The sequence below is a fragment of the Citrobacter sp. KTE151 genome (assembly GCF_000398845.1).
Taxonomy (GTDB): Bacteria; Pseudomonadota; Gammaproteobacteria; order Enterobacterales; family Enterobacteriaceae; genus Citrobacter; species Citrobacter braakii.
In genome coordinates, this window is sequence record NZ_KB976063.1 from 576,716 (window position 1) to 1,038,088 (window position 461,373).

General features: G+C 52.4%; 443 protein-coding genes, 8 tRNA genes, 5 pseudogenes and 2 riboswitches (2 of these 458 only partly in view). Of the genes and pseudogenes, 254 read left to right on the forward strand and 202 right to left on the reverse strand.

Going from position 1 to position 461,373, the window contains the following annotated elements; all coding sequences use genetic code 11:
* Positions 1-842, reverse strand: partial view of a LacI family DNA-binding transcriptional regulator gene (locus WC7_RS18620; protein ID WP_016152253.1) — the 5' portion only. It extends 160 nt beyond the left edge of the window; the window shows 842 of its 1,002 coding nt (coding positions 1-842); its start codon is at positions 840-842; its stop codon lies off the left edge, out of view.
* Positions 843-1,478: 636 nt separating this feature from the next.
* Between WC7_RS18620 and chiP the strand changes: the two genes are divergently transcribed.
* Complete coding sequence (chiP, locus tag WC7_RS18615) at positions 1,479-2,885, forward strand: chitoporin ChiP (protein WP_016152254.1); 1,407 nt, start codon at positions 1,479-1,481, stop codon at positions 2,883-2,885.
* A gap of 49 nt (positions 2,886-2,934) precedes the next feature.
* On the forward strand, positions 2,935-3,267 hold the full coding sequence (gene chiQ / locus WC7_RS18610; protein WP_016152255.1) for a ChiQ/YbfN family lipoprotein: 333 nt from the start codon (positions 2,935-2,937) through the stop codon (positions 3,265-3,267).
* Between the two features lie 51 nt (positions 3,268-3,318).
* On the opposite strand, the gene WC7_RS18605 is transcribed toward chiQ, so the two are convergent.
* The 9 genes from WC7_RS18605 to ybfF all read right to left on the reverse strand — a co-directional run bounded on the left by WC7_RS18605 (position 3,319) and on the right by ybfF (position 10,961).
* Positions 3,319-4,614: an MFS transporter gene (locus tag WC7_RS18605; RefSeq protein ID WP_016152256.1), complete on the reverse strand. Its 1,296-nt coding sequence runs from the start codon at positions 4,612-4,614 to the stop codon at positions 3,319-3,321.
* Positions 4,615-4,667: 53 nt separating this feature from the next.
* Positions 4,668-5,807, reverse strand: a complete 1,140-nt coding sequence (gene tcuB, locus WC7_RS18600; RefSeq protein WP_016152257.1) for a tricarballylate utilization 4Fe-4S protein TcuB — start codon at positions 5,805-5,807, stop codon at positions 4,668-4,670.
* Positions 5,794-7,197 (reverse strand): FAD-dependent tricarballylate dehydrogenase TcuA, encoded by a 1,404-nt coding sequence (gene tcuA / locus WC7_RS18595; RefSeq protein ID WP_016152258.1) that lies wholly within the window; start codon positions 7,195-7,197, stop codon positions 5,794-5,796. Before tcuA ends, tcuB begins: the two co-directional genes overlap by 14 nt.
* A gap of 97 nt (positions 7,198-7,294) precedes the next feature.
* A complete protein-coding gene (gene tcuR / locus WC7_RS18590) occupies positions 7,295-8,221 on the reverse strand; it encodes a tricarballylate utilization LysR family transcriptional regulator TcuR (protein WP_016152259.1) in 927 nt (308 codons plus the stop codon).
* Between the two features lie 128 nt (positions 8,222-8,349).
* Complete coding sequence (gene fur / locus WC7_RS18585) at positions 8,350-8,796, reverse strand: ferric iron uptake transcriptional regulator (protein ID WP_003022836.1); 447 nt, start codon at positions 8,794-8,796, stop codon at positions 8,350-8,352.
* A complete protein-coding gene (locus WC7_RS26585; protein WP_049259739.1) occupies positions 8,789-8,875 on the reverse strand; it encodes a ryhB-regulated fur leader peptide in 87 nt (28 codons plus the stop codon). The genes fur and WC7_RS26585 overlap by 8 nt, the downstream gene beginning before the upstream one ends.
* A 210-nt stretch (positions 8,876-9,085) precedes the next feature.
* The gene (gene fldA, locus WC7_RS18580; protein WP_003022839.1) at positions 9,086-9,616 is read right to left on the reverse strand and encodes a flavodoxin FldA; all 531 of its coding nucleotides are present in this window, start codon (positions 9,614-9,616) and stop codon (positions 9,086-9,088) included.
* A 155-nt stretch (positions 9,617-9,771) separates the two neighbouring features.
* Complete coding sequence (gene ybfE, locus WC7_RS18575) at positions 9,772-10,059, reverse strand: LexA regulated protein (RefSeq protein ID WP_003022842.1); 288 nt, start codon at positions 10,057-10,059, stop codon at positions 9,772-9,774.
* 128 nt (positions 10,060-10,187) lie between these two features.
* Entirely contained in the window at positions 10,188-10,961 is a 774-nt protein-coding gene (ybfF, locus tag WC7_RS18570; RefSeq protein ID WP_032947058.1) for an esterase, read from the reverse strand.
* A gap of 194 nt (positions 10,962-11,155) precedes the next feature.
* Between ybfF and seqA the strand changes: the two genes are divergently transcribed.
* Together seqA and pgm are read left to right on the forward strand one after the other, a co-directional pair.
* Positions 11,156-11,698 carry a replication initiation negative regulator SeqA gene (seqA, locus tag WC7_RS18565; RefSeq protein ID WP_016152261.1) on the forward strand — a complete coding sequence of 181 codons (543 nt, stop codon included), beginning with the start codon at positions 11,156-11,158 and terminating at the stop codon, positions 11,696-11,698.
* A 24-nt stretch (positions 11,699-11,722) separates the two neighbouring features.
* Entirely contained in the window at positions 11,723-13,363 is a 1,641-nt protein-coding gene (pgm, locus tag WC7_RS18560; RefSeq protein WP_016152262.1) for a phosphoglucomutase (alpha-D-glucose-1,6-bisphosphate-dependent), read from the forward strand.
* Positions 13,364-13,434: 71 nt separating this feature from the next.
* Here the strand turns inward: pgm and potE are convergent, their stop codons facing one another.
* The 9 genes from potE to kdpF form a co-directional block, all read right to left on the reverse strand.
* Positions 13,435-14,754, reverse strand: coding sequence for a putrescine-ornithine antiporter (gene potE / locus WC7_RS18555; protein ID WP_016152263.1), 1,320 nt, complete (start codon positions 14,752-14,754; stop codon positions 13,435-13,437).
* Complete coding sequence (gene speF / locus WC7_RS18550) at positions 14,751-16,949, reverse strand: ornithine decarboxylase SpeF (protein ID WP_016152264.1); 2,199 nt, start codon at positions 16,947-16,949, stop codon at positions 14,751-14,753. Before speF ends, potE begins: the two co-directional genes overlap by 4 nt.
* Before the next feature lie 256 nt (positions 16,950-17,205).
* Positions 17,206-17,310 carry a leader peptide SpeFL gene (speFL, locus tag WC7_RS26590; protein WP_114149115.1) on the reverse strand — a complete coding sequence of 35 codons (105 nt, stop codon included), beginning with the start codon at positions 17,308-17,310 and terminating at the stop codon, positions 17,206-17,208.
* Between the two features lie 278 nt (positions 17,311-17,588).
* Positions 17,589-18,266: a two-component system response regulator KdpE gene (gene kdpE, locus WC7_RS18545; protein ID WP_016152265.1), complete on the reverse strand. Its 678-nt coding sequence runs from the start codon at positions 18,264-18,266 to the stop codon at positions 17,589-17,591.
* Positions 18,263-20,947 carry a two-component system sensor histidine kinase KdpD gene (gene kdpD / locus WC7_RS18540; RefSeq protein WP_016152266.1) on the reverse strand — a complete coding sequence of 895 codons (2,685 nt, stop codon included), beginning with the start codon at positions 20,945-20,947 and terminating at the stop codon, positions 18,263-18,265. Before kdpD ends, kdpE begins: the two co-directional genes overlap by 4 nt.
* Positions 20,948-20,957: 10 nt before the next feature.
* The gene (gene kdpC / locus WC7_RS18535) at positions 20,958-21,524 is read right to left on the reverse strand and encodes a potassium-transporting ATPase subunit KdpC (RefSeq protein ID WP_016152267.1); all 567 of its coding nucleotides are present in this window, start codon (positions 21,522-21,524) and stop codon (positions 20,958-20,960) included.
* A gap of 8 nt (positions 21,525-21,532) precedes the next feature.
* A complete protein-coding gene (kdpB, locus tag WC7_RS18530) occupies positions 21,533-23,581 on the reverse strand; it encodes a potassium-transporting ATPase subunit KdpB (RefSeq protein ID WP_016152268.1) in 2,049 nt (682 codons plus the stop codon).
* Between the two features lie 20 nt (positions 23,582-23,601).
* Entirely contained in the window at positions 23,602-25,281 is a 1,680-nt protein-coding gene (kdpA, locus tag WC7_RS18525) for a potassium-transporting ATPase subunit KdpA (RefSeq protein ID WP_016152269.1), read from the reverse strand.
* Positions 25,281-25,370 (reverse strand): K(+)-transporting ATPase subunit F, encoded by a 90-nt coding sequence (gene kdpF, locus WC7_RS0124385; protein WP_001670793.1) that lies wholly within the window; start codon positions 25,368-25,370, stop codon positions 25,281-25,283. The genes kdpA and kdpF overlap by 1 nt, the downstream gene beginning before the upstream one ends.
* Before the next feature lie 308 nt (positions 25,371-25,678).
* On the opposite strand from kdpF, the gene WC7_RS18520 reads away from it, so the two are divergent.
* The 3 genes from WC7_RS18520 to WC7_RS18510 all read left to right on the forward strand — a co-directional run bounded on the left by WC7_RS18520 (position 25,679) and on the right by WC7_RS18510 (position 28,504).
* Positions 25,679-25,885: a YbfA family protein gene (locus tag WC7_RS18520; RefSeq protein ID WP_003022870.1), complete on the forward strand. Its 207-nt coding sequence runs from the start codon at positions 25,679-25,681 to the stop codon at positions 25,883-25,885.
* A 124-nt stretch (positions 25,886-26,009) separates the two neighbouring features.
* Positions 26,010-27,428: a deoxyribodipyrimidine photo-lyase gene (gene phrB, locus WC7_RS18515; protein ID WP_016152270.1), complete on the forward strand. Its 1,419-nt coding sequence runs from the start codon at positions 26,010-26,012 to the stop codon at positions 27,426-27,428.
* Between the two features lie 161 nt (positions 27,429-27,589).
* Positions 27,590-28,504, forward strand: a complete 915-nt coding sequence (locus tag WC7_RS18510; RefSeq protein WP_016152271.1) for an Rpn family recombination-promoting nuclease/putative transposase — start codon at positions 27,590-27,592, stop codon at positions 28,502-28,504.
* Positions 28,505-28,553: 49 nt separating this feature from the next.
* Here WC7_RS18510 and dtpD read toward each other — a convergent pair whose 3' ends face one another.
* The gene (gene dtpD, locus WC7_RS18505) at positions 28,554-30,035 is read right to left on the reverse strand and encodes a dipeptide permease DtpD (RefSeq protein ID WP_016152272.1); all 1,482 of its coding nucleotides are present in this window, start codon (positions 30,033-30,035) and stop codon (positions 28,554-28,556) included.
* Between the two features lie 289 nt (positions 30,036-30,324).
* Here dtpD and ybgI point away from each other — a divergent pair, with 289 nt between their 5' ends.
* From ybgI to nei, 8 genes are read left to right on the forward strand one after another with little or no spacing between them, the layout of a single operon-like run.
* Positions 30,325-31,068 carry a radiation resistance protein YbgI gene (gene ybgI, locus WC7_RS18500; protein ID WP_016152273.1) on the forward strand — a complete coding sequence of 248 codons (744 nt, stop codon included), beginning with the start codon at positions 30,325-30,327 and terminating at the stop codon, positions 31,066-31,068.
* A 15-nt stretch (positions 31,069-31,083) separates the two neighbouring features.
* Positions 31,084-31,740 (forward strand): 5-oxoprolinase subunit PxpB, encoded by a 657-nt coding sequence (gene pxpB, locus WC7_RS18495; RefSeq protein WP_016152274.1) that lies wholly within the window; start codon positions 31,084-31,086, stop codon positions 31,738-31,740.
* Positions 31,734-32,666, forward strand: a complete 933-nt coding sequence (pxpC, locus tag WC7_RS18490) for a 5-oxoprolinase subunit PxpC (protein ID WP_016152275.1) — start codon at positions 31,734-31,736, stop codon at positions 32,664-32,666. The genes pxpB and pxpC overlap by 7 nt, the downstream gene beginning before the upstream one ends.
* Entirely contained in the window at positions 32,656-33,390 is a 735-nt protein-coding gene (gene pxpA, locus WC7_RS18485; RefSeq protein WP_016152276.1) for a 5-oxoprolinase subunit PxpA, read from the forward strand. Before pxpC ends, pxpA begins: the two co-directional genes overlap by 11 nt.
* Before the next feature lie 55 nt (positions 33,391-33,445).
* Positions 33,446-34,168: a DUF969 domain-containing protein gene (locus WC7_RS18480; protein WP_003831395.1), complete on the forward strand. Its 723-nt coding sequence runs from the start codon at positions 33,446-33,448 to the stop codon at positions 34,166-34,168.
* The gene (locus WC7_RS18475; RefSeq protein WP_016152277.1) at positions 34,165-35,160 is read left to right on the forward strand and encodes a DUF979 domain-containing protein; all 996 of its coding nucleotides are present in this window, start codon (positions 34,165-34,167) and stop codon (positions 35,158-35,160) included. The genes WC7_RS18480 and WC7_RS18475 overlap by 4 nt, the downstream gene beginning before the upstream one ends.
* A 9-nt stretch (positions 35,161-35,169) precedes the next feature.
* A complete protein-coding gene (pcp, locus tag WC7_RS18470) occupies positions 35,170-35,814 on the forward strand; it encodes a pyroglutamyl-peptidase I (RefSeq protein ID WP_016152278.1) in 645 nt (214 codons plus the stop codon).
* A gap of 14 nt (positions 35,815-35,828) precedes the next feature.
* Positions 35,829-36,620, forward strand: a complete 792-nt coding sequence (gene nei, locus WC7_RS18465; protein ID WP_016152279.1) for an endonuclease VIII — start codon at positions 35,829-35,831, stop codon at positions 36,618-36,620.
* Here nei and WC7_RS18460 read toward each other — a convergent pair.
* Complete coding sequence (locus WC7_RS18460; RefSeq protein WP_016152280.1) at positions 36,617-37,663, reverse strand: AbrB family transcriptional regulator; 1,047 nt, start codon at positions 37,661-37,663, stop codon at positions 36,617-36,619. The two genes, nei and WC7_RS18460, sit on opposite strands and share 4 nt — an antisense overlap.
* A 173-nt stretch (positions 37,664-37,836) precedes the next feature.
* Positions 37,837-39,120 carry a citrate synthase gene (locus WC7_RS18455; protein WP_016152281.1) on the reverse strand — a complete coding sequence of 428 codons (1,284 nt, stop codon included), beginning with the start codon at positions 39,118-39,120 and terminating at the stop codon, positions 37,837-37,839.
* A gap of 697 nt (positions 39,121-39,817) precedes the next feature.
* Between WC7_RS18455 and sdhC the strand changes: the two genes are divergently transcribed.
* The 8 genes from sdhC to sucD all read left to right on the forward strand — a co-directional run bounded on the left by sdhC (position 39,818) and on the right by sucD (position 49,462).
* Positions 39,818-40,222, forward strand: a complete 405-nt coding sequence (gene sdhC / locus WC7_RS18450) for a succinate dehydrogenase cytochrome b556 subunit (protein ID WP_016152282.1) — start codon at positions 39,818-39,820, stop codon at positions 40,220-40,222.
* Positions 40,216-40,563 carry a succinate dehydrogenase membrane anchor subunit gene (sdhD, locus tag WC7_RS18445; protein WP_005122550.1) on the forward strand — a complete coding sequence of 116 codons (348 nt, stop codon included), beginning with the start codon at positions 40,216-40,218 and terminating at the stop codon, positions 40,561-40,563. The genes sdhC and sdhD overlap by 7 nt, the downstream gene beginning before the upstream one ends.
* Positions 40,563-42,329 (forward strand): succinate dehydrogenase flavoprotein subunit, encoded by a 1,767-nt coding sequence (gene sdhA, locus WC7_RS18440; protein WP_003022919.1) that lies wholly within the window; start codon positions 40,563-40,565, stop codon positions 42,327-42,329. The genes sdhD and sdhA overlap by 1 nt, the downstream gene beginning before the upstream one ends.
* Before the next feature lie 15 nt (positions 42,330-42,344).
* On the forward strand, positions 42,345-43,061 hold the full coding sequence (gene sdhB, locus WC7_RS18435) for a succinate dehydrogenase iron-sulfur subunit SdhB (protein WP_003022921.1): 717 nt from the start codon (positions 42,345-42,347) through the stop codon (positions 43,059-43,061).
* A gap of 235 nt (positions 43,062-43,296) precedes the next feature.
* Complete coding sequence (gene sucA / locus WC7_RS18430) at positions 43,297-46,098, forward strand: 2-oxoglutarate dehydrogenase E1 component (protein ID WP_016152283.1); 2,802 nt, start codon at positions 43,297-43,299, stop codon at positions 46,096-46,098.
* Between the two features lie 14 nt (positions 46,099-46,112).
* Positions 46,113-47,336 carry a 2-oxoglutarate dehydrogenase complex dihydrolipoyllysine-residue succinyltransferase gene (gene odhB, locus WC7_RS18425; RefSeq protein WP_016152284.1) on the forward strand — a complete coding sequence of 408 codons (1,224 nt, stop codon included), beginning with the start codon at positions 46,113-46,115 and terminating at the stop codon, positions 47,334-47,336.
* Between the two features lie 90 nt (positions 47,337-47,426).
* Positions 47,427-48,593 (forward strand): ADP-forming succinate--CoA ligase subunit beta, encoded by a 1,167-nt coding sequence (sucC, locus tag WC7_RS18420; RefSeq protein WP_003022927.1) that lies wholly within the window; start codon positions 47,427-47,429, stop codon positions 48,591-48,593.
* Positions 48,593-49,462 (forward strand): succinate--CoA ligase subunit alpha, encoded by an 870-nt coding sequence (gene sucD / locus WC7_RS18415; RefSeq protein WP_003022929.1) that lies wholly within the window; start codon positions 48,593-48,595, stop codon positions 49,460-49,462. Before sucC ends, sucD begins: the two co-directional genes overlap by 1 nt.
* Positions 49,463-49,543: 81 nt before the next feature.
* Here sucD and WC7_RS18410 read toward each other — a convergent pair whose 3' ends face one another.
* Complete coding sequence (locus WC7_RS18410) at positions 49,544-50,260, reverse strand: GntR family transcriptional regulator (protein WP_019076293.1); 717 nt, start codon at positions 50,258-50,260, stop codon at positions 49,544-49,546.
* Between the two features lie 184 nt (positions 50,261-50,444).
* Between WC7_RS18410 and mngA the strand changes: the two genes are divergently transcribed.
* Both mngA and mngB read left to right on the forward strand, forming a co-directional pair.
* Complete coding sequence (gene mngA, locus WC7_RS18405) at positions 50,445-52,361, forward strand: PTS 2-O-a-mannosyl-D-glycerate transporter subunit IIABC (protein ID WP_016152286.1); 1,917 nt, start codon at positions 50,445-50,447, stop codon at positions 52,359-52,361.
* Between the two features lie 24 nt (positions 52,362-52,385).
* Positions 52,386-55,019, forward strand: a complete 2,634-nt coding sequence (mngB, locus tag WC7_RS18400; RefSeq protein WP_016152287.1) for a mannosylglycerate hydrolase — start codon at positions 52,386-52,388, stop codon at positions 55,017-55,019.
* A gap of 53 nt (positions 55,020-55,072) precedes the next feature.
* Here the strand turns inward: mngB and WC7_RS18395 are convergent, their stop codons facing one another.
* From WC7_RS18395 to otnK, 8 genes are read right to left on the reverse strand one after another with little or no spacing between them, the layout of a single operon-like run.
* Positions 55,073-55,726, reverse strand: a complete 654-nt coding sequence (locus WC7_RS18395) for an aspartate/glutamate racemase family protein (RefSeq protein WP_016152288.1) — start codon at positions 55,724-55,726, stop codon at positions 55,073-55,075.
* Complete coding sequence (locus tag WC7_RS18390; protein ID WP_016152289.1) at positions 55,723-56,142, reverse strand: GlcG/HbpS family heme-binding protein; 420 nt, start codon at positions 56,140-56,142, stop codon at positions 55,723-55,725. Before WC7_RS18390 ends, WC7_RS18395 begins: the two co-directional genes overlap by 4 nt.
* Before the next feature lie 5 nt (positions 56,143-56,147).
* Positions 56,148-57,494 carry a bile acid:sodium symporter family protein gene (locus tag WC7_RS18385; RefSeq protein WP_016152290.1) on the reverse strand — a complete coding sequence of 449 codons (1,347 nt, stop codon included), beginning with the start codon at positions 57,492-57,494 and terminating at the stop codon, positions 56,148-56,150.
* A gap of 21 nt (positions 57,495-57,515) precedes the next feature.
* A complete protein-coding gene (locus tag WC7_RS18380) occupies positions 57,516-58,328 on the reverse strand; it encodes a beta-keto acid cleavage family enzyme (RefSeq protein ID WP_016152291.1) in 813 nt (270 codons plus the stop codon).
* Between the two features lie 28 nt (positions 58,329-58,356).
* A complete protein-coding gene (locus WC7_RS18375; RefSeq protein WP_016152292.1) occupies positions 58,357-59,133 on the reverse strand; it encodes a hydroxypyruvate isomerase family protein in 777 nt (258 codons plus the stop codon).
* Positions 59,114-59,920 carry a DeoR/GlpR family DNA-binding transcription regulator gene (locus tag WC7_RS18370; RefSeq protein WP_016152293.1) on the reverse strand — a complete coding sequence of 269 codons (807 nt, stop codon included), beginning with the start codon at positions 59,918-59,920 and terminating at the stop codon, positions 59,114-59,116. The genes WC7_RS18375 and WC7_RS18370 overlap by 20 nt, the downstream gene beginning before the upstream one ends.
* 9 nt (positions 59,921-59,929) lie before the next feature.
* Positions 59,930-60,574, reverse strand: a complete 645-nt coding sequence (locus WC7_RS18365) for a 3-oxo-tetronate 4-phosphate decarboxylase (protein ID WP_016152294.1) — start codon at positions 60,572-60,574, stop codon at positions 59,930-59,932.
* Positions 60,571-61,827 (reverse strand): 3-oxo-tetronate kinase, encoded by a 1,257-nt coding sequence (gene otnK, locus WC7_RS18360; RefSeq protein WP_016152295.1) that lies wholly within the window; start codon positions 61,825-61,827, stop codon positions 60,571-60,573. Before otnK ends, WC7_RS18365 begins: the two co-directional genes overlap by 4 nt.
* Positions 61,828-62,198: 371 nt before the next feature.
* Between otnK and WC7_RS18355 the strand changes: the two genes are divergently transcribed.
* Positions 62,199-63,092: a PocR ligand-binding domain-containing protein gene (locus tag WC7_RS18355; RefSeq protein WP_016152296.1), complete on the forward strand. Its 894-nt coding sequence runs from the start codon at positions 62,199-62,201 to the stop codon at positions 63,090-63,092.
* On the opposite strand, the gene cobA is transcribed toward WC7_RS18355, so the two are convergent.
* A complete protein-coding gene (gene cobA / locus WC7_RS18350) occupies positions 63,071-63,859 on the reverse strand; it encodes a uroporphyrinogen-III C-methyltransferase (protein WP_016152297.1) in 789 nt (262 codons plus the stop codon). The two genes, WC7_RS18355 and cobA, sit on opposite strands and share 22 nt — an antisense overlap.
* A gap of 405 nt (positions 63,860-64,264) precedes the next feature.
* On the opposite strand from cobA, the gene WC7_RS18345 reads away from it, so the two are divergent.
* Positions 64,265-65,167 carry a LysR substrate-binding domain-containing protein gene (locus WC7_RS18345; protein WP_016152298.1) on the forward strand — a complete coding sequence of 301 codons (903 nt, stop codon included), beginning with the start codon at positions 64,265-64,267 and terminating at the stop codon, positions 65,165-65,167.
* 82 nt (positions 65,168-65,249) lie between these two features.
* On the opposite strand, the gene cobO is transcribed toward WC7_RS18345, so the two are convergent.
* The 10 genes and pseudogenes from cobO to glmS form a co-directional block, all read right to left on the reverse strand.
* The gene (cobO, locus tag WC7_RS18340) at positions 65,250-65,852 is read right to left on the reverse strand and encodes a cob(I)yrinic acid a,c-diamide adenosyltransferase (protein WP_016152299.1); all 603 of its coding nucleotides are present in this window, start codon (positions 65,850-65,852) and stop codon (positions 65,250-65,252) included.
* A 9-nt stretch (positions 65,853-65,861) separates the two neighbouring features.
* The gene (locus WC7_RS18335) at positions 65,862-67,514 is read right to left on the reverse strand and encodes a class I fumarate hydratase (protein ID WP_016152300.1); all 1,653 of its coding nucleotides are present in this window, start codon (positions 67,512-67,514) and stop codon (positions 65,862-65,864) included.
* A 58-nt stretch (positions 67,515-67,572) separates the two neighbouring features.
* Positions 67,573-68,574: a glutaminase A gene (gene glsA / locus WC7_RS18330; RefSeq protein WP_016152301.1), complete on the reverse strand. Its 1,002-nt coding sequence runs from the start codon at positions 68,572-68,574 to the stop codon at positions 67,573-67,575.
* A 148-nt stretch (positions 68,575-68,722) separates the two neighbouring features.
* Positions 68,723-70,004 (reverse strand): annotated as a pseudogene (locus WC7_RS18325) (dicarboxylate/amino acid:cation symporter); the annotation flags it as partial.
* A 168-nt stretch (positions 70,005-70,172) separates the two neighbouring features.
* Complete coding sequence (locus tag WC7_RS18320; protein ID WP_016152303.1) at positions 70,173-70,490, reverse strand: DUF4387 domain-containing protein; 318 nt, start codon at positions 70,488-70,490, stop codon at positions 70,173-70,175.
* On the reverse strand, positions 70,487-71,857 hold the full coding sequence (locus WC7_RS18315; protein ID WP_016152304.1) for an acyclic terpene utilization AtuA family protein: 1,371 nt from the start codon (positions 71,855-71,857) through the stop codon (positions 70,487-70,489). Before WC7_RS18315 ends, WC7_RS18320 begins: the two co-directional genes overlap by 4 nt.
* Positions 71,858-71,860: 3 nt before the next feature.
* Positions 71,861-73,102, reverse strand: a complete 1,242-nt coding sequence (locus tag WC7_RS18310) for a methylaspartate ammonia-lyase (RefSeq protein ID WP_016152305.1) — start codon at positions 73,100-73,102, stop codon at positions 71,861-71,863.
* Positions 73,102-74,547, reverse strand: coding sequence for a methylaspartate mutase subunit E (locus WC7_RS18305; protein WP_016152306.1), 1,446 nt, complete (start codon positions 74,545-74,547; stop codon positions 73,102-73,104). The genes WC7_RS18310 and WC7_RS18305 overlap by 1 nt, the downstream gene beginning before the upstream one ends.
* An 18-nt stretch (positions 74,548-74,565) precedes the next feature.
* Positions 74,566-75,954: a methylaspartate mutase accessory protein GlmL gene (glmL, locus tag WC7_RS18300; protein ID WP_016152307.1), complete on the reverse strand. Its 1,389-nt coding sequence runs from the start codon at positions 75,952-75,954 to the stop codon at positions 74,566-74,568.
* Entirely contained in the window at positions 75,954-76,403 is a 450-nt protein-coding gene (gene glmS, locus WC7_RS18295; protein ID WP_016152308.1) for a methylaspartate mutase subunit S, read from the reverse strand. The genes glmL and glmS overlap by 1 nt, the downstream gene beginning before the upstream one ends.
* A gap of 1,218 nt (positions 76,404-77,621) precedes the next feature.
* Between glmS and cydA the strand changes: the two genes are divergently transcribed.
* From cydA to pnuC, 18 genes are all read left to right on the forward strand, one after another.
* Positions 77,622-79,190, forward strand: coding sequence for a cytochrome ubiquinol oxidase subunit I (cydA, locus tag WC7_RS18290; RefSeq protein ID WP_016152309.1), 1,569 nt, complete (start codon positions 77,622-77,624; stop codon positions 79,188-79,190).
* Positions 79,191-79,205: 15 nt separating this feature from the next.
* Positions 79,206-80,345, forward strand: a complete 1,140-nt coding sequence (gene cydB / locus WC7_RS18285) for a cytochrome d ubiquinol oxidase subunit II (protein WP_016152310.1) — start codon at positions 79,206-79,208, stop codon at positions 80,343-80,345.
* Between the two features lie 14 nt (positions 80,346-80,359).
* Positions 80,360-80,473, forward strand: a complete 114-nt coding sequence (gene cydX, locus WC7_RS25215) for a cytochrome bd-I oxidase subunit CydX (protein ID WP_003022970.1) — start codon at positions 80,360-80,362, stop codon at positions 80,471-80,473.
* Positions 80,473-80,766 carry a cyd operon protein YbgE gene (gene ybgE, locus WC7_RS18280; protein ID WP_016152311.1) on the forward strand — a complete coding sequence of 98 codons (294 nt, stop codon included), beginning with the start codon at positions 80,473-80,475 and terminating at the stop codon, positions 80,764-80,766. Before cydX ends, ybgE begins: the two co-directional genes overlap by 1 nt.
* A gap of 330 nt (positions 80,767-81,096) precedes the next feature.
* Positions 81,097-81,501: a tol-pal system-associated acyl-CoA thioesterase gene (ybgC, locus tag WC7_RS18275; protein ID WP_003831439.1), complete on the forward strand. Its 405-nt coding sequence runs from the start codon at positions 81,097-81,099 to the stop codon at positions 81,499-81,501.
* On the forward strand, positions 81,498-82,190 hold the full coding sequence (gene tolQ, locus WC7_RS18270; RefSeq protein WP_016152312.1) for a Tol-Pal system protein TolQ: 693 nt from the start codon (positions 81,498-81,500) through the stop codon (positions 82,188-82,190). Before ybgC ends, tolQ begins: the two co-directional genes overlap by 4 nt.
* A 3-nt stretch (positions 82,191-82,193) precedes the next feature.
* Positions 82,194-82,622, forward strand: a complete 429-nt coding sequence (gene tolR, locus WC7_RS18265; RefSeq protein WP_003022978.1) for a colicin uptake protein TolR — start codon at positions 82,194-82,196, stop codon at positions 82,620-82,622.
* A gap of 64 nt (positions 82,623-82,686) precedes the next feature.
* Entirely contained in the window at positions 82,687-83,943 is a 1,257-nt protein-coding gene (gene tolA, locus WC7_RS18260) for a cell envelope integrity protein TolA (RefSeq protein ID WP_016152313.1), read from the forward strand.
* Between the two features lie 127 nt (positions 83,944-84,070).
* The gene (tolB, locus tag WC7_RS18255; RefSeq protein WP_003022981.1) at positions 84,071-85,363 is read left to right on the forward strand and encodes a Tol-Pal system beta propeller repeat protein TolB; all 1,293 of its coding nucleotides are present in this window, start codon (positions 84,071-84,073) and stop codon (positions 85,361-85,363) included.
* 34 nt (positions 85,364-85,397) lie between these two features.
* The gene (gene pal, locus WC7_RS18250) at positions 85,398-85,916 is read left to right on the forward strand and encodes a peptidoglycan-associated lipoprotein Pal (RefSeq protein WP_003022983.1); all 519 of its coding nucleotides are present in this window, start codon (positions 85,398-85,400) and stop codon (positions 85,914-85,916) included.
* Positions 85,917-85,925: 9 nt separating this feature from the next.
* The gene (cpoB, locus tag WC7_RS18245; protein WP_016152314.1) at positions 85,926-86,714 is read left to right on the forward strand and encodes a cell division protein CpoB; all 789 of its coding nucleotides are present in this window, start codon (positions 85,926-85,928) and stop codon (positions 86,712-86,714) included.
* A gap of 165 nt (positions 86,715-86,879) precedes the next feature.
* A tRNA-Lys gene (locus tag WC7_RS18240) sits at positions 86,880-86,955 on the forward strand.
* A 26-nt stretch (positions 86,956-86,981) separates the two neighbouring features.
* A tRNA-Val gene (locus WC7_RS18235) sits at positions 86,982-87,057 on the forward strand.
* Positions 87,058-87,060: 3 nt separating this feature from the next.
* Positions 87,061-87,136, forward strand: a tRNA-Lys gene (locus WC7_RS18230).
* Between the two features lie 149 nt (positions 87,137-87,285).
* A tRNA-Lys gene (locus WC7_RS18225) sits at positions 87,286-87,361 on the forward strand.
* 32 nt (positions 87,362-87,393) lie between these two features.
* Positions 87,394-87,469 (forward strand) — tRNA-Lys (locus WC7_RS18220).
* 269 nt (positions 87,470-87,738) lie between these two features.
* Positions 87,739-88,782, forward strand: a complete 1,044-nt coding sequence (gene nadA, locus WC7_RS18215; RefSeq protein ID WP_016152315.1) for a quinolinate synthase NadA — start codon at positions 87,739-87,741, stop codon at positions 88,780-88,782.
* A gap of 27 nt (positions 88,783-88,809) precedes the next feature.
* Complete coding sequence (pnuC, locus tag WC7_RS18210) at positions 88,810-89,529, forward strand: nicotinamide riboside transporter PnuC (RefSeq protein ID WP_016152316.1); 720 nt, start codon at positions 88,810-88,812, stop codon at positions 89,527-89,529.
* On the opposite strand, the gene zitB is transcribed toward pnuC, so the two are convergent.
* Both zitB and WC7_RS18200 read right to left on the reverse strand, forming a co-directional pair.
* Positions 89,526-90,467: a CDF family zinc transporter ZitB gene (zitB, locus tag WC7_RS18205; RefSeq protein WP_016152317.1), complete on the reverse strand. Its 942-nt coding sequence runs from the start codon at positions 90,465-90,467 to the stop codon at positions 89,526-89,528. The genes pnuC and zitB overlap by 4 nt on opposite strands.
* Positions 90,468-90,580: 113 nt before the next feature.
* Positions 90,581-90,955, reverse strand: coding sequence for a YbgS-like family protein (locus tag WC7_RS18200; protein WP_016152318.1), 375 nt, complete (start codon positions 90,953-90,955; stop codon positions 90,581-90,583).
* Between the two features lie 317 nt (positions 90,956-91,272).
* On the opposite strand from WC7_RS18200, the gene aroG reads away from it, so the two are divergent.
* Positions 91,273-92,325, forward strand: coding sequence for a 3-deoxy-7-phosphoheptulonate synthase AroG (gene aroG, locus WC7_RS18195; RefSeq protein WP_016152319.1), 1,053 nt, complete (start codon positions 91,273-91,275; stop codon positions 92,323-92,325).
* Between the two features lie 154 nt (positions 92,326-92,479).
* Here aroG and gpmA read toward each other — a convergent pair whose 3' ends face one another.
* The 7 genes from gpmA to modE all read right to left on the reverse strand — a co-directional run bounded on the left by gpmA (position 92,480) and on the right by modE (position 100,269).
* Complete coding sequence (gene gpmA / locus WC7_RS18190) at positions 92,480-93,232, reverse strand: 2,3-diphosphoglycerate-dependent phosphoglycerate mutase (RefSeq protein ID WP_003022999.1); 753 nt, start codon at positions 93,230-93,232, stop codon at positions 92,480-92,482.
* A gap of 232 nt (positions 93,233-93,464) precedes the next feature.
* Entirely contained in the window at positions 93,465-94,505 is a 1,041-nt protein-coding gene (gene galM / locus WC7_RS18185) for a galactose-1-epimerase (protein WP_016152320.1), read from the reverse strand.
* Positions 94,499-95,647: a galactokinase gene (galK, locus tag WC7_RS18180; RefSeq protein ID WP_016152321.1), complete on the reverse strand. Its 1,149-nt coding sequence runs from the start codon at positions 95,645-95,647 to the stop codon at positions 94,499-94,501. Before galK ends, galM begins: the two co-directional genes overlap by 7 nt.
* A gap of 3 nt (positions 95,648-95,650) precedes the next feature.
* Complete coding sequence (gene galT / locus WC7_RS18175) at positions 95,651-96,697, reverse strand: galactose-1-phosphate uridylyltransferase (RefSeq protein ID WP_016152322.1); 1,047 nt, start codon at positions 96,695-96,697, stop codon at positions 95,651-95,653.
* 9 nt (positions 96,698-96,706) lie between these two features.
* The gene (gene galE / locus WC7_RS18170; RefSeq protein WP_016152323.1) at positions 96,707-97,723 is read right to left on the reverse strand and encodes a UDP-glucose 4-epimerase GalE; all 1,017 of its coding nucleotides are present in this window, start codon (positions 97,721-97,723) and stop codon (positions 96,707-96,709) included.
* A 217-nt stretch (positions 97,724-97,940) separates the two neighbouring features.
* Entirely contained in the window at positions 97,941-99,413 is a 1,473-nt protein-coding gene (modF, locus tag WC7_RS18165; protein ID WP_016152324.1) for a molybdate ABC transporter ATP-binding protein ModF, read from the reverse strand.
* 67 nt (positions 99,414-99,480) lie between these two features.
* A complete protein-coding gene (gene modE, locus WC7_RS18160) occupies positions 99,481-100,269 on the reverse strand; it encodes a molybdenum-dependent transcriptional regulator (RefSeq protein WP_016152325.1) in 789 nt (262 codons plus the stop codon).
* 130 nt (positions 100,270-100,399) lie between these two features.
* Here modE and WC7_RS25225 point away from each other — a divergent pair, with 130 nt between their 5' ends.
* From WC7_RS25225 to modC, 4 genes are all read left to right on the forward strand, one after another.
* Positions 100,400-100,549: an AcrZ family multidrug efflux pump-associated protein gene (locus WC7_RS25225; RefSeq protein ID WP_003023026.1), complete on the forward strand. Its 150-nt coding sequence runs from the start codon at positions 100,400-100,402 to the stop codon at positions 100,547-100,549.
* Positions 100,550-100,750: 201 nt separating this feature from the next.
* On the forward strand, positions 100,751-101,524 hold the full coding sequence (gene modA / locus WC7_RS18150) for a molybdate ABC transporter substrate-binding protein (RefSeq protein ID WP_016152326.1): 774 nt from the start codon (positions 100,751-100,753) through the stop codon (positions 101,522-101,524).
* Complete coding sequence (gene modB / locus WC7_RS18145; RefSeq protein WP_016152327.1) at positions 101,524-102,213, forward strand: molybdate ABC transporter permease subunit; 690 nt, start codon at positions 101,524-101,526, stop codon at positions 102,211-102,213. The genes modA and modB overlap by 1 nt, the downstream gene beginning before the upstream one ends.
* Positions 102,214-102,215: 2 nt before the next feature.
* Entirely contained in the window at positions 102,216-103,274 is a 1,059-nt protein-coding gene (gene modC / locus WC7_RS18140) for a molybdenum ABC transporter ATP-binding protein ModC (protein ID WP_016152328.1), read from the forward strand.
* Here the strand turns inward: modC and WC7_RS18135 are convergent, their stop codons facing one another.
* Entirely contained in the window at positions 103,275-104,093 is an 819-nt protein-coding gene (locus WC7_RS18135) for a pyridoxal phosphatase (protein ID WP_016152329.1), read from the reverse strand.
* A gap of 165 nt (positions 104,094-104,258) precedes the next feature.
* Here WC7_RS18135 and pgl point away from each other — a divergent pair, with 165 nt between their 5' ends.
* Positions 104,259-105,254 carry a 6-phosphogluconolactonase gene (gene pgl, locus WC7_RS18130; protein ID WP_016152330.1) on the forward strand — a complete coding sequence of 332 codons (996 nt, stop codon included), beginning with the start codon at positions 104,259-104,261 and terminating at the stop codon, positions 105,252-105,254.
* Between the two features lie 82 nt (positions 105,255-105,336).
* On the opposite strand, the gene WC7_RS18125 is transcribed toward pgl, so the two are convergent.
* Entirely contained in the window at positions 105,337-106,620 is a 1,284-nt protein-coding gene (locus WC7_RS18125; RefSeq protein WP_029139460.1) for a putative acyl-CoA thioester hydrolase, read from the reverse strand.
* A 223-nt stretch (positions 106,621-106,843) separates the two neighbouring features.
* Between WC7_RS18125 and hutI the strand changes: the two genes are divergently transcribed.
* The 5 genes from hutI (at position 106,844) to hutH (ending at position 113,145) form a co-directional block, all read left to right on the forward strand.
* On the forward strand, positions 106,844-108,067 hold the full coding sequence (gene hutI, locus WC7_RS18120) for an imidazolonepropionase (protein ID WP_016152332.1): 1,224 nt from the start codon (positions 106,844-106,846) through the stop codon (positions 108,065-108,067).
* A complete protein-coding gene (hutG, locus tag WC7_RS18115; RefSeq protein ID WP_016152333.1) occupies positions 108,064-109,005 on the forward strand; it encodes a formimidoylglutamase in 942 nt (313 codons plus the stop codon). The genes hutI and hutG overlap by 4 nt, the downstream gene beginning before the upstream one ends.
* A gap of 87 nt (positions 109,006-109,092) precedes the next feature.
* Positions 109,093-109,812 carry a histidine utilization repressor gene (locus WC7_RS18110; protein WP_016152334.1) on the forward strand — a complete coding sequence of 240 codons (720 nt, stop codon included), beginning with the start codon at positions 109,093-109,095 and terminating at the stop codon, positions 109,810-109,812.
* A 125-nt stretch (positions 109,813-109,937) separates the two neighbouring features.
* Complete coding sequence (gene hutU / locus WC7_RS18105) at positions 109,938-111,623, forward strand: urocanate hydratase (RefSeq protein WP_016152335.1); 1,686 nt, start codon at positions 109,938-109,940, stop codon at positions 111,621-111,623.
* 1 nt (position 111,624) lies between these two features.
* Positions 111,625-113,145 (forward strand): histidine ammonia-lyase, encoded by a 1,521-nt coding sequence (gene hutH / locus WC7_RS18100; protein WP_016152336.1) that lies wholly within the window; start codon positions 111,625-111,627, stop codon positions 113,143-113,145.
* 56 nt (positions 113,146-113,201) lie between these two features.
* Here hutH and WC7_RS18095 read toward each other — a convergent pair whose 3' ends face one another.
* A complete protein-coding gene (locus tag WC7_RS18095; RefSeq protein WP_016152337.1) occupies positions 113,202-113,678 on the reverse strand; it encodes a kinase inhibitor in 477 nt (158 codons plus the stop codon).
* A gap of 57 nt (positions 113,679-113,735) precedes the next feature.
* The gene (gene bioA / locus WC7_RS18090; protein ID WP_016152338.1) at positions 113,736-115,025 is read right to left on the reverse strand and encodes an adenosylmethionine--8-amino-7-oxononanoate transaminase; all 1,290 of its coding nucleotides are present in this window, start codon (positions 115,023-115,025) and stop codon (positions 113,736-113,738) included.
* A 76-nt stretch (positions 115,026-115,101) separates the two neighbouring features.
* Between bioA and bioB the strand changes: the two genes are divergently transcribed.
* Genes bioB through bioD form a run of 4 tightly spaced genes read left to right on the forward strand, consistent with a single transcriptional unit; the run spans position 115,102 to position 118,726 of the window.
* A complete protein-coding gene (gene bioB / locus WC7_RS18085; RefSeq protein WP_029139462.1) occupies positions 115,102-116,142 on the forward strand; it encodes a biotin synthase BioB in 1,041 nt (346 codons plus the stop codon).
* Positions 116,139-117,296, forward strand: a complete 1,158-nt coding sequence (gene bioF / locus WC7_RS18080) for an 8-amino-7-oxononanoate synthase (RefSeq protein WP_016152340.1) — start codon at positions 116,139-116,141, stop codon at positions 117,294-117,296. The genes bioB and bioF overlap by 4 nt, the downstream gene beginning before the upstream one ends.
* Complete coding sequence (gene bioC / locus WC7_RS18075; protein WP_016152341.1) at positions 117,280-118,035, forward strand: malonyl-ACP O-methyltransferase BioC; 756 nt, start codon at positions 117,280-117,282, stop codon at positions 118,033-118,035. The genes bioF and bioC overlap by 17 nt, the downstream gene beginning before the upstream one ends.
* Complete coding sequence (gene bioD / locus WC7_RS18070) at positions 118,028-118,726, forward strand: dethiobiotin synthase (RefSeq protein WP_016152342.1); 699 nt, start codon at positions 118,028-118,030, stop codon at positions 118,724-118,726. The genes bioC and bioD overlap by 8 nt, the downstream gene beginning before the upstream one ends.
* On the opposite strand, the gene WC7_RS18065 is transcribed toward bioD, so the two are convergent.
* Positions 118,692-119,414 (reverse strand): ATP-binding cassette domain-containing protein, encoded by a 723-nt coding sequence (locus tag WC7_RS18065; RefSeq protein WP_016152343.1) that lies wholly within the window; start codon positions 119,412-119,414, stop codon positions 118,692-118,694. The two genes, bioD and WC7_RS18065, sit on opposite strands and share 35 nt — an antisense overlap.
* 770 nt (positions 119,415-120,184) lie before the next feature.
* On the opposite strand from WC7_RS18065, the gene uvrB reads away from it, so the two are divergent.
* Positions 120,185-122,206: an excinuclease ABC subunit UvrB gene (gene uvrB / locus WC7_RS18060; protein WP_016152344.1), complete on the forward strand. Its 2,022-nt coding sequence runs from the start codon at positions 120,185-120,187 to the stop codon at positions 122,204-122,206.
* 94 nt (positions 122,207-122,300) lie between these two features.
* Here the strand turns inward: uvrB and yvcK are convergent, their stop codons facing one another.
* Positions 122,301-123,209 carry a uridine diphosphate-N-acetylglucosamine-binding protein YvcK gene (gene yvcK / locus WC7_RS18055; protein WP_016152345.1) on the reverse strand — a complete coding sequence of 303 codons (909 nt, stop codon included), beginning with the start codon at positions 123,207-123,209 and terminating at the stop codon, positions 122,301-122,303.
* Positions 123,210-123,601: 392 nt separating this feature from the next.
* Positions 123,602-123,748, forward strand: a riboswitch (molybdenum cofactor riboswitch).
* Here yvcK and moaA point away from each other — a divergent pair.
* The 6 genes from moaA to WC7_RS18025 all read left to right on the forward strand — a co-directional run bounded on the left by moaA (position 123,736) and on the right by WC7_RS18025 (position 127,183).
* Positions 123,736-124,725, forward strand: coding sequence for a GTP 3',8-cyclase MoaA (moaA, locus tag WC7_RS18050; protein ID WP_016152346.1), 990 nt, complete (start codon positions 123,736-123,738; stop codon positions 124,723-124,725). (Overlaps the previous riboswitch by 13 nt.)
* A 19-nt stretch (positions 124,726-124,744) precedes the next feature.
* Positions 124,745-125,257: a molybdenum cofactor biosynthesis protein B gene (gene moaB / locus WC7_RS18045; RefSeq protein WP_016152347.1), complete on the forward strand. Its 513-nt coding sequence runs from the start codon at positions 124,745-124,747 to the stop codon at positions 125,255-125,257.
* Between the two features lie 2 nt (positions 125,258-125,259).
* The gene (gene moaC, locus WC7_RS18040) at positions 125,260-125,745 is read left to right on the forward strand and encodes a cyclic pyranopterin monophosphate synthase MoaC (RefSeq protein WP_003035188.1); all 486 of its coding nucleotides are present in this window, start codon (positions 125,260-125,262) and stop codon (positions 125,743-125,745) included.
* Entirely contained in the window at positions 125,738-125,983 is a 246-nt protein-coding gene (gene moaD / locus WC7_RS18035; RefSeq protein WP_016152348.1) for a molybdopterin synthase sulfur carrier subunit, read from the forward strand. Before moaC ends, moaD begins: the two co-directional genes overlap by 8 nt.
* A gap of 1 nt (position 125,984) precedes the next feature.
* Entirely contained in the window at positions 125,985-126,437 is a 453-nt protein-coding gene (gene moaE, locus WC7_RS18030; protein WP_016152349.1) for a molybdopterin synthase catalytic subunit MoaE, read from the forward strand.
* A 41-nt stretch (positions 126,438-126,478) separates the two neighbouring features.
* Positions 126,479-127,183, forward strand: a complete 705-nt coding sequence (locus WC7_RS18025) for a Bax inhibitor-1/YccA family protein (protein WP_003831536.1) — start codon at positions 126,479-126,481, stop codon at positions 127,181-127,183.
* 39 nt (positions 127,184-127,222) lie between these two features.
* On the opposite strand, the gene WC7_RS18020 is transcribed toward WC7_RS18025, so the two are convergent.
* Genes WC7_RS18020 through WC7_RS18010 form a run of 3 tightly spaced genes read right to left on the reverse strand, consistent with a single transcriptional unit; the run spans position 127,223 to position 130,184 of the window.
* The gene (locus WC7_RS18020) at positions 127,223-128,185 is read right to left on the reverse strand and encodes a lysylphosphatidylglycerol synthase domain-containing protein (RefSeq protein WP_016152350.1); all 963 of its coding nucleotides are present in this window, start codon (positions 128,183-128,185) and stop codon (positions 127,223-127,225) included.
* Entirely contained in the window at positions 128,185-129,426 is a 1,242-nt protein-coding gene (gene clsB / locus WC7_RS18015) for a cardiolipin synthase ClsB (protein ID WP_016152351.1), read from the reverse strand. Before clsB ends, WC7_RS18020 begins: the two co-directional genes overlap by 1 nt.
* Entirely contained in the window at positions 129,423-130,184 is a 762-nt protein-coding gene (locus WC7_RS18010) for an endonuclease/exonuclease/phosphatase family protein (RefSeq protein WP_016152352.1), read from the reverse strand. The genes clsB and WC7_RS18010 overlap by 4 nt, the downstream gene beginning before the upstream one ends.
* A 131-nt stretch (positions 130,185-130,315) precedes the next feature.
* Between WC7_RS18010 and WC7_RS18005 the strand changes: the two genes are divergently transcribed.
* A complete protein-coding gene (locus WC7_RS18005; RefSeq protein WP_016152353.1) occupies positions 130,316-130,726 on the forward strand; it encodes a YbhQ family protein in 411 nt (136 codons plus the stop codon).
* Here WC7_RS18005 and WC7_RS18000 read toward each other — a convergent pair.
* Genes WC7_RS18000 through cecR form a run of 5 tightly spaced genes read right to left on the reverse strand, consistent with a single transcriptional unit; the run spans position 130,688 to position 136,329 of the window.
* Positions 130,688-131,794 (reverse strand): ABC transporter permease, encoded by a 1,107-nt coding sequence (locus WC7_RS18000; protein WP_016152354.1) that lies wholly within the window; start codon positions 131,792-131,794, stop codon positions 130,688-130,690. The two genes, WC7_RS18005 and WC7_RS18000, sit on opposite strands and share 39 nt — an antisense overlap.
* 10 nt (positions 131,795-131,804) lie before the next feature.
* Positions 131,805-132,938: an ABC transporter permease gene (locus WC7_RS17995; RefSeq protein ID WP_016152355.1), complete on the reverse strand. Its 1,134-nt coding sequence runs from the start codon at positions 132,936-132,938 to the stop codon at positions 131,805-131,807.
* Positions 132,931-134,667, reverse strand: a complete 1,737-nt coding sequence (locus tag WC7_RS17990) for an ATP-binding cassette domain-containing protein (protein ID WP_016152356.1) — start codon at positions 134,665-134,667, stop codon at positions 132,931-132,933. The genes WC7_RS17995 and WC7_RS17990 overlap by 8 nt, the downstream gene beginning before the upstream one ends.
* On the reverse strand, positions 134,660-135,655 hold the full coding sequence (hlyD, locus tag WC7_RS17985) for a secretion protein HlyD (protein WP_016152357.1): 996 nt from the start codon (positions 135,653-135,655) through the stop codon (positions 134,660-134,662). Before hlyD ends, WC7_RS17990 begins: the two co-directional genes overlap by 8 nt.
* The gene (gene cecR / locus WC7_RS17980; RefSeq protein ID WP_016152358.1) at positions 135,652-136,329 is read right to left on the reverse strand and encodes a transcriptional regulator CecR; all 678 of its coding nucleotides are present in this window, start codon (positions 136,327-136,329) and stop codon (positions 135,652-135,654) included. The genes hlyD and cecR overlap by 4 nt, the downstream gene beginning before the upstream one ends.
* 221 nt (positions 136,330-136,550) lie before the next feature.
* Between cecR and rhlE the strand changes: the two genes are divergently transcribed.
* The 4 genes from rhlE to WC7_RS17960 all read left to right on the forward strand — a co-directional run bounded on the left by rhlE (position 136,551) and on the right by WC7_RS17960 (position 142,386).
* Positions 136,551-137,894: an ATP-dependent RNA helicase RhlE gene (gene rhlE / locus WC7_RS17975; protein WP_016152359.1), complete on the forward strand. Its 1,344-nt coding sequence runs from the start codon at positions 136,551-136,553 to the stop codon at positions 137,892-137,894.
* Between the two features lie 96 nt (positions 137,895-137,990).
* Positions 137,991-140,141 carry an ATP-dependent DNA helicase DinG gene (gene dinG / locus WC7_RS17970; protein WP_016152360.1) on the forward strand — a complete coding sequence of 717 codons (2,151 nt, stop codon included), beginning with the start codon at positions 137,991-137,993 and terminating at the stop codon, positions 140,139-140,141.
* Between the two features lie 29 nt (positions 140,142-140,170).
* Positions 140,171-141,139: a DNA-binding protein YbiB gene (ybiB, locus tag WC7_RS17965; protein WP_016152361.1), complete on the forward strand. Its 969-nt coding sequence runs from the start codon at positions 140,171-140,173 to the stop codon at positions 141,137-141,139.
* Between the two features lie 161 nt (positions 141,140-141,300).
* Complete coding sequence (locus tag WC7_RS17960) at positions 141,301-142,386, forward strand: malate/lactate/ureidoglycolate dehydrogenase (RefSeq protein ID WP_016152362.1); 1,086 nt, start codon at positions 141,301-141,303, stop codon at positions 142,384-142,386.
* A gap of 97 nt (positions 142,387-142,483) precedes the next feature.
* On the opposite strand, the gene ybiJ is transcribed toward WC7_RS17960, so the two are convergent.
* The 5 genes from ybiJ to mcbA form a co-directional block, all read right to left on the reverse strand.
* On the reverse strand, positions 142,484-142,744 hold the full coding sequence (gene ybiJ, locus WC7_RS17955) for a DUF1471 family protein YbiJ (RefSeq protein ID WP_016152363.1): 261 nt from the start codon (positions 142,742-142,744) through the stop codon (positions 142,484-142,486).
* A 300-nt stretch (positions 142,745-143,044) separates the two neighbouring features.
* Positions 143,045-143,311 (reverse strand): DksA/TraR family C4-type zinc finger protein, encoded by a 267-nt coding sequence (locus tag WC7_RS17950; protein ID WP_016152364.1) that lies wholly within the window; start codon positions 143,309-143,311, stop codon positions 143,045-143,047.
* Between the two features lie 75 nt (positions 143,312-143,386).
* Complete coding sequence (gene ybiX, locus WC7_RS17945) at positions 143,387-144,064, reverse strand: PKHD-type hydroxylase YbiX (protein ID WP_016152365.1); 678 nt, start codon at positions 144,062-144,064, stop codon at positions 143,387-143,389.
* A 43-nt stretch (positions 144,065-144,107) separates the two neighbouring features.
* A complete protein-coding gene (locus WC7_RS17940) occupies positions 144,108-146,393 on the reverse strand; it encodes a catecholate siderophore receptor Fiu (RefSeq protein WP_016152366.1) in 2,286 nt (761 codons plus the stop codon).
* A 293-nt stretch (positions 146,394-146,686) separates the two neighbouring features.
* Positions 146,687-146,947 carry a DUF1471 family periplasmic protein McbA gene (gene mcbA / locus WC7_RS17935; RefSeq protein WP_016152367.1) on the reverse strand — a complete coding sequence of 87 codons (261 nt, stop codon included), beginning with the start codon at positions 146,945-146,947 and terminating at the stop codon, positions 146,687-146,689.
* A 210-nt stretch (positions 146,948-147,157) separates the two neighbouring features.
* Here mcbA and rlmF point away from each other — a divergent pair, with 210 nt between their 5' ends.
* Positions 147,158-148,084: a 23S rRNA (adenine(1618)-N(6))-methyltransferase RlmF gene (rlmF, locus tag WC7_RS17930; RefSeq protein ID WP_016152368.1), complete on the forward strand. Its 927-nt coding sequence runs from the start codon at positions 147,158-147,160 to the stop codon at positions 148,082-148,084.
* Here rlmF and ybiO read toward each other — a convergent pair.
* The 6 genes from ybiO to rhtA form a co-directional block, all read right to left on the reverse strand.
* Positions 148,081-150,318, reverse strand: a complete 2,238-nt coding sequence (gene ybiO / locus WC7_RS17925) for a mechanosensitive channel protein (protein ID WP_016152369.1) — start codon at positions 150,316-150,318, stop codon at positions 148,081-148,083. The two genes, rlmF and ybiO, sit on opposite strands and share 4 nt — an antisense overlap.
* Positions 150,319-150,436: 118 nt before the next feature.
* Entirely contained in the window at positions 150,437-151,159 is a 723-nt protein-coding gene (gene glnQ, locus WC7_RS17920) for a glutamine ABC transporter ATP-binding protein GlnQ (RefSeq protein WP_003035246.1), read from the reverse strand.
* Complete coding sequence (gene glnP / locus WC7_RS17915) at positions 151,156-151,815, reverse strand: glutamine ABC transporter permease GlnP (protein WP_003035248.1); 660 nt, start codon at positions 151,813-151,815, stop codon at positions 151,156-151,158. Before glnP ends, glnQ begins: the two co-directional genes overlap by 4 nt.
* A 107-nt stretch (positions 151,816-151,922) precedes the next feature.
* On the reverse strand, positions 151,923-152,669 hold the full coding sequence (glnH, locus tag WC7_RS17910; RefSeq protein WP_016152370.1) for a glutamine ABC transporter substrate-binding protein GlnH: 747 nt from the start codon (positions 152,667-152,669) through the stop codon (positions 151,923-151,925).
* A 365-nt stretch (positions 152,670-153,034) separates the two neighbouring features.
* Positions 153,035-153,538: a DNA starvation/stationary phase protection protein Dps gene (dps, locus tag WC7_RS17905; RefSeq protein ID WP_006685362.1), complete on the reverse strand. Its 504-nt coding sequence runs from the start codon at positions 153,536-153,538 to the stop codon at positions 153,035-153,037.
* 303 nt (positions 153,539-153,841) lie between these two features.
* Positions 153,842-154,729 (reverse strand): threonine/homoserine exporter RhtA, encoded by an 888-nt coding sequence (gene rhtA, locus WC7_RS17900; protein WP_016152371.1) that lies wholly within the window; start codon positions 154,727-154,729, stop codon positions 153,842-153,844.
* Between the two features lie 411 nt (positions 154,730-155,140).
* Between rhtA and ompX the strand changes: the two genes are divergently transcribed.
* Entirely contained in the window at positions 155,141-155,656 is a 516-nt protein-coding gene (gene ompX, locus WC7_RS17895; protein ID WP_016152372.1) for an outer membrane protein OmpX, read from the forward strand.
* Positions 155,657-155,719: 63 nt separating this feature from the next.
* Here ompX and WC7_RS17890 read toward each other — a convergent pair whose 3' ends face one another.
* Together WC7_RS17890 and mntS are read right to left on the reverse strand one after the other, a co-directional pair.
* Positions 155,720-157,306 (reverse strand): phosphoethanolamine transferase, encoded by a 1,587-nt coding sequence (locus tag WC7_RS17890; RefSeq protein WP_016152373.1) that lies wholly within the window; start codon positions 157,304-157,306, stop codon positions 155,720-155,722.
* A 276-nt stretch (positions 157,307-157,582) separates the two neighbouring features.
* Entirely contained in the window at positions 157,583-157,711 is a 129-nt protein-coding gene (gene mntS, locus WC7_RS17885) for a manganase accumulation protein MntS (RefSeq protein WP_016152374.1), read from the reverse strand.
* Positions 157,712-157,897: 186 nt separating this feature from the next.
* Here mntS and mntR point away from each other — a divergent pair, with 186 nt between their 5' ends.
* Both mntR and WC7_RS17875 read left to right on the forward strand, forming a co-directional pair.
* Positions 157,898-158,371, forward strand: a complete 474-nt coding sequence (gene mntR, locus WC7_RS17880) for a manganese-binding transcriptional regulator MntR (protein WP_003831586.1) — start codon at positions 157,898-157,900, stop codon at positions 158,369-158,371.
* The gene (locus tag WC7_RS17875) at positions 158,368-159,477 is read left to right on the forward strand and encodes an anion transporter (RefSeq protein WP_016152375.1); all 1,110 of its coding nucleotides are present in this window, start codon (positions 158,368-158,370) and stop codon (positions 159,475-159,477) included. The genes mntR and WC7_RS17875 overlap by 4 nt, the downstream gene beginning before the upstream one ends.
* A gap of 80 nt (positions 159,478-159,557) precedes the next feature.
* Here the strand turns inward: WC7_RS17875 and ldtB are convergent, their stop codons facing one another.
* On the reverse strand, positions 159,558-160,478 hold the full coding sequence (gene ldtB / locus WC7_RS17870) for a L,D-transpeptidase (RefSeq protein ID WP_003035268.1): 921 nt from the start codon (positions 160,476-160,478) through the stop codon (positions 159,558-159,560).
* A gap of 232 nt (positions 160,479-160,710) precedes the next feature.
* On the opposite strand from ldtB, the gene WC7_RS17865 reads away from it, so the two are divergent.
* Entirely contained in the window at positions 160,711-162,303 is a 1,593-nt protein-coding gene (locus WC7_RS17865; RefSeq protein ID WP_016152376.1) for an ABC-F family ATPase, read from the forward strand.
* Between the two features lie 51 nt (positions 162,304-162,354).
* Here WC7_RS17865 and WC7_RS17860 read toward each other — a convergent pair whose 3' ends face one another.
* Both WC7_RS17860 and WC7_RS17855 read right to left on the reverse strand, forming a co-directional pair.
* Positions 162,355-164,721, reverse strand: coding sequence for a glycoside hydrolase family 31 protein (locus WC7_RS17860; protein WP_016152377.1), 2,367 nt, complete (start codon positions 164,719-164,721; stop codon positions 162,355-162,357).
* Positions 164,722-164,735: 14 nt separating this feature from the next.
* Positions 164,736-166,037, reverse strand: coding sequence for an MFS transporter (locus tag WC7_RS17855; RefSeq protein WP_016152378.1), 1,302 nt, complete (start codon positions 166,035-166,037; stop codon positions 164,736-164,738).
* A gap of 298 nt (positions 166,038-166,335) precedes the next feature.
* Here WC7_RS17855 and WC7_RS17850 point away from each other — a divergent pair, with 298 nt between their 5' ends.
* The gene (locus WC7_RS17850) at positions 166,336-167,439 is read left to right on the forward strand and encodes a LacI family DNA-binding transcriptional regulator (protein WP_016152379.1); all 1,104 of its coding nucleotides are present in this window, start codon (positions 166,336-166,338) and stop codon (positions 167,437-167,439) included.
* Here the strand turns inward: WC7_RS17850 and WC7_RS17845 are convergent.
* From WC7_RS17845 to WC7_RS17830, 4 genes are all read right to left on the reverse strand, one after another.
* Positions 167,406-168,671 (reverse strand): DUF1479 domain-containing protein, encoded by a 1,266-nt coding sequence (locus tag WC7_RS17845; RefSeq protein ID WP_016152380.1) that lies wholly within the window; start codon positions 168,669-168,671, stop codon positions 167,406-167,408. The two genes, WC7_RS17850 and WC7_RS17845, sit on opposite strands and share 34 nt — an antisense overlap.
* A 153-nt stretch (positions 168,672-168,824) precedes the next feature.
* On the reverse strand, positions 168,825-169,640 hold the full coding sequence (locus WC7_RS17840; RefSeq protein WP_016152381.1) for a Cof-type HAD-IIB family hydrolase: 816 nt from the start codon (positions 169,638-169,640) through the stop codon (positions 168,825-168,827).
* 121 nt (positions 169,641-169,761) lie between these two features.
* The gene (locus WC7_RS17835; RefSeq protein WP_016152382.1) at positions 169,762-172,194 is read right to left on the reverse strand and encodes a glycyl radical protein; all 2,433 of its coding nucleotides are present in this window, start codon (positions 172,192-172,194) and stop codon (positions 169,762-169,764) included.
* Positions 172,195-172,199: 5 nt separating this feature from the next.
* A complete protein-coding gene (locus WC7_RS17830) occupies positions 172,200-173,099 on the reverse strand; it encodes a glycyl-radical enzyme activating protein (RefSeq protein ID WP_016152383.1) in 900 nt (299 codons plus the stop codon).
* Between the two features lie 132 nt (positions 173,100-173,231).
* On the opposite strand from WC7_RS17830, the gene fsa reads away from it, so the two are divergent.
* Positions 173,232-173,894, forward strand: a complete 663-nt coding sequence (fsa, locus tag WC7_RS17825; RefSeq protein ID WP_016152384.1) for a fructose-6-phosphate aldolase — start codon at positions 173,232-173,234, stop codon at positions 173,892-173,894.
* A gap of 119 nt (positions 173,895-174,013) precedes the next feature.
* On the opposite strand, the gene moeB is transcribed toward fsa, so the two are convergent.
* Positions 174,014-174,763, reverse strand: coding sequence for a molybdopterin-synthase adenylyltransferase MoeB (gene moeB, locus WC7_RS17820; RefSeq protein WP_016152385.1), 750 nt, complete (start codon positions 174,761-174,763; stop codon positions 174,014-174,016).
* Positions 174,763-175,998 carry a molybdopterin molybdotransferase MoeA gene (gene moeA, locus WC7_RS17815; protein ID WP_016152386.1) on the reverse strand — a complete coding sequence of 412 codons (1,236 nt, stop codon included), beginning with the start codon at positions 175,996-175,998 and terminating at the stop codon, positions 174,763-174,765. Before moeA ends, moeB begins: the two co-directional genes overlap by 1 nt.
* A gap of 175 nt (positions 175,999-176,173) precedes the next feature.
* Between moeA and WC7_RS17810 the strand changes: the two genes are divergently transcribed.
* From WC7_RS17810 to gsiD, 6 genes are all read left to right on the forward strand, one after another.
* Positions 176,174-176,962 carry an aminoglycoside nucleotidyltransferase ANT9 gene (locus WC7_RS17810; protein ID WP_016152387.1) on the forward strand — a complete coding sequence of 263 codons (789 nt, stop codon included), beginning with the start codon at positions 176,174-176,176 and terminating at the stop codon, positions 176,960-176,962.
* Positions 176,963-177,154: 192 nt separating this feature from the next.
* On the forward strand, positions 177,155-178,120 hold the full coding sequence (iaaA, locus tag WC7_RS17805; RefSeq protein ID WP_016152388.1) for a beta-aspartyl-peptidase: 966 nt from the start codon (positions 177,155-177,157) through the stop codon (positions 178,118-178,120).
* Positions 178,107-179,978, forward strand: a complete 1,872-nt coding sequence (gene gsiA, locus WC7_RS17800; protein WP_016152389.1) for a glutathione ABC transporter ATP-binding protein GsiA — start codon at positions 178,107-178,109, stop codon at positions 179,976-179,978. The genes iaaA and gsiA overlap by 14 nt, the downstream gene beginning before the upstream one ends.
* A gap of 28 nt (positions 179,979-180,006) precedes the next feature.
* Complete coding sequence (gene gsiB / locus WC7_RS17795; RefSeq protein WP_016152390.1) at positions 180,007-181,545, forward strand: glutathione ABC transporter substrate-binding protein GsiB; 1,539 nt, start codon at positions 180,007-180,009, stop codon at positions 181,543-181,545.
* Between the two features lie 46 nt (positions 181,546-181,591).
* Positions 181,592-182,512, forward strand: a complete 921-nt coding sequence (gene gsiC / locus WC7_RS17790; protein ID WP_016152391.1) for a glutathione ABC transporter permease GsiC — start codon at positions 181,592-181,594, stop codon at positions 182,510-182,512.
* 2 nt (positions 182,513-182,514) lie between these two features.
* Positions 182,515-183,426, forward strand: coding sequence for a glutathione ABC transporter permease GsiD (gene gsiD / locus WC7_RS17785; protein ID WP_016152392.1), 912 nt, complete (start codon positions 182,515-182,517; stop codon positions 183,424-183,426).
* A gap of 56 nt (positions 183,427-183,482) precedes the next feature.
* Here the strand turns inward: gsiD and rimO are convergent, their stop codons facing one another.
* On the reverse strand, positions 183,483-184,808 hold the full coding sequence (gene rimO / locus WC7_RS17780) for a 30S ribosomal protein S12 methylthiotransferase RimO (RefSeq protein WP_016152393.1): 1,326 nt from the start codon (positions 184,806-184,808) through the stop codon (positions 183,483-183,485).
* Between the two features lie 230 nt (positions 184,809-185,038).
* Here rimO and bssR point away from each other — a divergent pair, with 230 nt between their 5' ends.
* Both bssR and WC7_RS17770 read left to right on the forward strand, forming a co-directional pair.
* Positions 185,039-185,422: a biofilm formation regulator BssR gene (gene bssR, locus WC7_RS17775; RefSeq protein WP_016152394.1), complete on the forward strand. Its 384-nt coding sequence runs from the start codon at positions 185,039-185,041 to the stop codon at positions 185,420-185,422.
* A 102-nt stretch (positions 185,423-185,524) separates the two neighbouring features.
* Positions 185,525-186,622 (forward strand): PQQ-dependent sugar dehydrogenase, encoded by a 1,098-nt coding sequence (locus WC7_RS17770; protein WP_016152395.1) that lies wholly within the window; start codon positions 185,525-185,527, stop codon positions 186,620-186,622.
* Between the two features lie 5 nt (positions 186,623-186,627).
* Here the strand turns inward: WC7_RS17770 and WC7_RS17765 are convergent, their stop codons facing one another.
* Positions 186,628-187,254 carry a glutathione S-transferase family protein gene (locus tag WC7_RS17765; protein ID WP_016152396.1) on the reverse strand — a complete coding sequence of 209 codons (627 nt, stop codon included), beginning with the start codon at positions 187,252-187,254 and terminating at the stop codon, positions 186,628-186,630.
* A gap of 328 nt (positions 187,255-187,582) precedes the next feature.
* On the opposite strand from WC7_RS17765, the gene dacC reads away from it, so the two are divergent.
* Positions 187,583-188,785: a serine-type D-Ala-D-Ala carboxypeptidase gene (gene dacC, locus WC7_RS17760; RefSeq protein ID WP_016152397.1), complete on the forward strand. Its 1,203-nt coding sequence runs from the start codon at positions 187,583-187,585 to the stop codon at positions 188,783-188,785.
* A 45-nt stretch (positions 188,786-188,830) separates the two neighbouring features.
* Here the strand turns inward: dacC and deoR are convergent, their stop codons facing one another.
* Complete coding sequence (gene deoR / locus WC7_RS17755) at positions 188,831-189,589, reverse strand: DNA-binding transcriptional repressor DeoR (RefSeq protein ID WP_016152398.1); 759 nt, start codon at positions 189,587-189,589, stop codon at positions 188,831-188,833.
* 64 nt (positions 189,590-189,653) lie between these two features.
* Positions 189,654-190,262, reverse strand: a complete 609-nt coding sequence (ybjG, locus tag WC7_RS17750) for an undecaprenyl-diphosphate phosphatase (RefSeq protein WP_016152399.1) — start codon at positions 190,260-190,262, stop codon at positions 189,654-189,656.
* A gap of 297 nt (positions 190,263-190,559) precedes the next feature.
* Between ybjG and WC7_RS17745 the strand changes: the two genes are divergently transcribed.
* Positions 190,560-191,792, forward strand: a complete 1,233-nt coding sequence (locus tag WC7_RS17745; protein ID WP_016152400.1) for an MFS transporter — start codon at positions 190,560-190,562, stop codon at positions 191,790-191,792.
* 28 nt (positions 191,793-191,820) lie between these two features.
* On the opposite strand, the gene WC7_RS17740 is transcribed toward WC7_RS17745, so the two are convergent.
* From WC7_RS17740 to WC7_RS17730, 3 genes are all read right to left on the reverse strand, one after another.
* On the reverse strand, positions 191,821-192,102 hold the full coding sequence (locus tag WC7_RS17740) for a hypothetical protein (protein ID WP_016152401.1): 282 nt from the start codon (positions 192,100-192,102) through the stop codon (positions 191,821-191,823).
* 106 nt (positions 192,103-192,208) lie between these two features.
* Positions 192,209-193,024, reverse strand: coding sequence for a Cof-type HAD-IIB family hydrolase (locus WC7_RS17735; RefSeq protein ID WP_016152402.1), 816 nt, complete (start codon positions 193,022-193,024; stop codon positions 192,209-192,211).
* On the reverse strand, positions 193,024-194,232 hold the full coding sequence (locus WC7_RS17730) for an MFS transporter (RefSeq protein WP_032946991.1): 1,209 nt from the start codon (positions 194,230-194,232) through the stop codon (positions 193,024-193,026). Before WC7_RS17730 ends, WC7_RS17735 begins: the two co-directional genes overlap by 1 nt.
* Before the next feature lie 85 nt (positions 194,233-194,317).
* On the opposite strand from WC7_RS17730, the gene WC7_RS17725 reads away from it, so the two are divergent.
* Complete coding sequence (locus WC7_RS17725; RefSeq protein WP_016152404.1) at positions 194,318-194,878, forward strand: TetR/AcrR family transcriptional regulator; 561 nt, start codon at positions 194,318-194,320, stop codon at positions 194,876-194,878.
* Here WC7_RS17725 and WC7_RS17720 read toward each other — a convergent pair.
* A complete protein-coding gene (locus WC7_RS17720; RefSeq protein ID WP_016152405.1) occupies positions 194,865-195,662 on the reverse strand; it encodes an SDR family NAD(P)-dependent oxidoreductase in 798 nt (265 codons plus the stop codon). The genes WC7_RS17725 and WC7_RS17720 overlap by 14 nt on opposite strands.
* 269 nt (positions 195,663-195,931) lie before the next feature.
* The gene (locus WC7_RS17715) at positions 195,932-197,617 is read right to left on the reverse strand and encodes an aspartate:alanine antiporter (protein WP_016152406.1); all 1,686 of its coding nucleotides are present in this window, start codon (positions 197,615-197,617) and stop codon (positions 195,932-195,934) included.
* A gap of 269 nt (positions 197,618-197,886) precedes the next feature.
* Between WC7_RS17715 and WC7_RS17710 the strand changes: the two genes are divergently transcribed.
* Positions 197,887-198,267 (forward strand): inner membrane protein YbjM, encoded by a 381-nt coding sequence (locus WC7_RS17710; RefSeq protein ID WP_016152407.1) that lies wholly within the window; start codon positions 197,887-197,889, stop codon positions 198,265-198,267.
* A gap of 34 nt (positions 198,268-198,301) precedes the next feature.
* On the opposite strand, the gene WC7_RS17705 is transcribed toward WC7_RS17710, so the two are convergent.
* Positions 198,302-198,565 (reverse strand): GrxA family glutaredoxin, encoded by a 264-nt coding sequence (locus WC7_RS17705; protein ID WP_016152408.1) that lies wholly within the window; start codon positions 198,563-198,565, stop codon positions 198,302-198,304.
* Positions 198,566-198,737: 172 nt separating this feature from the next.
* On the opposite strand from WC7_RS17705, the gene WC7_RS17700 reads away from it, so the two are divergent.
* Positions 198,738-199,028: a YbjC family protein gene (locus WC7_RS17700; RefSeq protein WP_016152409.1), complete on the forward strand. Its 291-nt coding sequence runs from the start codon at positions 198,738-198,740 to the stop codon at positions 199,026-199,028.
* The gene (gene nfsA / locus WC7_RS17695) at positions 199,012-199,749 is read left to right on the forward strand and encodes an oxygen-insensitive NADPH nitroreductase (protein ID WP_016152410.1); all 738 of its coding nucleotides are present in this window, start codon (positions 199,012-199,014) and stop codon (positions 199,747-199,749) included. The genes WC7_RS17700 and nfsA overlap by 17 nt, the downstream gene beginning before the upstream one ends.
* 411 nt (positions 199,750-200,160) lie before the next feature.
* Here the strand turns inward: nfsA and WC7_RS24855 are convergent, their stop codons facing one another.
* A complete protein-coding gene (locus WC7_RS24855; RefSeq protein WP_016152411.1) occupies positions 200,161-201,654 on the reverse strand; it encodes a YadA-like family protein in 1,494 nt (497 codons plus the stop codon).
* A 732-nt stretch (positions 201,655-202,386) separates the two neighbouring features.
* On the opposite strand from WC7_RS24855, the pseudogene WC7_RS26595 reads away from it, so the two are divergent.
* The 9 genes and pseudogenes from WC7_RS26595 to rlmC all read left to right on the forward strand — a co-directional run.
* Positions 202,387-202,464, forward strand: a pseudogene (locus tag WC7_RS26595) (oxygen-insensitive NADPH nitroreductase); the annotation flags it as partial.
* 59 nt (positions 202,465-202,523) lie between these two features.
* Positions 202,524-203,426: a 30S ribosomal protein S6--L-glutamate ligase gene (gene rimK / locus WC7_RS17690; RefSeq protein ID WP_016152412.1), complete on the forward strand. Its 903-nt coding sequence runs from the start codon at positions 202,524-202,526 to the stop codon at positions 203,424-203,426.
* Positions 203,427-203,516: 90 nt separating this feature from the next.
* A complete protein-coding gene (locus WC7_RS17685) occupies positions 203,517-203,993 on the forward strand; it encodes a type III secretion system chaperone family protein (protein ID WP_016152413.1) in 477 nt (158 codons plus the stop codon).
* A gap of 433 nt (positions 203,994-204,426) precedes the next feature.
* The gene (gene potF / locus WC7_RS17680) at positions 204,427-205,539 is read left to right on the forward strand and encodes a spermidine/putrescine ABC transporter substrate-binding protein PotF (protein WP_016152414.1); all 1,113 of its coding nucleotides are present in this window, start codon (positions 204,427-204,429) and stop codon (positions 205,537-205,539) included.
* Between the two features lie 138 nt (positions 205,540-205,677).
* A complete protein-coding gene (potG, locus tag WC7_RS17675) occupies positions 205,678-206,811 on the forward strand; it encodes a putrescine ABC transporter ATP-binding subunit PotG (protein WP_016152415.1) in 1,134 nt (377 codons plus the stop codon).
* A 9-nt stretch (positions 206,812-206,820) separates the two neighbouring features.
* Positions 206,821-207,774: a putrescine ABC transporter permease PotH gene (gene potH, locus WC7_RS17670; RefSeq protein WP_016152416.1), complete on the forward strand. Its 954-nt coding sequence runs from the start codon at positions 206,821-206,823 to the stop codon at positions 207,772-207,774.
* Positions 207,771-208,616 (forward strand): putrescine ABC transporter permease PotI, encoded by an 846-nt coding sequence (gene potI, locus WC7_RS17665; RefSeq protein WP_016152417.1) that lies wholly within the window; start codon positions 207,771-207,773, stop codon positions 208,614-208,616. Before potH ends, potI begins: the two co-directional genes overlap by 4 nt.
* Positions 208,617-208,675: 59 nt before the next feature.
* The gene (locus WC7_RS17660) at positions 208,676-209,164 is read left to right on the forward strand and encodes a YbjO family protein (RefSeq protein WP_016152418.1); all 489 of its coding nucleotides are present in this window, start codon (positions 208,676-208,678) and stop codon (positions 209,162-209,164) included.
* 41 nt (positions 209,165-209,205) lie between these two features.
* On the forward strand, positions 209,206-210,333 hold the full coding sequence (rlmC, locus tag WC7_RS17655) for a 23S rRNA (uracil(747)-C(5))-methyltransferase RlmC (protein WP_016152419.1): 1,128 nt from the start codon (positions 209,206-209,208) through the stop codon (positions 210,331-210,333).
* 396 nt (positions 210,334-210,729) lie between these two features.
* Here rlmC and WC7_RS17650 read toward each other — a convergent pair.
* The 3 genes from WC7_RS17650 to WC7_RS17640 form a co-directional block, all read right to left on the reverse strand.
* Positions 210,730-210,817: transfer RNA gene (locus WC7_RS17650), tRNA-Ser, on the reverse strand.
* Between the two features lie 148 nt (positions 210,818-210,965).
* On the reverse strand, positions 210,966-211,643 hold the full coding sequence (locus tag WC7_RS17645; RefSeq protein WP_016152421.1) for an isochorismatase family protein: 678 nt from the start codon (positions 211,641-211,643) through the stop codon (positions 210,966-210,968).
* Positions 211,644-211,659: 16 nt separating this feature from the next.
* Complete coding sequence (locus WC7_RS17640) at positions 211,660-212,520, reverse strand: pirin family protein (RefSeq protein WP_016152422.1); 861 nt, start codon at positions 212,518-212,520, stop codon at positions 211,660-211,662.
* Between the two features lie 108 nt (positions 212,521-212,628).
* Here WC7_RS17640 and WC7_RS17635 point away from each other — a divergent pair, with 108 nt between their 5' ends.
* Complete coding sequence (locus WC7_RS17635; RefSeq protein WP_016152423.1) at positions 212,629-213,540, forward strand: LysR family transcriptional regulator; 912 nt, start codon at positions 212,629-212,631, stop codon at positions 213,538-213,540.
* Between the two features lie 79 nt (positions 213,541-213,619).
* Here the strand turns inward: WC7_RS17635 and infA are convergent, their stop codons facing one another.
* From infA to trxB, 6 genes and pseudogenes are all read right to left on the reverse strand, one after another.
* On the reverse strand, positions 213,620-213,838 hold the full coding sequence (gene infA, locus WC7_RS17630; RefSeq protein WP_002211347.1) for a translation initiation factor IF-1: 219 nt from the start codon (positions 213,836-213,838) through the stop codon (positions 213,620-213,622).
* Positions 213,766-214,123, reverse strand: a pseudogene (locus WC7_RS26315) (hypothetical protein). The gene infA and the pseudogene WC7_RS26315 overlap by 73 nt, the downstream one beginning before the upstream one ends.
* On the reverse strand, positions 214,124-214,828 hold the full coding sequence (gene aat, locus WC7_RS17625) for a leucyl/phenylalanyl-tRNA--protein transferase (protein WP_016152424.1): 705 nt from the start codon (positions 214,826-214,828) through the stop codon (positions 214,124-214,126).
* 44 nt (positions 214,829-214,872) lie between these two features.
* Complete coding sequence (gene cydC, locus WC7_RS17620; RefSeq protein WP_016152425.1) at positions 214,873-216,594, reverse strand: heme ABC transporter ATP-binding protein/permease CydC; 1,722 nt, start codon at positions 216,592-216,594, stop codon at positions 214,873-214,875.
* Entirely contained in the window at positions 216,595-218,361 is a 1,767-nt protein-coding gene (gene cydD, locus WC7_RS17615) for a heme ABC transporter permease/ATP-binding protein CydD (protein WP_016152426.1), read from the reverse strand.
* A 114-nt stretch (positions 218,362-218,475) separates the two neighbouring features.
* Positions 218,476-219,444: a thioredoxin-disulfide reductase gene (trxB, locus tag WC7_RS17610; RefSeq protein WP_016152427.1), complete on the reverse strand. Its 969-nt coding sequence runs from the start codon at positions 219,442-219,444 to the stop codon at positions 218,476-218,478.
* Between the two features lie 547 nt (positions 219,445-219,991).
* Between trxB and lrp the strand changes: the two genes are divergently transcribed.
* From lrp to WC7_RS17570, 8 genes are all read left to right on the forward strand, one after another.
* Positions 219,992-220,486 carry a leucine-responsive transcriptional regulator Lrp gene (gene lrp / locus WC7_RS17605; protein ID WP_002439523.1) on the forward strand — a complete coding sequence of 165 codons (495 nt, stop codon included), beginning with the start codon at positions 219,992-219,994 and terminating at the stop codon, positions 220,484-220,486.
* Between the two features lie 134 nt (positions 220,487-220,620).
* A complete protein-coding gene (ftsK, locus tag WC7_RS17600; RefSeq protein ID WP_016152428.1) occupies positions 220,621-224,565 on the forward strand; it encodes a DNA translocase FtsK in 3,945 nt (1,314 codons plus the stop codon).
* A gap of 111 nt (positions 224,566-224,676) precedes the next feature.
* Positions 224,677-225,288: an outer membrane lipoprotein periplasmic chaperone LolA gene (gene lolA / locus WC7_RS17595; protein ID WP_003831898.1), complete on the forward strand. Its 612-nt coding sequence runs from the start codon at positions 224,677-224,679 to the stop codon at positions 225,286-225,288.
* A 10-nt stretch (positions 225,289-225,298) separates the two neighbouring features.
* The gene (rarA, locus tag WC7_RS17590) at positions 225,299-226,642 is read left to right on the forward strand and encodes a replication-associated recombination protein RarA (RefSeq protein WP_016152429.1); all 1,344 of its coding nucleotides are present in this window, start codon (positions 225,299-225,301) and stop codon (positions 226,640-226,642) included.
* 92 nt (positions 226,643-226,734) lie between these two features.
* Positions 226,735-228,027 carry a serine--tRNA ligase gene (serS, locus tag WC7_RS17585; RefSeq protein ID WP_016152430.1) on the forward strand — a complete coding sequence of 431 codons (1,293 nt, stop codon included), beginning with the start codon at positions 226,735-226,737 and terminating at the stop codon, positions 228,025-228,027.
* 236 nt (positions 228,028-228,263) lie between these two features.
* Positions 228,264-230,708, forward strand: a complete 2,445-nt coding sequence (gene dmsA / locus WC7_RS17580; RefSeq protein WP_016152431.1) for a dimethylsulfoxide reductase subunit A — start codon at positions 228,264-228,266, stop codon at positions 230,706-230,708.
* Between the two features lie 10 nt (positions 230,709-230,718).
* The gene (locus WC7_RS17575) at positions 230,719-231,336 is read left to right on the forward strand and encodes a DMSO/selenate family reductase complex B subunit (protein ID WP_003035741.1); all 618 of its coding nucleotides are present in this window, start codon (positions 230,719-230,721) and stop codon (positions 231,334-231,336) included.
* A 1-nt stretch (position 231,337) separates the two neighbouring features.
* A complete protein-coding gene (locus WC7_RS17570; RefSeq protein WP_016152432.1) occupies positions 231,338-232,201 on the forward strand; it encodes a dimethyl sulfoxide reductase anchor subunit family protein in 864 nt (287 codons plus the stop codon).
* A 30-nt stretch (positions 232,202-232,231) separates the two neighbouring features.
* On the opposite strand, the gene ycaC is transcribed toward WC7_RS17570, so the two are convergent.
* On the reverse strand, positions 232,232-232,858 hold the full coding sequence (ycaC, locus tag WC7_RS17565; protein WP_016152433.1) for an isochorismate family cysteine hydrolase YcaC: 627 nt from the start codon (positions 232,856-232,858) through the stop codon (positions 232,232-232,234).
* Between the two features lie 385 nt (positions 232,859-233,243).
* On the opposite strand from ycaC, the gene WC7_RS17560 reads away from it, so the two are divergent.
* Positions 233,244-234,392 carry an MFS transporter gene (locus WC7_RS17560; RefSeq protein WP_016152434.1) on the forward strand — a complete coding sequence of 383 codons (1,149 nt, stop codon included), beginning with the start codon at positions 233,244-233,246 and terminating at the stop codon, positions 234,390-234,392.
* Positions 234,393-234,437: 45 nt separating this feature from the next.
* Here the strand turns inward: WC7_RS17560 and WC7_RS17555 are convergent, their stop codons facing one another.
* From WC7_RS17555 to WC7_RS17535, 5 genes are read right to left on the reverse strand one after another with little or no spacing between them, the layout of a single operon-like run.
* A complete protein-coding gene (locus WC7_RS17555) occupies positions 234,438-234,914 on the reverse strand; it encodes a PTS sugar transporter subunit IIA (RefSeq protein WP_016152435.1) in 477 nt (158 codons plus the stop codon).
* A gap of 53 nt (positions 234,915-234,967) precedes the next feature.
* Positions 234,968-235,879, reverse strand: a complete 912-nt coding sequence (locus WC7_RS17550; RefSeq protein WP_016152436.1) for a transketolase family protein — start codon at positions 235,877-235,879, stop codon at positions 234,968-234,970.
* Positions 235,879-236,676, reverse strand: coding sequence for a transketolase (locus WC7_RS17545; protein ID WP_016152437.1), 798 nt, complete (start codon positions 236,674-236,676; stop codon positions 235,879-235,881). The genes WC7_RS17550 and WC7_RS17545 overlap by 1 nt, the downstream gene beginning before the upstream one ends.
* Positions 236,677-236,688: 12 nt before the next feature.
* Positions 236,689-237,954 carry a PTS ascorbate transporter subunit IIC gene (locus WC7_RS17540; RefSeq protein ID WP_016152438.1) on the reverse strand — a complete coding sequence of 422 codons (1,266 nt, stop codon included), beginning with the start codon at positions 237,952-237,954 and terminating at the stop codon, positions 236,689-236,691.
* 16 nt (positions 237,955-237,970) lie between these two features.
* Entirely contained in the window at positions 237,971-238,246 is a 276-nt protein-coding gene (locus WC7_RS17535; protein ID WP_016152439.1) for a PTS sugar transporter subunit IIB, read from the reverse strand.
* A 121-nt stretch (positions 238,247-238,367) separates the two neighbouring features.
* Here WC7_RS17535 and WC7_RS17530 point away from each other — a divergent pair, with 121 nt between their 5' ends.
* On the forward strand, positions 238,368-239,216 hold the full coding sequence (locus tag WC7_RS17530; protein WP_016152440.1) for a MurR/RpiR family transcriptional regulator: 849 nt from the start codon (positions 238,368-238,370) through the stop codon (positions 239,214-239,216).
* Between the two features lie 61 nt (positions 239,217-239,277).
* Here the strand turns inward: WC7_RS17530 and pflA are convergent, their stop codons facing one another.
* The 4 genes from pflA to ycaO form a co-directional block, all read right to left on the reverse strand.
* A complete protein-coding gene (gene pflA / locus WC7_RS17525) occupies positions 239,278-240,018 on the reverse strand; it encodes a pyruvate formate lyase 1-activating protein (RefSeq protein ID WP_003035751.1) in 741 nt (246 codons plus the stop codon).
* Positions 240,019-240,203: 185 nt separating this feature from the next.
* Complete coding sequence (gene pflB / locus WC7_RS17520) at positions 240,204-242,486, reverse strand: formate C-acetyltransferase (protein ID WP_016152441.1); 2,283 nt, start codon at positions 242,484-242,486, stop codon at positions 240,204-240,206.
* A gap of 59 nt (positions 242,487-242,545) precedes the next feature.
* Positions 242,546-243,403: a formate transporter FocA gene (gene focA / locus WC7_RS17515; RefSeq protein ID WP_003831909.1), complete on the reverse strand. Its 858-nt coding sequence runs from the start codon at positions 243,401-243,403 to the stop codon at positions 242,546-242,548.
* Between the two features lie 404 nt (positions 243,404-243,807).
* Positions 243,808-245,568 carry a 30S ribosomal protein S12 methylthiotransferase accessory factor YcaO gene (gene ycaO / locus WC7_RS17510; RefSeq protein ID WP_016152442.1) on the reverse strand — a complete coding sequence of 587 codons (1,761 nt, stop codon included), beginning with the start codon at positions 245,566-245,568 and terminating at the stop codon, positions 243,808-243,810.
* Positions 245,569-245,704: 136 nt separating this feature from the next.
* Between ycaO and WC7_RS17505 the strand changes: the two genes are divergently transcribed.
* The 13 genes from WC7_RS17505 to WC7_RS17445 all read left to right on the forward strand — a co-directional run bounded on the left by WC7_RS17505 (position 245,705) and on the right by WC7_RS17445 (position 260,737).
* Positions 245,705-246,397, forward strand: a complete 693-nt coding sequence (locus WC7_RS17505; RefSeq protein WP_016152443.1) for a DUF421 domain-containing protein — start codon at positions 245,705-245,707, stop codon at positions 246,395-246,397.
* Positions 246,398-246,609: 212 nt separating this feature from the next.
* The gene (serC, locus tag WC7_RS17500) at positions 246,610-247,698 is read left to right on the forward strand and encodes a 3-phosphoserine/phosphohydroxythreonine transaminase (RefSeq protein ID WP_016152445.1); all 1,089 of its coding nucleotides are present in this window, start codon (positions 246,610-246,612) and stop codon (positions 247,696-247,698) included.
* Positions 247,699-247,766: 68 nt separating this feature from the next.
* Entirely contained in the window at positions 247,767-249,050 is a 1,284-nt protein-coding gene (gene aroA, locus WC7_RS17495; protein ID WP_016152446.1) for a 3-phosphoshikimate 1-carboxyvinyltransferase, read from the forward strand.
* Positions 249,051-249,283: 233 nt separating this feature from the next.
* A complete protein-coding gene (cmk, locus tag WC7_RS17490; RefSeq protein WP_016152447.1) occupies positions 249,284-249,967 on the forward strand; it encodes a (d)CMP kinase in 684 nt (227 codons plus the stop codon).
* Between the two features lie 113 nt (positions 249,968-250,080).
* A complete protein-coding gene (gene rpsA, locus WC7_RS17485; RefSeq protein WP_003035776.1) occupies positions 250,081-251,754 on the forward strand; it encodes a 30S ribosomal protein S1 in 1,674 nt (557 codons plus the stop codon).
* A gap of 160 nt (positions 251,755-251,914) precedes the next feature.
* The gene (gene ihfB / locus WC7_RS17480) at positions 251,915-252,199 is read left to right on the forward strand and encodes an integration host factor subunit beta (RefSeq protein WP_003035780.1); all 285 of its coding nucleotides are present in this window, start codon (positions 251,915-251,917) and stop codon (positions 252,197-252,199) included.
* Between the two features lie 206 nt (positions 252,200-252,405).
* Positions 252,406-254,670, forward strand: coding sequence for a ComEC family protein (locus tag WC7_RS17475; RefSeq protein ID WP_016152448.1), 2,265 nt, complete (start codon positions 252,406-252,408; stop codon positions 254,668-254,670).
* Between the two features lie 36 nt (positions 254,671-254,706).
* Complete coding sequence (gene msbA, locus WC7_RS17470) at positions 254,707-256,455, forward strand: lipid A ABC transporter ATP-binding protein/permease MsbA (protein WP_016152449.1); 1,749 nt, start codon at positions 254,707-254,709, stop codon at positions 256,453-256,455.
* On the forward strand, positions 256,452-257,429 hold the full coding sequence (gene lpxK, locus WC7_RS17465) for a tetraacyldisaccharide 4'-kinase (RefSeq protein ID WP_016152450.1): 978 nt from the start codon (positions 256,452-256,454) through the stop codon (positions 257,427-257,429). The genes msbA and lpxK overlap by 4 nt, the downstream gene beginning before the upstream one ends.
* A 41-nt stretch (positions 257,430-257,470) precedes the next feature.
* On the forward strand, positions 257,471-258,703 hold the full coding sequence (locus WC7_RS17460) for a winged helix-turn-helix domain-containing protein (protein WP_016152451.1): 1,233 nt from the start codon (positions 257,471-257,473) through the stop codon (positions 258,701-258,703).
* A gap of 51 nt (positions 258,704-258,754) precedes the next feature.
* Entirely contained in the window at positions 258,755-258,937 is a 183-nt protein-coding gene (ycaR, locus tag WC7_RS17455; protein ID WP_003035793.1) for a protein YcaR, read from the forward strand.
* A complete protein-coding gene (gene kdsB / locus WC7_RS17450) occupies positions 258,934-259,680 on the forward strand; it encodes a 3-deoxy-manno-octulosonate cytidylyltransferase (RefSeq protein ID WP_016152452.1) in 747 nt (248 codons plus the stop codon). Before ycaR ends, kdsB begins: the two co-directional genes overlap by 4 nt.
* A 163-nt stretch (positions 259,681-259,843) precedes the next feature.
* On the forward strand, positions 259,844-260,737 hold the full coding sequence (locus tag WC7_RS17445; RefSeq protein WP_016152453.1) for a YcbJ family phosphotransferase: 894 nt from the start codon (positions 259,844-259,846) through the stop codon (positions 260,735-260,737).
* Positions 260,738-260,772: 35 nt separating this feature from the next.
* On the opposite strand, the gene elyC is transcribed toward WC7_RS17445, so the two are convergent.
* Complete coding sequence (gene elyC, locus WC7_RS17440) at positions 260,773-261,537, reverse strand: envelope biogenesis factor ElyC (RefSeq protein ID WP_016152454.1); 765 nt, start codon at positions 261,535-261,537, stop codon at positions 260,773-260,775.
* A gap of 135 nt (positions 261,538-261,672) precedes the next feature.
* Here elyC and cmoM point away from each other — a divergent pair, with 135 nt between their 5' ends.
* The 7 genes from cmoM (at position 261,673) to WC7_RS17405 (ending at position 272,345) form a co-directional block, all read left to right on the forward strand.
* A complete protein-coding gene (cmoM, locus tag WC7_RS17435; protein ID WP_016152455.1) occupies positions 261,673-262,476 on the forward strand; it encodes a tRNA uridine 5-oxyacetic acid(34) methyltransferase CmoM in 804 nt (267 codons plus the stop codon).
* The gene (mukF, locus tag WC7_RS17430; protein WP_016152456.1) at positions 262,469-263,791 is read left to right on the forward strand and encodes a chromosome partition protein MukF; all 1,323 of its coding nucleotides are present in this window, start codon (positions 262,469-262,471) and stop codon (positions 263,789-263,791) included. The genes cmoM and mukF overlap by 8 nt, the downstream gene beginning before the upstream one ends.
* Complete coding sequence (mukE, locus tag WC7_RS17425) at positions 263,772-264,476, forward strand: chromosome partition protein MukE (RefSeq protein ID WP_016152457.1); 705 nt, start codon at positions 263,772-263,774, stop codon at positions 264,474-264,476. Before mukF ends, mukE begins: the two co-directional genes overlap by 20 nt.
* Complete coding sequence (gene mukB, locus WC7_RS17420; RefSeq protein ID WP_016152458.1) at positions 264,476-268,936, forward strand: chromosome partition protein MukB; 4,461 nt, start codon at positions 264,476-264,478, stop codon at positions 268,934-268,936. The genes mukE and mukB overlap by 1 nt, the downstream gene beginning before the upstream one ends.
* Positions 268,937-269,191: 255 nt before the next feature.
* Positions 269,192-270,943 carry a L,D-transpeptidase gene (gene ldtD / locus WC7_RS17415; RefSeq protein ID WP_016152460.1) on the forward strand — a complete coding sequence of 584 codons (1,752 nt, stop codon included), beginning with the start codon at positions 269,192-269,194 and terminating at the stop codon, positions 270,941-270,943.
* A 177-nt stretch (positions 270,944-271,120) separates the two neighbouring features.
* Positions 271,121-271,669, forward strand: coding sequence for a peptidoglycan L,D-endopeptidase MepK (locus WC7_RS17410; RefSeq protein WP_016152461.1), 549 nt, complete (start codon positions 271,121-271,123; stop codon positions 271,667-271,669).
* A 28-nt stretch (positions 271,670-271,697) separates the two neighbouring features.
* Complete coding sequence (locus WC7_RS17405; protein ID WP_003035823.1) at positions 271,698-272,345, forward strand: MBL fold metallo-hydrolase; 648 nt, start codon at positions 271,698-271,700, stop codon at positions 272,343-272,345.
* A 54-nt stretch (positions 272,346-272,399) separates the two neighbouring features.
* On the opposite strand, the gene aspC is transcribed toward WC7_RS17405, so the two are convergent.
* The 4 genes from aspC to pncB all read right to left on the reverse strand — a co-directional run bounded on the left by aspC (position 272,400) and on the right by pncB (position 278,219).
* Positions 272,400-273,590 (reverse strand): aspartate transaminase, encoded by a 1,191-nt coding sequence (aspC, locus tag WC7_RS17400; RefSeq protein WP_016152462.1) that lies wholly within the window; start codon positions 273,588-273,590, stop codon positions 272,400-272,402.
* 183 nt (positions 273,591-273,773) lie between these two features.
* Complete coding sequence (gene ompF, locus WC7_RS17395; RefSeq protein ID WP_016152463.1) at positions 273,774-274,850, reverse strand: porin OmpF; 1,077 nt, start codon at positions 274,848-274,850, stop codon at positions 273,774-273,776.
* A gap of 600 nt (positions 274,851-275,450) precedes the next feature.
* Positions 275,451-276,851 (reverse strand): asparagine--tRNA ligase, encoded by a 1,401-nt coding sequence (gene asnS / locus WC7_RS17390; RefSeq protein ID WP_016152464.1) that lies wholly within the window; start codon positions 276,849-276,851, stop codon positions 275,451-275,453.
* A 165-nt stretch (positions 276,852-277,016) separates the two neighbouring features.
* Positions 277,017-278,219 (reverse strand): nicotinate phosphoribosyltransferase, encoded by a 1,203-nt coding sequence (gene pncB, locus WC7_RS17385; RefSeq protein ID WP_016152465.1) that lies wholly within the window; start codon positions 278,217-278,219, stop codon positions 277,017-277,019.
* A 265-nt stretch (positions 278,220-278,484) separates the two neighbouring features.
* On the opposite strand from pncB, the gene pepN reads away from it, so the two are divergent.
* The gene (gene pepN / locus WC7_RS17380) at positions 278,485-281,097 is read left to right on the forward strand and encodes an aminopeptidase N (protein ID WP_016152466.1); all 2,613 of its coding nucleotides are present in this window, start codon (positions 278,485-278,487) and stop codon (positions 281,095-281,097) included.
* A 103-nt stretch (positions 281,098-281,200) separates the two neighbouring features.
* Here the strand turns inward: pepN and ssuB are convergent, their stop codons facing one another.
* From ssuB to ssuE, 5 genes are read right to left on the reverse strand one after another with little or no spacing between them, the layout of a single operon-like run.
* Positions 281,201-281,968, reverse strand: a complete 768-nt coding sequence (gene ssuB / locus WC7_RS17375; protein ID WP_016152467.1) for an aliphatic sulfonates ABC transporter ATP-binding protein — start codon at positions 281,966-281,968, stop codon at positions 281,201-281,203.
* On the reverse strand, positions 281,965-282,756 hold the full coding sequence (gene ssuC / locus WC7_RS17370) for an aliphatic sulfonate ABC transporter permease SsuC (RefSeq protein WP_016152468.1): 792 nt from the start codon (positions 282,754-282,756) through the stop codon (positions 281,965-281,967). Before ssuC ends, ssuB begins: the two co-directional genes overlap by 4 nt.
* A gap of 11 nt (positions 282,757-282,767) precedes the next feature.
* Complete coding sequence (gene ssuD, locus WC7_RS17365; RefSeq protein WP_016152469.1) at positions 282,768-283,913, reverse strand: FMNH2-dependent alkanesulfonate monooxygenase; 1,146 nt, start codon at positions 283,911-283,913, stop codon at positions 282,768-282,770.
* A complete protein-coding gene (locus WC7_RS17360) occupies positions 283,910-284,884 on the reverse strand; it encodes a sulfonate ABC transporter substrate-binding protein (RefSeq protein WP_016152470.1) in 975 nt (324 codons plus the stop codon). The genes ssuD and WC7_RS17360 overlap by 4 nt, the downstream gene beginning before the upstream one ends.
* Entirely contained in the window at positions 284,877-285,452 is a 576-nt protein-coding gene (gene ssuE / locus WC7_RS17355) for an NADPH-dependent FMN reductase (RefSeq protein ID WP_016152471.1), read from the reverse strand. Before ssuE ends, WC7_RS17360 begins: the two co-directional genes overlap by 8 nt.
* Positions 285,453-285,694: 242 nt before the next feature.
* Here ssuE and pyrD point away from each other — a divergent pair, with 242 nt between their 5' ends.
* Entirely contained in the window at positions 285,695-286,705 is a 1,011-nt protein-coding gene (gene pyrD, locus WC7_RS17350) for a quinone-dependent dihydroorotate dehydrogenase (RefSeq protein WP_016152472.1), read from the forward strand.
* Positions 286,706-286,870: 165 nt separating this feature from the next.
* The gene (gene zapC / locus WC7_RS17345) at positions 286,871-287,413 is read left to right on the forward strand and encodes a cell division protein ZapC (RefSeq protein WP_016152473.1); all 543 of its coding nucleotides are present in this window, start codon (positions 286,871-286,873) and stop codon (positions 287,411-287,413) included.
* Here zapC and WC7_RS17340 read toward each other — a convergent pair.
* A complete protein-coding gene (locus tag WC7_RS17340) occupies positions 287,410-288,516 on the reverse strand; it encodes a YcbX family protein (protein WP_016152474.1) in 1,107 nt (368 codons plus the stop codon). The genes zapC and WC7_RS17340 overlap by 4 nt on opposite strands.
* Positions 288,517-288,614: 98 nt before the next feature.
* Here WC7_RS17340 and rlmKL point away from each other — a divergent pair, with 98 nt between their 5' ends.
* The 6 genes from rlmKL to rmf all read left to right on the forward strand — a co-directional run bounded on the left by rlmKL (position 288,615) and on the right by rmf (position 296,536).
* Positions 288,615-290,723 (forward strand): bifunctional 23S rRNA (guanine(2069)-N(7))-methyltransferase RlmK/23S rRNA (guanine(2445)-N(2))-methyltransferase RlmL, encoded by a 2,109-nt coding sequence (gene rlmKL / locus WC7_RS17335; RefSeq protein WP_016152475.1) that lies wholly within the window; start codon positions 288,615-288,617, stop codon positions 290,721-290,723.
* Between the two features lie 12 nt (positions 290,724-290,735).
* Complete coding sequence (locus WC7_RS17330; RefSeq protein WP_016152476.1) at positions 290,736-292,643, forward strand: ABC transporter ATP-binding protein; 1,908 nt, start codon at positions 290,736-290,738, stop codon at positions 292,641-292,643.
* 15 nt (positions 292,644-292,658) lie between these two features.
* A complete protein-coding gene (pqiA, locus tag WC7_RS17325; protein WP_016152477.1) occupies positions 292,659-293,906 on the forward strand; it encodes a membrane integrity-associated transporter subunit PqiA in 1,248 nt (415 codons plus the stop codon).
* Positions 293,907-293,910: 4 nt separating this feature from the next.
* The gene (pqiB, locus tag WC7_RS17320; RefSeq protein ID WP_003836843.1) at positions 293,911-295,551 is read left to right on the forward strand and encodes an intermembrane transport protein PqiB; all 1,641 of its coding nucleotides are present in this window, start codon (positions 293,911-293,913) and stop codon (positions 295,549-295,551) included.
* Positions 295,548-296,111: a membrane integrity-associated transporter subunit PqiC gene (gene pqiC / locus WC7_RS17315; protein ID WP_016152478.1), complete on the forward strand. Its 564-nt coding sequence runs from the start codon at positions 295,548-295,550 to the stop codon at positions 296,109-296,111. Before pqiB ends, pqiC begins: the two co-directional genes overlap by 4 nt.
* A gap of 257 nt (positions 296,112-296,368) precedes the next feature.
* Positions 296,369-296,536 (forward strand): ribosome modulation factor, encoded by a 168-nt coding sequence (rmf, locus tag WC7_RS25265; protein WP_003035871.1) that lies wholly within the window; start codon positions 296,369-296,371, stop codon positions 296,534-296,536.
* Between the two features lie 107 nt (positions 296,537-296,643).
* On the opposite strand, the gene fabA is transcribed toward rmf, so the two are convergent.
* On the reverse strand, positions 296,644-297,162 hold the full coding sequence (gene fabA, locus WC7_RS17310) for a bifunctional 3-hydroxydecanoyl-ACP dehydratase/trans-2-decenoyl-ACP isomerase (protein WP_003035875.1): 519 nt from the start codon (positions 297,160-297,162) through the stop codon (positions 296,644-296,646).
* Between the two features lie 68 nt (positions 297,163-297,230).
* Positions 297,231-298,991 (reverse strand): AAA family ATPase, encoded by a 1,761-nt coding sequence (locus tag WC7_RS17305; RefSeq protein ID WP_016152479.1) that lies wholly within the window; start codon positions 298,989-298,991, stop codon positions 297,231-297,233.
* Between the two features lie 185 nt (positions 298,992-299,176).
* On the opposite strand from WC7_RS17305, the gene matP reads away from it, so the two are divergent.
* Positions 299,177-299,629: a macrodomain Ter protein MatP gene (gene matP, locus WC7_RS17300; protein WP_016152480.1), complete on the forward strand. Its 453-nt coding sequence runs from the start codon at positions 299,177-299,179 to the stop codon at positions 299,627-299,629.
* A gap of 97 nt (positions 299,630-299,726) precedes the next feature.
* Here matP and ompA read toward each other — a convergent pair whose 3' ends face one another.
* On the reverse strand, positions 299,727-300,785 hold the full coding sequence (ompA, locus tag WC7_RS17295; RefSeq protein WP_016152481.1) for a porin OmpA: 1,059 nt from the start codon (positions 300,783-300,785) through the stop codon (positions 299,727-299,729).
* Between the two features lie 357 nt (positions 300,786-301,142).
* A complete protein-coding gene (sulA, locus tag WC7_RS0124400; RefSeq protein WP_019076414.1) occupies positions 301,143-301,652 on the reverse strand; it encodes an SOS-induced cell division inhibitor SulA in 510 nt (169 codons plus the stop codon).
* A gap of 216 nt (positions 301,653-301,868) precedes the next feature.
* On the opposite strand from sulA, the gene WC7_RS17290 reads away from it, so the two are divergent.
* Entirely contained in the window at positions 301,869-302,483 is a 615-nt protein-coding gene (locus WC7_RS17290) for a TfoX/Sxy family DNA transformation protein (RefSeq protein WP_016152483.1), read from the forward strand.
* On the opposite strand, the gene yccS is transcribed toward WC7_RS17290, so the two are convergent.
* Together yccS and WC7_RS17280 are read right to left on the reverse strand one after the other, a co-directional pair.
* Positions 302,461-304,614 (reverse strand): YccS family putative transporter, encoded by a 2,154-nt coding sequence (gene yccS, locus WC7_RS17285; protein WP_016152484.1) that lies wholly within the window; start codon positions 304,612-304,614, stop codon positions 302,461-302,463. The genes WC7_RS17290 and yccS overlap by 23 nt on opposite strands.
* Positions 304,615-304,632: 18 nt before the next feature.
* Positions 304,633-305,079 carry a YccF domain-containing protein gene (locus WC7_RS17280; RefSeq protein ID WP_016152485.1) on the reverse strand — a complete coding sequence of 149 codons (447 nt, stop codon included), beginning with the start codon at positions 305,077-305,079 and terminating at the stop codon, positions 304,633-304,635.
* 125 nt (positions 305,080-305,204) lie between these two features.
* Here WC7_RS17280 and helD point away from each other — a divergent pair, with 125 nt between their 5' ends.
* Entirely contained in the window at positions 305,205-307,259 is a 2,055-nt protein-coding gene (helD, locus tag WC7_RS17275) for a DNA helicase IV (RefSeq protein WP_016152486.1), read from the forward strand.
* 32 nt (positions 307,260-307,291) lie between these two features.
* On the opposite strand, the gene mgsA is transcribed toward helD, so the two are convergent.
* Positions 307,292-307,750, reverse strand: a complete 459-nt coding sequence (mgsA, locus tag WC7_RS17270) for a methylglyoxal synthase (RefSeq protein WP_016152487.1) — start codon at positions 307,748-307,750, stop codon at positions 307,292-307,294.
* A 93-nt stretch (positions 307,751-307,843) separates the two neighbouring features.
* A complete protein-coding gene (locus tag WC7_RS17265) occupies positions 307,844-308,506 on the reverse strand; it encodes a curli synthesis inhibitor (RefSeq protein WP_016152488.1) in 663 nt (220 codons plus the stop codon).
* A gap of 171 nt (positions 308,507-308,677) precedes the next feature.
* Here WC7_RS17265 and WC7_RS17260 point away from each other — a divergent pair, with 171 nt between their 5' ends.
* Positions 308,678-309,091: a CoA-binding protein gene (locus WC7_RS17260; RefSeq protein WP_016152489.1), complete on the forward strand. Its 414-nt coding sequence runs from the start codon at positions 308,678-308,680 to the stop codon at positions 309,089-309,091.
* Positions 309,092-309,158: 67 nt separating this feature from the next.
* Here the strand turns inward: WC7_RS17260 and hspQ are convergent, their stop codons facing one another.
* Together hspQ and rlmI are read right to left on the reverse strand one after the other, a co-directional pair.
* Positions 309,159-309,476, reverse strand: coding sequence for a heat shock protein HspQ (gene hspQ, locus WC7_RS17255; RefSeq protein ID WP_016152490.1), 318 nt, complete (start codon positions 309,474-309,476; stop codon positions 309,159-309,161).
* A gap of 57 nt (positions 309,477-309,533) precedes the next feature.
* On the reverse strand, positions 309,534-310,745 hold the full coding sequence (rlmI, locus tag WC7_RS17250) for a 23S rRNA (cytosine(1962)-C(5))-methyltransferase RlmI (protein ID WP_016152491.1): 1,212 nt from the start codon (positions 310,743-310,745) through the stop codon (positions 309,534-309,536).
* Positions 310,746-310,858: 113 nt separating this feature from the next.
* Here rlmI and WC7_RS27080 point away from each other — a divergent pair.
* A pseudogene (locus WC7_RS27080) lies at positions 310,859-311,005 on the forward strand (AraC family transcriptional regulator); the annotation flags it as partial.
* A 34-nt stretch (positions 311,006-311,039) separates the two neighbouring features.
* Complete coding sequence (gene yccX, locus WC7_RS17245) at positions 311,040-311,321, forward strand: acylphosphatase (protein ID WP_016152492.1); 282 nt, start codon at positions 311,040-311,042, stop codon at positions 311,319-311,321.
* Here yccX and tusE read toward each other — a convergent pair.
* The 6 genes from tusE to WC7_RS17215 all read right to left on the reverse strand — a co-directional run bounded on the left by tusE (position 311,318) and on the right by WC7_RS17215 (position 317,552).
* A complete protein-coding gene (gene tusE / locus WC7_RS17240) occupies positions 311,318-311,647 on the reverse strand; it encodes a sulfurtransferase TusE (RefSeq protein ID WP_016152493.1) in 330 nt (109 codons plus the stop codon). The genes yccX and tusE overlap by 4 nt on opposite strands.
* A 69-nt stretch (positions 311,648-311,716) precedes the next feature.
* Positions 311,717-312,268: a LuxR C-terminal-related transcriptional regulator gene (locus WC7_RS17235; RefSeq protein WP_016152494.1), complete on the reverse strand. Its 552-nt coding sequence runs from the start codon at positions 312,266-312,268 to the stop codon at positions 311,717-311,719.
* A gap of 10 nt (positions 312,269-312,278) precedes the next feature.
* Positions 312,279-313,436, reverse strand: a complete 1,158-nt coding sequence (locus tag WC7_RS17230; protein ID WP_016152495.1) for a CfaE/CblD family pilus tip adhesin — start codon at positions 313,434-313,436, stop codon at positions 312,279-312,281.
* A gap of 1 nt (position 313,437) precedes the next feature.
* The gene (locus tag WC7_RS17225) at positions 313,438-316,155 is read right to left on the reverse strand and encodes a TcfC E-set like domain-containing protein (protein ID WP_016152496.1); all 2,718 of its coding nucleotides are present in this window, start codon (positions 316,153-316,155) and stop codon (positions 313,438-313,440) included.
* A gap of 72 nt (positions 316,156-316,227) precedes the next feature.
* Positions 316,228-316,734 (reverse strand): CS1 type fimbrial major subunit, encoded by a 507-nt coding sequence (locus WC7_RS17220; protein WP_016152497.1) that lies wholly within the window; start codon positions 316,732-316,734, stop codon positions 316,228-316,230.
* A gap of 74 nt (positions 316,735-316,808) precedes the next feature.
* The gene (locus WC7_RS17215) at positions 316,809-317,552 is read right to left on the reverse strand and encodes a hypothetical protein (RefSeq protein ID WP_016152498.1); all 744 of its coding nucleotides are present in this window, start codon (positions 317,550-317,552) and stop codon (positions 316,809-316,811) included.
* A 308-nt stretch (positions 317,553-317,860) separates the two neighbouring features.
* Here WC7_RS17215 and WC7_RS17210 point away from each other — a divergent pair, with 308 nt between their 5' ends.
* Both WC7_RS17210 and WC7_RS17205 read left to right on the forward strand, forming a co-directional pair.
* Positions 317,861-318,616: a winged helix-turn-helix domain-containing protein gene (locus WC7_RS17210; RefSeq protein ID WP_016152499.1), complete on the forward strand. Its 756-nt coding sequence runs from the start codon at positions 317,861-317,863 to the stop codon at positions 318,614-318,616.
* On the forward strand, positions 318,613-319,089 hold the full coding sequence (locus tag WC7_RS17205; protein WP_016152500.1) for a hypothetical protein: 477 nt from the start codon (positions 318,613-318,615) through the stop codon (positions 319,087-319,089). The genes WC7_RS17210 and WC7_RS17205 overlap by 4 nt, the downstream gene beginning before the upstream one ends.
* A 56-nt stretch (positions 319,090-319,145) precedes the next feature.
* Here the strand turns inward: WC7_RS17205 and yccA are convergent, their stop codons facing one another.
* Positions 319,146-319,805, reverse strand: a complete 660-nt coding sequence (gene yccA / locus WC7_RS17200; protein WP_016152501.1) for an FtsH protease modulator YccA — start codon at positions 319,803-319,805, stop codon at positions 319,146-319,148.
* Between the two features lie 270 nt (positions 319,806-320,075).
* Between yccA and WC7_RS17195 the strand changes: the two genes are divergently transcribed.
* Positions 320,076-321,704, forward strand: coding sequence for an ABC transporter substrate-binding protein (locus tag WC7_RS17195; RefSeq protein ID WP_016152502.1), 1,629 nt, complete (start codon positions 320,076-320,078; stop codon positions 321,702-321,704).
* A 142-nt stretch (positions 321,705-321,846) separates the two neighbouring features.
* Positions 321,847-321,934 (forward strand) — tRNA-Ser (locus WC7_RS17190).
* 107 nt (positions 321,935-322,041) lie between these two features.
* Here WC7_RS17190 and WC7_RS17185 read toward each other — a convergent pair.
* From WC7_RS17185 to WC7_RS17155, 9 genes are all read right to left on the reverse strand, one after another.
* Complete coding sequence (locus WC7_RS17185; RefSeq protein WP_016152503.1) at positions 322,042-323,061, reverse strand: tyrosine-type recombinase/integrase; 1,020 nt, start codon at positions 323,059-323,061, stop codon at positions 322,042-322,044.
* Positions 323,062-323,286, reverse strand: coding sequence for a DUF4224 domain-containing protein (locus WC7_RS17180; protein WP_016152504.1), 225 nt, complete (start codon positions 323,284-323,286; stop codon positions 323,062-323,064).
* Between the two features lie 212 nt (positions 323,287-323,498).
* Positions 323,499-323,681 carry a hypothetical protein gene (locus WC7_RS17175; RefSeq protein WP_016152506.1) on the reverse strand — a complete coding sequence of 61 codons (183 nt, stop codon included), beginning with the start codon at positions 323,679-323,681 and terminating at the stop codon, positions 323,499-323,501.
* 2 nt (positions 323,682-323,683) lie between these two features.
* Positions 323,684-324,238: a siphovirus Gp157 family protein gene (locus WC7_RS17170; protein WP_016152507.1), complete on the reverse strand. Its 555-nt coding sequence runs from the start codon at positions 324,236-324,238 to the stop codon at positions 323,684-323,686.
* A complete protein-coding gene (locus tag WC7_RS17165; protein ID WP_016152508.1) occupies positions 324,238-326,511 on the reverse strand; it encodes an exonuclease family protein in 2,274 nt (757 codons plus the stop codon). Before WC7_RS17165 ends, WC7_RS17170 begins: the two co-directional genes overlap by 1 nt.
* A gap of 30 nt (positions 326,512-326,541) precedes the next feature.
* Complete coding sequence (locus WC7_RS17160; RefSeq protein ID WP_016152509.1) at positions 326,542-326,787, reverse strand: hypothetical protein; 246 nt, start codon at positions 326,785-326,787, stop codon at positions 326,542-326,544.
* Between the two features lie 84 nt (positions 326,788-326,871).
* Positions 326,872-327,117, reverse strand: a complete 246-nt coding sequence (locus WC7_RS0124405) for a hypothetical protein (protein WP_016152510.1) — start codon at positions 327,115-327,117, stop codon at positions 326,872-326,874.
* Between the two features lie 663 nt (positions 327,118-327,780).
* On the reverse strand, positions 327,781-327,927 hold the full coding sequence (locus WC7_RS26600; protein ID WP_016152511.1) for a hypothetical protein: 147 nt from the start codon (positions 327,925-327,927) through the stop codon (positions 327,781-327,783).
* Positions 327,928-328,114: 187 nt separating this feature from the next.
* Positions 328,115-328,516, reverse strand: coding sequence for a helix-turn-helix domain-containing protein (locus tag WC7_RS17155; protein ID WP_016152512.1), 402 nt, complete (start codon positions 328,514-328,516; stop codon positions 328,115-328,117).
* A gap of 78 nt (positions 328,517-328,594) precedes the next feature.
* On the opposite strand from WC7_RS17155, the gene WC7_RS0124410 reads away from it, so the two are divergent.
* From WC7_RS0124410 to WC7_RS16950, 41 genes are all read left to right on the forward strand, one after another.
* Positions 328,595-328,798 (forward strand): Cro/CI family transcriptional regulator, encoded by a 204-nt coding sequence (locus WC7_RS0124410; protein WP_032946997.1) that lies wholly within the window; start codon positions 328,595-328,597, stop codon positions 328,796-328,798.
* Between the two features lie 64 nt (positions 328,799-328,862).
* Complete coding sequence (locus WC7_RS17150) at positions 328,863-329,309, forward strand: toxin YdaT family protein (RefSeq protein WP_016152513.1); 447 nt, start codon at positions 328,863-328,865, stop codon at positions 329,307-329,309.
* 22 nt (positions 329,310-329,331) lie between these two features.
* Entirely contained in the window at positions 329,332-329,556 is a 225-nt protein-coding gene (locus WC7_RS17145) for a hypothetical protein (protein WP_001648809.1), read from the forward strand.
* A 2-nt stretch (positions 329,557-329,558) separates the two neighbouring features.
* A complete protein-coding gene (locus WC7_RS17140) occupies positions 329,559-330,542 on the forward strand; it encodes a helix-turn-helix domain-containing protein (RefSeq protein ID WP_016152514.1) in 984 nt (327 codons plus the stop codon).
* A complete protein-coding gene (locus WC7_RS17135) occupies positions 330,539-331,927 on the forward strand; it encodes a replicative DNA helicase (RefSeq protein ID WP_016152515.1) in 1,389 nt (462 codons plus the stop codon). Before WC7_RS17140 ends, WC7_RS17135 begins: the two co-directional genes overlap by 4 nt.
* Positions 331,928-331,965: 38 nt before the next feature.
* Complete coding sequence (locus WC7_RS17130) at positions 331,966-332,646, forward strand: hypothetical protein (RefSeq protein WP_016152516.1); 681 nt, start codon at positions 331,966-331,968, stop codon at positions 332,644-332,646.
* Positions 332,647-332,649: 3 nt separating this feature from the next.
* Positions 332,650-332,898 carry a hypothetical protein gene (locus WC7_RS17125; protein ID WP_016152517.1) on the forward strand — a complete coding sequence of 83 codons (249 nt, stop codon included), beginning with the start codon at positions 332,650-332,652 and terminating at the stop codon, positions 332,896-332,898.
* A gap of 25 nt (positions 332,899-332,923) precedes the next feature.
* Positions 332,924-333,175, forward strand: coding sequence for a hypothetical protein (locus tag WC7_RS17120; protein ID WP_032947062.1), 252 nt, complete (start codon positions 332,924-332,926; stop codon positions 333,173-333,175).
* Entirely contained in the window at positions 333,172-334,305 is a 1,134-nt protein-coding gene (locus WC7_RS17115; RefSeq protein WP_016152519.1) for a DNA-methyltransferase, read from the forward strand. Before WC7_RS17120 ends, WC7_RS17115 begins: the two co-directional genes overlap by 4 nt.
* A complete protein-coding gene (locus WC7_RS17110; RefSeq protein ID WP_016152520.1) occupies positions 334,302-334,574 on the forward strand; it encodes a hypothetical protein in 273 nt (90 codons plus the stop codon). The genes WC7_RS17115 and WC7_RS17110 overlap by 4 nt, the downstream gene beginning before the upstream one ends.
* Positions 334,571-336,610: a DNA cytosine methyltransferase gene (locus WC7_RS17105; protein ID WP_016152521.1), complete on the forward strand. Its 2,040-nt coding sequence runs from the start codon at positions 334,571-334,573 to the stop codon at positions 336,608-336,610. The genes WC7_RS17110 and WC7_RS17105 overlap by 4 nt, the downstream gene beginning before the upstream one ends.
* Positions 336,610-336,948 carry a hypothetical protein gene (locus WC7_RS17100; protein ID WP_016152522.1) on the forward strand — a complete coding sequence of 113 codons (339 nt, stop codon included), beginning with the start codon at positions 336,610-336,612 and terminating at the stop codon, positions 336,946-336,948. The genes WC7_RS17105 and WC7_RS17100 overlap by 1 nt, the downstream gene beginning before the upstream one ends.
* A gap of 448 nt (positions 336,949-337,396) precedes the next feature.
* Complete coding sequence (locus WC7_RS17090) at positions 337,397-337,993, forward strand: DUF1367 family protein (RefSeq protein ID WP_016152524.1); 597 nt, start codon at positions 337,397-337,399, stop codon at positions 337,991-337,993.
* Positions 337,990-338,283, forward strand: coding sequence for a DUF1364 domain-containing protein (locus tag WC7_RS17085; RefSeq protein ID WP_016152525.1), 294 nt, complete (start codon positions 337,990-337,992; stop codon positions 338,281-338,283). Before WC7_RS17090 ends, WC7_RS17085 begins: the two co-directional genes overlap by 4 nt.
* On the forward strand, positions 338,280-338,858 hold the full coding sequence (locus tag WC7_RS17080) for a DUF1133 family protein (protein WP_016152526.1): 579 nt from the start codon (positions 338,280-338,282) through the stop codon (positions 338,856-338,858). Before WC7_RS17085 ends, WC7_RS17080 begins: the two co-directional genes overlap by 4 nt.
* A gap of 523 nt (positions 338,859-339,381) precedes the next feature.
* Positions 339,382-339,696, forward strand: a complete 315-nt coding sequence (locus WC7_RS17075) for a hypothetical protein (protein ID WP_016152527.1) — start codon at positions 339,382-339,384, stop codon at positions 339,694-339,696.
* Between the two features lie 2 nt (positions 339,697-339,698).
* Positions 339,699-340,238: a lysozyme gene (locus tag WC7_RS17070; RefSeq protein WP_016152528.1), complete on the forward strand. Its 540-nt coding sequence runs from the start codon at positions 339,699-339,701 to the stop codon at positions 340,236-340,238.
* On the forward strand, positions 340,235-340,765 hold the full coding sequence (locus tag WC7_RS17065; RefSeq protein WP_016152529.1) for a DUF2514 family protein: 531 nt from the start codon (positions 340,235-340,237) through the stop codon (positions 340,763-340,765). The genes WC7_RS17070 and WC7_RS17065 overlap by 4 nt, the downstream gene beginning before the upstream one ends.
* Positions 340,755-341,159 (forward strand): hypothetical protein, encoded by a 405-nt coding sequence (locus WC7_RS17060; RefSeq protein ID WP_016152530.1) that lies wholly within the window; start codon positions 340,755-340,757, stop codon positions 341,157-341,159. The genes WC7_RS17065 and WC7_RS17060 overlap by 11 nt, the downstream gene beginning before the upstream one ends.
* Positions 341,160-341,218: 59 nt before the next feature.
* Positions 341,219-342,190 (forward strand): terminase small subunit, encoded by a 972-nt coding sequence (locus WC7_RS17055; RefSeq protein WP_016152531.1) that lies wholly within the window; start codon positions 341,219-341,221, stop codon positions 342,188-342,190.
* The gene (locus tag WC7_RS17050) at positions 342,180-343,451 is read left to right on the forward strand and encodes a MalT transcriptional regulator family protein (RefSeq protein ID WP_016152532.1); all 1,272 of its coding nucleotides are present in this window, start codon (positions 342,180-342,182) and stop codon (positions 343,449-343,451) included. The genes WC7_RS17055 and WC7_RS17050 overlap by 11 nt, the downstream gene beginning before the upstream one ends.
* Before the next feature lie 11 nt (positions 343,452-343,462).
* Positions 343,463-344,884, forward strand: coding sequence for an anti-CBASS protein Acb1 family protein (locus WC7_RS17045; RefSeq protein WP_016152533.1), 1,422 nt, complete (start codon positions 343,463-343,465; stop codon positions 344,882-344,884).
* Positions 344,881-345,705, forward strand: a complete 825-nt coding sequence (locus WC7_RS17040; RefSeq protein ID WP_016152534.1) for a hypothetical protein — start codon at positions 344,881-344,883, stop codon at positions 345,703-345,705. The genes WC7_RS17045 and WC7_RS17040 overlap by 4 nt, the downstream gene beginning before the upstream one ends.
* 18 nt (positions 345,706-345,723) lie before the next feature.
* Entirely contained in the window at positions 345,724-347,349 is a 1,626-nt protein-coding gene (locus WC7_RS17035; RefSeq protein ID WP_016152535.1) for an NUDIX hydrolase, read from the forward strand.
* Between the two features lie 15 nt (positions 347,350-347,364).
* Entirely contained in the window at positions 347,365-348,225 is an 861-nt protein-coding gene (locus WC7_RS17030) for a hypothetical protein (protein WP_016152536.1), read from the forward strand.
* A 16-nt stretch (positions 348,226-348,241) separates the two neighbouring features.
* Positions 348,242-349,273, forward strand: coding sequence for a DUF2184 domain-containing protein (locus WC7_RS17025; protein WP_016152537.1), 1,032 nt, complete (start codon positions 348,242-348,244; stop codon positions 349,271-349,273).
* Positions 349,274-349,341: 68 nt separating this feature from the next.
* Positions 349,342-349,824: a hypothetical protein gene (locus WC7_RS17020; protein WP_016152538.1), complete on the forward strand. Its 483-nt coding sequence runs from the start codon at positions 349,342-349,344 to the stop codon at positions 349,822-349,824.
* Positions 349,821-350,249 (forward strand): hypothetical protein, encoded by a 429-nt coding sequence (locus tag WC7_RS17015; protein WP_016152539.1) that lies wholly within the window; start codon positions 349,821-349,823, stop codon positions 350,247-350,249. Before WC7_RS17020 ends, WC7_RS17015 begins: the two co-directional genes overlap by 4 nt.
* Positions 350,246-350,680, forward strand: coding sequence for a hypothetical protein (locus tag WC7_RS17010; protein ID WP_016152540.1), 435 nt, complete (start codon positions 350,246-350,248; stop codon positions 350,678-350,680). Before WC7_RS17015 ends, WC7_RS17010 begins: the two co-directional genes overlap by 4 nt.
* Positions 350,664-351,605 carry a hypothetical protein gene (locus WC7_RS17005; protein WP_016152541.1) on the forward strand — a complete coding sequence of 314 codons (942 nt, stop codon included), beginning with the start codon at positions 350,664-350,666 and terminating at the stop codon, positions 351,603-351,605. Before WC7_RS17010 ends, WC7_RS17005 begins: the two co-directional genes overlap by 17 nt.
* Positions 351,606-351,609: 4 nt before the next feature.
* Positions 351,610-353,004, forward strand: coding sequence for a hypothetical protein (locus WC7_RS17000; RefSeq protein ID WP_016152542.1), 1,395 nt, complete (start codon positions 351,610-351,612; stop codon positions 353,002-353,004).
* A 1-nt stretch (position 353,005) separates the two neighbouring features.
* The gene (locus WC7_RS16995; protein ID WP_016152543.1) at positions 353,006-353,443 is read left to right on the forward strand and encodes a hypothetical protein; all 438 of its coding nucleotides are present in this window, start codon (positions 353,006-353,008) and stop codon (positions 353,441-353,443) included.
* Between the two features lie 2 nt (positions 353,444-353,445).
* A complete protein-coding gene (locus tag WC7_RS16990; RefSeq protein ID WP_016152544.1) occupies positions 353,446-354,021 on the forward strand; it encodes a hypothetical protein in 576 nt (191 codons plus the stop codon).
* A 123-nt stretch (positions 354,022-354,144) separates the two neighbouring features.
* Positions 354,145-355,989, forward strand: a complete 1,845-nt coding sequence (locus tag WC7_RS16985; RefSeq protein ID WP_016152545.1) for a hypothetical protein — start codon at positions 354,145-354,147, stop codon at positions 355,987-355,989.
* On the forward strand, positions 355,989-356,699 hold the full coding sequence (locus tag WC7_RS16980) for a hypothetical protein (RefSeq protein WP_016152546.1): 711 nt from the start codon (positions 355,989-355,991) through the stop codon (positions 356,697-356,699). The genes WC7_RS16985 and WC7_RS16980 overlap by 1 nt, the downstream gene beginning before the upstream one ends.
* Positions 356,696-356,971 carry a phage baseplate plug family protein gene (locus WC7_RS16975; protein WP_016152547.1) on the forward strand — a complete coding sequence of 92 codons (276 nt, stop codon included), beginning with the start codon at positions 356,696-356,698 and terminating at the stop codon, positions 356,969-356,971. The genes WC7_RS16980 and WC7_RS16975 overlap by 4 nt, the downstream gene beginning before the upstream one ends.
* A complete protein-coding gene (locus WC7_RS16970; protein WP_016152548.1) occupies positions 356,971-357,990 on the forward strand; it encodes a hypothetical protein in 1,020 nt (339 codons plus the stop codon). Before WC7_RS16975 ends, WC7_RS16970 begins: the two co-directional genes overlap by 1 nt.
* Positions 357,987-358,703, forward strand: a complete 717-nt coding sequence (locus tag WC7_RS16965) for a hypothetical protein (RefSeq protein WP_016152549.1) — start codon at positions 357,987-357,989, stop codon at positions 358,701-358,703. The genes WC7_RS16970 and WC7_RS16965 overlap by 4 nt, the downstream gene beginning before the upstream one ends.
* The gene (locus tag WC7_RS16960; RefSeq protein ID WP_003833581.1) at positions 358,700-359,032 is read left to right on the forward strand and encodes a hypothetical protein; all 333 of its coding nucleotides are present in this window, start codon (positions 358,700-358,702) and stop codon (positions 359,030-359,032) included. The genes WC7_RS16965 and WC7_RS16960 overlap by 4 nt, the downstream gene beginning before the upstream one ends.
* Positions 359,029-360,447 carry a ubiquitin-activating E1 FCCH domain-containing protein gene (locus WC7_RS16955; protein WP_016152550.1) on the forward strand — a complete coding sequence of 473 codons (1,419 nt, stop codon included), beginning with the start codon at positions 359,029-359,031 and terminating at the stop codon, positions 360,445-360,447. Before WC7_RS16960 ends, WC7_RS16955 begins: the two co-directional genes overlap by 4 nt.
* A 1-nt stretch (position 360,448) precedes the next feature.
* Positions 360,449-361,153 carry a hypothetical protein gene (locus WC7_RS16950; protein WP_016152551.1) on the forward strand — a complete coding sequence of 235 codons (705 nt, stop codon included), beginning with the start codon at positions 360,449-360,451 and terminating at the stop codon, positions 361,151-361,153.
* Here the strand turns inward: WC7_RS16950 and WC7_RS16945 are convergent, their stop codons facing one another.
* Complete coding sequence (locus WC7_RS16945) at positions 361,154-361,447, reverse strand: hypothetical protein (RefSeq protein WP_016152552.1); 294 nt, start codon at positions 361,445-361,447, stop codon at positions 361,154-361,156.
* Positions 361,448-361,537: 90 nt separating this feature from the next.
* Here WC7_RS16945 and WC7_RS26605 point away from each other — a divergent pair, with 90 nt between their 5' ends.
* The 3 genes from WC7_RS26605 (at position 361,538) to WC7_RS16935 (ending at position 363,726) form a co-directional block, all read left to right on the forward strand.
* The gene (locus tag WC7_RS26605; RefSeq protein ID WP_016152553.1) at positions 361,538-362,488 is read left to right on the forward strand and encodes a hypothetical protein; all 951 of its coding nucleotides are present in this window, start codon (positions 361,538-361,540) and stop codon (positions 362,486-362,488) included.
* Positions 362,488-363,084, forward strand: a complete 597-nt coding sequence (locus WC7_RS16940; protein ID WP_016152554.1) for a tail fiber assembly protein — start codon at positions 362,488-362,490, stop codon at positions 363,082-363,084. Before WC7_RS26605 ends, WC7_RS16940 begins: the two co-directional genes overlap by 1 nt.
* A 75-nt stretch (positions 363,085-363,159) precedes the next feature.
* Positions 363,160-363,726 carry a recombinase family protein gene (locus tag WC7_RS16935; RefSeq protein WP_016152555.1) on the forward strand — a complete coding sequence of 189 codons (567 nt, stop codon included), beginning with the start codon at positions 363,160-363,162 and terminating at the stop codon, positions 363,724-363,726.
* Here WC7_RS16935 and WC7_RS16930 read toward each other — a convergent pair.
* The 9 genes from WC7_RS16930 to WC7_RS16890 all read right to left on the reverse strand — a co-directional run bounded on the left by WC7_RS16930 (position 363,723) and on the right by WC7_RS16890 (position 371,587).
* Positions 363,723-363,986 (reverse strand): hypothetical protein, encoded by a 264-nt coding sequence (locus WC7_RS16930; RefSeq protein ID WP_016152556.1) that lies wholly within the window; start codon positions 363,984-363,986, stop codon positions 363,723-363,725. The two genes, WC7_RS16935 and WC7_RS16930, sit on opposite strands and share 4 nt — an antisense overlap.
* A 405-nt stretch (positions 363,987-364,391) precedes the next feature.
* Positions 364,392-365,195 carry a cytochrome c1 gene (locus WC7_RS16925; RefSeq protein ID WP_016152557.1) on the reverse strand — a complete coding sequence of 268 codons (804 nt, stop codon included), beginning with the start codon at positions 365,193-365,195 and terminating at the stop codon, positions 364,392-364,394.
* 2 nt (positions 365,196-365,197) lie between these two features.
* Positions 365,198-366,358, reverse strand: coding sequence for a cytochrome b (locus WC7_RS16920; RefSeq protein ID WP_016152558.1), 1,161 nt, complete (start codon positions 366,356-366,358; stop codon positions 365,198-365,200).
* 1 nt (position 366,359) lies between these two features.
* The gene (gene petA, locus WC7_RS16915) at positions 366,360-366,911 is read right to left on the reverse strand and encodes a ubiquinol-cytochrome c reductase iron-sulfur subunit (RefSeq protein WP_016152559.1); all 552 of its coding nucleotides are present in this window, start codon (positions 366,909-366,911) and stop codon (positions 366,360-366,362) included.
* A 27-nt stretch (positions 366,912-366,938) separates the two neighbouring features.
* Entirely contained in the window at positions 366,939-367,379 is a 441-nt protein-coding gene (locus tag WC7_RS16910) for a pseudoazurin (protein WP_016152560.1), read from the reverse strand.
* A gap of 10 nt (positions 367,380-367,389) precedes the next feature.
* The gene (locus tag WC7_RS16905) at positions 367,390-368,205 is read right to left on the reverse strand and encodes an ABC transporter ATP-binding protein (protein WP_016152561.1); all 816 of its coding nucleotides are present in this window, start codon (positions 368,203-368,205) and stop codon (positions 367,390-367,392) included.
* On the reverse strand, positions 368,202-369,269 hold the full coding sequence (locus tag WC7_RS16900) for a FecCD family ABC transporter permease (RefSeq protein WP_016152562.1): 1,068 nt from the start codon (positions 369,267-369,269) through the stop codon (positions 368,202-368,204). Before WC7_RS16900 ends, WC7_RS16905 begins: the two co-directional genes overlap by 4 nt.
* 66 nt (positions 369,270-369,335) lie before the next feature.
* Positions 369,336-370,391, reverse strand: a complete 1,056-nt coding sequence (locus tag WC7_RS16895) for an ABC transporter substrate-binding protein (protein ID WP_016152563.1) — start codon at positions 370,389-370,391, stop codon at positions 369,336-369,338.
* Between the two features lie 220 nt (positions 370,392-370,611).
* Positions 370,612-370,836, reverse strand: a riboswitch (cobalamin riboswitch).
* A gap of 211 nt (positions 370,837-371,047) precedes the next feature.
* Positions 371,048-371,587: a GNAT family N-acetyltransferase gene (locus WC7_RS16890; protein ID WP_016152565.1), complete on the reverse strand. Its 540-nt coding sequence runs from the start codon at positions 371,585-371,587 to the stop codon at positions 371,048-371,050.
* Between the two features lie 319 nt (positions 371,588-371,906).
* Here WC7_RS16890 and deoD point away from each other — a divergent pair, with 319 nt between their 5' ends.
* The 3 genes from deoD (at position 371,907) to WC7_RS16875 (ending at position 374,739) form a co-directional block, all read left to right on the forward strand.
* Positions 371,907-372,614, forward strand: a complete 708-nt coding sequence (gene deoD, locus WC7_RS16885; protein ID WP_016152566.1) for a purine-nucleoside phosphorylase — start codon at positions 371,907-371,909, stop codon at positions 372,612-372,614.
* 38 nt (positions 372,615-372,652) lie between these two features.
* Entirely contained in the window at positions 372,653-373,807 is a 1,155-nt protein-coding gene (tsgA, locus tag WC7_RS16880; RefSeq protein ID WP_016152567.1) for an MFS transporter TsgA, read from the forward strand.
* Between the two features lie 95 nt (positions 373,808-373,902).
* Positions 373,903-374,739, forward strand: a complete 837-nt coding sequence (locus WC7_RS16875; RefSeq protein WP_016152568.1) for an outer membrane protein OmpK — start codon at positions 373,903-373,905, stop codon at positions 374,737-374,739.
* A 46-nt stretch (positions 374,740-374,785) separates the two neighbouring features.
* Here WC7_RS16875 and WC7_RS16870 read toward each other — a convergent pair whose 3' ends face one another.
* The 4 genes from WC7_RS16870 to dsbA form a co-directional block, all read right to left on the reverse strand.
* Positions 374,786-375,472 carry a Crp/Fnr family transcriptional regulator gene (locus tag WC7_RS16870; protein ID WP_016152569.1) on the reverse strand — a complete coding sequence of 229 codons (687 nt, stop codon included), beginning with the start codon at positions 375,470-375,472 and terminating at the stop codon, positions 374,786-374,788.
* A gap of 121 nt (positions 375,473-375,593) precedes the next feature.
* A complete protein-coding gene (gene cbpM / locus WC7_RS16865; RefSeq protein WP_016152570.1) occupies positions 375,594-375,887 on the reverse strand; it encodes a chaperone modulator CbpM in 294 nt (97 codons plus the stop codon).
* Positions 375,887-376,807 carry a curved DNA-binding protein gene (gene cbpA, locus WC7_RS16860; protein ID WP_016152571.1) on the reverse strand — a complete coding sequence of 307 codons (921 nt, stop codon included), beginning with the start codon at positions 376,805-376,807 and terminating at the stop codon, positions 375,887-375,889. Before cbpA ends, cbpM begins: the two co-directional genes overlap by 1 nt.
* 206 nt (positions 376,808-377,013) lie before the next feature.
* Positions 377,014-377,637 (reverse strand): thiol:disulfide interchange protein DsbA, encoded by a 624-nt coding sequence (gene dsbA / locus WC7_RS16855; RefSeq protein WP_016152572.1) that lies wholly within the window; start codon positions 377,635-377,637, stop codon positions 377,014-377,016.
* Positions 377,638-378,034: 397 nt separating this feature from the next.
* Between dsbA and WC7_RS16850 the strand changes: the two genes are divergently transcribed.
* From WC7_RS16850 to agp, 8 genes are all read left to right on the forward strand, one after another.
* Positions 378,035-378,439: a VOC family protein gene (locus tag WC7_RS16850; RefSeq protein WP_016152573.1), complete on the forward strand. Its 405-nt coding sequence runs from the start codon at positions 378,035-378,037 to the stop codon at positions 378,437-378,439.
* A 70-nt stretch (positions 378,440-378,509) separates the two neighbouring features.
* Positions 378,510-378,872, forward strand: a complete 363-nt coding sequence (locus WC7_RS16845) for a hypothetical protein (RefSeq protein WP_016152574.1) — start codon at positions 378,510-378,512, stop codon at positions 378,870-378,872.
* 48 nt (positions 378,873-378,920) lie between these two features.
* Complete coding sequence (locus WC7_RS16840; RefSeq protein WP_016152575.1) at positions 378,921-380,801, forward strand: protein-disulfide reductase DsbD family protein; 1,881 nt, start codon at positions 378,921-378,923, stop codon at positions 380,799-380,801.
* Entirely contained in the window at positions 380,798-381,421 is a 624-nt protein-coding gene (locus WC7_RS16835; protein WP_016152576.1) for a DsbA family protein, read from the forward strand. The genes WC7_RS16840 and WC7_RS16835 overlap by 4 nt, the downstream gene beginning before the upstream one ends.
* Complete coding sequence (locus tag WC7_RS16830; RefSeq protein WP_016152577.1) at positions 381,411-381,917, forward strand: protein disulfide oxidoreductase; 507 nt, start codon at positions 381,411-381,413, stop codon at positions 381,915-381,917. The genes WC7_RS16835 and WC7_RS16830 overlap by 11 nt, the downstream gene beginning before the upstream one ends.
* Positions 381,918-382,051: 134 nt before the next feature.
* Positions 382,052-382,807 carry a sulfite exporter TauE/SafE family protein gene (locus WC7_RS16825; protein ID WP_016152578.1) on the forward strand — a complete coding sequence of 252 codons (756 nt, stop codon included), beginning with the start codon at positions 382,052-382,054 and terminating at the stop codon, positions 382,805-382,807.
* 69 nt (positions 382,808-382,876) lie between these two features.
* Positions 382,877-383,584 carry an ArsR/SmtB family transcription factor gene (locus tag WC7_RS16820; RefSeq protein WP_016152579.1) on the forward strand — a complete coding sequence of 236 codons (708 nt, stop codon included), beginning with the start codon at positions 382,877-382,879 and terminating at the stop codon, positions 383,582-383,584.
* Between the two features lie 87 nt (positions 383,585-383,671).
* The gene (gene agp / locus WC7_RS16815) at positions 383,672-384,913 is read left to right on the forward strand and encodes a bifunctional glucose-1-phosphatase/inositol phosphatase (protein WP_016152580.1); all 1,242 of its coding nucleotides are present in this window, start codon (positions 383,672-383,674) and stop codon (positions 384,911-384,913) included.
* A gap of 38 nt (positions 384,914-384,951) precedes the next feature.
* Here agp and WC7_RS16810 read toward each other — a convergent pair whose 3' ends face one another.
* The gene (locus WC7_RS16810) at positions 384,952-385,179 is read right to left on the reverse strand and encodes a YccJ family protein (RefSeq protein WP_016152581.1); all 228 of its coding nucleotides are present in this window, start codon (positions 385,177-385,179) and stop codon (positions 384,952-384,954) included.
* A 20-nt stretch (positions 385,180-385,199) separates the two neighbouring features.
* Positions 385,200-385,796 carry an NAD(P)H:quinone oxidoreductase gene (gene wrbA / locus WC7_RS16805; protein ID WP_003832057.1) on the reverse strand — a complete coding sequence of 199 codons (597 nt, stop codon included), beginning with the start codon at positions 385,794-385,796 and terminating at the stop codon, positions 385,200-385,202.
* 386 nt (positions 385,797-386,182) lie between these two features.
* Here wrbA and WC7_RS16800 point away from each other — a divergent pair, with 386 nt between their 5' ends.
* The 3 genes from WC7_RS16800 to rutR all read left to right on the forward strand — a co-directional run bounded on the left by WC7_RS16800 (position 386,183) and on the right by rutR (position 388,133).
* On the forward strand, positions 386,183-386,356 hold the full coding sequence (locus WC7_RS16800) for a con-10 family general stress protein (protein WP_003036022.1): 174 nt from the start codon (positions 386,183-386,185) through the stop codon (positions 386,354-386,356).
* Between the two features lie 165 nt (positions 386,357-386,521).
* Positions 386,522-387,436 (forward strand): DMT family transporter, encoded by a 915-nt coding sequence (locus WC7_RS16795; RefSeq protein WP_016152582.1) that lies wholly within the window; start codon positions 386,522-386,524, stop codon positions 387,434-387,436.
* A 58-nt stretch (positions 387,437-387,494) separates the two neighbouring features.
* Complete coding sequence (rutR, locus tag WC7_RS16790; protein ID WP_016152583.1) at positions 387,495-388,133, forward strand: HTH-type transcriptional regulator RutR; 639 nt, start codon at positions 387,495-387,497, stop codon at positions 388,131-388,133.
* Here the strand turns inward: rutR and WC7_RS16785 are convergent.
* Both WC7_RS16785 and putA read right to left on the reverse strand, forming a co-directional pair.
* The gene (locus WC7_RS16785; RefSeq protein WP_016152584.1) at positions 388,130-388,525 is read right to left on the reverse strand and encodes a lysozyme inhibitor LprI family protein; all 396 of its coding nucleotides are present in this window, start codon (positions 388,523-388,525) and stop codon (positions 388,130-388,132) included. The two genes, rutR and WC7_RS16785, sit on opposite strands and share 4 nt — an antisense overlap.
* A 59-nt stretch (positions 388,526-388,584) precedes the next feature.
* Positions 388,585-392,547, reverse strand: coding sequence for a trifunctional transcriptional regulator/proline dehydrogenase/L-glutamate gamma-semialdehyde dehydrogenase (gene putA, locus WC7_RS16780; RefSeq protein ID WP_016152585.1), 3,963 nt, complete (start codon positions 392,545-392,547; stop codon positions 388,585-388,587).
* Positions 392,548-392,969: 422 nt separating this feature from the next.
* Between putA and putP the strand changes: the two genes are divergently transcribed.
* The 6 genes and pseudogenes from putP to phoH all read left to right on the forward strand — a co-directional run bounded on the left by putP (position 392,970) and on the right by phoH (position 399,311).
* Positions 392,970-394,478 (forward strand): sodium/proline symporter PutP, encoded by a 1,509-nt coding sequence (putP, locus tag WC7_RS16775; protein WP_016152586.1) that lies wholly within the window; start codon positions 392,970-392,972, stop codon positions 394,476-394,478.
* 214 nt (positions 394,479-394,692) lie between these two features.
* Positions 394,693-395,526: pseudogene (efeU, locus tag WC7_RS0124420) on the forward strand (iron uptake transporter permease EfeU).
* A gap of 58 nt (positions 395,527-395,584) precedes the next feature.
* Entirely contained in the window at positions 395,585-396,712 is a 1,128-nt protein-coding gene (gene efeO, locus WC7_RS16770) for an iron uptake system protein EfeO (protein ID WP_016152589.1), read from the forward strand.
* A gap of 5 nt (positions 396,713-396,717) precedes the next feature.
* Positions 396,718-398,001 carry an iron uptake transporter deferrochelatase/peroxidase subunit gene (efeB, locus tag WC7_RS16765; RefSeq protein ID WP_016152590.1) on the forward strand — a complete coding sequence of 428 codons (1,284 nt, stop codon included), beginning with the start codon at positions 396,718-396,720 and terminating at the stop codon, positions 397,999-398,001.
* Between the two features lie 246 nt (positions 398,002-398,247).
* Entirely contained in the window at positions 398,248-398,544 is a 297-nt protein-coding gene (locus WC7_RS26930; RefSeq protein WP_016152591.1) for a hypothetical protein, read from the forward strand.
* Entirely contained in the window at positions 398,523-399,311 is a 789-nt protein-coding gene (phoH, locus tag WC7_RS16760) for a phosphate starvation-inducible protein PhoH (protein ID WP_016152592.1), read from the forward strand. Before WC7_RS26930 ends, phoH begins: the two co-directional genes overlap by 22 nt.
* Positions 399,312-399,368: 57 nt before the next feature.
* Here phoH and WC7_RS16755 read toward each other — a convergent pair whose 3' ends face one another.
* Positions 399,369-399,737: a hypothetical protein gene (locus tag WC7_RS16755; protein WP_016152593.1), complete on the reverse strand. Its 369-nt coding sequence runs from the start codon at positions 399,735-399,737 to the stop codon at positions 399,369-399,371.
* Positions 399,738-400,179: 442 nt separating this feature from the next.
* Positions 400,180-400,267 (reverse strand) — tRNA-Ser (locus WC7_RS16750).
* Between the two features lie 235 nt (positions 400,268-400,502).
* On the opposite strand from WC7_RS16750, the gene ghrA reads away from it, so the two are divergent.
* The 4 genes from ghrA (at position 400,503) to WC7_RS16730 (ending at position 403,427) form a co-directional block, all read left to right on the forward strand.
* Complete coding sequence (ghrA, locus tag WC7_RS16745) at positions 400,503-401,441, forward strand: glyoxylate/hydroxypyruvate reductase GhrA (RefSeq protein WP_016152594.1); 939 nt, start codon at positions 400,503-400,505, stop codon at positions 401,439-401,441.
* Positions 401,442-401,527: 86 nt separating this feature from the next.
* Positions 401,528-402,265: a phosphatase gene (locus WC7_RS16740; RefSeq protein WP_016152595.1), complete on the forward strand. Its 738-nt coding sequence runs from the start codon at positions 401,528-401,530 to the stop codon at positions 402,263-402,265.
* A 23-nt stretch (positions 402,266-402,288) separates the two neighbouring features.
* A complete protein-coding gene (locus WC7_RS16735) occupies positions 402,289-402,843 on the forward strand; it encodes a TorD/DmsD family molecular chaperone (protein WP_016152596.1) in 555 nt (184 codons plus the stop codon).
* Between the two features lie 101 nt (positions 402,844-402,944).
* Positions 402,945-403,427 carry a DUF1097 domain-containing protein gene (locus WC7_RS16730; RefSeq protein ID WP_016152597.1) on the forward strand — a complete coding sequence of 161 codons (483 nt, stop codon included), beginning with the start codon at positions 402,945-402,947 and terminating at the stop codon, positions 403,425-403,427.
* Positions 403,428-403,473: 46 nt separating this feature from the next.
* On the opposite strand, the gene csgG is transcribed toward WC7_RS16730, so the two are convergent.
* Genes csgG through csgD form a run of 4 tightly spaced genes read right to left on the reverse strand, consistent with a single transcriptional unit; the run spans position 403,474 to position 405,819 of the window.
* Complete coding sequence (gene csgG / locus WC7_RS16725; RefSeq protein WP_016152598.1) at positions 403,474-404,307, reverse strand: curli production assembly/transport protein CsgG; 834 nt, start codon at positions 404,305-404,307, stop codon at positions 403,474-403,476.
* Between the two features lie 25 nt (positions 404,308-404,332).
* The gene (gene csgF / locus WC7_RS16720; RefSeq protein WP_016152599.1) at positions 404,333-404,746 is read right to left on the reverse strand and encodes a curli production assembly/transport protein CsgF; all 414 of its coding nucleotides are present in this window, start codon (positions 404,744-404,746) and stop codon (positions 404,333-404,335) included.
* Between the two features lie 25 nt (positions 404,747-404,771).
* Positions 404,772-405,164, reverse strand: a complete 393-nt coding sequence (gene csgE / locus WC7_RS16715) for a curli production assembly/transport protein CsgE (RefSeq protein ID WP_016152600.1) — start codon at positions 405,162-405,164, stop codon at positions 404,772-404,774.
* Positions 405,165-405,168: 4 nt separating this feature from the next.
* Positions 405,169-405,819 carry a biofilm master transcriptional regulator CsgD gene (csgD, locus tag WC7_RS16710; RefSeq protein ID WP_003036091.1) on the reverse strand — a complete coding sequence of 217 codons (651 nt, stop codon included), beginning with the start codon at positions 405,817-405,819 and terminating at the stop codon, positions 405,169-405,171.
* A 759-nt stretch (positions 405,820-406,578) separates the two neighbouring features.
* On the opposite strand from csgD, the gene csgB reads away from it, so the two are divergent.
* The 6 genes from csgB to WC7_RS16680 all read left to right on the forward strand — a co-directional run bounded on the left by csgB (position 406,579) and on the right by WC7_RS16680 (position 410,457).
* Positions 406,579-407,034: a curli minor subunit CsgB gene (csgB, locus tag WC7_RS16705; RefSeq protein ID WP_019076446.1), complete on the forward strand. Its 456-nt coding sequence runs from the start codon at positions 406,579-406,581 to the stop codon at positions 407,032-407,034.
* A gap of 40 nt (positions 407,035-407,074) precedes the next feature.
* Positions 407,075-407,524, forward strand: a complete 450-nt coding sequence (gene csgA, locus WC7_RS16700; RefSeq protein ID WP_006685125.1) for a curli major subunit CsgA — start codon at positions 407,075-407,077, stop codon at positions 407,522-407,524.
* Between the two features lie 61 nt (positions 407,525-407,585).
* Positions 407,586-407,918, forward strand: coding sequence for a curli assembly chaperone CsgC (csgC, locus tag WC7_RS16695; RefSeq protein WP_016152602.1), 333 nt, complete (start codon positions 407,586-407,588; stop codon positions 407,916-407,918).
* A 151-nt stretch (positions 407,919-408,069) separates the two neighbouring features.
* Positions 408,070-408,390 carry a type 1 fimbrial protein gene (locus tag WC7_RS16690; protein WP_016152603.1) on the forward strand — a complete coding sequence of 107 codons (321 nt, stop codon included), beginning with the start codon at positions 408,070-408,072 and terminating at the stop codon, positions 408,388-408,390.
* A 101-nt stretch (positions 408,391-408,491) separates the two neighbouring features.
* Entirely contained in the window at positions 408,492-409,034 is a 543-nt protein-coding gene (ymdB, locus tag WC7_RS16685) for an O-acetyl-ADP-ribose deacetylase (RefSeq protein WP_016152604.1), read from the forward strand.
* Positions 409,018-410,457, forward strand: coding sequence for a phospholipase D family protein (locus WC7_RS16680; protein WP_152903216.1), 1,440 nt, complete (start codon positions 409,018-409,020; stop codon positions 410,455-410,457). The genes ymdB and WC7_RS16680 overlap by 17 nt, the downstream gene beginning before the upstream one ends.
* A 24-nt stretch (positions 410,458-410,481) precedes the next feature.
* Here the strand turns inward: WC7_RS16680 and mdoC are convergent, their stop codons facing one another.
* The gene (gene mdoC, locus WC7_RS16675) at positions 410,482-411,642 is read right to left on the reverse strand and encodes a glucans biosynthesis protein MdoC (protein ID WP_016152606.1); all 1,161 of its coding nucleotides are present in this window, start codon (positions 411,640-411,642) and stop codon (positions 410,482-410,484) included.
* 271 nt (positions 411,643-411,913) lie between these two features.
* Between mdoC and mdoG the strand changes: the two genes are divergently transcribed.
* From mdoG to WC7_RS16660, 3 genes are all read left to right on the forward strand, one after another.
* Entirely contained in the window at positions 411,914-413,449 is a 1,536-nt protein-coding gene (mdoG, locus tag WC7_RS16670) for a glucans biosynthesis protein MdoG (RefSeq protein ID WP_085951042.1), read from the forward strand.
* The gene (gene mdoH / locus WC7_RS16665) at positions 413,442-415,970 is read left to right on the forward strand and encodes a glucans biosynthesis glucosyltransferase MdoH (RefSeq protein ID WP_032947002.1); all 2,529 of its coding nucleotides are present in this window, start codon (positions 413,442-413,444) and stop codon (positions 415,968-415,970) included. Before mdoG ends, mdoH begins: the two co-directional genes overlap by 8 nt.
* A gap of 75 nt (positions 415,971-416,045) precedes the next feature.
* On the forward strand, positions 416,046-416,273 hold the full coding sequence (locus WC7_RS16660) for a YceK/YidQ family lipoprotein (RefSeq protein ID WP_016152609.1): 228 nt from the start codon (positions 416,046-416,048) through the stop codon (positions 416,271-416,273).
* Here WC7_RS16660 and WC7_RS16655 read toward each other — a convergent pair whose 3' ends face one another.
* From WC7_RS16655 to WC7_RS16645, 3 genes are all read right to left on the reverse strand, one after another.
* Positions 416,274-416,651: a MysB family protein gene (locus WC7_RS16655; protein ID WP_016152610.1), complete on the reverse strand. Its 378-nt coding sequence runs from the start codon at positions 416,649-416,651 to the stop codon at positions 416,274-416,276.
* Positions 416,652-416,732: 81 nt separating this feature from the next.
* On the reverse strand, positions 416,733-417,953 hold the full coding sequence (mdtG, locus tag WC7_RS16650; RefSeq protein WP_016152611.1) for a multidrug efflux MFS transporter MdtG: 1,221 nt from the start codon (positions 417,951-417,953) through the stop codon (positions 416,733-416,735).
* Between the two features lie 155 nt (positions 417,954-418,108).
* The gene (locus WC7_RS16645) at positions 418,109-419,029 is read right to left on the reverse strand and encodes a Kdo(2)-lipid IV(A) acyltransferase (protein WP_016152612.1); all 921 of its coding nucleotides are present in this window, start codon (positions 419,027-419,029) and stop codon (positions 418,109-418,111) included.
* Between the two features lie 220 nt (positions 419,030-419,249).
* Between WC7_RS16645 and WC7_RS16640 the strand changes: the two genes are divergently transcribed.
* The gene (locus WC7_RS16640; protein WP_016152613.1) at positions 419,250-420,302 is read left to right on the forward strand and encodes an oxygen-dependent tRNA uridine(34) hydroxylase TrhO; all 1,053 of its coding nucleotides are present in this window, start codon (positions 419,250-419,252) and stop codon (positions 420,300-420,302) included.
* A 46-nt stretch (positions 420,303-420,348) separates the two neighbouring features.
* Here WC7_RS16640 and WC7_RS16635 read toward each other — a convergent pair whose 3' ends face one another.
* The 9 genes from WC7_RS16635 to mdtH all read right to left on the reverse strand — a co-directional run bounded on the left by WC7_RS16635 (position 420,349) and on the right by mdtH (position 427,094).
* The gene (locus tag WC7_RS16635) at positions 420,349-420,924 is read right to left on the reverse strand and encodes a YceI family protein (protein ID WP_016152614.1); all 576 of its coding nucleotides are present in this window, start codon (positions 420,922-420,924) and stop codon (positions 420,349-420,351) included.
* A gap of 1 nt (position 420,925) precedes the next feature.
* Complete coding sequence (locus WC7_RS16630) at positions 420,926-421,492, reverse strand: cytochrome b (protein WP_016152615.1); 567 nt, start codon at positions 421,490-421,492, stop codon at positions 420,926-420,928.
* A 262-nt stretch (positions 421,493-421,754) separates the two neighbouring features.
* Entirely contained in the window at positions 421,755-421,868 is a 114-nt protein-coding gene (locus WC7_RS25305) for a YceO family protein (RefSeq protein WP_003036148.1), read from the reverse strand.
* Positions 421,869-421,920: 52 nt separating this feature from the next.
* Positions 421,921-423,039 carry an N-methyl-L-tryptophan oxidase gene (gene solA / locus WC7_RS16625; protein ID WP_016152616.1) on the reverse strand — a complete coding sequence of 373 codons (1,119 nt, stop codon included), beginning with the start codon at positions 423,037-423,039 and terminating at the stop codon, positions 421,921-421,923.
* A 114-nt stretch (positions 423,040-423,153) separates the two neighbouring features.
* Positions 423,154-423,408, reverse strand: a complete 255-nt coding sequence (bssS, locus tag WC7_RS16620) for a biofilm formation regulator BssS (protein ID WP_003036154.1) — start codon at positions 423,406-423,408, stop codon at positions 423,154-423,156.
* A 339-nt stretch (positions 423,409-423,747) separates the two neighbouring features.
* Positions 423,748-423,993 carry a DNA damage-inducible protein I gene (gene dinI, locus WC7_RS16615; RefSeq protein ID WP_003036157.1) on the reverse strand — a complete coding sequence of 82 codons (246 nt, stop codon included), beginning with the start codon at positions 423,991-423,993 and terminating at the stop codon, positions 423,748-423,750.
* A 65-nt stretch (positions 423,994-424,058) separates the two neighbouring features.
* The gene (gene pyrC, locus WC7_RS16610; RefSeq protein WP_016152617.1) at positions 424,059-425,105 is read right to left on the reverse strand and encodes a dihydroorotase; all 1,047 of its coding nucleotides are present in this window, start codon (positions 425,103-425,105) and stop codon (positions 424,059-424,061) included.
* Positions 425,106-425,210: 105 nt separating this feature from the next.
* Positions 425,211-425,771, reverse strand: coding sequence for a lipoprotein (locus tag WC7_RS16605; protein WP_016152618.1), 561 nt, complete (start codon positions 425,769-425,771; stop codon positions 425,211-425,213).
* A 114-nt stretch (positions 425,772-425,885) separates the two neighbouring features.
* A complete protein-coding gene (mdtH, locus tag WC7_RS16600) occupies positions 425,886-427,094 on the reverse strand; it encodes a multidrug efflux MFS transporter MdtH (RefSeq protein ID WP_016152619.1) in 1,209 nt (402 codons plus the stop codon).
* 259 nt (positions 427,095-427,353) lie between these two features.
* On the opposite strand from mdtH, the gene rimJ reads away from it, so the two are divergent.
* The 4 genes from rimJ to murJ all read left to right on the forward strand — a co-directional run bounded on the left by rimJ (position 427,354) and on the right by murJ (position 431,304).
* The gene (rimJ, locus tag WC7_RS16595; RefSeq protein ID WP_006685101.1) at positions 427,354-427,938 is read left to right on the forward strand and encodes a ribosomal protein S5-alanine N-acetyltransferase; all 585 of its coding nucleotides are present in this window, start codon (positions 427,354-427,356) and stop codon (positions 427,936-427,938) included.
* A 34-nt stretch (positions 427,939-427,972) separates the two neighbouring features.
* Complete coding sequence (locus WC7_RS16590; RefSeq protein WP_016152620.1) at positions 427,973-428,620, forward strand: YceH family protein; 648 nt, start codon at positions 427,973-427,975, stop codon at positions 428,618-428,620.
* Between the two features lies 1 nt (position 428,621).
* On the forward strand, positions 428,622-429,545 hold the full coding sequence (locus WC7_RS16585) for a Gfo/Idh/MocA family protein (RefSeq protein ID WP_016152621.1): 924 nt from the start codon (positions 428,622-428,624) through the stop codon (positions 429,543-429,545).
* A gap of 223 nt (positions 429,546-429,768) precedes the next feature.
* On the forward strand, positions 429,769-431,304 hold the full coding sequence (gene murJ / locus WC7_RS16580) for a murein biosynthesis integral membrane protein MurJ (RefSeq protein ID WP_016152622.1): 1,536 nt from the start codon (positions 429,769-429,771) through the stop codon (positions 431,302-431,304).
* An 85-nt stretch (positions 431,305-431,389) separates the two neighbouring features.
* On the opposite strand, the gene flgN is transcribed toward murJ, so the two are convergent.
* From flgN to flgA, 3 genes are all read right to left on the reverse strand, one after another.
* Entirely contained in the window at positions 431,390-431,812 is a 423-nt protein-coding gene (gene flgN, locus WC7_RS16575) for a flagella biosynthesis chaperone FlgN (RefSeq protein WP_016152623.1), read from the reverse strand.
* 3 nt (positions 431,813-431,815) lie between these two features.
* Positions 431,816-432,109: a flagellar biosynthesis anti-sigma factor FlgM gene (flgM, locus tag WC7_RS16570; RefSeq protein WP_016152624.1), complete on the reverse strand. Its 294-nt coding sequence runs from the start codon at positions 432,107-432,109 to the stop codon at positions 431,816-431,818.
* Positions 432,110-432,202: 93 nt separating this feature from the next.
* Positions 432,203-432,862, reverse strand: coding sequence for a flagellar basal body P-ring formation chaperone FlgA (flgA, locus tag WC7_RS16565; protein WP_016152625.1), 660 nt, complete (start codon positions 432,860-432,862; stop codon positions 432,203-432,205).
* Between the two features lie 157 nt (positions 432,863-433,019).
* Here flgA and flgB point away from each other — a divergent pair, with 157 nt between their 5' ends.
* The 11 genes from flgB to flgL all read left to right on the forward strand — a co-directional run bounded on the left by flgB (position 433,020) and on the right by flgL (position 442,914).
* On the forward strand, positions 433,020-433,436 hold the full coding sequence (gene flgB / locus WC7_RS16560; RefSeq protein ID WP_016152626.1) for a flagellar basal body rod protein FlgB: 417 nt from the start codon (positions 433,020-433,022) through the stop codon (positions 433,434-433,436).
* A gap of 3 nt (positions 433,437-433,439) precedes the next feature.
* On the forward strand, positions 433,440-433,844 hold the full coding sequence (flgC, locus tag WC7_RS16555; RefSeq protein ID WP_006685091.1) for a flagellar basal body rod protein FlgC: 405 nt from the start codon (positions 433,440-433,442) through the stop codon (positions 433,842-433,844).
* A gap of 12 nt (positions 433,845-433,856) precedes the next feature.
* The gene (flgD, locus tag WC7_RS16550; protein WP_016152627.1) at positions 433,857-434,555 is read left to right on the forward strand and encodes a flagellar hook assembly protein FlgD; all 699 of its coding nucleotides are present in this window, start codon (positions 433,857-433,859) and stop codon (positions 434,553-434,555) included.
* A 26-nt stretch (positions 434,556-434,581) separates the two neighbouring features.
* A complete protein-coding gene (gene flgE, locus WC7_RS16545) occupies positions 434,582-435,835 on the forward strand; it encodes a flagellar hook protein FlgE (RefSeq protein WP_016152628.1) in 1,254 nt (417 codons plus the stop codon).
* 20 nt (positions 435,836-435,855) lie between these two features.
* Positions 435,856-436,611 carry a flagellar basal body rod protein FlgF gene (locus WC7_RS16540; protein ID WP_016152629.1) on the forward strand — a complete coding sequence of 252 codons (756 nt, stop codon included), beginning with the start codon at positions 435,856-435,858 and terminating at the stop codon, positions 436,609-436,611.
* A 13-nt stretch (positions 436,612-436,624) separates the two neighbouring features.
* On the forward strand, positions 436,625-437,407 hold the full coding sequence (gene flgG, locus WC7_RS16535) for a flagellar basal-body rod protein FlgG (RefSeq protein WP_003036202.1): 783 nt from the start codon (positions 436,625-436,627) through the stop codon (positions 437,405-437,407).
* 57 nt (positions 437,408-437,464) lie between these two features.
* A complete protein-coding gene (gene flgH, locus WC7_RS16530; protein WP_016152630.1) occupies positions 437,465-438,163 on the forward strand; it encodes a flagellar basal body L-ring protein FlgH in 699 nt (232 codons plus the stop codon).
* Positions 438,164-438,196: 33 nt separating this feature from the next.
* On the forward strand, positions 438,197-439,273 hold the full coding sequence (locus WC7_RS16525; protein WP_019076467.1) for a flagellar basal body P-ring protein FlgI: 1,077 nt from the start codon (positions 438,197-438,199) through the stop codon (positions 439,271-439,273).
* A complete protein-coding gene (gene flgJ, locus WC7_RS16520; RefSeq protein WP_016152632.1) occupies positions 439,273-440,223 on the forward strand; it encodes a flagellar assembly peptidoglycan hydrolase FlgJ in 951 nt (316 codons plus the stop codon). The genes WC7_RS16525 and flgJ overlap by 1 nt, the downstream gene beginning before the upstream one ends.
* A gap of 64 nt (positions 440,224-440,287) precedes the next feature.
* Entirely contained in the window at positions 440,288-441,946 is a 1,659-nt protein-coding gene (gene flgK / locus WC7_RS16515) for a flagellar hook-associated protein FlgK (RefSeq protein ID WP_016152633.1), read from the forward strand.
* Positions 441,947-441,960: 14 nt separating this feature from the next.
* Positions 441,961-442,914, forward strand: a complete 954-nt coding sequence (flgL, locus tag WC7_RS16510) for a flagellar hook-associated protein FlgL (protein ID WP_016152634.1) — start codon at positions 441,961-441,963, stop codon at positions 442,912-442,914.
* A 241-nt stretch (positions 442,915-443,155) separates the two neighbouring features.
* Here the strand turns inward: flgL and rne are convergent, their stop codons facing one another.
* Positions 443,156-446,386 carry a ribonuclease E gene (rne, locus tag WC7_RS16505; RefSeq protein ID WP_016152635.1) on the reverse strand — a complete coding sequence of 1,077 codons (3,231 nt, stop codon included), beginning with the start codon at positions 446,384-446,386 and terminating at the stop codon, positions 443,156-443,158.
* Positions 446,387-447,084: 698 nt separating this feature from the next.
* Between rne and rluC the strand changes: the two genes are divergently transcribed.
* Positions 447,085-448,038, forward strand: coding sequence for a 23S rRNA pseudouridine(955/2504/2580) synthase RluC (gene rluC / locus WC7_RS16500; RefSeq protein WP_049259723.1), 954 nt, complete (start codon positions 447,085-447,087; stop codon positions 448,036-448,038).
* Positions 448,039-448,129: 91 nt separating this feature from the next.
* On the opposite strand, the gene WC7_RS16495 is transcribed toward rluC, so the two are convergent.
* On the reverse strand, positions 448,130-448,714 hold the full coding sequence (locus tag WC7_RS16495) for a Maf family protein (RefSeq protein ID WP_016152637.1): 585 nt from the start codon (positions 448,712-448,714) through the stop codon (positions 448,130-448,132).
* A gap of 197 nt (positions 448,715-448,911) precedes the next feature.
* Between WC7_RS16495 and yceD the strand changes: the two genes are divergently transcribed.
* The 8 genes from yceD to fabF all read left to right on the forward strand — a co-directional run bounded on the left by yceD (position 448,912) and on the right by fabF (position 455,267).
* Positions 448,912-449,433: a 23S rRNA accumulation protein YceD gene (gene yceD / locus WC7_RS16490; RefSeq protein ID WP_003036239.1), complete on the forward strand. Its 522-nt coding sequence runs from the start codon at positions 448,912-448,914 to the stop codon at positions 449,431-449,433.
* Positions 449,434-449,449: 16 nt separating this feature from the next.
* The gene (rpmF, locus tag WC7_RS16485; RefSeq protein ID WP_003036242.1) at positions 449,450-449,623 is read left to right on the forward strand and encodes a 50S ribosomal protein L32; all 174 of its coding nucleotides are present in this window, start codon (positions 449,450-449,452) and stop codon (positions 449,621-449,623) included.
* Between the two features lie 122 nt (positions 449,624-449,745).
* Positions 449,746-450,825: a phosphate acyltransferase PlsX gene (gene plsX, locus WC7_RS16480; protein ID WP_071601761.1), complete on the forward strand. Its 1,080-nt coding sequence runs from the start codon at positions 449,746-449,748 to the stop codon at positions 450,823-450,825.
* A gap of 77 nt (positions 450,826-450,902) precedes the next feature.
* Positions 450,903-451,856, forward strand: a complete 954-nt coding sequence (fabH, locus tag WC7_RS16475) for a beta-ketoacyl-ACP synthase III (protein WP_016152639.1) — start codon at positions 450,903-450,905, stop codon at positions 451,854-451,856.
* A 15-nt stretch (positions 451,857-451,871) separates the two neighbouring features.
* Complete coding sequence (gene fabD, locus WC7_RS16470) at positions 451,872-452,801, forward strand: ACP S-malonyltransferase (RefSeq protein WP_016152640.1); 930 nt, start codon at positions 451,872-451,874, stop codon at positions 452,799-452,801.
* A 12-nt stretch (positions 452,802-452,813) separates the two neighbouring features.
* On the forward strand, positions 452,814-453,548 hold the full coding sequence (gene fabG / locus WC7_RS16465; RefSeq protein ID WP_016152641.1) for a 3-oxoacyl-ACP reductase FabG: 735 nt from the start codon (positions 452,814-452,816) through the stop codon (positions 453,546-453,548).
* A gap of 155 nt (positions 453,549-453,703) precedes the next feature.
* Positions 453,704-453,940 (forward strand): acyl carrier protein, encoded by a 237-nt coding sequence (acpP, locus tag WC7_RS16460; RefSeq protein WP_000103754.1) that lies wholly within the window; start codon positions 453,704-453,706, stop codon positions 453,938-453,940.
* A gap of 85 nt (positions 453,941-454,025) precedes the next feature.
* Positions 454,026-455,267: a beta-ketoacyl-ACP synthase II gene (gene fabF, locus WC7_RS16455; RefSeq protein WP_016152642.1), complete on the forward strand. Its 1,242-nt coding sequence runs from the start codon at positions 454,026-454,028 to the stop codon at positions 455,265-455,267.
* A gap of 41 nt (positions 455,268-455,308) precedes the next feature.
* Here fabF and WC7_RS16450 read toward each other — a convergent pair whose 3' ends face one another.
* The 6 genes in view from WC7_RS16450 to WC7_RS16435 are tightly spaced (at most 15 nt apart) and all read right to left on the reverse strand, a layout consistent with a single transcriptional unit that may run on beyond the window.
* Positions 455,309-456,016, reverse strand: coding sequence for a fimbrial biogenesis chaperone (locus WC7_RS16450; protein ID WP_016152643.1), 708 nt, complete (start codon positions 456,014-456,016; stop codon positions 455,309-455,311).
* 2 nt (positions 456,017-456,018) lie between these two features.
* The gene (locus tag WC7_RS24860) at positions 456,019-456,543 is read right to left on the reverse strand and encodes a fimbrial protein (RefSeq protein WP_016152644.1); all 525 of its coding nucleotides are present in this window, start codon (positions 456,541-456,543) and stop codon (positions 456,019-456,021) included.
* 4 nt (positions 456,544-456,547) lie between these two features.
* Positions 456,548-457,093: a fimbrial protein gene (locus WC7_RS24865; RefSeq protein WP_016152645.1), complete on the reverse strand. Its 546-nt coding sequence runs from the start codon at positions 457,091-457,093 to the stop codon at positions 456,548-456,550.
* 15 nt (positions 457,094-457,108) lie between these two features.
* Positions 457,109-458,188, reverse strand: a complete 1,080-nt coding sequence (locus tag WC7_RS16445; RefSeq protein WP_016152646.1) for a fimbrial protein — start codon at positions 458,186-458,188, stop codon at positions 457,109-457,111.
* On the reverse strand, positions 458,188-460,737 hold the full coding sequence (locus WC7_RS16440) for a fimbria/pilus outer membrane usher protein (protein WP_016152647.1): 2,550 nt from the start codon (positions 460,735-460,737) through the stop codon (positions 458,188-458,190). Before WC7_RS16440 ends, WC7_RS16445 begins: the two co-directional genes overlap by 1 nt.
* Positions 460,737-461,373, reverse strand: partial view of a fimbria/pilus periplasmic chaperone gene (locus WC7_RS16435; protein WP_016152648.1) — the 3' portion only. 59 nt of this gene lie beyond the right edge of the window; 637 of the gene's 696 nt are visible here — the last part of the coding sequence; its start codon lies beyond the right edge, outside the window; its stop codon occupies positions 460,737-460,739. Before WC7_RS16435 ends, WC7_RS16440 begins: the two co-directional genes overlap by 1 nt.

A 461,373-nucleotide genomic window follows, 5' to 3' on the forward strand; every position in this document is an offset into this window, starting at 1 on the left:
GCGGCGGGAATATCATCGAACCCCATCACCGCAAGCTGCTCTGGGATCGTGATGCCTTTCTCCCTTGCGGCACGCATCACGCCGATAGCCATTAAATCGTTGGCGGCGAAAATCGCATCCGGGAGCGTGCCGTCATTAATCAGCTGCATCGCGATCTGATAGCCGCTCTGTTCGTTAAAACCTGGCAGAATTTTGATGCGCGGAAGGTGGCCGGCCTGGGTCATCGCCTGGCGATATCCTTCCACTCTGGCAGGCTCAGGACCGCCAGCGCTGGCGATCATCGTGATATTTTGGTGCCCCTGTGCCAGCAGATATTCGACGGCGCTGCGCGCGGCAGCGGCGTTGTCGATATAAACATTATGCAGCGGTAGCGGGCCGCTTTTTTTCATCCTGGCTTCAATACGTGCAATCGGGATCCCTGCCTGAAGATACGGGGCAAAATCTTTCATCCCGACGTTAAAAAATGTCCCCACCACGGCGTCGACCCGCCCCTGCGCTGACCAGCGCAAAAAATGCAGCTCTCTTTCCCGTAATCCATCGGTGCTGGCCACGATCGCATCGTAGTGATACCTATCCGTCACCGACTGAACACCACGGACGAGCGAGGCATAAAAAGGGTTGGCGATATCCGGCACGATGCAGGCGATCGACATGGTTTTATTGGTTTTCAGCGCTTGTGCAAAACGGTTCGGTATATATCCCAGCTGCCTGGCCGCTTGCTCAACCCGGCTCACTGTCTCCTGTGGGTAGGTGTGATTTCCTTTGGTGAGTACCACGGATACCACTGCCTGTGAAACGCCAGCCAGGGCCGCAACGTCTTTCTGCGTGATGCGTTTTGTCATTTATTTATCAACTTATACGTATAACTTGCATCTTTGAATAATGGGACACCCGGTAGCTGTCAATAAAAACCTTATAAAGTGAGTGTATTTGTGTGGAAAATCCGAGGACGGTCACATCAACGACGGAGAGTGAATTCAGGAGTTCAAACGTTCTGTTTGCAGAGCGAATTAATGACGCTCGAGAATTAATTTGTTTTGCGAATGCAAAGACAATTATTAGGGGTGGAATTATATATATAATAATAAAATTGAAGATATCTATATGTATATAAAGTGTTTTTTCTTGTTTTTGTGACTTTTTTTACTCCCAAAGCAAAATGTAACAGAAAACAAGAAAATATGTGCGGTTGCTCATACTATTACATACTCGTTACAGAAAGAGATTGATAATTCGCGTCGCGAAAAATAGTCTATTCATTGTAGTCACTGAGGTTTTCTCAGCGCTACTTTTTTAATTTTTGTTTTTTCGCTGTCCGCTTTTGTCGGCAGCATTTTATACCCAATGGATTTCGAGTTGCATCAAGGCGGAGACGCAGCGCGTGCGCTGTCCCCGAAGGGGCGAGGCCAAAGGCCGAGTAAAGCCAACACCGATGCAGCTTGAAAAACGAAGGGTTATACGTCAAAGAGGATTAACATATGCGTACGTTTAGTGGCAAACGTAGTACGCTGGCGCTGGCTATCGCCGGTATCACAGCAATGTCGGGTTTCGTTGTCGCTCCCCAGGTACACGCCGAAGGATTTATTGATGACTCAACCTTAACCGGCGGCATCTATTACTGGCAGCGTGAGCGTGACCGTAAAGATGTGACCGATCACGACAAATACAAAACCAACCTTTCTCACTCCACCTGGAACGCTAACCTCGACTTCCAGTCCGGTTATGCGGCTGATATGTTTGGTATTGATATCGCAGCATTTACCGCTATTGAAATGAACGAAAGTAGCGAAAGCGGCCATCCAAACGAAATTGCATTCTCGTCAAAAAATAAAGGCTATGATGAAGATTACTCCGGCGATAAGAGCGGAATTAGCCTTTATAAAGCAGCAGCCAAATTTAAATTCGGCCCAACCTGGGCGCGCGCTGGTTACATTCAACCAACCGGACAGACTCTGTTGGCTCCGCACTGGAGCTTTATGCCAGGTACCTATCAGGGTGCTGAAGCCGGAGCCAACTTTGACTATGGTGATGCTGGTGCACTGAGCTTCTCCTATATGTGGGCCAACGAATATAAAGCACCATGGCACACTGAAGTCGATAAATTCTATCAGGCTGATAAAAAGACCAGCGTAGATTATCTGCACTCAATCGGCGCGAAATATGACTTCAAAAATAACCTGTTGCTGGAAGCCGCATTTGGTCAGTCTGAAGGCTACGTCGATCAGTACTTTGCAAAAGCCAGCTATAAATTCGATTTAGGCGGTAACCCATTTACCACCAGCTACCAGTTCTACGGCGCGCGCGACAAAGTTGATGATCGCACCGTGAACGATATTTATGACGGTACGGCCTGGCTGCAGGCGCTGACCTTTGGCTACAAAGTGGCGGAAGTGGTTGACCTGCGTCTGGAAGGGACCTGGGTTAAAGCGGACGGGCAGCAGGGGTACTTCCTGCAGCGTATGACCCCGACCTACGCCTCATCAAACGGTCGCCTGGATATCTGGTGGGATAACCGTTCCGACTTCAACGCCAACGGCGAAAAGGCTGTCTTCTTCGGCGCAATGTATGACCTGAAGAACTGGAATTTGCCGGGCTGGGCAGTGGGCGCGTCCTACGTTTACGCATGGGATGCCAAGCCATCAACCTGGCAGATCAATCCGGATGCGTACTACGACAAAAACCGCACTATCGAAGAATCTTCTTACAGCCTGGATGCGGTCTATACCCTGCAAGAGGGGCGTGCGAAGGGCACCATGTTTAAACTGCACTTCACCCAGTACGACAACCATTCAGACATTCCGAGCTGGGGCGGTGGTTACGGCAACATCTTCCAGGATGAGCGCGACGTGAAATTCATCGTTATTGCTCCGTTCACCATCTTCTAATGCCAACAGCGGCAGGCCGGGCGCCTGCCGCATCGTTGAGGAAAGTGCTATGAAAAAACTGATACTCATCGCTGTTATGGCATCCGGGCTGGTGGCTTGCGCGCAATCCCCGGCACCAAAAGAAGACAGTCGTCTGAAAGAAGCCTACAGCGCGTGCATTACTACCGCGCAAGGATCGCCGGAGAAAATCGAAGCCTGCCAAAGCGTGTTGAATGTGCTGAAGAAAGAAAAGCAGCATCAGCAGTTTGCCAATGAAGAAAGCGTACGCGTACTGGATTATCAGCAATGCATCCAGGCCACGCGCACGGGTAATGGTCAGTCCGTTAATGCTGATTGCGACAAGGTCTGGCAGAAAATTCGTAGCAAGAATACTGCGCAGTAAATCGAAAAATGAAACAGACAACGGGCGGAGAGTTTTCCGCCCGTTTGCATTTCAGGGTTTATATTCCACCGGTTGATAACTCCGACTCAGCCGGACAAACAGCATTGCCGTGGCGGCGAGCCCGCAAAGTGCCGCACACATCAGCCACCATCCCGGTGAGCTTTTATCCCCGGTTAGCTGGACCAGCGCTGTGGAGATGACTGGCGTAAGGCCGCCAAAAATCGCCGTGGCAAGACTGAATGCCAGTGAAAAGCCCACCGTACGCACATAGACAGGCATCACCTCGGTGAGTGCGGCGACCATTGCCCCGTTGTACATACCAAAAAAGAACGAGAACCAAAGCAGGACCAGCGTCATGCGCGTGAAATCTGGCGCTGCGGTGAGCCAGTGCATAACCGGCCAGGTGGTGATCAGTGCAAGGATGGTAATCCCCATCAACACCGGACGACGACCAATTCGGTCAGAAATCGCCCCGCCAATCGGCAGCCAGATAAAATTAGAAATACCGACCAGCATGGTGACGATCAGGCTGTCGCGAGCGCTCAGGTGAAGTACAGCCCTACCGTAGGTCGGTGTGTAGACGGTAATAAAGTAGAACGTCGTTGTGGTCATCGCCACCAGCAGCGTACCCGCAGCGATGAGACGCCAGTTTTTGATGATGGTAGTAAAAATTTCCCTGGTGTCGGGACGGTGCGTACGTTGTAAAAAGGCGTCTGTTTCCTGAAGCGAGCGGCGGAGCACGAAGATCAAAGGAATAATCATGCAACCAATAAAGAATGGAATACGCCAGCCCCATTCAGAGATCTCATCGTGTCCCAGGGTGGCGTTCAGGCCGTAACCAATCAGAGCCGCCACCACAATGGCGACCTGTTGACTGGCGGACTGCCAGCTGGTGTAGAAGCCTTTATTGCCAGGGGTGGCGATTTCAGAAAGATAAACCGAGACGCCGCCCAGCTCCACCCCTGCAGAAAAGCCCTGTAATAATCGGCCGAGTAATACCAGGACAGGGGCCAGCAGACCAATACTGTGATAACCAGGTACCAGGGCAATCAGCAGGGTACCGCAGCCCATAATCGCCAGCGTCACCATCAGTCCTTTACGGCGACCAATTCTGTCGATATAAGCACCCAGCACAATTGCGCCAACAGGCCGCATTAAGAAACCTGAACCAAACACGGCGAAAGTTAACATTAGCCCGGCAAATTCACTCTCTGCAGGAAAGAAGGTCTTTGCGATATAGGTGGCGTAAAAACCGAACAGAAAAAAGTCAAACTGTTCGAGGAAATTACCGCTGGTTACCCGCAGTATTGCGCCGAAAGTTCCGGCGCGCGATGGTTGTTGTGTCATTGGGTTTGCTCCACTGTCTTATCATAATATTTATAGAGGTAAGAGTTTGCGGGTTAGTCGCCTGCGACCCCCGCCTGTTTGCCGCGCCGTTTCTCAATCGCCCACTTGAGTAAGGCTGCGCAGCGGTAAAATCCGTGGGCAAATTTTCCATAAGGAATGGTCAGAAAGAGCGCCATGACCACGCCGAGGTGAATGGCGAGCAAAATAGCCATCCAGGAGGTGTCTCTTCCCGCCAGCAGCGCTAAACCGGTCAGACTGGTCAGGAGCAGCAGCAAAATAAAACCGCGATCCATCGGTTTTTGCCGTGCGTCGCCATGCTGCGGTGAGCGCTTAAAATTGAGCCATAGTAAGCCAGCTGGGCCGACAACCAGGCCAATGCCGCCCAACGTGCCTAGCATTACCGGAACGCTGAAGAACGGATAGGGCGCTTCTATACCTGCAAAGTAGTGATAGCCCGTTGCCACCACGGTGGCGGCAAAGTCGAGCATAAAACCGTAGAAGGTGAAGTGATGGAAACGGCGGCGCATCAGGGTGAAGGCATCATCTGCCTCGTTACAACCTTTGCCATGCCCACCATCGAGATACTTCAGCGTCAGCGCATTGTGCGAGGCTTCAGCAATTTCAGCGGAACGCGGTACACCCGGAGAGATTTCGCGCCAGAAGCGGAGAACGCCCGCCATCAGCAGACCTATCGCCAGAATAAATACCGAACCAAACATCCATGCGAGCAGGTTATGCGGGAAAATTTGATAAAAATCCCCGGCCAGCGGAGGATGGAATAACGAGCCCTTTAAACTCATGGCGAGGAGTAAAAACAGGATCAGACCGAAAACCAGTGCCAGCGTCACGGTGATGCCTGCGCGACGATAAAGCGCGCCAAAGGCGGCGGGTTGCGCGTAGTGCTGATAGGTTTCGAGCCGCACTTTCGCCATCGCCTTCGGTACGTTGATGGCAAATTCATGAGGTGGGGCATACTGACACGCGTGCAGGCAGGCGCCGCAGTTATGGCACAAGTTAGCCAGATAATTGATATCCGCTTTACCGAATTCCAGGCGCTGAGTCATTGCCGGGAACACGGCGCAAAAACCTTCACAATAGCGGCAGGCATTACAGACCTGCATCACACGTTCAACTTCTGCTTCCGGCTCGGTGATAATTTGTGCTTCGATGATCAGTTTCTCAAGCTGCTTCATGACGTGCCTCCTTACGTGCTGCCAGCGCGGCTTCTTTTCCGGCAATGCGGCCAAAGGTTGTCCCGATCGACATGCCCACGCCAGCGGTGTAACCCTTGCCCAACACGTTGCCCGCCATCATCTCTCCGGCGACGAACAGGTTGCGGCTTGGCTGCCCGGCAAAGTGTACGGCAGCGCGTTCGTTCACTTTTAACCCAAGATAGGTGAAGGTGATCCCTGGCCGCAGGGCATAGCCGTAGTAAGGTGGCTGGTCCAGCGGTCGCGCCCAGTGTGTTTTCGCGGGGGTTAACTTCTTCGTCGTGCAGTTGTCCAGGACGGTATGGTCGAACTGACCTGGCTGGCAGGCGTTGTTGTACGCCGTCACGGTGTGGGTAAAGCGTTCGGCATCCAACCCCAACTGATGCGCCAACTCCGCCAGCGTATTCGCCTGTGCGCCGGGGAATACCGGTGGCATAAAGTGGCCGATGGCTTTACTGTCGATAATGGAATAGCCAATCTGTCCTGGCTGTTGGGCGACCAGGCGTCCCCAGATGGCGTAGCGTTTGGGCCAGAAATCTTCGCCTTCATCATAAAAACGTTCTGCGTCACGGTTGACTACTATGCCGAGTGAAACGCAGTCCACGCGGGTGCAAATCCCGCCGTCATATAATGGCGCTCTGGCATCAATGGCTACGCAGTGTGACTGGGAGGGTTCGCCGATGATGTCCGCCCCGGCATCCATCATAAATTTAAGCAGTACGCCCTGATTAAAGCGCGTGCCGCGAATCAGGAAGTTATCCGCAGGCCACTCGCCGCGGGCGTTCTCTCCCCAGGCTTCGCGCAGCCATTCGCGGTTTGACTCAAATCCGCCAGCGGCAAGCACGCAGGACTTAGCGGTTATGCGCTCTTCGCCTGCCAGCGCTGCCACAAACTCACCGTTATGCAGTTCAAGCGCCTGCACCGGTGTGTTGTAGCGGATTTGCACGCCTAACTTTTCTGCGCTGCGATAATAGGCATTCACGAGGGCTTTCCCGCCCCCCATAAAAAAGGCGTTGGTTCGCGCTACGTGTAAAGCACCGGAGAGAGGAGGTTGAAAATTAACGCCGTGTTGGCGCATCCAGTCGCGGCATTGTGAAGAGGTGCGGATCACCAGACGCGCCAGGGCTTCGTTAGTATTTCCCTCGGTGACGCGCCGCAGATCCTGCCAGAACTCCTCTTCAGGATAGCTTTCCACCAGCACATCCTGCGGCGCGTCATGCATACAGCGCAGATTACGCGTGTGTTGAGAATTTCCCCCGCGCCATTCCCGTGGAGCCGCTTCGAGCAGGAGTACCGAAGCTCCTTGCTCCCGGGCGGTTAGGGCAGCACATAACGCGGCATTGCCACCGCCAATCACCAGAACATCAACCATCGTATACTCCATTACCATTTAACTAATTGTTAAATTTGTAATTAAAATGTATACGCACAGCTTGTGCGGGCGCTATGACGAAGTGCTAAAGAGGGCTTTAGTTATTGTAAAGGATGGCGCCTGGCCAGCTTCCTGCTTCCACCAGTTGATGCATCACTTTTGTTAGCATGACGCGGGCGGCGAGGCCCGCGGGGGTGAGCTCATCATCAGAAAGGCTGACCAGAAAGTTGGGGCGACTCAGTATTGGATTATGGACGCCGATCACTCTTAGCGTCTCTTTATCTAGATGGGAAATCGCCGCGCCGGGCTGGAGAGTAGCGCCGATTCCACTGCGAACGGCGCGCATTAGCAGCGCCAGACCATCAATTTCTGTGGCGATCTCAATGCGCAGCGCGTGTTCCTGACAAATTGCTTCCAGCCTGCCGCGCAGACCGTGGCCTGGGCTGGGCATTATCAATGGGATACTTGCCAGCTGGGCTGGCGCAATATTGTCATCGGCAATATCGGCCAGTAAGGCATGAGTCCCAATCAAAAACAGGCGCTCTTCGAGAATCGGTCTTGCGCTCCAGCGCAGGATCTTTTCTTTTTGAAATACCACGGCCAGATCAATCTGGCGGGTATTAATCATCCGTTCCAGGTTGCCAGAGAGGCTTTCCACCACATGCAGGCGGACATCACTATAGCTTTCCCGCATGGCGTTAATAAAAGGCATGCCGAGAACGGAAGCGGTACTGGGGGCCATACCGACGCTGACGTGCCCGGAAAGCCGGGACTCTCGCGCGGCGAGGATTGCATCGTCTGCGTGGCGGAGCGCCAGCTGCGCCTGGGAGTAAAAAGCCAGTCCGGCGCTGGTGGGCGTCACGCCACGCGAGGTGCGCTGCAGCAGGCGAATAGCGAGTTCGTTTTCCAGGCGGGACATTTGCTGGCTGAGTGCCGAAACCCCAATATTGAGATCGAGCGCCGCGCTACCCATGCTGCCGGTTTCTACAATGCGAACAAAATAGCGTAGCTGGCGAAGTTCCATTTCGACTCTCCGGGAAGGGACTATTGATTTTACATTAAAGCAACACAGAAGTGGAGGGAAGGGGAAAAGGGGTGATAACGCCCATAAAAAAAGCCAACCGAATGGTTGGCTTTTCAGAAAGCATCACATTATTTACCGTCGTGAGCATGCTCATCTTCGCGGCAATCGCCTTCGGCGCAGTGACCGTAAAGATAGAGGCTATGGTTGGTTAAACGAATACCATGTTTAGCCGCAATCTCACGCTGGCGCGCCTCGATGGAATCATCGCTGAACTCGACCACTTTGCCGCAGTCGAGGCAGATGAGGTGATCGTGATGATGCTGTTGAGTCAGTTCGAAGACGGATTTACCACCTTCAAAATTATGGCGGGTCACGATACCGGCATCATCAAACTGGTTCAGCACGCGATACACGGTCGCCAGACCAATTTCTTCACCCATATCGATCAGACGTTTGTATAAGTCTTCCGCACTGACGTGATGGTTATCCGGTTCCTGAAGAACTTCCAGAATTTTTAAACGAGGAAGCGTTACTTTCAGGCCAGCCTTCTTTAATGCGGTATTGTTGTCAGTCATGCGGAATCTGTCCTGTAGCTAAACGATTCACTTCATTAACAGAAGTGACAGAAATTGCACTTGAGATAATGCGATTCATTATAGAACTGCCATGGCTAAATGAAAACTGCAAGTCTCTGGCATATATTGTTAATCAAAACGTGGTATCGCCGACAAACACACTGTGCAATACCCGATTGGCATCCGGCCATTGTACAGGGTCAGACGAAAAAGTTACAAATTTGTAGCAATTATTTTGATTGGTTTTATCTATTGATGTGGCGCAGATGGAAATCTGCGCCACACAAAATCAGGCATTGATGATTTCGTCGAGGTGCAGCTCCTCAGAGATCTGCTTAACCCATTTTTCTACGCGTTCGGCGGTCAATTCAGGCTGGCGATCTTCATCAATGGCCAGACCCACAAAGTGGTCGTCGTCAGCCAGGCCTTTGGACGCTTCAAAGTGATAACCCGCCGTTGGCCAGTGACCGACGATGGTTGCGCCGCGTGGTTCGATGATGTCGCGAATTGTACCCAACGCATCGCAGAAATATTCTGCGTAATCTTCCTGGTCGCCGCAGCCGAACAATGCAACCAGTTTGCCGTTAAAATCAATGTCTTCGAGGGTAGGGAAGAAATCGTCCCAGTCACACTGCGCTTCACCGTAGTACCAGGTTGGAATGCCGAGCAGCAAAATGTCATACCCTTCGAGGTCTTCTTTGCTGCTTTTTGCAATGTCATGTACATCGGCAACGTCTTTACCAAGCTGTTTTTGAATCATTTTTGCGATGTTTTCGGTGTTACCGGTGTCGCTGCCGAAAAAGATGCCAGTGATTGCCATGAGTAAAATAACCTCTTGAAACTTATTGAAATGGTGGTGGCGCATTGCCCACGGATAAGGGCAATCATAGCAGAACAGTCAGGCATGCGGAAACAGCAAACACGCAGGACTGCACTCTGTGCTACACGATTTATGATTTAGAGCAGAAATTCAGACTAAGCCTGACCGCGCAATGCGCTGAGTTGGTTCATCAGCATCTCTTCGATGAGTTCACTGCGACTCATGTTGCGCGCCTCGGCCAGCTCGTTCAGAGCGTCAACAGCATCAGCGTTCAGTTTCAGTTCGACACGCTTAAGCCCGCGAACTTTATCGCGTTTAAGCTGATTACGTTTGTTAATACGTAACTGTTCATCACGCGAGAGCGGATTAGTTTTGGGTCGTCCCGGGCGACGCTCCTGCGCGAACAGATCTAATGTCGTACGGTCCGTTTGTTCTTTGGCCATGATCTTGGTGACTTCGGGGAAACAATCAGCCAGGCGTCTGCCCGGATGGATAGCCCGCCATAATACATCAGCAGGGGAGACACGCCAACGCCCACGCGCGTAATCACGCGCAGACGCTGAGTTTTTAATCAGTTAGCCTGTTCGCTCAGATAACGACGGATGGCGCGCAGTACCGCCTCCGGTTTTTCCGCATGCACCCAATGGCCCGCGCCTGCAATAACGTGCGCCCGAGCCTGCGGGAATTGCGCCAGCAATTGTTCGCGATACGCTTCGGTAACATAAGGTGAGTTGCCACCGGGGATAAACAGCGCCGGGTGTTCCCACGCCGGGATGGTCTCCCAGCCGACAATATGAGGATATTGCTCCCACAGCACGGGAACATTAAAGCGCCATTCGCCGTCCACGAAGGATTTGAGCAGAAACTGGATCACGCCTTCCTCTTGCAGATGCTGGCGCATGACGCTCGCCGCCTGCTGACGCGAAGAGGACTGCGCGTCAGTTACTGCGTTAATGGCAGCAAAAATCTCATCGTGACGGCGAACATGATAGTCAACGGGGGCAATGTCGATGGCTACCAACCGTTCGACACGTTCCGGGGCCAACGCGGTTAACGCCATGACGGCTTTGCCGCCCATCGAGTGACCAATAAAGATCGCTTTTTCGATCTGTTGATCGTCCAGCGTATCCAGCAGATCTTGCGCCATGGCCGGATAATTCATTACAGGTGAACGCGGGGAGAGGCCATGATTTCGCATATCAACCTGGATGATATCGTGATCGGCCACCAGATCGCGCGCCAGGATCCCCAGGTTATCCAGACTGCCAAACAGGCCGTGCACCAGGACGATGGGAGAATTATTGTGCAGGTTTTGCGCAGATTGCGCTCGGATATTCAATTTCATGGCAAAGTTCTTTTTTTCACACTCACGGGTTAGGGTATCATGTTGACCATTCTGCCACATGGCTGCAACAACTACGGTTACTCTGAGTTTTGCCAGCCACCAGGCTTGACGCTATCCGCTGTTGGGATTTGCCTTTACACTACGCGTGTTGACCCCAACAACTTGTATTCAGCTAAACACTGCACTGGATTAAGATGAAAACGATTGAAGTTGATGATGAACTCTATAGCTATATTGCCAGCCACACCAAGCATATCGGCGAGAGCGCATCCGACATTTTACGGCGTATGTTGAAGTTTTCCGCCGCATCACAGCCTGTCACTCCGGTAGTAAAAGAAGTCCGCGCTGTGCAAGCTGTCGTGGAAGCGAAGCCGGTTAACCCCGTAAAAGATAAAGTGCGCGCAATGCGTGAACTGCTGCTGTCCGACGAATATGCGGAGCAGAAGAAAGCAGTAAATCGCTTTATGCTGGTGCTGTCTACACTCTATTCACTGGATCAAAACGCGTTCGCCGAAGCAACGGAATCGTTGCATGGTCGTACGCGCGTTTATTTTGCAGCAGATGAACAGACGCTGCTGAAAAATGGTAATCAAACCAAACCGAAACACGTGCCAGGCACGCCGTACTGGGTGATCACCAATACCAATACCGGCCGTAAATGCAGCATGGTTGAGCACATCATGCAGTCAATGCAATTCCCTGCGGAATTGATTGAAAAGGTTTGCGGAACAATTTAATCCTTGCATTAGAAGGACCAGGCAATGGCAATCCACAACCGTGCAGGTCAACCTGCGCAACAGAGTGATTTGATTAACGTCGCCCAACTGACGGCACAGTACTATGTACTGAAACCAACGGCAGGGAACGCTGAGCACGCCGTCAAGTTCGGTACGTCCGGACATCGCGGCAGTGCAGGTCGTCATAGTTTTAACGAGCCGCATATTCTGGCTATCGCTCAGGCGATTGCTGAAGAACGTGCGAAAAACGGGATCACTGGCCCGTGCTATGTGGGCAAGGATACCCACGCGCTGTCTGAACCGGCTTTTATCTCTGTACTGGAAGTGCTGGCAGCGAACGGCGTGGACGTCATCGTGCAGGAAAATAACGGCTTTACGCCAACCCCTGCCGTGTCGAATGCTATCCTGGTCCACAACAAAAAAGGCGGCCCGCTGGCTGACGGCATTGTGATCACGCCGTCCCACAATCCGCCGGAAGATGGTGGCATTAAATACAACCCGCCAAACGGTGGTCCGGCAGATACTAACGTCACCAAAGTAGTGGAAGACAGGGCTAACGCTCTGCTGGCTGATGGTCTGCAAGGCGTGAAGCGTATGTCGCTGGATGCTGCACTGGCATCTGGTCATGTAAAAGAGCAGGACCTGGTTCAGCCGTTTGTTGAAGGACTGGCCGACATCGTCGACATGGCGGCGATCCAGAAAGCGGGCCTGACGCTGGGCGTCGATCCGCTTGGCGGTTCCGGTATCGAATACTGGAAGCGTATTGCCAAGCACTACAACCTGAACCTGACTATCGTTAACGATCACGTTGATCAGACTTTCCGCTTTATGCATCTCGACAAAGATGGCGCAATCCGTATGGACTGCTCCTCTGAGTGCGCGATGGCGGGACTATTGGCTTTGCGTGACAAGTTCGATCTGGCCTTTGCCAACGATCCAGACTACGACCGTCACGGTATCGTCACCCCGGCGGGCCTGATGAATCCGAACCACTACCTGGCGGTGGCGATCAACTACCTGTTCCAGCATCGTCCGCAGTGGGGCAAAGACGTTGCCGTTGGTAAGACGCTGGTCTCTTCGGCGATGATTGACCGCGTAGTGAATGATTTAGGGCGTAAACTGGTCGAAGTTCCGGTTGGCTTTAAGTGGTTCGTTGACGGTCTGTTTGACGGCAGCTTTGGCTTTGGTGGTGAAGAGAGCGCGGGCGCTTCTTTCCTGCGTTTTGACGGTACACCGTGGTCAACCGACAAAGACGGCATCATCATGTGCCTGCTGGCGGCAGAAATTACCGCAGTGACTGGTAAGAATCCGCAAGAGCACTACAACGAACTGGCAGCCCGCTTCGGCGCGCCAAGCTACAACCGCCTGCAGGCAAGCGCGACCTCCGCGCAGAAAGCGGCGCTGTCTAAGCTGTCTCCGGAAATGGTGAGTGCCAGCACGCTGGCGGGCGATCCGATCACGGCACGTCTGACGGCGGCACCGGGTAACGGTGCTTCTATCGGCGGTCTGAAGGTGATGACTGACAACGGCTGGTTTGCTGCGCGTCCGTCAGGTACTGAAGACGCCTATAAAATCTACTGCGAGAGCTTCCTTGGTGAAGAACATCGCAAGCAGATCGAAAAAGAAGCCGTTGAGATTGTCAGCGAAGTGCTGAAAAACGCGTAAGTCTTGTTTGTACTGACGCGTTTTGTAGGCCCGGTAAGCGTTAGCGCTACCGGGCTTTTTTATGCCAGGATTTAACTATGGTTATTTTTCAGTTCAAAACGCGGTGATACCAGGCCATACAGCGTCCAGCCGAGGAAGGTCACGATAGAACCATAAAGCATTGCTTCTTCGCCAGAGGAGTAGAGCGCATAGAAGCTGTACAATGCGCCAACAAACGCCACGAAGTTCGCCGGTTTCGCTTTTGATGACGGAACATTCGCCATTTTTTGAATAATTACCAGCGCGGCCATCGACAGAATATACGGAATGATGTTTGTCACCACCGCCAGGTTGACCAGCACGTTGAACTGACTGTTCAGTGACGGGCTGATAGTCATCAGCGATAAACCACTCTGGATGATCACGATAGCCAGCATCCCCTGTACCGGCGCGTCTACTTTGGTCACGCGGGAGAAGATTTTAGGGAAGTAACCCCCATCAGCCGACGATTTGAATACCTGAGCGATAGTGAACTGCCAGCCCAGCAGTGAACCGCAGCAGGACATCACCATCAGCGCCATGATCACCTTACCGACTTCCGGGGTGAACATTTGTGCAAAGGCTAAACCGAACGGTGCCGTAGAGTTCGCCAGATCCATATTCGGCACAATCCCGGCTATCACGTTGGTGGAGATGATGTAAATCACCGCCGCGCCCAGCGTACCGCCCAATACGGCGATGGGCACGTTGCGTTCCGGGTTGTCTACCACTTCAGCGTTGGCGCAGGCCGATTCCAGACCCAGAAAAGCCCACAAGGTCATCGCAATGGAAGAGCCGACAGCCGTGAAGAACGGGACGTGGTGTGGATTCCAGGAGTTAGCGTACAGCGTCGGACTGAACCAGAACCAGCCGATGATACACAGACCGACAACCGGAATAATGACGCCCCAAACGGTGATGCTGCTGATCTGCCCGGTAATGCGCGCACCGCCAAAGTTAGCCACGGTACAGATCCACAGTACACCAATGGTTGCCAGGCCAATCTGCACCGGTGTCAGTGTGGCGCCAAACAGCTCGGTACCGTAGCCAACGGCGGAGATGGCGATAGCCACGTTGGCGATTAACAGCGAAACGCCATAAGTGTAGTTCGCCATAAAGTTACCGGATTTGCCAAAGGCGTATTCAGCGTAACCACCCATACCACCGGATTTACGGCTGAACATACCGCATTTTGCGAAGGCCCAGGCCAGCGCCATTGAACCGACAGCAGTCACCAGCCACGAGATGATCGAGATAGTACCGACTTCCGCAAGCTTGGTGGGCAACATGATGATTCCGGATCCCATCATATTAACCATGGTCAGGATGGTGAGCTGGACGACGCCCATTTTGTTGGATTTGGCTTTGCTCATAACATTTCCCCTTTCAACAGAGCGTGTTGCGCGCTTTGTTGCTTAATCACGTAGCACCACACCTGTTTACGACCGTCGTGTTCTTCGATGTAGACACCCTGGAGTTCAGGCGCAAAACCCGGTAGCAAATTGATTCCTTCTTCCAGTGCGCTGAAGTAACGTAATACTGAACCGCCCCAGATTTCACCCGGAACCACACACAGCACGCCCGGAGGATAAGGCAGCGCGCCTTCTGCCGCGATGCGACCTTCAGCGTCCGGCAGACGCACCAGTTCAACTTCACCACGCAGATATGCATAATTGGCATCCTGGGGATTCATGCTGACGCGCGGGAAATGTGCCTTACGGAACATCTCTTTCTGTAGCTGCTTCACGTTGTGACGCGCATACAAATCGTGCATCTCCTGGCACAGCTGGCGCAGGGTGTAACCGGCGTAACGGGCTTCATGCTGCTTGTAGATCGAGGGCAGAACCTCGGCTAGCGGGGCATCGGCTTCCAGCAGTTTTTCGAAACGTACCAGCAGGGCGACAAGCTGCTGCAACTTCGCCATATCTTCTGCGGGGGTCAGCAGGAACAGGATGGAGTTGAGGTCGCATTTTTCGGGCACCACACCATTTTCGCGCAGGAAGTTAGCCAGAATGGTAGCCGGAACACCGAAGGTATCGTATTCGCCGTTACGTGCATTAATACCCGGAGTGGTGAGCAGCAATTTGCATGGATCCACAAAGTACTGGTGTTCGGCATACCCTTCAAAAGCATGCCAGTGTTCACCGGGGACAAAATGGAAGAAACGCAGGTCGCTGGCGATTACAGCGGTGGGATAAGCCTGCCACGGTTTACCCTCTACTATCTCCGGCACGAACGGGCGGATATGGTGGCAGTTTTCCAGGATCAACTTACGAGTATCAATTCCGTTGACGACGCAGTCCATCCACATGTTGCGCCCGCTGACGCCTTCATGCATTTTGGCGTTGATGTCCAGTGCGGCAAAGAGCGGATAGAACGGGCTGGTGGAGGCGTGCATCATGAACGCGTTATTCATTCGTTTATGAGGCACGTAGCGAGACTGGCCTTTAATATGGCTGTCTTTTTTGTGGATCTGCGAAGTCTGAGAGAAGCCTGCCTGTTGTTTGTGCACTGACTGGGTGACCAGAATGCCGGGGTCATTTTCGTTAAGATCCAGCAACAGCGGAGAGCAATCGGCCATCATCGGAATAAACTGCTCATAGCCAACCCACGCGGAGTCAAACAGGATGTAGTCGCACAGATGACCGATCTTATCCACCACCTGACGGGCGTTATAGATTGTGCCGTCGTAGGTACCTAACTGAATCACTGCCAGACGGAATGGACGCTCATCTTTCGAACGTTGTGGCGCAACTTCACTCACCTGTTCACGTAGATAGCCTTCTTCAAAGCAGTGCGCGTCGATCCCGCCGATAAAGCCGTACGGGTTACGCGCGGTTTCCAGATATACCGGCGTTGCCCCGGCCTGCAATAACGCGCCGTGGTGGTTTGACTTGTGGTTGTTGCGGTCGAATAACACCAGATCGCCTGGGGTGAGCAATGCGTTAAGCACCACTTTGTTCGATGAGGAGGTCCCGTTCAGTACAAAGTAGGTCTTATCCGCGTTGAAAACTTTAGCTGCGTGCTGTTGTGCGATGCAGGGAGCGCCTTCGTGAATCAGCAGATCACCCATTGCGACATCGGCATTACACAAATCGGAGCGGAAAAGTGTTTCGCCGAAATATTCGACAAACTGATTACCCGCAGGATGGCGACGGAAAAACTCGCCTCCCTGATGACCAGGACAATCAAAAGCGCTGTTGCCCTGATTGACATAGTCGACAAGCGCACGGAAGAACGGCGGACGTAACTGTGTTTCATAATGGCTGGCGGCGGTTTCTAACTGCCGGCCATAAAAGGCGGTACGGGCTTCATTACATTCAAATACACCTGAAATCCGCGGCAGATGTTCAGATGGAACACGTTCTTCATTTTCAGTGGCGATAAAAACAGGAATCCCATAGCCGGTGGCGCCAATTTCATCGAGTTTTCCACGTTCAATATCATTGATGGATAACACGATAGCAGCAACATCAATAAAATTACTTTCATCGATATTTACGCAAGAACGCTGCGTAGAAAAACAATCAGGACAGGAACGGCTTACGGCAATTTTTAATTCTGACATTTTCATCTCTTTATTTTTAGGTAATAGCAGGTCCTCAATTTCTCAAATGAGAAATTGATAACTCCGGAAAAAAAAGCAAAGTAATACCGCTGATAAATAAATCAGTAAATTGCTTTTTTGAAGATGCAATAAACCCTAACCGGTCCGGTCACAGGTAATACAGGGTTATGCAGGGAGAGCACTGCGGATACAGGCGTTAACCTGCGATACAGAGAGTCAGGAAGACCTGTATACTTGAGTGCCCTTAGTCGGAAGACTAACGGGCATTAAAGAAATGAAAGTCGAAACTGTTGCGGTGGGCAAACATCATAATATGCGTTGTTCGCCTTATATGTGGCATTGTACGGCTATTATTTTCCATTTTAGTTACCTTTACTGGATAAGTGGAAGGTGCGGGTATTTTATCCAGGAAATGGCTATGAACTGTGAAGAAGATCAATAAAAAACGATCGTTTATAAAATATTTAGTCGCCATTTATGCATAGTGCGAGACAAGATGCTGCTTTGTTGTTTGTGTGTTATTTATTTGTGTTTTATTATTTTTTTACAATATTCTACTGGCTGCATAATAAGTATTATGCAGTGGAGTGAGTAATGAAAAATATATTTATTAATTAATCAGAAAAAATGAATAAGAATTCACGGCATAAACCGATAGCCAATTCCGGTTTCGGTCAGAAAATGACGCGGACGGGCCGGGTCCAGTTCCAGCTTCTGGCGCAGGTGTCCCATATAAATACGTAGATAATGACTGTGTTCGACGGCGTTTGGTCCCCAAACCTGATTTAACAACTGGCGTTGCGTCAGTACCTTCCCGGCATTATTTAGCAGAACCGCTAACAGGCGAAACTCAATCGGCGTCAAATGAATTTCCTCGTCACCTCGGTGAACGAGGCGTGCGGCAATATCCACTTTGACGTTGGAAAAATGTACCACCGGTTCGGGAGACGCACCGCTGGCGTGGCGACGCAATGCCACGCGCAATCTCGCCTGTAGCTCGCCAATACCAAAGGGTTTACTGAGATAGTCATCGGCACCGGCATCCAGCGCAGCAATTTTATCGCTTTCCTCACTGCGGGCTGAAAGCACAATCACCGGAATCGCGCTCCATTGTCGCAGGTCGCGAATAAAATCAATGCCGTCGCCGTCCGGCAGGCCGAGATCGAGAATGATGAGATCGGGTTTTCGCGTGGCGGCTTCCAACAGACCACGTTGCAGCGTTTCCGCTTCATATACACGCAGGCCATCGGCTTCCAGCGCGGTGCGCAGAAAGCGGCGAATGGCATGTTCATCTTCAACAATCAGTACGTTCGTCACATATCCTCATGAAAATCTTCAAGTTCAGGGGGAATTTCCTGGGGCAGTGTAACACGAAAACAGGCTCCTCCTTGCGCGCGATTGTGGACCGAAATAGTACCGCCGTGCACGTCCACAATAGCCTGACAAATTGCCAGCCCCAGCCCAACGCCGGGTACCGATGACTCTTTATTTCCCCGGGAAAATTTGTCAAAAACGCGCTGTTCCATACCCGACGGAATACCCGGCCCATTATCCCAGACGTCCAGTTGCAGATGTGCGCCATCGACGCTGGCATCAATACCGATTTGTGCCTGTGGACCCGCGTATTTGACGGCGTTTTCCAGCAGGTTAATCAGCACCCGTTCAAAGAGCGGACCATCGACGTGAATCAGTGTTAACGGTTCAGGTAACGACAGATTTATTGGGGCAGAGAGACCGGGCTCCAGCATCTGCAGGGCGCTGCCGACCACCTCTTCCAGCGTTAACCACTCCTTCTTAAGATTAAAGCCGCCAGACTGAATTCGCGCCATATCCAGCAGGTTATTAACCAGTCGGGTAGTATTCAGAACGTGCTGGCGAATCTCACTGGCCTGGCGCGCGTGCGGCGATCCCTCGCTGGCCAGATCCAGCGTTAAGATTTCCGCCTGACCGAACAACACCGTCAACGGCGTGCGCAAATCGTGGGACAGAGCAGCGAGCAGGGCGTTGCGAATGCTTTCGCGCTCGCTGGCAAACCGCGCCTGCTCTTCGCTGGCGGTCAGCGTCAGGCGCTCCAGCGCACTGGCTACCAGTAGAGTGAAGGTTTCCAGCAGGCGTTGCTGTTCGGGGATCATAAGCTGGCGTAAATTTCCCGGTTCGACTACCAGCAGCCCATGCGTTTTATCGGCGCTTTTTAACGGTAAAATCTGATACGGCACGCCCGGTAACGTGTCGGTGCCTGCACCGGCCGGTTGCCCTTTGTCAAAGCTCCATTGGGCAATGGCGTCATCCCACGGCGTCATGCCCTGTTGATGGGTGAGCGGGGCCAGCTTGCCGTTCTCACCGGGCAGTAAAACCTGGCTGCGGGCCTGAAACGTTGAAGCGATAAACTGTTCACTGGTGGCGGCGATATCCGTCTGACTCCGACCGACGGCCAGCGCTTTCGACATCTCATACAAATGACGCGTACGCTGTTCACGATAACGCGCAACCCGCGCCTGATAACGCACCCCGGCGGTCAGATTACCAATAACCAGCCCTACCGTTAGCATTACGGCAAAGGTGAGCAGATACTGAACGTCTGAAACGGCCAGCGTCCCGCGTGGGGCAATAAAGAAGAGATCGAAGCTGGCGACGTTAATAAAGGTTGCCAGCACTGACGGCCAGCGTCCGTAAAAGAGTGCGATAACCACCACACCCAATAAATAGATCATCACCAGGTTGGCGGCGTCAAAGGCCATTAGCCACTGCATGGCGATTAGCGTAATGATGGCGCACAGCGCAACGGCAACCACACAACCCTGAATTTGTACCCGCCATTTATCCTTAAAGGTGCGACTATCAGCTGTTTGCAGCACAGGGCGTGAAGGGGGTTCATTGAGCGCAACAATCATCAGGTCGAGATCCGGTGCGCGATGAGCGAGTTTGTCGGCAAAGGAATCGCTACGCCACCAGCGACGCGTAGTCGGACGCCCGAGCACAATTTTTCCCAGATTATGCTCACGGGCATAGTGGACTACCGCTTTGTCTTCGGCGGGATCGGACAGGGTGGCTGTTTCTGCGCCTAACTCCTGAGCCAGCCGCAGAGCGCTTAAAATTGCGCGGCGTTGTTTTTCGGGCAGTCGGTGCAGCGCGGGCGTTTCGACATACACCGCATGCCAGACGCTGCCGAGACGCGCCGCCAGACGTGCGGCGGCGCGTACCAGTTTTTCGCTGCCGGTATTGTGCCCAATGCACAGTAAAATAGCGTCGCGGGTATGCCAGACTTTCTCTTCTCCCGGACGTCCTCGCCAGGCGCGCATCTGATCGTCTACCCGATCAGCCGTGCGGCGCAGGGCCAGTTCACGTAGCGCGATCAGATTACCTTTGCGAAAGAAATGCTCGATTGCTCTTTCAGCCTGACCGGCGATATAGACCTTGCCTTCGTTCAGGCGCTGGCGTAAATCGTCGGGGGGGAGATCGACCAGCACCACATCGTCGGCGGCATCGAAAAAAGGGTCGGGTACGGTTTCACGAACCTGAATGCCGGTAACGCCGCTGACCACGTCATTGAGACTTTCCAGATGCTGCACGTTAACGGTAGTAAAGACATCAATCCCGGCTTCCAGCAGCTCTTCAATGTCCTGCCAGCGCTTAGGATGCCGTGAGCCTGGCGCATTACTGTGCGCCAGTTCATCCATCAAAATGAGCGCCGGACGGCGGGCCAGCGCCGCGTCGAGATCGAACTCATTGATATGGCGGCCGTGACGCGCTTGTCGCTTTAGCGGCAAGATGCTGAGGCCGTCCAACAGCGCGGCGGTCTCTTTGCGTCCATGGGTTTCCACCACGCCAATCAGCACATCTAACCCTTGCGCCCGCAGTCGCTGGGCCTCTGCCAGCATGGCCCAGGTTTTGCCGACGCCAGCACAGGCACCGAAGAAAATTTTCAGTTTTCCCCGGTGCGGGGCCGTGGTCTGCTCCAGCAGGCGATCGGGGTCGGGGCGTAAGGGTTCGTTATGCATGTCCTTTTTCTCAGTGCTTATCCAGCGCTAAATTAAGTTCCACCAGGTTCACCACCGGCTGACCGATAAAACTGACCAACGGCTTGTGCGTATATTGTGCAACCAACCGCGTAACCTCTTCAACGCTGAGGTTGCGAGCCTGCGCCACGCGGGGAATTTGCCAGGCCACCGCGGCTGGCGTCAGGTTGTTATCCAGCCCGCTGGAAGAAGCTGTTACCAGCTCTACCGGGACGGCAGGACTGGCCTGCGGGTTGGCGGCACGCAGTGCGGCAATCCGGCTTTGCAGCTGTTTATCCAGTTCCGGGTTGCTGGCTGCCAGATTACTGCCGCCTGAAGCCATTGGATTATAGGGCATTTCAGCTGTGGCAGACGGACGCCCCTGAAAATAACCGGCAGCGGTAAAATGTTGCCCGATGAGCTCTGAGCCGCGAACAACCTGACCTTCGCTAAGAAGCGAACCGTTAGCCTGGTGGGGAAACCACCACTGCCCCAGCGCGGTCGTCAGCAACGGGTAAGCCCCGCCGGTGATAAGCATCAGGAAAATCAATGTTGATAATGCAGGACGTAATCCACTCATCTGAAACCTCACACCAGACCCAGCAGGGTCAGTAGTAAATCAATCGCTTTGATACCGATAAACGGCACAACCAAACCGCCCAGACCATAGATCCACAAATTGCGGCGCAACATCGCGGATGCGGACAAAGGTTTGTAGCTCACGCCTTTTAGCGCCAGCGGGATCAGAAAGACGATAACCAGCGCGTTAAAGATAACCGCGCTGAGGATCGCCGAGTCTGGCGAATGCAGTCCCATCACGTTCAGCGCATTGAGTTGCGGATAGGTGGCGGCGAAGGCGGCCGGGATAATAGCGAAATACTTCGCGACGTCGTTGGCAATACTGAAAGTGGTCAGCGAACCGCGCGTCATCAGCATTTGTTTACCAATGTGCACTACTTCAATCAGTTTGGTGGGGTTGGAGTCGAGATCCACCATGTTACCTGCTTCTTTCGCTGCCTGAGTTCCCGAGTTCATGGCGACCGCAACGTCGGCCTGCGCCAGGGCTGGAGCGTCATTGGTTCCATCGCCGGTCATTGCCACCAGACGACCTTCCGCTTGATACTGACGAATCAGCGCCAGCTTGGCTTCCGGCGTGGCTTCAGCTAAGAAGTCATCCACTCCGGCCTCAGCGGCGATCGCAGCAGCGGTCAGGCGGTTATCGCCGGTGATCATCACCGTTTTAATCCCCATTTTGCGCAGTTGAGCAAAACGTTCTTTGATCCCGCCTTTCACAATATCTTTCAGCGCAATCACGCCCAGTACGTGGGAGCCTTCGGCAACCACCAGCGGCGTTGCGCCAAGGCGAGCGACGCTTTCGACCTTCTGCTCCACATCGGCGGGAAAGTGGCCGCCGTTGGCTTCAACGTGCCGACGAATGGCATCGACCGACCCTTTGCGGATCATTCGGTTGTCGATGTTGATGCCGCTCATCCGGCTTTGGGCGGTAAACGGCACAAAGGTAGCGTGCAGCGATTGCACGTCGCGAATACGCAGATTAAAGCGCTGTTTTGCCAGGATCACGATGCTGCGGCCTTCCGGCGTTTCATCGGCCAGCGATGAAAGCTGTGCGGCGTCGGCCAGCGTTTTTTCGTCCACGCCGTGGGCGGGCAGAAAATCCGAAGCCTGACGGTTACCCAGCGTAATGGTGCCTGTTTTATCCAGCAGCAGTACGTCTACGTCACCTGCCGCCTCTACTGCACGTCCGCTGGTAGCGATGACATTTGCGCCCAGCATGCGGCTCATCCCGGCGACGCCAATCGCTGAGAGCAGCCCACCTATCGTTGTAGGGATCAAACACACAAGCAAGGCAACCAGCACCGTGATGCTGACCGCACTACCACCCCAGGCGGAAAACGGCCATAGCGTGGCGGTCGCCAGCAAAAAGATAATGGTCAGGGCAATCAGCAGGATCGTCAGGGCGATTTCATTGGGCGTTTTACGCCGCTGCGCGCCTTCAACCATGGCGATCATCCGGTCGAGGAACGTTTCACCGGGGTTTACGCTGCATTCGATAACCAGCCAGTCGGAGAGGATGCGGGTCCCGCCGGTGACGGAGGCGAAATCGCCACCGGATTCACGAATCACAGGCGCGGATTCACCGGTAATGGCACTTTCATCTACTGATGCGCCACCTTCAATGACCTCGCCGTCACACGGGATAATATCGCCAGCTTCCACCAGCACGATATCCCCTTTCCGTAAATCATCGGCAGGAACGTGATCCATTGCCGCGCCGTATTTGGGTTCGCGAAGTTTACGGGCAAAGGCGGTTTTTTTGACTCCTTTTAGGCTATTAGCCTGAGCTTTACTGCGACCTTCTGCCAGCGCCTCAGCGAAGTTGGCGAACAGAACGGTAATCCACAGCCACAGACTTATCGCGCCGGTAAACCACGGGCTGCCCTGCATATGACCTGTTGCCATCGCCACCGTTAACAGGGTTGTTAACAAACTGCCCAGCCAGACGATAAACATCACCGGGTTACGCCACTGGGTATGTGGGCTTAATTTTTTCACTGCGTCCATCAGCGCCTGTGCGACCAGAGAGGGTTCGAACAGCGCCAGTTGCTTGCGACTCATAGTAATGTGCTCCGCATCACTCAGTGTAATGACAGGTATTCTGCGACCGGGCCAAGCGCCAGGGCAGGAACAAAGGTGAGAGCGCCAACCAGTAACACCGTACCGATTAACAACCCGACAAACAGCGCGCCGTGGGTAGGTAGCGTGCCTGGGCTTGCTGGCTGGATCTTTTTACTGACCAGCGACCCGGCAATAGCCATCACGGGGATGATCACGCCGAAGCGACCGAAGAACATGCACAGGGCCAGCAGGCAGTTCCAGAACGGGCTATTGGCGCTTAATCCGGCAAAGGCGCTACCGTTGTTGTTCGAGGCAGACGACACGGCATACAGGACTTCACTAAACCCGTGAGGACCTGGATTAAGCATGGCGCTGCGCCCGGCATCGCTCATCATGGCGATCGCTGTACCGAGCAGGACCAGCGTAGGGGTGACCAGAATCGCCAGCGCGGTCATTTTCATTTCGCGCACGTCGATTTTCTTACCCAGATACTCCGGCGTACGGCCAATCATTAACCCGGCGATAAATACCGCCAGCAGCACGAACAGCAGCATGCCGTACAGACCTGAACCCACACCGCCGAAGACCACTTCACCAATCTGCATCAGCCACATAGGTACCATGCCGCCCAGTGCGGTAAAGGAGTCATGCATCGCATCGACAGCCCCGCAGGATGCTGCTGTGGTGACGACGGAAAAGAGACTCGTGGCCAGCACGCCAAAGCGGCTCTCCTTGCCCTCCATGTTGATATTGCTGTCGGCACCGAATGCCATCAGGTGCGGGTTGCCCTGAACTTCGGCCCACATCACGACGGCAACGCAGACCACAAAAATCAGTGACATGGCCCACAGTAAGGTCCGCCCCTGACGACGATCGCCCACCACATCCCCAAAGGCAAAACACAGCGCGGTGGGAATTAAGAAAATAGCCAGCATCTGTACCAGATTGGTCAGTGCGGTTGGGTTTTCAAACGGATGCGATGAGTTAGCGTTAAAGAACCCCCCTCCGTTAGTGCCGAGCATCTTAATCGCTTCCTGTGAGGCGACTGGCCCCATTGGCAGCAGCTGTTTCACCCCTTCAAGGGTGGTGATGGGCTGATAGGGCAATATGTTTTGCAATGTGCCTTGCTGAATGAAGAACAGGGCAATGAGCAACGCAATGGGGACGAGGATCCACAGCGTAATGCGAACCAGATCGACCCAGGCGTTGCCCAGGGTGTTCATACTCTGGCGTGTGAAAGCGCGGGTCAGGGCAAAAATCACCGCAATTCCGGTCGCCGCAGACAGGAAATTCTGCACGGTCAACCCGGCCATCTGGCTGAAATAGCTTAAGGTGGTTTCGCCAGCATAGGATTGCCAGTTGGTATTAGTGACAAAACTCACCGCCGTGTTGAGCGCCAGATCCCACGAAAGCCCTGGCAGTTGCTGGGGATTTAACGGTAGCAGGTTTTGCGCCATCAGCATCGAAAACAGGACCAGCAGGCCCAGCGCATTGAGAGCGAGGATAGCCAGCAGATACTGCCGCCAGTTCATCTCCTGCTGCGAGATGCCCAGACCGCGCCAGAGTAAATGCTCCGCGCCAACCAGACCCGGCAGGGGCGTATTGTTGATCAGTCGAGCCAGCCCAAATCCCAACGGTCTGGCGATGACAAATAGCACCAGCAAGAAACTGGCAATGAGTAAAAATCCTTGGGCTGCCATCAGAACGCCTCCGCATTGATCAGGGCATAGACCAGGTAACCTAATAATAAAAAGACCAGCACAATGCCGGTTATCACGCCTGCACTCACAGTGCACCTCCAGTGGCATAAATGTGATAACCAGAGCGTAGGTTTTTGCTTGCAAAGATTTCGCAAAAATCAGCGGGTGGGGTGTAAAAAAAGTATAAAAATGGCAAAAACCATTATTTAACTAATGGTTAGTATTAATTTAACCTTTATGTAACTTAATTACGGTTTTATGCTAAACGGAGCATCAATAGATAAAAATAAGTGGTCGGATGAGTAGCAAAATTACACACAAGGCGGTATTATTTTCATCAGTTAACCAAGTTTATTTTTCCGGTGCTATTCACCGAACAGATATATGGGAGAGGATTATGGACTTTTATAAAGAATATCCAGCACACATTGTTTTCTTGCGCCGTACCTTTGCCGTAGTGGCGGGCGTGCTGGCGCTACCGGTCATGCTGTTCTGGAAAGACCGCGCTCGTTTTTACAGCTACCTGCACCGCGTCTGGTCTAAAACCAGTGATAAACCGGTGTGGATGGAGCAGGCTGAAAAAGCCACCTGCGATTTCTACTAAGTTATCGTTCTTGCTCAAGAAAACCGCTCACAGTAATGTGGCGGTTTTTTTTATGCGCCGACGTCTACACTTGTCGGTGTAATAGATAACGAGTGGCAATGATTAATTTATATCCGGGAGTATTATGACCACCCATCTGGTCTGGTTTCGACGTGATTTACGTCTGCATGACAACCTCGCGCTGGCGGCGGCTTGTCGGGATCGTACTGCGCAGGTCATCGCGCTATATATCTATACTCCTGAGCAGTGGAAGGCGCACGAAATGGCCCCACGTCAGGCGGCATTTGTGAGTGCGCAGTTGAATGCGTTGCAGACGGCGCTGGCGGAAAAAGGCATCCCGCTTCTGTTTGATGAAGTCGCAGATTTTGCGGCCAGCGTGGAAACCGTCAAAAACGTCTGCGCACAGCATAGCGTCAGCCGATTGTTTTATAACTATCAATACGAAATAAACGAACGTCAGCGTGATGTCGCCGTTGAGAAGGCATTACCCCATGTGGTGTGTGAAGGGGTTGACGACAGCGTGATCTTGCCTCCGGGGGCGGTCATGACCGGCAATCACGAAATGTATAAAGTCTTTACACCGTTTAAAAATGCCTGGCTGAAGCGGATTAAAGAGGGTATTCCAGAATGCGTTAGCGCGCCGAAGGTGAGAGAAAGCGGCGCTCTTGACGCTCCGTTAACATCAATAACGCTGAGCTATCCGCAGCAAGATTTTGATGCGCAGCGGTTTGTGGCAGAAGAAAAACTGGCTATCGCGCAATTACGCCAGTTTTGCCAGCAGGCCGCGAGAGAATATGAGCAACGGCGTGATTTCCCCGCGGTTGATGGTACCAGTCGATTATCCGCGAGCCTGGCGACAGGGGGATTGTCGCCGCGCCAGTGCCTGAATCGACTGCTCGCGGAGCAGCCGCAGGCGCTTGAAGGAGGGGAAGGCAGCGTCTGGCTGAACGAACTTATCTGGCGTGAATTTTATCGTCATCTGATGACTTACCATCCGGCGCTGTGTCGGCATCAACCGTTTATCCGTTGGACCGATCGCGTGCAATGGCAGAATAATCCGGCACATTTGCATGCCTGGCAAACAGGGAACACGGGATACCCGATTGTGGATGCGGCGATGCGTCAGCTCAACGCCACGGGCTGGATGCATAATCGATTACGCATGATTACAGCCAGTTTTTTAGTGAAAGATCTGCTGATCGACTGGCGTAAAGGCGAGCAATATTTTATGTCGCAACTGATCGATGGCGATCTGGCGGCCAATAACGGCGGCTGGCAGTGGGCGGCCTCAACCGGGACCGACGCCGCACCGTATTTCCGTATCTTTAACCCCACGACTCAGGGCGAAAAATTTGACCGCGACGGCGAGTTTATCCGCCAGTGGCTGCCGGAACTACGCGATGTGCCGGGTAAAGCCATTCATGATCCGTGGACGTGGGCTGAAAAAGCGCAGGTTACGCTTAACTATCCTCATCCGATTGTCGATCATAAACAGGCAAGACTGGCGACGCTGGCGGCCTATGAGGCGGCGCGCAAGGGATAAGTATGTGACGGATTTCTGCGTAATGCCTTCCAGCAGAATGAACATGTTGCAGTCGGGAGCTATTAGCGCTGAAACGTGCTCTCAGTACCGTGAATACCCTGCTGCATAAGTTTTCCCTCAGCAGTAAATTTCCGTCATCTTCATTCAGATGACGGAAATTAATGACAACGCCAACGACATCCACACCGCACGATGCGGTGTTTAAAACGTTTTTACATCATCCCGAAACTGCGCGGGATTTTCTCGACATTCACCTGCCAGCTGAACTGCGGACGCTTTGCGATTTGAATTCGCTGAAGCTGGAGTCAGAAAGCTTTATTGAAGCGGATTTACGTTCGCGCTACTCCGACGTGCTCTGGTCTTTGCACACACGCGACGGCGACGGTTATATCTATGTGGTTTTAGAGCATCAAAGTTCAGCCGAGCCGCATATGGCTTTTCGTCTGTTGCGTTATGCGATGGCGGCGATGCAGCGCCATCTGGACGCAGGGCATAAGGAGCTGCCGCTGGTGATACCGATGCTGTTTTATCATGGCTGCCGAAGCCCCTATCCGTACTCGTTGTGCTGGCTGGATGCCTTTGCCGACTCCGTGGCGGCAAGAGAACTTTATTCCAGCGCATTTCCGTTGGTGGACATAACGGTGGTACCCGATGATGAGATCATGGCTCACAGGCGAATGGCGCTGCTGGAATTAATGCAAAAACATATCCGTCGGCGGGATTTGATGGGGCTGGTAGAGCAACTGACCACGCTGCTACTTACTGGATGCGCTAATGACACGCAATTACAAGCGATGTTTAATTACATTCTACAATCTGGCGATGAATCTCGCTTTAATGAGTTTATGCAAGAGATGACACAACGGATCCCCCAACACAAGGAGAGGCTGATGACTATTGCAGAGCGGTTACGGTTAGATGGATTACAGGAAGGACTACAACAAGGACTACAACAAGGAAAACAAGAAGCGGCATTGCGTATAGCGCAAACCATGTTGGAGCAGGGAATAGAACGCGAAATGGTAAAACTGGTGACCGGTGTTTCAGAAGCGGATTTGGCTGTAAACCATGCATAATCTCCAGAAAAACAGGCCCGAATCTTATTACATCATCGGGCCTGTAAACTCAGGACTCTACCGCCAGCGGACGATTTCTGAACTTCAACGACTGGTACAGCCAAATCAGCAGTACCAGCACCACACAGGCCAGCGCGCCCCAGGTTATTTCGCTAAAGACATCAATATATGCATTGATGGAATAGTTGATAGCGCCCGCTGAGTCAAACGAACCTTGTGAGGTTTGATCGGCGATAACGCCGGCCAGGTAGTTGGCGATGGCCCCGGAAAGCAGCATGTAAATACCCGTTAATACGCCGGTCACCCCTGGGATCTCGATACGTGTAATCTGAGACATAGCCACCGGATCGATAAACAGCTCGGCAAAGCCCATGACCGCCAGCCCCAATACCATCAGCGGCATGGAAGAGTGACCGTAAGCCGCGGACCAGCGGGCGCTCAAGGTCAGAATACAGAATCCGGCGCTCATTAAACCGAGGCCAAGGGCAAATTTACCCCAGATACGTACGGTACGATTACCGCTAACGCTTTCTTTGACCACCCAGGCCAGCACGATACCGCACAGCATAACGGCAAAGGCGTTAACCGACTGGAACATCGCGGTAGGGACGGAATATCCCAGAATATCGCGGTTAACGAAGCGGTCGATATACAGGCTAATCGAACTGCCGCCCTGTTGAGCAAAGGCCCAGAACAACAGACTGAAGAAGGTCAGCGTAACGATAAGCCCCAGTTCTTTGCGCTGTTTCTGGGTCTGCGCCTGGCGGTAAATCTTCGCCAGAACCGCCAGACCAATAACAGTAGCAACGATCAGTGCGTAAACGGACCACTCTTTCCAGAACAGAACGGTAATCAGCAGCGGTGCTGCAACCAGCAGAACTAACAACCAGGCCCAGTTTGGCAGCATATATTTTTTCGCACACAGAACGGCCTTGTTGACGCCGGTGGTATGGGCGAAATGGCGATTACCGCATACGAAAATCACCAGCCCCGCCAGCATGCCAATCGCCGCCAGCGCAAAGCCCATCGCCCAACTGTACTCTTCCTGCACGTAGCCGCAGGCAATGGGCGCGATGATTGAACCAATATTACCGGCAGCGTAGAGCAGAGAGAATCCACCGTCACGGCGAGGGTCTTCAGGCTGATACAACTCGCCTAACAGGCAACTGATGTTGGATTTAAACAGACCGTAGCCACAGACAATAATCGCCAGCGACAAATAAAGGAACGCCGGGGCCATTTCGCTGGCGCCCAATACCAGATGCCCCACTGCCATTAAAAATGCGCCGATCATCACCGCCATTCGATTGCCGAGCACTTTATCGGCCAGGTATCCCCCAAGTATGGGCGTGACGTAGACCAGCGAGCAGTAGGCGCTGAACAGTTCATATGCGTGATTATCGTCGTACTTAAGCTGGTTAGTGAGATACAGGATCAGCAATGCACGCATGCCGTAAAAACTGAAGTATTCCCAAATTTGTAGCGCAACGACGTAATAAATCGCCCGTGGTTGAGATGCTTGTTTATTCATTATTTTCTCGAAGTAAATGCCTCGCGACAGGCTGAACGTGCTGCGCGAGTGTGTTTCCTTAAAGTTTTAACTTTGATACAGATCTGATTATTTTTGCAATATGCTGTCTGATTGCATAAATATACATGAAATAGATCGCGTGGGGGTAAGCAAATTGCGTTCAAATCGGGTGTGATTGTTTCTTGATGTGTCAGTGAAATGTCTATCGACGAACGCAAGCGGGAACGCTATTTTAACCTAAGCTGTGTTGCTGATTGGGCAGACAGAATTTATGACTACGAGGACGATGATGAAAAACACCGAACTGGAACAACTGATCAACGACAAACTGAACAGCGCCGCCATTAGCGACTATGCGCCGAATGGTTTGCAGGTTGAGGGCAAAGAGACGGTGCATAAAATCGTGACCGGCGTGACCGCAAGTCAGGCGTTACTGGACGAGGCGGTACGCCTGCAGGCGGATGCGGTCATCGTTCATCACGGTTATTTCTGGAAAGGCGAATCGCCGGTTATTCGCGGTATGAAGCGCCATCGTCTGAAAACGCTGTTGGAAAATGATATCAACCTGTATGGCTGGCACCTGCCGCTGGATGCTCACCCGGAACTGGGTAATAACGCGCAGCTGGCAGCGCTGTTGGGGATCACCGTCATGGGTGAAATCGAGCCGCTGGTGCCATGGGGAGAACTCTCCATGCCGGTTCCGGGGCTGGAGCTGGCATCGTGGATTGAAGCGCGTTTAGGCCGTAAACCGTTATGGTGCGGTGATACCGGGCCGGAAAAAGTTCAGCGCGTCGCCTGGTGTACAGGGGGCGGTCAGAGTTTCATTGATAGCGCAGCCCGGTTTGGTGTCGATGCCTTTATCACCGGTGAAGTTTCAGAGCAAACCATTCACTCAGCCCGCGAGCAAGGGTTGCATTTTTATGCTGCTGGTCACCATGCGACCGAACGCGGCGGCATTCGCGCATTAAGCGAATGGCTGAATGAAAATACCGATCTGGACGTAACCTTTATCGATATTCCTAATCCAGCGTAATAAAGAGGGACGAAAGTGCAGCGAGCGCGTTGTTATCTGTTAGGTGAAAGTGCGGTGGTTCTTGAGCTGGAACCTCCCATTACGCTGGCGACTCAGAAACGCATCTGGCGTCTGGCCCAGCGTCTGGTTGATGCCCCGAATGTGCTGGAAGCTATTCCGGGAATGAACAATATCACGGTTACCCTGCGCGACCCGAAAACGCTGGCGCTGGATGCGATTGAACGCCTGCAGCGCTGGTGGGAAGAGAGTGAGGCGCTGGAGCCGGACTCGCGCTTTATTGCAATTCCCGTGACCTATGGCGGTGAGTTCGGCCCCGATCTGGCAGAGGTCGCCCGGCACAGTGGATTAAGCGACAAGCAGGTCGTCGAACTTCATGCGTCGGTTGATTATGTGGTGTGGTTTATCGGTTTTCAGCCGGGATTTCCCTATCTCGGGAGCTTACCTGAACCACTCCATACTCCGAGGCGTGCGGAACCGCGTCTGCTTGTTCCGGCAGGTTCTGTCGGTATTGGCGGATCCCAAACGGGGGTCTATCCGCTTTCCACGCCAGGTGGATGGCAATTGATTGGCCGTACCTCCGTTGCGTTATTTGATCCAAAACGGCAGGAGCCGATTCTGTTACGGGCTGGCGATACCGTGCGTTTTGTCCCGCAGAAGGAGGGGATATGTTAAACATCATTCGCGCTGGCATGTACACCTCAGTACAGGACGGGGGACGCCATAGTTTTCGTCAATCCGGAATCAGTCACTGTGGCGCGCTGGATAAACCGGCGCTGAACGTTGCTAACCTGCTGGTAGGTAATGATGCGAATGCCGCTGCGCTGGAAATCACACTGGGGCAGTTGGTGGTGGAATTTGAAACCGATGGCTGGTTTGCCTTGACCGGTGCGGGATGTGAAGCGCACCTGGATCGTACTCCCGTATGGAGCGGATGGCGGCTGCCGGTGAAAGCCGGGCAGCGTCTGACGCTAAAACGTCCACATCACGGCATGCGCAGCTATCTGGCGGTAGCGGGCGGTTTTGATGTGCCCGAAGTAATGGGCTCGCGCAGTACCGATCTCAAAGTCGGAATTGGCGGGCTGGAAGGGCGTCTGCTGCGCGATGGCGATCGGCTGCCAATTGGCGCATCGACCCGGCAATTCAGCGGGCCACAGGGCGTAAAACAGCTGATGTGGGGCAACCACATTCGTGCGCTCCCCGGGCCTGAATACCAGGAGTTTGACGAAGTATCGCAGGCTTCTTTCTGGCGCTCCCCGTGGCAACTGAGTCCGCAAAGCAACCGTATGGGGTATCGCTTGCAGGGGCAGTCGCTGACGCGCACGACCGATCGCGAGCTATTGTCGCATGGTTTGCTCCCTGGCGTAGTGCAGGTTCCGCATAATGGTCAGCCCATCGTGCTGATGAACGATGCTCAGACGACGGGCGGCTATCCGCGTATCGCCTGTATCATCGAAGCAGATATGTATCATCTGGCGCAGATCCCGCTCGGCCAGCCGATCCATTTTGTGCAGTGTTCGCTGGAGGAAGCGCTTAAGGCGCGCCACGATCGGCAGCGTTATCTGGAACAGTTAACATGGCGACTTAACAATGAAAATTGATCTCAACGCAGACCTCGGTGAGGGATGCCCTAACGATGCAGCGCTGCTGCAACTGGTGTCATCAGCCAACATCGCCTGTGGGTTTCACGCCGGTGATGCGCAGACGATGCTTTTAAGCGTGCGCGAAGCGCTAAAAAATGGCGTAGCGATAGGCGCGCATCCGAGTTTTCCGGATCGGGAAAATTTTGGCCGTAGCGCCATGACCCTGCCTGTGGAAACGGTGTATGCGCAGACGCTGTATCAAATTGGTGCGCTGGCTGCCATCACGCGTGTTCAGGGCGGCGTAATGCGTCATGTTAAACCGCACGGTATGCTTTATAACCAGGCGGCGAAAGATCCTCAGTTGGCGGATGCTATTGCTAAAGCGGTGTATGCCTGCGATTCGTCGCTGGTTCTGGTAGGGCTGGCGGGAAGCGAACTGATTCGTGCCGGAGAACGCTATGGTCTGGTAACACGTCAGGAGGTTTTTGCCGATCGGGGTTATCAGGCGGATGGCAGTCTGGTGCCGCGCAGCCAGCCGGGCGCATTGATTGAGGATGAAGAGCAGGCGCTGGCGCAAACGCTAGAAATGGTGCAATCCGGCAGAGTAAAAAGCCAGAGTGGAACGTGGGCGAGCGTGACAGCCCAGACGGTATGCATTCACGGGGATGGTGAGCACGCACTCGCTTTTGCCCGTCGCTTGCGAGCCGCATTCAATGCATGCAATATTCAAATTAGCGCATAAATTTATTCATACAAAACAATAATATATTACACAACAACATATACAGGACTGAATTATGGGAGAGGTAATTTCTCTCTGGCCATTGACGGGGATCGCCGTCATCGTGGTCGGATTTCTTTTACGTTTTAACCCGGTATTGGTGGTCATTATTGCCGGGATCGTCACGGGGCTGGCGGCGCATATGCCGATCGCCACTATCCTTGAGAAGCTGGGTGAAGGTTTTCTTAACACCCGCAACCTGCCATTTATCCTGCTGATCCCGCTGGCGGTTATTGGCCTGCTGGAACGCCACGGACTCAAAGAGCGTGCTCAGGCGTGGATTGCAAAAATCCGCAGCGCCACCAGTGGTCGTCTGCTTATTGTCTATCTGTTCATTCGCGAAGCGACCGCTGCGTTAGGGCTGACCAGTCTGGGGGGGCATCCGCAGATGGTGCGTCCGCTGCTGGCGCCGATGGCGGAAGGGGCCGCAGAGAAAAATCACGGCGAGATACCTGGGGCGGTACGCTATCGTCTGCGCGCCATGTCAGCTGCGACCGATAACGTCGGACTGTTCTTCGGTGAAGATATCTTTGTTGCCTTCGGCGCCATCATTTTTATGCACAACTTTATGCTGGAGTCTGGTGGGATCCAGACCGAACCGCTGCATATTGCCTTGTGGGGGATCCCAACGGCAATTTGTGCATTCCTGATCCACGGTACGCGTCTGTGGCGTCTGGATAGCTATTTGCAACGTGAGGTGGCGAAAGCGAATGCCGCAGCGAAAGGGGAAGCGAAATGAATTTTCAACAAAGCTATCTCTACTGGCTGGCGGGAGCGGTATTACTGATTGTGGCACTGATGTCCTGGCAGGACAAAGCGAACCCGCGTCGCTTCACCACCGGCCTGTTTTGGGGCATATATGGCGTACTGTTTCTGCTTGGCGACTGGACATACTCGCTGTTTGGCGACAAACGCACGGTGCATATTGCCGTTGGCGTTGCGGTGGTCGTGCTGGCCCTGATCGCCGGTTTTGGCGGCGTGAAGCTGGGAAGCTACCATCAACGAACGCAGCAACAGCGCGAAGAAAGCGCCAGTCGTCTGGGTAACCGCCTGTTTTTCCCGGCGCTGGCAATTCCGGTGGTAACGGTTATTGGCGTGCTGATGTTCAACCATATTCCGGGCTTACAGGATGCGCTGTTTGGGCCGGGTAATCACGCCACGCTGGTGACGCTCTTTTCTATGACCGCAGGCTCGTTGATTGGTCTGGCGATGGCGATAAAAATGACCCATGAGCGGGTTCATCAACCGATTCAGGAGGCGCGCCGTCTGCTGGACTCCATCGGCTGGGCGTTCATCCTGCCGCAGATTTTGGCCACGCTCGGGCTGTTGTTTACGGCAGCGGGCGTAGGCAGCGGTATTTCCTGGCTAACGCAAGAATACCTGGCGGTGGATAGCCGCTTTATCGCAGTGGCGGTGTACACCCTCGGCATGGCATTGCTGACGATGGTCATGGGCAATGCGTTTGCCGCTTTCCCGATCGTGACCGCCGGAATTGGGATTCCGATCCTCGTGCTGCAGCACGGCGGCAATCCGGCAGTAATGGCGGCAATTGGTATGTTCTCTGGCTATTGCGGGACGTTAATGACGCCGATGGCGGCAAACTTTAACATTGTTCCTGCAGCGCTGCTGGAGCTGCCGGATAAAAACGCGGTGATTAAAGCGCAGGTGCCAACCGGCATACTGCTGCTGCTGGTCAACGTGTTCCTGATGTATTTCCTGATGTTCTTGTAAGGTGACAGGATGAAAACAGTACTCATCACGGGATTTGAACCCTTTGGCGGCGAGTCAGTTAACCCTTCCTGGGAAGTGGTCTCGGGCCTCGACAATGCTATCATCGGCGGATGCCGCATCGTTGCTCGCCAACTGCCGTGCGTCTTTGGCGAGTCTCTTGCCGTACTCAATGGTGCGATTGACGCGCTGTCGCCATCACTGGTGCTGGCGGTGGGGCAGGCGGGTGGGCGCACGGATATCACCGTGGAGCGCGTGGCGATCAACGTTGACGATGCGCGTATTGCGGATAATCAGGGTCAACAGCCGGTAGATGTGCCGATTGTGGCCGATGGTCCGGCGGCATGGTTTAGTTCGTTGCCGATCAAAGCGATGGTTGTTGCCATGCGCAATGCGGGAATTCCGGCTTCGGTTTCCCAAACCGCGGGCACTTTCGTTTGTAACCACGTGATGTATGGCCTACTGCATAAACTACGTGACGTTCCGGCGGTGAAGGGAGGATTTATTCATATTCCTTATTTGCCGCAACAGGCTGCACAGCACCCCGGGGCGCCAAGTATGGCAGCGGACACGGTGCGCCGGGCGCTGGAAGTTGCGATTGCCATCGCGTTGCAGGTGGAGAGTGATATCGCAGTGACGGGCGGTGCAACACATTAAAAAAGGACAGTATTATGCCTGAAGGCCCGGAGATCCGCCGCGCGGCGGATAACCTGGAGGCGGCAGTCAAAGGCAAACCCCTGACCGATGTCTGGTTTGCCTTTGAGCAGCTAAAACCGTATCAATCTCAACTGATTGGGCAGAGTGTTACCCAGCTTGAAACGCGGGGTAAAGCATTGCTGACCCATTTTTCTAATGGATTGACGCTGTACAGCCACAATCAGCTCTATGGCGTGTGGCGAGTGGTGGATACCGGCAAAATACCGCAGACTTCGCGGGTACTGCGTGTCAGGTTGCAAACACACGACAAAACTATTCTGCTCTATAGCGCCTCTGATATCGACATGCTGACGCCGGAACAGCTCGCTACCCACCCGTTCCTGCAACGGGTTGGGCCGGACGTCCTGGATTTACGTTTAACGCCCGATGACGTGAAAGCGCGTCTGTTATCCCCGCGTTTTCGCAATCGCCAGTTTTCTGGCCTGCTGTTGGACCAGGCGTTTCTGGCGGGATTAGGTAACTACCTGCGGGTAGAGATTCTCTGGCAGGTAGGGCTGACCGGGCAGCATAAAGCGTCGACGCTCGGAGATGAGCAGTTGGATGCGCTGGCGCATGCGCTGCTTGATATTCCTCGTTTGTCCTATAACACCCGCGGGCTGGTGGATGAGAACAAACATCACGGCGCGCTGTTTCGCTTTAGGGTCTTTCACCGGGATGGTGAAGCCTGTGAGCGCTGTGGCGGAATCATCGAAAAAACGACGCTCTCTTCACGACCCTTTTACTGGTGTCCAGGATGTCAGCACTAAGCGGGATGCTTTGGCGCGTGTACTGAAATAAACCGCGCCACCGCCGGGCCAGTCAATAAAATACTGAATAGCCGCAGGGTTTGCATCGCCATGATCAGCGCCATATCGGCGTGACTCCCCGCGGCAATCACCGCAACAGAATCCACGCCGCCTGGACTGGTCGCCAGATAGGCGGTAAGAAAATCTATCTGCATGTAATGCGCCAGTCCCCAGGCCATAGCGGCACAGATCGCCATCAGTGAAAAAATGGACAAGAGGATTTGCGGTAAGGGGCGCAACGCTATTAAAAAGATCTGCTTGTCAAAACCCAGGCCGATTTGCCAGCCGATGGCCATATAGGCAATCGCCAGCAACCATTCCGGCAGTTCGATCACCATCACGCCACCGGCATTCAGCAATGCGCCTGCCAACATCGGTAGCAACATGACGCCAGAGGGGATACGCAATAGACGCCCGGCCGTACCGGCAACGGCGGCCAGCGCCAGGGTACTGAACAGATTGCTGCTCAGCGGCGGAAACCAGGCGATTTGCTCACTGACCGTTTGGGCCTGGTCGCCCATCATCACTCGGGTGACCAGTGCCGCCGCACCAACCACCAACAGTACGCGCAGATACTGCATAAACGCCACCAGCCGGATGTCGGCACCATATTCCTGCGCCATCGCCACCATTGCCGCCGCACCGCCAGGTGACGAGCCCCATGCACCGGTGTTTCCCGGTAGGTTACTGTAGCGAACCAGCAGCCAGCCGATTACCGCGCTGCTCATAAGGGTCGCCAGCAGGATGATAATCACCATCGGCCAGTGGGCCGTAAGGGTCGTTAAGATTGAGCCAGTCAGGTTTTGGGCAATCATGCAGCCGAGAATCGCCTGCGCGCCAAGAAATGTGCAGCGGGGAGGGTGCAGTGAGATGCCGCGCATACTGAATATAATGCCGACGATCATCGAACCGAGCAGCAGCGGTCCTGGAAGGTGTATAAACAAAAAGAACAGGGAAAGAAGGAGCGATAGCAGAAACAACAGACTCCACTGCAAAACAGGCATCCCATGCTCCTGAGTGAAATGACGGAAATCTCAGTAAATCATAGAGAAAGCATGATGAGAATAAAATAATATGCATCAAAAAAACAGGTCGGATTCTGGCTTCAATGCCTTGTCCGACCCGGGAGAATTAATGGCTGTAAGCCGGACAGGCGCTGGTGCCATCCGGCAGACAATTAACGCTTAATATCAGACTTAAAATCGCGCTTGTCGTAGCCGGTGTACAGCTGACGCGGACGAGCGATTTTCATGCCGTCGGTGTGCATTTCGTTCCAGTGTGCAATCCAGCCCACGGTACGCGCCATGGCGAAGATAACGGTGAACATGGAAGACGGAATACCCATCGCCTTCAGGATGATGCCGGAGTAGAAATCTACGTTCGGGTAGAGTTTCTTCTCGATGAAGTACGGGTCGTTGAGCGCAATGTGTTCAAGTTCCATCGCCACTTCCAGCAGATCATCTTTGGTGCCCAGTTCTTTCAGTACTTCATGGCAGGTTTCACGCATGACGGTGGCGCGCGGGTCATAGTTTTTATAAACACGGTGACCAAAGCCCATCAGGCGGAAGGAATCATTCTTGTCTTTCGCGCGGCGAACAAATTCCGGAATGTGTTTAACAGAGCTGATTTCTTCCAGCATTTTCAGAGCAGCTTCGTTTGCGCCGCCGTGTGCTGGTCCCCACAGGGAAGCAATACCGGCCGCGATGCAGGCAAACGGGTTAGCGCCAGAAGAACCGGCGGTACGAACGGTAGAGGTTGAGGCGTTCTGTTCGTGGTCAGCGTGCAGGATCAAGATACGGTCCATTGCACGTTCCAGAATCGGATTCACTTCGTATTTTTCGCACGGCGTGGAGAACATCATGTTCAGGAAGTTACCGGCGTAGGAGAGGTCATTACGCGGGTACACGAACGGCTGTCCGATGGAATATTTGTAGCACATCGCTGCCATGGTCGGCATTTTGGACAGCAGACGGAAGGCGGCGATTTCACGGTGACGCGGATTATTCACATCCAGCGAGTCGTGGTAGAACGCAGCCAGCGCCCCGGTAACACCACACATAACGGCCATCGGGTGAGAGTCGCGGCGGAAACCGTGGAACAGGCGGGTGATCTGCTCGTGGATCATGGTATGGCGAGTGACTGTGGTTTTGAACTCGTCGTACTCCTCCTGCGTCGGTTTTTCGCCGTACAGCAGGATATAACACACTTCCAGATAGTTCGACTCGGTCGCCAACTGATCAATCGGGAAGCCGCGATGCAGCAAAATACCTTCGTCACCGTCGATGAAAGTAATTTTGGATTCGCAGGATGCGGTAGAGGTGAAACCTGGGTCAAAAGTAAACATCCCTTTTGAGCCAAGACTACGAATATCAATAACATCTTGACCGAGCGTACCTTTCAGCACATCCAGTTCAATAGCAGAGTCACCATTTAGAGTGATTTTTGCTTTAGTATCAGCCATTTACGGTCTCCTTAGCGCCTTATTGCTTAAGACTGCTGGAACTCACATTTGCCTTCGTACATCAATGAACCGTTACCAGTTTGTTATTTGGCTCGCCGCTCTGCGAAAGAGGGGATAACCTGGGTACAGAGCTATGGGCGCTTGCAGGTAAAACGGTCTTTTCATGGCGAATAAACTGCAAATCAAGAACTTAGCAATCCGAATTATTAAACCTGTCTATCACTAATAACTGTCCTGACTGTATTGGTCAATACTTCCACACTGTTACATAACTAAATGTCCGGTGAAAGAGTGACCCCATAACTTTTACGCATTATATGCTTTTTCTGGTGTCGTTTGTAACAACTTTGTTTAATGATTGTCAAATTAGATGGTTAAAAATTAAAATAATGTTGTTATCGTGACCTATGTCACTGTTCGGGATAAAACCCGACAAACTATATGTAGGTTAATTGTAATGATTTTGTGAACGTCCTATACTGCCGCCAGGTCTCCGGAATACCCTGCAATCCCGAGCCAACCAGCGTTGTAACGTGTCGTTTTAGCATCTGGAAGCAGTGTTTTATATGACGCGTAGTTATAGTAAGGACGCTGTCTGACCCGCACGCAGACCGGAGGAAGGAAATCCCGTCGTCTTTCAGGCTACAGGTGTCTTCATCTTCTGTACCCGAAGTCCAAAGGGAATAATAAGAACAGCATGTGGGCGTTATTCATGATAAGAAATGTGAAAAAACAAAGACCTGTCAATCTGGATCTACAAACGATCCGGTTCCCAATCACGGCGATAGCGTCCATTCTCCATCGCGTATCCGGAGTGATCACCTTCGTGGCGGTCGGGATTCTGTTGTGGTTATTGGGTACCAGCCTTTCCTCCCCTGAAGGTTTCCTCGCGGCGTCATCCATTATGAATAACTTCTTTGTGGAGTTAATTCTGTGGGGGATCCTGATTGCGCTGGCATATCACGCCGTAATGGGCATTCGCCATCTGTTGATGGATTTTGGCTATATCGAAGAAACCCTCGAAGCAGGGACACGTTCCGCCAAAATTTGTTTCGTTATCATTGTCGTGCTTTCACTTCTCGCAGGAGTCCTCGTATGGTAAGCAACGCCTCCGCATTAGGACGCAACGGCGTACATGACTTCATTCTGGTCCGTGCTACCGCTATCGTTCTGACGTTATACATCATCTATATGGTCGGCTTCTTCGCCACCAGCGGCGAACTGACGTTTGAAGTCTGGACCGGTTTCTTCTCATCGGCATTCACCAAAGTCTTCACCCTGCTGGCTCTTTTCTCCATCTTGATTCATGCCTGGATCGGCATGTGGCAGGTGTTGACCGACTACGTTAAACCGCTGGCCGTGCGCCTGATTCTGCAACTGGCTATCGTCGTTGCACTGGTGGTTTACGTCATTTATGGATTTGTTGTGGTGTGGGGTGTGTAATGAAACTGCCAGTCAGAGAATTTGATGCTGTTGTGATTGGTGCCGGCGGCGCAGGTATGCGCGCGGCGCTGCAAATTTCCCAGAGCGGTCAGACCTGTGCGCTGCTCTCCAAAGTGTTCCCAACCCGTTCCCATACCGTATCTGCGCAAGGTGGCATCACCGTTGCGCTCGGTAATACCCATGAAGATAACTGGGAATGGCACATGTACGACACCGTAAAAGGGTCGGACTACATTGGTGACCAGGACGCTATTGAATATATGTGTAAAACCGGTCCGGAAGCGATTCTGGAGCTGGACCACATGGGGCTGCCGTTCTCTCGCCTCGATAATGGCACAATTTATCAACGTCCGTTTGGCGGCCAGTCGAAGAATTTCGGCGGCGAGCAGGCGGCACGTACCGCGGCAGCGGCAGACCGTACCGGCCATGCGCTGTTGCACACGCTGTATCAGCAGAACCTGAAAAACCACACCACCATCTTCTCCGAGTGGTACGCGCTGGATCTGGTCAAAAATGCCGATGGCGCGATTGTTGGTTGTACCGCGCTGTGTATTGAAACCGGTGAAGTGGTTTACTTCAAAGCCCGCGCAACCGTGCTGGCAACCGGCGGTGCTGGCCGTATTTATCAGTCCACCACCAACGCCCACATCAACACCGGTGACGGCGTCGGTATGGCTATCCGCGCTGGCGTGCCGGTGCAGGATATGGAGATGTGGCAGTTCCACCCAACCGGTATCGCTGGCGCGGGTGTTCTGGTAACAGAAGGCTGTCGTGGTGAAGGTGGCTACCTGCTGAACAAACACGGTGAGCGCTTCATGGAGCGTTATGCCCCGAATGCGAAAGACCTGGCGGGTCGTGACGTGGTGGCGCGTTCCATCATGATCGAAATCCGCGAAGGTCGCGGCTGCGACGGTCCGTGGGGGCCGCACGCCAAACTGAAACTCGACCACCTGGGTAAAGAAGTGCTGGAGTCCCGTCTGCCGGGTATTCTCGAACTGTCCCGTACCTTTGCTCACGTTGACCCGGTGAAAGAGCCGATCCCAGTTATCCCAACCTGCCACTATATGATGGGCGGTATTCCGACCAAAGTCACCGGCCAGGCGCTGACCGTGAATGAGCAGGGCGAAGATGTGGTGATCCCAGGGCTGTTTGCCGTCGGTGAAATTGCCTGCGTATCGGTTCACGGTGCTAACCGTTTGGGCGGCAACTCACTGCTTGACCTGGTGGTATTTGGTCGTGCCGTGGGCCTGCATCTGCAGGAATCTATCGCAGAGCAGGGTGACCTGCTGGATGCAACCGAAGATGAAATCGACGCTTCTCTGGCGCGTCTGAATCGCTGGAACGGTAACCGTAACGGTGAAGATCCGGTGGCAATTCGTAAAGCGCTGCAAGAATGTATGCAGCATAACTTCTCGGTATTCCGCGAAGGCGATGCGATGGCGAAGGGTCTGGAAGAACTGAAAGCGATTCGCGAACGCCTGAAAAATGCCCGTCTGGACGATACCTCCAGCGAGTTCAACACCCAGCGCGTTGAGTGTCTGGAGCTGGATAACCTGATGGAGACCGCGTACGCCACTGCAGTATCTGCAAACTTCCGTACCGAAAGCCGTGGCGCGCATAGCCGCTTCGACTTCCCGGAACGTGATGACGAAAACTGGCTGTGCCATTCCCTGTACCTGCCAGAGTCGGAATCCATGACGCGACGTCAAGTCAATATGGAACCGAAGCTGCGCCCGGCATTCCCGCCGAAGATTCGTACTTATTAATGCGGAGACAGGACAATGAAACTCGAGTTTTCAGTTTATCGCTATAACCCGGATGTTGATGACGCTCCGCGCATGCAGGATTACACCCTGGAGGCGGAAGAAGGGCGCGACATGATGCTGCTGGATGCGTTGATGCAGCTGAAAGAAAAAGATCCGTCGCTGTCGTTTCGCCGCTCCTGCCGTGAAGGGGTCTGCGGCTCCGACGGTCTGAACATGAACGGCAAAAATGGACTGGCCTGTATCACACCTATTTCTGCACTGAATCAGCCGGGCAAGAAAATTGTCATTCGCCCGCTGCCAGGTTTACCGGTTGTGCGCGATTTGGTGGTAGACATGGGGCAATTCTACGCACAGTATGAGAAGATTAAGCCTTACTTGTTGAATAATGGGAAAAATCCTCCGGCTCGTGAGCATTTACAAATGCCAGAGCAGCGTGAGAAGCTCGATGGGCTGTATGAATGTATTTTGTGTGCATGCTGCTCAACGTCCTGCCCATCATTCTGGTGGAACCCGGACAAGTTTATTGGCCCGGCAGGCCTGTTGGCCGCGTATCGCTTCTTAATTGATAGCCGCGATACCGAGACCGACAGCCGTCTGGAAGGTTTAAGTGACGCTTTCAGCGTATTCCGCTGTCATAGCATCATGAACTGCGTCAGCGTATGTCCTAAAGGGCTGAACCCGACGCGCGCCATCGGTCATATTAAGTCGATGCTGCTCAAACGTAGTGCATAAGTAGTTGTAGTTGCCGGGGAAGAGATTCCCCGGCCGTGCAGGGAAACCTCTAAAAACTGCCACATTGATAGCAATAATCGCAGCCTGAACGACGACGATTATTAGACAGTTTTTAAAGGTTCCTTAGCGGACGCAGATGACACGACAGTCCGCAACAAGTGAACCCCGGCACGCACATCGGTGTGCGTGGTAGTATCCACGGCGAAATAAGCATACAAATGCTTAAGGGATCACGATGCAGAACAGCGCTTTGAAAGCCTGGTTGGACTCTTCTTACCTCTCTGGTTCTAACCAGAGCTGGATAGAACAGCTCTATGAAGACTTCTTAACCGACCCTGACTCGGTAGATGCTAACTGGCGTTCGACGTTCCAGCAGTTACCTGGTACCGGAGTCAAACCGGATCAACTCCACTCAAAAACACGTGATTATTTCCGTCGACAGGCGTTGATTACCCCACGTTACTCTTCTTCTATTTCCGACCCTGATGCCAATGTGAAGCAGGTTAAAGTCCTGCAGCTCATTAACGCCTATCGTTTCCGCGGTCATCAGCATGCGAATCTCGATCCGCTGGGACTGTGGCAGCAAGAAAATGTGGCCGATCTGGATCCCTCCTTCCACGATCTGACCGATGCGGATTTCCAGGAAAGCTTTAACGTGGGTTCTTTTGCCGGTGGCAAAGACACGATGAAGCTGAGCGACCTGGTTGTCGCGCTGAAACAAACCTACTGCGGCCCGATTGGCGCCGAGTATATGCACATCACCAGCACCGAAGAAAAACGCTGGCTTCAGCAGCGTATCGAGTCTGGTCGTACTGCGTTCAGTAGTGAAGAGAAGAAACGCTTCCTCAGCGAACTGACCGCAGCGGAAGGTCTGGAACGCTACCTGGGCGCGAAGTTCCCGGGCGCGAAACGCTTCTCGCTGGAAGGCGGTGATGCGTTAATCCCAATGCTCAAAGAGATGATCCGCCACGCCGGTAATAGCGGTACCCGTGAAGTGGTACTGGGTATGGCGCACCGTGGTCGTCTGAACGTCCTGGTTAACGTGCTGGGTAAAAAGCCGCAGGATCTATTCGACGAATTTGCGGGCAAACATAAAGAACACCTCGGCACCGGTGACGTGAAGTACCACATGGGCTTCTCATCAGATATCGAAACCGAAGGCGGTCTGGTGCATCTGGCGCTGGCGTTTAACCCGTCGCACCTGGAAATCGTTAGCCCGGTGGTTATCGGTTCCGTACGTGCACGCTTGGATCGTCTGGACGAGCCGAGCAGCAATAAAGTGCTGCCAATCACTATTCATGGTGATGCGGCAGTAACCGGGCAAGGCGTGGTTCAGGAAACCCTGAACATGTCGAAAGCGCGTGGTTACGAAGTGGGCGGTACCGTTCGCATCGTTATCAACAACCAGGTGGGCTTCACCACCTCTAACCCGCTGGATGCACGTTCTACACCGTACTGCACCGACATCGGTAAGATGGTTCAGGCACCGATTTTCCACGTGAACGCGGATGACCCGGAAGCGGTCGCTTTCGTAACGCGTCTGGCACTGGATTTCCGTAATACCTTTAAACGCGATGTCTTCATCGATCTGGTGTGCTACCGCCGTCACGGCCACAACGAAGCCGACGAGCCAAGCGCAACCCAGCCGCTGATGTATCAGAAAATCAAAAAGCATCCAACTCCGCGCAAAATCTACGCTGACAAGCTGGAAGCGGACAACGTCGCTACGCTGGAAGATGCGACCGAAATGGTCAATCTGTATCGTGACGCGCTGGACGCAGGCGAATGCGTGGTGAAAGAGTGGCGTCCAATGAATATGCACTCCTTCACCTGGTCTCCGTACCTCAACCACGAATGGGATGAAAACTACCCGAACAAAGTTGAGATGAAGCGTCTGCAGGAGCTGGCAAAACGCATCAGCACCGTGCCTGAAGCGGTGGAAATGCAGTCGCGTGTTGCCAAAATTTACGGCGACCGTCAGGCCATGGCCGCAGGCGAGAAGCTGTTCGACTGGGGTGGCGCAGAGAATTTGGCTTACGCCACGCTGGTTGATGAAGGTATTCCGGTACGTCTGTCGGGTGAAGACTCTGGCCGTGGAACCTTCTTCCACCGTCATGCGGTTATTCATAACCAGGCGAATGGTTCAACGTACACTCCGCTGCAGCATGTGCATAACGGGCAGGGCACGTTCCGCGTATGGGACTCCGTGCTGTCTGAAGAAGCGGTGCTGGCATTCGAATACGGTTATGCCACGGCAGAACCGCGCACTCTGACTATCTGGGAAGCGCAGTTCGGTGACTTCGCCAACGGTGCGCAGGTGGTTATCGACCAGTTCATCTCTTCCGGCGAGCAGAAATGGGGCCGTATGTGCGGTCTGGTTATGCTGCTGCCACACGGCTATGAAGGTCAGGGGCCGGAGCACTCCTCCGCGCGTCTGGAACGTTATCTGCAACTTTGCGCTGAGCAAAACATGCAGGTTTGCGTCCCGTCTACCCCGGCACAGGTTTACCACATGCTGCGTCGTCAGGCGCTGCGCGGAATGCGTCGTCCGCTGGTAGTGATGTCACCGAAGTCGCTGCTGCGTCATCCGCTGGCGGTGTCCACGCTGGACGAACTGGCAAATGGCACCTTCCTGCCAGCCATTGGCGAAGTAGATGAACTTGATCCTAAAGGCGTGAAGCGTGTCGTGATGTGTTCTGGTAAGGTTTATTACGACCTGTTGGAGCAACGCCGCAAGAACGACCAAAAAGATGTCGCCATTGTGCGTATCGAACAGCTCTATCCGTTCCCGCATAAAGCGGTGCAGGAAGCGCTGAAACCGTTTGCTCATGTACATGATTTTGTCTGGTGCCAGGAAGAGCCGCTCAACCAGGGCGCATGGTACTGCAGCCAGCATCATTTCCGTGAAGTAATTCCATTTGGGTCAGCTCTGCGTTATGCAGGTCGCCCGGCCTCTGCCTCTCCGGCAGTAGGATATATGTCCGTTCACCAGAAGCAGCAACAAGATCTGGTTAATGACGCGCTGAACGTCGATTAAATAAAGGATAAATAATGAGTAGCGTAGATATTCTTGTTCCCGACCTGCCTGAATCCGTAGCGGATGCAACGGTTGCAACCTGGCACAAAAAACCGGGCGATGCAGTACGTCGTGATGAAGTACTGGTAGAAATCGAAACTGACAAAGTGGTACTGGAAGTACCGGCATCAGCGGACGGTATTCTTGATGCGGTTCTGGAAGATGAAGGGACAACCGTCACTTCTCGCCAGATCCTCGGTCGCCTGCGTGAAGGCAACAGCTCTGGCAAAGAGACCAGCGCCAAGTCTGAAGAGAAAGATTCTACTCCGGCACAACGCCAGCAGGCGTCTCTTGCTGAACATAACAACGATGCCCTGAGCCCGGCGATCCGTCGCCTGCTGGGTGAGCATAATCTCGAAGCCAGCGCCATCAATGGCACCGGCGTCGGTGGTCGTATCACGCGTGAAGATGTTGAAAAGCATCTGGCCAAAGCACCGGCTGCGAAAGCAGAAGCCAAAGCGCCGGCCGCCGCGCCTGCACCACAGGCTCAACTGGGCGCTCGTGGCGAAAAACGTGTTCCGATGACCCGTCTACGCAAACGCGTAGCTGAGCGTCTGCTGGAAGCGAAAAACTCCACCGCCATGCTGACCACGTTCAACGAAGTCAACATGAAGCCAATCATGGATCTGCGTAAGCAGTACGGTGACGCGTTCGAGAAACGTCACGGTATCCGTCTGGGCTTTATGTCTTTCTACGTGAAAGCGGTTGTTGAAGCGCTGAAACGCTATCCGGAAGTGAACGCGTCCATCGACGGTGATGACGTGGTTTACCACAACTACTTTGATGTCAGCATGGCGGTCTCCACGCCGCGTGGCCTGGTCACGCCGGTCCTGCGTGATGTGGATCTGCTGGGTATGGCTGACATCGAGAAAAATATTAAAGAACTGGCAGTTAAAGGTCGCGACGGCAAGCTGACGGTCGACGATCTGACGGGCGGTAACTTCACCATCACTAACGGTGGCGTGTTCGGTTCCCTGATGTCTACCCCGATCATCAACCCACCGCAGAGCGCCATCCTGGGTATGCATGCCATCAAAGATCGTCCGATGGCCGTAGACGGCAAGGTTGAAATCCTGCCGATGATGTATCTGGCGCTGTCTTATGACCACCGTTTGATCGATGGTCGTGAGTCAGTAGGCTTCCTGGTAACCATTAAAGAGTTGCTGGAAGATCCGACGCGTCTGCTGCTGGACGTGTAGTAAATAAGAGTATCACCTGCCCCGTAGGTCTGGAGGCTTATCAGGCCTACGGGTAAAAGATAACGATTACCTGAAGGATGGACAGAACACATGAACTTACATGAATATCAGGCAAAACAACTTTTTGCCCGCTATGGCTTACCGGCACCGGTGGGATATGCCTGTACTACTCCGCGTGAAGCTGAAGAAGCTGCATCTAAAATCGGCGCAGGCCCGTGGGTAGTGAAATGTCAGGTTCACGCTGGTGGCCGTGGTAAAGCGGGCGGTGTGAAGGTTGTGAACAGCAAAGAAGACATTCGCGCTTTTGCTGAACACTGGCTGGGTAAACGTCTGGTTACTTACCAGACAGACGCCCATGGTCAACCGGTAAATCAGATTCTGGTTGAAGCAGCGACCGACATTGGTAAAGAACTTTACCTCGGCGCAGTTGTTGACCGTAGTTCCCGTCGCGTGGTCTTCATGGCCTCTACCGAAGGCGGCGTGGAAATTGAAAAAGTGGCGGAAGAAACGCCGCACCTGATCCACAAAGTAGCGCTCGATCCGCTGGCCGGTCCGATGCCTTATCAGGGTCGTGAACTGGCGTTCAAACTGGGTCTGGAAGGAAAACAGGTTCAGCAGTTCACCAAGATCTTCATGGGTCTGGCGACTATCTTCCTTGAGCGCGATCTGGCGCTGATCGAAATCAACCCGCTGGTAGTGACCAAGCAGGGTGATCTGATCTGCCTCGACGGCAAACTGGGCGCTGACGGCAACGCGCTGTTCCGCCAGGCTGACCTGCGTGAAATGCGCGATCAGTCTCAGGAAGATCCGCGTGAAGCACAGGCCGCACAGTGGGAACTGAACTACGTCGCTCTGGACGGCAACATCGGTTGTATGGTTAACGGCGCGGGCCTGGCAATGGGCACCATGGACATCGTTAAACTTCACGGCGGCGAACCGGCTAACTTCCTTGACGTTGGCGGCGGTGCGACCAAAGAGCGTGTAACCGAAGCGTTCAAAATTATCCTCTCTGACGACAATGTTAAAGCCGTACTGGTTAACATCTTCGGCGGTATCGTACGCTGCGACCTGATCGCGGACGGTATCATCGGCGCGGTAGCAGAAGTGGGCGTTAACGTTCCGGTCGTGGTACGTCTTGAAGGTAACAACGCTGAACTCGGCGCGAAAAAATTGGCTGATAGCGGCCTGAATATTATTGCAGCGAAAAGTCTGACGGATGCAGCTCAGCAGGTTGTTGCCGCAGTGGAGGGGAAATAATGTCAGTTTTAATTAATAAAGATACCAAGGTTATCTGCCAGGGCTTCACCGGTAGCCAGGGGACATTCCACTCTGAACAAGCGATTGCTTACGGTACGCAAATGGTCGGCGGTGTTACGCCGGGCAAAGGCGGCACCACGCATCTGGGTCTGCCGGTGTTCAACACCGTACGTGAAGCAGTAGAAGCGACCGGCGCAACCGCCACCGTTATCTACGTTCCGGCTCCGTTCTGCAAAGACTCCATCCTGGAAGCTATCGATGCAGGCATCAAGCTTATCATCACCATCACCGAAGGTATCCCAACGCTGGATATGCTGACCGTGAAAGTGAAGCTGGATGAAGCTGGCGTACGCATGATAGGCCCGAACTGCCCAGGTGTTATCACCCCTGGCGAATGTAAAATCGGCATCATGCCGGGCCATATTCACAAGCCTGGTAAAGTCGGTATCGTTTCTCGTTCCGGTACGCTGACCTATGAAGCGGTTAAGCAGACCACCGACTACGGTTTTGGTCAGTCTACCTGTGTGGGTATCGGCGGCGACCCGATCCCAGGCTCTAACTTCATCGATATCCTGAAGCTGTTCCAGGAAGATCCGCAGACCGAAGCGATCGTCATGATCGGTGAGATCGGCGGTAGCGCGGAAGAAGAAGCGGCGGCGTACATTAAAGATCATGTGACCAAGCCGGTTGTGGGTTACATCGCGGGTGTGACTGCGCCGAAAGGTAAACGTATGGGTCACGCTGGGGCGATCATCGCAGGTGGTAAAGGTACGGCGGATGAGAAATTCGCTGCGCTGGAAGCCGCTGGCGTGAAAACCGTTCGTAGCCTGGCCGATATCGGCGAAGCGCTGAAAACAGTGATTAAGTAAGAAAAAAAACAGCCCTGACTCTCTGCATAGTCAAGGGCTGGTCCCGTTTCGACATGGTTGGCCATCTGATGATGGCCTTTTTTAATGGCGTCGTTTTGCCACCAGCGTAAATTTATAATCGTCGCTTTTGAAGGTGTTGCGGCTGTATTCAAAAACACGACCATCGAGCAGAAACCCGCGAGAGATTTTCTCCAGCACTGGTTTCCCCTGCGGCATGCCCAGCATTTCTACAGTATCCTCATCCGGAATAACCGGGATCAGTTCCTGCTCGCTGCGATCGATAACCATCTTTTTGATCTGTTCTATGTAGTGATATTTAGAATTTTCCATCACCTCCCAGGTGAGATCGGGAAAGAGGGCGAGCGGCATCCATGTCTCTTCGAGGGTAACGGCTTTCTGCTTAATAAAACGAACCCGTTTTACATGCCAGACTTTATCTTCAGCCGCCAGCTGTAGCCATTCGGCCAGCATCTCTCCTGCTGGAATGACCTCAAAGACCTTCACTTCGCTGTGCGTTTCAACCTGACGGTCGGCAAGCTTCTCATAAAAACTGGTGAGCTGATAAATGTCGTAATTGACGCGCTCCTCTTTCACATACCAACCGCTGCCCTGAATGCTCTCGATAATATTCTGTTCCGTCAGCAGCTTGAGTGCTTGCCTGATGGTCACGCGGCTGACCTCGAAACGGCTCTGTAGCGTAGATTCTGTGGGAAGTGCATCACCTGGTTTTAATTCACCTTTTGCAACTTGTTCGCGCAGAACGTCGGCTATCTGGCGGTACATCGGTTTTTTGCTCATCTCTTTTCGCTTTTGTCGGCAATAAAGTCAGATATTCAAGACAAATTATGCGTACATTTTATCAATAGTAAATAATACAAATTAAATACAAATATTGTCTTGTTAGTGAAATTGATCACGTAAAGGTATTGTTTTGTCTGCGACAATCGCGGCACATAATAATGACAATCCTCTGAGGACCATGATGAATTTGACAATACTGTCCCACCCTCGCGCAGTCTGTGTGCAGGCGAGATTTACCGATCGTGACGATGCCATTTGCCAACTTACGCAGCGGCTGACCGAATTAGGCAAAATCACCGATGCCGACGCTTATCTGGCGGAAGTTTTTCACCGCGAATCGCTGGGACCTACGGCGCTTGGCGAAGGATTGGCGGTACCGCACGGTAAATCGTCGGCCGTGAAAGAGGCGGCTTTCGCGGTGGCGACGCTGAGTGAACCGATGGACTGGGAAGGTATTGATGGCCCGGAGTCTGTTGAACTTATTTTTTTACTGGCGATCCCGCCAGATGAAGCCGGTTCAACTCATATCCAAATCCTGACCGAACTGACCACCTGCCTTGCGGATGAGGATCTGCGTGCTCGCGTGATGGCGGCGACCAGCGCCGAAGCGGTGCTGGCGGCATTAGTGGTCGAAACACCGCCGCAGGCCGCAGTGGCGACGGCGGATGCGCCAACGATTGTTTGCGTTACCGCATGTCCGGCGGGGATTGCGCATACCTATATGGCGGCTGAGTATCTGGAGAAAGCCGGTCGGCAAATGGGCGTTAACGTGGTGGTGGAAAAACAGGGGGCCAATGGCATTGAAGACCGCTTAACGGCTCAACAACTGAATGATGCGCGCGCCTGCATTTTCGCCGCAGAGGTCGCTATTAAAGAAAGTGAACGTTTCAACGGTATCCCGGCGATCTCCGTTCCGGTTGCCGAACCGTTGCGCCACGCAAAAGCGCTGATTGAACAGGCGTTAGCGCTGGAGCCTCTGCAAAGCCAGCGTGTTTCTCAGCCACAGACAGAGGTGAAAAAGGGGCTGAAAACCGACCTGAAACAAGCACTGCTGAGCGGAATTTCGTTTGCCGTGCCGTTAATCGTCGCCGGAGGGACGGTACTGGCGGTGGCGGTATTGATTGCACAGATTTTCGGCCTACAGGATGTGTACAGCTTAGAGAAATCCTGGCTGTGGATGTATCGCCAACTCGGCGGCGGGATGCTGGGCACGCTGATGGTTCCGGTACTGTCGGCCTATACCGCTTATTCGCTGGCGGATAAACCAGCGCTGGCTCCAGGCTTTGCGGCGGGTCTGGCGGCGAACTTAATCGGCTCGGGTTTTCTTGGCGGTGTTGCCGGTGGCCTGATTGCCGGTTATCTCATGCGTTGGGTGAAACAGCATCTGCGTTTAAGCAGCAAATTCAATGGCTTTTTAACGTTCTACCTCTATCCGGTGATTGGCACGTTGGGCGCGGGTAGCCTGATGTTGTTTGTGATTGGCGAGCCTGTCGCCTGGATCAATACCTCGCTGACGGCCTGGCTAAATGGGTTATCAGGCACCAACGCGCTATTGCTCGGTATGATCCTGGGCTTTATGTGTTCGTTTGATCTTGGCGGTCCGGTCAATAAAGCGGCGTATGCCTTTTGTCTGGGCGCGATGGCCAACGGCGTATTCGGCCCCTACGCCATTTTCGCTTCGGTAAAAATGGTTTCTGCTTTTACCGTCACCGCCTCAACCATGCTGGCGCCATGCCTGTTCAAACAGTTTGAGATTGAGACCGGTAAATCCACCTGGCTGCTCGGCCTTGCCGGGATTACCGAAGGCGCGATTCCGCTGGCGATTGAGGACCCGATTCGGGTGATTGGCTCTTTAGTGATGGGGTCGATGGCGACCGGAGCCATCGTTGGGGCCATGGGGATTGGACTTTCGACCCCAGGTGCCGGGATTTTCTCGCTCTTTTTACTTATCCCCGCAGACCTAAGCGCGGTGATGGCCGCCGCGGGCTGGTTTGGCGCTGCGCTGATTGGGACGATTATCTCCACGGCGATTTTACTGCTCTGGCGGCGTCAAGCGGTTAAACAGGGGAAATACGTCACCGATAGCGTGATGCCGTAAGCACTTACTCAACAGGAAATGACGATGAAAGCAGTATCTCGCGTTCACATTACGCCGCATATGCACTGGGACCGTGAGTGGTACTTCACCACCGAAGAGTCGCGTATTTTGCTGGTTAACAATATGGAAGAGATCCTGACTCGCCTTGAGCAGGATGCAGAGTACAAATATTACGTGCTGGATGGTCAAACGGCGGTGCTGGAAGACTATTTTGCGGTGAAACCTGAAAACCGGCAGCGGGTTAAAGCGCTGGTGCAGGCCGGGAAGCTTATTATCGGCCCCTGGTACACGCAAACGGATACGACCCTCGTTTCCGGTGAGTCAATTGTCCGCAATCTGATGTACGGCATCCGCGATTGTATGGCCTTTGGCGAACCGATGAAGATAGGTTATCTACCTGATTCATTTGGGATGTCCGGGCAGATGCCGCATATTTATAATGGTTTTGGTATCAACCAGGCTCTGTTCTGGCGTGGGTGCTCTGAACGTCATGGCACCGATAAAACCGAATTTTTATGGCAAAGCGCTGACGGTAGCCAGGTCACGACACAGGTGTTGCCGCTGGGCTATGCGATTGGTAAGTACTTACCCGAGGATGAGGCCGGGCTGCGTAAGCGACTTGACGGCTACTTCGAGGTGCTGGAGAACGCCTCGGTGACTAAAGAAATCCTATTACCCAACGGGCATGACCAGATGCCGTTACAGCAAAACATCTTTGCGGTGATGGATAAACTGCGTGAAATCTACCCGCAGCGAAAATTTGTCATGAGCCGCTTCGAGGAGGTTTTTGCTCATATCGAAGCGCATCGGGAGACGTTGGCTACCCTGCACGGCGAGTTTATCGACGGTAAATATATGCGCGTGCATCGTACGATTGGCTCCACACGAATGGATATCAAAATTACCCATGCGCGTATTGAGAATAAAATCGTTAACCTGCTGGAACCGCTCGCCACGCTGGCCTGGAGTTTAGGTTTTGAATATCACCACGGTCTGCTGGAGAAAATGTGGAAAGAGATTTTAAAGAATCATGCCCACGACAGCATCGGCTGTTGCTGTAGCGATAAAGTGCATCGTGAAATCGTTTCACGCTTCGTGCTGGCCGAAGATATGGCCGACAATTTGATTCGTTTTTACCTGCGTAAAATCACTGACAACATGGCGCACAGTGAAGAAGACAAGCTGGTGATGTTCAACCTGATGCCCTGGCCGCGTGAGGCGGTGATCAATACGACCGTACGTCTTCGCGCCAGCCAGTTCCGCCTGCTTGATGGCAGTGGAAATGAAATCCCTTATTTTATTCGTGGCGTGCGCGAGCTTGATCCTGGTCTTATCGACCGGCAAATCGTCCATTACGGCAACTACGAGCCGTTTATGGAGTTTGATATTCAGCTCAACCAGATTCTACCTTCGATGGGGTACTGCACGCTGTATATCGAACCGCATGTTGCTGGCCGTCAGGCGATACCCGCTCCGGCGACCCAGGCACTGTTGGAGAACGCGTTCTGGCTGATCGATCTCAATGACGATGGAACGCTACAGCTACGCGATAAGGATTCAGGGATTGTTTATCAACGCGTACTGGAGATTGAAGAAAGCGCCGACGACGGGGATGAGTACGATTACTCCCCCTCGCGCGAGGATTGGCGCCTCACGTCTGCGGGCGTTGCGTTTGAGCATGAAATTATCCGCGAGGGATGGCAAGACCGGGCAATCATTCGCTATCGGATGGCGGTTCCGGCGGATCTGGAGGCGCGCGCGTCACGTCAGCGCAATGGTGAAGTTAGCATCGAAATAGGTGTTACGCTAAGCCATAACAGCCGGCGGATTGAGGTTGATATTCGCATTGACAATCAGGCTGACGATCACCGAATTCGGGTGCTTATCCCCACGCCATTTCACACTAATGACGTGTTGGCTGATACCCAGTTTGGTTCGCTGCTACGGCCTGTTCACGATGAAGCGATGGCCAACTGGCAGGCTGAGGGATGGAAAGAAGCGCCGGTGCCGGTCTGGAATCTGCTCAACTACGCCGCGCTGCAGGAGGGGCGTCATGGACTCGCGGTGTTTAGCGAAGGATTGCGCGAATTTGAGGTAGTGGGTGAGGAGAAAAAAACGTTTGCTCTGACGCTGCTCCGTGGCGTCGGCTTACTCGGAAAAGAGGATCTCTTATTACGTCCCGGCAGGCCGTCAGGAATAAAAATGGCGGTACCGGATTCCCAGATGCGGGGCGTGCTGCACGGGCGCTTTTGCCTGTTTAGTTATAGCGGGACGCCGCTTAACGTTGGCCTGGCTCAGCAGGCGCGTGCCTGGCTGACGCCCGTCCAGTGTTATAACAAAATCCCGTGGGATGCGATGAAGCTCAACAAAGCAGCGTTTACTGTTCCCGATAGCTACAGCCTGTTGAGTATGTCACCGGTTGGCTGTCAGCTTAGCGCGCTAAAAAAAGCAGAGGACAGAGATGAAATCATCCTGCGTTTATTTAATCCCTCTGACAGCGTCAGCTGCGATGCCGCCGTGTCGTTTAGCCAAAGCGTAATGCATTGCCGCGAAACCGGGATGGATGAAATACCCGCTGGCGAGCAGAGCGATACGAAGGGAATTAACGGCGAGTTTCGGCCAGGGCAGTCGCGGACGTTTAGTCTGAAACTGGCCTGAAAGAAGTGATGAGTCAGCGCCAGCAATCCTATGCTGGCGCTGACCGGCCGCTATCAGGATGATGCCAGTGTTTTCAACCAGCGAATTCCGCTTTCCGGCGAGGTCATTACCGGCACCGGCGGGGAAGGGAGCTGCTGTAAAACGCGCGCCATCGAGGCCTGCGCCAGCATCACAACATCTGCCTGGGTAAAGGCGCTCTGTAACCCTTCACTGACGATACGGTCATGAGTATCCATGTCTCCCGCCAGCAGCGCGTGGAATGCCTCCTCCATTAATATAGGCGTGATGGTGCGCGATTTACCGCTCTGCTGCACTTTGCGCTGTACGTAATCCAGCGTTGGCTTCAGCGTGGTTGCCACGGTCGCCAGTACGGCGATCCGCTCACCTTTTTCAATCGCCTCTTCCACCATTGCGCAGTCAATGCGCGCGAGCTGCAGTGGGGTCATAAACTGGCATTGCTCCACCGCAGTACCAATTGAGGAGCAGGCGGTAATAAAGATATCGCAGTCCGCCTTTTCGGCAATATGCACATAGTCGGCGATGCGGGCGGCAATATTGGGCGTCACGCCCTGGGCCTTCATTACCTGCTTGATCATGGATTCTTCCACCAGGTGCATGACTTCAACATCCGGCATGATGTCGGCAATCAGCTGTTGCATCATCGTAAGCGTGGCGGCACTGGTATGCAGCATGGCGACCTTTTTCATTGGGCAATCTCCTTAAGTAACGTTTCCGCGACGGCCAGCGCCGCATCATGATCTTCCTGCGCGGATAAACCGCCTACCGCGACGGCCCCAAGGCATTTTCCTTGGTGCAGAATCGGGATCCCGCCCGGCAGCGCCGTAAACAGCGGGTCGGCAAAATAACCAATATCCAGTTGCTCTTTCTGCAGTCGCTGTAAAAATGCCTGCGTGGTACAGCCCAGGCGGCTACTGGTGCGTGCTTTGCGCTGGGTTAACTCGATGGTTAACAGTTTGGCGTTATCCATCCGCGCAAAGCTGAGTAGTTCGCCATTGGCGTCGCATACGGCTACGCTTAACGGGCGTTTTGCGTAACATGTTTCGGCGAGGTCGAGCGCAGAGGCCACGGCGCGCAGGGCATGCCCCAGAGTGAGAGTTGTCATCGTGATTATCCTTTTGACAGATTTTCGCAAGCGGGTTGAACGGGATCTTTGGCTGCGGCGGCCTGCGCCTGTCTGGCGTCTTTCTTGCGCCAGTAGTTCGCGAGCAGCGAGCCGCTGACGTTGCCAAGCGGAGTCATCACCGCCGAGGCCAGGCCAACCGTTGCCAGTTTGCCCATTGCTGCGGCAAGCCCGGACGCCATGCCGCCGTTTTGCAGGCCGACTTCAAAGGCTACGGTGCGGGCAGACTGTACGTCCATGCGGAAGATCCAGCGGCTCATCAGATAGCCAATCAGGAAGCCGCCGAGGTTATGCATCAACATGGCGAAGCAGAGCAGGAAGCCGACCTGCACCAGGTTCTCGCGCCCGGCTGCGGCTGCGGTGGTCGTAAAGAAAATGATCCCCATCATTGAGATGGTCGGCATGATTTTCTTCACGCCCGCCACGCGGCCATACAGCCAGTTGTAGAACAATGCCCAGACGAGACCGCCTGCCACGAAGTTGAGCACCACCGCGTACATTTGCGCATCGGCGCTGGCGTGACCAAACAGCGTGTCCCAGCCGCCAGCAATCATATACAGCAGCCAAAGAGCGCCGATCCCGGCCAGCATCTGGACGACACGGCGTCCGCGCACGCCCGCATAGGTTTTCAGATAGTCATGCAGAATTGCCGCGCCGATGGGGATCAATACGATTTTCACCACATCCATTACCATTGCGGTGAGCTGGATATCGATCATCGACCCCGCCAGCAGATTAACCCACAGCGGCGTCATCACCGTCGCCGCCAGCGTTGAGACTGCGGCGATCGAGACCGCCAGCGCCAGGTTGGCGTTCGCGATATAGACCATGACGGTAGAGGAGAGTCCGCTTGGGCAGGCGCCAATCAGCAGAATCCCGACCGCCACCTCAGGCGGAAAGTTAAAGATAAGCGTAATGCTCAGGCCGAGCAGAGGCATGATAACGAAGTGGCAGAAGGTGCCAATAAACACCGCCCACGGCATTTTGGCGACGTCAATAAAATCCTGGATCGTTAGCTTAGTGCCCATGCTAAACATGGTGGCCTGAATGACGAGGAACACGATCCATTTATGGGTGATATTGAAACCGCCCCAGACGATCAGATCCGTAGACCAGGTCATGGCGGCGACAAACCCGGCGATGATCCATAGCGTAAACTGATAGCTGCGTAGACCCGGCCAGTAGCCTGCTCCGGCGGCGAATCCGGCGGTGAACATCACCAGCCCGGGCTGCCAGAGCGCCGCGGACTGGATTAGCGCACCGATAATCGCCAGCGCCGCGCCCGCAACGCTGACGCCGAGTCCGGTTTTGTGAATAACAGTGGTCATAGTCATGTTGAAATGTCCTTGCTGTTGTTATTGCTGCCGGGATGGAATAGATAACATGTGCCGCGCAATTTCTGGCGTGGCGACTTTTTTATCCATGCTGCGAATGAGCGTGGCGAGTTTGGCAACCTGCTGGTAATTATGCTGTGCTTTTTCTTCAGCACTTAAATAATAGCTATCCTCAAAGCCGATTCGTACTTCACTGGCCCCCATGCCGACGGCGGCGGCAATAATATCGAAGTTCTTTCTGCCAAAATGAGTAATACCCCATAAGGCATCGCGCGGGATCATGCTACGCAGAGCAATTAAAGCGTCAATGGTTGCTGGCGTACTGCCGCGATGGCCGAGGACGATATTAAAGAGCATGGGTTTTTGGAATTTTATTTTATCTTCAAGGTTCAGGATGTTATTAATCATGCCAATTTCAAAAACTTCAAACTCGGGAATAATATTGCGCTCGACTATTTGCCGGGAGCAATATTCCACGTCCGGACCGGGATTAAAGTACACCGCATCTCCGAGGTTGACGGAACCGACGTTCAGCGAAGCCATCTCTACGCCGGGGCAGGAGAGTGGCGCGCAGCGTTCGGCGATGGACATTGAAGAGACACCGCCGGTAGACGCCTGAATAATCAGGTCTGAATGGCGCATGACGTTATCAATGGTCGCCTGAAAATCGGTGGTATCCGGCGTCAGGCGACCCTGTTTATCGCGAACGTGTAAATGCACGATGGACGCGCCATGCTCAACGCTGGCGAGTATTTCCTGCGCCAGTTCTGCGGGTATAACTCTGGGGCAATCCGCGGCAACGGGTGCCAGCGAAATAATAACAGTATCCGACATATTTTCCTCCGGTACAGAGATATTTAAATTATAGGTAAGGCGTTATCCAGTTTAATGAGTCGGGCCCTGATGTTGACGGTTGATATTCACAGCCAATCCAGCCCTGGTAATTCATTTTTCTAATAAAATCGAATAGCCATGCTTCATTTAATTCACCTGTTCCCGGTTCATGGCGATAGGGGACAGAAGCAATTTGAAAATGTTTAATTAAGGTGAAGTAGCGTTCAATATTTTTTGCCACATTGCCATGAATTTTCTGACAGTGGTAAATATCAAACTGTAAACCGATATTTTTCTTGCCAACCTCTTGAATAATAGATTCGGCCAACGGAAAGCTGTCAATAAAATAACCGGGCATATCCTGCGAATTTAACGGTTCAATCAGCACATCGATTTCCGCTTCAGCCATCATATCGCAGGCGATACGCAGCCGGTTGGTCAGGAGAGTGCGCTGAGCGTGAAGCGTCAGATCGTCGCAGCGCGAACCGGCCATAACGTGAACCCGAGGACAGCCCAGCGCCGTGGCGTAATCACGCGCCACGTTCAGGCTATGGTGAAATTCCGGGTCTCGACCGGGCTGCGCGGCCAGTCCCCGCTCACCTTGTGCCCAGTTACCCGCCGGTGCGTTCATCAGCACCACCGGCAGGGATGTTTCCCGCTGTGCAGCGTGCAAATGCGCCAGCGGGTGCTGCCAGAGAAATAGCCCTTCAACGCCGCGAAAACCAGCCGCCTGCGCCGCCGCAAATCGCGCCGCTATCGGTAAATCTGTAAACAACCAGTCGAGGTTAGCCGCTAACTTCAGCATGGCGCGCACCCTCCCGGTTATCAACCAGATGCAGCTTAACGCCCTGGCTGGCAATAGTTTGCTGGGCGTTTTCCGGTAACCGGTTATCAGAAATAATGTCGGTTAACTGTTCCAGCCCACAGATATGGAACATGCCGTATTTGCCAAACTTACTGCTGTCGCAGACCAGCACCCGACGCCGGGAAACGGTGAGTACCGCTTCTTTAACCGAAGCTTTCCCTTCGCTCGGCGTCGACATACCGCGTTCGGTATCCCACGATGAGGAGCTCAGAAACGCCACGTCAATATTAATGGTGCGCAGAAAACTGGCGGCGCTTTTTCCAAGGCATGAGCGGTTACGCTGATCCACCAGACCACCGGTGTGATAGAGCGTTATGTGCGGCATATCCATCAGATAGTGGCTGATGGAAAAATCGTTGGTTACTACCGTCAGATTGAAACAGTGGCTGGCGGCGACCGCTTTCGCCACTTCAAACAACGACGTTCCGGCATCCAGATACAGCGTTTGTCCGGGCTCAATGAGCATGGCGGCGAGCTGGCCCATTTTACGTTTCACGTCATGATTCAACTCGGCTTTTTCCCGCCATGGCAGCTCGGATTTCAGCAGGTTATTCAGCTTAACTCCGCCGTTAATGGCGATAACTTTGCCTTCTTCTTCCAGCAACTGGATGTCGCGACGCACGGTCATATGCGACACTCTCATCAAATCTGCCAGTTCATTAAATGAGGCGGCATTTTTTTCGTGCACGTAGCGGTAGATAAAATCACGTCGTTGCTCGGGGATCATTATGTCACCTCACGCTTGCCGGGAATGTTCAAGTTCGGCCACCGCTTCTTCTGAGAGCGGAACATAGCCAAGCGGTTTTAACGTCAGCCAGATGCGGGCGCTGTCTTCCAGTTCTTCGGCGTTAAACACCGCCTCACGCAGCGAGCGACCGCTTACTACCGGCCCGTGATTGGCCAGCAGCGCGGCCGTATGGTCTGCCGCGATTTCACTCAGTGCGCTGGCAATGCCCTCATGGCCTGGCTTGAAATAGGGCAGCAGCGGTAACTGACCGACGCGCATCACATAGTACGGCGTTAACGGCGGCAGGCAGTTTTTCGGCGTGGTGCACGGCAGGCAGGAGAGCGCGGTCAGCCATGGAGAATGCAGGTGCACGACCGCGCCGCAGGATGGCCGATGTCGATACCACGCCAGATGCATGGGCACCTCTTTTGAGGGTTTGTCACCGCTAAGATGAACGCCGTTGGCATCCAGCCGACTTAGCGTGGCAGGATCAAGCTCGCCCAGACAAGAGTTGGTCGGGGTCACCAGATAGCCGCCATCCGGCATTTTGACGCTAAGATTGCCGGAACCGCCGCTGCTGTAACCGCGCATAAACAGGGAACGGCCATAGTGGACGAGTAGTTCGCGCAGTTGGTGTTCACTCACCGAATTCATAATGCGTACTCCTGGGCAGTAAAAAAGAAATCGTCGTCACCAAAGTTGCCTGACTTCAGCGCCAGCGCCAGACCGGAGGAAAATACCCACGGCACGCCTGGCGCAATGGCTTTGCCGACGGACAGACGCTTCACCTGCAAGGCTTCCACAACGGTGCCGGAGGTTTCTCCGCCCGCGACGATAAAGGTGTTTACACCCGCAGTCCGTAGCTTTGAACTCAGCCGGGCAAAAGCGTGTTCGATTGCCTGGCTGGCGGCCTGTTCGCCGTGCTCCTGTTGAATACGTTTGAGTACGTCTGGCGGCTGGGTGGCGTATATCAGTGGCGCTAATGAGTCGCTGATATGCGTCATCGCCCAGGTGCTCAGTTCATCGGTGTAGCGTTCGGCATCAGACAGGCAGCGGGACACATCAAGCAAACGAGACGCTGCCGCGGCCTTATAGCGATTAACCTGACGATTGCTCATTGCCGAACAGCTACCGGAGAACACCACCGTTTTGGCAGGCAGTGGAAAAGAGTCCGGCGGCATGGATTGCTGGCCTCCGCTGCAGGCGGCCAGCGCGCCGCCGAGCCCGGAGCCCCCGGCTAACAGAGGGCTGGCATGGAGAGCTTGCGCCAGCGTGTTGAGATCTGCTTCATCCAGCGTATCGACGATAACGTGACGCGTACCTTCAGCCTGAAGTTGGGCCAGGGCGTAAGTGACCGCTTCCACACCTTGACGCAGGGTCGTGAGGTTGATGCAACCAACCGCGCCTGGCGTTTGCGCGCTCAGCAGGCGCGGCAGGCTGGCATCGTTCATTGGATTGAGCGGATGCTTTTCCATCCCGGATTCGTTAAGCAGTACACCGTGTACAAAAAGATGACCATGCACCACCGTGCGTCCGTTTTGCGGCAGAGCGGGGCAGTGGACGATCAGCGGAACCTGCAGGTCGTTCATCAATGCATCGCTGACCGGGCCAATATTGCCTGTTGGCGTGGAGTCAAACGTCGAACAATATTTAAAATAAATCTGGCGGACACCTGCATTTTGTTTCAGCCAGCGGGCACAGGCCAGGGATTGGGCGACGGCCTGTTCTGCGGGTAATGAGCGGCTTTTCAGCGAGATGACGATAGCGTCAACCTCTTCATTCCAGCATTGCGCGGTATCGGGCATACCGGGCAGAAGCGCGACGCGCCACCCCTGCTGCGCCATAAAGCTTGCAATGTCCGTTGCGCCGGTAAAATCGTCGGCGATAACGCCTGTGGTGACGGCCATGGATCAACTCCGTTCAGATTGTTTGCTAATTGAACATATTATTCAGGAGGGCCTTTCACATTCACATGATGATTATCACAAATAAGCACATCATCGATTCAGATTAAAAACGGGTAATTTATTGAAAATAATGAGGTTAGGTGTTGAGTGTTGCGAAAAGAGTCTCACAAGAGAGTGTGAAGATTCGTTAATCTTTGAGAAAGCAAAGTCGCGGTGTGCTGCAGAGTATTATCGTGGTCGCTATAATTTTCTTGCCAATTGATCATAATCATCTGCACAAATGAGATTATTTTTTGCGGTAAGCATCATTCTTTCCTGAGGCTAATTTTTGCATATTAGCGGCCTTAATATTATTAATGCCGGAGGATAACGTGCCGCTGAAAATCCAGGATGACTATTTACACCGTTTTTTCTCTATCGCAGAACTCTTCTCCCGAGCCACTGGGTTAGCCACAGTCGTCGTTGATATTAACGGTATAGCGTTGTCTGAATGTCATAATTTTAATTCGTTTTGCACATTAATGCGTGCGGATGAGCGCTATCGAGCAGGTTGCCAAAAGTGCGACAAGTACTGTGCTTTTGAGGCATTAAAACAGCTTAAACCCAGAATACTCACCTGTCATGCAGGGCTAAGCCTGTTCTCGATGCCATTAATTCATGAGGGACACCTTTACGGTTTTATTATCTGCGGGCAGGTGCGGGTGAAGTATCAGGAATATAAAACTATCGCTATTGATAACAAAAACTCATGGATTAATAACCCCGAAATTAAAGCTGAGTGGGGCCAGTCTGCGATGGTGGATAATAATGTACTGGTGGCGTCAGCAAATTTGTTAAGTTTTATTGTTGATAATTTTGAGAAAGAACAATTGATCTCTGAGAAGATTGTAGTTCCGGCAACCCGTTACGCTCATCATTATTTCACTGAGCCTTCACGTCACGAGAAAAAACTTATGGCGGCGCTGCGTTATATTGACGAGAATTTGTATGGTGAATTGTCTCTGGAATCTGTCGCGGCTCATGTGTGCTTAAGCGCGAACTATTTCAGCCGGTTTTTCAAGAAACGCCAGGGTGTTAATTTTAAAACCTGGGTGAGTCAGAAAAAAATGCAAAAAGCAGGGGAGTTATTACACGATCCGGTTCATTCCATAGACAGTATTGCCAGGAAACTGCAATACGCGCAAACCAGTTACTTTTGCCGCGTTTTCCGGGCGGCGCATCAAACGTCGCCCCAGTCTTTTCGTCACGCCAGACTTTCGCAGTAAAGATTGTCTGGCAGCGTGATGGCTTCAGGTATAAAAGAGAGCCGATCGCTCAGGGTCACCACATCTCCGATTACAATCAACGCCGGTGGAACAATATTAGCTTCCTGTGCCTTGCTCAATAATGAACCGAGCGTGCAGGTCAGGCGACGTTGATTTTCTCGGGTCGCGGACATAATTAGCGCGGCGGGCGTGTCTGCTGATTTTCCGCCCATCAACAGCTCTTCACAGATAAACGCCAGATTGGCGATACCCATGACGATGACCAACGTGCCGTTAAGTTTCGCCAGTTGACGCCAGTCCTGCTGCTGATTGCCTTCCCGCGTGTGGCCAGTCACCACGTGAAAGCCGGAGGCAAAATCGCGATGCGTCACCGGGATACCGGCATAGGTCAGGCCGCCAATCGTAGAACTAATACCCGGTACAACTTCAAAAGGGATGCCCATTTCAACCAGATCCTCAACTTCTTCAGCCCCACGGCCAAATACATACGGATCGCCACCTTTGAGGCGCACAATGTTGTGGTGTGTTTGGGCATACTGGACCAGCAGTGCGTTGATTTCACCCTGGGGAACGCAATGGAAGCCTGGATTTTTGCCGACATTGATAAGCAGGCAGTCAGGTAATGCCCATTCCAAAAATTTAGGATTGACCAGCCGATCGTAAATAATGACGTCGGCCTGTTTAATGCAGATCATTGCTTTGAGGGTCAGTAATGAAATATCACCAGGACCTGCTCCAACGAGCCAGACCTTTCCGAAAGTTTTCACAATGTGTCCTTTATCACGTCTGTCAAAAAATGGCACAAACGACATCAATAAATGATTAAAAGCAGTCGTTTGCCCGTAAGTTATAACGTGAAATTATCCAGGATTAGCGCATGGATAATATTGATTAATCTCGCAAAGTTTTTTCTGCAATAAACAAGAAGACTTGAAAAATTATTAAGAACTTATTGGCACTATTTACTTAGGTTTAACCTTATTTAAATTGTGTTTATTGTTGTGCTTGAGTATTATTGGTTAATATTTATCCGCCATCAGTGTGAGCAAATCATGGATTGGATCAATGACATCAATGGAGAAAATAAAATATAACTCTCGGTGCTTATCTGGGTGCCTTGAATTATTTTTTATAAATTAAACTATTTTTGTACGCTGCATATGGAAGAGGTTATGAGAGGAAAAATACCCAAGACGGAGTTGCTGGTAACTTTTGAAGTGGTTGCGCGTCACGAAAGTTATACCCGGGCAGCTGAAGAGTTGGCGTTAACACAAAGTGCTGTTTTCCGCCAGGTGAATGCACTGGAGGATTTTCTTAATACCGCGCTATTTAATCATGCCAAAAAACGTATTTTTTTAAATGCGGCCGGCAAACACTATTTAAGTATCGTTAAAGAAACGTTAAATAAACTCGAGCGCGATACGACCACAATAATGACCTGGCAACCGACCGTACAGGTTATTGAGCTGGCGGTAAATCCGACGTTCAGTACGCATTGGTTGATCCCCAACCTGCGCGAGTTTAACAAACTCAATCCTGATATTATCGTGAACATCCATTCGCTGGCGAATATCGGTGATTTTCTTAATCGTGAGTATGATGCGGCAATTATGCGCGAAGATTTCTACTCACCGTGGTCAGAGGTTGAGTACCTGTTTGAAGAGGAAATTCTGCCAGTATGCAGCCGCTGTCTGCTGGCTGAACCGGAACGGAAACTGTCAGTCCACGAACTGCTGAACGAATACCCGCTGTTGCACCAGAGTACGCGAATCAAAGGCTGGCAGGAATGGTTTGCGCTGTCCAACGTCAGCAGCCCGCTGGTAAATAAAGGCCCGAGATTTGATCTGTTGTCGATGTTGATTGCGGCGGTCCGTTCTAATCTGGGGGTTGCGCTGCTTCCTCGTTTTGCCATTCAGCACGATCTGGACAATGGAGATATGGTCATTCCTTGCGATGTTCCGATGCGCACCGGGAACCGTTTCATTATGACGTGGCGTGAAGAGAAATCGGAGTCTGCGCATTTACAGACATTTCGTAACTGGTTGCTCAGTAAGTCCGTGGTGTCGGCTACCTGATGGTGGTTTGCGCTTTATCAGGCCTACAACGATTGGTAGGCCGGATAAGACGCGTTAGCATCGTTATCCGGCAAAAGAACGGCTACCAGTCGATTCCAATCTGTGCCTGAATCCCGCGGTCAAACGCGTGCTTGACCGGGCGAATTTCACTGACCGTATCGGCCAGTTCCAGTAACAGCGCATGGCATCCGCGCCCGGTCACGATGACGCTTTGCTCCACAGGGCGATTTTCGATGGCGCTGATAACCTCCTGGGTGTCCAGATAGTGGTAAGCCAGCATGTAGGTGAGCTCATCCAACACCACCAGATCGTACTGCGGATCAGCCAGCATGCGCTTACTTTCCTGCCAGACTACCGTTGCCGCCTCGATATCCGCTTGCCGATTTTGGGTTTCCCAGGTAAATCCGGTGCCCATAATATGAAATTCGACACCGAGCGGTTGCAGCGTGTTGTACTCGCCATTATCCCACTGGCCTTTAATAAACTGCGCGATGCCAACGGTTTTTCCGTGACCAACCGCGCGCGTTGCCGTACCAAAGGCTGCGGTGGATTTTCCTTTACCGTTGCCGGTGAAGACAATCAGGATCCCTTTCTTCTCCGTTGCCGCCGCCACGCGGGTATCAACCTGTTCTTTCAGTTTCTGCTGACGCTGGCGGTGTCTGTCATTATTGGCTCGCGCTTCCATGGTGACTCCTTAATGTCCTGCCGGACAGGTTGCGCAGCGGTGCTGCTGCTCAAACTGGCTAAAGAAGTTATTGCCTTTGTCATCCACTAATACGAAGGCCGGCATATTTTTAACTTCCATCATCCACACCGCTTCCATTCCCAGCTCGGGATATTCAAGGCAGTGCAGGCTCTTCACGTACTGCTGCGCCAACAAGGCTGCGGCGCCGCCAATGCTGCCGAGGTTAAAACCACCATGTTTGCGACACGCATCCGTGACTTGCGCGCTGCGGTTGCCTTTCGACAACATGATCAGACTGCCGCCCGCGGCCTGGAAAGCATCGACGTAACCGTCCATGCGCCCGCCGGTTGTAGGACCGAGCGAACCGCAGGCCAGATTACTGGGGGTTTTAGCCGGGCCCGCGTAATAGACGATATGGTTTTTCATGTAATCTGGCATCGGTTCGCCGTTATCCAGGCGCTCTTTGATTTTGGCATGCGCGATATCGCGAGCCACAACAATCGGGCCGTTTAACGATAAACGCGTCCCAATTGGCAGAGTGGTGAGATCCTGCAGGATCTCGCGCAGCGGACGATTCAGATCCAGTTGTACGGTCTGGGCGCCATTTTCCACCCGCTGTGAGTCGGGAATAAATTTGCCCGGATTATGCTCGAGTTTTTCCAGCCAGATTCCGTGTTTGTTGATTTTGGCCTTGATGTTGCGGTCGGCTGAGCAGGAGAGAGCCATGGCGATAGGGCAGGAGCCGCCGTGGCGTGGCAGGCGGATCACCCGGATATCGTGGGCAAAGTATTTGCCGCCAAACTGCGCGCCGATGCCAAACTCGCGGCTGGCGTTAAGCAGCTCGGCTTCCAGCGCCGTATCGCGGAATGCCTGACCCAGTTCGTTCCCGCTGGTGGGCAGGTTATCGTAATATTTAGTTGAAGCCAGTTTAGCAACTTTCAGCGTCTGGTCGGCGGACAAGCCTCCAACGACGAAAGCGATGTGATACGGCGGGCAGGCGGCTGTACCCAGTGATTTCATTTTTTCGATCAGAAACGCGGTGAGCTTTTCCGGCTGCAGAATAGATTTGGTTTCCTGGAACAGCGCCGCTTTGTTAGCAGAGCCGCCGCCTTTGTTGACGAACAGGAAACGGTATTCATTACCCGGCGTGGCGCTGATGTCGATTTGCGCCGGCAGGTTAGTCTGGGTATTGACCTCGGTATACATGTCCAGCGGGGCATTTTGCGAGTAACGCAGGTTGTTTTCGGTGAAGGTGGTGTACACGCCTTTGCTTAATGCTTCTGCGTCATCGCCGCCGGTCCAGACATGCTGTCCTTTGCAGGCCACAATGGTTGCCGTCCCGGTATCCTGGCAGTTGGGCAGGACGCCTTTGGCCGAAACCTCAGCATTGCGTAGCAGTTGCAATGCGACGTACTTATCGTTACTGCTGGCCTGCGGATCGTGCAGAATGCTGGCTATCTGTTTTAAATGTCCGGCGCGCAGGAAAAATGAAGCCTCATAAAATGCCTGCTGGGCTAATAAGGTTAGCGCTTCTGGCGCAACCTTAATCACTTCCTCTCCGTCTAACTCCGTTACCGCAACGTGCTGGTTACTCAGTAATTCATATTCGGTATTATCTTTACTCTGAACAAAGAGTTCCTGCCAGACAAATGGTTTAGACATGTTTACATCTCACCTTTTAGTTAATATGTCGGATGGCGCTCACGCCATCCGTAATTGCTTAATGCGCTAAAAAGACATTGGCTTTTGTCGCTTCGGCGACATATTCGATCGTTTTCTGGGCGCGAACGCTGTTACCGGCTTCATCCAGCGGCGGAGAATAGACGGCAATCGCATATTCGCCCGGGACAACGGCGACCATTCCGCCGCCGACGCCGCTTTTTGCCGGGATGCCCACGGTGTAGAGCCATTTACCGCTGCCGTCGTATAGTCCGGCAATCGCCATTTCTGCCAGCACCTGCGGAACATATTTTTCATTCAGCAACTGCTTGCCGTTGAATGGAGATTTGCCTTTGTTCGCCAGTACCGCCCCCATTTTGGCCAGTTGCTCAACGGTGATATCCACCGAGCACTGACGGGTATAAATTTCGACAGCTTCGTCGGTATTGCCATAGAAGCTGTTATAGGATTCCATCAGCTTCGCCAGTGCCTGATTGTGCTGGTTGGTTTCCATCTCGGATTTAAAGACCGGCTCATTAACCGTGAGCGTGGCGTCGGCCCAGACGTTCAGGTTGTCGAGGATTTTGTTCCAGCGATCGGTTTTGTCTTTGGCTTCAATCAGGCTAACGGTGCTCATCGCCCCGGCGTTTACCAGCGGGTTCTCAGGTGCGCCTTTGGTCAGCTCAACCGCTAAACCGGAGTTGAAGGGCATGCCAGTGGCATTGGCCCCGAGTTTGTCCAGCACCACCTGAGGGCCGTGCTGTTCCATGGCGAGCGCCATGGTGAAGACTTTGCTCAGGGATTCCATGGGGAAGGGTTTGTTAACATCGCCAACCTGGTAGATCTTGCCGTCCACCGTGGCAATGGTGATGGCAAAGTTATTCGGGCTGTAGGTCGCCAGGGCAGGGATGTAGTCGGCGACTTTTCCATCGTGGTTACTTTTATATTTTTGATGTGCCTGGTCGATAAGCTTTGCGTAATCCGGCGTGGTTTGCGCGAGAGTCGTTGCGCTAAACAAAACGCTGAAGGAAAAAATACTCACGCCGAGAAGAGTTTTAGTCATGGTGCAATCCTGTTGGTGTGCTCATCATGGTGCCGGATGGCGGCTTACCGCCTTATCCGGCCAACGGATAGTTAAACGTTATGTAGGCCGGATAAGCGTAAGCGTCATCCGGCAATAACGTCGTATCAGGACAACGCGACTTCTGTTTCGGTAACCGGACGTTCTTGTTCCGGGGTCTTCACTGGTGCAGTGCCACGACAACCCTGGCCGAAGTGTTCACCTTCCCAGCGACCTACAATGGCAGCACCCATTGCGTTACTCATGACGTTGGTAGCAGAACGACCCATATCAAGGAACGGATCGACGCCCATCAACAGGATCAGACCAGCTTCAGGAATGTTGAACTGGTTCAGGGTTGCGGCGATAACCACCATTGATGCACGCGGTACGCCCGCCATCCCTTTAGAGGTCAGCATCAGGATTAACAGCATGGTAATTTGCTCGCCCATGCTCAGCTCAATGTTGCACGCCTGAGCAATAAAGACGGTGGCAAATGAGCAGTACGCCATGGAGCCGACCAGGTTAAAGGAGTAACCGATAGGCAGAACGAAGCTGGCGATTTTTGAAGAAACGCCGAATTTTTCCAGCTTGTCCAGGGTGCCAGGGAAGGCGGCTTCTGAGCTGGAGGTAGTAAAGGCCAGCAGTGCAGGCTCGAGGATTGATTTGGTCAAACGCGCGATGCAAGGCCCGACTATCATGGTTGACAGGCCAATCAGGATTGCCCACAGCATACCCAGGGTCAGATAGAATTCACCCATGAAGATCCCGGCGCTGACCATCACACCCAGACCACGTTCGGCAATCAGACCAGAAATAGCGGCAAAAACGGTCAATGGTGCAAATAGCATGACGTAGCCCGTCAGCTTCAGCATCACGTGTACCAGTGAATCCAGAACCTTCACGATAGGCTCGGCTTTTTCACCAATCGCGGCCAGGCTGCAACCGAGGAAAATTGAGAACACCACGATCTGCAGAATTTCGTTACGCGCCATCGCATCGACAATACTGGTCGGTACCGCGTGCGAGATAAACACTTTCAGCGTGAATGGCTCTGACTTAACGGCGGCAACGGCCCCGACGTCATGTGGCACGAAGTTGATCCCCGCGCCTGGCTGGAAGATGTTAACGATAACCAGACCCAGTGCAATTGACACCAGAGAGGCGCAAATAAACAGGAAGAAGGTTTTCGAAAATATACGTCCCAGCGTTTTGGCATCGCCCATTTTGGCAATACCAACAACCAGAGTTGAAATAACCAATGGCGCGATAATCATTTTTACCATGCGTAAGAATATGGTGGTAAAAATAGAAATATCTGCTGCATAGGATTTTGCTGTTTCAGCCGCGGCCATATTATTTATGGCCACCCCGGCAATCATGCCGAGTATCAGGCCTAATATGATCATCTTCGTTAAACTTATTTTCTTCATGTGTACTCCATCGGATAAAGGCTGGTAATTGGAATTGTGTAGGGTGGTGTGCGCCTGAGCCTGGACAGCAGCTCAGACGCACGCCTGTTGTGACCAACCGCATGAATAATTCGAAGCACTGTGATACCGCTGAATTCTGTGCTCCAATGGTTGTTATTGTGTTTTTTGTTACAAGTCGAACTCAATACTTAATAATGGAGCGTGTTGCTGAGCACCATAAACATCATTATCACCGACGTTGCCGGAAATAATATCGCGCGGCATGACGATTTTTACGGCATTCGCCGGATCGAACCACACGATATTGTGAATAAAATCAGGTTCAACATTATATAAACTGGCAATAAGCTGCGGTGTTAATTGCTCGCAGGCTTTTACCCGCTGATAGTCTTCCCTGGTTTTAAATAAAATATCTAAAACCAGTTCGTACGGTCCGGCGTTTTTGGAGCGAATAACCTGCGCCAGTGAACAAATTGAGTGTTTCATGCCTGAACTCCTTCTGGCGTCACCTGTTCAATGTGGAAATCAAATCGCAGCGCATCGCTCGCTTCAATCAGGTGATAGATCGAGAACTCATACACCGGTCCACTTTGAATATCAGATGGCGAGAACGGGAAGGCGAGGTTGCCCGCAGTCGCAATGCGATTTTCATAGCCGTAGTGCAGCAGGGTAGAGCGTACCAGCGAGCAAACGCTGTTGGCGATATCCTGCGTCGGCGCAACGACATCCAGTAAAATCCCCAGCTCATGACCGGCGGTTTTCATCGGTTCATGGTTGCCCATCACACCGTTCTTACCATACAGGTGGAACGTCATGCGGATACTGTCGTCATTCAGTGAGAGGTTACGCTCCACGCTTGCCTGTACCTCTTCGAGAATGGTGTCAATCCCGGCAATCATAATTGGGTCGCGCGTTCCGGCGATGGTCAGGCAACGGAAGCCAACCTGACGCGCGCCTTCCAGTTTCAACGCATACGGTGTTTCTTCATGACGTGAACCACTGACATACACTTCGCCCTCGTTAACCTGGGTAAAGGTGCACGCTTTCAGGTTCAGCACGCCGCCTGGTCCTGGCAGGAAGTACGGATCGGACTTCTCATACAGGGTGTGCGCCGCAGCGGAAGTTTCAGTGAACTTACGCTTGGGATTGAACGCCTTCAGCGTAAAGCCGTTGTCATCAATGATCCCCATCGCACAATCTGAGCCGGAGCCAGGGGTGGCAGCAATGGCAGCACACTCAAGGATCTTCCCGCAATGAAGTGCCAGACCTTCATCAAAGCCCTGCATTATTGGCAGCGCGGCGAAGCAGGCCGGATCGTAGGCACGTCCGCCCAGAACCACCTGCGCGCCAGCTTCGAGCGCACGCTGAAAAGGCTCGACGCCCATCTGCGCGACAATGTAGGTGCTCTCTTCAATTGCATCGTGAGTCAGTTCAGGCACAAAATCGAGCGCGGTGATTTTGCCGTTATCCAGCGCCTGATGAACGATTTCTTTGTCGACATCAGACGGGATTAACGCCATTGAGAAGGACAGTTTTTCTTCCTGTGCGATCTCATGGATTATCTGGCGACACCACTCCAGATGCGGAGCTGCGCCAGAGCCACCAGCCGTGCCGATCACTACCGGGATGTTGTTCTTCACGCCTGCCACGATCATATAGCGCAGATCGCGTTTCACACCGGCCCGGTCGGTAAAGGGTTTACCCGCCCCCAGATAGTGGGGGCCTGGATCGGAGGAACCTGCGTCAACAGCAATAAGATCCGGTGACTCTTCCATGGCTTTACGAAAACTTTCTTCCGGGAAGCCATAACCCAGGATAGCCGTAGGCGATAAGATCTTAAATGTGCGTGCCATCTCTTAATCCTTAGTTTGCAACAGCGCGATGGTGCGGTTCATTTCGTTAAACACGATGTTGAGACCTTCATCGAAACCCATACCCGGCTTGATCAGCATGCGCATTGGACGCGCAGCCAGCGCGACGTGTACGCAGGTACGCGCACTGATTTCCGTTTCGTTACAGGTACCGCCCTGATAGGCTTCCATTCCGTGTTTGTTGCAATACAGCACTGCATCGACGATGTTGTGAATACCGCCCAGATCCGGGGTCTTGATCTGCACCATGTGGCAACTGCCCGCGTCGGTGAAGTCCACGATATCCTGATAGGTGTTACACCATTCATCCGCAACAATTTTCACGCCGGAACCCAGACGGGTAAGCTCCTGAGTGATCTCGGTGAGCATGCGGATCTGATCCGGCTTGTTACCGGCATCTACCGGGCCTTCAATGTACAGCGGCAGGCCTTGAGCTTCGGCTTCCAGGCTGGCGATATATTCGGCGCAACGCACCGGATCCATATCGAAGATCAGACCGATGGTGCCGTAGACATCAATATGCAGCGTCGGGTGATAGGTTTCGTTGGTGCGCAGGCTCAGGATGCGGTTAGACAACCAGCGGACGTACTCACGCAGTTTTTCGCCTTTGAAGCCCAGCTTCTCTTCTACGTTATTGATCAGCGCATGCGGCAGGACGTCCACACCTTTGAGGATCATCTTGTCGACGGCGATATAACGGTCGTCGCCGCTCTGGCCAAATAATGGAATGGCTTCCGGGACGCACGGCAGTTGCCATTCATCACAAACCACTTCTGCTTTCAGACGACCGGTAGCCAGTGCCGCCGCGTCGAGCAGCGCCTGAGACAGACCATAACGTACGGCGGTATGCAGCAGATGGCCGTCAATACGCAGTTCGTCAAAGAAACGGGCGTTGGTCAGGAACGAATCAACGTCGCGGCCTTCCAGCAGCGGTTTGATGTGATCGTTAAGGAACGGAATGAAGTTTTCAGCCAGGAACAGCGGATCGCGTCCACCTGCACCTGAATATTGCACTGCTGCACAATCGCCCACCGCTACCGCGCCGTTTTCCAGAATCAGCTGTACGGATACGCATTCACCCGCCTGACGAACAGACGTAAATCCAGGCGTTACCGGAGCGCCGGTATAGATAAACCCGTCATGACCGGCGCCGTTTTTGATGGCCTGCTGATCGTCAAAATAAAATGAGGAGTAGCCAGCTGTGAAAAGGGCCTGTTTAATTTTCATTATGGTCTTCCTATTAATTTACTGTGGGATACGGCGTTGATGTCATCAATGACCATCTGGAAAGAAGGCTTGCGGCCTTCGAAATGCGCGCGCTCTGCGACGTAGTCGTGGTGCAGGGCGAGAATGTCTTTCGGCAGCGGAACGGAGCCGGCTTCGAGAATACGGATGGCGCCTGTGTTATCGCGAACAGGCAGGATCTTACCGGCGTTACAGGCGGCAGGCGCGAAAGGTACATCCAGTACGCCTGCTTCAAAGGCCAGCACTGTACCGCGCGCAATGTCGCCATTGCCCAGTTCGAAGACTTTCTTCAGCACCGCGCGGACTTCGCTCTTAATCAGATCAACTTCCTGCTCCACGGCAGCGCACTGCGGGAATTTCTGGTCGCTGACCATGTTGAGCATCTGGCGTGAAGCTTTCAGACCCTGGGCGTTCGCTGCCGCCGTTGGGATACCGAACGCTTCGTGCGGGCTTTTGGTGATCACTTTGGTGGCACCTGACATACCGGCAACCGCTGCGCCCCAGGCGATAACGGAGAAGGCTTTTGCTTCATCTTCCGGGAATCCGCCCATCCACTGGTGGAAAACGGTACTCAGTTCGTAATCGTCAAAGCCGTGGTTATGGAAATATTCGTGGGAAAGTTCGCGCAGCGCCTGAATCGCTGCAATATCCTGCGTTAGGCTACCGACCTGGCCGTAGCCAACGGTAATTGACTTGACGCCTTGTTCCAGAGCCAACAGACCTTCGATAATCGCCACCGAGTGGGACATAAACGGCGGGATCAGGGTGCCGGTCAGTGGGCCAAATGGTTCACGGTTGATACGAATACCGTTCTCTTCGTACAGGCCCATCAGGCGGTCGCAGTACTGCCAGTCGCGGATGGATTTTTCCAGAGTGACACGTTTAGCGTAAGGAATGTTGTAGGAGATGCCGCCGCCTTCGTAGCTGGTAAAGCCACTGGCCATGGCGATTTCTGCCAGCAGGCGCGCATCCGGCGTGCCGTGACGAACCTGGATCGGTTTTTCCAGCGCTTCAGTCATACGACGGCAGGCAGCAACCCCGTGATTGACGACCGGTAAACCATTCAGCTTGGAAGTACCTGCTTCGATAGATTTCTGGATCCCGACGGCGGCTTCTTCATAGCGGTTCAGACGGGTATAGGCATCGATAGTACTCGGCAGGAGGTCGCACTCTTCCTGCAATGTTTTGAGCAGCGCAATATGCTCATCCATTAATGCTACGCCTGCGCGCGGCTGGCTCAGGGTTTTCCCTTCCTGATCGGCCTTCAGCAGAGCAAGGGAGAAGCGCTTTTTATCCGGAATTGATTGCTGGTACTTCACGCCATCTTCGAAGTTCTCAACGTCTTTGCCGGTTTCCCAGGTTTGTAATACCTGATGCCTTTCGGTCATGAATTCGTCATGGGTCAATTTTTTATTTCGAAGTTCCATTCGTAGCTGCCTTAAGTTTTATAGGGTTAAACACTGAATGCTGGTGCGAGCAGCGGCTTGCGGGTACAGCCTGGCGACGTTTGCCAGTAGCGGGAGCAGGCCATTTGAATCGCGGTAATACTCAAACTGATTCGGTAACAAAATTCTTTTACCCTGGTCGTCCAGCTCCCGGTATTTGAGCCAGTTTTGGATATCGAACTGGCTGGCGCGAGAGAGCCATCCCCCTGAACCGACGACTTTGCGTACGGTGGTGAGATCGCGACCCATCTGTAAATCCACGTTACCCACGCAGGTGCAAACCTGCTTTTTAGTGCCCGCGTGGCGCTCAGCGGCATAGCCCACGCACAAACCTGCCAGCAGGGTGTCGAAATACTTCTCCTCCTCGCTGAGCGGCAGGTAATCCGGTTGCCCAACCAGATGACGCAGGTAGCGGTAAAACGCTTCCTCGCGCTGCGGTTGTTGGGCGAAGATGACTTTCACCATATCCTGCGTGCTTTCTCCCACCACGACGGCGGAAACGCGCATTCCCAGGTCGCCTTCAACGGTACGTTTGACGAACGGTTCAGGAACACCATGCAGGACGGTATCGGGGGAGAGGGTATTCGCGCTGGCCGAATAGACATCCGTGGTGGCTCCGCCCATATCAATCAGCATGAATTCCTTCCATGCGCTGTCGTAATCGCTAATGGCTTTGACTAACTCATATACCGTCCATGGCGTCGGCATTGGCTCTTCACCGGTTTCGCCGACGATGACGTCCAGACCTTTACCTTTGACAATGCGTGACAAGAACACATCGCAAATCGCCTGGCGCGCGGCAAACGGATTCGGGTGATCGAGGTCAGGCAGAATGTTGTCTACCGTGGTCAGATCTTTATGTCCCAGAATCGTTTGTATTTCGTCCTGAATGTCCCGATTTCCAGCGTAGATAATGGCGCAATCAAGCGTTGAGCCTGCCAGCGCATGCGCATTCGCCAGGCCGTAGCTTTCTTCGCCACCGTCAGTACCGCCGGTAAACAACAGAATGTCTGGCGGTGATGATTCCAGCTCCTGGATGTCATGCCGGTTCAGTTTGTACGAATAATATTGCGCGATTTTCGCTCCTGCCGAATGGGCGGTAACTTTTGCTGATTCCAGCGTAATGGAAGGCACCAGCCCCATTGCTGCAACGGCGAGTCCACCCTTGGCCGAGGAGGAGTATTTCAACTGCACTTCACCACTTTTCAGTAACGGGCGAGCATCGGCAACGTTCAGCACCTGATTCAGGCTGGCAAAAAAACCGTCTGCCAGATGATGTGTGGTGGTTGGGGTCAGGACATGGTTTACCAGGGTTAATTCTTCGCCTTCATGGGCGAAGAGGGCAGCCTTGGTCCATGTCGAGCCGATATCGACAGAAACTGTTTGCATCAGATAGCCTCTTCCAGGCAACGCTGCTCGAGGCCATTGTGTTGGCGAATATCATTGGTGATAAGCGCGCAGACATCTTCCAGGTCGTGGCTCGGTGCGAAGACGCGGTTAAAACCCATCTCCTTAAACTTCACTTCCACATCGCCGAAGTCATGTTTACCAACTACCAGGTTGCCACCGACGTACAGCAGAATGTCGCCGAGGCCGCGTTCGATGCAGCGCTCACGTAACCCGAGGCAGTCAATGTCGCCATGACCGTAGATAGAGGACACCACGATGGCATCGGCGCCTGTTTCAATCGCGGCATCAATATATTCATCCTGGCTCACCATCACCCCGAGGTTGATTACGTGAAAATCATGAGCAGTAAAAACGCGATCCAGAACTTTATTACCTACTGCATGGCAGTCAGCACCGATGACGCCAATAACAAGTGTAGATTTCTTCATGGGTAATCCTCTGTAGGGCTGATGGTCAATAAGTGAAAATTATTTTCTAATATTTAGAACATGGCTTGTGACAACCTCTTAATAAGGTCGGAGTTTCTGTGTAAGCGGAAAAGGAAGCAATTGATCTATTTTCAAAATATCCTGCGCAAAATGATTGTTATATTTTTTATTTATAAAAATCCTTGTTTATCATATGGTTGGGTGTTGTTTTTGCGTTTTTTTTTAATTCACCAGGAAAATGAAGAATAAATGACTTGCCATGTTTGTGATCGAAATCTTATTTTGTTGTGCGTCTCATTCATGTGTCATTTTTTATAATTTAAAAAATTATCTTTACTAAATAACTTGTGAACGGGATAACGGTTTTTTATTTTTTAATCTTATATGACATAATTATATTTTGTTAAATTTAAGATAAAAATGATAATGAATTGTTTGTGGCATATTTAAACGTTGCCACATAAGAGAAAAAGAGAAGTGAGTGATAACTTTCAGTGATGCTTTAAGCGAAACGCCTGCGCTGTGCTGAGGAACGTCAAACCCAATGCGTCTGTCAATGAGGGACGCTTTCGCTTCCATTTGAGATAGTTACATCTTGGTGTTAATTATAAGTAAAAATTAAATGAATAATTTGTATGAAATAACAATTCCATGACTTGCTAAACAAAAAACTGTGAGCTACCCGGCAATAGTGACTCTTTATCTGCTGGCAATTTTGTCAGTCGGGCGGGTTAAAAGATCGTGTAGATTTAAATAAATATCCTATCATTTGTAGTAACGGCAATTACTCATTGAAAAACATACCGTTAACATGGCGTTCACTAGTCGCCTGACTGTTAAACACTATTAACATTAAATTTGAAAATTGATTTAAATCAATGTTTAAAACTTGGTAAACGGCCACAAAAGAGGTTAAATTGCTGCAGATCAAATTGGTCTGAAAGTGATAAATTAGCTATAAATTGATCACTATCGAAAAATGCAAATTTACCTCGATAAAAACCTGTTTATTGTAAGGATTTTACGGCGTAATATAATTGCGGGATCAATTTGAGTGTTTTATTAACATGTTTGTAACCTTTCATCATTGTCCTTTCTTCAAATGAGAAGAAAGAGCAGCGGCGGAGGGAAGCAGATAAATTTGTATTGGGGCATGCGTGTGACCCTTTCTAACGGGGTTCACTCTCGGAGTCTTCATGCGATGAGCAAGGAGTCATGATGTTAGATATAGTCGAACTGTCGCGCTTACAGTTTGCCTTGACCGCGATGTACCACTTCCTGTTTGTGCCACTGACGCTAGGTATGGCGTTCTTGCTGGCCATCATGGAAACGGTCTACGTCCTTTCCGGCAAACAGATTTATAAAGATATGACCAAGTTCTGGGGCAAGTTGTTTGGTATCAACTTCGCTCTGGGTGTGGCAACCGGTCTGACCATGGAGTTCCAGTTCGGGACTAACTGGTCTTACTACTCCCACTATGTAGGGGATATTTTCGGTGCGCCGCTGGCGATCGAAGGTTTGATGGCCTTCTTCCTCGAATCCACCTTTGTAGGTCTGTTCTTCTTCGGCTGGGACCGTTTGGGTAAAGTCCAGCATATGTGCGTCACCTGGCTGGTGGCTCTGGGTTCTAACCTGTCCGCACTGTGGATTCTGGTTGCGAACGGCTGGATGCAAAACCCAATCGCCGCGGATTTCAACTTTGAAACCATGCGCATGGAGATGCTGAGCTTCTCTGAACTGGTGCTCAACCCGGTAGCACAGGTGAAATTTGTTCACACTGTGGCATCTGGTTATGTTTGTGGCGCGATGTTCGTTCTGGGGATCAGCTCCTACTATATGCTGCGCGGTCGTGACTTCGCGTTTGCTAAACGTTCTTTTGCAATCGCCGCCAGCTTTGGTATGGCTGCTATTCTGTCTGTTATCGTTCTGGGTGATGAATCCGGTTACGAAATGGGTGACGTGCAGAAAACCAAACTCGCTGCTATTGAAGCAGAATGGGAAACGCAGCCTGCACCGGCTTCCTTTACCCTGTTCGGTATTCCGGACCAGGATGCGCAGGAAAACCATTTTGCGATTCAAATTCCTTATGCGCTGGGCATCATTGCCACCCGCTCTGTTGATACACCGGTCATTGGTCTGAAAGACCTGATGGTGCAGCACGAAGAGCGCATCCGTAACGGGATGAAAGCGTATCAACTGCTGGAAGAACTGCGTGCAGGAACTACCGATCAGGCCGTTCGCGACCAGTTCAACAGCATGAAGAAAGACCTGGGTTATGGTCTGCTGCTGAAACGCTATACGGATAACGTCACCGACGCGACCGAAGCGCAAATTCAGCAGGCAACGAAAGATTCTATTCCTCGCGTTGCGCCGCTGTACTTCGCTTTCCGTATTATGGTGGCGTGCGGCATTCTGATGCTGGCAATCATCGCAGTGTCCTTCTGGACCGTGATTCGTAACCGTATCGGTGAGAAAAAATGGCTGCTGCGCACCGCGCTGTATGCGATTCCTCTGCCGTGGATTGCCATTGAATCCGGTTGGTTTGTTGCAGAGTACGGCCGCCAACCGTGGGCGATTGGTGAAGTGTTACCAACAGCCGTAGCGAACTCTTCGCTGACCGCTGGCGACCTCATCTTCTCGATGCTGTTGATTTGCGGCCTGTATACCCTGTTCCTGGTGGCTGAACTGTATCTGATGTTCAAGTTCGCACGCCTTGGGCCGAGTAGCCTGAAAACCGGTCGTTATCACTACGAGCAGTCCACTGTGACTTCTCAGCCGGCACGCTAAGACAGGAGTCGTCAAATGATCGATTATGAAGTATTGCGTTTTATCTGGTGGCTGCTGGTTGGCATTCTGCTGATTGGTTTCGCGGTCACTGATGGCTTCGACATGGGGGTGGGCATGCTCACCCGTTTCCTCGGTCGTAATGATACCGAGCGTCGAATTATGATTAACTCCATCGCCCCGCACTGGGACGGTAACCAGGTTTGGCTCATCACCGCGGGTGGCGCACTGTTCGCTGCCTGGCCGATGGTGTATGCCGCTGCGTTCTCCGGTTTCTATGTGGCGATGATCCTGGTACTGGCGTCTTTGTTCTTCCGTCCGGTCGGTTTTGATTACCGCTCCAAGATTGAAGACATGCGCTGGCGCAACATGTGGGACTGGGGCATCTTCATTGGTAGCTTCGTTCCACCGCTGGTTATTGGCGTGGCGTTCGGCAACCTGCTGCAAGGGGTTCCGTTCCACGTAGACGACTACATGCGTTTGTACTACACCGGTAACTTCTTCCAGTTGCTGAATCCGTTTGGTCTGCTGGCGGGTGTCGTGAGTGTTGGGATGATCATCACCCAGGGCGCGACCTATCTGCAAATGCGTACGGTAGGTGAACTGCATCTGCGTGCGCGTGCAACGTCGCAGGTTGCGGCACTGGTCACTATGGTCTGCTTCGCGCTGGCTGGTGTGTGGGTGATTTACGGTATTGACGGTTATGTTGTGACCTCAGCACTGGATCATCATGCCGCCTCTAACCCGCTGACCAAAGAAGTGGCTCGCGTGGCTGGCGCATGGATGGTGAACTTTAACAATGCACCTATCCTGTGGCTGGTTCCTGCACTGGGCGTGGTTCTGCCGCTGTTGACCATCCTGACTTCTCGTATGGAGAAAGGGGCATGGGCGTTCGTCTTCTCTTCACTGACGTTAGCCTGCATCATCCTGACGGCTGGTATCGCAATGTTCCCGTTTGTGATGCCATCCAGCACCATGATGAACGCAAGTCTGACCATGTGGGATGCAACGTCCAGCCAGCTGACGCTGAATCTGATGACGTATGTAGCTTGTGTGTTCGTTCCGATCATTCTGCTGTACACCGGCTGGTGTTACTGGAAGATGTTCGGTCGCATCACCAAAGAAGATATTGAAAGCAACACCCACTCTCTGTACTAAGTAAGGAGCTTAAAATGTGGTATTTCGCATGGATTTTGGGAACGCTTCTTGCCTGTGCATTTGGGATAATCACAGCGCTGGCGCTTGAGCACGTTGAATCAGGCAAAGCCGGACAAGAAGATAGCTGATGACCAACATTATCGCGATGCAGTATAACGCGATGGACAAGCGCCCCTTGCGGGCGCTTTCCTTTGTGCTGGCAATCGTGTTGGCTGGTTGCATATTCTGGGATCCGTCACGTTTCGCGGCCAAAACCAGTGAGCTGGAAATCTGGCATGGTCTCCTGCTGATGTGGGCGGTCTGCGCAGGCATCATTCACGGCGTTGGTTTTCGTCCTCGCGCCGTACACTGGCAGGGCATTTTCTGCCCGCTAATCGCAGATATCGTCCTGGTTGTTGGTCTGATTTTCTTCTTCTTTTGAATAAGAAACATCCTTAAAAATTTATGGGCTTGCATAAGCCCATAAATTTTTACTCTCCGTTTACTTTCCCCCATTCCAAACCACCATTCCCGCGCGTATAGTAGCGAAGTTTGAAAGCATTAACCTAAGGTTGTGCCCTGGAGTTGTGTGCGGTGGCGACACTGGACCATCAGGACGCAACTTAATTGCATTACCGGGATGTAAAGTGAATACAGCGCGATATACAACGACATTCTTGAAGCATCGCGGCGGCAAGAACGCGAGTCACCAGGCGCTTACAAAGTTAAGCGACCGGTGTGAGTGGGCGAAGCCAACAAAGAGGCAGTAAGAATGAACAAGTATATGTTTCGATGGCCGGTTCGTGTCTACTATGAAGACACCGATGCCGGAGGGGTGGTTTACCACGCCAGCTACGTCGCTTTTTACGAAAGAGCACGCACAGAAATGCTGCGTCATCATCACTTCAGTCAGCAGGTCCTGTTGGCTGAACGTGTAGCCTTTGTGGTGCGCAAGATGACGCTGGAGTATTTTGCGCCTGCCCGGCTCGACGATATGCTCGAAGTCCAAACCGAAATTACGTCAATGCGTGGCACCTCATTGGTTTTCACGCAACGCATTGTCAACGCAGAGAACACCGTGCTGAATGAAGCCGAAGTTCTGATTGTTTGCGTTGATCCACTCAAAATGAAGCCTCGTGCGCTTCCCAAGTCTATTGTCGCGGAGTTTAAGCAGTGACTGACATGAATATCCTTGATTTGTTCCTGAAGGCAAGCCTTCTGGTTAAACTTATCATGTTGATTTTGATTGGTTTCTCAATCGCATCCTGGGCCATTATTATCCAGCGGACCCGTATTCTTAATGCGGCTTCACGTGAAGCCGAAGCATTTGAAGACAAGTTCTGGTCCGGCATTGAATTGTCGCGCCTGTATCAGGAAAGCCAGGGGCGTCGTGATAACCTGGTGGGCTCGGAACAAATTTTCTACAGCGGATTCAAAGAGTTTGCGCGTCTGCATCGGGCGAATAGTCATGCGCCGGAAGCGGTCGTTGAGGGGGCATCCCGTGCGATGCGTATCTCGATGAACCGTGAACTGGAAACGCTGGAAACGCATATTCCATTCCTCGGCACCGTCGGCTCCATCAGCCCGTATATCGGTCTGTTCGGTACCGTTTGGGGGATCATGCACGCATTTATCGCGTTAGGCGCGGTAAAACAGGCAACGCTGCAAATGGTCGCACCGGGTATCGCGGAAGCGTTGATTGCAACGGCTATCGGTCTGTTTGCGGCAATCCCGGCGGTTATGGCTTACAACCGACTGAATCAGCGCGTGAACAAGCTGGAACTGAATTACGACAACTTTATGGAAGAGTTCACCGCGATTCTGCACCGCCAGGCGTTTACCGTTAGCGAGAGCAACAAGGGGTAAGCCATGGCCAGAACGCGTGGACGAGGTCGTCGCGAACTCAAGTCCGAAATCAATATTGTACCGCTGCTCGACGTACTACTGGTGCTGTTGCTGATCTTTATGGCAACTGCGCCGATTATTACGCAGAGTGTGGAAGTCGACCTGCCGGATGCGACCGAATCGCAAGCTGTCAGCAGTAACGACGAACCGCCGGTCATTATTGAAGTTTCCGGGATAGGGCAATACAGCGTGGTCGTTGAGAAAGATCGTATGGATCAACTGCCGCCGGAGCAGGTTATCGCGGAAGCGAAAAGTCGCCTGCAGACCAATCCGAAAACGGTCTTTTTAATCGGTGGTGCGAAAGACGTGCCTTATGATGAAATAATTAAAGCGCTGAACTTGTTACACAGTGCAGGCGTAAAATCGGTTGGCTTGATGACGCAGCCAATCTGATGACTGCGTTTTGCTGGCTTGAAAGATAGCGCGTAACAGGCGAACAGTTTTTTGGGAACCGAGAGTGTCAAAGGCAACCGAACAAAACGACAAGCTCAAAAGGGCGATAATTATTTCAGCGGTGCTGCATGTCATTTTATTTGCAGCGCTGATCTGGAGTTCGTTCGATGAGCACATTGATGCTTCAGCCGGCGGCGGTGGCGGTTCGTCCATCGACGCCGTTATGGTCGATCCTGGCGCCGTTGTGCAACAGTACGACAGGCAGCAGCAACAGCAGGCAAGTGCTAAACGTGCAGAAGAGCAGCGTGAAAAACAGGCGCAGCAGCAAGCTGAGGAACTTCGCGAGAAGCAGGCGGCCGAGCAAGAGCGACTGAAGCAACTTGAAAAAGAACGTTTAGCCGCGCAGGAAAAAGTGCGCGAACAGGCGGAACAGCAGAAACAGGCCGAAGCCGCCGCCGCGAAAGCGCAAGAGCAACAGAAACAGGCTGAAGAAGCTGCGGCGAAGGCTGCTGCAGACGCGAAGGCCAAAGCTGATGCTCAGGCGAAACAAGCGGCAGATGCCGCGAAGAAAGCCGCTGCGGACGCACAGAAAAAAGCAGAGGCTGAAGCCGCTAAAGCCGCCGCTGATGCGAAGAAAATTGCCGAAGCACAAGCTGCTAAGGCTGCCGCAGACGCTGCGAAGAAAGCTCAGGCTGAAGCCGCTAAGCAAGCAGCAGCCGAGAAAGCTGCTGCAGAGAAAGCAGAAAAAGCCGCTGCCGCGAAAGCTGCCGCTGCTGAAAAGGCTGCGGCTGATAAGAAAGCCGCAGCGGAAAAAGCAGCAGCAGATAAAAAAGCTGCAGCCGAGAAAGCCGCTGCCGATAAGAAAGCTGCGGCAGATAAAGCGGCGGCTGCGAAAAAGGCTGCGGCCGAAAAAGCAGCTGCAGCCTCTGGCGTTGACGACTTGTTGGGCGACTTAAGCTCCGGTAAGAATGCACCGAAATCGGGTGGTGGAGCGAAAGGAAACGGTCAACCGGCGAAAGATAGTGGTACAAGTGGTGCAAATGGCGGTGCATCTGGCGCTGATATCAGTGCTTACGCATCTCAAATTCGTAATGCGATCCAGAGCCGTCTGTATGGTGCCGATTTGTATGCGGGTAAATCTTGCGTATTACATATCAAGTTAGCACCCGATGGTCTGTTACTGGATGTGACCGAAGAGGGCGGAGATCCGGCATTGTGTCAGGCTGCGCTGACGGCTGCGAAAACAGCCAGAATTCCTAAACCGCCTAGCCAGGCTGTTTATGAAAAAGTAAAAGATGCCAAGCTGGACTTTAAACTGTAATAACGTCCCTGAGAATTCAGGGGAAACGGTCTAAGGTTGAGACAGCGTTCTGGTAGTTTTGTGTATTTGAGTTTGTTAACATTCTGCTAAATTATCGTGGGCTTTCCGTCCAGATAAGGGAGATATGATGAAGCAGGCATTACGAGTAGCATTTGGTTTTCTGATGCTGTGGGCAGCGGTGCTGCACGCAGAAGTACGTATCGAGATCACCCAGGGGGTGGATTCGGCACGCCCGATTGGTGTTGTCCCATTCCAGTGGGCAGGGCCGGGTGCTGCACCTGAAGATATCGGTGGTATCGTAGGCGCTGACCTGCGTAACAGCGGTAAATTTAATCCGTTAGACCGTTCTCGCCTGCCACAGCAGCCGGGTACCGCACAGGAAGTTCAACCTGCCGCATGGTCTGCGCTGGGTATTGATGCCGTGGTAGTAGGTCAGGTTACGCCAAATCCGGATGGTTCCTACAGCGTTGCTTATCAACTGGTAGATACCGGTGGCGCACCGGGTACCGTACTGGCACAGAACACCTATAAAGTGAACAAGCAGTGGTTGCGTTACGCGGGCCATACTGCAAGTGACGAAGTGTTTGAAAAACTGACCGGTATTAAAGGTGCATTCCGTACCCGTATCGCTTATGTTGTTCAGACGAACGGCGGCCAGTTCCCATACGAATTACGTGTATCCGACTACGATGGCTACAACCAGTTCGTGGTACACCGTTCTCCGCAGCCGCTGATGTCTCCGGCATGGTCTCCGGACGGTTCAAAGCTGGCATATGTCACTTTCGAAAGCGGTCGTTCTGCGCTGGTTATTCAGACGTTGTCTAATGGCGCGGTTCGTCAGGTAGCGTCGTTCCCACGTCACAACGGTGCACCTGCGTTTTCTCCGGATGGCAGCAAACTGGCGTTTGCCCTGTCTAAAACCGGTAGTCTGAACCTGTATGTCATGGACATTGGTTCCGGTCAGATCCGTCAGGTGACGGATGGTCGCAGCAACAACACGGAACCTACCTGGTTCCCGGACAGCCAAAACCTGGCCTTTACCTCTGACCAGGCCGGTCGTCCGCAGGTATATAAAGTTAACGTCAACGGCGGTGCTCCGCAGCGTATTACCTGGGAAGGTTCGCAAAACCAGGATGCGGATGTGAGCAGCGACGGTAAGTTTATGGTAATGGTAAGCTCAGCCAATGGTCAGCAGCACATTGCCAAACAAGATCTGGTAGCGGGTGGCGTACAAGTCCTGTCGTCAACGTTCCTGGATGAAACGCCAAGTCTGGCACCTAACGGCACTATGGTAATCTACAGCTCTTCTCAGGGGATGGGATCCGTGCTGAATTTGGTTTCTACAGATGGGCGTTTCAAAGCGCGTCTTCCGGCAACTGATGGTCAGGTTAAATTCCCTGCCTGGTCGCCGTATCTGTGATAATAAATAATTGATTAATAAAGGAATCATTGAAATGCAACTGAACAAAGTGCTGAAAGGGCTGATGATTGCTCTGCCTGTTATGGCTATTGCAGCGTGTTCTTCTAACAAGAACGCCAGCAATGACGGCAGCGAAGGCATGCTGGGTGCCGGCACTGGTATGGATGCAAACGGCAGCGGCAACATGTCTTCTGAAGAGCAAGCGCGTCTTCAGATGCAACAGCTGCAGCAGAACAACATCGTTTACTTCGATCTGGACAAGTACGATATCCGTTCTGACTTCGCTGCAATGCTGGATGCTCACGCTAACTTCCTGCGTAGCAACCCGTCTTACAAAGTCACCGTAGAAGGTCATGCGGACGAACGTGGTACTCCTGAGTACAACATCTCCCTGGGTGAGCGTCGTGCGAACGCCGTTAAGATGTACCTGCAGGGTAAAGGCGTTTCTGCTGACCAGATCTCCATCGTTTCTTACGGTAAAGAAAAACCTGCAGTACTGGGTCATGACGAAGCGGCTTACGCCAAAAACCGTCGCGCCGTACTGGTTTACTAAGAGAATTGCATGAGCAGTAACTTCAGACATCACCTGTTGAGTCTGTCGTTACTGGTTGGCATAGCGGCCCCTTGGGCCGCTTTTGCACAGGCGCCAATCAGTAGTGTCGGCTCAGGCTCGGTCGAAGACCGTGTCACTCAACTCGAGCGTATTTCTAACGCTCACAGTCAGCTTTTAACCCAACTCCAGCAACAACTCTCCGATAATCAGTCCGATATCGATTCCCTGCGTGGTCAAATTCAGGAAAATCAATATCAACTGAATCAGGTTGTTGAGCGACAGAAGCAGATATTGCTGCAGATGAATAATCTTGGCAGCGGTAGTGCGCCTGCGGCACAGTCTACAGGTGGCGATCAGAGTGGGGCGGCAACCCCTGTACCTGATGCGGGAGCTGCAGCAACGTCAGGTGCTCCCGTGCAAACTGGCGATGCGAATACCGATTACAATGCAGCGATTGCTCTGGTGCAGGATAAATCCCGCCAGGATGACGCGATTGAAGCATTCCAGAATTTCATCAAAAAGTACCCGGACTCTACTTACCTGCCCAATGCGAATTACTGGCTGGGTCAGTTGAATTACAACAAGGGTAAAAAAGATGATGCTGCGTTCTATTTTGCTTCGGTAGTTAAAAACTTCCCAAAATCACCTAAGGCTGCAGACGCGATGTATAAAGTCGGCGTCATCATGCAGGACAAAGGTGACACAGCAAAAGCTAAAGCGGTTTATCAGCAGGTTATCACTAAATATCCTGGCACTGATGGCGCAAAACAAGCGCAAAAACGCCTTGGCGCGATGTAATGACCACCATGCGACCAGAAATCGTGTTATTTCTGGTCGTGTCGTGTGATTCCTAAGCAGTTGAGTTATTTACATCGAAATTTTTGTTGCGCTAAAATCTGAAATCAGTAATATATGCCGCCGTTGCCAAGGGATATCAAACAGCCCGAAAGCGGCGAAAAAAGTGGGGCGTTAGCTCAGTTGGTAGAGCAGTTGACTTTTAATCAATTGGTCGCAGGTTCGAATCCTGCACGCCCCACCACTTAATGCAGTATCCAGCGTAGTATCGGGTGATTAGCTCAGCTGGGAGAGCACCTCCCTTACAAGGAGGGGGTCGGCGGTTCGAACCCGTCATCACCCACCACTCGGGGCGTTAGCTCAGTTGGTAGAGCAGTTGACTTTTAATCAATTGGTCGCAGGTTCGAATCCTGCACGCCCCACCAACTTTAACATTGTACTCAGGTGTTAAACGTGAAGGATAACGTTGCTTTAGCAACGGCCCGTTAGGGCGAGACGAAGTCGAGTCATCCTGCACGCCCCACCAATTCTTATATTGGTGTCGAGTAAAGAATTTTTCAGGTGACATCCGAGCGGGTCGTTAGCTCAGTTGGTAGAGCAGTTGACTTTTAATCAATTGGTCGCAGGTTCGAATCCTGCACGACCCACCATCCTGAATAATTGAAGCAGTAAACCCCATACGGGGGCGTTAGCTCAGTTGGTAGAGCAGTTGACTTTTAATCAATTGGTCGCAGGTTCGAATCCTGCACGCCCCACCAGTGTAAAAAGGCGCCCTAAAGGCGCCTTTTTGCTATCTGCGATTTATAAGATTGCCTGATGTCCTTTGCTTTTCAGCCTACAGACGACACTACTCCTGTAGGCCGGATAAGACGTCAGACGCCATCCGGCATTCATCACACGCAATTATTGTGACTTTTCTGCACCAATCCGCTATCTTGTTTAGCATACAAAACAAATCAAACCGAATATGGCGTGCGTCACGCTTTTAATCGGTTATTTCGTTAAGCCAGTGAAACGAGAAAGCAAGATGAGCGTGATGTTTGATCCAGAAGCAGCAATTTATCCGTTTCCGCCGAAGCCAGTACCGCTAAGTGTGGATGAAAAGCAATTTTATCGTGAAAAAATCAAGCGCCTGCTGAAAGAGCGTGATGCCGTTATGGTCGCGCATTATTACACCGATCCTGAAATTCAGCAGTTAGCGGAAGAGACCGGGGGCTGTATTTCTGATTCTCTGGAGATGGCGCGGTTCGGTGCAAAGCATTCTGCCTCTACGCTGCTGGTTGCGGGCGTGAGGTTTATGGGAGAAACTGCCAAAATTCTCAGCCCGGAAAAGACCATCCTGATGCCGACCTTACAGGCGGAATGTTCATTAGATCTGGGCTGTCCGATTGACGCGTTCAGCGCATTTTGCGACGCGCATCCGGATCGTACCGTGGTGGTTTACGCCAATACCTCTGCTGCCGTTAAAGCACGTGCGGACTGGGTCGTGACTTCCAGTATCGCGGTTGAACTTATTGAACATCTTGATAGTTTAGGTGAAAAAATCATCTGGGCTCCGGACAGACATCTGGGCAACTACGTGCAAAAACAGACCGGCGCAGACGTGCTCTGTTGGCAGGGGGCCTGTATCGTCCACGACGAGTTTAAAACCCAGGCTTTAACACGCATGAAAGGGCTTTACCCTGATGCCGCGGTGCTGGTGCACCCGGAGTCCCCTCAGTCTATCGTTGATATGGCAGATGCGGTTGGCTCAACCAGCCAGCTCATCAACGCGGCTAAATCGTTACCGCATAAGCAGTTGATTGTGGCGACTGACCGGGGCATTTTTTACAAAATGCAGCAGGCCGTTCCGGATAAAGAGCTGCTTGAAGCTCCGACGGCTGGCGAGGGGGCAACCTGTCGCAGCTGTGCGCATTGTCCGTGGATGGCGATGAATGGCCTGAAGGCGATTGCTGAGGGCCTGGAACATGGCGGCGCGGCTCATGAGATACATGTTGAGGACTCGCTAAGAGAAGGGGCGCTGTTGCCGTTAAACCGTATGTTGGAATTTGCGGCTACACTTCGAGCGTAATTATTTATTTTTGCTCTGGGGGAAAAGATGGACTTTTTTAGCACGCAGAACATTCTGGTACATATTCCGATTGGCGCGGGTGGTTACGATTTGTCGTGGATCGAAGCCGTGGGAACGATCGCCGGGTTGCTGTGTATTGGCCTGGCGAGCCTTGAGAAAATCAGCAATTACTTCTTCGGTCTGATAAACGTCACGCTGTTTGCAATTATCTTCTTTCAGATCCAGCTCTATGCCAGCTTGTTGCTGCAAGTTTTCTTCTTTGCCGCAAATATCTACGGCTGGTATGCCTGGTCCCGGCAAACCAACCAGCATGAAGCGGAACTGAAAATTCGCTGGCTACCGCTTCCAAAAGCGATCGGCTGGCTGGCGGCTTGCGTGGTGGCGATCGGCCTGATGTCGATCTATATCGATCCGGTCTTTGCGTTCCTGACAGGCATTGCAGTGAATATTATGCAGGCATTGGGATTACAGGTTGTTGTGCCTGAACTACAACCCGATGCATTCCCGTTCTGGGACTCCTGCATGATGGTGCTGTCGATTGCAGCGATGATCCTGATGACGCGCAAATACGTTGAAAACTGGCTGCTGTGGGTGATCATTAACGTCATTAGCGTGGTGATCTTTGCCCTGCAAGGCGTATATGCCATGTCGCTGGAATATATGATCCTGACGGTTATCGCCCTGAACGGTAGCAGGATGTGGATTAACAGCGCGCGTGAGCGGGGTTCCCACGCGCTTTCTCATTAATGGTGATGATGTGAATGGCCGGACACGCCCTGATACAGGTGACAGTCCGGCCCATTGCACGGCTGATACTCCATTTGGATTGTGGCGTGTTCAATCTGGTAGTGATGGATAAGGAAATGCTGAATACGCTCCAGCAACGCATCGTGATCGTGTGGCGGGATCACCTGAACATGCAGCGTCATTACCGGTTTTTCGCCCACCATCCAGACATGGACATGGTGAACGTTGCGGACTTCAGGAATATCCTGGCTGAGATGGCGCTGCAGTGCGGCGATATCCAGCGTCAGCGGGGCACCTTCCAGTAATTCATTAACGCTATCTTTTAGCAATCGCCAGGCGCTACGCAGCACCAGCACGGAAACCAGAATCGAGAGAATTGGGTCCGCGGGTGTCCAGCCCGTCCAGATAATAATCAGCGCAGCGATGATTGCCCCGACCGAGCCGAGTAAATCGCCCATCACATGCAGCGCCGCGGCGCGGACGTTCAGATTTTTCTCTTCACTGCCGCGATGTAAAACCCAAAAAGCGAGCACGTTGGCCAGTAGACCCGCGACAGCAATAACCATCATCATACCGCCAGCCACGGGGCGAGGTGTCTGGAAGCGCTCAATCGCCTCCCAGACGATTAAAATGGTGATAACGACCAATGCGATGGCATTAACAAATGCGGCCAGCGTCGTGAGCCTCAGCCAGCCGAAGGTGTGTCGTATTGTGGGCGGGCGACGGGAAAACCGGACGGCCAGCAGCGCGAAAAGCAGCGCCGCAGCATCCGTGAGCATATGCCCGGCGTCGGCCAGCAAGGCCAGTGAACCAGAAAGTATTCCACCCACCACTTCAACCAACATAAATCCGGCTGTAATGCAGAATGCGAACATCAGTCGGCGGGCATTATTGTCCTTGGGTTGCTCAGAGGAAGTATGAGTATGTGCGTGCGCCATTATGCCATCCCTTTGTTATTCTCATCTTTACTGTATGCCATCATACCGTTTTTGGGATGATAAAATTAAAAAGGAGAGCTATTGCTCTCCCGTTATTAGCTTTAATTTCAGCGTTACTGCGTGGTGCCATCAGTTTTTGTGTCAACATCATTGTTGATGCCGTTTCCGGTCTCAACCTTCTTATTCACATCAGGGCAGCGACCGTCCTTACACATCGTGTTTTTGTGCATCTCATCTTTGGTCATCCCTTCATGGTTCATTGATGAACCGTCCGGGTGCAGCATTGTGCCACCTGAATTCACGTTACTGTTGTCGACATTATTTGGTGCCACGTTTTCGCGGGCGTCTGGGGCGACTTGTCCTGCATCAGCCGAGGAATTTGCCTGACCGTTATTGGACTGCGCGTTGCTTTCAGCAGCTAGTGCCGCGCCACTGGCGAGGCTGAGTGTAGCGGTAAGGAAGAGTGAAGCCAGCTTTGTCATATGCATAATATGCTCCTGTTAAGGTCGATATGTCGGATAACGTCTTCCAACAGTGCATGTGCCAGTTACATCATTAATATGTGGTTAATCGTTTTGCTATGGAAATTAAAACCAGCATAGAATCTTGAAATCTATGAAAATTAAAGTTGTTACAGTTAGAAATTGTAGTTTGGATCTCGTTTTTCGCTACTTTATTGCGTTTTTTTGGCCAATTCCAGGATTAATCCGTCCAAAGTGTAAAACCCCGTTTACACTTTATGACTGAAGATATAGATTGGAGGGATTGCATTCATTTATATAAGTATGGCAACGCTGGAATAATCATGAATTATCAGAACGACGATTTACGCATTAAAGAGATCAACGAGTTATTACCACCAGTCGCACTGCTGGAAAAATTCCCCGCTACTGAAAATGCCGCCAATACGGTGGCTCATGCCCGTAAGGCGATTCATAAAATTCTGAAAGGGAGCGACGATCGCCTTCTGGTGGTGATTGGGCCGTGCTCTATTCATGATCCGGCAGCTGCCAAAGAGTATGCCACTCGTCTGCTGGCGCTGCGCGAAGCGTTAAAAGGTGAGCTTGAAATCGTCATGCGCGTCTATTTTGAAAAACCGCGTACCACCGTTGGCTGGAAAGGGCTTATCAACGACCCGCACATGGACAACAGCTTCCAGATCAATGATGGGCTGCGCATTGCGCGTAAACTGCTGCTGGATATCAACGACAGCGGATTGCCGACTGCGGGTGAATTCCTCGATATGATCACCCCACAATATCTCGCCGATCTGATGAGCTGGGGCGCGATTGGGGCACGTACAACAGAATCTCAGGTGCACCGCGAGCTGGCATCGGGTCTGTCCTGCCCGGTTGGTTTTAAAAACGGTACCGATGGCACCATCAAAGTGGCGATTGATGCAATCAACGCTGCAGGGGCACCGCACTGCTTCCTGTCTGTCACCAAATGGGGGCATTCAGCGATCGTGAATACCAGTGGTAATGGCGATTGCCATATCATTCTGCGCGGTGGCAAAGAGCCGAACTACAGCGCTCAGCACGTTGCGGACGTGAAAGAAGGCTTGGTCAAAGCAGGACTCTCTGCGCAAGTGATGATCGACTTCAGCCATGCCAACTCCAGCAAGCAGTTCAAAAAGCAGATGGATGTTGCTAAGGATGTTTGCGGACAAGTCGCCGGTGGCGAAAAAGCAATTATTGGCGTGATGATCGAAAGCCATTTGGTGGAAGGTAATCAGAATCCGGATAGCGGTGAGCCGCTGACCTACGGTAAGAGCATCACCGACGCCTGCATTGGTTGGGAAGATACCGATGCGGTGTTGCGTCAACTGGCGGATGCGGTAAAAGCGCGTCGCGGTTAACCAAGTCCCGTAGGCCTGAGAAGCGTAGCGCCATCAGGCATTCCGGTGCAGACTGCCGGATGGGGCGATGCCTTATTTGGCCTACATTTTCTGGTAGGGCCGAAATAAAAAAGCGTGGAGAAATCCACGCTTTGTCTTCAACTTACCGCGAAAATTACTTCGCTTTACCCTGGTTCGCTACGGCCGCCGCTTTTGCTGCGATCTCGTCAGCGTTACCAAGATAGTAGTGTTTGATCGGCTTGAAGTTTTCGTCGAACTCATACACCAGCGGTACGCCGGTCGGGATGTTCAGTTCAAGGATCTCATCTTCGCCCATGTTATCAAGGTATTTAACCAGCGCACGCAGAGAGTTACCGTGAGCGGCGATAATTACGCGCTCACCGCTTTTCATGCGCGGCAGAATGGTTTCATTCCAGTAAGGGATAACGCGATCGATGGTCAGCGCCAGGCTTTCGGTAACCGGTAACTCTTTGTCGGTCAGCTTCGCATAACGCGGATCGTGACCCGGGTAACGCTCGTCGTCTTTGGTCAGTTCCGGCGGGGTAACCGCAAAGCCGCGACGCCACTGCTTAACCTGCTCATCACCGTATTTTTCCGCGGTTTCTGCTTTGTTCAAACCCTGCAGCGCACCGTAATGGCGTTCGTTCAGTTTCCAGGATTTCTCAACCGGCAGCCAGGCCTGATCCAGTTCGTCCAGTACGTTCCACAGGGTGTGGATGGCACGTTTCAGCACGGAGGTATAAGCAAAATCAAAGCTGTAGCCTTCCTCTTTCAGCAGTTTTCCTGCCGCTTTTGCTTCGCCCACGCCTTTCTCGGACAGATCAACATCATACCAACCGGTAAAACGGTTTTCGTTGTTCCACTGACTTTCACCGTGACGTACCAGAACCAGCTTAGTTACAGCCATACATTCACTCCTATAAATTACATTGAATGATAATAATTCTCATTATATTGCCGTAATGTGTAAGCGGCAATGCTTACGCATAACCATAGCGAAAATAGCGCTACAGTGTAAGGTTCTTGTGAACTCAAGGTTGCGATTTTGTCTTTGAGTGGTGGGGATTTGAGCGGTTCTACTGGGATTAACAAGCACCAGGCCCGAAAAGATACGTCATCGGGCCTGGGAGGGGAAACGATCAAGCTGGAATAAACTGATATTCCGTCACGCTGGCATACTCTTCCCCCGGACGCAGGAAACAATCCGCCTGTGGCCACTCTGGGTGGTTCGGGCTGTCCGGCAGAAATTCACTTTCCAGCGCCAGGCCTTGCCAGTCTTCGTAGGCCTCTGGCCCGCGGGAAGGCGTACCACCGAGGAAGTTACCGGAGTAAAACTGCAATGCCGGGGCCGAGGTGTAGACCACCATCTGCAGTTTTTCATCCTGTGACCACAGCTGAGCGACCGGCGTACGCGCGTTGCCCTGTGCCTGAAGCAGGAAGGCGTGATCGTAACCTTTCACCTTGCGCTGATCGTCATCGGCCAGAAATTCACTACTGATGATTTTAGGGGTGCGGAAATCGAACGTGCTACCGGCGACGGATTTCAGTCCATCCTGCGGGATACCCATTTCGTCAACCGATAAGTACTCGTCCGCCAGAATTTGCAGCTTATGCTGGCGCACATCCGTTTTATCGCCGTCGAGGTTAAAATAGACGTGATTTGTCAGATTCACCGGGCAGGGTTTATCGACCGTGGCACGATAAGTTATCGAAATACGATTATCATCAGTCAGGCGATACTGTGCGGTGGCGCAAAGATGGCCTGGGAAGCCCTGATCGCCATCGTCAGACGTTAAGGCGAACAGCACCTGACGGTCATTCTGATTGACTATCTGCCAGCGACGTTTGTCGAAACCGTCTGGTCCGCCGTGCAGTTGGTTATTGCCCTGACTCGGCAGTAATTCAACGGTTTCGCCAGCAAAGGTATAGCGGCTGTTGGCGATACGGTTCGCGTAGCGGCCAATCGAAGCCCCCAGAAATGCAGCCTGTTCCGGGTATTGTTCCGGACTGGCGCAGCCGAGTAATGCTTCGCGCACGCTACCATCGCTAAGCGGTATACGCGCAGAGAGCAGGGTAGCCCCCCAGTCCATGAGCGTGACTACCATCCCTGCGTCATTGCGCAGGGTGAGCAGGCGAAACGGTTGACCGTCCGGAGCCTGCACGGGGATTTCGTTTAACATTGTCCGGCTCCTTGTGAAGGTTTGCAGACGTAGAATGTTTCTTTAATACCGGTTTTTGCCTCGTACTGTGCGGCGACAGCCTGCTGTACGGCAGGAACCAAATCTTGCGGGATCAGCGCCACGATGCAGCCGCCGAAGCCGCCGCCGGTCATCCGCACACCGCCTTTATCACCGATGGTCGCTTTGACAATCTCTACCAGCGTATCAATTTGCGGCACCGTGATTTCAAAGTCATCGCGCATTGAGGCGTGAGATTCCGCCATCAGCTGACCCATGCGCAGCAGGTCGCCTTTTTCCAGTGCCTGCGCGGCTTCAACGGTACGCGCATTTTCCGTGATGACGTGGCGCACGCGTTTGGCAACAATCGGATCCAGCTCGTGGGCGACAGCGTTAAACGCTTCGAAGCTGACATCACGCAGCGCTGGCTGCTGGAAGAAACGCGCGCCAGTTTCACACTGTTCGCGACGGGTGTTGTATTCGCTACCGACCAGCGTGCGTTTAAAGTTGCTGTTGATGATCACCACCGCTACACCCTCAGGCATAGAAACGGCTTTGGTGCCCAGCGTACGGCAGTCGATCAGCAGCGCATGATCTTTCTTGCCAAGCGCGGAGATCAGCTGATCCATGATGCCGCAGTTACAACCGACAAACTGGTTTTCAGCTTCCTGGCCATTCAGGGCAATCTGCGCGCCGTCGAGCGGCAGATGATAGAGCTGCTGGAATACCGTACCAACAGCGACTTCCAGTGAGGCAGAAGAGCTTAAGCCCGCACCCTGCGGGACGTTACCGCTGATCACCAGATCCGCGCCGCCAAAGGCGTTATTGCGCTTTTGCAGATGTTTTACCACGCCACGCACGTAGTTTGACCACTGCTGGCTATCGTGGGCGATAATCGGCGCATCGAGAGAGAACTCATCAACCTGATTGTCGTAATCAGCGGCGATGACGCGTACTTTTCGATCGTCGCGCGCCGCGCAACTGATGACGGTTTGATAGTCGATGGCGCAGGGCAAAACGAAGCCGTCGTTATAATCGGTATGTTCGCCGATCAGGTTTACACGACCCGGTGCCTGAATAGTATGGGTGGCAGGGTAGCCAAACGTTTCTGTAAACAGAGATTGTGTTTTTTCTTTCAGACTCATTATTTACACTCCGGATTCGCGAAAATGGATGTCGCTGACCGCACGCAGTCGCTCAGCCGCTTGTTCTGCGGTCAGATCTCGCTGGGTTTCTGCCAGCATTTCATAACCGACCATAAATTTACGCACGGTCGCGGAACGCAGCAGCGGCGGGTAAAAGTGAGCGTGCAACTGCCAGTGTTCGTTTTCTTCACCGTTAAACGGCGCGCCGTGCCAGCCCATGGAGTAGGGGAATGAGCACTGGAACAGGTTGTCGTAACGACTGGTCAGTTTTTTCAACGCCAGCGCCAGGTCAGCACGCTGCTCGTTGGTCAAATCGGTAATACGCAGCACATGCGCTTTCGGCAGCAGCAGCGTTTCGAACGGCCACGCGGCCCAGTAAGGGACAACTGCCAGCCAGTGCTCAGTTTCAACGACCGTACGGCTGCCGTCTGCCAGTTCACGCTGGACGTAATCAACGAGCATCGGCGCACCCTGTTCGGCGAAGTATGCTTTCTGTAGGCGATTTTCACGTTCAGCTTCGTTGGGCAAAAAGCTGTTGGCCCAAATTTGACCGTGTGGGTGCGGGTTCGAGCACCCCATCGCCGCGCCTTTATTCTCAAATACCTGCACCCAGGGATAGGTTTTCCCTAAGTCTTCGGTCTGCTCCTGCCACGTTTTTACGATTTCTGTCAGCGCAGAGACGCTGAGTTCTGGCAGCGTTTTGCTGTGATCGGGCGAGAAGCAAATTACGCGGCTGGTACCGCGCGCGCTCTGGCAACGCATCAACGGATCGTGACTGTCTGGCGCGTCCGGGGTATCGGACATCAGCGCCGCAAAATCATTGGTAAAAACATAGGTTCCGGTGTAATCCGGATTTACATCACCGGTAACGCGCGTATTGCCAGCACACAGGAAACAGTCCGGGTCATGTGCAGGCAGTACCTGCTTAGACGGGGTTTCCTGCGCCCCTTGCCACGGGCGTTTGGCGCGATGCGGTGATACGAGGATCCACTGCCCGGTGAGCGGGTTAAAACGGCGATGTGGATGATCGACAGGATTGAATTGCGTCATGATTGGTCCTTAATCCGAATATCCTTGCGGGTGGCGTGACTGCCAGTGCCAGGTGTCTTGTGCCATTTCATCCAGTGTGCGGGTCACGCGCCAGTTAAGCTCGCGATCGGCTTTGCTGGCATCTGCCCAGTAAGCCGGAAGATCGCCATCACGGCGCGGGGCGAAATGGTAATTAATGGGTTTACCGCAGGCTTTGCTGAAGGCGTTGACCACGTCCAGTACGCTGCTGCCGATGCCTGCTCCGAGGTTGTAAATATGCACACCCTGTTTGCCCGCCAGTTTTTCCATCGCGACGACGTGGCCGTCGGCGAGATCCATCACGTGGATGTAGTCGCGAACGCCGGTGCCATCTTCAGTTGGGTAGTCGTTGCCAAATATGGCAAGGGACTCGCGGCGGCCCACGGCAACTTGTGCGATGTAAGGCATCAGGTTGTTGGGAATACCTTGCGGATCTTCCCCCATATCGCCCGACGGATGAGCACCAACCGGGTTAAAGTAGCGCAGTAAGGCGATACTCCAGTCGGGGTGTGCTTTTTGCAGGTCGGTCAGGATTTGTTCTACCATCAGCTTGCTTTTGCCGTACGGACTTTGCGGCGTGCCGGTGGGGAAGCTTTCAACGTAAGGAATTTGTGGCTGATCGCCATAGACGGTCGCGGAGGAACTAAAAATGAAGTTTTTCACGTTGGCGGCGCGCATTGCATTCACCAGACGCAGGGTGCCATTGACGTTGTTGTCATAGTACTCCAACGGCTTGGCAACGGATTCTCCAACGGCTTTTAAACCCGCAAAATGAATGACCGTGTCAATAGCATGATCGTGTAGAATTTCGGTTATCAGCGCTTCGTTACGGATATCCCCTTCCACGAAGGTCGGCTGCTTGCCACCTAAACGCTCAATGACGGGCAAAACGCTGCGTTTGCTGTTGCAGAGATTGTCCAGGATCACCACCTCGTGACCGTTTTTCAACAACTGCACGCAAGTGTGGCTTCCAATGTAACCGCTACCACCTGTAACCAATACTCTCATAATTCGCTCCGTTAAGCCTATGGTATGTAATAACCATAGCATAACAAAGATGAGAAAAGTGTGACATGGAATAAATTAGTGGAATCGTTTACACTCCATAAGTTTCACGGATTTTTAATGGTTATTTTATTTTAAATCATTATGTTAGGTTGTTATTTCAGCGTTTATCTGAAAAAAAGCAGAAAAAAAGGGCGTGATAAACGCCCTGCAATGAAAACTAACGCAGAGACGTTAGTCGATAGGCGTAGATGTCGTTCTCGGGCACAAACTCCAGTCGATGGGTAATGCAGGCTGGGGCATCTTCGGCGTGGTGAGAGACGAACAGCAGTTGAGTTTCACCTTCACCGATTAGCACATCCACAAAACGGCGAATCAGTTGGCGATTGAGCGGATCTAACCCTTGCAAAGGCTCGTCAAGGATCAACAACGTCGGGTGTTTAACCAGCGCGCGAACAATCAGTGCCAGCCGCTGCTGTCCCCAGGAAAGACTATGAAATGGCGCATCCGCGGTACGTTTATCGAAGCCAAGGATATCCAGCCACTGTTGCACCAGCTTGTGCTGCCTGTCGGAAACGGCCTGATAGATGCCGATTGAATCAAAATAACCAGAGAGAATAACGTTGCGAACTGTGGTACTCACCCGGTAATCCAGATGCAGACTGCTGCTGACGTAGCCGATGTGTTTTTTGATATCCCAGATAGTTTCACCGCTGCCACGGCGACGGCCAAACAGGGTCAGGTCGTTGCTGTAGCCCTGGGGGTGATCGCCGGTGATTAAACTGAGCAGAGTTGATTTTCCCGCACCGTTGGGGCCGACGATTTGCCAGTGTTCCCCCGGATTTACCTGCCAGCTCAAATGGTGAAGGATAGGGCGATCGTTATACGAGACCGTGCCATCGTTAAGCACAATTCGCGGCTCGTTATCTGACAACGTACGGCGCACCGAAGGCTCGTCCGGTTCAGGTAACTGAATTCCGTCCAGCCGCTCGCTATGGGCAAGCTGAGCGATTAACGCCTGTTGCAGAAGGTCGGTTTTTGCGCCGGTTTCTGTCAGCGTGCAATCGGCAAGTACGCCAGCAAACTGCACGAACTCGGGAATTTCATCAAAGCGGTTAAGTACCAGCACCAGCGTAAAGCCGGCCTGATGCAACTCCGCGAGCAGTTCTGCTAACTGACGGCGTGACGCCACGTCCAGCCCGTCAAAGGGCTCATCAAGGATCAGTAAATCCGGCGCGGACATTAACGCCTGACAGAGCAGGGTTTTACGTGTTTCACCGGTGGAAAGGTATTTGAAACGCCTGTTGAGCAGGGAAGAAATGCCAAACTGCTGCGCCAACGCAGCGCAGCGGACGGGATCGTTGATCTCATCCTGGATGATTTCGGCGGTGGTGCGCCCGGTGTCGTCTTCACCGGGACTAAGAAGATCGGTGTTGTTTCGCTGCCACTCGTCGCTGACTAGCTTTTGTAGCTGCTCAAAGGAGAGTCGGGTAATACGCGTGAACTGACAGTGGCGCTCGCCTTTCAGAAGCGGCAGCTCACCCGCCAGTGCGCGGGCCAGCGCGGATTTCCCGCTTCCGTTAGCGCCAACAAACGCCCAGCTATCACCCGCGTTTAACGTCAACGCATCTAACTGGAGCGTTTTTGTGTCGCTAAGACGAAACGTGCCTTGCGAAATTTGCAACGATGACATTTTGTATCCCATTATTTGCAGCGATTAATAACAGGGATACGTGTTCTTCAGGCTGATGTCAATCTACTCAGCACAGCGTGGCGATAATCACTCTGTCAGCATTAAACCAGGCGGTGACGTTAGCGCCTTCTTGCAGCGTTGCGGCGTCTTGGGCCGGAACGGTGGCGCACAGCGTCTGGCCGTCTGGTAACGTCATCAGCACTTCACACTGTTCCGCACCGCGTTCAATATGGCTAATCGTGCCCTGCAACTGGTTATCGGCGGCCTGAGCGATGGCGTCGTCCTGAGTGATTCCCACCCACGGCGCTTTCAGCAGAATCAGTACTTCTTTACCTTCCTCAAGACCCAGACGCTCGCCGCTTTGCGCAGTGATCGCCACTTTCAGGCGCGTTTCGCCATCGGCCAGCAGGACGTCGACATGCTGCTGGACCTGATCGTGGTCGCGGGCGGTGATTGTGCCAAACCATTGGTTACGGGCGCTGGTTTGCAGTGAAAATCGAGAGATAGCCGCCAGCAGGCTATTGAGCGGTAGCGCATCGTCATCGCTCAAAACATCAAAGGCTTTTTGTTGGATCTGCGCCAGCAAATCATATAACTGGATTAAGCGTTGGCCGTAGCGCGTTAATACCGCGCCGCCGCCGCCTTTGCCGCCTGTGGCGCGCTCAACCAGCGTCTGCTCGCTGAGTTGGTTCATTTCGTTAATCGCATCCCAGGCGCTTTTGTAGCTAATACCTGCATCCTTCGCGCCCTGACTGATAGAGCCGGAAAGCGCAATATGCTTAAGCAGAGAAATGCGACGGGGATCGGCAAACAGTTTTTGCTGAAGTTTCAGCGTAAGAAGGATTTCGGCCTGCATCACAAGCTCCTGGCAAAAAAGGGTATTGTGACGGAAAACCGTGCCTGAGCAAAGCCGACCGCACAAAAGGGGAGTGCTTTTCTGCGTTATGTGGTTAGAATACAGCTAAGGACTACATCTGGAGTTGACCATGTTAGAGTTATTGAAAAGTCTGGTATTCGCCGTAATCATGGTACCTGTGGTAATGGCCATCATTCTGGGTCTGATTTACGGACTGGGTGAAGTGTTCAACATTTTCTCCGGTATCGGTCAAAAAGACCAGTCCAGACAGAATCATTGATTCCCCAAACGCCCGCTCAGTCGGGCGTTTATATTTTTTACGCCTTCCAACCCGTTTTCTCAGTCTACCGTTTCTCAAGATCCTGCTTTCCCTGCCGATATTTTCTTCGTGTAACCTCAAATTGGTATCAATAACCACTGGGAAAATCCTGGTTTACTCGTTATATTTGCGACTACATAACGAAACGCAAAGGAGTTACAGATGGCACGTACATGGTTACGCTTGTTTGCCGGGGCAACACTTTCTCTTACTGTTGCCGGGCATGCGCTGGCGGATGAAGGAAAGATTACTGTTTTCGCAGCGGCTTCACTGACTAACGCGATGCAGGATATTGCGACGCAATACAAAAAAGAGAAGAACGTTGACGTTGTCTCTTCTTTCGCGTCTTCTTCCACGCTGGCGCGCCAGATTGAAGCAGGCGCTCCGGCCGATCTGTTTATCTCTGCCGATCAGAAATGGATGGATTACGCGGTAGACAAAAAATCGATTGATACCGCCACGCGTGAAACGCTGTTGGGTAACAGCCTGGTGGTTGTCGCACCGAAAGACAGTGCGCAGAAAGACTTCACCATCGACAGCAAAACCAACTGGACCCGTTTGTTAAATGGTGGGCGTCTGGCCGTTGGCGATCCGGAACATGTTCCGGCGGGCATTTATGCTAAAGAAGCGCTGCAAAAACTGGGGGCATGGGATACCCTGGCCCCGAAACTGGCACCTGCCGAAGATGTGCGCGGTGCGCTGGCGCTGGTAGAGCGTAACGAAGCGCCGCTGGGGATCGTCTATGGTTCCGATGCTGTCGCCAGCAAGGGTGTAAAAGTTGTTGCGACTTTCCCGGAAGATTCACACAAAAAAGTGGAATACCCTATCGCAATTGTTGATGGGCACAAAAACGCAACGGTCAGCGCGTTCTATGATTACCTGAAAGGACCGCAGGCTGCTGAAATCTTTAAACGTTATGGATTTACGACCAAGTAATGATACTGACCGATCCTGAATGGCAGGCCGTCATACTGAGCCTGAAAGTTTCTTCCCTGGCTGTATTGTTTAGTCTGCCGTTTGGGATCTTCTTTGCCTGGCTGCTTGTGCGATGCAAGTTCCCGGGCAAAGCGCTGCTCGACAGCGTTCTGCATTTGCCGCTGGTACTGCCGCCGGTCGTGGTGGGCTATCTGCTGTTGGTCGCCATGGGACGCCGCGGATTCATTGGCGAATGGCTGTACGACTGGTTTGGCATTACCTTTGCCTTTAGCTGGCGCGGTGCGGTACTGGCTGCGGCGGTGATGTCTTTCCCGCTTATGGTTCGGGCTATTCGTCTGGCGCTGGAAGGTGTCGATGTCAAGCTGGAGCAGGCGGCCCGCACGCTGGGCGCTGGACGCTGGCGCGTATTTGTCACGATTACTTTACCGCTGATGCTTCCCGGCATTATTGTCGGTACGGTGCTGGCGTTCGCGCGTTCCCTCGGGGAATTTGGCGCAACGATTACCTTTGTCTCCAATATTCCTGGCGAAACCCGCACTATCCCGTCGGCGATGTATACCCTGATCCAGACCCCCGGCGGCGAAAGCGCGGCGGCAAGGTTATGTATCATTTCTATTGTGTTAGCGCTGATTTCACTGCTGATTTCTGAATGGCTGGCGCGTATTAGCCGTGAACGGACGGGGCGGTAATCATGCTGGAACTTAATTTCTCCCAAACGCTGGGGACGCATTGCCTGACGCTCAACGAAACGCTGCCAGCCAGTGGGATCACCGCTATTTTTGGCGTTTCCGGTGCGGGTAAAACCTCGCTGATTAACGCCATCAGCGGCCTGACGCAGCCGCAGTCCGGGCGCATCGTGCTTAACGGACGGGTTTTGAACGACGTCGAGAACGGTATCTGTTTAACGCCCGAAAAACGCCGGGTGGGCTATGTTTTCCAGGATGCGCGCCTGTTTCCGCATTATAAAGTGCGCGGCAACCTGCGTTACGGTATGGCGAAAAGTATGGCCGGACAGTTTGATAAGCTGGTGGCCCTGTTGGGCATTGAATCGCTGCTTGACCGTCTGCCTGGCGGTCTTTCTGGCGGTGAAAAACAGCGCGTAGCCATCGGTCGGGCGCTGCTTACCGCGCCGGAACTGTTGTTGCTTGATGAGCCGCTAGCCTCGCTGGATATCCCGCGTAAGCGCGAACTGTTGCCTTACCTGCAACGCCTGGCGCGTGAAATTAATATTCCGATGCTGTACGTCAGCCACTCGCTCGATGAAATCTTGCACCTGGCTGACAAAGTGATGGTGCTGGAAAACGGGCAGGTCAAAGCGTTCGGATCGCTGGAAGATGTCTGGGGCAGCAGCGTGATGCACCCGTGGCTACCAAAGGAACAGCAAAGCAGCATTCTGAAAGTCAGCGTGCTGGAACATCATCCACATTACGCAATGACTGCACTGGCGCTTGGCGATCAGCATCTATGGGTCAATAAGCTGGATCAACCGCTGCAAACTGCGCTGCGTATTCGTATTCAGGCATCTGATGTTTCGCTGGTGCTTCAACCGCCGCAGCAGACCAGTATTCGTAACGTGCTGCGGGCGAAAGTCGCGCAGTGCTATGACGATAATGGTCAGGTGGAGGTTCAGCTTGAAGTGGGCGGTAAAACGCTGTGGGCGAGGATCAGCCCGTGGGCCAGGGATGAACTGGGTATCAAACCTGGCCTGTGGCTGTACGCGCAAATTAAGAGCGTATCGATTACCGCGTGATTACAGCAGGTGGGAGTAGATAAATTTCGCGATGCTGTCGGTGGTGTTGTCACCAATTACGATGTTGGCGCGGGCTTTGACCGCGTCGTCCGCATTACCCATCGCCACGCCGGTACCTGCAGCTTCCAGCATGCTGATATCGTTAAAGTTGTCACCAAAGGCAATGACGTTTTCCATTGACCCGCCCTGTGCTTCAATCCACTGGGTAAGGCGTCGTCCTTTGCTGTTGCCTTTACGGGCAATGTCGACCTGATCGTGCCAGGACCATTCACACTCCAGCCCCAACTGTTGTTCAACATGCTTACCAAACTGCTGCAGTTTCGGAATATCTTCGTCGGTGAGGGCAAATTTCCAGACGGCGTTAACGTCATGTGCGGCCTGCGCCAGCGAAGGGACCTGGGTGAAGGTCGGGCGCTGTTCCGGCGGCAGGGTTTGCGCCCAGTTAGCGGTACGCACCACATGCCCGGTTGGGCGCTCATACAGCATGGCCTCATCCACATACATCAGCCCGTGGATCTGATGTTCATCCAGCATTTCGATCAGCTGTAATGCCTGGTTTACCGGAAGGGGATCGGATTCCAGTACCGTTTTTGCCTGATAATCATACAAGTAGGTGCCGTTGCAGCAAATTGCAGGTGTATCCAGCGCCAGTGCCTGATAAAAAGGATGAATAGCAACGTGATGGCGACCTGTGACAATGATAAGTTGGTATCCTGCTTCTCTGGCGCGCGCGAGCGCTTCAAGAGAGGATGGCAGCAAGGTTTTTTTCGGGGTCAACAGGGTACCGTCTAAATCCAGGGCAATCACGCGTGCGGTCATAGTTATTTCCAGATTAAGGTTGAGAATTTTGTCTGCTGGAATGGTACACCGAGACGGGAGCCGGACAAAATTCTGCGCCTTAATTAAGCATTCACCGTTAAAAGCGTCTACCTTAGGCGTGTGTCAGGCAATTGCAGCCACCTGCCAAAAAGCAAAGGAGTATTCATGAAGCAAACCGTTTATACCGCCAGCCCTGAAAGTCAGCAAATCCACGTCTGGAGCCTGAATCATGATGGTTCTTTGACGCTGACGCAGGTGGTTGATGTGCCGGGTCAGGTACAGCCGATGGTCGTCAGCCCGGATAAGCGCTACCTCTATGTTGGCGTGCGCCCGGAGTTTCGCGTGTTGGCTTACCGCATTGCACCTGATGACGGTGCGCTGACCTTCGCGGCGGAGTCTGCGCTGCCGGGTAGCCCGACGCATATTTCTACCGATCATCAGGGACGTTTCGTGTTTGTCGGCTCTTATAACGCCGGGAGCGTGAGCGTCACGCGTCTGGAAGATGGCCTGCCGGTGGAACAGGTTGACGTGGTTGAAGGTCTGGACGGCTGCCACTCGGCCAACATCTCACCGGATAACCGTATCCTGTGGGTTCCGGCGTTGAAACAGGATCGTATCTGTCTGTTTGAGGTAAGCGATGATGGACATCTGGTGGCGCAGGAACCGGCAGAAGTGACCACCGTTGAAGGCGCGGGCCCGCGTCATATGACGTTCCATCCGAATAAGCAATTTGCCTACTGTGTGAATGAGCTGAACAGCTCCGTTGACGTCTGGGCGCTGGAAGATCCGTACGGCAAGATTGAGTGTGTGCAGACGCTGGATATGATGCCGGCTGATTTCACTGATACCCGTTGGGCAGCGGATATTCACATTACACCGGATGGTCGTCATCTGTACGCCTGTGACCGCACCGCTAGCCTGATTACGATCTTTAGCGTGTCTGAAGATGGCAGCGTGCTGACCAAAGAGGGTTTCCAGCCTACTGAAGCTCAGCCGCGCGGTTTTAATATCGATCACAGCGGTAAATACCTGATTGCCGCCGGGCAAAAATCGCACCATATCGCGGTGTATGAGATTGCTGGCGAGCAGGGGCTGCTGGCAGAGAAGGGACGTTATGCTGTGGGGCAGGGACCGATGTGGGTCGTGGTGAACGCGTATTGATTCTGCGTTGAATGCCGGATGAGCACCCGGCATACTGCCCGGCAGAGTATGAGTCTGCCGGGCCTGGATAAGGGAATGGCGTTTACTGCTTCGGTTCGGCAACCACTTTGCTACCGATACCGCGGTTGTTGTATTCCCACATGCGGTTGAAGTTGGTGTCGTTCAGGTTGCGCTGGATTTCACCTTTGTCATCTTGTGCACCGGTATTACCGGCAAAAGGACGCTTCGAGATAACGCTGTCAGCCCATGGTTTTGCCATGTTAAAGCCTTCGTTGATCACGCTGTCGCGGATAACGACCTGACCGTTAGTGTTTGAATCGACATCCAGCGAGCGGCCCAACTGTGCCACGCCATCACCACTCGCCGTGAAGCGGCTATTTGTGGCGAGGAAGCCGTAGTAGATGTTTGACAGCGTCGCGGGTGCAAACACATAGGCTTCCTGCTGAGTACGGGAGTTCACAACGCGGAAATCTGTGTTATCGAACACCACGGCGCCGCGACCGGAAACAATATCCACATCGCCTTCAATGTAGCTGTTGGTTACCAAAGTACGCGGTTGACGATCGTTTTCCAGACGGTTTTGTACGCCGCTGTTGGTCACGAAAAACGTATTCTGGCGACCGAGGATGTTGACCTTATTGATCTGCACTTTATCGCCATCGGTACGTAGCGCAACGGCCGGGTGATTACCCGCATCAACGCTGTCACCCAGATTGTTTTCGATGGTCAGGTTCTGCAATTGCAGACCGTTATTTTGCGACCAGACGACGGCAGAACACATCACGCCAATATTTGTGCCGCGCTTGTTCTGGCAATTATCAAACATATACCACGCCGGTTTACCCGGCATGTATTTACCACCCGGGTTCACCGTACGACGCCAGTCTGCGGTGCTCATGTCACCATCAATAGCCTGGCCAATTTTCACATCCAGCGGTTTTTCGCCCATGCCGTACAGCGTCAGACTTCCCGTTGCTGCCGGGATATATACCGTGCCCTGATACTCGCCCGGCATAATCGCGATGTACTGACGTTTGTTAGTACGCTTGATGATTGCCGCATCAACCGCAGCCTGAATGCTGGTATGGGTGACGCCCTGAGTCCCAGCCGGGCCAACCACGAAGTCAGGCTGTGCAGGCAGAGAAATAGCAGAAGGGCTCCACGGCGCGGTGTTTGGCGTCAGCGCGGAAAAATAGTGCGCAGCAACGAAGTTTTTCGCTTCATTGGCCGACAAGATCGGGCGCGAAGAGGTACCTGGCGCGGTCTGATCGGAAGGAATTTGATCGGGCGGCGTAGAGCTACAGGCGGTCAGCGTCACGCCAAAAGCCATTGCCAGCGCCAGACGGGAAACTGATGATATGTTCACAGGTTGCTCCGGGCTTTGAAAGTTATCCATTGAAGCCTGCTTTTTTATACTAAGTTGAGCGAAACGGGAAGGTTAAAAGGTAAAAAGTTGTTTTTATCGCCGTAATGCCCGGCGCGGAGAGTCCTTATATCACAAATACATAACAATTACGGTCCTTCAGGTTGACAACATCCGTATAATCAAAAATAAATGTCTATACAACCTATGACAAGTGGTGAGTCGAATGCAGCAATTCTTCCCTGATGATGTTATCTGGCGCAATGTTCGTCTGGCGACCATGGATCCCGAACGTAACACCCCGTATGGGCTGGTGGAGGGTCATGCGCTGATCGTCCGCCAGGGGAAGATTCGCGATATCGTCCCGGAGTCATCGCTCTATCTCACACATGACAATACCTTTGATATGCAGGGCAGGCTAATTACACCTGGCCTGATTGACTGTCATACGCATCTGGTCTTTGGTGGAAACCGCGCAGGTGAATGGGAGCAGCGGCTAAACGGTGTCTCCTACCAGCAGATAAGCGCCCTGGGTGGGGGTATCAATGCCACGGTATCAGCGACCCGCAGCGCCAGTGATGAACAACTCTTACATCTAGCGCATCAGCGTATGGAACAGCTGATCAAAGAAGGCGTTACGTTGCTGGAAATAAAATCCGGTTACGGCCTGGATTTGCAGACAGAAGAGAAAATATTGCGCGTGGCAGCCGCGCTGGCGGCGGAGAATATCATTGAAATAAGCCCCACGCTGCTGGCTGCCCACGCGACTCCAGCAGAATACCGGGATGATCCTGACGGCTATATTACGCTGGTGTGCGAGACCATTTTGCCGCAGCTGTGGGAACAAGGGCTGTTCGAGACTGTGGATCTGTTTTGTGAAAGCGTGGGTTTTTCGTTGGCGCAGAGCGAGCGGGTGTTTCAGGCCGCGCAGGCGTTGGGCATCCCGATTAAGGGCCATGTTGAACAGTTGTCATTGCTGGGTGGCGCACAGCTGGTAAGCCGCTACCACGGGTTATCCGCCGATCATATTGAATATCTCGATGAAGCGGGCGTGGCGGCGATGAGCCAAAGCGGTACGGTCGGCGTGCTGCTGCCCGGCGCATTCTATTTCCTTAAAGAGCAACAGCGTCCGCCGGTGGCGTTGCTGCGTCAGTATCAGGTACCGATGGCGGTGGCGACAGATTTTAACCCGGGTACCAGCCCGTTTATCAGCCTGCACTGGGCGATGAATATGGCCTGCGTTCAGTTTGGCTTAACGCCGGAAGAAGCATGGGCGGGCGTAACCCGTCATGCGGCCCGGGCGCTGGGACGTCATGCCACTCATGGTCAATTGAAGGCCGGGTTTGTGGCCGATTTTGTGGTGTGGGATGCAACTCTTCCGGTCGAGATCCTGTATGAACCGGGGCGTAACCCGCTCTACCAACGCGTATTCAAAGGACAAATAGTATGACTCACTGGCAACCTGTTTCACCTGCGCTGTGGCAGGGACGTGATGATCGCGCCGAATCGCCGAATGCGCTGCGCCTGTTTCAGACTATCACGCTGAGCCCGACATTTAGCCCAGAAATGTATCGCGAGCAGATAGCGCTGCTTGGGTTTGCCTGCGACGAAGGCGTGAAACGTAATCAGGGCCGGACGGGAGCCGCCGGAGCGCCCGATGTGCTGCGCAAGGCGCTGGCGAATTTAGCCAGCCACGATGGGCATCATCGGCTGGTAGATCTGGGAAATATTGTGGCCCAAGCCCCCGATCTTGAGGGCGCGCAGCAGGCGCTACGCAATGCGGTGCAGCGCTGTCAGCAGGAGAATATTCGTACCTTTGTTCTGGGGGGAGGACACGAAACCGCATTTGCGCACGGCGCAGGCGTGCTGGATGCGTTCCTGCAGGCGAAAGTGGGGATCGTCAACTTCGATGCGCACCTCGATTTGCGCCATGCCGATCAGGCTACTTCCGGTACACCGTTTCGCCAACTGGCGCAGCTTTGCGATGAACAGCAGCGTGAATTTCACTATGCCTGTATCGGCGTCAGTCGGGCGGCAAACACCCAGGCGCTATGGGATGAGGCGCAACGGCTCGGTGTGACCGTGGTGGAGGATCTGTTCTGTGCAACGGCGCAGGCGCAGTTAGCGCAGTTTGTCGCCAACCTGGATGTTATCTATCTGACTATCGATCTCGACGTGCTGCCGGTGTGGGAAATGCCCGGCGTGTCGGCGCCCGCTGCGCTGGGCGTACCGTTGGCGACGCTGCTGAATCTGATTGAACCCCTGTGTCGTAGCGGTAAACTGCAGGCGGTGGATATGGTTGAATTTAATCCACGCTTTGACGATGATGGCAGAGCGGCGCGCGTTGCGGCGCGATTAGGTTGGCAAATCGCGCACTGGTGGCACTGATATACCTGATGGCGTTGCGCTTATCAGCTTTGGGTAATGTCTGTAAACTGTACCCACTCACATTCTCAGCTTAAGGAAGGCTTACGCATGCTCCCATCCCGTTCTGCTCCGGCACCTTTTTACGAAAAGGTCAAACAGGAGATCAGCGAAAAGATTGCCAGCGGTATCTGGCAACCTCACGATCGCATTCCCTCTGAGGCGGAGCTGGTGGCGCAGTATGGTTTCAGCCGCATGACCATCAACCGGGCGCTGCGTGAGTTAACGGATGAAGGGTTACTGGTTCGCTTGCAGGGCGTAGGGACGTTTGTCGCCGAGCCGAAGGGCCAGTCTGCGCTATTTGAAATTCGCAGCATCGCGGATGAAATCAACGCCCGTCAGCATCAGCACCGGTGCGAGGTGATCACGCTGGAACGAACCCAGGCAAGCGCGCAGCAGGCTTTGGTGTTAAACGTCAAAGAAGGCACCTCCATTTTTCACTCTGTCATGGTGCACTACGAGAACGAACTGCCGGTGCAGATTGAAGATCGCTGCGTGAATGCCGAAATTGTGCCGGCGTATCTGGCGCAGGATTACAGCCAGACTACGCCGCACGCGTATCTGTCGCTGATAGCCCCTTTAACGGAAGGCGAGCATATTGTTGAAGCGGTCCGCGCCAGTGCCGAAGAGTGCGCGCTGCTGAATATCAAAGAACACGATCCCTGTCTGCTGATCCGCCGTAAAACCTGGTCTGCGTCATCCATTGTCTCTCATGCCCGTTTGCTCTTCCCGGGGTCCCGCTATCGCCTGCAAGGGCGGTTTATGTCCTGAAAAGCGTGATTGCTGCCGCAGTATAATAAAATTGTATCTTTTTTGTTAAAGGCACACTTGCGACAACTTGTATAGACAAGTATATGTTACTTATCTGTCCGATCGTTCGCGAGGAGTGCTCTACCATGTCTCATAGCAAGTACCGTCAGCAGGATATTCGTGCCCCACGCGGCACCACTTTAACGGCCAAAAGCTGGCTGACCGAAGCGCCGCTGCGTATGTTAATGAACAACCTGGATCCCGATGTGGCGGAAAATCCGCATGAGCTGGTGGTATACGGCGGGATTGGTCGCGCTGCGCGGGACTGGGAATGTTATGACGCCATCGTCAATGCGCTGACCAAACTGGAGACCGATGAGACCCTGCTGGTCCAGTCCGGTAAACCGGTTGGCGTTTTCAAAACCCATGACAATGCGCCACGCGTGCTGATTGCCAACTCCAACCTGGTGCCACATTGGGCTACATGGGAACACTTCAACGAGCTGGACGCCAAAGGGCTGGCGATGTATGGCCAGATGACCGCCGGGAGCTGGATCTACATCGGTAGCCAGGGCATCGTGCAGGGGACTTATGAAACCTTCGTTGAGGCCGGGCGTCAGCATTATCAAGGTAACCTGAGCGGACGCTGGGTGCTGACCGCCGGGCTGGGCGGCATGGGTGGGGCGCAACCGTTAGCCGCAACGCTGGCAGGTGCTTGCTCGCTGAATATTGAGTGTCAGCAAAGCCGGATCGATTTCCGTCTGCGTACCCGCTACGTGGACGAGCAGGCGACATCGCTTGACGACGCGCTGGCGCGTATCGAAAAGTACACCCGCGAGGGTAAAGCGGTCTCCATTGCGCTATGCGCTAACGCCGCCGACGTTGTGCCGGAACTGGTGAAGCGTGGTGTGCGCCCGGATATGGTCACTGACCAGACCAGCGCCCACGATCCGCTGCATGGTTATCTGCCGTCCGGCTGGAGCTGGGAAGCGTATCAGGCGAAAGCGGTGTCCGATCCGCAGGGCACGGTACAGGCGGCGAAACGCTCAATGGCAACACACGTTGAGGCAATGCTGGCGTTCAGCAAAATGGGCGTGCCGACGTTTGATTACGGCAATAACATTCGCCAGATGGCCAAAGAGATGGGCGTGGAAAACGCCTTTGATTTCCCCGGTTTCGTACCTGCTTATATTCGCCCCCTGTTCTGCCGCGGCATTGGCCCGTTCCGTTGGGTGGCGCTTTCCGGCGATCCGCAGGATATTTATAAAACGGATGCCAAAGTGAAAGAGATCGTGGCTGACGATAAACATCTGCACCACTGGCTGGATATGGCGCGTGAGCGGATTAACTTCCAGGGATTACCGGCGCGTATCTGCTGGGTGGGTCTGGAATGGCGTCAAAAACTGGGGCTGGCGTTTAATGAAATGGTGCGCAGCGGCGAAGTGTCTGCGCCGATTGTTATTGGCCGTGATCATCTGGATTCCGGCTCCGTCGCCAGCCCGAACCGCGAAACCGAAGCCATGCGCGACGGTTCTGATGCAGTATCCGACTGGCCGCTGCTGAACGCGCTGCTTAACACCGCCAGCGGTGCAACCTGGGTGTCACTGCATCACGGTGGCGGGGTAGGAATGGGCTTCTCCCAGCATGCCGGGATGGTGATTGTTTGCGATGGCACTGATGAAGCCGCAGCGCGTATCGCCCGGGTATTACACAACGATCCGGCTACCGGGGTGATGCGCCACGCCGACGCCGGGTATGACATTGCGGTGGATTGCGCCGTCGAAGAAGGGCTGAATTTGCCGATGGTCGCGGCGACGCAGGAGAAACGCTGATATGAACACCATGACATTAACGCCGGGTCATCTGAGCTTTGCGCAACTACGCGACATCTGGCAGCAGCCGGTCAAACTGAGCCTGGATGCCGGGGCGATTGATGCGATCAACGCAAGCGTCGCCTGCGTCAATACTATTGTCGCTGAAGGCCGTACGGCGTATGGCATTAATACCGGCTTTGGCCTGCTGGCTCAGACCCGTATCGCCACGGAAGATTTGCAGAATTTACAGCGTTCGCTGGTGCTTTCCCATGCGGCAGGCGTTGGTGAGGCGCTCGATGACGCGATGGTTCGCCTGATTATGGTGCTGAAAATCAACAGCCTGGCGCGGGGTTTTTCGGGTATTCGTCTCAGCGTGATTGAAGCGCTGATTGCGCTGGTGAATGCCGAGGTGTATCCGCTGATCCCGGCGAAAGGGTCAGTGGGCGCATCGGGCGACCTGGCACCGCTGGCGCATATGTCTCTGACGCTGCTGGGCGAAGGTGAAGCGCGCTGGCAGGGGGAATGGCTTCCGGCGACCGAAGCGCTGAAAAAGGCCGGGCTGGAGCCGATTACGCTGGAGGCGAAAGAAGGGCTGGCGCTGCTCAATGGTACCCAGGCTTCCACAGCCTTTGCGCTGCGCGGGTTAATTGAAGCCCAGGAGCTGTTCGCGTCTGCGACGGTGTGTGGGGCGCTGACCACCGAAGCCGTTTTGGGCTCTCGTCGTCCGTTTGATGCCCGTATTCATGCCGCACGAGGACAGCGTGGGCAGATTGATGCCGCAACGCTGTACCGCCACGTGTTGACCGACACCAGCGCGCTTTCCCAGTCGCATCATAACTGTGAAAAAGTGCAGGATCCGTATTCTTTGCGCTGTCAGCCACAGGTGATGGGGGCGTGCCTGACGCAAATGCGTCAGGTAATGGAGGTCCTGCTGGTAGAAGCCAACGCGGTTTCCGACAACCCGCTGGTGTTTGCCGAAGAGGGCGATGTCATTTCCGGCGGCAACTTCCATGCTGAACCGGTGGCGATGGCGGCAGATAATCTGGCGCTGGCGATTGCGGAAATCGGGGCGTTATCAGAGCGACGGATTGCGCTGATGATGGACAAACATATGTCGCAGTTGCCGCCGTTCCTGGTGAAAAACGGCGGGGTGAACTCCGGCTTTATGATTGCTCAGGTAACCGCGGCCGCGCTGGCGAGCGAGAACAAAGCGCTGGCGCATCCGCACAGCGTGGACAGCTTGCCGACCTCCGCCAACCAGGAAGATCATGTGTCTATGGCACCGGCAGCGGGCCGCAGGTTGTGGGAGATGGCAGCGAATACGCGCGGCGTGATTGCCGTGGAGTGGCTGGCGGCGTGTCAGGGGATTGACCTGCGTGAAGGGTTAACCTCAAGCCCGCTGCTGGAGCAGGCGCGCCAGGCTCTGCGCGAGCAGGTTGCCCACTATACGCAGGATCGCTTTTTTGCTCCGGATATTGAGTGCGCAACCGAACTGTTAGCCCAGGGGGCATTGTTGAAATTGTTGCCTGAATTTCTGTAGATAAGCCTTGTTTAGTAGGCCGGATGCGGTGAAGCCGACATCCGGCACAACACAGCTTAACTGAATATCGCCGTAATGGAGGCGCTGGCGAGCGAGTGGAAGTGAACGTTAAAGCCAACCATCGCGCCGCTGGCGTCCTCATCGACATCAATACGCTCCACATCCAACGCGTGAACCGTAAAGATATAGCGATGGGTTTCCCCCTTCGGCGGCGCAGCACCGCCATAACCTGCTTTACCAAAATCCGTACGGGTCTGAATCACCCCATCCGGCAGCGCAACCAGCCCGGAGCCGAAGCCTTGCGTGAGTACGCGGGTATCTGCTGGCAGACTTACCACCACCCAATGCCACCAGCCGGAGCCGGTTGGCGCATCAGGATCGTAGCAGGTCACGACAAAGCTTTTGGTCCCTGCAGGCACGTCATCCCACGCCAGATGCGGGGAAATATTATCCCCGTCATATCCCATGCCGTTAAAGACGTGGCGATGCGCAAGCTTTTCGCCATCGCGCAGATCGTTACTGATTAGTTTCATGCTGACTCCTCTCGTTAGCCAAAAAGTGTAGCCAGGAACCGTAGAGCTTACCGCTGATTAATCGCTAAAAAATGTTGCACTGCGCACAGCCTCGTTTACGGCCTGGGTCAGACGACGCAACTGATCGGGCTGAATAATGTACGGCGGCATCAGATAGATCAATTTGCCAAACGGTCGTACCCACACGCCCTGTTCAACAAAGAACTTCTGTAACGCCGCCATATTCACCGGATGCGTGGTTTCGATCACACCGATGGCGCCGAGTACGCGCACGTCGGCTACCCAACTGGAGTCTGCCGCTGGGGCGAGTTCTGTCCGCAGTTGCGCTTCAATAGCCGCTACCTGTGAGCGCCACTCACCGGTTTCGAGTAACGACAGGCTGGCGGAGGCGACGGCGCAGGCCAGCGGATTACCCATAAAGGTTGGACCGTGCATGAAGCATCCGGCTTCACCGTTGCTAATGGTTTCCGCGACCTGACGCGTGGTCAGGGTGGCGGAAAGGGTCATGGTTCCGCCGGTTAACGCTTTGCCGAGGCACAAAATGTCCGGGGTTATGTTGGCGTGTTCACAGGCAAAAAGCTTGCCTGTACGACCAAATCCGGTGGCGATTTCATCGGCAATCAGCAGGATACCTTCACGGTCGCACATCTTACGGATGCGCTTTAACCATTCGGGATGATACATGCGCATGCCGCCAGCGCCCTGCACAATCGGCTCAAGGATCACCGCCGCAATCTCGTGGCGATGCGCGGCCATCAGGCGGGCAAAAGGCACCATATCCAGTTCGTCCCACTCGCCGTCCATGCGGTTTTGCGGGGCGGGCGCAAACAGGTTCTCCGGCAGATAACCCTTCCACAGACTGTGCATCGAGTTGTCGGGATCGCAGACCGACATCGCGCCGAAGGTATCGCCGTGATAACCGTTTCGAAATGTCAGGAAACGCTGACGGGATTCGCCTTTGGCCTGCCAGTATTGCAGCGCCATTTTCATTGCTACTTCTACGGCGACCGAACCTGAATCCGCGAGAAAAACGCACTCCAGCGCCTCTGGCGTCATCGCCACCAACTGGCGGCACAACGCAATGGCCGGGGCATGGGTAATGCCGCCAAACATCACATGTGACATGGCATCAATCTGCGTTTTCATCGCGGCGTTCAGCTGTGGGTGATTGTAACCGTGGATCGCCGCCCACCAGGACGACATGCCGTCTATCAGCCTCTCACCGCGGGCTAAAATCAGTTCGCAACCTTCGGCACGCGCCACCGGATAAACCGGTAACGGGGAGGTCATGGAGGTGTAAGGGTGCCAGATATGGCGTTGGTCAAACGCAAGATCGTCCGTTGTCATAATCGACTTGTAAACCAAATTAAAAAGATTTAGGTTTACGAGTCTACACCAAACTCATAACGAAACGTATACCAATATGGCTCATTCTTCTCGCTGGACAATGTCGCAAGTCACCGAATTATTTGAAAAACCGCTGTTGGATCTGCTGTTTGAAGCGCAGCAGGTTCACCGTCAGCACTTTGATCCGCGGCAGGTTCAGGTCAGTACGCTGCTGTCGATTAAGACCGGTGCCTGCCCGGAAGACTGCAAATACTGCCCGCAAAGCTCCCGCTATAAAACCGGTCTGGAAACGGAACGTTTGATGGAGGTTGAACAGGTACTGGACTCAGCGCGTAAAGCGAAACAGGCCGGTTCAACGCGGTTTTGCATGGGCGCGGCGTGGAAGAATCCACACGAACGCGACATGCCTTACCTGGAACAGATGGTTCAGGGCGTAAAAGAACTGGGGCTGGAAGCGTGTATGACGCTGGGTACGCTGAACGAAAATCAGGCCCAGCGGCTGGCCAATGCGGGTCTGGACTACTACAACCATAACCTCGACACCTCGCCGGAATTCTACGGCAATATCATCACAACCCGTTCGTACCAGGAGCGCCTGGATACGCTGGATAAAGTGCGTGAGGCGGGCATTAAAGTTTGCTCCGGCGGGATTGTGGGACTGGGGGAAACGGTGACCGACCGCGCGGGTCTGTTGCTGCAATTAGCTAATCTGCCAACGCCGCCAGAAAGCGTGCCGATCAACATGCTGGTGAAAGTGAAAGGCACGCCGCTTGCCGATAACGACGATGTGGATGCTTTTGATTTTATTCGTACTATCGCCGTGGCGCGGATCATGATGCCGACTTCATATGTCCGTCTTTCAGCCGGACGCGAGCAGATGAACGAACAAACCCAGGCGATGTGCTTTATGGCCGGAGCTAACTCGATTTTCTACGGCTGCAAACTGCTGACCACGCCGAACCCGAACGAAGATAAGGATTTGCTGTTGTTTCGCAAGCTGGGTCTCAATCCGCAGCAAACGGCGGTGCTGGCAGGCGATAACGAACAGCAGCAACGCCTGGAACAGGCGCTGCGTACCCCGGATACCGACGAATACTACAACGCGGCAACCGTATGACCTGGCAGCAAAAAATAGACGATGCGTTAACGGCGCGTCGTCGTGCTGATGCGTTGCGTCGGCGCTATGCGGTGACGCAGGGCGCCGGTCGCTGGCTGCAGGCCGAAGGTCGCCAGTACCTGAACTTTTCCAGCAACGACTACCTTGGCTTAAGCCACCATCCGCATATTATCTGCGCGTGGCAGCAAGGCGCTGAGCGTTTTGGCGTCGGCAGCGGCGGCTCGGGTCATGTGAGCGGTTATTCCGTTGCTCATCAGGCGCTGGAAGATGAGCTGGCGCAATGGCTCGGCTATTCCCGGGCGCTGCTGTTTATCTCCGGTTTTGCCGCTAATCAGGCGGTCATTGCCGCGCTGATGGGCAAAGAGGACCGGATTGTTGCTGACCGACTCAGCCATGCCTCACTGCTGGAAGCTGCCAGCCATAGCCCTGCCGTGCTACGTCGCTTTACCCATAACGATCCGCAACATCTGGAACGTCTGCTGACAACCCCCTGTCCGGGGCAACAACTCGTGGTCACTGAAGGTGTGTTCAGCATGGATGGCGATAGCGCACCGCTGGCGGAAATTCACGCGGTAGCAGAGCGGCAGGGCGCGTGGTTGCTGGTGGATGATGCGCACGGGATTGGCGTCAGCGGTGAGGAAGGGCGCGGCTCGTGCTCCCGACAGCAGGTGAAACCCGAGCTGTTAGTGGTGACGTTTGGCAAAGGTTTTGGCGTCAGCGGCGCAGCAATCTTGTGCTCAGACAGCGTGGCCGATTATCTGCTGCAGTTTGCCCGTCATCTGATCTACAGCACCAGTATGCCTCCGGCGCAGGCCCAGGCCTTGCGCGCCGCGCTGGAGGTGATCCGCAGCCGCGAAGGCGATGAGCGCAGAGAAAAACTGGCGATGCTGATCCAGCGTTTTCGCGCTGGGGTGAATACGCCGGACTTAACGCTGGCGCAGTCAGACAGCGCCATTCAGCCACTGATCGTGGGCGACAATCATAAAGCCTTGCAACTGGCGGAGGCATTACGTCAACAGGGATGCTGGGTGACGGCTATTCGCCCACCGACGGTGCCGGTTGGTACGGCCAGGCTGCGGCTTACGCTGACCCAGGCGCATGAAGTCCAGGATATCGATCGCTTACTGGAGGTGCTGCATGGCGCAGGTCAATAAGCAGGCGATTGCTGCCGCGTTTGGTCGTGCGGCTACTCACTATGAGCAACACGCGGAACTCCAGCGTCAGAGCGCCGATGCGTTACTGGCGCGACTCGATGGTCGGGCATTCTCTCAGGTTTTAGATGCGGGCTGCGGGCCCGGGCGTATGAGCCGTTACTGGCGGGAGCAGGGGAGCGAGGTCTGCGCGCTGGATCTGTCGGCGCAAATGCTGACTGAAGCACAGCGTCACGATGTCGCCCACCGCTATTTGCTGGCGGATATTGAAGCCATTCCGCAGGCTGCTGCTACTTTCGACCTGGCCTGGAGCAATCTGGCCGTACAGTGGTGCAGTGACCTGCGCGGCGCGTTACGCGAGCTTTACCGGGTGGTGCGTCCTGGCGGGACAGTGGCGTTTAGTACCCTGGCGCAGGGGTCAATGCCGGAACTTCGTCAGGCGTGGCGAGCGGTTGATGAGCGGGAGCACGCCAATCGTTTTTTGCCCGTGGATCAACTGGAAAACGCCCTGCATGGGTGGGACGTTGAATACCAGTCTCATGCCGTCACGCTGTGGTTTGACGATGCGCTGAGCGCCATGCGCTCGCTGAAGGGCATTGGCGCGACGCATTTGCATGATGGCCGCGAGCCGCGCGTTCTCACCCGCTCGCAGCTGCGCCAGCTACAGCTAGCCTGGCCCTGCCAACAGGGGAAATATCCGCTGACCTATCATCTATTTTTGGGAGTGATTCAACGTGACTAACACTTTTTTTGTCACCGGGACGGATACCGAAGTGGGGAAAACTATCGCCAGCTGCGCGTTGCTGCAGGCGGCGGGGCAGAGGGGATTGCGAACCGTCGGCTATAAGCCAGTGGCGTCGGGCAGTGAAATGACGGTTGAAGGTCTGCGTAATAGCGATGCCCTGGCATTACAGCGCAACAGCGTTGTGACGGTGGACTATGCGGCTATCAACCCCTATACCTTCGCGGAACCTACCTCACCGCATATCATCAGCGCGGACGAAGGTCGCCCCATTCAGGCCTCTGTAATGTCTGCGGGTTTACGCGCGCTGGAACAACAGGCTGACTGGGTGCTGGTGGAAGGTGCCGGAGGGTGGTTTACGCCGCTTTCGCCAACGCTGAGTTTTGCTGACTGGGTGAAAACAGAGCAGCTGCCGGTTATTCTGGTGGTTGGCGTTAAGCTCGGCTGCATCAACCACGCTGTGCTGACCGCCCAGGCGGTGCAGCAGGCCGGACTGACGCTTGCCGGATGGGTCGCCAATGATGTGACGCCACCTGGCAAGCGTCATGCTGAATATATGGCAACGCTCAGGCGTGTGCTTGCGGCTCCGCTGCTGGGGGAAATTCCCTGGCTGGCAGAAGAGCCGGAGCGGGCATCGACAGGACGTTATATCGATCTTAGCGTTTTGTCTGTGGCGTCACCCAATAGTTGATTAGCGGGTTGCTGAGCTGTGTGATTTGCCCCTGAGCCACGTTGCGCCCACGGTGTAACAGGCAGTAGCAGTCAGCGACCCGACGAATAAACGGCAGGCTCTGCTCCGCGAGCATTATGGCGATGCCGAGCTCCTGGCTTAACCTTACAACCAGGTTCCCCAGCTTGTGGATATATGCCTGGCCACTTCCCCGCGTGGGCTCATCGAGGATCAGCAGGCGCGGGCGTGTGACCAGCGCGCTGGCGAGCGCAAGCTGGTGCTGATCATCTTCCGATAATGCCGCCCCTTTGGCCTGACGCAGTACGAACAACTGTGGAAACAGGCGGTAAATATCACTGCTGTTCATCGTTTCGCTTTCCTCAACCGCCTGGCGCGCAATATGAAGATTTTCCTCTACCGTCAATTGCGAAAAAATCCGTCTCTCTTGTGAAACGTAGTTAATGCCCAGCGCGATGCGATTTGCCGCCGGAATGGGACTCAGGTCGCGCGGCGGCGCGCCAGCCTGATGCCAGAACATGGTGCCGCTTTCGATCGGTAAATTGCCGATAATGCAATTGGTCAGCGTAGTCTTTCCCATTCCTGGAAGCCCCAGCACACCGGTACATTTACCGGGCAGCAGGTCGAGATCCACATCCCATAGGGAGTGTTGATTACCGTAATAATGATTCACTGCGCGAAGACTCAACATAGATTCCTCCAGCATGATGCTATCCGCCCCACGTACAGGTCGTCGGAAGAAAATTGCAATTCTCATGCCAGAAGAGGGATTGGGGTCAAAAAACAGCAGGAGAGTGTGCCGCGCAGGCGGTAACGGCTGGCTGGCCGGAGGGCTGGCGTTGTTTTGTGCACATTGCCAGTGCCTGGCGGTGTCGTAATGGTGCAGGCAAGAAAATGATGAAAATGCGAGCAAGATCCCGGCCATTCCAGGCCGCTTCGTTAGCTGATAAATATCAAAAAATAGCGATAAATTTTTTTTATCCCTCCGGAAAAGGGAGTGAGGGCGTTTTTGCCAGGCTACAGTCCATACGGGCTGGAGGCAGTTATCCACTATTCCTGTGGATAACCTTGTGTATTAGAGTTAGAAAACACAATGTAAGCGAGAGAAGACGCGGCCTGCGACTAAATTGATGCGAAAGACGGCTCGGGATAATAGTCATTAAATTACAGAATGTTAGATAAAATCAATGGCTGTCGCAGAAGTGTCATGCGTTGCCACAAAACTTTCATCGGGCGGCTTGACAAATGTTAAAAAAGTCATTGCTTTGGGGATAACACGTTTTTGCTGGTGTTTTATCTTGTCTGAGGCCAAATTTTAGCCTGCGGTCACGGTCATTCTGATGGCGTATCAGAAATATTCTGGTGCGTTACTGTTTTTTCATCCAGTATATTTTACTGGCAAAATATACGACTGCGAGTAAAATTACACACCTGCCCGCCCATTGCTTCAGGTAGCTGCTCATGAGTAAACCGTTCAAACTAAATTCCGCTTTTAAACCCTCTGGCGATCAGCCTGAGGCTATTCGCCGTCTGGAAGAAGGGCTGGAGGATGGTCTGGCGCATCAGACGCTGCTGGGGGTGACGGGCTCGGGGAAGACATTCACCATCGCTAACGTAATTGCGGACTTGCAGCGGCCTACCATGGTGCTGGCTCCCAATAAGACGCTGGCCGCGCAGTTGTACGGTGAGATGAAAGAGTTCTTCCCGGATAACGCGGTGGAGTATTTCGTCTCCTACTACGACTATTATCAACCGGAAGCCTACGTACCAAGTTCTGACACCTTCATCGAGAAGGATGCCTCGGTTAACGAACATATTGAGCAGATGCGTCTGTCAGCGACCAAAGCGCTGCTGGAACGTCGGGATGTCGTTGTCGTCGCGTCAGTTTCCGCTATCTATGGTTTGGGCGATCCGGATCTGTATCTGAAAATGATGCTGCACCTGACGGTGGGGATGATTATCGACCAGCGTGCGATCCTGCGCCGCCTGGCGGAACTGCAATATACCCGCAACGATCAGGCATTTCAGCGCGGAACCTTCCGCGTGCGTGGTGAAGTGATCGACATTTTCCCGGCTGAATCCGACGATATCGCGCTGCGCGTGGAACTGTTTGATGAAGAGGTCGAACGTTTATCGCTGTTTGACCCGCTTACCGGGCAGGTTGAATCCACGATTTCGCGCTACACCATCTATCCTAAAACGCACTACGTGACGCCGCGCGAACGTATCGTGCAGGCGATGGAAGAAATCAAAGTTGAGCTGGCAGAGCGGCGCAAGGTCCTGCTGGCAAATAACAAACTGCTGGAAGAACAGCGGCTAAGTCAGCGTACGCAGTTCGATCTGGAAATGATGAACGAGCTGGGTTACTGCTCGGGGATTGAAAACTACTCCCGCTATCTGTCCGGGCGTGGCCCCGGCGAGCCGCCGCCGACGCTGTTTGATTACCTGCCTGCCGACGGCCTGCTGGTGGTGGATGAATCCCACGTCACTATCCCGCAAATTGGCGGTATGTATCGTGGTGACCGGGCGCGTAAAGAGACTCTGGTCGAATACGGATTCCGTCTGCCGTCGGCGCTGGATAACCGTCCGCTTAAATTTGAAGAGTTTGAAGCGCTGGCCCCGCAGACCATCTACGTCTCAGCGACGCCGGGCAACTATGAGCTGGAGAAATCCGGTGATGACGTCGTCGATCAGGTAGTACGACCGACCGGCCTGCTGGATCCGATCATTGAGGTACGCCCGGTGGCGACGCAGGTTGACGATCTGCTGTCTGAGATCCGCATCCGTGCGGCGATTAACGAACGTGTGCTGGTCACTACGCTCACGAAACGGATGGCAGAGGATCTCACCGAATACCTCGAAGAGCACGGTGAGCGGGTGCGCTATCTGCACTCAGACATCGATACCGTGGAACGTATGGAAATCATTCGTGACCTGCGTCTGGGCGAGTTTGACGTGCTGGTGGGTATCAACCTGTTACGTGAGGGTCTGGATATGCCTGAGGTCTCACTGGTGGCGATTCTGGACGCAGACAAAGAAGGGTTCCTGCGTTCGGAACGTTCGCTTATTCAGACCATCGGTCGTGCGGCGCGTAATATCAACGGGAAGGCTATTCTCTACGGCGACAAAATTACCGCCTCAATGGCTAAGGCGATAGGTGAAACTGAACGCCGTCGTGAGAAACAGCAGCTCTACAACGAAGAACACGGTATTACGCCGCAGGGGCTGAACAAGAAAGTGGTCGATATTCTGGCGCTGGGTCAGAATATTGCGAAGACTAAGGCGAAAGGCAAAGGGAAGTCACGCGCAGGCGCGAAGTCTGAAATTGTCGAACTGGATATGACGCCAAAAGCGCTGCAGCAGAAGATTCATGAGCTGGAAGGGCAGATGATGCAGCATGCGCAGAATCTTGAATTTGAAGAGGCTGCGACGATCCGCGACCAGTTGCATCAGCTGCGCGAGTTGTTTATCGCGGCATCGTAAGATTGTGCCGGAGGCGGGGGAACCCCCTCATCCGGCCTGTGGGAGTAGATCGCGTTTGTAGGACTGATAAGCGCAGCCCATCAGGTAATTCCACTTACCCCAGCGCCTGTACCGCTTTCTCCAGCGCGTAATGCAATAGCTGGCGGTCATGGCGGTAGGGAATGTCGCTGGCTTCCAGCACTTCCTGAATAACAACGCGGTCGGTAACGGTGGATACATCCACTTTCGGGCCTACAACCACCGCATCAATCACTTTCCTGCCAACGTACTGTTCAATGATTGCCAGCTTATCGTTAAGCGTCAGGCTGGCTGCTGGCAGGCTTAATTCACGACCCAGATTGCCGATGTAGACCATCGGGGCAGGTGTGCGACGTAATGCCTGCGCCAATTCGTCGAGCAGCAGGAGCGGCATCAGGCTGGTGTAAAAACTGCCGGGTCCGATCAAAATCAAATCCGCTTCGGCGATAGCTTCAACTGCCTCCCGCGTGGTGGGGACTTTTGGCGACAGCATCAGTTCCTGAGGCGGGATGGTGAGCTGATCGATATTCACTTCGCCATAGACTTCATGTCCCTGATCGTCGATAGCCATCAGATCCACCGGCAACTCCGACATCGGAATTAAATGCGCATCAACTTTCAGCAGACTACGAATTAAATTGATGGCTTCCAGAGGCCGCACGCTGAGGTGATCGAGCGCCTTTAACATCAGATTTCCGAGGTTATGCCCGGAAAGCTCACCATTACCGCCAAAACGATACTCAAACATGGCGGATGCAACGCTGGGTTGAGTAATTAACTGGTTCAGACAGTTACGCATGTCTCCCCAGGCAATGCCTCCTTCAGAGCGACGAATACGACCTGTCGACCCGCCATTATCGGTCGTGGTGACGATCCCCGTCAGGCGTGAACCTAAAGGGGAAAGAGAGGAGAGAACGCGTCCCAATCCATGCCCTCCGCCGAGAGCGACAACGCGGTCCAGATCTGCCAGCGTGCGAGTGCGCATATATTTTCCTGATATGAATTAATCGGCGCTACAGTAACGTAAATAGTGTGTTTTCAGCAATTATCCAGGCGGAATCTGGCGTAATTTTTTTCTGCGATCTACTCCTTTCTGACGAGATTCACCTGCTGGCAAGATGATGTATATCAATGCAAAACTGTGGTTTTTGCTTATTCTGTAGCGAAATTGCACGATCATGTCGCTATGTATGTGTTTATATAACGAAAGTGTACATGGCAAAAGCGTCATTTACACGCTAGTATCGGCATAACCACAATGTACTCTGAATAATTCGAGTTGCAGGAAGGCAGTGAGGGAGAGAATCCCCCGTAAGCGGACATAAGTACGTGACTGGGGTGAACGAATAAAGCCCACGCTTCTGCAATTTGAAGTATGACGAGAATAAACACTCTAGCCTCTGCACCTGGGTCAAATGATACGGTGCTTTGGCCGTGACAATACTTGAATAAGTTTGTCACCAGGGCGTAGGAAGAAATGACTACGTCTCCCGTATTTTGGAAAGGTGTACATGGGCTCTCAACTTACCGATGCTTTCGCACGTAAGTTTTACTACTTACGTTTGTCGATTACCGATGTGTGTAACTTTCGTTGCACCTACTGCCTGCCGGATGGCTATAAGCCCGGCGGTGTCACCAATAACGGCTTTTTGACCGTTGATGAAATTCGCCGCGTTACGCGCGCGTTCGCCAGTCTGGGAACGGAAAAAGTGCGTCTGACAGGGGGCGAACCTTCATTGCGTCGCGACTTTACCGACATTATCGCCGCCGTGCGCGAAAACCACGCCATCCGTCAGATTGCGGTGACCACTAATGGTTATCGTCTGGCGCGTGATGCCGCTGCCTGGCGCGATGCCGGACTGACCGCACTTAACGTCAGCGTCGACAGCCTCGATGCCCGTCAGTTTCACGCCATTACCGGGCAGGACAAATTTCAGCAGGTGATGGCAGGCATTGACGCCGCTTTTGATGCGGGTTTTGAAAAAGTGAAAGTCAATACCGTGCTGATGCGCGATGTAAACCATCATCAACTGGACACCTTCCTGGCGTGGGTTCAGCCCCGTCCTATCCAACTACGCTTTATTGAACTGATGGAAACGGGCGAGGGCAGCTCTCTCTTCCGTAAACACCATATCTCAGGCCAGGTCCTGCGTGATGAGCTGTTGCGTCGCGGCTGGATCCACCAGATCCGACAGCGCAGCGACGGCCCGGCTCAGGTTTTCTGTCATCCTGACTATGCTGGTGAAATTGGTCTGATCATGCCTTATGAGAAAGACTTCTGCGCCACCTGCAACCGTCTGCGCGTTTCCTCTGTCGGCAAACTGCATCTGTGTTTATTTGGTGAAGGCGGCGTAAGCCTGCGTGATTTGCTGGAAGATGACGCTCAGCAGTCGGCGCTGGAAGAACGCATTTCAGCCGCGCTGCTGGAGAAAAAGCAGACTCATTTCCTGCATCAGAACAATACCGGTATTACGCAAAACTTATCTTACATTGGCGGCTGATCGCTAAAAGGAGTTTTTCATGAGTCAGGTAAGTGCTGAATTTATCCCGACACGCATTGCTATTCTTACTGTTTCCAACCGTCGCGGCGAAGAAGATGACACCTCCGGCCATTATCTGCGTGACTCGGCGCAAGAGGCGGGTCATCAGATTGTCGACAAGGCGATCGTCAAAGAGAACCGCTACGCCATTCGCGCCCAGGTTTCTGCATGGATTGCCAGTGAGGATGTGCAGGTTGTGCTCATTACAGGCGGCACGGGCTTAACCGAAGGGGACCAGGCGCCAGAAGCGCTGCAACCGCTGTTCGACAGAGAAGTCGAAGGGTTTGGTGAAGTATTTCGTATGCTGTCGTTTGAAGAGATTGGCACCGCGACGCTGCAATCCCGGGCGATTGCCGGAGTGGCCAACAAAACGCTGATTTTCGCCATGCCGGGGTCGACTAAAGCGTGTCGCACCGCATGGGAAAATATCATTGCGCCGCAGCTCGATGCCCGTACGCGTCCGTGTAATTTCCACCCACATTTGAAGAAATAAGTATGTCGCAACTGACTCATATTAACGCCGCTGGCGAAGCGCATATGGTGGATGTCTCCGCCAAAGCGGAAACCGTACGCGAGGCGCGTGCAGAAGCATTCGTGACCATGCGTAGCGAAACGCTGGCGATGATTATCGACGGCAGCCACCATAAGGGCGACGTTTTCGCCACGGCGCGTATTGCCGGTATTCAGGCCGCCAAACGGACCTGGGATCTTATCCCGCTGTGCCATCCGCTGATGTTGAGCAAGGTTGAAGTTAATCTGCACGCCGAGCCGGAACACAACCGCGTACGCATTGAAACGCTTTGTCGCCTGACCGGGAAAACCGGCGTCGAAATGGAAGCGTTAACGGCGGCCTCCGTGGCAGCGTTGACCATCTACGATATGTGCAAAGCGGTGCAAAAGGATATGGTGATTGGTCCGGTGCGTCTGCTGGCTAAAAGCGGCGGTAAATCGGGAGATTTTAAGGTGGATGCGCATGATTAAGGTTCTTTTCTTTGCTCAGGTACGGGAATTGGTGAACACGGATGCGATAGAGGTCGCCGCTGAGTTTGCAACGGTTGAAGCGCTGCGCCGGAGTCTTGCGGCAAAAAGCGATCGCTGGGCGTTGGCGCTGGAAGACGGCAAGCTGCTGGCCGCGGTAAATCAGACGCTGGTCAGTTTTGACCATCCCCTTAATGCGGGTGACGAAGTGGCTTTCTTCCCACCGGTAACCGGAGGCTAAGATGGCTGAAACGCGAATTGTTGTTGGTCATGCGCCGTTCAGCGTCGGGGAAGAGTATCCCTGGCTGGCCGAACGCGATGAAGATGGCGCGGTGGTCACTTTCACCGGTAAAGTCCGCAATCACAATCTCGGCGATAGCGTGCAGGCGTTAACGCTGGAACACTATCCGGGAATGACCGAAAAAGCGCTGGCGGAGATTGTCGACGAAGCGCGTGCGCGCTGGCCGCTGGGACGAGTAACGGTCATTCATCGCATTGGCGAACTGTGGCCGGGTGACGAAATCGTTTTTGTTGGCGTGACCAGTGCGCATCGCAGCAGCGCGTTTGATGCCGGGCAGTTCATTATGGATTATCTGAAAACCCGCGCACCGTTCTGGAAGCGCGAGGCCACGCCAGAAGGTGAGCGCTGGGTTGATGCCCGCGACAGCGATAAGCTAGCAGCAAAACGCTGGTAGAGTACAATTGGTGTAGGCTCATACTGATTCAGGAGATTGTCATGGACCGATTCCCACGATCCGATTCTATTGTACAGGCCCGTTCCGGCCTGCAAACGTATATGGCGCAGGTGTACGGCTGGATGACCTGCGGACTGTTGCTGACGGCGTTTATCGCCTGGTATGCAGCAAATACGCCCGCGGTGATGATGTTTGTCTTCTCCAGCAAAATCACCTTCTTTGGACTGATCATTGCCCAGCTAGCGCTGGTGTTCGTCCTGTCCGGCATGGTGCAAAGGCTCAGCGCGGGAATGGCGACCACGCTGTTTATGCTCTATTCGGCATTAACCGGGCTGACGCTATCAAGCATTTTTATCGTCTATACCTACTCGTCTATCGCCAGCACCTTCGTGGTCACCGGCGGGATGTTCGGGATCATGAGTTTGTACGGCTACACTACCAAACGCGATCTGAGCGGCTTCGGCAATATGCTGTTTATGGCGCTGATCGGTATTGTGCTGGCCTCGCTGGTTAACTTCTGGTTGAAGAGCGAAGCGCTGATGTGGGCGGTGACCTATATTGGGGTGATTGTGTTTGTCGGCCTGACCGCTTATGACACGCAGAAGCTGAAAAACATCGGTGAGCAGATCGACCTGCGTGACAGCTCCAATCTGCGTAAATACGCAATTCTTGGGGCCTTAACGCTGTATCTGGACTTCATCAACCTGTTCCTGATGCTGCTGCGTATCTTCGGCAATCGTCGTTAACTCTCTGTTGCCGGATGGCGTAAGCCGCCATCCGGTGAATCATTTTGCCATCGCCTTCTCGTTTTTTACCCGCAACTTTTTCGCCCGACTCTCCAGCAGCAAATAGCACATCAGCGCCAGCAGCAGCGGAATAAAATAGTACAGCACGCGATATGCGAGCAGGGCGGCAATGATTGTCCCCTGAGAGGTATTCTCTCCTGCCAGCAGCGCCATAAAGACCGCCTCCAGCACACCAATCCCCGCCGGAATATGCACGATAACACCGGCAATACTGCTCACCAGCAGCACGCCCAGCACGAAGAAATAGTTGATATTCTGACCCAGCAACAGCCAGATAATCGCCCCCATTACCATCCAGTTAGTACCGGATATCGCCATTTGCGCGAGGGCAAATTTCCAGGAGGGCAGTACCAGTTTTTGGCCCTTGATGGTGATGTGGCGATGTTTCGCGAAAGCGCAAAACCACAGATAAACAACAATCATCAGCAGCAGCGCAATGCCTAAGAGGCGTAGCGTACCTTCATCGATATACCAGTGCGCGGGCAGTTCAACGACGCCGAAGGTGAAAATAAAACCGCCCAGCAGAATATAGCCCAGCCAGTTGGTGGTAATGCTCAGTGAAAAAATTCGCGTAATTGTGCTCCCCGGTAATCCGAGACGCGAGTAGAGACGATAACGCATCCCAATACCGCCCACCCAAGTGCTTAACGTCAGGTTGAAGGCGTAACAGATAAACGACACCAGCATGACCTGGCGTTTTGCCAGCTTGTGCCCGCAGTAGTAGCGCCCGAGCAAGTCATAGCAGCCGTAAAGTAAATAACTGACGATCACCAGCCCTACGGCGCTGAGCAGGGCGATCCGATTGTAATCGCGAATTACCGTCCATACTTCCTGCCAGTTGACCTTACTGGCATAAACGACCAGCAATACGATGACTGCAATAAAAAATAGCCATGTGAGGATCTTTTTCGCTAAGCGCCAGCGTCGGTGGTTTTTTGGCATCAGGTTTCCCCTCCTGCATCCTCAGTTGGAATACGATCCTGGGTTTCCAGAGTTGGCTGTGCGGGTGGTTCTACCTCGGCCAGATGCGGGGTATGCGCCGGTAGCCAGCCGACCAGCGCCGGGAAGTGGCGTAAAAAGTGGAAGGCCAGCACGCTTTTGGTCAGGTTCCACCAGGTGCGTTTTGGCAGCATTGATTCATCAACTCGCTTGCAGTCCTGCGCAATAATGGGGTTCAGGTTGTCACGCAGGGTCTGGTTAAACGTGCGGTCATGAATAATAAGATTCGCCTCCAGATTGAGCGACAGACTGAGCGGGTCGAGATTGCTGGAACCTACCGTCGCCCAATGATCGTCCATCAGCGCGACTTTACCATGCAGGGGCTTACGCCGGTATTCATAGACATGGACGCCGCCTTTAACCAGATAGTTATACAGCAGGCGGGCACCCACTTTCACAATCGGCATATCCGGTTCACCCTGGACGATGAGTTTTACCCGAACGCCGCGTCGCGCAGCTTTTCGTAGGGCATGCAGCAGGCGATAACCCGGAAAGAAATAGGCATTGGCAATGATCACTTCCCGCCGGGCCTGGGTCAGCATTTTCAAATAGTGGCGTTCAATATCATCGCGATGCTCTTCGTTATCGCGCCAGACAAACAGCGCCTGCGCTTCGCCAGGCCGATGATTCTCAATTGCCCGGTGATGACGTCGCCACCAGCGTCGTACGGCGCTCTGTCCTGGTAAGTTATCCAGCACGAATTTCAGGATGTCGGCCACGACTGGACCTTCCACGCGAACAGCGTAATCCTGCTTGGCCTCGGGACCGTAATCAGACATGTGTTCAGCGGAATAATTGATGCCGCCGACAAAGGCAACACGGTCATCAATGACCACAATTTTGCGATGCATACGGCGAAAGAGATTGGTGCGCATACCGAACAGACGCGGGCGCGGATCGTAGTAGCGGAAAACAACGCCTGCTACGGTCAACTCTTCGACAAAACTGTCGCTAAGATCCGGCGAACCGTAACCGTCCAGCAGCACCTCTGCTTTGATTCCGCGCTGGGCGGCTCCGAGCAAGGCGGCATGCAGCTGTTTTCCGACCGCATCTTCAAACCAGATAAAGGTCTCAAGGATAATTTTTTGCTGTGCCTGTTCAATGGCGTCAAAGACGGCGGGATAGTATTGATCGCCATTTTCCAGCAGTTGAATTTGATTGCCTTCACGCCAGCCATTTTTCATAAATGAATCTCCGCACTCAGGGGGGCATGATCGGACAAATGTCGCCAGTGACGCAGCGCCAGCGTCGTTGGGGTACTGGCATTCGCGTTTTTCACATAGATCCTGTCCAGACGCAGCAGGGGAAACTGCACCGGAAACGTCCGCGCCGGGCGACCGTGGGCGCGGGTAAAAATCTCGTCAAGGCCGGCCCTGGCTTTCAACGGGTGATTGGCCGTTTGCCGCCAGTCGTTAAAATCTCCGGCGATCACCACGGGCTCCGCGTCGGGCAGGGCATTGACCCAGTCAGCCAGCATAGCGAGCTGGGCCTGACGGTGTGCTTCACGCAAACCGAGATGCACGCACATGACATGAATTGGGTGCGAGAGCATTGGCGGCACGATGCGGCAGTAGAGGACCCCGCGCTTTTCACTCGCGCCGACGGACACATCGCGATTTTCATAATGTTCAATGGGATAACGCGACAGCACCGCGTTACCGTGATGCCCTTGCGGGTACACGGCGTTACGCCCGTAGGCGAAGTCGCTCCACATGGTGTCCGCCAGAAATTCGTAGTGGGTGGTATCCGGCCAGTTCTCAATCAGCAGCGAGTGAGCATCGTGCGCGCCCATGACTTCCTGTAGGCACACAATGTCTGCACCGACCGTTCTGACAGCCTCCCGTAGCTCAGGCAAAATAAAACGCCGGTTGAAGGCGGTGAACCCTTTGTGAGTATTAATGGTGAGCACATTGAATGAAAATTGAACTCCCGATCCGCTCATGAGCCTCCCGTTGGCGTCACTTCCTAAATAAAATAGTGTAGTCGTCGTCACAAAAAGATGCGGTGTTGCGGAATTTTCCGTAAAGTCCGGTACTCTGAATAATTAGTTGAAAATCCTTCAGGAGAAAAGCCATGAGGTGGCAACAACGTGTTCGTGTCGCAACGGGTCTAAGTTGCTGGCAGATTGTGTTGCATTTACTGGTAGTGGCGTTGCTGGTAATGGGCTGGATGAGCGGTACGCTGGTGCGCGTCGGCCTGGGATTATGCGTCGTTTACGGCGTAACGGTTTTATTAATGCTGGCCTTGCAACGTCACCATGAACAGCGCTGGCGCGACGTAGCTGATGTGCTGGAAGAACTGACTACCACGTGGTATTTCGGTGCCGCGATGATCGTACTGTGGTTGCTGTCGCGCGTGCTGCAAAACAACGTCTTGCTAGCCCTGGCGGGGCTGGTGATCCTTGCCGGACCCGCCGTGGTCTCGCTGTTGGCGAAAGACAAAAAGCTACATCACCTTGCGTCTAAACATCGCATACGCCGCTGAGCCGGTCGTGGCCGCTATCACCAACAGCGGCCACAAACTTCCCCACACAATCTGCAGACTCGCATCCTTCAGGTAAATCTGTTTCGTGATGTCCGTAAAATGGCGGATTGGGTTTATCCACGTCAGATTCTGTAGCCAGACCGGCATATTTTCGACCGGCGAGACGTAGCCTGAAAGTAAAATCGCCGGCATCATAAACACAAACACGCCGATAAACGCCTGCTGCTGGGTGGCGCACAGTGATGAAATCAGCAGACCAAAGCCGACCAGCGACAGCCCGTAAATCACCATCGTGAAATAGAACAGCGCCAGTGAACCGGCAAAGGGGATGTGATAAGCCCAGATGCCGATCGCCAGCACAATGGTGGCCTGAAACGTTGCCACAATTAACGCGGGCACCGCTTTACCGATGAATATCTGCCAGGTGGTAAGTGGGGAGACCAGCAGCTGATCCAGCGTGCCTTGCTCGCGCTCGCGGGCAACCGAGAGCGAGGTGACGATCATGACGCCGATGGTGGTGATCATGGCGATCAGCGACGGAACCACAAACCATTTGTAATCCAGATTCGGGTTATACCAGTTACGCACCACCAGCTCGCTGTTGTTCGGTTTCGGCTTGCCGTCCATCAGCTCCTGCTGATACTCCTTAACGATCTGCTGCAGATAATTCGCGGCAATTTGCGCACTGTTAGAGTTACGCCCGTCGAGAATAATCTGCATGGGAGCCTGCTGGAAAGTATCCAGATTACGCGAAAAGTTGGCCGGGAAGCGCACCAGCAACAGGGCTTTTTGCGTGTCGATGGTGGGCTGGATCTCCTGCGGGCTTTTCAGCAGCAGAACGTGCGTAAAGGCGCTGGCGCGAGCGAAGCGCTGGGTTAGTTCCACCGAATGTTTACCGTTGTCTTCGTTATAGATAGCGATAGTGGCGTTGGTGACTTCCAGCGTGGCCGCGAACGGGAACAGAATAACCTGAATCAGCACCGGTAAAATCAGAATGGCTCGCGTCTGCGGTTCACGTAACAGCGATTGCAGCTCTTTACGAATTAATGTCCATAAGCGATGAAACATGCCCGTCCCCTTAATCCAGCCGACGTTTGGTTTTAAGCCACGTCAGGCCAATAAACATCACCGCCGAAGCGATTAAAAACAGCACGTTGATAATCAGCACCACCGGAATATTTCCCGCCAGAAACAGGCTTTGTAGGGTGCTGACGAAATAACGAGCCGGAATAATATAGGTTACTGCCCGGATAATCGCCGGCATGCTGTCTATCTGGAAGATAAAACCCGACAGCATAATCGAAGGCAGGAAGGCGGCGTTTAGCGCGACCTGCGCGGCGTTAAACTGATTGCGGGTGATGGTGGAGATAAGCAACCCCATGCCGAGCGTGCTGAGCAGAAACAGGCTGGTAATGAAAAACAGGATCAGCAACGAACCGCGATAGGGCACGCCGAGAATAAACACCGACACCAGCATACACAGCAGCATCGCCAGCATGCCCAGAAAGTAATAGGGGATCAGTTTGCACAGCAGCAGTTCGACGCGGGTGACTTCGGTAGACAACAGCGCTTCCATGGTTCCGCGCTCCCATTCGCGCGCCACCACTAATGAGGTGAGGATAGCGCCAATAACCGTCATGATGATGGTTACCGCCCCGGGAATAATAAAATGTTGGCTGATAGCCGCCGGGTTAAACCAGTAGCGGGTCTGCACGTCGATCAAAGGTTCAAATGATTCTCCGCGATCTTCCGCCCGCTGTTGTTGCCAAATCTGCCAGATGCCTTCGACATAACCCTGTACAAAGTTAGCGGTATTCGGTTCACTGCCGTCGGTGATCACCTGGATCGGCGCCACGTCGTTGGGTCGCGCCATCTGCTGGGCGAAATCCACCGGGATCACCACCAGCCCGCGAATGCGCCCGGCCTGCATTTTCTCAATCAATTCCTGACGGTTATCGCTGATGGTGGCGTCAATATACGGTGAACCGGTCATGGTATGGGTAAAATCCAGCGCCTCTTCGCTTTGCTGTTCGAGCAAAATCCCTACCCGCAGCTTGCTGGAGTCGAGGTTGATCCCGTAGCCGAAGATAAACAGCAGCAGCAGCGGGATCACCACCGCAATCAGCCAACTGCTGGGATCGCGGACGATCTGACGCGTCTCTTTCACGCACAGCGCGCGTACGCGACGCCAGGAGAGAATGGAGTTACTCATGCGTATGCTCCTTATCCCAGTCATTGATTAGCGTGATAAACGCCTGTTCCATGGTCGGGTCTGGCGTCTCACTGTCAGCAGCCTGAGCTTTCAGGTCGTCCGGCGTACCGCTGGCAATCAGTTTTCCGCGATACACCAGCCCGATGCGATCGCAGTATTCTGCCTCATCCATAAAGTGGGTGGTCACCATCACCGTGACGCCTTTTTCCACCATGCTGTTGATATGTAACCAGAACTCCCGACGGGTGAGAGGATCGACCCCGGAAGTGGGTTCATCGAGGAACAGAATGTCGGGTTCATGCATCAGCGAACAGGCCAGCGCCAGGCGCTGTTTAAAGCCCAGCGGCAGTTCGTCGGTGGCGTGGGAGGCGATACTCTTCAGGCCGAATGCCTCGCTCATCCGCTCGATTTTCTCCTTCTGCGCCCGACCGCGCAGGCCGTAGACGCCGGAGAAAAAGCGCAGATTCTGTTCAACCGTCAGGTTGCCATACAGGGAGAATTTCTGCGCCATATAGCCCAGATGCTGGCGCGCTTTACCGGAGCTGACCTTCAGGTCCATGTCCAGCACCAGCGCTTTACCCGAAGTGGGGACCAGCAGGCCGCACATCATTTTAAAGGTAGTGGATTTGCCCGCGCCGTTGGGCCCTAACAAACCAAAAATTTCGCCGCGCTGCACGGCAAAGTCTACGTGGTCGGTAGCGGCAAAATCGCCAAATTTTTTGGTCAGCGCTTTGGCTTCGATCACCGTTTCACCAGGCGTGCCTTCCACGGTATGCAGGATAGCGCCCAGCGGGGACTCCGATGTTCCGGCCCCGCCGAGTAAATCGATAAAGGCATCCTCGAAGCGGGGGGCGGTTTCGTTGATGGTTATCTCCGGCATGCCGTCAGCGTTTTGAATCTGCTGGGCCGTCGCTTCTTTTTTCAGGATTAAGCGGACGGATTTCCCCTGAATCATCCCGTCGCTAACCTGCGGCAGTTTTAACGTGCGTTGCAGCAGTCGGCGGTTATTTTCCTGCGAACTGCTCATCAGGAAGCTGCGACCCGACATGGTTTGCGTAAGCTGAGTGGGATCGCCCTGATACAGCAATTCACCTTCGTTCATCAGCAGCACATCACGGCATTGTTCAGCTTCATCCAGATACGACGTGCTCCAGAGGATCAGCATGCCGTCCCCGGCCAGCTCATGAACCATTTGCCACAGTTCGCGACGGGAAATAGGGTCGACGCCCACGCCAGGCTCATCCAGCAGTAACACGCTGGGTTCACCGACCAGCGTACAGGCAAGTCCGAGCTTCTGCTTCATGCCGCCGGAAAGCTTGCCGGCCAGTCGTCCGGTAAACGGCCCCAGCGAGGTAAATTCCAGTAACCGGGCAAAGGTTTTTTCTCGCGCTTCACCGGTAACGCTACGTAAATCTGCATAGAGATTGAGGTTCTCCATGACGGTCAAATCTTCATACAGACCAAATTTCTGCGGCATGTAACCCAGTACCGCATGCAGTGCGCTGTCGTCTTTGATGGGATCAAAACCAATCACCGTTGCGCTACCAGCGTCGGGTTTCAACAGCCCTGCCAGCATTCGCATCAGCGTGGTTTTGCCAGCGCCATCCGGCCCGACCAGCCCGGTCACGTAGCCCGCATGAACGGTACAGTCGAGCGGGGCGACGGCCGGTTTATCCATTCCGGCAAAGTTTTTCGTCAGTCCATTCAGCGTAATGACGGCGTCATTCATGCCGTGCCTCATCGCTGAACTTTATCGTTACCGGCATTCCCTGGCGCAGCGCATCGTCCGCGTCGGTCACCACAATACGCAGGCGATAAACCAGGTCGGTGCGCAGGTCAGGGGTCTCGACTGTTTTTGGGGTAAACTCCGCGGTGGGCGACACGAAGCCGATTTTACCGTGATACGGTTTGTCCGGACGGCCATCGGTGTAAAGCAGGATTTCGCGTCCTGGCTGCGCCTGGCTCAGATTTTGTTCGTCAACGTAGGCGCGAACCCATACCGGACGCGTGAGTGACAGCGTCAGTACCGTGCCCCCTTCGTTCAACATGCTGCCGGGTTCGACCGCACGGGTGAGTAACGTGCCGTCAGACGGCGAGGTCAGCGTGGTGTCATGCAAATTAAGCTCTGCCTGGGCCAGCTCGGCCTGAGCTTGTTCGAGCGTGGCTTTCGCCTGCTCAATGTCCTGCACACGATTACCGCTGCGGTATTGGGTGAGTTTATCCTGTGCGGATTTCAGAGAGGCCAGCGCCTGATCGCGTGATGAACGGGCGTTTTCCAGATCGTTGGCGGAGATAGTGCGGCTTTTCCACAATCCCACCTGCCGATTGTAAAAGTTTTGCGCGTAATCATAGGCTGCCTGCGCCTGTTTGACTGCCGCTGCGGTTTGCGCGATCTCTTCTTCACGATACCCTGCCAGCATCAGATCGTATTGCGCCTGGGCGGCGGCAACATTCGCTTTTGCCTGCATTAATGCGTTTTCGTACGGTGCACGGTCCAGTTCGCCCAGCACCTGACCGGCGGTAATGGCATCGCCTTCGTCAACCGCCAGCGAGGCCAGCCTGCCGCCGACGCGAAAACTCAGGTTGACGCTACGGATATCGACATTGCCGTACAGCGTCAGACCGTTATCTTGCCGACTTTGATACCACCACGTTCCACCGGCAATCACGGCAACGAGGGCCGCGATGACCAGCCCGAGAACGACAGGTTTTTTCATGACTCCAGACTCCTTTGCGTTAAACCTTGCAGAATAAGATCGATGTGACAGGTGATCGTTTGGTCAATCAGCGCGGTTTTATCCTCATCAAATTGTGACCAGCCCGTACGCAACAGAATGGTTTCTTTCCCCAGACGAAAGGCCAGTACCTCGCCGAGTAGGGCGTGGGTGTGCAGGATCATTTGGGTATCGTTGGCATCGCCGCCGGTATAGGCAGCAATCAGGCGCGTCAGGTGAGTATGTAGCGGATTGATAACCTGGTCGTGCACCAGTTGATAAGCCGCGGTGGGGGAAAGCTGTTCGCGCGAAATAAATTTGCTCAGGTTAACGGTATCGTCCTGGGTTAACAGCATGATCATATTTTTGCAGGCGCGGAGGATCAGTTCGCGCATCGCGCCACGATCCGGTTCCGGCTGAGCAAACAGACGCTCGGCTTCTTCAGCGTGCGGGCGAAACTGTGAGCCGATAAAATCCGCAATCCACTGGGCGCAGGCGAGATATAAATCCTCTTTTGAGCCAAAATAGTAGGTGATGGCAGCAATATTTTGCCCGGCCTGCGCAGCGATATCGCGCGTTGTGGCGTGCAGACCATACTCGCCAAACTGCGCCAGCGCGGCGGCAATGAGCTGATTTTTCGCCTGTTCACCTTTGGTTGTCATGGTGGGTGTATTCATAGCACGACTCAGATCTTAATCAATCGATTGATTAAGATTATGACTGATGTGTAACCTTGTCCAGTCCGGACCGTTATTTTTCAGCGCAGGGATAATTTATGCGGCACATCACAAAAACTGCTACACTCCGCCCCTTCATGACATTGTGGTTTTTGTCATCTTTATTATATGTATCTCCCTGAAAACGACACCGGTAACGGTCAGGGTGGTTCGGAGTTGTTATGTCTTTTGATTCCCTTGGTTTAAACCCTGATATTTTACGTGCCGTTGCCGAGCAGGGTTACCGTGAACCTACCCCTATTCAGCAGCAGGCGATCCCTGCCGTGCTGGAAGGCCGCGATCTGATGGCCAGCGCCCAGACCGGTACGGGGAAAACGGCAGGTTTTACCCTGCCGCTGTTGCAGCACCTGATTACCCATCAGCCGCATGGCAAAAGCCGTCGTCCGGTGCGTGCGCTGATCCTCACGCCAACTCGCGAACTGGCGGCCCAGATTGGCGAAAACGTACGTGATTACAGTAAGTATCTGAATATTCGCTCGCTGGTGGTCTTCGGCGGCGTGAGCATTAACCCGCAGATGATGAAGCTGCGCGGCGGTGTGGATGTGCTGATCGCCACGCCTGGTCGTTTGCTCGATCTGGAACACCAGAATGCGGTGAAACTGGATCAGGTTGAGATTCTGGTACTGGATGAAGCTGACCGCATGCTGGATATGGGCTTTATTCATGATATCCGTCGCGTTCTGGCGAAACTGCCGGCAAAACGCCAGAACCTGCTGTTCTCAGCAACGTTCTCTGATGATATTAAGTCGCTGGCCGAAAAGCTGCTGCACAATCCGCTGGAAATCGAAGTGGCGCGCCGTAATACCGCGTCAGAGCAGGTGACTCAGCACGTTCATTTTGTTGATAAAAAGCGTAAACGTGAACTGTTGTCGCAGATGATCGGTCAGGGCAACTGGCAGCAGGTGCTGGTGTTTACCCGTACCAAACATGGTGCGAACCATCTGGCGGAACAGCTGAATAAAGACGGCATTCGCAGCGCGGCGATCCACGGTAATAAATCTCAGGGGGCGCGTACGCGTGCGCTGGCTGATTTTAAATCCGGTGATATTCGTGTGCTGGTGGCGACCGATATTGCCGCGCGCGGTCTGGATATTGAAGAGCTGCCGCACGTGGTGAACTACGAGCTGCCAAATGTCCCGGAAGATTACGTGCACCGTATTGGTCGTACCGGTCGTGCGGCCGCTACCGGCGAAGCGTTGTCTCTGGTGTGCGTCGATGAACACAAGCTGCTGCGTGACATCGAGAAGCTGCTGAAAAAAGAGATCCCGCGAATTGCGATGCCAGGCTACGAGCCAGACCCGTCCATCAAAGCCGAGCCGATCCAGAATGGTCGCCAGCAGCGTGGCGGCGGTGGTCGCGGTCAGGGTGGCGCAGGGCGTGGCCAGCAGCCGCGTCGTCAGGATGGCGGTGCGCCAAAAGCGAAACCGCGTAGCGGCGAAGGCAAACCGGCGGGCGATAAGCCTCGTCCACCGCGCCGTCCGCGCAAACCGTCTTCAGCGCAGTAATTGCGAGCCCGGCCGAAAGGTCGGGCTTTTCTTTTTGCGACACGTATCAGAAAGTGCCACAATAGTGGCTGTTTATACAGTATTTCAGGTTTTCTCATGGCACTAACGGCTGCGCTAAAAGCGCAAATTGCCGCCTGGTATAAGGCGCTTCAGGAACAGATCCCCGACTTTATTCCCCGTGCGCCGCAGCGGCAGATGATTGCTGACGTCGCGAAAACGCTCACTGGGGAAGAAGGGCGGCATCTGGCGATTGAAGCGCCGACCGGGGTGGGGAAAACGCTGTCGTACCTGATTCCCGGTATTGCCATAGCGCGTGAAGAACAAAAAACGCTGGTGGTCAGTACCGCCAACGTTGCTTTACAGGATCAGATCTACAGCAAAGATTTACCGCTGCTGCGCAAAATTATCCCCGATCTGCGTTTTACCGCCGCGTTTGGTCGCGGGCGTTATGTCTGCCCGCGTAATTTAGCGGCGCTGGCCAGTAGCGAACCCAATCAGCAGGATCTGTTGGCCTTTCTCGACGATGACCTGACGCCCAACAACCAGGAAGAACAAAAGCGCTGCGCCAGGCTAAAAGGCGATCTCGACAGCTACAAGTGGGACGGGCTGCGCGATCACACGGATATCGCTATCGACGACGGACTCTGGCAGCGCCTGAGCACTGATAAAGCCAGCTGTTTGAATCGTAACTGTCACTACTATCGTGAATGCCCCTTTTTTGTCGCCCGCCGTGAGATTCAGGAAGCCGAAGTGGTGGTGGCTAACCACGCGCTGGTGATGGCGGCCATGGAAAGCGAAGCTGTTTTACCGGAGCCGAAGAACCTGCTGCTGGTCCTTGATGAAGGTCACCATTTGCCGGACGTCGCGCGCGATGCGCTGGAGATGAGCGCAGAAATCAGCGCCCCCTGGTATCGGCTGCAGTTGGATCTGTTTTGCAAATTAGTAGCCACCTGCCTCGAACAGTTTCGTCCAAAAACTACGCCGCCGCTGGCGAATGCCGAGCGTCTGAGCGGTCACTGTGAGGAGCTGTATGAGCTGATTTCATCGCTCAATAACATTCTTAATCTGTACATGCCTGCGACCCAGAAGGCGGAACACCGCTTCGCGATGGGCGAACTGCCTGCGGAAGTGATGGAGATTTGTCAGCGTCTGGCGAAGCTAACAGAAATGTTGCGCGGTCTGGCGGAACTGTTCCTCAACGATCTCAGCGAAAAAACCGGCACCCACGATATTGTGCGTCTGCATCGGGTTATTTTGCAGATGAATCGGGCGCTGGGCATGTTTGAGGCGCAAAGCAAACTGTGGCGGTTGGCTTCGCTCGCGCAGTCGTCAGGCGCGCCGGTGAGTAAATGGGCGACGCGCGAAGTGCGTGACGGGCAGATCCACGTCTGGTTCCACTGTGTGGGGATCCGCGTGAGCGATCAGCTTGAACGACTGCTGTGGCGCAGCGTACCGCATATTATCGTGACCTCCGCCACGCTGCGTTCGCTCAACAGCTTCTCGCGTTTGCAGGAGATGAGCGGGCTGAAAGAAAAAGCAGGGGACCGCTTTATCGCGCTGGATTCACCGTTTAATCACGTTGAGCAAGGCAAAATCGTCATTCCGCAGATGCGCTACGAACCGTCAATTGATAACGAAGAGCAGCATATCGCGGAAATGGCCGCCTATTTCCGCGAACAGCTGGAAAGTAAAAAGCATCAGGGCATGCTGGTACTCTTTGCCAGCGGTCGGGCAATGCAGCGTTTTCTTGAGCACGTTACCGATCTGCGTTTGCTGTTGCTGGTACAGGGCGACCAGCCGCGCTATCGACTGGTGGAGCTGCACCGCAAGCGGGTGACCAACGGCGAGCGTAGCGTACTGATTGGGCTGCAATCTTTTGCCGAAGGTCTGGATTTGAAAGGCGACTTGCTGACCCAGGTGCATATTCACAAAATTGCTTTTCCGCCTATCGACAGCCCGGTGGTGATCACCGAGGGCGAGTGGCTGAAAAGCCTGAACCGCTACCCCTTTGAGGTGCAGAGCTTGCCCGCGGCGTCATTCAATTTGATCCAGCAGGTTGGGCGACTCATTCGTAGCCACGGCTGCTGGGGAGAAGTGGTTATTTATGACAAGCGTTTATTGACCAAAAGCTATGGCAAGCGTTTACTGAACGCATTACCCATATTTCCGATAGAGCAACCTGCTGTGCCAGACGTTATAGTAAAACCAAAAGAAAAAGCGAAACCCACGCGTCGCCGTCGGCGTTAACGATGCGAGCAACAGGCAAGGAGTTATCGATGGATTACCGCAAAATCATCAAAGAGATTGGGCGAGGAAAAAATCACGCGCGTGACCTGGATAAGGATACCGCTCGCGGACTGTATACCCATATGATGAACGGCGAGGTGCCCGATCTTGAGATGGGCGGTGTACTGATTGCGCTGCGTATTAAAGGCGAAGGCGAAGCGGAGATGCTGGGCTTTTACGAAGCGATGCAGAACCACACCATTCGCCTGGCTCCGCCAGTGGCCAAACCCATGCCGATTGTCATTCCCAGCTACAATGGCGCGCGCAAGCAGGCAAATTTGACTCCGCTGCTGGCGATTTTACTGCATAAACTGGGCTTCCCGGTGGTGGTGCACGGTGTCAGCGAGGATCCAACCCGCGTGCTGACTGAAACCATTTTCGAACTGATGGGGATTGCGCCGACGCTGCATGCCGGGCAGGCGCAGGCAAAGCTGGATGGCCATGAGCCGGTATTTATCCCGGTGAGTGCGCTGTGTCCTCCGCTGGAAAAACAGCTGGCGATGCGCTGGCGAATGGGCGTGCGTAACAGTGCGCATACACTGGCTAAATTAGCCACGCCGTTTGCCGAAGATGCCGCGCTGCGTCTTTCCAGCGTTTCCCACCCGGAATACGTATCGCGCGTGGCGAAATTTTTCGGCGATATCGGTGGGCGTGCCCTGTTGATGCACGGTACCGAGGGTGAAGTGTACGCCAACCCGCAGCGCTGCCCGCAGATAAGCCTGATAGATTCGTCCGGCGTGCGAGTGCTACAGGACCGGCAGAGCGAGATGCCCGATGAGCCGGTCCCACTGCCGGTGGCTAAAGACCCGGAAACTACCGCGCGCTGGATTGAGCGTTGTCTGGCGGGCAGTGAGCCGGTTCCGGCATCGCTGAAAATCCAGATGGCCTGCTGCCTGGTAGCAACCGGTGAATCCGCGACGCTGGCTGAAGGACTTGGCCGCGTCGAGCAAAGCTTCTGATTTTTCTTTCTCCCGACGGGTCATTTGCCTGGCCCGTCGCTTCACGCCTTCCGGCAACGTGAAATTTCTGCACGTTTATTGATCTCCTGAGCGCTGTGGCGCAGCATAGTTTGTTGAAAAATAAGAAACACAATCAACACGCGACACAACAGGAGATAACAATGAACAGTGGACATCGCTTCCATGTGCCAACGCTGCACGCCTTTATCCAGGCCGTTTTTCACCAGATGGGAAGCAATGAGCTGGAGGCGCGGCTGGTGGCCGATCATCTGATAGCCTCTAACCTCGCCGGCCACGACTCCCACGGTATCGGCATGATCCCAAGCTATATTCGCTCATTTTCGCAGGGACACCTGCAGATCAACCGCCATGCCAAAGTGGTCAACGATGCGGGAGCGGTGATTACGCTTGACGGCGACTGCGCATTTGGTCAGGTGGCGGCCCACGAGGCAATTACGCTTGGGATCGAAAAAGCGCGCCAGCACGGTATCGCTGCTGTGGCATTACATAATTCGCACCATATTGGACGCATTGGCTACTGGGCGGAGCAATGTGCGGCGGCGGGTTTTGTTTCGGTGCACTTTGTGAATGTGGTAGGGATCCCGATGGTCGCACCGTTTCATGGCCGCGATAGTCGATTTGGCACCAACCCCTTCTGTGTGGTGTTCCCGCGTAAAAATACGTTCCCGTTGTTGCTGGACTATGCAACCAGCGCCATCGCGTTTGGCAAAACTCGTGTGGCATGGCACAAGGGCGAGCCGGTGGCTCCGGGATGCCTGATTGATGCTAATGGGGTACCCACAACCGATCCTGCCGTAATGCAGGTCTCTCCGCTGGGGTCGTTGCTGACCTTCGCCCAACACAAAGGTTATGCGCTGGCGGCAATGTGCGAAATTATGGGGGGAGCGCTTTCTGGTGGTAAAACCACACATGAAGAGAGCCTGCAGACCAGCGCGGACGCCATCATTAACTGTATGACGACCATCATTATGAATCCGGAACTGTTTGGCGCGCCGGACTGCGACAACCAGGTCGCGGCATTTGCTAAGTGGGTGAAAGCGTCCCCCCATGCTGAAGATGCCCCGATCCTGTTGCCAGGGGAGTGGGAGGTGAATACTCGTGAAGAACGGCTGGAGCAAGGTATTCCGCTGGATGCCGGAAGCTGGCAGGCGATTTGCGAGGCGGCGTTGCAAATAGGGATGCCAGACGCCGTGTTGCAGGAATTCCGTCAACGACTGGAACACTAAGCAAAAAAAAGCCCGTCCAGTGGCGGACGGGCAAACAAAGGGTAACAAACAGGGTCAATGAGGGTTGGAGCATTGGGTCGTACAGGTAATCTTTCGGTTATTTATAGATAACCGCGGTGCCGCTCATTTTGTCTTTGCCGATAGCGGAAGTGATGCTGTAACCCGTTGCGCCAGCAGCAGTCGCTTTTTCAGCCAGTTTTGCTTCCAGGCCGTCCAGCGTGGTGGCGCCGTCAGCAGATACCACACCAATTTTGTTCATGTTTTGCGCCTGAGTAGAGGAAACTGGCTCGGCAGCAAAAACGCCAAATGACAGGGTAGACAGAGCGATGGCGGCAACAGCAAATTTGATATTTTTCATGATTAATTTCTCGCAGGTTTGTTCTGTTAGTCAGTGTTCTTTAAGAAGACGTTGTTTCGTCGATGTGAGAAGTATCACGTTTTTTTATGCGAGATAAAATCGAATAGAATTGACGACATCAATCAAAAAAATTGAATGACAAATAACTTATTGAATATTAATAAATTCGAAAGAGGGATTTACAGTTCTTGTCATTGCGCTTTACAGAGAAACCGACAACGGCACATTTTGCTACACAGAGTGCAAAAAAGCGTGCTCGTAAAGGAAATCGTATGCGCTGAAACTTTCGGTAAAGATAAGTCAACGTAGCTGGCTGTCTTTCGAACCTCTGCGATTATATCCTAAAAATCCTGCGCTATGTGAATCTTTATCCTGCTGGCATGTGATGCACAAGCGTACGCCGGGCACGGCCTCCCGTCTGGCCTGAGGGATTGGATTACCACATTCTTCGCATTCATACAGACTTTCCCCCGTCGGTAACTCACCGCGGGCGCGGGCAACAGCATCTTCAATAGTATTGTTGATCTGTTCGTTAACAGCGTCGTCATTTGCCCATCCGGATGCCATACCTACCTCCTGCTGATGTCTACAGAATAAGTATAGCGAATGTGATGGCTGAAAAACGACCACGCGTCAGCGGTATCAGATTTCAGACCATTCGCGCAGCAGGTTATGGTAGAGATTGAGAAGCGACAGGATCTCGCTACTCTCCCCATGACGTGTCTTCAGGGACTGGATGTTTTTATCCAGTTCAAAAAGCATGGCGCGATTTTTATCGTCCCGGATCATCGACTGGATCCACATAAAGGATGCCACCCGAACCCCACGGGTCACCGGCGTAACGCAGTGCAGGCTGCTGGAAGGGTAAAGTACCAGATCGCCTGCCGGAAGTTTTACCGCATGCTGGCCGTAGGTGTCATTGACCAGCAGCTCTCCTCCCTCATAATCGTCGGGATTACTCAGGAATAAGGTGGCAGAAAGATCTGTGCGCATCCAGCCGTTTTCCGGATGACTACGCACCGCGCCGTCAACGTGAAAACCGTAGGTCTCGTTGTCCTGGTAGCGATTGAACAGCGGTGTGGAGAGCGTTTTCGGTAATGCAGCGGCGAAGAATAACGCGCTGTTGTTCACCGCGTTTTGTACCGCCTGTTGTAAAACGCCGTAACGCTCACTTTGCGTATTCACCTGCTGGTTGTTTTTAACCTGCGCGCCCTGAGCGCCGGTGGTTGCGCGGCCATCAACCCAGTCGGCAGCGTCCAGCTGTTCGCGAAACCAGGCGACATCCTGCGCCGACAGAATGCCGGGAATGTGATACATCATCAGTGTTTCTCCTGAAAGTGGGGCTTACGCCCCACGTAAAAGATCAGAAATGCATATTTGCCGTGAGCAGGAAGGTTCTTGGCTCGCCCGGATGGTAACGGTATCCGCTCTTGTTAATGGAGGATACATAATCGGTGTCGAACAGGTTATAGACGTTCAACTGGAAATCGAGATTGCGATTCACGCGATAACCCAGTTTCGCGTCGGCGACCCAGTAACCTTCGGTGTAGGATGGCGTACCCACGGCCCCGTCGGAACCGCGATGCATACTGCCCACGTAGCGAGCGCCCGCGCCAACAGAGATATCATCGGTAGCCTGATACTGGTTCCACAGCGTGAACGCATGTTCTGGCGTATACGGCAGGGATGAAGAACCATCCTGAGCAACGTTTTTGCCGCTGTGGATCGTCGCGCGCTGCTGGGTGTAACCCCCAATAACCTGCCATGCGGGAGTGATGTTCCCTGCTACCGAGAGTTCGTAACCTTCAACGCGCTTCTCCCCGTACTGGGAATATGTGCCGTCGTCGTTCTGCTCAACTTCGTTCTCAATATCCGTACGGAAAATCGCGGCAGTTAACAGCAGGCGCTTATCCAGCACCTCCCATTTGGTGCCGATCTCGCTGGTTTTCGCTTTCTGCGGTTTGAAATCGGTACGGTTCGCACTGTTACCGCTTCCGCTCTGAGCGAGGGCAAAGTTGCTGCCGCCCGGCGGTTGCTGAGAAACGGCGTAGTTAATGTAAACGTTACCGTTATCGGTCAGATGATACAGCGCGCCCGCTTTCCAGTTCACCAGATTGCCTGATTTGGCAGTATCCACGGTGGTGACCGGAGAACCTTTCGCCACGCCTGTCGGACACGCGACCGCGCCGCGACCAGAAGCGCCGCAAGCGGTAGCGCTGTCATATTCCGTGCGGTAATTGTCGAGGCGAATACCACCGTTTAGTTCAAACTCACGGGTAATCTGTAGCGTATCAAAGGCGTATACACCGAAGGTATCGGTTTGCCCGTTAGCATTAGCGCCGTTACGAGACAATCCGCCGATATTCACATTGCTGTCGGGATGATAGATATTTACCGGCGGCGGGGTGATCGGGTTTACACCATAGTTGGTTTGCGTTTCACGCGTTAGCTCCACGCCGGTGCTGATGTCGTGACCGATGGAGCCTGTGTAAAATTTTGAGGTCAGGTTGGTCTGGTTGGTCAGGATCTTATTGCTGACATCTTTGGTATTTGCCAGGCGTGACCAGGTCCAGGTGTCGACGCTGCTGGTGGGTTGGGTGATGTTAGTCGCACCGCCCATCACCGCCGTCATCAGATAATCCTGCTTAATGCGTGACCAGCGGGTGGTGTTGCGAATAGTGGTGCTGTCGTTCAGATCATGTTCAAAACGCATCGTTGCGGTATCGGTCGTCGAATCGTCGTAATCCGAGTTGGTACCGTAGAAGTTATGCGTATCCACTTTTCCTGACTGATTCAGTGCAGCAGTCCCCGCGGAAGGCGCAGAATATCCCGGCAGACCGATGGTGGGGACACCGCCATCCGGGGTGTTGTGCTGGGTGACATGCAGATAGTTCAGATACAGTCGGTTCTCAGTGCCTAAGCCAAAGGCGAGAGAGGGGGCCACACCATAACGTTCATTCTTAACGTTATCGCGACCGGCATCATGCGTTTTTTCACCCATCAGGTTTAACCGTGCAGCGGTGGTCTCGCCGATGACCTGGTTAATGTCCAGCGTACCACGGCGGAACCAGGCGCTACCGACGCTGGCCGAGGCATCGATCCCTGAGTCGGTGCGCGGCTGTTTGCTGATCATATTGATGGAGCCCGTTGGCGCGCTACGGCCATAGTCGGTGCCGGAGGGGCCTTTGATCACTTCAACCTGTTCGGTATTGAAAGTGTCGCGCGTAACGCTGCCAATATCTCGGATACCGTCGATATAAATACTGTTCGAGGTATCCGCACCACGCATGTACACCGCGTCACCGGTGGTGGAGTTACCGTTCTCACCGGCGAAAAACGCGCCAACACCCGGTACGTTTTTCAGCGCATCGGTCAGATTGGTTGCACCTTGATCCTTAATCACCTGCTCAGAAATCACTGTCATGGTGCGGGTTGTATCCGCTACCGGGCGGGAGAACTTAGGGTCGGCAGACTGCGTTGGGGCGTATAACGAAGGTTTGGCCGCTTCAACAACCAACGTATCTTCTTGTTTTTTATCTTGATCGCCCGCGGCGACAGCCTGAGCTACCGGAGACAGGCCAATACACAGACCGGCAAAAAAAGTCAGTGAATGAAAACTACTGGCAGGCAAATTGCGATTTTTATCCATGTTAGTGAGTGACTTATTATTTTTTGAGTAGACGGTTTCACTCGCGCGAAGGGACATCTCTGTGGATGTTATACCCTGCAGGCCTCGCGGGAGCGAATGTGTAATTGATAATGATTTTGATAAGCATTACTAATCAGTGCGACGTTTTAGCATTCATTAATTCAAAAATAAATACATTTATTTACATTGGATTCAAAATTGCTACACGATGATTACAATCTGAGCGGTGAACGACGTGAACAGTAGGTAGCAAACTGCATTCGGGGTGAATGCAGTTGGGCTAAGGTGAGGGACTACTTATAGATAGTTGCGCTGCCGTACATCTGGTTTTTACCGCCCGCAGAATTGACGACAAAGCCTTTTGCGCCTTGCTCTTTCGCTTTCTCTGCCAGCTTGTCTTCGAGATCGCTCAGGTTAGAGGCTCCGGTAGCGAAAACAGTACCGGAAGCTTGTAGCTGGCCGGTTTGAGGGCTGGTGTAGGGCTGTGCAGCAAAGGACGCAAATGTCATGCCGGTCAGTACGGTAGCGGCAAGGAATGTGAGGCATTTCTTCATGGTGATATCCTCTGAGAAACAACAGGTCGTGCCTGATAAGTTTAGGCCGTCAGCGGATGACATTTACCGCAAAAAACTGGTGATGAGCTATCTGTTTTTTGAACAATCAGCAAGCCATCAAATAGGTATAAAAAAAGCAAATTTCCTTGCTGTGTGTTTACCGCGTGGCGTTATGCGGGTATCTTACGCCGCTGTTAAAAGGAGAATGCTATGTCCCCCCAGAAACCGGGATTACACCCACGCAACCGCCACAATGGCCGTTATGATCTTGCGACTTTATGCCAGGTTACACCCGAGTTGACGCAATTTCTCACCCTCACGCCAGGCGGCGAGCAGAGTGTTGATTTCGCGAATCCGCAGGCAGTGAAGGCGCTCAATAAAGCACTGCTGGCGCATTTTTATGCGGTGAAAAACTGGGATATTCCAGACGGTTTTCTGTGCCCGCCGGTTCCTGGTCGCGCTGACTACATTCACCATCTGGCCGACCTGTTAGGTGAAACCAGCGGAACCATTCCGGCAAATGCGAGCGTGCTGGACGTGGGAGTTGGGGCAAACTGTATTTATCCGCTGATCGGCGTGCATGAATATGGCTGGCGATTCACCGGTAGTGAGACCAGTAGCGAAGCGTTTAACAGCGCTCAGGCGATCGTAAATGCCAATCCGGGGTTAACCCGTGCTATTCGTCTGCGTCGCCAGAAAGATGCTACGGCAATCTTCAACGGTATCATTCACAAGAATGAGCAATATGAAGCCACATTGTGTAACCCGCCGTTCCATGATTCTGCGGCTTCAGCCCGCGCCGGAAGCGAGCGCAAACGTCGTAATCTGGGGCAGGATAAAGATGATGCGCTGAACTTTGGCGGGCAGCAGCAGGAGCTGTGGTGTGAAGGCGGTGAAGTGGCATTCATCAAAAAAATGATCGCCGAAAGCCAGGCCTTTGGCCGTCAGGTGATGTGGTTCACCACGCTGGTTTCGCGCGGTGAGAATTTGCCTCCGCTGTACCACGCGTTAACGGATGCGGGCGCGGTGAAAGTGGTTAAGAAAGAGATGGCCCAGGGGCAAAAGCAGAGTCGCTTTATTGCCTGGACCTTTATGGATAACGATCAGCGTCGCCGTTTTATGGCGCGTAAACGCTAAAGCGTTGGCTCGGTTGGCGGCAGCGATTCGCTTGCTGCCGACGCAGGGCCATTCACCGGTGCAGGCAAGACCTGATAGGTCTGTACCGGCGCGCGTACGTTGGCCAGATCGAAGTATTTCTTCACCTGGCTGTCGAGCGCGAAACGTACCGTCCACTGTTTCAGCGGTAATGTGGTAAATGAGACCCGTAGCGTGAAGGCCGTATTGGTTAACCCCACAATCCCGGCAAACGACGGCTCGCCAATAATCAGCCCGCGAATATCGTCCTGTTCCATCACTGCAGCCACAGCGTCTTTCAACGCCTGATTCGCTTTATCCGCATCCTCATGGCGGTCTACGTCGTAATTGGCGACGACCGATCCAATCCCGCGCACAAAGTTGGCGAAGGTCGTTATCGATGACCAGGGAATGATATGGTACGCCCCGGTGTCCTGACGGACGCCCACAGAGCGGATGGACATCCGTTCAACCGTACCGGTGAGTGGACCGATGGTCACCAGGTCGCCGGTGTTCATACCATTTTCGAACTGAATAAAGATCCCGGTAATAATATCTTTTACCAGCGTTTGCGAGCCGAAAGAGATAGCCAGCCCCAGCGCCCCGGCCCCGGCCAGTAAGGGTGCGATATTGACGCCAATTTCGGATAGCACAATCATGATGGTGATCGTGCTGATGATCACCGCCAGCGCGTTGCGAAACAGCGTCAGCAGGGTGCGGGTACGAGCGCTGGGGAGCGGGCGGCCGTGAATATCGGAAGCCAGACGATTTTCAATCAGGCTGGCAAGGATCGTCCAGCCGATGGCGGAGAAGAATAAAATCAGCGCGATACGGATCAGGATGTCCACCGTTTTTTCTCCTGCGCCGTAATGCAGCCAGTTCCAGAAGTCGAATAATCCCCAGGCATTCAGTAACAGCATTACCGCGACGCACACCGTCAGGATCCTGGCCACGCTTAACGCCGTCGACAGCCAGCCATTCAACCGTTTTTGTAATTCCGGATAGCTGCGCTGGGTGTGTGGAGAAAGGGTAATGGTCTTGGCTATCCAGCGGGAAAGCATACCGGAAACAAAAGCGGCGATCCCAATGATCACCAGGCTGCGCAGCGTAGCGCCCATCATGAATTTCAGGCTGTTGCCAGGATCAAACAGCGAGAAGAAAAACAGCACAATGAAGTAGGCGCTGGCCAGCCAATGCCATACCAGTGCAAAGGCGCGGATAAACAGGCTGAAAAACGCTAACGATCTTTCCGCCAGATTCAGCAAATGCTGCGTTATCTCTTTCTTGTTTCTGAAAATCAGGTACAGCGCCCATAGCGTGATACACAGCATAATGATGACGTTTGCCATCGCACCGACCTGCACGTTGACCTGATTCGAGATAATGGGAACGGCAACGATAAGTCCGTATCCAATCAGGCTGCTCAATGAACTTAAACGGCGATTCCAGTAGCGCGCACCGGCATCCTGAATGTTAAACGGGCGCAGTTCGGCCACCGTTGGGCAAAATATCAGGCGCAGAATGGCTTTGAAGAACTCAATCAACGCAAAGGCATTGAGAAACAGACTTTGCTGAAAGGCGATAGTGCGGCTACCGGCGTTCATTCTGTCACTCAGTATCTGCCCGACAAACAAAGTCAGCGCCAGCAGAAGCAAATCGATAATGAATGCGCCGACGATCATTGCCGGAAGCTGGAGCCAGTTGCTGCGTTCGCGGTTTTTCCGTCGTGCCCATTGCCCCATTTTGCGATACAGCGGCAGCGCGCACAGGCGAAGCAGCCAGAAAAAACCGAACACTGACGCCGCCAGCATTAAAAAATGGGTCAGGGCATTGGTGAACGTTTGCGGGTTGAAGGTCTTGTGTGGTGCATCGGTAATATTGCGGTAAAGCTGAGCAAAGCGGCTGGAGAGCGCCTCACCGTAGTGGCGGGTGACATCCGTGACGTTTTCCAGCACCGTTTTTTCTTCCGTTAACGTGGGCGGAACAATGGTTGGCACCGGCTCGGCAGGGGGCGCTGTCGCCACTTTGCGTAACTGACCGATCAGTTCCTGGCGCGAGGCATCATTTTCCAGCACATCAGCCAGTGCGCCGTAGGCCGCTTTCTTCTGTTCAACATCCGGCTCTTTCGCCGGCGCGGTTTGCGCGTTGGTTGACGTTGGCGTAGTGACGCCAGGTATCGTCACCGCCTGAGTCGGGAGACTCACCAGACAAACAAAGATGAACAGGATCCAGCGCATGACTCCTCCCATGAGAAAATAAATTCAAAAGGATAAGTATAGATGTCAGGGCGGGGGAGAAATGAAATGAGAGGATTCTGGTGAAAAACCTCCCTTCAGGCGAAGGGAGGGAGAGCTATCAGGAAACGTGCTGCAAGAATTCCTGTAAACGTTGGCTGGGCGGATTTTCAATCAGGGCCTGCGGATTACCGTCTTCGGCTATACGTCCCTTATCAATGAAAATCAGGCGTGAAGCCACTTTTTCGGCAAAGCCGATTTCGTGGGTCACAATCACCATGGTCATCCCTTCCTCCGCCAGATCCTGCATAACTTTCAGAACTTCGTGGCGCAGTTCCGGGTCCAGCGCTGAGGTTGGCTCATCAAACAGCATCATTTTCGGCTTCACCGCCAGCGCACGGGCGATCGCCACACGCTGCTGTTGACCGCCAGACAGCTCAGAAGGGTAGTGATGCGCACGCTCGGCCAGACCTACTTTCGCCAGCAGCTCTTTAGCCAGTTTCTCGGCCTGTTCTTTATTCGCCCCGCGTACGCGCTGCGGTCCGAACATGACGTTTTCCAGCGCCGTCAGATGCGGGAACAGGTAGAACTGCTGAAACACCATCCCGGCTTCCTGGCGGATTAACCGCTCGTCTACCTTTGGATCGTTTACCTTCAGACCGTCGACGATCAGATCGCCAGAGGTTATCTCTTCCAGTTTGTTAATGCAGCGCAGCAGGGTTGATTTGCCGGACCCGGATGGTCCGATAATTACCACCACTTCGCCCTGCTGAATGTTCAGGTCAATATTGTGCAGCACCTGGGTTGGGCCAAAGTGCTTAGAAACGTTTTTAAACTCAATCACAGGATTTTCATCCTTCTTTCCAGACGACGCAGAATGAAGCTCAGCACCAGCGTAATGATCAGATAGAACACCGCAACGGCGCTCCAGATTTCCAGTGCGCGGAAGTTACCGGCAATGATTTCCTGGCCCTGACGGGTCAGTTCAGCGACGCCAATGACAATAAACAGCGAGGTATCTTTAATGCTGATGATCCACTGGTTGCCCAGCGGTGGCAGCATACGACGCAGCGCGAGAGGTAAAATAACGTGGCGGATAGTCTCTGTACGTGAAAGCCCAAGCGCCAGTCCGGCTTCGCTGAATCCTTTATGGATTGAGAGCACCGCGCCGCGGGTGATTTCCGCAATATAGGCGCCGGAGTTGATCATGATGGTGACAACAGCGGCGCTAAAGGGATCAATGCGTAAATCGTTAAATGCCATTGGCAGGGCAAAGTAAATAAACATCACCTGCACAACGATTGGCGTACCGCGAATGACTTCGATAAACACCAGCGCTACGTGGTTGGCTATCCAACCGCCGAAAGTACGCGCAAACCCTGCTGCAAGCCCGATTATCAGACCGCCTGCCAGACCGAGGACCGAGATCCACAGGGTCATTTTGGCGCCTTCAATCAAAAGCGGGATGGCGGGCCAGATGGCACTCCAGTCAAACTGCATATTTCGTTCCTGTTACCGTGGTGAGAAAAGTAATGAGCCATAACGCGATGACTCAAAATTGCAGGCCCGGCGGCGCTGGCGCTACCGGGCGTTACAGAACGTTCTTGTTATTTAGGTTCGGTACCGAACCATTTTTTGTAGATTTCGTTGTATGTGCCGTTCTCTTTCAGCGTTTTCAGCGCGCCGTTCACTTTCTCACGCAGTTCATCGCTGCCTTTCGGGAAGGCGATACCGTACTGCTGGGCTTCCAGGGATTCGCCTACAGCTTTGAACTGACCGTTGCCAGCGGTTTTGATGAAGTAAAGAATGTTTGGCGTGTCGTGCAGCACGGCGTCTGCGCGGTTGGTGCCCAGTTCCATATATGCGTTATCGATATTCGGGAACTGACGCAGATCTTTGGTTTTGATGTTAGCTTTCGCGTAATCAACGGAACCCGTGCCGCTCTTCACAGCGACGACTTTACCATCCAGATCTTTCACGCTTTTCACGTCGTTATTATTCGCTTTGACCATCACTAACAGACCGCTTTTGTAGTAGCCGTCAGAGAAGTCGATCGCTTTTTTACGCTCATCAGTGATGGTGATACCCGCCAGCGCCAGGTCGATATTCTTGGTTTGCAGAGCCGGGATGATGCCGCTGAAATCCATTGGTTTCAGTTCATAATCCAGCTTCAGTTCTTTGGCCACGGCAGCCCACAGATCCACATCAAAACCAACGTATTTGTCACCCTGTTTGAATTCGAACGGTACAAACGCGGTGTCGGTTGCGACAACCAGTTTCTTATCTGCGGCATGGGAGGACACCGCAAAAGCCAGGGTAAGTGCAGCCAGTGAGACTTTTAATACAGACTTCATAGGATTTCCTTTTATATCCACGGGGCGATCCCCTGCGAGAACATATGGCTTAATGAAAAAATCGTGCCAGTTTTGCAACTCATTGTTTTAACAAGAGGGTGTCTCGTTTCTCTGCACAATAAGTAGGGCAAAGTGGGCGATCTGCACTGTTTTGGGGCACCCATTTGGTGCGTACCTGACACGGTGCAAACGGTATGACTATTTAGCGTAAAAATTGTTGATAAAACAATCTTTCGTTAACGATTGTGTGAAGTGATTATTACAAATAATTTACTTTGGAGTGACGAACGATCAATGTCATGCACCATAGATGTGCAAAACCCCCGCCAGGGCGAGGGTTATATAGGTAATTCTTATGTCTGCTGTTATTCAATGTTGGCTTCGATAAACCACAGGAATTTGTCGAGGTCGCGTGAAGCGGCGGTGAAGATATCTGCTGTATCTTCGTCTTTTGCTTCGCTAATGGCTTTACGGACGCTGTTAGCGACGACGGCATAACGATCGGCCAGCTCTTTTAAGTGGTCCTGTACGCTATGGATATCCAGCGGATAGCTTTTCAGAGGCGTTTTGCTGTTAATAACCTGGGTGGTACCCAATGCCACACCGCCTAACTGTACGGCGCGCTCAGCCATGGTATCGAGGTGGTCGGTCAGGGCAGTACGGAAGCCATCGAGCATTTCATGCACAGCAATGAAGTTCGCGCCGCGCATGTTCCAGTGAGCCTGTTTGGTGATCAAAGACAGGTCGATGAACTGGATCACTTGCTGATTCAGCAGCTCTACGGTCGCTTTCTTTTCGCTATCTGTTACATCGTTGCGGGTATAAAGGAGGGCAGATGCTTTTGTTTTTACCAGTTTTGCGGTACTCATATTTTCATATCCTCTTGATAATTATGTCCCAGCTCTTCAACGGGAATAAGTATAGCGTGAATTTTGGATTTATTTTTCTGGTGTTACCTATCACTTTAATAGCGAAGAGAGGGCTGGATATGAAATAGCCAATAAAATCATATAGATATGATGGTTATTGATGGGGGTGTGTTATTTTTATGTTAATGTAAAAATTTCAAGAAATATGCAGATGAGAAAATTATATTTATTAGAATAATTATCACGCAGATTTACAATTGGATATTCTGCATGATTATGCAAACCATGCAGAATATTAAGTAGTTAATTCACGTCAACTTGCTTAATTTGTGGTTCTTTGCGAATAGTGAGCGTCGAACCCATTGATGCGACAATAATGGCGCCCAGAGCGAGCGTCTGGACAAGCGTCAGCGTTTCACCGAGGAAGATCATTCCTGAAACCGCAGCCAGTGCGGGTTCCATACTCATCAGAGTACCAAAAGTGCGCGTTGGCAGCCGCGTCAACGCAATCATCTCCAGCGAGTAGGGAAGCGCAGTGGAGAGGACCGCAATGGCCAGGCCTAACGGCAGAATGGACCAGTGCCACAAGGTATCCCCAGCCTGGAGCGCGCCGATGGGTACAAAAATCAGCGCCGCAATTAATGACCCTACCGCAACGGTCGCCGGACCATGTTCCGCGCCGGCACGCTGCCCGGTAAGAATATAGATTGCCCAGCAGGCGCCAGCGCCCAGCGCCAGCGCAGCGCCGGTTAAATCCACGTGAGAAACGTCCTGACCTAACGGCAGCAGGAACCAAAGTCCGAGTACAGCCAGTGCAACCCAAATGAAATCCACCGGACGTCGGGATGAAAACAGCGCTACCGCGAGCGGGCCGGTGAACTCCAGCGCTACGGCAATTCCCAGCGGGACGGTCTGGATTGACAGGTAGAAGAGATAGTTCATCCCGCCCAGAGACAGACCATAAAACAACAACGGCAGGCGTTGTTCTTTGGCGAATCGCAAACGCCAGGGTTTAAAGAAGGCAATAAGGATGAGGGTGCCCAGCGCAAGGCGCAATGCGGTAACGCCCGGCGCACCGACGAGTGGGAATAGCGATTTTGCCAGAGATGCTCCGCTTTGAATGGAGGACATAGCAATAAGCAAAACCAAAATAGGCAACCAGACTGGCGCTTTACGTGACGACCCCGGCATCCTTTCTCCTGTCAAATGATAATTACACGCCTTCATCTGCGTGACGTTGCAAATTTGCTACGACACGGATGACGTGATGTATAGAAAAGTAAAACAGCGAGTGTAATGGAAATACGCACCGCTGGTTGAGTATTCGTTGAAAAAAAAATTGCTCAGTTCCGTACAATGGCATGAAAGTGATGGATTAATAATCTGTGTGATTAGGAATATTCTGGATGAATGTGCCATATTTTGCGCGCAATAATGGCATTTTAGGTTAGAAAAGTGATGTTAATTGAAAGAGATAGCGGGTTTCTGAAACGTTCTGTTACATGAAAGACCCCGTTAGACATCGCGAATCGCAAAGAGTTTCCCATCAATTTTTGGTATATTTAAAACTTAGGATTTACTTGAAGCACATTTGAGGTGGTTATGAAAAAAATTGCATGTCTTTCAGCACTGGCCGCTGTTCTGGCTTTCTCCGCAGGTACTGCTGTAGCTGCGACTTCTACCGTTACCGGTGGTTACGCTCAGAGCGATGCTCAGGGCGCAGCGAACAAAATGAACGGTTTTAACCTGAAGTATCGCTACGAGCAGGACAGCAACCCGCTGGGTGTTATCGGTTCCTTCACTTACACTGAAAAAGATCGTACCGATGCGTCTGGCGACTACAACAAAACCCAGTACTACGGCATCACTGCTGGCCCGGCTTACCGTCTGAACGACTGGGCAAGCATCTACGGTGTAGTGGGTGTTGGCTACGGTAAATTCCAGAACGCAGCATCCCCGGCTGATAACCACACCACCAGTGACTACGGTTTCTCTTACGGTGCTGGTCTGCAGTTCAACCCGATCGAAAACGTTGCTCTGGACTTCTCCTACGAGCAGAGCCGTATTCGTAGCGTTGACGTTGGCACCTGGATCGCTGGCGTGGGTTACCGCTTCTAATCACTTCGGTGATACAAAAAATCCGCCTCTCGGGGCGGATTTTTTTTGTGTGCAATTCAGAGATTAACGAGATTTGGTCTCAAAGATGTCGGTACCCAGATGGTTGTAGTCCACCTTCTGCAATTTGAAGTTGGTGATGTACACCGGGCCAGCCTTTTTCTCAGAAATAAAGCGGTAGCTGTTGGTGATTTCCTTCGCGCTTATCCCCGTCCACTGCGAGAAAAAGCTGAGGAAATCATTGGCGGAGCGACGGGCTTTAATCACCCGGTGCGCTTTATCATCGCTCGACAGCACCATAAATGGTACCTGGAAATTCTGCTGGAACTGATCGTCATGCGCCAGGTACTGCACCTCTTTCCCCCGCTCTTTAAACGCGAGGCCATGATCGGAGAAATAGACCATTGAGAAGCTGTTACCGCTGTTACGTAACTGATCGTAAAGCTGGCGCAGCAGGTCATCCGTCTGCGTCATGGTGTACAGATAGCAAGATGTCTCTTTCGACTGGACGAAAGTCTCGTATTTACCCTGCGTCCGGTCGCAGGCCTGCGGATGCGAGCCCATTAAATGCAGCACGATAAGCTGTGGCTGAGTGCGCTCGGTTGCCAGCACCTGGGCGGTCATCTTCAACAGCGCTTCATCACGGGTATTTTTATCCGCTTCGAAATCACCGCTTTTGAGGAACTGAACTTCATCAGCTCGCTTCGCAATGCTGGCGATGGCCGTATCGTATTCACCAATCTGTCCCTGATTGGAGAACCACCACGTCTGGAATCCCGCGCGGTTGGCCAGAGTGACAAAGTTATCCTGGAACTGGGGTTTATTGTCTACCACCCGATTTAGCGTCAGGCCGAGTGATTTTTGTGTCGAACCGCTTGCCGCGATGTAATCCGCGAAGATGTAGCCGTTAACGGAACTGGCAAACGGCGTGTTATCCCAGTGACCACCAAAAGCGCCTAACGCATCGCGGCGGGCGCTTTCGCCGATGACCACCACGTAGGTATGATACTTCGGCTTCACGGCGGTTACCGTCCAGCTGTCTTTCACGCTCGCCAGCTTCGCCATACGCTCTTGTTCGTCGAGCACTTCGTTGTTATTAACGATAACGTCCTTGGCAAAGCGGAAAACCGGATAGCCGGTGTCTTTCAGCTTGAACACGCCGCCCCAGGCCAGGTTTTGCACCGGGGTTACAAAGAACGCGACAACGCTGAACAGCAAACAAATGCTGTCGAACTTATTCCAGCTACGCTGCGGCACCTCTTTTTTACGGCGTACAGCGATAACACCGAGGGCGAAAATAAACACCCCAACCAGATAACTGTACCAGGGGAAGATGGTCAGGATTTCAGTAGACTCTTCCATATTGGTTGAGTGCAGCGCCAGCAAGGTATTGAAGTTCGGTGAACCGTAAGCCTGGCCAAACGGGAAGTACATTGCCGCTACCAGCGAGCAAATGCCAATCAGCACTTTCTGCGCACGCGGCGCGCTGCGCCACAGCAGCATCAATATACAGGTGAAAGCAACGCTATAGAGCAGGCTAAGCGGATAGCCCAGCGCAAGGTTGATCAGCAGAGACTGTAAGAAATAGAGGCCAGTCCACGGACTAATCGCCCGGCTACGAGCAATGATTGAATCTTTGAGGGTTAAATTCATATGCCACTGTTACAAAAACGCCATGTGCTTACCCTGGCGCTAAGGGTCATTGCCTGCCTGAGAGAGCGAGAAGGGGGATAGGGTCCGCATCCGCGAGCCGCAATATATGCAGGGCTGCGAAAAGATAGAGTGTGTGCAAGAGAAGGTCAACTACTACTAAGAAATTGTTTTGCGAGGGGCGTGGCAAATCTGACAAAAAGAAGGGTTATTGGCACGAAAACGATCACCGTATCCGAGTTACGGCAGGAAAATGAAGCGGCGTACCGCGACGCCGCATTATTTATCTGCAGGCTTATCCTGCTCTGGTTTGCTGTTAATCATGTCGCACAGCATAGAGATCAGCATTAACCGTACTTTAAAGGGAGAGTGGCTAAACACGCGTATACACCTCTTAAATTCATTCATATAAACCTCCTGACTTCACGATCCCATCAGTCCTTGAGGGATGTCTTTATTATATACAGATATAGCACAGGCTATATTATATAGCTATTGCTAAAACGTTAATTTTTTGTGCCCACGCAACTCTGGTTTACAATGAGCGTTCTCTAATCAGATGCCGTTAACGCGTCACAGTAACGAGGAAGCAGAATGAGTCGTCGCGCAGGTATGCCAACAACAAAAAAAGTGACGCAATTGGTGAATGTCGAAGAACACGTTGAAGGATTTCGTCAGGTCCGGGAGGCACATCGCCGTGAGCTGATTGATGACTACGTAGAGCTGATTTCCGATCTCATTATTGAGGTGGGTGAAGCGCGCCAGGTAGATATGGCCGCACGGCTTGGGGTTTCCCAGCCGACGGTTGCTAAAATGCTTAAGCGTCTTGCTTCAGTTGGGTTGATTGAAATGATCCCCTGGCGGGGCGTGTTTTTAACCGCAGAAGGTGAACGACTGGCTCAGGAGAGTCGGGAGCGTCACCAGATTGTGGAGAATTTCCTGCTGATGTTAGGTATCAGCCCGGAAATTGCCCGTCGCGATGCGGAGGGAATGGAGCATCACGTCAGTAAGGAAACGCTGGAGGCTTTTAGCCGGTTTACGCAACAGCAAGGCACAGGCTCTGAATGAGTTTTCCTTTACTACGCGCCTTACAGCGCGATCGCTTTTTTCAGCTGTTAATCATCGTCGGGGTTGTACTGAGCCTGTTCGTGCCATTTACGCCACGGTCGTGGCCGGGGGCGATAGACTGGCACACGATTATTACGCTCAGCGGCCTGATGTTACTGACCAAAGGCGTGGAGCTAAGCGGTTACTTCGATGTGTTAGGGCGCAAGATGACCCGGCGCTTTAACACCGAACGTCAATTGGCGATATTTATGGTGCTGGCGGCGGCGCTGCTGTCGACGTTTCTGACCAACGATGTTGCGCTGTTTATTGTTGTTCCGCTGACGATCACCCTGAAAAAATTGTGCGCCATTCCTGTAAATCGCCTGATTATCTTTGAGGCGCTGGCGGTAAACGCCGGATCGTTGCTCACGCCAATAGGTAATCCGCAAAACATTCTGATGTGGGGACGCTCCGGCTTATCGTTTACCGCGTTTACCTGGCAGATGGCGCCGCTTGCGGGGACCATGATGCTGACGTTGGTGGTGCTGTGCTGGTTCAGTTTCCCGCATAAAGCTTTGCATTATCATACCGGTACGCGCGCGCCTGACTGGCAACCGCGCCTGGTGTGGAGCTGTCTGGGGCTGTATATCATTTTCCTGGCGGCACTGGAGTTAAAACAAGAACTGTGGGGCCTGGCGATCGTCGCGGCAGGATTCATGGTGCTGGCTCGCCGCGTGATCCTCAGCGTGGATTGGACACTACTGTTGGTGTTTATGGCGATGTTCATTGATGTGCACTTGCTGACGCAACTCCCGGCCTTGCAGGAGATTACCCACCAGATTGGCACGCTTTCAGCGCCGGGGCTTTGGTTGACGGCCATTGGCCTGTCGCAGTTTATCAGTAATGTTCCCAGCACGATTTTGCTGCTGAACTACGTCCCGCCAACGCTGCTGCTGGCCTGGGCGGTCAATGTGGGCGGTTTTGGGTTGTTGCCTGGATCGCTGGCGAATCTTATTGCTTTACGGATGGCAAACGATCGACGGATCTGGTGGCGTTTTCATTGGTATTCGGTGCCGATGCTGATATGGGCGGCGCTGGTAGGGTATGGTTTATTGCAGGTGATGTGAGGATTGTGCCCAATGGGGCTGGCGCTTATCGGGCCTACAGGTTAAGTAGGCCCGATAAGGCGAAAGGGCAGTTTTGATGCTTAGTTCAGACGAACCGGCATACCTGAACGGTTCTGTACCGCCTGCTCAACGACGGCCTGATCGACGTCAGACTGACCGGTGATGCTGGTAATGCTCTTGTTCAGCGTAATCGGTACGATTTCCCCGCCTTCGAACTGTGCTTCAGTGGTAGACAGTGGGTTGTGTACTTCGATGTAACGGCTGCCGTCTGGTTCAGTCGTGGCTTTTACCGGCTCATCGATAAACTGTACGCGGGTGCCGACCGGCACATTTTCAAACAGGAATTTGATGTCGTCGTTACGCAGACGCACGCAACCGTGGCTGACGCGTAAGCCGACGCCGAAGTTAGCATTGGTGCCGTGGATGGCGTACAGGCGACCGATATATAGCGCGTACAGGCCCATCGGGTTATCCGGACCTGCCGGAACAACAGCTGGCAGCGGTTCGCCCGCAGCGCGGTATTCCGCATGCATTTTTGCCGTTGGCGTCCAAGTTGGGCCCGCTTTTTTACGTTCTACTTTGGTGGTCCAGTTGATTGGCGTGTCTTTGCCCAACTGACCAATACCGATCGGCAGAACAATAACGGTGTTGGTGCCTTTCGGGTAGTAGTACAGACGCATTTCAGCGCTGTTAATAACAATACCTTCATGCACGGTATCCGGCAGGATCAATTGCTGAGGTATGTTCAGGACGGTGCCGCCCTTCGGCAGGAAGGTATCCACGCCCGGGTTGGCTTCCAGCATATTAGACAGACCCATCTGATACTCCGCCGCAAAATACTCCAGCGGTTGGGTGTTGCCTTCAGGAATAGTGATGACCTGGTTTTGGCCGATCAAACGGCTGCCATCGGTAGGCAGCGGGTACGTGACGGCAGAAGCGGTGTTACAAAAACCAACTATTGCGAGTGCCGCCGCGAAAAGCGTTGTTAATTTCATATTCATGTTCATGTATGCGAGATTCAGTGCCAGGCAGGCTAGTGGGTTGAGATTTATGTAGTGTTGGGCACGCATTATATGTGCAATCTGAGCAACAAGGAATTCGGATGTGTACTAAATCACATTTTTTTCCTTTTGCTTTCACTTTATCCCTTCAGCATCAAGGCGCGATCTTATTGCAGACTTATGGCATAATAAGCGGTTCGTCACATATTTCTTTCTCTTTCAGGATACGCCAGTGTTAGTTTCCAGCAACGTCACCATGCAGTTCGGCAGTAAGCCGCTGTTTGAAAATATTTCCGTCAAATTTGGCGGCGGCAACCGTTACGGCCTGATTGGCGCGAACGGTAGCGGTAAATCCACTTTTATGAAAATTCTCGGCGGCGACCTCGAACCGACGCTGGGCAACGTTTCCCTCGATCCGAACGAGCGTATTGGTAAGCTGCGTCAGGATCAGTTCGCCTTTGAAGAGTTCACCGTGCTTGACACCGTGATCATGGGTCACGGTGAACTGTGGGAAGTAAAGCAGGAGCGCGATCGCATTTACGCCCTGGCCGAAATGAGCGAAGAAGACGGCTATAAAGTTGCTGACCTTGAAGTTCAGTATGGCGAAATGGACGGCTACTCTGCGGAAGCGCGTGCGGGTGAATTGCTGCTGGGCGTAGGTATTCCGGTAGAACAGCATTATGGCCCGATGAGCGAAGTCGCCCCCGGCTGGAAGCTGCGTGTGCTTCTGGCACAGGCGCTGTTCTCTAACCCCGACATTCTGCTGCTCGACGAACCAACGAACAACCTGGATATCGACACCATCCGCTGGCTGGAGCAGACGCTGAACGAGCGTGACAGCACCATGATCATCATTTCGCACGACCGTCACTTCCTGAACATGGTCTGTACGCACATGGCGGATCTGGACTACGGCGAACTGCGTGTTTATCCGGGTAACTACGACGAATATATGACGGCGGCAACTCAGGCGCGTGAACGTCTGCTGGCCGATAACGCCAAGAAGAAAGCGCAGATTGCCGATCTGCAATCCTTCGTCAGCCGCTTTAGCGCCAACGCATCTAAATCTCGTCAGGCGACTTCTCGTGCGCGTCAGATTGATAAAATCAAGCTTGACGAAGTGAAGGCGTCCAGCCGTCAGAACCCGTTCATCCGCTTCGAACAGGATAAGAAACTGTTCCGTAACGCGCTGGAAGTGGAAGCGCTGACGAAAGGGTTTGATGAAGGTCCGTTATTTAAGAACTTTAACCTGCTGCTGGAAGTCGGTGAGAAAATTGCCATTCTGGGTGCCAACGGCGTGGGTAAATCAACCATGCTGAAGACGCTGGTCGGCGAATTACAGCCGGATAACGGTACTGTGAAATGGTCTGAAAACGCCCTGGTTGGTTACTACGCGCAGGATCACGAGTACGAATTCGAAAACGATCTGACGGTCTTCGAGTGGATGAGTCAGTGGAAACAGGAAGGCGATGATGAGCAGGTAGTACGTAGCTTCCTTGGTCGCTTGCTGTTCAGCCAGGACGATATCAAGAAACCTGCTAAAGTGCTGTCCGGTGGTGAAAAAGGACGCATGCTGTTCGGTAAGCTGATGATGCAGAAACCGAATATCCTGGTAATGGATGAACCGACCAACCACCTGGATATGGAATCTATCGAGTCGCTGAATATGGCGCTGGAAATGTACCAGGGCACGCTGATCTTCGTTTCTCACGACCGTGAGTTCGTCAGTTCGTTGGCAACCCGCGTGATTGAAATTACGCCGGAACGCGTAATCGACTTCACCGGTAACTACGAAGATTACCTGCGTAGCAAGGGCGTCGAATAATTTTCCCTTCTCCAGCCCCTCGTTCTTTGGGGGAGGGGCTGGAGGAATAGGTTATTTTCGCACCCACTCAGAAACGGCTTCACCATTAATCAACAACTGACGTTTTTCATCGGCAGGCAGCGTTACCTTCAGCGCGTCCCACGCCGGACGATAGTCGCCACGGGTATTGATTTTCAGATTGATGGCCTCTGCGGTGCAGACCATCTCCCATTCTAACCACAACGCATTGCCCTCTTTGTATCCCCAGGACTCGCCATCATCTTCGAACAGCAGGCCGGACGAACTGCCCACGCCTTTCACCGGGAAGAGTTTCAGTTCCCGTGAAGTATCTTCGGCAACGTTAACGTAGGTAATACGCTCGCTCAGCGGTAAACCCGCGCCCGCGCGAACCAGCAGCGGCAGTTTCTCCAGCGGCGCATCAAGCGTGACCCACTGACCGCCGCTAAACCACGCACCGGTGTAGAAATCATACCAGCCGGTTTCGTTATCCGGCAGCCACACCCGGCGCTGACGCTCGCCTTGCTCGACTACGCTTGCCACCAGAATATCGCGGCCCAGCAGGAAATCATCGCACTCTTCAAAGGTCTGTACGTCGTGCTCGTGATCAAGGAACGTCGGACGTAACATCGGTTCATCGTCGGCGTGCGCTTGCCACAGCAAGGTGTAGAGATACGGCAGCAGGCGGTAACGCAGCTCAATCGCGCTGCGAATCGCCGGGGTCACGCCCGGATACATCCACGGTTCGTTGACCGTGTGGTCGTCGTTCCATGAATGAATGGTAAAGCGTGGATGCATCACGCCGTTTTGTACCCAACGTACAAACAGTTCCGGGTCCGGTTTGTCACCGGAGAAGCCACCGACGTCATGGCCCAGGTTGTACAGCCCGGACAGGCTCATTCCCAGCCCCATGCGGATGTTATAGCGCAGAGTATCCCAGTTGGTGCGGTTATCGCCGCTCCAGGTTTGCACGTAGCGCTGCATTCCGGCGCAGCCTGAACGGGAAATCAGATACGGGCGCTTGCCCGGCGCAAAGCGCTGCTGCGCTTCCATTGAGGCGCGGATCATCAGCAGCGGCATCACCGGGCGAATATGCTTAATCGCAATCTCATCGCCAAAGCCGTGACAGCGAGCTTCCCCGTCCCACACTTCAAATTCGTTGTTATCGTTCCAGGTAGAATCGATGCCCATTTCCAGTAGCTGCGTGGTGACACCTTCCTGCCACCAGGCCACGGTCTGTGGATTGGTAAAATCGAGGTGTGAACCTTCGTCGTCCCAGAAGCTGGAACGCTCCGGGCCGTCGCTTTCCGAGTCACGAATAAACAGCGCCTTCTCCGCCACCTCGTGGTAGCGCGGGTGATCCTGCAACAGGCACGGCTTGATGTTAGCCGCCAGATGCAGACCGGCATCGTGGAACGCCTGGCTCATGACTTTTGGCTGCGGCACTTTGTCATAGTTCCAGTTGAAGACGTAGCGCTTGCCGTTAATCGAGGTATAGCCGGAAGAGAGCTGGAACGAGTCGCACGGAATCGCGTGCTCATCACACAGGCGAATAAAGTTCATCAACTGGTTTTGCGCGTCCGGTGCATCAGTGTAATGCATGGTGGAACCGCTATAACCGAGGCTCCATTTTGGCCCGAACAGCGTTTTCCCGGTCAGGCGGACGAAGGCTTTGGTGACGTCCAGCACGCGCTCGCCGGTAAACAGGTAGTAATCGATATCACCAGCTTCTGCCTGCCAGCGGCGATAGGCGGTGTGGTAGTTATCAATCTCGTTGCCTAAATCCAGCCAGCAACTGCTCAGGTTGTCATAAAACAGCCCGAAGCTGATGTCGTCGCGGCGGGTAATGGTGAACGGAATGTGTTTGTACAACGGGTCGGTACTGGCCGCGTTGTAGCCCATCGCGTCAAGATTACGCATCTCGTAGCGCTTGCCGTTACGCTGCAAATCACCGGCTTTATCGCCCAGACCATAAAAACGCTCGTCCTTGCGACGGCTCTGATAGTGCGCCACGCCGTCGCCGTGGGCATTCACCAGATAGGCGCTGGTCGGACGGTCGTTGACCAGGGGTTGCCACTCGCCTGCGGCGTTACGGTAGTGCCACTCCAGCCACAGCTGCTGGTGGACGGTGACGCGCAGTGATTGCGTCGCGATAATCACGGTATCGTCCTGCTGGCTTAGCATCCACGTCGGCAGGCTAAAACCGCTGAGATCTTCACGGTTGCGGCCCTCCCACGGTACATCCTGCGCCGGGGCGATACTCCAGGTACGGTTCAGCGCCAGTTCGCCTTTGCGTTTTAACAACACGCGGAACAGGTTTTCCTCCAGCACGTACAGGCATAGCGTGTGCTGGTTATCAACCAACAGTTCGACGTGGTGGGTAGACTGTTTTTGCAGAGTCCAGTTTTTCAGCGTTTTCATATTTACATCCACTATCAGGCGCGTTTCGCGCGACGTTCAGCAATAAAAGCGACCAGGAAGACAGCGCCAATCAGGTCGAAGAAACCCATGGCGACAAACAGCGGGTTGAAGCCGATTTTGTCGGCGGTCACTCCAATAATCAGTGAGAACAGGAAGCTCGCAATCCATGCGGCGGAACCGCGCATACCGTTGACGGTAGCCATCTGGCCTTTGTCGAACGACTCAACAACCAGCGCGCTTAACATGCAGGAGATGATCTGGTGGCCAAAGCCGCCAATCGACATCAGCACCACGGCAACGATCGGATCTTTCGTCACCGCCACGATGGCAAGCGATACCATCAGGAACGCCCCGGTCACGGAACTGGCGACGGTAGAGTTGACGCGTGAGCAGCCGAACAGGCGCACATACAGGCGGGTTAAATAACCGCTTGCCACGCTGCCGAGGTCGGCGGCGAGGAACGGCAGCCAGGCGAACAGGGCGATCTGCTTGAGATCCATGTTGTACTGTTTGGCAAAATAGAGCGGCATCCAGAAGCTAAAAACCGCCCATGCCGGTTCCGCCATAAAGGCTGGGATGGCGATGCCGTAGAAACGCTTGTTCTTGCCCACGGTTTTCAGCGCGGTCAGGAATGGCAGCTTCACCGGCGGTGCTTCGTTGTCCTGACGGATATAGTCCAGCTCGGCTTTGCCCAGGTTCGGGTGTTGTTCGGGGTTATGGTAGAACGCCCACCACAGTACGACCCATGCGAGCGCCAGAATGCCGGTAAACATAAACGCGCCCTGCCAGCCAAAAGAGGCGTGGGCGAAGTAGATGATGGGCGGCGCAAGCATCGCGCCAATGGAGAAACCCACGCCAGCCCAGCCAGCCGCGACCGGGCGCTCCGCTTTCGGGAACCACTCGCCGATGGTTTTGGCGTTGGCCGGGGTGGCCGCCGCTTCCGCACCGCCCATAAAGAAGCGCAGCAGCGCCAGATGTACCCAGTTACCGGCACCGGCGTGAAGCAGACAGGCCAATGCCCACAGGCTGGCGCAAATCATAAAGCCCAGCTTCAGGCCAATGACGTCAATCAGCCAGCCGCACAATGGCTGGAACAGGGTATAGGCTATCTGGAAAGCACCGACGATCCAGGAATATTGCTCGGTGGTGATCCCGAGGCTGTCTTTCAGCTCCGGAGCAAGGATCCCCAACGAATTACGGGTGATGTAGTTGACGGTAACGCCGAGTAAAAAAAGCACCAGCATCCACCAGCGCAGGTTTTTGACAACGCGGTGCGTTTTGCTGGTTGTCATTTCATTATTGATGCCCTGACTCATAGGGATCTCCACAGGATGATATCGGAAACGGTGGGCAACTACGAGGGGAGTTGTCACACCACTTTTGGTAATGTTTTGATATTTATCAATTTTATTTTTGTTCACTTCCACCGTTCTTGTATGGAAGTTGTTCTACCAATTCACCTTATGAAATAAAAAAAACGCAGGGAAGTAGGTTTTGTGCACGTTTTTTCATGAGAGGCTGGTATACGTTACATATATTCATTTCAGGGCTTATGACGTAAGGGTTACTTGTCATGAAAATTCTTTCATTTATGAATTAGAGGCGGATCACAAAATGGAAAAGAAGCTGAAAATCGCCGAAATTGCCGCGCGTACCGGGTTGTCTGCCAGTACCGTATCGCGAGTGTTGGCGGGGAAGGCCAACACCAGCGCCCGCGCCCGCGAGCAGGTGCTGGCCTGTGCGCGTGAACTGGGAGTCATGGACGCCATGGCGGCAGGAAGGATGCTGCTCAACAGTCTGATCGTCTTCGCACCGCCAAGAGCGTTTGACGAGCGCTCCGATATCTTTTACTACCGCGTGATTCAGAGCATCAGCAAGGCGCTCTCGCCGCACGAGGTGCGCCTGCGCTACTGTGCGCTGGAGGAGAACGACAGCGACCCTGCGCTATTTTTGTCGCGGATGAACGAGCCGGAAACCCAGGCGGCGATCCTGCTTGGTATTGACGATCCGCATATTCATGACCTGGCCGCCGACCTCGGTAAACCCTGTGTGCTGATCAACTGCCGAGACGAACGTATGCGGCTACCCGCCGTTGCCCCGGATCATCGAACGATCGGCGCTTTTGCTGCGCGTTACCTGTTTGAAATGGGCCACCGCGAGGTGATGAATGTGATGTGTCTGCGTCGTTACACGATGGAGCAGCGGCTGGCGGGCATTAAGGAGTCGTGGCGACAGCATAATCTGCGCTTTCAGCATGAGTACGATTTACTGAATATCAGCAGCTTCAGCGCCAAAGTCGCGGAGGAAAAGGTGGGGGAATGGCTGGATGCGCTCGACAATCGCCCGCTGCCGACAGCATTCCTGGTGGGCGGCGATTTTATGGCGGCGGGTACCGTTAACGCCCTGCGTCAGCGCGGGCTGCGTGTGCCGCAGGACGTGTCGGTGATGAGCATTGATGGCTTCAACCTGGCGGCGATTGAGGACGTGCCGCTAACGGCGGTTCACGTGCCGCGCGATGAGCTGGGCGTGGAAGCGGTACAGATGCTGCAACAGCGGCTGATTCGTCCCGATGCACTGGTAGGATCGTTACTGCTGCATGGGCGGCTGGCGGTTCGGGAATCGGTACGGCGGGTGCGCCCAGGAAAAGAGCACACCGCCGTGGAACGGGAAGGGTTGTACGATAATCAGACGTCGATACCCAGCGCGCGCTTGCCGTAAATATTGAGGTCGGCGAGCGTAAAGCGACCCTGCCAGTTGGCTTCGTAGTTTTCGCGCGGAAAATCACCTGGCGATACGCCTTTTTCCAGCGCGGCCTTCACTTTATGGGCGTAGGCCAGATTCTTTTCGCACATCGGTGCGGCAGGGATGTACATCACGTTGCCCCAACCCTGTTGATTTTCTACCGGTGCGACGGAGTGGATCACATCACAATGCCACCAGACGGAGTCTCCGGCGTCCAGTTGCGGAATGCTGGTTAACGCTTCAATCAGCAGCGGATGCCATTGCGCAGAAATAGGCAGAACTCTGCCGGGTGCTACGCCGCAAAGTTCATCTTCCGGCACATCGTCAAGCAATGGACGTAACAGTACCCAGGCCATCGCTTCAGGGATAGGGACCACGTGCAACAACCCCTGACCTGGCAGCATATCAGAGAGTGCAGTCCAGCCCTGGAAGGTACGGAATACTGAACATTTGGTGGTGTTATCCACCGTGTACTCTTCTACTTCAGTGCGATGCGCGGCCTGCCACGGGTCGTAATCTTCCAGCTTACCATTGAAAACATTAGCAAAGACCTGCTGATATGCCGGTAGAAGCCAGCGTTCCAGCGCGCCGGAATCCGTATGCGCGCCCAGCCCTTTGGACGTCGTTCCCGGTGGACGACGGCGTATGCGGTCGGGGTAGATAACGCTGACATCCGGGTTAAACCATTGCTTACCTTCGCCTGCAAATGTCCAAAGACGGTTGAGAAATGACTGCGCATTTGCCATTTCTTCACTCTGACGGGCCTGCATCTGCGCCTGGGACCAGTAGATGGGGTAGATTTCAGGCCGCGATGCGCTCAGGGTACCAAAGAAATTATCGCCCGGTCCTTGGTAAACGTCGTCAAAATGGTTGCGGTCCAGATAGTCCAGCATTGACCTATCCCAATCGAGGGCTTGTTCGCGAGAGAAATGGCCTTTAATGACCGCGCATCCGCGACGCTTAATTTCTTCACGCTGCTCAGCACTCACGCGACCCGCTTTGATATCTGCATAGGGCAACACAGGCCATACCGGAGAGCCTTGCGCTTTGAGGTCGTTGATTTCCGCCACGCGATTGGCAATGGCCTCGCTCAACTGATTGAAAATCGACTGAACATCTCCAAGCTGTTCACGCAATTGCTTTTTCATCTGCCGGATTGCCGCTTTGTGATCGGTGGGCAACGTGTCGCTGGTAAAAGTAAAAGCCATATCCACCTCGCATTAACTTTCATTCGAAACTAATTTAACTTACAGGTGATAATATAAGTTAAAATTTAGTTAACGCAAGTTTAAAATTTGATGGTGTGAGAAACATGAAAAAGCGTGGAAACCGGGGCAAGGAGATACCCCGGTTGGGCAGGATTAGCAATTAAAAGGGGAAGTGTTATCCAGCACCGCCTGAATCACGTTCAGCGCGCCCTGATGGTTATTGTCGTCGGTCTGATAGCGGGCAATCGATTTGATACTCTCTGCCGCATTGGCCATAGCGAAAGAGTAGCGCGCCATTTTCAGCATTTCTGCGTCATTGCCGCTATCGCCAATGGCGACCACATTTTGCGGGGACAGGTTCCAGCGCTTTAGCAGACGGCTGATTCCGTTGGCTTTATGCAAACCAGGAATGATCAGGTCGATAAACCCAAAGCCGCTGGTGACGGGCTTCATTATACCGTCAAGGGCAGAATGAAGGTGATCGATCACTAATGGGATTTGTTGGTCCGGTAAATTCAGCGAGAACTTGAACAGCACATCATCGATGTCCTGATAATCCTTCACGGGTTTCAGGCGATGGTAGTGTTTTGACATCAATGCGACAAAGGACTCGGGGGCATTTTCGCTAACGTAGGCGCTTTGCAGGCCGCAAGCCACAAAGTTGAGATGCGTATCTTTGAGCAGTTCGCCAATGACAATGCGGGATTCGTGGCGGGTCAGCTCACCGTGAAACAGCTGTTTGCCATGTTCAAAGACTAACGCCCCGTTCTCGGCAACAAAAGAGATCTCATTTTTGAGTTCCGGGAAAAAGGAGATCAGTTGGTAATACTGATTGCCGCTGGCCACGACAAATTCAATATCCCGTTTTTTTAGTTCCTGATACTGCGCCATAAAACGTGCATGATCGTATTTTTTGGCGTCGTCGAGAAAAGTTCCGTCCATATCGGTGACGATAACTTTGATGGTCATACTTGCTCCTGGCTCATAACTGCGACCAGAAACATTTTAATAACAATGTGAGCTAAAGCACAAATTTATTTCATTCGAAAGAAGAATACCCGGCAAGCGAAATGCCGCCGGGTAAGGGGGATTACAGCATATGTTCAGTACGTGCGATGATATCGTCCTGCGCATCTGGAGACAGCGCGGTGAAGAAGGCCGAATAACCTGCTACACGGACCACCAGGTCACGATACTGATCCGGGTGCTTTTTGGCTTCCAGCAGCGTTTCACGGGAGACAATGTTGTACTGAATATGCCAGCCTTTGTGCTCCTCAAAGAAGGTACGCAGCAGGATCATCAGCTTTTGCTTATCGGATTCATTCTCCAGCGTGGCCGGGTTCAGCTTCTGGTTTAACAACACGCCGCCGAGGATTGAACCGGTCGGCAGTTTACCCACCGAGCCAATTACCGCTGTTGGGCCGAGATGGTCCGTTCCGGAAGCCGGGCTTGCGCCTTCTGCCAGCGGAGTGTGCGCCTTACGACCATCCGGTGTGGCCATCGTTGCCGCGCCAAACGGTACGTTTGCGGAGATCGATGAGGTACCCGCGTAGTAATTGCCGCCAACCGGGCCACGTCCATAACGCGGATTATGATACTGTTTCAACTCATTGATATAGGTCTGATAAGCGCGGGCCAGCAGCGTATCAACGCTATCGTCATCGTTGCCGTATTTCGGTGCGCCGTTAATTAGCCGCTGGCGTAATTGTTCGTGGGTCAGACCGTCAAAATCGTCGGCCAGCGCGGCGGCCAGCTGTTGCTGACCGATAGCGCCTTGTTCAAAGACCAGTTTCTTCACCGCAGCCAGGCTGTTGCCGAGGTTGGCAATACCCACCTGCAAACCCGATACCCAGTCGTATTTCGCGCCGCCTTGCTTAATGCTTTTCGCGCGTTCAATACAGTCATCTACCAGCGCAGAGCACAGAATATCGTGTACGTTCTCTTCCAGCATGGTGTCGACAACATACTCAATTTCGATAGATTTACGCGTGTAGTAGCGAATCTGCGCATCCCAGGCATCCATCACTTCGTCGAAATTGTTGAAGTTACCAGCCGAGAGCGCTTTTTCCTGTGGCAGAAATACTTTACCGCTGGTGGCATCGCGACCACCTTCCAGCGCTGCCAGCATCACGCGGGCAAAGTTAATAAAGCTCATACCGGTACAGCGGTAGCCCCATTTGCCGCCAACAGCGGTTTCGATGCAACCAATGGCCGCATAGTCATAGGCGTCCTGCGGTTCAATGCCAAGCTTAATGAATTCAGGTATGACGATTTCGTCGTTATTAAAGGCAGGCATCCCGAAGCCGCAGCGGATCACCTGTACACAGGCATCCAGGAAATCATTACTCATCCCTGCATGATAACGCACGCTTAGGTTTGGCTGAGTAGAACGCAGGCGGCCGCAGGATTCCAGAATGGCGTAGGAGAGCGGATTGACGGCATCCATTGCCTGACCGTTAACCAGGTTTTGGCCACCAATGGTCACGTTCTGATACAGCGGGCTACCCGCCGAGGCTTTCGAATGGGAGCCGGAGCGGATTTTGTTCACTTCCAACAGTTTCAGCCAGCAGCTGTGCAGCAGCTCAATGGCGTGCTCACGATCGAGGCTCTGGTTCAGTTCTACGTCACGACGGTAGAACGGATAGAGGTACTGATCCATGCGACCAAACGACACTGAGTGACCATTTGATTCAATTTGCAGGATCAACTGGATGAAATAGCACAACTGCAGCGCCTGCCAGAACGTTTTTGGCGGCTCATGGGCGATCACATCGCAGTTGTCCGCCATGGTCAGCAGTTCATCACGACGACTGGCGCGAGTTTCCGTGGCCGCCATTTTACGTGCCAGCGTGGCAAAGCGCTCAATGTGCAGACTGACGGCCTCCAGCACGATATCAATCGCTTTCAGAAACTGATCGCCATGGAGGTCTTCCAGACATGTCAGATTGATGCGGGAACGACGTTCATCAACTTTGTGGCGCAGGCCGTCGAGACCTTTTTCCAGCAGCAGCGGGAAGTTTACCGCCAGGTGTGCATCACCAGAGGTCATGTTACCTTCAGCTTTGATAATGCCGGTTTCCAGCAGCCCTTTCTGCTCGTCCGTAAACATCCCGTAGCAGCGATCCTGCACGGTCTGACCACGCCACCATGGACACACCTCGTGCAACACGCGTTTGTTCTCTTCGCTTACCGCAAAGCCCGCGCCCGGCCTGTCGGCGAGGTCATCGATCTCTTTTTCAATCCACGACACGGTGTATTCCGGGAAGATTGGCGCGGCACGCACTTCGCTTGCCTGGTTACCAATGATCAGTTCGTCATGCTTGATCCAGATGGTGCGTTCCGCCAGATGATGGGCTAGCGCCAGCGCGCGGCGAACCGGGATAGGTTTATCCAGATGCTGTTGATACATCTCGGTATAGTGCTGGGCGCGCTCGGTACAAACCGGCGGCTTCACGATGTGGATCAGGGCCGTTTTATGCGCTTTGATACGGTCGCTGAGTGTGTCCAGTTTCAGAGTGGTCATGGCGATTATCCTCGTAGGGTCGCGGTTAAACCTTTAAGGCTGGCGTACTGCTGGGCAAATTCGAGCAGCGCAGGCGCATCAAGCGGTTTATCCGGTGCGTTGTAGGGTTGACTGAGTAAGTGGTATTTGTTGATGCCCAGCGTGTGGTAGGGCAAAAAATGGATCTCATCGACGTGAAGCTCGTCGGCAGCAAAATCGGTAATGGCCTGAATAGCGGCTTCGTCAGCGTTGAACCCCTGAATCAGGGGGACGCGGATAACCATTTTTTTACCGGCGGCGGCCAGTTTTTTCAGATTTTCCAGTACGCGAGAGGCGCTGCCATCGGTCCACTGTTTAAACGGCGCGTCGGCGACATGTTTTAAATCGGCCAGGAACAGGTCGACGTCAGGTAATGACGGTTCAATATACTTCCACGGGACATGCAGACAGGTTTCAACCGCTGTATGAATACCTGCATCGTGGCTGGCTTTGAGCAGCGCTGCCGCCAGTTCTGGCTGCATAAAGGGTTCACCGCCAGACAGGGTGAGACCCCCGCCGCTGCGATCGTAAAACGGTTTATCACGCACTACGGTCGCCATGATGTCGTCCACGCTTTTTTCCTCTCCGCAGACGGTCAGCGCCTGGGTTGGACAGCAGTGGGTCAGCGCCGTGAGCGCATCATCGGTCAGTTTTTCGCGATGAATCAGCAATCCACTCAGCGCGCGTTCAATCACCTTCGGTGCGGCCTGAGCACAGAGATCGCAACCGTCGAGGCACAAACGTGCGTCATAGAGCAGATCCTGCGTGCGGGCGCGGCTTTCCGGATTCTGGCACCACCGACAGCCCAGTGAGCATCCCTTAAGGAACACCACGGTACGGATACCGGGACCATCATGTGTGGAATAGCGCTGGATATTGAAAATCATAAGCGGCCTCTCGTCTTTCGTATAAAGATTAAATTACTTTCGAATGAAAGTTATATTGACGTGCGTCAACTAACCGTGAGGTTTCGCCGTGCTACCTTTTATTCATGCTAATTATTCGTTTGAGGAAAGGTTATGGAACTCTATTTAGATACGTCTGACGTTGACGCGGTAAAAGCTCTGGCGCGGGTTTTTCCGCTGGCAGGGGTGACCACTAACCCAAGCATTGTGGCGGCAGGTAAGCAGACGCTGGACGTGTTACTGCCGCAACTGCAGGAAGCGATGGGAGGGGAAGGACGCTTGTTTGCTCAGGTAATGGCGACCACCGCCGAAGGCATGGTCAGCGATGCGCGTAAGCTGCGGGCAATCATTGCGGATATCGTGGTCAAAGTGCCGGTCACGGCAGAAGGTCTGACGGCCATTAAATTGCTGAAAGAAGAGGGGATCCCGACGTTGGGTACCGCGGTATACGGCGCTGCTCAAGGGCTATTAGCTGCGCTTGCGGGGGCCGAATACGTTGCGCCATACGTTAACCGTGTGGATGCGCAGGGGGGGGACGGCATTCAGACGGTGACCGATCTGCAGACCTTACTGAAAATGCATGCCCCGCACGCCAAAGTACTGGCCGCTAGTTTTAAAACGCCGCGTCAGGCGCTGGATTGCCTGCTGGCAGGCTGCGAGTCCATCACGCTGCCGCTGGATGTCGCTCAGCAGATGATTAGCTCTCCGGCCGTTGATGCTGCCGTAGCGAAGTTCGAGCACGACTGGCAGAGCGCATTTGGACGCACTTCTCTGTAAGTCTGTTTTGCCGGATGGTGGCTGACACCTTATCCGGCCTACACAATGCGCTGTAGTAGGCCTGATAAGAGGCATTAGCATCGCCCTCTGGCAATAGTGCGGTGCCGACGATTTCTCTGCTAACTCCCGCAGACCTCACAGGTGGGATTGCGCATCAGCTTCATTTCGCGAAACTGGCAGGTCATGGCGTCGTACATGACGATTTTTCCTGAAGCCGGTTTACCGTAGTTAGCCAGTAGCTTAATGGCTTCCATCGCCTGTAACGAGCCGATCACGCCGATCAGCGGGGCCATCACTCCGGCCTCTACGCAGGTCAGGGCGTTTTCACCGAACAGACGGCTCAGGCAACGGTAGCAGGGCTCTCCTTCCTGGTAGGTAAATACGGTAATTTGTCCTTCCATGCGAATTGCCGCACCGGAAACCAACGGAATCCTGGCGGCGAAGCATCCGGCATTCAACTGATTGCGGATGCTGACATTATCCGTACAGTCCAGCACCAAATCGTGTTCGGTAATAAGCGTGTGAATCTCGCTCTCGTCCAGCAGGGCATTCACCGGCGTAATGGCGATATAAGGGTTAATCCGCGCCAGTGCGTCGCGGGCGGATAGCACTTTTGGCTGTCCAACGGTCGCATCGCTGTGCAGCGTCTGGCGCTGGAGGTTCGACACGGAGACCGTGTCAAAGTCGAGCAAGGTTAAATGCCCGACGCCAGCGCCTGCAAGGTACTGAGTTGCTGCGCATCCCAGTCCCCCCACACCAACGACCAGTACCCGCGCCTCCTTGAGCGCTTCCTGACCTTCGAAATCGAAGCCGCGCAGAATGATTTGCCGGTTATAGCGCATCATCTCCTGGTCGCTGAGTTCTGCCATTACAGGCCTCCAAACAGTGCGTTAAACGGCTCGACCTCAACCCATTCGCCGGCTTCGACGTTACCGCGATCGCGCTCCAGCACGATAAAACAGTTACCCTGGCTAAAAGAGCTAAAAATATGCGAGCCCTGGTGCCCGGTCGTGGTGACTTCCAGTTCGCCTTCAGCGGTACGCTGCAATACGCCGCGCTGAAAATCCAGACGGCCAGGTGTTTTCTTCAGGCGTGAGGCGGTGCGCACGCGCTGGCGAGGCGGCAGTCCACAGGCGGTGTTGCCGCTGAGTTTCGCCAGGAGCGGTTGTACCAGTTGATAAAAGGTGAGGGCCGCAGACACTGGATTACCCGGCAGACCGCAAAACCAGCTGTTGCTCAGTTTGCCAAACGCGAACGGTTTGCCCGGTTTGATGGCCAGCTTCCAGAAGGCAATTTCTCCCAGCTCTTCCAGAATAGTTTTAGTGTAATCCGCTTCGCCTACTGAAACGCCGCCGGAGCTGATGACGACATCGGCCTGGCTGTCGGCTTCGATAAACGCGGCACGCAGCGCGTTGGGATCGTCGCGAATAATCCCCAGGTTGATCACTTCGCAGCCCAACTGTTGCAGCATCAGGTGAACGGTCAGACGGTTAGTGTCATAAATCTGCCCGTCTCCCAGCGGCTGACCTGGTAACTGCAGTTCATCACCGGTAGAGAACAGCGCCACGCGGACTTTGCGTACAACGGGAGCATCGGCAACACCGAGCGAAGCCAGAACGGGAAGCTCGGCGGTTGTCAGGCGAGTCCCGGCGGGAAACACCACCGCGCCGTTTGCAATATCTTCACCGCGCAGACGAATATTTTGCCCGCGGCGGACTTCGGCGGTAAAACGCACCCCGTCGTCAGTTTGTTCCGTTTGCTCCTGCATCACCACCGCTTCACAACCAGCTGGCACCGGGGCGCCGGTCATAATACGGATGCAGGTTCCCGCAGGCCACTCGCCATGGAAAGGCTGACCGGCAAAGGCTTTACCCGCCACCGCAAGCGGCTGATCAGATTGTAAATCGGCTAATCGTACCGCATAGCCATCCATTGCTGAGTTATCGAATCCCGGTACATCAATGGGGGAGACAACGTCGGTGGCCAGAATACGGCCAAAGCATTGAACCAGCGGCAGCGTTTCGACGGAGGTGAGCGGGGTAATACGCGAAAGCATCTGAGAGAGAGCCGTTTCAAGCGGCATCAGTCCGGCGGTAAATTCCATGAGAAGACTCCTGCGGGGCAAAATCGAATCTGCTCATTATGTCAGAAAATGGACGCGGGCAGTATGCTACCTCAGGCTTAGAATCAGATCTGGTAAAGGTTTTGTGTCAGGGATAGCGCAGCAAGAAGAATGCAGTATAGACTCAATATTTCCGCTCTTTTTTCCCTGGGGCTAAATGGCTAATATTATTCCAGACGCAATTCGACGACAGGTGGAGGCCGCCAGTGCGTGCATCCGCCAGATTTTCGCGGGGAATCTCATTGCCCTTCATTTGTATGGCTCTGCGGTTGAAGGCGGCTTAAAACCCCAAAGCGACATTGATTTATTGGTCACCCTGCGTGAACCAATAAATGCCCGACAAAGAAAAAAACTGATGCAGGATTTGCTGACCATTTCAGCGCCTCCCGGCACCTCCGGGCCATATCGTGCGCTGGAAGTGACCGTGGTTCTGCACTCGCAGATCGTGCCGTGGCGATTCCCACCGGCGAGAGAAATGCAGTTTGGCGAATGGTTGCGTGATGATATTCGTGCTGGCGTGTTTGAACCGGCAATGGTGGATGCTGATCTTTCTATTCTGCTGACCCAGGCCCGGCGCGCCAGCGTACCGCTGTTCGGTGAACCGGCTGAGACGTTATTTAACGTCATTCCGTTTAGCGATGTATTGCAAACATTTCGGCATATCCTTGAGATGTGGCAGAAACCGGCTGATTTAGAGGGGGACGAGCGTAATATCATCCTTGCTCTGGCACGTATCTGGTATAGCGTGGTTACGGGTAATATTGTCGCTAAAGATGAGGCCGCATCCTGGCTTCTGCCGCAATTACCCGCTGAGCATGCTGATTTGCTGCAAGCAGCGCGTGCGGAATATCTGGGGTTAACCAAACATAACTGGGCAGCGTGTATGCCGTCTGTAGAACGCTTTGTGTTTTATGCAAAAAAACAGATTACCGATCGGCTTGAATAATTTAGCACCAACGTCGAGAGATCTCCTTTCCGTTAAACACATCTGAATGACCTGATGAGACGGGGGGTGAGGTGCGGGCCTTTACCTTTACATGACGTCTGCATCTTTCTATATTCAAAAATCGAATCAATAAGTCACCGAAATTCTGATATTTATAATCCCCCGGTACCCGCCACCTAATGGACGAATAAAATGGGTAAAGCAGTCATTGCAATTCACGGCGGCGCAGGGGCTATCACCCGCGCGTTACTGAGCCAGGAGCAAGAATTGCGTTATATACAGGCGCTGTCGGATATCGTTGAAACCGGCCAGCGGATGCTTGAAGACGGTCGTAGCGCACTGGATGTGGTCACCGAAGCCGTGCGTTTGTTGGAAGAGTGTCCGTTGTTTAATGCCGGAATTGGCGCGGTGTATACCCGTGATGAAACCCATGAACTGGACGCCTGTGTGATGGACGGTAATACGCTAAACGCGGGAGCCGTCGCCGGGGTTAGCCATCTGCGCAACCCAATTCTCGCGGCTCGCCTGGTGATGGAGCACAGCTCCCACGTCATGATGATAGGTGAAGGGGCTGAAAACTTTGCCATTGCGCAGGGGATGGAGCGCGTTTCGGCGGATATTTTCTCGACGCCAGAACGCTACGCTCAACTGCTGGCAGCGCAATCGGCGGGGGAAACGGTGCTGGATCATAGCGCGACCCCGCTGGATGAAAACAACAAAATGGGTACTGTGGGTGCGGTCGCGCTGGATATGTTTGGCAATCTGGCGGCGGCAACATCGACCGGCGGGATGACCAACAAATTACCGGGTCGGGTAGGTGACAGTCCGCTGGTCGGCGCTGGTTGCTATGCCAATAACGCAAGTGTGGCCGTTTCCTGCACCGGAACCGGTGAAGTCTTTATTCGTGCGCTGGCGGCCTATGACATTGCGGCGTTGATGGACTATGGCGGCCTGAGTTTATCGGAGGCGTGCGAACGAGTAGTAATGGAAAAATTACCGGCGCTCGGCGGTAGCGGCGGTTTAATTGCCGTCGATCACGAGGGCAACGTCGCCTTGCCGTTTAACAGCGAAGGCATGTACCGTGCCTGGGGATATGCAGGCGATACGCCAACCACCGGTATTTATCGGGAAAAAGGAGATACCGTTGCCACACAGTGATGAGCTTGACGCCAGCGACGTGCTGGCAGTCAGCAACCTGAACATTGCCTTTGAGCAGGAGCAGCAGCGCATCAGTGCGGTGCGTAATCTGTCATTTCGTCTGAAGCGTGGTGAAACGCTGGCGATAGTGGGCGAATCCGGTTCAGGAAAGTCGGTAACAGCCTTGTCGCTGATGCGTTTGATTGAACAGTCAGGCGGCGAGGTGAGCTGCGATGAAATGCTCCTTCGACGCCGTAACCGACAGGTTATTGAGCTGGGTGAACAGAGCGCGTCGCGGATGCGTCACGTGCGTGGCGCGGATATCGCCATGATCTTCCAGGAGCCCATGACATCGCTTAATCCGGTATTTACCGTGGGTGAGCAGATTGCTGAGTCAATTCGTTTGCATCAGGGGGCCAGCCACGAAGAGGCGATGGTGGAAGCGAAACGGATGCTCGACCAGGTGCGTATCCCCGAGGCGAAGGCTATTTTATCGCGCTATCCGCACCAGCTTTCTGGCGGCATGCGCCAGCGGGTAATGATCGCCATGGCGCTATCGTGTCGCCCTGCGGTTTTAATTGCCGATGAACCGACTACCGCGCTGGATGTCACTATTCAGGCACAGATCCTGCAACTGATAAAAGTGTTGCAGCAGGATATGTCGATGGGAGTGATCTTTATTACCCACGATATGGGCGTCGTGGCGGATATTGCCGATCGCGTGCTGGTGATGTATCAGGGCGAGGCGGTAGAAACCGGCAGCGTTGAGCAGATTTTTCACGCTCCCCAGCATCCTTACACCAAAGCGCTGCTGGCAGCCGTGCCGCAGCTTGGGGCGATGACCGGACAAGCGTATCCGCGCCGGTTTCCACTCATTTCGTTACACGATCCCAGTCATGTAGAACCACAGACTGAACAGGATACCGTGGTTGAAGGCGAGCCTATTTTGCAGGTACGTAATCTGGTGACGCGTTTTCCGCTGCGCAGCGGCATTCTTAATCGGGTGACCCGCGAGGTGCATGCGGTGGAAAACGTCAGCTTTGACCTGTGGCCCGGCGAGACGCTCTCGCTGGTGGGGGAGTCGGGCTGCGGGAAATCCACCACCGGTCGGGCGCTGCTACGTCTGGTCGAGTCTCAACGCGGGGAGATTGTTTTCAACGGACAGCGTATCGATACCCTGGCCGCCAGTAAGCTACAGCCGCTGCGTCGGGATATTCAATTTATCTTCCAGGACCCCTATGCTTCGCTCGATCCGCGTCAAACCGTGGGATATTCCATTTTAGAACCGCTGCGGGTGCATGGGCTACTGCAAGGCGATGCGGCGGCAAAACGGGTTGCATGGCTGCTGGAACGCGTAGGATTGCTCCCTGAGCATGCCTGGCGCTATCCGCATGAGTTTTCCGGTGGTCAGCGTCAGCGTATCTGTATTGCCCGGGCGCTGGCGCTCAATCCCAAGGTGATTATTGCCGATGAGTCAGTCTCGGCGCTGGATGTCTCAATTCGCGGGCAAATTATCAACCTGTTGCTCGACCTCCAACGAGAAATGGGGATTGCGTACCTGTTTATTTCCCACGATATGGCGGTGGTGGAGCGGATCAGTCATCGGGTGGCGGTGATGTACCTTGGGCAAATCGTCGAGATCGGCACCCGACGCGCGGTGTTTGAAAATCCGCAGCATCCGTACACCCGCAAACTGATGGCGGCAGTCCCGGTCGCCGATCCCTCACATCACCGGCCCCAGCGCGTGCTGTTGTCGGATGATATCCCCAGTAATATCCGCAAACGCGGTGAAGAGATTTCCCCCGTTTCACTCCAGCAAGTTGGCCCGGGGCATTATGTTGCGCGTGGGCAACCAGAAAATGCGCTTTCGCGTTTATAACAGGCAGGCAGGGTTTAAGGAGAATAACATGACAAAAATTGTTGCTCGAAAATGGCTGGTTGCTGTGGGAGTGGCCTCTGCGCTGGCCGCCACACCTGGCTGGGCCGCCAAAGATGTAGTAGTGGCGGTAGGATCCAATTTCACCACCCTCGATCCCTACGACGCAAACGACACGTTGTCGCAGGCGGTAGCGAAGTCGTTTTACCAGGGACTGTTTGGCCTTGATAAAGAGATGAAGCTGAAAAATGTGCTGGCGGAGAGTTATACGGTTTCTGATGATGGCCTGACTTATACCCTTAAGCTGCGACAGGGCGTGAAGTTTCAGGACGGCACCGACTTCAACGCCGATGCGGTTAAAGCTAACCTCGACCGGGCCAGCAACCCGGAAAACCATCTGAAACGCTACAACCTGTATAAGAATATCGATAAAACCGAGGTCGTCGATCCGTCGACGGTGAAGATAACGCTGAAGCAGCCGTTCTCTGCATTTATCAATATTCTGGCGCACCCGGCTACGGCGATGATCTCTCCCGCCGCGCTGGAGAAATACGGCAAGGAGATCGGTTTTCATCCCGTGGGGACCGGGCCGTATCAGCTTGAGACCTGGAATCAGACGGATTTTGTAAAGGTTAAGAAGTTCGCGGGTTACTGGCAGCAAGGGCTGCCGAAGCTGGATACGATAACCTGGCGTCCGGTGACCGACAACAACACGCGTGCGGCAATGCTGCAGACCGGGGAAGCACAGTTTGCCTTCCCGATCCCTTACGAGCAGGCGGCGCTACTGACGAAGAATAAAAACCTGGAACTGGTGGCTAGTCCGTCTATTATGCAGCGTTACATCAGCATGAACGTCACGCAAAAACCGTTCGACAACCCGAAGGTGCGTGAAGCGCTGAATTATGCCATCAACCGTAAGGCGCTGGTGAAAGTGGCGTTTGCCGGTTACGCGACGCCAGCAACTGGCGTTCTCCCTCCGTCGATCGCCTATGCGCAAAGCTATACGCCATGGCCATACGACCCGGCAAAAGCGCGCGAACTGCTGAAAGAAGCGGGTTATCCGAACGGTTTTACCACCACGCTATGGTCTTCTCATAACCATAGTACCGCGCAAAAAGTGCTGCAATTTACCCAGCAGCAACTGGCGCAGGTGGGCGTTAAGGCTCAGGTGACGGCGATGGATGCCGGTCAGCGCGCGGCGCAAGTCGAAGGTAAAGCGCAGAAAGAGAGCGGGGTACGCATGTTCTACACCGGCTGGTCTGCCTCTACGGGTGAAGCAGACTGGGCGCTGTCACCGCTGTTTGCATCTCAAAACTGGCCGCCAACGCTGTTTAATACGGCGTTCTACAGTAATAAGCAGGTGGACAGTGATTTAGCAGCAGCGTTGCAAACCAACGATCCGGCCCAGAAAGCGAAGCTGTACAAGGATGCGCAGGATATTATCTGGAAAGAGTCGCCGTGGATCCCACTGGTAGTGGAACAACTGATTTCGGCGCACAACACCAGATTGACCGGGTTCTGGATCATGCCGGATACCGGATTTAGCTTTGATGATGCGGATTTAAAATAAGCTATTCATCCGGCCCCGCCACACAGGGGCCGGCGAAGGGAGTGTGATGCTTAACTATGTTTTCAAGCGCCTGCTGGGGTTGATTCCAACTCTGTTGATTGTAGCGGTGCTGGTATTTTTATTTGTTCACCTGCTACCCGGCGATCCGGCCCGGCTGATTGCCGGACCGGAGGCTGACGCTGAGGTGATCGAACTGGTGCGTCAGCAGTTGGGTCTGGACCAGCCGCTGCATATTCAGTTCTGGCATTACATTACTAACGTGTTGCAAGGCGATTTTGGAACCTCAATGGTTTCTCGTCGCCCGGTCTCCGAAGAGATAGCCAGTCGCTTTATGCCATCGCTATGGCTGACCATTGCCAGCATGGCGTGGGCGGTGTTATTCGGCATGACGGCAGGGATCATTGCTGCTGTATGGCGTAATCGTTGGCCGGACAGATTGAGTATGACGCTCGCCGTCACCGGGATCTCTTTCCCGGCGTTTGCGCTCGGCATGCTGCTCATGCAGATATTCTCCGTTGAGCTTGGCTGGTTGCCCACCGTTGGCGCTGATACCTGGCGGCACTATATCCTCCCGTCTATTACCCTGGGTGCGGCGGTGGCTGCGGTGTTAGCCCGGTTTACCCGCGCTTCGTTTGTCGATGTGCTCAGTGAAGACTATATGCGTACCGCGCGGGCCAAAGGGGTGAGTGAAACCTGGGTGGTGTTAAAACATGGTTTGCGTAATGCGATGATCCCGGTGGTCACCATGATGGGGCTACAGTTTGGCTTTTTGCTTGGCGGCTCAATTGTCGTTGAGAAGGTGTTTAACTGGCCAGGGCTTGGGCGGCTGTTGGTGGACTCAGTCGAAATGCGCGACTACCCGGTGATTCAGGCCGAGGTGCTGTTGTTTTCTCTGGAGTTTATTCTTATTAACTTAGTGGTGGATGTGCTCTATGCCGCCATTAATCCGGCTATCAGGTACAAGTAAGGATGCGATTTTTTAACTGGCGCCGACAGGCGATTTTAAATGCGATGCCCCTTGTTAAGCCTGAGCAGATACGCACGCCGTGGCATGAATTCTGGCGTCGTTTCCGTCGCCAGCGCATGGCGATGTTAGCGGGGTTATTTGTCCTGCTGCTGATAATGGTGGCGATTTTTGCTCGCTGGTTAACGCCATTTGATGCCGAGAATTACTTCGATTATGACCGTCTGAATGACGGACCGTCGATACTGCACTGGTTCGGCGTTGACTCGCTGGGGCGGGATATTTTTAGCCGCGTGCTGGTGGGGGCGCAAATCTCGCTGGCGGCGGGGGTCTTTGCCGTATTTATTGGCGCAGCGATTGGCACCGTGCTGGGTCTGCTGGCGGGATACTACGAAGGCTGGTGGGATCGACTGATTATGCGTATCTGCGATGTGCTGTTCGCCTTTCCGGGTATTTTGCTGGCGATAGCCGTGGTCGCTGTGCTGGGCAGCGGCATTGCAAACGTGATTATTGCCGTGGCGATTTTCTCCATTCCGGCCTTCGCGCGGCTGGTGCGCGCAAATACGCTGGTGCTAAAGCAGCAGACCTTTATTGAATCCGCGCGCAGTATTGGCGCCAGCGATGCGACCATCATCTTCAACCATATCTTGCCGGGTACGGTTTCATCGATCGTGGTCTTTTTTACCATGCGAATTGGCACGTCGATTATCTCTGCCGCGAGCCTGTCATTTCTGGGATTGGGTGCGCAGCCGCCGACCCCGGAGTGGGGGGCAATGCTCAATGAAGCCCGCGCTGATATGGTGATCGCGCCGCACGTGGCGATTTTCCCGGCGGTGGCGATATTCCTGACGGTGCTGGCGTTTAACTTACTCGGAGATGGTCTGCGCGACGCGCTGGACCCGAAAATTAAAGGATAAATCACAGGCCGGATAAGACGTAACGCTTATCCGGCCTACAGTTGGGTTGCGCTTATTTAAACGCGGGTGCCCCACAGATCGTATTCATCAGCGTTTTCGACCTTCACGCGGATGATATCGCCAGGTTTCACCTTGGTTTCGCCATTCAGGTATACCGCCCCGTCGATTTCCGGAGCGTCAGCCATGCTGCGGCCAATCGCGCCTTCTTCGTCAACTTCATCAACGATAACCAGAATTTCGCGGCCCACTTTCTCCTGCAAACGTTCAGCAGAGATTTGCTGTTGCAATTGCATAAAGCGGTTCCAGCGTTCCTCTTTCACCTCTTCCGGGATTTGGTCCGGCAGGTCATTGGCGCCAGCGCCTTCTACCGGGCTGTATTTAAAGCAGCCCACGCGGTCCAGACGCGCTTCCTTCAGGAAGTCGAGCAGCATCTGGAAGTCTTCTTCCGTTTCACCCGGGAAACCGACAATGAAGGTTGAGCGCAGCGTCAGTTCAGGGCAGATTTCACGCCACTGTTTGATGCGTGCCAGTTGTCTGTCCACGGAGCCTGGGCGTTTCATCAGCTTAAGAATACGCGGGCTGGCATGCTGCAGCGGGATGTCCAGATACGGCAGGATTTTCCCTTCCGCCATCAGTGGGATCACGTCATCAACGTGCGGGTAGGGGTAGACGTAATGCAGACGAGTCCAGATCCCCAGTTTTGATAACTGCTCGCACAGATCAACCATGCTGGTTTTGACCGGCTCGCCGTTATGGAAACCGGTGCGATGCTTCACATCCACGCCGTACGCGGAGGTATCCTGAGAAATGACCAGTATCTCTTTCACGCCCGCATCCACCAGACGTTTGGCTTCGCTGAGGACGTCGCCAATCGGACGGCTCACCAGATCGCCGCGCATCGACGGAATAATGCAGAACGTGCAGCGGTGGTTGCAGCCTTCAGAAATTTTCAGATAGGCATAATGACGCGGAGTGAGCTTGACGCCCTGTTCAGGAACCAGACTCAGGAACGGGTTGTGCTTTGGTTTGGGCACATAGTGGTGAACGTGCTCCAGAACCTGTTCGTAGCTATGCGGCCCGGTGATTTCCAGCACCTTCGGGTGGACTTCACGGATCTGATCGACTTTCGCGCCCAGACAGCCGGTGACGATCACCTTGCCGTTTTCGTTCAGTGCTTCGCCGATTGCTTCCAGCGACTCCTGAACCGCGCTGTCGATAAAGCCACAGGTGTTAACGATAACCATATCCGCGTCGTCGTAGCTTGGCACAACGTCATAGCCTTCGGTACGAAGTTCGGTCAGGATGCGTTCAGAATCGACGAGGTTTTTCGGGCAGCCGAGGGAGACAAAGCCGATTTTCGGCTGGTGGGTTACATTGCTCATAGCGTAAAAATTGTTCAGTTATTGGAATATTCAGGGCACGGATTCTACAGAGTTCTGAATAAAAATTGTATCGCAATCTCATACCATCAGTCGCCACGCCCGGTGTGGAATTAAAGATTATTTGTAAATTATGTTAATTTTCGGTGATGGATTGATCCTGGACACGACTTTGTTCAAAAAATGACCATACTATTAAGTTGCACCATAGTTGGAAAGAGGAGGAACAAAGTATGGTTGTTGACAGACTGAGAACCGATCTTCTCAACAAATTGATAAACGCCCGTGTCGAACTTGCCGCTTATCTGCTGTTGAGAAAAGCGAAAGGCTACATGTCAGTCAGCGAGAGCGATCGTCTGCGTGATAATTTTTTTGTACTGAATCGCGAATTGCACGAGCAATCACAGCTTCACGGTATGCATCTTGATCAGGAAGAGTGGAATGCCCTTCATCGTGCTGAAGGGGCGTTAGCCGCCGCCGCTGTTTGTCTTATGAGTGGACATCACGATTGTCCAACCTTTATCGCCGTTAACGCAGAGAAACTGGAAAACTGCCTGACAACGCTGACGCTAAGTATCCAGTGTTTGCAATCTTATCCAACGCTGGAACACGTCTGAATCAGGGGGAGGGCGCTCCCCCTTTTCGTTAAGATTATGTAAATGTGGCGGGATAATTCCCCTTGCTGGCTACGCTTTATGCAGAGCCATTAAGGAGGTGTTATGCGTCGACTCTTTCTCTGTGCTGCCCCACTCGCGCTATTTTCCTCTTATGCCGCCGCGGTAGAGGTGGAAGTACTGCAAACGAAACTCGATCATCCGTGGTCGCTGGCGTTTTTACCCGACAATCGCGGTATGCTCATTACGCTCAAAGGCGGCCAGCTTCGACTTTGGCAGAATGGAAAGGGGCTTTCCGACCCGCTAACCGGCGTACCCAAAGTCTGGGCGAATGGTCAGGGGGGATTGCTTGATGTGGCATTAGCTCCGGATTTTAAACAATCTCGCCGGGTGTGGCTTAGCTTTGCTGAAGCTGACGGTGAAGGTAACGCCGGGACAGCGGTTGGTTACGGACGATTGAGCGACGATCTCAAACATCTGCAAGGGTTCCAGACCATTTTTCGCCAACAGCCGAAGCTCTCCAGCGGAAACCATTTTGGCGGACGTATGGTTTTTGATGGCAACGGTTATCTGTTTATTGGTCTTGGTGAAAATAATCAACGTTCTACCGCACAGGATCTGGATAAGCTGCAGGGCAAGGTCGTACGACTGACCGATGAGGGAAAAATTCCGCCGGATAATCCGTTTGTGAAAAGGGCCGGAGCGCGGGCAGAGATTTGGTCAAATGGTATCCGCAACCCGCAGGGGATGGCGATGAATCCCTGGAGCGATACGCTATGGCTCAATGAGCATGGTCCACGCGGGGGCGATGAAATCAATATCCCGGAGAAAGGGAAAAACTACGGCTGGCCGCTTGCGACCTGGGGCGTTAACTACAGTGGTCTTAAAATTCCCGAAGCAAAAGGCCCAATTGTTGCTGGAACAGAGCAACCCATCTTTTACTGGGAAAAGTCACCGGCGGTCAGCGGAATGGCTTTTTATAATAGCGATACCTTCCCACAGTGGCGGCAGAAGTTATTCATTGGCGCGTTGAAAGATAAAGAAGTGATCGTGCTGAGCGTCAAAGGGAATGCCGTCACCGAAGAGGGTCGTCTGTTGCAGGAAAGGGGACAACGGATCCGTGATGTGCGCGTCGGACCAGACGGGTACTTATACGTACTAACCGACGAGTCCGACGGGGAATTACTGAAAGTGAGTCCCTGATTTAGTTAGCTGACCGGGATCATCACGACTTTTTGAAACGCCGGACGTTCGGTCAGTTGCTGATACCAGTGCTCCAGATGTGGGCGCGGGGTCCAGCTCAGGCCAACGTTGAACAGGTTATAGATAAACGGCGCAACGGCGATATCGGCAGTGCCAAATTCAGCCCCGGAGAACCATGGCTGGTCCGCCAGCGCGTTATCCAGAATGGCAAACAGGTTATCGCACACCTGACTACCCGCCTCGATTGCCGCCATGTCGCGTTTCTCGGCAGGGGTTCTGACCAGGCCAAACAAGATAACCCGATGCGCAGGACTTAGCGTCTGGTTTGCCCAGTCCATCCATTTTTCACCGACGGCGCGCGCGGCCGGGGCGTCAATCCACAAACGCTTTTGTCCGTACTGAGCTGCCAGATAGCGGACAATGGTATTGGATTCCCAGAGAACAACGTCCGTTTCATCATCACGTAGCAGCGGGACCAGTCCGTTCGGGTTGAGTGCCAGATAGTCGGCATCGCGGTTACCGCCATGCTGTCCGCCCGCCAGAATTTGGTTATACGGCAGTTCCAGTTCCTCGAGCGTCCACAATACTTTTTTTACGTTGGTCGAGTTATTGCGACCCCACAGTGTAATCATAGTAACCCCGCAAATTAATTGAGCAGCTTTATGGCTGCAGATGCCATCTGACTAGCCCACATGGTGGGGTAAACCTAATATTTACGCAACAAAGTCTAAAAAAATCGTGCCGGGAGCAGCGCAGCGCGGTGTTATTGCATAAACTTTAAAAACTTTACCAACTTACGGTTTCTTTAAGCTCGTTAGTGCGTTATTACTCACCGCACTTATTTTACACGTCATCCATCAGACCTTTTCTGCATGGGTTGGCCAGGGTCGCTTGGCCGGTTTTGTGTAAACACGGTGTGGTATGACGTGGTTTTTTGGAATGGATACTCGGGTGGCATTTATGACGCAATACTTCTCTTCACTTCGCAGCTTTGCTGCAGGTTCTGTACTCTTAATCCTTTTGGCGCCGAGCGTACAGGCGGCGGAGCAACCAACGGCCCCACCGAGCGTCGACGCGCGCGCGTGGATCCTAATGGATTACGCCAGCGGTAAGGTACTGGCGGAAGGTAATGCTGATGAGAAACTGGATCCTGCCAGTCTGACCAAGATCATGACCAGCTATGTAGTCGGTCAGGCGCTGAAGGCCGGGAAAATTAACCTCAACGACATGGTCACCGTGGGCAAAGACGCCTGGGCGACCGGTAATCCGGCCCTGCGCGGTTCGTCGGTTATGTTCCTCAAGCCCGGCGATCAGGTTGCAGTGTCCGATCTGAACAAAGGCGTTATCATCCAGTCTGGTAACGATGCCTGTATCGCACTGGCTGACTACGTTGCCGGCAGCCAGGAATCCTTCATTGGTCTGATGAACGGCTACGCGAAAAAACTGGGGCTGACCAATACCACTTTCCAGACTGTGCATGGCCTGGATGCGGCAGGACAGTTCAGTACCGCACGTGATATGGCCCTGCTCGGGAAGGCGCTAATCCACGATGTACCGGAAGAGTACGCTATCCACAAAGAGAAAGAATTTACCTTTAATAAAATCCGCCAGCCGAACCGCAACCGTTTGTTGTGGAGCACCAACCTGAACGTGGACGGTATGAAAACCGGTACCACGGCCGGGGCGGGATACAACCTGGTCGCTTCTGCGACCCAGGGGGATATGCGCCTGATCTCCGTGGTGTTGGGGGCGAAAACCGACCGCATTCGTTTTAATGAGTCAGAAAAGCTACTGACCTGGGGCTTCCGCTTCTTTGAAACCGTTACGCCGATTAAACCGGATGCCACTTTCGTGACGCAGCGCGTCTGGTTTGGCGATAAGAGTGAAGTTAATTTGGGCGCCGGAGAAGCGGGTTCGGTGACTATCCCGCGTGGTCAGCTCAAAAACCTGAAGGCCAGCTTTACCCTGACCGAACCACAGTTAACCGCGCCGCTGAAGAAAGGTCAGGTTGTGGGGACTATCGACTTCCAGTTGAACGGGAAATCCATCGAGCAGCGTCCACTGATGGTGATGGAGGCCGTGGAAGAGGGGGGATTCTTTAGTCGCATGTGGGACTTTGTGATGATGAAATTCCACCAGTGGTTTGGCGGCTGGTTCTCTTAATCTTAGCGTTTGCCGGATGACGCTATCGCCATCCGGCAGTATCGCTTAATACATCAGTTTGATACGTTGCGCTTTCGCGTACTCAACAAACGCCTCGTCAGGACGGCTATCGCTGACGATGGTATTAAAGCGTTTTACTTCACCCATCCGCGCAGGACGCACCTTACCAAATTTGCTGTGATCGACCACCAGCACGTGATGCTGCGCCATCGACATCGCCCAGTGTTTCACCGGTAGCTCTTCCAGGTTAAAACAGGTCGCGCCTTTCTCAATATGAACGCCAGCTGCGGAATAAAAAGCGATATCCGGGCACAGGTTGTTCAGCGTTTCCTGGAAATCAAGCGGTTTGAAAATTGCGTTGCTGGCATGGAATTCGCCACCACACAGAATGACGCGGCACTGCGGTTTTTCCTGCAGCACCAGAAACGTATTCAGCGAGTAGCAGATTGCGGTGAAAGGCAATTCATCGTCGATAGCCTCAATGATCCACGGCGTGGTGGTACCACAGTCGAAAAAGATAGTCTGGTGTGCCTGCACGAGGCTTGCCGCCATCTGGGCGGCACGGCGCTTTTCATCAACCAGTCGGGATTTTTGATCGCTGATTAAATAGTGATTGGCGCTGCGGGGTTCCAGAACAATATAGCCCCCGAGCAAGACGACGGGAGCATCGTGATTATTCAGGTCGCGACGAATGGTCATCTCAGATACGCCCAGCAGCGTCGCGGCTTCTTTGAGGTGTAATTTATCGCTGCGTTTCAGCGCCTGCAGTAATTGACCAATACGCTCGTCGCGTCGAGTTTCCATAGTTCCCCTGGAGAGTAGAATAAGTGCTCAGTATCGCGCTTAATACTACTCTTTTTACCGTGGGTTAGTCACGCACCCAGCCTTTACGGATGGGCAGAGCGAAGCAGGCGCGATAGCAATTTTGCAAGCCGAGGTACAGGGGCGTGCCAAACCGCTGCCAGATCATCTGGGCGCTCAGGCAGCCAATCAGCCCGACGAGTAATCCTCCCAGCATATCCAGCGGCCAGTGTACGCCAAGGTAGACCCGCGACCAGGCAATCGCCACAGCAACGACCATCAGCAGAGCGCCCGTCCACAGGCGATGCCAGAACAGGAAAGCCAGTGCAAAGGTAAAGATAACCGTACCGTGATCGCTCGGGAAAGAGTCATCCGCCGCATGATGCAGGAAGTTGTAACCGATGTGGTTAACAAACGGACGATCGTGAGGGAACAGATGCCCCATCAGCCATGAAATCGTCAGACCGACGATCAGCGCAATCGCCATTTTTATAACTAACTGGCGCTGGAGAGTAACCTGGGCCCGCGGCCCCCAAAGCCAAAGCACAACGGCTAACAGCGGTACGATGTTAATCAGGTCTTTGGCAATAAAAATGGCAAGCGATATCATCCATTGCGCAGAGTCCGGCGTGGCATTGATGAGATAAAAAAGTGAATTGTTCAGATTTTCCAGCATAACGTCCAGACTCAGTGTAATCGTTAAAAAGGCCCATGAGGGGAGAGCATAAAATTGCTTTCACGGGATAAAAAGCGGTCTTGTCTTATTTGTCTGTTAAATGACTATTTTTCAGACAATTAATGAGGCTTATTGATCATGATAGCGGCCTCAACTTAAATTAACCTTAACGCAAAATGTTCCTGAGCAAATGAGTGTAAAAATGTGCGCAATTTGCTTTCAAATCACATAATTCACTATCACCAGTACAGCGCATTTATTACACTTTGCGCGATTTTTCTATAGTTAAGAGACTGCATGCAGAACCGTTTATCTTCAGGCGCCCGTTTGGGGCGTCAGGCATTACTTTTCCCTCTCTGTCTGGTGCTTTACGAATTCTCTACTTATATCGGCAACGATATGATCCAGCCCGGAATGTTGGCGGTGGTGGAGCAATATAATGCCGGATTAGATTGGGTGCCCACATCCATGACCGCCTATCTGGCTGGCGGCATGTTTTTGCAGTGGTTATTAGGACCGCTGTCGGATCGAATTGGACGTCGCCCGGTGATGTTAACCGGCGTGCTCTGGTTCATTGTGACCTGCCTTGCAACCCTGCTTGCGCAGAATATTGAGCAATTTACCTTCCTGCGTTTTTTACAAGGGATTAGCCTGTGCTTTATTGGCGCGGTGGGTTACGCCGCAATTCAGGAATCCTTTGAAGAAGCGGTGTGCATAAAAATTACCGCGCTGATGGCAAACGTAGCGTTGATTGCGCCCCTGCTGGGGCCGTTGGTCGGCGCAGCCTGGGTACATGTTCTGCCGTGGGAAGGGATGTTTATCCTGTTTGCTGCCCTGGCCGCCATCTCTTTTTTTGGTCTGCAACGCGCGATGCCGGAGACGGCAACCCGGCTTGGTGAAAAGCTGTCGATTAAAGAGCTGGGCAAAGATTATAAGCTGGTGCTGAGGAACGTGCGCTTCGTTGCAGGCGCGCTGGCATTGGGTTTTGTCAGCCTGCCGTTACTGGCGTGGATTGCGCAGTCCCCGATTATTATCATCAGCGGTGAACATCTCAGCAGCTACGAATATGGCCTGTTGCAGGTGCCGATTTTTGGCGCGTTGATTGCCGGTAACCTGGTACTGGCGCGCCTGACCTCGCGAAAAACCGTACGTTCGCTGATTATCATGGGCGGCTGGCCAATCGCAATCGGGCTGGTGATTGCCGCTGCGGCCACGGTGGTGTCATCCCATGCGTATCTATGGATGACGGCGGGTTTAAGCATCTATGCGTTTGGTATTGGCGTGGCGAATGCGGGACTGGTACGTCTGACGCTGTTTGCCAGTGAAATGAGTAAGGGCACGGTTTCTGCCGCCATGGGTATGTTGCAGATGCTGATTTTTACCGTCGGTATTGAGCTGAGTAAACACGCTTATCTGCTCGGAGGAAACGGCTTGTTCAGCCTGTTCAATCTGGCAAGCGGCGTACTGTGGGTGATTCTGATGGTTATCTTCCTGAAAGATAAACGGGTAGGGGATTCACGTGAAGGTTAAAGCCCGGTTGCCCGGGCCAGGCAAAAACTTAGTGATGATCGTCAATCTGGTGTTCGATGATCATTCCTTCACCGACGCTTGCAACATGTCGCGCATAAGGATGTGCGCGATAGACAGGGGCCGGGGCAGGCGCCGGAGCAACATACACCGTTTGTGGCGTGGTGGTGACGCTGACCGCCTGCGGAACGCTGACGGAAGAGGGCACTACCACCACCTTATAACCGCTTGGTACATCAACGGTAACGCTTTGCGCAAATGTTGTCCCCGCAAAACCCAGTAACAATGTCGCTATCAGTACACTTTTCTTCATAATCCGCTCGTCTGAATATTCACTGGAGGTAATAATCCAGCGGGTTAATTTGAGGCGGATTATGAATAGATCATGCCATCATTTTGTTGCCGTCTGTGCTGAGGCGTTATTGCGTAAACGGTGCTTCATTCTTTAACACGCGGTCGATAATATCCAGCACGCCCTCTTCGTTGTTCGACCCTGCGCGATATTTTGCCGCCTGGATAACCGGCTCATGGGCGTTCGCCATTGCAAAACTAAATCCTGCCTGACGCAGCATCTCAATATCATTGCCGCCATCGCCAAACACAACAACCTCATCGTCGGTAATATTCCAGCGTTGTTGCAGCAGACGCAGACCGTTTGCCTTATGCACACCGGGTATAATTAAATCGATGCTGCCGTAGCCGGTATGTACCGGCACCATAATGTCGCCAATCGCCTCATGGAGGTCAGCCTGCACCTGGGGGATACGATCGTCTGAAATATTTAGCCCGAACTTGAAGAAAATGTCGTTGAGGTTGTCAAAATTATCCACAAATTCAAGACGATGATAATACATGGCGGAGACAGTCTTATGCTCATCGCTGTACCGCTTCAGGGTATAGGCGCTATTTTTACCGCAGGCGATAATGTCGATGTCCGTACGTGTCAGCAGATGTTCCACAATGGCATGGAAATCGTCTTTTGCCAGCTCACCGTTAAAGACATCTTCCCCTTCGCTGACCACCCATCCGCCGTTTTCGGCGACAAATGAGATTTCACTGGCCAGTTCAGGGAAAAAGGAGATGAGCTGGTAATACTGGTTGCCGCTGGCGACCACAAAGCGGATCCCTTGTTCTTTCATCTGGCGGTATTGCGCCATAAAGCGCTCACGATTATAGGTTTTTTGGTCGCTTAAAAATGTGCCGTCCATGTCGACTGCAATCAGTTTGATACGCATTAGCTGTTCTCCATCACAGTGGTGTTTTTGAGATCCGGTTTTGCCACCGCTTTCGCGACGATGGCGGCGACAAGCACCAGCGCCAGCACCACCAGCATAGCGCTACGCAGGCCGTAGTGTTCACCCAGGTAGCCCAGCAGCGGTGGTCCAACCAGGAACGCCAGATAGCCGGTAGTGGCGACAACGCTGACGCGGGTTGGCGCATCGGGGCCGGTGTCGCTGGCAGCCGAAATGGTCAGTGGGAAGCCCAGTGATGCGCCGAGTCCCCACAAAATAACGGAAACACCCGCCACCCAAGTGCTGTCGACAAAAATAATCAGGCTAATCCCAAGAGCACCCATTAGCGCACTGGCGCGCACTACCGCGACGCGGCTGTAGCGGTCGATGAACCAGCCGCCAGTAAATCGTCCAACGGTCATGCCCAGCGTAAATCCGGCATAAATCAGCGAGCCTGATGTCGGGCTAAATCCATGTCCGTCCACCATCAGCAGCGGAAGCCAGTCGTTGGCGGAACCTTCAGCAAATGCCATTGCGAGCACCACGACGCCAATCAGCAATAGCTGAATATCGCGATAAAAAGGCAGTCCTTTTTCGCCGGAGCGAGACCCGTCAGCGGCATTTTTACCCGTGCCGTCAGGAATGGCTTTGATGGCGATGAAGATAGGGGTGATAGCCACCATCGCCGCCAGCAAGATATGCGCGGTCGCCGGTACGCTGAAGGCGGTAAGCATCATCCCGACTCCGGCACCCGCCAGCGTTCCCAGGCTGTAAAAACCGTGCATCATCGGCAGTACGGTTTTATTCATTTCGCGCTCAACAGCCGCACCTTCGACGTTGATGGCAACTTCTGCTGCGCCAAAGCTGGCGCCGAACACGCCCAGACCAAATGCGAAAAGCCATGCGGAATGCAGCCAGAGCGCCACGCTGAGGATTGCCATTCCGAGGACTGCGCAAGACATGGTGGTGCGGATCACTTTACGCGTGCCAAATCGTTTCACCAGCCAGGCCGAACAAAGAATGCCACTCATCGAACCAATTGAGAGTCCAAACAGCACCGCGCCCATTTCGGCGGTTGAGATGGAGAGGATATCTCTGATGGCAGGGGTACGCGTTGCCCAGGAGGCCATTAATAATCCTGGTAAAAAGAAGAACGTGAACAGTGCCCAGGTGCGACGTCTTAAGGCTTTGCGTGATGAGATGCCAGTCATGAATTCGAGCCGAAGAAAAGAGGAAAGAAGACAACCTTAGCAAGGTTGTGTACATTTGTACACAAATGCAAGAAGAGGTAATGCAGTGCGACGTGCGAACGATCCGCAGCGGCGGGAAAAAATAGTTCAGGCGACTCTGGATGCGGTAATAGCCCATGGTATTCATGCGGTTACACATCGGAAGATTGCGACAATTGCTCAGGTGCCCTTGGGTTCTATGACCTATTACTTTTCGGGAATTGATGAGCTTTTAATGGAGGCGTTTGACCGTTTTACTGACAGGATGATGCTGCAGTATCAGGCTTTTTTTGCCGACGTCACGGATGCGTCGCAGGCTTGCCATGCGATTACCGATATGATTTACAGCTCCCAGGTCACGACACCCGATAACATGGAACTCATGTATCAGTTGTATGCCTTCGCCAGCCGTAAACCGGCACTAAAAACGGTGATGCAAAACTGGATGTTACGCAGCCAACAAACTCTTGAGCAGTGGTTTGCTCCGGTTACGGCGCGGGCGCTGGATGCGTTTATTGAAGGGATGACGCTGCATTTTGTCACGGACAAAAAGCCGCTGCGGCGAGAAGATATCTTGCTGATGGTGGAGCGTATTGCGGGGTTGCCCGCAACGGTCAGTTGTGCGTAGCGCCGCCGGTAATATTCACCACCGTTGCGGTGATTGCTCCGGCATGGTCTGAAGCCAAAAAGGTCATTACCTCAGCGATTTGTGCAAGCGTAGGCAGGCGCCCAAGCATGGTACTTTGCGCCGCACCACCTAACCATTGTGCGACGGTAATACCCATGGACTGCGCTTTAGCGGTAAAAATCTCCCCGGTATAGGAACCGGCCTGAACGGCATCCACAATCGCATGCGAGCGCACGCCGACGACCCGAATATTCGCCGGCCCCAGTTCGCTGACAAGAGCTTTAATAAAGGCCTCTGTTCCCGCACAGCCGACGATGTGTCCCAGATGTCCAGGCATCGCCATCGGGGCTGCGGGCGCGACAACGGTGAGAATGACGCCCGCACGATTGCCACCCATGTGTGGTGTTACGGCTTTTGCGATATTGAACTGCGCCGAGAGGAAAGGGGTGATACCGCTCATAAAATCAGAAAGGGATAACGCCTCGATGCGTTTGCCCTGTTCATGCATAAAGCCGGTTGCGTTAACCACCACATCTATTCCACCGGTTTGCTGCGCAAGCTGAGTAATTTGTTTTGAAGTGCCGTATTCGTCGAGTACATCGGTAACAAAGGTTTCGACTGCACCGCCCGCGGTTCGAATGCTACTGGCCACCCAATCCAGCTTTTCCTGACTGCGCGCGCCCAGATACACATGAGCGCCTTCACGCGCCATAGCATGCGCAACTGCACTGCCTATAGCGCCGCTGCCACCGAAAATTACCGCGACTTTGCCTGCGAGTAACATAGCAACCACCTATTACCTTTAGCTCTGACTAAAAGTATGCGTCATAACCGGCATGCTGCAAATGTGTGAGAGAGTTTCGGGGGAGGGAGTCAGCGATTGCAAAATTCAGGCAACAAAAAACCCATCAACCTTGAACCAAAACGGCGGGGTTGATGGGCTCCACAAATTGGGGACATCAAAGAAAAGCAGTGGCAATAGTTATGACTGACGTCTTAAAGAAAAGTTCTGCTTACCTGCAAAAAATTTTCGTTTAAGAGTAAATTTCAGCGCTAACCAAGCCCAGGCCAGACAATGACGATGAGTGTCCCCGCTAATGTCAGCAGTACGTTGGCAATTGCGTAGGTCCCGGCATAGCCTAATGCGGGGATGTTGCTGCGTGCCGTATCGCTGATGATTTCCATTGCCGGAGCGCAGGTACGCGCGCCCATCATGGCGCCAAAAAGCAGGGCGCGGTTCATGCGCAATACGTAAGCACCGAATAAGAAACAGATGACAACCGGCACCAGGCTGACAACCAGGCCGGCAATCAGCATTTGCCCACCCACGGCGCCAAGGCCATTGCCAATGCCGCTGCCCGCGCTTAAACCGACGCCTGCCATAAATACCATCAGGCCAAACTCTTTGACCATGTTCAGCGCCCCCTGTGGGATATAGCCAAACGTTGGATGGTTGGCACGCAGGAAGCCCAGCATGATCCCGGCGAACAGCAGTCCAGCCGCATTCCCGATGCCGAAGCTGAAATTACTGAACTGGAAGGTGATCATCCCGATCATCAGACCGATGATAAAGAAGGCGCAGAAGGCCAGCAGATCGGTCACCTGACTGTGAATGGAAATAAAGCCGATACGATCGGCAATGGTTTTGACGCGGCGAGCATCCCCACTGACCTGCAGCACGTCGCCTTTATTAAGCACGACGTTGTCATCGATAGGCATTTCAATCTGGCTACGGATCACGCGGTTGAGAAAACAGCCGTGATCGGTCAGTTTCAACTGGGCCAGGCGGCGGCCAACGGCATTGTGGTTTTTCACCACAATCTCTTCAGTGACGATGCGCATATCGAGCAGATCGCGATCGAACACCTCTTTACCATTACGGAAACTGGGATCGAGGCGGGCATGCGCATCCGGATAACCCACCAGGGCTATCTCATCGCCCATTTGCAGTACCGCGTCGCCATCCGGGTTGGCCAGGATGCCGTTGCGACGGATGCGTTCAATGTAACAACCGGTCTGGCGATAGATACCCAGCTCGCGCAGATTTTTGCCATCGGCCCATGCCACCAGTTCCGGGCCAACGCGATAGGCACGAATTACCGGCAGATAAACCTTACGGTTGGCATCAGTGTCCAGACCTCGTTCACGTGCGATTTGTTGGGCGCTGGTTTGCAGATCCTGATGCTGAAGTTTCGGCAGGTAGCGCGCGCCAACAATCAGACTGACCAAACCAATCAAATAGGTGAGCGCATAACCGAGGCTCAGGTTATCGAGGGCGGTTGAAAGCGATGTCCCCGACATTCCGGAATGGCGCAAGGTGTCACCCGCGCCGACCAGCACCGGCGTTGAGGTCATCGAGCCGGCCAGCATACCTGCCGTCAGGCCGATGTCCCAGCCAAATAGCTTACCCAGCCCCAGGGCGATCAGCATGGCGCTGCCGACCATCACCAGAGCAAGCATTAGATAATTTTTCCCATCGCGAAAAAAAATCGAAAAAAAGTTGGGACCGGCTTCGACGCCGACACAAAAAATAAACAGCATAAAGCCGAGATTTAATGCATCGGTGTTAATACTAAAGTGCTGTTGACCTAATAATAGGGACACCACTAAAACGCCAATGGAATTACCGAGTTGGACTGAACCCAGACGTAATTTACCCAGACACAGGCCCAGTGCCAGGACCACAAATAATAACAGGATGTAATTCCCATTTAACAAATCTGCGACGTTTATATTCACGGAGACTAACTTCTTGTTTACTAGTAAGCTATTGAAAGAAATGGCAATTTACGCTAATGTTTTTGCCAGAAATTAAGGGGCGACAGCTTCGTACACAGCCCCGAATAATGCAGCATAACAATATATGCGGTTAGTTTAATCTCATTACGTATCAACGGCTATAAGAATCGTGTGAGTGTGTTTTTGGCATGGAATGCCTGGTTACTTTATCTGACTGGACGCCTGCGGGCGAAAAGAGTGTTCGATAGAGAATGTGTCAGGAGGAACAATTGAAACATAAGCAAAGTTGGGCGGGTGCGGTCTGCTGCTTTGTGCTCTTTATTGTGGTGTGTCTTTCACTAACGCTGAACGTGAAAGGGGCATTCAGAGCGGCAGGGCATCCTGAGGTCGGATTGTTGTTTTTTATCCTGCCTGGCGCTGCAGCAAGCTTTTTCTCCCATCGTCGGGAGGTGCTCAAACCCCTTCTTGGTGCCATGTTGGCGGCGCCGTGCTGTCTGTTACTGATGCGGTTCGTTTTTATGCCGACGCGTTCATTGTGGCAAGAGCTGGCGTGGTTGTTTAGTGCGGTGTTTTGGTGCGCGCTTGGCGCATTGTGTTTTTTGTTTATCAGCAACTTGTTCAATCAGCATCATCGACGGAAAAAGAACTGAAGACGCCCTCCAGCGGAGGGCGTAGAAACGGCGATCAGGCGAACAGATTCATGTTCTCCTTTGCCCACGCTTCAAAATCCGTGCAGCCGCCGATGTGTTTTTGATCAACAAAAATCTGCGGAACGGTTTCAACTGGCTTACCTACCGTCTTTTCCAGATCGGCTTTCGTAATACCTTCGGCATGGATATCAATGTAGCGGAAGTTAAAATCGTCATGCTCATTGCTTAATTTTTCTGCTAATTCTTTTGCGCGCACGCAATACGGGCACCCTGGGCGACCAAAAATAACGGCAAACATCTCTCTCTCCTCGAACTTATCAGGCCGGATGGCAATACTTGTTATGATGCCGCGATTTGTGACGGATGAAAAGCAGGTTCAGCCTGTTGCTTTGATACCCTCAAGCTATAACTGTTAAACACGACAAGCCGGAACGTTTTATAATGAAAGCCATTTCGCCGGGAGGCCGCTTATGCGCACAATTGGTGCATTACCCAAAAGCGTATTGATGCTGGAAATAATCGGGATGGTTTTGTTATCGCTGGCGCTGCTATCGCTTAACGATTACCTCACTTTACCCGCACCGCTTGGCAGTCCGTTAGCCTGCGTGGTGATGATATTTCTGGGTGTGCTGCTGATGCTTCCCGCCGCGGTGGTATTAACGTGGCGTATTGCTCAACTGGTTGCGCCGCAGCTGATGTCACGAACCCCCGGTGATTCTTCACGTTCAGACAGAGAAAAAAGAGATGACGCCAACCATTGATTTACTTCGTAGCCACCGTTCCATTCGCCATTTCACCGATGATGCCATTTCGGATGCGCAGCGGGAGGCGATTATTGCCGCCGCTCAGGGGACCTCAAGCTCCAGTTTTTTACAATGCACAACCATCGTTCGCATAACGGATAACGCCCTGCGCGAATCACTGGCTACTTTATCCGGCGGACAAAAACATGTGGCGCTGGCCGCCGAGTTCTGGGTGTTTTGCGCTGACTTTTATCGCCATTTGCAGATTTGCCCTGACGCGCAACTCGGGCTGGCGGAACAACTGCTACTGGGCGTTGTTGATACCGCGATGATGGCGCAAAATGCGCTGACGGCGGCAGAATCTTTGGGACTTGGCGGCGTGTTTATTGGCGGTCTGCGAAATAACATTGAGCCGGTCACTGAGCTGCTGAAGCTTCCGCAACACGTTCTGCCGTTGTTTGGGCTATGCCTCGGCTGGCCGGACAAGTCAATTCCTCAATATGAAAAAATTACAAAACCTCGTCTTCCCGCTGGTTTAGTTGTGCATGAGAATAACTATCAGACTGTAAACAAAGCGCTTTTACAAGAATACGATGAAGAATTAGCTCACTACTACATGACGCGCGCGACAAACAACCGCCGCGATACGTGGACTGATCATATCCGTCGAACCATCATCAAAGAGAACCGACCGTTCATCCTGGACTACTTGCACAAACAAGGTTTTGCTATCCGCTAACCCCTTGCTGTTGGGCGGTGTTTTCGCCGCCCCTTCTAAATACCTGTATCAATCATCTAATACAGGTAACATCATGTTCCAGATTATCAGCCGGGAAATTCCGTAAGCTAATATCTTCTAAAGTAATCGAACTTCTCTCCAGCGTGAAAGAGTCATTACACAATTCAATTTCATAAAATGAAATTTCACCATTTCGACCAGCTAATGCTTTCATCACTAAAAATTTAGCTGAATATTTGAATCGAAGACCGAATTTTCTTTCCTCTCATTCGGGTTGTGTAACTTTGTCGAAAAGGATTATCTATAGGCTGTTTTATATCCTTGTCTTACTTTTTTTCGATAAGAGCATCATATTTTTTTGATAATTCATAAATATTCTCTTTTATTAAGGGAGATTCCACCATCCTTTATTTAAAAGCCCACAGCGATCCCTGTGGAGTACGCAACCTGTGTAGCGCTCGTGGTGGAAACACCTGCTTTAACCGCTACACGGTCAGAAACGTTAAAGTTAACACCAACCGCAATTGCTTGTTCACCGCTATAACCACCAGTTGCCGCACCTAAAGAGAATTTAGAACCCGCAACAGTAGGGAGGCCAGCCAGCGCCGCAACGCTTGCGATCCCCGCGTTTGCTTTCTTCTCGTTACGGTCAACTTTAGCCTTCAGGTCAGAGAACGACTTGTTTAGCCCATTAACTTCCTGTTCAACACCAGTAATACGACCGTCGAACCCTGCAACCTGGCGTTGTGTGGTGTCTGCCATGTTGTAAGCGGTGTTCGCGGTGGTCTGGGCAACATCGGCTTTAACCGTAGCAATATCAACCTGTGATTTTGCTTCTGCTGCCTGGGTTGTTGCCTGGTTTACAGAATCAACAATGCTCGAAACCTGAGTAGAAACTACCTGAATATCAGTTTTCACGTTTTGAACATCGGTTGTGTTCTTATCAACCTTTGCAATCAGACCGATATCACCTGTTGAATCCGTACCCATCGTGGATGTTGCACCATGCAAAATCTGGTTGATCTGGTCTGCTTTGCTGTGCGCTGCGTCCACATCACTTTTATCCGCTTTGCCGCTAACAGCTACAGAAAGATTCTGTACGGTTTCTTTATCAGCTTTTTCCAGCATAGTCTTCTGTAAACCGCCTACCGTATCCGCTACCTTAACCAGTTCCGTTTTATCAACCTTACCCGCTACCGCTTCCGCAATGGAGGTATCAACCTGGTTTTGGTTTACCTTGTCTGCAACCGCGTTAGAAATTGCCGCTGTCACTTCGGCTTTATCCGCTTTGTTCGAAACATCAACTGCTGACAAGTTGTTCAGACGGTCGTTAATTGCGTTGAGTTCCGTTTTATCCGCTTTCGCATCCAGATCAGCTTTATCTGCTTTGTTGTTCATTTCCGTGTTGATATTGGTAAGGCTAACTTCGGTGGAGGTAACGCGATCAGAAACAGCAGTCAAATCAGATTGTTCAGCTTTACCGGAGACATCGACCGAAGTCATCGTATCCAGATGATGTTTAATTTGGGTGATATCACTGGTGTTGAGATCAATAATACCTTTGTAATCTTCAACCTTACGCAGCGCTTCCGTCGCGTTGGTGTTCGCGGTTTCAGCGATGTTTTGCACGTAACCAACATCATCAAGAATGACTTGGTTAGTTACTTTCTGTTTTTCCATATCGGTTATAACCTGTTCGAGGTCATAACCCATCTGACCGATGTCCACCACTTTCACACCTGGAACAGCTACACCGTTGATCTGATATTCACCATTAACCATCACGCCATTCGCCATCAAGTCATATTCTGGCGTTCCTGGTTGATGCGGGATAATATACCCGTTAGCGTTAACACCAAAAGAAGCCAGAATAGTAAAAGCAACCAGAGTTTTTACAGCTTTCATACAAATATCCTTTTTGATAAATTAAATGTGAGTTTGGTCGGCCCCAAATCCAGGGGCTTTAATTGCTATAATTATTTCGGGTGTTACGGGGTTGCTGCTTTTCGTAAAATGAAATCACTTTATTAAAATCACCAGCATCATAAAAAAGCGTTTTGGTTACGATGCTTGCACTATATTCAATCACGCTGCTGTCTGTTGCGAAATTAATTTTCTTGCTAAGAACTTCCTTGGCAAAAGCTTAGTGTTAATATCAGCCAATGCCATATCAGAAAAAATATCTCTGTGTTCTACTTGCGGTAATTAATGCAGAAATTACCAGGGCAATTAATTTAGAGTTGCTCTTCATTTATTTTTTTAGTTCGTGTAACAAACTGTAAATTGGTCGTACCACTTGCGGGGTATTCTAGTGACTTGTGAAAAATAAAATTTTGTTTTAGATCACATATCCTGACATTACTTTATTACTCGAAACTGAATGATTGGAAAATGAACTGTTACGGAATGAAACAATATCGATACAACACACCAGGATAAGCAGGAAAGGCAGGATTATCTGGTGGAGGAGCATAAGCCCCACATAGCGTTTCGCTTGTATCACGTCCTCCCAGTTAACCGTTTTGAGGAACTCGACGTGTGATACCAACCCGATAGCGTTGTTATTCGCCACGCCCTCAGGGGGGCGTGATAGCGGATCATCTCCTGTGCGTGGTCAAGGAATCCGACAACATCACTCTTCGCCGCACCACCATTAAAGAAAGTGGCCCCTTTATCCTGGAATATTTGCATAAACAGGGGTGGGCTACGCGCTAAAGATTTTAACGCAGTGTATGATATGCCAGCTTTTACCAGGTCATTCAGAGAGGTGCAGGGTGAAAATTGCCATTTTGTCCCGGGACGGAACGCTCTATTCTTGTAAGCGCCTGCGTGAAGCGGCGATGCAGCGTGGTCACCTGGTTGAAATTATCGATCCCCTTTCTTGCTATATGAACATCAGCCCGGCGGCGTCTTCTATTCATTACAAGGGCCGCCAGCTTCCTCATTTCGATGCAGTGATCCCAAGGATTGGTTCAGCGATTACCTTTTACGGTACCGCGGCGTTGCGCCAGTTTGAGATGCTGGGTAGCTATCCGCTGAATGAGTCGGTAGCGATTACGCGTGCGCGCGATAAGCTGCGTTCGCTGCAGCTGCTGGCGCGTCAGGGAATCGATTTACCCATCACCGGGATTGCTCACTCTCCGGACGATACCAGCGACATGATTGACATGGTTGGCGGCGCGCCGCTGGTGGTGAAACTGGTTGAAGGTACGCAGGGGATCGGCGTGGTACTGGCGGAAACGCGCCAGGCCGCAGAAAGCGTGGTGGATGCCTTTCGTGGGTTGAATGCCCATATTCTGGTTCAGGAATATATCAAAGAAGCGAAAGGGCGAGATATTCGCTGTTTCGTGGTGGGTGACGAGGTGGTGGCCGCCATTGAGCGCCGGGCCAAAGAAGGTGATTTTCGTTCTAACCTCCATCGCGGTGGGGTTGCCACTATTGCGAATATCACGCCGCGCGAAAGGGAAATTGCGCTCAAAGCCGCTCAGACAATGGGTCTGGACGTTGCTGGCGTTGATATTCTGCGTGCTGAACGTGGGCCGCTGGTCATGGAGGTCAACGCTTCTCCTGGCCTGGAGGGGGTGGAGAAAACCACCGGAATAGACATTGCCGGCAAGATGATCCAGTGGATTGAGCGTCACGCTACGCCTGAATTTTGCCTTAAAATCGGCGGCTAAGCACAATATCGATTGCGATCGTAGTATGACACGCTCTTTTTGCGTAAGCTGTGCCGGTATTTTTTTCATCAATAGAGGTCGCACATTATTATGACATCACTGGTCGTTCCCACTCTGGATACGTTGCGTCAATGGCTCGACGACCTGGGCATGAGTTTTTTTGAATGCGATACCTGTCAGGCGCTGCATTTGCCGCACATGCAGAATTTTGACGGCATCTTTGATGCAAAAGTTGATTTGGTCGATAACGTCATTCTGTTTTCCGCGATGGCAGAAGTCAGACCTTCTGCACTACTGCCGCTGGCCGCCGATCTGTCTGCGATTAACGCCAGTTCACTGACGGTGAAAGCCTTTCTGGATATGCAGGATGATAATCTGCCAAAGCTGGTGGTCTGCCAGTCTTTATCCGTTATCCCGGGCGTGACGTTTGAGCAGTTCGAATATTTTGTTCGCCAGAGTGAAGAGCAAATATCGATGGTGATCCTCGAGGCCGGTGCGCATCAGCTGTTATTTAACGCTGAAGAAGATGCGCAAAACAGCAACGCCGAAGTTCATTTCCTCCATTAATTCTTCCTGAATCTGGACATATATTGCGCAGCCGCTGCCAAAGCGGTTGCGTATTGCCTGTTTTTATTCTGCATTTAACCGTTCATTAAAGAATTATTCACCTCCATTCAGCGCCTTCCACTGTATGTCATAGACAATTCATGCATAAAAAATTGATAAAAGACGTTTTTTAATCTGGGCTATATCCACAAATCCTGGCTAAAGTTATTCTTGCGAAGCTTATCAACGTCATCATTCAAACAGCCGCTTGTGGCCTGACCTGTGGCCACAATGCATATTGAATGCATGGGCGGATAACAGCGCGCAATAGCGGCGTGAGGAGAGTCCTCTCTTTTCATGGGTGCCGCTTGAAAGAATATGCACGTTTCTTGCATATCATTAGAGTGTGACATTTTTGTTCGTTTGTTAACGAACTTTCAGAAGGAAAGAGATTATGACCGCCTTAAATAAACGATGGTTACCAGGCCTGGTTGCGGGTGCTCTGATGGCCATCTCTGCTGGCACGCTCGCTGCTGAACAAAAAACGCTGCATATTTATAACTGGTCTGATTATATTGCCCCGGATACGGTGGCTAATTTTGAAAAAGAGACCGGAATTAAAGTTATCTATGACGTATTTGATTCCAATGAAGTGCTGGAAGGTAAGCTCATGGCCGGCAGTACCGGCTTTGACCTTGTCGTTCCATCCGCCAGTTTCCTTGAGCGTCAACTGACCGCGGGCGTCTTCCAGCCGCTGGATAAGAGCAAATTGCCTGGCTGGAAAAACCTCGATCCTGAATTGCTGAAGCTGGTGGGTAAACACGATCCGGACAACAAGTTTGCGATGCCGTATATGTGGGCAACAACCGGTATTGGCTATAACGTGGATAAAGTGAAAGCGGTACTGGGGCCGGATGCGCCGGTTAATAGCTGGGATCTGATCCTCAAGCCAGAAAATCTGGAAAAACTCAAAAGCTGCGGCGTCTCTTTCCTCGACGCGCCCGAAGAAGTGTTTGCCACCGTGCTGAATTATTTGGGTAAAGATCCAAACAGTACCAAAGCGGATGATTACACCGGACCAGCAACCGATCTGCTGTTGAAACTGCGCCCGAACATTCGCTACTTCCACTCCTCGCAGTACATTAACGACCTGGCAAACGGTGATACCTGCGTGGCGATTGGTTGGGCAGGGGATGTATGGCAGGCGGCAAACCGGGCGAAAGAAGCGAAAAATGGCGTCAATATTTCCTTCTCAATTCCTAAGGAAGGTGCGATGGCCTTCTTTGATGTGTTCGCGATGCCAGCCGATGCGAAAAACAAAGACGAAGCCTATCAGTTCCTCAACTACCTGCTGCGCCCTGATGTAATTGCGCATATTTCTGACCACGTGTTCTATGCCAATGCCAACAAAGAAGCGACAGCACTGGTCAGCCAGGACGTGCGCGACAACCCGGGCATTTACCCGCCTGCCGATGTCCGCGCCAAGCTGTTCACGCTGAAAGTACAGGATCCGAAGATCGACCGTGTACGTACTCGCGCCTGGACGAAGGTAAAAAGCGGGAAATAACCCGATGTACGGGACGTGACCCGGCAGGATTTACGCCTGCCGGGCAGTGTTGATCCCGGACACACATAACCCGGCAATACGCACCACTGTGGTGCGTTATTTGCACCGTTTCTTTGTTTTATGCCGGAGAGCGCCTAATTGAATGATGCAACCCCACGCCCACAAGCGAAAATCCGCAAGGCGCTGACCCCGCTGCTTGAAATTCGCAACCTGACCAAGTCCTTTGACGGTCAGCACGCCGTTGATGACGTCAATCTTACTATCTACAAAGGTGAAATATTTGCTCTGCTCGGGGCGTCCGGCTGCGGTAAATCGACCCTGTTGCGGATGCTGGCGGGATTTGAACAGCCAACAACCGGGCAAATTATGCTTGATGGCGTCGATTTAGCGCATGTCCCGCCTTATCTGCGTCCGATTAATATGATGTTTCAGTCCTATGCACTGTTTCCGCACATGACGGTAGAGCAGAACATTGCCTTTGGTCTCAAGCAGGACAAGCTGCCAAAGGCTGAAATCGCCAGCCGGGTGAGTGAGATGCTAGGACTCGTGCATATGCAAGAGTTTGCCAAACGTAAGCCGCATCAGCTTTCTGGCGGTCAGCGTCAGCGCGTGGCGTTGGCGCGTAGCCTGGCGAAACGCCCGAAGCTGCTGCTGTTGGATGAACCGATGGGGGCGCTGGATAAAAAGCTCCGTGACCGCATGCAACTGGAAGTGGTGGATATCCTTGAACGTGTCGGCGTGACCTGCGTGATGGTGACGCACGATCAGGAAGAAGCCATGACGATGGCGGGCCGCATTGCGATCATGAACCGTGGCAAATTTGTCCAGATCGGCGAGCCTGAAGAGATCTACGAGCATCCGACTACGCGTTACAGTGCAGAATTTATCGGTTCGGTTAACGTCTTTGAGGGGCTGCTGAAAGAGCGTCAGGAAGATGGTCTGGTTATTGAGTCTCCAGGACTGGTACATCCGCTGAAAGTGGACGCAGACGCTTCCGTTGTCGATAACGTCCCGGTGTATGTTGCGCTGCGCCCGGAAAAAATCATGCTCTGCGAAGCCCCTCCGCCAGAGGGATATAACTTCGCGGTAGGCGAAGTGGTGCACATTGCCTATCTGGGTGATTTGTCGGTGTACCACGTACGCTTGAAAAGTGGCCAGATGCTGAGCGCTCAGCTACAAAATGAACATCGTTATCGCAAGGGATTACCAACCTGGGGTGACGAAGTCCGTTTATGTTGGGATGCGGACAGCTGTGTGGTGTTGACGGTTTAAGGAGCGAAGATGAGTACACTTGAACCTCCGGCGCGCGTGGATAACGTGGGGCGTTTCACGCTGTTTATGTCGCGGCTGCAAATGAAGCACGGGCGCAAGCTGGTCATCGCGCTGCCGTATGTGTGGCTGATGCTCCTGTTTCTGCTGCCATTTCTGATCGTCTTCAAAATCAGTTTGGCTGAAATGGCGCGGGCTATTCCGCCGTATACCGACCTCATTTCATGGGCTGACGATCAGTTATCCATCACCCTCAATTTAGGCAATTTCCTGCAACTGACGGACGATCCGCTCTATTTTGATGCGTACCTGCAATCTTTGCAGGTAGCGGGGATTTCGACTGTCTGTTGCCTGCTGTTGGGATATCCGCTGGCATGGGCGGTCGCGCACAGCAAACCCTCGACACGCAATATTCTGTTGCTGCTGGTGATCCTGCCGTCCTGGACGTCATTTTTGATTCGCGTATACGCCTGGATGGGCATCCTGAAAAATAACGGTGTCCTGAACAATGTTCTGATGTGGCTGGGCGTTATCGACCAACCGTTGACGATTCTGCACACCAATCTGGCGGTCTATATCGGTATTGTTTACGCCTATTTGCCCTTTATGGTGCTGCCGATTTATACCGCGCTGACGCGTATTGATTACTCGCTGGTGGAAGCGGCACTGGATTTAGGCGCCCGACCGTTGAAAACCTTCTTTAGCGTGATCGTGCCGTTGACCAAGGGCGGGATTATTGCCGGGTCAATGCTGGTGTTTATCCCGGCGGTTGGGGAGTTTGTGATCCCGGAACTGCTGGGCGGCCCGGACAGCATCATGATTGGGCGTGTGCTTTGGCAGGAGTTTTTCAATAACCGTGACTGGCCGGTGGCTTCTGCCGTCGCCATTATTATGCTGCTGTTACTGATTGTGCCGATCATGTGGTTCCATAAATATCAGCAAAAAAGCGTGGGGGAACACGGATGAATAACTTACCGGTCGTTCGCTCGCCGTGGCGTATTTTTATCCTGGTACTGGGTTTTACTTTCCTGTACGCGCCGATGCTGATGTTGGTTATCTATTCGTTTAACAGCTCCAAGCTGGTGACGGTCTGGGCGGGGTGGTCAACGCGTTGGTATGGTGAGCTTTTCCACGATAGCGCGATGATAAGCGCCGTGGGCATGAGCTTAACGATTGCCGCCTGCGCTGCGACGATGGCGGCAATTCTCGGTACCATCGCCGCCGTGGTGATGGTGCGCTTTGGTCGTTTTCGTGGATCAAATGGTTTCGCCTTTATGATCACCGCACCGTTGGTGATGCCGGATGTCATTACCGGTTTGTCGCTGCTGCTGCTGTTTGTGGCTTTGGCGCACGCCATCGGCTGGCCAGCGGATCGCGGTATGTTGACCATCTGGCTGGCGCACGTCACATTCTGTACAGCGTACGTGGCGGTAGTGATTTCCTCGCGTTTACGCGAACTGGATCACTCCATTGAGGAAGCGGCGATGGATCTTGGCGCCACGCCGCTGAAGGTCTTTTTCGTCATCACGCTGCCGATGATTATGCCGGCGGTGATCTCAGGGTGGTTACTGGCCTTTACGCTGTCGCTCGATGACCTGGTCATTGCCAGTTTTGTTTCTGGTCCTGGCGCCACAACGTTACCCATGCTGGTGTTCTCCAGCGTACGTATGGGGGTCAATCCGGAGATCAACGCGCTGGCGACGTTGATACTTGGCGTAGTAGGAATTATCGGATTTATCGCGTGGTATCTGATGGCGCGAACAGAAAAACAACGGATTCGCGATATCCAACGTGCAAGACGCGGCTGAAAAAACTAAAATCTGCCAACCTGTCTATACGGCGCAGCTGCGGTGGCTGCGCCGTTTTCATGGAAGACGACGCGTTGGGATTTTTTAAGAAATCATCCACATCACATGCCCGTTTAAACGTCCCTACTTTAGTGCAGGTGGCGGCGCTGGCTATTATCATGATCCGCTGTCTCGATCTGTTGATGATTTTTAATACGCTCGGGTTTCGCGGAACCAGCGAGTTTATTCATCGCAGCGTCCAGACCTGGAATTTGACGCTGGTATTTCTGGGTAGCCTGGTGCTGCTGTTTATCGAAATTTACTGCGCATTTTCGCTGGTTAAAGGTCGGAACTGGGCACGCTGGGTCTATCTACTGACCCAGATTATCGCCAGCGTCTATCTGTGGGCGGCCTCATTGGGCTATGGATATCCGGAACTGTTCAGTATTGCGGGAGAGTCCAGACGTGAAATCCTGCATACGCTGGTGATGCAAAAATTGCCGGATATGCTGGTGTTGCTACTGCTGTTTGTTCCTGCGTCCAGCAGGCGGTTCTTCCGCTTGCAATAACGTGTATAATCTTCGCCCCCTGTTAATTTTTAGGTTTTTGTATGCAGTGCGCACTTTATGACGCCGAACGCTGCCGCTCTTGTCAGTGGATGACGCAGCCTGTCGCCGATCAACTCTTCGCCAAAACAGCCGATCTACAGAATCTGCTGGCCGATTATCCGGTCGGAGAATGGTGCGCGCCGGTCAGCGGCCCGGAGAGCGCTTTTCGTAATAAAGCCAAAATGGTGGTCAGCGGCAGCGTGGAAAAACCGCTGCTGGGGATGCTGCATCGTGACGGTACGCCGGAGGATTTGTGCGAGTGTCCGCTCTATCCTGAGTCTTTTGCGCCGGTGTTTGCCGCACTAAAACCGTTTATCGCCCGTGCGGGGTTGACGCCCTATAACGTGGCGCGCAAACGCGGGGAGCTGAAATATCTGCTGTTAACGGAAAGCCGGTTTGATGGCGGTATGATGCTGCGTTTTGTTCTGCGCTCCGATGCGAAACTGGCACAACTGCGTACGGCGCTGCCATGGTTACAGGCCCAGCTTCCACAGTTAAAAGTGATCACCGCCAATATTCAACCTGTGCATATGGCGATTATGGAAGGGGAGAGCGAAATCTTCCTGACGGAACAACAGGCGCTGGCTGAACGCTTTAACGATGTGCCATTGTGGATACGCCCACAGAGCTTCTTCCAGACCAACCCAGTGGTGGCTGGGCATTTATATGCCACGGCGCGCGACTGGGTGCGTCAGCTTCCGGTTAATCACATGTGGGATCTGTTTTGCGGCGTCGGGGGGTTTGGTTTGCACTGCGCCACGCCGCAGATGAAACTGACGGGTATTGAAATTGCGCCAGAGGCCATTACCTGCGCGAAACAGTCGGCGCAGGAGCTTGGGTTGCAGAATCTGCATTTTCAGGCGCTGGATTCAACCCAGTTTGCTACCGCGCAGGGAGAAGTGCCGGACCTGGTGCTGGTGAATCCGCCTCGTCGGGGGATTGGGAAGCCGCTGTGCGATTTTCTTTCCCGCATGGCGCCGCGTTTTATCGTTTACTCCAGCTGTAATGCACAAACCATGGCGAAGGATATCCGCGAGTTGCCTGGATATCGCATTGAACGCGTCCAACTTTTTGATATGTTCCCACATACCGCGCATTACGAAGTGTTAACTCTGCTCAGCCGACAATAACCGACATGCCTGATGGCGCTATGCTTATCAGGCTACGCAGAGATGTTGAAATGTAGGCCGGATGAGGCGCATGCGCTGCATCCGGCAAATGCAACATGCGAAAAAAAAGCCCGTACTTACGTACGAGCTCTTTCTCGAATATGGCGGTGAGGGGGGGATTGACTCGCTTCGCTCGCCCTTCGGGCAGCCTGTTCGCTGCGCGCTCAGTCTGTCCAACTGGCTGCGCCGCTACTCGGCCCATCCCTGGGCCTCGCCCCTACGGGGCCAGCGCATGCGCTGTTCAAAATTGCTCCCGGCAATTTTGTGTCGACCCCCGGTCGGGGCTTCTCATCCCCCTGCAGGCGTGCAACATGCGAAAAAAAAGCCCGTACTTACGTACGAGCTCTTTCTCGAATATGGCGGTGAGGGGGGGATTCGAACCCCCGATACGTTGCCGTATACACACTTTCCAGGCGTGCTCCTTCAGCCACTCGGACACCTCACCATATTGTATTGCTGCCTGACCGCTTGGGGGCAACGGGGCGCTACTATAGGGAGTTGCGCTAAAACGGTCAAGCAGAATTTACGTGTTAACTCTCGTTTGGTTACGCAATGTACATATTCCTCCGCCCGGACAGGCGCGGAGAATATGATTAGCGCTGAGAGTCCAGTTTTTCGCCGTTGGTCACGACTTCCTGGGCCTTGCTATAGCTCTCGATCAGCAACTGATAAGCCGGGAAGATTTTGGTATACACTTCAGCCCATTCAGCGGCGTCTTCACGGTTCCATGTTCCCTGAATTTCAGAAGCGACGGCGGCGGTATCCATCGGTATCACACCAGCCTGAACAACACGTGCCAGGGTGATTTCCTGCGCCATTTTGCTGTAAGTACCGGAAGCGTCGATCACTGCGAAGACCTTGTAGCCCTCCACAACCGCGCTGATGGCCGGGAAAGCCATGCATACGCTGGTGATCGTACCGGCGATAATCAGCGTCTTACGACCCGTAGCTTTGACCGCTTTCACGAAGTCTTCGTTATCCCAGGCGTTGATTTCGCCTTTACGTGCTACGTATTGGGCATGTGGCGCATTGGCATGGATCTCTGGGATCAACGGACCGTTAGGCCCCTGCGGTACCGATGCCGTGGTAATTACCGGCATCTTCGCCAGGGTTGCTATTTTAGCCAGCGCGGCGGCACGCGCACGCAGTTCCGGCATTGGCATATCGCCGACGGTCTGGAACAGCCCACTCTGATGATCGATAAGCAGCATGACGGAATCATTCACATCGATGACCGGACGTGAACCATTAAAGTTTGCAGGACTGGACATATTCTTCTCCTTCGATTCAGATTTGGCCAAAGCGGCCGGAGTTAAAATCGCGGACGGCTTCAGCGATTTCTTGTTTCGTATTCATCACAAACGGGCCGTAACCTACAATCGGCTCGTTCAACGGTTCGCCAGACAACAGCAGCACGCTGGCGTCGCTGGTGGCTTCAATGTGTAGCGTTTTCCCCTGCTGACTTAGCACTATCAGTTGTGCTTCGCTGGCAGGCGTGGTGCCGTTTACGGTGATATTCCCTTTTAATACCACCAGAGCGGTGCTCCACCCTTCAGACTGGGACAACGTCAGCGGATGATTACGTTGCAGGCGCATATCCCAGACGTTCAGCGGTGAAAAGGTGTGTGCCGGGCCTTTCGTATCCTGATAGCTGCCCGCAATCACGCGAACGCTGCCTGCATCATCGGGCAAGGCGACGGTGGGAATAACATCGCTGCTGATGCCCTGATAACCCGGTACGGCCATTTTGTCTTTTGCCGGCAGATTGACCCACAGTTGCACCATTTCCAGTTCACCGCCCTGACGGGTAAATTCCGGGGAGTGGAACTCTTCGTGTAATATTCCTGCACCAGCGGTCATCCACTGCACATCGCCAGGGCCGATAATGCCGCCGCGACCGGTCGAATCACGGTGTTCAACTTCGCCGCTGTAAACGATAGTCACCGTCTCAAAACCGCGGTGAGGGTGTTCACCTACGCCGCGTTTTTCGTTACCCGGCGTGAACGTATGCGGACCCGCGTAATCAAGCAGCAGGAACGGACTTAATTGCTCAGCATGAGACTGGTAAGAGAACATCGAGCGAACCGGAAATCCATCGCCAACCCAGTGTGGGCGAGGTGCGGTGTAGACGCCTGTTACTTGTTTCATATGTGTCTCCTCAGTGGCGTTGTTTTGATGTGAATAAGCTTATATTCATGACAGCGAGCTGGGTAGTAGCTAAAATAGCTCTCACTGTCTCAAAAATAGGACAATGAAATGACAAGGCCGGATCTCAATGATTTTGCATGGTTTGTGCATGTTGTAGAGGAAGGGGGATTCGCGGCGGCGGGTCGGGCGCTTGATGAACCTAAATCAAAACTGAGCCGACGAATAGCGCAACTCGAAGAGAGACTAGGGGTACGACTGATTCAGCGAACCACCCGGCAATTTAACGTGACTGAAGTCGGGCAAACCTTTTACGAACACTGTAAGGCGATGCTGGTGGAGGCGCAGGCGGCGCAGGATGCCATTGCAGCGTTACAGGTTGAACCGCGTGGCGTTGTGAAGTTGACTTGTCCTGTCACATTGCTGCATGTGCATATCGGGCCAATGCTTGCCCGTTTTATGGCACGTTATCCTGACGTATCAGTACAACTGGAGGCCACTAACCGTCGTGTTGACGTCGTTGGAGAAGGTCTGGATGTGGCGATTCGCGTCAGACCTCGGCCATTTGAGGATAGCGACCTGGTGATGCGCGTCCTGGCGGACAGAGGACATCGCTTGTATGCCAGCCCGCAGTTAATTGAGCAGATGGGGGCGCTACACTCTCCGGCAGAGCTGACCCGTTGGCCAGGTTTGAGTCTGGCCTCTGGTAAACATGTGCATCGTTGGGAGTTATTCGGCCCGCAGGGCGCGCGGGCGGAGGTGCATTTCACGCCGCGTATGATCACCACCGATATGCTGGCGTTACGCGAAGCCGCAGTCGCCGGCGTAGGTGTTGTTCAACTTCCACAGTTGATGGTAAAAGATCAATTAGCTGCGGGTGAGTTGGTGGCGTTGCTCGACGGTTGGGAACCTAAGCGAGAAATTATTCACGCAGTCTTTCCATCACGCAGGGGATTATTACCGTCAGTGCGCGCATTAGTGGATTTCTTAACGGAAGAATATGCGCGGATGATTGAGGATTAAATACCAGGCTTTAGCCCACAAAAAAGGCCGGTTAAACCGACCTTTTATTATCTGGACGCCATTCGGGCGTTAAAAACAATCAGCGACTACGGAAGACAATGCGGCCTTTGCTCAGGTCGTACGGGGTCAGCTCAACAGTCACTTTGTCGCCCGTCAGGATGCGGATATAGTTTTTACGCATTTTACCGGAGATGTGTGCAGTAACCACGTGACCGTTTTCTAACTCTACGCGGAACATGGTATTAGGTAACGTATCGAGAACGGTACCCTGCATTTCAATATTGTCTTCTTTGGCCATCTAATCCTCTGGGGTATCACTACCGTAATTTGAACCGGCAAGATAATGCCGAAGTTCTTTTAATAAGTAAAGATTTGTGCGTTTAAAACACAGCAAATCGGGTTTGGCGCATTACTCTATCCACACACGGCAAAGCCGCACTTAAAGCGCAACGTGTAAGGGAACGAGGAGATAAACGATAGGCGTTGCCTGACGCGAACTGTTCCTTAACGGCGGCGGGGTAATGGGCTAAACCAACTCTGCGCGACAATTATAACACCCCGACAAAAAATGTGCCGAAAACATTCACTCCTGAGGTGAAAATAACGTCCTGGGAATCCAGAAATGGCTCGGTAGCCGCTGCTGGCGCAGTCTGCTCAGGTGCTCAAGGTACTCCCGACGCGGTGTTTCGACGGCGCCCAGCGAGGCTGTGTGGCTATTTAATACCTGGCAGTCGATTAATTTTCCGCCCTGACGGATAAATTCAGCGCAAAAAACAAGCAGTGCGGTTTTCGACGCATTTTCCTGACGGCTGAACATCGATTCGCCACAAAACAGCGTACCTTGCGCCACGCCATACATACCGCCCACTAATTCATTTTGTCGCCACACCTCAATTGAGTGGGCATGCCCCAGTTCGTGCAGGCGATGGTAAGCATCCACCACATCATGCGTTATCCAGGTGCCTTCTTCCCGGTCATTCGCGCAGCCTTCAATCACCTGACCAAACGCGTAATTGAGCGTCACGCGATAAGGCGAATTTTTATGAAAGCGTTTCATGCTGCGGCTGAGGTGAAATTTCTCGGGCCAAAGAATGGCGCGCGGATCGGGCGACCACCAAAGGATGGGGTCGCCAGGTGAAAACCATGGGAAAATACCGCGCTGATAGGCCATCAGCAGGCGGGCAGGGCTGAGATCGCCGCCAAGCGCCAATAAACCGTTAGGCTCGCGTAAAGCGCCTTCCGGTGAAGGGAAGGCTATGGAATGGCGGGACAGTTGCACCAGGCGCATGACAGCGAAACTCCACTACGCGAGTTTGATCGTTCAATAATAGCTTACAGACGTTGCTTAAACTGGTAATAACGCCCCTGCCTGGCTAACAGATCTGCGTGATTACCTTGCTCAATAATTTGTCCGTTGTCCATTACTATTATTTGATCAAAACGTGACAGCCCACGCAGACGATGTGTAACCATTAATACGGTTTTGTTGCGCATGACATCGCTAATTAATTCAAGCATTTGACTTTCCGTTGTGGCATCCAACCCTTCGGTGGGTTCATCCAGCAGCATCAGCGGAGCATCGTGCAATAAGGCGCGGGCGATAGCCAGACGACGGAGCTCGCCGCCAGAAAGCTGACGACCGCCTTCGCCCAGCCAGGCGTTGAGTCCATCATCCTCAAGCAGTTTGTCCAGACCGACGCGGCGCAACATCGCGGCTAATGCGTCATCCCCGGTGTGCGGTGCCGCCAGTAACAGGTTATCGCGAAGCGTAGCGCTGAACAGATGCACGCGCTGTGGCACGACGCTGATACTCTGGCGCAGTGTGGCTTCACTAAGGGTCGCAATTTGCTGTCCGTTAATCAGAATCTCGCCACTCTGCGGATCCCATGCGCGGGTTAGCAATTGCAATAACGTTGACTTACCACAGCCGGTGCGACCGAGAATCGCAATGTGTTCACCGGGGTTGGCCTGCAGGGAAAGTGTATCGAGCGCCTTTTGCGCCTGTCCTGGATAGCTGAATGACACATCGCGTAGCGTAAGGGTTACCTGCTCTGAAACCGAGGAACCCGCATCCGGGAAGGTCACTTCTGGCTGCTGTTCGGTCAGTTCGGTGATGCGCAGCGCAGAGGCAATAACCTGGCCGAGATGCTGAAACGCGCCGGTGACAGGCGCTAGCGCTTCGAACGCGGCTAGCGCACAGAAGACAAACAGCGCGATCAGTGCGCCTGGCTGGGTGTTACCGCCCACGCCGCCTGAGGCCATCCATAGCATCATAATCACTGCCAGCGCGCCGACTAACAGCATGACCGCCTGCGACAACGCTGTTAATTCAGACTGGCGTCTCTGGGCTTCGTGCCATTGCAACTCGGTGGCTTCCATTTGAGCGCGGTAGCGTTCACTGGCGCCAAAAATGGTCAATTCAGCCTGGCCCTGTAGCCAGGAGGTTAACTGCTGACGATATTGCCCACGCAGATGCGTCAGACTTTGTCCGGTGCTTTTGCCTGCCTGATAAAAGAGTGGGGGCAGAATAAATAAGGTCAGCAGCATAATACCGCCGAGGGTGATAGCCAGCGTGAAATCGAGAACGCTTAGCCCCAGCGTGACCACCATGATGACGACAAAAGCCCCCACCAGCGGGGAGATCACGCGCAAGTACAGATGATCGAGCGTGTCGACATCAGCCACCACGCGGTTAAGTAATTCACCCTGTCCATAACGGGACAGGCCCGCAGGAGAGAGCGGCAGTAGTTTGCTGAAGGTATAAATACGCAAATGCTGCAGCACACGGAACGTTGCGTCATGGCTGACCAGTCGTTCGAAATAACGCCCCGCGGTGCGGGTGATCGCTGCGCCGCGTACGCCTGCGGCAGGGAGCATATAGTTAAAGCTGTAAATCCCGGTGACGCCAACCACCGCAGAAGCCGACAGGAACCAACCTGAAAGCGTCAGTAAGCCAATACTTGCCAGCAGCGTGACGATCGCCAGAACGATCCCCAGCGTTAACATCCATTTGTGACGTTTATACAGCGTCAGATAAGGTAGCAAAGCGCGCATTTAGATGTCCTCCTGACGATGAGCCAGTAATGTCGCAAAAGCCCCGTTGGCTGAGCTAAGTTCGGTCCAGGTACCTTGTTCAACGATCTGTCCATCCTGCATCACCCAGATAGCGTTCCAGTCGGCAAGATCTTCCAACTGGTGCGTCACCATCAGCGTGGTCTGGCGGCGAGATGCCGCGTTCAACGCCTGCATCACGCGTTGTTCGCTGTGCGCATCAAGGCTGGCGGCGGGTTCGTCCAGAAGCAGTAACTGACAGGGATTGAGTAAGGCACGAGCAACGGCAACGCGCTGCGCTTGCCCGACGGAAAGTCGGGCCGCCTGATCGCCGACTGGCGTATCCACGCCCTGCGGCAGCAGCGGTAAAAACTCGCTGACCCAGGCGCTGTCGAGTGCGGCTTGTAGCTGTTCTTCGCTGGCATCGGGGCGAGCCAGCAGAACGTTTTCGCGTAACGTGGCGGCAGGAAGCTGCGGATTTTGCCCGACCCATGACAGCTGTTTACGCCAGGAAGCAGGTGACAGGTCGCGAAGTTCAAAGCCGTTAATTCGCAGCGATCCCCGATAAGAGAGGAAACCGGACAGGACATTAAGCAGCGAACTTTTACCGGAACCGCTGCGTCCAACCAGCACCGCACGTTGCCCGGCAGCCAGGGTAAAGTTGAGCGGGCCGGCCAGCACTTTACCTTCCGGCGAAGTGATAATCAGATCGTGTGCCTCAATTGAAACGGCGTCTTTCGTCGCCAGCTCAATGTCGCCACGCTCTGGATGAGCCAGCGGGGTTTCCATGAAGGTTTTCAGACTATCAGCTGCACCCACGGCTTGCGCTTTGGCGTGATAAAACGTACCCAGATCGCGCAGGGGCTGGAAAAACTCCGGCGCCAGGATGAGCGCGAGGAAGCCTGCCGCCAGCGTGACGCCTGTCCCGTAGTGGCCGAAATCGAGCTCTCCGAGGTAGGAAAAACCGAAGTAAACCGCTACCAGCGCAATAGACAGAGAGGTAAAGAACTCAAGGACACCGGATGACAAGAACGCCAGGCGCAGGACTTCCATGGTGCGCTGGCGGAAATCTTGCGACGCTGCGCGGATGCTTTCCGTTTCGGCTTCACCGCGACCAAATATTCTTAGCGTTTCCATGCCCCGCAGACGATCGAGGAAATGACCGCTGAGGCGGGCAAGAGCCTGAAAATTGCGGCGGTTAGCATCGGCAGCGCCCATACCGACCATTGCCATAAATAACGGGATCAGTGGGGCTGTTCCGAGCAGAATAAGGGCTGCTACCCAGTTTGACGGGAATACCGCCGCCACAATCAATAATGGGACGCATACGGCCAGCGCCATTTGCGGCAGATAACGTGCATAGTAATCATGCATATCGTCAATCTGCTCCAGGATCAGAGTGGCCCAGCTCCCGGCCGGTTTGCCCTGTATCCAGGCCGGACCAGCCTGTTGCAGACGGTCAAGCACCTGGCGGCGAATTTCAAAGCGAATATGTTGCCCTGCGTGAAACCCGACCCGTTCGCGTAACCAGACGACCCATGCCCGCAGGATGAAAATCAATACCAGCACGATGAAAGGAAGCAGCAGCGCCTCTCGGGGAATATTGGCCATGATCATATGGTCCAGAATGCGGGCCATGAGCCAGGCCTGAGCGACGATTAACAGACCACTCACGAACCCCAACAGGCGTGAAATGTTCAGCCATCGTTGGGAAATTACACTTTGCTGTTTTAACCAGCGGGTCAGCTCTTTTTGACGGGTTTTATTCATTGCACGCTTAGCAGGTGAGTTATTGGAATTTTTGGGCAGGGCAATGTTACAACGAGGCAAAAATAAAGGCGACTTATAGTCGCCTTTTTTACTTTTGTTACTGATTTGTAAAACTTATTTGCAAGCGTCCGCCAGACCGTCGAGATAACGTTCTGCATCAAGCGCGGCCATACAGCCCGTGCCCGCAGAGGTGATCGCCTGGCGATAAATATGATCCATCACGTCACCGGCTGCGAAGACCCCCGGAATGCTGGTCTGTGTGGCATTACCGTGAATACCGGACTGAACTTTGATGTAGCCGTTTTCCAGTTCAAGCTGACCGTCGAAAATGGCGGTATTCGGGCTGTGACCGATAGCGACAAACAATCCGGCAACGTCAAGTGACTCCACATTGTCAGTGTTTTGCGTATCGCGCAGGCGCAGCCCGGTTACGCCCATTTGATCACCGGTTACTTCTTCCAGCGTGCGGTGGGTGTGCAGCACGATGTTGCCGTTTTCAACTTTATCCATCAAACGCTTGATGAGAATTTTCTCAGCGCGGAAACTGTCGCGACGGTGAATCAAATGCACTTCAGATGCGATATTCGCCAGATACAGTGCTTCTTCAACCGCAGTGTTGCCACCGCCAATCACCGCAACTTTTTGATTACGGTAGAAGAAACCGTCGCAGGTTGCGCAGGCGGAAACGCCGCGGCCTTTGAATGCTTCTTCTGAAGGCAGGCCCAGGTAACGTGCTGAAGCGCCGGTAGCGATGATCAGTGCGTCACAGGTGTACTCTCCGCTATCGCCGGTCAGACGGAAAGGGCGGTTTTGCAGATCAACTTTGCTGATGTGATCAAAAATGATTTCTGTATCAAATTTGGTCGCATGTTCGTGCATACGCTCCATCAGCAGCGGGCCAGTGAGATCGTGCGGATCGCCAGGCCAGTTTTCCACTTCTGTTGTTGTGGTCAGTTGACCACCTTTTTCCATACCGGTAATCAGTACCGGTTGCAGGTTAGCGCGTGCAGCGTAGACCGCAGCGGTATATCCCGCAGGGCCTGAGCCCAGAATAAGAAGTTTACTGTGTTTGGTTGCGCCCATGAGATCCCCATAGTTGTTGGCAGGCAATGAGCAGGATTGTAGGGAATTTACAGGCGTAAAAAAAGAGTATGGCGATTTTGTTAACAATATGTGTAATAGCAGAAACCGATGAGCGGGGGAATAAGTCGTAATACTATAACGATTTCTACTAAAAATCGGTCAGTTATAAGGTGATAAAATGACGATTTTCCATCACTGCGAATGAATAACTGGCATGTTGTACTAAAAATCGATGTTTTGCTTTGACAATCACCTGCTGTTTTGCGAAAACAGTCAAGGAAGAAAAAAAATGTGTCATGTATGTGCTGCATAATCATGCATGTAGATACCATGTTTACCGTGTTAGCGAAATCTACGCATGGTGTGGACAGATGCCATTCGTGATGTCGATAGCCGCCGACAGGCAACGGTCTTCTCACCATAAGCCCAGGCATTACAAACCGAAAATCCCTCTGGGTTGCGGTTTATTTTGATGGGTAGCGACTCTGAACAGTGATGTTGGTAGAGTCAGGCAGGAGTAGGGAAGGAATACAGAGAGACAATAATAATGGTAGATAGTAAGAAGCGCCCTGGCAAAGATCTCGACCGTATCGATCGTAACATTCTTAATGAGCTGCAAAAGGATGGGCGTATTTCTAACGTCGAGCTTTCTAAACGTGTGGGACTTTCACCAACGCCCTGCCTTGAGCGTGTGCGTCGGTTGGAAAGACAGGGTTTTATTCAGGGCTATACAGCGCTGTTAAACCCGCATTATCTGGATGCATCACTTCTGGTTTTTGTTGAGATTACTCTGAATCGTGGCGCCCCGGATGTGTTTGAGCAATTTAACTCTGCAGTACAAAAACTTGAAGAAATTCAAGAGTGTCATTTGGTTTCCGGTGATTTCGACTATTTGTTGAAAACACGCGTACCGGATATGTCGGCGTACCGTAAGCTGTTGGGGGAAACCCTGCTGCGTCTGCCTGGCGTGAATGACACACGTACTTATGTCGTAATGGAAGAAGTCAAACAGAGCAATCGTCTGGTAATTAAGACGCGCTAACACGGAACAGGTGCAAAATCGACGCAGTTTGATTACACTCCTGTTAATCCATACAGCAACAGTGCCGGGGTAACCCGGTGCTGTTGTCCGTTTTAGCATCGGGCAGGAAAAGCCTGAAACCTGGAGAGCCGTTTTTGAGCCAGGAATACACTGAAGACAAAGACGTCACATTGACGAAGTTAAGCAGCGGGCGCCGACTCCTGGAAGCGCTACTGATCCTTATTGCCCTTTTTGCCGTCTGGTTGATGGCTGCCTTACTCAGCTTTAACCCTTCGGATCCCAGTTGGTCGCAAACCGCGTGGCACGAACCTATCCATAATCTTGGGGGAATACCCGGAGCATGGCTGGCAGACACACTATTCTTTATTTTTGGCGTCATGGCCTACACCATTCCCGTCATCATTGTCGGCGGCTGCTGGTTTGCATGGCGACACCAGGCCAGCGACGAATACGTCGATTATTTTGCCGTTTCGCTGCGTATTATTGGCGTTCTGGCGCTGATCCTTACCTCTTGCGGGCTTGCCGCAATCAATGCCGATGACATCTGGTATTTCGCCTCTGGCGGCGTGATCGGCAGCCTGCTCAGCACCACGTTGCAACCATTACTGCACAGTAGCGGCGGTACGCTGACGCTATTGTGCATTTGGGCTGCGGGATTAACGCTGTTTACCGGCTGGTCATGGGTGAGCATTGCGGAAAAACTGGGCGGCTGGTTACTCAATATCCTGACGTTTGCCAGCAACCGTACCCGTCGCGACGATACCTGGGTCGATGACGAAGAATATGAAGATGAAGATGAGTCTTTCGACGCCGCTGATGGCAAACCTCATGAATCGCGTCGGGCGCGTATTCTGCGCGGTGCGTTAGCGCGCCGTAAGCGTCTGGCGGAGAAATTTACCAACCCGCTTGGTCGTCATACTGATGCCGCGCTGTTTTCCGGCAAACGCATGGATGATGAAGACGAAATTGAATACAGCGCTCGTGGCGTTGTTGCCGATCCTAACGATGTGCTGTTCTCCGGTAATCGTGCGACGCTGCCTGAATATGACGAACTTGACCCACTGCTGAATGGTCATTCGGTGACAGAGCCAGTTGCCGCCGCAGCTGCAGCGACAACGGCAGCTCAGGCCTGGAGCGCACCGGTTGATCCGCTGCTGCAAACATCGCCAGTGACCAATACCGTTATGGAGCAACCGGCCCCAGCCGTAGCCTGGCAAGCCGTGCCTGGCCCGCAAACCGGTGATGCGGTGATTGCGCCAGCGCCTGAGGGTTATCCTCAGCCAGCCCACTACGCGCAGCCAACGGTGCAGCAGCAGTATGAACCATGGCAGCAGCCGGTAGTGGAGGAAAGTCCGCAGCCGCAGGAATTTACCGCGGAGCACAACTGGCAGCCGGAACCTGCATATCAGCCGGATCCCGTGCAGCCGCCTGTTTATCAGCCGGAATCAACCTTTCAACAAAACGCCGCGTTCCAGCAGCCTGCGGTTGAACAACCGCCTGTAGTGGAACCTGAGCCGGTAGTTGAAGAGGTTAAACCGACTCGTCCGCCACTCTACTATTTTGAAGAAGTTGAAGAGAAACGTGCACGTGAGCGCGAGCAACTGGCCGCCTGGTATCAGCCGATTCCAGAGCCTGTTCAGGAGCCTGAACGTGTTAAGCCGTCTATGCCGACGGCAGCATCCATACCGCCCGTTGAGTCAGTTGCTGCCGTTGCGCCGCTGGCCGCCGGGGTGAAAAACGCCGCTTTAGGGGCGGGTGCGGCTGCCGCAGCACCAGTCTTTAGTCTTGCGGGTAGCGGTGCACCGCGTCCACAGGTGAAAGAGGGGATTGGTCCGCAGTTACCGCGTCCGAATCGTGTGCGCGTGCCTACTCGTCGGGAGCTGGCGTCGTATGGCATAAAACTGCCGTCACAACGTATGGCTGAAGAGAAAGCGCGCGAAGAGCATCTTGATACAGATGCGTACAGTGACGAAGAAATTGACGCAATGCAGCAAGATGAGCTGGCGCGTCAGTTCGCCCAGTCGCAGCAGCACCGCTATGGCGAGGAGTATCAGGATGATGCCAGTCAGACTGATGATGATTCAGCCGCAGAAGCAGAACTGGCTCGCCAGTTTGCCTCTTCCCAGCAGCAGCGCTATTCCGGTGAACAGCCTGCCGGAGCGAATCCGTTCTCGCTCGATGACTTTGAATTCTCGCCAATGAAAACGCTGGTGGATGATGGTCCACATGAGCCGCTATTTACTCCAGGCGTAATGCCGGAGCCTGCGCCGCAGTACCAGCAGCCTGTCGCACCGCAGCAGCATTACCAGCAGCCAGCGCAGCCTGTCGCACCGCAGCAGCATTATCAGCAGCCAGCGCAGCCTGTCGCACCGCAGCAGCATTACCAGCAACCGGCGCAGCCTGTCGCACCACAACAGCATTACCAGCAACCGGCGCAGCCTGTCGCACCACAGCAGCATTACCAGCAACCGGCGCAGCCAGTCGCACCGCAGCAGCATTATCAGCAGCCGGCGCAGCCTGTTACACCACCGCCGCAGGATAGTCTGATCCATCCGCTCCTGATGCGTAATGGCGACAGTCGTCCGGCGCACCGTCCAAGTACGCCGTTGCCATCGTTGGATCTGCTCACGCCGCCGCCGAGTGAGGTTGAGCCGATAGATACTTTCGCTCTGGAGCAAATGGCTCGTCTGGTGGAGGCTCGTCTGGCGGACTTCCGCATTAAAGCCGATGTGGTGAACTACTCACCTGGTCCGGTTATTACCCGCTTTGAGCTTAATCTTGCTCCTGGAGTGAAAGCGGCGCGTATTTCCAACCTGTCGCGAGATCTGGCGCGTTCATTGTCGACCGCAGCGGTACGCGTAGTCGAGGTCATTCCGGGCAAACCGTATGTCGGGCTGGAGTTACCCAACAAAAAACGTCAAACCGTTTATCTGCGCGAAGTGTTGGATAACGCCAAATTCCGTGATAACTCATCTCCGCTGACCGTGGTACTGGGTAAAGATATTGCGGGCGAACCGGTGGTTGCCGATCTGGCGAAAATGCCGCACCTGCTGGTGGCAGGGACAACCGGTTCCGGTAAGTCGGTTGGGGTGAACGCCATGATCCTCAGCATGTTATACAAGGCGCAGCCGGAAGACGTTCGCTTTATCATGATTGACCCGAAAATGCTGGAACTGTCGGTTTATGAAGGCATTCCGCATTTGCTGACTGAAGTTGTGACCGACATGAAAGATGCTGCCAACGCCCTGCGCTGGAGCGTCAACGAAATGGAACGTCGCTACAAGCTGATGTCGGCGCTTGGCGTGCGTAACCTTGCCGGTTATAACGAAAAAATTGCTGAAGCCGCCCGTATGGGGCGTCCGATTCCGGACCCGTACTGGAAGTCGGGCGACAGTATGGATGTTCAGCATCCGGTGCTGGAAAAACTGCCGTATATTGTTGTGCTGGTGGATGAATTCGCCGACCTGATGATGACCGTGGGTAAAAAGGTGGAAGAACTGATTGCTCGTCTGGCGCAAAAAGCGCGTGCGGCGGGGATCCACCTGGTGCTGGCGACCCAGCGACCGTCGGTTGACGTTATCACTGGTCTGATTAAAGCGAACATCCCAACGCGTATCGCCTTTACCGTGTCCAGTAAAATTGACTCGCGTACCATCCTTGACCAGGGCGGAGCGGAATCGCTGTTGGGTATGGGTGACATGCTTTATTCCGCGCCAAACTCAACGATCCCAGTGCGAGTACACGGCGCCTTTGTACGTGATGAAGAAGTTCACGCTGTGGTTCAGGACTGGAAAGCGCGCGGTCGTCCACAATACGTTGACGGCATTACGTCTGACAGCGAAAGCGAAGGCGGCGGTGGCGGCTTTGATGGTGGCGAAGAGTTAGATCCGCTGTTCGATCAGGCGGTAAACTTTGTTACCCAGAAACGCAAAGCCTCAATCTCCGGCGTCCAGCGTCAGTTCCGTATCGGTTACAACCGAGCGGCGCGCATCATCGAACAGATGGAAGCGCAGGGAATTGTCAGTGAGCAAGGGCATAATGGTAATCGTGAAGTGCTGGCTCCGCCGCCCTTCGAATGATTGCAAAGTTAAGTAATTCAGTATTTTCTACTTTCCTCATGCTGATTTTTGGCCTGAAATGGATAGCAGAGGGATCTCCCCGTTGGGAGTGACGTATTTTGAGGAATAACGATGAAAAGAATCGCAATCACCTGTGCATTATTGTCGAGCTTTGTGGTGAGCAGCGTCTGGGCAGATGCTGCCAGCGACCTGAAAAGCCGCCTGGATAAAGTCAGTAGCTTCCATGCCAGCTTTACTCAGAAGGTCACGGACGGTAGCGGTGCGGCGGTGCAGGAAGGTCAGGGTGACTTATGGGTTAAACGTCCTAATCTGTTTAACTGGCATATGACGCAGCCTGACGAGAGCATCCTGGTTTCTGATGGTAAAACGCTGTGGTTCTTTAACCCGTTTGTTGAGCAGGCGACTGCGACATGGCTGAAAGACGCCACGGGCAACACGCCGTTCATGCTGATTGCGCGTAACCAGGCCAGCGACTGGCAGCAGTACAATATTAAGCAAAATGGCGATGATTTCGTGCTGACGCCAAAAACCAGCAGCGGTAACCTTAAACAGTTTACTATCAATGTTGGGCGTGACGGGACGATCCACCAGTTCAGCGCCGTTGAACAAGACGATCAGCGCAGCAGCTATCAGCTGAAATCTCAGCAGAATGGTGCGATTGAACCCTCTAAATTCACCTTTACCCCGCCGCAAGGTGTAACGGTTGACGATCAACGTAAGTAGAGGCGTGTGAGTGAGCAATCTGTCGCTCGACTTTTCTGATAATACTTTTCAGCCGCTGGCCGCGCGTATGCGGCCAGAAAATTTAGCGCAGTATATCGGCCAGCAGCACCTGCTGGCTGCTGGCAAGCCCTTGCCGCGCGCCATTGAGGCCGGGCATCTGCACTCCATGATTTTATGGGGACCGCCGGGGACCGGGAAAACGACGCTTGCCGAAGTTATTGCCCGTTACGCCAACGCCGATGTCGAACGAATTTCGGCAGTTACGTCTGGCGTGAAAGAAATTCGTGAAGCGATTGAGCGTGCGCGTCAGAACCGTAACGCGGGTCGACGCACGATCCTGTTCGTGGACGAAGTTCACCGTTTTAATAAAAGCCAACAGGATGCGTTTTTACCGCATATTGAAGACGGTACTATTACGTTTATTGGCGCCACCACTGAAAACCCCTCGTTTGAGCTCAACTCGGCGCTGTTGTCGCGTGCACGCGTTTATCTACTGAAATCGTTAACTTCCGACGACATTGAACAGGTACTGGACCAAGCGATGTCAGACAAAGCGCGTGGTTATGGCGGCCAGGATATTGTTCTGCCGCCAGAAACGCGTCGGGCTATTGCCGAACTGGTTAATGGTGACGCGCGGCGGGCGCTGAATACGCTGGAAATGATGGCCGATATGGCCGAAGTTGATGATTCCGGCAAGCGCGTATTGAAACCAGAATTGCTCACCGAAATTGCCGGTGAACGTAGTGCGCGTTTCGATAATAAAGGCGATCGTTTTTACGATCTCATCTCCGCATTACACAAGTCGGTACGTGGAAGCGCCCCAGATGCGGCGCTTTATTGGTATGCGCGAATTATTACCGCTGGTGGCGATCCGCTGTACGTTGCCCGTCGCTGTCTGGCGATTGCCTCAGAAGATGTCGGCAATGCCGATCCCCGCGCCATGCAGGTGGCGATTTCCGCATGGGACTGTTTTACCCGCGTGGGACCCGCGGAAGGCGAACGCGCGATTGCTCAGGCGATTGTTTATCTGGCCTGTGCGCCGAAGAGTAATGCGGTTTACACCGCCTTCAAAGCCGCGCTGTCTGATGCCCGCGAACGTCCGGATTACGACGTGCCGGTTCACCTGCGCAATGCGCCGACTAAGCTGATGAAAGAGATGGGCTACGGTCAGGAGTATCGTTATGCCCATGATGAGCCTAATGCCTATGCCGCCGGAGAAGAGTACTTCCCGCAGGAAATGGCACAAACGCGCTATTATCGCCCCACAAACAGAGGTCTTGAAGGCAAGATTGGCGAAAAGCTCGCCTGGCTCGCCGGACAGGATCAAAATAGCCCTATAAAACGCTACCGTTAGTGTTATCGTTGCGGTAATGTTGTCTCTGTATCCCTGTGACCGCAGGCTGTGGTCACTTTCTCCTATTTTAATTCGATAAGCACAGGATAAGCATGCTCGATCCCAATCTGCTGCGTAATGAGCCAGACGCAGTCGCAGAAAAACTGGCAAGCCGGGGCTTTAAGCTGGATGTAGATAAGCTGCGCGCTCTTGAAGAGCGTCGTAAAGTTCTGCAGGTACAAACTGAAAACCTGCAGGCAGAGCGTAACTCGCGATCGAAATCCATCGGCCAGGCAAAAGCGCGCGGGGAAGATATCGAGTCTTTACGTCTGGAAGTGAACAAACTGGGCGAAGAGCTGGATGCCGCGAAAGCTGAACTTGATACCTTACAGGCCGAGATCCGCGACATTGCGCTGACTATTCCTAACCTGCCAGCGGACGACGTTCCGGTGGGTAAAGATGAAAATGACAACGTCGAAGTCAGCCGCTGGGGTACTCCGCGTGAGTTTGATTTCGAAGTGCGCGATCACGTTACCCTGGGTGAAATGCACACGGGTCTAGATTTCGCCGCGGCGGTTAAGCTGACCGGCTCTCGTTTTGTTGTTATGAAAGGGCGGATTGCGCGTATGCACCGTGCGCTGTCTCAGTTCATGCTGGATCTGCATACCGAACAGCATGGCTATAGCGAAAACTACGTCCCGTATCTGGTTAACCATGACACGCTGTACGGTACAGGCCAACTGCCGAAATTCGCTGGCGATCTGTTCCATACCCGTCCGCTGGATGAAGAAGCTGACAGCAGCAACTATGCGCTGATCCCAACAGCAGAAGTTCCGCTGACCAACCTGGTGCGCGACGAAATCATCGATGAAGATGCGCTGCCGATCAAAATGACTGCGCATACGCCGTGCTTCCGTTCTGAAGCAGGTTCTTACGGTCGTGACACGCGTGGTCTGATCCGTATGCACCAGTTCGATAAAGTTGAGATGGTGCAGATTGTTCGCCCGGAAGATTCGATGGACGCGCTGGAAGAGATGACCGGCCATGCCGAGAAGGTCCTGCAACTGCTGGGTCTGCCGTATCGCAAAATCATCCTGTGCACTGGCGACATGGGCTTCGGCGCATGCAAAACTTACGATCTGGAAGTGTGGATCCCGGCGCAGAACACCTATCGCGAAATCTCCTCTTGCTCCAACGTGTGGGATTTCCAGGCTCGTCGTATGCAGGCGCGTTGCCGCAGCAAATCCGACAAAAAGACTCGTTTAGTGCATACTCTGAACGGTTCCGGTCTGGCGGTTGGGCGTACGCTGGTTGCGGTAATGGAAAACTATCAGCAGGCTGATGGCCGCATTCAGGTTCCGGAAGTATTACGTCCGTACATGAATGGCCTCGAATTCATCGGCTAAGCTACCTTTCTCTGCTAAAAAAGCGCCTCAAGGCGCTTTTTTTATGCCCGTTTGACGTCGGACAATAACGACTACTCCCATAGGGGTAATACTGACTTCGAATGAAAGTCAGTATTTTTCTCTGTCTTTTAGCAAATTCAGTTTCTACCAGCCCGTATATCGATATTAACGTTATATAAAAAACTATACATCGAATATTTGTATTTTGTTTATTGTGAGCAGCAGAGTGAGCCACTATGAAAACTAAGATCCCCGATGCCGTGCTGGCAGCTGAGGTTACTCGCCGCGGTTTGGTGAAAACGACGGCGATAGGCGGACTGGCGGTGGCCAGTAGCGCGTTTACCCTGCCATTTACCCGGATTGCAAATGCTGCAGAAGCCCTTAATCCGACACCGATTAATGAGAAAGTGATCTGGAGCGCGTGTACGGTGAATTGCGGCAGCCGCTGCCCGCTGCGTATGCATGTGGTCGACGGTGAAATAAAGTATGTCGAAACCGACAACACCGGCGATGACAACTATGACGGTCTGCACCAGGTACGCGCCTGTCTGCGTGGTCGTTCCATGCGTCGCCGAGTCTATAATCCCGATCGTCTGAAATACCCGATGAAACGGGTTGGTAAGCGTGGCGAAGGAAAATTTGAGCGCATCAGTTGGGATGAAGCCTACGACATCATTGCCAGCAATATGCAGCGTCTTATCAAAGACTACGGCAATGAGTCTATCTACCTGAACTACGGTACCGGTACGCTGGGTGGCACTATGACTCGCTCGTGGCCGCCGGGTAAAACGCTGGTGGCACGGTTGATGAACTGCTGCGGCGGCTATCTTAATCACTACGGTGACTACTCTTCAGCGCAAATCGCTGCCGGGTTGAACTATACCTACGGCGGCTGGGCTGACGGTAACAGCCCGTCCGACATTGAAAACAGCAAGCTGGTGGTTCTGTTCGGTAATAACCCTGGTGAAACCCGTATGAGCGGGGGTGGGGTAACCTATTACCTTGAACAGGCGCGACAGAAATCCAATGCCCGCATGATCATTATCGATCCCCGTTATACGGATACCGGTGCGGGGCGTGAAGATGAATGGATCCCGATCCGTCCTGGTACTGATGCGGCGCTGGTCAATGGTCTGGCGTATGTCCTGATCACCGAAAACATGGTTGACCAACCGTTCCTCGACAAATACTGCGTGGGTTACGACGAGAAAACCTTACCGGCCGACGCGCCGAAGAACGGTCACTATAAGGCGTATATTCTTGGGCAGGGTAAGGATGGCATTGCCAAGACCCCGGAGTGGGCGGCGCAGATTACCGGTATTCCCGCTGAACGTATCGTCAAACTGGCGCGTGAAATAGGTAGCGCTAAACCGGCATACATCAGCCAGGGGTGGGGGCCGCAGCGTCATGCTAACGGTGAAATAGCGACCCGCGCCATTTCTATGCTCGCTATCCTGACCGGTAACGTTGGGATCAATGGCGGCAACAGCGGGGCGCGTGAGGGCTCATACAGTTTGCCGTTTGAGCGTATGCCAACGCTGGAAAACCCTGTTGAAACCAGCATCTCGATGTTCATGTGGACGGACGCGATTGAGCGAGGCCCGGAGATGACGGCCCTGCGTGACGGCGTACGCGGCAAAGACAAGCTCGATGTTCCTATTAAGATGATCTGGAACTATGCCGGTAACTGTCTGATTAACCAACACTCTGATATTAACCGCACGCATGAAATCCTCCAGGACGAGAAGAAGTGCGAGATGATCGTCGTCATCGACTGTCATATGACTTCCTCGGCGAAATACGCGGACATTTTGCTGCCGGACTGCACCGCCTCTGAGCAGATGGATTTCGCGTTGGATGCCTCATGCGGGAACATGTCCTATGTGATTTTCACCGATCAGGCGATCAAACCACGCTTCGAATGCAAGACTATCTACCAGATGACCAGCGAGCTGGCGAAGCGCCTTGGCGTTGAGCAGCAGTTTACAGAAGGTCGTACTCAGGAAGAGTGGATGCGCCATCTGTATGAGCAGTCGCGCAAAGCGATTCCTGAACTGCCTACGTTTGAAGAATTCCGTCAGCAAGGGATCTTTAAACAGCGCGATCCGCAAGGACATCATGTGGCGTACAAGGCATTCCGTGAGGATCCTAAAGCCAATCCGCTGACCACGCCGTCAGGTAAGATCGAAATTTATTCGCAGCAGCTTGCCGAGATCGCGGCAACCTGGGAACTGCCGGAAGGTGATGTAATCGATCCGCTACCGATTTATACCCCAGGCTTTGAAAGCTTAAACGATCCGCTGGTGGAGAAATTCCCTTTGCAGCTGACCGGCTTCCACTATAAGTCTCGCGTTCACTCGACCTATGGCAACGTCGATGTCCTGAAAGCATCCTGCCGCCAGGAAATGTGGATCAACCCGATGGATGCGCAGCGACGCGGTATTAACAACGGCGACAAGGTACGTATCTTTAACGATCGTGGTGAAGTGCATATTGAGGCGAAAGTGACGCCACGTATGATGCCCGGCGTGGTGGCATTGAGCGAAGGGGCCTGGTATGACCCGGATGCAAAACGCGTGGATCAGGGCGGTTGCATTAACGTCCTGACGACCCAGCGTCCGTCTCCTCTCGCAAAGGGGAATCCGTCACACACGAACCTTGTTCAGGTTGAAAAGGCGTAAGGAGTAACCGATGACAACCCAGTATGGATTTTTTATTGATTCCAGCCGTTGCACCGGTTGCAAAACCTGCGAACTGGCCTGCAAAGATTTCAAAAATTTAACCCCGGAAGTCAGCTTCCGCCGCATTTATGAATACGCAGGCGGCGACTGGCAGGAGGACAACGGCGTCTGGCATCAGAACGTCTTTGCTTATTACCTCTCCATTGCGTGTAACCACTGTGAAGATCCAGCCTGTACCAAGGTTTGTCCGAGCGGCGCGATGCACAAACGTGAAGATGGTTTTGTCGTTGTCGACGAAGATGTTTGCATTGGCTGCCGGTATTGCCACATGGCCTGTCCTTACGGCGCGCCGCAGTACAATGCTGAAAAAGGGCATATGACTAAATGTGATGGCTGCCATGAGCGCGTCGCTGAAGGCAAGAAACCTATCTGCGTGGAGTCCTGCCCACTGCGTGCGCTGGATTTTGGTCCGATTGAAGAGCTGCGCAAAAAACACGGTACTTTGGCTGCGGTAGCGCCACTGCCGGGCGCGCACTTTACCAAACCAAGTATTGTCATCAAACCTAACGCCAATAGCCGCCCGACCGGGGATACTACAGGTTATCTGGCCAATCCGAAGGAGGTGTAAGATGGGAAGTGGATGGCATGAATGGCCGCTGATGATCTTCACTGTCTTCGGACAGTGTGTAGTTGGTGGCTTTATCGTTCTGGCGCTGGCGTTGATGAAAGGGGACTTACGCCCTGAATCGCAGCAGCGCGTGATTGCCTGCATGTTCGGGCTGTGGGTATTAATGGGCATTGGCTTTATTGCTTCCATGCTCCACCTGGGCTCACCGATGCGCGCCTTTAACTCACTCAATCGTGTAGGGTCTTCTGCGTTGAGTAATGAAATTGCCAGCGGCTCAATCTTCTTTGCCGTTGGCGGCATCGGCTGGCTGCTGGCAACGCTGAAAAAAATGTCGCCCGTATTACGCAATCTGTGGTTAGTTGTCACCATGGTACTGGGGGTGGTTTTTGTCTGGATGATGGTGCGCGTGTATAACACCATCGATACCGTACCGACTTGGTACAGCATCTGGACGCCGCTGGGCTTCTTCCTGACGATGTTTATGGGCGGTCCGCTGCTGGGATATCTGTTGCTGAGAATTGCTGGCGTGGACGGTTGGGCGATGCGCCTGTTGCCGGCTATTTCAGTGCTTGCTCTGGTCGTGAGCGCCATCATGTCTGTAATGCAGGGGGCTGAACTGGCGACGATCCACAGTTCCATTCAACAGGCGTCTGCGCTGGTTCCGGATTACGGCTCGCTGATGGCGTGGCGGATTGTCGCTCTGGCATTAGCGCTGTGCTGTTGGATTGTACCGCAAGTGAAAGGCTACCAGCCTGCAGTTCCGCTGCTTTCCGTCGCGTTTATTCTGCTGTTAGTCGGCGAGTTGATTGGTCGTGGCGTGTTCTACGGGCTGCATATGACCGTCGGTATGGCGGTTGCCAGCTAAATGACAAACCGGGGCATAGCCCCGGTTTTTTTACTTCTGTTTAGTTAACGTGTCGTAGCTGGTCATCAGATTGCGATAATCAGGAATGTGATTAGAGAACAGCGTCGCCAGACCTTCGATATCGTTGCGCCAGTCGCGATGCAACTCACATGCGACACCAAACCACGTCATCAGTTGAGCACCGGCCTGGGACATCCGATCCCATGCTGAATGGCGAGTAATTTCATTAAACGTACCCGACGCATCGGTTACGACAAAGACATCAAAACCTTCTTCAATAGCCGAGAGCGCAGGGAAAGCAACGCAAACTTCCGTCACGACACCGGCAATAATCAGCTGTTTTTTACCGGTCGCTTTCACTGCTTTCACGAAATCTTCGTTATCCCACGCGTTAATGTTTCCGGGGCGAGCAATATAAGGCGCATCGGGAAATTGAGCTTTCAGTTCCGGTACCAGTGGCCCGTTTGGTCCTGTCTCAAAACTGGTTGTCAGAATGGTTGGGAGTTTGAAGTATTTTGCTAAGTCGCCGAGGGCAAGCACGTTGTTTTTAAATTTATCGGGATCGATATCCCGAACCAAAGAGAGCAGGCCAGCCTGATGGTCGACCAGCAGTACTGCCGCATTATCTTTATCAAGTCTTACGTAAGGTTTAGTCATGATATTTCTCCTGTTCAGCATCAGTGGGGGAAATTTGATGAGTTTAAGTCTACAGAAAGAACGATATATGGATTAGATACCTAAATAAGAACTCACTGTTCTATTTTGAAGACAATGCAGATCTGCATCCCGCATAGAGTTTAGTAAGAAATAAAAGTAAGGGGAGTCCATGAAATTTTTCGACTGAACGCAACGCGAGATTTTTGTTTTAGATCAATAAAAACAAGCAGATGTGTTTTTGTGTTTTTTATCTATTCACATTAAGAATCAGTAATGCAAATCGATCGTCCGGAAAGCGCCTCAGCCCTTTGATTGCGCCGATTGACAATGTTTTTGGCAGTGGCATGATGCGCATGAAATTTGAACTTCCTCACGGTTTTTATTCATGTCCATCTATACCCGTCCCGTCATGCTGTTGCTGTGCGGGCTGCTTCTGCTGACCCTGGCGATCGCCGTGTTAAACACGCTCGTCCCGCTTTGGCTCGCCCATGAAAATCTGCCCACCTGGCAGGTAGGTGTGGTGAGTTCTTCCTACTTTACCGGCAATCTGGTAGGGACGTTGCTGACCGGGTATTTAATAAAACACCTTGGTTTTAATCGCAGCTATTACATTGCCTCGCTTATTTTTGCCGCGGGCTGTATCGGCCTGGGGGTTATGGTGGGATTCTGGAGCTGGATGACCTGGCGTTTTATCGCCGGTGTTGGCTGCGCCATGATTTGGGTGGTAGTGGAAAGTGCGCTGATGTGCAGCGGGACTTCGCGTAATCGCGGACGCTTGCTTGCCGCCTATATGATGATCTATTACGTGGGGACGTTTTTAGGCCAGCTACTGGTTAGTAAAGTATCAACAGAATTGATGAACGTCCTGCCGTGGGTGACGGGTACGATCCTGGCTGGTGTTTTGCCATTGCTCTTTACGCGCATTGCCAATCAGCAGGGTGATGAACAGCAGTCTACTCCTATTACCTCCATGCTGAAGCTGCGGCAGGCGCGTCTGGGCGTTAACGGCTGTATTATTTCCGGGATTGTGCTGGGGTCTTTGTATGGCCTGATGCCGCTGTATCTCAACCATCAAGGGGTGAGCAACGCCAGCATTGGTTTCTGGATGGCGGTTCTGGTTAGCGCCGGTATTCTGGGGCAATGGCCGATTGGCCGCCTGGCAGACAAGCTGGGACGCCTGCTGGTTTTACGCGTCCAGGTCTTCGTGGTTATCGTCGGAAGTATCGCCATGCTGAATCAGGCGGCGATGGCGCCTGCGTTGTTTATGTTGGGTGCGGCAGGTTTTACACTCTATCCGGTGGCGATGGCCTGGGCCTGTGAAAAGGTTGAACATCATCAGCTGGTCGCCATGAATCAGGCATTGTTATTAAGCTATACCGTTGGCAGCCTGCTGGGTCCTTCATTCACCGCCATGCTGATGCAGAATTATTCCGATAATCTGTTATTCATTATGATTGCCAGCGTATCGTTTATTTATCTGCTGATGTTGTTGCGTAGCGCCAGACATACGCCGACTCCGGTGGCTCACGTATAAAGCGCGCCAGACGGTATGCAAGGCAAAATGTTTGCATACCGTGACTCATTTTCCCATTGCGGGTATGCCGGAAGTTGCGAGGTATTCGCATGCTTTCAGCGTGCAGTGAAGCTGCGCCTGACTGGTCATACTCGTCAGCTGTTGTAAATGCTCCCCTTCATCCAGCCAGCAAACCAGTTTTTGAATCATTTCAATATGTCGGGTGCTGCTGGCAGCCGCCAGGACAATAATTAACCGCACATCTGGATGCCCTGGAAAAGGCACCGCCTCTTTCAGACACAAGAGCGACAGATGTGTCTCACTGCTTATCACTCCTTCTTCCGGACGAGCGTGCGGCAGGGCAAACTCAGGGCTTAAGATGTACCACGGACCCAGTTGTTCTGTTTCACGGATGATTGCCTGAGCGTAGGCGGACGTAATCGCGCCCAGTTCTTCCAAAGGCTGGCAAGCCAGCGTCACGGCCTCCTGCCAGGAGTGGCATTGTTCACGAAACTGACAGGCAGAAAATAGCGCAGATGTCATTGTGTTCTCCTTATTTCAGAGCAGCAGACCGCATTGCGGTCTGCCAACCCGAACTATCTGAGGGCTTCAAAGAGTGCGGTCGCCGAAATACCGTATTTCTCTTTCAACTGGCGGCTATTGCCTGATTCCGTATACGTGTCTTGTGTCCCTAGCCGGATTAATCTCGTGGTTAATCCTTCCTCCGCCAATACTTCAGCAACCTGTCCGCCAAGCCCACCGGTGATCGTGTGATTTTCAATCGTTGCGATCTGCGGGCAGTTGGCAATCAGTTGCAGAAAGCGCTGGCGGTTAAACGGTTTTAGCATGGCGACGTGAATCAGCTTGCCACGTTTTCCCTGGGCGCACAGTTGCACATAACCTGCGCTTGCCTGCTCCAGAACGGTCCCTTCATAGAGAATGGAGAAGTCATTGCCTGAGTCCTCCACGGCGGCGATATCGGTCACTCGCGGAACGGTAGATTTATCGCGCACGGGCATCGGTTCTCGGGCTACGCGAATATAGACCGGACCGGGAATGTTTACTGCTTGTTCAAATGCGGCCTCAACTTCTTCAGCGTCGGCAGGCGTTAGAATTGTGAGCCCCGGCAGTACGCGCGTCAGGGCCAGATCTTCCAGCGCATGATGCGATGCGCCGTCAGGTCCATCATCCATTCCTGGGTGGCTACCAACTAATTTAATGTTAGCTTTGGCGTAGCATGCCTGGCGCAGTTGAGTCCATGCGGTGCCTGTCACAAACATCGCAAAGTTAACGTAGAACGGAATATTTCCTTCCAACGCCTGGCCAGTGGCAAAGCTCATTGCCGATCCTTCCGCAATACCCATTTCAAAGAAAGCGTCTGGATAGACGGCCTGGAACTGGTCAGTGCGGGTGGAGCTGGCTAAATCACTATCAATGGCGACAATGGGATAGCCGTTTTTTTTCAGGGCAATGAGTGCGTTACCAATTTCATCACGTGGGGCTTTCATCACTGCAACTCCTCCATAGCCTGCTGATATTGTTCGGTGGTTGGGGTTTTTGAATGCCAGTCACCGTTGTTTTCCATATAGCTAACGCCACTGCCTTTGGTGGTATGCGCAATAATCGCCACGGGTTTACCTTTCAGATGACGCGAAAGCATCAGCGTGTCGGCAACCTGATGCATATCGTTACCGTTATGGAGTTCGAGTACGTGCCAACCGAAAAGACGCACTTTGTCGGCCAGAGGTTCCAGATTCACCATCTGATTAACGGGGTCGTGGGAGGAAAAACCGTTGTAGTCGATAATCGCCACCAGGTTATCCATCTTCATATGGCCTGCCTGTTGTAGCGTTTCCCAGATTTGCCCTTCGTGCATTTCGCCATCGCCAATGATGGCGAAAACGCGCTGTGATTCCCCCCGCTGTTTTTTGGCCGCCGCCATACCAAAGGCAATGGATAATCCCTGGCCCAGCAGGCCGGTTGTTGCATCGACTTCGGGCAGAGATTTGATGCTAGGGTGCCCCTGTAAACGTGAGTTAATTTGTCGAAAAGTATTAAATTCGCTGCGCTCAATTTTGCCTTTTTGATGCAGCATGGCGTACTGAGCAGCAACCGCATGACCTTTGCTCATGACCACGCGAGCGCGAGGGGCGCAGGAGAAGTCCACCTCTTGATCGTAAATCCAGGTCAGAATGTCGATGATGGACAATGCACCGCCAGGATGGCCAATGCCTGATTCATAAATCATGGTGACAATATCCCGGCGAGCAGCCAGCGCATGGGATTTCAATTCGTCAATATTCATGTTCATTCCTTATCAGGGCAACATTTTGCCGATGTAATAAACCACTAAGCCGAGGGCGACAAAATCTGTCTCCGGGAAGCTAGTACCGGACAATCCCACCGATTCCATGATGGGATAGATGAGTGCCGGGCCAATACCAATTAATATGCCAGTGACAAAGCTACCGGCGATGGCCCCTTTCCAGCCTCCTGACGCGTTACCGAAGACGGCGGCGGTAGCACCAATGAAGAAGTAGGGGATGGCGACGGGGATAATGACCGTTTGCCCAATTGATGCGAGTACCCCCATAACTACCAATCCACCCACAAAGGAAGAGATGAAACCTAAAACGGTGGCGGTTGGGGCATACGGAAAGACGACTGGGCAATCCAGTGCGGGTTTGGCGTTCGGGATAAATTTTTCAGAGATGCCCAGAAATGCCGGGACTATTTCTGACAACAGCAAGCGAACGCCGGTGATGATGATATAAAGCGATGCGGTAAACGTGAGTGACTGGAATAGCGGATAAACCAGCCAATGCATTCCACCGGCGGCGGCCGTTACCGCTTCTTCGCCTGCGGCAAGCGCCGCGATGTAATAGAAAATACTGACTGAGATGGACACGGAGACGATGTAGTCTTTAAAAATCCCCAACCATCCGGGAAGATTTAGCTTTTCTGTTGACTGCTTAGGATCGCCCACTTTCGAACCGATCCATCCCGATAGCGCGTAGGCCAGAGTAACGTAATGACCCATCGCAATTTCATCATTACCGGTAATCTTACGCATCCACGGCTGGGCGATAGCTGGATAGACACAGGCCGCAAGCCCCAGCAGTATGGAGCCGGCGATGATTGTTGTTACATCGCTGTAGCCAAGCGCCTTAAGCGTAACGGTTAAGAGGGCAGACAGATACAGATTATGTTGACCCGTCAGGAAGATGTATTTGAACGGTGTTACGCGGGCAAAAAACAAGTTCCAGCCGAAACCAACGACCATGATGAGTGAAACGCACATGGCAAACTTGGTTTGTGCCAGCCCTGTTAACGCTTCGGCTAACGGCATCACACCTTTCAGACCGAATCCATCACTGAATAAGGTCTGAAAATTACCTAAGGATGTCACCGCAATCCCTGCTCCGCCGGCAAATACCAGAAATCCGACGATGGTTTTAAAGGTACCAGAAAGCACTTTTTCGATGGGCTTACGCTGGATAAGCAAACCAATTAGCGCAATAAAGCCAACTAAAAGTGGGGTTACACCCAAAATGTCGAATACAATGAACTTTAGGAGATCCATATTTCCCCCGGAGAGGTTAGTTGTTTTGAACAACGCTGGTGAGCGCAGATTCCATTTCTTCGCTGTTCATCAGATCGGTGATACCGATTGCTCTGAACCCGGCGGCTTCTACCTCATCGGTCAGGTCGCTCATGGTGATCACGAAGTCGATGTTTTGCCAGGTTCGTAGCCCTGACAGGACATCGTGTTCAAGATCGATATCCCAGCCATGTTTATCGATGACTTTTTGGGCTTTGATTTTCAGCATTAGCGAACTGCCCATACCGGTACGACAGACGATCAGACCTTTCATTAGACGTTCTCCTGTTTGTAAAAATAATTATTTTTAATTATCATTGGTGCGATAAAAATTATTATCGCAAAGCCGGGCAAAGTATGTGACAGCATTTGCATTTTGTGCAAAAAGGCGAAAAATGAGTCAGATAGATACTAATTTATTGATTAACATAAGAAATGGGGCTTCAGAGCTGAGTCCGATCCTGGAAAAGGTAGGGCGTTTTATCACTGAAAATCCTGATTTTGTGATGCGGCATACGATAACCGAGCTGGCCGATTCTATTGATACCAGTGAGGGGAGCATCACTCGTTTTTGCCGTGCCTTTGGTTTTAAGGGGTTTTCTGATTTCAGAACGGCTCTTGCACTGGAGCAAGGAGCTGCACGGCCGAATGAAGGAGGAAGTGAGGAGACGGCGGCGGTACTGGCAAGCGTTTGTGACAGCAATGCCATCATCGACAGCAAAGAGTTGCAGGCGGTTGCGACCTGGTTAAATCAGCTCAGTAATATTGCAATTTATGCGGTAGGTACTGCGGTGCCGGTGGCGTTATTCCTGCAAATCAATCTGGTGCAGATGGGGAAAATAGCCAGTTATATCGACCGATTTTATCCGGCGGCTATCTCTCCGTTGGCGGACAGCCAAAAAACAGGGATTATCGTTATTCATACAGAACAAGTCTCTACCGATATGATGCAGTCGCTGACGCTAGCGAAGGAACAAGGCATAAAAATTCTCTCGTTAACTCGCGGATCGTTTGCGCCATTAAATCGGCTTTCTGACTGGAATTTGCAGGCGGCGGTTGCATTACAGGGGGAAGGTGAGTCTGGTTTTGCTGAAATTGCTGGTGCGATGATGGTGGCGGATCGCATACTCAGTGCTCTGGAAGAGCAGGATGAGCGTTACGTGCAGTGCCGTAAAGCACACCAGAAACGTATTTTCTCTATTGAAAGCGTGACCAATAAACTTTCAGAATATTTTATGTCGTAGGCATCGAACGTTGGCGTCGCGCTACTCAAGCAGAGCGCTGCGACGCCGTGGTCGTCATACCTTAGTACATTACTTTATGACCATACTGCTCAAGAATGCCTTTCACGCGCTCCATGGTCTCTTTCTTCGGTGGCTTAACACCGTCAAGTTTGTACTCTTCACCCATTGCCACCCATTTGTGTTTGCCCAGCTCATGGTATGGCAGCAGTTCGATTTTCTCTACGTTGCCCATATCGCGGGTAAACTCGCCCAGGCGGTGCGCGGAGTCGTCATCGTCAGACCAGCCAGGCACAACGACGTAGCGGATCCACACCTTGATGTCTTTATTGGACAGGTAACGTGCAAACTCAAGCGTGCGATGGTTAGATACGCCCACCAGATTCTGATGGATTTCATCATTCATCTGTTTGAGATCGAGCATCACCAGGTCGGTGACTTCCAGCAATTCATCGATCACCGGATCGTAGCGGCGAACAAAACCGTTGGTATCCAGACAGGTATGAATACCTTCTTTTTTACAGGCACGAAACCAGTCGCGTACAAATTCAGCTTGCAGGATAGCTTCGCCACCGGACGCTGTCACACCGCCACCGGAGGCGTTCATAAAGTGGCGGTAGGTCACGACCTCTTTCATTAACTCGTCGACGGTGACTTCTTTGCCGCCGTGCGTATCCCATGTGTCACGGTTATGACAATACAGGCAGCGCATCAGGCAGCCCTGGAAGAAGGTAATAAAACGGATGCCCGGGCCATCAACAGTGCCACAGGATTCAAAGGAGTGAATGCGACCAATAACTGACATTGCGGTGTTTCTCCAGGTGTGGCCCATCCGGGGCCAGTGTTAGTGCACAGTTATTAACTGTGTCGAGTCTGTTTTGGCTGCTATCCATAAGTATAGATAGCTGACAAAGCAGGCTATTAAAAAGGCCCCACTTACGTGGAGCCTTTATTGTACGCTTTTTAAAGTACGATTTCAGTCAAAACCAATTACATGGTCTGAGTGAAGGTACGAGTAATAACGTCCTGCTGCTGTTCTTTAGTCAGGGAGTTAAAACGTACTGCGTAGCCAGAAACACGGATGGTCAGCTGCGGATATTTTTCCGGATGTTCCATCGCATCCAGCAGCATTTCACGGTTCATGACGTTCACGTTCAGGTGCTGACCACCTTCGATGGACGCTTCGTGGTGGAAGTAACCATCCATCAGACCAGCCAGGTTGGTCTTACGAACTTCGTCGTCTTTACCCAGTGCGTTCGGAACGATAGAGAAGGTGTAAGAGATACCATCTTTAGCGTAAGCAAACGGCAGTTTAGCAACGGAGGTCAGAGAGGCAACAGCACCTTTCTGGTCACGACCGTGCATTGGGTTAGCACCCGGTCCGAACGGCGCGCCAGCACGACGACCATCTGGGGTGTTACCGGTTTTCTTACCATAAACCACGTTAGAGGTGATGGTCAGAACAGACTGAGTCGGGATAGCGTTACGATAAGTAGTCAGTTTCTGAATTTTCTTCATGAAACGTTCTACCAGGTCAACCGCCATGTCATCAACGCGAGAGTCGTTGTTACCAAACTGCGGGTATTCGCCTTCGATTTCGAAGTCGACAGCCAGACCGTCTTCGTCACGAATCGGTTTAACTTTCGCATATTTGATTGCAGACAGGGAGTCAGCAGCAACGGACAGACCAGCGATACCACACGCCATGGTGCGGATAACGTCACGGTCGTGCAGCGCCATCAGAGAGGCTTCGTAGCTGTACTTGTCGTGCATGTAGTGGATAACGTTCAGTGCAGTGACGTACTGTTTAGCCAGCCAGTCCATGAAGTGATCCATGCGCTCCATAACTTCGTCGAAGTTCAGAACGTCGCCTTTGATCGGTTCAGATTTAGGACCAACCTGCATTTTCAGTTTTTCATCAACGCCGCCGTTGATTGCGTACAGCATGGTTTTCGCCAGGTTTGCACGCGCACCGAAGAACTGCATTTGTTTACCAACAACCATCGGGCTTACGCAGCAAGCGATAGCGTAGTCGTCGTTGTTGAAGTCCGGACGCATCAGGTCATCGTTCTCGTACTGCAGAGAAGAGGTGTCGATGGACACTTTAGCGGCGAATTTCTTGAAGTTCAGAGGCAGTTTTTCAGACCACAGAACGGTGATGTTCGGCTCCGGAGAAGGACCCATGGTGTACAGGGTATTCAGGAAGCGGAAGCTGTTTTTGGTAACCAGAGTACGGCCATCAACGCCCATACCACCGATAGATTCAGTTGCCCAAATCGGGTCACCGGAGAACAGTTCATCATATTCAGGGGTACGCAGGAAACGAACCATACGCAGTTTCATGACCAGGTGGTCAATCATTTCCTGAGCGTCTTGCTCGGTGATTTTGCCTGCTTTGATATCACGTTCGATGTAGGCATCCAGGAAGGTGGATACGCGACCGAAGGACATTGCTGCGCCGTTCTGAGATTTAACTGCGGCCAGGTAGCCGAAGTAAGTCCACTGGATAGCTTCCTGAGCGTTGGTTGCCGGACCAGAGATATCGCAGCCATATTTAGCAGCCATTTCTTTGATCTGACCCAGTGCGCGGTGCTGTTCAGCAATTTCTTCACGCAGACGGATAGTGGCTTCCAGGTTTACGCCGTTTTCCAGATCGGACTGCAGAGAGACGAACTGAGCGTATTTGTCTTTCATCAGGTAGTCGATACCGTACAGCGCAACGCGACGGTAGTCACCGATGATACGGCCACGGCCATAGGCATCTGGCAGACCAGTCAGAACACCGGATTTACGGCAGTTCAGAATGTCTTTGGTGTAAACATCGAATACGCCCTGGTTGTGGGTTTTGCGGTATTCGGTGAAGATTTTTTTCAGCATCGGGTCCAGTTCGCGATTGTACGCTTTGCAGGAACCTTCAACCATTTTGATGCCGCCAAACGGAATGATCGCACGTTTCAGCGGAGCTTCAGTCTGCAGACCAACAATTTTCTCGAGCGCTTTGTTGATGTAGCCAGCGTCGTGAGAAGTGATGGTAGAAGCAACGGAGGTGTCAAAGTCAACAGGCGCGTGAGTGCGGTTTTCCTGTTTAACGCCTTCCATCACGCTGTCCCACAGTGCAGTGGTCGCATCAGTTGCGCCAGCCAGGAAGGACTCGTCACCCTCATACGGAGTGTAGTTTTTCTGAATGAAGTCACGGACGTTTACTTCATTCTGCCAATCACCTTTGGTAAAACCTTCCCAGGCTGTGGCTAACTTTTCATTAAGCTCGGACATGTAACACCTACCTTCTTAAGTGGATTTTTTATTTACTGCGTGTAATGGGCATCATCAGATTAATGATGATCGTTACCACGCAGATAAATGACCCAGTATGTCAACCCGACCAACAAACCGCCGCCGATAATGTTGCCGATCGTAACCGGAATCAGGTTATCGGTGATGAAATTCATCACGGTCAGGTGAGAAAAATTCTCCGGAGAAGACCCAACAGCGGTCCAGAATTCCGGGGTGGCGAAATCGCGAATTACAATACCCATAGGGATCATAAACATGTTTGCGATACTGTGCTCAAAACCGCTGGCAACAAACATTGCGACCGGTAATACCATGATAAACGCTTTGTCCATCAGGCTGCGACCCGAATAGCTCATCCATACTGCCAGACACACCATCAGGTTCGCCAGGATGCCAAGACTTACCGCCTCAACAAAAGTATGGTGCACTTTGTGGTCGGCTGTTTGCAGGACGTTGAGACCCCACGCGCCGTTAGCGGTCATATACTCGCCAGAAAGCCACATGAGTAACACGAAGATCAGGGCGCCAATCAGGTTGCCGACATAAACGTTAAGCCAGTTTTTAGCCAATTGGCCCCAGGTGATGCGACCACTGGCTTTCGCTACGACAATCAGTACGGTTGAGGTGAAGAGGTCTGCACCGCAGACAACGCAGAGAATCAGCCCCAGGGAAAAGCAGATACCACCTACTAGCTTCGCCATGCCGAAAGGCATTGTGCCGGTACCGGTTGTGGCGGTGATATAGAAAACAAAGGCAATTGAAATGAATACACCGGCAGTAATTGCCAGATAGAACGTCTTAAGCGGATGTTTCGTTGCTTTATAGACGCCTGCTTCTTCGGCAACTTTGGCCATTGCAGCAGGAAGAATAAGATCAAAAGGGTTGTCAGCTTTCACACTAACTCTCTCTTTATTAAGTCGGCGACGAGATACTAACAAAGCATTATAGATGAGAATTTGATATAGATCATATCTCGCCTGGCTTATAGGCCCGTAAGGCGCATGGTTTTTATGCGATTACGGTGTAACTTGTTGATTATCCAAATAAAAATAAATTTTAAAAATTATAAAGTGAGTTGAATTTTTTCTTTCTGTCTCCTCTGGGGCGGTTAATTAAAATGGAGTAATTGAGATAAAAAACCACATTAATAAGCTAATTTTCTTAATATCAACTACTAATATTTAACCTTGTTTTTACATTTATTTTTTGATTTGACCAAAATAAAAAACAGGGCGCATTAAGCGCCCCGTAATATAGCCCAGACAATACCTTTAGCCTACTCAGCGCAGGCTGATTGTCACTATTTTGACCAATGTGCTGCTTTCGCGCGCTGCAGTTTTTCGTAAGCTTTCAGCAGAGACTGATGCGCCGGGAAAGCCTGCAGATCGTTATCAACAGTTTGAAGCCCGTAGAACGGCGCTTCGCCACTTAATGCTGCACTTGCGGCTTCAACCGCCTCGGCACCGTACATGCGAACAAACGCGTTCAGATATTGTAGCGGCTGACGATCTTCTTCCTGAGATAGCAACAGCAGCGTTTGCAGACAGCGGTAGTAGTTGGCACGTTCAGCGCTAAAGACAGAGGCGTTGAATTCCATCGTCCATTCTGTCCAGACCAGCGCCTGCTCCAGGTCGCCGCCGGCCAGCGCCAGCATCACTTTAAGCTCGCCAATGCGCAGGGTGTACCAACCGTTATCCGCACCGGTTGCCAGACCGAGCAGCTCGCGTACGCGGGTGAAGTCGTCAAAGCCTTCTTCATCCAGTTGTTCGATCAGATTGAGATAGTCTTCTTTATCCCATTCACTGCCCGGAAGCGAGAGAATAGTGTCACGCAGATGGGCGCCCATGGCGTTGTTGGCTAACCACAGATCTTCAGCCGGATAGATGTCAGACATTCCCGGAACAATAATGCGGCACGCGTAAACGCTCAGGTGCTCGTAGTCGGCGATATACACTTCTTTATCTTCAGCATTGAAGATGGCCATCAGGGTGGCGAACTCTTCTTCGGTGGTACCGGAGAAATTCCAGTCAACGAACGGATAGTCAGCATCCTGCTTGAACAGATCCCAGGAGATCAGGCCGCTGGAATCGATGAAGTGGGTTTCAAGGTTAGTGTGTTCAGCCACTTCTTCGTCGTCAAAGGTTGGTGGGGTGAAGACATCAAGATCTTTCAGACCACGGCCCTGCAGCAGTTCAGTGACAGTACGCTCCAGCGCAACGCCGAAATCCGGGTGCGCACCGAAGGAGGCAAAGCAGGTACCATTGGCCGGGTTGAACAGGACAACGCAAATCACCGGATACTTGCCGCCCAGGGAGCCATCGTAGGCGAAAATTGGGAAACCTTCCGCTTCCAGTTTGGCGATGGACTCCACCACTGCCGGGTAGCGCGCCATGACTTCGGCCGGGATTTCCGGCAGGCTGATGCTTTCCGCAATAATACGGTTCTTCACATGACGCTCAAAGACTTCAGACAGGCCCTGAACGCGCGCTTCGTTTCGGGTGTTACCCGCAGACATGCCGTTAGAAACGTACAGGTTGCCAATAATGTTCATCGGAATATAGACGGTCTGGTTATCCGACTGACGGGTAAACGGTAGGCCGCAGACCCCACGTTCTTCATTACCGGATTGCAGATCGATAAGCATGCTGCCAGTCAGTTCGTTGTCTGGATCGTAAAACGCACGCAGACGAGCATCCAGTAGACCTTCAGGTACGTCGTCTTCTTCAGTCAACGGGAACCATTTTTCGTTCGGATAATGCACGAATGGGCCGTTGGCGATGGTTTCACCCAGCCAGAAATCCGCAAAGAAATAGTTAGTCGACAGACGCTCAAAATATTCGCCCAGCGCGGAAGCCAGCGCCGCTTTTTTCGTCGCACCTTTACCGTTGGTGAAGCACAGCGCGCATTCTTTGTCGCGAATATGTACAGACCAGACGTTAGGGACGGGATTCAACCACGAGGCTTCTTCAATTTGAAAACCAAGGTCGAGCAATTTTTGCTGGAAGCGAGCGATGGAGTCTTCCAGAGCGGCATCTTTGCCGGGGATAAATGTTTGCGTCATGAAAATCACTTTTGTCGTACGGAAAGCGCGCAATGATACGGGTTTTAAATGAATGGCGCTATCGTCGCCGGAGTTCAGACGTAAATAAAAGTATTAGCTATGCTTTCCTACAGCCAACCACGTTTAGAGCATAATAATGAAAGCTTTCGATTTACACCGAATGGTACTGGATAAGGTGCCCATAGATTTTCTGGGAGAAGTTGCTTTGCGCAGCCTCTATACCTTTATATTGGTTTTTCTGTTTTTAAAAATCACCGGACGTCGCGGCGTACGCCAGATGTCGCTTTTTGAAGTGCTGATTATCCTTACGCTGGGGTCTGCGGCGGGAGACGTGGCATTTTATGATGATGTCCCGATGCTGCCGGTGCTGGTGGTCTTTATTACGCTTGCCGTGCTGTATCGGCTGGTTATGTGGCTGATGGCGCATAGCGAGAAAATGGAGGATTTGCTGGAGGGCAAGCCCGTTGTGATCATTGAGGACGGCGAGCTGGCATGGTCGAAGCTCAATAGCGCCAATATGACGGAATTCGAATTCTTTATGGAATTGCGTTTGAACGGCGTGGAGCAATTGGGACAGGTGAGACTGGCCATCTTGGAGACAAATGGGCAAATCAGCGTCTATTTCTTTGCCGATGAAGACGTAAAGCCGGGGCTCAGTATTTTGCCTAAACGTTGTACACAGCGATTTAAAGTGATACCTGAGGCTGGGGACTATGCCTGTATACGGTGTAGTGAAGTGGTGCAAATGAACGCCGGAGATCATCAATTATGTCCACGCTGTGCAAATCCAGAATGGTCGAAGGCCAGTCGGGCAAAACGGGTCACCTGACAGCGAAAATCTCGGTTTTTACCCGTCAATCCGATAGATTCTGTTGTGTGACCAATGACACATTTTTACCCCGGCCAGTTTTACCCATTGCGGCGCGTGTCACTGAATGATAAAACCGATATCCACAGGAATAACTTATACCAATGTCTGTCACCGGATTATCGCCAATGACAGGATGTTGATTGGACAACAACACAACGTGGTGAGGGGAAATGGCTCAGGTCTTCAATTTTAGTTCAGGTCCGGCAATGTTACCGGCAGAAGTACTTAAACTGGCTCAACAGGATCTTCGCGACTGGAACGGTCTTGGCACGTCGGTGATGGAAATTAGCCACCGTGGCAAAGAATTCATCCAGGTCGCAGAGGAAGCGGAGCAGGATTTTCGCGATCTTCTCAGCATCCCCTCCAACTATAAAGTGTTGTTCTGCCATGGCGGTGGGCGCGGGCAGTTTGCGGGTATCCCGTTAAATATTCTGGGTGACAAAACCACGGCGGATTACGTTGATGCCGGTTATTGGGCCGCCAGCGCAATTAAAGAAGCGAAAAAATACTGTACGCCAAACGTTATCGACGCCAAAGTCACCGTTGACGGACTGCGTGCTGTTAAGCCAATGAGCGAATGGCAGCTTTCTGACAACGCGGCGTATTTGCACTATTGCCCGAATGAAACCATTGATGGCATTGCGATCGATGAAACGCCGAATTTTGCCAGCAATGTGGTGGTTACGGCGGATCTGTCCTCTACCATTCTTTCCGCACCGCTTGACGTGAGCCGTTATGGCGTAATTTATGCCGGGGCGCAGAAAAACATCGGCCCGGCCGGGCTGACCATTGTCATCGTACGTGAAGATTTGCTGGGTAAGGCTCATGTGTCATGCCCGTCAATCCTCGACTATACCGTGCTGAATGACAACGACTCCATGTTCAACACGCCGCCAACCTTTGCCTGGTATCTGTCTGGCCTGGTCTTTAAATGGCTGAAAGAGCAGGGCGGTGTTAACGCGATGGATAAAATTAACCAGCAAAAAGCGGAACTGCTGTACGGCGTAATCGATAACAGCGATTTCTACCGTAACGACGTGGCAAAATCGAACCGTTCACGCATGAACGTACCGTTCCAGCTTGCTGACAGCGCACTGGATAAACTCTTCCTGGAAGAGTCTTTCGCTGCGGGTCTGCACGCGTTGAAAGGGCACCGTGTGGTCGGTGGTATGCGCGCGTCCATCTACAATGCAATGCCGCTAGAAGGTGTAAAAGCGCTGACCGATTTCATGGTCGATTTCGAGCGCCGCCGCGGTTAATCTGCTGTATTTTCATCCCCACAGCCAGTCTGTGGGGTTTTTATGTCTGTTTTTGAGAGTCGAGTTTCATGGAATCCCTGACGTTACAACCCATTGCGCGGGTGGATGGCACCATCAATCTGCCTGGATCCAAAAGTGTTTCTAACCGCGCTTTGCTGCTGGCTGCATTAGCAAATGGCACCACTGTCCTGACCAACCTGCTGGACAGCGATGATGTCCGCCATATGCTTAATGCTCTGAATGCGTTAGGAATTAGCTATACCCTTTCTGCCGACCGTACGCGTTGCGAGATTATCGGCAATGGCGGTGCGCTGCATGCCGAAGGCGCAGTAGAACTGTTCCTTGGCAATGCCGGAACCGCAATGCGCCCACTGGCCGCTGCGCTGTGTCTGGGCAGTAATGACATCGTGTTGACAGGCGAGCCGCGCATGAAAGAGCGCCCGATTGGCCATCTGGTTGATGCGATACGCCAGGGCGGAGCCAACATTGAATACCTGGAGCAGGAAAACTATCCGCCTTTACGTCTGCGCGGTGGCTTTACCGGAGGACAGGTTGAGGTAGACGGCAGCGTATCCAGCCAGTTCCTGACTGCGCTGCTGATGACTGCGCCACTGGCGCCGCAGGATACGACGATCGCCATTAAAGGCGAGCTGGTATCTAAACCTTACATTGATATCACACTGAACCTGATGAAAACGTTTGGTGTTGAAATTGAGAATCAGAACTACCAGCGCTTTGTTGTGCAGGGTCAGCAGCAGTATCAGTCACCGGGTGCATATCTGGTTGAAGGCGATGCTTCTTCCGCTTCCTATTTTCTCGCAGCGGGAGCCATTAAAGGCGGTACGGTAAAAGTCACCGGGATTGGCCGAAACAGTATGCAGGGTGATATCCGCTTCGCTGATGTGCTGGAAAAAATGGGCGCGGCCATTACCTGGGGCGATGACTTTATTGCCTGTACTCACGGTGAGCTGAACGCGGTAGACATGGATATGAACCATATTCCCGATGCGGCGATGACCATAGCCACGGCAGCGCTGTTCGCTAAAGGCACCACGACTTTACGTAACATCTATAACTGGCGCGTCAAAGAGACCGACCGCCTGTTCGCGATGGCGACCGAGTTGCGTAAAGTGGGCGCGATCGTTGAAGAGGGCGAAGACTATATTCGCGTTACACCACCGGCGACGTTACAGTTTGCGGAGATCGCGACCTACAACGATCACCGCATGGCGATGTGTTTCTCGCTGGTGGCGTTGTCTGACACGCCGGTGACCATTCTGGACCCTAAATGTACCGCCAAAACCTTCCCGGATTATTTCGAACAGCTGGCGCGTATTAGTACATCTGCCTGATCCTCACATCTGACGATCGCGCTCAGCATATTCGTGAGCGCATCGCTGCAGATAAAAAGTAAATCAGTGTCATCTTCCGGGCTGGTTTCTCGCCAGCCCGCTATAATTGCGCAATTCTTCCTCACATCGTTACAGACTAATCGGGTTTTTACACTCTGTGTTAACGATTATTAGCGTTGGCGCGTATAATGCGCGGCGTTCACGTTAACGTATGCCCGTTTAAGGAGAAAAAGATGACGGCAATTGCCCCGGTTATTACCATTGATGGCCCAAGTGGTGCAGGAAAAGGCACCTTGTGCAAGGCAATGGCGGAAGCATTGCAATGGCATCTGTTAGATTCAGGCGCGATCTACCGCGTACTGGCGCTCGCAGCGTTGCATCACCATGTCGATGTCACATCTGAAGATGCTCTGGTACCGCTTGCCTCACACCTGGATGTGCGTTTTATCTCAACGGACGGCAACCTGGAAGTCATTCTGGAAGGTGAAGATGTCAGCGGCGAAATCCGCACCCAGGAAGTAGCGAATGCCGCATCTCAGGTCGCTGCGTTTCCTCGTGTACGCGAAGCGCTGTTACGCCGCCAACGCGCGTTTCGTGAAGCGCCCGGCCTGATTGCCGACGGACGAGACATGGGGACCGTGGTGTTCCCGGATGCACCAGTGAAAATTTTCCTGGACGCCTCCTCGCAAGAACGTGCGCATAGACGTATGCTACAGTTGCAGGAAAAGGGCTTTAGTGTTAACTTTGAACGCCTTTTGGCCGAGATCGAAGAACGCGATTTCCGCGATCGTAACCGTGCTGTAGCGCCGCTGGTTCCCGCTGCTGATGCTTTAGTTTTGGATTCAACCCGATTAAGCATTGAGCAAGTGATTGAAAAAGCGTTACAATACGCGCGCCAAAAACTGGCACTCGCTTAAGTGCGACCGAATTTGCAGTACCCCCGTTGCAATGGATTGACAGCGGGTATGTTAAACAACCCCATCCGGCATGGAGCCAGGTGGACGTTAAATATGAAACCTGAAGATTAAACATGACTGAATCTTTTGCTCAACTGTTTGAAGAATCCTTAAAAGAAATCGAAACCCGTCCGGGTTCCATCGTTCGTGGTGTTGTTGTTGCTATCGACAAAGACGTAGTACTGGTTGACGCTGGTCTGAAATCTGAGTCCGCCATTCCGGCAGAGCAGTTCAAAAACGCCCAGGGCGAGTTGGAAATCCAGGTTGGTGACGAAGTTGACGTTGCTCTGGATGCAGTAGAAGACGGCTTCGGTGAAACCCTGCTGTCCCGTGAAAAAGCTAAACGTCACGAAGCTTGGATCACGCTGGAAAAAGCTTACGAAGAAGCTGCAACCGTTACTGGTGTTATCAATGGCAAAGTCAAGGGTGGCTTCACTGTTGAGCTGAATGGTATTCGCGCGTTCCTGCCGGGTTCCCTGGTAGACGTTCGTCCGGTCCGCGACACGCTGCACTTGGAAGGCAAAGAGCTTGAATTCAAAGTAATCAAGCTGGATCAGAAGCGTAACAACGTTGTTGTTTCCCGTCGTGCCGTTATCGAATCCGAAAACAGCGCAGAACGCGATCAGCTGCTGGAAAACCTGCAGGAAGGCATGGAAGTTAAAGGTATCGTTAAGAACCTCACTGACTACGGTGCATTCGTTGATCTGGGTGGCGTTGACGGCCTGCTGCACATCACCGACATGGCATGGAAACGCGTTAAGCATCCGAGCGAAATCGTAAACGTTGGCGACGAAATCACTGTTAAAGTGCTGAAGTTCGACCGCGAGCGTACTCGTGTATCTCTGGGCCTGAAACAGCTGGGCGAAGATCCATGGGTTGCTATCGCTAAGCGTTATCCGGAAGGTACCAAACTGACTGGTCGCGTGACCAACCTGACCGACTACGGCTGCTTCGTTGAAATCGAAGAAGGCGTTGAAGGCCTGGTTCACGTTTCCGAAATGGATTGGACCAACAAAAACATCCACCCGTCCAAAGTTGTTAACGTTGGCGATGTAGTGGAAGTTATGGTTCTGGATATCGACGAAGAACGTCGTCGTATCTCCCTGGGTCTGAAGCAGTGCAAAAACAACCCATGGCAGCAGTTCGCGGAAACCCACAACAAGGGCGACCGTGTTGAAGGTAAAATCAAGTCTATCACTGACTTCGGTATCTTCATCGGCCTGGACGGCGGCATCGACGGCCTGGTTCACCTGTCTGACATCTCCTGGAACGTTGCAGGCGAAGAAGCAGTTCGTGAATACAAAAAAGGCGACGAAATCGCAGCTGTTGTTCTGCAGGTTGACGCAGAGCGTGAGCGTATCTCTCTGGGCGTTAAACAGCTCGCAGAAGATCCGTTCAACAACTGGGTTGCACTGAACAAGAAAGGCGCAATCGTAAACGGTAAAGTCACTGCAGTTGATGCTAAAGGCGCAACCGTAGAACTGGCTGACGGCGTTGAAGGTTACCTGCGCGCTTCTGAAGCTTCCCGCGACCGCGTTGAAGATGCAACTCTGGTTCTGAGCGTAGGCGACGACGTTGAAGCTAAATTCACCGGCGTTGATCGTAAGAACCGCGCAATCAGCCTGTCTGTTCGTGCTAAAGACGAAGCTGATGAGAAAGATGCAATCGCAACTGTTAACAAACAGGAAGATGCTAACTTCTCTAACAACGCAATGGCTGAAGCTTTCAAAGCAGCTAAAGGCGAGTAATATCGAGTGCTCCTAAATCCTTTGTGCTGTTAACAGCACAAAGGGCGACGAGTAGCTTGACAGATTACAGGATTCGTCCTGTAATCAATGACAAAGGGCGGCTAAGGCCGCCCTTAATCAATGCAGCAGCTAATTATGCCTTTAAGGAACCGGAGGAATCATGACCAAGTCAGAATTGATTGAAAGACTTGCAACCCAGCAACCTCATATTCCCGCGAAAGCGGTTGAAGATGCAGTTAAAGAGATGCTGGAACATATGGCCTCGACTCTTGCGCAGGGCGAGCGTATTGAAATCCGCGGTTTCGGCAGTTTCTCTTTGCATTACCGCGCACCGCGCACCGGACGTAATCCGAAGACCGGCGATAAAGTGGACCTGGAAGGAAAATACGTTCCGCACTTTAAACCAGGTAAAGAACTGCGCGATCGCGCCAATATTTACGGTTAAGTTTTTAGCGAGACTTAACGCCGAGAAAAGCACCCGCATGGGTGCTTTTTTCATTTCTGCCAGCCCATCCTGGAATCTCCATCCCAGTTAATTTGCACGTTACAAGCGCCGCTAAATGTTAGCGGAATGCATACCGTATAACGCTAAATTGGCACCAGACAACCGTCGAACATTACTGCACACTTCCTGCTACAGGGAGGTGACTGATGAAAATAACAACGGTTAGTACGAGTGCATTATTCGGCATTCTCCCGCTTATGCTATTACCTGCGTTACCTGACATGCTGTGCATCGGCGTTATATTTGGTCTGGCAATTCTGCTCTGCCTTATTTCTCACAGCCCTGTACGTTTCGCCGGATTAACCCTGCTATTTTTTCTTTGGGGAGTTCTGGCTGCGAAAGATGCGCTGTGGGCCGGTAATACGCTGCCTGCAAAAAGCCAGCAGGCCATCGTGCGGATAACCGGAACCGATAATATGACAACGCACTACGGCCAGATCACGCATCTGCAGGGGAAGCGGGTATTTCCTGACATCGGAATTACTCTGTATGGGCAGTACCTACCCGGCAACGTTTGTGCGGGCCAGACATGGGCGATGACGTTGAAGGTTCGTGCTATACACGGTCAATTGAACGAGGGCGGGTTTGATAGCCAGCGTTACGCATTGGCGCAGCACCAGCTGCTGACGGGAAGATTTTTGCAGGCTTCGGTTATCACACAACAATGCAATTTACGTTCGCGGTATCTCTCCTCGTTGAAAAGCGCGCTCGCTGACTATCCCTGGCAGCAGGTTATACTGGGCCTGGGAATGGGGGAGCGCTTGTCCGTGTCACAAGTGGTGAAAACCATTATGCGTGATACCGGTACGGCCCATTTGATGGCTATCTCCGGGCTGCATATTGCATTTGCCGCACTTCTGGCTGCAGGATTAATTCGCGCGGGGCAATTTTTTATGCCAACCAGATGGATTTGCTGGCAGGTTCCGTTAGTTGGCGGAATCGTCTGCGCAACATTCTATGCCTGGTTAACGGGGCTACAGCCCCCGGCATTACGTACGGTTGTTGCGCTACTGGTCTGGGGTGGGCTAAAACTCAGCGGCAGGCAGTGGAGTGGATGGTCGGTGTGGATCTGCTGTCTGGCAGCCATTCTGGTGGTGGATCCTGTCGCCGTTCTTTCACAAAGTCTGTGGTTGTCTGCTTTTGCCGTTGCGGCGCTGCTGTTCTGGTATCAATGGGTTCCGATGCCGGATTGGCCGCTGTCGCGCGTTGGACGCCAATTTCTGGCGCTTGCTCATTTGCAATTGGGAATTACACTCCTGCTTCTGCCTGTGCAAATCGCGATATTTCACGGTTTTAGCCTGACCTCATTTCTGGCGAATTTGTTTGCTGTACCGCTGGTTACGTTTATTTCCGTACCATTGATATTAGCAGGCATGATCGTCCATTTAACCGGGTTAGCGATGGTTGAATCGAACCTATGGTATTTAGCGGATCGCTCCCTCGCGCTATTATTTTGGGGGCTCAGGAGCCTGCCTGAAGGGTGGATCAATATTGATGCACGTTGGCAATGGCTTGCATTTGTACCCGGACTCCTGCTCATCGCATATCGGCTGAACGCGTGGCGAACTATACCGGTAGTTTGCGTCACTTTGCTCCTTTTACTGAGCGCCCCGTTCTGGCGAACGCCACGTACTGATGTCTGGCAAGTGCATATGCTGGACGTCGGGCAGGGGTTGGCGATGGTCATTTCGCGCAATGGGAAAGTGATTCTTTACGATACCGGTCTGGCATGGCCTGAAGGCGATAGCGCGCAACAGTTGATTATTCCCTGGCTACGTTGGCACAACCTGGAGCCAGAAGGCGTTATTTTAAGCCATGAGCATATGGATCACCGGGGCGGGTTGCGTTCGCTGCAGCAAGCCTGGCCGTCTCTATGGATAAGAAGCCCATTAGGTTGGGAAGGGCATCTCCCGTGTTTACGCGGGGAGCGCTGGCAATGGCAAGGGTTAACCTTTAGTGCGCATTGGCCCGTGCGTGGAAATAAAGATCTGGGGAATAACCACTCCTGCGTGGTTAAGGTCGATGACGGGCATCAGAGTATTCTGCTGACCGGAGATATTGAGTCTCCCGTTGAACAAAAAATGCTCAGTCACTATTGGCAGCATCTGCAGTCTACGGTGATACAGGTTCCACATCATGGTAGCAATACCTCATCATCGCAGGCGCTGATTCAGCGGGTCGGCGGGCAGGCCGCGTTAGCCTCCGCATCCCGTTACAATGCCTGGCGTCTCCCGTCCAGGAAAGTGAAGCAACGTTATCGGCAACAAAATTATCAATGGCTGGATACACCCCACCAGGGGCAGATTACGCTGGATTTTTATCAAAAAAACTGGCGAATAAACAGCTTGCGAGATCAGATTTTACCTCGTTGGTATCATCAGTGGTTTGGCGTGTCGGAGGATAACGGGTAGAATATGCGGCTATTCTAACAAATGCTGGTTTTTTGAATGCATAACGATAAAGATCTCTCTACGTGGCAGACGTTTCGCCGACTATGGCCAACCATAGCGCCTTTTAAATCGGGTCTGATCGTGGCGGGTATAGCGTTAATCCTGAACGCGGCCAGCGATACCTTCATGCTATCGCTCCTTAAGCCATTACTGGATGATGGTTTTGGTAAAACGGATCGCTCTGTGCTGCTGTGGATGCCGCTGGTGGTCATTGGACTGATGGTAGTTCGTGGCTTAACCAGCTATGTCTCCAGCTACTGCATCTCATGGGTATCAGGCAAAGTGGTCATGACCATGCGTCGCCGCCTGTTTGGCCATATGATGGGCATGCCAGTCTCCTTTTTTGATAAACAGTCTACAGGTACGCTATTGTCACGTATTACCTATGATTCAGAGCAGGTCGCGTCATCGTCCTCCGGCGCGCTGATCACCGTGGTACGTGAAGGGGCCTCAATTATTGGCCTGTTTATCATGATGTTCTATTACAGCTGGCAGCTGTCATTGATCCTGATTGTGCTGGCACCGATTGTATCAGTGGCAATCCGTGTGGTTTCCAAGCGCTTTCGTAGCATCAGTAAAAATATGCAAAACACCATGGGTCAGGTTACGACCAGTGCCGAGCAGATGCTGAAAGGCCACAAAGAAGTTCTGATTTTTGGTGGTCAGGAAGTCGAAACTAAGCGCTTTGATAAAGTCAGCAATAAGATGCGTTTGCAGGGCATGAAGATGGTTTCCGCCTCTTCTATCTCCGATCCTATCATCCAGCTGATTGCGTCTCTGGCTCTGGCCTTCGTGTTGTATGCAGCCAGCTTCCCAAGCGTAATGGAAAACCTGACTGCAGGGACAATTACGGTTGTCTTCTCGTCAATGATCGCGCTGATGCGTCCGTTGAAATCGCTGACCAATGTCAACGCGCAGTTCCAGCGCGGTATGGCGGCCTGCCAAACCTTATTTACGATTCTGGATAGCGAGCAGGAAAAAGATGAAGGTACGCGCGAAATCGAACGCGCTACCGGCAATCTCGAGTTCCGCAACGTGACATTTACCTATCCGGGACGTGAAGTACCTGCGCTGCGCAACATCAACCTGAATATTCCAGCGGGGAAAACCGTTGCCCTGGTTGGCCGTTCGGGTTCCGGGAAATCCACCATCGCCAGCTTGATCACGCGCTTCTATGATATTGATGAAGGGCAGATTCTAATGGACGGACACGATCTACGTGAATATACCCTGGCATCCCTGCGCGATCAGGTCGCGTTGGTTTCGCAGAATGTGCACCTGTTTAACGATACGGTTGCCAACAACATCGCCTACGCGCGTACCGATTTGTACAGCCGTGAGCAGATCGAAAAAGCGGCGAAAATGGCTTACGCCATGGATTTCATCAATAAGATGGACAATGGCTTGGATACGGTGATTGGCGAAAACGGCGTCCTGCTTTCTGGTGGTCAGCGCCAGCGTATCGCAATTGCCCGCGCCTTGTTGCGTGACAGTCCGATTCTGATCCTTGATGAAGCAACGTCGGCACTCGATACCGAGTCTGAACGCGCAATTCAGGCTGCTCTGGATGAGCTTCAGAAAAACCGTACCTCCTTGGTGATTGCTCACCGCCTTTCTACCATTGAACAGGCGGATGAAATCATCGTGGTGGAAGACGGTATTATTGTTGAGCGTGGAACCCATAGCGAGCTGATTGAGCAGCGTGGGGTGTATGCACAATTACATAAAATGCAATTCGGTCAATGATCGCTCGAATCTGGTCTGGTGAGTCGCCGCTGTGGCGACTGTTACTCCCGCTCTCCTGGCTGTATGGCCTGGTGAGCGGGGGGATCCGCTTATGTTACAAGCTTGGGATTAAACGCGCGTGGCGTGCACCAGTCCCGGTTGTGGTGGTCGGAAACCTGACCGCGGGCGGCAATGGCAAAACACCTGTGGTGATTTGGCTGGTTGAACAACTGCGTCAACGTGGGATTCGCGTGGGCGTGGTGTCGCGTGGTTATGGCGGGAAAGCGGCTGCTTACCCGCTGTTACTGACCGCAGATACCACTACGGCAGAAGCGGGTGATGAACCTGTGCTGATCGCCCAACGTACCGGCGTGCCCGTAGCGGTATCCCCGGTAAGATCGGATGCGGTCAAAGCCATTTTGGCCCAACACGATGTGCAGATGATTGTGACGGACGATGGGCTACAGCACTACCGTCTGGCGCGAGATGTTGAAATCGTGGTTATTGACGGAGAACGTCGGTTTGGCAATGGCTGGTGGCTTCCCGCGGGTCCCATGCGGGAACGCGCAGGCCGGCTTAAATCGGTGGATGCGACTATCGTTAACGGTGGTGTTGCCCAGCCAGGGGAAATCCCTATGCGACTTGAACCGGGGCTGGCCGTTAATTTACGTACGGGTGAACGCCGCGATGTGTCGCAGCTGTCCAATATTGTCGCCATGGCGGGCATTGGCCATCCACCGCGTTTTTTTGCCACGCTGGAAGCATGCGGTGCCAGCGTGCAAAAAAGTATTGCGCTGGCAGACCATCAGTCTCTGACCTACAGTGACGTCAGTGCGTTTGCAGACGCCGGGCAAACGCTGGTGATGACGGAAAAAGATGCGGTTAAGTGCCGTGCATTTGCCGATGAAAACTGGTGGTATTTACCTGTTGACGCTCATTTGTCAGGCGATCGGCCTGATATGTTGCTGGATAGCTTAATCTCGCTGACTCGCTAACTGATTCACGCTGCGGCAGCGAATCATTTATGAGGCCATAAATGTCGTTGCCGCGTCTTTCTTTGACGGATGCCCGTCATCTTCACCTTGCCGCTCAAGGGCTGCTGAAAAAAACACGCCGTCGGGCAACCCCAGCAGATATTCTTGCTACCATTTCGCGCATGTCGTTATTGCAAATCGATACCATCAATATTGTGTCGCGCAGCCCTTACCTGGTGCTGTTTAGTCGGTTGGGTGATTATTCGCCCCAGTGGCTGGATGACGCATTGCAGCGGGGCGAACTGATGGAATACTGGGCGCACGAGGCCTGCTTTTTGCCGCGTAGCGACTTTATGCTGATACGTCACCGCATGCTGGCCCCGGAGAAAATGGGCTGGAAGTATAAAGCGGAGTGGATGAAAGAACATGCGCATGAGATTGAGCAGCTGCTCCAGCACATCCAGCATAACGGACCAGTACGCTCTGCCGATTTTGAGCATCTGCGCAAGGGGGCCAGCGGCTGGTGGGCATGGAAACCGCATAAGCGTCATCTTGAAGGCCTGTTCACCGCCGGGAAAGTGATGGTGGTGGAACGGCGTAATTTCCAGCGAGTGTATGATTTAACCCATCGCGTCATGCCGCACTGGGATGATGAACGCGACCGGCTTTCACAGGAAGAAGCTGAAAGCCTCATGCTGGATAACAGCGCCCGCAGTCTGGGGATTTTTCGCGAACAATGGCTGGCAGACTACTATCGCCTGAAGCGCCCGGCGCTAAAAAACTGGTGCAACGTACGTGCACAGCAGCAACAGATTATTCCTGTTGATGTCGAAGGGCTAGGAACCCTGTGGCTGCATAGCCACCTTCAGCCGCTGCTGGAGCAGGCATTGACGGGTAAATTAACGGCGACGCATAGCGCAGTATTATCACCCTTTGATCCGGTGGTCTGGGATCGTAAACGGGCAGAGCAGCTATTCGATTTTAGCTATCGGCTGGAATGTTACACGCCAGCACCGAAACGTCAGTATGGTTATTTCGTCTTGCCGCTGCTGCATCGTGGGCAGTTAGTTGGGCGGATGGATGCCAAAATGCACCGCAAAACGGGCGTACTGGAAGTGATTTCGCTGTGGTTACAGGATGGCGTCAAACCTGGGGTTACTCTGCAAAAAGGATTGTTTCAGGCGATTGATGATTTTGCCCGCTGGCAGCAGGCAACACGTGTGACGCTGGGACGCTATCCTGAAGGTTTATTTGCTGATGCGCGCCATGGTTGGGAAATAGACCCAGCACGGTAAGCGATTATGTTAATATTTACGGATTCACAATCCGGTCCATCTGGAGGAACTATGGATCATCGTCTGCTTGAAATCATTGCCTGCCCGGTATGCAATGGCAAACTCTGGTTTAACCAGGAAAAACAGGAACTGATTTGTAAACTGGATAACCTTGCTTTCCCACTGCGTGATGGCATTCCCGTGTTACTGGAAACCGAAGCTCGCGTTCTGACTGCTGATGAGAGTAAATCATGAGTTTTGTGGTCATTATTCCTGCGCGTTATGCGTCCACACGTTTGCCGGGCAAGCCGCTACTGGATATCAATGGCAAGCCGATGATCGTGCATGTGCTGGAGCGTGCGCGTGAATCTGGCGCTGAACGTATTATTGTTGCGACCGATCACGAAGATGTCGCTCGCGCGGTAGAAGCGGTGGGGGGGGAAGTATGCATGACCCGCGCCGATCACCAGTCCGGTACGGAGCGTCTGGCGGAAGTCGTCGAGAAATGTGGCTTTAGCGATGATACCGTTATTGTGAACGTACAGGGTGATGAGCCGATGATCCCGGCGGTCATTATTCGCCAGGTCGCTGAGAATCTGGCACAGCGCCAGGTCGGTATGGCGACCCTTGCTGCCCCGATTCACAGTGCGGAAGAGGCATTTAATCCGAATGCGGTGAAAGTCGTTCTGGACGCCGAAGGTTATGCGCTCTATTTTTCACGCGCGACCATTCCGTGGGATCGCGACCGTTTCGCTAAAAGCCTGGAAACGGTGGGTGACACCTTCCTGCGACATCTGGGTATTTACGGCTATCGCGCTGGTTTTATCCGCCGTTATGTTAACTGGCAGCCTAGCCCGCTTGAGCATATTGAAATGCTGGAGCAACTACGTGTGCTGTGGTACGGCGAAAAAATTCATGTTGCCGTCGCAAAAGAAGTACCCGGTACCGGCGTAGACACTGCCGAAGATCTTGAGCGCGTTCGCGCCGAAATGCGTTAGTTTTTCTCACGACACTCCCCCTGATGACGCGAATTTTTGGGAGGAGTGTCATATCGTTACGCTTTCCCGCCATTTTTCTTTTCATCAATTGATCTCATCCGGGTGACATCTGTCTGCACGACGCTCATTATGAAAGCAGTAGCATTTATGAGGGCAATCCGAAATGGAACAGTTGCGTGCCGAACTCAGTCATCTGTTGGGTGAAAAACTCAGTCGTATAGAATGCGTGAATGAAAAAGTGGATACGGCCCTGTGGTCACTGTACGACAGCCAGGGAAATCCGATGCCACTGATGGCGAGAAGTTTCACCACGCCGGGTATGGCGCAGCAGTTGGCATGGAAAACCTCCATGCTGGCGCGCAGTGGTACGGTGCGTATGCCCGTCATTTATGGGGTCTTAACCCACGAGGAACATCCCGGTCCTGATGTGCTACTGCTTGAGCGTTTACGTGGAGTGCCGGTGGAAGCGCCTGCCCGAACGCCCGAACGCTGGGAACATTTAAAAGATCAGATCGTAGAAGGTCTGCTGTCATGGCATCGGCAGGATAGTGCTGGCTGCGTGGGAATGGTGGATAACACGCAAGAGAATATCTGGCCATCCTGGTATCGTCAGCGGGTTGAGGTGCTGTGGACCACGTTAAATCAGTTCAACAATACCGGACTAACGATGCAGGACAAGCGGATCCTGTTTCGCACCCGTGAGTGCTTACCTACCTTATTTGCAGGATTCAATGATAACTGCGTGCTGATCCACGGTAATTTCAGTTTACGTAGCATGCTCAAAGACGCCCGTAGCGATCAGCTTCTGGCTATGGTGGGACCGGGGTTGATGCTGTGGGCGCCAAGGGAATATGAACTGTTCCGTTTGATGGATAATGCGCTGGCGGAAAGCCTGCTTTGGCAATACCTGCAGCGCGCGCCAGTGGCGGAGTCATTCATCTGGCGGCGCTGGTTGTATGTGTTATGGGATGAAGTGACGCAACTGGTCAACACCGGACGCTTTAATCGTTCCAACTTTGACCTGGCAACGAAATCATTGCTGCCGTGGCTCGCATGATAAACATGTGAACACCTTATCAGGCAACATTCCTGTCAATGTTCCGATCCTTTCAGCCACTGCCAGATGCGTCCCAGGGTTTCGTAACCAACGCGATCGCTGTGCATCAACCAAACGGGGGAGGGTATAGCGCGCTCCCACGGATTAAGCGGTGAATCAATTGCTAACTGATTGGCTGGCGCTGGCAGCGGATGCAAGCCGGCCTGCTGGAAGAAGATCATCGCCCGCGGTAAGTGGGAGGCAGAGGTTACCAGCAGGAACGGCGCATTGCCGATGGTCTTCTTTACCGCTGCGGCTTCTTCTTCGGTATCTTTGGGGTGATCCAGGGTGATGATTTCATCGGCTGGCACCCCCAGCGACTGCGCTACGCGGGCGCCAGCTTCTGCGGTACTGACGTTATTCGTCTTTGCGGCAGCGCCGGTAAAGATGAGCTTCGATCCCGGGTTTGCGCGCCATAGGCGAATACCTTCATTCAGACGTGGAAGGCTGTTGCTGATCAGATTTGAACTCGGCGCCCACTGCGGATTCCAGGTATACCCTCCGCCCAGCACCACAATATATTCCACTTTTTGCGAACCTTGCCACGTTGGATAACTGTCCTCAATCGGTTTCAACAGGCTGTCGGCGACGGGCTGTAAACTAAGGAGTAACAGTGCCAGCCAACTCAGGCTAATACACACTTTCCCTGTTTTTTGAAAGCGACTGAACCAGACCAGCGCCAGGCCAATACCCATCATAATTAGCATCAGTGGCAGCGGCAGCATCATACCGCCAATCACTTTCTTCAGCGTAAAAAGCATCCTTTTTGGTTCCTTTTTTAACCATACAGCAGGGGATCTGCAGGGATATTACACCAGGAAGGTTCATTCTCGGCGTGGGTGTGACAAAATAGCGGTTTTACTTAGTCACCCTAAAGCCAGTATGTGGAGAGCCCGATGCGGGACCGCAATTTTGATGACATTGCAGAGAAGTTTTCCCGTAACATTTACGGCACCACCAAAGGCCAATTGAGACAGGCTATCCTTTGGCAGGATCTGGATCGATTACTGGAAACGTTCGGTGAGCAAAAACTGCACATTCTGGATGCCGGTGGTGGTGAAGGGCAAACGGCCATCAAAATGGCGGAACGAGGACATTTCGTCACATTATGCGATCTGTCTGGCGAGATGATCGCCCGAGCGCAACAGGCGGCAGAGGCAAAAGGTGTGAGCGGGAACATGCATTTTATACAATGCGCCGCTCAGGATGTTGCTTCGCATTTGGAAAGCCCGGTTGATCTGATATTGTTTCATGCTGTGCTGGAGTGGGTGACAGATCCGGTCAGCGTGTTGCAGACTCTGTGGTCAGTATTGCGTCCTGGCGGCGCGCTGTCGTTAATGTTCTACAATGCTAACGGTCTGTTGATGCATAACATGGTCGCAGGGAACTTTGACTATGTGCAGGTGGGGATGCCGAAACGTAAAAAACGCACGCTTTCACCGGACTACCCGCGCGATCCGGGGCAGGTCTACCAGTGGCTGGACGAGATCGGTTGGCAGATAACCGGTAAAACGGGCGTCCGCGTGTTTCATGATTATCTGCGAGATAAACATAAACAGCATGACGACTTTGAAATGTTACTTGAGTTAGAAACGCGCTATTGCCGCCAGGAACCGTATATCAGCCTTGGGCGCTATATTCATGTCACCGCGATTAAAAGTTCGGCCCGAGCCGCAGATGCAAGGATAATTTATGAGTGAATTTTCCCAGACAGTCCCCGAACTGGTTGCCTGGGCCAGAAAAAATGACTTCTCCATCTCTCTGCCGGTAGACAGACTTTCGTTCCTGCTGGCGGTCGCGACCCTGAACGGTGAGCGACTTGACGGCGAGATGAGTGAAGGTGAGCTGGTGGATGCGTTCCGCCATGTGAGTGATGCGTTTGAGCAAACCAGCGAAACCATCGGCGTACGCGCCAACAACGCGATCAACGATATGGTGCGTCAACGTCTGCTGAACCGCTTTACCAGCGAGCAGGCGGAAGGCAACGCTATATATCGTTTAACGCCATTGGGAATTGGCATCACGGATTACTACATTCGTCAGCGTGAATTCTCTACGCTACGTCTTTCAATGCAGCTGTCGATTGTTGCAGGTGAACTAAAGCGCGCGGCGGATGCGGCAGCGGAAGGTGGCGATGAGTTCCACTGGCATCGCAACGTCTACGCGCCATTGAAATACTCGGTGGCGGAGATTTTTGACAGTATCGATCTGACCCAGCGCATCATGGATGAACAACAGCAGCAGGTAAAAGACGACATCGCACAGTTGCTTAATAAAGGCTGGCGGGCGGCGATCTCCAGCTGTGAACTGCTGCTCTCTGAAACGTCTGGTACGCTGCGTGAACTGCAGGATACGCTGGAAGCAGCGGGGGATAAGCTACAGGCTCACCTGTTACACATCCAGGACGCCACGATGACGCATGACGATTTGCATTTCGTCGATCGGCTGGTGTTTGACTTACAAAGTAAGCTCGACCGCATTATCAGTTGGGGTCAGCAGTCCATTGATTTATGGATCGGCTACGATCGTCATGTGCATAAGTTTATCCGTACCGCGATCGATATGGATAAAAACCGCGTCTTTGCCCAGCGTCTGCGCCAGTCCGTGCAGACATACTTTGACGATCCGTGGGCGCTAACCTATGCCAACGCCGATCGTCTGCTGGATATGCGTGACGAAGAGATGGTGCTGCGTGACGAAGAGGTCACCGGCGAGCTTCCGGAAGATCTGGAATATGAAGAATTTAACGAGATCCGTGAACAGTTGGCGGCGATCATCGAAGAACAGCTGGCTATCTACAAATCCAGACAAACACCACTGGATCTCGGTTTGGTCGTGCGCGAGTATCTGGCGCAATACCCACGTGCGCGTCATTTCGACGTCGCGCGTATTGTTATCGATCAGGCGGTACGTCTTGGCGTAGCGCAAGCAGACTTCACCGGACTGCCAGCCAAATGGCAGCCGATTAATGATTACGGAGCCAAGGTACAGGCGCATGTCATTGACAAATATTGAACAAGTGATGCCGGTAAAGCTGGCGCAGGCGCTGGCGAATCCGTTATTTCCGGCGCTGGACAGCGCCTTACGTTCGGGCCGCCATATCGGTCTGGATGAACTGGATAATCATGCCTTCCTGATGGATTTTCAGGAATATTTTGAAGAGTTTTACAGCCGCTATAACGTGGAATTGATCCGTGCGCCGGAAGGGTTCTTCTACCTTCGCCCGCGTTCAACGACGCTCATTCCCCGTTCGGTCCTGTCTGAACTGGACATGATGGTCGGTAAAATTCTTTGCTATCTCTATCTCAGCCCGGAACGCCTGGCGAATGAAGGGATTTTTACCCAGCAAGAGTTGTACGACGAGCTGCTAACGCTGGCTGATGAAGCGAAGCTGCTGAAACTGGTGAACAACCGTTCAACCGGTTCGGATGTTGATCGCCAGAAGCTACAGGAAAAAGTTCGTTCTTCGCTAAACCGTCTGCGCCGTTTAGGCATGGTGTGGTTTATGGGTCACGACAGCAGCAAATTCCGTATTACGGAATCAGTCTTCCGCTTTGGCGCGGACGTGCGCAGCGGTGACGATCCGCGCGAAGCGCAGCGTCGCTTAATTCGTGATGGCGAAGCGATGCCGGTCGAGAACCGCCTGCAGCTCAACGATGAGCCCGAAGAGAATCAGCCGGACAGTGGAGAAGAAGAATAATGATTGAACGCGGTAAATTTCGCTCACTTACGCTGATTAACTGGAATGGTTTTTTTGCCCGTACGTTCGACCTTGATGAACTGGTTACCACGCTGTCCGGCGGTAACGGTGCGGGTAAGTCCACCACCATGGCGGCATTTGTTACAGCGCTCATTCCGGACTTAACCCTGCTGCATTTCCGTAACACCACCGAAGCCGGTGCAACCAGTGGTTCACGTGATAAGGGCCTGCACGGTAAGTTGAAAGCGGGCGTCTGTTACTCAATGCTCGACGTCCTCAACTCGCGCCATCAGCGCGTGGTCGTGGGGGTGCGTCTGCAACAGGTTGCCGGTCGCGATCGTAAAGTGGATATCAAACCGTTTGCCATTCAGGGACTGCCGATGTCGGTGCAGCCAACCCAACTGGTGACGGAAACGCTGAATGAACGCCAGGCGCGCGTGCTGTCCCTCTCTGAGCTGAAAGAGAAGCTTGATGAGATGGAAGGCGTGCAGTTTAAACAGTTCAACTCAATCACCGATTATCACTCACTGATGTTCGATCTGGGCATCATCGCCCGTCGTCTGCGTTCCGCGTCTGACCGTAGTAAATTCTATCGTCTGATTGAAGCCTCGCTGTACGGCGGGATCTCCAGTGCCATTACCCGTTCACTGCGTGACTACCTGTTGCCGGAAAACAGCGGCGTACGTAAAGCCTTCCAGGATATGGAAGCTGCGCTGCGTGAAAACCGCATGACGCTGGAAGCGATTCGCGTAACTCAGTCTGACCGTGATCTGTTTAAGCATTTGATCAGCGAAGCGACCAACTATGTGGCCGCGGATTATATGCGTCACGCCAACGAACGTCGTATCCATCTTGATAAAGCGCTGGAATATCGTCGTGAGCTGCATACTTCACGTAAGCAGCTGGCCGCGGAGCAGTATAAGCACGTGGATATGGCGCGCGAACTGGGCGAGCATAACGGCGCGGAAGGCGATCTGGAAGCTGATTACCAGGCCGCGAGCGATCACCTGAATCTGGTGCAAACCGCGCTGCGTCAGCAGGAAAAAATTGAACGCTACGAAGCGGATCTCGAAGAACTGCAGGTCCGTCTCGAAGAACAAAATGAGGTGGTCGCGGAAGCCGTTGACCGCCAGGATGAAAACGAAGCCCGCGCAGAAGCCGCGGAACTGGAAGTGGATGAGCTGAAAAGCCAGCTTGCCGATTATCAGCAAGCGCTGGACGTCCAGCAAACGCGAGCCATCCAGTATACCCAGGCGATCCAGGCGCTGAATCGGGCGAAAGAGCTCTGCCACTTACCGGATCTGACCGCCGACAGCGCTGCTGAATGGCTGGAAACCTTCCAGGCTAAAGAGCAGGAAGCCACTGAAAAACTGCTGACGCTGGAACAAAAAATGAGCGTGGCGCAAACCGCGCACAGCCAGTTCGAACAGGCTTATCAGCTGGTGGCGGCTATCAATGGCCCGCTGGCGCGTGGTGAAGCCTGGAGCGTGGCGCGTGAACTGCTGCGGGAAGGCGTTGAACAGCGCCACCTGGCGGAACAGGTTCAGCCGTTGCGTATGCGACTCAGCGAACTGGAGCAGCGTCTGCGCGAACAGCAAGACGCCGAGCGTCTGCTGGCTGAATTCTGCAAGCGTCAGGGTAAACAGTTCGATATCGATGAGCTGGAAGCGCTGCACCAGGAGCTGGAAGCACGCATCGCCGCCTTGTCGGACAGCGTCTCTTCTGCCAGCGAACAGCGTATGACGTTGCGTCAGGAGCAGGAACAGCTGCAGTCTCGTATCCAGCATCTGATGAAACGTGCGCCTGTCTGGCTGGCCGCGCAGAATAGCCTGAATCAGCTTAGCGAGCAGTGTGGCGAAGAGTTTACCTCAAGCCAGGATGTGACCGAGTATCTGCAACAACTGCTGGAGCGCGAGCGTGAAGCCATTGTTGAGCGTGATGAAGTCGGTGCGCGCAAAAATGCAGTTGATGAAGAAATTGAACGTTTAAGTCAGCCGGGCGGGGCGGAAGATCAGCGTCTGAACGCGCTGGCGGAGCGCTTCGGTGGCGTTCTGCTGTCAGAAATCTATGACGACGTTAGCCTTGAAGATGCGCCGTACTTCTCTGCGCTGTACGGTCCTTCGCGTCATGCCATCGTGGTGCCGGATCTGTCGCTGATTACCGAGCAGCTTGAAGGGCTGACGGATTGTCCGGAAGATCTCTATTTCATCGAAGGGGATCCGCAGTCGTTTGATGACAGCGTTTTCAGCGTTGATGAGCTGGAAAAAGCGGTAGTGGTGAAAACCGCCGAGCGTCAGTGGCGTTATTCCCGCTTCCCGACGGTGCCGATTTTTGGCCGTGCAGCGCGCGAAAGCCGTATCGAAACCCTGCATGCCGAGCGTGAAGGGCTGTCTGAACGTTTCGCAACGCTCTCCTTTGACGTCCAGAAAACCCAGCGTCTGCATCAGGCGTTCAGTCGTTTCATTGGCAGTCATTTGTCGGTGGCGTTTGAAGCCGATCCGGAAGCGGAAATTCGCCAACTGAATGGCCGTCGCGTTGAACTGGAACGTGCGCTGAGCAATCATGAAAATGATAATCAGCAAAGCCGTATGCAGTTTGAGCAGGCGAAAGAGGGGGTCTCTGCTCTTAACCGCCTTCTCCCGCGTTTGAATCTGCTGGCGGATGACACGCTGGCCGATCGCGTGGACGAAATTCGTGAGCGCCTGGATGAAGCCCAGGAAGCAGCGCGTTTTGTACAGCAACATGGCAACCAGTTAGCCAAGCTGGAACCGATTGTTTCGGTCCTGCAAAATGACCCTGAGCAGTTTGAACAACTGAAGGAAGACTACGCGTATTCCCAACAGATGCAGCGCGATGCGCGTCAGCAAGCTTTTGCCCTGACCGAAGTGGTGCAGCGCCGGGCGCACTTTAGCTATTCCGACTCTGCTGAAATGCTTAGCGGCAACAGCGATCTGAACGAAAAACTGCGTGAGCGCCTGGAACAGGCGGAAGCCGAACGTACCCGCGCCCGTGAAGCGCTACGCAGTCACGCCGCACAGTTAAGCCAGTACAACCAGGTCATGGCGTCGCTGAAAAGCTCCTATGACACCAAAAAAGAGCTGCTTAACGATTTACAACGTGAACTGCAGGATATTGGCGTTCGTGCGGACAGCGGTGCCGAAGAGCGCGCGCGTATACGTCGTGATGAACTGCATGCGCAGCTCAGCAATAACCGTGCCCGCCGTAACCAACTGGAAAAAGCGTTGACCTTCTGCGAAGCGGAGATGGAAAACCTGACCCGCAGGTTGCGCAAGCTGGAACGTGATTATTTTGAAATGCGCGAGCAGGTGGTTACCGCGAAAGCCGGATGGTGTGCGGTGATGCGGATGGTGAAAGATAACGGCGTTGAACGCCGCCTACACCGTCGTGAGCTGGCGTATCTTTCCGGTGATGAACTGCGCTCGATGTCGGATAAGGCGCTCGGTGCGCTGCGCCTGGCGGTTGCGGATAACGAACACCTGCGCGATGTACTGCGCATGTCTGAAGATCCAAAACGCCCAGAGCGTAAAATTCAGTTCTTTGTCGCGGTTTATCAGCATCTGCGTGAACGTATTCGTCAGGATATCATCCGTACCGACGATCCGGTTGAAGCGATCGAACAGATGGAGATTGAGCTGAGCCGTCTGACGGAAGAATTAACGTCCCGCGAACAGAAACTGGCGATCAGCTCTCGCAGCGTGGCGAATATCATTCGTAAGACCATTCAGCGCGAACAGAACCGTATTCGCATGCTGAACCAGGGGCTGCAAAGCGTGTCGTTTGGCCAGGTAAACAGCGTTCGTCTGAACGTCAACGTACGCGAGACGCATGCTACCTTGCTGGACGTACTTTCCGAACAGCATGAGCAGCACCAGGATCTGTTTAACAGCAATCGTCTGACCTTCTCTGAAGCGCTGGCGAAGTTGTATCAGCGTCTGAATCCGCAGATTGATATGGGGCAACGTACGCCGCAAACCATTGGTGAAGAGCTGCTGGATTACCGTAACTATCTGGAAATGGAAGTTGAGGTTAACCGTGGCTCTGACGGCTGGCTGCGTGCTGAATCTGGCGCGCTGTCAACGGGTGAAGCGATCGGGACCGGGATGTCTATTCTGGTGATGGTTGTGCAAAGCTGGGAAGACGAAGGGCGTAGATTGCGCGGGAAAGATATTTCTCCTTGCCGTCTACTGTTCCTGGATGAAGCTGCGCGACTTGATGCACGCTCTATCGCGACCCTGTTTGAACTGTGCGAGCGTCTGCAAATGCAGCTGATTATCGCAGCCCCAGAAAACATTAGCCCGGAGAAAGGCACCACTTACAAACTGGTGCGTAAAGTCTTCCAGAACACCGAACACGTTCACGTGGTAGGTCTGCGCGGGTTTGCGCCTCAGCTACCTGAGCCGCTGCCTGGCACCGAAGATGCCTCCTCGCAGGCAAGCTAAATAAAAGGCGGCTAAATGGCCGCCTTCTTTTTTCCGGAAATTCTCAATAACTGGTGTAATTTCTTTAAACTTCTTTACATTAGGTTAGGCAAAAATTTTTTCATGTTTATATACTAAAGGTAAGCCTAACGCGTCACAGGCTTGCTCGTCATACTTCAGCTTGTATTGGCGTTTTACAGGTTCGGCCCCGCCAAAATAAGGGGAAGACATACGGCCTGGCTACTCAAAGTATGATAAAAAAACAGGGGGCAAGGGATGTTGCTTAATAAAATGTGTGGTCGTCGGCTGTCGGCAATTAGTTTGTGCCTGGCCGTAACATTCGCTCCACTGTTCAATGCGCAGGCCGATGAGCCTGAAATGATCCCTGGCGATAGCTCAGCGACCGTCAGTGAACAGCCAACAGCGTTATCGCAGCCGCAGGCTCAATCTTCAGCGACGGCTATCATGGCAGGTATTCAACCGCTGCCCGAGGGCGTGTCAGTTGATAAAGCCCGCGCCGAATTACAATCTCAACTTCCAGCGGGCTTCACACCGGTTTATATGAGCCAACTGGAACTGCTGTATGCCGCACGCGAAATGAAACCGATGTGGGAAAATCGTGATGCGGTAAAAGCCTTTCAGCAACAGTTAGCTGAAGTGGCGATTGCCGGCTTTCAGCCGCAGTTCACCACCTGGGTTGCTCTACTGACTGACCCGGCAGTAACCGGTCAGGCGCGAGATATCGTGCTCTCAGATGCGATGATGGGGTATCTGCACTTTATTGCCAACATCCCCGTCAAAGGTAATCGCTGGCTCTATAGCGATAAGCCCTATGCGCTGACGACGCCGCCGATTTCCGTGATCAACCAATGGCAAGTCGCGCTGGATAACGGTCAACTGACTTCGTTTGTCGCCAGCCTGGCACCGCAACATCCGCAGTACGCAGCCATGCATGAATCGCTGCTCAAGCTGGTGGGCGATACGCGGCCCTGGCCGCAACTGACCAGTACCGCGACGCTGCGTCCGGGGGAGTGGAGTAAGGATATCCCTGCGCTGCGTGAAATTTTGCGCCGCACCGGGATGCTGGAGTCTGTTGTCAGTACGGCTGCCAAAGAAGGCCGTAGCGCTTACGATCGTGAACTTGTTGACGCGGTTAAGCGTTTTCAGACGTGGCAGGGGCTTGGGGCCGATGGCGCGATTGGCCCAGCCACGCGTGACTGGCTGAACGTGACGCCCGCTCAACGTGCGGGCGTGCTGGCGTTAAATATTCAGCGCTTGCGCCTGCTGCCGGGTACGCTGTCTACCGGTATCATGGTGAATATTCCTGCCTACTCGCTGGTGTATTATCAAAACGGCAATCAGGTGCTGGCCTCGCGCGTTATCGTGGGACGTCCCGATCGTAAAACGCCGATGATGAGCAGTGCGCTGAATAACGTGGTCGTTAACCCGCCGTGGAACGTGCCGCCGACGCTGGCCCGGAAGGATATTCTGCCTAAGGTTTGGAATGACCCGGGGTATCTTGAGCGTCACGGCTATACCGTAATGCGCGGCTGGAACAGCAAAGAGACGATAGATCCGTGGCAGGTTGACTGGGCCACCATCACCGCCTCCAATCTGCCGTTCCGCTTCCAGCAGGCTCCGGGAGCGCGTAACTCGCTCGGACGCTATAAATTCAATATGCCGAGTTCGGATGCTATTTATCTGCACGATACGCCGAACCACACTCTGTTCCAGAAGGATTCGCGGGCGTTAAGCTCCGGCTGCGTGCGCGTGAACAAGGCATCTGAGCTGGCGAATATGCTGCTACAGGATGCGGGGTGGAATGATACGCGCATCTCGGATGCCCTGAAGCAAGGGGATACAAGGTACGTGAATATTCGCCAGAATATCCCCGTTAACCTCTACTATCTGACCGCATTTGTTGGCCCGGATGGTCGCACGCAGTATCGTACAGATATTTACAATTACGATCAGACAGCGCGATCCAGTGCACAAATTGTGTCAAAAGCTGAACAATTAATCAGATAAATGAAGCAGTTCGAGGAAAATAATTGTCGTAAGTTATGCTGGAAACGGGGCGAAATGGCTGCAAGCCCCGTATTTCCTGGGGTTGGGAGCCTTGACGTGGACTACTTAGCCAGATAAGGTTTCCCGCGTGCGCTAGAGCATACATACGATAACATTGACCTTGTAGACCTTAAAACCATGGACAAATTTGACGCTAATCGCCGCAAACTGCTGGCGCTTGGTGGCATTGCCCTCGGCGCTGCCATCCTGCCTACGCCTGCGTTTGCTACACTCTCTACCCCACGTCCGCGCATTTTGACTCTGAATAACCTGCATACCGGTGAGTCAATAAAAGCAGAGTTTTTTGATGGCAGGGGCTATATTCAGGACGAATTAGCTAAACTTAATCACTTTTTCCGTGATTTTCGTGCGAATAAAGTGAAATCCATCGATCCGGGATTGTTCGATCAACTCTTCCGTCTGCAGGGCCTGCTGGGCACGCGTAAACCCGTACAGCTTATTTCTGGTTACCGCTCTATTGATACCAATAATGAATTACGTGCGCACAGCCGCGGTGTGGCAAAGAAAAGCTACCACACGAAAGGGCAGGCCATGGATTTCCATATTGAAGGCATCGCATTAAGTAATATTCGCAAAGCTGCGTTATCTATGCGCGCAGGTGGTGTAGGATACTACCCACGCAGTAACTTTGTGCATATTGACACCGGACCGGCGCGTCATTGGTGATCCATAAGCTTAATGAAACAGGAGCCGTATGAACTATCGTATTATTCCGGTCACTGCATTCGCCCAGAACTGCTCGTTAATCTGGTGTGAGCAAACCCGTCTGGCTGCGCTGGTCGATCCCGGCGGCGATGCTGAGAAAATCAAACAGGAAGTCGATGCCAGTGGCCTGACGCTAATGCAGATCCTGCTCACCCATGGTCATCTTGATCACGTAGGTGCGGCGGCTGAACTGGCACAGCATTATGGTGTACCGGTTATTGGTCCGGAAAAAGAAGATGAGTTCTGGTTACAAGGACTTCCTGCTCAGAGTCGCATGTTTGGCCTGGGCGATTGTGAGCCGCTGACGCCCGATCGCTGGTTGAATGAAGGCGACCGGGTAAGCGTGGGTAACGTGACATTGCAGGTACTGCATTGCCCGGGCCACACGCCGGGACATGTGGTCTTCTTTGATGAACAATCAAAGCTACTGATTTCTGGTGACGTGATTTTCAAAGGCGGCGTAGGGCGCAGCGATTTTCCTCGCGGAGATCATAGTCAATTGATTGATTCGATTAAACGTAAACTGTTGCCGTTGGGCGATGACGTGACGTTTATTCCGGGTCACGGCCCACTTTCGACGTTGGGCAACGAACGGCTACATAATCCGTTCCTGCAGGATGAAATGCCTGTCTGGTAACACCGCAGATAAATGAAAAAGGCCGCTATTGCGGCCTTTTTAGTACGCGATAGATTACAGTACTGCGACAATCGCTTCGCACAGCGGCGCCATGTTATCTGGCGTCATTCCTGCTACGTTCACACGTCCGGAAGCGACGGCATAGACACCAAACTCTTCGCGCAGACGCAGAACCTGCTCTTTGGTCAGGCCGCTGAATGAGAACATGCCGTTCTGTTTGATGATAAAGCTGAAGTCGCGGTTCGCACCTTTCTCCTGCAGCGTATTCACAAACAGCAAACGCATGCGTTGAATGCGTTGACGCATATCGGTCAGTTCCTGCTCCCAGATAGCGCGCAGGGCATCGTTACTCAGGATGGTTGCCACAACCGACGCGCCGTGTGCTGGTGGGTTGGAATAGTTGGCACGAATGACGGACTTCATCTGGCTAAACGCGCGGTCGACGGTTTCAGCATCGGCTGCAACCAGCGTACAGGCGCCTACGCGCTCATTGTACAGACCAAAGTTCTTGGAGTAGGAGCTGGCGACGATCAGCTCTTTGTGCAGCGCAGCGAATGCGCGCAGACCTTCAGCATCTTCTTCCAGACCGCGGGCAAAGCCCTGGTATGCGAAGTCAAACAGCGGCAACCAACCTTTTTCGACAGAAAGCTGAGCCAGCGTTTGCCACTGCTCCAGCGTAGGATCGATACCGGTTGGGTTATGGCAGCAGCCGTGGAATAACACCACGTCGCCAGCCTGCGCTTCGCTGAGGCTTGCCAGCAGCGCATCAAAGTCTAATGAGTGGTTCGCGGCATCGTAATAGTTGTATTCACGAACTTCCAGACCGGCAGAGTTAAAGACGCTCTTATGGTTTGGCCAGCTTGGATTGCTCACCCATACGCGTTTAGCTGAGGTGTTTTTTGCCAGGAAATCAGCGGCCACACGCAGTGCGCCAGTGCCGCCAGGGGTCTGTGCTGTACGCGCACGTTTGTCGTTGATAAGCGAACTTTCTTTACCAAACAGTAATTCCTGAGTGCAGCGGCCAAACTCTGGAATACCGTCGATGCCAAGGTAATTTTTGGTGGTTTCATTTTCCAGTATATATTGCTCGGCTTTTTTAACGCTGGTCAGTACCGGCGTTTTGCCTGTCTCATCTTTATATACACCGATCCCAAGGTTTATTTTTCCTGGGCGGTCATCGGCACGAAACAAATCAGCCAGACCCAAAATGGGGTCGGCAGGAGCGGCAGTAATGTTCTCAAACATGACGAGGTTCCATAGTGATTACAGAAGGGAAGTCCGCTATCAGGTTAACGGTAGATTTACAAAATGCCAACCGTTACTGACGAAAAGCCGAGGTGTTTTTTTAAGACGCAAGAATCCGCTAGCAGAGATAAAAAAACAGGACCGAAGTCCTGTTTTTTAGGCATTTAACAAAGAGGTCTGCTATTAGAACTGGTAAACGATACCCACTGCAACGGTGTCGTCAGAGCCTACGCCCAGTTTGTTGTCAGAATCGATCTGGTTGATGATGTAATCAACATAGGTGGACATGTTTTTGTTGAAGTAGTAAGTCGCACCCACTTCGAAGTAGTTCACCAGATCTACGTCGCCGATTCCTTCGATGTCCTTACCTTTAGATTTGGTATAGGCGAGGGACGGACGCAGGCCGAAGTCGAACTGGTACTGAGCAACCAACAGGACGTCTTCAGTTTTGTTAGCATAACCGTTAGCGATACGGGTTGCGTTACGGGTTTCGCTGTAGTTCGCCGCCAGGTAGATGTTGTTAGCATCGTATTTCAAGCCGGTCGCCCACTGCTCAGCTTTGTCGCCGTGGCCGCGCAGAAGTGGGTTTTGCTGGTCATCGGTACGATCAGCTGCACCATACGCACCTACGATACCAAAGCCTTCGAATTCGTAGCTAACAGAGCCGCCAACGCCATCACCGTTAGAGCGACGAACGTCATCACGCTCGTTTTTGCCCAGGTACTGAACAGCGAAGTTCAGGCCTTCAACCAAACCGAAGAAGTTAGAGTTACGGTAAGTTGCGAGACCGCCGTTACGCTGGGAGAAGAACTGGTCGGAAGCAGCAGTGTCACCACCGAATTCTGGCAGCATATCGGTGTAACCCAGAGCATCGTAAACGACGCCGTAGTTACGACCGTAATCGAAGGAGCCTGCGTCACCAAATTTCAGACCGGCAAACGCCAGACGGGTTTTGTTGCCATTCTGAGCATCATCACCGCCTTCAGAGTTATTGCCGCTGAACTGGTATTCCCACTGGCCGTAACCGGTCAGTTGGTCGTTAATCTGAGTTTCCCCTTTGAAACCAAGACGGGCGTAAGTCTGATCGCCATTAGGTGCGTAGGCATTGTCACCGTTGTGCTTGGAAAAATAGTGCAGACCTACTGCTTTACCGTACAGGTCTACTTTGTTGCCATCTTTGTTATAGATTTCTGCAGCGTTAGCTGCCCCGGCTACCAGCAGAGCAGGGATAACCACTGCCAGAATATTGCGCTTCATCATTATTTATTACCCTCATCGGTTTTTATATGACACCTGCCACTGCCGCCAATAATTTCCGTCAATAAAAATTTACGGAACTATTGATGAGAGTTTGGTGTCTTTATGTGTCTGACAGGCATCTTTCCATTCAAACTATCGTTTCGCTACCGTCAAAGTGCTACAAATATAAAGATTTGGTTTCAAAAAGAAAAAGTGTGTAACAAAATGTTATTTTTGTGCAACTTTGTGAACAACTTCAAATTTCAGATGTCCGTACGCTAAAAATCACCGCTTCTATTTCTATTTATATGATTTTCTTATATTTAATTTAGATAAGCTCCTTTTTTCTCTGTTCTGCCATAAAGTTCCTGCTTTACAGATGGCTATTTCTGGACGTCTGGAATGCCGTGCAAATGGTCATAAAATGTACTATTTAATCAGAAAATGCTAATCCACAATAAAAATGCTGATTATTTTTTGTTCAAATATGTTGCAGTGAAATATTACGTAACAGGAAGGGGGAAGGCGAAGGGTTGTGTTAAACGCGGGAGGGGGATCCTAAAACGTGAAGCGGTGACAAAAAAAGCCAGCAATGCTGGCTTTTGTATCAAAAATGCAGGGTTAGAACGTGGCGTTACGCGGGGTACGCGGGAACGGAATAACGTCACGGACGTTCTGCACGCCGGTAACGTAAGCGATCAAACGCTCAAAGCCCAAACCGAAACCGGAATGTGGAACGGTACCGTAGCGACGCAGGTCGCGATACCACCAGTAATCTTCTTTGTTCAGACCCATTTCCAGCATACGGGCATCCAGTACGTCCAGACGCTCTTCACGCTGAGAACCACCGATGATTTCACCGATTCCTGGAGCCAGGACGTCCATTGCTGCAACGGTTTTACCGTCTTCGTTAAGGCGCATATAAAACGCTTTGATATCTTTCGGGTAGTTTTTAACGACGACCGGCGCTTTAAAGTGCTCTTCAGCAAGGTATCGTTCGTGCTCAGAAGACAGATCCACACCCCAGTAAACCGGGTTTTCGAACTGTTTGCCGCATTTTTCCAGAATGCTTACCGCGTCGGTGTAATCCACCTGCGCGAAGTCAGCCTCAATGAAACGTTCCAGGCGTGAAATCGCGTCTTTGTCGACACGTTCGGCGAAGAATTTCATATCATCCGCACGCTCAGCCAGTACGGCTTTGAACGCGTACTTCAGCATCGCTTCAGCCAGGCCTGCAACATCGTTCAGATCGGCGAAAGCCACTTCCGGTTCCAGCATCCAGAACTCTGCCAGGTGACGACTGGTATTAGAGTTTTCTGCACGGAACGTCGGGCCAAAGGTATAAATTTTGGACAGAGCACAGGCGTAGGTTTCGCCGTTCAGCTGACCAGAAACGGTCAGGAAGGCTTCTTTACCAAAGAAGTCTTTGTCGAAATCGACTTTGCCCTGATCGTTACGCGGCAGGTTTTCCAGATCCAGCGTAGACACGCGGAACATTTCACCGGCACCTTCGGTGTCGGAAGCGGTGATCAGCGGAGTCGATACCCAAAAGAAACCCTGCTCGTGGAAGAAGCGATGCAGCGCTTGCGCCAGCGTATGACGTACACGCGCGACGGCACCAATCATGTTGGTACGTGGGCGCATGTGCGCCACTTCACGCAGATACTCAATGCTGTGACGCTTAGCCGCCATTGGATAGGTATCAGGATCTTCAACCCAGCCGGCTACTTCAACCTCAGTGGCCTGAATTTCAAAGCTCTGTCCTTGTCCAGGAGATGCAACGACTTTACCCGTTACAATAACTGAACAACCCGTCGTCAGTCGCAGTACGTCCTGATTGTAATTGGGCAGAGAATTATTGATGACGGCCTGTACAGGATCAAAGCAGGAACCGTCATAAACGGCGAGGAAGGAGATGCCAGCTTTTGAATCTCGGCGGGTACGCACCCATCCGCGCACGGTGACTTCGCTGTCAACGGCTACGCGGCCCTGGAGTACGTCGGCTACAGGCACAACGCTCATAATATTCTCTCTGTTAATAGTCGGATATATAAACACATGTCCACCCGTAATGGGGGGATACCTATGTTACCTGGCATCTGCAATCAGACAAGCAGAATTCGTAGCTGGAGTGAAAGATTTCGGAAATTAACGTGAAAAGGGAGCCAAACTGGCTCCCTGGAAGGTTTAACTGGCTTTTTTAATATGCGGCAAATCGAAGGCTTTGCGTAGCGCGCGCACGAACGCTTTATCGTGGCAGATGGTTTTACCCGGGCTATCAGATAACTTCGCCACAGGTTTGCCGTTACATTCCACCAGCTTGATCACAATATTGAGCGGCTTAACCTGGGGAATATCACAGGTTAAACGTGTGCCAATACCAAAACTCAACTGCACACGAGAAGAGAAGTGGCGGTAGAGCTCAATCGCTTTTTTCAAATCGAGGTTATCTGAAAACACCAGCGTTTTGCTTAGCGGATCAATGCCCAGTTTTTCATAATGGGCGATTGCTTTTTCACCCCATTCCACCGGGTCGCCTGAGTCATGGCGTAAACCCTGATAGCGGGTCGCAAACTCGACGCCAAAGTCGCGTAAAAACGCATCCATGGTGATGCAATCGGTCAGCGCAATGCCGAGTTGGTCAGGATATTCATTTAACCAGGCGGCCAGGGCAACGCGCTGGCTGGTGGCAAGCTCAGGGCTGATTTGCTGATGAGCCTGGAACCACTCATGCGCCTGCGTGCCCATTGGGGTTAATGACAGGCGGCGGGCCAGATCGTAGTTACTGGTGCCGACAAACCAGGGCTCTCGCTGCAGGCGTTTAACAATAGCCTGCTGTACTTCACGTGAAAAACGACGACGCGTACCGAAATCCATCAGATGGAAGCGGGACATATCGACATCTTTCGTTAAAGCAGAGAATTCTACTAGTTTGCTTTCCAGTTCATCGAGTGCCTGCGGGACGCCTGATTCGGGCGAACGGTAACGGTGTACCATCTCGCTGATGACCGCTAGCAGCGGGACTTCCCACATGATCACTTCACGCCACGGCCCGGTTAAGCGGATGTTCAGCTTACCGTTATCATTGGTGACGCAAACCTGTTCCGGGTTATAGCGGAAATCACGTAACCAGGTGAGGTAATCAGCTTTAAAGAAAGGCAGGCCGGAGAGCCACTGGTACTCGTCCTCCTGCAGTCGCAGGTGTTGCATAGCATTCACCTGCTCACGAATAGAATCGGCATAAATACCGAGCAGGTCATCGCCACGGCAACGAAATTCAGCCGCTACTTGTACATCATAGTAGTGGTGAAAAACGGCTTGCTGCATATGCAACTTATAAGCGTCTGTATCCAGCAGCGAGTGCAGAACAGGAGAAGCGAATTGTGTCATAGGTGCGCAGTAGCATCCTCTCACGGGAGCGTTTAGTACAATAAACAACTAAGAAAACCGCTGGAGTATACCTTGTTTAGCGATTTATTGAACCCCGATCACACCATAAGCTGTCTTTCTGGTCGAGGGCAATTCGTGCCGCGTGTTATAAAAATGTAGCAAAAAGGGTGTTTGTGCCTGAAAAGATGAACATTCTGCGTAGCGCGATTTACGCAACAGGAATAGACTGAAGCCGAGACTCTACCAAAGATGCTAAAGGTTTTTTATGACACAACAGCCACAAGCCAAATACCGTCACGACTATCGTGCGCCGGATTACCAGATTACTGATATTGACTTGACCTTTGACCTGGATGCTGAAAAAACCGTGGTCACCGCCGTGAGCCAGGCTGTCCGTCATGGCGCGTCCGATGCGCCCCTGCGCCTGAATGGCGAAGATCTGACCCTGGTGTCGATCCACGTGAACGACGAGCCGTGGGCAGAGTATAAAGAAGAAGAGGGCGCTCTGGTCATCAGTCAACTGCCGGAACGTTTTACGCTGCGTATCGTGAATGAAATTAGCCCGGCGGCCAATACCGCGCTGGAAGGACTGTACAAGTCCGGCGACGCGCTGTGCACCCAGTGTGAAGCGGAAGGGTTCCGCCATATTACCTGGTATCTCGACAGGCCGGATGTCCTGGCGCGTTTTACCACCAAAATTATCGCCGATAAAACCCAATATCCGTTCCTGCTCTCCAACGGTAACCGTGTGGCGCAGGGGGAACTGGAAAATGGTCGTCACTGGGTACAGTGGCAGGATCCGTTCCCGAAACCGTGTTATCTGTTTGCGCTGGTAGCCGGTGATTTCGACGTCCTGCGCGACACCTTTACCACCCGTTCCGGGCGTGAAGTGGCGCTGGAACTGTACGTCGATCGCGGCAACCTGGACCGCGCGCCGTGGGCGATGACCTCACTGAAAAACTCCATGAAATGGGATGAAGAGCGCTTTGGCCTCGAATATGACCTCGACATTTATATGATTGTCGCGGTCGATTTCTTCAACATGGGGGCGATGGAGAATAAAGGTCTGAACATCTTTAACTCCAAATATGTGCTGGCACGTACCGATACCGCCACCGACAAAGACTACCTCGATATTGAGCGCGTCATCGGTCACGAATATTTCCACAACTGGACCGGCAACCGCGTGACCTGTCGCGACTGGTTCCAGTTGAGCCTGAAAGAGGGATTAACCGTGTTCCGCGATCAGGAGTTCAGTTCCGATCTCGGCTCACGCGCGGTAAACCGGATCAGCAATGTGCGCACCATGCGCGGCCTGCAGTTTGCCGAAGATGCCAGCCCAATGGCGCATCCTATCCGTCCGGATATGGTCATTGAAATGAACAACTTCTATACCCTGACCGTGTACGAAAAGGGCGCTGAAGTTATTCGTATGATCCACACCCTGCTCGGTGAGGCTAACTTCCAGAAAGGGATGCAGTTGTACTTTGAGCGTCATGACGGCAGCGCTGCAACCTGTGATGATTTCGTGCAGGCGATGGAAGATGCGTCCAACGTCGATCTATCGCATTTCCGCCGCTGGTACAGTCAGTCCGGTACGCCGATTCTGACCGTGCGTGATGACTACAATCCATCCACTGAGCAGTACACGCTGACTATCAGCCAGCGCACGCCGGCCACGCCGGATCAGGCCGAAAAACAGCCGCTGCATATTCCTTTCGCCCTCGAGTTGTATGACAACGAAGGGAAAGTGATCCCGCTGCAAAAAGGCGGGCACCCGGTGAATTCCGTACTCAATGTCACCCAGGCTGAGCAGACGTTTGTCTTTGATAATGTCTACTTCCAGCCGGTTCCGGCACTGCTGTGCGAATTCTCCGCACCGGTAAAACTGGAATACAAATGGAGCGATCAGCAACTGACTTTCCTGATGCGTCATGCGCGTAACGATTTCTCTCGTTGGGACGCGGCGCAAAGCTTGCTGGCGACCTATATTAAGCTCAACGTAGCCCGCCATCAGCAGGGACAGCCGCTGTCGCTGCCGGTACACGTGGCCGATGCATTCCGGGCGATTTTGCTGGATGAGAAAATCGATCCGGCACTGGCGGCAGAGATTCTGACGCTGCCTTCGGTGAATGAAATTGCTGAACTGTTCGACATCATCGATCCGGTGGCGATAACGGAAGTACGTGAAGCGTTAACTCGCACGCTGGCGGCCGAACTGGCGGATGAATTCCTCGCCATCTATAACGCTAATCATCTTGATGAGTACCGCGTTGAGCATGCCGATATTGGCAAGCGTACGCTACGTAATGCCTGCCTGCGTTTCCTGGCCTTTGGTGAAACCCATCTGGCCGACACGCTGGTCAGCAAGCAGTACCGTGAAGCAAACAATATGACCGATGCGCTGGCGGCGCTGTCCGCGGCAGTCGCGGCGCAACTGCCTTGCCGCGACACGCTAATGCAGGAGTATGACGATAAGTGGCATCATGACGGTCTGGTGATGGACAAATGGTTTATCCTGCAATCCACCAGCCCGGCGAGAAACGTGCTGGAAACGGTACGTGGCTTACTGAAGCACCGTTCCTTCAGTATGAGTAACCCGAACCGAATCCGATCTCTGATTGGCGCCTTTGCGGGCAGCAACCCGGCGGCATTCCATGCGGAAGATGGCAGCGGCTATCAGTTCCTGGTCGACATGCTGACTGAACTCAATAGCCGTAACCCGCAGGTGGCGTCACGTCTGATTGAGCCGCTGATTCGCTTAAAACGGTATGATGCAAAACGTCAGACGCAGATGCGCGCGGCGCTGGAGCAGCTGAAAGGTCTGGAGAATCTCTCCGGCGATCTGTTCGAGAAGGTAACCAAAGCGTTAGCCTGAAACGTTGACCTGTCGTTTTGTAAGCCGGATTAGGCGGTAACGCCGCTATCCGGCAAAAGGCCCGGTGGCGCTTGCGCTTACTGGGCCTGATTTTTCTGAATGCTTATCCATGCCGGCGGATCGGCTGTTCCGTTTCGCTACGCTGCATTACCCGGTTCAACACTTCTGCTTCCAGCTCTGCCAGACGCACCGAACCAATCCGGCGTGGTCGCGCAATATCCACCGTTAAATCCAGTCCGATTTTTCCATCTTCAATAAGCAACACGCGATCGGCCATTGCCACCGCTTCACTGACGTCATGGGTGACCAGCAGTACGGTAAAGCCGTGCTCTTGCCATAAAGAGACAATCAGCTCCTGCATTTCAAGGCGGGTTAAGGCATCCAGCGCACCGAGGGGTTCATCCAGCAGCAGCAGACCGGGACGATGAATTAATGCCCGCGCCAGGGCCACGCGCTGTTTTTGTCCACCGGACAGGGCAGCAGGCCATTCCTGAGCACGATTCTCCAGCCCAACTGCGGCCAGCGCGTCCCGGGCCGCATCGCGCCAGTGACCTTTCAGACCCAGACCCACATTATCGATAACCGTCTTCCAGGGCAGCAGACGCGCATCCTGAAACATCATTCGCGTATCCTCCTGAATTTCTGCCAGCGGGGTGGTTCCGGCAAGTAATGCACCTGAGGTGGGAGACTCCAGCCCAGCCAGCAGACGCAGCAGAGTGCTTTTACCTCCTCCGCTGCGGCCAACCACGGCAACGAACTGTCCGGCCTGAATGTGCAAATCTAACTGATTGAGCACCGTATTGGCGGCGTATTGTTTCGTCACGGCACTCAGTAAAAGCGGCGTGCCTTGGTTCAGGCGAGCGGTATTCATACGGAAGCCTCCTTTACATGGTAAGCCGGGTTCCAGCGCAGCCAGATCCGCTCCAGCCATTGGGCGCTGACGTCGGCAAGTTTGCCGAGCAGGGCGTAGAGAATAATGGCCACCACGACCACATCGGTTTGCAGAAATTCGCGGGCGTTCATTGCCAGGTAACCAATGCCGGCATTGGCTGAAATGGTTTCCGCGACAATAAGCGTCAACCACATCAGCCCGAGAGCAAAACGCACGCCAACCATAATCGAGGGCAGGGCGCCGGGGAGGATCACATGAATAAATAGTGAAAAACCAGACAGCCCATAGCTGCGAGCCATCTCTACCAGACCGCGATCGATATTGCGGATCCCATGCCAGGTGTTGATGTAAATCGGAAAAAGCGTGCCCAGCGCGACGAGAAAGATCTTGGCGGATTCATCAATGCCGAACCACAAAATCACCAGTGGGATCAGCGCCAGATGCGGCACGTTACGCAGCATCTGCACCGAAGTATCCAGCAGGCGTTCTCCCCACCGCGAAAGACCGCTAATCAGTCCCAGCGTCAGGCCAATCGATCCGCCGATGGAGAAGCCTACCAGCGCGCGCCAGGAGCTGATCGCCAGATGCTGCCAAAGCTCGCCGCTGGCGGAAAGCGTCCAGAAGGCTTCGACAACGCCCTCCGGAGAGGGCAGGATGCGGGTGGACAACCAGCCCATTGATGATGCGAGCTGCCAGAGCGCGACCAACCCAACCGGTAAAAACCAGGGCGCGAGGCGCAGTAACCACCTGTTTTTCGGCGTTGCCATCAGCAGGCTCCTTAGCTTTGCGCGATTTTGCGTGGGATAAATTCGTTTGCCACCGCTTCACCTTGTTGATGCTGGCGCTGCGGCTGTGGAATTTCTGGTATAGCGACATCCAGATGTGGGAACAGCAGCTCGCCAACCTTGTATGCCTCTTCCAGATGTGGATACCCGGACAACACAAAACTGTCGATTCCCAGTGCGGCATACTCGTTGATACGCGCCGCGACCGTCGGACCATCTCCGACCAGCGCGGTACCCGCGCCACCGCGCACCAGTCCTACTCCTGCCCACAAGTTCGGGCTGATTTCTAGTTTGTCGCGTTTACCGTTGTGCAGTGCAGCCATTCGCTGCTGACCAACCGAATCCGTTCTTGAGAAGGCGGCCTGGGCTTTGGCAATGGTGTCGTCATCCAGATGGGCTATCAGACGATCCGCTGCCTGCCACGCCTCTTGCGTTGTCTCCCGGACGATCACATGCAGACGAATACCAAAGCGGATCTTGCGCCCGAGCGCCGCCGCTTTGGCCCGCACCTGTTCAATCTTCTCTTTCACCTGTTCAGGCGGCTCGCCCCAGGTCAGATAGAGATCAACCTGCTCGGCAGCAAGATCTTGTGCAACATCAGACGAACCGCCGAAATAAAGCGGTGGCCGGAGTTGTTGTACAGGAGGGAAAAACAGTTTCGCGCCGCGGACATGAATGTGTTTGCCGTTGAAATCCACGGTTTCACCTTGCAGCAAACGCCGCCAGACCTGAGTGAATTCAGCAGAGGCTTCATAGCGCTCGGTGTGATCAAGGAACACGCCGTCACCCGCTAGCTCTTGTGGATCGCTGCCGGTTACCAGGTTGAATAACGCCCGGCCGTTAGAGAGTCTGTCGAGCGTCGCGGCCTGGCGGGCGGCGACCGTCGGCGAGGTTACGCTTGGACGAAGCGCGACCAGAAACTTTAATCGCTGGGTGACCGGGATCATCGACGCGGCGACCAGCCAGGCATCTTCACAGGAGCGACCGGTTGGGATCAGAACGCCAGTAAATCCCAGACGATCGGCTGTTTGCGCAATTTGTTGCAAATAACCGTGATCGACCGGGCGCGAACCTTCTTCCGTCCCCAGATAATGACCGTCACCGTGGGTGGGTAAAAACCAGAACATGTTCAGACTCATAATTTTTCTCCTGCCTGCTGATTGGGTTGCCAGATACGCTGGCGAATATCGATTTTTTTCGGCACCAGACGGTTGTCATAAAACAGATCCGCGGTTTGTTGTTGTAGGGCGGCAACAGAGGCGCTGACGGGCGTAATGGTGGTTGGCGGACGATGATCCAGATAAGACGCAATTACCGGTTCGGGCAGGCCCATGGTTTTAGCCAGCAGAGTAATACTTTGCTGGCGTTGGCTGAGAGTTAACGCATCCGCCTGGCTAAAGGTATCCAGCACGCCAAGAACAAAAGTGCTATTTTTTTCGGCATAAGGACGTGCAGCGAGATAAAACGAACCGGTCTGCTTGAGGTCTGAGCCGTCTTTCAGCACGCGTACATCACCTTGCAGTAATGCGGCCGAATAGTAAGGATCCCAGATAGCCCACGCATCGACGTTTCCTTGCTGGAAGGCCGCTCGCGCATCGGCGGGGGTCAGGTAAGTCGGTTGAATATCGGTAAATTTCAACCCTGCCTGTTGCAGCGCCCGGAGCAGTAAATTGTGGGCGCTGGAACCTTTCTGGAAGGCGACTTTATGCCCTTTGAGCTGCGCAACGCTCTGGATCGGGCTATTTTTCGGCACCAGAATCACTTCGGCTTTCGGTTTGGGTGGTTCGACGCCCACATAAACCAGATCGGCTCCGGCGGCCTGGGCGAAAATTGGCGGAATGTCACCGGTACTGCCGAGATCGATACTGCCGATATTGAGTGCTTCCAACATTTGTGGTCCAGCCGGGAACTCAATCCACGAGATTTTGGTCTGTGGGTAGCGTTTCTCCAGTAGCTGATGACTTTTTGCCAGCACCATGCTGACGCTTCCTTTCTGATACCCAATGCGCAGGGCATCCGGAGCCGATTCTGCGGCATGCACCAAGGATGACAGTGACAGCAGCCCGGTTAATGCCAGCCATGGGGTGTGACGCTTGAGCAGATTAAGCATGGGCGGCACCTCGCAGGGCGTTCAGTTGCGGGAGTTGGAGATCGCGACGATGCAACGCCAGCCAGAAAGTGTCGAGCGCACTGTCCAGGCGCTGCTGCAGGTTGGGCGTAAACTGCGGTTTATGCTGATAGTCGATGACCTGTGAATCATCGGCAAACACGCCGTGCAGGATCTCCTGAGCCTTTAACGCGCTCAGCACCGGTTTCAGCGCGTAATCGACGGCCAGTAAATGCGCCACGCTGCCGCCGGTCGCCAGCGGCAAAACCACTTTTCCTTCCAGCGCCCGCTCGGGGAGCAGATCGAGCAGCGTTTTCAGTGCGCCAGAGTAAGCGGCTTTGTAGACCGGCGTTGCGACAATCAGCCCGTCAGCATCCTGTAGTTGTTCGATAAATGTCTTCAGCGCCGGACTGTCAAAACGGGCATAGATCAGGTCTTCCGGGGCAAAGTTGTGCAGGTTCCAGTGAAAGACTTCGACATCCTGGCCGTTCAATTTTTCTCGGGCATATTCCAGCAACGCGCTGGAGCGAGAGGGAAAGCGTGGGCTTCCCGCCAGAGTAATGACGCGCATAATGTTATTCTCCCCTTATAACCAATTGTTTGCTTTTGATTAACATTGATAACAATTTGTGCAGTCTGGCAGAGAGACTTTGTTTATCGAAATGATTTATATGGGATAGAAAAGTTGAAAAATGAATAAAAAGGAGGAAGCAGGAAAACGATTGCTATTTATTGCCGCAGGTCAATTCCCTTTTTGCTCGCGATCGCACATAATACGCCCCCGGTTTGCACACCGGGAATCCAGGAGAGTTCATGTACTACCCCTTCGTTCGTAAAGCCCTTTTCCAGCTCGATCCAGAGCGCGCTCATGAATTGACATTCCAGCAATTACGTCGCATTACCGGCACGCCGCTCGAAGCGCTTGTCCGCCAGAAAGTACCCGCAAAACCGGTTACCTGTATGGGGCTGACGTTTAAAAATCCACTCGGGCTTGCTGCCGGACTGGATAAAGACGGGGAGTGCATTGATGCGCTCGGCGCGATGGGATTTGGTTCCATTGAGATTGGTACCGTGACGCCGCGTCCTCAGCCGGGTAATGATAAACCACGTCTGTTTCGTCTGGTCGATGCAGAAGGTTTGATCAACCGCATGGGGTTTAATAACCTGGGGGTTGATAACCTGGTTGAGAACGTCAAAAAATCGCATTTTGACGGTATTCTGGGGATTAATATTGGTAAGAATAAAGATACTCCGGTAGAGAACGGCAAAGATGACTATCTGATTTGTATGGAAAAAGTCTATGCTTATGCTGGTTATATCGCGATTAATATCTCTTCACCGAATACGCCGGGATTACGTACGCTGCAATATGGTGAGGCGCTGGATGATCTTCTGACGGCAATTAAAAATAAGCAAAATGATCTGCAAGCGATCCACCATAAATATGTTCCAGTGGCGGTTAAGATCGCACCGGATCTTTCTGTGGAAGAACTGATCCAGGTTGCTGACAGTTTAGTTCGTCATAATATTGATGGCGTAATTGCGACTAACACCACTCTCGATCGTTCTCTCGTTCAGGGAATGAAAAATTGCGATCAAATGGGCGGCCTCAGCGGTCGACCGTTACAATTAAAAAGTACAGAAATTATTCGCCAGTTGTCTCAGGAATTAAAAGGTCAGCTGCCGATTATTGGGGTTGGTGGTATCGACTCAGTAATCGCCGCGCGTGAGAAAATAGCTGCCGGTGCTTCTCTGGTACAGATTTATTCGGGCTTTATTTTTAAAGGCCCACCGTTGATTAAAGAAATCGTCACCAATATCTGAATGCTACCTTAATCACAATCCAGGGCTTTATTTCTGGCCCTGGTTGTTTTATATTCCTTTACTGTTGCTTATTTAAACATTCTGAGCTTTTATTATTAAGGCAATAAACGAAGCGGCAAAAGGATACTGTCGTAATGGTGATGATTAAGGAAAGGAGAGAAACTGATGCGAATTAAACCCGACGATAACTGGCGCTGGTATTATGATGAAGAGCACGATCGTATGATGCTCGATTTAGCCAATGGCATGTTATTCCGTTCGCGTTTTGCTCGTAAAATGCTCACTCCGGATGCATTTTCTCCGTCGGGTTTTTGTGTTGATGACGCCGCGCTTTATTTTTCTTTTGAAGAAAAATGTCGCTACCTGGATTTAGCCAAAGAGCAAAAGGCGGAACTGGTGCTTAATGCGCTGGTGGCGATTCGTTACCTTAAACCGCAAATGCCAAAAAGCTGGCACTTTGTCGCACACGGTATTAACTGGTCGCCAGTCGTGGGGGATGCTGCTTGTGTGGATTTAAGCGATACGGATGAACAGGTAAACCTGTTAGTGGTTGAACCGGGTGAAAATGCCGCGCTTTGTCTGCTTGCACAACCTGGTGTGGTTATTGCCGGGCGCACAATGCAGCTTGGCGACGCGATTAAAATAATGAATGACCGACTGAAACCGCAGGTTATTGCCGACAGTTTCAGCCTTGAACAGGCGGTTTAGCTCTCCAGCCTGATTGTCGTTTTGGGAACGCAACTGCAGCACAGAATCGTCCCGTCATCCCCAATCGCTGATTTTTTCAGCGGACTAACTTCGCCTTCCAACAGTCGAATTCGACAGCATCCGCAAATTCCTGCCCGGCATGAATAGGGCACCCTGATACCCTGGTTTTCCAGCTGTTCAAGCAATACCTGCTGATTATTTCCGCGAAAGGTCTGTCCCTGCCAGTCAATAAGTACCGTGGCATCGGGTTGTTGTTCCAGTGCGGTATCATCTGGCTCCGCCGCACCGTAAGCTCTGGCGGGACCGGTTGCCAAAATCTCTACCTCATCGCCGACGCGAATAACGCCACTGTTGCGTGCGATAAGATTCTGGCCGAAATCAACGTCGCCGTTATCCACCGCTGTCCGGAAGGTTTGCAGCGTGGCGAGCGGCTCGCCAGACGGATGTTTCTGGCCTTTTTCTGGGCTAACGGTAGTGAAAATGCAGCGGCTACAGGGTTTTGCCACATCAAAAATGACGTCGCCAATGCGAATCACTTTCCAGGTGTCTTCTGCCCATGCGTCAGCCCCCGAAACCACCAGATTGGGGCGAAACTGTTCCATTTTGACGCTTGCCGGACAGCGCTGTTGCACATCACGCAGAGATGCTTCGTTGGCCAACAGGTAGGGATAACCATCGGCGAAGGACAAAGGAACATCAGCGTGGCGCTTCACCCGGCGTGTCAGTTGCGGACCCACCCAGCGCAACTGCACGTCACGGGAGAAAAAGCCGCTCAGCCACAGGTTGATAGCCGCTGGGGCAGTACGCGCGGTAAAATGGTTTCCCCACACCTCTGTTGGCGAATCCTGGGTAGCGAAGTCTGCGAATCGCACGAGCGCGCTGCTGCCGTCTGGAGCCGTGAGATGAAGTCCATCGTGGAAAGGGGAAGGGGTAAAGCGGACCATTTGCGGGAACTGTCGGGCGGTAATGAACGTCCCGTCGGGTTCGGTAATCATAAATATACGATCCAAGGCGAGACCGCTCACGTCTGCCAGGGCGTGCGTGAGTCCAATTCCACGCATTGATTTAACCGGATGAATAAAAAGTCGGGTCAACGTTACCACTGCACAGCCCCTTGAACGAAAATAAGCCTTCAACTTTATGACATACAGCCCATATTAGCTATAATGCGCAGCAATTTTCTAGGAGTAAAAGTGACATTATGAATTCTCTGTTTGCCAGTACGGCCCGCGGGCTGGAAGAGCTGTTAAAAACTGAACTGGAAAACCTCGGCGCGCTGGAGTGTCAGGTCGTTCAGGGTGGGGTCCATTTTAAGGGCGACACGCGGCTTGTTTACCAGAGCCTGATGTGGAGCCGCCTGGCCTCGCGCATTATCCTGCCGATGGGAGAGTGCAAGGTCTACAGCGATCTTGATCTGTACCTCGGCGTTCAGGCAATTGACTGGACAGAGATATTTAATCCTGGTGCTACGTTTGCCGTCCATTTTAGCGGCCTGAACGAGACCATTCGTAACAGTCAGTACGGCGCGTTGAAGGTCAAGGATGCGATTGTCGATGCCTTTACCCGCAAAAATCTGCCGCGTCCTAATGTGGATCGTGAATCTCCGGATCTGCGTATCAACGTCTGGTTGAACAAAGATACCGCCAGCATTGCACTTGATCTGAGCGGTGACGGTTTGCATCAGCGCGGTTATCGCGATCGCGCGGGTCAGGCGCCGATTAAAGAGACGCTGGCCGCCGCTATTGTTATGCGTTCTGGCTGGCAGCCGGGCACACCGTTACTCGATCCGATGTGCGGCTCCGGCACGCTGCTGATTGAAGCGGCGATGTGGGCAACCGATCGCGCGCCGGGCCTGCACCGCGGGTACTGGGGCTTTAGCGGTTGGGCACAGCACGATGAAGCCGTCTGGCAAGAGGTTAAAGCCGAAGCTCAGGTGCGTGCGCGTAAGGGGCTTGCTGACTATACTTCGCACTTCTATGGCTCCGACAGCGATGCGCGCGTGATTGAAAAAGCGCGTAGTAACGCCCGCCGCGCAGGTATTGCCGATCTGATGACATTTGACGTTAAAGATGTCGCCAAACTGAGTAATCCACTGCCGAAGGGACCGTATGGTACGGTGATCAGTAACCCGCCCTACGGCGAACGTCTGGATAGCGAACCGGCGCTGATTGCCCTGCATAGCTTGCTGGGCCGTACGATGAAAAACCAGTTTGGCGGCTGGAATTTGTCGCTGTTCAGCGCCTCTCCGGATTTGCTCAGCAGCCTGCAATTGCGTGCTGATAAGCAGTTCAAAGCGAAAAACGGTCCGCTGGATTGCGTACAGAAAAACTATCACGTTGCAGAGACCACTGCGGACAGCAAGCCAGCCACGGTCGCGGAAGATTATGCCAACCGCCTGCGCAAGAATATCAAGAAGCTGGAAAAATGGGCGCGTCAGGAAGGAATTGAATGCTATCGCCTGTATGATGCTGACCTGCCGGAATACAACGTTGCAGTGGACCGTTACGGTGAGTGGGTCGTGGTTCAGGAATACGCTCCGCCGAAGACGGTCGATGCACAAAAAGCACGTCAACGCCTGTTCGATATCATTGCCGCAACGTTGTCGGTCCTGGAAATCGCGCCAAATAAACTGGTGCTGAAAACTCGTGAGCGGCAGAAAGGGAAGAACCAGTATCAGAAGATGAATGAGAAGGGTGAATTCATTGAGGTAAGCGAGTACAACGCGCGCCTGTGGGTCAACTTGACAGACTATCTTGATACCGGTTTGTTCCTCGATCACCGTATTGCGCGCCGCATGCTGGGCCAGATGAGTAAAGGTAAGGATTTCCTTAACCTGTTCTCCTACACCGGCAGTGCCAGCGTTCATGCCGGGCTGGGCGGTGCGCGTAGCACCACGACGGTTGATATGTCGCGTACCTACCTGGAGTGGGCTGAGCGTAACCTGCGCCTGAACGGCCTGAGTGGTCGCGCTCACCGTTTAATTCAGGCCGATTGCCTGGGCTGGCTGCGCGATGCCAATGAACAGTTTGATCTGATTTTCATCGATCCGCCGACGTTCTCTAACTCAAAACGTATGGAAGACTCGTTTGATGTACAGCGCGATCATCTGGCGCTGATGAAAGATCTGAAACGTCTGCTGCGTAAAGACGGTACGATCATGTTCTCCAACAACAAGCGTGGGTTCCGTATGGATCTCGACGGTCTGGCTGAACTGGGATTAAAAGCACAAGAAATCACCCAAAAAACGCTTTCCCAGGACTTTGCCCGTAACCGTCAGATCCACAATTGCTGGCTGATTACCGCAGCCTGAAAGGATAAATAAATGTCATTGATCAGTATGCATGGTGCATGGCTGTCGTTCAGCGATGCGCCGCTTCTTGATAATGCAGAACTGCATATCGAAGATAACGAACGCGTCTGTCTGGTTGGCCGTAATGGCGCAGGTAAGTCGACGCTGATGAAGATCCTCAACCGTGAACAGGGTCTTGACGACGGGCGTATTATTTATGAGCAGGACCTGGTTGTGGCGCGTCTGCAGCAGGATCCGCCGCGTAATGTTGAGGGCAGCGTCTATGACTTCGTTGCCGAAGGTATTGAGGAACAGGCTGAATATCTGAAGCGTTATCACGATATTTCGCGCCTGGTGATGACCGATCCCAGCGACAGAAACCTGAATGAAATGGCGCGGGTTCAGGAAATGCTCGATCACCATAATCTGTGGCAGCTCGAAAGCCGCATTAATGAAGTGCTGGCGCAACTGGGACTGGATCCTAACGCCGCGCTTTCTTCGCTTTCGGGCGGCTGGCTGCGTAAGGCGGCGCTGGGCCGCGCGTTAGTGAGCAACCCGCGCGTACTGCTGCTGGATGAACCAACTAACCACCTGGATATTGAAACTATCGACTGGCTGGAAGGGTTCCTGAAATCCTTCAATGGGACAATTATTTTCATTTCCCACGACCGTTCATTTATTCGCAATATGGCGACGCGTATTGTCGATCTCGACCGCGGCAAGCTGGTGACCTATCCGGGGAACTACGATCAGTATCTGCTGGATAAAGAAGAAGCGCTGCGGGTGGAAGATCTCCAAAATGCGGAATTTGATCGCAAGCTGGCGCAGGAAGAAGTCTGGATCCGTCAGGGCATCAAAGCGCGTCGTACCCGTAATGAAGGCCGCGTGCGGGCGCTGAAAGCCATGCGTCGCGAGCGTGGCGAACGTCGCGAAGTGATGGGCACGGCGAAGATGCAGGTCGAAGAGGCGAGCCGCTCTGGCAAGATTGTCTTCGAAATGGAGAATGTTGATTACCAGGTTGATGGAAAGCAACTGGTAAAAGATTTCTCCGCGCAGGTGCAACGTAGCGACAAGATTGCGCTAATTGGACCTAACGGCTGCGGTAAAACAACGCTGCTGAAGCTGATGTTAGGTCAGCTTCAGGCTGACAGCGGACGCATTCACGTCGGCACGAAGCTGGAAGTGGCGTATTTCGATCAGCACCGCGCCGAACTGGATCCGGATAAAACCGTGATGGACAACCTTGCTGAGGGTAAGCAAGAGGTGCTGGTTAACGGTAAACCTCGCCATGTGCTGGGCTACCTCCAGGATTTCCTGTTCCATCCGAAACGGGCGATGACGCCAGTACGTGCGCTCTCTGGTGGGGAACGCAATCGCCTACTGCTGGCGCGTCTTTTTCTCAAACCCAGTAATCTTTTGATTCTCGATGAACCAACGAACGATCTGGACGTCGAAACGCTGGAACTGCTTGAAGAGCTGATTGATAGCTACCAGGGCACCGTGCTGCTGGTGAGCCACGACCGTCAGTTTGTGGATAATACCGTAACCGAATGCTGGATCTTCGAAGGCGGCGGTAAAATTGGTCGTTATGTCGGCGGTTATCATGATGCCCGCAGCCAGCAATCGCAGTATGTGGCGTTTAAACAGCCAGTTGCGAAAAAAACAGAGGAAACCGTTGCTCCTAAAGCAGAAATTGTCAAACGCAGCACGAGCAAACTAAGCTATAAACTGCAGCGCGAACTGGAGCTGCTCCCCGCGCTGCTTGAAGAACTGGAAGCTAAACTGGAAGCATTACAAGCTCAGGTAGCTGACGCCGCTTTTTTCAGTCAGCCGCATGAGCAAACGCAACAGGTATTAGCTAATCTGAACGAAGCTGAACAAGAACTTGAGCAAGCCTTTGAGCGCTGGGAGTATCTTGAGTCTTTGAAGAACGGCGCATAATTTAAAGGAGCACATATGTGCGAACATCACCATGCCGCGAAGCATATTCTGTGCTCGCAGTGTGACATGCTGGTGGCGTTACCTCGCCTTGAGCATGGTCAGAAAGCGGCATGTCCACGATGTGGCACTACGTTAACGGTTGAGTGGGACGCGCCACGGCAGCGTCCTACCGCCTATGTGTTAGCAGCATTATTTATGCTGCTTTTGTCAAACCTCTTTCCCTTTGTGAATATGAATGTTGCGGGGGTGAGCAGCGAAGTGACGCTGCTGCAAATCCCCAGCGTTCTCTTTTCGGAAGATTACGCCAGCCTCGGTACCTTCTTTATCTTATTCGTTCAGTTGGTTCCCGCTTTTTGCTTGTTGACCATTTTGCTGTTGGTGAATCGGGTTCATATGCCTGAGCGGCTTAAAACATGGCTGGCGCGTATTTTGTTTCAGTTAAAAAGCTGGGGAATGGCAGAAATTTTCCTCGCGGGCGTGCTGGTGAGCTTTGTTAAGCTGATGGCCTACGGCGATATCGGCGTGGGCAGCAGCTTCATCCCGTGGTGCATGTTTTGTATGCTCCAGTTGCGGGCTTTCCAGTGTGTGGATCGCCGTTGGCTGTGGGATGATATTGCCCCTATGCCAGCCATTAAGCAGGAATTAAAGCCTGGTGTGCCCGGCATCCGACAAGGGTTGCGTTCCTGTTCCTGCTGCACCGCTATTCTTCCGGCAGACGAGCTGGTATGCCCACGCTGTCAGACGAAAGGTTATGTGCGGCGTAAAAACAGTCTGCAATGGACATTGGCATTACTGTTTACGTCGATCATGCTTTATCTTCCTGCCAATATTCTGCCGATCATGATCACCGATCTGCTCGGGTCAAAGCTGCCTTCAACGATACTCGAGGGCGTGGTTTTAATCTGGAGCGAAGGCTCTTACCCGGTGGCTGCGGTTATCTTTATCGCCAGTATTATGGTGCCGACGTTGAAAATGATCGCCATTGCCTGGCTGTGTTGGGATGCCAAAGGGCACGGCAAACGCGACAGTGAACGAATGCATTTAATTTACGAGGTTGTAGAATTTGTCGGTCGCTGGTCAATGATCGACGTTTTTGTAATTGCCGTACTCTCTGCGCTGGTGCGCATGGGAGGGTTAATGAACATTTATCCTGCAATGGGTGCTTTGATGTTTGCTTTAGTCGTCATTATGACAATGTTTTCTGCGATGACATTTGATCCCCGTCTGTCGTGGGACCGTGAACCAGATCATGAGGAGTCCTGACAGCATGGAATCTAAAAGTGGGGAAGCCAAAGTGCAAAAGGTAAAAAACTGGTCGCCCGTGTGGATATTCCCTATAGTCACTGCCCTCATTGGCGCGTGGGTCCTGTTTTATCACTACAGTCATCAGGGGCCACAAGTCACGCTGATTACCACCAATGCCGAAGGTATTGAAGGGGGCAAAACGACGATTAAGAGCCGCAGCGTGGATGTCGGCATCGTCGAGAGCGCAACCCTGACTGATGATTTGACCCATGTGGAAATTAAAGCTCGTCTTAACTCCGGAATGGAAAAGCTGCTGCATAAAGATTCTGTCTTTTGGGTGGTGAAGCCGCAGGTTGGGCGTGAAGGTATCAGTGGGCTCGGCACGCTATTGTCCGGGGCTTATATTGAACTGCAGCCTGGCAATAAAGGCAGCAAGCTGGAAAATTACCAACTGCTGGATTCACCGCCGCTGGCGCCGCCAGATGCGAAAGGGATCCGTGTGATTCTGGACAGCAAAAAAGCCGGTCAGTTGAGCCCGGGCGACCCGGTTCTGTTCCGTGGTTATCGTGTAGGTTCGGTTGAAACCAGCACATTTGATGCGCAAAAGCGTACGATTAGCTATCAGCTATTTATCAATGCGCCTAACGATCGTCTGGTGACCAGCAATGTGCGTTTCTGGAAGGACAGTGGGATCGCCGTGGATCTTACTTCGGCAGGTATGCGCGTGGAAATGGGATCTCTCTCCACGCTGTTTGGCGGTGGCGTAAGTTTTGATGTGCCAGAAGGGCTGGAACAAGGCGAACCGGTCGCACAACAGTCTGCGTTTAATCTTTATGACGACCAAAAAAGTATTCAGGATTCACTGTATACCGATCATATTGATTACCTGATGTTCTTTAAAGATTCAATTCGTGGCCTGCAGCCCGGCGCGCCACTGGAATTCCGTGGCATCCGTTTGGGTACGGTAAGTAAAGTACCTTTCTTCTCACCGAATATGCGTCAGGTCTTCAACAATGATTATCGCATTCCGGTGCTGGTACGTATCGAACCAGAACGTCTGAAGGCACAGCTGGGAGAAGATACTGATGTTGGCGCTCATCTGGCAGAATTGCTTAAACGCGGCTTACGGGCATCGCTGAAAACCGGGAACCTGGTGACTGGCGCTCTGTATGTCGATCTCGACTTCTACCCGAAAGAACCGCCGATTACCGGTGTGCGCGAATTTAATGGTTATCAAATTATTCCGACCGTGAGCGGTGGTCTGGCGCAGATCCAGCAGCGACTGATGGAAGCGCTGGATAAGATTAACAATCTGCCGTTGAACCCGATGATTGAGCAGGCGACCAATACATTGTCGGAAAGCCAGCGTACGATGAAGCATCTGCAAACCACGCTGGACAACATGAATAAGATCACGTCCAGTCAGTCGATGCAGGATCTTCCGGCGGATATGCAGAACACGCTGCGCGAACTGAACCGTAGTATGCAGGGCTTCCAGCCGGGTTCCGCCGCCTACAACAAGATGGTGGCGGATATGCAGCGTCTTGATCAGGTGCTGCGAGAACTGCAACCGGTACTGAAAACGTTGAACGATAAGAGCAATGCGCTGGTATTTGAAGCGAAGGACAAAAAAGATCCAGAGCCGAAGAGGGCGAAACAATGAAAAAGTGGCTAGTGGCGATGATGGCGGTCTGGCTGACGTCATGCAGCTCCAGCGGAGAAAATAAAAGCTATTACCAGCTCCCTATCGCGCAAGGGGGCGTACAGAGCTCAGCTAACCAGGGTAACCGTCTGCTGTGGGTTGAACAGATTGCGGTCCCGGACTATCTGGCGGGTAATGGGGTGGTTTACCAGACCAGCGATGTGCAATATGTGATAGCGAATAATAATCTCTGGGCCAGCCCATTAGATCAGCAATTGCGCAATACCCTGGTTACGAACCTCAGTATGCAGTTGCCTGGCTGGGTTGTCGCTTCGCAGCCGCTGGGAAGCACTCAGGACACGTTGAACGTTACCGTGACCGGCTTCCACGGTCGGTACGATGGTAAGGTCATCGTGAGCGGTGAATGGCTGCTGAATCACCAGGGGCAGTTGATCAAGCGTCCATTCCACATCGAAGCTGTACAGACTAAAGACGGCTACGATGAGATGGTGAAGGTTCTGGCCAACGCCTGGAGCCAGGAAGCGACGGCAATGGCTCAGGAGCTGAAACGCATCCCTTAAGCTTAAATAATTGTAAATTATGCCGCCCCTGGTTCATTGCCCGGGGCGGTTTTTTTTATTTTTTTAGCCGTGGAGATAGCTGTTCTGACAGACTATTTTTGTACAAATGATTTTGCGGGTAGCTCACAAATATGACACTGGCGTGAATTTTGCGCATTGACGAGCCTGATGTTTAGGGGTATTCGTTTTAGTGTGATTGCACACTTAGTAATCACTGTTTTCTTTTCCACCAGACCCAAAGATGAGGGAAACGAGGCATGAAGAGACAAAAACGAGATCGCCTGGAACGGGCACATCAACGTGGATATCAGGCCGGCATTGCCGGACGCTCAAAAGAAATGTGTCCCTATCAGACGCTGAATCAGAGGTCATACTGGCTGGGAGGCTGGCGAGAAGCCATGGGGGATAGGGTTTTAATGGCCTGATTCTGTCTCTTTAGATAAAAGAAACCTCCGCAGAGCGGAGGTTTCGCCTTTTTGCCCACCAGACAAGACGAATAAACGTTAATGTCTGGCGGCTACGCTGACCTGGATTAGAACGCGGAAGTGTCCTGGAACAGACCCACTTTCAGATCGTTTGCGGTATAGATTAGACGACCATCAACCAGCACTTCACCATCAGCCAGGCCCATGATCAGGCGACGATTAACGATGCGTTTGAAGTGAATGCGGTAAGTCACTTTCTTTGCAGTCGGCAGAACCTGGCCGGTGAATTTAACTTCGCCTACGCCCAGCGCGCGGCCTTTACCTTCGCCGCCCAGCCAGCCGAGATAGAATCCAACCAGCTGCCACATGGCATCCAGACCCAGGCAGCCCGGCATCACCGGATCGCCGATAAAGTGGCATCCGAAGAACCACAGGTCCGGGTTGATATCCAGTTCAGCTTCAACATAACCTTTGTCAAAGTTGCCGCCGGTTTCGGTCATCTTGATGACACGGTCCATCATCAGCATGCTTGGTGCAGGCAGTTGTGGCCCTTTTGCGCCAAACAGCTCACCGCGACCAGAGGCAAGAAGGTCTTCTTTTGTATAGGATTCGCGTTTATCTACCATGTTCTCTGTAAGCCTTATTTTATTGAAGCACGCAGGATAGCTAACACGTGTACGCTGAACAAGTCCGATCAGTTCGGAATAATCCAGTTCAGCCAACGTAGCGGCCAGGGAAAACGGTGACGACCTTCCTGCTGCGTTGCCGTAGCAATACGCTCCTGGATAGTTTGCATCAGCGTTGTCTGGCCTTCACCATCCCACACCAGATTTAATAACAGTGGCAGCGCATCGGTCACGTCGTCCACCGCCCAGATAGTGAATTTTTCTTCTTCTACGGCTTGTAGCAGAGCAGGCTGCAGGCTCAGGTGTCTGACATTCGCTGAAGGAATGATAACGCCCTGTGTGCCTGTCAGCTCACGCTGCTGACAGATGGCGAAGAAGCCTTCAATTTTCTCGTTCAGACCACCAACAGGTTGTGCCCGACCAAACTGATCGACAGAACCGGTAATGGCGATGCTTTGATTAACAGGAACGTCGGCGAGGGCGCTAATCAATGCGCAAAGTTCTGCCATGGACGCGCTGTCGCCGTCCACTTCGCTGTAGGATTGCTCAAAGGTCAGAGAGGCAGAGAAGGGGATTTGCTGCTCAAGCTGGAGTTCCGACATCAGGAACGCCTGCATAATCATCATACCCTTCGCATGAATATTTCCGCCAAGCTCGGCTTTGCGCTCAATATCCGTAAATTCGCCGTCGCCAATATGAACCACACAGCTGATACGAGAAGGCTCACCAAACGCGCGGGGGTGACCAGGAAATTCAATCACCGACAGGGCGTTGATTTGGCCAATACGCTCGCCTTCCGTCTCGATCAGGATCTGTTCCTGCAGGATCTCATCCTGCATTCGTTCGGCGAGGAAACCTTCCCGCCATTCACGCTGGGTCAGCATCAGGCTGAACTGCTCAGCGTTGCAGGTTTCGCCCTCGCATAACGGGGCCACTTCTTTGAACTGCCGGGTGATCCACAGCGGGTTAAGCGGCAATGTATCCTGTTCGCCGGTATAACGAACGGCTTCACGGATCAGCACTTGCCAGGCATCAGGGGCCGGGTAGGGCAAATTGTTGCGCGTAGCGGTATGTGTTACCCACTGACACCACTGCGTCATGGTTTCGGCATCCACTATCTGCAGATTATCTTCAAACTCGCTATAAATAGCCTGCTCAGCCAGCTCCGGCTCCATGTCCTGGAAGTCTGCCAGTGATTCACGTTCACCAACTAATACCACTTTGAGTTTAAGCGGCATAGGTGGAACGGAGACAGGCAGCGGGCGAGACTCATCAAAAGCTACCCAGTCAAAACGCTCGTGGCTGACAATGGCTTTCAGGCGCATCCACAGCAGCGGTTGGGCCAGTAGCGTGCGCAACGAAATAACCAGCACACCACCGTTGGCCTGATGCACAAGGCCTGGCTGTAGGGTAATTTCGCCGTTGAACTGACGCAGACAGCCAAACAGTTGTTCGGCTTCAACCCAGTCAGCGCAGACTACCTGGGTTAATGTCGCAAAATTGTCTTCAGCTGTCTCAGCTGCACGATAGCGGATAGTGTGACCGGAGATATCATAATGACCTCCGGTGAGACTTCCGGCATCCGAGTGCAGAGGCCGCGCGGCCTCTGCAATAAGGTTGATGTACTCAAGCTCTTCCGGCGCTTTTACCAGCATGAACGAAGACGTCGTCCAGTGCTGAAGAAGCTGCTCCAGCGCAAATTGTAAACGTGGCTGAGTATCACTAAGTAAGGTATCGGTGTCGTCAGTGACGTGCGGCTGCGCAAATACTTCCTGATAACTATCGGTGTCAGGAACCAGATCACGCCATGCAAGTTTCGTAATGGTCAAAGTTGATGTTTTTTAGTCTGTTGTAAAAAACGAGATTATACCGTAACCATCATCACTGCACACGTGGAAAGCGCTGTGAAACGAATGCGATGACGCGCGACAGTTCACAGGATGGATATTCTTTTCTTCAGATGCCGAAAAAGCTGATATTCTGATAAGAGTTACACGGTAACATTGAGATCGCAATGAAATATCAACAACTTGAAAACCTTGAAAGCGGCTGGAAATGGAAGTATCTGGTGAAGAAGCATCGTGAGGGGGAATTAATCACCCGTTACGTAGAGGCCAGCGCTGCCGAAGAAGCCGTTGATTTGTTGCTAACCCTCGAAAATGAACCGGTTCGGGTCAATACCTGGATTGAAGAACACATGAACTCTGCGCTGTTAAATCGTATGAAACAAACCATACGGGCGAGGCGTAAGCGGCACTTTAACGCGGAGCATCAGCATACGCGAAAGAAATCTATCGATCTGGAATTTATGGTCTGGCAGCGCTTAGCGGGGCTTGCGCAGCGGCGCGGCAAAACGCTTTCTGAAACTATTGTGCAACTGATTGAAGACGCAGAGCATAAAGAGAAGTACGCGAATAAAATGTCGACATTGAAGCAGGATTTACAGGCGCTGCTGGGAAAAGAATAACGACAGAATGGCTAAATGTGTTGTGTACAGGCATGCTTTGATTGATAAAAAGTGAAAAAAAACCCCGCAAAGCGGGGTTTTTTTATAAGACGATAACTTAAGCCTGAGGCTGAGTTACAACGTCTTTGATACCTTTAACTTCGATCTCAACACGACGATCCGGAGCCAGGCAGTCGATCAGTGCAGCGCGAGCTTTCACGTTGTCACAGGTGTTGCCAGTAACTGGGTTGGATTCGCCCATGCCACGTGCAGAGATTTTGTCAGAAGGAATACCTTTAGAGATCAGGTAATCAACAACGGACTGAGCACGTTTCTCGGACAGACCCTGGTTGTAAGCGTCAGAACCGATGCGGTCAGTGAAGCCCAGAACCACTACGGAACCGTCTTTCGGATCCAGGTTGCTCAGCTGGCTGTACATCTGATCCAGAGCCTGCTGGCCTTCTGGTTTCAGAGTTGCTTTGTTGAAGTTGAACAGAACGTCAGACTTCAGAGTGAAGTGTTTGGTCTGTACTTCCGGAGCCGGAGCCGGAGCAACAACTACTGGAGCTGCTTCTTCCTGCTGACCGAAACGGTAGGAAACACCAACGCTCAACAGACCGTTATCCGGACGACCGCCAACGGTGTTCGCGTCACCGATGTTGTTGGTCCACTGGTACTCCAGACGGGTAGCGATTTCAGGAGTAATTGCATACTCTACGCCACCAGCGAATACTGGGGAAACACCAGTGTCGTGGTCTTTGAAGCCGTCGTTGTTTTTAGCGTCTGCACGCCAAACCATACCACCCAGACGGGTATAAACGTCCAGATCGTCAGTGATTGGGTAACCCAGTTTAGCGGTCAGCTGAACACCCTGAGCTTTGAAAGCGCCATTATTGTGGGTAGTATCGGTGGCGCCTTTGTACGGCATACGACCTAACCAGTCGTAACCCATTTCGAAACCAACGTACGGGTTAACCTGGTAACCACCGAATGCACCAGCACCCAGTTGGCTTTCGTGGGTAGGACCGGAGTTGTTGATCTGGTTGTTGCCAATATCATGGTACTGAGACCAGCCCAGTTTAGCACCAGTGTACCAGGTGTTATCTTTCGGAGCGGCCTGCGCCACGGTAGCGAAACCAGCCAGTGCCACTGCAATTGCGATAGCTGTCTTTTTCATTTTTTGCGCCTCGTTATCATCCAAAATTCGCCATGAATATCTCCGAAGAGAGATAACACGGTTAAATCCTTCACCCGGGGACCAGTTCAATAGTTACTCTACCGATATCTGCGGCTTATGCCGAGCACCCCTGGCGATGTAAAGTCTACAACGTAGTTGAAAACTTACAAGTGTGAAGTCCGTCAGGCATATGAAAAAAAAAGGCTTGTATACACAATATTTAACATTTATAGATGAATAAATGTACTGAAGATTTCCTGAAAACCGCTTCAGACAGGCCTTCAGCCGGAAAACGCGTTACAGCTCAATGGCAAATTAAAACATGAAAAAAAATTCCAGGATAAATCCTAATTTTACTCAATGATACAAATTCGAGTGAATTTTTAGCCCGGAATGCTGTCTCCCCGCAAGTGACTGAGCGCGAACAGGACGCATGATAAACCCCATCGCATTACCTTCATCTGCCGCTTTTACCAGTTCGGCATGTTCATCTTCGGTTAATTCTTCCGTCAACCAGCCGATGACGACGCTGTAGTTACCTGTGCGCAGCGCACGAACCATCGATTCCAGCGTATTGCAGGGGGAGAGCTGACTGATTTGCATGACTTTGGTCAATGGAAGCCCGGCCGACTGCACCCACTCACGGCTTAATTTTTGCTGAGGCGTCAGCCACAGCTGCCAGCGTGATTGTTGCCCTAATTGTTGCAGCAGGGGAAGCAGCAGGAGCTGCGTCATCATGGGCTGGTCCTCGCGATAGACCACTTCACTGATAAGCCCAGCGGTAGCGTTCTCTGCTGAAACGCGCGCAATGCTGCTCGATGCGGAAGAGAACGACGAAGAACGATTTGCATAACCTGAAGTGTACATAATCAATCCAGCCCTGTGAGTTACTGTATGGATATACAGTAACCCTGCCATCAATAAAGATCAACCTTATTTTCGGAAACAGGTTCGCAATTTTTAGTCATCATCACGGGAAAAATAAAATTCATCTTGCCCCATACGCATAAGTTGCCTATTTTCGTCATTAACGGATCTGCTACTGCAAATTATTTGCTTACGTTATGATTTAAAAGGATTTTTATGAAAGAAAAGTCTTATGCAAGAATCTATAAATCACAAGAATATCTGGCTTCTCTGGGAACAATTCACTACCGCTCACTGTTTGGCGGCTATAGTCTGACGGTTGGTGATACGGTCTTTGCCATGGTTGCCAGCGGTGAGTTATATCTTCGCGCCTGTGAGCAGAGCGCCCAGTACTGTGTAAAAAATTCTCCTGTCTGGCTAACATTTATCAAGCGCGGGCGTCCGGTTGTACTCAATTATTACCAGGTGAACGATACCCTGTGGCAGAACCAGCAGCAGTTAGTATCGCTATCACAATTTTCACTCGATGCAGCCGTTAAGGAAAAACAGAGTCGCTTTGCACAACATCGCCTGCGGGAATTACCGAATATGACGTTTCATTTGGAGACCTTGCTAAATGAAGCAGGAATTAAGGATGAGGGGACATTGCGATCGCTGGGAGCTCAGATGTGCTGGTTGAAACTTCGGCAAAATAACCCTGCCTTAACGGTAAAAATACTCTATGCCCTTGAAGGAGCGGTTGACGGGGTGCATGAAGCCGCGCTCCCGGCGACGCGTCGCCAGGAGCTGGTGGAGTGGGTGAGTTCTCTTACGCCGGAACCGGGGTATTAGATGGCAGCACGGCAATTTGTTGCTGTAATCGCCGAATCTCCGGGAGCAGGGCAATCAGTAACCCAACTTGCTGTACGACCAGCGGCTCTTTACTGTCCGGACGTGGCTCGAGATGCTGAATTCGCTGCTTCAGATCTTCCAGCGCCTGGTATACGCGCTGCTCATCCGCAGGTTGATGGTGAAGCGCATCATCTACATAGCAGACGGCATCATCCAGCAATGCCAGGACGTCAGGATTGGTTAACTGCTCGCGATGTGCGCCGAGGGCGGAAATATAGCTGGTAAACGTATGGTTAAGACACAGCAATCGGAACGCCGTTTCGCGTGTTTGGGCCGTGACATCCGGTTCACTCGACATGTTCGACACCACCGAAGCAAGTTCCGCATCACGATTGTGCGCGTCACGGCGGGCGATACGGTATGCCAGACGATTATCACGCCCCTGATGATATTGTTCGAGAATAGCATCAAGATAACGACAGTTAGCGTCAGTGGCCCGTTCAATCACTCGCGGCAGATTCCGAAAACGCCAGTCTGGCCAGATAAAGCTGACAGCAGCCCAGGCGATGGCACAGCCGATCAACGTATCGATGACGCGCGGAAGTGCAACTTCAAAACCTTCACCGAGCAGGTTAAAGCACAGCAGCACCAGCAGCGTGATAAACATGGTGGCATGCGCGTACTGGACGTTACGAAAGGCAAAAAACAACACGCCGGTAATCACCAGAAGTATCAATTGCCCTTCGAGAGAAGGTACAAACCACAGGATCGGTAACCCAATGGCGATCCCGACTAATGTGCCGATAATCCTTAGTGCCAGACGATGTCGGGTGGCGTTGTAGTTTGGCTGGCAGACAAACAGACTGGTCAACAGGATCCAGTACCCGTGGTTCATTCCGGTTATCTGGATAATGGCATAGCCGACGCAGAGCACCAGCGACATGCGAACAGCATGACGAAACAGGGCGGACTCAGGCGTGAAATTACGGCTCAGACGCAACCAGATATCACTGAACCCATGCGGGCTGTCATCGGCAAGCTGATTTTCAGACTCATTGCGCGAAAGTACCTGAGCCTGTTCGGATTCAATGGTAGCCAACTGGGCATCAATGGCCCGCAGGTTTGACAGCAAAAATCCTAACGTGTTGAGCAGGTCGGCAGGCTCACCACTCGCGCGCATGCGCTCAAGTGCAGCATCAATATGGGTGAAGACGCGCTCAAAGTGCGGATCGTGCTGATAAGGCGTGCGTAATAAAATACAGCGAGACAGTTGCGAACACGCTTGCCCCTGCATCGACATCAGGCGCTGGAAGCGGAACATCACGTCGCTGTGGCGGAAATGGTCGCGAAGCGTTTGGTACTGAATATGCGAGGAGCTTGCGCGTTCGTGAATATCCTGTGCTACAAAATAGTAATGTAGCGTGCGACGTGTTCCTCGCTGTCCGCGGTCGCCGCGCAGGCGGGTCAGCAGTGACACCTTTGTCTGGTTTAGGGTCGCCATCAGTTGCCCATTCGCAAGAGCCAAATCATACAGCGGCGCCTGGCTTTCATCTTCTATGTCGGGATCAAAAAGACGCGATTTCAGTTCCAGATAGTGCGCTAACTGTTCATAGCTACGCGCCAGATTGTCCTGCAACGGGCGAATAGGGAACAGAAGATGTCCGGTCAGGGTTAACAGGTTGTACCAAATGGCGCCCGCGAGCAGCAGGATCGGTTGCTGATACCACTGATCGTAAAGCGAGGTGCCGAGCATCGTGTAAATGGCGATCAGCAACGCGCCAAAGGCGATGGTTGCATAGCGCTGCCCTAATCCCCCCAACAGTATAAAGCCGCTGGTGGAGAGCGTTAACCCAAGGGCAAACAGCCATGGCCATGGGAAGAGCAGTTCGACCGAGGCCGAGGCAATGAAAAAGCACACCAGCGTGATGATCAAATTGCGCAGGCGACCTGCAAGACGATCGTCCAGGTCAGTAAGCGCGGCTGCGACCATACCCAGCGTGAGCGGGATGGTCAGCTTAACGTCACCCAGCCACCAGGGCAGCGCTGTTGTGCCGCAAAGCGCGATAAAAATCCGCACGTAGTACAGCCAGGTGCTGTTCCAGGTATAGCGTTTGAGCAGAGGACTTAACATAAAGGCCATCGGTCCTGATTATTCGAAGCGACGACGCGCGTTGGCTTCACGCGCTGCGCGAGCAACTTCAACTGACACTACCCGGCGACCCACCGGCCACAGTGCAATCGCCGCGATTTTGAAATTCGCAATGCCAACCGGGATACCAATAATCGTAATGCACTGGGCAATACCGGAGACAATGTGCATCAGGCACAACCACCAGCCGAAGAAAATCAGCCAGAAAATATTGAGCACGGTGCCTCCGGTATTCAACAGGACGTTTTTGCCCGCTGGATTAAGCTCATCGACATGAATCGCTTCGTTACCGTAGGGAAACAGTGAGAGTCGGGTAATTTCCCAGCATGAGCGGGTCAGGGGGAGAGTAAAAATCAGCACAATACTGACCAGCGTAGCCAGTAACCAGGCTAAGGTGGTGGCGAATCCCCCGAGCACAAAATTTAAAATATTCAGAACAGTACGCATAAACCCTCGGTTAACTCTGGTTTTCTGTGAATTCGGCAATTGTAACGTTTTTTTGGGCTGGAGCACGTTTTCTCTGGCGGTTACACTGATAAGCAAACCTCTTCGTGTGGATCCGCTTGAGTCTTATGGAACTGAAAGCAACTTCTCTTGGAAAACGTCTGGCACAACACCCTTACGATCGGGCCGTTATTCTCAATGCCGGGATTAAGGTTTCCGGCGATCGTCACGAGTATCTTATTCCCTTCAATCAGTTACTGGCTATTCATTGTAAACGCGGCCTGGTATGGGGTGAGCTGGAGTTTGTGCTCCCGGATGATAAGGTGGTTCGTCTTCACGGCACTGAATGGGCTGAAACCCAGCGCTTCCATCACCATTTGAATTCGCTCTGGCAGCAGTGGAGTCAGGAAATGAGCGACGTCGCTGCGGGAGTTTTACAGCAGCAGTTGGAGGCGATCGCCACCCGCACCAGTGAGAATAAATGGCTGACGCGCGAGCAGACGTCAGGGCTACAGCAGCAGATCCGCCGCGCCTTTGCCGCATTGCCGCTCCCGATCAACCGGCTGGAAGAATTTGAAAATTGCCGTGAGGCGTTACGTCAATGCCAGGCATGGTTGAAGGACATTGAAGCTTGTCGCTTGCAGCACAACCAGGCGTATACCGATGCCATGCTGGAAGAACATGCCGATTTTTTCCAGCAAATTGAGTCCTCGCCGCTGAATCCGGCCCAGGCGCGGGCGGTGGTGAACGGCGAACAATCATTACTGGTTCTTGCGGGGGCCGGAAGCGGCAAAACATCCGTATTGGTCGCCCGTGCGGGCTGGCTACTTGCGCGAGGGGAAGCGGCGGCCGAACAAATCCTGCTGCTGGCGTTTGGACGCAAAGCGGCCCAGGAGATGGACGATCGCATCCGTGAACGTCTGCATACGGAAGAGATCACCGCGAGGACGTTTCATTCACTGGCGTTGCACATTATTTCGCAGGGGAGCAAAAAAGTCCCGACGGTTAGCAAGCTGGAAAATGATGTTGCCGCGCGTAGCAAACTTTTTATCACGACCTGGCGTCAGCAGTGCAGTGAGAAAAAAGCACAAGCCAAAGGCTGGCGGCAATGGTTAGAAGAAGAGATGCAGTGGTCTGTACCCGAAGGTAACTTCTGGGATGACGAAAAATTACAGCGCCGGCTGGCTTCCCGGCTGGATCGTTGGGTTAGCCTGATGCGTATGCATGGCGGAGCGCAGGCGGAGATGATCGCCAATGCTCCGGAGGAGATTCGCGATCTGTTCAGTAAACGCATTAAGCTGATGTCTCCCCTGCTCAAGGCCTGGAAGGGCGCCCTGAAGGATGAGAATGCCGTCGATTTTTCCGGGTTGATTCATCAGGCCATTGTCATTCTGGAAAAAGGCCGGTTTATCAGTCCGTGGAAACACATTCTGGTCGACGAATTTCAGGACATTTCTCCTCAGCGTGCCGCCCTGTTAGCCGCACTGCGCAAGCAAAACTCACAGACTACGCTGTTCGCCGTAGGGGATGACTGGCAGGCAATTTACCGGTTCAGCGGAGCACAGCTTTCGTTGACCACCGCATTCCAGCAAAACTTCGGTGAGGGCGACCGTTGTAATCTGGATACGACTTACCGTTTTAATAGCCGCATTGGTGAAGTCGCAAACCAGTTTATCCAGCAAAACCCTCATCAGCTTACGAAACCGCTCAACAGTCTGATGGCAGGCGATAAAAAAGCCGTCACGTTGCTCGATGAAAGCCAGCTGGATCTGCTACTGGATAAGCTGTCGGGATTTGTGAAGGCAGAAGAGAGAATTCTGGTGCTGGCGCGATACCATCATCTGAAACCTGCCAATCTGGAGAAAGCAGCTACCCGTTGGCCTAAGCTACAGCTGGATTTCATGACTATCCATGCCAGTAAAGGACAGCAGGCAGATTACGTTATTGTTGTGGGGCTTCATGATGGGAATGACGGTTTTCCCGCCCCGGCCCGCGAGTCGATTATGGAAGAGGCGTTGCTTCCGGCTGTGGAGGATTTCCCGGATGCTGAAGAGAGACGCTTGCTGTATGTGGCGCTAACGCGGGCACGGCATCGGGTATGGCTGCTGTTTAATAAAGAAACACCGTCGTGCTTTGTTGATGAGCTTAAACAACTGGATGTTCCGGTAGCAAGAAAACCCTGAATAGCAGGCGGCAATTGCCGCCTGCCCGGCGTTTATTTGAGGCGCTCTGCCAGATAGCGGGCGTAATCTGGGATCAAGATGTCCGTTGCATCGTTGAAGTTTGGCGACTGGATAATAAAATCGGCGGTCGACACGTTGGTGGCAACCGGAATGTTCCATACCGTCGCCAGACGCAGTAGCGCTTTGACATCAGGATCGTGAGGTACGGCGTTAAGCGGGTCCCAGAAGAAAATCAGCACATCAATTTTCCCTTCTGAAATCAGCGCGCCCACCTGCTGGTCGCCCCCCATCGGACCGCTCAGCATGGCGTTGACGTCCATTCCCGTTGCGCGTTGGATTAAGTTTCCCGTCGTGCCTGTGGCGTACAGAACGTGCTTTTCCAGCAACGGCTGGTGGCGTTCCACCCAGCTCATCAACATCTTTTTACAGTGATCGTGTGCAACCAGCGCAATATGTTTACGCGCTGGCAATGTGCGAGTTGTTAATTCCATAGTACAGCTCCCAAGTTAACCTGGTTACAGAGTACTGGAAGCTCTTGACGCTGCAAGGGAAAGACAAAAAAAATGCGTATGCGAACATAAATGTCATGAAGGAGGCTGTTTCTGAGCCCATTGCAAAAAGTTACTTCGCGTTTGCGCGTCGGCCTGCTGGTACCAATATTTTAAGCGCTGTTCGGTCAGCGTTTGCGACTGAGGCGGCACGCGATCCAGTTCAGATACCCCGGAAAGCAGCGAGCTGTCATCGGCCATCATCGTAGCAAACTGCGGTAATGACGCATGTTTAGCCGCTTTGTTATAGCGTTCAGTTTCCATTTCATAATTCACGATTTTCGCTGTGGATGTGATTGACAAAATATCCAGCTTGACGGGGATAGGCATGGAGTCCCCATCCAGCAATTCCACGCGTGGAGCGTCATCAAAATGCGCTGTGTCCCGCTCATTGTTCAGACGCGGGAGGTGGAAATTAACCTGGCTGACGAGTTGCGTATCAAAGCTGATGACCAGCGGAGGCGAAATATACAGACGTTCTTCGTGGCTGGACAAGCGAATGGTTTTTTCTACGCGAAATACGAGCTGGTGGCGACCATTTTCCAGCTCGATACTGTCGGCGCCACGCAGTAATGAGCTGGAAACTTTTTTTCCGTCCAGCACCAAAAGGTCAATATCATTAGACAGGCGTAATGAGGTAGCAAAAACGGTTACCGGCAAACACAGGGCAATTAAGGCTGTCACAATGCCGGCTTTCATAGGTTTCTCCTGTCCAGAAAATAGCTGCAAACATGTATCTAAATTTTTCGATAATCACGTTTACTAACATATAGACATATTTTTGAGTTTAGCTCTCATACGCCAGTATGGGATGAATGGTTGCGGGGTCAGGTTTGTCGTACACTTTGTTAAACAGCCTGGAGGAAAACGATGAAAGAGACCGATATTGCTGGCATTTTGACATCTACCCGTACGATTGCACTGGTTGGCGCGAGCGATAAACCCGATCGCCCAAGCTATCGCGTGATGAAGTATTTACTCGACCAGGGCTATCACGTTATTCCCGTTTCACCGAAGGTTGCCGGAAAAATGCTACTGGGGCAGCAGGGCTATGCAACGCTGGCGGATGTGCCAGAGAAAGTGGATATGGTCGATGTCTTCCGTAATTCTGAAGCGGCGTGGGGCGTCGCTCAGGAGGCTATCGCCATCGGCGCGAAGACGCTATGGATGCAGCTTGGCGTAATTAACGAGCAGGCGGCCGTGCTGGCGCGTGATGCGGGGCTGACGGTGGTGATGGATCGTTGCCCGGCGATTGAGATCCCGCGACTGGGACTGGCGAAGTAAAGTTGGACTGTCGCCGGATGAAACGCACAGGCCCGATAAGCGAAGCGCCATCGGGCCTGTGTTAGTATCAATTACGCAGGCGCGGAGCCTGAAGCTGTTTACGGATTGTGCGCGCCAGTTCATCCATTGATGGTTGCTCCGGATGTTCTTCCTGTAGCTCGCTACTCAGTTGCGCTTCGGCCAGATACGTATGCACTGGCAGACCATTATCGTCTTCCATCACCACGTGATACCAGGGAGCGGCGCGAAGTTCGCTGTTAACCGCCAACTCATCGGCTGACGGCTCATCAAGCGAATATTCCGGGTCGATATCCACGACCACTCCGAGGTAACCTAACAGGGAATGGCGGACCTGCTGGCCGATACCGAATTTGCTGGCAATCATAGTCACCTCCCGGGGAATAGATACCCTCTATGTAAGGGTAATATTCCACTTTTCAAGTTACATGATGCGACAGGCAAACCCTTTCAGATACAGCCCTTCCGGGTAGGTAGCGATCACCGGATGATCGGCGGCCTGACGGAACTGCTCTATAAATTGTACATCACGACCAGCATCTATTGCGGCATCAGCGATGATTTTCTGAAATAAATCGGTCGTCATCAGCCCGGAGCAGGAAAATGTCAGCAGTACGCCGCCTGGGTTCAGCAACTGAATAGCCAGCATATTGATGTCCTTATAACCGCGGCAGGCGCCCATCAACTGGCTTTTGTTTTCGACAAATTTCGGCGGATCCATCACGATGACATCAAATTTCTCACCGCGATCGCGATAGGCGCGCAGCAGTTTGAACACATCATCTCGCACGAACTCGGCTTTACTCAGATCCAGCTTGTTCAGTTCCACGTTCTGGCGGGCAATATCGAGTGCTTCCTGAGAGGTGTCGACGCTGACCACCTGACGGCATCCGCCCATTAATGCTGAGACCGCAAAGCCGCCGGTATAGGAGAAACAGTTCAGGACACGCTGGTTTTCCACATAACGACGCGTCGCCAGGCGGCTATCGCGTTGATCGAGGTAATAGCCGGTTTTGTGACCGTGCTGAATATCAACCAGCAGCTTCATCCCGTGCTCTTCGATAGGCAGCAGAGCAGGCGGCAGTTCGCCCGTGACGGGCCCTTGGGTCAGCGCCATACCTTCTTTTTTACGCACGGCCACATCGCTACGGTCATAAATAGCGCAGTCCGGGAAAACAATTTGCAGAGCACTAATCAGCGCGGCGCGTTGGTATTCAGCCCCCGCGCTGAGCAACTGCAATACCAGGAAGTTACCGAAGCGGTCAATAGTGACACCCGGCAGGCCGTCGGATTCTCCGGCGATCAGACGGTAGCTGTCCAGACCGTCCTTTTTCGCCAGCCAGTCACGCCATGTCTGCGCCTTCTGCAGACGACGGGTAAAGAAATCAATGTCGATGGATTCAGACTTATCGAAGGTCCAGACGCGCGCACGGATCTGCGACGCCGGAGAGAACGCACCGCGCGCTAACCATTTCCCCAGGTGGTCAACAATATCAACGGTTTCACCGAGGTTGGCTTTACCTTCCATACGTGCGACAGCACCGGAAAATACCCATGGATGGCGGCGAAGTAATGATTTTTCGCGCCCCTTGGCTAACACTAAACGAGGATAATGTGGAATTGTAGATTCAGTCATGCGGAGCAACCTCTCACAAACAGTGACGCGGGTTGGATGAAAGTACCAACCTGAAACCATTAAAATAAAATGGCGCGTAGAGTAGCACAGATGATGAGGTCAATCATCAGCGTCTGGCGCTACTGCATGATGGTGTGGCGGGGCCTCTGCTTATCGAGCGACGGTTTAATCTCACTGAACAGGTGCGACAACTTATTCTGTTATCCCCTGCTAATCTATGGACAGATCAGGAGATTGCCGGTCATCTGTCCATCGGTACCTGTTCTTTCATTTGTGTTGATAAGGAGAACCGCAATGTCGAAAGTCTGCATCATCGCCTGGGTCTATGGCCGGGTTCAGGGGGTGGGATTTCGCTACACCACCCAGCATGAAGCGCAACGGCTGGGGTTGACCGGCTATGCGAAGAATATGGATGACGGCAGCGTAGAAGTTGTCGCCTGTGGTGAAAGCGAGCGGGTGGAACAACTGATGAAGTGGTTGAAAGCCGGGGGACCGCGCAGCGCCAGGGTTGATCGGGTTCTCAGCGAACCGCACCGCCCTGGCGACGAGCTAAAGGGATTTAGTATCCGCTATTAAATACATTTCACCGGTTTCGGCAGGCCGGCAATTTTAGTTGCCTGCTTAGCTGGGCCTTTCGGAAACAGGCGATAGAGATAACGGCTGTTGCCTTTTTCTTCGCCAAACTTGTTGGCCATCGCTTTTACCAGCATGCGGATAGCGGGGGAGGTATTAAACTCCAGATAAAACTCGCGAACGAAACGCACCACTTCCCAGTGTTCGGGGGAGAGAACGATACCTTCGTTTTCGGCGATTTTCTCCGCCAGCGGCTCGCTCCATTGCGTGGTGTCTTTCAGATAGCCTTCGCTATCGGTCTCAATTTCATGGCCTGCAAAAATGAACATAGTGCTCTGTCGATAAAGTAAAAACCGCCCTTAGTTTAGCAAATAAGGGGCGGCGTGAGAAACCTCGACCTACAGAAGAAGCTGTAGCAGATTGTTGGCATTAAGCTTCTTCAGCGCGTTGCATTTATACGTCGATACCTGTTTTTCGCTAATCTGCGTCATATGCGCAACATGTTTTACCGATTGACCGTTAACCAGCCTGTCGAGAACATTGAACTCCATGCCAGTCAGGCAGCAATTCAGACTGCGTACCCGACGGGGCTCTTTAGCAAGCAGATACGCCGCATCCACGACGGCAATTCTGTCATCAATGATATGTAAGGTCAGCGTGGCAAAACGCTTTCGTAAATGCGTGGCCAGTGCCCAGCCTTTTTCATTGCACACCAGATAAACCGTTCCCTCCCAGCGCCTGGCCTCCAGTTGAAGCAGAATGTCGACCAGCGCCAGATGCGTCCTCGCGACGGAAAAGCGGCAACGCACAACGAGGGTGTCGCAGGCCAACAGCGAACGGTGCCACTGTAACGCGCCGCTCTCAACTTGAGTGTGAGCGTTACGGCGCAGAAGGGCGTAGCGCAACCCTTCGGCATAAAAACGATTATTATCAAGAATGACGTAATTCACGGCGGCCTCTTTATAACGTACTGGGTGTGTAGATGATGCGTAGCGTGCCGGTGTAATCCCCGGCGTTTTTACTGCTGGCTGCAAACGCTGGGGTTTTCAGAACAATAGGGGCAGGTACGCACAGTACGCTCTCACGTCCGCCGGGCAGGACGACCTGACGCAGATGCTGCGGATCGTTGGTGCCTTGCCAGACTAGGGTTTTACCGTTGGCGACGGTTTCGGTTGCGCCCGTGACGGGATTAGTGACGAAGACCTGATAGTCGAGACGATCCCGCGCATCGGTCTGACTTCCGCCGCGTCGCCGGATTGAAAATGCCTCTTCAGCACGGTCCGTTGAGGGGAGTCCGTCGTCCTCAAACCGAAGATAAGTGCGGGTGCTGGTACTGTTTTTGCCGTCGTACAGGCACATATCCAGCGTGTTTTCACCCTGGATTTCACTGCCACCCGGCCGCCCCGGGAAGTTGGTCAGGTTGAGGTTAACGATAGGCGTTGAGTGCGGAAATGCCGGCAGATAAATCTGCTGATTACCCGGATCGACAACCTCAATGCGCATCGTGGCCTGCCAGCTAGCAATGGCGCGATAGCCTGGACATCCGGTATTGGGGTCAGCGAAGTTCCCGCCGCAGTTGCCACTATCCCATTGACGCAGGTTCTGCCTCAGCGTTGCGGTCCAGATACCCGGCAGAGTGAGCTTTTCCAGTTCGCTTTTCACGATATAGAAATCGAAGTAGGGTTCTCTGGTCCAGTTTGCAACAATCTCTGTCCCTCCCGTGATAAAACTGGGATAGGTAAAGACTTTATTATTGAAAAACATGTAGTGGTCGCCATAGACCTTAAGATCCACCGTTTTGCTGGTAAGGGCATGCGTAAAACGTAAATTGATGGCATAAGGTGTCCCCGGGTTCGCCGTGAACCAGGCCGGGGCGGTCATGCAGGCGCCAACTGTGGAGTCGGTACGGGACAGACACGTCAGAGTATTACGTCCCCACTTTTGCGGATCGGCGACATCATAGCCGCTCGGTTCATGAACCCAGATATCAAAGCGCGCGGGGGGGGCCATGCGATCGAAGCTGATATCGACGCTGGTGTTTCTTCCGGCAGGGGCCGCTGCCTGAGTCTGACCCGCCCACAGGCTTAAAAAAAGTAAAATAATTAAGTGCTTGTTCACATCATTTCCCTTTTGTGACGTTGTCTGCATTCATGGCAGTTGGACCCGTTGGTACCGATCGTCCGGCGAGCATCAGCTGTGCCTGTTGCTGGACAGTATCCGGCAGGGCAGAGAAGGTTAATTCCCGGCAAGGGATCGACCCGACGTAACGCACGACGTCGCGCATAGTCTTTACATTCAGCTCGCACTGATAAAACTGCTGCTGACGCACCAGGTAGAGGTTATGCAGCAGAGCGTCGCTTTGAGCGCTAAACCCGCCGTTGCCAAGGTCGCTCCAGCCGTTAACGTTCAGTGGCACGCCGCCGATAAACGGCGAATGTTGCTCGTCAGTTAACTGGCCGAGCCAGGTGTAGCTTGCCGTGGTTTGCACGTCCCGGCGGAGCAGTTTGCCTGGCACCATAAATAACGTTCTGCTGCCTGAACCTTGTGTGATTTCACTGCTGGCACCCCGCGAGACATCCAGCGATTCGTTAATCGTCAACGTAGTCTGCTGATAGCCCGGCACGGCGAAGAGGGCGCGGCTATTGCCTGGAATGTCTGCACTGCCGCCGTTATCCAGCGACACGGCAATGCTCGGATCCTGGGAATCTTCCGGTGTGGCAACGTTAACCGCGATGGCTGAAGCAGGACGTCCGTCGCTCCAGCGGCCCAGCCACAGACCAGAGCGCGACAGCGCAAGCGTGGAGTTGTAATTGCCGCTGCTGCTCAGGGTATGGCGCCCATCCTGACGATCCCAGGCATCGCTGACTGTCAGGCTCCCGTTGCCATATCGTCCGCCCTGGCGCGTGTAGGCAGAGGTATTGAGTGAATCGCTGTTAATACCTGATGCGCTCAGTCCATACTCATTTTCACCACGTGCGTCGGCATACCAGTTGTGCGCCACGTTATAGGTCAGCTGGTTTTTTTCATGCTGCTGGTGCTGCCATGTCGCGCCCAGAGAGGTATAGCTTGTCGCATTGCCCTGACGGTTATGCGCCATTGACAGGCTCACGCTCAGGTAGCCGCCTTTATCCCTGCCTTCGCGTGAGTCATCGTTACGCATGAAAAGGTTAATGCTGCTGTTGATGTTCAGACCACGCGTGCTGAAAGCCGTACTCAAGCCACCCTGCCAGGCCCGCGTGCGTGAGCGGGTCATATAAACCGACTCCCAGGGCAAGCCTGCATCGTGGCGATCGTCACTGTCCGGGAGTTCCCGACGAGAAACGTACCGTCCTTCGTTGCGGTTATCCGAATATCCCAGGCTGGCGTACCAGGTGCCGACAGGGACGGAGAACATCACCGACAGGCTTCGGTAACAGCCATTTACGGCGTCATATCCCGCGCTTCGGGTATTGCAGTTTTCTGCTGATAACGCGTTGCGATAGAAGCTCAGTGAAAAACCGTCGTTATAGCTGATTTGCTGAATATTGCCGCGTTGTCCTTCGCTGCCGTAAAGGTAGCTAAACCGGGTCGAGAGTACGCCATCGATCGGACCCGCATTGAAACCACGACTCCAGTCGAGTGCATTTTCCAGAAAACGTTGGTTTTTCTTTATCGCTGCGCCACTGGTGAGTGCCAGCGTTGGAGTGACAGGCAGGCGGACACCCGCCTGCGCGACCGCGCTACGTTCATCGTTTTGATTGTTATTGTCGGTTTCGCCCGCCTGCAGGAACCACTCGACGCGGTCAAACGGCGTAATACCGGTGCGGGTAAACGGTATCTGCTCGGTACGTGTCAGCCGGTTATTTTCATAGACGGACAGCGTCACGGTATAGCTCCCATCGGGGAACGATCGCGTGTCCAGGGTCTGAGCCCCGGCATTGAGATAAAAACTGGCCAGCAGCTGATTGCCCCGGCGGGCGTCAATACGCGCATCATGGGAAAGCAGCACGGTGATGGGGGTACCCTTTGACTGCTGAACCGGATTGATCCATGCCCTTGTCGAGCCTGTGCGCAGGCCGCGAATTTTGCCCAGCGGCAGTTGGCTGAGGTTGATATTCCCACCAGCATTACTGAACAGATCGCGGGTATCCATCTCGCCTAACTGAATATAATACTGACGCCAGATATCCTGGCGAAACCAGGCATTGTTGACAGTTATTTCTTGTTGCTGCTGGTGCCTTGAACGCTGCCCCAGCCAGGTCCAGTCGAGATTAAAGTAGCCGTCCTGCGTCATGGCCAGCGCGCCATTGCCCTGAACGGTGGCTGACTGGTAATCCCTGTCGGCAACAAAATTGATATTCTGTTGATGGATCAACGCATTCTCAGTGCCCTGCGTAGGCTGATACCACTGGTTTTCTGTGGTCTGTTTAGGCAGAAATTTCTTGTCCAAAAACAGACTAATGCGCGCGTTATTCTCATCATAGATAATGGCCGCACGATGGGTATCAATGTAATCACATCCCGTTGCGGAGCCATTGCTGCTGCACGCCAGGTTGCCGTTACGGGCAAGTGGAACGGCGAGAGCTGCGGACACGGTGGCAACGAGGGCAGGAGCGTCATTAAACTGACGTTTGATAGCCGCGACCACGGTTTCGGGTGCGACAAAACTTACCGATTCAAGTGTGATATCCGTTTCAAAAAGGCCAAGCGATTCGCCATAGAGGTTAACCTCTATCCACAGACGCTGCGTTTTCGCCAGATCTTCGAAACCTGCCGGGACGGCCATCTCGGCGCAGGCGAGTTGGATGGATGCGGGTAATAAAGCAACTAAGAGGAGAGTATTTCTGTGAAACGCCATGACCAAGCCTCGACATCATCCTGACGTCAGAGGGTGGGCACCCTCTGACGTTATCCCTTATGTACTGTGGTGTTACGCACCGCCTTCCGTGGTCGTCGCCTGCGTCAGCATCAGGCTGACAACGCCGCTGTACTGACCGGTTTTCAGAATGCCTTTGGTGGTCTGAGAAATGGTGAGTGGCAGTACCGCTGAACCGTTTTCAATGCTGCCTGGGAACAGTTCAGTTCCGGTAAATTCGGCATCGGTGGTAGACAGTGTTTTATCACCCAGAATCACCGTCATCGGTACAGTCTCGTCGCCATCCATATTGGTGAGCTTAGCTGCGCTAACGAGGCGCACTTTGACATTGCTGGTGGCGGAGTTAGACCACACCTTGGTGTTCAGGCGGTAGCTTTCCAGCCCACGACCTGGCAGGTACTGCATGTCGATGCTGGCCGGCAGTGGCGTGTTGTCGGCCTGAGTCATATCCAACTGTGAGTCAACGCTGGCGTTGACGGTAATATCTTTTTGAATCGCCAGCGCGCTAAAGGACGAGGCCATCGCGGCAACAATCATCAGAGGTTTAATATAGTTACGCATTGATATCTCCATATTTACAAATGAGCACCTTGGCTCTTTAAACAAACTACGTGGGTTTTTACTGTGCCGTCGTGTTATTGCACGACGGGTAAATCAGCTTCTTCAGCGGTTTTATTCACCCAGTTGAAGTAGCGGAACTTATATTTCTGACCCTGTTTCATGGTGAGCGTTTTTAATTTCCGTTCAGTGTCCGGATAAATCGTCGCGTCTTCTTTTATCCATTTACACGATGAAACAGCATCACAAATACCAATCTCTCTGAGCGGCACACGCAATGTGCCGCGGTTTTTTAACGTTCCCCGGCGAGGGTCAATCGACAGTGAAATTACGTTTTCTTCTGGAGCAATGTGGACCAGTGCACCCCAGATCACATTGACACCTAATGTCGCCATTGCTGCAGGGGTTTCTGCCTTGCCCGGAATAATGCTGTCAGGTTGTTTTACCCCTTCAAAATAGACACGCCAGGTGGTCTCTTTTTTCGGAGGTATAAGCGATACCAGACGAACAACGCGCATCGCGCCTGCAGCTAGAGCAAATTTCTCGGGCGTAACCACCACGCCACCTTCTTTCCACGAAGCGACGTCAATTTCTTTTTCCTGGGCCGTTCCGGGATTAAGAATTTTCTTTTGCCTCACCCGAATGAACTGAATATCATCCGTTTTTGAAGCCACCTTAATTTGCGCCGCACCGGATCTGTCTACATTCAGCTCCATGGGATACACGCTCATATTGGCCATTGTCATTTCTGAGAAAAATGGCAATGACAGCGCGACGACATAAAAGGCGGTTGTCATGCTCACTCTTTTTTTCTGTTTCACAATCAGTCTGCCTGCTCTGAGTTTAAAGGCGGCGCGTTAACACCAGGACACCGTCTGCTTTCGTATCGCTTCAGGGCAGGGAAACTTTAACCAGAACAGCGGTTTGTGAAAATTTGTATTAGTTAACTCGTTATATACAGTTTTTTATCCTGCTTTTATGGCTTTAAGGTTGTATAGTTAAGTGAAAATACCGCGGCCAAGGATGGGAGGAAAATTCCTTCTGATGAAAAAATAAGCAGGTCAGGGGGCGGTTTTCATATCGACGTACCAGGGAATAAAAAGCATGCGGTAACAGCCGAGAATAAAAGATGTTTTTTATATGCAATAATTCGTTGTTATTTGATCCTGAAGCACATGCAATAAGTCTTGTTGGACAACCCGAGTCTGTATTAACACTTTCGGCGCCAGCCGTTCGTCTTTTACAGGAATTCATTAAACACCGAGGACGCGACTTAAGCCGGGAGGAATTGATCGCTCGCGTGTGGGAAGAATTTGGCTTTACGCCATCAGGAAATAATCTCAATAAAGCGGTAAGCGAACTGCGTAAAAGCTTCCAGTCTCTGGGAGAGGGGCACGAATTGATCGTCACTGTCCCGCGCTATGGTTTCCGTTTTGATGCTGATGTGATTTTTCAGCCTGGAGAGAAAATTCAAGCCGTTGATCCGCAACCCCCCTCAGCGCAACAAGACGTTCTGCCCCGGCGAGTATCCCTGAAAAAGTGGTTCAGAATAGGGGCATTGATTGCCGTGCCGTTGGGAGCGATCTTTTACGTTAGCCGCCCGCAGGAGATAACTGTTCCGGCGAAATTAAAGCCGGTCCAGGAAAAAATCGCGCGTTGTAGTATCTGGGTTATCGAAGATCATGGACGGCCGTTAGTGCTATCAAAATTAGCTGAGCGACTGGAGGCCAATGACGTGGCGTGCGAGCGCGAGGAGTATGCTATTTATTTTTTCAGCGCCCGTTTTTCGCTTGCAACTGCTGATGAACTGTTTATCGGGGCCTGCCCGGTCAATAAAACACGTCTGTGCAAGACCATTCGCTATAAAAACGGGGCTGGAAAATGAAAATAAGGCTTCTTTTTGGACTGGGCGGAGCCCTGGTCGGCGGCGCGCTGGCGCTGTTTTACTATTGCGGCGCGACGGGAAAAAGCGATGTGCTGGCCTGCAGCACTGAATTTAACTTTACGCGCAATGAGGGGAAAGCAAGTGAAGTGAAGGTAAATGCCCTTGCTCAGTTCTATTTTCATCGGGACGGTACAGGGTTGACCACTTATAAAGGTGCGGCAAGAGCTGGCGGGCAAAATTTTATCGTTGACAGGGATGTAGACTTTACGTGGGAGCAGCGGGACGATGACAACGTCATTGTATTGACCTACACCAAAACCTGGCTTCGCCACAGTGACAATACGCCGAATGCCCAATGGGGGAGCTTCGCCTATCCGACCTCACGCTACTACCTGACGATCTCTGAACTTTCACCTGCTGTGTGGCTTATTCAGGACCGGCGCTATCCTACCTATATCTGCCGGGGTCAATAAGGTATAAAAAAAGAGAATGCCAATGGCATTCTCTTTTTTCGTATCAGTGATGATGCTTAATCGCGGCTGGCGAAGCCCAGAATGCTCAGCAGGCTGACGAAGATGTTGTACAGCGAAACGTACAGGCTGACGGTGGCACGGATGTAGTTGGTTTCACCACCACGGATGATATTACTGGTTTCAAACAGGATTGCCCCTGAAGAAATCAGAATAAACACCGCGCTGATTGCCAGATGTAAAGCCGGCAACTGCAGGAAGATATTCGCAACCATACCAATCAGCACCACCACGATCCCTGCCATCAGCATACCGCCGAGGAAGGACATGTCTTTCCGCGTGGTCAGCACGTAGGCTGAGCAGCTGAAGAAGACCAGCGCCGTACCGCCCAGAGCCATGGCGATAACATCACCCATGCCCGCAGACAGGTATGTGTTTAGGATCGGTCCCAGAATGTAGCCCAGGAAGCCGGTGAAAGCGAAAGCTGACAGAATACCAACCGGTTTATCCGCCGTTTTATAGGTCAGGAACATCAGACCATACATACCCACCAGCGTCAGGATAAGCCCCGGAGAGGGCAACATCAGTACGGTACTGGCAGTCGCAGTGAGCGCCGAAAACGCCAGCGTCAGGCTGAGCAGGAAATAGGTATTGCGCAGCACCTTATGCGTGCTGAGTAGCGATGTACGATCGCGTGAAGAACTAATAATACGATCCATGAGTCACTCTCTTATGACAGATGTAATTAATGATGGAGGATAATGAAATCAAGGGGAATGACACAGCGGTTTTACCCATCTTTACGCATTTTAACCCGCCAGGCTTAAGCATATTATTTCAACAAAAGCTCCCGAATCAGATGTTAGCACTATATGTGTAAAAATGCCTGTTAGATATCTGCCAGGTAACTGAAAAATATTGCGTTATTCCTGTTTCTCTCTGACAGTGACAGCGGTGTCTACATAAAACAGAGCAATAAGGTAAAGGGAATGATTCAACATAAATCGAAGATATTGACGTTTACGCTGTTGGCTGTCTGTTTGATGTCTATCAACGGCGTGGCGATGGCGGCAAATGTTCCCGCAGGAACAATTCTTGCAGAAAAACAGGAACTGGTCAGAAACAATGGCAGTGAGCCAGCGTCGCTGGATCCGCATAAAGTCGAAAGCAACGTTGAATTTAATTTAATCAGCGATATGTTCGACGGACTGGTGGCGGTTAAGTCGGATGGGTCTATCGAACCCCGGCTGGCCGCGTCCTGGGAGAACAAAGACAACACCGTCTGGACCTTTCATTTACGTCCGGGCATAACCTGGTCAGATGGGTCTGCCATTACCGCACAGGATGTCGTCTGGAGCTGGCAGCGTCTGGTCTCACCGCAAACAGCTTCACCTTATTCCTCGTATCTGGGCAATATGCACGTAGCAAACGCCCTCGATATTGCCCAAGGGAAAAAAGATCCTGCCGATATCGGGGTCAAAGCCCTGGATGATAGCACGCTGGAAATTACCCTGACGCAGCCAACGGCGGCTTTTCTGGCGATGCTGGCGCACCCGTCACTGGTTCCGCTGGATAAAGTGCTGATCGGCCGCTTTGGTGATAAGTGGACCCGGCCAGAACATTTTGTCTGCAGCGGGGCGTACAAGTTATCGCAGTGGGTCGTCAATGAGCGCATCGTTGCCGTGCGGAACCCGCATTATTGGGACGATCGGCACACCGTCATTGATAAGGTCACTTATTTGCCCATCAGTTCAGAGTCCGCAGACGTTAACCGCTATAAGGCCGGCGAAATCGACATTGTGTATAGCGTCCCGGTCAATCAGTTCGCGCAGTTGAAAAAGACGATGGGCGATGAACTCCATGTCTCACCTCAGCTTTCAACCTATTACTATCAGTTCAATACGACCCGAGCGCCGTTTAATGACCCGCGCGTGCGCCGGGCGCTGAATATGGCGTTAGATAAAGACATCATCGCACAAAAGGTGATGGGGCAGGGACAACGCGCGGCGTGGGTTATCAGCCAGCCGGAAATAGGGGGAGTGCAACTGCATGCGCCGGAATATGCGGCGTGGCCGCTCGAAAAACGCATTGCCGAAGCTAAGAAACTGCTGGCTGAAGCCGGTTTTGGCCCTGAGCATCCGCTTAGCCTAAATCTGCTCTATAACACCTTCGAAACGCACCAGCGTATTGCCATTGCCGCATCGTCAATGTGGAAGAAAAACCTCGGCGTAGAGGCGAAGCTGCAAAATCAGGAATGGAAAACCATGCTGGATACTATGCACACCGGTAATTTTGACGTCGTGCGCTACGCATGGATCGCCGATTATGATGATGCCTCAAGTTTCCTCAATATTTTCCGTACCGGCGATAGCGAGAATACCACCAGGTACAGCAATCCCGCTTTTGATGACGCGATGCGCAAGGCGGCGAAAGCAACTTCGCTGGAGGAGCGAGGCAAATACTACCAGCAGGCTGAAGACCTTTTAGGAGAGGATGTGCCAGCGATTCCGGTTTACCACTATGTCCGCACGCATCTTGTGAAGCCGTGGGTGGGAGGATTTGCGCCAGATAACCGGGGAAATTACTACACCAAAGATATGTTCATCAAAAAACATTAAGCGCTGTAGCCAGTATTTGTGCTGAATAAACGGTCAGTCTGTTGTTATTTCAGTCGATTAACAATATTTTGGCTGTTTTTCAGGCAAACGAACGCATTGGTGCTTTACAGGTTCGTTCGGGATGTTTATAGTGCGCCTCATTGGAAGCGTGGCCGAGCGGTTGAAGGCACCGGTCTTGAAAACCGGCGACCCGAAAGGGTTCTAGAGTTCGAATCTCTACGCTTCCGCCAAATTTAACAAGGGGTTAGCTAAATGCTAACTCCTTTGTTTTTTGAGCAGAAGAATAAAGAAAGAATATTCGAAAAGAATATCCCCTCCCTCCCAATTGCATAAAAAATCACTTCTTACCTATTACCGGGCGATCAAGCGTCGGGCTAATTTGTACCTTCCTGTCATAAATAAGCACTTGGCTCTCCGTCTTGTGTCCACTGAATATCTGCTTATCCCTGCTGCTCCCTTCAAAATCTGAAATAGCCTTTGCCTTAATATCGTGGAATGTGTAATCCAGCTGTCGATCAAGTTCACTCTGTGCGGCCCGCACGGCCTTTAGCCAGCGATTATTGAATGTCTTGCGGATGAACTGCCCGCGATCGCTGTTATAGAGAACCAATGCGTCAGGTGAAAGCTTCGGGCATGCTGCCTGTGCCGTTTCCAGTGCTTCCCGCAGGCGAGGTGTCCAGACCTTTATCTGTTTTTTCCCGGTTTTGCCCTGTTGGATAAAAATCCCTTTATCAGATATTTGCATCCAACGTAGCTCGAGTACGTCAGCTTGTCGCGCGGCGCATAAGTAAGATATTTCCATTGCAGATCTGACGACGTGATCAGCATGTTTATAGATTGCCAGATAGTCTTCGTCAGTGATGTATTGCTCACGAGCCTTCAGAGAGAATTTGCTGACGCCAGCACAGGGGTTTCCCTTAACGTATCCGCGCTCATATCCCCAGCGGTAAACGCGAGACATGCTGCTCATTTCTTGGTTGGCCTGGTTCTTACTTTGCAGACCTCGACGATCCATAAACTGGCGCACGTCCTCTGGTTTGATCACGTTAGCTTTAACCTTGCCGAATACAGCAAGTAGTTTTTTCTGATGTTGCAGATAGTCACGCTGGGTTCGTATTGCCAGCTCTGTGTAGTAGGCGCTTTTGAGAAACATTCCCCAGAGCTTTTCGAACGTCATTACATCTGAGTAATTCCGTCGTTCTTCCTCATACCGTTTCCATAACGCTGACATAGTGAGAGTGATTGGGCCCAGTGTCACGGTCTCCCGTGACGTGGGTTTGTAGTAGTAACGCGTTTTTGTTTTGGATACGCGCGGCGGCAGCTTGTTATCTCCAGGATCCTTTCTTCTGCGCCCCATTTAAATAGCTCCGAAATCGGGTTTTTCTTCTGTGCTGGTCTGTACGGTGATCTGTCCGTTCAATACAGCGTTAATGTGCGTCCAGGTAACCATCGGGCGACCTTCCCGGTCGGGTATGTACGAGACGCCGCCACGGTCGAGAATTTCCCTTTGTTTGGATGCCTTCTGATAACCGGTAAACTCAATCAGTTCTGCGTCTGTTAGTAGATCGTTTTCTCTGGCCATGTTGGTCTTTCCTCATCATCCGGTACACGGCGTCATCAGCATCACTGCATGCGCGTTCGATGTCGGACTGGGTCAGGGTCTTCTTTCGTACGCTTGCCGATAACCGGCCAATCTTTATGTCGAAATCTGTGAGCAGAGTAGCTCCGGGTTGCCATCGCAGCATTGCAGCCTCCTGGGTTGGGTGAGGCCACAATGCTAGCGATAGTATGGTTTTATTTCTGATTACGCTTAATCAGGTTTTCGGGTAGGAATGCGCCTTTCTCACGAGTCACTTTAACGCTTTTCGGCAGGTGCATTCCCAACTCGCAACGGCTACGCGCTTCAATAATGCCGTTACTGCCATCTGAAAATACTACGTGAACCGCATCACCACGTTTTAGGGATAGTTTCAGCATAGTTATCGTACCTGTAGTGAGCGTTCGCCGATCTCAAGGTGGGCACCCGGTACCGGATTTAACAATTCTGCTGGTACTTCACCACCATCAGCCGTGATTTGCGCCGCGGCAGCTTCCGCAGCCTCGATCGCTTCTTTGATGGCTTTTTTGTCCGGAGCGACAATCGTCTGAACAGTAACCAACTCATCCGGTAATAGATTTTCGTTGTCGATAACAACGCTGACGCTACCTTTTCGGGCAGTAAAGCTATTCTTAGGGGTCTTGAGCTTGTCCAGATTGGCAGCAAGCAGGCAAGACAGAATATATTTACGCAGCGTTTTATCTTTATTTTCGAAAGATTTTTTACGCTCAGCCAGGCGCTTCATTTCTTCATCGCATGTTTTTGCATTTCCCAGATTATTACGCGCGATGACCATGATGGCATCCAGCTTATCCGCCAGTTCTCCTTCAATTCCTTCCAGTGTATCGGTGATCATCTCCGGAGTTAGTTCATCAGAGCTTTCCAGCAATTGCAGAAGGTTGGTGTAGTCAGCAGCTAACGCGATTGCAGTAGTCATTATGCATTCTCCTGGGATTTGTTCAGTTCAGCGATACGTTCATCTTTGATGGTTGTCAGGCGACGCAGGCGCCCACTTAAATAGCGCGCATGTTGCGTGTCACCCTTCGCCTCTGCGTCCTTGCGATGCACCTCTGCTTCACGGGCAATCGAAGAATAAACCTTGTTGATCTCGTTCTCTGACACAGCTGATGCAAGGGTGTTTGCGACTTTGGTCAGTTTATCGTCCAGTTCCTGACGTACGCGGGCTGCATCCTCTGCGTTTTCGCTGGCGTTTTTGAGCGCAAATTCAGCTTTATTTTTCTGGCGATATTCCGGGTTGTCGTACAGGCCCATGAAAATATCCGCGCAGAAACCAAGAGCAGATAACGCTTTTTTGGTTGCATCAGTCAGTGACTTTTTCGTCGCTTCACCGTCACAGAATGGGCCGTATTTGGTGCTGTAAAGGTAAGGTGTGCAGCCGTAAGCGATCTCTACACCACGTTTGCCATTGCGGACGTACCAAAGCTTGATTTTGATAACATGGTTTTTCTCAGTCAGTATGCCGCCGATACCATCAGGGATAAGCTCCCATGTATTGTTACCGTCAGCCCCCTTTACCGTGCGAGTGATTGGTGCACCATCATCAAAGCGTTCTTCCAGAATATCCACGCCCCAGCCGATACCTTTCGGACCAAATTCGCGGGTGGCGATCATGGTCATGTAGGTACCATTGATGGAGGTACCGCCGCCATTCACAGAGAATGCGGAGGTAAAGCGCTCATCTGTTTTGAATACTTCTTTCCACAACTCCAGGTTGTCGCTTTCGCCAGCCTGCATTTCATTAATGCTCTTAACCAGTTCTGATGCCTGAGGAAGCTGTTCTTCACGCTTAATGCGATCGACGAGCTGATCCACATCCTGAACAATATTTTTCACTTTATCGCTCAGATTTTCATTCTGTTGGTCAGTTGTGTTCTGGCTGGTCGCATATACTCCGTAACCCATATTATTTAGCGTTTCACGAGCCTGCTCCGCTTGGTCTTCTGTAACTTTTTCCTGTTCTGCCACTTCCGTTTTTTCACCTTCATTTGAGGCTGTTTCAGGCATAGTTCCATCGCGCGAAAGCGTTCCGTCATCGTGGGTGGAATCCTGGGGTTGGGTATCGGTTTTAACCCATTTAGGATCATTAGGGTCGCTGATACCTTCCACATATTCGCCGCGTTCTGACGCAAGCTGCTTGCCGATTCTTTCTGCATCCGTTTCGGCACATTCGAGTTGACCGTGTTCAGCCAGCCATGAATCAATATGGCGTCGCAGTGACTCAGGGAAATGGTATGTATCTTTAGATGGGACATTCTGAATAACCCCAAAGATACTCGGACGGTCATATTTGAGGATCTTCCCGGTAGTACGTAATGCGGCTGACCAACGTTTGAAATCTTCCCGGTCATCGGAAATCATTTTTTCTGCATCACGGAGATTTCCTGATAACACTGGTGCATCTGGAGCGATGGGAAGGAGGGCAACGGCAATTTCCTGATCCAGTGTCGCGTAAGTGTGTTTATAACCACGTTGTGGCGCCACAGCGACATTGTCATTTTTAACGCAGGTACTAAGTGATGATGTTTTGTTTGGCACCATCTCATCACGCTTACCTGGGTTTTCCAGCCAGCGTTTAATAAATTGTGAAATCGCAGCTTTACCCGGTGTCTGATCTTCAAAGTTTGCGTAAATGGCCTGAATGAGATTATTAAGGCCTTCAACATGCATATGCTGCACGGGTTCGTTATTGTGCAGAGCGTGGAGAATATTGAGATTAACCCGATCATCTTCATCAAAGGATTCATCGTTATTTTCCAGATTATCGAGATAATCCAGCACCTGAGAGTAAAGAACTCCATCGATGGGAGAATCGCTGAACATAAGGACGGCCGCGAAGCGTTCCTGGGATGGTAGCTTTGCCAGATCGATAATCTCGTTACTGGCTGGCAGGTTTGAAACGTTGGTCTCCGGTTCGTTGATGATCCATTTTTCCCCGTCGAATGTGTGTGCCAGGGCAAATTGTTCATCGAACTTACCAACAGCCGGCAGCGGCAGACCTTCAGCATGTTCCCATAACTTGGGTTTGAAATAGTTGTCACCGTTGGCAGGGTAGGCTTCCCAGAGTTTTCCAGTCATGATGCTCTCTGCCACTTTTTTGTTTGGCGCATCAATTGCGATCGCCAGTTGTACGGCCCCGCAATCTTTAACCGCTGATTTTTTTGGCTCGAATAAGCCGTTGTAGATGGTCATTGGTCTTTCCTCTTTGGTTACTGGTGCTGGTCAGACACCTGATTTTGCAATCCTGATAGCTACTGTGATTCCTGCGTTCTTCTGTTTAAAAACAGGGAATTTACCTTTAACTGCATTGGCATATACCGTTTCAGTTGTTGGATAGAATTCAACGCGACGAACACCGCCGACGATGGTTAAATGCATTACACCGTCTCCGAAATCGCCGTTGTTCTCATGCTCGAAAACAGACAAGCCCGCGTCAATTACCTTTTCAATAATCATTTCAGTTTTCATTGTTACCTCAGAACGGAATATCGCTTTCCTGAACAGGGGTGTGATCAATGCACAGCAGTTGCTGAATTTTGTCGTCGACACGGTCTATCTGACGTTGTGCTTCCGCCGCAATAGTCTCTTTCTGCCGCGCAGCTGGTCGACCTGCAGAGCAATGATGTCGAATGGTTCAGGCTGGTTTATATCGAGGGTAATTTCACGGGTTTCCAACAAAACGTATGTGTCCGGAAAGTTGCGTGACATGTCACAGGTGGCAACGATGTATTTATCCGAAGAAAACGTTTGGGTGTGGTAGTGAATGTACAGCTTTACTGGTATGGCAAGCGCTTCCATAGCGGCTCCTTAGTGATGTATACTCAGAGCCGATCAGTGTTGGCTCTGTCCTGCATTGGTCTTTCCTCGCTACAGGGTTGGTCCCCTGTGGCACCTTCCTGGCGGATTGGTCTCCGCTGGGGTAAATCAGCCCACTCAGGTGGGCTTTTTTACGTCTAAAGTTTGCCGGTCTTTCCCGGCGGTCAGGGCTGGTCATGCCCTTTGGTCTTTCCTCGGTAATCATTGCAGTGTGAAAAAAGGAGCCCATCGTAGGGACTGGGCAAAGACTACACACAGCAATGGCGATATATGAATGTGGCGCCAGATGCTTATCTTCTGGTTGCCGTCTAAGCGGCTGCAATTCACCACAATCAAAAAGAGCGAGCCGCGCCCAATTACACGCCGGGATTGGGATTCCCTAAATACAGACGTTGGCCACTATGGTTTTTAACGCCCGCGCTCTTTGATTGTGGTGCTCCGTTAACGGGGAGCAGGCGGCTCTTTAAGCCTCACGGGGCGTTCTATGCGCGGGATACTGAGCGAAACCGCGTTCACTGCCGTGACAGGGGGCTTGTGTGGCGTTACGCACCCATTGCTCTTACCTTCCACCACTGCAACGAATCGAATTTAGTTGCGGTCTTTCCCGCATGTCATCGTACTGTCGGCGACCCGAGGCAATTCTCGTTAAATAAGTCCGCTTGCCTGGTCTTCGCGGATACATGCTGAAGCCATCCAGAAGACCCATTCTGATTCCCAAAGGTACTGATACGCGGTTTCCCACGAGACCCCATGAGCTCTGATCAGCATATCGGTCATGTCTTTCTTGGTCATATTGGTCTTTCCTCAATTCGGCGTCTGTCTTTCCAGACCGTCAGAACGTTTTTCTGAACAACTGCCGCGTGGTTAGTGCGTCGTTGATGGATTGGAGCTTAACCAAAGGTAAGTTAATGGTCAACGGTTTTTGCTTAAAAAAAGTTAAGTTAAGGCGCTATGTTCTGTAACCTGATGAAAATTTTATTTATTTTTTTTGTGATTTTTTTCTGGCAGCTAATAGCTCTTCGAAAAGAGCGTTGAAGTCATCAACCTTTTGCTCTAATTCAGCCAAATGCCGGTCTTTTTCTGACTCAGGAAGGGAATCGAAAAGCTCAAGTAGTTTGAGTTGGCGATCGTCTAACTCTGTGGGAATTTCCGATGGGGGTAATGGAGTTTGGTCATCATCTCCATAAAGTAGCCACGTAGGAGAGCACTTCAGGACTTTACTTAATGCGAATAGATTCTTGCCACGGGGCTGCGTTTCACCGCTTTCCCATTTAAATATAGTGACGTGTGAAACCTTCACAGCATCCGCGAGTTTCTGCTGTGACATATCTAATTGTGTTCTTCTGCTGCGGATACGGTCGTTCAGTTCGATGTTCTTCATAGGGTTAATGTAAATTAATTTGACTTACCTTATGTTAAGTTGTAGTTTCCAAACAAACGTTAATACCTGGAGGTGTGTGTGCTTACAAAAGATGCAATAAATTATTTTGGTAGTAAGGCCAAATTGGCAAAAGCACTGGGTGTATCTCAGCCCGCAGTTTCTCGTTGGGGATTGCATATCCCAGAAAAGAGGGCCGCTCGTCTGGCTCTTATGACTGCTGGTGAGCTTGTATACGATCCATGCGAATACCAGGACATTTCAAAGACTGATGACGCAGCTTAACAAAGGGCGTATTTGAAATCTGATTACGCTTAATCAGGTTTTCAGCGACAGGAGACGCGACGAAGTGGAAAACCTCGACGAACTGAAAAGAGAAATCTTCAATTGGGCTGCTGAGCGTGGGCAGGAACATGTTGCTATTGAGATCACTCGCATGTGGTTTCGAATGGGTGGCAATACCAGCTGCGTAAAACTTCACCCGATGGAGGATTCGAAAGGTAATGCTGACTGGCGGGCAATCAACAACAACCGGCAGCAGATTTTTCGCTGGCTACGTGGTGAGACGAAAGCGGCAAGAATCAAAACTAAAGCGCTGGCCATGGCGATGGAAGCTGCATTGCCTGCGGAACGGTATGCACAGCTGGGAATGACCACTCAGCAGTTAATTTGCATTGCGATTCGTGATTTTGCCGCAGCGATTATTGCTCTGTTGCTTGATGCAAGGGATCGACCCCAGCGGATAGCACAGGCATTACAAGCCATACAGGAAACACAGCGCCTGACCAGCGTTTAACTTGTATCGAGGAAAGACCAATATGCAGACATCAACAGACCGCATCACCTGGCGGAACGGCTGGCGTTTAAATGGCGAACCATCCTGTGCGCATGATGTACGGGGAATATTTGAAGAACGCCTGTCCGCAAAAAAATGGGAAATCTATGAAAAACGTAAAGCTGAGATGATCGAGACGTGCGTTTTTCTCACACCAAAAGATTACGAAATAGCCTGTCGTGAACTGGCTGAGCTGCTGGGGATCTGACTATGAGCATGACCCTAATGGCCCGGGCGATGGCAATAAAAACCGGAAACCCAATCCGTAAACTTGTGCTGATTAAACTTGCTGATAACGCCAATGATAATGGCGAATGCTGGCCATCTTATCAGCACATAGCTGATCATTGCGAATGCAGCAGGAGTGCTGTTCGTACGCACATTGACGCGCTTATTGGCATGGGTGTTTTATCAAAAGAAAACCGCATTGGCATTAACAACGGTAAGGGAAATACATCGAATGTGTATTACCTGAATCTTGATAACCCTGTGCCACCAAAAAGCACAGCCCCTGTGCCGTCAAAAATCACAGGTATGCCGTTAGAAAACACACCCCCTATGCCATGTAGTGGCACCAGAACCAGTCACTCTTTTGAACCAGTCAATGAACCTAATGATCCCCCTAACCCCCAGAATGGGGAGGGTGACGAATGGATCCTTGCTGACGCTAAAAAAGCCCTGGAATTCTACAACGAACAAACCGGTACCCGTTGCCGTGATGTTAAGCCGTTCGTTCTCATGCTTACGCCGACACAAACACGGGAAGCATACACACTGGCTGAGCTGCAATTAGTTATTCGTTGGGTTCTGGCAACATGGCGCCGCCGTGGTTCTGGTTTACCTAAACCAGCCAATATCTGCCGCGTTAATCGCTTTGATGGTTATCTCGCAGATGCAGAAGCATGGGCCACTATGGAGGCTGATGTCGATCCGGATGCTGTCATGAACGGCTACAACGAGATATTTGCTGACACACTGCCTGCTGCTGAACTGGATGCAGATCGCCGCCGGATGATTATTCGCCTGGCGGCCCACATGAAAAATAAAACTACGGGAGCATTCTTGGGTTACTTCGAAAAATTCCGTGCTGATGCTCCTGATTTTTATTTCGGTTCTAACGGTGGATGGCGCGCCAGCTTTGACTATTTGATGAAACCAGAAACTTTACGTAATACCCGGGAAGGCTCGCTATGACTCCGCAGGAACTGGAAGCGTGTGTGCTGGCAGGATTGCTGAATGGCGGTGCTTCACCTGACGCATTTGACGTGATCGCATCCACGCCAGAGGAATCATTCAGCATTGGTTTTTATCGCCGTGCATTCAGCGAGATAAAAAAACAGGCACTGACTAACGGCATGATCGACATGCTTTTCATCAGTGAGGCGCTGGGCGGTTCAAGCCTGGCTGATTTGTCGGAAATTTCCCGCATACCTGCAACGATTCCGAATCTCAAAGGGTATGCCGGGAAGATGGTTAAGGCATGGCGTAGCCGTGCGCTGGCAAAACTTTTGCAGGATGGCGCCGACGGCATCCGCAATGCAGCCAACCAGGAACAACGTGATCAGGTTGTGGAAAAGGCTGTGGCGCAGCTGCTGGATATGACCGCTGAAAGCGGCGACGTCCAACCGGTACACATTAACGAGCTGTTGCCTGCTTACATGGACACCGTACAGAAACGCATGGAAGGCGATGAATCCACGCGTAACCTTCTGACCGGGATTGCGGATCTCGATAACGCTACAGGAGGTATTAACCCGCAGGATCTGATAGTTGTTGCTGGTCGACCTGGCATGGGGAAAACCGAATTTGCTCTGACTGTTGTGGAAGGTGTCACGGCAAAAGGTGGCGGCGCGCTAATTTTTAGCATGGAAATGGCTGCTGCTCAGATAGTTGAACGCTCCCTGGCTGGGGCCGGAAACCTGTCTGTTTCCCGTCTGCGTAACCCTCAGGATATGTACGATGAGGACTGGGCGCGATTAACGGCTGCGATAGGTGAGCTTACGGATCGCGATATCTGGATTGTGGACGCAACCGACCTTACGGTTGAACAGATTCGCGCAATTGCCGAAACACACAAACGGCGTTATCCGCATCTGGCGATGATTATGGTCGACTATCTTGGCCTGATTAAAAAACCAAAAGCAGAGCGTAACGATCTCGCAGTAGCACATATTTCCCGAAATCTTAAAACGATGGCTATGCGCCTGCACACGCCAACCTTCGCGCTGAGTCAGCTCTCCCGCGCCGTAGATGCGCGCCCGGCGGCACAGCGCCGCCCGGTAATGTCAGACCTGCGTGATTCAGGCTCTATTGAGCAGGATGCTGACAGCATTCTGTTTCTGTACAGGGATGAAGTTTATAACCCCGAAAGCCCGGCTGCAGGTGTAGCTGAGGTCATCCTCGGTAAATGCCGTTTTGCAGCTGCTGGTACCGTAGTTTACCAGGAGTTTAAAAACGGTCACTTTCTGCCGATCGACCAGCACATTGGCAAAGAAAAAACACGGATTCAACTGGAGGCCGCAAAACCCAGAAAAACGCACCGTAAGTATGCAGAGAAGTACAACACCGACGCATTTTAAAACGCCTGACCAGCGTGAAATACAATGAGGAAAGACCAATGACCGATTTAATTTATCCTAAAGTAGCGACAGTTGACGATGCCTGTGACTGGACGAACGTAATCATCTGGCGGATGAACGCAGGTGCCAGGGCTCGCAGCCGTTCGGTTTATGTACCTTGCCCGCGTCCGGTTCCTGTTCCGGGATTAACTGCTCGCGCGGCCCCAAAAAATAAAAAATCAAAACCTGTTGAAACCAACCCACGGTGTTTCAGTAAGACGCATACCGGAACCGTTATTTATTCAGGTGGAGAGAAGACAGTAAAACTTCGCGAAACGGCAACTGTGTGGACTTCCGGAAGCAAAGAGAATTACGACAAAAAAACGGGCTATAGGGTAGGTATTACCAGCCGCTGTCGTCTGCTTCTGGATACCATAAAACCCATTGAGAATCCCACTGAATCCCAATTACCCCAAAAATCCAGCGAACTGCCGGCTGAATACCTGGTGGCGATTATGAAGGGTAAAACGCTCTCATATCAGGGGATCATGTCTGCGATTAAAAAATATTACCCGGACATCAAAATAAGTCTGGATCAAATACAGAAACGCGTCTTTGCGCTTTGCATGTCGAACTTTGTTGGCATTGAGCGGCATGACGACATGCCCGTTACACACTTCACGCTGAAAAGCGTTGATCCCCGTTTCTACGTTCACTCAGAGAAGAACATGAGGGCTTAAGGCATGACCGGGCAATCGGATTACCTCCCGCCCGGTCTCCCGCTCAATCGTGCGAAATGGCCGCAAGAATACCAACTCAAGGAGCATTACGACATGCGCGCCGCCGCGCTCGTTCGTCAGCTCTATGAACGGAAAGTTACACGCCAGACGGTTATTCAGCACATTGACGCGACGCCGGAGAGTTATCGGGAGTTTTTCAGACAACGTTTGAATTATTGGCGGCAGCAGCACGAAGGGGGATCTGGTGGATAAACAACTGGAAGATGCGGGGGATCTCATGACTGAGTTCACCAAAAAATATACAAATAAAGCCATTGTAATTATTGCTGATTACATCCAGCGAGCCAGCAAAAATGAGCAATTGCAGGAAGCAAAAACACGCCTCGATAAAAAAATAATCCTATTCGTTGATGATGAAAACTGTGACCAGTCAAGGCTAATGAGCGCGTTTGTACCAGCAATGACTAGCCATACCCGGGAAAGATTTTTTGAAGAAATTGCAGTGACGCTTGAGGGGGCGAGACCATGACGTACCAGTTGCATGTGGGGCGTTGTGAGGTGGTGCTTAAGTCAATACCTGACAATTCAGTCGATTCGATTGTTACTGATCCACCTTATGGGCTCTCATTCCAAAATCATAAATGGGATTACGACGTTCCATCCGTAGAGCAGTGGCAGGAATGTTTGCGGGTATTGAAGCCCGGCGGTCATCTTCTGGCATTTGGTGGGTCTCGAACCTATCACCGTCTGGTTGTAAATGCCGAGGATGCTGGTTTCGAAATTCGTGACCAAATTCTTTGGATTTACGGTAGTGGTTTCCCGAAGTCACATAATCTAGATGGCCAATGGGACGGCTGGGGGACTGCACTTAAACCAGCACATGAACCAATCTTAATGGCTCGCAAGCCATTTAAAACAACGGTTGCAGAAAACATGGTAGCGCATGGTACCGGCGCACTTAATATCAACGCCTGCCGCATTCCAACCGGAGAGCAATTATCTGGTGGTTCTGGTTGTTTGCTTTCTCATCAACGCGACGGAACAGATCCAGCCGCAGACTATGAACAATCTGTGGGAGGCCGTTGGCCAGCGAACATTATCCATGATGGTAGTGATGATGTGATCTCCTGTTTCCCTACTAATGCCGGTGCTGCTGCGCCGGTAACAGGTAATGAACCCTCAGCGGCCTCTACTGGGCAAGTTCTTGGAATGCGCCAGCGTGTCGCTACCGTTCACCATGGTGATAAAGGCAATGCGGCTAGATTCTTTTACTGCGCCAAAGTAAAACCGAGTGAACGTGATGAGGGGCTCGAGCGTTTTATAGCGATGTCTGCCAGCGATATGACAGGAGGACGTAAAGAGGGAAGCGTAGGTATTAATGACCCGCGCGCTGGCGCTGGTCGTACGAAGGGGGCGAAAAATAATCACCCGACAGTTAAACCAATAGCGCTGATGAAATATCTCTGCAGGCTCATCACTCAGCCTGGCGGCACTGTGCTGGATCCGTGGATGGGTAGCGGAAGCACCGGACGCGCTGCGATTGAAGAGGGGTTCAATTTTGTAGGCATCGACCTTGATCCCGACTATGTAACCATTGCATCTGCGAGGTTGGCTTTCTCGTTAAAAAAATATGCAAATGAAAAAGCGGAGGCACTATGAACGCTGAGCTACAGGGCGCTTTATTGGGTTATGCATATCGTCGGATTGTTGAGTTGGAAAACTTACTTCTTCCTAATATTTCTGAAACGGTTTGGCCAGCGGAAGTGAAAATGGTTTTTTCTCAGGTTAAAAACGCCGGGGATCTCCCGGCACATCACCAGCGCCGCCTGAAGCATCACATCAACCGCATGTGGCTGGAACAAATGCCGGTACCGGCCATCATTGCAGCGGCCCGGTCACTGGCCATCGCCATGGAGAAATACGCGTGAGAGAAATCATCGTTGATAATTTTGCTGGTGGTGGCGGTGCGTCAACCGGTATTGAACTGGCTATCGGACGCAGCGTGGATATCGCAATTAACCACGACGAGAACGCCGTGGCGATGCACACTACGAATCACCCTGATACGCTGCACTATTGCGAGTCTGTGTATGAGGTTCGACCAAAGGTGGCTACCGCCGGGCATCGTGTCGGGCTGGTGTGGCTTTCCCCTGACTGCCGACACTTCTCAAAGGCAAAGGGCGCTAAGCCGGTAGAGAAGTCTATACGAGGTCTGGCATGGGTAACTTTACGCTGGGCGCTGGATGTTGAACCGCGGGTGATGATGCTGGAGAACGTCGAAGAGTTTAAAACGTGGGGACCATTATTACGTGAAATGCCATTCATCAGTCACGCGGATCGCTTTCTTGATGAATTCATCGGACCACCGGAGCCAGTTGAACAGCGTCCCGACCCAACTCGAATTGGTGAAACTTTTAACGCCTTTGTCGCAATGCTGACAACCGGCATTCCTGCAGATCATCCTGCGCTGGTGGAGTGCTGTGAGTTTCTGAATATATCGCTTGATAGTGATGACGCAGCTCGACTGGTTAAAGGTCTGGGCTATGTCGCTGAGTATCGAGAGCTTCGCGCCTGCGACTACGGCGCACCGACAATCAGAAAACGTTTCTTCATGGTTATGCGCCGTGATGGGAAGCCGATTGTGTGGCCGGAACCAACGCATGGGGATCCGAAATCACCTGCGGTTCAGGCTGGCAGGCTGGCGCCATGGCGTACAGCTGCGGAGTGTATCGACTGGTCAATTCCGGCCCTATCGATATTTGAGCGCAAAAAGCCGCTGGCAGAAAATACCCTGAAGCGGATCGCGCGCGGCATACAGCGCTTTGTTATCGACAGTGCGTCGCCGTTTATCGTGAAGTGCAATCACACCAGCACTAAAACGAGTTATGACTGTTTCCGAGGTCAAGCGCTGGGCGAACCTTTGCAGACCATTACCAAAACCCACGGCTACGCGTTAGCCGTTCCACATCTGACAAAGTTCCGTACTGGCGCAACCGGCCAGCCCATTACCGAACCGGTACCGACAGTTACCGCTGGCACGTCAAAACGCCCGGGCGGGAATGGGCATGCACTCGGGATTGTTGAGGCTGCACTGACACCATTCCTGGCGGGTAATGGTGGTAGTGAATACCAGGCTAAACCGCGCCCACTGGATAAACCTGCTCACACCATTCTGAAGCAATCCCGCGCCTGCCTGGTTGCGCCAGTGATAGCCCGCCAGTTTGGGGCCAGTGTCGGACACCGGGCAGACGAACCGAGCGCAACCATCACAGCTGGTGGTGACGGCAAATCGCAGCTGGTGACGCCGACGCTGATTCAGATGGGCTATGGGGAACGTCCCGGACAAGAACCGCGTGTGCTGCGACTGGACAACCCGCTGGGCACCGTTACAGCCGGGGGCAATAAGTTTGCAACGGTGAGCGCGTTTTTGGCGAAGCATTACGGCGGGAACTATACCGGGCCGGGCGTCAGCCTGGACGAACCGGCTCACTCGGTCACTACCGTCGATCACCATGCTGTTGTCGCCTCGCATCTGGTGAAGCTACGCGGAACATGCCGCGACGGGCAGCGCACAAACGAACCTATGCCGACGGTCACCGCTGGTGGCCAGCACGTTGGCGAGGTGAAAACCACGCTGGCAGCTGATGGGTATGATGAGCACCGCGCGCAGCAAACGCTGGCGTTCCTGCGGGAATATTGCGGCGAGGATTGCGACGGATTGGTGACAGTTGACGGCATAACTTACCGCATCGTTGATATTGGCATGCGTATGCTGCAACCTCACGAGCTATACCGCGCGCAGGGCTTCCCGGAGTGGTACATAATCGACCAGGACTATCGGGGCAAGAAGTATGCGAAAGACAAGCAGGTTGCGCGATGCGGTAACGCCGTGCCACCGCCGTTTGCAGAGGCGCTGGTGAAGGCTAATTTGCCTGAATTATGCGTAAGCAGGGAGGCCGCGTAATGGCAAAATCAGCAGCAGAGCGCAAAGCAGCACAGCGTGCCCGCCAGTCTGCTGCTGGTGGGCGGAAACTTGAACTGGTGCTGGATGCGCAGGAACTGGAAATGCTAGCTCGAAACTGCGCAGAGCGTCGACCAGGCCGTGCACCGTATGAAATGGGGGAATATATAGCGCTTCTCATTCGCCAGGATGATGCGCGTGTAAAGGGGCGGATAAAATCAATCCGCGCAAATAAATGCAACAAGTGCGGTGACTCATTACCGGTTAAAGCATGCCCATGCGCAGGTGATTCTCAGTGCTGGGTTACACACGGATGGCATGCGGTAAAACTGACAATGTGACATGTCACGCCACCCTAAAACCTTAGAGATGAACCGCCAGATAATGGCGGTTTTTCGTTATTAAACAGGTGGGTACAAAATAACCACGCTTGATATTTTAACGTTTTGTGCCTTTAAAAGTTTGCACTTACTGCCACTTGGGAGTATATATACTGTATGTTTATACAGTGTTCTTGTGAGGGAGGGAACGTGTTCAAAAAGACGGAGGTAGGGGAACATCTCCCCGATAACGGTCGCGTTCTCATAACCTGCAAGAATGGTAAGGTGACAGCACTCAGGAACATCTACGATGATGAGCACGTAGCATCGCTTAAGTCTTTGTTAGAGCTGGCAGAACAAGCAGGTTGTGTCGTTGTTCAAAGAGGCAAAACTAAGATATAATTATGGTACCGGACTGAACACCCGGCATCTGTATTTCTGAGCAATTGCTGCGCTAAAGGGGAAACCAATGGCGCAGTATTCATTTGTAAAATCAGCAGGCGGAGTATTAATTCCGGCGACGCCTGACGCACGGGAATTTATCGAGAAAAAATTCCGTCTTGGTGCTGTTTTATATGCTGACTTTAAACAGGCACGTAATGCGGCATTTCACCGTAAATTTTTTGCACTTCTGAATCTTGGTTTCGATTACTGGCAACCGTCGGGCGGTGCAATATCCCCGGCAGATAAAAAACTGGTTCGTGGGTATGTGCAGGTGGTGGCCCATTATGCTGGCCATGAAGAAACACTCCAGGAACTGGCCGATCAGTATCTGCGTGAAGAGGCAGAAAAACGCGCCGGTAATATCAGCGCTGTAAAATCCTTTGAAGCCTTTCGCGCCTGGGTAACTATTGAGGCGGGTTTTTATACTCAATACGAAATGCCAGACGGTACTACCCGCAACGAACCCAAATCCATATCGTTCGCCAAAATGGACGATCTCGAGTTTTCCCAACTCTATAAATCCGTACTTGATGTGCTATGGAATTATATTTTGTTCCGTACATTTCCCACCCAGCAGGCTGCAGAAAACGCCGCCTCACAATTATTCAGTTACGCCGCATGAAGAAAATCGATCTCACCAAACAGGCGCGCGGTCGCATGTGTACTGTGCGCATTCCAGGTATCTGCAATTTTGATCCAGAAACCAGCGTTCTTGCCCATTATCGCATGAGTGACACCTGCGGGATGGGAATCAAACCACATGACATGCAAGGCGCAATTGCTTGCAACTGTTGTCATGACGTAATCGATGGCCGTGTAAAAACCGATATTGATCAGGACATTCTTAGGCTATATCACGCCGAGGGTGTTTTCCGTACCCAACAAATCTGGAGAGAGGAGGCGTTTATATGATTAACCCATCAACGACAGGCAAGGGGGGTGAAATGCTGCGATTAAACACCCTCGAGTCAGTCTGGATTCAGGGTAAACTTCGTATGTGGGGCCGATGGTCATATATTGGGTCCGGCTCAGGTGGCCACATGTTTAATAACCTTCTCGCGTCAAAAAAAGTCAGTAAAACTGCCATTCAGCAGGTGTTGAAGCACCTCAAATCATCAGGTCTGGATCATGGTGAACTGATGTCATATTTTCTGGACATGCTTTCCGGAAAAGAAAAAAGCAACCTGGCATTCTGTACCGATGAAGAAGGCCTGTTAATGGATGCTGTGATCGGTGAAATATTGGTTCGGACAGGTCATCAGCGCCTTTTTAAATTGGTAGTTGATCGGTACAAGGAGCGTATGAGTAAGAAGGCTATGGCAAGAGAACTGAATACTCGTCACCCGGAATGGTGCCTACGTACCTGTGAAAGTCGAATTGATGTCTGGTTGCAGATGGCAGAAGCCATGTTGTACTTACCAATGTGTGATGTATTCGATAAAAAAGCTGATCGATTCCGGTTGCAAAGTTGCGCGGGGATTGCTTGAATTCAGCTATGCTCGCGAAGCTACACCCGCAGCGATAGATAAAAATTAATAACCCGCCATCAAGCGGGTTTTGTTGTTTCTGGAGGATGGGAAAATGAAATAGCTAAAAGGAAAGACCGCAGTCGAAAGGCAATGCAGCAGTCATGATGCTGCCCCGAGTCGCGTAATGGCGAGCCTGTGTAGTGATGGGTAAGGGTTCATAGATCAAAATTAGCTCCGGTAAAGCAGCGTGAATGCCAGATGCGCACCGGTTATCAGCGGCGATGACGCGACAGCATCTCAAGGGCATGAGCGTGGCCACTCAGGGAAGTGGCAAAGAATTCATAGCCTCGGTATTTACCGGGGCTTCATCATATTCAGGGCTCACTGACGGACGGCTCATAACCCAATCCGACAGGCGCTTGCGCAGAGCCCGCCTCTATATCAGGCTCCGGGTTCCATCTTCGACATTGCCCCGTAGCATATACAGCCCGATAGCCTGATCCCTTACAACACACAGCGCCCCGATTACGGAGGTGCGGATATGCAACGTATGAACCCAACCGATGGACATAACATGCCGTACTGGTGGTCAGGGCTGCTTGGTTTTTTTTCTGTTCTGAGTTTGCAAGATTATGTATTTATCCTAGGCGCTCTGATTTCGGCTTATTTCACCATTAAGACCTACTACGCGAAGCGTAAAGAAGAACGTGAACGGCTTGATGAAGAAAAAAAAAGAACGCAGTTATTGGCTAAGTACCTTGCTGATGTGGCCGTTAAGCCAGGTCGTGATCGCCCAGCGGCGGCTGAGATCGTGACAGAGGCAATGAAACGCATCTCTGGCGAGGTAGCAAAATAACTATGGCCTCGACAAAAACAAAATTAAGCGCTGCCGTTTTGGGGCTGGTACTTGCCGGCGCTCCTGCGTCAGTGATTCTCGACCAGTTTCTCGATGAAAAAGAGGGTAACAGTCTGACTGCGTATCGTGATGGTGGCGGAGTGTGGACTATTTGCCGTGGCGCCACGATGGTTGATGGTAAACCCGTTATCCAGGGTATGAAGCTGACGCAGGCAAAATGCGATCAGGTAAACGCAATCGAGCGCGATAAGGCGCTGGATTGGGTAGAACGAAATATCAAGGTACCGCTGACGGAACCACAGAAAGCAGGTATTGCTTCTTTCTGCCCTTACAACATTGGCCCCGGAAAATGTTTCCCGTCTACGTTCTATAAGCGAATTAATGCTGGCGACCGTAAAGGCGCATGTGAAGCTATTCGCTGGTGGATTAAAGATGGTGGCCGCGACTGTCGACTGACCAAAGGCCAGAAAAATGGGTGCTATGGCCAGGTAGAGCGAGGAGACCAGGAAAGCGCGTTGACGTGCTGGGGGATAGACCAGTGAAGGCTTACTGGAAGCCACCTGCAGAAATACTGCTGGTGGCTTTTTTATTATGCGCGGCAGCTTACTGGTGTTATTCACGCGGGTATCAGGAGGCGGACTCATCCTGGAAATTGCAGTGGGCGCAACGTGATCTTACTGATGCGACCATCACATTGCAGCGTGAAGTTACCGAAAGAGCAGAAGAGCAGCGCCGCCAGCGCGCCGTTGATGAGGAACGAGAGAAAGCCGATGAAGAACTGGCAAAAGTACAGGCTGATGCTGACGCTGCTAAGCGTGCTCGCGGTGGGTTGCAACAGCAGCTCGCCGAAATACAACGGCAACTCGCAACAAGTGAAACCGGCAGAGTTTCCGCCCTTGCAGCAGCAAGCCAGGCAAAAGCCGAGGCCGGAATATTGCTCGCCCAGTTGCTCAGCGAAGCTGACGATCTGGCGGGAAAATTCGCAAAAGAGGCTGATGAGCGTTATGTCGCCGGCAGTACTTGCGAGCGAACCTACGACAAAGTAACGGGGAACGGTAATGGAAATTAAGTTGATCAAATACTGGAAGATTGAGCTATTCGAACAATCCAAAGATAAATCGGCAATTGAAGAACTGATGAATAAACCCAAAAAACCATTCTTCACCGGCTACTCTAAAGAGCCAATTAAACCTCAGAAACTTCAGGGTAGCGATTTTATTTCCCTGGCTCCATCTCCTGACTCCATAGAGACAAAATCGGTTAGGACGTATCGGATTGATGAAATTAACTGTATTCCGATCTACGAACAGCCAGTTGATGCGTTTGCTGATGCTTCCGAACCGCTAATTAAGTGGCTTAATGAAAACGCCAACCCACATAGCCAGGTCGTAGTGACAAATACGGGCGCTGAGCTACTCGTCGGTGATCGAGTTTATAACACTGAAAAATTCCTGAAAGACTGACATTACAGCAGGCATTCCATGAGTGTCTGCGATAATGACAAACAGGCAGGTGATCAGATATGGCAAAACCGGACTGGGGAGCACTGCAACACCAGTTCCTCGCCGAGCATGCTAAATCCGGTATTTCCCCCAAAAACTGGTGTGAAGCGCAGGGACTGAATTACACATCTGCCCGCCGCTACATAAAAAAACCGACTGCGCTAAATGCGCAACAATCTGCGCAGAAAAAAATGCGCACTGCGCAGGCAAGAAAAAGCGCAGAGAAACTTCTTGATAGTGAACTGACTCCCCAACAGAAACGCTTCGTTGCTGAATATCTCATAGACCAGAACGCGACAGCCGCAGCCGAGCGCGCTGGTTACAGTGACGCAAGTTATGGTAGGCAACTCCTAACAGTACCTCACGTTGCGCAGGCAATTGCGCACCAGCAAAGAGATTCACTTGTGCGCACTTTGGCGAGTGCAGATGAAGTGCTCGAAAAGATGTGGCAGCTCGCTACGTTCGACGCTAACGAAATCTCGCAATATCGCCGGGGATGTTGCCGTTACTGCTGGGGCTTTGGTCATAACTACCAATGGCGTGATGTTATCGAGTTCGAAGAGAGGGAAGCGGAGGCAAAAGCCAAAAAAGGGAAAGATCCGGACGATGCTGGCGGATATGGCTACAACCACAACCGCGATCCTAATCCTGATTGCCCTCGCTGCAATGGTGATGGAGTTGGCAGGACGTATTTTGCTGACACAACCAAACTACCCCCAATAGCCCGCCTGGCATACTCCGGTACCAAGCTGGTGAAAGGTGGAATCGAGATATCGACCATCAGCCGCGAAAAAATGTTTGAAGCGATAATGCGGCGTCTGGGCCTGACTGAATCCGAACTGGCGCAACGGCTGCTGGATCTGGAAATCCGAAAACGCACCGCCGAAGCCGAACGTCTGGAACAGGAAGTTGAGCTTAAGCGTAAGGGCAAGGGCAAAGACGACGAGCCGACAGTGGTCATTAAACTGGTGAATTCCCCTGATGGCGACTGAACATGTTATTGAGTTCCTGCCGTTCCATGCAGGGCAAAAGAAAATTTATCGTTCACCTGCAAAACGAAAAGTTATCCGTGCCGGACGTCGTTACGGCAAGACAACGATGTTGGAACAGGCTGGAGGGAACTGGGCAGCACGACAGATGCGTGTAGGCTGGTTTGCGCCGTCTTATAAAATTCTGCTGCCGTCGTTTAAAGCTATACGCGACCTGTTAAAGCCGATCACGATTAGTTCCAGTAAGACCGATGCGATTATCGAAACCATTGGTGGGGGACAGGTCGAGTTCTGGACGCTGGATAACCCTGATGCTGGTCGATCCCGTAAATATCACAAAGTCATTATTGATGAGGGAAGCCTCGTTAAGAAAGGCATGCGTGATATCTGGGAACAGGCAATTGAGCCAACACTGCTCGACTTTGACGGCGATGCAGTCATGGCCGGTACGCCGAAAGGCGTTGATGACGAGAATTTTTTCTATCAGGCCTGTAACGATAAATCGATGGGCTGGGAGGAGCATCACGCGCCGACCGCTGCCAACCCGACTATTAATCCGGCTGCGCTGGCGCGAATTATTGATGGTCGCCCGCCGCTGGTGGTTCAGCAGGAATATAACGCTGATTTTGTGGACTGGCGCGGGCAGAACTTTTTCAAGATGGACTGGCTGCTCGAGAACGACGCACCAGTCGATTACCCGGCGAGTTGCGATACCGTCTATGGGGTTGTCGACTGCGCCCAGAAAGGCAAGCTACAGAACGATGGTTCAGCCTGCATCTGGTTCGCACTTATCAATTTTCCAACGCCGTGTCTGGTCATCCTTGATTGGGACATTATCCAGATTGACGGGTATTTCCTGAAAGATGTAGTGCCGCAGTGGATTAGGAAAGCAAAACACCTCAGTGAAATATGCCTCGCAAGGATGGGGACCACGGGACTTTTTATTGAAGATAAAGCTACGGGCATCACGTTACTGCAACAGGGAGCCAATGAGGGATGGAACGTTCACCCGATAGACAGTGAGTTAACCGCACTGCCAAAGGAATCCCGCGCAATCAACATATCCGGATATGTCGCCTCTGGGAAAGTCCGCATTTCAAAATACGCCTATGAAAAGATTGTCGAATACAAGCAGTCGAAGAAAAACCATCTTCTGACGCAGGTTCTTCAGTTCATCATTGGTGAAGAGAATCAGGACGATGACCTGTTTGATTGTTTTAACTACGGCATCGCTCTTGGGCTTGGTAACGGCGAAGGCTTCTGACGAGAAAACCAATGAACGAAGATGATTTCGATATCGGTAGCTGCTCCCATTCAGAGCTGATGGCGTTGCTGGATAGCGACGATATTCAGCCTGGTTCTCAGGCTGGCTATCAAACCTGCAAAACAGTCTACCTTTACCACCCTCTGGGCGGGAAAATGGTGGACCGCCCGATCAAGATGGCAATGAACGAAGCGCGCACCATTCACGTGGCGCAGTCGTTTGGTCTTGAACAGCGTTTGCGTGACGCATTTGAGCGCGAGTGGAAAGCGCTTGGGGCAAACCAGCATATCGCCAACGCCGCCCGTATTGCACGAATTTACGGTGTGTCTGCGGTGGCTATGCTGGTGGACAACCAGGAGCCGAATGAATCTCTGGACTACCGCACGCTGTACAAACACAACGTCAGCTTTAACATTCTTGACCCGCTCAACACCGCTGGCAGCATTGTTTTAAACCAGGATCCAAATGCTAAAGACTTCCAGAAAGTCGAGGGGATCCGTGTGGCAGGTAGGCCATATCACAAGTCACGATGCGTCGTTGTGCAGAACGAAGACCCTATTTATCTGGCGTATAACGCTGCTGCTTTTGGTTTCAATGGTCGCAGCGTTTACCAGCGCGCCCTGTATCCGCTGAAATCCTTCATCCAGACCATGCGCACCGACGACATGGTGGCAGTGAAAGGTGGACTGCTGGTGACAAAAATCAAGGGTCCAAGCTCTGTCGTCAACAACATGATGCAGAAACTCAGCGGCATTAAGCGCATGATGCTGAAGCGCGGGAAGACGGGGGAGGTCCTGCAGATCGGCGAGAGCGACAACATCGAGTCAATCGACCTGAGCAATCTGGAAAAGCCTCTCGACTCTGCGCGTAAGCACATTCTCGAGAACGTGGCCGCCGCCGCCGACATGCCAGCGATCATCCTCAACTCTGAAACATTCGCCCAGGGTTTCGGTGAGGGCACTGAGGATGCCCGCGCCGTAGCGGTGTACATCGACAACATCCGAGAGTGGCTTGATCCGCTTTACGCGTTCTTCATCCGAGTGTGCCAGTACCGCGCCTGGAGCATTGAGTTCTTCCAGTCGCTGCGTGCCGACTTCCCGGAGCTGAAAAACACCTACAGCGTGTATTTCGCGAGCTGGATAAACAACTTCGAATATCGCTGGCCGTCCTCCCTGAAAGAGCCGGAAAGCGAGAAGGTTAAGGTCGACGAGACGCGCTTTAGGGCGATCGTCAGCATGCTGGAGGTAGTGCTTCCGCAGCTCACGGCTGACCCAGAAAACCGCGCGACGCTGATCGAGTGGGCGTGTGAAAACGCCAACGCCAATGAGAACCTTTTTCCTCAGCGGCTTAACCTCGATTACGAATCACTGAAAGATAACCCACCGCCGGAGCCGCCAAAAGCTGAAGAGCCGGGCGGCGGGATGATGCTATGAGCAAATTCTCCAGAACAGTAAGAGAGGCGGTTAAATTTTTCTTGCGCAATGGCTATACCTCGAGAGAGGAACTGGAGCGATGGCAGGGAATTATTCGCCAAGCGGCAGAAAGCGAAACCCATGATGACTACATATCAAGGGTGTCAGACAAGCTTAGATCAACCTATGAGATGCAGATTAACAGGGCTAAGGCTCTGGATCGGCATCCAGGGTTGTCTCGCTTTACTCTGAATTACATGGAGCCGAAGTTAAGAAGCGAGCTTGATAGACGCATCCTGGCTAGCGCCGACTTAATTAAGTTAAACCGCACAGGAGCGATAAACAAAACTGTTCAGAGATTTAGTGGGTGGGCTACCAGCATCCCTGTGCAGGATTACGTAGGAGGTGGACTGTCGCCATCCTCCAAAAGCGGGGTTAATTACAACTGTGATCACATTCAGAAAAGCGCCTTGCAAATTGATTTTGAAGCGCGCCGGGTGATGATTGATCAGAACCATAAACTCATTGCAAACATCGACAACATCATAGCTGCCAGTAATAACGCCATAGCTGCCGAGTGGCATAGTCACTGGCGCCAGGCGGGTTATGACTACCGGGAAGATCACAAAGAGCGCGATAAGGTGGTCTATCTCATCCGCGGTAACTGGGCGCAAAAAAACGGTTACGTGAAGGTTGGGCCTTCTGGCTACCTCGATGAAATTACGCAGCCCGGTGAAGAGGTTTTTTGCCGGTGTTACGTAACCTACCTGTACAACCTACGGAGTATTCCTGAACACATGCTTACCCAGAAGGGGCAGAAGTTCATGGCGTCTATGAAATAAGCATAGGAGCATTAAAACGTGGCTATTTTTGGCAGCGGGATAATGTTTCGTCAGGGTGATTTCGTCTTCCTGATCCAGCGCTCAGATGATGGCACGTGGTGTCAGCCCGGCGGCACGGTCGAACCGGGTGAACTGGCTATTGACGCTGCGCGCCGCGAAGTGCTGGAAGAGGTGGGTTATCAGTACGATGGCCCGCTGACCCCGCACAGCGTTTACGGCGATTATCTGACGTTTCGCGCCGAAGTGCCGGAAAAGTTCGAAGCGAAGCTCAACGATGAATCGCTGGCCGCCGGGTGGTTCCACATTGAAGACCTGCCAACGCCACTCCATCAGCCATTCGCTGAGATGCTGGCGCAGCAGGCACTCAATGAAACGGAAGTCGCCGCACTCATCGCTGACGGGACATTAAGCAGCCCGCAATACTTTATCAACATGTGGATGTTCGCCATCCGGGTGACCGGAACAGGGGTTACCTGGCGCTCTGCAGATCAACAGATGACCTTCCGTAACCCGGATGACTATCTCACCCCCGAATTTCTCCAGCGGGTTGCCGGGTTACCTCTAATCTGGCTGCACCCCGAGAAAAATACGCTCGATAGTGATGAGTTCGCAAAACGCGTTATCGGCACCCTGACCAACAGTTGGGTTGCTGATAATGGCGAGGTGTGGGCCATTGCGCGCGTATACGACGCCGAGGCTGCCGAAATTATGGCGACCAGGCAATTAAGCACCTCCCCAACTGTGAAGTTTGTTGAGGTACCTAAATCAATCATTGTCGACGGTCAGCCTCTGCTGGTGGAGCCATCCCCCGAGCTGCTCGACCACGTTGCAATTTGTGAACAGGGCGTATGGGACAAACTCCTTGCCCCTACTGGTGTTAAATCTGATTCCATTCCAAATGAGGCTGAAATAATGGACGAGGAAAAAATCGTTGCGCTGATTAATAAGGCGATTGACGCACGCATGGCTAAGGCTGACTCAGAAGCAGCAGACCTGAAAGCCAAGGCCGATGCCGAAGAAGCAGCCAAGAAAGAAAAGGCTGATGCTGAGGCAAAAGAGGCCGAAGAGGCCGAAGAGGCGAAAGCCAAAGCTGACGCGGAAGAGAAAGCCGCAAAAGAAAAAGCAGACGCAGAAGCCAAAGAGAAGGCCGACGCCGAAGAGGCAGAGCGTATGGCGAAAGAAAAGGCTGATTCTGAACTGCGTCAGCAGATCGCCGACCTGCGTTCCCGCATCCCAACCGAGTTGAGTGATGAAGAGCGTAACGAAGTCGCCGATGCACAGGTGAAGGCTGATAGCGTTTTCTCATGCTTTGGCAAACGTGCTCCTGTGCCGTTGTCCGGTGAAAAACCGCTGTCGTACCGCCGCCGCCTGATGATTCAGCTTCAGGAGCATTCGCCTGACTTCAAGTCTGTTGACCTGTCATCTATCGCTGATTCCGCGCTGCTGAATGTGGCGGAAAAACAGATCTACGCCGATGCGCAGAAATCAGCAAGTCTGTCGGTTGGTCCTGGCATGCTGCGTGAAATTAAGCGCGCTGATGCTACTGGTCGCCAGATTAGCACCTTTGAAGGCGATCCTGCTGCCACCTGGGCACCGTTCCAGTCTGGTAAACGTCAGGTCACCAGTTTTAACAACCAGGCTTAACGGGAGCGCTGAAGCATGTCTTATTTATCTCTTAACCCGATGGCAACCACGAATGCTCTGGGGTCCTTCGGTGTACAGTCTGACGGTTATGTTCAGGGTATTGCACTGGACGACCCGGCAAACCGTTTCAATCTTTCATCCGGTACGGTAGCGGCTACTGAAACCAAACCTCTTTGGGGTGGTGTTCCTGTTGCAGAACTTTTACCCGGCAATCAGTCAAGCCCTCGTGGATCGACGATTCGTCGTGCCGCCAGTGTGGCTGAACTGGAAGGCTTTACCGTTTTCAATCAGGCGCACAATGGCCTGACCACGCCACAGTCGCCGGTTCCGCTATACGCATCCGGTATGAGTGTGTCGTTTTACCGTCTGGGATCAAACATGCGTGTTCCGCTGAAAGCGTCTGCTCAGGTGGTCGCGCTGGCTACTTCCGGCGCGTCGGTGAAAACGGCGCTGGCGTGGGACTTCGTCAACAACCAACTCACCACTGCCGCCGCAGCGGGTTTTGCTGGCGCTGATATTGCAACTACCGACGTGACCTATGCGTCTGGCGTGGCTACAGCCACCACTGCTTCAGCGCATGGCCTGACGGCTGGCCAGTACGTAAAAATCAGCGGCGTTGCTCCATCGGCGTACAACGGCACCGTTGTTGTGTTGTCTGTACCGAGTGCAACCACCTTTACTTACACCCCGGCGACAGCACCTGGCGGTGCAGCGACCACGCAGGGCACCATCGGTGCGGTAACGCTTTCCGACATCACACTGCCAGTGAAAGTGCTCGCCGTCGAAACAGGTAACTCCAAAACTGTCACCTATGACAGCTCAACCGGTTTCCTGACCTGGAATAACAACGACAGCTGCGCGCTGGTCTTACTTTAATCGGGAGCTGAATTAAATGGCTGCAATTACCCCCAGCTACACTATCGTCAATCCGTCGTATATCGCGCCGGAAATGATCCTCGGTTACCAGCAGGCGTCAGGTGCATTTGAAACTATCGCCAGCGGTAATCCTCAGGTCCGACTTGGCGTTGGCGACCAGTACGCCTACATGCGCCGCCTGGATATTCGCACCCAGGTAACCTCCAGCCAGTCTGGTAACGCCAACCAGTTGCCGAGCGTGGCACTTGATGCCCGGATGATTTCCACCCCAACTTACCTGTTCCGCTGCCGTGGTATCTACGATCACCACGACATGGCGGCAGCCGGTAACTGGAATTTTGCTCTGCCTGAAGCTCAGCGTCTCGGCATGCGACAGGGTATTTTCCAGCAACTTCGTTCTGCACTGTTGTACGGCATGAATCCGGCTGGTGGTGAAGGGCTGCTGAATACTGCTGGCGCAACAACCGAAACACTACCGGCAGACAGCGCCGGAAATACCACCGTGCTGACCTACGATCACGGTCAAATGGCCGTTTACCTGCTCGGTCACGTCCAGGCGGCAATGACCCGTACCATGCAGCTAGGTCGCCAGTTGCGCGTCGTTATTCTCGGTCCTCAGCGCGTTCTGGGTGCAATGGAGATCCAGCAGATTGTCCAGCTGACCTCATATCAGCGTCCTGGTGGCGGTACTGATACCGTTGGCGGCACCGTGAAGGAGGTCCTGAAAGGGGCAAATGTTCAGGTGGACTGGGTTTATGACGACACACTGATCGGAAAAGGTGCGGGCGGAACAGACGCGGTGGTCATTACCATCCCTGAAGTTGAAGTGCCGATGGTCAATTCCACCGTGAACACCAACGAATTCGCCAAACTGACCCCGTCTCTTGCCGCGAATGCGCTGATGTTCTGTGATATGGCTGCCCCGCGTGAAATTCCGACACCGATCGCGGGTGGCGCCATTGATGTTCTGTCCGAAATGCGTTCAACCGCAGGCTGGGCAGTTCGTCCGGAAGCCATCACCATCCTGTCTATGGCGTACAGCGCCTGATCCATTGTTTGAAATGAACTGGCCCCCACAGGGATATCTCTGCGGGGGCTTTTTTACGAGGGTAACTAATGAAACTGTATATCGCCAACACCACTAAACAGCGTCATATCTTCACCTATCGCAAGCTGGAGACAGGGAGACTTGTTCAGATCCCTATTGAGCACGGCGCACAAATGATGGTTCTTGATGGCTCCACCGAAGAGGTTGACGCGGTTATTCAGCATCACCGGGTTTATGGCCTGGTTGATTCGACAAGAATTGACCAGAGCAAAGATTTTGTCGGTCTTTGCTACAGCATTAACAAGCCTGTTTCGGCAGCGGTAATCGAGAAAACTATTCGCGACAACGATGTTCATTTGACGCGTAACGCTCACAACCTCCGCCAGGCATCAATTATTGCTCACGATAGCACGCTGCGAGAAAGCGGTACGGGTTACGACGGTGATATGGAATTCAGCGTTGAGCAGGCCAGAGGCCGTGATGAAAGCGACGAAACTCAGGTCGTTAACGAGACGATTGTTACTCCGAAAGCCGGGAATAAGAAAAAATGAGCGTAAATCTGGCTGCATTCATCATATTCGTTCGCACAGATATGGGCGTAACCGCCAGCCAGGTTCCTTATGACTCTCCGTCCTTTGTTGTTGCGTATAACGCGGCCGTGGAATGGGTGAACCGGGATATTGAACTGGTTATGCCCAACCTGTATGAGGTTGCCGTTTACAATCTTGGCGCATCGTTTCTGGTCAACTACGGTACTGAGTCGGTATTTGCTGAATTCAGGAAAGAGTATGGGCTGAATGATTTCAGGGCTGGCGTGATAACGGGGGCCGGGGATAACTCAACCAGCGCGCAGCGTCTTGTGCCTGACTTCTTCAAAGATTTGTCTCTGGCCGATCTGCAGATGTTGCAGGACCCCTGGGGGCGCCGCTATCTGATGATTGCCCAGCAGTTCGGTAGCCTGTGGGGGCTGTCATGATCACCTTTCATCTTGGCGTTATCGACATTCCCTACGAGGATGAAAACACCACGACCGGGGATGTTGCTGAGTACCTGGAAGAAAAATACCAGATTATGCAGAACTTTTTTGACAGGTACGGAAACGACATCGCCGACCTGATGAGTAAAGACCTCGCCGCAAATCTTGAAAATATGCTGGCTGGCGCGCCGCCGTTAAGGGATCCTCTTGCGGAATCCATGTCACGCGTTCACGAGCTGTTCGTGGCCTTTCTGGATAACGAAGAGATGAACGGCATGTCAGGTGTGCCAACCCGACGCGCGCTGCTGGGTATATCTAAGCGCTTTAAAAATAAGAAGGGCGATCCGCGGGCATCCTTTATCGATACAGGAAACTATCAGGCGGCAATGCGCGCCTGGGTAAGCGGGGTATTAAATGCCTTCCCTGAGTGAACTACAGCAGAATGCAAAAACAGAGCTTAACGCGGCTCTGACGCAGGGGCTTGACGACCTCAGTCGCTTTCAGGTGGTTACGTTTACGAAGTATATCCGTAAGGTTCTCCCGCTTGATGGCTTCGTGTTCTGGGTGAAAGCCTCAGTCCTGTCTGATAACCCGGGCAACGAACCCGACACGGTAAACGTCAAAGGCTACCTTCATCTGACGACAGAAACCATCCAGGACGATGAACAACTCTACGACCGAAACGTCGTTACGTTTACTGCGCAGGCCGATATAGACCCATTCAACGATATTGGATCGGACGTCCTGTACATCGGCGAGTTTTTTGGCATTCAGTTTTCTTTCTCCCGTCGAACCGGACTGAACGAACCGGCCAATCTTTATCACTACACAGGGGAGGCGATCTATCCGCATATGCGGTCGCAGATTATCAACTCTGCGGATGATATCGACCTGAGTGACGTTGTGGTTTCCAGTTCGTTGCCTGTATGGCTTGGGCTTAGTCAGTTTATGCCAATGTTTCCGGCGATGCTTTCCACGCAGAACCTGTCGCCTCCCTTCGCGACAATACGGTGCAGCAATGTCTCTCCGATCGCCGGGGCGTTTTATATCGATGAACGCGACAACCAGTACCAGCTGGTTTCCGAGGATGTGACGATTTCGATTACAGGCCTCAGGAATGCCGTGGTTGAGGACTTTCTGCGATACGTTCAGCAGTACACCCTGCGCGATGATGCAGAAATGGGCGTAATGAACATCCCCGTTGTGCAGGATGAGCGCGTTACGCAGAACGAACTGAACGTTATCGCCATGCGCAAGACCATCAAATTCAAAGTCAATTATTACCAGCAGCGGATGCGCAACGTAGCCCGCGGGCTGATCCTGTCTGCAATTCCGTCCATTTATCCGGAGAAATAATTAAATGGCAATTGTTAACATTAACGTATCGGTGACCAATCCGCCGAAGCCCTCGCAGCTGCTTAAATCCGGCGCGATGATCTCCATGGGCGGGACGACTCTGGCGGCAGGCGAATATCAGTTGCTTACGTCAAAAGACGATCTGAAAGCTATCACCGCCCCGGGGAAAACGATATCAACCATTGTCTGGGCGGCCAATCTGGTCACTGTTACCCTCGCATCGCCTCATGGCTGGACGAATGGCAGCACCGTGCCTGTTGTGATTTCTGGCGTGGCACCAGCGGCATACAACCGCTCTGCTGAGGCGACGGTTACCAGCGCGACGGAATTTACTTATTCGCTGAGCAGCGACCCGGGGACGGCAACCACCATGGGCGTTGTTAAGACGGTTGTTGCTGGTGAAATTATCCAGATGAACACCACGTACTGGGCGCAGGGTGCAGCTCGCGCGGTCTATGTGCTGGAACTTGGTGACATCACCATCCCGGAAGCCGTGGCAGCTCTGAGTGATTTTATCGACAAGGATATTTCCCTCGGCAACACGTACCAGAAATTCTTTTCGTATCTGGTACCTCGTGAGTGGGATTCTGAAGCGACTTTCAAAACGCTCACGGGTCAGTACACATCCCCCGGATCGCTGGTTTATTTCTTTGTCACAAGCACGATTGCCACCTATCAGTCCTGGGTGGCAACAAAGAATAAAACCGTATTTGCAGGGGTCGAAGCTCCGAATATTCCAGCTACTGAATTTTCGATGGCGGCAGCGTTCCAGTCCTCGCTGTCAAATGACCCCGGTTCGTCGAACATGGTACCGCCGATGGCGTTCCGCTTTATGTATGGGGTGACTGAATACCCGGTTGAGAACAACGGTACGTTGCTGAAAACGCTCCAGGACAACCACATCAACTACATCGGGTCATCTGCAGAAGGTGGTCTGAGTAACAAGATGCTGGTAGCTGGCCACATGCTTGACGGCAACCCGTTTAACTACTGGTATGCAGTGGCATGGGCCGCCATTAACCTTGAGCTGGACCTGGCTAACGAAGTGATCAACGGGTCTAACACCACAACCAACCCACTGTATTACGACCAGAACGGTATTGACCGCCTGCAAAACCGCGCACTGAAAACGCTGCGTAATGGAATTAGCTATGGGCTGATTCTGGGCCGCGTTATCGGTACAAAACTTATTCAGTCCGATTTCAACACCGAATACGAGAAAGGTTCTTACGCGGGTAATGCTGTTATCAACGCGGTTCCTTTTGCTAACTATTCCAGCCTGAATCCTTCGGATTACCAGGAGGGTAAGTACAACGGGCTAAGTGCTGTTATCACGCCGCGCCGTGGCTTCGAGTCCATCACGTTTAACCTGAACGTTACCAATTTTGTAGGGGCATAACATGGCAAACTCATTAGTACCACAGGGATTCCTCAACCGCGTCCGTGGAGCGGTTTCCATCACTGATGTTCCGGCTCTGAATGTCACCGCATCTTATCTTGGTAAAGACGGGATCAGCATGCGCCCGGACGGTCCTGCAACGGACATTCTGCCGACCATGACCGGCACTGTTGGCAGTCAGGTACCGTATCAGCAGGTTACCTTAACCGTCCACATGCTGCGCACTCAGGGTCTTGCCGCAAGCTATCAACAGCGCTTTACGACGGACACAGCGCTTGGCGAGGTGGTCGTTACCCCGGACGCAACCACATTTGGCAACTTCACCCTGCTTAACTGCTATCTGGTCAACTTTAACGAGATGCCATTTAACGGTATGGATGCCGGGTACGTGGTAACCATCAGCGGCTACCTCATCACTAACGATAACATGTGGATCTGACCGTGAAAATTGATAAAAAACTTAATCTGGTCTGTTCGATCAGCCGTGATGACGGCTCTCTCATTTACGTTCACACCTCACCTTTCCCCTATGAGGTGGTGGAAGAGCATTGCCTGATGCTCGGTAGTCTGTTTACCAGCTTCATCGCTCAGGTTGGTGGGCTTGGTGCGGCCCGGGTAGCTGCAATGATGCTCCGGAAGAAAATTAAAAAGGAACAGGAGGTAACCGGGCAGGGTAGCCCAAACATTGTTGATGAAATCCAGCGTCAGACAACGGTCATTTTCAATGACAACGGTCAGTGGAAATCTGTGCCGTTAGATTCTGCGATGAAACAGGGCATTATTTCTGCTGACGAGTTTCGTGAGGTGGAAGGCGAAATCGTTTTTTTTATGGTTTCCTCTGCCATTCAGAAACCGGAACTCATCAAACCGACGGTGGGGAGCGTGATCGGTATGTTCGGTGGTCAGTTAACGTTATCGACCGCTACGGAGTGGCGAGGTTCTTTACTGACGTCGAAAACGGATACCGATACCCCGAACCAGACTGCCCCGCAGGAAACGTCGTTTATACCCTCCTAGACTGGGCCTCTAACGAGGGGTTCAGGGACGTTGTAAGGGAAATAGCTGGCGAAGAATACGCCAGCCCATCCCAGTTCAGGCAGCGCTTTATTATCTCTGCGTTAAAAGAAAGAGGCTATTTCAATGGCAGCTAAATCCATTATTGAAGTTGACGTGAATGATGAGAAATTCCTGTCATTTATGGATAAATTCAATGAGTACCAGGCTGCTCTTGAAGATCTTCCCGAAGCATGGCGGGCATCTGCGCAGGGTATTGGCGACACCGCCCGCGAAACGTCAAAAGCATCCTCAGAAGCAGAGGGGATGACAAAGGCTTTTTTGGATGGCGTTGATGCTTTGAATATGATGGTGAATAACCTCGATCGCATCAACACCAGCCTTGACGATGCCAATAAGCGTCAGAGTGACCTGAATAAGAAAACTGCTGGCTCTTCCAGCATATTTGGCAAACTTAAAAAGGACTCAAAAGAGTTCGCCGGCCATATCAAAGACGCCACAGTCAGCCTGCTGTCATGGGGCGGAATTGTAGGGCTATTCACTGGCGTTATCGGCGCTGGTGGTCTGTTCGGGATAAACCGACTGGCATCCAGCGCGAGCGCCCAGCGATTCACCTCTATGGGGTTGAATACCTCGATTGGTGCCCTGGATTCAACGGCCATTAACTACCAGCGTGCAGTGGCCAACCCAACAGCGACACTGGGCGCCATTCGTGACACTCAGGCCGATTTATCCCAGCGCTGGAAATTCCAGGCTATGGGGATCAATAACCCTGACCGTTCACCGGACCAGTTGCTGCCGGAGATGATTCGTGCCGCCAGGAGTATTTTCACGCAAACAGGTGGCACGTTGCAGGGGGCTAACGCCTACGGGTTGACCAGCTTCTTCAGCATTGACGACCTCAATCGCTTTAAAAATATGAGCGATGCAGAGATCGACGCTATGGAGAAACGTGCGAAGCGTGATGCTCAGTTGCTGCAGATCACTGATGAGCAGGCCCGGCAATGGCAGGATTTCAATATTCAACTCGACTACAGCAGTCAGAGCATCAAAAACACGTTCATCCGTGGACTTGGCCCGCTTACCCCTGGACTGACAAAACTCTCTGATGCGTTGTCTGGTGCTATCGATACCGTTCTTCAATCTCCAGAACTTGGAAAATGGATCGACGGGCTCGCTGGTGGTATTCAGCGATTTGGTGATTACCTGGCCTCTCCCGACTTTAAAAATGATGTCGAAGACTTCATGGTAAAAGTCGAGAAGCTTGGAAAAGTAATTGGGAAGGTTGTCGACTGGATTATTGGTAAAACAGACGCCGCAGGAATTATTGATGGTGTTACATCTGAATCGACAATTCTTAATGCAAAACCTGTCTTAGATCCTAAGACAGGAAATACTTATACGCCAGGTAGCGATGATGATCCGCATGTGTGGGGATGGTTAAAGGGTGTGAAGCGGTTTTTCTCAGACGGAACCGTGAAACCTATTGACTCCCAACCTGCAAACGTTAATGCATCAGGCAGAACCATTGCTGACCGATTTAATAACCCGGCTAATTTGCGCTGGGCAGAAGGTTACGGAACGCATAACACGCGCAGCGGTGACTTTGCTGTTTTCCCAACCCTTGATGAAGGTGTTTTGGCGGCAGCGAAGCAATTGCAGATTTATGGTTCGCGTGGTGTAAACACCGTTTCGGGGATTATCAATAAATGGGCTCCATCCCCTAAAAAGCCTGGCGATGATAACAACGACACTGCTGAGTATATCAGGCATGTTGTTAGAACAACCGGGCTGAAAGAAAACGACAAGCTGAATCTGAATGATCCTGTAGTTCTGGCAAAACTTATTTCCGCTATGTCAGCGAAAGAGGGTGCCGGTAGCCGGGTTAGCGAGGGCGCGGTTATCCAGATATTCAACAATACAGGTGGTAACGCCATTGTTACCGGTGCGCAACTGGGGGCTATGGGATAATGAGTTTTACTCGTGAGATGTACAAATTGGGGTTTGAAATATCCCCTGTTATCCTGTGTGACGGTATCGCTCAGGCGATACCTGGCGGCATGTTACCTATAGTCGCATTAACCCAAAGTGCCAGTTTTGTTACTGGTCTTTTGGGGGGCGCAATAAATCTTACAGACCTGGATAAGTATTTCTGTCATTGGAAGCCAGTGCAGGGCGCGACGATAGTAGATTATGACATTGCCCGCTATCCTTTTGCTAACCAGGTTGTGGCAGCGAATGCCTTGCTGGCACAACCGTTGCGTGTTGCTCTGGAAATGAAGGCCCCGGTTAACGAAAATACCGGGGCAATGACAAAGCTGGTAACGATAAGCGCACTCCAGTCTGTCCTACAGGCACACGCCAACCTGGGCGGAACATTCATCGTTGCTACCCCATCGGTTATCTATAACCGCTGCATTTTGCGCACGGTAAAGGATGTCACCAGCGGAAACGATGCATTACCTCAGCTGACATGGATGTGGGATTTTGAGCAGCCCCTGATCACTAAAACTGGTGCAGAGCAGGCGGTAAATAACTTTCTTGGGAAAATTGGTGGTGGAGACAAGGTTACAGAATCAGACTGGACAAGTACTGTCAACGCCCTTGGTAACACATCTCTTGGAGGCTCTGTCTCTGAGGCCATTACTGGTCTACTTGGTAAATTGGGAGTGGCAATATGACATCTCAATATTACCCTTTTACAGGGGATGAACGTCAAAGCATGGCGTTTACGCCGGTTCTTGATGGTACGGTTTATAACTGCCAGTTGAAATGGAATATAACCGCACAACGTTGGTATTTGCTTATCACAGATAGTTCCGGTAACACCATTTTTAGTACAGCTTTAATCGGGTCACCTGAAACTGGCGGTATAAATCTAATCTCTGGTGTCTTTAGTTATACCTATATGTACTGGAGAGAAAAAAACGGACTGATTGAGGTAACCAGATAATGCGATATTACGATATCAAAATTTTTGATCCATCAAAAGACGGAAAATCTGATGTGTTACTGAAGCAGTATAGCAGCCACAAAAATGGAGTTTATAACCCCGGCGCATTGATGATTGAGTTTGACATTCTAAGGTTTGGTGAATCAACCCCCCAGGGTGAAACTCACCTGACTATATGGGGTATTGGCCCGAAAGAGATGCAACAAGATCGACAGGACCTGTTTGGTAAGAGAATAAAAATATTCCTCGGTATGAAATCAGGTTTACCACTGGTAGGTAAGATTACGGCACCTGGACTAGTGCTGGACGGTACGATTAACCAGGTTTTTGGTAACTGGCAGGGTACAGATTTAAGGCTGGATTTTGTGATTGTAACCGGCCCTGTAACGTTAAACCCTGATGAGAAACCGGCTCCACTGCCGTTAACGTTTGACTGGAAAGTTGGACAAAAATTGTCTGTCGCCTTAACTAACTGTTTCCAGCTGATAGGCGATTATACATTTAATATTAATATTAGTGACCGGCTGATTTTGAACCATTACAGAGGGTTATTTTGTAGTGATATAGTTTCTCTCGCGAAGGACCTTAATGCCTTTTCTCGGTCATGGATTAAGGATTCAGGTTACACAGGTGTTGAAATAGCCATAGTTAACGGAAATCAAATTCGGGTCTGGGATAATGATGTCAATTACCATCCTGAAGGTTCAGAAGTGACAAGTATAACCGAGTTGAATTTTACTGATTTAATCGGACAGCCGACATGGGTAGCCTTTAAAACTATTAGCCTTATGTGTGTTATGCGCAGTGATATTCAGGTTGGTGACCATATAAGCATGCCTAAAAAAACCGCCCCAGTAATAAGAGCGTCATCATATTCTCAGTATCGGGAAGACTCTGCTTTTACAGGTGAGTTTGTTGTTAGTTCGGTGCGTCTTATTGGTAATAGTCGACAGCCAACTGCCGATGCGTGGATAACAATAATTGAAGCGTATCCTTTCATAGAGGTAGGTAAAAAATGAGCATCGGCCAGAAATTAAATTTTGGCGCAAACATGAATCGCTTTGTTGAGAGAAAAGTGGATGTTGCGCTGCAAAAAGCAGGAAAGGTGCTCCCTGCCAGTGTAGTAAAACAGAGCGGGAAGATGGTCACAGTGGCTTTTGAGCTGCGCGACATCCCTTATGTGCTTCCACAGGTTACCATCCCGCTATTTGGTCCTCAGTACATCCGATACCCAATGCAGCCGGGCGATAAGGGGATAGCCATCCCGGCGGATACTTATCTGGGAGGGGTAAGCGGGCAGGGAGGTGGTATTGCCGACCTGACACCACCGGCGAACCTTAGCGCGCTGGTATTTTTGCCAATCAGTAATACAGAGTGGGAAGGCGTCGACGGTCAGGTTGTGACCATTTACGGGCCCGAAGGTGTCACCATTCGGGATGCTGGCAGCAACACAACGTTTTTACTTACTCCTGACAGCATAACCATCGCCACTCCAACGCAGTTCAAAGTGACCGTAGGGTCAACAGTTTTCACACTCACGGACGGTATGTGGAATCTGACTGGTCAGGCAGGGAAGTTGCAGGACGGAACAGCCAGCACAAGCCCGGCGATCATGCACGAGGGCTGGAAGTCGCTTGTTTCCTGGTGCAACAGCCATGTTCACTCCAACGGAAACGGCGGCAGCAATACCGGGAACGCGACAGTGCAATTTAACGGGAATATCACTGAATGAGAACCTACGGCAGGAATTCAGATGGTAAGTGGACTCTGGTCGAAACAGATGAGAATGGATTCAACGACGCGGTTTACCTGACTACTCTGGTGCAAAATCTTAAGCTTGCGCCGCAGGAGTCTCCGTTCTTCGCGAACAATGGTATTCCGGCTAACGGATCAGTAATACAGCAGGTATTGCCGACGTATTACGTTAACCGTCTGCAACAACAATTTAGTCCCTACTTTTCATCGCTACAAATTGCTTTGGTTAGTGATGATCCACCTGTTTATAACATTTCGGCGATAACCAACGCCGGTTCTAAAATTATTGCAACGGTGAACGTATGAGTGATTTATCTGTTAGCTACACAGCTGCTGGCCCGGTTCCGCAAACCCCAGAAAGTCTGCGCGAGCAACTGGTGTCACTGGCCGTTCAAATGGCGCCAGGCATCACCACCGAATTACCAGGCTCACTGATTGAGGATATCGTGAGTACAGACGTTGGCGCGTTGCTGATTTGCGATCAGGCGAGAGTCGATCTGATTAATTCGGTAGGGCCGCTTAAGGCTAACATTTACATGCTTAACCTGCTGGCTCAACAGGCTGGTATTGCACCACAGAAGACGCAGGGGGCAACGACTGTTCCTGTGCAATTCGACGGCCCGGCAGGATTTGGTATTCCGCAGGGGTTTGTAGTGTCCGATGGGATCTATACCTATACGCTTAACGATGCCACGATTATTCCCTCGTCTGGAGTTACGCCGCAGGTAACTTGTACGGCCACCACGACAGGATCATGGGCGGTACCTGCTGGCACCGTTACCCAGATAATTACCAGCGTTCCTGACGAAATTACATTGACCTGCACAAATCCGGTTGCAGGAGTTCCTGGCTTAGAGCGTGAATCAAACTATCAGTTTCGTGATCGCGTCTGGGAATCCCAGATGTCTACTGTTCAGGGATATCCTGGCTTCATCAGGCAGAAGCTTACTGATGTTAATGGTGTGCAGGCTCGCCTGGTATCAGTCGTACAGGACGGTAACAGCTGGATCATCATGTGCGGGGGAGGTGATATTTATGAAATGGCTGGGGCCATTTTTAAATCTGCCGGCGATATCAGCAGGCTAAAAGGAGCGACAGTAGACGTTACAGGTATAACGAATGCTAATCCTGGTGTCGTCACCACAGGTATAACTCATGGATTGACCAACGGACAGGTGGTCAACATCTCTGGCGTGAATGGTATGACTGGAATTAACAACGTTCCGCTAACCGCAACAGTGCTCACACCGCATACGTTTTCAATCGGTATAGATACTTCAGCGTCCGGTTCGTGGACCGGGGGCGGAGAGGTCACGCCAAATGTAAGAAATAATGTGGTGACCATAAACGACTGGCCGGATAACTATCTAATCCCTTTTGTTATACCGTTGCAGCAAAACGTTACGGTGAAATTTGAGTGGGGATCTGAAGGGGTGAATTACCTGACCGATGCTACAATTTTAACGCTGGTATCAGCACCTGTAATTCAGTACATAAATGGGATTTATGCGGGTAAGCCGTTAAATATTAATAACCTGAAAGACACCTTCCTTCAGTCTGTCAATGCAGCTATTGATATGAGTTTAATTAGTAAACTCAATGTTATTATTACGGTTAATGGTATTGTTACAAACCCTGACCCGAACACAAACATTATAAGTGGCGACCCATTTAGTTACTTCTACATCGCGTCAGATGGCGTAACTGTTGACGGAGTGTGAAATGCTTGAGGATATTATCCGTTCGTACCTGTACACGCAGTACAATGATGATGACAATATCCGTGCTTTCGTGACTGCGTATAACACGATGGCAAAAAATGTTTATGACTGGATGCGGAGTGCAAATCTGCCGATTTTTGTTGGTGGTTATAATGTAGGGGATCAACTCAGGTGGATAGCTCGTGGCATATATGGCGTAAAACCTCCTGTATTGGCAAGTGGTCGGCAGCTGGTGCTCGGGGTATTCAATACATTTACGTTTAACACTGTACCCTTTAATACCCGCAAAGTAATAAACCAGTCATCGCAGGTTGTTGTCTCTGATGATCTGTTCAAGCGGATCATGACGTGGAATTTCTATAAGGGGGATGGGTTTTACTTCACAATACCCTGGCTGAAACGTCGGATTATGCGGTTCCTTACGGGGATAAACGGGGTTGATGTCGTGAACGACCAACACTGGAGTATTTCGGTGTTGTTCTCTGGTAGCGGGGCCAGTGTGTCAATTATCAAGGGCTTTAGAAAACTGACTGATTCTTCTGTATACAACACACAGACGTTCAATAGCAGGGCTTACAACCAGAAGACAAGCGTTCTAATCAAAAGTAACGAGTATGAGTACGCATCGCTGTTCAAGCAGGCTTTCGACAGCGGCCTGCTCCACATGCCGTTTTATCAACCAGTAACAGTGACTATTATCGGTTGATTAGATGGTCACATCTTCAACTCTGGCCTTTATCTTTACGCGTTCTTTTTTTAATTGAAAATCTCTGCTGTCTATAGCCATAGAAAGGAATAATTTTAAGCAGCCACAAATAATCAATAGAAGTAAAGTTGTGAAAAACAACATTACAGTAAACTTAATGTTTTCAAATGCTGGAATGCCATCTTGCATTGATATATTAAACATCAATGTAATAAGAAAAACAGATGATATTATTGTTAAGGCACCAACTGATATTAATAATGTTTTAATTATTGCAACGGAAAAGTTATTCATTGTTATCTCCTTATTAGATGGTTCAATCTTAGCAAAATGCTTGGAAACCGACCACTAGATGTTTTTATTGCCAAAAAAACCGGAGGAAAAATGGCACTATCTCTTTTAGCCGCTAACAATGCTCAGACAGTGCTTGCGGCTGGAATTAGCTCAACGGCAACATCGCTTACCGTAAACGCTGGAACAGGAACGCTTTTCCCGTCTCCGGTAGCAGGAACCAGTTTCTTTAAACTGACGATTATCGATGCTGCTACAGGCTCGCTCACTGAGATTATTCATGTTACCGCCATAAATGGTGATGTCTTTACTATCCAGCGTGGACAGGAGGGAACTGTCCCACGTGCCTGGTCTGCTAATGATATTGCGGCAAACATGATGACGGCCGGAACGCTGTCCTACATCCTTGGGAATTTCCAGCCGTTAGACCCTACATTGACTGCGTTAGCCACATTAGTGGGCGCTGCAAATAAACTACCGTATTTCAACGGGGATGATACTGCAGCTTTGACCAACTTCACGCAGGTGGGTCGTGACATTATCGGGAAAAATACTATTGCAGACATTCTCACATACCTTCGTTTAGGGGCTGGAGCGCCCGCGATAGGAATTCCATTCTTTTGGCCGTCGGCGGTGATGCCTAATACGGTGATAGATGAATGGTCAGATATGGTGTTTCTGAAATTCAATAACTCGACATTCTCAGCGACAACATATCCAAAATTAGCGCTGGTCTATCCTGGCCTGACTCTCATCGATCAGCGTGGTGAATTTATCCGTATCTGGGATGACGGTCGAGGGGTGGACAGTGGACGATCGCTCCTGTCAGCACAGGATGCATCCGCAATTAACCTCTTACTGGGTGAAAATTCAAATCAGGCAGGGCTTGGGCAAATATCCGTTTCAAACGATGACGGGCAAGTTGTGAATTCTGGATGGTCAGTAGCAAAAAACCCAGGGCAAATAAACAACTCGGACGGCGCAAACTTTGCAAGAGTACGTCCACGGAACATTGCATGGAACTTCCTGGTGAGGGCTAAATAATGACAGTGACTTTTGATGAAAACGGACTGGCGACACAAGCCGGTGAAATTCGCGTTTATTATTACAAACCTTCTATCGGTGAATATTGTGGATGGTCTGACGAATACATTAACGTTGGCGTGAGTATGCCAGGCCATTCGACGACCATAGACCCTGGTGAGGAAAGTCCGGGATTTGTAGCTGTATTCAACGGTACTGGATGGGAGCAACAGCCAGATAATCGCGGCGTTACGGTGTATTCAACAGCTGACAGAGCAACAACTGTTGTTAACTACATCGGGGAGATTCGTTCAGGGTTCACAACTGTTGCGCCATCCACTCTGTATGACAAGTGGGATGGCAGCAAATGGGTTGCAGATCCCGATGCGCAGCGAAAAGCAGCGATAGCAGATGCTGAAAAACTACGTAGCCATTTGCTGGCCAGTGCCGATAAAGTAATGCTCGACTGGCGAACAGAACTGATGCTGGGTGAAATAAGCGATGCCAACAGAGCTAAACTGTCGGCGTGGATGGCTTATAAAAACAAGGTTAAGGCGGTTTCTGCTGATGAAGCAATTACTGACGGTTTCAAATGGACAGATAGTCCAGCGGCATAGGAACCTTTTTTATAACAACAAAAAATCTGGCGATACTTCGCCGTTTCTCCTGTTTTCATAACAGGAGAAATTCCCATGATTTACGGCTACGACAGGGTATCAACAAACCACCAGGACACCGAACTTCAGCGCTCAGCTCTCGAGTCAGCAGGATGTGATCACATATATGAAGAGCATGCCAGCGGGCGGAAATCGAACCGCCCGGTGCTAAAGCGGCTGATCGCCGCTATGGAGGCTGGTGATGAACTGGTGGTCTGGAAGCTGGACAGAATCGGGCGCAATGTCCTGCATGCTCTGTTGATGTTCCAGCAGCTACAGGAAAAGGGTATCAACTTCCGCAGCATTACCGATGGTGTGGACCTCAAAACAGCCAGTGGACGCTATAACTTTCGTAACATACTATCGGCGGCGCAGTACGAATCCGATCTTAACAGCGAGCGTACGTTAGCAGGACTGGCCGTCGCCAGGGCAAAAGGGAGAGTAGGCGGTCGCCGGCCTAAGTTCACGGATGAGCAATGGCAGGAAATGGGCGAGCGGATTGCTACTGGCGAATCACGTCAGCAGATCGCTCGCAAATACGGTGTTGGCTTATCGACGCTCTATAAGAAATTCCCTGCGAGTATGAGTGAGGTTTCAAACTAAATGAACCCACCATGGGAGTTATCAATACCTGCATCCATATAGTTTATTGCCTTCTGTAACTCCTTTATCAGTTCTTCTGCGCGAGTTCGTGAGATACACATAAACTGATCTGGGAATTCCTTTACTGGCCAATGTGGAATGCAGGCCATGTTATCGATGAATGATGCAGACAGATAGACTTCATTTGTGAGCAGGGAATAGCTGACGTTAAAATCTGCTAATTCTTGTAGGCTGCTGACATTGGATTCTCTGTTTTTCATGATAGTCTCAATACTGTGTTTATATACAGTTACTATCCTCAATAGCAGATAATCAGTCAAGATATACTGCATAATTTAGAAGAATATCGACGTTTGTGTTGTACCTAATCTATTGTTTTTGATGTGCTTTTTGTATTAATGTTATTCTTTTTTATTGTGTTATGAGTTTGATTTTTAAGTATTATTTTTCGGTCTTGAAAACCGGCGACCCGAAAGGGTTCTAGAGTTCGAATCTCTACGCTTCCGCCAAACATAAACCCCGAGCTATTTAATAGCTCGGGGTTTTTTCGTTTTGTGCAGTTTATGTCATGCCATCTTTCTCCAGCCTTAGTCGCGCAAGTGCAACTCAGCGCTGCTGCCCGGCGGAAAGCTGACGAACTGAATCATCTTCATATCTGGCAAGGCCTACATGAGCGAACGTCTTTTCATTCGTCGTAATATCCATAGCAGCCCCAGCATAAAGGCCAGGTAGCCCATAACGTAATATCCCTGCTGTCTTCGTTCTGCGAGCGTTGGGTCGGCCGCCCATGCCAGAAAGGCGGTAACATCCCTGGCATATTGCTCCTCCGTTTCAGCTTGTAGCGACGCCGGGCGCCATTGAATCTCTCCGCTGGTTAGCGGTTTCGGCATGTTAATCAAGCCACCGGGAAAATAGCGATTAGCCTTCAGTTCGGGATCGGCAGGTTGATAACCGGTTAGCAGTGCGTAGACGTAATCTGCTCCCTGGTCCGTGTAGGGCAGAAAAGCATCCAACAGAAATTGCGGGAATCCGCGATCGTATGAGCGGGCACGCACGATATAGCTCAGGTCAACGGGAGAAGCGCCATTGTTAAGGTATCGTGCTTCCTGCTCGTTTAGATACGGCGAGATGAAGCTGTCATTTAGCGTCCCGTCTCGCTCACCAATCTGGCCGTCATCCTGAAGCTCAGGAAACTGATAGCCGCTGGCGATACTTCTTGCTTCTTCAGCCGTGAGTTCCGGACCGCCGGGCCTGGTCAACGAACGAAAGCTAAGGTGCTTCATGCCGTGACAAGCGCGACACTTCTCTTCATAAACCTGCAGGCCACGCCGAAGCTGCGCTTTATCATACTGTCCATTGATGCCGCTGAAGCTCCATTCCTGCCGTTCAGGCGTGGCTTCCTGCGCATAGGAGGAACCCAGTCCCAACAGAGAAAAGGACAGAATGCTGATTTTCAATAGTTGTTTCATCATCAGTCCTGTTTTTCCAGAAAACGACGGCAAGGTAATACGATTAAAAACCAGGCAAACCAAATCAGAGTCGAAAGCTGCGATGCGGCACGGATCCAGCCCTCTTCGTTACGGAAACCGTCAATAAGATCGGGGCCAACCAGCGCTTTCGACCCTAACCAACCTAAAAAGCAGGCATTAATGACCCACAGCCAGAATCCGCATTTAACCAGTTTGCTGTAATGGCGAAAACGAGCCCGGGAAGTATCAAGCCAGGGAAGGAAATAGAAAATCAGTACCGAGCTGCACATTGCGGCTAAGCCAACGAATTCATTTGGGAAGCAACGCAAGATGGAGAAGAAGGGAAGAAAATACCATTCCGGCGCAACAATCGCGGGTGTAACTGTTGGATCCGCAGGAATAAAGTTATCGGCGCTGCTCAGATAGTGCGGCGCGAAGAATAAGAACCAGGCGAAGATCATCAAAAAAAGGATGATTTTGATGGCATCAAGATCGGTAATTTTGTAATCGAACAGCAGGCTCCTGGACTCTTTCTCGCTAAACCTCTTTTTCATCGCCTGTGCAAACGCCGACTGTACGGTGCGAATATGAAAAACCGTTGCTCCGACAATCACAAAGGGAAGAATAAAGTGGAGAACAAAAAAGCGGCCAAGCATCGGCGTTCCTGGAGTATGGCTGCCGACTAAATATGCGTAAAGGGTATCACCCACTAGCGGAATGGCCTGGGCAAAGCGGGTAATTACCGTGACCGCCCAGTAGCTTTTTTGCCCCCAGATAAGGCTATAACCAAGAAATGCGGTCATCATCAGCAGGATATACAGCGTCACGCTAATCATCCACATTGTCGTCCAGGGCTTGCGATAAACGCTGTAGTACATGCCACGAAAAATATGCAGATAACAGGCAAAGAAAAAGAGCGACGCGCCAATAGCATGCATGTTGCGTAACAGTTCTCCATGGCGAACCGCACGCATAATATGAATAATGGAGTCAAATGCCAGCTCGGCCGTCGGTACGTAAAACATCGCCAGCACGATACCCGTAAGGATCTGCACACCGAGTATAACCAGCAGGATGGCGCCGATTGCGAATACCCAGAGTCCGGCAATCGAGCGAGGAAACGGGATACGCCAGCGAAGCGAATAGACGCGCTCACTCCTCATTTCAGGCTTCCTTCGTGCCGATACGCACGGCCTGACCATCCGAATGAATAACGTAGTCCGGGATTGCCAGGTTGGTCGTCGCGGGGCCGCGCGTCACGCGCCCGGAGGTATCAAACTCTGAGCCGTGGCACGGACAGATCCAACCCACGCCTCCTGGTCGTGCGTTGGGTACGCACCCGGCATGTGGACAATACCCTTGAACCACCAGCCATTGAGGATGAGCTGCTGAGACCCTCTCGCTGTCCGGTTGTGGGTCGATAAGCGTATGCCAGTCGGCACTTCTGGCAGTAATAATCTCATCCTGGGTGCGATGGTGAATAAGAATTAGCTTTCCCTGCCATACGCGTTTGACGGTTTGTCCAGCAGCAACCCCCGCAAGAGAGACATCAATCGGTTCATTTTCCGCAAGAGTCTTCTCATCCGGGCCAAGGGCCGAAACCAGCGGCCAGACGGCAGCAGCGACGCCTGCCGCGCCGACGAATTTTGTCAGTTTACACAGGCATTCCCGGCGCTGTTCCTGGATTTCGCCATCTGCAAGTTTATTCTCTGTCACCTCGTATTTCTCCCTGAGCATCGCGGATTAACGTTTGTCGATACGCGCGTAAATTTCCTGAAAGCGCTTATCAGCAATACCCGGTGCTTTGAATGCCCGATAGCTTGCTGGTAACTGGGCATCTCCAACCTTTATCAGCATCACCATGCCCTGAGCGTAATGCGGTGTACATTTGATGCCGTAAAATCCGGCATTGTCATAAGTTACTTCGATCTCTTCATCTATTTTTCCCATAAAACCGGGATAGTTAGCCGGAGACAATTCAGCGATTGAAGCCGCGTTGTGGCTCTTATGTTTACGGATAAACTTCACCGTATCCCCGGGCTGGATCTCCAGATAATCCGGCTCATAGACCATTGGTCCCGCAGACCCACGATTTTTCATCAAAACGTCGTGAGTTTGTGCGAAGGTTGAAGAGGCGAGGGCGAGTAAACATAAAACTTTCAGACTCTGTTTGAGATATTTCATCGATTCTTCCTTAAAATTCATCAGGTCTTTGATAACGGATAAAACAGTTTTCAGCGCCAGTTTCATGTTCAACAATGGCGTCGATACCAAACCAGGCATGGAGGTTTTCACGGGTAAACACGGCGCAAGGAGTCCCCTGCATCGCCATATGCCCGGATGTCATGACGATGATGCGATCGCAGAACATCGCGGCATGATTGAGGTCGTGCAGAGCGGCAATGACCGTGAGCTTTTCACGTTTAACCAGACTAAGCAGGCCAATCTGATGTTGAATGTCGAGATGGTTGGTGGGTTCATCCATCAGTAACAACTGCGGCTGCTGCGCCAGCGCCCGGGCGATATGCAGGCGCTGTTTTTCTCCCCCGGAAAAGGTATGCCAGCATCGGTGCTGTAATTCACGGAGATCGACCTTCTCCAGCATAGTTTGCACGATACCGTCATCTTTGGCGGACCAGGGCGAGAGCAGGCTAAGCCAGGGCGTGCGCCCCAGAGAAACGGCTTGTAAAGCGGTAAGACGCTCGCTGGTTTCTGCCTGTTGTTCGACCAACGCCACCCGCTGCGCAAGGTGACGCCGCGAATAATTCTGGAGCGCCTTTTGCTGCAGGGTGATACGCCCGGAAGTTGGCTTCAGCAAACCGGCCAGCAGTGAAATCAGTGACGTTTTGCCCGAGCCGTTGGGACCGATGATGCCGACAAACTCGCCGGGCGTTACGCTGAGTGAAATATCTTCAACAATCGTCTTACCTTTTACCTTCCAGTACAAATTACAGGCTTCAATAACGGCTTGCGCAGAGGTAACGAGTGGCTGTACGAGATTCACCGTCATTTGTTCTGGTTTCCTCTAATCAGAATGATTGAAAACGCAGGAGCGCCAACCAGAGCCGTGATCACGCCTATTGGGAGTACCTGACCGGGTAGTAACGTGCGGGAAATAACATCAGCGATAATGAGGAAAATAGCTCCGGTAAGCGCACTAACCGGCAGCAGTCGATGATGCTGGTTGCCGACCAGCAGACGAGCAGCATGAGGGATCACCAGACCGACAAAGCCGATCGCACCCACAATGGAGACCATAATCGCCGTCATGCCGGTGACGGCGGCAATCAGTACTGCACGGGTACGTTTTACCGGGATGCCCAGCGATGCCGCAGACTCCGCACCAAAGGAGAAAGCATCAAGATGGCGGGCATAACAGAAGCACAGCGCGATACCGACCAGAGCGGTAGGAATGGCTAAGACTACATCGGGCCAGCGTACACCGCTCAAATTGCCCAACAGCCAGAACATAATACCGCGTGCTTGCTCGGCGTTTGCTGAGCGGGTGATGATAAGCGATGTAATCGCATTGAAAAGCTGGGAGCTGGCGATCCCGGCAAGGATGATTTGGGTTGTTACACCCCCACCTTGTCTACCGCCAGCGGCCATCGCCAATAGCGCAACGAACAGAAATGCCGTCAGCGCACCAATGAAAGCGCCCAATGACATACTGATGATGCCAGCCCCAAGTCCAGTGAGAGCAATCAGCACCGCTCCGGTGGACGCTCCGGCAGAAATCCCCAGTAGATAGGGTTCGGCGAGCGCATTGCGTAGCAGCGACTGTAACACTACGCCGGAAACAGCCAGGCACGCGCCGCAACTGGCCGAGACCAGCGCTCGGGTCAGGCGGTAGTTCCAGACGATCCCTGCATCCAGCGCATCGACAGGATAGTGTGTATCAAAAAGATGATTTGCCAGCGTGCTGAGAACATGCTGCCAGGGGATAAGCGTTTCGCCGATGGAAATCCCCGCCAGCAGTACGCCACACATTAGCGCACTGACCCAAACGGCATGCCCACTGACTCTCACCGTAAGCTGACCAACAGCGCGACGCATCCTGCGTGAATCACTCATGATTATCTGCGTTCCTGAGTAACGGAGATGCGCTATACCGTGTGAGGATATAGCGCAAAACGTAGATTAATGAGCAGCCTGCGGATGTGCTAAGCCATATTCAACAAGGGCATCAGCCAGTTTTTCCACACCATCAATAGTTCTGATCCCGGCATTCATGGTCTGTACGTCAATGACCGGTAGATGGTTTTCCTTGACGGCAGGAACCAGTTTGGCGACAGGATCGGACTTGAGGTATTCCATCTTGACCTTCCAGTCATCTGCCGGGAAACGGCGACGGCTCATCTCTCCGAGCACAATGAGTGAAGGATTCGCTTTTGCGATGGTTTCCCAACCCACCGTTGGCCACTCTTCAGCAGAATCAATCACATTCTTCACTCCCAGCGTTTGGGCGATCCATGCCGCCGGACCAAACTTCCCGGCAACGTAAGGGTCAAGCTGGAGGTCGGCGCTTGAGAACCAGAACACGGCGGAAACATTCTCATCCATTCCGGTAATTTTGTTTTTCGCTGCGGCTTCACGTGCTTTAAGGCTGGCAATCAGCGCCTCGCCTTTATCCTGAACATCGAAGATTTTCGCCAGATCGGCGACTTCCTGATACACCATGGCAATATCAAACATGCCCTTACGGACACCATCACCACCATCTTCGTTATCTTTTGCACAGTCAGCTGGCGCGGTGTAAACGGGAATTTTCAGTTCACTAAACTGTTCGTAAGAGGCAACCGTGCCAGCTGGGCCGATTTGCCACTCAAACTGACTGGCGATCAGATCCGGTTTTTTCGCCACGATCCCTTCAAAGCTTGGAATATTTTGCGCGATAACGGCGACTTTTTCATTTGCTGTTTTATAAGCCTCCAGTACCGGGCCAAACCACAGCGAAGTACCCACGACGCGATCGGCCAGCCCCAGTGAATAGAGAATCTCGGTACTGTTCTGACCCACCGTCGCCACGCGCGTTGGTGCCTGATTGAAGGTAATATCGCGGCCACAGTTTTTAATCGTCAGAGGATATTCGGTTTTTGCTGCCTCGGAAAAACCGGAAGTAAGCAGGAGAGCAGTCGTGCCAAAAATAGCCAGAAGCGTTTTTTTAGAGAAGTAAAAGGTAGAATTAGCGTGCATTATCATCGTCCCGTTGATGCCAGAATCTTAAGGTCTGGTCATGGCTTATTTCATTCCATATATCGGGAGGAGACATGAAGATAGATGACATTGAATCGTGAAATTTAAGAATGAAGATATGCAAAAAATGCAAATAAGCTTTATTCAGCCAAAATCTTATTCATAAATACACTACCGCTTGCGTCAAATAATTCATCCCATGGACCATCCCGTCCACTCAATGGCATACACCTTTGACAGCAGGTCTCCTGACTCACGGTAATCAGAATATCGGCCTTCCCATAAAGATGAACTTTACAGTGACCTGTGGTTTATTAGCCACACAGGGATATTCTGCATCCGCCTACAGTTGCGGGGGCAGTTATGGAATTGAATTGAATAATTCTCACCATATTCCTATTCATATACAAAAATGTAATGAAATGCTGTCGAAAGCGACTCTAGCGGCAATTGTTAACAAGGTCAACCATAGAGGGTAAGAGATAAAAGGTAGTGGTGTAGAAAGAAATACCCATTTAATACAGTGAGTTATGATTTTGTTGGTTACTGCGATGTTGTAAATGAAAATAACAACAGGAAGCTAAATGAGAATTGGTTGATATTGATCAAATTACACGCATACTGAAATTTCTGTGTATGAAACATATTGATCACCATCAAAAGTTCCGCATATCAGCGCTTGACTCTTTTTTTTGTGTACTCTCCATATGTACCAATTGCCATTCATCCTGCATATCCATAATCACGTTAAAATTGTTACGCAACCAGAAATAATACCCTCCGGGTAAAAAATGATGTGTGTGGAGATACAAAGTCTTATATTGATGTTGCTGACAGAATACCTCAGCTAAAGCAAACAACTGACTTCCGATCCCCTGTCTGCGGTAGCGCTCATTTACGTAACAACGACAAATTTCCGCCGTTTCAGACAAGTTATAGCGACCACGTAGTTCAGTAATACGATCATCATATTGACATACCGCCAGTGTGGCGATTAATTCCTGGTTTTCACTCCACGCGCAAAGCAATGAATTCTTTTCCTGCAAGATATACTGTTGTTCGAGATCAAAGAGATCTTCTTCGGCAGAAGGCATGGCTCTACCGGCATTGAAGTATAAATTAAGATGCTCAACAAGAAACGACTGAACAGCAGGAATATCGGCGGGAGTCATCTCACTAAACCTAAATGGGATCATGGCAGCATAACTCAAATTTAGAACGGAAAATGATAATAACAATGAGACCACTTTAAAAACAATATTGACGCTGCAATGGATACTCGTGTCAACGCGGTGGTAACCAACGATTTGGGTGCAAATCTGTTCCTTTATTGCGCTGGCCCTCGCTTTTCTTTGCTGTGGAGGAGGCTCATTTTTCTTCTGTACCATCTGCCCGCAACATTAACTCTCAGAAATGAGAGGCCGATCCTCTGAGCAGGACTTTTGTCCTCAATCCTCTGCAAACCGCTGGTTACAATCCCTGCATATCTTCAATACCCATAATTCAGGAATTGTTATGACTGCACATATTAATGCCAAAGCGGGTGATTTTGCGCCAACCGTTATTATGCCGGGCGATCCGCTTCGCGCTAAGTTTATTGCCGAAAATTATCTAATGGATTACCGCGAAGTCACCAATGTACGCAATATGCTGGGCTATACCGGTCTTTATTTTGGGCAACCTGTTTCGGTGATGGGACATGGCATGGGTATTCCGTCAATGACGCTTTATGCTCATGAACTGGTACATGATTTCGGTGTACAGCGAATTATTCGTGTCGGCAGTCTGGGGGCAACACAACATCATGTCAAAATGCGAGATATTATTCTTGCCGTCGCCGCCGGAACGGATTCCGTCACAAATTTAAAACGTAGCGCGGGCTACACGATGGCGACATCTGCCCATTTCCCATTATTGCAGCAGGCGTGGGCACTGGCGCAGAAGGCCGGTATTGACGTTAAAGTCGGCAATGTCTTCAGTGGCGATCTTTACTACGATCCTGACGAAAATTTAATACCTGCACTGGAAAAGTTTGGTGTGCTGGGTGTGGATATGGAAGTGGCAGGGTTATACGCTTTAGCGCATCAGTTTAATATTGAAGCGTTGGCTATATTAACCGTATCCGATCATTGCCTGACAGGAGAGGAAACAACGGCGGAAGAACGGCAGTTAACCTTTAAAAATATGATAGAGCTGGCGCTAAATACAGCTGTTACGGCTTAGCATCAGCATTTAAATGAACCAATCAGAGATGGCATTATATGAAGAATAAAATAGCACTTACGCTGATTAGTTTTCTGGCAAATTTTATTATGGCAGGATTTGCCAGTCAGTTTGGCATGCTGATTGAACCGATTGCAGTACGCTACAGTGCCGATGTGAATACCGTCGCCTCGATATTTTCGTTGCTTAACGGTGGGGCGTTAGCCGGGACCATCGCCGCCTTTTTCCTGATTGAGAAAATCGGCGTTAAGCGTATGACGCTCATTATCTATTCGATAGTGTTCCTCTGCGCTCTGGCAATGCACTTAAGCCCAGGCTTATGGCCGGTGATGGTTGCCATGACCCTGGTGGGTTTCTGCGGCGGGATTGGTCTGTGCGTGGCGGGAACGATCGTGGTGTCGGTTTGGCAGGATCGCATTCAAAGTACGATGCTGGTGGTGCAGGACGCCACCTTTAACGTCGCGGGCGTAGTTTTCCCGCTGATTACCACCTTCGCCCTGACGCACAATATGTCGTGGAGTTACAGCTATCTGAGCGTAGGCATAGTGGCCTTACTCACGCTGGGCGTTGTGGCTCTCACCCGCTTTACCGCCTGTGAAACGGCCCCTGCAGCGGATAGCGCAGACCCGGTGAAATCCGAGTGGAATCCAGGGATTATCAGCGGAGGCATTGGCCTGTTCTTAGGTATGTTGGCGCTGTATACCTTCCTGACCTGGGCACCATTATTTGTGAAGAACAAATTTGGTATTCCCTTCGAAGAAGCAGGTAATATTATTACGCAATACTGGGGTGCTGCGCTGGTCGGCGCGTTAGTCTCAACCGTTATTGTTTCCCGCGTAAGGATACATTATTTTCTGCTTAGCATTATTTTGTTAGCTTGCGTTATTACCACCATCATTGTCACGAAGGAAAATATCTCCGGGCTTGATTATCTGGCCTATAGTTACGGGTTTGTCTGCGCAGCGCTGTATAACTCCTTTATTGCCTACGGGGTTTCTTTCGTGAAGCGCGCGAGTAGCCAGAACGTTTCTTATATTTTAATTAGCGGTAGTGCTGGCGCCATGTTTAGTCCGGCGATCAGTGCGCTAATGGAAAAAACTATGGGGTTGCAGAAAATCATGTACGCAATACCGGTGTTGTATTTAATTATCTTTATTATGTTGATGGGTACATTAAAACTCAAACGTAATTAAACACAGTAATAACGCTTACCTCTTTAATTAGATAGCCCGCCGTCACGCCATTTAACTGGTGGGGCGACACTCAACCTTGCTCAAAGGAATTGAAAATGCTGAAGAAAAATAAATCAATGATGAAAAAAACAGTTCTGGGTGCGGTAATTGCGATGTGCTGTACGCAAGCGCTTGCGGCTGATTATGCCGATGGCAACATCCGCAAAAATGATTTTAACTGGATGCAGATGAACTTAATGCAAAGTGTGGATGCGAAAGTGCCTTATGGTATTCGTAATGACACCTATCTTGAGCTGGAGTTTGGCGCACGATCCGGGATTATCGATCTGTATGGTTATGTGGATTTCTTTGATATTTTGGATCGCGAGCAGGACGATCGTCACGGGGGAGATAACTTCTTTGCCAAGATATCTCCACGTTTTTCCCTCGACGCCATTTTTAATAAAGATTTATCCGTAGGGCCATTTAACGAATTCTATATCGCAACGGTAAATAACATTGGTGACCGGGAATTATTTGAGCATTACGTTGGTCTCGGCACGGATGTTAAAGTGCCGTGGTTTGGTCTGGTGGGAATGAACATTTATGCGCACTATGTACGTGAAAATTACGGTGCGGATAACGAAGGCAAGTGGGATGGTTACATGTTCTCGACCAACTGGTCGACGCCGTTCTATACGTTCGCCAACGGCAGTTATTTGAACTATCAGGGTTACTTTGACTACCAGTTCGCCGCGAACAAGATTGCTAACCAGCCGTTATATAGCAATAACGCGATTGAATGGTATAACGGCATCTACTGGCATTCAGAGCATTATGCAGTAGGTTATGGCTTAAAATATTTCCGCAACATGGCATTGATGGAAAACCACGGTGGAGCAGGGCGTACCACCGGGCTGGGTCACTATTTCAACCTCACCTATAAGTTCTGATTGCGCTGAAATGACACACCAATGATCCGTTTGCCAGGTTGGTGTGTCAGTCAATGATGTCATTGCCGAGAAATTTACGCAGCCCATCCAGATCCTTAATCTCCAGTCCTTGCTTCGTGCGCGTTACCAGCCCGGCATCCGTCAGCGCTTTCACCGCCCGCCGATATACCCGGTCGGTGGTGCCGAATCGCTCAGCTTCCTGGTATTTTTTATGAAAACCATCCATTGGCTGCTTGTCCTGATGCTGGCGATACAGGTCATACGCTACGTTATGTACGATAGGGTAGAGCATCCGGTGCAGGAAGATTTCCAGCATATCCTGATAATCAACGGCCATTGCGCTGGCGAAAAATATCGCCAGTCTGGGGTGCTGGTTCAGCGCTTCCTCCAGACGGTCACAGTTGCATACCGCCACGGTCAGCGGTTCTTCGGCTACGATATCAAGCTGGCAACGATACCCGGTAAAAAACTCCATTTCGCCAAACAGTTGCTCATCACATTCCATTGCACCCAGTTGAAAACGGCGACCATTCTCCGCGCTATAACGCAGAGAAATTCTCCCTGACTGCACCATGATTAGTCGATCGACTACCTGTCCCTGGCGGTAAAGATAGTCATCTTCTTGGATAATCTGTGTTTCAGAGAGCAACTCCTGGAATATCTTCTCAATTAAGGCATCATCTTGCTGCCAGATATTGTGAAAACGACCTTTTGTGAGGGGCTTAAGCTGCATGGCTCAACGTCTTATTGTTTGAGATAATTCTTATCGCTGACTGTATGCCATCTGCTGCGCAATGTCATTAAGAGCGGGTTGCGGATAATAAAAGGGCCAGCACCATGCTGGCCTTGACACACTAAGGATGGCTGATAAAGCGAGACAATCGCTGGCGCAGCAGGCGGTTTTCCTGCCGCAGTTGAGCGTTCTCTTCCAGCAATGTCAGCGCAACGGCAATTCCCGGCCAGTCAAGTTCCAGCTCCTGACGCAGGCGTATCGCGCGACGCATGACGGTCAGCGCATGATCGTCAAAAGTCTCGTCTTCATGAGGTTCTATCACCCCTAAGCCGACAATCTCATGTAGCTCTTCTTCTGACACACCGGTGTACAGACAAAACTCGGTAATGGTAAAGGTGACGGTGACGTTAGCCATTATGCTTTCCCCCACTCTTTGCGCGGATCAAAGGTCTTTTGTGCATCCGCCAACTGCTGCCACAGGGCGGCGCTGGCGTCGTCAGGTTTCGGCGGCATGACGATTTTGATCACCGCATACAAATCGCCGGTATGTTTTTTACTTACCAGACCTTTGCCCTTAATGCGTAACCGCTGCCCGGCCTGGCTGCCCGCAGGAATGGTCAGCAGGATGCTCTCTTTTAACGTCGGAACGGTTACTTTCGCGCCCAGCGCGGCTTCCCACGGCGCCAGGGGAACGACCACTTCCAGATCCTGATTAACGATATCGAACAGCGGATGTGGCGCGATATGAATCACCAGCCACAAATCACCGTTTGGCCCGCCGTTTTCACCGGGGGTGCCCTGGCCTTTCAGACGAATACGCTGACCGTTACCGACGCCAGCCGGAATTTTCACATTCAACGTTTTAGGAATTTCACGTTCGACCATGCCGAACGCATTGTAAACCGGCAGGGTGTAACTGATCGTGCGGCTATGCTCAGTAAGCGTTTCTTCGAGGAATACGGCGACTTCAATTTCAATATCGTGCCCGCGGCTGGCATGACGCTGGCGAGACTGTTGCGCATGCTGACCAAAAATGGAGGAGAAGATATCGTCGAAATCTTCGGCGTTATAGCGTTGATTCTCTCCTTGTTGGAATTGACGGTTGAACTGTGGGTCGTTGCGGTGCTGCCACAACTGGTCGTACTCGGCGCGTCGCTGTTCATCACTCAGGACTTCCCAGGCTTCAGCAACCTCTTTAAACCGGGCCTCCGCGTCAGTCTCTTTGCTGACATCAGGATGATATTTACGGGCGAGTCGACGATAGGCGGTCTTGATTGTCTTGAGATCGTCTGTCGGTTTCACGCCCATAATGGCGTAATAATCCTTTAATTCCATAGCGTTCTCTCGTGTAAATCAACACTTGCAGAAGGTGAACCCTGACAACAGGTATCACCGCTAAGTTTAGGGTAATCCTGATAACGGAGAATGCCAACCGGGAAGGGAGGATATTGCTATAAACGATGCGGGCGTTGCACCACCAACAGCGCTTTTTAACGTTATGGCGTCTGTTGTGTGGTGCGAATAGTGAGATTAGCTAAACATCAGGATTTAGTGATCAGGAAGCGGACCGTATCAGCATAGTTTTGTACGAACGCGTTAAGGTCATCAGATTTCAGTCCTTTCGGATTGATCATATATTTACCGTTGATAAAAATGGCGGGCACCCCGGTTAAATCTACGGCTTTAGCCATTTCTTGCTGTTTGGCGGTTAGTGATTTTACGGCAAAACTATTCCATGCGGCATCATAATCACTGGCACTGACGCCCGCGCTGATAAATACGTTACGAATATCGTCCGCCGATTTAATGGTTTGTTTTTTCTGCACGGCATCAAAAAGCAACGGTTTGACTTTATCTTGCACGTTCAACAGCATGGCGACGGACCAGGCGTGCGTCATGTCTTGCCCCAGAGGGCCTAAAAAGTCGACGTGGTATTCGGTGAGTTTGACGTCAGCAGGCAAAACTTTTTTCACGTTATCAGTGAGTTCAAAAACTTCATCGTACTGATAGCAGGAAGGACAATAGAATGAGAAAAACTTCAGCGCTGCCGGGGCTGAAGCGACGGGTTTTTCCAGTGAGATAAACTCTTTGCCGTCGGTAAATGGTGCTGCCTGAGCGCTAACGGTAAAAAGTAACCCAATCAGGGGTAATAAATATTTTTTCATTTCCATATACTCTAAATAACATTCAATAAACAAATTTTCTGCGAATGAATATGCTCTTCATTGCGTCGGGCTATAATACGATAATCACCTAAAAATGCGCTGACCCTTACTTTCATTTACGCATCAATACGTAGCGGGACAGTATTTATGTACTGTTCTGCGAATATCCTTTGGTACTCTTCGTAAATAGTGAATGATCACTTCCGTGATATTTTCGTAATTACTTTGGCAATGTTATATTGTAATAAATAAAAACGGAAATATGATTAATTATCATTTGATTTATAAAACGTGAGCAGCAACGCGTTGCGCTATGTTCTGTCAACGCAGCCGTAAGATTTTCTTTTTCTTGTAGCGTTTGAATGAATAGGGTAAGTGTCAGTGATGAGCAACCAAAATGGATATCGCTATGATTGACCACCTGGATCATCTGGTATTGACCTCCAATAATGAAGAGGCATGCGTTCGTTTTTATGTCGAACTTTTAGGGATGAGGCTGGAAACCTTCGCGCAAGGGCGGAAAGCCTTCGTCTTTGGCAATCAGAAAATTAACCTCCACATTCGGGGAAAAGAGTTTGAACCCAAAGCTCACGCGCCAACGCCGGGGGCGCTGGATTTGTGTTTTATCACCACACGTGCGCTGGAAGAGGTGATTGCCACGTTTCAAACGCACGGGGTCGATATTGTTGAGGGACCGGTTGCACGAACCGGTGCGATGGGACCGATTCGCTCGGTTTATGTCAGAGATCCCGATCTCAATCTGATTGAAATCGCGGTATATCCTGCTGATGACAGGACATAACTTTACAGCGCAAAGGTTGCCAAAACCTGGTGAGTGGTTAAGATAACTCGCATCAATCAGTGAGGGTATAATGGCGAAACGTCAACGGATGGGATGGTGGTTCCTCTGTCTGGCATGTGTTGTGGTGATGGTTTGCACCGCACAACGCATGGCGGGCCTGCACGCGTTGCAGATGGACACCGTTGCCACAAGCGTGGTCGTAAGCGCACAAGCGCAGACCGATGAGGCCTCGTCCGTTACCCCTTGTGAACTGAGCGCGAAATCATTACTGGCGGCGCCCCCGGTACTGTTCGAAGGCGCTATTCTGGTGCTGTGTCTGCTGCTGTCGCTGCTGGCGCCAGTGCGGGCGTTTCGTCTGCCTTTTTTCCCACCGCGAGCCATCTCGCCGCCCACGCTAAGGGTACATCTGCGATTTTGCGTCTTCCGTGAATGACAGAACAGCCGTTGCTGACTGTTAGATAATTATTCACGGAGAAAATATATGATGACTGTTTTCAGGCAGGCGCTGCTCTGTCTGTTATTGCTATGGCTGCCCGTATCCTGGGCGGCTGAACCCGGCTGGCTGCGTTCACCCGATAACGATCACGCCAGCGTACGGTTACGCGCTGATACGTCCTCAGGCGGCGAAACTCGTCTGTTGCTGGATGTTAAACTGGAGGACGGCTGGAAAACCTACTGGCGTTCGCCGGGCGAGGGAGGCGTCGCGCCATCTATCGCCTGGCAAGGGGAAATACCTGCGGTCGACTGGTTCTGGCCAACCCCTGCACGCTTTGAGGTCGCTAATATCACGACCCAGGGCTATCACGATAATGTGACGTTCCCGATGGTTGTGCGCGGCAGATCGCCCGCCACGCTTAGCGGTGTTTTGACGCTATCCACCTGTAGCAACGTTTGCCTGTTGACGGATTTTCCTTTTTCCGTGACCTCCACGACCCAGGACCCGACTTTTGCGCATGACTATGCGCAGGCAATGGGGCAGATCCCGCTTGCCAGCGGCCTGACCGATACTTTGCGCGCTGGCGCACGGGCCGGCGAGCTGGTCGTCGAGGCTCACCGCGCGGGAGGCTGGACTGCGCCTGGGCTGTATCTGGACGCCGTTGATGATGCTGATTTTGGCATGCCGCAAATTCACGTCGCAGGTGAGACGTTACGCGCCACGGTACCCGTTCATGACGGTTGGGGGGAAGGCGCGCCGGATTTACGCGGTAAGTCGGTCACGCTGGTGCTGGCAGATAACGGTGTTGCCCAGGAAAGTCGTCTTGCGATTGGCGAAGCCCCGGTTATTGAGAACGCCTCACTCCCATTGTGGCAGGTGGTGCTAATGGCGCTGCTGGGCGGTTTAATCCTCAACCTGATGCCCTGTGTGTTACCGGTTCTCGGCATGAAACTGGGCTCTATTTTGCTGGTTGAGGAAAAAAGCCGTCGCCAGATCCGCCGTCAATTCCTCGCATCGGTAGCCGGGATCCTGGTCTCCTTTATGGCCCTGGCGCTATTGATGACAGTGCTACGTTTAACCAATCAGGCGCTGGGCTGGGGGATCCAGTTTCAGAACCCGTGGTTCATTGGCGTCATGGTCGTGGTGATGCTGACATTCAGCGCCAGCCTGTTCGGGTGGTTTGAATTCCGCCTGCCTTCGGCGATGACCACCACGCTGGCGACTCGCGGTGGCAACGGCTTGTCGGGACATTTCTGGCAAGGCGCATTTGCGACCCTGCTCGCCACGCCGTGCAGCGCCCCGTTTCTGGGAACGGCGGTAGCGGTGGCATTGACCGCTTCGCTGCCAACGTTGTGGGGACTGTTTATCGCACTCGGCCTGGGGATGAGCTTGCCGTGGCTGCTGGTGGCTCTGCGTCCCGGTCTGGCGCTGCGTTTGCCGCGTCCGGGACGCTGGATGAATATTTTGCGGCGTCTTCTCGGTGTCATGATGCTGGGTTCGGCTATCTGGCTTGCGACGTTGCTGCTCCCACATTTAGGGCTGGCCGGACACGCTAGCGCTAAAGAAAGCGTGAACTGGCAACCGCTTAGCGAGCAGGCGATTGAGGATGCACTGGCGCAAAATAAGCGAGTGTTCATTGACGTCACTGCCGACTGGTGCATCACTTGTAAGGTGAACAAATACAACGTGTTGCATAAAGATGACGTACAGGCCGCTTTGCAACAGCCGGATGTAGTGGCGCTGCGCGGCGACTGGACGCTCCCTTCTGAAGCCATCACCGAATTTCTGAAAAAACGCGGCCAGGTTGCTGTGCCGTATAACCAAATTTATGGCCCCGGTCTGCCGGAAGGCCAGGCGTTACCAACGTTGTTGACCCGCGATGCGGTATTGCAAACGTTGACCGATGCCAAAGGAGTAACCCCATGAAAATAATGATTGTTCTGCTGTTAACCCTGTTTTCTGCCGTCAGCGTAGCGAAAGAGCCTGCACCGTTTACACCGGAACAGGAAAAGCAAATTGAAGCATTAATCCAGGAGGCCCTGTTTAACGATCCCAACAGCCCGCGGATTGGTGCGAAGCAGGCGAAACTGACCCTGATAAACTTCACCGATTACAACTGCCCGTACTGCAAGCAACTGGATCCCATGCTGGAAAAAATTGTGCAGAAATATCCTGACGTGGCGGTAGTGATTAAACCGCTGCCGTTTAAAGGGGAAAGTTCGGAACTGGCAGCGCGGACCGTGCTGACCACCTGGCTTGAGCATCCGCAGCAGTTTCTGGCGCTACATGAAAAACTGATGCAGAAAAAGGGTTACCATACCGATGTCAGTATCAAACAGGCGCAGGAAAAATCGGGAGCCAGTCCGGTGACGCTGGGTGCCCAAAGCGCTGAAACGCTAAGCACTAACCTGCAACTGGCGCGACTGGTGGGCGTGCAGGGCACCCCCGCAACGATTATTGGTGATGAGCTTATTCCCGGTGCGGTGCCGTGGGAAACCCTTGAGGAAGTGGTCAAAGAAAAGCTGGCGGCGGCCAATGCTCAGTAAACTGCGCCGCTGGCTGCGCGAAGGGCTGATCTTACTGGCGCTGTTGGCAGGGGCGATGCTGCTGATGGATGTCTGGCGCGCGCCGCAGCTCCCTGGCTCTTTTGACAGCACGCCTTTGCAAACGCTGGATGGTGAAACCGTCACGCTGGCGGCGCTCAGCAAAGACGAGCCGGTGCTGCTTTATTTCTGGGCGAGCTGGTGCGGCGTTTGCCGCTTCACGACGCCGGAAGTCGCCAGGCTGCGTTCGGAAGGGGAAAACGTGATGACCATTGCGTTACGCTCCGGCAGTGAAGCTGAGGTGTCTCGTTGGCTGTCGCGTAAAGGCGTGGACTTTCCGGTCATCAATGATGCGAACGGGGCAATTTCCCGCAGTTGGGCGATTAGCGTCACGCCCACGCTGGTGGTAGTGTCACAAGGTCGGGTGGTGTCAACAACCAGCGGCTGGACCAGCTACTGGGGCATGAAGCTGCGGCTGTGGTGGGCCAAAACGTTCTGATAATGTGCCGGGGAAACCCGGCATTTTTTATATTATTACCCGTAAGCGGGAAGACATATTTCGTTGCCTGGCGAAGCGAGCGCCGCGATTAACGTCCAGAATGGGTCATCTTCTCTTTTTCAGGAAAGTGCAACATGACGAGTTCGTTAGCGTTTGGGCCCGCTCTGGTGATGATGATTGCCGCCACGTTTGTCCTCGCCGGGATGGTAAAAGGCGTCACTGGTATGGGATTGCCCACCGTGGCTATGGGGATCCTCGGATCGCTTATTTCGCCGGTTGCGGCGGCGGCCATGCTGCTGTTGCCTTCGCTGATTAGCAATCTGTTTCAGTTTGGCGGTGGCGGAAATACGCGTCAATTAGTCAAACGACTGTGGCCAATGTTATTGACGGTGGTGGTGGCGACACTGCTTGCCAGCGCCTGGATTACCGGCGGCGACACCACCCGTACCCAGTTTGCGCTCGGCGTGGCGCTGGTGGCTTACGCTATCTGGACGCTGGCCGGAAAGAAAATCGCAGTGGCTCCGCAGCATGAAAAACCGTACTCCCTCGTCATAGGATTTGTTACTGGCTTATTGACTGGTGGAACCGGTGTATTTGTGATGCCCGCCGTGCCCTGGATCCAGTCATTGGGTTTTGAGAAAGATGATCTGGTTCAGGCGCTCGGGATCTCTTTTACGTTTTCGACATTGGCTTTGGCGCTTGGTCTGTGGTGGCACAACGCGCTGCCCGTACAGTCGTTGAGCTTATCGGCTTTGGCCATTGTTCCTGCGCTGATTGGTCAGTGGTTAGGAACCCGTGTACGACGGGTTATTTCTCCGCTCGTGTTTAAACGCTGTTTTCTGTTTTGTTTGGTCGGGTTGGGTATCGAGATGATGCTGCGTGCGGTATGACCTGTGCGGTGACTTTAGAACGCATTCATGGCATCGTTAATTCAGACATTCAGGGTCAAAGAGGTCGCTATGGCATCAGTGATGTTAAGTGAGGAAGAGGGCGCTCTGGAGTCGCGAATGGCGCTCACCGCGGCGGCGATGGCCGATAAATCGCGCTCGCGAATGTTGTGCGCCCTGATGGATGGCCGCGCCTGGACCGCGACCGAACTCAGCGCAGTGGCGGATGTATCAGCGTCAACCGCCAGTGCGCATCTGGCGCGTCTGTGCGAACAACGTTTTGTTGTGGCGCTCGCGCAGGGCAGACATCGTTATTTTCGCCTTGCAGGCTCCGATATCGCTGAACTGCTGGAGCGCCTGATGGGCGTGGCGTGGGCTACATCTACGCCACGAAAGATCACGACGCCGCCAGGCTTACGACATGCCCGAACCTGCTACGATCATCTCGCTGGCGAGGTGGCGGTGAGGCTGTTCGATACGCTGGTTTCCCGTCAATGGTTAACGCCGGATGGTGAAACGCTGACGTCTCTTGGGCAGGAAAAACTGGCACAAATGGGGATTGTCCTGGCTGCGAGCGCATCGCGGCGGAAATTAACCTGCGGTTGTCTGGACTGGAGTGAACGACGGTACCATCCCGGCGGCGTGCTTGGCGCATCGCTGCTACGCTGGCTGATTGAAAAACGATGGATAAAAACGGAGCTGAGTGGTCGCCGCGTCACCTTCACCCCGCTTGGCATTCGCAAATTAGAAACCGAGTTCGGTATTAAAACGACACCGTAGATGGTGCGTTTTGCGAAAGCGTTCCGGGAAATATGTCATATTTCTGTCACACTCTGTTGTGATTGATAACAACAAGAGGTCGTAGGGATGAATAAATCGTTAATCGCCGCAGCCGTGGCAGGGGCTGTATTAGTGTCAACCGCCGCGCAGGCGCAGACCGCGCCGGAAGGCTATCAGCTTCAGCAAGTATTGATGATGAGTCGGCATAACTTACGCGCACCTTTAGCCAATAATGGCAGTGTTCTTGAGCAGTCCACCCCCAAACAATGGCCAGAATGGGATGTCCCCGGCGGACAACTGACCACCAAAGGCGGCGTGCTGGAAATCTATATGGGCCACTATATGCGAGAGTGGCTGGCAGAGCAGGGGATGGTGAAATCGGGCGAATGTCCGGCGCCGGGTACGGTCTATACCTATGCTAACAGCCTGCAGCGTACGGTCGCGACGGCGCAGTTCTTTGTCACCGGTGCTTTCCCGGGTTGCGACGTCCCGGTCCATCATCAGGAAAAAATGGGCACCATGGATCCCACCTTTAACCCGGTGATCACCGATGATTCCGCCGCCTTCAGCCAGCAGGCGGTTCAGGCAATGGAGAAAGAGCATAGCCAAATGCAGCTCAACGACAGCTATCAGTTGCTTGAGCAAATGACCGACTACAAAGACTCTCCGTCCTGCAAAGAAAAACAGCAGTGTTCCCTGACCGATGCTAAAGATACGTTTAGCGCGAAATATCAGCAGGAGCCTGGGGTTTCGGGGCCGCTGAAGGTCGGGAATTCGCTGGTTGATGCCTTCACGCTGCAATATTACGAAGGCTTCCCGATGGATAAGGTTGCCTGGGGCGAGATTAAATCCGATCAACAGTGGAAGGTTCTGTCGAAGCTGAAAAATGGCTATCAGGACAGCCTGTTCACCTCCCCGGAAGTGGCGCAGAACGTCGCCAAACCGCTGGTGAAGTATATTGATAATGCGCTGGTTACTGAACGCGTAAAAGCGCCAAAAATAACCGTGCTGGTGGGGCATGACTCAAACATCGCATCGCTGCTCACCGCGCTGGATTTCAAACCGTACCAGCTTCACGATCAGAACGAGCGTACGCCGATTGGCGGGAAGATTGTCTTCCAGCGCTGGCATGACAGCAACGCGAATCGTGAGCTGATGAAAATCGAGTACGTGTATCAGAGCTCGCAGCAGTTGCGTAATGCTGACGTTCTGACCCTGAAATCCCCGGCGCAGCGTGTAACGCTGGAGCTGAAAGGGTGTCCGATTGATGCGGATGGTTTTTGCCCGATAGATAAGTTCGACAGCGTGTTGAATGAGGCGGCTAAGTAAAAGAAAAACTCCCCCGTGTTCGCGGGGGAGTCTGAGCGCTAGACGTTTTTGCGTTCGATAGTCTGTTCACCCCAAAAGAGCGAATCTTTGTCTGTTTTCTTAAAGGCTTTGATGAGCACCTCGTCGCTACCTTCTTCCCAAATTTTTTCCGCCAGTTTCTCGTCATAATGCGCGACTTCAAAAATGGCTTCGGCTATTTCCGGCGATGTATTGCGCAGACTTGCCCATTCGCCGACGCGATGGGCTTTCGCTTCTTGAGTTGGCATTCGAATCCTCCTGTTGAAGATTAGCCGTTGAGTTTTACTGCCAGACCTGCGACATATTCACCCTGATAGCGGGCGATAGATAATTCTTCCTGACTTGGCTGGCGAGAGCCGTCGCCTCCGGCGATGGTGGTTGCGCCGTAAGGGGTACCGCCGCGAACTTGAGAAACATCAAACAGCTCTTGCGCCGCGTAACCGATAGGCACAATCACCATCCCATGGTGAGCAAGCGTAGTCCAGGTTGATGTAATGGTTTGTTCCTGACCGCCGCCGGTTCCTGTCGAGCTGAATACGCTGGCGAGTTTGCCGTACAGGCCGCCTGAAGCCCACAGCCCGCCAGTCTGGTCGAGGAAGGTGCGCATCTGACCGGACATATTGCCAAAGCGTGTGGGGGTACCAAAAATAATGGCATCGTAATCTGCCAGTTCTTGCGGGGTTGCGACTGGTGCGTTTTGTGTTTTGCCGCCAGCTTTGAGGAAAATCTCCGGCTGCATGGTCTCTGGTACGCGCTTAATAATCACTTCCGCGCCATCTACCTTATTTGCGCCTTCTGCGACTGCATGGGCCATAGTTTCAATGTGTCCGTACATGGAATAATAAAGCACCAGAACTTTTGCCATTTTACACTACTCCTCGAGTTAACCGTGTCCGTAGCGACTCGCTACCTACCTTTAAAGATATGACGTACTGTCAGGAGTGCAAATTTCACAATCACTTCTTTGATTTATAACAATTTTTATAACAACTTCTCTTGTTGCAAAATGATACATATTTAACCGGGTGGAATTTGGTAGTCATAAGAAAGACTTATTGATTTCTCGCTGTGATTATTTCTCTATCACCGCCAATCCTGTTGCAGGATATTACAGTTAGCGGCTGCTCAGGCCACGCTTCACTATGCTTAATCCCACGCAGTTATTTTCAGGGTATCGCCCGTAACGCTGCGTGAGGTATCACTCCTCAGTACCTATGCAATATGATGTCTAATCAATGACGGAGGTCAGTAATGGCAAACCATCGAGGCGGTTCCGGCAACTTTGCGGAAGATCGCGAAAGAGCATCAGAAGCAGGTCGAAAAGGTGGCCAGCACAGCGGGGGCAACTTTAAGAATGACCCGCAACGCGCTTCAGAGGCAGGCAAAAAAGGGGGCAAAAATAGCCACGGCAACAACAAATCGTAATTGCCGGGCTAGCTGTCAGATATGCCGTGACGGCTGAGGATCAGAGTCAGACGTTACGTAGCCACCCACCGCCGCCGGTTTCTTCCGGCGGTTTTTTTTGTCTGCAAGGTTGAACTGTAACAAAACGCAACGCAGACTAACGACATTCAGTTAATCGGGTGTCTCATGTCATTACTTTCTCGTTATTCCTTCTCTGTTAAACCTCAGGAAGCGATCCTCATTGTGATCACTATGTTCTGGGGTGGCACGTTTTTGGCAGTGCAATATGCCGTTACCCTGAGCGGACCTTTTTTCTTTGTCGGCGTGCGTTTTGCCACCGCTGCGCTGGCGGTCGCGCTTTTGTCACTACGCACATTGCATAAACTGACGTGGCTGGAAGTCAAGGCAGGCGTTGCGATCGGTATCGCAATTGCGTTGGGCTATAGTCTGCAAACCTGGGGACTACAGTTTATTCCCAGCAGTAAATCGGCGTTTATTACCGCGATGTATGTGCCGTTGGTCCCGCTTTTACAATGGCTGTGTCTGGGGCGTATGCCCGGCCTGATGCCGTGTGTCGGCATTGTGCTGGCCTTTATCGGGTTGATTTTTCTCGCCGGACAGGGAGGCAATTTGCTGGCTTTAGGTGAAGGAGAGTGGATCACACTCGCCGGCGCGGTGGCGATTGCGGCAGAAATTATCCTGATTAGCGCGTGGGCGGGAAAAGTGGATGTGCGGCGGGTAACGGTGGTACAACTGGCAACCGCTTCGATAGTGGCATTTATTGCGATGGGACCGGCCGGAGAGACCGTACCACCGATGTCTACGGGATTGCTGGTGGTGGCGCTGGGATTGGGGATTTTCAGTGCGATTATTCAGGTCACTATGAACTGGGCACAGCGCAGCGTTTCGCCGACGCGCGCGACGGTCATTTATACCGGTGAGCCGGTGTGGGCGGGGATCTTTGGTCGCCTGGCGGGGGAACGCTTACCGCTACTGGCTTTGCTCGGCGCAGCATTCATTATTGTTGGCGTGCTGGTCAGCGAACTGAAGTTCAAAAAGAAAAAAGGGGGAGTGCAAGAGGCACCGCCGGAGTCGCTTTAATTTAACCATTCACCGCGTGATTTGGTATGCTGACGCCCTCACAAGAAGGAGAGGGCGCATGGTCCAACGCGCAGAGAAAAAAACAGGTAAGCGCTCGCAGGCCGTCAGTGCAAAACGCCAGGCCATATTAACCGCGGCATTAAATATCTTCTCCCAATATGGGATCCACGGCACGCGTCTCGAACAGGTCGCTGAGCAGGCGGGTGTGTCAAAAACGAATCTGCTTTATTACTACCCGTCAAAAGAGGTGCTCTATATTGCCGTTTTGCGGCAAATCCTCGACGTCTGGCTGGCTCCGTTGAAGGCTTTTCGCGAAGACTTTGCGCCGCTGGTGGCCATTAAAGAATACATTCGCCTTAAGCTGGAAGTGTCGCGCGATTACCCTCAGGCTTCACGGCTGTTTTGTATGGAGATGCTGGCAGGTGCGCCTTTATTGATGGCTGAATTAACGGGCGATCTCAAAACGCTAATTGATGAGAAATCGGCGCTGATTGCCGGTTGGATCAAAAGTGGGAAACTGGCTCCGGTCGATCCGCATCATCTGATTTTTATGATTTGGGCTTCAACCCAGCACTACGCCGACTTTGCCCCACAGGTAGAGGCGGTAACGGGCGCAACGCTGCGTGATGAAGCCTTTTTTAACCAAACGGTGGAGAGCGTGCAGCGGATGATTATTGAAGGGATCCGCGTGCGTTAACTGGCAGGCGGTAACGGACAGCTTAAATCGCCCTCTTCGCACTGTAAGAGTGAGGCGAGAAACGCTTCACGCTCGTTGGTTTTATCCGTCAGACACTGGCTGGAAATCATCGCCTGGACGCTACCGCCTTCGGTGCCGGAACTGATTAACGCGCAGTCCGCATCGCGCAGGGTTATCCATGAGATTTGCGCTTTTTTCAGTAAATCGCGCTGGGTTGGGGCGGCGCGCTTAAGCGCATTCTGATAAGTGTCATTAAGTTTGGTGTCGGCCGCCTTAAACTGCTCTGCCGCACAGGTGTTCATCTCAATCTGAGTGTTCGCGTTGGCGCAGTCATCCGCCAGCGCCTGGCCGCTCAACAGCAGCGCTGCACATGTCAGTACGATTCGTTTCATGCTTCCCTCTGGATCCATAAAAAAAGGCCCCCTAACCGGAGCCTTAATTAACCACAACCTTAGCCGATTGTCATCAGGCTGGCGTTCCCCCCGGCAGCGGCGGTATTGACGCTCAAGGAGCGTTCAATGTACAGCCTCTCCAGCAGAATATTGCTTTCGCCACGGGCAAAGCCCTGGACTGATACAATCGCCCCTTCGCGGGCAGCTACCGCTTCGCACAGTGAACGCAGTTGGTCGGAATCGCCGTGGAAAATAACGGCATCAAACGGCTGCGTAGTGATGTTGTCCGCTTTGGCAAACTGAATGCGCCCGGAGACGGCGGCTGGCAGACGTTTTGCCAGCTCACGATGGAACGCATCATCTGGCCACAGGATTAAGCTACCAACGGAAGCCACGGCGGCAACCTGTACCAGCGCGTCCTGTTCATCATCGGCGATACACAGTACGCGTTCACGCGGCAACAGCGTCCAGGTATTGCGCTCGCCAGTGGGTCCTGGCAGCAGACGCTGAGTACCGGCCTGCGCCAGTTCGCCAAACTGCTGGCAGAGCGCCTGCAGCGAGGGTCGATCGGTTGCCCATTCGCTGAGCGCTTCCAGCGGCTGAACGAGTGCAGCTTTAAGCTGCGCATCGACCGGGTAGTCTGCATCCTGACGGGCCAGCGTAATGCCTAACGCATTTTCTGGGCGGTTAGCCAGCAGGCGATACAGATACAGCGGTCCACCTGCTTTTGGCCCGGTACCAGACAAGCCTTCGCCACCGAATGGCTGCACGCCGACGACGGCGCCGACCATATTGCGGTTAACGTACAGGTTCCCCACGTGTGCCGATCCTGTGACCTGGGCGATGGTTTCATCGATACGGGTGTGTACGCCCAGCGTCAGGCCGTAGCCGGAGGCATTAATTTGCTCAATCAGGTTGCCCAGATTGTTACGGGTGTAGCGCACGACGTGCAGTACCGGACCAAACACTTCTTTTTGTAATTCGTCGAAGCTTTCCAGCTCGATCAGCGTCGGAGCAATAAAGGTACCGGTTTGCCATTCACGCGCATCGTCGCTGTTTTCGCGCACGGCCTGAAACACCGGACGTCCTTTGGCGCGCATGGCCTGAATATGGCGTTCAATATTGGTTTTGGCTTCTTCATCAATTACCGGCCCAATATCGGTGGTCAGGCGACCTGGATTACCCATGCGACATTCCGCCATCGCGCCGCGCAGCATTTTCAGCGTATGGTCGGCTACATCATCCTGCAGACACAGGACGCGCAGCGCGGAGCAGCGCTGTCCGGCGCTGTCAAACGCTGAAGCCAGAACGTCGACCACGACCTGTTCCGTCAACGCGGAGGAGTCGACAATCATTGCGTTCATCCCACCGGTTTCGGCGATAAGCGGGATTGGACGTCCCTGAGCATCAAGGCGGGTGGCGATATTGCGTTGCAACAGCGTGGCGACTTCCGTTGAGCCGGTAAACATGACGCCGCGTACGCGCTCATCGGAAGTGAGCTGCGCCCCGACGGTTTCACCCTGACCAGGCAACAGTTGCACCACGCCCGGCGGTACACCCGCTTCGAGCAAAATAGCGATGCCCTGGGCGGCAATTAACGGGGTTTGTTCCGCCGGTTTCGCCAGCACGCTGTTACCCGCCGCCAGCGCGGCGGCAATCTGCCCGGTGAAAATGGCCAGCGGGAAGTTCCATGGGCTGATACAAACCACGGGTCCTAACGGTCGATGGGTTTCATTATCGAAATCATCGCGAACCTGACCGGCATAATAATGCAGGAAGTCTACCGCTTCGCGCACTTCCGCAATGGCGTTGCTGAAGGTTTTACCCGCTTCGCGTACCAGGATGCCAATCAACTGCTGCATCTGACCTTCCATCAGAACGGCGGCACGATGCAAAATGGCGGCGCGCTCTTGTGGCGGTGTGGCGAACCAGATTGGCGCGTTATTCGCTGCGTTCTGTAACGCCTGTTCCACTTCAGCGTGAGTCGCCTCACGCACGTAACCGACAATGTCTTTCGGCTCGGCCGGGTTAACGACTGGCGTCATTTCGCCGTCAGCAACCGGGTGCTCCAGAATGGGTTTAGCGTGCCATTTTTGTAGCGCGCTGTTGAGCAGGGCAGAGGACAGCGAGGCCAGACGATGTTCGTTAGCTAAATCCAGCCCGCCTGAGTTTTCGCGGCCTTTACCGTACAGGTCACGCGGCAGGGCAATCTTCGGATGCGGCAGACCGGCCTGACCTTCTTGCTGCGCCAGTTTTTCAACAGCCTCGACCGGATCGGCAACCAGTTCATCCAGCGGCAGTGTCGTGTCGGCAATGCGGTTGACGAACGAGGTGTTGGCGCCGTTTTCCAGCAGACGACGCACCAGGTACGCCAGCAGCGTTTCGTGCGTGCCGACCGGTGCATAAATGCGGCATGGACGGTTCAGTTTGCCATCCGCAACTTTGCCGGTGACCTGCTCATACAGCGGTTCGCCCATGCCGTGCAGGCACTGAAACTCGTACTGGCCTGGATAGTAGTTTTGACCGGCTAACTGATAAATCGCCGCCAGCGTATGGGCGTTGTGGGTGGCGAACTGCGGGTAGATCAGATTCGGTACGGCAAGCAGCTTTTTCGCACAGGCCAGGTAAGAAACGTCGGTGTACACCTTACGGGTGTAGACCGGATAACCTTCCAGACCGTCCATCTGGGCACGTTTAATTTCGCTATCCCAGTAGGCGCCCTTAACCAGACGGATCATCAGGCGGCGGCGGCTGCGCGTGGCGAGGTCAATCAGATAGTCGATAACATACGGGCAGCGCTTTTGGTAGGCCTGGATAACAAAACCGATCCCGTTCCAGCCTGCCAGTTCGGGTTCAAAGCACAGTTTTTCCAGCAGATCGAGGGAGATCTCCAGTCGGTCAGCCTCTTCGGCGTCGATATTAATGCCGATGTCGTACTGACGTGCCAGCAGAGTAAGCGATTTCAGACGAGGATAGAGTTCATCCATTACGCGATCATACTGCGCACGGCTGTAACGCGGATGCAGTGCCGACAGCTTGATAGAAATGCCTGGCCCTTCATAGATACCGCGCCCGTTAGAGGCCTTACCAATGGCGTGGATCGCCTGCTGGTACGAAACCATATAAGCCTGTGCATCGGCGGCGGTCAGGGCCGCTTCGCCCAGCATGTCATAGGAGTAACGGAAGCCTTTTTCTTCCAGTTTACGTGCGTTAGCCAGCGCTTCAGCGATGGTCTCCCCGGTGACAAACTGCTCGCCCATCAAGCGCATGGCCATGTCGACGCCTTTACGCACCAGCGGCTCACCGCTCTTGCCGATAATACGGTTGAGTGAGCGTGAGAGGCTGGCTTCGTTATGCGTAGAAACCAGACGACCGGTAAACAACAGCCCCCAGGTCGCCGCGTTGACGAACAGAGACGGGCTGCGGCCAATGTGCGACTGCCAGTTACCGTTGCTGATCTTGTCGCGGATTAACGCATCGCGGGTCGCTTTATCTGGAATACGCAGTAAGGCTTCGGCCAGACACATCAGCGCGACGCCTTCCTGTGAAGAAAGGGAGAATTCCTGCAATAAACCTTGTACCATCCCGGCGCGGCCGCTGGCGGTCTTCTGGTTACGCAGTTTGTCTGCCAGATCGTATGCCAGCTTATGCGCCTGCTCGGCGATAGGCTGCGGTAGACGAGCCTGCTCCATCAGCATCGGTACGGCGTCAGTTTCGGCGCGGCGGTAAGCAGCGGTGATTGCCGCGCGAGAAACAGACTGCGGCAGGATCTGTTCAGCAAATTCCAGGAAAGGCTGATGTGCTTCATTTTGCAACGTGGTCGACTCATCGCCCTCATTCGCAGCACCCGCCAGCAGGGCCGGTAGTTCAGGAAGCGCGTCGTCATTTTCCAGTCTTTCGAGATAATTAAAAATGGCTTGTTTGATCAGCCAATGTGGCGTGCGATCGATTCGTGATGCTGCTGTTTTAATACGCTCGCGAGTGGCGTCATCCAGCTTAACCCCCATCGTGGTGGTTCCCATGCCGTTTACTCCTGTTGTACTGAAATACGGGTCTGATAGTTACCGAGAAATATCCACTATGTTGCAACTTTGTGCAACCGTGTTAAATGTGACTTGGTTTGCAAGCTTGGAAATGAATGAAATGTTAATAAACGTGAGTGTTTTGACGGGGGCTATAAAAGTTGCCGAATCTTTTTCTCTGCGGTAGTTAACACTTTTAAAAGGTGCAACCGAAAAAAGTGTGAGAGAGTGCAACCTACAGAAAAATGCTATCTACTCTGGAACAAATTTGATGTAAATGGTGTGTTAAATCGATTGTGAATGACCATCGCTTCCGGCAGGATACGGTCGCCCTGGTAAACATAGATATCTTTGCCACGTTCCGGCAGGGTAATAAAACGGCAAGCCACGGCATTGCTGATACATAATTTTGGAGAGTTTTGATGGCTATTAGCACACCGATGTTAGTGACATTCTGTGTCTATATTTTCGGCATGATATTGATAGGGTTTATTGCATGGCGTTCAACCAAAAACTTTGACGATTACATTCTGGGTGGACGCAGTCTGGGTCCATTCGTGACCGCGTTATCCGCCGGGGCATCTGACATGAGCGGCTGGTTGCTGATGGGGCTGCCTGGCGCGATTTTCCTGTCGGGGATTTCAGAAAGCTGGATCGCTATTGGCCTTATTTTGGGTGCGTGGATCAACTGGAAACTGGTGGCCGGACGTTTACGCGTGCATACCGAATACAATAACAATGCGCTGACGTTACCGGATTACTTTACCGGTCGCTTTGAAGATAAAAGCCGAATTCTGCGTATTATCTCCGCGCTGGTTATTCTGCTGTTTTTCACCATCTACTGTGCTTCCGGTATTGTGGCAGGGGCGCGTCTGTTTGAAAGCACCTTTGGCATGAGTTACGAAACAGCGCTGTGGGCAGGGGCGGCCGCGACGATTATTTATACCTTTATCGGTGGTTTCCTCGCGGTAAGCTGGACCGATACCGTCCAGGCCAGCCTGATGATCTTCGCCCTGATCCTGACGCCGGTAATGGTAGTCATTGGCGTGGGTGGGTTTGACGATTCGCTGGAAGTGATTAAACAAAAGAGCATTGAGAACGTGGACATGTTCAAAGGGCTGAATTTTGTTGCCATTATTTCCCTGATGGGCTGGGGTCTGGGCTACTTCGGTCAGCCGCATATTCTGGCGCGCTTTATGGCGGCTGATTCTCACCATAGCATTGTTCATGCCCGCCGCATCAGTATGACCTGGATGATCCTGTGTCTGGCAGGTGCAGTTGCCGTTGGCTTCTTTGGTATCGCTTACTTTAACAACAACCCACAGCTTGCCGGTGCCGTTAACCAGAACGCCGAACGCGTGTTTATTGAACTGGCGCAAATCCTGTTCAACCCGTGGATTGCCGGTATTCTGCTGTCTGCGATCCTCGCTGCGGTGATGTCGACTCTGAGCTGCCAGCTGCTGGTGTGCTCCAGCGCAATCACCGAAGACTTGTATAAAGCGTTCCTGCGTAAAAATGCCAGCCAGAAAGAGCTGGTATGGATTGGTCGCATCATGGTGCTGGTTGTAGCGCTGGTGTCTATCGCGCTGGCGGCGAACCCGGAGAACCGTGTGCTTGGTCTGGTAAGCTACGCCTGGGCCGGCTTTGGCGCGGCGTTTGGTCCGGTGGTTCTGTTCTCCGTAATGTGGTCGCGTATGACGCGTAACGGCGCGCTGGCCGGGATGCTCATCGGTGCGGTGACGGTAATCGTCTGGAAGCAGTTTGCCTGGTTGGGTCTGTATGAAATCATCCCGGGCTTTATTTTCGGCAGCATCGGTATTGTGGTCTTCAGCCTGTTGGGTAAAGCGCCTTCAGCCGCTATGCAGCAACGTTTTGCCGAGGCTGATGCGCATTATCACACAGCTCCGCCATCACGTTTACAGGCAGAGTAATCCGCCTCGCTCCTTAAGCCCGCCGCGTGCGGGCTTTTTTATTTGTCCCCGCTGCAAAACCGCCCTAATCGTTACCCGCCTAACTGTTTACATTAAGTCATCATTCTCAAAACATTCTGCTTGAGTTTTTCTTTGCGGTAATGATAATCACTATCACTGTAATTTACTTTTCTTTTCATCAATTGACTGAGAATAACGTTTAAGGGTTCTTCGCATGTTTGTTCCATTTCTTATTATGTTGCGCGAAGGGTTAGAGGCCGCGCTGATAGTCAGCCTGATTGCCAGCTACCTGAAACGGACTCAGCGTGGTCGATGGATTGGTGTGATGTGGATTGGTGTTCTGCTGGCGGCGGCGTTATGTCTGGCGTTAGGCGTTTTCATCAATGAAACCACCGGTGAATTTCCGCAAAAGGAACAGGAGCTGTTTGAAGGCATCGTGGCGGTCATTGCCGTGGTGATCCTCACCTAGATGGTGTTCTGGATGCGTAAAGTTTCGCGCAACGTCAAAGTCCAGCTTGAACAGGCTGTCGATAACGCGTTGCAACGCGGCAATCATCACGGCTGGGCGCTGGTAATGATGGTCTTTTTTGCCGTTGCCCGTGAAGGGCTGGAATCGGTGTTCTTCCTGCTGGCGGCATTCCAGCAGGATGTAGGCATGTGGCCGCCGTTAGGTGCGATGCTGGGGCTGGCCACCGCGGTGGTACTGGGTTACCTGATTTACCTCGGCGGCATTCGCCTCAACCTCGGGGCATTCTTCAAATGGACCAGCCTGTTCATTTTGCTGGTGGCCGCGGGTCTTGCCGCTGGGGCCATCCGCGCGTTCCACGAAGCCGGGTTATGGAATCATTTTCAGGATGTGGCGTTTGACATGAGCAGCGTGCTTTCAACGCATTCGCTGTTTGGCACATTGATGGAAGGTATTTTCGGCTATCAGGAAGCGCCGAGCGTCAGTGAAGTCGCCATTTGGTTTATCTACCTGATTCCGGCATTGATTATGTTTGCACTGCCGCCGCGTTCAGGCACTACGGCATCGCGTACCGCACCCTGATAAAAACGCGATGCAGAATACTCCTTAGTTACAACATACTTATTTATAGGGATAGGTTATGACGTTTAATTTTCGCCGTAGTGCGCTGCAGTTGGGTATTGCCGCGCTGTTTGCCTCCGCTTTTTCTGCACAAGCCGCCGATATCCCGCAGGTGAAAGTCACGGTTAACGACAAACAGTGTGAGCCGATGACGATCACGGTTAACGCTGGGAAAACGCAGTTCATCATCCAGAACCACAGCCAGAAAGCGCTGGAGTGGGAGATCCTTAAAGGGGTTATGGTGGTTGAAGAACGTGAAAACATTGCGCCGGGCTTTAGCCAGAAAATGACAGCTAACCTGCAGCCTGGTGAATATGATATGACCTGCGGTCTGTTGACCAACCCGAAAGGTAAACTAATTGTAAAAGGTAGCGCAACGGCGGATGCCGCGCAGGGCGATGCTCTGCTGAGCCTAAGTGGCGCAATTACCGAATACAAAGCCTATGTGACAGCCGAAACTGCACAACTGGTTGCGGGCACCAAAGCATTCACCGATGCGATTAAAGCCGGCGATCTGGAAAAAGCGAAATCGCTGTATGCGCCAACCCGTCAGCATTATGAGCGTATTGAACCGATTGCTGAACTGTTCTCCGATCTCGACGGCAGCATCGATGCACGTGAAGATGATTATGAGCAAAAAGCCGCCGATCCTAAATTCACCGGCTTCCACCGTCTGGAGAAAGCGTTGTTCGGCGACAACACCACCAAAGGCATGGACAAGTATGCCGACCAATTAAACAGCGATGTTCTTGACCTGCAAACGCGTATTAGCGAGCTGGCCTTCCCACCGTCAAAAGTTGTTGGCGGGGCCGCAGGACTGATTGAAGAAGTCGCTGCCAGCAAAATCAGCGGAGAAGAGGATCGCTACAGCCATACCGATCTGTGGGATTTCCAGGCCAATATCGATGGCGCGCAGAAAATCGTCGATCTCCTGCGCCCTCAGTTACAAAAATCCAATGCTGAGCTGTTGGCGAAGGTGGATGCGAACTTCAAAAAAGTCGATACCATTCTGAGCAAGTACCGTACCAAAGACGGTTTTGAAACCTATGACAAACTGACCGACGCCGATCGCAATGCGCTGAAAGGGCCAATCACGACGCTGGCGGAAGACTTGTCGCAATTACGCGGTGTTCTGGGTCTGGATTAAGCAAAATGCAGCAAGATAATGAAAACGGTGTGAGCGAACCTTCACGCCGACGTTTACTGAAAGGGATGGGCGCCCTGGGTGGGGCGCTGGCGCTGGCGGGGGGATGTCCGGTTGCCCACGCGCAAAAACCACAAAGCGCGCCGGGAACGCTGTCCCCTGATGCGCGTAGTGAAGCGCAGCCGTTTTATGGTCAGCATCAGGCAGGGATCCTGACGCCACAGCAGGCATCGATGATGCTGGTGGCGTTCGATGTTCTCGCCAGCGATAAGGCTGATCTGGAACGCTTGTTCCGCTTGCTGACCACCCGATTTGCGTTTCTGACCACGGGCGGGCCGGCGCCGGATACGCCGAACCCGCGTTTACCCCCTATGGATTCCGGTATCCTCGGCGCATACATTGCGCCAGATAACCTGACGATGACGTTGTCAGTCGGCGCCTCGCTATTTGATGAACGTTATGGCCTGAAATCGCAGATGCCGAAAAAGCTGCAAAAAATGACCCGCTTCCCGAATGATTCGCTGGATGCGGCGCTGTGCCATGGTGATTTGCTGCTGCAGATTTGTGCCAACACGCAGGACACCGTTATCCATGCGCTGCGCGATATCATTAAACATACGCCCGATCTCCTTAGCGTGCGCTGGAAACGTGAAGGGTTTATTTCCGACCATGCCGCGCGCAGCAAAGGCAAAGAGACCCCGGTCAACTTGCTTGGCTTTAAGGATGGCACCGCGAATCCGGACGCGACGGATACGAAGTTGATGCAAGACGTGGTGTGGGTTACGGACGGGCAGGGCGAACCTGTTTGGGCGCAAGGTGGTAGTTATCAGGCCGTCAGGCTCATTCAGTTTCGCGTCGAGTTCTGGGATCGTACGCCGCTGAAAGAGCAGCAAACGATATTTGGTCGAGATAAACACACCGGCGCGCCGCTGGGTATGCATCACGAGCACGATGTGCCTGACTATGCCAGCGATCCCGAAGGTGAGGTGATTGCGCTTGACAGTCATATCCGCCTGGCGAATCCGCGCACGAAAGAGACCGACTCCAGCCTGATGATGCGCCGTGGCTACAGCTATTCGCTCGGTGTGACCCCATCCGGTCAACTGGATATGGGACTGTTGTTTGTCTGCTATCAACACGATTTGGAAAAAGGCTTTTTGACTGTGCAGAAACGCCTCAACGGTGAAGCGCTGGAAGAGTACGTCAAACCAATTGGTGGGGGCTACTTCTTTGCTTTGCCGGGTGTCAAAACCGCAGATCAATATCTGGGACAGTCTCTACTCGAAGCCTGATGATTACGCCCCGTTGTACAGCGGGGCTTTTCCTGACATCTGTATGAATGAACAAATTATTTTTTATGATCGGCACGAGACTGAAATAATTCTGTCATCTCTCTGCAAGAGACTGTCTCTGGTGATTAGATAGAATTTAAGTTAACAGCAAGTAAAAATATTGTTGCATTAACGAAAGATTATGATGTAATTATAAGAAACAGCGGTAGTTCCCGGCGGTGATAGTCGTTCACTATGGAGATCGCGATGGAAAAGTCCTGTATTGGACACATTTTTCACAGTAGCTGCAGTACGTTACGCGGACGTTTCTCTTCCGGTAGCCACCTCGTCACCGCTAAATCTCTCTCCCTTTCACTTCTTATCTTCGTAACTGACACCTTGTACGGTGCGCGTAGCCGTGTGTGGCGTCTTATCCGAAAGCAAGCAATGGCTTACAAGGAAGCCAACCCTCAGATGTTCGTGCGCATAATCGTGCCGCCAACGGCGCGTGTGATGTATACCTACAACTCAAGGTGCTATCCATGGGAAGACAAAAAGCAGTGATCAAAGCTCGTCGTGAAGCAAAACGTGTGCTGAGGCGGGATTCGCGTAGCCATAAACAACGTGAAGATGAATCGGTCACCTCGCTTGTGCAGATGGGCGGCGTAGAAGCGATTGGTATGGCGCGTGATAGTCGCGACGCCACGCCAATCACGGCGCGAAATGAAGCTCAGGCCCAGTACCTGAATGCTATCGAGAGTAAACAGCTGATCTTCGCTACCGGTGAAGCCGGGTGTGGTAAAACCTGGATCAGCGCGGCAAAAGCAGCAGAGGCCCTGATCCACAAAGACGTGGACAGGATCATTGTAACCCGTCCAGTTCTGCAAGCTGATGAAGACCTCGGCTTCTTACCTGGAGATGTTTCCGAGAAGTTTGCGCCTTATTTTCGTCCAGTGTATGACGTGCTGGTGAAACGTCTGGGCGCCTCCTTCATGCAATATTGCCTGCGGCCTGAGATTGGTAAGGTGGAAATCGCGCCATTCGCCTATATGCGTGGACGCACATTTGAAAATGCAGTGGTCATTCTTGACGAGGCTCAGAATGTTACTGCAGCACAGATGAAGATGTTTTTGACTCGCCTCGGGGAGAATGTGACGGTGATTGTGAACGGGGATGTGACCCAGTGCGATCTACCCGCCCACGTTCGCTCAGGGCTAAGCGATGCGCTGGCTCGTTTCGAAGAAGATGATATGGTTGGGATTGTTCGTTTCAATAAAGACGATTGCGTCCGTTCGGCACTCTGTCAGCGGACGCTCAATGCTTACAACTGATAAGTACTCCGTCTTCAAGGCCCGGGAAACCGGGCTTTGTTATTTGACATCAGCAGATTACTTTCTTTTGCTGCTCCAGTAGTTGGCGCAGGCCTGGTCAAACAGCTGGTTATTTTCGTCTATTTTCTTTAGCGCTTGTGCCAGAAAGGTCAGTAGGTCATCCTTATAAATCCCACCTTCCGTAGTTTCTTTTCGTAAGATCCCATTGCTGGTGTAGGTTTTTTTAATGGTGACGTTATGCCTGACGTTGCAAATAACCGTTCGCTGATACTCTTCGTAGAATCGGCTGTCAGGATCGAAAAACGTATTTATTTCATTCGGTGTACGTTTGAGGATTTTTCGCGAGAAAACCTTCAACGGAATAAATCCTGCTTCGTCTGCCTGCGACATGATCTCATCCAGCAAAGTTCCTTCTATGTTTAACATGCCGTTATTTTCCTGATTGCTTGAGAAAGCGGTAGTTACAGCATAAGAGTGGTTTAGATAATGTGCAACGGGGAGGGGGATGATGCCTGATAGCACGTTGCTTATCAGACCTACAGGTTAACGCTATTCAGGACGGCTCACATGCGAAAAAAAAGCCCGTACTTGCGTACGAGCTCTTTCTCGAATATGGCGGTGAGGGGGGGATTGACTCGCTTCGCTCGCCCTTCGGGCAGCCTGTTCGCTGCGCGCTCAGTCTGTCCAACTGGCTGCGCTGCTACTCGGCCCATCCCTGGGCCTCGCCCCTACGGGGCCAGCGCATGCGCTGTTCAAAATTGCTCCCGGCAATTTTGTGTCGCCCCCCGGTCGGGGCTTCTCATCCCCCCGCAGGCGTGCAACATGCGAAAAAAAAGCCCGTACTTACGTACGAGCTCTTTCTCAAATATGGCGGTGAGGGGGGGATTCGAACCCCCGATACGTTGCCGTATACACACTTTCCAGGCGTGCTCCTTCAGCCACTCGGACACCTCACCATATTGTTGTTCCTGTGCTACCGGAACGGGCGCTAATTTAGGGAAATACCGCTCCGGCGTCAATCAACTTTTTGAAAAAAACGTGCATTTACACAAACTTCAATCAATATGCAGCTTAAATAAGCGGGAATTGTTTTTTTTGCCAGCACCCTAAAATTTGCTACTCTGATGTTCCCTCGAAAAATGATGATTATAAGTGCGAGTACGTTCCGCATAACAATGTTCAGGAGACACTATGGATATAATTTTCTATCACCCAACATTCGATACAACCTGGTGGCTTAATGCGCTGACAAAGGCCATACCTGGCGCGCGGGTCCGTGAGTGGAAGGCAGGTGATAATGCGCATGCTGACTACGCGCTGGTCTGGCATCCTCCGGTTGAAATGCTCGCCGGACGAAAATTAAAAGCCGTATTTGCGCTGGGTGCGGGCGTCGATTCTATTCTCAGTAAACTAAACGCTCATCCGGAAATGTTGGATGCGTCGATCCCGCTTTTCCGTCTGGAAGATACGGGGATGGGCCTGCAAATGCAGGAATATGCGGTTAGTCAGGTATTGCACTGGTTCCGTCGCTTTGATGACTACCAGGCATTAAAAAACCAGGCGAAATGGCAACCGTTGCCAGAATATACCCGCGATGAGTTTAGCGTCGGGATCATGGGCGCTGGTGTTTTAGGCGCAAAAGTTGCAGAAAGTCTGCAAGCATGGGGGTTCCCGCTACGCTGCTGGAGTCGTACGCGTAAATCCTGGTCTGGTGTGGAAAGCTTCGCCGGTACCGAGGAACTGGGCGCGTTTTTGAGTCAAACTCGCGTGCTGATCAACCTCCTGCCTAATACGGCAGAAACCGTAGGCATTATTAACGCTGATTTACTCAGCCAATTGCAGGATGGCGCTTACGTGCTCAACCTGGCGCGCGGCGTTCATCTCAATGAAGACGATCTTTTGGCATCGCTGGACAGCGGCAAAGTGAAAGGTGCCATGCTGGATGTCTATAGCCGTGAACCGCTGCCGGAAACCAGCCCGCTATGGAAACATCCGCGTGTGGCAATGACGCCGCATATCGCCGCGGTAACACGCCCGGCAGAGGCGGTGGACTACATCTCCCGTACGATTTTGGACCTGGAAAGTGGGAAATCCGTAACGGGTCAGGTCGATCGCGTTCGGGGATATTGATGGTAACCCGGCAAGTGCCGGGTTTCAGCTAATAAATGGCGACGATACCTGCTATCCTTGACGGAAAATGACTACAGGAGAGAGTTATGTATCCCGTTGACCTGCATATGCATACCGTCGCCAGTACCCACGCCTACAGCACCTTAAGTGATTACATCGCCGAAGCCCATCGCAAAGGCATCAAGCTGTTTGCCATAACCGATCATGGACCGGACATGGCGGATGCGCCTCATCACTGGCACTTTATTAATATGCGCATTTGGCCTCGTATCGTCGATGGCGTAGGGATCCTGCGCGGTATCGAGGCGAATATTAAGAATATTGAAGGCGAAATCGACTGTTCAGGTCCGATGTTTACTTCCCTGGATCTCATCATCGCGGGCTTCCATGAGCCAGTTTTTGCACCTCACGATAAAGACACCAATACCCAGGCAATGATAGCCACGATGGCCAGTGGTCACGTGCACATCATCAGCCATCCGGGGAATCCCAAATATCCCGTTGATATCACAGCGATTGCGCAGGCGGCGGCAAAATACCAGGTCGCGCTGGAAATCAATAACTCCTCGTTTTTGCATTCGCGTAAGGGGAGTGAGGACAATTGTCGCGCGGTCGCTGCGGCGGTACGTGATGCCGGAGGCTGGGTGGCGTTAGGGTCGGATTCACATACCGCTTTCACACTGGGTGAATTTGGTGAATGCCGTAAAATTCTGGATGATGTAAATTTCCCGGAAGACAGAATTTTAAACGTCACCCCTAAACGCCTGCTGGGGTTTCTGGAATCGCGAGGCATGGAGCCGATCGCGGAATTTGCTGAACTGTAATTGTTACTAACTGGAATATATCAATGAACGAGTTTTCTATCCTGTGTCGTGTACTGGGCTCGCTGTTTTACCGCCAACCGCAGGACCCTTTACTGGTTCCTCTGTTTACCCTGATTAGCGAAGGTAAACTGTCCGCCAACTGGCCGCTGGAACAGGACGAACTGCTCACTCGTCTGCAGAAAAGCTGCGATATGCCTCAGTTGGCTGCGGATTACAACGCGCTGTTTGTCGGCGACGAGTGTGCGGTGCCGCCTTATCGTAGCGCCTGGGTAGAAGGGGCGAAAGAATCCGATGTTCGTGCATTTCTTTCTGCCCGCGGAATGCCGCTGGCAGATACGCCTGCAGATCATATTGGCACGCTGTTGCTGGCGGCTTCATGGCTTGAAGACCAGTCTGCGGAAGATGAAAGTGAAGCACTCGAAACCTTGTTTGTGGAATACCTGTTGCCCTGGTGTGGCACGTTCCTTGGCAAAGTTGAAGCGCATGCAAACACACAGTTCTGGCGTACCATGGCACCGTTAACGCGTGATGCCATTGGCGCGATGTGGGACGAATTGCAGGAAGATACCGAAGAGTAAATGTGATTTAGATCACTTTAAACTGCAACTCAAATTACATCATTGCATGAATTGTGTGCACGATCTCATTCCCATGCCGTTTTTCTGCTAAGATACGCGGCATGAACATACTTCTCTCAATTGCAATCACAACGGGCATTCTCTCTGGGATTTGGGGATGGGTGGCCGTATCTCTTGGTTTACTCAGTTGGGCAGGCTTTCTGGGCTGCACGGCCTATTTTGCCTGTCCGCAGGGTGGGCTGAAAGGGCTATGGATCTCGGCGTGTACGCTGCTAAGCGGTGTGGTGTGGGCGTTGGTGATTATTAAAGGTAGCGCGCTTGCCCCGCATATGGACATTATTGGTTATGTCATGACGGGAATTGTCGCGTTTCTCATGTGTATTCAGGCAAAGCAATGGTTGCTTTCATTTGTGCCGGGTACCTTTATTGGCGCATGCGCAACGTTTGCAGGGCAAGGTGACTGGCAGTTGGTCGTGCCTTCTCTGGCGCTGGGGCTGGTATTCGGCTATGCGATGAAAAACAGCGGATTGTGGCTGGCATCTCGTCGTGAGAATCGGCTATCGTCGACGCTGACCAGTAAATAAAAAAGCGTGAGGGTTTTCCTCACGCTTTTTATGCTGTATCGACCACTCAGGATTCCGGAGGTACCGACAAATGGCGGTATTTAACCAGGATGTCATTATCAACTTGTTTCTTATCCTGCAAATCCCACAATCCGCGATCAATCCCGTCATTAATCAGGAAGATAACACCGGTTTCAATTGCTGACATCAGACAAAGCATAACCGGTTCGTTAGAGGTGTAGCCAATTTCACCTTCCAGCAGTCGCTGGTAGTCAATGAAGCGGAATACCCCAGCCTGCACTTCATAAGACAAGATAGTTTTGCTGGTATTCACCGATGAGAGGATTTCACCAGTACTAACGTTAACCACACGCAGGTTGACCGCTATCTGGTCGAGCTGGTACTGCGTATCGGCGCCAATACCGAAATAGCGCGCACCAACGCCACCCGATTTAACGTTGCTTTCATAACCAATAATTGACCCTTCTACCATGATGTTTGCCGCGGTCAGAGACTGCAGAGGGATCCGGTTATTAATGGCAACTGTGCCGTTTTCCTGAGCTGCACGAATGATTTTTCGTTCGTTAAGCAAGTTCTGCAATCCCTGACGTTCCAGCGGAACGAACCAACGAGAATCCTTCAATGCGGTGACAAGCATCGCCGTGGCGCTTTGCGGGACGGCGGTTGAGAAGTTACTTGCCGGATAAGGTTTAAACTGGCCAGTCTCATCCTGAATATTGTATACCGAGACAAATATCTTACCTGTAGGCATGGGCAGGTGCGTCAAGTCTTTATAGCTTTGGGCTCGGGGCATTAATGTCGGCTTAGCGGCTTCTTGCGGCGGGGCTGTTAAACATCCGCTGAGTAAAATTACTGCCACCATGATAAGTAAGCGCTGCATGATTTTTTCCTTTCGTGGCTATAATTTAGAAATCGGTCGACTGATTTTGTAAACCCGACACTTCAATAGTCGACGTTCTCCCCGTTTTCCTGTCCGTGACATTCAGTTGCAGTTGTCCATCCCGGTTGGCGATATCAACGATAAAATCGCTGGTTACCATCCTTCCCGGCTTACCGGTATTGATATTGGTAAGTAAGCCACCGAGTATTTGTGACTGGATCGCCTGGGTAAAGTTATCCAGCGCTGTTGGGGTTTCAATCCCGTAGTCGCCGGCACTCGGATCTTTATACGAGTTTTGCGCCTGGGCGCTGTTCAGTAAAAAAGATCCGTTATTTGGGTTGCCACCAAAGTTAGGGTTGCGGAACTGGAACGTCATATTTCCGGCCCAACTTAATGGTGAAATCAGCATGAGCAAAACCACTGCATGTTTGACACGCATGAAAGCCTCCGGACAAAATCATGTTTTAGAATTCATCGCGCGCTAAATCGCTCGTGCTTAATAGTGTTTGATCTATTTGCCGACGATTTAATGCTTCCTCTGTTTCTGCCAATGCAAAGACCACAATTTTGTCGAAGTCTCTTTTCGTCGGGAATAAAAAAGTCTGGAAGATAACGTCCTGATTGACCGTTATGGTGATCCAACTTCCCCAACGTGCACTGGGTCTTTCATTAATGGTTAAGTTTCCTGTGTACTTACTTTCCCACTTGTCACTAAAGGCCCGGTAAAAATCATGGCCAATGGAAGAGACAGTGTGGTCAGTTAACAGTCCGGGAACCTCCACCTCTACAGCCGCGTGTAGATTCCCGGCAGCAAGGAACAAATTTGCTGCCACAATCCAGGTCAAATAGCGTTTCATGGCTTTATCGCCTGAGGTTATCATTGGCCCACGAGACCGCCTGCGTACGATTTTTGACAGCTATCTTTTTGAAAAGATTATAAAGATGTGTTTTCACCGTATTTTCACTAATAAATAGTGAACGCGCGATTTCAATATTTGAGGCGCCGATACGCAGTTTATTAAGGATCTCTTTTTCACGGTGCGTAAGTAATGCCGACTCCGTGCTGTTATAGCGGTAGTTCCCGGAATGCGTGATCAGGTAGCTGGCGAGCTTTTGCGAAAAGTAACATTCGCCCCGCAACACACCCTGCAAACCGCTGACTACACGCTGCTCATCTTCAGTTGCGTAAAATACGCCATTGATATGCGGCCAGTTTTCAATATCCCGGTAAGGATAATCATCTGGGGTATTCAACAATAAAGTTTTTATATTGTTGTTTTTTCTGCTCAAATTATCTTGCCAGTAATGGATCAGTTTTTTATCTGCCTCCATCATATCCAGTAAAACAATGCAGCTGGAGGATATATCATCCAGAGAACGTTGAATATTATGTAGTTTTCCGGTTAACGCCAGCGATTGCTTTAAATGCTGTAATAACGCAGTTGCCTGCAGGGATGGTTTAGTGATCAACAATAATGTATGACCATGAATACTATGGACTTCATTAAACATGATGAAACTCCACTTTTTTAGTCGCACACCTGACAGTTGCCTCTACTAAAATAGAGGCACCAGAAGTACTGACAGATGTTGCACTGCTGTGTAGAAATAAAACTTCGACCCAACGGGGTGAAAATATTAAAACAAATGGACTTCAACTGATTTCAATCTAGCTATTACAAATCTTAAAGCAAGTGTTAAACATGTTACATAATGTAAATTTATATATTAAAATGTGATTTTTGCGTTTTTGTGGAGTTTAGATTTGATAGTAAAGTTGTACATTTTAGCGTTACTGCATAGATTTAAAAAATCATACAAATTATAATATCTTATTGAATTTTAAGAGATAAAATTATAATTAGATGGTTTTAGATTTCTAATGAATTTTGATTTTATGGTCTCACTTTAAGTTGAACAATTTTAGATAGAAAAAAATGACACTTGTCACGACTTGTACCGAGGACAGTCCCACTACCGTCTACAAGGCCCAGAAAACGCGGGAAACGCGTTTTTTTGTTACTGCATAGAAATTCAGTCATCGGGTTACAAAAGAAATAAAATCCAGAGCTATAACGGTGTTAATTGCGGTTAATTAGTACTTTGGGGTGAATCTGGATATAAAAATACAACTGGTGGGTGAGTTATTTAAAATGTTTCAACGGACATACTCTTCATCGTAACGTGGCGTTAACAAATGTAAGTCACGTTAACAATAATTTGAGTGGTAAATAATTTAACCTTATGTACGACCAGGTCCAGGGTGACAACATGAAAAACAAGTTGTTATTTATGATGTTTACAATGCTGGGTGTGCCTGGGATTGCATCCGCTACAAGTTATGATTTAGCTAACTCAGAATATAACTTTGCGGTAAATGAATTAAGTAAGTCTTCATTTAATCAGGCAGCCATTATTGGTCAGGTTGGCACTGCGAACAGTGCAAATACTCGACAGGGGGGCTCGAAGTTATTGTCGGTTATTTCGCAAGAAGGTTCTGGTAACCGAGCGAAAACAGACCAGACGGGATCATATAACTTTGCATATATTGATCAAACGGGTAGTTCCAATGACGCGAGTATTAAACAAGGTTCATACGGTAATACGGCGGTAATTATCCAGAAAGGTTCTGGTAATAAAGCCAATATTACTCAGTACGGTACACAAAAAACAGCAGTTGTGGTGCAGAGACAGTCGCAAATGGCAATTCGCGTTACTCAACGCTAATCCATTAACGACGATTAAATCAATCCGATGGGGGTTTACCATGAAACTTTTAAAAGTGGCAGCATTCGCAGCAATCGTAGTTTCTGGCAGTGCTCTGGCTGGTGTTGTTCCGCAATGGGGCGGCAATCATCATGGTGGCGGTAGTAACTATGGCCCGGACTCTTCACTGAGTATCTACCAATATGGGTCAAACAACGCTGCGAATGCTCTGCAAAGTGATGCGCGTAAATCAGATGTCACTATCACACAACATGGGCGTGGTAACGGGGCTGTAGTTGGTCAAGGCGCTGATGACAGTACCATTAGCCTGAAACAGACTGGCTTCCAGAACAATGCCACTATCGATCAGTGGAATGCTAAAAATGCTGATATTAGTGTAACCCAGTTCGGTGGCCGTAACGGTGCGTTGGTTAATCAGACCGCGTCTGACTCCAATGTGCTGATTCAGCAAGTTGGCTTTGGCAACAACGCTACAGCTAACCAACACTAATTCAGTTTTCTGACTGATAATAAACAGGGCGTGAGCCCTGTTTTTTTTTCGGGAGAATATGATGCATACGCTATTACTCATTGCCGCGCTGGCAAATCAAATAACATTCAATACAACTCAGCAAGGTGATATGTACACCATTATTCCTCAGGTGACGTTAACCCAACCGTGCGTATGTGAGGTACAAGTCCTTGCCATACGTAAAGGGCAGGGGGGACAAAGCCAGTCGCAGCAGAAAATAAGCCTTTCGGTCCCTGCTAATCGACCGATTGAATTAACCAAACTGAGCTTTAATATTTCATCTGAGGATTCGGTCAAAATTATCGTTACCGTTTCAGATGGGCAGTCTCTGCATCTGTCGCAACAATGGCCTGACTCAAACAGTCACCCATAATTTTTTGCTGTATTTGCATTAAGGGTGTGGCTGGGAATGCGCTGCTGTTCTATGAATATAGAAGCGTGTGAGCGTTTGTATTTGATCGTTAATCGTAGCGGTGAAGGATCATTTCGATCCCTCAAAGATGGCTAATCATTGAGGAACCCTTATGTGTACATTATTAAAGCGTATTTTAAGTACCAGTTTATGTGCTTTTTCTCTTTTAACCCTCCCTGCAATTGCGCAGCAGATCACAACCGGCGGGGTTATTCATTTTCGCGGAGCAATAGTTGAATCACCTTGCGACGTTAACAGACAGCAGCAGCAAATTGAATTGTCATGTATCCGCAACGGCACCAACCAGAATAGTCTTTACAACCCGCAACAGCTCGCGACAGCCCCTCAGAATGTGCAGGAAATTGCCACAGTCAAAATGCACTACCTCAATGAACAGAAAAACATGGCGATTCTTAATATTGAATATAAATGACTACGCTGTGGCGTAGATATGCACACTTACGGTTAAAAAGAGAGATTTAAGGGAAAACCCTGCTGTACACTTAACGAATGGTGTTTTGTCAGGGGGAACTTATGCAATCACGTGTTCATGTGTTACATGGCGATATTACGACTGTCGCTGTTGATGTGATTGTCAATGCGGCGAATTCATCGCTACTGGGAGGCGGTGGCGTCGATGGCGCAATCCATCGCGCTGCCGGACCAGCATTGCTGGAGGCCTGCAAACAGGTTATCCAGCAACAAGGAAAATGCCCGACAGGGCATGCGGTGATCACTCTGGCGGGGGCGCTTGCGGCAAAAGCGGTCATTCATACCGTAGGACCCGTCTGGCAAGGGGGAGGTCATCATGAGGCCGAGCGCCTCGAAGACGCTTACTTAAACACCCTGCAACTGGCCCTGGCCAATGGTTATCACTCCATTGCTTTTCCGGCGATCAGTACCGGGGCTTATGGCTATCCGCGCGCCGCAGCGGCAGAAATAGCGGTGAAAACGGTGCTGAAATTTATTACCCGCCGCGCACTTCCTGATCAGATATACTTCGTGTGCTTTGATGACGAAAACGCTCAACTTTATAAGAGATTGCTAACACAACAAGGTGATGATCACACGGACTGATATGACGCGACTTGAGCGTGCCATCACGCCCCTTTGCGAAGACCACCCGGGAGAATGCGGCATTCTTGCGTTGGATGACAGCCTGGATGCGTTTGCTGCTCGCTATCGGTTAACGGAAATGGCGGAACGTACCCTGGATGTGCAGTATTACATCTGGGAAAACGACATGTCCGGGCTATTGTTATTTTCCGTACTGCTGGCCGCAGCGAAGCGAGGCGTACGGGTGCGTTTGCTGCTGGATGATAACAACACGCCGGGTTTGGACGACACGCTGCGTCTGCTGGATAAGCACCCCAATATAGAAGTTCGCCTCTTCAATCCGTTTTCCTTTCGCATCCTGCGCGCGCTGGGCTATTTAACCGATTTTGCCCGGCTTAATCGGCGCATGCACAATAAAAGTTATACCGCTGACGGCGTGGTGACTCTCGTTGGTGGGCGTAATATTGGCGATGCCTATTTTGGCGCGGGTGAGCAACCGCTATTTTCCGACCTGGACGTCATGGCTATCGGGCCGGTTGTCAAAGATGTGGCAGATGATTTTGAGCGTTACTGGCACTGCCGCTCGGTTTCAACGTTACAAAATGTGCTTGAGATGTCCGAGCCAGATTCTGTGCAGCGTATTGAGCTACCCGAATCCTGGTATAACGATGATATTACCCGCCGCTATCTGCATAAGCTGGAAACCAGCCAGTTTATGTCCAGTCTCGATCAAAGATCGCTGCCGCTGATTTGGGCCAAAACGCGTTTGCTGAGCGATGATCCTGCAAAAGGAGAAGGGAAAGCGCCGCGCCACTCGCTATTACCGCAGCGTTTGTTTGACGTAATGGGCTCGCCGACCGAACGTATTGATATTATTTCTGCCTACTTTGTGCCGACGCGTGCCGGTGTGGCGCAGCTCCTGAGACTGGTAAGAAAAGGCGTCAAGATTGCCATTTTAACCAATTCACTGGCGGCGAATGATGTGGCGATCGTCCATGCGGGCTATGCGCGCTGGCGAAAAAAACTGCTGCGCTACGGTGTAGAATTATACGAACTTAAACCGACCCGCGATCGCGTCTCGGTCGTTCACGATCGTGGATTAACAGGTAATTCAGGGTCCAGCCTGCATGCGAAAACGTTCAGTATTGATGATCGCAAAGTGTTTATCGGCTCGCTTAATTTTGATCCTCGTTCGACGCTGCTCAATACGGAAATGGGATTTGTGATTGAGAGTGAAGTGCTGGCCGAATTGATTCATAAACGGTTTATGCAAAGCCAGCGTGATATGGCCTGGCAGCTACGCCTTGACCGTTGGGGGAGAATTAATTGGGTCGACCGACTTTCTGGCAGTGAACAGGTCCTGAAAAAAGAACCCGCCACAGGATTCTGGAAGCGGGTTCTGGTAAAGCTGGCGTCCGTGTTACCCATTGAATGGCTGCTTTGAACCACACAATGATTGAGGGAAAAACTAGCCGGCTACGGCCTTGTTTTTATCCTGCTTAACGGGCGGTTTACCCGAAAAGAGAAACTTCAGCACCGGAATGCGTAAATGGATTTCGTACAGTATTACCGCAATCCCAACCACAAACAGCAGACCGCAGAGAAAACCCAGCAGATTCGACGTGATATGCGGTGTGATGTAAGCGCCAAAAAACAGCGTTAACGGGTGATGCACCAGATAGATAAACAGCGACGCGTTGACAAAATAGGTCACGCGGGCAGACTGGAAATTAAGCAAACGGTGACCCAACGAAAAGACGACGTTCACCATCCACAGTCCCATGACCATGGTAATGACATATTCGGTTTCATACATCCAGGCATCGCCGTTGCCGTAACGCTGATTGAGCAGGTATGCCACAAATGCGAATGCAGCACCGAGCGTGCAACCGCGTGACGGCGTGGTAAACAGCGCTTTCAGATTCGGGTTGATAAACGCCAGTGCGCCGAGGATAAAGAACGGCGCATAGAACAGCGTTTGCATAACGATAAAATTGAACATGCCATCGCTGAGAATCGAAGGGTAGAGGATGAAAATTGTCCTTCTGACGGCAGCGTAACCGACACCTAACAAGATGAAGATCAGCGATAATTTAGTCATCGACACTGCCGGGGCGCTGGCGGCGTCGCTACGCGTCAGTCTGTTTTTCATCTGGGTGAACACCCACATGCTCACGGTCGTTAATACGACCAGAACCAGTAAAAACCACAGATGGGAAATCAGCTCCCAGGCCAGCGCATTGTATTTATCGTAGCCGCTGAGAGTATGCCAACTGTCTGCTTTTCCCTTTACGTATTGCAGCATGATAAATTGCGGCAGCGTAAGTAATGGAATCGCGGTCAGCATCGGGATCCCCACGCGTTCTACACGCACCTTCCACCAGCGCTTTAGTGGATAGCGCAAAAATAGCATGTAGGAAAAATAACCCGAAATGACAAAGAAGACTTGCATGCGAAAAGCATGGATAAAGTCGTTAAACAGGGTCAACCACCACGACGGTTCAGCACTGTTCACGTGCCAGGTGTGGGTCGAGTAAATCAATGAAATATGGAATGGGATCCCTAACAACATTAGCCAGGCACGGATGGAGTCAAGAAAATATTCGCGTGGTGGTGATACAGAGCTCATAGACAGTTATGTATTCTCAGACTTTTCGTCTTATCCCTAAGACGAATAATGGTTACATTCGAGGGCAACCCTACACGAAGTCCAACAACCTGTCTCCAGGATAAGCACGCAAAGTGAAAACAGGTAGTTGAACCTGATTAAACCATGAGCCAGCGCGCGAACAATACAGGGATTCAGTTGTCGGAATACCCGATTATCCATTAAAATGGATCGGATCAATATAAGCACACAAAGGGGGAAGTGCTTACTAATTATGAAACATAAACTACAAATGATGAAAATGCGTTGGTTGGGTGCAGCAGTTATGTTAACGCTGTACACATCATCGAGCTGGGCGTTCAGCATCGATGATGTTGCAAAACAAGCTCAATCCTTAGCCGGTAAAGGCTATGAGGCGCCAAAAAGTAACTTGCCCTCCGTTTTCCGCGACATGAAATATGCGGATTATCAGCAGATCCAGTTTAACCGCGATAAAGCCTACTGGAGCAATCTCAAGACCCCATTTAAGCTCGAGTTCTACCACCAGGGTATGTACTTCGACACGCCGGTCAAAATCAACGAAGTTACCGCTACAGCGGTGAAAAGAATCAAATACAGCCCGGATTATTTTAATTTTGGCGATGTTCAGCATGATAAAGACACGGTAAAAGATCTCGGTTTCGCCGGGTTCAAAGTGCTGTATCCGATCAACAGCAAAGATAAAAACGACGAAATCGTCAGCATGCTCGGTGCCAGCTATTTCCGTGTTCTGGGGGCAGGGCAGGTCTACGGTCTGTCTGCGCGCGGTCTCGCGATTGATACCGCTCTGCCTTCTGGCGAAGAATTTCCCCGCTTCCGTGAGTTTTGGATCGAGCGTCCGAAACCGACTGACAAACGTTTGACCATTTATGCCTTGCTGGATTCTCCGCGCGCAACCGGAGCGTATCGCTTTGTCATCATTCCGGGTCGTGACACGGTGGTCGATGTTCAGTCCAAAGTTTATCTGCGCGACAAAGTGGGCAAGCTGGGCGTGGCACCGTTAACCAGTATGTTCCTGTACGGACCAAACCAGCCTTCTCCGGCGACCAACTATCGTCCGGAACTGCATGACTCTAACGGTTTGTCGATCCACGCTGGCAACGGCGAGTGGATTTGGCGTCCGCTGAATAACCCGAAACATCTGGCGGTGAGCAGCTTTGCGATGGAAAACCCGCAAGGTTTCGGCCTGCTGCAGCGTGGCCGTCAGTTCTCGCGTTTTGAAGATATCGACGATCGTTACGATCTGCGCCCAAGCGCCTGGATCACGCCAAAAGGTGATTGGGGTAAAGGTAAGATTGAGTTAGTTGAAATCCCAACTAACGATGAAACGAACGATAACATCGTTGCGTACTGGACGCCGGATCAACTGCCTGAAGCCGGCAAAGAGATGAACTTCAAGTACACCCTGACGTTCACGCGTGACGAAGACAAGCTTCATGCCCCTGATAGCGCCTGGGTCCAGCAGACTCGTCGTTCTACCGGTGATGTAAAACAGTCTAACCTCATTCGTCAGCCTGATGGCACCATCGCGTTTGTGGTGGACTTTACCGGCACGGATATGAAAAAGCTGCCGCAGGATACCCCGGTTACCGCACAAACCAGTATTGGCGACAACGGCGAGATCGTTGAAAGTACTGTGCGCTACAACCCGGTAACTAAAGGTTGGCGTTTGGTATTGCGCGTGAAAGTGAAAGATGTGAAGAAAACCACTGAAATGCGTGCTGCCTTGGTCAATGCCGATCAGACGCTGAGTGAAACCTGGAGCTACCAGTTACCTGCCAATGAATAAGACAACTGAGTATATTGACGCAATGCCGCTTTCGGATATCGAAAAAGCGGCACTGCCGAAAACTGACATCCGCGCCGTTCATCAGGCGCTGGATGCCGAGCATCGTACGTACTCGCGCGAAGATGATTCACCGCAGGGTTCGGTGAAAGCTCGCCTGGAGCAGGCGTGGCCGGATTCTCTGGCCAAAGAGCAGTTGGTTAAGGACGATGAGGGGCGCGATCAGCTGCAGGCGATGCCAAAAGCAACGCGTACCTCTATGTTCCCCGATCCCTGGCGTACCAACCCGGTTGGCCGCTTTTGGGATCGCCTGCGCGGGCGCGATGTGACTCCGCGTTATCTTTCGCGTTTGACGAAAGAAGAACAGGAGAGCGAGCAAAAATGGCGTACGGTTGGCACCATCCGCCGCTATACGTTGTTGATCTTAACGCTGGCGCAAACGGTCGTCGCAACCTGGTATATGAAGACGATCCTTCCGTATCAGGGTTGGGCATTCATTAATCCTGTTGACATGATGGGGCAGGATTTATGGGTCTCCTTTATGCAACTGCTGCCCTACATGCTCCAGACCGGCATTCTCATTTTGTTTGCCGTGCTTTTCTGTTGGGTTTCAGCAGGATTCTGGACCGCGTTGATGGGCTTCCTGCAACTGTTGATTGGGCGAGATAAGTACAGTATCTCCGCCTCAACGGTTGGGGACGAGCCGTTAAATCCCGAGCACCGGACCGCGTTGATTATGCCGATCTGTAACGAGGACGTTGACCGCGTATTCGCGGGACTTCGCGCCACGTGGGAGTCGGTCAAAGCGACGGGCAACGCCGAGCATTTTGATGTTTACATCCTGAGCGACAGCTACAACCCCGATATCTGCGTAGCAGAACAAAAAGCGTGGATGGAGCTGATTGCCGAAGTGCAAGGCGAAGGGCAGATTTTCTACCGTCGTCGTCGTCGTCGCGTGAAGCGTAAAAGCGGTAACATTGATGACTTCTGCCGTCGCTGGGGAAATCAGTACAGCTACATGGTGGTGCTGGACGCTGATTCCGTGATGAGCGGTGACTGTCTGAGCGGGCTGGTGCGCCTGATGGAAGCGAATCCAAATGCCGGGATTATCCAGTCTTCACCTAAGGCTTCCGGTATGGATACGCTGTATGCACGCTGTCAGCAGTTTGCGACCCGTGTTTATGGTCCGCTGTTTACCGCTGGACTTCACTTCTGGCAATTGGGGGAATCGCACTACTGGGGCCATAACGCGATTATTCGCGTGAAGCCGTTTATCGAACACTGTGCGCTTGCGCCGTTACCGGGCGAAGGCTCGTTTGCGGGTTCGATCCTCTCCCATGACTTCGTCGAAGCGGCGTTGATGCGTCGTGCCGGCTGGGGCGTATGGATTGCTTACGATCTGCCGGGCTCTTATGAAGAGCTACCGCCGAACCTGCTGGATGAACTCAAGCGTGACCGTCGCTGGTGTCATGGCAACCTGATGAACTTCCGTCTGTTCCTGGTGAAAGGGATGCACCCGGTTCACCGTGCAGTGTTCCTGACCGGCGTTATGTCCTATCTGTCCGCGCCGCTGTGGTTTATGTTCCTCGCGTTATCGACCGCATTGCAGGTGGTGCATGCGCTGACGGAACCACAGTACTTCCTGCAACCGCGCCAGCTGTTCCCGGTATGGCCGCAGTGGCGACCTGAACTGGCGATCGCGCTGTTTGCTTCTACGATGGTGCTGCTGTTCCTGCCGAAGCTGCTGAGTATTTTGCTCATCTGGTGTAAAGGGACGAAAGAATACGGCGGGTTTATCCGCGTCACGCTGTCGCTGCTGCTGGAGGTTCTGTTCTCCGTGCTGCTGGCGCCGGTGCGTATGCTGTTCCATACCGTCTTCGTCGTGAGCGCCTTCCTCGGTTGGGAAGTGGTGTGGAATTCGCCGCAGCGTGATGACGATTCCACCCCGTGGGGTGAAGCATTTATGCGTCACGGTTCTCAGTTACTGCTGGGGCTGGTGTGGGCGGTAGGTATGGCCTGGCTGGATCTGCGTTTCCTGTTCTGGCTGGCGCCGATTGTCTTCTCGCTGATCCTGTCGCCGTTTGTTTCCGTGATTTCCAGCCGTTCCACGGTTGGGTTACGTACCAAGCGCTGGAAGCTGTTCCTGATCCCGGAAGAGTATTCTCCGCCGCAGGTGCTGGTGGATACGGATACCTATCTGGTGATGAACCGCAATCGTACACTGGACGACGGTTTTATGCATGCGGTGTTTAACCCGTCATTTAACGCACTGGCAACGGCAATGGCGACTGCACGCCACCGCGCGAGTAACGTGCTTGAGATTGCCCGTGACCGCCATGTGGAGCAGGCGCTGAACGAAACGCCGGAGAAACTAAACCGTGACCGACGTCTGGTGCTGTTGAGCGATCCGGTGACGATGGCGCGTTTGCACTATCGCGTCTGGAATTCGCCTGATAAGTATTCTTCGTGGGTGAGTTACTATCAGGGACTGACCCTGAATCCGCTGGCGCTCAGGAAAAAATAAGCGTTACGTAACGTGAAAATACCGGCCTGGTGCCGGTATTTTTTTATACTAAATAAAAGAGCCGTGAGGTATCAGGTGCGAATATTGGCAGTGGCAATCATGGTGTGCTTGCTGAGCGGATGCGGCAGTATTATTAGCCGAACTATCCCAGGGCAAGGGCACGGAAACCAATACTATCCTGGCGTGCAATGGGATGTCCGGGACTCCGCGTGGCGCTACGTCACCATCCTCGACCTGCCATTTTCGCTGGTGTTTGATACCTTGCTGCTCCCGCTCGACATTCACCACGGACCTTACGAGTAGCTATCGCTCATCCCATTCATCGGCCGCGGTCTGACCCTCTTCGGTATCCAGGGGAGGTTCCAGTTGGAATTCACCTTCATCCCATTCGTGAAGCGTGTTTTCTTCCTGCCACTCCTGACGGATCTCAATTTCATCATAGTCGCCATCAAAAACGCTTTGGGCCGCTTCACCACTCAGCATTGGCAGGCATTCACCCTCTCCCTCATCCTCGTCAGCAAAGAATTCCGCCTGCCACATAATGTCACCATCCTGTAGCACGTATTTTTGTACGCTTAGCTGTTGAACGCTGGCTTCGTCGGGCTCAAGGTCAGGGTTATCAGCCAGAAATTCTTCACGAGCGGCATCAATGGCTTCTTCCAGCGTGGCATACATGGTCATCAGAGTCTCCCTTTGATTTAATGAAGTATTCAGGGAAATAATAGTTGATTCTCCGATATTGCAAGTATGAATGCACAAAAATCATCCCGTAGCCTCAGTGCTCCGGCGACGGCGCAGACTATTCCACGAGTAGAAAGAGTTAAACAGTACGACGCCGGCGGTCACGCAGAAGACGGCGCGAAAACCGTAGTTGGCGGATATTGCCGCCCCCATTAATGGCCCCGTTACGTTACCAATATCGCGAAATGACTGGTTATAACTGAAAATACGCCCGGCGATCTGATTGGTTGAGTTATAGACCAGCAGTGTTTGTACAGCCGGGAGCAGAGCCCCGTCAGCGGCCCCCAATAAAAAGCGCAGAACGGCAAGTTGCCAGGGCGATTGTACAAACGACATTGGAATAAGCAGCAGCACGGAGATGACCAGAGCAACAATCAGGATCTTCTCCGGGCCAATTCGGTCACCTAATTTGCCGAGCCGCGGGGCGCTAATTAACGCAGCCACGCCTGGTACGGAAGCAATCATCCCGCTGATAAAGGCGATGTTACTGACGTTGCCAGCCAACTCTCGAACGTACAGCGTCAGAATTGGCGCGATGGACCCGGTTGCCACCTGGATTATCAGCGTTGTGACAAACAGGCTCAGCACCAGTTTGGGATTTTTTAACGAGGCCACGACTTCGCGAATGTGCAGCATCTCTTTCTTGCTCACCGGTTGGAAACGTTCGCGAATAAAAAATAGCGTCAGGATAAAACAGACCAGCAGTACGCTGGCGGTGATGAAAAATACCGGGCGTAGTCCGTACTGATCCGCGAGCAGCCCGCCTGCCAACGGTCCGAGCAGTGCGCCGCTGACGCCGCCGGTGGAAAGCGTTCCCAGCGCCCAGCCGCTTTTATTGCGCGGAACCTGGGTGGCGATCAGCGCATTGGCGTTGGGAATGAAACCGCCGAGCAGACCCAACAGGGCGCGCAGGATCAGGAACTGCCAGATATTTTGCGCCAGCCCCATCAGCAGCATCACAATAGCCATACCCAATGCGGAACGCAGCAGCATGATTTTTCGCCCTTTGCGATCGGCAAGGCCACCCCAGAAAGGAGAGGCGATGGCGGAAAAGAGAAAAGTGATGCTGAAGACCAGACCTGACCACATATTCAGGGCGCTATGACCCGTGACGCCGAGACTCTCGACATAGAGGGGCAAAAAGGGCATAACCAGGCTAAATGCTGCACCGGTTAAAAAACAACCCAACCAGGCAACGGTGAGGTTACGTTTCCAGTTTATGGGAGCATCTGAGGGTGACATAGCGTTCCGCAGTGTGGCGCGCTGTTTGCGCTATCGATTGAATATAAGAAAGCAGGCTAATTATGCGCCTGGTTGATAGTTGCTGCAATGCGGATAGCAGTTAAACCTAAAGCGGGCAGGGAAGGTGTTGCAGTCCACAGGACTGCAACCGTGCTTTAGTACAGGGAAGGCGAACCTTCAGGACGCGTCTTGAAACGACGGTGTAGCCACATGTACTGCTCTGGGGCCATCATGATGCATTGCTCAACAATCTTATTCATCCACGCAGCCGTAGTTTCCGCATTGTCTAATGGCGGTGAACACTCCGGAGGCAGCATAATCAATTGATAACCTTTACCGTCAGGCTTGCGGCGAGGAACAAACGGTACCAGGCAAGCATTCGACATGCGTGAAAGCATCCAGGTCCCGGAGGTTGTTGCGGCCTGTTCAACAGCAAAAAGCGGGACAAATACGCTGGCGCGGGGACCGTAATCATGATCCGGCGCGTACCAGACCACTTCGCCTTTTTTCAACGCTTTAATCATTCCTTTCAGGTCTTTACGATCGAGCATGGATTTATTAGAGCGCATACGGCCCCAGGTTTGTAGCCAGTCGAGCAGTGGGTTGTCGTTAGGGCGATATACGCCTATCCCCGGCTCCTGCAAACCAAACTGACGCGCCCCCAGTTCAAGGGTCAGAAAGTGCAGACCCACTAACAAAATTCCCCGCTTTTGCGCCTGAACGTCGCGGATATGTTCCATCCCGATAACTTCCGTCCAGCGTGAAATGCGCTTGTCAGACCAAAACCAGGCCATTCCGGTTTCCATCACGCCCATGCCCACGGACTCGAAGTTCTTGATGATCATCTGCTGGCGTTCCTGCTCGCTCATTTGCGGGAAGCACAGTTCCAGATTACGGGAAACAATTTTTGCCCGACGTTTCATCAAACGTAATGCCAGACGACCTAATGCGCAGCCCAACTTGTAAAGAACCGGGTAGGGTAACTGCACGATTAACCAAAGGATGCCAATGCCTAGCCAGGTTAACCAATAACGTGGATGCAGTAACGCAGCCGAAAACTTGGGTAAATTCGTCATGTCTATCCTGTCTTCAAACGACCAATTGCCTGTATTGTCGCATTTTTTCGCGCATATCAAAAATTTGTGACGGGAGAACGGTGATTAAACCAGCAATTGTTGTTGCACTTTTATATTGGAGTAAGAAATGTAGCGTAAAATGTGTGGATGTAAATTGGCGGTGTTTGCTTTATTATGCCGCCGATTTTCATTTTCTCCCTATTTGCAGGATACGTACACCATGCCAGTGTTACACAACCGCATTTCGAACGATGCGCTCAAAGCCAAAATGTTGGCTGAGACCGAGCCGCGCACGACGATCTCATTCTATAAATATTTCACCATCGCCAATCCTCAGCACACGCGTGATGCGCTGTACCAGATGTTCACTGCATTGAACGTCTTCGGGCGCGTTTATCTTGCCCATGAAGGAATCAATGCGCAAATCAGCGTACCGCAAAGCAACGTCGAGGCATTCCGCCAGCAGCTTTATGCGTTTGATCCCGCATTCGCCGGGTTACGTCTGAATATCGCGCTGGATGATGATGGTAAATCGTTCTGGGTGCTGCGCATGAAAGTGCGTGAACGCATCGTGGCGGATGGCATTGATGATCCGCAATTTGACGCCAGCAACGTAGGTGATTACCTGAAGGCGGCGGAAGTAAACGCCATGCTGGACGATCCTGACGCGGTATTCATTGATATGCGCAACCACTATGAATATGAAGTGGGCCATTTCGAGAATGCGCTAGAAATCCCGGCAGACACGTTCCGCGACCAGTTACCGAAAGCCGTTGAAATGATGCAGGCGCATAAAGATAAAAAAATCGTTATGTATTGCACGGGCGGGATCCGTTGTGAGAAAGCCAGCGCCTGGATGAAACACAACGGATTTAGCAAAGTCTGGCACATTGAGGGCGGTATTATTGAATATGCCCGCAAGGCGCGTGAACAGGGGCTTCCTGTACGTTTTGTCGGTAAAAACTTCGTTTTTGATGAGCGTATGGGCGAAAGGATTTCTGAAGATGTTATTGCGCATTGTCATCAGTGCGGAACGGCGTGCGACAGCCATACTAATTGCAAAAATGATGGCTGTCATCTGTTGTTTATCCAGTGTCCGGCCTGCGCGCAGAAGTATAACGGCTGCTGTAGCGAGTTGTGTAGCGAAGAGAGTAAGTTGCCGGAAGAAGAGCAACGTCGTCTTCGAGCAGGACGTGAAAATGGCAACAAAATCTTTAATAAGTCACGCGGTCGCCTGAATACCAAACTGGGTATTCCGGACCCTGCGCAATAGTCATCATGCCGGATGGCGGCTTTAGCCCCATCCGGCAACTCATACGTTACTTCTGTTGGACACCTTCCACTGAGATGATCAGATCGACTTCCTGAGACGCCGGGCCGAGATCGGTGGTGATGTTGAAGTCCTTCAGCTTAATTTTACCTTCTGCTTCAAAACCTGCACGCGTGCCACCCCACGGATCGCCGCCCTGACCGATCAGCTTCGCATCCAGCGTAACCGGTTTAGTGACGCCGTTCAGGGTCAGATTACCGGTGATATCCAGGTCGTTCCCCTCTTTCTTCACGCTGGTAGAGCTAAAGGTCGCCTGCGGGAATTTGGCCACGTTAAGGAAATCTGCGCTGCGCAGGTGCTTGTCGCGTTCGGCGTGATTGGTATCAACGCTGTTGGTGTTGATGGTGACGTTAACCTTATCGGCTGCGGGATTTTTCTCATCAAAGGTAAAAGTCCCGTCGAAATCTTTAAATGTGCCGTACAGCCAGCTGTAACCCAGGTGCTGAATACGGAAATTAACAAAGGCATGCTGTCCTTCTTTGTCAATTTTGTAATCTGCCGCCACGGCTGACCCGGTGGTGAATAACAGAGAGGCGAGTGTAAGTCCCAGCAGGTTTTTTTTCATTTTAAGCTCCATAGTCAGATGACGATTTTCCCAACATGCGATTCAGGGTATCGTCGTTATCGATAAAGTGATGTTTCAGGGCCATCAGTCCGTGCAGAAGCGATAAAACCACCACGGTCCACGCAAGCCACAGGTGCAGACTACCGGCGAGGTCGGCCTGAGCGCCCGCATTGGCAAGGGTGGCAGGAATGTCGAACCAACCAAATACGCTTATCGCTTTGCCATCAGCGGTGGAAATCAAATACCCGCTAATGACAATAGAAAAGAGCAATGTGTATAGCGCGAGGTGACCCAGTGCCGCCGCGATGCGGGTGAAACGGGAATAACTTGCCAGCGCAGGAGGAGGTGGGGAGATCAACCGCCAGACGACGCGGATAACCAGCCCCATCATGAGCACAACGCCGATGCTTTTATGCAGTTCAGGGGCCTGGTGATACCAGCCGTCGTAATAGCTGAGTGTGACCATCCACAATCCCAGCGCAAACATGCCATATACAGCAATCGCAATCAGCCAGTGTAAAGCGGCAGACACCACGCCATAGCGTTGTGGAGTATTATTGAATTGCATAAGTGCACCGTTAGATATTTCAGAAGTGAATGAAAATGGCGCGTAAAAGACATTAATGCAACTAATAAATAACAATAATGGTGATATTTGTTTTTTATTCAATAAAATTGATTGAATTGTGAAGTAATCATCAAGGAATTAGTGGGGGTGGATGACATTAAGGCTTGTTTTCAGGGTGTTTAAGGTATTTTTCTTGTTCAGTTAATTACAATGAAAATTAAGTTAATATCAGTTTATGTCAATTAGTGTCAGCGTTGTGGGTTCAGAAAAACATAATATATATCACATCCATAATTGCCAGCAGCGACCATAAAATAATGTAGAGCATAAGATGCTCGCGAATATTATTAACCAGATAGTGAAAGATGCGGCGCATCAACGTTATTCCTGTCATTAAAAATGGCCTCACCAACGAGGCCATTCATTTATTATCGCTTAAAACGACTTAGCCTAAAGGGCGTCAGGTCAAAGTCAGACGGTTTGTCCTGGGCGAAGTCTGCCGCAATCTCTCCGAGGACGGAGGCAAACTTAAAGCCATGTCCGCTCAGCCCGGTGATGATCAGCGTGTTGTCATGCTCCGGTAGAGTATCAATAATAAAGTCTTCATCTGGTGAGTTATCATAGGTGCAGGACGCACCGTGCAGACAGCAACCCACGCCTGGCAGTATTGTGCGCAGGAATGGGAAGGCTTCAGAACCATCGCTGGCTACAGCGGCAAACGGCTTGCGCTCTTCTGCCGAATGAATTACCTGTCCGCCATTGTGCTTACCAATTTTTAGCTCGTCGTTTTCTGCCGGGAAACCGTAGAATTGATCGCCATTTGGTAGCTCTCCGGTGAAGGCAGGGAAGTTATTTTTAACGCTGTAACGCCCATCGGCTTGATACCAGGCGAACACTTTGCGTACCGGTTGTATCGGTAGTTCAGGGACTAATGCCTGTACCCAGGTTCCGGCGCTGATCACCGCTTTTTGCGCGTGATAGTCACCATCGGCGGTTTCTACCGTGACGCCATCATCACTATGACGAATTGCGCTGACCGGGCATTTAAATAGCTGCGCACAGCCTGCTTCTTCCGCCAGACGGATCCAGGTTTTAATCGCTAACTCACTACGTAAAAAACCAGACTCCGCTTCAAACAGACCGATATAGTTTTCAGGTACGCGAATCTCTGGCCAGCGCGCCATAATGCCTGCTGCATCCAGTTGTTCAACATTGAGTTGCCACTGTTTTGCGCTTTGCGCCGCGGTCGCTAAGAAGGTTGAATCTGCCGGACCAAGGTTGATGACACCAGAGCGCACAAAAATCGGTTCTTCATTTTGGGTGGATAATTCATCCCATAATGTTTGCGCACGCAGCACCAGCGGAACATATTTTTCACCTTCGCCATAGGCATGACGAATTAATCGAGTGTCGCCGTGGTGGCTGCCCTGCTGATGCGGTGGCATATGCGCATCGATCATCAGAACCTTCAGACCGGCGCGAGTGGCATAGTATCCGGCTGCGGCACCCACGGAACCGCTGCCAATTATGATTAAGTCGTATTTCATCCGCTTCTCTCTGCAATCGCGATAGTAGCAGGGTAAATAAGTGACCCGGAATATTCAACCTGGAAATAAGAAAGGCACCGGAAAGGTGCCTTTTGATGGTTGGATGTATCAGATTTAATGTCGCTGATACTCATTTACCTGGTAATCGCCGGATTCAATTTTAGCGATTCCTGCTTCTAATATCGAAATAAATTGCCTGGCAACATCAGTGGTTAACCAGAGCGTTTGACCAACTTCAGTCCCATCCGGGTCTGGACGATTCGGGGTCTGGTAGTGCAAACGCAGCATCAGCGCATCGTAGCTATCAACAGTGCTGATGTCCCATCCTACTAACGGATGAGTCTGAATGACTTCATTATTCTTTTCCATCATGCCCCCTAATTCGTGTTACTAGACAACGGTTTTCGAGGTTCAATGCGTTTTTTCTGAAGCAACTTCAGTATATCAATAAATAAGGGTATTCATTGAAAATTTAAAGAGGTAAGCACATAAAATTTTCGTTTTCAGCGTTATCTGACTAACAAACCGACATGTTATTCATTTTTTTTAAGCATGTTGCACAATTATTTTGGTGTTGTGGTTAAAAGATAGACAGGAATTTATTATTAAAATATCAGTTTGCCAGAAGGAATGAACGATTGATTAAAAGATGGTGTGTATAAAAAAGCCGGGGCGACCCGGCAAACAAACATCACTGCATATCATTATTTATTCATTGATGAACCAGTCATCCGCGCTTTCCCAGGTCTCCTGGAGGATCTCGCTGATGCGTTCTTTATCCTCTTTGGTGGCACCAATAACCGACAGATTGTTTGCGCCGGCATAACGGACGGTAACGTTACCTTCGTTATCCGGAAAATGGTGCTGAATACGGCGGGAGAGTTCACCTGCCAGCGCGTCAATTGCACCAGCAGGTAAAGGTGAAGTTTTGGCAATAGTGACTTCAATACGCATAGTAGCCCCCTGTGGAATATACTGTTTATTTATACAGTTATTCTCACCAGTTGGCTACACTTTTTTTAGCTTTTCACGGACCAGTGTACCGTTTCGCCACCCAGGAAAGGCACCAGCGTATCATCTTGCAGCGCAATGCTCTCCGGGACCTGGTGCTCCACGCGTTCCAGCTCAATAAAGGTGTCATTCACCGACAAACCGTAGAACTGTGGGCCATTGAGTGAGCAGAAGGCTTCAAAATGGTCCAGCGCATTCATCTCTTCAAACACGGTGGCATAACTGCCCAGTGCGGTCGGCGCATTAAAGCAGCCCGCACAGCCACAGCTTGACTCTTTGCGATGACGCGCATGCGGCGCTGAGTCGGTACCGAGGAAGGCGCGGTTAAACCCGCTGGCGACCAGCTCACGCAGCGCCTGTTGATGGACGTTACGTTTGAGGATCGGCAGGCAGTACAGATGAGGGCGAATCCCGCCGACCAGCATGTGGTTGCGGTTAAACATCAGGTGCTGCGGCGTAATGGTCGCCGCCAGAAGGTAATTGCCGTCGCGCACGTATTCGGCAGCATCTTTAGTCGTGATATGTTCGAACACCACTTTCAGCGCAGTTAAACGCTGACGCAGTGGTTCCATTACCGTCTCAATAAAGCGCGCCTCACGATCGAAAATATCGATATCCGCATGCGTCACTTCGCCGTGCACCAGCAGAGGCATACCCAATTTTTCCATCCGTTCCAGCACTGGCATGATGGCATCAATAGAGGTTACGCCATGCGTCGAGTTGGTGGTGGCATTGGCCGGATAGAGTTTTGCGGCGGTGAACACGCCTTCGTTAAATCCACGTTCCAGTTCATTGGGATCCAGCGTATCCGTTAAGTAGCAGGTCATTAATGGCGTGAAGTCGTGTCCGGCAGGTACCGCGTCAAGAATTCGCTGGCGGTAAGCGATAGCCGCGTCCACCGTGGTGACGGGCGGAGCCAGGTTCGGCATGACAATGGCGCGGCCATAAACTTCGCTGGTATAGGGCACGACAGTTTTTAACATGTCGCCATCGCGAAAGTGAAGATGCCAGTCGTCTGGGCGGCGGATCTTTAAAACCTGGGATGGTGCAGTCATCAATATGCTCCGGCTGAGGATAGTCTTTTTTGCCGGAAACAAAGGATAAGCGGAAACGTTTTCGTTTGCACGAAAAAAAAGGGCGCATCGGCGCCCTCTGTCATATTAGTCGGTGAACGGGATAATGATTTCTCCCGGTTTCACTTCAATGCCTTTCGCCAGTTTTTTCGCCAGCGCTTCCCCCTGGCTGCTGTCATCCCGCAGAATGTACGCCGGCTGCTGGTTGAAATAGTTGCGCAGCGACTGATTTAAATAAGGCATCAGCGTTTGCAGTACCGACTGCATTTTTTCCGGCGTGACGGTAGCGTCCACGACTTCCATTTCTTGCAGATAAATCGCGCCTTTTTCTTTATTGAAAACCGGTAAGGCTTTTAGCTTCAACTTCATGGTTGCTTTCTGACTGCCAAACAGGGAGTTCATGTCCAGATTGGCGTCTCCGGTCAGCGTCACTTTATTGGGTTCTTCACGGCCTATCTGGCTGGCGAGATTGTTCAGTACGATATGTGCTTCAGCGACGCCAGGCAAACCGATATCTTTTGAAAAGTTATTATTCTTCGCCAGGGCCTGATTAATCTCTTGCTCGCTAACCGTGTATTGCGTGAGTTGATTACAACCAACCAACAGGCCGCTGACAATTAGCGCAGCGGCAAAAAAAAACTTTTTCATGGGGTTCCTCAACATGATGCTTGTGGTGTAATCGTGACACAAAGCATCATCGAGCACCAGCGCTGCGGGTAACAGCAGAAAAAACTGAAAAATGCGCGTACACCAGATTGGCTATCAGGCGTTAGGCTCCAGCATACCACGCGTTGGGCGTTTGAGACTGAATTGCCAGCCCAGCGCCAGGAAAGTGATGAAGCCGATAATACCGAGCATCATCCAGGGCAGCTCCGGTTGTGCCAGGGCTTTACCCATGTCAAACAGCCAGCCGCCGCCGATATAACCAATGGCGCCGCCGATGGCGAGTCCCAGTCGACTGAAACCCATATAGCTTCCCCGGGCACGTGCATTCGCCAGCGAGGCGCTCAGGGTTTCACGCGCCGGTTCGGCGATGATTGAGCCAATATAGAACGTGCAAATCAGGGTGAACAGCTGCTGCAAATTCCCGACCAGGCCGATGGGCATCATGCTTAAAGACATCACCAGCAGACCGGCCATCAGGCGATGCTCAAGGCGAAAGCGTTTTTCACTCCAGCGGGCAATCGGGTAGAGCAACGTTAAAGAGAGGCACGCCTCGATGGCATACATCCATTTCACAGCGGCCGGTGAGCCAGCGATGTCGTTTACCATTATTGGCAGCATCAGCATCACTTGTACCGCCAGCATGTAATAGCCCGCCAGCGTCAGCACATAAGTGACAAAGCGCTTGTCATGCATCACATGGCTCATTCCTTCGCGCACCGGAATTTTCACCGTTGACAGTTTCCATGCCGGAAGTAGCCAGGCGTTAAACGCCGCGCACAGAACGAACAAAATTGCGCCGGTGGCACACACCAGACGGAAATCGTATTGCAATAACCAACTGCCGAGCAACGCGCCAACCACTGCCCCGGCGCTATCCTGCATCATCAGAATAGAGAAAAAACGCCCGCGCTTTTCCGGACGGATCAGTTTGACCACCAGCGCCGAGCGGGGAGGGTCGAACAACGTGCCGCCCAGCCCGGAAAGAAAGCAGGAAAACCATAGCAGCCACGGTTCATGGGCAATGCCCATGGTGGCGAATCCGGCAGCGCGCATCAGCATGCCGGTGACGATCATCGGTTTTGCCCCGAAACGGTCAGCAATAGCACCGCCGAAGATACCTAAACCTTGCTGGATAAATTGACGTAATCCAAGCGCGATACCGACCATCACGGCGGCCCAGCCCATTTGATCGACGAAACGAATTGAGATCAGCGGGAAAACGACGAAGAAACCCAGCACGACCAGCATGTTATCGATAAGAAGGAAGTATTTACCCAGGTTCCTTGCCTGCGAGACTTGCGACATTTCCCCTCCAGGGAAAAACTCGTCACTCTGGATAGAGTTTAAAAGATAAGCACCTCCTATTCTGCGGTGTCGTCAGCGCTTTTCCCACCCTTCGCGGGACAATATTTTTTTATCAAAAGTCCGTCTTGATAGAGAGTTTTCATCAAAATGTGTGAATAATTCAAAAAATGGCATTTTGCTCTTTTCACAGGGCGTATTTGCGCAGGTATAGTAATGCGAATAGCGTATTGAAGACGTTACGGGAAGGAGTAGGTATAGAATGTTTGGCTATCGCAGTAACGTGCCAAAAGTGCGCTTAACCACGGACCGCCTGGTCGTGCGTTTAGTGCATGAGCGTGATGCCTGGCGTCTGGCAGATTATTACGCAGAAAATCGTCATTTCTTAAAGCCCTGGGAGCCTATTCGCGATGAAAGCCACTGTTATCCATCAGGCTGGCAGGCGCGTCTGAGCATGATCTCTGAGTTTCATAAACAGGGCACCGCTTATTACTTTGCGCTGCTCGATCCGGAAGAAAAAGAGATTATTGGCGTCGCGAACTTCTCGAACGTCGTGCGGGGATCTTTCCACGCCTGTTATCTCGGTTACTCCATTGCACAGAAGTGGCAGGGGCAGGGGCTGATGTATGAAGCCTTAACCTCGGCCATCCGCTATATGCAGCGTACGCAGCATATTCACCGCATTATGGCTAACTACATGCCACATAATAAACGCAGCGGTGACCTGCTGGCGCGACTGGGTTTTGAAAAAGAAGGGTATGCAAAAGACTACCTGCTGATTGACGGGCAGTGGCGCGATCACGTGCTGACGGCGTTGACCACATCAGAATGGACCCCCGGCCGCTAAGTTTCAGATGCAGCCATGATTAATGGAGAAGACGATGAAATACGAATTAACCGCCACCGAAGCACGGGTGATTGGCTGTTTATTAGAAAAACAAGTGACTACGCCTGAACAGTATCCGCTCTCCGTTAACGGAGTCGTAACCGCCTGCAATCAAAAAACGAATCGTGAACCCGTGATGAACCTGTCGGAATCCGACGTGCAGGATCAGCTTGATAACCTGGTGAAACGGCATTTCCTGCGTACGGTGAGTGGCTTTGGTAATCGCGTCACCAAATATGAGCAGCGTTTCTGCAACTCTGAGTTTGGTAATCTTAAGCTCAGCACGGGGGAAGTCGCGCTCATTACCACGCTGTTGCTGCGCGGCGCTCAAACACCTGGTGAACTGCGTAGCCGCGCCTCCCGGATGTACGAATTCAGCGACATGGCCGAAGTAGAGTCGACACTGGAGAAACTGGCAACCCGGGAAGATGGTCCTTATGTCGTTCGCCTGGCGCGTGAGCCGGGCAAACGTGAAAGCCGTTATATGCACCTGTTTTGCGGTGACGTTGATGAAGCGATGGCCACGGCAGATGAACTTCCGGCAGCTTCGGGTGATCTACAGGCGCGCGTTGACGCGCTGGAAACAGACGTCGCGGAGCTTAAGCAGCGGCTTGATTCCTTGCTGGCGCACCTGGGAGACTAATGTGAATAAATTACGTATCGGCGTTGTCGGGCTCGGCGGGATTGCGCAAAAGGCCTGGCTGCCCGTGCTGGGCGCTAGTGCAGACTGGACGCTGGAAGGGGCATTTTCACCTTCGCGTGAAAAAGCGCAGCGTATCTGTCATACCTGGCGGATACCCTACGTTGATTCACTGGTTAATCTGGCGCAAACCTGCGATGCGGTTTTCGTCCATTCCAGTACCGCAACGCACTATGCGGTGGTCAGCGAACTGCTGAATGCCGGGGTTCACGTGTGCGTGGATAAACCGCTGGCGGAAAACCTGCGCGAGGCTGAACAATTGGTGGAGCTTGCCGAGCGGAAAAAGCTGACGCTGATGGTGGGGTTTAACCGTCGATTTGCGCCGCTGTATCAGGATCTCAAATCCCAGTTGGGCAATGCGGCGTCCGTACGCATGGATAAGCACCGGACGGACAGCGTCGGGCCGCACGATCTGCGCTTCACTCTGCTGGACGACTATCTGCACGTTGTCGATACCGCATTGTGGCTGGCGGGAGAGAAAGCGCAGTTAAATAACGGTACGCTGTTAACCAATGAATCCGGCGCGATGCTCTATGCGGAGCACCATTTTTCTGCCGGGCAAATGCAGATAACGACCAGTATGCATCGCCGCGCCGGTAGCCAGCGCGAGAGCGTGCAGGCGGTGACGGATGGTGGCCTGATTGACGTCACGGATATGCGGGAATGGCGGGAAGAACGCGGGCAAGGAGTGGTGCACAAGCCGGTAGCAGGCTGGCAAACTACCCTGGAACAGCGTGGTTTTGCCGGATGCGCACGTCATTTCATTGAGTGCGTGCAAAATCAGACGGTTCCCCAGACGGCAGGTGAGCAGGCGCTCCTGGCCCAGCGCGTTGTCGAAAAGCTGTGGCGGGAGGCGATGGCTGAATAACCCCCTGTAACATCTGGCGGTAGTAATTCATTGTAATCCAGGTACTATATGCCAACTCAAAAATAACACCTCTTTTCAACCATAGGCTTGTTTGTCGGCCTGATAAGACGCTACGGCGTCGCCATCAGGCACAGCAAAAGTGCCGGATGGCGGCGATCATGCCTTATCCGACCTACGGGCAGGTTTGTCGGGGTTTTGCCTCAGAGTCTGGAATACAACATAGATGAATTTATTAAAGTCGCTGGCAGCCGTCAGCTCGATGACGATGTTTTCACGTGTGCTGGGTTTTGCGCGTGATGCGATTGTCGCCAGAATCTTTGGCGCAGGGATGGCGACTGATGCCTTTTTTGTGGCGTTCAAACTTCCTAACCTGCTGCGCCGAATCTTTGCTGAGGGCGCTTTTTCGCAGGCGTTTGTGCCTATTCTTGCCGAATATAAAAGTAAGCAGGGGGAGGATGCGACCCGCGTCTTTGTCTCTTACGTTTCCGGGCTGTTGACTCTGGCGCTGGCCGTGGTGACGGTCGCCGGAATGCTGGCTGCCCCGTGGGTGATTTTAGTCACCGCGCCTGGGTTTGCCGACACAGCGGACAAATTTGCGCTGACCACTCAACTGCTACGGATCACCTTTCCGTATATTCTGCTGATCTCGCTGGCTTCGCTGGTGGGTGCGATCCTGAATACCTGGAATCGCTTTTCCATTCCGGCGTTTGCGCCGACCTTTCTGAATATCAGCATGATCGGTTTCGCGCTGTTTGCTGCGCCTTATTTTCACCCTCCGGTGCTGGCGCTGGCGTGGGCCGTTACCGTTGGCGGCGTGCTGCAGCTGATTTACCAGCTTCCGCACCTGAAGAAAATTGGCATGCTGGTGCTGCCGCGCGTGAACTTCCGTGATGCGGGGGCGATGCGCGTCGTCAAGCAAATGGGCCCGGCGATCCTTGGGGTATCTGTCAGCCAGATTTCACTGATCATCAATACGATTTTCGCTTCATTTCTGGCCTCTGGCTCAGTGTCATGGATGTATTATGCTGACCGTCTGATGGAGTTTCCGTCTGGCGTACTTGGCGTCGCGTTGGGGACTATCCTGCTGCCCTCGCTGTCCAAAAGTTTTTCCAGCGGTAATCATGATGAGTATTGCCGTCTGATGGACTGGGGCCTGCGTTTGTGTTTTCTGTTGGCATTACCGAGCGCCGTGGCGTTGGGGATTCTGGCCAAACCGCTGACGGTTTCTCTGTTCCAGTACGGTAAATTTACCGCCTTTGACGCCGCGATGACGCAGCGCGCGCTGGTGGCATACTCGGTAGGTTTGATTGGCTTGATCGTGGTGAAAGTGTTGGCCCCTGGTTTTTATTCGCGCCAGGATATTAAAACGCCAGTCAAGATTGCCATTGTCACGCTGATTATGACCCAGGTAATGAACCTGGCGTTTATTGGGCCGCTGAAACATGCTGGGCTGTCGCTGTCGATTGGTCTGGCGGCGTGTCTGAACGCTTCACTGCTGTACTGGCAACTGCGTAAACAGAAAATTTTTACCCCACAACCGGGTTGGGCCTGGTTCCTGGCGCGACTGGTGATTTCTGTGCTGGTGATGTCGGCGGCGCTGGTTGGGATGCTATACATCATGCCGGACTGGTCGCAGGGAACGATGTTATGGCGTCTGCTGCGTCTGATGGCCGTTGTGGTGGCAGGTATTGCTGCTTACTTCGCTGCGCTCGCGGTGCTGGGCTTTAAAGTGAAAGAGTTTGTGCGCCGGACGGCGTAACAGATTAATGCCGGATGGCGGCATGACGCCGTATCCGGCCTACAAAACGCGTAGGCCTGATAAGCAAAACGTTATCAGGCTAGCATCAGATAGAGAATTTTTTCCCGCCGCGGTGCGCAGCAGAGGTTTGACCGTTTGCGCCATACAGCGCCGGTTCCTGGTGCGGTTTCAGCACTTGAATCGCTTGTTGATTGCGCTCGATCTGCCCTTCCAGCAGCCAACCGTTGTGCTGGTTGAGTTCGCGTAGGTCCTGTGTTTTCCGGGTAATGGTCTGCCAACGCTCGGCAATTTCATCATTGGCGCTGCGCGTGGCGTCATGCTCCAGACGGCGCTGCTGCTCCAGATAATCAAGGGTTGCCAGCAAAGAGCTTTTTTCTTCTGTAATACGCTGTAGCTGGCTGCCGTTAATATATCCTGCGGAAAGCTGCTGCTGTTCAGCATCCATTACCGTTTTCAGGTCATTGAGGACGGTCGTCATCTGGTCAAGTATTTCTGACAAACGAGTCATACTTTATTTACTCTGTAAGTAGCTCTGCGCCTCGCGGATCAGCGAGTCGGCAATTTTTCCGGTGTCCATTTTCAGCTCGCCATTACGGATCGCGGTTTTCAGTGCTTCCACGCGTTCCATATTGATGTCATTGGTGCCGGGCTGCATCAGTTTGGCCTGGGCGTCGCTCAGCATGACGCTGGTGCTGGTGGTGGCGGTGGTTTTTTCCTTCCGCGTTTTTTGTACCGGCGCATCGCTGGTTTCACGTGGCTGAACGGTACTTACTGGCTTCAATGGTGAGGTACGATCAATGCTCATTTTGTTTATCCTCATCGAGGGGTTACGCTATAGCGGCCCGCTGTAATCATTGGTTGTTTATCTATCGGCACACGCTAAAAAATCTTTAACCTATTATAGGTTAATAAGAATATTCCCATCAGAATCGACGACACCGCTCACCACCTGGCCTGAAATCATCCGTACTCGGGCATTCTGGGCGACGGCGGCATTGTTCAGCGCTTTACCTTCGGCATTCACCCGAAAGCCATCTCCGTTGGCGATAACCAGGACGCGCTGACCGGCCTTGATTCGCCATGCCTGGCGCAACATGGAAAGCTGTATCGGCTGACCTGGCACCAGATCGCGCAAGCTTACGGCATCCTGCACCTGATTCATATCCAGCACGGCGCGCGGAGGGAGTTGGTCCAGTCGACCTCGTTTTAGCGTTACGCTGGCCGAAGTCAGGGCGCTACCCCGAGCGACGGGCGCGGCGGCAACAACGTAGTTTCCCGTGGCCTGCACGTTCACCTGCAGATAACGTTTCTCGTTGGCGCAGCGCGCCAGCACGTTCACGTTACCCCACAATTTTGCACTCCCGGACACGCTAAATGCTGGTTGTTCGCAGCTCGGCAATAAGTTTGGCGACGTACGGATAGTAACGACGACCTCATCGCTAAATCCGGCCAGACGCTGGGAAAACCATGCCGTCAGCTGTGAATTCAGGTCTTGCGCCAGCGTCATAGGACTGAACAGCAGTGCTGCCACGACGACTCCACGTTTAAACGTTTGCATCAAAACCTCGCGCTTTTTCAGGTAGTGACAGGATTCTACCTGTGTGACGCAGTCATCAACGCAACAAATAGCGACGCATTTTGCGTTTATTCCGGCGATAACGCGCGCGTAATGGGATTTAAGCTGTCGGCTGAATTTTGTCATTTGCGGAGGAGATATGCTCGATAAGCTCGACGCCGCCTTACGTTTTCAACAGGAAGCGCTGAATTTGCGCGCCCAACGCCAGGAAGTATTGGCGGCCAACATAGCCAATGCCGACACGCCGGGGTATCAGGCGCGCGACCTGGATTTCGCCAGTGAATTAAAAAAAGTCATGGTGCGAGGACGGGAAGAAACCGGCGGTGTCTCGTTGACGCTGACCTCTGCACAACACATTCCGGCCCAGACCGTTTCCGCTCCTTCTACGGAACTGCTCTACCGCATTCCTGATCAGCCATCTCTCGATGGCAACACGGTAGATATGGACCGGGAGCGTACGCAATTTGCAGACAACAGCCTCAAGTATCAAATGGGGCTGACCGCGTTGGGTGGACAAATTAAAGGCATGATGAACGTGCTGCAAGGAGGGAACTAATTCGTGGCGCTGTTAAATATTTTTGATATCGCAGGCTCTGCGCTGACGGCTCAGTCTAAGCGCCTGAACGTGGCGGCCAGCAACATGGCGAATGCGGATAGCGTCACCGGACCTGACGGTCAGCCCTATCGCGCGAAGCAGGTTGTTTTTCAGGTTGATGCCGCGCCAGGTGCGGCAACCGGTGGCGTAAAAGTCGCTGACGTCATTGAAAGCCAGGCGCCGGATAAGCTGGTTTATGAACCCGGTAATCCGCTGGCCGATGCGAACGGTTACGTAAAAATGCCGAATGTGGACGTCGTCGGCGAAATGGTCAACACCATGTCAGCCTCACGTAGCTACCAGGCAAACGTTGAAGTGCTCAATACGGTGAAAAGCTTGATGCTCAAAACGCTGACGCTAGGCCAGTAAAAGGAGGCGCACATGTCTATTGCTGTAAAAATGAATGACCCGAGCACGACGGGTGTGAATGACGCAACGGGGAAGAGTTCGCTGACGGGCAGCAACGCCGCGGACCTGCAAAGCAGCTTCCTTACGCTGCTGGTGGCACAGCTGAAAAACCAGGATCCAACCAACCCGCTGCAAAACAACGAACTGACCACCCAGTTGGCGCAAATCAGTACCGTGAGCGGAATTGAGAAACTGAACACCACGTTGGGATCGATCTCCGGGCAGATCGACAACAGTCAGTCGCTGCAGGCCAGTACGCTGATTGGCCACGGTGTCATGATCCCAGGCACCACCATCCTGACCGGTAAAGGTACGGAAGAGGGCGCAAAAACCACCACCACGCCGTTTGGCGTTGAACTGCAGCAACCGGCAGACAAGGTTACCGCAACCATTACCGATAAAGACGGCAAGGTAGTACGCACCATTGATATTGGTGGGTTGAAAGCGGGCGTTCATACCTTTACCTGGGACGGCACCATGACCGATGGCACGGATGCGCCAAGCGGTTCTTACAACGTGTCAATTGCTGCCAGTAATGGCGGAACACAACTGGTGGCTCAGCCGCTTCAGTTTGCGCTGGTGCAGGGCGTTATTCGCAGTAACGGCGGTAATACGCTGGATCTGGGCACCTATGGAACCACCACCCTCGACGAAGTACGGCAGATCATTTAAGCCTTCACACTTATCAGGAGTAAGTCATGGCCTTTTCACAAGCGGTCAGCGGTCTGAACGCTGCAGCGACCAACCTCGATGTCATTGGTAACAACATCGCCAACTCCGCCACCTACGGTTTTAAATCCGGTACGGCCTCTTTTGCCGATATGTTCGCCGGTTCTAAAGTGGGTCTGGGCGTTAAAGTTGCGGGCATTACCCAGGACTTTACCGACGGTACCACGACCAACACCGGTCGCGGGCTGGATGTCGCTATCAGCCAGAACGGTTTTTTCCGCATGGTAGACAGCAACGGTTCCGTTTTCTACAGCCGTAACGGTCAGTTCAAGCTCGATGAAAACCGCAATATCGTCAACATGCAGGGGCTACAGCTGACGGGCTATCCGGCTACCGGTACACCGCCAACGATACAGCAAGGTGCTAACCCGGCGCCGATCACTATCCCGAATACGCTGATGGCGGCTAAAACCACCACGACTGCGTCAATGCAGATCAACCTGAACTCCACTGACAAGGTGCCAACGAAGACCCCGTTTAATCCCAGCGATGCGGATTCCTACAACAAGAAAGGCACCGTTACCGTTTTCGATAGCCAGGGTAACGCCCATGACATGAATATTTTTTATGTCAAAAATGCGCAGAGCAACACCTGGGAAGTTCACACACAGGATGCTTCAACCGGAGCCGCTGCAAAATCAGCAGGGTTTATGCGCTTTAATGAAAATGGTGTGTTCTTAGGGATTAGCGCCACAGCCGCCGAGGCGGTACCAACGCCTCCTACCGTCTGGCCAAAGGAAATCAATATCACAACCGGGCAGATTAACGGTGCTGATGCGGCAAATTTCTCTCTGAGCTTCCTCAATTCCATGCAGCAGAACACTGGCGCCAACAACATCGTTGCCACGAATCAGAATGGCTATAAGCCGGGCGACCTGGTGAGCTACCAGATTAACAATGACGGTACTGTGGTCGGTAACTACTCCAACGAACAGCAACAGGTTCTGGGGCAGATCGTGCTGGCAAACTTTGCCAACAACGAAGGTCTGGCTTCTCAGGGTGACAACGTCTGGGCAGCTACTCAGTCTTCCGGCGTGGCGCTGCTGGGTACCGCAGGCGAGGGTAACTTCGGCAAGCTGACCAACGGCGCTCTGGAAGCATCAAACGTGGATTTGAGTAAAGAACTGGTGAATATGATCGTCGCCCAGCGTAACTATCAGTCGAACGCGCAGACCATCAAAACCCAGGACCAGATCCTCAACACGCTGGTCAACCTGCGCTAAGCGCCTGACGGGATGGCTTAATGGATCACGCAATTTATACCGCCATGGGCGCGGCCAGTCAGACGCTGAATCAACAAGCGGTGACGGCCAGCAACCTGGCAAACGCCTCAACGCCGGGTTTTCGTGCGCAACTCAATGCGCTGCGCGCGGTTCCCGTTGAAGGATTGTCTTTACCGACGCGTACGCTGGTGGTGGCCTCCACGCCGGGGGCCGATATGACGCCGGGTCAGATGGACTATACCTCACGTCCGCTGGACGTGGCGCTGCAACAGGATGGCTGGTTGGCTGTGCAGACCGCGGGCGGTAGCGAAGGATATACCCGAAATGGCGCCATTCAGGTAAGCCCTACGGGGGAACTGACCATTCAGGGACACCCGGTGATTGGCGAAGCCGGACCAATAGCCGTACCGGAAGGTTCAGAAGTCACCATTGCGGCAGACGGCACGATCTCGGCGCTCAACCCTGGCGATCCGGCTAACACCGTTGCGCCAGTTGGGCGACTGAAACTGGTGAAGGCCACGGGGAGTGAAGTGCAACGTGGCGATGACGGTATGTTCCGTCTGACTCAGGCCGCGCAGGCTACCCGTGGCGCTACGTTACAGGCCGACCCCAGCATTCGCGTTATGTCGGGTGTGCTGGAAGGCAGTAACGTTAAGCCGGTAGCCGCGATGAGTGACATGATCGCCAACGCCCGTCGTTTCGAAATGCAAATGAAGATTATCAGTAGCGTGGATGATAACGCGGGTCGCGCCAACCAACTGCTGTCGATGAGTTAATACAGGACATTTTATGATCAGTTCATTGTGGATCGCCAAAACCGGCCTGGATGCGCAGCAAACCAACATGGATGTGATTGCCAACAACCTGGCAAACGTCAGTACCAACGGATTTAAGCGTCAACGTGCCGTGTTTGAAGATCTGTTGTACCAGACGATTCGCCAGCCTGGCGCACAGTCTTCTGAACAAACCACACTGCCGTCTGGTTTGCAGATTGGTACCGGTGTGCGCCCGGTCGCGACCGAGCGTTTACACAGCCAGGGGAACCTGTCGCAGACCAACAACAGTAAAGATGTGGCGATTAAAGGGCAGGGCTTTTTCCAGGTCATGCTGCCTGATGGCACGTCCGCCTACACCCGTGACGGTTCTTTCCAGGTGGATCAGAACGGTCAACTGGTGACTGCGGGTGGTTTTCAGGTTCAGCCAGCTATCACCATCCCGGCTAACTCGCTCAGTATCACCATTGGACGCGACGGTATCGTCAGCGTAACCCAGCAGGGCCAGGCAGCACCGGTTCAGGTAGGGCAGCTTAACCTGACTACTTTTATGAACGATACCGGTCTGGAAAGCATTGGTGAGAATCTGTACACCGAAACGCAGTCATCCGGTGCGCCGAATGAGAGCACTCCGGGGCTGAACGGCGCGGGTCTGCTGTACCAGGGTTATGTTGAAACCTCTAACGTCAACGTGGCGGAAGAGCTGGTAAACATGATCCAGGTTCAGCGCGCTTACGAAATCAACAGTAAAGCGGTATCGACCACCGATCAGATGCTGCAAAAACTGACGCAACTCTAAAGTGTGGCCCGGTGGGGTGAAAGCCTCACCGGCACACTGATTTTGAAGATGACCGCAATGCGAAAATACGCGCTTCACCCATACCCAATTTTAGCCCTGTTGGTGGTTTCATTGACAGGATGCGCCTGGATCCCGGCCACGCCCCTCGTGCAGGGCGCAACGTCTGCCCAGCCTGTTCCTGGCCCGACGCCGGTGGCGAATGGATCAATCTTCCAGTCGGCCCAACCGATTAACTACGGTTATCAGCCGCTATTCGAAGACCGCCGTCCGCGCAATATTGGCGATACGTTGACCATCGTATTGCAGGAAAACGTCAGCGCGAGCAAAAGTTCTTCGGCTAATGCCAGCCGCGACGGCAAAACCAACTTTGGCTTTGATACCGTACCGCGTTATTTGCAAGGACTGTTTGGCAACGAGCGTGCTGACGTAGAAGCTTCAGGCGGTAACACCTTTAACGGTAAAGGCGGCGCGAACGCCAGCAATACCTTCAGCGGTACGCTGACCGTAACGGTCGATCAGGTACTGGTGAATGGTAACTTACATGTTGTGGGTGAAAAACAGATCGCCATTAATCAGGGCACTGAATTCATTCGCTTCTCCGGGGTCGTTAACCCGCGCACCATCAGTGGCAGCAACTCCGTACCGTCAACTCAGGTTGCGGACGCACGTATTGAGTATGTCGGCAACGGCTACATCAATGAAGCGCAGAATATGGGCTGGTTGCAGCGTTTCTTCCTTAACTTGTCGCCGATGTAAGCGAGGTACCCAGTGTTTAAATCTTTAGTTGGAATGGTACTGGTGCTGATAACCACCTTTGCGCATGCCGACCGTATTCGTGACCTGACCAGCGTTCAGGGCGTGCGGGAAAACTCGTTGATCGGTTATGGGCTGGTGGTCGGTTTGGATGGCACGGGTGACCAGACCACCCAGACGCCGTTTACTACGCAAACGCTCAACAACATGCTTTCGCAGTTGGGAATTACCGTGCCAACCGGCACCAATATGCAACTGAAAAACGTGGCGGCGGTGATGGTGACCGCGCAATTCCCGGCCTTTGGTCGTCAGGGGCAAACCATTGACGTGGTGGTCTCTTCCATGGGGAACGCCAAAAGCCTGCGCGGCGGAACGTTGCTGATGACCCCGCTGAAAGGGGTCGATAGCCAGGTATATGCGCTGGCGCAGGGGAATATTCTGGTAGGCGGTGCAGGCGCGGCTGCGGGTGGCAGCAGCGTGCAGGTAAACCAGCTCAATGGCGGACGTATTACCAACGGCGCGACCATCGAACGTGAATTACCCAGCCAGTTCGGTGGCGGTAACACCATTAATCTGCAGCTCAATAATGAAGATTTCACTATGGCGCAGCAGATAACCGACACCATTAACCGTTCGCGCGGCTTTGGTAGCGCCACTGCGCTGGACGCCCGGACGATTCAGGTACGCGTGCCAAGCGGCAACAGTTCGCAGGTGCGTTTCCTTGCTGACATCCAGAATATGGAGGTGAACGTCACGCCGCAGGATGCGAAAGTGATTATCAACTCGCGCACCGGATCCGTCGTTATGAACCGTGAAGTCACGCTGGATAGCTGTGCCGTCGCGCAAGGCAACTTGTCGATTACGGTAAACCGCCAGGCGAACGTCAGCCAGCCGGATACACCGTTTGGCGGTGGACAGACCGTGGTGACACCTCAAACCCAGATCGATCTGCGCCAGAGCGGCGGTTCGCTGCAAAGCGTGCGTTCCAGCGCCAACCTGAACAATGTTGTGCGTGCGCTTAATGCGCTAGGGGCAACGCCGATGGATCTGATGTCCATTCTGCAATCGATGCAGAGCGCGGGATGCTTACGCGCCAAACTGGAAATCATCTAATGATTGGTGACAGCAAACTGCTGACCAGTGCCGCCTGGGATGCGCAATCACTGAACGAACTGAAAGCGAAAGCGGGTCAGGACCCGGCGGCGAATATCCGCCCGGTTGCCCGTCAGGTTGAAGGGATGTTCGTACAAATGATGCTGAAAAGCATGCGTGAAGCGCTGCCGAAAGATGGCGTTTTTAGCAGTGATTCGACACGTTTGTATACCAGCATGTATGACCAACAAATTGCGCAGCAGATGACCGCAGGTAAAGGTCTGGGACTGGCTGAAATGATGGTTAAGCAGATGACTGAAGGGCAGGCGCAACCCGCAGACGATGCGCCGCAGGTGCCAATGAAGTTCTCCCTGGAAACGGTGACCAGCTATCAAAACCAGGCGCTGACGCAACTGGTCCGTAAAGCCATTCCCCGCGCGACGGAAAGCAATGATGAGCCGCTGTCAGGTGACAGCAAAGACTTCCTCGCCCAGCTATCGCTGCCGGCTAAGCTGGCAAGTCAGCAAAGCGGGGTTCCGCATCATCTGATTCTGGCGCAGGCGGCGCTGGAGTCCGGATGGGGCCAGCGACAAATCCGCCGTGAGAACGGTGAACCGAGCTTTAACATTTTTGGCGTGAAGGCTTCGGGAAGCTGGAAAGGCCCAACCACCGAAATCACCACCACCGAATATGAAAACGGCGAGGCGAAAAAGGTGAAAGCCCGATTCCGCGTCTATAGCTCTTATCTTGAGGCACTGTCGGATTATGTCGGTCTGATATCGCGTAACCCGCGCTATGCGGCGGTAACCGCCGCTGCTACCGCCGAGCAGGGGGCACAGGCTTTGCAGAATGCCGGTTACGCGACTGACCCTAACTATGCGCGTAAATTAACCAGCATGATCCAGCAGTTGAAATCGATGAGCGAAAAAGTGAGCAAAACCTACAGTACGAATATCGATAATCTCTTTTAAATAGCTCAAGTCTACCAACCTGCTGCCGATAATAACGAGTATTGAAGGATTACAAGGAACCTCCATGTCCAGCTTGATTAATAACGCGATGAGTGGACTCGCCGCAGCGCAGGCCGCGTTGAATTCTGCCAGTAATAACATCTCCAGCTATAACGTTGCCGGATACACCCGTCAAACGACAATTATGGCACAAGCGAACAGCACGCTGGGTGCGGGGGGCTGGGTTGGCAATGGCGTCTATGTTTCTGGCGTACAGCGCGAGTATGACTCCTTTATCACGAATCAGTTACGTGCCGCGCAGAACCAAAGCAGCGGCCTGACAACGCGCTATGAACAAATGTCGAAAATCGACAATCTGCTCTCCAGCAAAACCAGTTCCATTTCGACCTCAATGCAGGACTTTTTTACCAGCCTGCAAACCCTTGTCAGTAACGCGGAAGACCCGGCGGCGCGCCAGGCGCTGATCGGTAAAGCTGATGGTTTAGTCAACCAGTTCAGAACAACCGACCAGTATCTGCGCGATCAAGACAAGCAGGTTAATACTGCGATCAAGGCTAGCGTTGACCAGATCAACAACTATTCAAAACAGATTGCCAGCCTCAACGATCAGATTTCCCGTCTGACCGGCGTCGGCGCGGGCGCATCGCCTAACGATTTACTCGACCAGCGCGACCAACTGGTCAGTGAACTGAACCAGATTGTTGGTGTTGAAGTCAGCGTTCAGGACGGCGGGACTTACAACATTACCATGGCGAACGGCTATTCACTGGTGCAGGGCAGCAATGCACGCCAGCTGGCGGCTGTGCCCTCCAGTGACGATCCCAATCGAACCACAGTGGCCTACGTCGACGGGGTTGCCGGCGAGGTTGAAATTCCCGAAAAACTGTTGAATACCGGTTCACTGGGCGGGCTGTTGACCTTCCGTTCTCAAGAGCTTGACCAGACGCGTAATACGCTGGGCCAACTGGCGTTGGCGTTTGCCGATGCGTTTAACACCCAGCATAAAGAGGGTTTTGACGCGAACGGCGATCAGGGTAAGGATTTCTTTGCTATCGGTAGCCCGGCAGTATTCAACAACGCTAAAAATACAGGAACAGGATCGTTAAGCGCGAAGATTACCGACAGCTCTGCTGTACAGGCGACCGATTATAAAATCGTTTATGACGGGACGGACTGGCAGGTAACTCGCCTGGCGGATAATACCAGCTTCAAAGCTACCGTTACCGGTGGGAAGATGTCCTTTGACGGGATGGAAATCACCGTAAATACTGGCGCAAAAGCAAATGACAGCTTCACAGTGAAACCTGTCAGTAACGCCGTTGTTGATATGAAAGTCATGGTGACCGATGAGTCGAAAATCGCCATGGCCCAGGTCTCAAAAAATGATCCGGACCCGGATATTGATAAGGGAAAAAGCGATAACCGTAACGGTCAGAAACTGCTGGATCTGCAGACCAAAGCTACCGTGGGTAATAAGACCTTCAACGATGCATATGCCACGCTGGTAAGCGATGTCGGGAACAAAACCGCGACGCTGAAAACCAGCGCCATTACCCAGAACAACGTGGTAACGCAGCTTTATAAGCAGCAGCAGTCTATTTCTGGCGTCAACCTCGACGAAGAATACGGTAACTTACAGCGCTATCAACAGTATTACCTGGCTAACGCGCAAGTGCTGCAAACCGCAAATGCGCTGTTTGATGCACTGATTAATATTCGCTAAGGGAGAGGGACACAATGCGTATCAGCACCCAGATGATGTACCAGCAGAATATGCGTGGCATCACTAACTCTCAGGCTGAATGGATGAAGTTCGGCGAGCAGATGTCAACGGGCAAACGTGTGATTAACCCATCTGACGATCCGATCGCCGCCTCGCAGGCCGTGGTGCTTTCTCAAGCACAGGCGCAGAACAGCCAATATACGCTGGCACGTTCATTTGCGACGCAAAAAGTGTCGCTGGAAGAGAACGTACTGAGTCAGGTAACGACGGCAATTCAGACCGCGCAGGAAAAAATTGTCTATGCCGCGAACGGTACGTTAAGCGATGACGACCGTGCATCGCTGGCCACCGATCTGCAGGGGATCCGCGATCAACTGATGAACCTGGCGAACAGCACCGACGGTAATGGGCGCTATATTTTTGGCGGATATAAAACAGAATCTGCACCATTTGCTCAGGCAGATGGCGCTTACAGCGGCGGTACAACAAATGTGACCCAGCAGGTCGATGCCTCCCGTACCATGGTGATTGGTCATACTGGCGATAAAGTATTTGTTAATCTGACCAGCAATGCCGTACCGGAACCAGGCGGCGGTACTCAGGAAAAGAACCTGTTCAAAATGCTGGATACCGCTATTGATGCGCTCAAAACCCCGATTGAGGGCAATGACGCGGCAAAAGCTACCGCCTCTGCAGCCATTGATAAAACCAGTCGTGGCCTGAAAAATTCATTGAATAACGTGCTTTCTGTTCGTGCAGAATTAGGGACTCAGCTCAGCGAGTTAAGTTCACTGGATTCACTGGGCGCCGATCGCGCATTGGGCCAGACTCAGCAGATGAGCAATCTGGTGGATGTTGACTGGAACGCAGCGATTTCGTCCTACGTGATGCAGCAGGCCGCACTGCAGGCATCGTACAAAACGTTTACGGATATGCAGGGAATGTCGCTATTTCAACTGAACCGGTAACACCTTTTTGAACATATCATGAAACTGGATATGTTTGTCTGCCCGCTCCTTTAACACCCCGGAGCGGGCATTTTTTTAGGCCACTGTTATTTTCTCAGCGACAGATTACCCGTTAATCTTATTACCCGCGCAATCGCACCGCTAAAGATTGCCAGCGTAACCACGCCTTCTCAGTTTGCGAGTGCGTAGAGCAGAGATAAAAAAAGCCGACCCGAAGGTCGGCTTTGATGTTGATTATGACTTACTCAACGGGTTGCGGACGCGTTGCTGGCGCAGTCGCCTGGTGCGTGGCGCTGTGTCCACCTGCGGCACCTTTACCTTCAAAGGTGAATTCCGGGCGTTGCCAGTCACTATGACGCGGCGCTTCAGGCACATACTCTGGTGCAGGAGCACGGGTCATCGGGGCGGCCGCGTGGCTGTGAAGATGTTCTGCGTCAACGCGGGTTGCGACAACTTCAGACTTAACGACTGCGTCTTCGACGACCGGTGCGGCAACAACCTCTTGCGGCGCGGCAACTTCTTCAACCACTGGCGCTGTTTCCACAACCTCGGCAATCTCTTCAGCCACTTCAGGCTGAGAAATAACAACCTCCGCAGATTCTTCGACAACCGGCGCAGCCACAATTTCAGCGACAGGTTCGGCTTTCGCCGCGGTATCCTCAGCAACAGGCGCGTCAGATTCAGCGATAATTTGCGGTTGTTCCTCGACCGGAGTAGCGATGACTTCCGGATGGGTGGTTTCAACGACGGTAGCCTGAGGTTCAGCAATGTCCACCTCTGGCTGTACGGTTTCAACCGACGCAGGGGCGTTCACAATATGCTCAACGACAGCTGCAGCAACCTGAGGCTCTACGGCGACTGGCATTTCCTGCTCGCGCTGCTCTGCAACCTGCTGATCCTGAGGACGAGCAACAGGGTAGCGGATCCAGACTTTACCGGACGCTAATTCTGGAGATGCGCAGGCAACCGTTAACGGCATCGGCGACTGAACCGGGTAACGCTCGTCACGATAGCGACGACGGCGTTGTCCACTGACGCGCAGATGGCGAGGTGAGCGACGGGAACGACGCGGCATACCATTGGAGTCACGCGCTTCGCTGTTGTCTTCCTGCTCAGTCGCAACGACGGCAGGCAGATCAACTTTCGCCAGTTCAGTACGCTGTGCCGGTACGGGCTGTTCAGTTGGCTGAGCGACAGCCGTTTCAGCGACCACCTCGACAGTAGCAACTTCAGCTTCAACAGCCGTGCTGTCTGTGTAACGAACTTTCTGAGTCAGCTGACGCTGTTTACGGCGAGTCTGAGGCTGACGAACACGCTCCTCCTGCTCGGTATCCTGCACAGGTTGTTCTGCCAGGTTCAGCTCTTTAACTTCCTGTTGCGCCTGACGCTTATCATCGTTGCGACGGCGGTTGCGCTCGCGACGCGGAGCCTGCTGGTCATCACCGGATTTCGCTTTGTCGGCGACGTCAGTAGACTGCTGGCGGCTATCACGCGCTTCCGCATTTTGCTGCTGCGACTGACGGCGGTTACGGCGGTTGTCTTCACGGTTTTCGCCGCTTTCTGAACGCTCGTTACGGTTATCACGCTCGCCACGGTTGTCGCGATTATCACGACGATCGTTACGGTCGCGACGATTGTTCTGACGCGGTTTACGACGATCCTGCTGGCGATCGGTTTTCTCTTCAGCTTTCGGCGCAGGTTGTTCAACCGGTTTCACTTCTTCGCTACCGCTGAAGATGGACTTCAGTGCGCCGAAGAAACGGCTAATCAAACCTGGCTGCGCGGCGACGGCCGCGGTCGCTGCTGCGGCTTTAGGCGCGGCGGCCTTCGCAGTAGGTTCCTGCAAAGCAGGGGCTGGCGGCACCTCTGGCATAGCAAAGGTGGCCAATGCCGGCTGCTCTGGCTGTTTACGCTCGACGAACTCTTCTTCCGTCGGCAATGCCATCGCTTCTTCATGCAGTTTCGGCAGCAGGTAGCTCAGGGTTGGTGTTTCTTCCCCTTTGCGTACGCGCAGCACGGAGTAATGCGGGGTTTCCATCTGATCGTTTGGCACAATCACACAGCGCACGCCATTCTGACGCGTCTCGATGGCATTTACCGCGGTACGTTTTTCGTTGAGCAGGTAGGATGCGATCGGCACTGGAACAATAGCGTGAACTTCCTGCGTATTTTCTTTCAGCGCTTCTTCTTCGATCAGACGCAGAATAGACAGCGACAGTGATTCGTTATCACGTACGGTACCCGTGCCGGAGCAGCGTGGGCATACGTGATGGCTGGATTCACCCAGCGACGGGCTCAGACGCTGGCGGGACATCTCCAGCAGGCCGAAGCGAGAAATATGGCTGATCTGAATACGCGCTCTGTCCTGGCGCACGGCTTCACGCAGACGGTTTTCAACCGCACGCTGGTGACGAACCGGCGTCATATCAATGAAGTCGATTACAATCAGGCCGCCGAGGTCGCGCAGACGCAGCTGACGAGCAATTTCATCGGCTGCTTCAAGGTTGGTGTTGAACGCAGTTTCTTCGATGTCGCCGCCGCGGGTCGCGCGTGCGGAGTTGATATCGATAGCGGTCAGCGCTTCTGTGCTGTCGATAACGATTGAGCCGCCGGACGGCAGACGCACTTCGCGCTGGAACGCGGACTCAATCTGAGATTCGATTTGATAGTGGCTGAACAGCGGGATTTCACCGGTGTACAGTTTGATTTTGCTGCTGAAATCCGGACGACCCAGCGCGGCGATGTGCTGACGCGCCATCTCCATAACTTTCGGGTTGTCGATGAGGATTTCGCCGATGTCCTGACGTAAATAGTCACGGAATGCGCGAACGATAACGTTGCTTTCCTGATGGATCAGGAACGGAGCAGGGCGGCTGTCAGCGGCTTTTTGAATCGCTTCCCAGTGCTTCAGGCGGAAACTCAGGTCCCACTGCAGTGCTTCGGCAGATTTGCCGACACCTGCGGTACGCACGATAAGCCCCATGCCGTCAGGCAGTTCCAGGCTTGCCAGCGCTTCTTTTAATTCAGTACGGTCGTCGCCTTCAATGCGACGGGAGATGCCGCCCGCGCGCGGGTTGTTCGGCATCAGAACGAGATAACTACCTGCCAGGCTGATAAAGGTGGTCAGCGCAGCGCCTTTATTGCCGCGTTCTTCTTTATCGATCTGAACAATGACTTCCTGACCTTCGCGCAACACGTCTTTAATGTTGGGACGACCATGGGAGTTGTAGCTAGCGGGGAAGTATTCGCGGGCAATTTCTTTTAACGGGAGGAAACCGTGACGTTCAGCGCCGTAATCAACAAAAGCAGCTTCCAGACTCGGTTCAATACGGGTAATTTTGCCTTTATAGATGTTGGCTTTTTTCTGTTCGTGTCCAGGACTTTCGATATCCAGATCGTACAGACGCTGCCCATCTACAAGGGCGACACGCAACTCTTCCTGCTGAGTCGCGTTAATTAACATTCTTTTCATCGTAACTTACTCATTATTCTTACATTGACGACTAAGCTGCGGGCAGAGTAATGCCTTTCCGGGTGTGAACCGATGGCCTCGTGTCTATTCGCGTCGCCAACCTCACGGTTATCGTCAGCTCAAAGAGGCGCAGAGTGTCGGTTGCCTGTATTTCATACGGAAACACAGCGCAATTATCAGGGGAACAGTCTGGGTGTTACTCTCCAGAGAAGCTTCCATCGTGCTTATCGTCTTTCACGCTGTGGGTGCGTTGGCTTCATCTTCTTACCCCAACCACTTACAGGAGTAAGCACCTGGGGTTCCCAGACTTGCCGCCTTCCTACAACGCGAAATCTATAGAGCACTTACCGGTAAGGACTGCAACCCGCAGCCCGCTAACTGCCTGAAAGATCAATACGTCTTACGCCATTGCTGCGTTGATGATCGGTCGGGCAAAATTGGGTCATTCCGGAAAAGGTCTTGTTTTAACAAGATTCAACACGGAAACAACCTCATTATTCCACTGCTAACCTTGTTATAGCAAGATGACTTTTGCCATTTATCACCCGGTTACTCACAGTTTTTTCACTTCCGCGTAGTGATTGCTTTAATAACCACCAAATCGGCTATGTCAAACTTAAGTAATAAGGTATAGCAGTTAATATAAGCATAGAAAAATGTGTGGCGCGAATCTTGATGGCTATTTAAAATCGGCCCCCATGAAAACAGAGACTCCAGCCGTAAAAACAGTTGCCATTACTGCCGACGAAGCAGGGCAACGCATCGACAACTTTTTGCGCACCCAGCTCAAGGGCGTGCCGAAAAGTATGATTTATCGCATTTTGCGTAAAGGCGAAGTGCGGGTGAACAAAAAACGCATTAAACCCGAGTACAAACTCGAAGACGGGGACATTGTGCGTATTCCACCTGTACGTGTCGCTGAACGTGAAGAAGAGGCCATTTCACCGAATTTGCAAAAGGTCGCGGCGCTGACCGATGTCATTTTATATGAAGATGACCACATTCTGGTGCTTAACAAGCCTTCAGGTACGGCCGTGCATGGTGGAAGCGGGTTAAGCTTTGGCGTCATTGAAGGCTTACGTGCGCTGCGCCCGGAAGCGCGTTTCCTTGAGCTGGTGCATCGCCTCGACCGGGATACCTCCGGCGTGCTGCTGGTGGCCAAAAAACGATCTGCCTTGCGTTCGTTGCATGAACAACTGCGTGAAAAAGGCATGCAGAAAGACTACCTCGCGTTGGTACGCGGCCAGTGGCAGTCCCATGTCAAAACCGTGCAGGCCCCGCTGTTAAAGAACATTCTGCAAAGCGGCGAGCGTATCGTGCGGGTGAATCAGGAAGGCAAACCATCGGAAACACGCTTTAAAGTGGAAGAGCGTTACGCGTTTGCTACGCTTGTGCGCTGCAGTCCCGTGACCGGACGCACGCACCAGATTCGCGTGCATACGCAATATGCCGGACATCCGATTGCCTTTGACGACCGTTATGGCGATCGTGAGTTCGATAAGCAACTGGCGGATACCGGGCTGAGCAGGCTCTTTTTGCACGCCGCAGCGTTGAAATTTACTCATCCTGGGACGGGTGAAGTAATGCGTATTGAAGCGCCAATGGATAAGCAGTTGAAGCGCTGCCTCGAGGTGTTACGCAGTAAAGGCTGATGCGCATTGATATTATCGCGCATTACCTGTAGGCCTGAAGGCGCTGTGCCTATCAGGCCTACAGGATTAGGCCTGTACAACCGTCAACCCGTCAGGCTTTTAGCGGGTTCATATCTTCTCGTCGCAGCATTTGACACAGTGCGATTAGCGGCAAACCGATTAAGGTATTTGGGTCACGACCTTCCAGGCGCTCAAAAAGTGCAATGCCCAATCCTTCGCTTTTAAAACTACCGGCACAATGCAGCGGGCGCTCTTTGCGCACGTAATCTTCAATTTCCGTTTCGCTTAAGTGACGAAAATGCACGTCGAACGGTTCAACTTCAGTTTGTAAATGTCCGGTCGCAGAATTATACAGCGCCAGTCCGGTATAAAACGTCACTATATTGCCACGGGCTTTGAGTAACTGCTGGCGTGCATTTTCTTCTGTTAACGGTTTGCCGGTTATTTCACCATCGAGAACACAAATTTGATCGGAACCAATAATAAGGTGCGATGGATAACGGTGGGCGAGAGATTGCGCTTTTTTCTGCGCCAGTCGCAAGACTAAATGCCGGGGGGCTTCGCCCGGTAACGGCGTTTCATCAACCTCTGGTGCTGCGCATTCGAACGGGATTGCCAGTTTTTCTAGTAAAGCGCGACGCCAGGGAGAGGTAGAAGCAAGAATAAGTTGAGGCATATTTTTTCCCTCGCATATAGCGTATTGATGAGAGCCATTTTAAACTATGGACTTCGTCCTACAAGCTGGCTGTAATGGCTTGTGTTGAGCGATTTTAAGTCGATGACCCGCAATGTGTGCGAATTATTGGCAAAAGGCAACCACAGGCTGCCTTTTTCTTTGACTATATGACGTTACAAAGTTAATATGCGCGCCCTATGCAAAAGGTAAAATTACCCCTGACTCTTGATCCGGTTCGTACGGCTCAGAAACGCCTCGATTATGAAGGTATCTATACTTCTGATCTGGTTGAGCGTGTCGCCGATTCTGTAGTCAGTGTGGACAGTGATGTGGAATGCTCCATGTCGTTCGCTATCGATAACCAGCGCCTTGCCGTTATAACCGGTGATGCAAAGGTGTCGGTTACGCTCGAATGTCAGCGTTGCGGGAAACCGTTCCCACTTCATGTTCACACAACATATTGTTTTAGTCCTGTCCGTTCTGACGAGCAGGCTGAAGCACTCCCGGAAGCGTATGAGCCGATTGAGGTTAACGAATTCGGTGAAATCGATCTGCTTGCAATGGTTGAAGATGAGATTATCCTCTCCTTGCCGGTAGTTCCGGTGCATGATTCTGAACACTGTGAAGTGTCCGAGGCGGACATGGTCTTTGGCGAATTGCCTGATGAAGCGCAAAAACCAAACCCATTTGCCGTATTAGCCAGCTTAAAGCGTAAGTAATTGAGGAGTAAGGTCCATGGCCGTACAACAGAATAAACCAACCCGTTCCAAACGTGGCATGCGTCGTTCTCATGACGCTCTGACCGCAGTCACCAGCCTGTCTGTAGACAAAACTTCTGGTGAACAACACCTGCGTCACCACATCACTGCCGACGGTTTTTACCGTGGCCGTAAGGTAATCGCTAAGTAATCACGCATGACTCAATGACTTTCCTACTACGGTGAGAAAGACAAAGAGTACACGCGTGATGAAGCTTAGTGAGGCTTTCCCCGGGTAACTGGGGAAACACCTAACCGGGCAGCGACGATACCTTGACACGTCTAACCCTGGCGTTAGATGTCATGGGGGGCGATTTTGGCCCTACCGTGACAGTGCCTGCAGCATTGCAGGCACTGAATTCTAATTCGCAACTCACACTTCTTTTAGTCGGGGATCCCGATACAATCACGCCATTACTTGCCAAAGCTGACTTCGAACAACGTTCACGTCTGCAGATTATCCCTGCTCAGTCAGTTATTGCCAGTGATGCCCGGCCCTCGCAAGCTATTCGCGCCAGTCGTGGAAGCTCAATGCGCGTTGCCCTGGAGCTCGTGAAAGAAGGTCGAGCGGAAGCCTGTGTGAGCGCCGGCAATACAGGCGCGCTAATGGGACTTGCGAAGTTATTGCTCAAACCCCTTGAGGGGATTGAGCGTCCTGCGCTGGTGACGGTTTTACCCCATCAGCAAAAGGGCAAAACGGTGGTGCTGGATTTGGGCGCCAACGTGGATTGTGATAGCACGATGTTGGTGCAATTTGCCGTCATGGGTTCCGTGCTGGCAGAAGAGGTGGTTGGAATTGCCAATCCCCGTGTTGCGTTGCTCAATATCGGTGAAGAAGAAACCAAGGGTCTCGACAGTATTCGGGATGCTTCTGCAGTGCTAAAAACAATCCCTTCTATCAATTATATCGGCTATCTTGAAGCCAATGAGTTACTGACTGGCAAAACTGATGTGTTGGTCTGTGACGGCTTTACAGGTAATGTCACATTAAAGACGATGGAAGGTGTTGTCAGAATGTTCCTTTCACTGCTGAAGTCTCAGGGTGAGGGCAAAAAACGGTCGTGGTGGCTGCTGTTATTAAAACGTTGGTTACAAAAAAGTCTGACAAGGCGATTTAGTCACCTCAACCCCGACCAGTATAATGGCGCCTGTCTGTTAGGATTGCGCGGCACGGTGATTAAGAGTCATGGTGCGGCCAATCAGCGAGCATTTGAAGTCGCGATTGAACAGGCAGTGCAGGCGGTGCAGCGACAAGTTCCTCAGCGAATTGCCGCTCGCCTGGAATCTGTATACCCAGCTGGATTCGAACTGCTGGACGGTGGCGAAAACGCAAACTCGCGAGCACACAGATAACGGTGCGTTTGTGAATGCTGCCAGCGTATCAGCGATTTGCTCGTGGCGGTATATAACCAAAAAGTGACTGAGCGTACATGTATACGAAGATTATTGGTACTGGCAGCTATCTGCCTGAACAAGTGCGTACTAACGCCGATTTGGAAAAAATGGTTGAGACATCTGATGAGTGGATCGTCACTCGCACAGGTATCCGTGAACGCCATATTGCAGCGCCAAATGAAACAGTTGCGACGATGGGCTTTGCCGCCGCAAACCGTGCAATTGAAATGGCTGGCATCGACAAAGAACAAATTGGTCTGATTGTGGTTGCCACCACATCATCCACACACGCATTTCCAAGTGCGGCATGCCAGATCCAAAGTATGCTGGGGATCAAAGGCTGTCCGGCGTTTGACGTTGCAGCCGCTTGTGCCGGTTTCACCTACGCCTTGAGCGTTGCCGACCAGTACGTTAAGTCTGGCGCAGTGAAGCATGCTCTGGTGGTTGGCTCAGATGTCCTCGCTCGTACCTGTGATCCAACCGATCGCGGGACGATCATTATTTTCGGCGATGGCGCAGGTGCGGTTGTACTGAGCGCATCAGAAGAGCCCGGCATTCTCTCTACGCATCTGCACGCTGATGGTCGCTATGGCGAGCTGTTGACGCTGCCTAATGCCGATCGCGTGAACCCGGAAAACCCGATCCACCTGACGATGGCGGGTAACGAAGTATTTAAAGTCGCGGTGACCGAGCTTGCACACATCGTTGATGAAACGCTGGAAGCAAATAATCTCGATCGTTCTGCACTGGACTGGCTGGTACCGCATCAGGCAAACCTCCGCATTATTAGCGCAACCGCGAAAAAGCTGGGTATGTCGATGGATAATGTTGTCGTAACGCTCGACAGACATGGCAATACCTCCGCGGCCTCCGTACCGTGCGCGCTGGACGAAGCCGTCCGCGACGGGCGTATTAAAGCTGGGCAGTTGATATTGCTTGAAGCCTTTGGGGGTGGATTCACCTGGGGCTCTGCGCTGATTCGTTTCTAGTATAAGGATTTAAACATGACGCAATTTGCATTTGTGTTCCCGGGGCAGGGTTCCCAGACCGTTGGGATGTTGTCTGAAATGGCAGCAAACTACCCAATTGTTGAAGAAACTTTTGCTGAAGCATCAGCTGCGCTGGGCTATGATCTGTGGGCGTTGACTCAGCAGGGGCCGGCCGAAGAGCTGAATAAAACCTGGCAGACGCAGCCAGCACTGTTGACTGCCTCTGTTGCGCTTTATCGCGTATGGCAGCAGCAGGGTGGTAAAACACCTGCGCTGATGGCAGGTCACAGCCTGGGCGAATACTCTGCGCTGGTGTGTGCGGGTGTTATCGGTTTTGCCGATGCCGTTCGTCTGGTTGAACTGCGTGGCAAATTCATGCAGGAAGCGGTACCGGAAGGCACTGGCGGCATGTCTGCTATTATCGGTCTGGACGACGCTGCTATCGCTAAAGCGTGTGAAGAGTCTGCCGAAGGCCAGGTGGTTTCACCGGTAAACTTTAACTCACCAGGTCAGGTGGTTATTGCCGGGCACAAAGAAGCCGTAGAACGTGCCGGCGCAGCCTGTAAAGCGGCTGGCGCTAAGCGTGCTCTGCCACTGCCGGTCAGCGTTCCTTCTCACTGCGCGCTGATGAAGCCAGCTGCTGAGAAACTGGCCGTTGAACTGCAAAAAATCACTTTTAACGCGCCGACTGTTCCGGTTGTGAACAACGTCGACGTGAAGTGCGAAACAGACGCAGACGCTATTCGCGATGCGCTGGTTCGCCAGCTGTACAGCCCGGTTCAATGGACTAAAACCGTTGAATTCATGGCGTCCCAGGGCGTAGAGCACCTGTATGAAGTTGGTCCGGGCAAAGTTCTGACCGGTTTGACGAAACGTATTGTTGACACCCTGACTGCTTCGGCACTGAATGAGCCGGCGGCATTATCTGCGGCGCTAGAGCAATAAAAGAGGAAGACCATGAGTTTTGAAGGAAAAGTCGCGCTGGTTACCGGTGCAAGCCGTGGCATTGGCCGCGCAATTGCTGAAACACTCGTTGCCCGTGGCGCGAAAGTTATCGGTACTGCAACCAGCGAAAGCGGTGCGCAGGCCATTAGCGATTACTTAGGTGCAAATGGTAAAGGTCTGATGTTGAATGTGACCGATCCGGCATCTATCGAATCTGTTCTGGGAAATATTCGCGCAGAATTTGGTGAAGTCGATATCCTGGTCAATAATGCCGGGATTACTCGTGATAACCTGTTAATGCGCATGAAAGATGACGAGTGGAACGATATCATCGAAACCAACCTGTCATCTGTTTTCCGTCTGTCAAAAGCGGTAATGCGAGCTATGATGAAAAAGCGTCATGGGCGTATTATCACTATCGGTTCTGTGGTTGGTACCATGGGAAATGCGGGTCAGGCAAACTACGCTGCGGCGAAAGCGGGTCTGATCGGCTTCAGTAAATCACTGGCGCGCGAAGTTGCGTCTCGTGGCATTACTGTAAACGTTGTTGCTCCGGGCTTTATTGAAACGGACATGACGCGTGCGCTGTCTGATGATCAGCGTGCGGGTATTCTGGCGCAGGTTCCTGCGGGTCGCCTTGGCGGCGCTCAGGAAATCGCCAGTGCGGTTGCATTTTTAGCTTCTGACGAAGCAAGTTACATCACAGGTGAGACTTTGCACGTCAACGGCGGGATGTACATGGTTTAACCACGAGATAAAAAAATTTGCGTTATTAGGGTGAATGCCCTCAAAATAACGTAAAATCGTGGTAAGACCTGCCGGGATTTAGTTGCAAATTTTTCAACATTTTATACACTACGAAAACCATCGCGAAAGCGAGTTTTGATAGGAAATTTAAGAGTATGAGCACTATCGAAGAACGCGTTAAGAAAATTATCGGCGAACAGCTGGGCGTTAAGCAGGAAGAAGTAACCAACAATGCTTCCTTCGTTGAAGACCTGGGCGCAGATTCTCTTGACACCGTTGAGCTGGTAATGGCTCTGGAAGAAGAGTTTGATACTGAGATTCCGGACGAAGAAGCTGAGAAAATCACTACCGTTCAGGCTGCCATTGATTACATCAACGGCCACCAGGCGTAAGTGAACATCTCCAGGCGGTCATTCGACCGCCTGAGTTTTATCTTTTTATCCCACTTGAATTATTTTCCCTCCCTGGAGGACAACCGTGTCTAAGCGTCGTGTAGTTGTGACCGGACTGGGCATGTTGTCTCCTGTCGGCAATACCGTAGAGTCTACCTGGAAAGCTCTCCTTGCCGGTCAGAGTGGCATCAGCCTGATCGACCATTTCGATACTAGCGCCTATGCAACGAAATTTGCTGGCTTAGTAAAGGATTTTAACTGTGAAGACATTATCTCGCGCAAAGAACAGCGCAAGATGGATGCTTTCATTCAATATGGAATTGTCGCTGGCGTTCAGGCCATGCAGGATTCTGGTCTCGAAATTACGGAAGAGAACGCTCACCGTATCGGCGCCGCTATCGGCTCTGGTATTGGCGGTCTCGGATTGATCGAAGAAAACCACACCTCTTTGGTGAATGGCGGTCCACGTAAGATCAGCCCGTTCTTCGTTCCGTCAACGATTGTTAACATGGTGGCAGGTCACCTGACCATCATGTACGGCCTGCAAGGGCCAAGCATCTCCATTGCGACCGCCTGTACTTCAGGTGTGCATAACATTGGTCATGCAGCACGTATCATTGCATACGGCGATGCAGACGCGATGGTTGCGGGTGGTGCAGAAAAAGCCAGTACCCCGCTGGGCGTGGGTGGTTTTGGCGCGGCACGTGCGCTGTCTACACGTAATGATAACCCGCAAGCTGCAAGCCGTCCGTGGGATAAAGAACGTGATGGCTTTGTGCTGGGCGACGGCGCAGGCATGGTGGTACTGGAAGAGTACGAGCATGCGAAAGCGCGCGGTGCAAAAATCTATGCTGAAGTCGTTGGTTTTGGCATGAGCAGCGATGCTTACCACATGACGTCACCACCGGAAAACGGTGCGGGCGCTGCGCTGGCAATGGTCAATGCACTACGCGATGCGGCTATCGAAGCGGGTCAGATCGGCTATGTCAACGCGCATGGCACGTCTACTCCTGCTGGCGATAAAGCCGAAACCCAGGCAGTGAAATCTGTCTTTGGCGATGCGGCAAGCCGTGTGATGGTAAGCTCCACTAAATCCATGACCGGACACCTGTTGGGTGCAGCGGGCGCGGTAGAGTCTATTTTCTCTATCCTGGCGCTGCGCGATCAGGCTATTCCGCCAACCATCAACCTGGATAACCCGGATGAAGGTTGTGACCTGGACTTCGTACCTCACGAAGCGCGTCAGGTTAGTGGTCTGGAGTACGCACTGTGTAACTCCTTCGGCTTTGGCGGCACCAACGGATCTTTGATCTTTAAACGCGTTTAGTTATAAACGATGATGCTGGACATTTTATGTCCGGCATCAGATTAAAGCGACATGTTCATCCTTTGTATTATTTCTCCTCTGTCCCCCAGCTTTTGCCAGGAAATTTCACACTTCCCTTTTTCAGGACACCAGTCATTGGCTCGCTGACTAAACGGCGGCACCATGCCTCCCTGTAGCGCTTTGCCGTTGATCCGTAACGCGGATAGCGTGACGTACCAGGGGGAGTCGTTGCTGACGGTCACCTTCGCGTTATGGCGTTGCCACGTTAACGGTTTACGCTTCGCCACCGGTGTCGTCGGCATCCCCGTCGGTCGCCAGAGTATTTTTATCTGCTGACTTACGGCGATTTTTACCGGAGACACCAACCCTTCACTGCTGTCTGTAGGTGGAATGGCAGCCACAGAGAGCCAGAATAAACTTTCCCGATCGCCTCGCAGCGAATCATCCACATAAATGATTTTAATCTGCTGCTCGTCTCCACCATTAACTACTACTAGCGGTGGTGTAGCAATAAACGGTGATTTTTGCGGCTCGGTGGTAGGGCTCAGCAGCCCGGAAGTGCTGAACCCGTTATCACTGATGATTTTGCTTTGCACCAGAAACGGCTTTTTTTCCGTATTGCGCAGGGCAACCACCAGCGTTTTATCCGCCTGTGGGAAGATAAAACGCGTACCACCAATCACCACGCCACCACTCGCACTATAAGAGAATAGCAACAGCGTGGTGAGCACCCAGCATAGCCGCTTCATGATTATGGCCATGTCAGAGAAAGTTTGGCGCTGGCGTTGGCTTCGCCTGGATCTAACGGAACGCTCAGCACGACATATTGTGCATAAAACTGGAGCGTCTGGCTGCTGGCACCCTGAATCAGCGGGTAGAGTCGACCACCGTTAGTGCTGTCATTTAAAGCAATAGGCGTTTTGTCCTTATCCAGGATGCGGATCGCCAGCTGGTCGATGGAGAGGTTATCCAGCGCCAGCAGTGTATTGTTGCCGGATGCCCCGGTACCGGTAAATGCAACGCGAACTTCCTGCGTCTCCGTGCCGCAGTTTTCAAGCTGCACGGTAAACGATACGGGAGGCGTGACAGCGTCAACCTGATTAAAATCCTGCGCCTGATAGCTCCCCATCGGGACATCTTTCGTTTTGTCTGTCACTGCGACCTCGCAGGTGCTGTCCGTGATCCTGCCGACGAGCTGGAGCTGAAATGAGTCCGTTTCGACAGCATAAGCAGCGAAAGAGAGGCTCAGCCATAATGCGCAAACCGCGTACTTCATTTTTTTACTCCTCATAATGCAGGGTTATCCACAATATGGCGTTCGCCTTCCCGGGCGTAACCTGATTCTGGGTCGCACGATAGCGAAGTTTCAGGGGGTGAAGCGGCGTACTACCCGCGAGCATCGGGGTTTTTATCACGTCGCTGTTCAGCGCGACGCGCTGTTCGTTGTTATCGAGAATTTCAACAGCGATGCCGCTGGCCGTACCGCTGTTCCCTTTGTCGGTTAATTGCAGCAGGGTTGTATCATCCGGGTCCCCATCACCCTCAAGGGTCATGCTGATGGTGTTCGTGGTGCCAGGGTTTAGCTGGCAGTTCACCAGGGTGACATTCAGTGGAACAGAAGGTGAAACATCCCCGCTATGCGAGAATAGCTTTCGGTCATGATCGCCAAGATTAATCACCCGGTCGTAGTCGCTCGTCTGGACATCGCAGGAGCGCGCCAGAATATTGCCAGTGAAATAGAGTGCGCCGCTGCCAGCCTCCGTTTCAGCCTGACAATATGGAACAACGGCCAGCGCAATCAGTAAGCTATAAACAGATATCCGCATTTCAGTATCCTCTCCTTATGGTACATACACATCCAGTAACGCGGTGGCTGAATAGCCGCCAGGGGTGAGATCCTCTGACGATACTTTTACCGGCCATGATTTCAGCGTGATTGTCGCTTTGCCGTTGTCCGCATCTAACTGGAAAGGCACGCGTATCGACGGGTCACTCGTCAGGAACTGTGTTTCTGGACTCTGGGCTGATTGCGCCGAGAGCATAATGCCGATATTGTCGTTGGTGGTTTTAATCGCACCATAGCCACCCGCGGCGACAGCAGCATTCATGCCGAGGTTGAGCTGCTCTGTTGCGTTCGCATTGTCGCAATGGGCTTCCACGGTAACGACTTTCGGTTCATAGGTGTCGGGTTTTGCCCCCGGAACCTTAAAGTCACCCGCCCATGCATCGCCCAGATCGATAGAGAGCGTCGACCCGGCGTTGATGGTACAGGACTGCGGCACGATGATAGAACCCGAGACGATAATTTGTACCATCGGCGAGGGGCCGTAAGAGCCTTTGGTATGTGATCCCCATAGTTCGGCGACAACCGTTGGCGGGATCATGATATGAGACGAGGCGATGGGTTTTTCTATCCGCAAGGTAATATACCCCGTGCTCCCGCTGCTCCAGTGGGGACCGGGTTTGCTGTGATCGTCAGGTGTAAGGTTACTGGCGTCATACAACGGCACGCGAAGGTAGTTATGGCCAACAATATAAATATATGTTCGAACGGATAGCGTGTTATCGGTATTCGGGATGTAATAGAAACGGGCATCGCCAGGAACTTCACTGGTAAGCTGTGGGCCGGGGAGGCCTTTAAACCAGGTTTCACTTTTTACGCCGGGTTGGTTGTCACACCAGCCGACGTATGTCCCGTTTTCATTCCAGTCCTGGCGGAACGTTTTCCCAGGGGTGACCTCCGTGACATCATTGACCGTGGCGTTGAGTGAGAAAGTATACTGCTTAGGGGTTCCTACCCCTGGGGTGCTGGTATCAGAGCCACTGGCGCACCAGCCGGTGTAGGCGAGTGCGCTGTAGGAGAAGCCTGCGCTCATGATGAGCGCCAGACAGGGAAGGGTGATTTTTAACATTCGCTTCATTACTGACACTCCGCCTGTAGTTGTAACAAGGGTGCATCGCTGGCAGACAGCTGATAGCTTGCCTGGCAGCGCTGGTTGACGTTTTTACCCCAATTTGCTTTCAGCATCCCTTGCGCGGCAAGGCCGCTCATAAAGACCTGACCGTTATCACCGACGATGCTGGCGTTGTCGTTTTCCCCGTTAGTCACCGTGGCGCCGAACGGTATCGGCTTGCCGTTGTGGGTCAGGGTTATCAGCGCACGAGCACCGACTTTTGCGTCGAATTCGGCGCGGACGATGGCCCCTTTGGTGGGAACGACATACTGGACGTTGTGGGTGATCTCTACGTCATCGTTGATATCCGAGGCGCGCAGGGCGATACGGTTCTGTCGCCAGGCGGTCGCCCAGGGGATCACCGTATAACCGCGGGAGTCGGTTTTAATGCCCGTGGCGTTTTCCAGCGCCACACCTTCCGCACCCGGTGCTTTAATCAGCACATTGGTATCACCGAGCTCCTGGCTTAACGTAATGCCGTTCGCATGAACCAGGGCGCTACCCTGAATGCCATAGTTGAGCTGATTGCCGTGAGTGTCGTAGCTATACGCAAGGTTGGATTGCGCTCTGGCGCCCCGATAGTTCAGGCTGGCGTTACCACCGTAACTGGCGTTCTGGTTGCTGACGTTCTGTCTGACGTTGTAGTTCAGGTTACCGTCTTTGAGCAGCGAGCCGGAGAGCCCCAGGCTGTTGCTACTGTTGCCATTACTGTCCGTATTGTTGCTATAGCTAACCCAGGCGCGGTTGCGCGCGCTGCTGTAATCATCTGACGCAGGTAAAAATGCGCTCAGTGGAACCGAGAGATTAACGAACAGAATACGGTCGTTGCTGCTGCCGCTAACCTTGTTATAGCTGTAGGTCACGCTGTAGGTCAGCTGATTGAACGTACCGTTGTAACCGGTCTGGATATTGCGGGTTGACGCAGTAGAGTTCCAGTACTCCTGATTATCCGCGCTCACGAAAACCGAACCCCATTCCCCCAGTGACTGGGACAGGGATAACTGAAACTGCGAACGTTTATTCTGGCTCAGGTTCCAGGTGTTGAGCACGGTGCGATCATCATCTTCATCCCACGATGCCTTGTCGCCCGACATTCTGTCCCAGGTGGTGTCCTGCAGGTTATAGAACCCGCGGGTGGAATAGCAATACCCCGCCAGCTGAATGTGGGTGTTGGTCTGCTCCAGCGTTTTGGAATAAAGGAAACGATACGATTCGCCGCTGTGTTTGGAATCATCTGCCAGGGTACTATCAGCATGCGTCACGTCTACCGAGATAGCGCCTAAACTTCCCATATTCAGCCCCAGGCCCAGTGCCTGTGACAGATATTTGTCTGACCACTGAGCGCCGCCATACAGCGTGGTGTTATAGGGAAGCCCCCAGAATAGCTGGGCCTGTGCTACCTCAGGTTCATCCTGATGATTGTCGTTCGACTGGTACTGGCCGACCGCAACGTTGTAGTTGATTCGCCCTTCACGTTGCAGCACAGGAACGGCGGAGTAGGGAACGATAAAGCTGCTCTGGCTGTTATCCGACTCTTTAATCGTGACTTCCAGATCGCCGCTTGATGCCGCCGGATAGAGATCGTTAATCACAAAAGCACCCGGTGGAACATAAGTTTGGTAAATCACATAACCGTTTTGTTTTACGCTGACCTGGGCATTACTTCTGGCCGTACCGTGAATGGTCGGGGCAAAGCCCTGCAAGCTGTCTGGATACATGCCATTTTCAGATTCCAGTTGTGCACCGCGTAAGTTAATGCTGTCAAAAAGCTCGCCAGAGGTCCAGGTGTCGCCGAGCTCCAGGGTACTGCGCAGGGCGTTAATACTGCGCGTTAACGTGGTGCTGATGTGCTGAAAATCACCGCCGGAGGCGTCGTTGCTGCCGCTCTGATTGCTCCAGGTGGAGTAGTCGCGCAGACGCCAGGGGCCGAGGTTGACTCCGCTTTGCAGGTTGAGGAAGTTATCGTCACCGGACATCCCGCCGCTGCCGGTACTGCCGCTGTACTGGTAGTTCAATAGTAGCGCGGTGATACCATCATCCCACTCTTCAGGATCAATATAGCCACGGGCGTTTTGCTGCATCAGGATCTGTGGTACGGTGATTTTGAGTACCTGGCGACGAGAGTCGTAGTTCGCCGTTGCGTCGTCGATTTGGCGGGTGATGAGCTGGCATGAGCCTTCGGCAGCCGGGGTTTTATCTGGCGGCAGTTTAATGCCCAGCGCTTTAAGATCGGCAGCGCTAAAACAAGGCTCTAACGTTCCTTTGTTAAACTCAAACGCGATATCCTGAGTACCGACACGTTCATCATTAAGCCACAGTTCAACGTGGTATTTTCCCGGTGGCTGTGTGGCCCCTTGCTCAAAAAGGTCGAGTGCCGCCACGGCGGAGGGATCGTTAGATAAAAACGCCGGGTCAAAATGGAGTTTATCGGCCGTTGCGTTGCAGCTTGCGCAGAGCAAAGCGATAGCAGAGAGTCGGCAGCCGCATAAAAAGACGCTATCACGATGGTTTCTCATTACATCGCCCTCTTAATCACGGGCGTATAGGCACCGTAATCATTCACGGCCTGGAAAGAAACGGCACCTTTTGCCCCTGCGGGGAGCGGCAGACGGGTCTCTTTAAACGGCTGAATGGTATTGCTGGTCAGTTTGCCCGCGCCCACCTGAATATTGACCAGACTAATGTAATAGGGGGTTGGGTTATTAATAACTAAGCTCGTGTTATCGCGGCGGAACTGCAGCAATCCTGGCGCATCGCTAAACTTCACCGGGAGTTCCTCCGGGCGGACCAGCAGACGAATACGGTTCTGTATGGCAATTTTTAGTGAGTTCCCTTGTTTTTCACTTCCAGAAGAGGGAATGGCTTTTACATTAATCCAGTAAAGCGTTTCGCGATCGTCCGGAAGTTTTTTACCGGTATATATAATACGCAAGCTGTTTTCATCTTTCGGGTTCATAACAAATAGAGGTGGTGTAATAATAAAATCATTCACTTTATTCCTGGAGAAATCTTCAATAAATGATTGCACCAGAAAGTGTTGTTTCGGGCTGGTATTACGTACGCCCAGCATCGTTTGTTTTTCGCCCGCGGCGATGATAATACGTGATCTATTTAACCCAATTCCCCCGACCGGTGATGTATCTGCTGCGTTG

Bases quoted from the DNA above. Each gene is read 5' to 3' on its own strand.
- chiP (WP_016152254.1), top strand. From the start codon at position 1,479: ATGCGTACGTTTAGTGGCAAACGTAGTACGCTGGCGCTGGCTATCGCC.
- chiQ (WP_016152255.1), top strand. From the start codon at position 2,935: ATGAAAAAACTGATACTCATCGCTGTTATGGCATCCGGGCTGGTGGCT.
- WC7_RS18605 (WP_016152256.1), bottom strand. From the start codon at position 4,614: ATGACACAACAACCATCGCGCGCCGGAACTTTCGGCGCAATACTGCGG.
- tcuB (WP_016152257.1), bottom strand. From the start codon at position 5,807: ATGAAGCAGCTTGAGAAACTGATCATCGAAGCACAAATTATCACCGAG.
- tcuA (WP_016152258.1), bottom strand. From the start codon at position 7,197: ATGGTTGATGTTCTGGTGATTGGCGGTGGCAATGCCGCGTTATGTGCT.
- tcuR (WP_016152259.1), bottom strand. From the start codon at position 8,221: ATGGAACTTCGCCAGCTACGCTATTTTGTTCGCATTGTAGAAACCGGC.
- fur (WP_003022836.1), bottom strand. From the start codon at position 8,796: ATGACTGACAACAATACCGCATTAAAGAAGGCTGGCCTGAAAGTAACG.
- WC7_RS26585 (WP_049259739.1), bottom strand. From the start codon at position 8,875: ATGAATCGCATTATCTCAAGTGCAATTTCTGTCACTTCTGTTAATGAA.
- fldA (WP_003022839.1), bottom strand. From the start codon at position 9,616: ATGGCAATCACTGGCATCTTTTTCGGCAGCGACACCGGTAACACCGAA.
- ybfE (WP_003022842.1), bottom strand. From the start codon at position 10,059: ATGGCCAAAGAACAAACGGACCGTACGACATTAGATCTGTTCGCGCAG.
- ybfF (WP_032947058.1), bottom strand. From the start codon at position 10,961: ATGAAATTGAATATCCGAGCGCAATCTGCGCAAAACCTGCACAATAAT.
- seqA (WP_016152261.1), top strand. From the start codon at position 11,156: ATGAAAACGATTGAAGTTGATGATGAACTCTATAGCTATATTGCCAGC.
- pgm (WP_016152262.1), top strand. From the start codon at position 11,723: ATGGCAATCCACAACCGTGCAGGTCAACCTGCGCAACAGAGTGATTTG.
- potE (WP_016152263.1), bottom strand. From the start codon at position 14,754: ATGAGCAAAGCCAAATCCAACAAAATGGGCGTCGTCCAGCTCACCATC.
- speF (WP_016152264.1), bottom strand. From the start codon at position 16,949: ATGTCAGAATTAAAAATTGCCGTAAGCCGTTCCTGTCCTGATTGTTTT.
- speFL (WP_114149115.1), bottom strand. From the start codon at position 17,310: ATGGAAAATAATAGCCGTACAATGCCACATATAAGGCGAACAACGCAT.
- kdpD (WP_016152266.1), bottom strand. From the start codon at position 20,947: ATGCATAACGAACCCTTACGCCCCGACCCCGATCGCCTGCTGGAGCAG.
- kdpC (WP_016152267.1), bottom strand. From the start codon at position 21,524: ATGAGTGGATTACGTCCTGCATTATCAACATTGATTTTCCTGATGCTT.
- kdpB (WP_016152268.1), bottom strand. From the start codon at position 23,581: ATGAGTCGCAAGCAACTGGCGCTGTTCGAACCCTCTCTGGTCGCACAG.
- kdpA (WP_016152269.1), bottom strand. From the start codon at position 25,281: ATGGCAGCCCAAGGATTTTTACTCATTGCCAGTTTCTTGCTGGTGCTA.
- WC7_RS18520 (WP_003022870.1), top strand. From the start codon at position 25,679: ATGGACTTTTATAAAGAATATCCAGCACACATTGTTTTCTTGCGCCGT.
- phrB (WP_016152270.1), top strand. From the start codon at position 26,010: ATGACCACCCATCTGGTCTGGTTTCGACGTGATTTACGTCTGCATGAC.
- WC7_RS18510 (WP_016152271.1), top strand. From the start codon at position 27,590: ATGACAACGCCAACGACATCCACACCGCACGATGCGGTGTTTAAAACG.
- dtpD (WP_016152272.1), bottom strand. From the start codon at position 30,035: ATGAATAAACAAGCATCTCAACCACGGGCGATTTATTACGTCGTTGCG.
- ybgI (WP_016152273.1), top strand. From the start codon at position 30,325: ATGAAAAACACCGAACTGGAACAACTGATCAACGACAAACTGAACAGC.
- pxpC (WP_016152275.1), top strand. From the start codon at position 31,734: ATGTTAAACATCATTCGCGCTGGCATGTACACCTCAGTACAGGACGGG.
- pxpA (WP_016152276.1), top strand. From the start codon at position 32,656: ATGAAAATTGATCTCAACGCAGACCTCGGTGAGGGATGCCCTAACGAT.
- WC7_RS18480 (WP_003831395.1), top strand. From the start codon at position 33,446: ATGGGAGAGGTAATTTCTCTCTGGCCATTGACGGGGATCGCCGTCATC.
- WC7_RS18475 (WP_016152277.1), top strand. From the start codon at position 34,165: ATGAATTTTCAACAAAGCTATCTCTACTGGCTGGCGGGAGCGGTATTA.
- pcp (WP_016152278.1), top strand. From the start codon at position 35,170: ATGAAAACAGTACTCATCACGGGATTTGAACCCTTTGGCGGCGAGTCA.
- nei (WP_016152279.1), top strand. From the start codon at position 35,829: ATGCCTGAAGGCCCGGAGATCCGCCGCGCGGCGGATAACCTGGAGGCG.
- WC7_RS18460 (WP_016152280.1), bottom strand. From the start codon at position 37,663: ATGCCTGTTTTGCAGTGGAGTCTGTTGTTTCTGCTATCGCTCCTTCTT.
- WC7_RS18455 (WP_016152281.1), bottom strand. From the start codon at position 39,120: ATGGCTGATACTAAAGCAAAAATCACTCTAAATGGTGACTCTGCTATT.
- sdhC (WP_016152282.1), top strand. From the start codon at position 39,818: ATGTGGGCGTTATTCATGATAAGAAATGTGAAAAAACAAAGACCTGTC.
- sdhD (WP_005122550.1), top strand. From the start codon at position 40,216: ATGGTAAGCAACGCCTCCGCATTAGGACGCAACGGCGTACATGACTTC.
- sdhA (WP_003022919.1), top strand. From the start codon at position 40,563: ATGAAACTGCCAGTCAGAGAATTTGATGCTGTTGTGATTGGTGCCGGC.
- sdhB (WP_003022921.1), top strand. From the start codon at position 42,345: ATGAAACTCGAGTTTTCAGTTTATCGCTATAACCCGGATGTTGATGAC.
- sucA (WP_016152283.1), top strand. From the start codon at position 43,297: ATGCAGAACAGCGCTTTGAAAGCCTGGTTGGACTCTTCTTACCTCTCT.
- odhB (WP_016152284.1), top strand. From the start codon at position 46,113: ATGAGTAGCGTAGATATTCTTGTTCCCGACCTGCCTGAATCCGTAGCG.
- sucC (WP_003022927.1), top strand. From the start codon at position 47,427: ATGAACTTACATGAATATCAGGCAAAACAACTTTTTGCCCGCTATGGC.
- sucD (WP_003022929.1), top strand. From the start codon at position 48,593: ATGTCAGTTTTAATTAATAAAGATACCAAGGTTATCTGCCAGGGCTTC.
- WC7_RS18410 (WP_019076293.1), bottom strand. From the start codon at position 50,260: ATGAGCAAAAAACCGATGTACCGCCAGATAGCCGACGTTCTGCGCGAA.
- mngA (WP_016152286.1), top strand. From the start codon at position 50,445: ATGAATTTGACAATACTGTCCCACCCTCGCGCAGTCTGTGTGCAGGCG.
- mngB (WP_016152287.1), top strand. From the start codon at position 52,386: ATGAAAGCAGTATCTCGCGTTCACATTACGCCGCATATGCACTGGGAC.
- WC7_RS18395 (WP_016152288.1), bottom strand. From the start codon at position 55,726: ATGAAAAAGGTCGCCATGCTGCATACCAGTGCCGCCACGCTTACGATG.
- WC7_RS18390 (WP_016152289.1), bottom strand. From the start codon at position 56,142: ATGACAACTCTCACTCTGGGGCATGCCCTGCGCGCCGTGGCCTCTGCG.
- WC7_RS18385 (WP_016152290.1), bottom strand. From the start codon at position 57,494: ATGACTATGACCACTGTTATTCACAAAACCGGACTCGGCGTCAGCGTT.
- WC7_RS18380 (WP_016152291.1), bottom strand. From the start codon at position 58,328: ATGTCGGATACTGTTATTATTTCGCTGGCACCCGTTGCCGCGGATTGC.
- WC7_RS18375 (WP_016152292.1), bottom strand. From the start codon at position 59,133: ATGCTGAAGTTAGCGGCTAACCTCGACTGGTTGTTTACAGATTTACCG.
- WC7_RS18370 (WP_016152293.1), bottom strand. From the start codon at position 59,920: ATGATCCCCGAGCAACGACGTGATTTTATCTACCGCTACGTGCACGAA.
- WC7_RS18365 (WP_016152294.1), bottom strand. From the start codon at position 60,574: ATGAATTCGGTGAGTGAACACCAACTGCGCGAACTACTCGTCCACTAT.
- otnK (WP_016152295.1), bottom strand. From the start codon at position 61,827: ATGGCCGTCACCACAGGCGTTATCGCCGACGATTTTACCGGCGCAACG.
- WC7_RS18345 (WP_016152298.1), top strand. From the start codon at position 64,265: ATGAGAGGAAAAATACCCAAGACGGAGTTGCTGGTAACTTTTGAAGTG.
- cobO (WP_016152299.1), bottom strand. From the start codon at position 65,852: ATGGAAGCGCGAGCCAATAATGACAGACACCGCCAGCGTCAGCAGAAA.
- WC7_RS18335 (WP_016152300.1), bottom strand. From the start codon at position 67,514: ATGTCTAAACCATTTGTCTGGCAGGAACTCTTTGTTCAGAGTAAAGAT.
- glsA (WP_016152301.1), bottom strand. From the start codon at position 68,574: ATGACTAAAACTCTTCTCGGCGTGAGTATTTTTTCCTTCAGCGTTTTG.
- WC7_RS18320 (WP_016152303.1), bottom strand. From the start codon at position 70,490: ATGAAACACTCAATTTGTTCACTGGCGCAGGTTATTCGCTCCAAAAAC.
- WC7_RS18315 (WP_016152304.1), bottom strand. From the start codon at position 71,857: ATGGCACGCACATTTAAGATCTTATCGCCTACGGCTATCCTGGGTTAT.
- WC7_RS18310 (WP_016152305.1), bottom strand. From the start codon at position 73,102: ATGAAAATTAAACAGGCCCTTTTCACAGCTGGCTACTCCTCATTTTAT.
- WC7_RS18305 (WP_016152306.1), bottom strand. From the start codon at position 74,547: ATGGAACTTCGAAATAAAAAATTGACCCATGACGAATTCATGACCGAA.
- glmL (WP_016152307.1), bottom strand. From the start codon at position 75,954: ATGCAAACAGTTTCTGTCGATATCGGCTCGACATGGACCAAGGCTGCC.
- glmS (WP_016152308.1), bottom strand. From the start codon at position 76,403: ATGAAGAAATCTACACTTGTTATTGGCGTCATCGGTGCTGACTGCCAT.
- cydA (WP_016152309.1), top strand. From the start codon at position 77,622: ATGTTAGATATAGTCGAACTGTCGCGCTTACAGTTTGCCTTGACCGCG.
- cydB (WP_016152310.1), top strand. From the start codon at position 79,206: ATGATCGATTATGAAGTATTGCGTTTTATCTGGTGGCTGCTGGTTGGC.
- cydX (WP_003022970.1), top strand. From the start codon at position 80,360: ATGTGGTATTTCGCATGGATTTTGGGAACGCTTCTTGCCTGTGCATTT.
- ybgE (WP_016152311.1), top strand. From the start codon at position 80,473: ATGACCAACATTATCGCGATGCAGTATAACGCGATGGACAAGCGCCCC.
- ybgC (WP_003831439.1), top strand. From the start codon at position 81,097: ATGAACAAGTATATGTTTCGATGGCCGGTTCGTGTCTACTATGAAGAC.
- tolR (WP_003022978.1), top strand. From the start codon at position 82,194: ATGGCCAGAACGCGTGGACGAGGTCGTCGCGAACTCAAGTCCGAAATC.
- tolB (WP_003022981.1), top strand. From the start codon at position 84,071: ATGAAGCAGGCATTACGAGTAGCATTTGGTTTTCTGATGCTGTGGGCA.
- pal (WP_003022983.1), top strand. From the start codon at position 85,398: ATGCAACTGAACAAAGTGCTGAAAGGGCTGATGATTGCTCTGCCTGTT.
- cpoB (WP_016152314.1), top strand. From the start codon at position 85,926: ATGAGCAGTAACTTCAGACATCACCTGTTGAGTCTGTCGTTACTGGTT.
- nadA (WP_016152315.1), top strand. From the start codon at position 87,739: ATGAGCGTGATGTTTGATCCAGAAGCAGCAATTTATCCGTTTCCGCCG.
- pnuC (WP_016152316.1), top strand. From the start codon at position 88,810: ATGGACTTTTTTAGCACGCAGAACATTCTGGTACATATTCCGATTGGC.
- zitB (WP_016152317.1), bottom strand. From the start codon at position 90,467: ATGGCGCACGCACATACTCATACTTCCTCTGAGCAACCCAAGGACAAT.
- WC7_RS18200 (WP_016152318.1), bottom strand. From the start codon at position 90,955: ATGCATATGACAAAGCTGGCTTCACTCTTCCTTACCGCTACACTCAGC.
- aroG (WP_016152319.1), top strand. From the start codon at position 91,273: ATGAATTATCAGAACGACGATTTACGCATTAAAGAGATCAACGAGTTA.
- gpmA (WP_003022999.1), bottom strand. From the start codon at position 93,232: ATGGCTGTAACTAAGCTGGTTCTGGTACGTCACGGTGAAAGTCAGTGG.
- galM (WP_016152320.1), bottom strand. From the start codon at position 94,505: ATGTTAAACGAAATCCCCGTGCAGGCTCCGGACGGTCAACCGTTTCGC.
- galK (WP_016152321.1), bottom strand. From the start codon at position 95,647: ATGAGTCTGAAAGAAAAAACACAATCTCTGTTTACAGAAACGTTTGGC.
- galT (WP_016152322.1), bottom strand. From the start codon at position 96,697: ATGACGCAATTCAATCCTGTCGATCATCCACATCGCCGTTTTAACCCG.
- galE (WP_016152323.1), bottom strand. From the start codon at position 97,723: ATGAGAGTATTGGTTACAGGTGGTAGCGGTTACATTGGAAGCCACACT.
- modF (WP_016152324.1), bottom strand. From the start codon at position 99,413: ATGTCATCGTTGCAAATTTCGCAAGGCACGTTTCGTCTTAGCGACACA.
- modE (WP_016152325.1), bottom strand. From the start codon at position 100,269: ATGCAGGCCGAAATCCTTCTTACGCTGAAACTTCAGCAAAAACTGTTT.
- WC7_RS25225 (WP_003023026.1), top strand. From the start codon at position 100,400: ATGTTAGAGTTATTGAAAAGTCTGGTATTCGCCGTAATCATGGTACCT.
- modA (WP_016152326.1), top strand. From the start codon at position 100,751: ATGGCACGTACATGGTTACGCTTGTTTGCCGGGGCAACACTTTCTCTT.
- modB (WP_016152327.1), top strand. From the start codon at position 101,524: ATGATACTGACCGATCCTGAATGGCAGGCCGTCATACTGAGCCTGAAA.
- modC (WP_016152328.1), top strand. From the start codon at position 102,216: ATGCTGGAACTTAATTTCTCCCAAACGCTGGGGACGCATTGCCTGACG.
- WC7_RS18135 (WP_016152329.1), bottom strand. From the start codon at position 104,093: ATGACCGCACGCGTGATTGCCCTGGATTTAGACGGTACCCTGTTGACC.
- pgl (WP_016152330.1), top strand. From the start codon at position 104,259: ATGAAGCAAACCGTTTATACCGCCAGCCCTGAAAGTCAGCAAATCCAC.
- hutI (WP_016152332.1), top strand. From the start codon at position 106,844: ATGCAGCAATTCTTCCCTGATGATGTTATCTGGCGCAATGTTCGTCTG.
- hutG (WP_016152333.1), top strand. From the start codon at position 108,064: ATGACTCACTGGCAACCTGTTTCACCTGCGCTGTGGCAGGGACGTGAT.
- WC7_RS18110 (WP_016152334.1), top strand. From the start codon at position 109,093: ATGCTCCCATCCCGTTCTGCTCCGGCACCTTTTTACGAAAAGGTCAAA.
- hutU (WP_016152335.1), top strand. From the start codon at position 109,938: ATGTCTCATAGCAAGTACCGTCAGCAGGATATTCGTGCCCCACGCGGC.
- hutH (WP_016152336.1), top strand. From the start codon at position 111,625: ATGAACACCATGACATTAACGCCGGGTCATCTGAGCTTTGCGCAACTA.
- WC7_RS18095 (WP_016152337.1), bottom strand. From the start codon at position 113,678: ATGAAACTAATCAGTAACGATCTGCGCGATGGCGAAAAGCTTGCGCAT.
- bioA (WP_016152338.1), bottom strand. From the start codon at position 115,025: ATGACAACGGACGATCTTGCGTTTGACCAACGCCATATCTGGCACCCT.
- bioB (WP_029139462.1), top strand. From the start codon at position 115,102: ATGGCTCATTCTTCTCGCTGGACAATGTCGCAAGTCACCGAATTATTT.
- bioF (WP_016152340.1), top strand. From the start codon at position 116,139: ATGACCTGGCAGCAAAAAATAGACGATGCGTTAACGGCGCGTCGTCGT.
- bioC (WP_016152341.1), top strand. From the start codon at position 117,280: ATGGCGCAGGTCAATAAGCAGGCGATTGCTGCCGCGTTTGGTCGTGCG.
- WC7_RS18065 (WP_016152343.1), bottom strand. From the start codon at position 119,414: ATGTTGAGTCTTCGCGCAGTGAATCATTATTACGGTAATCAACACTCC.
- uvrB (WP_016152344.1), top strand. From the start codon at position 120,185: ATGAGTAAACCGTTCAAACTAAATTCCGCTTTTAAACCCTCTGGCGAT.
- yvcK (WP_016152345.1), bottom strand. From the start codon at position 123,209: ATGCGCACTCGCACGCTGGCAGATCTGGACCGCGTTGTCGCTCTCGGC.
- moaA (WP_016152346.1), top strand. From the start codon at position 123,736: ATGGGCTCTCAACTTACCGATGCTTTCGCACGTAAGTTTTACTACTTA.
- moaB (WP_016152347.1), top strand. From the start codon at position 124,745: ATGAGTCAGGTAAGTGCTGAATTTATCCCGACACGCATTGCTATTCTT.
- moaC (WP_003035188.1), top strand. From the start codon at position 125,260: ATGTCGCAACTGACTCATATTAACGCCGCTGGCGAAGCGCATATGGTG.
- moaD (WP_016152348.1), top strand. From the start codon at position 125,738: ATGATTAAGGTTCTTTTCTTTGCTCAGGTACGGGAATTGGTGAACACG.
- moaE (WP_016152349.1), top strand. From the start codon at position 125,985: ATGGCTGAAACGCGAATTGTTGTTGGTCATGCGCCGTTCAGCGTCGGG.
- WC7_RS18025 (WP_003831536.1), top strand. From the start codon at position 126,479: ATGGACCGATTCCCACGATCCGATTCTATTGTACAGGCCCGTTCCGGC.
- WC7_RS18020 (WP_016152350.1), bottom strand. From the start codon at position 128,185: ATGCCAAAAAACCACCGACGCTGGCGCTTAGCGAAAAAGATCCTCACA.
- clsB (WP_016152351.1), bottom strand. From the start codon at position 129,426: ATGAAAAATGGCTGGCGTGAAGGCAATCAAATTCAACTGCTGGAAAAT.
- WC7_RS18010 (WP_016152352.1), bottom strand. From the start codon at position 130,184: ATGAGCGGATCGGGAGTTCAATTTTCATTCAATGTGCTCACCATTAAT.
- WC7_RS18005 (WP_016152353.1), top strand. From the start codon at position 130,316: ATGAGGTGGCAACAACGTGTTCGTGTCGCAACGGGTCTAAGTTGCTGG.
- WC7_RS18000 (WP_016152354.1), bottom strand. From the start codon at position 131,794: ATGTTTCATCGCTTATGGACATTAATTCGTAAAGAGCTGCAATCGCTG.
- WC7_RS17995 (WP_016152355.1), bottom strand. From the start codon at position 132,938: ATGAGTAACTCCATTCTCTCCTGGCGTCGCGTACGCGCGCTGTGCGTG.
- WC7_RS17990 (WP_016152356.1), bottom strand. From the start codon at position 134,667: ATGAATGACGCCGTCATTACGCTGAATGGACTGACGAAAAACTTTGCC.
- hlyD (WP_016152357.1), bottom strand. From the start codon at position 135,655: ATGAAAAAACCTGTCGTTCTCGGGCTGGTCATCGCGGCCCTCGTTGCC.
- cecR (WP_016152358.1), bottom strand. From the start codon at position 136,329: ATGAATACACCCACCATGACAACCAAAGGTGAACAGGCGAAAAATCAG.
- rhlE (WP_016152359.1), top strand. From the start codon at position 136,551: ATGTCTTTTGATTCCCTTGGTTTAAACCCTGATATTTTACGTGCCGTT.
- dinG (WP_016152360.1), top strand. From the start codon at position 137,991: ATGGCACTAACGGCTGCGCTAAAAGCGCAAATTGCCGCCTGGTATAAG.
- ybiB (WP_016152361.1), top strand. From the start codon at position 140,171: ATGGATTACCGCAAAATCATCAAAGAGATTGGGCGAGGAAAAAATCAC.
- WC7_RS17960 (WP_016152362.1), top strand. From the start codon at position 141,301: ATGAACAGTGGACATCGCTTCCATGTGCCAACGCTGCACGCCTTTATC.
- ybiJ (WP_016152363.1), bottom strand. From the start codon at position 142,744: ATGAAAAATATCAAATTTGCTGTTGCCGCCATCGCTCTGTCTACCCTG.
- WC7_RS17950 (WP_016152364.1), bottom strand. From the start codon at position 143,311: ATGGCATCCGGATGGGCAAATGACGACGCTGTTAACGAACAGATCAAC.
- ybiX (WP_016152365.1), bottom strand. From the start codon at position 144,064: ATGATGTATCACATTCCCGGCATTCTGTCGGCGCAGGATGTCGCCTGG.
- WC7_RS17940 (WP_016152366.1), bottom strand. From the start codon at position 146,393: ATGGATAAAAATCGCAATTTGCCTGCCAGTAGTTTTCATTCACTGACT.
- mcbA (WP_016152367.1), bottom strand. From the start codon at position 146,947: ATGAAGAAATGCCTCACATTCCTTGCCGCTACCGTACTGACCGGCATG.
- rlmF (WP_016152368.1), top strand. From the start codon at position 147,158: ATGTCCCCCCAGAAACCGGGATTACACCCACGCAACCGCCACAATGGC.
- ybiO (WP_016152369.1), bottom strand. From the start codon at position 150,318: ATGCGCTGGATCCTGTTCATCTTTGTTTGTCTGGTGAGTCTCCCGACT.
- glnP (WP_003035248.1), bottom strand. From the start codon at position 151,815: ATGCAGTTTGACTGGAGTGCCATCTGGCCCGCCATCCCGCTTTTGATT.
- glnH (WP_016152370.1), bottom strand. From the start codon at position 152,669: ATGAAGTCTGTATTAAAAGTCTCACTGGCTGCACTTACCCTGGCTTTT.
- dps (WP_006685362.1), bottom strand. From the start codon at position 153,538: ATGAGTACCGCAAAACTGGTAAAAACAAAAGCATCTGCCCTCCTTTAT.
- rhtA (WP_016152371.1), bottom strand. From the start codon at position 154,729: ATGCCGGGGTCGTCACGTAAAGCGCCAGTCTGGTTGCCTATTTTGGTT.
- ompX (WP_016152372.1), top strand. From the start codon at position 155,141: ATGAAAAAAATTGCATGTCTTTCAGCACTGGCCGCTGTTCTGGCTTTC.
- WC7_RS17890 (WP_016152373.1), bottom strand. From the start codon at position 157,306: ATGAATTTAACCCTCAAAGATTCAATCATTGCTCGTAGCCGGGCGATT.
- mntS (WP_016152374.1), bottom strand. From the start codon at position 157,711: ATGAATGAATTTAAGAGGTGTATACGCGTGTTTAGCCACTCTCCCTTT.
- mntR (WP_003831586.1), top strand. From the start codon at position 157,898: ATGAGTCGTCGCGCAGGTATGCCAACAACAAAAAAAGTGACGCAATTG.
- WC7_RS17875 (WP_016152375.1), top strand. From the start codon at position 158,368: ATGAGTTTTCCTTTACTACGCGCCTTACAGCGCGATCGCTTTTTTCAG.
- ldtB (WP_003035268.1), bottom strand. From the start codon at position 160,478: ATGAATATGAAATTAACAACGCTTTTCGCGGCGGCACTCGCAATAGTT.
- WC7_RS17860 (WP_016152377.1), bottom strand. From the start codon at position 164,721: ATGAAAACGCTGAAAAACTGGACTCTGCAAAAACAGTCTACCCACCAC.
- WC7_RS17855 (WP_016152378.1), bottom strand. From the start codon at position 166,037: ATGAGTCAGGGCATCAATAATGAAATGACAACCAGCAAAACGCACCGC.
- WC7_RS17850 (WP_016152379.1), top strand. From the start codon at position 166,336: ATGGAAAAGAAGCTGAAAATCGCCGAAATTGCCGCGCGTACCGGGTTG.
- WC7_RS17845 (WP_016152380.1), bottom strand. From the start codon at position 168,671: ATGGCTTTTACTTTTACCAGCGACACGTTGCCCACCGATCACAAAGCG.
- WC7_RS17840 (WP_016152381.1), bottom strand. From the start codon at position 169,640: ATGACCATCAAAGTTATCGTCACCGATATGGACGGAACTTTTCTCGAC.
- WC7_RS17835 (WP_016152382.1), bottom strand. From the start codon at position 172,194: ATGACCACTCTGAAACTGGACACACTCAGCGACCGTATCAAAGCGCAT.
- WC7_RS17830 (WP_016152383.1), bottom strand. From the start codon at position 173,099: ATGATTTTCAATATCCAGCGCTATTCCACACATGATGGTCCCGGTATC.
- fsa (WP_016152384.1), top strand. From the start codon at position 173,232: ATGGAACTCTATTTAGATACGTCTGACGTTGACGCGGTAAAAGCTCTG.
- moeB (WP_016152385.1), bottom strand. From the start codon at position 174,763: ATGGCAGAACTCAGCGACCAGGAGATGATGCGCTATAACCGGCAAATC.
- moeA (WP_016152386.1), bottom strand. From the start codon at position 175,998: ATGGAATTTACCGCCGGACTGATGCCGCTTGAAACGGCTCTCTCTCAG.
- WC7_RS17810 (WP_016152387.1), top strand. From the start codon at position 176,174: ATGGCTAATATTATTCCAGACGCAATTCGACGACAGGTGGAGGCCGCC.
- iaaA (WP_016152388.1), top strand. From the start codon at position 177,155: ATGGGTAAAGCAGTCATTGCAATTCACGGCGGCGCAGGGGCTATCACC.
- gsiB (WP_016152390.1), top strand. From the start codon at position 180,007: ATGACAAAAATTGTTGCTCGAAAATGGCTGGTTGCTGTGGGAGTGGCC.
- gsiC (WP_016152391.1), top strand. From the start codon at position 181,592: ATGCTTAACTATGTTTTCAAGCGCCTGCTGGGGTTGATTCCAACTCTG.
- gsiD (WP_016152392.1), top strand. From the start codon at position 182,515: ATGCGATTTTTTAACTGGCGCCGACAGGCGATTTTAAATGCGATGCCC.
- rimO (WP_016152393.1), bottom strand. From the start codon at position 184,808: ATGAGCAATGTAACCCACCAGCCGAAAATCGGCTTTGTCTCCCTCGGC.
- bssR (WP_016152394.1), top strand. From the start codon at position 185,039: ATGGTTGTTGACAGACTGAGAACCGATCTTCTCAACAAATTGATAAAC.
- WC7_RS17770 (WP_016152395.1), top strand. From the start codon at position 185,525: ATGCGTCGACTCTTTCTCTGTGCTGCCCCACTCGCGCTATTTTCCTCT.
- WC7_RS17765 (WP_016152396.1), bottom strand. From the start codon at position 187,254: ATGATTACACTGTGGGGTCGCAATAACTCGACCAACGTAAAAAAAGTA.
- dacC (WP_016152397.1), top strand. From the start codon at position 187,583: ATGACGCAATACTTCTCTTCACTTCGCAGCTTTGCTGCAGGTTCTGTA.
- deoR (WP_016152398.1), bottom strand. From the start codon at position 189,589: ATGGAAACTCGACGCGACGAGCGTATTGGTCAATTACTGCAGGCGCTG.
- ybjG (WP_016152399.1), bottom strand. From the start codon at position 190,262: ATGCTGGAAAATCTGAACAATTCACTTTTTTATCTCATCAATGCCACG.
- WC7_RS17745 (WP_016152400.1), top strand. From the start codon at position 190,560: ATGCAGAACCGTTTATCTTCAGGCGCCCGTTTGGGGCGTCAGGCATTA.
- WC7_RS17740 (WP_016152401.1), bottom strand. From the start codon at position 192,102: ATGAAGAAAAGTGTACTGATAGCGACATTGTTACTGGGTTTTGCGGGG.
- WC7_RS17735 (WP_016152402.1), bottom strand. From the start codon at position 193,024: ATGCGTATCAAACTGATTGCAGTCGACATGGACGGCACATTTTTAAGC.
- WC7_RS17730 (WP_032946991.1), bottom strand. From the start codon at position 194,232: ATGACTGGCATCTCATCACGCAAAGCCTTAAGACGTCGCACCTGGGCA.
- WC7_RS17720 (WP_016152405.1), bottom strand. From the start codon at position 195,662: ATGTTACTCGCAGGCAAAGTCGCGGTAATTTTCGGTGGCAGCGGCGCT.
- WC7_RS17705 (WP_016152408.1), bottom strand. From the start codon at position 198,565: ATGTTTGCCGTTATTTTTGGTCGCCCAGGGTGCCCGTATTGCGTGCGC.
- WC7_RS17700 (WP_016152409.1), top strand. From the start codon at position 198,738: ATGCGCACAATTGGTGCATTACCCAAAAGCGTATTGATGCTGGAAATA.
- nfsA (WP_016152410.1), top strand. From the start codon at position 199,012: ATGACGCCAACCATTGATTTACTTCGTAGCCACCGTTCCATTCGCCAT.
- WC7_RS24855 (WP_016152411.1), bottom strand. From the start codon at position 201,654: ATGAAAGCTGTAAAAACTCTGGTTGCTTTTACTATTCTGGCTTCTTTT.
- WC7_RS17685 (WP_016152413.1), top strand. From the start codon at position 203,517: ATGACATCACTGGTCGTTCCCACTCTGGATACGTTGCGTCAATGGCTC.
- potF (WP_016152414.1), top strand. From the start codon at position 204,427: ATGACCGCCTTAAATAAACGATGGTTACCAGGCCTGGTTGCGGGTGCT.
- potH (WP_016152416.1), top strand. From the start codon at position 206,821: ATGAGTACACTTGAACCTCCGGCGCGCGTGGATAACGTGGGGCGTTTC.
- potI (WP_016152417.1), top strand. From the start codon at position 207,771: ATGAATAACTTACCGGTCGTTCGCTCGCCGTGGCGTATTTTTATCCTG.
- WC7_RS17660 (WP_016152418.1), top strand. From the start codon at position 208,676: ATGGAAGACGACGCGTTGGGATTTTTTAAGAAATCATCCACATCACAT.
- rlmC (WP_016152419.1), top strand. From the start codon at position 209,206: ATGCAGTGCGCACTTTATGACGCCGAACGCTGCCGCTCTTGTCAGTGG.
- WC7_RS17645 (WP_016152421.1), bottom strand. From the start codon at position 211,643: ATGTCCAGTCCTGCAAACTTTAATGGTTCACGTCCGGTCATCGATGTG.
- WC7_RS17640 (WP_016152422.1), bottom strand. From the start codon at position 212,520: ATGAAACAAGTAACAGGCGTCTACACCGCACCTCGCCCACACTGGGTT.
- WC7_RS17635 (WP_016152423.1), top strand. From the start codon at position 212,629: ATGACAAGGCCGGATCTCAATGATTTTGCATGGTTTGTGCATGTTGTA.
- infA (WP_002211347.1), bottom strand. From the start codon at position 213,838: ATGGCCAAAGAAGACAATATTGAAATGCAGGGTACCGTTCTCGATACG.
- aat (WP_016152424.1), bottom strand. From the start codon at position 214,828: ATGCGCCTGGTGCAACTGTCCCGCCATTCCATAGCCTTCCCTTCACCG.
- cydC (WP_016152425.1), bottom strand. From the start codon at position 216,594: ATGCGCGCTTTGCTACCTTATCTGACGCTGTATAAACGTCACAAATGG.
- cydD (WP_016152426.1), bottom strand. From the start codon at position 218,361: ATGAATAAAACCCGTCAAAAAGAGCTGACCCGCTGGTTAAAACAGCAA.
- trxB (WP_016152427.1), bottom strand. From the start codon at position 219,444: ATGGGCGCAACCAAACACAGTAAACTTCTTATTCTGGGCTCAGGCCCT.
- lrp (WP_002439523.1), top strand. From the start codon at position 219,992: ATGGTAGATAGTAAGAAGCGCCCTGGCAAAGATCTCGACCGTATCGAT.
- lolA (WP_003831898.1), top strand. From the start codon at position 224,677: ATGAAAAGAATCGCAATCACCTGTGCATTATTGTCGAGCTTTGTGGTG.
- serS (WP_016152430.1), top strand. From the start codon at position 226,735: ATGCTCGATCCCAATCTGCTGCGTAATGAGCCAGACGCAGTCGCAGAA.
- dmsA (WP_016152431.1), top strand. From the start codon at position 228,264: ATGAAAACTAAGATCCCCGATGCCGTGCTGGCAGCTGAGGTTACTCGC.
- WC7_RS17575 (WP_003035741.1), top strand. From the start codon at position 230,719: ATGACAACCCAGTATGGATTTTTTATTGATTCCAGCCGTTGCACCGGT.
- WC7_RS17570 (WP_016152432.1), top strand. From the start codon at position 231,338: ATGGGAAGTGGATGGCATGAATGGCCGCTGATGATCTTCACTGTCTTC.
- ycaC (WP_016152433.1), bottom strand. From the start codon at position 232,858: ATGACTAAACCTTACGTAAGACTTGATAAAGATAATGCGGCAGTACTG.
- WC7_RS17560 (WP_016152434.1), top strand. From the start codon at position 233,244: ATGTCCATCTATACCCGTCCCGTCATGCTGTTGCTGTGCGGGCTGCTT.
- WC7_RS17555 (WP_016152435.1), bottom strand. From the start codon at position 234,914: ATGACATCTGCGCTATTTTCTGCCTGTCAGTTTCGTGAACAATGCCAC.
- WC7_RS17550 (WP_016152436.1), bottom strand. From the start codon at position 235,879: ATGAAAGCCCCACGTGATGAAATTGGTAACGCACTCATTGCCCTGAAA.
- WC7_RS17545 (WP_016152437.1), bottom strand. From the start codon at position 236,676: ATGAATATTGACGAATTGAAATCCCATGCGCTGGCTGCTCGCCGGGAT.
- WC7_RS17540 (WP_016152438.1), bottom strand. From the start codon at position 237,954: ATGGATCTCCTAAAGTTCATTGTATTCGACATTTTGGGTGTAACCCCA.
- WC7_RS17535 (WP_016152439.1), bottom strand. From the start codon at position 238,246: ATGAAAGGTCTGATCGTCTGTCGTACCGGTATGGGCAGTTCGCTAATG.
- WC7_RS17530 (WP_016152440.1), top strand. From the start codon at position 238,368: ATGAGTCAGATAGATACTAATTTATTGATTAACATAAGAAATGGGGCT.
- pflA (WP_003035751.1), bottom strand. From the start codon at position 240,018: ATGTCAGTTATTGGTCGCATTCACTCCTTTGAATCCTGTGGCACTGTT.
- pflB (WP_016152441.1), bottom strand. From the start codon at position 242,486: ATGTCCGAGCTTAATGAAAAGTTAGCCACAGCCTGGGAAGGTTTTACC.
- ycaO (WP_016152442.1), bottom strand. From the start codon at position 245,568: ATGACGCAAACATTTATCCCCGGCAAAGATGCCGCTCTGGAAGACTCC.
- WC7_RS17505 (WP_016152443.1), top strand. From the start codon at position 245,705: ATGAAAGCTTTCGATTTACACCGAATGGTACTGGATAAGGTGCCCATA.
- serC (WP_016152445.1), top strand. From the start codon at position 246,610: ATGGCTCAGGTCTTCAATTTTAGTTCAGGTCCGGCAATGTTACCGGCA.
- aroA (WP_016152446.1), top strand. From the start codon at position 247,767: ATGGAATCCCTGACGTTACAACCCATTGCGCGGGTGGATGGCACCATC.
- cmk (WP_016152447.1), top strand. From the start codon at position 249,284: ATGACGGCAATTGCCCCGGTTATTACCATTGATGGCCCAAGTGGTGCA.
- rpsA (WP_003035776.1), top strand. From the start codon at position 250,081: ATGACTGAATCTTTTGCTCAACTGTTTGAAGAATCCTTAAAAGAAATC.
- ihfB (WP_003035780.1), top strand. From the start codon at position 251,915: ATGACCAAGTCAGAATTGATTGAAAGACTTGCAACCCAGCAACCTCAT.
- WC7_RS17475 (WP_016152448.1), top strand. From the start codon at position 252,406: ATGAAAATAACAACGGTTAGTACGAGTGCATTATTCGGCATTCTCCCG.
- msbA (WP_016152449.1), top strand. From the start codon at position 254,707: ATGCATAACGATAAAGATCTCTCTACGTGGCAGACGTTTCGCCGACTA.
- lpxK (WP_016152450.1), top strand. From the start codon at position 256,452: ATGATCGCTCGAATCTGGTCTGGTGAGTCGCCGCTGTGGCGACTGTTA.
- WC7_RS17460 (WP_016152451.1), top strand. From the start codon at position 257,471: ATGTCGTTGCCGCGTCTTTCTTTGACGGATGCCCGTCATCTTCACCTT.
- ycaR (WP_003035793.1), top strand. From the start codon at position 258,755: ATGGATCATCGTCTGCTTGAAATCATTGCCTGCCCGGTATGCAATGGC.
- kdsB (WP_016152452.1), top strand. From the start codon at position 258,934: ATGAGTTTTGTGGTCATTATTCCTGCGCGTTATGCGTCCACACGTTTG.
- WC7_RS17445 (WP_016152453.1), top strand. From the start codon at position 259,844: ATGGAACAGTTGCGTGCCGAACTCAGTCATCTGTTGGGTGAAAAACTC.
- elyC (WP_016152454.1), bottom strand. From the start codon at position 261,537: ATGCTTTTTACGCTGAAGAAAGTGATTGGCGGTATGATGCTGCCGCTG.
- cmoM (WP_016152455.1), top strand. From the start codon at position 261,673: ATGCGGGACCGCAATTTTGATGACATTGCAGAGAAGTTTTCCCGTAAC.
- mukF (WP_016152456.1), top strand. From the start codon at position 262,469: ATGAGTGAATTTTCCCAGACAGTCCCCGAACTGGTTGCCTGGGCCAGA.
- mukE (WP_016152457.1), top strand. From the start codon at position 263,772: ATGTCATTGACAAATATTGAACAAGTGATGCCGGTAAAGCTGGCGCAG.
- mukB (WP_016152458.1), top strand. From the start codon at position 264,476: ATGATTGAACGCGGTAAATTTCGCTCACTTACGCTGATTAACTGGAAT.
- ldtD (WP_016152460.1), top strand. From the start codon at position 269,192: ATGTTGCTTAATAAAATGTGTGGTCGTCGGCTGTCGGCAATTAGTTTG.
- WC7_RS17410 (WP_016152461.1), top strand. From the start codon at position 271,121: ATGGACAAATTTGACGCTAATCGCCGCAAACTGCTGGCGCTTGGTGGC.
- WC7_RS17405 (WP_003035823.1), top strand. From the start codon at position 271,698: ATGAACTATCGTATTATTCCGGTCACTGCATTCGCCCAGAACTGCTCG.
- aspC (WP_016152462.1), bottom strand. From the start codon at position 273,590: ATGTTTGAGAACATTACTGCCGCTCCTGCCGACCCCATTTTGGGTCTG.
- ompF (WP_016152463.1), bottom strand. From the start codon at position 274,850: ATGATGAAGCGCAATATTCTGGCAGTGGTTATCCCTGCTCTGCTGGTA.
- asnS (WP_016152464.1), bottom strand. From the start codon at position 276,851: ATGAGCGTTGTGCCTGTAGCCGACGTACTCCAGGGCCGCGTAGCCGTT.
- pncB (WP_016152465.1), bottom strand. From the start codon at position 278,219: ATGACACAATTCGCTTCTCCTGTTCTGCACTCGCTGCTGGATACAGAC.
- pepN (WP_016152466.1), top strand. From the start codon at position 278,485: ATGACACAACAGCCACAAGCCAAATACCGTCACGACTATCGTGCGCCG.
- ssuB (WP_016152467.1), bottom strand. From the start codon at position 281,968: ATGAATACCGCTCGCCTGAACCAAGGCACGCCGCTTTTACTGAGTGCC.
- ssuC (WP_016152468.1), bottom strand. From the start codon at position 282,756: ATGGCAACGCCGAAAAACAGGTGGTTACTGCGCCTCGCGCCCTGGTTT.
- ssuD (WP_016152469.1), bottom strand. From the start codon at position 283,913: ATGAGTCTGAACATGTTCTGGTTTTTACCCACCCACGGTGACGGTCAT.
- WC7_RS17360 (WP_016152470.1), bottom strand. From the start codon at position 284,884: ATGCTTAATCTGCTCAAGCGTCACACCCCATGGCTGGCATTAACCGGG.
- ssuE (WP_016152471.1), bottom strand. From the start codon at position 285,452: ATGCGCGTCATTACTCTGGCGGGAAGCCCACGCTTTCCCTCTCGCTCC.
- pyrD (WP_016152472.1), top strand. From the start codon at position 285,695: ATGTACTACCCCTTCGTTCGTAAAGCCCTTTTCCAGCTCGATCCAGAG.
- zapC (WP_016152473.1), top strand. From the start codon at position 286,871: ATGCGAATTAAACCCGACGATAACTGGCGCTGGTATTATGATGAAGAG.
- rlmKL (WP_016152475.1), top strand. From the start codon at position 288,615: ATGAATTCTCTGTTTGCCAGTACGGCCCGCGGGCTGGAAGAGCTGTTA.
- WC7_RS17330 (WP_016152476.1), top strand. From the start codon at position 290,736: ATGTCATTGATCAGTATGCATGGTGCATGGCTGTCGTTCAGCGATGCG.
- pqiA (WP_016152477.1), top strand. From the start codon at position 292,659: ATGTGCGAACATCACCATGCCGCGAAGCATATTCTGTGCTCGCAGTGT.
- pqiB (WP_003836843.1), top strand. From the start codon at position 293,911: ATGGAATCTAAAAGTGGGGAAGCCAAAGTGCAAAAGGTAAAAAACTGG.
- pqiC (WP_016152478.1), top strand. From the start codon at position 295,548: ATGAAAAAGTGGCTAGTGGCGATGATGGCGGTCTGGCTGACGTCATGC.
- rmf (WP_003035871.1), top strand. From the start codon at position 296,369: ATGAAGAGACAAAAACGAGATCGCCTGGAACGGGCACATCAACGTGGA.
- fabA (WP_003035875.1), bottom strand. From the start codon at position 297,162: ATGGTAGATAAACGCGAATCCTATACAAAAGAAGACCTTCTTGCCTCT.
- matP (WP_016152480.1), top strand. From the start codon at position 299,177: ATGAAATATCAACAACTTGAAAACCTTGAAAGCGGCTGGAAATGGAAG.
- ompA (WP_016152481.1), bottom strand. From the start codon at position 300,785: ATGAAAAAGACAGCTATCGCAATTGCAGTGGCACTGGCTGGTTTCGCT.
- sulA (WP_019076414.1), bottom strand. From the start codon at position 301,652: ATGTACACTTCAGGTTATGCAAATCGTTCTTCGTCGTTCTCTTCCGCA.
- WC7_RS17290 (WP_016152483.1), top strand. From the start codon at position 301,869: ATGAAAGAAAAGTCTTATGCAAGAATCTATAAATCACAAGAATATCTG.
- yccS (WP_016152484.1), bottom strand. From the start codon at position 304,614: ATGTTAAGTCCTCTGCTCAAACGCTATACCTGGAACAGCACCTGGCTG.
- WC7_RS17280 (WP_016152485.1), bottom strand. From the start codon at position 305,079: ATGCGTACTGTTCTGAATATTTTAAATTTTGTGCTCGGGGGATTCGCC.
- helD (WP_016152486.1), top strand. From the start codon at position 305,205: ATGGAACTGAAAGCAACTTCTCTTGGAAAACGTCTGGCACAACACCCT.
- mgsA (WP_016152487.1), bottom strand. From the start codon at position 307,750: ATGGAATTAACAACTCGCACATTGCCAGCGCGTAAACATATTGCGCTG.
- WC7_RS17265 (WP_016152488.1), bottom strand. From the start codon at position 308,506: ATGAAAGCCGGCATTGTGACAGCCTTAATTGCCCTGTGTTTGCCGGTA.
- WC7_RS17260 (WP_016152489.1), top strand. From the start codon at position 308,678: ATGAAAGAGACCGATATTGCTGGCATTTTGACATCTACCCGTACGATT.
- hspQ (WP_016152490.1), bottom strand. From the start codon at position 309,476: ATGATTGCCAGCAAATTCGGTATCGGCCAGCAGGTCCGCCATTCCCTG.
- rlmI (WP_016152491.1), bottom strand. From the start codon at position 310,745: ATGACTGAATCTACAATTCCACATTATCCTCGTTTAGTGTTAGCCAAG.
- yccX (WP_016152492.1), top strand. From the start codon at position 311,040: ATGTCGAAAGTCTGCATCATCGCCTGGGTCTATGGCCGGGTTCAGGGG.
- tusE (WP_016152493.1), bottom strand. From the start codon at position 311,647: ATGTTCATTTTTGCAGGCCATGAAATTGAGACCGATAGCGAAGGCTAT.
- WC7_RS17225 (WP_016152496.1), bottom strand. From the start codon at position 316,155: ATGGCGTTTCACAGAAATACTCTCCTCTTAGTTGCTTTATTACCCGCA.
- WC7_RS17220 (WP_016152497.1), bottom strand. From the start codon at position 316,734: ATGCGTAACTATATTAAACCTCTGATGATTGTTGCCGCGATGGCCTCG.
- WC7_RS17210 (WP_016152499.1), top strand. From the start codon at position 317,861: ATGTTTTTTATATGCAATAATTCGTTGTTATTTGATCCTGAAGCACAT.
- WC7_RS17205 (WP_016152500.1), top strand. From the start codon at position 318,613: ATGAAAATAAGGCTTCTTTTTGGACTGGGCGGAGCCCTGGTCGGCGGC.
- yccA (WP_016152501.1), bottom strand. From the start codon at position 319,805: ATGGATCGTATTATTAGTTCTTCACGCGATCGTACATCGCTACTCAGC.
- WC7_RS17195 (WP_016152502.1), top strand. From the start codon at position 320,076: ATGATTCAACATAAATCGAAGATATTGACGTTTACGCTGTTGGCTGTC.
- WC7_RS17185 (WP_016152503.1), bottom strand. From the start codon at position 323,061: ATGGGGCGCAGAAGAAAGGATCCTGGAGATAACAAGCTGCCGCCGCGC.
- WC7_RS17180 (WP_016152504.1), bottom strand. From the start codon at position 323,286: ATGGCCAGAGAAAACGATCTACTAACAGACGCAGAACTGATTGAGTTT.
- WC7_RS17175 (WP_016152506.1), bottom strand. From the start codon at position 323,681: ATGCTGAAACTATCCCTAAAACGTGGTGATGCGGTTCACGTAGTATTT.
- WC7_RS17170 (WP_016152507.1), bottom strand. From the start codon at position 324,238: ATGACTACTGCAATCGCGTTAGCTGCTGACTACACCAACCTTCTGCAA.
- WC7_RS17165 (WP_016152508.1), bottom strand. From the start codon at position 326,511: ATGACCATCTACAACGGCTTATTCGAGCCAAAAAAATCAGCGGTTAAA.
- WC7_RS17160 (WP_016152509.1), bottom strand. From the start codon at position 326,787: ATGAAAACTGAAATGATTATTGAAAAGGTAATTGACGCGGGCTTGTCT.
- WC7_RS0124405 (WP_016152510.1), bottom strand. From the start codon at position 327,117: ATGGAAGCGCTTGCCATACCAGTAAAGCTGTACATTCACTACCACACC.
- WC7_RS26600 (WP_016152511.1), bottom strand. From the start codon at position 327,927: ATGACCAAGAAAGACATGACCGATATGCTGATCAGAGCTCATGGGGTC.
- WC7_RS17155 (WP_016152512.1), bottom strand. From the start codon at position 328,516: ATGAAGAACATCGAACTGAACGACCGTATCCGCAGCAGAAGAACACAA.
- WC7_RS17145 (WP_001648809.1), top strand. From the start codon at position 329,332: ATGCAGACATCAACAGACCGCATCACCTGGCGGAACGGCTGGCGTTTA.
- WC7_RS17140 (WP_016152514.1), top strand. From the start codon at position 329,559: ATGAGCATGACCCTAATGGCCCGGGCGATGGCAATAAAAACCGGAAAC.
- WC7_RS17135 (WP_016152515.1), top strand. From the start codon at position 330,539: ATGACTCCGCAGGAACTGGAAGCGTGTGTGCTGGCAGGATTGCTGAAT.
- WC7_RS17130 (WP_016152516.1), top strand. From the start codon at position 331,966: ATGACCGATTTAATTTATCCTAAAGTAGCGACAGTTGACGATGCCTGT.
- WC7_RS17125 (WP_016152517.1), top strand. From the start codon at position 332,650: ATGACCGGGCAATCGGATTACCTCCCGCCCGGTCTCCCGCTCAATCGT.
- WC7_RS17120 (WP_032947062.1), top strand. From the start codon at position 332,924: ATGACTGAGTTCACCAAAAAATATACAAATAAAGCCATTGTAATTATT.
- WC7_RS17115 (WP_016152519.1), top strand. From the start codon at position 333,172: ATGACGTACCAGTTGCATGTGGGGCGTTGTGAGGTGGTGCTTAAGTCA.
- WC7_RS17110 (WP_016152520.1), top strand. From the start codon at position 334,302: ATGAACGCTGAGCTACAGGGCGCTTTATTGGGTTATGCATATCGTCGG.
- WC7_RS17100 (WP_016152522.1), top strand. From the start codon at position 336,610: ATGGCAAAATCAGCAGCAGAGCGCAAAGCAGCACAGCGTGCCCGCCAG.
- WC7_RS17090 (WP_016152524.1), top strand. From the start codon at position 337,397: ATGGCGCAGTATTCATTTGTAAAATCAGCAGGCGGAGTATTAATTCCG.
- WC7_RS17085 (WP_016152525.1), top strand. From the start codon at position 337,990: ATGAAGAAAATCGATCTCACCAAACAGGCGCGCGGTCGCATGTGTACT.
- WC7_RS17080 (WP_016152526.1), top strand. From the start codon at position 338,280: ATGATTAACCCATCAACGACAGGCAAGGGGGGTGAAATGCTGCGATTA.
- WC7_RS17075 (WP_016152527.1), top strand. From the start codon at position 339,382: ATGCAACGTATGAACCCAACCGATGGACATAACATGCCGTACTGGTGG.
- WC7_RS17070 (WP_016152528.1), top strand. From the start codon at position 339,699: ATGGCCTCGACAAAAACAAAATTAAGCGCTGCCGTTTTGGGGCTGGTA.
- WC7_RS17060 (WP_016152530.1), top strand. From the start codon at position 340,755: ATGGAAATTAAGTTGATCAAATACTGGAAGATTGAGCTATTCGAACAA.
- WC7_RS17055 (WP_016152531.1), top strand. From the start codon at position 341,219: ATGGCAAAACCGGACTGGGGAGCACTGCAACACCAGTTCCTCGCCGAG.
- WC7_RS17050 (WP_016152532.1), top strand. From the start codon at position 342,180: ATGGCGACTGAACATGTTATTGAGTTCCTGCCGTTCCATGCAGGGCAA.
- WC7_RS17045 (WP_016152533.1), top strand. From the start codon at position 343,463: ATGAACGAAGATGATTTCGATATCGGTAGCTGCTCCCATTCAGAGCTG.
- WC7_RS17040 (WP_016152534.1), top strand. From the start codon at position 344,881: ATGAGCAAATTCTCCAGAACAGTAAGAGAGGCGGTTAAATTTTTCTTG.
- WC7_RS17030 (WP_016152536.1), top strand. From the start codon at position 347,365: ATGTCTTATTTATCTCTTAACCCGATGGCAACCACGAATGCTCTGGGG.
- WC7_RS17025 (WP_016152537.1), top strand. From the start codon at position 348,242: ATGGCTGCAATTACCCCCAGCTACACTATCGTCAATCCGTCGTATATC.
- WC7_RS17020 (WP_016152538.1), top strand. From the start codon at position 349,342: ATGAAACTGTATATCGCCAACACCACTAAACAGCGTCATATCTTCACC.
- WC7_RS17015 (WP_016152539.1), top strand. From the start codon at position 349,821: ATGAGCGTAAATCTGGCTGCATTCATCATATTCGTTCGCACAGATATG.
- WC7_RS17010 (WP_016152540.1), top strand. From the start codon at position 350,246: ATGATCACCTTTCATCTTGGCGTTATCGACATTCCCTACGAGGATGAA.
- WC7_RS17005 (WP_016152541.1), top strand. From the start codon at position 350,664: ATGCCTTCCCTGAGTGAACTACAGCAGAATGCAAAAACAGAGCTTAAC.
- WC7_RS17000 (WP_016152542.1), top strand. From the start codon at position 351,610: ATGGCAATTGTTAACATTAACGTATCGGTGACCAATCCGCCGAAGCCC.
- WC7_RS16995 (WP_016152543.1), top strand. From the start codon at position 353,006: ATGGCAAACTCATTAGTACCACAGGGATTCCTCAACCGCGTCCGTGGA.
- WC7_RS16985 (WP_016152545.1), top strand. From the start codon at position 354,145: ATGGCAGCTAAATCCATTATTGAAGTTGACGTGAATGATGAGAAATTC.
- WC7_RS16980 (WP_016152546.1), top strand. From the start codon at position 355,989: ATGAGTTTTACTCGTGAGATGTACAAATTGGGGTTTGAAATATCCCCT.
- WC7_RS16975 (WP_016152547.1), top strand. From the start codon at position 356,696: ATGACATCTCAATATTACCCTTTTACAGGGGATGAACGTCAAAGCATG.
- WC7_RS16970 (WP_016152548.1), top strand. From the start codon at position 356,971: ATGCGATATTACGATATCAAAATTTTTGATCCATCAAAAGACGGAAAA.
- WC7_RS16965 (WP_016152549.1), top strand. From the start codon at position 357,987: ATGAGCATCGGCCAGAAATTAAATTTTGGCGCAAACATGAATCGCTTT.
- WC7_RS16960 (WP_003833581.1), top strand. From the start codon at position 358,700: ATGAGAACCTACGGCAGGAATTCAGATGGTAAGTGGACTCTGGTCGAA.
- WC7_RS16955 (WP_016152550.1), top strand. From the start codon at position 359,029: ATGAGTGATTTATCTGTTAGCTACACAGCTGCTGGCCCGGTTCCGCAA.
- WC7_RS16950 (WP_016152551.1), top strand. From the start codon at position 360,449: ATGCTTGAGGATATTATCCGTTCGTACCTGTACACGCAGTACAATGAT.
- WC7_RS16945 (WP_016152552.1), bottom strand. From the start codon at position 361,447: ATGAATAACTTTTCCGTTGCAATAATTAAAACATTATTAATATCAGTT.
- WC7_RS26605 (WP_016152553.1), top strand. From the start codon at position 361,538: ATGGCACTATCTCTTTTAGCCGCTAACAATGCTCAGACAGTGCTTGCG.
- WC7_RS16940 (WP_016152554.1), top strand. From the start codon at position 362,488: ATGACAGTGACTTTTGATGAAAACGGACTGGCGACACAAGCCGGTGAA.
- WC7_RS16935 (WP_016152555.1), top strand. From the start codon at position 363,160: ATGATTTACGGCTACGACAGGGTATCAACAAACCACCAGGACACCGAA.
- WC7_RS16930 (WP_016152556.1), bottom strand. From the start codon at position 363,986: ATGAAAAACAGAGAATCCAATGTCAGCAGCCTACAAGAATTAGCAGAT.
- WC7_RS16925 (WP_016152557.1), bottom strand. From the start codon at position 365,195: ATGAAACAACTATTGAAAATCAGCATTCTGTCCTTTTCTCTGTTGGGA.
- WC7_RS16920 (WP_016152558.1), bottom strand. From the start codon at position 366,358: ATGAGGAGTGAGCGCGTCTATTCGCTTCGCTGGCGTATCCCGTTTCCT.
- WC7_RS16910 (WP_016152560.1), bottom strand. From the start codon at position 367,379: ATGAAATATCTCAAACAGAGTCTGAAAGTTTTATGTTTACTCGCCCTC.
- WC7_RS16905 (WP_016152561.1), bottom strand. From the start codon at position 368,205: ATGACGGTGAATCTCGTACAGCCACTCGTTACCTCTGCGCAAGCCGTT.
- WC7_RS16900 (WP_016152562.1), bottom strand. From the start codon at position 369,269: ATGAGTGATTCACGCAGGATGCGTCGCGCTGTTGGTCAGCTTACGGTG.
- WC7_RS16895 (WP_016152563.1), bottom strand. From the start codon at position 370,391: ATGCACGCTAATTCTACCTTTTACTTCTCTAAAAAAACGCTTCTGGCT.
- WC7_RS16890 (WP_016152565.1), bottom strand. From the start codon at position 371,587: ATGATCCCATTTAGGTTTAGTGAGATGACTCCCGCCGATATTCCTGCT.
- deoD (WP_016152566.1), top strand. From the start codon at position 371,907: ATGACTGCACATATTAATGCCAAAGCGGGTGATTTTGCGCCAACCGTT.
- tsgA (WP_016152567.1), top strand. From the start codon at position 372,653: ATGAAGAATAAAATAGCACTTACGCTGATTAGTTTTCTGGCAAATTTT.
- WC7_RS16875 (WP_016152568.1), top strand. From the start codon at position 373,903: ATGCTGAAGAAAAATAAATCAATGATGAAAAAAACAGTTCTGGGTGCG.
- WC7_RS16870 (WP_016152569.1), bottom strand. From the start codon at position 375,472: ATGCAGCTTAAGCCCCTCACAAAAGGTCGTTTTCACAATATCTGGCAG.
- cbpM (WP_016152570.1), bottom strand. From the start codon at position 375,887: ATGGCTAACGTCACCGTCACCTTTACCATTACCGAGTTTTGTCTGTAC.
- cbpA (WP_016152571.1), bottom strand. From the start codon at position 376,807: ATGGAATTAAAGGATTATTACGCCATTATGGGCGTGAAACCGACAGAC.
- dsbA (WP_016152572.1), bottom strand. From the start codon at position 377,637: ATGAAAAAATATTTATTACCCCTGATTGGGTTACTTTTTACCGTTAGC.
- WC7_RS16850 (WP_016152573.1), top strand. From the start codon at position 378,035: ATGGATATCGCTATGATTGACCACCTGGATCATCTGGTATTGACCTCC.
- WC7_RS16845 (WP_016152574.1), top strand. From the start codon at position 378,510: ATGGCGAAACGTCAACGGATGGGATGGTGGTTCCTCTGTCTGGCATGT.
- WC7_RS16840 (WP_016152575.1), top strand. From the start codon at position 378,921: ATGATGACTGTTTTCAGGCAGGCGCTGCTCTGTCTGTTATTGCTATGG.
- WC7_RS16835 (WP_016152576.1), top strand. From the start codon at position 380,798: ATGAAAATAATGATTGTTCTGCTGTTAACCCTGTTTTCTGCCGTCAGC.
- WC7_RS16830 (WP_016152577.1), top strand. From the start codon at position 381,411: ATGCTCAGTAAACTGCGCCGCTGGCTGCGCGAAGGGCTGATCTTACTG.
- WC7_RS16825 (WP_016152578.1), top strand. From the start codon at position 382,052: ATGACGAGTTCGTTAGCGTTTGGGCCCGCTCTGGTGATGATGATTGCC.
- WC7_RS16820 (WP_016152579.1), top strand. From the start codon at position 382,877: ATGGCATCAGTGATGTTAAGTGAGGAAGAGGGCGCTCTGGAGTCGCGA.
- agp (WP_016152580.1), top strand. From the start codon at position 383,672: ATGAATAAATCGTTAATCGCCGCAGCCGTGGCAGGGGCTGTATTAGTG.
- WC7_RS16810 (WP_016152581.1), bottom strand. From the start codon at position 385,179: ATGCCAACTCAAGAAGCGAAAGCCCATCGCGTCGGCGAATGGGCAAGT.
- wrbA (WP_003832057.1), bottom strand. From the start codon at position 385,796: ATGGCAAAAGTTCTGGTGCTTTATTATTCCATGTACGGACACATTGAA.
- WC7_RS16800 (WP_003036022.1), top strand. From the start codon at position 386,183: ATGGCAAACCATCGAGGCGGTTCCGGCAACTTTGCGGAAGATCGCGAA.
- WC7_RS16795 (WP_016152582.1), top strand. From the start codon at position 386,522: ATGTCATTACTTTCTCGTTATTCCTTCTCTGTTAAACCTCAGGAAGCG.
- rutR (WP_016152583.1), top strand. From the start codon at position 387,495: ATGGTCCAACGCGCAGAGAAAAAAACAGGTAAGCGCTCGCAGGCCGTC.
- WC7_RS16785 (WP_016152584.1), bottom strand. From the start codon at position 388,525: ATGAAACGAATCGTACTGACATGTGCAGCGCTGCTGTTGAGCGGCCAG.
- putA (WP_016152585.1), bottom strand. From the start codon at position 392,547: ATGGGAACCACCACGATGGGGGTTAAGCTGGATGACGCCACTCGCGAG.
- putP (WP_016152586.1), top strand. From the start codon at position 392,970: ATGGCTATTAGCACACCGATGTTAGTGACATTCTGTGTCTATATTTTC.
- efeO (WP_016152589.1), top strand. From the start codon at position 395,585: ATGACGTTTAATTTTCGCCGTAGTGCGCTGCAGTTGGGTATTGCCGCG.
- efeB (WP_016152590.1), top strand. From the start codon at position 396,718: ATGCAGCAAGATAATGAAAACGGTGTGAGCGAACCTTCACGCCGACGT.
- WC7_RS26930 (WP_016152591.1), top strand. From the start codon at position 398,248: ATGGAAAAGTCCTGTATTGGACACATTTTTCACAGTAGCTGCAGTACG.
- phoH (WP_016152592.1), top strand. From the start codon at position 398,523: ATGGGAAGACAAAAAGCAGTGATCAAAGCTCGTCGTGAAGCAAAACGT.
- WC7_RS16755 (WP_016152593.1), bottom strand. From the start codon at position 399,737: ATGTTAAACATAGAAGGAACTTTGCTGGATGAGATCATGTCGCAGGCA.
- ghrA (WP_016152594.1), top strand. From the start codon at position 400,503: ATGGATATAATTTTCTATCACCCAACATTCGATACAACCTGGTGGCTT.
- WC7_RS16740 (WP_016152595.1), top strand. From the start codon at position 401,528: ATGTATCCCGTTGACCTGCATATGCATACCGTCGCCAGTACCCACGCC.
- WC7_RS16735 (WP_016152596.1), top strand. From the start codon at position 402,289: ATGAACGAGTTTTCTATCCTGTGTCGTGTACTGGGCTCGCTGTTTTAC.
- WC7_RS16730 (WP_016152597.1), top strand. From the start codon at position 402,945: ATGAACATACTTCTCTCAATTGCAATCACAACGGGCATTCTCTCTGGG.
- csgG (WP_016152598.1), bottom strand. From the start codon at position 404,307: ATGCAGCGCTTACTTATCATGGTGGCAGTAATTTTACTCAGCGGATGT.
- csgF (WP_016152599.1), bottom strand. From the start codon at position 404,746: ATGCGTGTCAAACATGCAGTGGTTTTGCTCATGCTGATTTCACCATTA.
- csgE (WP_016152600.1), bottom strand. From the start codon at position 405,164: ATGAAACGCTATTTGACCTGGATTGTGGCAGCAAATTTGTTCCTTGCT.
- csgD (WP_003036091.1), bottom strand. From the start codon at position 405,819: ATGTTTAATGAAGTCCATAGTATTCATGGTCATACATTATTGTTGATC.
- csgB (WP_019076446.1), top strand. From the start codon at position 406,579: ATGAAAAACAAGTTGTTATTTATGATGTTTACAATGCTGGGTGTGCCT.
- csgA (WP_006685125.1), top strand. From the start codon at position 407,075: ATGAAACTTTTAAAAGTGGCAGCATTCGCAGCAATCGTAGTTTCTGGC.
- csgC (WP_016152602.1), top strand. From the start codon at position 407,586: ATGCATACGCTATTACTCATTGCCGCGCTGGCAAATCAAATAACATTC.
- WC7_RS16690 (WP_016152603.1), top strand. From the start codon at position 408,070: ATGTGTACATTATTAAAGCGTATTTTAAGTACCAGTTTATGTGCTTTT.
- ymdB (WP_016152604.1), top strand. From the start codon at position 408,492: ATGCAATCACGTGTTCATGTGTTACATGGCGATATTACGACTGTCGCT.
- WC7_RS16680 (WP_152903216.1), top strand. From the start codon at position 409,018: ATGATCACACGGACTGATATGACGCGACTTGAGCGTGCCATCACGCCC.
- mdoC (WP_016152606.1), bottom strand. From the start codon at position 411,642: ATGAGCTCTGTATCACCACCACGCGAATATTTTCTTGACTCCATCCGT.
- mdoG (WP_085951042.1), top strand. From the start codon at position 411,914: ATGATGAAAATGCGTTGGTTGGGTGCAGCAGTTATGTTAACGCTGTAC.
- mdoH (WP_032947002.1), top strand. From the start codon at position 413,442: ATGAATAAGACAACTGAGTATATTGACGCAATGCCGCTTTCGGATATC.
- WC7_RS16655 (WP_016152610.1), bottom strand. From the start codon at position 416,651: ATGACCATGTATGCCACGCTGGAAGAAGCCATTGATGCCGCTCGTGAA.
- mdtG (WP_016152611.1), bottom strand. From the start codon at position 417,953: ATGTCACCCTCAGATGCTCCCATAAACTGGAAACGTAACCTCACCGTT.
- WC7_RS16645 (WP_016152612.1), bottom strand. From the start codon at position 419,029: ATGACGAATTTACCCAAGTTTTCGGCTGCGTTACTGCATCCACGTTAT.
- WC7_RS16640 (WP_016152613.1), top strand. From the start codon at position 419,250: ATGCCAGTGTTACACAACCGCATTTCGAACGATGCGCTCAAAGCCAAA.
- WC7_RS16635 (WP_016152614.1), bottom strand. From the start codon at position 420,924: ATGAAAAAAAACCTGCTGGGACTTACACTCGCCTCTCTGTTATTCACC.
- WC7_RS16630 (WP_016152615.1), bottom strand. From the start codon at position 421,492: ATGCAATTCAATAATACTCCACAACGCTATGGCGTGGTGTCTGCCGCT.
- WC7_RS25305 (WP_003036148.1), bottom strand. From the start codon at position 421,868: ATGCGCCGCATCTTTCACTATCTGGTTAATAATATTCGCGAGCATCTT.
- solA (WP_016152616.1), bottom strand. From the start codon at position 423,039: ATGAAATACGACTTAATCATAATTGGCAGCGGTTCCGTGGGTGCCGCA.
- bssS (WP_003036154.1), bottom strand. From the start codon at position 423,408: ATGGAAAAGAATAATGAAGTCATTCAGACTCATCCGTTAGTAGGATGG.
- dinI (WP_003036157.1), bottom strand. From the start codon at position 423,993: ATGCGTATTGAAGTCACTATTGCCAAAACTTCACCTTTACCTGCTGGT.
- pyrC (WP_016152617.1), bottom strand. From the start codon at position 425,105: ATGACTGCACCATCCCAGGTTTTAAAGATCCGCCGCCCAGACGACTGG.
- WC7_RS16605 (WP_016152618.1), bottom strand. From the start codon at position 425,771: ATGAAAAAGTTTTTTTTTGCCGCTGCGCTAATTGTCAGCGGCCTGTTG.
- mdtH (WP_016152619.1), bottom strand. From the start codon at position 427,094: ATGTCGCAAGTCTCGCAGGCAAGGAACCTGGGTAAATACTTCCTTCTT.
- rimJ (WP_006685101.1), top strand. From the start codon at position 427,354: ATGTTTGGCTATCGCAGTAACGTGCCAAAAGTGCGCTTAACCACGGAC.
- WC7_RS16590 (WP_016152620.1), top strand. From the start codon at position 427,973: ATGAAATACGAATTAACCGCCACCGAAGCACGGGTGATTGGCTGTTTA.
- murJ (WP_016152622.1), top strand. From the start codon at position 429,769: ATGAATTTATTAAAGTCGCTGGCAGCCGTCAGCTCGATGACGATGTTT.
- flgN (WP_016152623.1), bottom strand. From the start codon at position 431,812: ATGACTCGTTTGTCAGAAATACTTGACCAGATGACGACCGTCCTCAAT.
- flgM (WP_016152624.1), bottom strand. From the start codon at position 432,109: ATGAGCATTGATCGTACCTCACCATTGAAGCCAGTAAGTACCGTTCAG.
- flgA (WP_016152625.1), bottom strand. From the start codon at position 432,862: ATGCAAACGTTTAAACGTGGAGTCGTCGTGGCAGCACTGCTGTTCAGT.
- flgB (WP_016152626.1), top strand. From the start codon at position 433,020: ATGCTCGATAAGCTCGACGCCGCCTTACGTTTTCAACAGGAAGCGCTG.
- flgD (WP_016152627.1), top strand. From the start codon at position 433,857: ATGTCTATTGCTGTAAAAATGAATGACCCGAGCACGACGGGTGTGAAT.
- flgE (WP_016152628.1), top strand. From the start codon at position 434,582: ATGGCCTTTTCACAAGCGGTCAGCGGTCTGAACGCTGCAGCGACCAAC.
- WC7_RS16540 (WP_016152629.1), top strand. From the start codon at position 435,856: ATGGATCACGCAATTTATACCGCCATGGGCGCGGCCAGTCAGACGCTG.
- flgG (WP_003036202.1), top strand. From the start codon at position 436,625: ATGATCAGTTCATTGTGGATCGCCAAAACCGGCCTGGATGCGCAGCAA.
- flgH (WP_016152630.1), top strand. From the start codon at position 437,465: ATGCGAAAATACGCGCTTCACCCATACCCAATTTTAGCCCTGTTGGTG.
- WC7_RS16525 (WP_019076467.1), top strand. From the start codon at position 438,197: ATGGTACTGGTGCTGATAACCACCTTTGCGCATGCCGACCGTATTCGT.
- flgJ (WP_016152632.1), top strand. From the start codon at position 439,273: ATGATTGGTGACAGCAAACTGCTGACCAGTGCCGCCTGGGATGCGCAA.
- flgK (WP_016152633.1), top strand. From the start codon at position 440,288: ATGTCCAGCTTGATTAATAACGCGATGAGTGGACTCGCCGCAGCGCAG.
- flgL (WP_016152634.1), top strand. From the start codon at position 441,961: ATGCGTATCAGCACCCAGATGATGTACCAGCAGAATATGCGTGGCATC.
- rne (WP_016152635.1), bottom strand. From the start codon at position 446,386: ATGAAAAGAATGTTAATTAACGCGACTCAGCAGGAAGAGTTGCGTGTC.
- rluC (WP_049259723.1), top strand. From the start codon at position 447,085: ATGAAAACAGAGACTCCAGCCGTAAAAACAGTTGCCATTACTGCCGAC.
- WC7_RS16495 (WP_016152637.1), bottom strand. From the start codon at position 448,714: ATGCCTCAACTTATTCTTGCTTCTACCTCTCCCTGGCGTCGCGCTTTA.
- yceD (WP_003036239.1), top strand. From the start codon at position 448,912: ATGCAAAAGGTAAAATTACCCCTGACTCTTGATCCGGTTCGTACGGCT.
- rpmF (WP_003036242.1), top strand. From the start codon at position 449,450: ATGGCCGTACAACAGAATAAACCAACCCGTTCCAAACGTGGCATGCGT.
- fabH (WP_016152639.1), top strand. From the start codon at position 450,903: ATGTATACGAAGATTATTGGTACTGGCAGCTATCTGCCTGAACAAGTG.
- fabD (WP_016152640.1), top strand. From the start codon at position 451,872: ATGACGCAATTTGCATTTGTGTTCCCGGGGCAGGGTTCCCAGACCGTT.
- fabG (WP_016152641.1), top strand. From the start codon at position 452,814: ATGAGTTTTGAAGGAAAAGTCGCGCTGGTTACCGGTGCAAGCCGTGGC.
- acpP (WP_000103754.1), top strand. From the start codon at position 453,704: ATGAGCACTATCGAAGAACGCGTTAAGAAAATTATCGGCGAACAGCTG.
- WC7_RS16450 (WP_016152643.1), bottom strand. From the start codon at position 456,016: ATGAAGCGGCTATGCTGGGTGCTCACCACGCTGTTGCTATTCTCTTAT.
- WC7_RS24860 (WP_016152644.1), bottom strand. From the start codon at position 456,543: ATGAAGTACGCGGTTTGCGCATTATGGCTGAGCCTCTCTTTCGCTGCT.
- WC7_RS24865 (WP_016152645.1), bottom strand. From the start codon at position 457,093: ATGCGGATATCTGTTTATAGCTTACTGATTGCGCTGGCCGTTGTTCCA.
- WC7_RS16445 (WP_016152646.1), bottom strand. From the start codon at position 458,188: ATGAAGCGAATGTTAAAAATCACCCTTCCCTGTCTGGCGCTCATCATG.
- WC7_RS16440 (WP_016152647.1), bottom strand. From the start codon at position 460,737: ATGAGAAACCATCGTGATAGCGTCTTTTTATGCGGCTGCCGACTCTCT.